Raw genomic sequence first — 461373 nt, 5'->3', positions numbered from 1 at the left:
CATCACGAACGGCGGTGGCGGTGGCCAACGTGGACTTGCCTACCCCACCCTTGCCGACGAACAGGCTGATCCGGGCGGGCACGGGTGCTTGCTCACCACTCAGCTCACACCCACCTCGACTCGCTTCTTGAGGTCCTTGAGCGCGGTGTCGGTGAGTCGGCGCTCGGCCTTGCGCTTGAGCAGGCCGATCATCGGGATCAACAGGTCGACGGACAGCTCATAGGTGACATCTGTCCCAGAGCCCTTGGGCGACAACTTGTATGCCCCCTCCAGACCACGCAGCAGCGAACTGGACACCAGGGTCCAGGTCACCGATTTGCGGTCGGCGGGCCACTGGTAGGCGAACACCATGGTGTCCTTGAGCACCGCCGCGTCGAGCACCAGGCGGGCCGTCTTGGGATTACCCGCGCCGTCGGCGTCGAGCACTTCCGCTTCCTTGTACTCGGCCACCCATTCCGGGTACGAGCCGATATCGGCGATCACGTCCATCACCGTCGAGGGATCGGCATCGATGTAGATCGTCTGAGCCGTCTTCTCTGCCACGCACAGAAATGTACCCGCACCGCCGAACGGGCTGCTCGCTATCGGGCCAGCCGTGACACCCCGACCGGCCGGTGCTGCTCCAGCCGGGTCTTGACCTCGAAGGCCATGTTCTTGCCGGCGACCCGGCGCACGTGGTTGAGCTTGGCCAGATCCATCCGGGCCACCTCGTGGGCGGAGGCGCCGGCCGGCTCGGCATGCAGGAAATAGTGCAGGATGACGCCGTCCATCAAGGTTTCCAGCCAGACCTCCATGGTGCCGGTCAGTGCACCCGTGACGGTCCAGCGCACCCCGACCGGGCCGCGGTCCTCGACGACGGTCAGGTGCAGATCCGGCCACCAGCGGCGCCAGCTCGCCGGGTCGTTCACCGCCCGCCCGACATCGTCGGGATCGGCGCATACGAAGGTCTCGTCAGAGATCTGCACGCTGCTCATGGCTGTCCAGCATCACACATGCGATACCGGCGGTCCGAGGCGGGCGACTAGGCTGTCGCGCGGAAGTTCCGCCACGGACCTAGAGGGGCCAAGATCGTGCGTGAGTACAGCGTTCCGGCAACGTTTCAGATCGGCGCCAGCGACACCGTCGTCGACGCCGTCTACGCGCACGAACGGGATGACCCGAACCATGTCATCCTGCAGCGCCAGACCGGCGGTGGCTGGACCGATGTCACCTGCGCCCAGGCTGCCGCCCAGATCCGTTCTGCCGCTTTGGGTTTGATCGCCGAAGGCGTACAGGCCGGGGACCGGGTGGCGATCCTGTCCGCCACCCGCTACGAGTGGCCGATCCTCGACTTCGCCATCTTGAGCATCGGAGCGGTCACCGTACCCATCTACGAGACGTCGGCGGCCGAGCAGGTCCGCCACGTGCTGGACAACTCCTCGGCGGTGCTGGTGTTCGCCGAGTCCGACGCGCACGCCGCCACCGTCGAACAGATCAGGGACACCCTGCCCCAGCTGCGCAAGGTGCTGCGCGTCGCGGCGCTGGACGCCCTGGCCGAGACGGGTGCCGGCGTCGACGCCGCCGAACTGGACGCCCGCCGCGCGGCCATCAAATCCTCGGACCCGGCCACCCTGATCTACACCTCGGGCACCACCGGCCTGCCCAAGGGGTGCCAGCTGACCCACGCCAACCTGCTCTCGGAGATCCACGGCGCCAAGGCCTGCTTCCCCGATCTGCTGGCCAAGGGCGAGCGGATGCTGGTATTCCTGCCGCTGGCGCACGTGCTGGCGCGGGCCATCACCGTCGCGGCCTTCACCAACAAGGTCACCCTCGGCTTCACCAGCGATATCAAGAACCTGGTGCCGACGTTCGGGGTGTTCAAGCCGACCCTGGTGGTCTCGGTGCCGCGGGTGTTCGAGAAGGTCTACAACACCGCCGAGCAGAACGCCCGCGACGGCGGGAAGGGCTGGATCTTCGGCCCTGCCGCCGACACCGCGATCGAGTACAGCAAAGCCCTGGATACGGGTGGGCCCGGACTTCTGCTCAAGGCCAAGCACGCGGTGTTCGACGCGCTGGTCTACGGCAAGCTGCGCGACGCGCTGGGCGGCGACTGCCGGGCCGCCATCTCCGGCGGCGCACCGCTGGGCGCGCGGCTCGGGCACTTCTACCGCGGTGTCGGGCTGACCATCTACGAGGGCTACGGCCTGACCGAGACGAGCGCGGCGATCACCGTCAACCAGGTCGGCGCACTCAAGGTCGGTTCCGTCGGAAAGTTGTTGCCGGGCAACAGCATGCGACTCGGCAGCGATGACGAACTGCTGGTCTCCGGCGGTGTGGTGTTCGGTGGCTACTGGCAGAACGAGGAGGCCACCAAAGACGCCTTCACCGATGGCTGGTTCCACACCGGCGACCTCGGCGCGATCGACGACGACGGGTTCCTGACCATCGTCGGCCGCAAGAAGGAGATCATCGTCACCGCCGGCGGTAAGAACGTCGCGCCCGCGGCGCTGGAGGACCGGTTGCGGGCCCACCCGCTGATCAGTCAGGCCATGTGCGTCGGCGACCAGCAGCCGTTCATCGCCGCACTGATCACCATCGACCCGGAGGCGTTCCCCGGTTGGAAGCAGCGCAACGGCAAGGATGCCGCCGCGACGGTCGGTGACCTGGCCGACGATCCGGACCTGCTGGCCGAGATCCAGTCGGCGGTCGACGAGGCCGATCAGACGGTGTCCAAGGCCGAGGCGATCCGCAAGTTCCGGATCCTGCCGGTCGATTTCACGGAGGACACCGGCGAGCTCACCCCGACGCTCAAGGTGAAGCGCAAGGTGGTCGCGGAGAAGTTCGCCGCCGATATCGAGGCGCTGTACTCCTAAGCCGGTTCGGCGCCACTGAGCAGCCGTTGCAGGCGCGCCCCCTGGGCGCTCCACTGCCAGTGCTGCACGGCCCACTGCCGACCCGCGGCGCCCATCGCCGCGGCGGCATCCGGGTCGGCCAGCACACCGCTGACCGCGGCCGCGATGGCGGCCACGTCGGTGCCGTCGACGACCACACCGGTCTCCCCGTCGCGCACCGTCTCCGGCGCACCCCCGGAGCGGCCGGCCACCACGGGCACCCCGCATGCGGAGGCTTCCAGGTAGACGATGCCCAGTCCCTCGACGTCCAGACCGGCGCCGCGGGTGCGGCACGGCATCGCGAACACGTCGGCCATGGCGTGATAGGCGGGCAGTTCCTCGCCGGGGACGCCGCCGGTGAACACCACATCGTCGGCGACCCCGACCGTGCGGGCCAGCGTGTGCAGGGTGTCCCGATAGGGCCCGCCACCGACCACGACCAGAGCGGTGCCCGGTACGGCGTCGCGGATGGCGGGCAGCGCGCGGATCAACATGTCCTGGCCCTTGCGCGGCACCAGCCGCGACAGGCAGACCACCACCGGCCGCTCCCCCAGCCCGTGCCGGGCCCGCAGTTCGGCGCGGGCGACCGAGTCGGGCACGAAGCGGTCCACGTCCACTCCGGGTGACAACCGCTCCAGGCGGGCCTGGGGCCCGAACGCCGAGGCGAACCTGCCCCGGGTGTAGTTGCTGACATAGGTGACGACGTCGGTGTCGTTACCGATGCGCCGCAAGGCATTCCGCGCCACCGGCAGCATCGACCAGCCCACCTCGTGGCCGTGTGTGCTGGCGATCACCCGATCGGCTCCCGCCGTGCGCGCCAGCGGGGCCAGCAGCGCCAGCGGGGCGGCCGCGCCGAACCAGACGGTCTGGATACCGCGTTCGGCGATCAGTGCGCGCATCCGGCCGGCCACCCTCGGCTCGGGCAGCATCAGCGTGGTGGGATGGCGCACCACGTCGTAGCCGAGCTGCCCGGCGGCACTGTCGTACTCGGGAGCGCCCTTCCACTGCGGCGCATAGACGGTGAGCTCGTGCCCGCCGGACTGCAGCAACTGGCCGACGAACGCCTCCAGATAGGACTGGATGCCACCACGGCGCGGCGGAAAATCGTTGGTCACCAGCAGAACCCGAGTCATCGTGACCACGCTATCCGCTCATCCAGTCCCGCCAGCCGGCCAGTACCCCGTCCAGCCCGGTGCCCAGGGTGTCGGCCACTGCTACCGCCACGTCCGGGTGCCCGGGCTCGCTGGCCCGCAGGTACAGCGCTTTGAGCGTGGCCGGACCGTAGCGGGCGGCGATATAGCGGCTGAACCACCAGGCCTGGTCGTAGGCGGCCGAGCGCTGCGGCCCCACGGCGTCCAGGTCGGCGTCGGTGGGCAGCCGCGCCGGCGTGGCCGCGGCGCTCGGCCCGGGTACCGGAGTCGCCGGCCGCCCCACATAATCGGCGACCCCCTCGGCGAGCCAGCGCGGGGCGTCGGCGGCGGTGTGTGCCCGTGCCGCATAGTGAAAAAGCTCGTGCCGCAGCACGATCCGCAGGGAGTCCGGACTCATCGCGGCGGCCCCGGGCGCGAACACGATTCCGTCTGCGGTGGTCGCGGCCGCGATATCGGGACCGTCGAAGCCCAGCACCCGGAACTGCTCATCGGTCTCGGTCGCGATCACGACGATATCCCGCGGCCAGTCCGGTCCCCAGAATGCGGTGACGGCCGCCGCGGCGGCGTCGAGCTCGCCGGCGACCCGATCCAGCAGCGGCTGGGTGCGGGCGCCGCCGAGGCCGCGCAGGTGTGCGGTGCGGCCATCAGAGAGGGGCAGCGGTTGCGTATCGGCCGCGGCCGGCACTGCCGATGAGGTGGGCGCTGCCGATGACGTGGCCGGTGGGCCACCGGGCTGCTGGCACCCGGCCGACAGGACCCCGACAACCAGGAACAGGAGGGCCGACGCCCGCCGGGTCAGGTCAGTAACGGCGGACGTTGTAGATCGGCGCGTTGTTGACCGGCGCGACGCGGACGGGCACACCGAAGGTCGATGCGTGCACCATCATGCCGTCGCCGATGTAGATGCCGACGTGGGAGGCATCCGAGTAGTAGGAGATGACGTCACCGGGCTGCATCTGGTCGGTCGAGACCGGCTGGCCACCGGCGGCCTGCGCGTAGCTGGAGTGCGGCAGCGAGACACCGGCCTGCTGGAAGGCCCACTTGACCAGTCCGGAGCAGTCGAAGGCGCCGGGCCCCTCGGCACCCCAGGAGTAGGGCGACCCGATCCGGGTCAGCGCGGCCTGCACGGCGGCCATGCCCTCGTTGGTACCGCTGACACCGGGCACCACCGCACCGTCCGGCGGCGGCGCCATATCGCCGGGCGGGATGCCCTCCGGGGGCGCGGCGAGGATGGCGGGATCCTGTCCCGGCAACGCTGCGGGCGGCGGTACGTCGGCCGGCGCCGGCGCGGCGGGTGCGGGCGGAATGGCGGCCAGCGCCTCGCGCTGCGCCGGGGTGAGCACCTGGTACTGGGACTTGACGACGGCGATCTGGACCTGCAATTTGCTTTGCTTGGATTGCAGATCGGCGCGTACCGCGGCGGCCTGCTCGGCGGCCGTCTTGGCATCGGCGGCCGACTGGGCCGAGGCCGTTTCGGCCTGCGCGGCCCGCAGGCTGGTGGTCCGGAAGTTCTGCATCTGCGCCGACATCTCGGTGGCCATCACCCGCTGCACCGCGAGCTGGTCGATCAGCCCCTGCGGCGAGGCGGCGGTGAGCATGGCGTCCAGGCCGTCCGTCCGGCCGCCCATGTACTGGGCGGCAGCGATCCTGTTGACCGAGGTCTGGAACGTTGCCAGCGCAGTCTTGGCGGTATCGGCGGCGGCGAGGTCGGATGCGTGCTTGGCCTCGGCCGCATGCTGCGCTGCCAGCTTGTTGTCCAGATCCAGCTGTGCCGCGTGCATGGCCTCGGTGGTTGATTCGGCCTGCCGAGAAAGTTCGTTGAGCTTTGCCAGCGCATCGTCGGCCGGATCGGCGTGCACACCTCCGGCAAGGAGGCTACCGAGGACGGTCAGACTCGCTAACGCACCGACTAGGGCTCTCTTGACGCCACGCTTAGGTCGGTGTGTGCGATCAGGCCTCAAGGTTTTGCGTCCTTAAACTGCTTACGATCCGCTCGAACTCAATTAGGTCTCAGACAGGTTACGAAACGGCATCGAGCTTGTCCAACAGGAGACGCAAATTTAACAGCCCACCGGGATGAATTTTTGCCTCCGCAGAGTGTGCGTGTCATCACGCCACACCTGTTCTACCACCTCTGTCCTGCGACCGTCGGATCGGCACCAGCCTCAGCCGCGGCGCCAGACCGGCCTCGGCCAGCACTTCCAGCGCCCGACGCTCGTCGTCCAGCAAAGTTTCAGGAACACCCAGCAGCACGCTGACCACACAGTCCTGACATCCGGGACCACGCACCGCGCAGTCATCGCAGTCGATCACCACCGTGCCGGTGTCCAGGTCCGGACCGGGACTCGGATCCGGCCGGCGGTTCCCGGTCTCCCCGGTTGGCTGCTCTACAGGCTTCACGGCACGCCCTCTCATATCTTTTCGGTCAGCGATGACTTTTTCGCTCTGTGCCGCACCGTAACGAGGGGCACCGACAGGTCCCCGTCGGCGAGCCGACAATCGGGTACCGCTGTCGGATCCACCGATTACCGTCTCCCCTGTGTCGCAGCTGAGCTTCGCCGATGTCGAGCCGCTCGCCGATATCGCACTGGCCGACACCACCTTCGTCGTGGTCGATCTGGAGACCACCGGCGGACGGGCCGCCGGTGACGGCCATGACGCCATCACCGAGATCGGCGCGGTCAAGGTGCGCGGCGGTGTGGTGCTCGGTGAACTGGCCACGCTCGTCGACCCGGGCCGGGCCATCCCACCGCAGATCGTTGCGCTGACCGGCATCACCTCGGCGATGGTGCACGACGCCCCGCGGATCGACAGCGTGCTGCCCGCCTTCCTGGAGTTCGCCCGCGGCGCGGTGCTGGTGGCCCACAATGCCGGGTTCGACATCGGGTTCCTGCGGGCCGCGGCCGAGCGCCTGGGGCTCACCTGGCCGCGCCCGCCGGTGCTGTGCACCGTGCGGCTGGCACGCCGGGTGCTCACCCGCGACGAGGCGCCCAGCGTCAAGCTCTCGGCGCTGGCCCGGCTGTTCGGCGCCGCCACCACTCCCACCCACCGCGCGCTCGACGACGCCCGCGCCACCGTCGACGTGTTGCACGGTCTCATCGAGCGGGTCGGCAACCAAGGTGTGCGCACCTACCCGGAACTGCGCGCGTACCTGCCCGACAAGGCCGCACCCCAGCGCCGCAAGCGCCATCTGGCCACCGGCATCCCCGGCAAGCCCGGGGTCTATCTGTTCCGCGGCCCGGGCGACGAAGTGCTCTACATCGGCACCGCGGTGGACCTGCACCGCCGGGTCAGCCAGTACTTCACCGGGGCCGACCCCCGCACCCGCATGAAAGAGATGGTGGCCCTGGCCACCCGCGTCGACCACGTCGAGTGCGCGCATGAACTGGAGGCCGGGGTGCGTGAGCTGCGGCTGCTGGCCGCGCACGCACCGCCGTACAACCGGCGCTCCAAGTTCCCCCGCCGGTGGTGGTGGATCGTGCTCACCGACGAGGCGTTTCCGCGTTTCTCGGTCGTCCGGGCACCGCGCAGCGCCCGCGCGCTAGGCCCGTTCACCGCGCGTGGCGACGCCGCCGCGACCGCGGAGATCCTGGCCCGCGGGACGGGTGTGCGCACCTGTACGGCGCGGCTGTCCCGAACCGCCGAACACACCTGCGCCGACCACGAACTGGCCCCGTGCCCCGCCCCGCGCGGCGCCGATGCCGCCGGCTACGCCCCGGCGCCCCGGGCGGCCGCCGCGCTCATCGAGGGCACCGACAGTTCGGCGTTCGGCACCCTGCTGGCCCAGATCGAAGCGCTGGCCGGCCTGCACCGGTACGAGAGTGCCGCCCGGCTGCGCGACCACACGGCCGACGCGGTGGACGTGGTGTGCCGCGGCCAGCGGCTGCAGGCGTTGTCCGCCGTCGACGAACTGGTCGCCGCCCGGCCCGACGGCCGCGGCGGCTGGGAGCTGGCGGTCATCCGGCACGGACAGCTGGCGTCGGCCGGATGTGCGCGCCGCGGCGTGCCCCCGATGCCCGTGGTGGACGCCATTTGCGCTGCGGCACAGACGATTCTGCCGGAATCGGCACCACTGGGCGGGGCCCTGGTCGAGGAGACCGGACTGATCGCACGGTGGCTGGCCGGTCCCGGCGTGCGCATCGTGCGGGCCGGCGGGCAGGAGCGCAGCGACCCGGGGGATGAAACACGGCCGGGCTATGCCAGCCCCGTCGGGTCCGCCGCCCGCTGGGCCGACTGGGCGGCGGCGGCGCGGTCGGCCCGGCTGGCCGCCGGGGCGAGCGCAGCGAGGGGGGATCGAACACAGCAGGACGGCACCGACCTCGCCGACGACCGGTTCGGAATCGACCCGCCGGCCCGAAAGACCGCTGCCGTCAAGCTTTCTGGGTGAACCGCGCCCACTTGGCCAGCAGCTGCTCGGCCGCACCGGAATCGATCGCCTCGGCGGCACGACGCAGACCGGCCTCCCAGGCCGGGACCCACTTGGCGTCGCCGGACAGTCCGGCGTGCGCCACCATCGCGCCGGCCGCATTCAGCACGACCGCGTCCCGCACCGGCCCCGTCGCCCCGCCCAGTACCGAGCGCACCGACGCGGCATTGGCCTCCGCGTCCCCGCCGATGAGCTCGCTGAGATCGGCCCGCTGGAAGCCGAACGCGGCCGGGTCCAGCGTCAGCCGCTCCACGGTGCCCGCCTGCACCCGCCAGATGGTGCTGGTCGTGGTGGTGGTCAACTCGTCGAGACCGTCGTCGCCGTGCACCACCAGCACGCTGGATCCCCGCGCGGCGAACACCCCGGCCATCACCTCGGCGAGGTCCCCCCAGGCACAGCCGATCAATCCGGCCCTCGGCGAGGCCGGATTGGTCAGCGGGCCGAGCAGATTGAACACCGTCGGCACCCCGATCTCGCGGCGCACCACCGAGGCGTGCCGGTAGGACGGGTGGAACTGCGGAGCGAAGGCGAAGCCGATACCGACCTCGCTCAGACTGCGCGCCACCTCCTCGGGCCCCAGGTCGATGCGGACGCCGAGGGCTTCGAGGGTGTCGGCACCGCCGGACAACGACGAGGCGGCCCGGTTGCCGTGCTTGATCACCGGCACACCGGCCGCGGCGACGACGATCGCGGCCATCGTGGACAGGTTCACCGTGTTGGAACCGTCGCCCCCGGTGCCGACGATGTCGACGGCGTCGTTACCGACCGCACCCGACGGCAGCCGCCGGGCGTGTTTGAGCATCGTGTCGGCCAGTTCGCGGACCTCGGCGGAGTTCGGCCGCTTCATCTTCATCGAGACGGCGAACCCGGAGATCTGGGCAGGTGTCGCGGCGCCGGTCATGATCTGGTCCATCGCCCAGCCCGCTTGCCCCCGGAGCAGATCCTGGTGTGTCGTCAGCCGGCCCAGAATTTGAGGCCACGTGGTGGTGTCGAGTTGAGGTTCTGCGGAAGGCACCAGGTGATGCTATCGCCCGGTCGGGCACGCTCCCGCGGCCCGATCACGAGGCCGGTATGACGCGCACCCGACCCGAGCCCGACACGATCGAGACCAATTCGGAACCCGGGTGGAGTTAATCAACTACAAAGCGTCATACTTGCACCTGTGACGAGCGCTGTAGGGACCTCCGGAACCGCGATCACATCTCGCGTACATTCGCTGAACAGGCCAAACATGGTCAGTGTCGGCACCATCGTCTGGCTTTCCAGTGAACTGATGTTCTTCGCTGGTCTGTTCGCGATGTATTTCACTGCGCGGGCCCAAGCACACGGCGTGTGGCCGCCGCCCCCCACAGAACTGAACCTGTGGCTGGCCGTGCCCGTCACCGCCGTGCTGATCGCCTCATCGTTCACCTGCCAGATGGGCGTGTTCGCGGCCGAGCGCGGTGACGTGTTCGGGCTGCGTCGCTGGTACGTGCTCACGTTCCTGATGGGCGCATTCTTCGTCGGCGGCCAGGGCTACGAGTACTTCCACCTCGTCGAGCACGGCACGACCATCCCGGGCAGCGCCTACGGCTCGGTCTTCTACCTGGCGACGGGCTTCCACGGGTTGCACGTCATCGGCGGTCTCGTCGCGTTCATCTTCCTGCTCGCGCGCACCCGGATGAGCAAGTTCACGCCGGCTCAGGCCACCGCCGCGATCGTCGTCTCGTATTACTGGCATTTCGTCGACATCGTGTGGATCGCGTTGTTCGCCGTCATCTACTTCGTCCGATGACCGGCTCGCCGATGAGAAGGGGTTCGATGACCACCAAGTCACGCCGTCGGTTGCACCGGCGCCTGTCAGCGGCAGTGTTGCTGCTGGTCGGCCTCGGTGCCGCGGGCGCCGTCGCGGCCACGCTGACCCCCACCCCGCAGGTGGCGGTCGCCGACGAGTCACAGTCGGCACTGCTGCGCACCGGCAAGCAGCTGTTCGACACGTCCTGTGTCAGCTGCCACGGTGCCAATCTGCAGGGTGTGCCCGACCGCGGCCCGAGCCTGATCGGCGCCGGCGAGGCGGCCGTCTACTTCCAGGTCTCCACCGGCCGCATGCCGGCGATGCGCGGCGAGGCCCAGGCCCCGCGCAAGGACCCGGTGTTCGACGAGCACCAGATCGACGCGCTGGGCGCCTACGTTCAAGCCAACGGCGGCGGCCCCGTCGTACCGCGGGATGCCAACGGGCACATCGCCGACGAGTCTCTGCTGGGCGGTGACGTCGCGCGCGGTGGCGACCTGTTCCGGCTGAACTGCGCGTCCTGCCACAACTTCACCGGCAAGGGCGGTGCGCTGTCCTCCGGTAAGTACGCCCCCGATCTCGGTGAGGCGTCCAAGGTCCCGGCGCAGGTGTTCACCGCGATGCTCACGGGTCCGCAGAACATGCCGAAGTTCTCCGATCGTCAGCTCTCCCCCGAGGAGAAGGTCGACATCGTCAGCTACGTGCGGGAGGCTGCGGCCACCCCCAGCCCCGGCGGCTACGGACTGGGTGGATTCGGTCCGGCGCCTGAAGGCATGGCGATCTGGATCATCGGAATGGTGGCCGCGATCGGTGTCGCGATGTGGATCGGAGCCCGCGCATGAGCGCCAACACCCCTGACATACCGACCGACGCCCAGCTGGCCGAGATGTCGCGTGAGGAGCTCCTCGAGCTCGGCGGCAAGCTCGACGGCGTCGAGATCGTCTACAAGGAGCCGCGCTGGCCCATCGAGGGCACCAAGGCCGAGAAGCGGGCCGCGCGCACCGTCTCGTACTGGCTGCTGTTCGGTGGTTTCGCCGGTCTGGCCCTGCTGCTCGTCTTCTTGTTCTGGCCCTGGGAGTACCAGCCCTACGGGTCCAAGGGCGAGTGGGCCTATTCGCTGGCCACTCCCCTGTACGGCCTGACGTTCGGGTTGTCGATCCTGGCGATCGGTGTCGGCGCGGTGCTCTACCAGAAGAAGTTCATCCCGGAAGAGATCACCATCCAGGACCGCCATGACGGCGCCTCCCCGGAACTGCACCGCAAGACCGTCGCCGCCAACCTGAGCGACGCCCTGGAGACGTCGACCATCAAGCGGCGCAAGCTGGTCGGGCTGTCGTTGGGCATCGGCCTCGGCGCGTTCGGGCTCGGCACCCTGGTCGCCTTCGCCGGCGGTCTGATCAAGAACCCGTGGAAGCCGGTGGTGCAGACTGCCGAAGGCAAGAAGGCCGTGCTGTGGACCTCGGGCTGGACGCCGCGGTTCACCGGCGAGACGATCTTCCTGGCCCGCGCCACGGGCCTGCCCGGCGAGTCGCCGTTCGTGAAGATGCGCCCGGAGGACATCGACGCCGGCGGTATGGAGACGGTGTTCCCGTGGCGCGAATCCGATGGTGACGGCACCACGGTGGAGTCCTCGCACCGTCTCGCCGAGATCGCGATGGGCGTGCGTAACCCGGTGATGCTCATCCGCATCAAACCGAACGACATGCAGCGCGTGGTCAAGCGCCAGGGTCAGGAGAGCTTCAACTTCGGCGAGCTGTTCGCCTACACCAAGGTGTGCTCGCACCTGGGCTGCCCGTCCTCGCTGTACGAGCAGCAGACCTACCGCATCCTGTGCCCGTGCCACCAGTCGCAGTTCGATGCACTGCACTTCGCGCGGCCGATCTTCGGCCCGGCTGCCCGGGCGCTGGCACAGCTGCCGATTACCATCGACAAAGACGGCTATCTGGTCGCCAACGGCGACTTCATCGAACCTGTCGGCCCGGCATTCTGGGAGCGCAAATCATGAGCCCTGACCTTGCCAAGCTCGCCGCCCACCAGGGTGACGCGATTGACTCGCGGTTTCACCCGTCAGCGGCGGTACGCCGGCAGCTGAACAAGGTGTTTCCCACCCACTGGTCCTTCCTGCTGGGTGAGATCGCGCTGTACAGCTTCATCGTCCTGCTGATCACCGGTGTCTACCTGACGTTGTTCTTCGATCCGTCGATGGCCGAGGTCACCTACAACGGCGTCTACCAGCCCCTGCGCGGTGTGCAGATGTCGCGGGCCTACGAGACGGCCCTGGACATCAGCTTCGAGGTGCGCGGCGGCCTGTTCGTGCGCCAGATCCACCACTGGGCGGCACTGCTGTTCGCGGCGTCGATCATGGTCCACCTGGCCCGCATCTTCTTCACCGGTGCGTTCCGCCGCCCGCGCGAGGCCAACTGGGTCATCGGCTCGTTGCTGCTGATCCTGGCCATGTTCGAAGGCTTCTTCGGCTACTCGCTGCCCGACGACCTGCTCTCGGGCACCGGCGTCCGGGCCGCGCTGTCGGGCATCACGATGGGTATCCCGATCATCGGCACCTGGATGCACTGGGCCCTGTTCGGCGGCGATTTCCCCGGCGATATCTTCATCCCACGCATCTACGCGCTGCACATCCTGCTCCTGCCGGGCATCATCCTGGCGCTGATCGCCGCGCACATGATGATCCTGTGGTTCCAGAAGCACACCCAGTTCCCCGGCCCCGGCCGGACCGAGAACAACGTCGTCGGCGTGCGCGTGATGCCGGTCTTCGCGGTGAAGTCCGGTGCGTTCTTCGCCATCATCACTGGCATCCTGGGGCTGATGGGCGGCCTGCTGACGATCAACCCGATCTGGGTTCTCGGCCCGTACAAGCCGTCTCAGGTGTCCGCGGGTAGCCAGCCCGACTTCTACATGATGTGGACAGACGGCCTGATCCGCCTGTTCCCGCCGTGGGAGATCTACATCGGCAACCACACCATCCCCCAGCCGTTCTGGATTGCCATGGGTATGGGTCTGGTGTTCGGGCTGCTGATCGCCTGGCCGTTCCTGGAGAAGAAGTTCACCGGGGATGACGCCCACCACAACCTGCTGCAGCGTCCGCGTGACGCACCGGTCCGCACGGCCATCGGCGCGATGGCGGTGTCGTTCTACATCCTGCTGACATTCGCCTGCATGAACGACATCATCGCGCTGAAGTTCCACATCTCGCTGAACGCGACGACGTGGATCGGCCGCATCGGCATGGTCGTGCTGCCCGCGATCGTCTACTACATCACCTACCGCTGGGCGATCGCCCTGCAGCGCAGCGACCGCGCGGTGCTCGAGCACGGTATCGAGACCGGCATCCTCAAGCGGCTGCCGCACGGTGCCTACATCGAGCTGCACCAGCCGCTCGGCCCGGTCGACGACCACGGACACCCGATTCCGCTGGAGTACCAGGGCGCAGCACTGCCCAAGAAGATGAACAAGCTGGGCTCTGCCGGAGCACCGGGTACCGGCAGCTTCCTGATCCCCGATCCCATCGAGGAGAACGATGCGCTCACCGAGGCGGCCCACGCCGCCGAGCACAGGGCGCTGACCGCCCTGCGGGAGCATCAGGGCACCGGCAGCAACGGATCCAACGGGCACCACTAGAAGTTCGACTAGAAGTTCGACGAAGAAGGGCCCGCACAGCGAAAGCTGTGCGGGCCCTTCTTCTTTGGCGGACCACTCCCCTCCCCCGGGGTGGGATCTCTACCGGGCGGTGACGTGGGTGCGCGCGTGGGCGACGGCATCGTCGAGGTCGTCGACCAAGTGATTCTCGTGCCGCAGGGCCTCGATGACCCCGACATTGGTGAGCAGCTCTCGATGCTCGGGCCGGATGCCCTTGATGATGACGGTGATTCCGCGGGATTCGAGTTCACGCGCGATCTCGGCCAACGTGTTCGCACCGGTGGCATCGAGCATCCCCAGTTGGGACAGCCGGATGATCACCACCGAGGTGTCGGGGTGACGGTCATCGATGATCATGGCCGAGATCCGTTCCGCGGCACCGAAGAACATCGCACCGTCGAGCCGGAGCAGCGCGATCCGCTCGTCACCGGGTTGAGCCGGGCCGGGGAGGTCTTCGCGGGTGACGCTGCTGCGTCGGGCCAGGCTGCGCAGCGCGAACACGGCGGTGACGGCGATACCGATCTCGACGGCTTCGATCAGATCGAAGCAGACGGTCACCAGTGCCGTCAGCGCGAAGGTGACCGCATCGGAACGGGTGGACCGCACAATCCGCGCAATGGTGGGCCACGAGACCATCCGGAACGCGGTCACCATCAGCACCGCCGCCAGCGCGGCCAGCGGGATCGCCCCGACCGGGCCGCTGACCAGGTAGACGACCGCCAGCAGCAGTACCGCGTGCACGATCGCCGCCACCCGGGTGCGCGCCCCGGAGCGCACGTTGACCGCGGTGCGGGCGATCGCGCCGGTGGCGGGCATACCGCCGAACACGCCGGAGGCGACGGAGGCCAGCCCCTGGCCGAACAGTTCCCGATTGGGGTCATAGGGCCCGGTCGGTGACATTGTCGCCGCGACCCGCGCCGAGAGCAGAGATTCGATCGCGGCGAGTGCGGCGATCGCCAGGGCGGCCCCGGCAAGGTCGCGCAGCGCCCCCAGGTCGGTGTGCGGCCACACCGGGGTGGGCAGTTGTGCCGGCAGCGCGCCGATCCGGGCGGCCGACAGCCCGCAGACGGCGACCAGGACGGTGGCCGCGATCACGGCCAGCAGCGATGCCGGCACCGCGGGATGCAGCCGCGGCAGGACCAGCATCAGGCCCACGACCAGCGCCACCACCGCCGCCGCGGGGGCGGCCGCCACCGGATCTATCTTGGCCAGCACGGTGACCGCCGCAGCCAGGGGTGACTCGCCCGGAGGTACCGGTTGTCCGATAGCGGAAGGGACCTGCTGGAGGAAGATGATGACGGCGATGCCGAGGGTGAAGCCCTCGACCACCGGCCAGGGCAGAAATGTGACCGCCCGGCCCAGCCCGGCGATCCCCGCGACCATCACGACGACGCCGGCCAGCACGGTGACCAGGGCGACGCTGCTGAGCCCGTACTGGGTGACGATCGGCGCGAGGACCACCGCCATGGCCCCGGTCGGCCCGGATACCTGCACATGCGAACCGCCGAACACCGCCGCCACCACCCCGGCCACGACCGCGGTGACCAGGCCTGCGGCGGCACCCACGCCCGAACTGATGCCGAAGGCCAGCGCCAGCGGTAGCGCAACCACGCCGACGGTGAGGCCGGCGAGCACATCGCGGCGCCAGGAACGGGACAGGCCGGCATAGTCACCGCGCCGCGGCAGCAAGCCCAGCACGGCCGGCGCCCACCGGCTCATCAGCGCGTGCCGATGGGGGGCAGTGACTGCACGGCATCGAGTTGGTCGCGCCGGGCCGCCAGGGTATCGGTGAGGAAGACCCGGGCGATGCGCAGCAATTCGGCGACCTTCGGGTGCGCCAGCTGGTAGTACACCGCGTTACCCACCCGCTTGCCCTGGACCACGTGGTGGCGTTTGAGTACGGCCAGGTGTTGAGACAACACGGTCGGTTCGATATCGGTGTCGCCCAGGATGGCACTCACCGGCACTGGGTCGTCGCTCATCGACACGATTTCCAGCACCCGGATCCGGGCCGGATGAGCCAGGGCCTTGAACAGGTTGGCCTTGATCTCGTAGAGCGGTCGCTCCGGACCGTCCAGGACATTGTCGGGCACGACGTGCACGCTCCCTGCAGACTATGGATTGAGTAAATTCGCAATTCATCATATCGCGCATTACCCTGACCGAATGTCCAGTGGTCAGACCCCCTCCAGCACGCCGGGCCCCCTGCAGTACATCGCCTACTGCTACGGCAAACGGCTACCCGACTCGATGCGCGCGTGGGTCGCCCGAGATCTGGCCGGCCCCGGGGCCACGGTGCGGATGATGATCCGGGTCGCCATCCCGGCGATCTTCATCCTGGCGCCCATCTGGTTCATCCCGATGTCGCTGTACCTGCACGCCAGCATGACGCTGCCGATCTTCCTGCCGTTCGTGTATTTCTCGCACGCCCTCAACAAGATCTGGCGCCGGCACATGCTCGCCAAGCACGGACTCGATCCGCACCTGGTCGACGCCCTGTCGCGCAAGAAGAACGCGCACGTCCACGAGGCCTACGAGCGGCGGTACGGCCCCCGCACGGGCCCCGCCAGCAGCCACGACGTGTAGCGAGGTTAGGCGGCCTGCGCTCCGGTGACGGCGCGCAGCTCACGCAGCGAGAACCAGGGCACCGCGACCATCCCGACCGTGATGAGCCCGCCCACGATATAGGCGGCCCACGCCCCGGTGTCCTTGCCCGTCGCCATCAGATAGGTGCCGATGGCCACGGCGAGAACTCCGCCGCCCACCGCGCAGCCGATGGCGGTGGCGCAGCGCACATACACCTGGTCGACGATCGCGGGCAGCGCCGGCGGCCTGCCGTCGGAACCCGAGGTGACCGCACGGCGCCGGCCCGCCGGCCGGCCGGTGACGGCCGCGATATCGTCGACCGCCGATCCGGTGCCGCCACCGGTCACCGCACGTGCCGGACGCACGGTGTTGTCCCGACGGGCCCGGATCAGCAGCGGGATGGCCGCGGCGATGACCGCCGCCGACACCCCGATCACGGTGTAGAGCACCCAGGGCGTATCGGAGCCGGACAGTTCGGCGCGGACCGAACCGCGCCCGTTGCTCAGGTCGACCAGCGCGACGGTGGCCGCGACTCCGGCGCCGAGTGCGAGCAGCCAGATCCCGGCGCAGACCCCGAGCAGGATCCGGTCCAGATTCTCGGGCCCGGAGAGTTTCCTGTCGCCGGTCATCAGCAGCTCGTCTGGGCGGCGTTACCGGTGTTGGAGGACAACACGGTGCCGTCGCTGGTCGTGATCGAGCAGTTCAGCCGGCTCACCAGGAACAGACTGGAGGCCTGCACGGATCCGACTTCGGACTGCGAGATGGGCGTGACCGTCAGCGACCACGGGATGTACACGTTGCGCTGGGTGCGACTGCGCCCGGACGCGTCGATGTAGGTGACGGTGATGATGTCTCCCGGTGCCTTGGTGCCGGTGACCGAGTAGGTCACCTGGCGTGGTCCGGCGGGCGCGGTGCTCGTCGGGGGTGGCGGAGGTGCCGTGGTGGTGACGGGGGGCGGCGCCTCGGTGGTGGCCGGGGGTGGCGGCGGGGGCGGCGGCTCCTGAGTCACCGTGACCGTCTCCGGCGGTGGTGGAGGTGGCGCCTCGGTCGTCGGCGGCGGCTCCGGGCTGGGCGGCGGGGGCGGCGGCGTCGTGGTGGTGATCTCGTCCTGGACCGGTGGCGCCGACTTCGTGGTGGTCGTCGCCGGGGTGGCCAGATTGGTGTTGTCGGTGCGGGTCACCAGCACCGCGACGGAAACGACCAGCGCGACCGCGGCGACGATCGCCACCACGCCGACCACCCACGGCCAGCGCGGCGGACTGTCCGGCGCGTCATCGGGTACGGAATCGTAGCTGTCGTAGTCGTACAGCGCCGGATCCGGCGGGACGTACGGGGAGCTGACGAACTGCTCGGATTCCGGTGCGGAGTATGCCCGCGAATGGATCTCGGTCTCACCGGTGCTCGGCGCCGGCTCGTCGCCCGCACCGGGTTTGTCCGGTCCTGAAGGCCCGCTCATCTCACACTAACCCTCGGCCTATCCGTCTCGATTACTGCCTCGGCAACACTACCCAACCGAGCGGTCGAGCGGATCAGGCGACGCGGCACGCCAGAGAACTGACGCATGGTTGTGACCTGCGAGACGGGTCAGTGCTTCTCGGGACCGATGTAGTACTCGAAGACCAGGCCACCGGCGGTGAACAGGACGAAGCAGATACCGGCCACGATCAGCCACGGCAGCCACAGTGCGGCGCCGACGGCTGCCGTCGAGAAGGACAGGGCGATCAGGACCGGCCACCAGCTGTGCGGGCTGAAGAAGCCCAGCTCGCCGGCGCCATCACTGATCTCGGCGTCTTCGTAGTCCTCGGGCCGGGTGTCCAGGCGCCGGGCGACGAACCGGAAGAAGGTGCCGGTGATCAGGGTCAGCCCGGTGGTCAGCACCAGCGCGACCGTGCCGGCCCACTCGATGCCGCCGTTGGCGAACATCGCGGTCAGCACGCCGTACACCACGGCGGCCAGGGCGAAGAACGCCGTCAGGAACTCGAACAACCGCGCTTCGATATGCATGAGTTGTCCTTACTACTTGCTCGCCTGGGCTGCAGGCACGCCGACCTGCTCGCCGCGCCGCGTGTCGAACGGATGGGTGGTGACCGCCAGCGGATCCTGGTTGATCGCCTGCAGCGCTTCGGCATTGGTCTTGCCGGCCTGCCGCTGCTGCAGATAGGCCTTGAAGTCGTTGGGCTCCACGACGCGCACCTCGAAGTTCATCATCGAGTGGTACGTGCCGCACATCTCGGTGCACCGCCCGACGAACGCGCCGGTCTCCTGGATCTCGCTGACCTGGAAGACGTTGTCGGAGTTGTTCGCCTTCGGGTCGGGCATCACATCGCGCTTGAAGAGGAACTCCGGCACCCAGAAGCCGTGGATCACGTCGGCCGAGGCGATCTGGAACTCGATGCGCTTGCCCTTGGGCAGCACCAGGATCGGGATCTCGGTGGACGTGCCGAGGGTCTCGATCTTGTCGAAGTTCAGGTAGGTGCGGTCCTCGGGGTTCAGACCGCGGATGGCACCGACGCGCTCCTCGCCGTGCTCGTCCACGCCCTCGGGCTTGGACACCATGGCCGCCTTCTTCTCCGGGTCGGCGCCGTCGTAGCTGAGCGTGCCGTCGCCGAAGGCGATCTTCTGGTAACCGAACTTCCAGTTCCACTGGAAGGCGGTGACGTCGATGACGACCTCGGGGTTGGGGTCCTTGTGCAGCATGCGCTCCTGCACCACAACGGTGAAGTAGAAGAGCACCGAGATGATGAGGAACGGCACCACGGTGAGCACCAGTTCCAGCGGCATGTTGTAGCCGAACTGACGCGGCAGCTCGGTGTCGGTGGCCTTCTTCCGGTGGAAGGCGCTCGCCCAGAAGATGAGCGCCCAGACGATGGCACCCACGACGAACGACGCGATCACCGACCAGACCCACAGGTCGCGGTTCAGCTTGCCTTCGGGCGTGATACCGGTGGGCCAGCCGAGGCCGAACACCTCCTGCCAGCTACAGCCGCTGAGCAGGATGGTCATCCCGCCCAAGACCAGTGACAACGCCACCAACTTGTACCCGCGAGCGGTCACGTTGGCGCCTCCTATAGAAGTCGGTGGACCGTCGAACGGTCGGTCGGCTCGGTATGTACTACGCAGCGTAGACCACCGGTGGGCGAACCCGCGAAGCGACCTGCCAACTCGGGCACAGTGCGGGTTACGCCCTGGTGATTCGGCATACTGGCGCAGTGTGCGGACTGCTGGCCTACCTGACTGACCCGTCCGTTGAGACCTCCCCGGCCCTGGTGGACGCGGTGTCCGGAGCGTCGCATCTGATGCGTCACCGCGGCCCCGACGAACCAGGGACATGGGCCGATGACGATGTGGTGCTGGGCTTCAACCGGCTGTCCATCATCGACATCGCCCACAGCCACCAGCCGCTGCGCTGGGGACCTCCGGAGTCCCCGCAGCGCTACGCGCTGGTGTTCAACGGGGAGATCTACAACTACCTCGAGTTGAGGGAGGCACTGCGTTCCGAGCACGGTGCGGTGTTCCACACCGACGGTGACGGTGAGGCGATCGTCGCCGGCTACCACCACTGGGGCACCGACGTGCTGGCCCGGCTGCGCGGCATGTTCGCCTTCGCGCTCTGGGACACCCAGACCCGGGAGCTGATCTGCGCGCGCGATCCGTTCGGGATCAAACCGCTGTACATGGCCACCGGGCCGGGTGGCACCGTGCTGGGCAGCGAGAAGAAGTGCCTCGTCGATCTGGCCCCGACGGCCGGATTGGACCTGGATATCGACGAGCGTGCCGTCCAGCACTACACGGTGCTGCAGTACGTCCCCGAGCCCGAGACGTTGCAGCGCGGGGTGCGGCGACTGGAATCGGGCAGCTATGCCCGGATCCGCCCGGGTTCGGCGCCGGAGATCACCCGCTACTTCATCCCCCGATTCGCCGCGGTCCCGTTCACCCCCGGTGGCGAACAGGCGCGCTATGACGAGATCACCGCGGCGCTGGAGGACTCCGTCGCCAAGCACATGCGCGCCGATGTCACGGTGGGCGCGTTCCTGTCCGGCGGTATCGACTCGACGGCCATCGCCGCGCTGGCGATGCGGCACAACCCGCGGTTGATCACCTTCACCACCGGTTTCGAGCGGGAGGGCTTCTCCGAGGTCGACGTCGCTGTCGCGTCGGCCGAGGCGATCGGTGCGCGGCATGTGGCCAAGGTGGTCAGCCAGGAGGAGTTCGTCGCGGCGCTGCCCGAGATCGTCTGGTATCTCGACGAACCCGTCGCCGACCCCGCGCTGGTGCCGTTGTTCTTCATCGCCCGCGAGGCCCGTAAACACGTCAAGGTGGTGTTGAGCGGCGAGGGCGCCGACGAGCTGTTCGGTGGCTACACGATCTACCGGGAACCATTGTCGCTCAAGGCATTCGACTACCTCCCCCGACCGGTGCGGCGCTCATTGGGCAAGGCGTCCAGGCCGCTGCCCGCCGGGATGCGCGGTAAGAGCCTGCTGCATCGCGGGTCGCTGACACTCGAAGAGCGCTACTACGGCAACGCCCGCAGCTTCTCCGACGATCAATTGCGCACCGTGCTGCGCAAGTTCAATCCGGACTGGACCCACACCGATGTGACGGCGGGGCTGTACGCCTCGTCGGCGGGCTGGGATCCGGTGGCGCGCATGCAGCACATCGACCTGTTCACCTGGTTGCGCGGCGACATCCTGGTCAAGGCCGACAAGATGACGATGGCGAACTCACTGGAACTTCGGGTGCCGTTCCTGGACCCGGAGGTGTTCGCGGTGGCGTCCCGGCTGCCGTACGACCAGAAGATCACCCGCACCACCACCAAGTACGCGCTGCGCCGCGCTCTGGAACCGATCGTGCCGGCGCATGTGCTGAATCGGGCGAAGCTGGGCTTCCCGGTGCCGATCCGGCACTGGTTGCGTGCCGGCGCCCTGCTGGACTGGGCATACGAGACGGTGGCCACCTCGCAGGCCGGGGATCTGATCGACCTCGCCGCGGTGCGGACCATGCTCGACGAGCACCGCGGCGGGGAGGCCGATCACAGCCGCCGGTTGTGGACGGTGCTGATCTTCATGCTGTGGCACGCCATCTTCGTCGAAGGCAGCGTGACACCGCAGATCGCCGAACCGACCTACCCGGTGCAGCTCTAGAGCGCCTGCGAGATGTCCGCGGCGGCGTCGGGTCCGTAGGCCTCGGCGATGCGGGCGATGCCGGCGTCCTTGTCCCAGGTCCACTCCTGCGGGCCGGTGGCTTCGAGCACCAGCACGGCCACCAGTGAAGCCAGCTGGGCCGAGCGCTCCAGGCTCAGGCCGGCCGAACGGCCGGTGAGGAATCCGGCCCGGAAGGCGTCGCCGATACCCGTCGGGTCGGCCTGATGGGTCTCGGGCACCACGTCGACGTGCACGAAGGTCCCATCGGAGGACACCAGGTCCACGCCCTTGGCGCCCAGGGTGGTGACGCGCAGGCCGATCTGGCCCATCACCTGCGCTTCGCTGAGGCCGGACTTCTGCAGCAGCAGGTCCCATTCGTAGTCGTTGGTGAACAGGTAGGCGGCGCCGTCGATGAGGCGGCGGATCTCCTCGCCGGACAGGCGGGCCAGCTGCTGGGACGGGTCGGCGGCGAAGGCCAGGCCCAGGCTGCGGCATTCCTCGGTGTGGGCGAACATGGCGTCCGGGTCATTCGCGCCGATGATCACCAATTCCGGTGTGCCGGTGCGTGATACGACATCCGCCAGCTTGATGTTGCGCGCTTCGGACATCGCCCCGGGGTAGAACGAGGCGAACTGGGCCATATCGACGTCGGTGGTGCAGACGAAGCGGGCGGTGTAGGACTGCTCGGAGATCAGCACATTGTCGGTGTTGACGCCGTGGTCGTTGAGCCACTGCCGGTAGTCGCCGAAATCCGATCCGGCCGCACCGACCAGGGCCGCCTTACCGCCGAGGACACCGATGGCGAAGGCCATGTTGCCCGCGACACCGCCGCGGTGCACGACCAGGTCGTCGACCAGGAAGCTCAGCGACACCTTCTGTAGATGTTCGGGCAGCAGCTGCTCGGAGAACTTGCCTGGGAACTTCATCAGATGGTCGGTCGCGATCGAACCGGTCACCGCAATGGTCACAACGTCGTCCTTCATGTTCATTAACGAATCTCACCAGCGTACGGGTGTGCCACGGGCATCGGCGCCCCGGTGCGCTAGCCTGCCTGAAAGTCCGATTGACGGTCACGTCCGACCGGCGAGTCCAAGCCTAGACACCGAAACGTAGCCGATGTCCTTTCCTCCTCCGGGTCCTCCTCCGCACCAGATCTCCGGTGCCTACCCTGGCACGCTTCCGCCACCGGTGCAGTACCCCAGACGCAGGCGCTGGCCGCTCGTCGCGGCGATCGTGGGTGTCATCGCGGTGATCGCCGCCGCGGTCGGCATCGTCGTGGTGGTCGCGGGACGCCAGGAGCCCGGCACGCCGATCACCGCGGGGACCGCAAAACCGGCGATCCAGGAGTTCCTCGACGCACTCGCAGACGGGGACGAACAAACCATCGCCCGGCACACGCTGTGCGGGCTCTACGACGCGGTGCGCAACCACGATTCAGATCTGGCCCTGGCGGATATGAGCGGCGACGCATTCCGCAGGCAGTACAAGCGGGTCCAGGTGACCTCGATCGACAAGATCGTCTACCTGTCACCGACCCAGGCGCAGGTGCTGTTCAGCATGAAGGGCACGCCCGCTCCGTCGGGGCGGATGCCCGCCGGAGCCGCAGACGAGCGTCAAGCCGTCGCCCAGGTACTGGCGCAGGACGGCAAGATCCTCGTCTGCAGCTACGTGCAGCGCACGGAGTAGATCAGTTGAACGAGTCGCCGCAGGCGCACGAGCCGGTGGCGTTGGGGTTGTCGATGGTGAAACCCTGCTTCTCGATGGTGTCGACGAAGTCGATGGTGGCGCCCTGGATGTACGGCGCGCTCATCCGGTCGACGGTCAGCGCGACGCCGCCGAAATCGGTGGTCAGATCGCCGTCGAGGGTGCGGTCGTCGAAGAACAGGTTGTAGCGCAGGCCGGCGCAGCCGCCCGGCTGCACGGCGATACGCAGCGCCAGGTCATCGCGGCCCTCCTGCTCCAGCAGCGCCTTGGCCTTGCTGGCAGCGGCGTCGGTCAGCACCGCACCGTGGGTTTCGGTGGTGGTGTCGTCCTGAACAGTCATTGCTTCTCCTGATTGCATGCGTACGTGCATTCGCGATGTGTTCAACGGTACCTTGTCCGGGCGCTATTCCCGACTCTCCGGCCAACCCGATCCGGTGCGTTGAGCCAGTCCGGTCAGTTGGTTGGCGGCATCGGCGATGGCCAGCTCGACTGATCCGGCGAACTCGGTGATCGAATACGCCGCGGCGATACCCGCCGCGGCCAGCACCGCCGGTTCGAGTGTGACCTGACCGGCCAGTACCAGCACCGGGGTGCCGCGGCGGCGGGCGCCGGCGGCCAGCGCACTGACCACCTTGCCGTGCAGCGACTGATCGTCGAACCTGCCCTCGCCGGTGATGATCAGGTCCGCAGCCGCCACGTCGCCGGCCAGGCCGGTGTGCTCGGCGATCACCGCGGCCCCGGATTCCCGGCGGCCGCCCAGTGCCAGCAGAGCCGCACCGATCCCGCCTGCAGCGCCCGCACCCTCCCTGTCGGCGACGCCGGGACCGAGTTCGCCGGCCCACTCCGTCAGGCGGGCTTCCAGTACCGCCACGGTGTCCGGGTCGGCCCCCTTCTGCGGGCCGAACACCGCCGCGGCGCCCATCGGCCCCAGCAGCGGGTGCTCGACATCACTCGCGGCGATCAGCTCGACTCCGGCGAGCCGGGCCCGGGCCTTGTCCAGGCCGCCCAGCGCCTCCACCAGTCCCCGCCCGCCGTCGGTACAACTACTCCCGCCCAGCCCCACCGCGATCCGGCGGGCGCCCGCATCCAGCGCGGCCGCGATCAGCTCGCCCACTCCCCTGCTGTGTGCCGCGAGCGCGGTCTGCACCGTCGGCGGCCCACCCAGCAGGGTGAGCCCGCACGCCTGCGCACATTCGATATACGCGGTGTCGCCGTGCAGCACCCATTCGGCGCTCACCCGGTCCCCCAACGGCCCGCTGACCTGGGCATACCGCAATCCGCCCAGCCGGCTGGCCAGGACGTCCACGAACCCGGGCCCGCCGTCGGACTGGGGTGCCAGGGTGAAGGTGTCGCCGTCCCGCGCACGGGCCCAGCCCGACGCGATGGCCTCGGCGGCCTGCACCGCGGTCAGGCTGTCACCGAAACAGTCCGGGGCCACCAGCACATGCATCCGCCCAGCGTAGGACGTCCGATCCGGAGCCGCTCACCAAGGAAATCCCGTTCGGAAGTACCCTGTGAGCGTGAATCTGCTGGGCCGCAAGAAGGACAATCCGCAACCCGACGATGTGGCCGCCGCCACAGAATCGACTGCCGCCGGGGAGGGCCTGACTGCCCCCAAGGGCCGGCCCACGCCCAAGCGCAGCGAGGCCGCCCGCCGGCGCGGGCCCGTCGCGCCGGCGCCGCTGACCACCGCGGAAGCGCGTAAGCGCCGCAAGGAACTGGCCGCGTCCAAGCCCAAGCTGACCAAGGAAGAGCGCAAGGCCGAGAAGGTGTCCCGGCGTGCCGAGATGGCCGACCGCCGGGAGCGGATGATGGCCGGCGACGACGCCTATCTGCTGCCCCGCGACAAGGGCCCGGTCCGCCGGTACGCCCGCGATATCGTGGACTCCCGCGCCAACCTGCTCGGCCTGTTCATGCCGGTGGCGCTGGGCCTGGTGCTCATCACCCTGGCCGTGCCCGCGGTGGCGGTCCAGAAGTACGTGTCCTTCGGCATGCCGGTCCTGCTGCTGGTGATGGCCGTCGACGGCGTGCTGTTGGGCCGACGGGTGAACCGCAAGGTCGACGAGAAGTTCCCCGACAACACCGAGAGCGGTTTCAAACTCGGCTTCTACGCCGCCAGCCGCGCCTCTCAGTTGCGCCGGATGCGCGCGCCGAGACCGCTGGTCAATCGCGGCGACGACGTCTGAGCGCGTGCGGGTACTGGTCCTGGGCGGGATCCGTTCGGGTAAATCGCACTGGGCCGAAGCCGCCATCTCGGACACCGCGGGCGAACCTGTGCGTTATGTGGCCACCGGCCGCACCGACCCCGCAGACCCGGAGTGGTCCCGGCGGGTGGACACCCACCGCAACCGCCGGCCCGCGCACTGGTCGACCGTCGAAACCACCGATGTGGCAACCGAATTGCGCGCCGACCCGCGCACCCCGACGCTGGTGGACGATATCGGTGGCTGGCTGACCGCGGCAATGGACCGCCTCGGCGCGTGGACGGGCGGATCGGTGCGGGCCGGCATCGATGAACTCTGCGACGAACTCTGCGCGGCGATCACAGGATTCGATGGGAAGCTGACCCTGGTGAGCCCCGAGGTGGGGCTGACAGTGGTGCCCGCGACCGCGGGCGGCCGGCTGTTCGCCGATGAACTGGGCACGCTCAACCAGCGATTGGCAGCACTGTGCGACCGCGTGGTGCTGGTCGTCGCCGGACAACCTTTAGTCGTGAAGGAGGCCAGGTGAGCGCATTCCCCGCGATCACCCCGCCCGATGCCGAGGCCCTGCAGGCGGCACTGGCCCGGCAGAACACGCTGACCAAGCCACCCGGCGCGCTGGGCCGGCTGGAGGCGCTGTCGGTGTGGGTGGCGTCCTGTCAGGGCGTGTGCCCGCCACGGCAGTTCACCCGCGCGCGGGTGGTGGTGTTCGCCGGTGACCACGGCGTGACCGCCTCCGGTGTGTCGGCCTTCCCCTCTGAGGTGACCCCGCAGATGGTCGCCAACTTCGATGCCGGTGGCGCGGCCATCAACGTGCTGGCGACACTGGCCGACGCCACCGTGCGGGTGGCCGATATCGCCGTCGACGCCGAACCCCTGAGCCCGGCGATCGGCGCACACAAGGTGCGCCGCGGCAGCGGCAACATCGCGATCGAGGACGCCCTGAGCGAAGCGGAGACCACCGCGGCGATCCAGGCGGGGCGGGCCATCGCCGACGAGGAGGTCGACAGCGGCGCAGACCTGCTCATCGCCGGCGATATGGGTATCGGGAACACCACGCCCGCAACCACGTTGATCGCGGCGGCGACTCGGTCCGAACCGGTGGCGGTGGTCGGCCGCGGCACCGGAATCGACGACACCGGCTGGGCCCGCAAGGTGTCGGCCATCCGCGACGCGCTCTACCGGGGGCGCACCGTCACCGGCGATCCCGAGGCACTGCTGCGGGTGTGCGGTGGCGCCGACCTCGCGGCCATGGCCGGCTTCCTGGCCCAGGCCGCGGTCCGGCGGACCCCGGTCCTGCTGGACGGCGTGGTCGTCACCGCCGCGGCACTGATCGCCGACCTGTTGGCCCCGGGCGCCCGGGCCTGGTGGCAGGCCGGGCACCGGTCCACCGAACCGGCGCACACGCTGGCGCTGGATCATCTGGGGCTGGTACCGATCGTCGACCTCGGGATGCGCCTGGGCGAGGGCACCGGCGCCGCCGTGGCACTTCCGCTGGTGCGGGCCGCGGTGGCCACCCTGGCCTCGATGGCCACCTTCGACGAAGCCGGAGTCTCCGACGCGTGATACCTCCGGCCCTGTGATCAGTTCGCTGGCTTCGGCTTTCGCCTTCGGCACGGTGTTGCCGGTGCGCGTGGATCATCCCTTCGGCCGGGGCGCGCTGACCGCGTTGCCGGTGGTGGGCACCGCGCTCGGCGGGCTGGCCGCGCTGACGGTCTGCGGTGCCGCCCAGCTGTACCCCGGCGGGGCGTTGGCCGGGCTGCTCGCGGTGGCCCTGCTGCTGTTGTGCACCCGCGGCCTGCACATCGACGGGTTGTCCGACACCGTCGACGGGCTCGGTTGTTACGGGCCGCCCGAACGCGCGCTGGCGGTGATGCGCGGCGGTACCGCGGGCCCGTTCGGCGTGGCGGCTGTGGTGCTGGTGATCGTGTTGCAGGGCTTGACTTTCGGCGCGCTGACCGCCGTCGGCGTGGTGGTCGCCGTCACCGCGGGACGGGTGGCGATCGTCGCGACCTGCCGGCGCGGGGTACCGGCGGCCCCGGGCAGCACACTGGGCGTCCTGGTGGCCGGTTCCCAGCCGTGGTGGGTGGCAGTGGGCTGGACGCTCGCCCTGGTGGCCGCCGCGGTCCCGGCGGCGCCGCGGTGGTGGCAGGGACCGGTGGTGGTGTTGGCGGCACTGGCCCTGTCCGTGGTGCTCGTCGGTCACTGCGTGCGCCGGTTCGGCGGGATCACCGGTGACGTGCTGGGTGCGGCCTGCGAGCTGACGACGACGGTGGTGGCCCTGGGTCTGGCTGTGCACTGAGCCGCCCTGAGTACTGTCGAAACCATGATTGCGCTGGGTGACCATTTCGCCCGCACGCTGCCGGAACTGTCCGTCGCCTGGCAGGCTCAGGCCGCCGCCGATCCGGCACTGCTGGTGCTCAACGAACCGCTGGCCGCCGAGCTGGGCCTGGCGCCCGACTGGCTGCGCAGCGACGCCGGCCTCGGGTTTCTGACCGGGACCGCACTGCCCGACGGTGCCGCACCGGTGGCGCAGGCCTACGCGGGCCACCAGTTCGGCGGCCTGGTGCCACGCCTGGGCGACGGCCGCGCGCTGCTGCTCGGCGAACTGCCCGACGGCCGGGATCTGCACCTCAAGGGGTCCGGACGCACCCCGTTCGCCCGCGGTGGCGACGGCCTCGCGGCGGTGGGGCCCATGCTGCGCGAGTACGTGATCAGCGAGGCCATGCACGCGCTGGGCATCCCGACCACCCGCGCGCTGGCCGTGGTGGCCACGGGTGTCACCGTGCACCGCGAGACGCCCCTGCCGGGTGCGGTGCTGGCCCGCGTGGCCAGCAGCCATCTGCGGGTCGGCAGCTTCCAGTACGCGGCGCTGACCGGCGACGGAAATCTGTTGCGGCGCTTGGCCGATTACGCGATCGAGCGACACCATCCGGAGGCCGCCGCGGCCGACAACCGATACCTGGCGTTGCTGCACGCGGTGATGCGCGCCCAGGCCACCCTCGTCGCCGGGTGGATGTCGGTGGGGTTCATCCACGGCGTGATGAACACCGACAACATGACCATCTCCGGCGAGAGTATCGACTACGGGCCGTGCGCGTTCATGGAGACATACGACCCGGCGACGGTGTTCAGTTCGATCGACAGTTGGGGCCGCTACGCCTACGGCAACCAGCCGACGGTGGCGGCCTGGAACCTGGCCCGGTTCGCCGAGACGCTTCTGCCCCTCATCGATCCCGATATCGACGCGGCCATCGAGATCGCCACCGCCGCCCTCGACGTCTTCAAGGGCAGCTACCAGCACGCGTTCCAGGCCCGGATGAGCGCCAAACTCGGTATTGCGCAAGAGGTTCCGGAACTCGTCGATGATCTGCTGGCGCTACTGGAGCAGCAGCGGGCCGATTTCACGTCGTTCTTCCGGTCGTTGAGCGCGGGTACCGTCCCGGACGGGTTCGGCGACTGGGCGCGACGGTGGCAGGCACTGGGCCCGGATATCGCGGCCATGGACCGGGTCAATCCGCTCTACATCCCGCGCAACCATCTGGTCGAGGCCGCCCTGACCGCCGCCACCGCCGGCGATCTGGACCCGGTGCGCGCACTCGTCGCCGCCGTCCGCGAGCCCTACACCCCGCGTCCCGGGCTGCAGCACTATGCCGAACCCGCGCCCGAGGCGTTCGCGTCGTGCTACCGGACATTCTGCGGGACCTGAGGGGCCCAGCAGCCGAAACCGGCGGTACCGCATAATGCAGGGATGACCGCCCCCACCATGCGCGCCGTGACCTGTCACGGCGGCGTACTCGACGTCGTCGACCTGCCCGCGCCGCGCCCGGCCAAGGGCCAGCTGGTGATCGACGTCGCCCGCACCGGCATCTGCGGCTCCGACCTGCACGCCCGCACGCAGGCCGACGAGCTCAAGGGCGTGATGGACGAGATCGGCTACCACGACTTCATCTCCAGCAGCTCCACGGTGGTGATGGGCCACGAGTTCTGCGGTGCGGTCGCCGAACGCGGCAAGGGCGCCGCCAGGGAGTTCAAGGTCGGCACCCCGGTGGCCGTGTTCCCGATGGTGCGGACCCACGGCGGCGTGCACATGACGGGGCTGTCGCCGCTGGCGCCCGGCGGCTACGCCGAGCAGGTGCTGGCCGAGTCGTCGATGAGCTTCGCCATCCCCAACGGTCTCTCGATGGACGTCGCCGCACTCACCGAGCCCATGGCCGTCGCGCTGCACGCGGTGCGGCGCAGCGCCATCTCCCGGCGCGACACCGCGGTCGTCATCGGCTGCGGCCCGTTGGGCCTCGCCGTCATCTGCCACCTCAAGGCCCGCGGCGTGCAGACCATCGTGGCAAGCGACTTCTCCCCCGGCCGCCGGGCGCTGGCGACACGGTGCGGCGCCGACGTCGTCGTCGACCCGGCGGTGGACTCGCCGTATGACGCGGCGAGAACCAAGGGCACCATCACCGAGGCACCCGCGCTGTTCGAGCTCGCCGTGGGGTCCATGGAGAAGCTGCGCAAGGTCCCGGGCTGGGTGCACCTGTACCGGCTGGTCGACTCACTCGGCGGCGCAGATCCCAAGCGCCCCATCGTGTTCGAGTGCGTCGGCGTTCCGGGCATGATCGACGGTGTCATCGCCGCGGCACCGATGGGCACCCGTGTGGTGGTGGTCGGGCTGTGCATGGGCGAGGACAAACTGCGCCCGTCGATGGCCATCGGCAAGGAGATCGACCTGCGGTTCGTGTTCGGCTACACCCCGCTGGAGTTCCGCGACACCCTGCACCTGCTGGCCGACGGCAAGCTCGACGCCGGCCCGCTGATCACCGGCACCGTCGGACTCGACGGGGTGGCAGCGGCGTTCGACGCACTGGCCGACCCCGAGAAGCACGCGAAGATCCTCATCGATCCGCGCAGTCAGGCCAAAGAGCCGGTCCCGCCGGTCTAACCGAGGTTGGTCATCCAGCCGTGCGTATCGGCGAAGGTGCCGCGCTGGATCCCGGTCAGGGTGTCACGCAGCGCCATGGTGACCTCACCGGGCTGGCCGTCGGCGATGGTGAATTCGCCGTCGCGGTGCTTGACGTGCGACACCGGGGTGATGACGGCGGCGGTGCCGCAGGCGAACACCTCGGTGATCTCGCCGGCCGTCGCCTTCTTCTGCCACTCGTCGACATCGATCTTGCGTTCCTCGACGGCGTAGCCCGCGTCGGTGGCCAACTGCAACAACGAATCCCGGGTGATACCGGGCAACAGCGAACCGGACAGCTCCGGGGTGACCAGCCGCGCCGTGCCGCCGCTGCCGAACACGAAGAACAGGTTCATCCCGCCCATCTCTTCGACGTAGCGGCGTTCGATGGCGTCCAGCCACACCACCTGATCACAGCTCCGCTCGGCGGCCTGTGCCTGCGCCAGCAGGGACGCGGCATAGTTGCCACCGAACTTCGCGGCGCCGGTGCCGCCGGGCGAAGCCCGCACGTACTCATGCGACAGCCACACGCTGACGGGCTTGATCCCGCCCTTGAAGTACGCCCCGGCCGGTGACCCGATGACCAGGTAGCGGTACTCGTCGGCCGGCCGCACCCCCAGCCCGGGCTCGGTGGCGATCACGAACGGGCGCAGGTACAGCGATTCCTCACCGCCGGCCGCGGGCACCCACTGGTTGTCGACGGCGATCAGCTGACGCAGCGACGCCAGGAACGTCTCGGTGGGCAGCTCCGGGATGGCCAGCCGGCGCGCGGAGGCCTGCAGCCGCGCCGCGTTGGCTTCCGGCCGGAACGACACCACCGAGCCGTCGGCCCAGCGGTACGCCTTCAGACCCTCGAAGATCTCCTGCCCGTAGTGCAGCACGATCGCCGACGGGTCCAGCTGCAGCGGGCCGTACGGCAGCACCGCCGCGTTGTGCCAGCCGTCGGCCACGGTGTAGTCGATCGAGACCATGTGGTCGGTGTGGTACCGGCCGAATCCGGGATCGGCCAGAATGGCCGCCCTTACCTCGTCGCTTGCCGGTGACGTGTTGCGGGCAAGCGTGAATTCGAGGGGACCGTCTGTCATGGTCAGATTGTATCGCCCGAGGCTAGCGGGTTTTGACTGCCACAAACGGGGGTGCCACCACTTCGCATTCCAGCGCGCGGCCGCGGACGTCGACGGTCACCGTCTGCCCGTCGGCGATCCCGGCGGCGGTGTCGATCAGCGCGAGCGCGATGCCCACCTTCAACGTCGGCGAGAAGGTTCCCGACGTCGTGACACCGATCGGGTTGCCGTCGTTCAACACCGTGAGATCCGCCCGCAGCACCCCGCGCCCGAGCGCCTTGAGCCCGCGCAGGGTGCGCCGCGGTCCGGCCTGCTTCTCTGCCAGCAGCGCATCCCGGCCCCAGAAGGCGTCCTTCTTCCAGCCCACGGCCCAGCCGGCACGCGCCTGCACCGGCGAGATGTCCAGCGACAGTTCGTGCCCGTGCAGCGGGTAACCCATCTCGGTGCGCAAGGTGTCGCGTGCGCCCAGCCCGGCCGGTTCCCCGCCGGCGGCGCGCACCGCGTCCAGCAGGGCGTCCCACACCACGCCGGCGCGGTCCCACGCGGGCAGCAACTCGTAGCCGTGCTCGCCGGTGTAACCGGTACGGCACACCCTGGTGGGGACCCCGCTGTATTCGGCGTCCGCATAGCCCATGTAGTCGAACTCCGTGGGCAGGCCCAGCGCACCGAGCACCTCGGCCGATTTCGGCCCCTGCACCGCGAGCACCGCGTACGAGCGATGCTCATCGGTGATGGTCAGCCCGGCCGGGGCGTGGCGCTTCAGTTCGGCCACCACCGCGGCGGTATTGGCCGCGTTGGGCACCAGGAAGATCTCGTCCGGCGAGACGTAGTAGGCGATCAGATCGTCGATCACGCCGCCGGATTCGTTGCAGCACAACGTGTATTGCGCCTTACCGGGCCCTATCCGGGTCAGGTCGTTGGTCAACGCCGAATTGACGTACGCCGCCGCGCCCGGGCCGCGCACCAGCGCCTTGCCCAGATGACTGACATCGAACAGGCCCACCGCGGTCCTGGTCGCGTTGTGTTCGGCGACGGTGCCCGCATACGCCACCGGCATCAGCCACCCGCCGAACTCGGCGAAGCCGGCCCCGAGCGCTCGGTGGCGGTCCTCCAGGGGGCCATGCAGGACCGAGCCCGCCACGGTGCTCGATTCGGGGGCGGTCGACTCCTCGGCACTCACAATCCACCACCCTAAAGGGGATCGCGCTGGCAGACTTGCACCGTGGTCGATTTCGACGCGCTGGAAGCCGCGGGAATCGCCGATGCCCGCCAGCGCGCCCCGCTCATCGAGTATCTCGACCAGCTCGGCTTCACCGCCGCGGAGATGGTCGAGGCCGAGTCCCGCGGCCGGCTGTTCGGCTTGGCCGGCGATGTCCTGCAGTGGTCCGGGCCGATGCTGTACTGCCTGGCCGACGCGGCCGCCGAGATCGGGGTGCCGCTGGCAGATGTGGAGCGGGCCTGGGCGGCGCTGGGTCTGACCGTCACCGACTGTGCGACCAAATCCTTGAGCCGCGCGGATGTGGAGGCGCTGCGTACCTGGGCCGAGATGCGGCTGGTTGTCGGTGATGTCGCGGCGACGGGATTGCTGCGGGTGATCGGCGCCGGGATGGCGCGACTGGCCGAGGCCGAATCGTCGATGATGCGGGCCAGCTCCCCGGAGGTCCAGATCGAGGTCTCCCACGACGAGCTGGCCACCGCCCGCGCGTACCGGGCAGCGGTCGGGTATCTCCCCCGCATCGGCGCCACGATCGAGGCGGTGCACCGTCAGCATCTGATGAGCGCCCGCACCTACTTCGAACACGTCGTACGCGACGAATCACCGACTGTGGTGTGCGGCATCGGTTTTGCCGACCTGTCCGGATTCACCGCACTGACCCAGCTGCTCAGCGCCGCCGAACTCTCGGACCTGCTCAACGAGTTCGGCGCCACCGCGGCCGACGTGGTGCACGCGGCCGGCGGGCGAGTGGTGAAGTTCATCGGCGATGCCGTCATGTGGGTGAGCTCCACACCGCAGCAACTGGTGGCAGCGGCCGTCGCCCTGGTCGAGAATGTGAAGGCACGCGATGCGGGGCTACAGGTGCGGGCCGGGCTGGGCTACGGCGAGGTGCTAGCCATCAGCGGTGACTATTTCGGCAACCCCGTGAATCTGGCGGCCCGCTTGACCACCAACGCCGAACCGGGGCAGATCCTGTCGTCATCGGCGCTGCGTGATGCGCTGCCCGAACACGATTTCGCACCCGCGCGCTCCTTCACCCTGAAGGGGTTCGATGTCCCGGTCACGGCGTATCCACTGCAATCACTTATAGGGTGATCCCCGTGAGCAGCGCATCCGGATACCAGGCCCCGTCCGTCACCGTCAGTTCGTCCCTGCCCCGCCGCGGCGGCGGCGACGCGGTTCTCATCGTCGGCGTGGTGGCCGGCGACAACGGCGAGGGCAGGCCCCGCGTGCTCGGCGATCACCTCGACGCCGGCGCGGTGGCGGCCATCGAGTCCGGCCTCGCGGCACTGGGCGGCACCGGCGGTGAGGGCCAGCAGCACCGGCTGGTGATCGCGGATCTTCCGGTGGCCAGTGTGCTGACGGTCGGCCTCGGCGAGGAACGCGACGAATGGCCCGCCGACACCCTGCGCCGGCTGGCCGGCAGCGCCGCCCGCAGCCTGGACAAGGTCGGTTCCGTCGTCACCACCCTCACCGCACTCGATCTCGAGGCGGTCATCGAGGGACTCATCCTGGGTGCCTACCGGTTCACCGAGTTCCGCAGCGAGAAGACCGCCCCCAAGGACAAGGGCCTGACCAAGATCGTCGCGCTGGCCGGGGACAGCAAGGCGGCCACCAAGGCGCTGGCACAGCGGGCGGTGGATATCGCCACGGCCGTGGCCACCGCGCGGGATTTCGTCAACACCCCGCCGAGCCACCTCTACCCCGCCGAATTCGCCAAGCGGGCAAAGGCTCTGGGTGAGGCCGCCGGACTCACCGTCGAGATTCTGGACGACAAGGCACTCGTCAAGGGGGGCTACGGCGGCATCGTCGGTGTCGGCCAGGGTTCGTCACGCCTGCCGCGGCTGGTCCGCCTGACGCACAAGGGCGCCGGTCGCAAACCGAAGCGCGTCGCGCTGGTCGGTAAGGGCATCACCTTCGACACCGGCGGTATCTCGATCAAGCCGGCCGCCGGGATGCACCACATGACCTCCGATATGGGTGGCGCGGCCGCCGTCATCGCGACCGTCGTGCTGGCCGCCAAGCAGAATCTGCCGATCGACGTCATCGCCACCGTGCCGATCGCCGAGAACATGCCGTCCTCGACCGCGCAGCGCCCGGGCGACGTGCTGACCCAGTACGGCGGGATCACCGTCGAGGTGCTCAACACCGACGCCGAGGGCCGGCTGATCCTGGCCGACGCCATCGTGCGCGCCGGCGAGGACGATCCCGACTACCTGATCGAGACCTCGACCCTGACGGGCGCGCAGACCGTGGCGCTGGGCGCCCGGACCCCGGGCGTGATGGGCAGCGACGAGTTCCGCGACCGGGTGGCCCGGCTGTCCCAAGCAGTCGGCGAGAACGGGTGGGCCATGCCGCTGCCCGAGGAGCTCAAGGACGATCTCAAGTCGACGGTCGCCGACCTGGCCAATGTCAGCTCCTCGCGGTACGCCGGGATGCTGGTGGCCGGGACGTATCTGCGTGAGTTCGTGCCCGAGGGCGTCGAGTGGGCGCATATCGACATCGCGGCCCCGGCGTACAACACCGGCGGCCCATGGGGTTACACACCCAAGGGCGGTACCGGCGTGCCGACGCTGACCCTGTTCGCGGTGCTCGAAGACATCGCGCGCAACGGCTAGCGCAGCGCGTCACTCCTCCAGTTCGCTGCGCAGCGCGCGCTGACGTTCGATGCGCCGCCGGGCGTCGTAGTCGCGCATGCGCTGCGGGTAGCCCACCTTCTGCACGTCGTAGACCGGGATGTCGAGTTCGCGGCTCAGCCGCCGCGCGCCGGCATCACCGCCGGTGCGGCGCCTGGTCCACTCACCGTCGGCGGCCACCAGCACGACGGTGACCTCGGTGACCGTGGTCTTGGGCTCGACGAATGCCTCGACACCGTGATGGGTGGCGACCCACTGCCGCAGGTAATCCAGATCGGCGGCGCCACGAGCACCACCACCCGAGCCACGCCATCTATCGAACAGTCCCACCCGGCGTAACTCCTCTCTTTGTCACCTTCGATGGTGCCAGAACGGCAAGTACCGACGTCTGCGACGACCGAGCCGGGCGGACGTGACAGGATGGGTTCTGCACCGCATTCCAACCGCGACGACGACTGTTCGAGGAGTCAAAACCCATGGCCATCTCCGTCCAGATGCCCGCACTCGGTGAGAGCGTTACCGAAGGGACCGTCACGCGGTGGCTCAAGCAAGAAGGCGATACCGTCGAGGTCGACGAGCCGCTGCTTGAGGTGTCCACGGACAAGGTCGACACCGAGATCCCGGCACCGGTATCCGGAGTGCTGACCAAGATCATCGCCGCCGAGGACGATGTCGTGGAGGTCGGCGGCGATCTCGCACTGATCGGCGAGGCCGGCGAATCCGCTGAAGCCGCAGCAGAACCCGAGCCCAAGGCCCCCGAGTCGGCCGCAGCGGCGGCCCCCGAGCCGGAACCGCAGCCGGAGCCCGAGCCGGCCCCCGAACCGGAGCCTGCGGCCGAATCGGCCCCGGCACCCGCCGCGACCGGTGGCGGCGAATCCACGTCGGTGAAGATGCCCGAACTCGGCGAGAGCGTGACCGAAGGCACCGTCACCCGGTGGCTGAAGAAGGTCGGCGACGCCGTCGCCGTCGATGAGCCGCTGGTCGAGGTGTCCACCGACAAGGTCGACACCGAGATCCCGTCCCCGGTGGCCGGCGTGCTGGTGGCCATCACCGCCGAAGAGGACGATGTGGTCGCCGTCGGAGGCGAGCTCGCCAAGATCGGCGCCGAGGGTTCGGCGCCGGCCGCACCGGCCCCCGCGCCAACGCCGGAACCAAAGCCCGAACCCACACCCGAGCCGAAGCCCGAACCGAAGCCGGCCGCCGCCACCCCGCCGCCGGCACCCAAGCCGGAGCCGAAGCCCGAACCCACGCCTGCCCCCGCCGCGGCCGCGCCGTCCGGTGACGCCAGCCCCTACGTCACCCCGCTGGTGCGAAAGCTGGCCGCGGAGAACGGTGTCGACCTCGCCGCACTCACCGGGACCGGTGTCGGCGGCCGGATCCGTAAGCAGGATGTGCTCGCCGCCGCCGAGGCCAAGAAAGCACCGGCTCCCGCGGCACCGGCTCCGGCCGTCGCCAAGGCCCCCGAGCCCAAGGCGGCGGCTCCCGCTCCGGCGCTCGCCCATCTGCGCGGCACCACGCAGAAGGCCAACCGGATCCGGCAGATCACGGCGAAGAAGACCCGCGAGAGCCTGCAGACCACGGCCCAGCTGACGCAGACCCACGAGGTCGACCTGACCAAGATCGTGGCACTGCGGGCCAAGGCCAAGAAGAGCTTCGCCGAGCGCGAGGGTGTGAACCTCACCTTCCTGCCCTTCTTCGCCGTCGCCGTCGTCGATGCGCTCAAGGCGCATCCGAACGTCAACGCGAGCTACAACGAGGACAGCAAGGAGATCACCTACTTCGACGCCGAGCACCTCGGCTTCGCGGTCGACACCGATCAGGGTCTGCTCTCCCCCGTCGTGCACAACGCGGGCGACCTGTCGCTGGCCGGCCTGGCCCGGGCGATCGCCGATATCGCCGCGCGTGCCCGGTCGGGCAACCTCAAGCCCGACGAGCTGTCGGGTGGCACGTTCACCATCACCAACATCGGCAGCCAGGGCGCCCTGTTCGACACCCCGATCCTGGTGCCGCCGCAGGCGGCGATGCTGGGCACCGGGGCCATCGTGAAGCGCCCCCGCGTGGTGGTCGACGAGAACGGCAACGAGTCGATCGGTGTGCGGTCGGTCGCGTACCTGCCGCTGACCTACGACCACCGGCTGATCGACGGTGCCGACGCCGGCCGCTTCCTGACCACCATCAAGCGACGCCTTGAAGAAGGGGCGTTCGAGGCCGATCTGGGGCTCTAGTGCCACTGCAGGCACCCGGCGTGATCGCCATGGCCGGGTCATCGGGGCTGATCGGATCGGCGCTGACCACCGCGTTGCGCGCCGCCGATCACCGGGTCATCCGGATTGTGCGGCGCGCGCCGGGTAATGCGGACGAGCTGTTCTGGAATCCGGCCACCGGCGATTTCGACATCGACGCGCTGGCCGGTGTGGATGCCGTGGTCAATCTGTGCGGGGTCAGCGTCGGCGCGCAGCGCTGGTCGGGCTCGTTCAAGCAGAGCCTGCGCGACAGCCGCATCGGGCCCACCGAGGTGCTGGCCGGGGCGGTCGCCGATGCGCAGGTACCCGTGCTGCTCAACGCGAGTGCGGTCGGCTACTACGGCGACACCCGCAATCAGGTGGCCGACGAGAGCGCACCGCAGGGACGCGGTTTCCTGGCTCAGTTGTGCGCGGACTGGGAAGCGGCCGCCGAAACCGCTGTCGAGGGTGGAGCCCGGGTGGTCCTGGCTCGCACCGGTGTGGTGCTGTCCCCCTCCGGTGGCGCGCTGGCCCGGCTGCGTCCGTTGTTCGCCCTCGGCCTGGGCGCCCGGCTCGGTAACGGCCGCCAGTACTTTCCGTGGATCAGCCTGGAGGACCAGGTGCGGGCTCTGCTGTTCGCCATCGCCGACGACAACCTGGCCGGGCCGGTCAACTTCACCGGGCCGGCGCCGGTCACCAACGCCGAGTTCACCGGTGCACTCGGCCGGGCGCTCAACCGGCCGACCCCGATGATCGTGCCGGGATTCGCGTTGCGCGCGGTGCTCGGCGAGTTCGCCGACGAGGGCCTGCTGTACGGGCAGCGCGCGATCCCCGCCGCGCTGGAACGTGCGGGTTTCGCGTTCCACCACAACACCGTCGGTGAGGCCCTGACCTACGCCACCAGCGCCGCGCCCGCCGGGTAGCTTGGCTTCATGAGCTCCATCCGGGCGTCGACCGCACCCCTTGAGGTCCGGCTGCTGGGCACGGTCGACTACGCCGACGCCTGGGCGCTGCAGCGCGAGATCGCCGAGGCCCGGGTCGCCGGCGGACCCGACACCCTGCTGCTGCTGGAGCACCCGCCGGTCTACACCGCCGGCAAGCGGACCTTGCCGGAAGAACGACCGCTGGACGGCACCCCGGTGGTGGACACCGACCGTGGCGGCAAGATCACCTGGCACGGCCCCGGTCAGCTGGTCGGCTATCCCATCATCGGGCTGACGGAGCCGCTGGATGTGGTGAATTTCGTTCGGCGCCTTGAGGAAGCACTCATCACGGTGTGCGCAGGCCTCGGTGTCGACGCGGGCCGGGTCGAGGGCCGGTCGGGGGTGTGGGTGCCCGGTCAGCCTGCCCGCAAGGTCGGCGCGATCGGTATCCGGGTGGCCCGCGGGGTGACGCTGCACGGGTTCGCCCTGAACTGCGACTGCGACCTCGGCGCGTTCGGCGGCATCATCCCGTGCGGTATCGCCGATGCCGGCGTCACGTCGCTGACCGCCGAGCTGGGCCAGCCGGTCGCTGTGAAGGATGTCACCGAGGCCGTCGGCGACGCCGTCTCCGGCGCTTTGGATGGACAAATCCGCGTAGCATTGCCGTCGTGAGTATTGCCCCGGAAGGCCGCAAGCTGCTCCGCCTGGAGGTGCGCAACGCCGAGACGCCGATCGAGCGCAAGCCGCCGTGGATCAAGACCCGGCTGCGCACCGGTCCCGAGTACACCGAACTGAAGAGCCTCGTTCGCCGCGAGGGTTTGCACACGGTGTGCGAGGAGGCGGGCTGCCCCAATATCTACGAATGCTGGGAGGACCGCGAGGCCACCTTCCTGATCGGCGGCGAGCAGTGCACGCGGCGCTGCGACTTCTGCCAGATCGACACCGGCAAGCCCGCCGAACTCGACCGCGACGAACCGCGCCGGGTCGCCGAGAGCGTCCAGGCGATGGGTCTGCGGTACTCGACGGTGACGGGTGTGGCGCGTGACGACCTGCCCGACGGCGGCGCCTGGCTCTACGCCGAGACGGTCCGCCAGATCCACGCGCTCAACCCGAACACGGGCGTCGAACTGCTGGCACCGGATTTCAACGCGGTCCCCGAACAACTCGAAGAGGTCTTCGAGTCGCGCCCGGAGGTGTTCGCGCACAACGTCGAGACCGTGCCTCGCATCTTCAAGCGGATTCGCCCCGCGTTCCGCTACCAGCGCAGCCTCGATGTCATCACCGCCGCGCGTAACTTCGGGTTGGTCACCAAGAGCAATCTGATCCTCGGCATGGGTGAGACCACCGACGAGGTGCGCGCCGCGTTGGGCGATCTGCACGAGGCCGGGTGCGACATCGTGACCATCACCCAGTACCTGCGCCCCTCGCCGCGGCACCACCCGGTGGACCGCTGGGTGCACCCCGACGAATTCGTCGAGTTGTCGGCCTTCGCCGAGGGCCTGGGCTTCGCCGGTGTGCTCGCCGGACCACTGGTGCGATCGTCGTACCGGGCGGGCCGGTTGTACGAGCAGGCGGCGCGCGTGCGCCCGCCCGTTTCCTGAGCCGTATCCTCAGGGCTATGGCGAAATCACGTAACCCCGCCGCCGACAAGGCCGCAAAGGCCGAGGCCAAGGCTGCCCGTAAGGCTGCATCCAAGCAGCGCCGCAGTCAGCTCTGGCAGGCGTTCCAAATGCAGCGCAAAGAGGACAAGCGCCTGCTGCCGTACATGATCGGTGCCTTCGTGCTGATCGTCGCGGCTTCGGTGGCGCTGGGCCTGTTCGCCGGCGGGTTCACCGCCTACATGCTGATCCCGCTGGGCGTGGTGTTGGGAGCGCTCGTCGCCTTCATCATCTTCGGCCGGCGTGCCCAGAAGTCGGTCTACCGCAAGGCCGAGGGGCAGACCGGTGCCGCGGCCTGGGCGCTGGACAATATGCGCGGCAAGTGGCGCGTCACCCCCGGCGTGGCCGCGACCGGGCATTTCGACGCCGTGCACCGGGTGATCGGTCGCCCCGGCGTGATCTTCGTCGGTGAGGGTGCGCCCACCCGGGTGAAGCCACTGCTCGCGCAGGAGAAGAAGCGCACCGCCCGCCTCGTCGGTGAGGTCCCGATCTACGACATCGTGGTCGGCAATGGCGAGGGTGAGGTTCCGCTGTCGAAGCTGGAGCGGCATCTGATGAAGCTTCCGGCCAACATCACGGTCAAGCAGATGGACTCCCTGGAGTCCAAGCTGGTCGCGCTCGGCACCAAGGCCGGGCCGGCGGCGATGCCGAAGGGACCGCTGCCCAACGCGGGCAAGATGAAGGGCATCCAGCGCACCGTAAGGCGCCGCTGAACCGTTCCGCGTGGCGCGGCGCCTGAGTAATTGACCTGGTCAACAATATCCGGGTGTGTACTGCATGCGAGTGGGCTCCGCATTTCGCGTCCGTCGGCGCCCCCCGGACCGCCGCACCCGCCGCCCGCGATGCGGTGACCGGCGCCTCCGGGACTGACGCCGATTTCGTGTTCCACCACGGCCGGGTCTACACGGTCGCCGCCGAGCGTCCGTGGGCCGAGGCCGTCGCCGTGCGCGGTGAGGTCATCGTTCATGTCGGGGACGACGCGGCAGCCCTCGCGCTGGCGGGCCCCGACACGCGGGTGATCGACCTGGACGGCAAGCTGCTCATGCCGGGCTTCGTCGAGGGCCACATCCATCCGTTTCTCGGCGCCTTCCTGAGCAACGGCGTCGATCTGCAGGTGCCCACCGAGGACGACGCCCTGGCGGCCATCGCCGCCTACGCCGCCGCGCACCCGGACGGCCCGGTGCGCGGATTCGGTTGGCGGGTGGACATGTTCGGGCCCGACGGCCCGACCCGCCAGTCGCTGGACAGCGTGCTACCCGACCGGCCCGGCTTCTTCTTCGCCATCGACGCGCACAGCATGTGGGCCAACAGCAAGGCGCTGGAGGTCGCGGGCGTCGATCGCGACACCCCCGATCCGGTGCCGGGATTCAGCTACTACGCACGCGATGCCGACGGCGACCCGACCGGCTACGTGCTGGAGATCGACGCCGTGCTGGGCCTGGTCAACGCCAACGACCCGATCAGCGCCGAAGGCATGCGGCGCATGCTGGAGCAGTGGCTGCCCAAGGCCGCCCAGGCCGGGATCACCGCGGTGTTCGACGCCGGGGTGCCGCCCGTGGGCGGTGAGCAGGCCGATGTCATCGCGCTGTACGCCGATATCGAACGAGAGGGCAAGCTGCCGTTTCGCGTCGTGGCCTCCTACACCGTCAAATCCCCGCCGTTCGACGATGCCGTGACGAGGTTCACCGAGGCACGTGAGCGGGTGTGTACGGAGCTGGTCCAGGTCGGCATGGTGAAGATCGTCGGCGACGGCACCCAGGGCGGGTACACCGCATGGCTGCTGGAGCCCTACGCCGACAAGCCGGACTCGATCGGCGGGTCGCCGTTCACCGAGACGCAGTGGCACCGACTGGTCACCGAGATCGACGCGGCGGGTATCGATATGCACATTCACGCCTGCGGCGAGCGCACCGCACGGGTGGCACTGGATGCGCTCGAGGCGGCCATCGCCGCGAACCCGGCCCGCGACCGCCGACACACCATCGCGCACCTGGTCTACCTCGGCGGCGAGGACAGCGCGCGGTTCGGCGCCAGCGGTATCGGGGCGCAGTTTTCGGCCAACTGGTTCTCCGCGGATCCCGACACCGTGGTCAACATGGCCGCCCGCTACGGCGCACCGCGCAAGGACAACTTCTATCGGGTGCAGGACGTGCTGCGCACGGGTGGGCGGGTATCGCTGGGCACCGACTGGCCGGCAGCCGGATACTTCTCGACCTACAAGCCGCTCGACTCGATCCAGATCGGCGTCACGCGCCAGCTGATCGGCGAACCCGATGCCGAGATCCTGTCCCCCGCCGAGCAGCGACTGACGGTCGCGCAGGCCGTGCATGCCAACACGCTCGGCGCCGCCCACCAGATCCGGATGGCGGACCAGATCGGTTCGGTCGAGGTCGGTAAGCGGGCCGACCTGATCATCCTGGACCGCAACATCCTCGACGGCGACCCGCACGATATCCATCGAGCCAAGGTCACGGTCACGATGATGAACGGCCGGATCGTGCACGAGTCCGGAACGGACTAGCGCCGCACCACCGCGGTCGCCGTCCCGCGATCCTGCAGTCCCCGCAGATCGGTGTCGGTGAACAGCGGTGGCACCACCGTCGCGATGAGCAGTCCCCGCCCGATCGCCCGGCCCAGCCCCACCCGCGCGCGCAAATCTTCCCCGGGTCGCTGCGCTCCTGCCCACCGGCCGTCCACCGGCACCACCATCAGCCCCATCACGAATTGCCCTGGGCTGAAACCGAATAGCCGAACCGACACCACACCGAGCACGAACCACACGACCAGGACGGTCGTGGACAGCGCCGGAAGGGAAACCAGGCCCAACGCCATCGCAAGCGCCGCGAGGCCGTAGCCGATCAGCCAGTCGATCAGCAGTGCGGCGGTGCGCCGGCCGAACCGGGCGATCGATCCCGGACCGTGTTCGGGCATACCGAGCCGTCGCCCCGGATAGTCGCCGGATTCATAATCTGGCTGCGGGCCGGACAACCAGGACGCGATTTCGCGGGCCATGGGCCCAAGCATAGAGCGCGCCCGATGGCGTAACTTCGGCGCAACATATGGTTGACCGGGGTGCAACATCAACTCCCTAGCGTCACCGGCGGGTAACGAGTCAAAGGAGATTTATCAGTGCCAGAAAAGACATCGGACGACCTCTTCAAGCTGATCAAGGATGAGAACGTCGAGTACGTCGACATCCGGTTCTGCGATCTGCCTGGTGTCGTCCAGCACTTCTCGATCCCGGCTTCGGCCTTCGACGAGAGCGTTTTCGAGGACGGCTTGGCGTTCGACGGTTCGTCGGTGCGCGGTTTCCAGTCGATCCACGAATCCGACATGATGCTGCTGCCGGATCCCGACACCGCGCGTATCGACCCGTTCCGCGCCGCCAAGACGCTGAACCTCAACTTCTTCGTGCACGATCCCTTCACCCGCGAGGCCTACTCGCGCGACCCGCGTAACGTCGCCCGCAAGGCCGAGAACTACCTGGCCAGCACCGGTATCGCCGACACCGCTTACTTCGGCGCCGAGGCCGAGTTCTACATCTTCGACTCGATCTCCTTCGACTCCAAGATCAACGGCACCTTCTACGAGGTCGACTCCGAGTCGGGCTGGTGGAACACCGGTGAGCCCTTCGAGTCCGACGGCAGCCCGAACCTGGGCTACAAGGTCCGCCCCAAGGGTGGCTACTTCCCCGTCGCGCCGTACGACCACTACGTGGATCTGCGCGATGAGATGGCCACCAACCTGCAGAACGCCGGGTTCACCCTCGAGCGCGGTCACCACGAGGTGGGTACCGCCGGTCAGGCCGAGATCAACTACAAGTTCAACACGCTGCTGGCCGCGGCCGACGATGTGCTGCTGTTCAAGTACATCATCAAGAACACGGCATGGAAGAACGGCAAGACCGTCACCTTCATGCCCAAGCCGCTGTTCGGTGACAACGGCTCCGGAATGCACGCCCACCAGTCGCTGTGGAAAGACGGCAAGCCGCTGTTCCACGACGAGTCCGGTTACGCGGGCCTGTCCGATATCGCGCGCCACTACATCGGCGGCATCCTGCACCACGCCCCGTCGCTGCTGGCCTTCACCAACCCGACGACGAACTCGTACAAGCGTCTGGTGCCGGGCTACGAGGCCCCGATCAACCTGGTCTACAGCCAGCGCAACCGCTCGGCCTGCGTCCGTATCCCGATCACCGGCAACAACCCGAAGGCCAAGCGCCTCGAGTTCCGTTGCCCGGACAGCTCGGGCAACCCGTACCTGGCGTTCGCGGCGATGCTGATGGCCGGTATCGACGGCATCAAGAAGAAGATCGAGCCGCAGGCCCCGGTCGACAAGGACCTCTACGAGCTGCCGCCGGACGAGGCCGCCAACATCCCGCAGGCGCCCACCTCGCTGGCTGCGGTGATCGACAAGCTCGAGCAGGATCACGACTACCTCACCGAGGGTGGCGTGTTCACCGAGGACCTCATCGAGACCTACATCTCCTACAAGCGGGAGAACGAGATCCTGCCGGTGCAGATCCGTCCGCACCCGTACGAGTTCTCGCTGTACTACGACGTGTAAGTCAGCAGACACCAAGTCGGCCCGTCAGGCATCTGCCTGGCGGGCCGACTTGTCTTGTGCACCCCGGCACGCCATGCCGCGATCCCGTAGGCTCTGGCATCCGTGAGCCTCGACGAATTCTGTTCGTCCGATCAATGGAGCATGCTGACCTCGGCTTCCGAGCATTCCAAGCTCGCCGCGGCCCTGGGTGGCTTCCTCATCACCGCCATCGCCCTCTACCTCAAGGGCGAGGTACGCGAGAGCGTACACACACTCGCGTTGTTCTCCTCGGCGGTACTGATACTCGTTCTCAGTGCCTTCCTGTCCAGCCTGATCACCGGGACGGTGGTCCCCGCCGACGCCCAGCGGGACGGTATCTGCGCGATCGTCTGGGCACAGGGCGCGTTGGCCACCGCCATGCTGGCCGCGGGCACCGCCGCACTGTTCGGCGGCCTCGGCTGGATGCTGGCCGGGCACGCCATCTCCAAGATGCCCGCCGACGCGGACGAGGACGCCGCGGGCTACACCTTTCTGACCAAACTCGGTACCTGGCTGACGTTCGCCGCGACCATGACCACCACCCTGCTCCTCAGCGAAACCTCGATCGACTACGTGCATTTCGCGTTCGGCGGCACCCCGCCGGGGTGGCTGGTCGACGCCATCGGCGCCGCCGCTGCGGCCGTGGTGGTGACATCGTTGGTTTTCGTGGTGCGCCGCAGCCGGGCGCTGCGACTGGCCGAGGGCGCCGAACCGACCCGGCTGACGTTGGGCGCCCTCAAGGTCGCCACGGTGTGCCTGGTGGTGCTGGCGATCACGGCGTCCTGGCTCGCCCTCACCCTGGCGCGGTTTCCCAAGGACTGGCTGACCACGCCGGGTTCCCCGGTCATGTACGCCGTCCTGCTGCTCACGTTCGGGTTGCCCGCGGCGGTCGGGACGGCGATCTGCTACTCCGCGCCCAGCACCGACCAGCGTTAGGCGACATGTCACCTCGCTTCAGTACGGTCGAGGCCATGAACAACCTGAATGGTCGCTTGGAAGCACTGACGCCGACGGTGCTGAGCCTGGTCCGTGCCGTGTTCGGTTTCCTGTTCACACTGTTCGGCACGTCCATTCTCTTCGATTGGCCCATCGCAATGGCGGTCCCGGCCGGGACCTGGCCAGGCTGGTACGCCGGTCTCATCGAGTTCGTCGGCGGGCTGCTCATCATGACCGGGCTGTTCACCCGCATCGCGGCCTTCATCTGCTCCGGCGCAATGGCCGTCGCCTATTTCTGGTAGCACCAGCCGCTGGCACTCTGGCCGATCGTCGACCCCCAGTACGGCGGCAACGGCGGCCTGCCCTCGATCGCCTTCTGTTTCGTGTTCTTCCTGCTGGTGTTCACCGGCGGCGGGCGGTACTCGCTGGACACGTGGCGGAGTCGCACACCCCAGCCATAGAGATAAACGGACCGTGGTCCTATTATGGGTGCCATGTCATCGACCCAGATCGAAACCAAGCTCAACGGATTCGCACCCATCGTGCTGTCGGCGTTCCGGATCGTGTTCGGCCTGCTGCTCACCATCCACGGCACCTCGAAACTGTTCGCTTGGCCCATCGCGGCCGGTGCCGGTGGTGCCGTCCCCGTCGGGACCTGGCCGTTCTGGTACGCCGGTGTCCTCGAACTGGTGCTCGGCCTGCTGCTGATCGCCGGGCTGTTCACCCGCGCAGCCGCTTTCCTCGCCTCCGGCGAGATGGCATTCGCCTACTTCAGCCAGCACCAGCCGACAGGGCTGTGGCCCATCGAGAACGGTGGCGAGCTCGCCGTCCTCAACTGCTTCGGCTTCTTCCTGCTGGTGTTCCTCGGCGGCGGGTCGATCGCCGTGGACGCCATCCGCAAGCGCCGGAGCTGACCCTCAGCCGGCCTCGCGCGCCCAGGCCGGCATCACGAAGATGCCCTCGGCTTCGACGGTGACCCCTTCGGCATCCAAGATCCGGCCTCGCGCAAAGGCTTTGACGCCCTCGGTGCGATCGATCCACGCTTCGGCACGCAACGGGCCCAGCGGGGTGCCCCGCAGATATTTCAGCGTCAGGGTGCCGGTGAACCGCGGTTTGACCAGTCCCTCGCTGGCGACCTCGCCGAGGACGTGGTCGAGCACCAGCGCGCAGATGCCGCCGTGCACGCGATCGGGCGGGCCCTCGTAGGGGGCACCGAGGGTGAACTCGGTCCAGCAGCGCCCGTCCTCGGTGTGCTGGACGTCCAGGGGGGAGCGATCGCGTTGCGCAGTCCGATGGCCGGGTCCGCCCAGGCCACCGGGCGGCCGGTGACCGCGTGCCGCAGGGTGCGCGGCCCCTCGTACTGCCGGCTCTCCAGCGTGGCGGTGACCGCCTCAATCGCGGCCTGGGCGTCGCGGATCACCTGGTCATCGACGCCGGTCCGAATGCTGGCGTCGACGAGTTTGCGCACGGCGGTCGTCAGCGGGCCGTACAGCGCGTGTAACCGGTCGTGTTCGTCGGCGCTGATCTCGGCAAAAGGCTCCCTCATCAACTGGTTCTATCAGCCGGCCCGACCACAACGCCGATCGGCCCGACGCAGGGAGGCAAATCGCGGCCAAGCCGTGTCAGTCACTGCCACCTTGTGGTTTACTGCCAAAGTAATCTGACGGAGCTGTGAATATTTGCCATCAGCGGCAGCCGCGTCGAACGGAGGCGTTGGACGTGCGAAGCGAATCCCGTGCGGGTTACGCACATTATGTCGGGCGAGTCGGCGCACTCGCGGTCGCCCTGGGTATCGGAAGTGCGGTAGCCACAGCACCCGCGATCGCCTGGGCGGAACCCGAGGGTGCCGACAGCCAGACCTCGACTTCCACGGCTGAGGCGACCAGCACGGCGACGCAGGCCGACGCCACCGCCACCGCCACCGCCACTGCCGCTGCCACCGAACTCACCACCGCATCGACCACCACGACGAGCCCGACCACCAAGGTCGCCCCGAAGAAGTCCCGTAAGAACGACCGGAAGCACAGCGCCTCCCCGACAGCCAAGACATCATCGCCCAAGACCACCGCCGCGGCCGCCACCGCGCCGCAGGCGTCCAGCACCCCCGACACCCCCAGCACAGCGACGGCCACGACCGAGGTGCACGCGCTGCCCACCGCATCCGCGGTCACCACGACCACGCTGAGCACCGCCACCGCCACCATCGGTTCAGCCCGCGCCACGGCGGCCACCCCCGCAGTGGTGGTGGCCCGCGCCGGCGCCGCGATCAGCACCGCGCTCAACCAGTTCTTCGCCCGCATCCTCGGCGCCGTCCATTCGATCGTCTCTCCCCTGTCCTGGACCATGGCAGCCGCCGCGCGGCGCGAGATCGGTCAAACCGAAGACACCAGCATGAGCCTGGCGACGGCCACCGCCGTGGCCAACCAGCAGCCGGTCGTCGACGCACCGGTGCTCGGCAATCCCGATCCCACCACCGGCGCGGTGTCCGGGCAGATGGTCGCCACCGACCCTGAGGGCAAGACGCTGAGCTACGCCCTCGTCACCGGCCCCACCCTGGGCACCGTGACAGTCAGCAAGACCGGCAGCTTCACCTACACACCAACTGCGGCACAACGAGTTTCGGCGGCCGTCACATCGGAGCCAGATGCCGAGTTCACCGTCTCGGTGTCCGACGGCACCACCGCCAAGGTGCTGAGCACCGTAGCGGTTCCCATCGACCCGACACCGGTCCATCTGCTCAGCCCGGTGAGCACCGGCCAGGTCAGCGCCGTGGCCGCCACCAACACCCGCGCCTACCTGACCAACAGCGCCACCGGCACGGTCACCGTGGTCAACACCCTCGACGGCACCGTGGTCACCACCATCGCGGTGGGCGGCAACCCCGTCGGCATCGCGGTCAAACCCGACGGCAAGTTCGTCTACGTCGCCAACAGCAACTCCATCGCGGTCATCGACGCGGCGACCAACACCGTCAGCCGCACCATCACCCTCACCATCACCCCGACGAGCATGGTCATCGCGCCCAACGGCGGCACCCTGTACGTCGGCAACGCCACCGGCAAGATGGCGAAGGTCAGCACCTCGACCAACAAGATCACCGGGTGGGTGTCCGCGGTCGGCGTCACGTCGGTGATCGTCAGCCCGGACGGTAAACGGGTCTACGCCACCACCCCGTCCGGGATCGCCGCCTACACCGTCTCCACGGGCACCACGAAACTCGTTGCCGTAGCGGGCACTTCGCCCACCGCCCTCGCGGCAAGCAAGGACGGCAAGAAGCTCTACGTCCTCACCGACGGCAGCACCGTGAACGTGCTCGACACCGGCAAATTCGCCTCCCTCGGCACATTCGACACCACCTCGGCGGTACGGGCGGCGACGGCCAACAAGGACGGCTCGCTGCTGCTGGTCACCACCCAGAGCGGTGATCTGCAGGTGTACGACACCGCGACCAGCACACTGCTCACGACGCTGCACACCGGTGACACCGTGAACGGTATCGCCGCCAGCCCCGACGGTATGCAGCTCTACGCCGCGGGTGACACCGCCATGGGTGTGGTGTCGCTGGTCCCGGCCAATGTGACACCGGTGGTGAGCCTTCCCAGCAGCACGTCCAGCGTGCTCACCGGGGTGATCAGCGGAGCGACCGGGGTGACCGACGCCGACGGCGACCCGCTGGCGGTCACGGTGCTCACCGGGCCGACCAAGGGCACGGTGACCTTCGGCACCGACGGCACCTTCACCTACACCCCCACCGCCGCGGCCAGGCACAAGGCCGCCGCGGACACCGCGCTGACCGCCGACCTCACCGACACGTTCACCTTCACCGTCAGCGACGGTCGCCGCGGCGTCGTGCAGCAGACCATCACCGTCACGGTGGTCCCGGCGAACAAGACGCCGACGTTCAAAACGACCACCGGTAGCCCCAATTCGTCGACCGGTGTGGTCACCGGGTCGGTCAAGGGCACCGACGGTGATGCCGACAAGCTCTACTACGACGGCACCCTCTCGACGTTGACGGGCACCGTGGTCGTCGGCGCGGACGGCAAGTTCACCTACACCCCGACGGTCACCGCACGGCATGCCGCAGCCTCCGGCGGACCCACCACCGACACCTTCACCGTCACCGTCGACGACGGTCACGGTGGTGTCCTTTCCATACCGGTCACGGTCACCATCCGACCGAGCAACGCCGCGCCCACCGTGGCCACCGTCAGCGCCCTGACGACCAGTTCCACCACCGCACGGGTGACCGGGCAGATCAGCACCACCGATGCCGACAACGACACGCTGGCCTACACGGCCACCGGTGCCACCAAGGGCACGGTGGTGGTCAATGCCGACGGCTCGTTCAGCTACACCCCGAACGCGGCGGCCCGTGCCCTGGGCACGAGCACCGACACGTTCACCGTCACCATCAGTGACGGCCACGGCGGTACCCGCGCGGTCACCGTCAAGGTCAATGTCGTTGCCTCGGCTACGGGTAACGCCCTGCCGGTGAACGCGACCTACTCGACCGACGTGAACACCACGACCGGCGTCGTCACCGGCCAGATCGGCGCCACCGACGCAAGCACCCTCACCTATGCGCGAGAAACGGACGTGGCCGGTTCGCTCGGCAGCGTCACCGTCAACTCCGATGGCACCTACACCTACACCCCCAGCCAGGTGGCCCGCTACAACGCCTGGTTCACGCCGGGCGCCGACATCGCCACCTTCACCGTGTCCGCCTACGACGGCCAGGACGGCATCCCGATCGACGTCACCGTGCCCATCACGGCGTGGCACCCCGACAGCGACGGCACCCTCACCATGGCGGAGCTGAAGGCACTGTCCGGGGCCGAGGATGTCGATGTCACCCTGACCTCCAGCGGCAAGGTCCGCGCGATCTCCGGCACCTTCACCGTCAGCACGGTGTCCGGCGCCGCCGACGCGGCCGCCGTCCTGAACAAGGTCGCCGGACTGCTCGGGGCGCCAACCGGATTCGCCGATCAATCCCGGATCACGGTGTCCTCGGTCGACTACTCAGGCAGCGTCTTCTACCGGCTGAGCCAGACCGTGAACGGTGTGCCGGTGGTGGGCAGCGAGGTGGTGCTCTCCACCGACAGCGCCGGTCGGGTGACCGGGCTGGTGAGCAACTACGACCCCGCGATCAGCACCGTCAACACCACGCCCACAGCCGGTCTCGCCACCGCCGCCGCGGCCGAGGCGATCGCCAAGGCCGACGCTGTGAGCGACTTCGGCGGAAGTCCCAGCCAGGCCACCAAGGATGCGTTCGCGGCGACCTTGATCTTCGACACCGACCTGGTCATCTACGACCAGGATGTCAGCACGAACCTGAGCACCGGGGCCCGGTGGAATCCGGCTACCCTGGCGTGGCGGGTGACGGTCTCCTCGGACCCCGCCAGCCCCTACCCGTCGGTCGGCGCCACCTACTACATCTACGCCAACGGAGCCAAGGCCGGCACCATCTTCTCCGACTTCTCCAGTGCGCAACAGGCTTTGGCGCCCATCCGGTCGTCGGGAACCGACCTACAGGGCAAGACCCGCACCGTCAGCGCGGGCAACACCGGGACCGCGCTCGTCCTGAGTGACCCGACCCGCAACATCACCACCTACGTGACCACCTACGTCAGCACCGGCTGGGCCGGCCAGCCCAGCATCCCGGGCAGCACCGTCACCTACTCGTCGAGCTGGGGCACCTCGGCCGTCTCGGCGCAGTCCAACATGACGCGGGTGTACGACTACTACACCTCGGTCCTCGGCCGGGATTCCTACGACGACAACGGCGCCGCGGTCGTGCTCAGCATCGACTACAACCCCAGCGGCTCGTCGGCGGCCGGGTGGCGCAACGCCGCCTGGACCGGTCGCGAGCTGGTCTTCGGTGACGCCGGGAACACCCAGGCCGCTCTGGATCTGGTCGGCCACGAATACACCCATGCCGTCATCCAGTACGTCAACGGCCTGGCCTATCTCGGCGATTCCGGGGCACTCAACGAGGCGTACGCCGACATCATGGGCGCTCTGATCGAGAACAAGACCGGAAGCGGCAGATGGCTTTTCGCCGAGGACGCAGCGGGTAATCCGTACCGCAGCATGGAGGATCCCTCGGACTACAGCCAGCGGGAGAGCTACCCCCAGCGCTATATCGACCCGTGCGGCTGCACGGACAACAACACCGACGACTTCGACTATGTGCACAGCAACAGCGGGATCCTGTCCTTCGCCGCCTACAAGATGATGGACGCCACCAAGAACGAGGTGTCCGGCGAACAGTGGGCCCGGGTGTACTACGAATCGCTCTACAGCCTGCCGTCGACGGCGTCCTATATCGACGCCCGCTACGCCATCCTCAGCAGCGCCCGCGCCAACGGGTTCACGGCCAAGCAGATCGCCGCGATCAAGGCGGCCTTCGATGCCGTGGGAGTCACGACGTCGGCACTCTAGGCTCCGAACACCTTGCGCACCACGGCTTTCGCCCGCCTGGTCACGCGCAGGTAGTTGTCCAGGAACTCGCCGCCATCGCCGTTCGTCCACCCCGAGGCCAGGGCCACGGCGTTGAGCTGGCGGCCCGGTCCGGGCAGCTGATCGGTCGGCTTGCCCCGCACCAGCACCAGCGCGTTGCGGGCCCGGGTGGCCGTCAGCCACGCCTGGCGCAGTTGATCGATATCGCCCTCGGCGATCAGTTCGGCGGCCCCGATCGCGTCCAGCGTCTCCAGCGTCGAGGTGTTGTGCAGGGCCGGGATCTTGTCGGCGAACCGCATCTGCAGCAGCTGCACTGTCCACTCCACATCGGCGAGCCCGCCCCGGCCCAGTTTGGTGTGGGTGTTCGGATCGGCCCCGCGCGGTAACCGCTCGGCATCGATGCGGGCCTTGATACGCCGGATCTCCTGCACGGTCTCCGGTGAGATACCGCCCTCGGGGTAGCGGGTCTTGTCGATCATCCGGAGGAAGCGCTCCCCCAGATCCGGGTCACCGGCCACCTTGTTCGCGCGCAACAGGGCCTGCGTCTCCCACGGTTGCGCCCACTGCGTGTAGTACGCCTCGTACGACGCAAGGGTGCGCACCAGTGAGCCGTTGCGGCCCTCGGGGCGCAGTCCGGCGTCCACCTCCAGCGGCGGATCCGAGCTCGGTGTGCCCAGCAGCGTGCGCACCTGCTCGGCCACCCCGACCGACCAGCGCACGGCCGCCGACTCATCGGCGCCCGCAGCGCCTTCGACGGGCTCACACACGAACATCACGTCCGCGTCGGACCCGTAGCCCAGTTCGCTGCCGCCGAGCCGGCCCATCCCGATCACCGCGATCCGCGCCGGGGCGCCGCCCGCCGGCGTCCGGTCCCTGATCACCACGTCCAGCGCCGCCTGCAGCACCGCCACCCAGATCGAGGTGAGGGCACGGCACACCTCGGTGACCTCCAGCATGCCGAGCAGGTCCGCCGAGGCGATCCGGGCGAGCTCTCGGCGCCGCAGGGTGCGGGCCGCGGCGATGGCGCGGGCCGGATCGGCGTGCCGCGCAGCCGAAGCCACCAGGGCACGCCCCACCGCATCCGGATCGACCTCGAGCAGTTTGGGCCCCTGAGGTCCGTCGGCGTAGAGCTGGATGACCTCAGGTGCCCGCATCAACAGATCCGGCACATAGGCCGACGTCCCCAGCACGCGCATCAGCCGTTTGGCCACCGCGCCCTCGTCGCGCAGGGTGGACAGATACCACCGCAGGTCGCCGAGTTCCTCGCTGATGCGCCGATAGGACAGCAACCCCGCGTCCGGGTCCGGGGTGTCCGACAGCCAGTCCAGCAGGGTCGGCAGCAGGACCTTCTGCACCTGCCCACGCCGGCCGCTCTCGCTGGTCAGCGCCGCCAGGTGGGTCAGCGCGCTCTGCGGCCCCTCGTAGCCGAGCGCGGCCAACTGCCGTTCGGCCGCCTCGGTGCTCATCGCATGGAAGCCTTGTCTGCCCACCGATTCCAGCAGCGGTTGGTAGAACAGCTTGGCGTGCAGGCGCGATACCCGCATGCTCTGGCGCTTGAGTTCCTCCCGCAGCACACCGACGGCGTCGTGCCGGCCGTCCGGGCGCACATGGGCGGCGCGCGCGAGCCAGCGCATCGCCTCCTCGTCACCGTCCTCGGGCAGCATGTGGGTGCGCTTGAGCCGCTGCAGTTGCAGCCGGTGTTCGAGCAACCGCAGGAACTCGTACGAGGCGGTCATGTTGGCGGCATCGTCGCGGCCGACGTAGCCCCCGGCCCCCAGTGCGGCCAACGCGTCGACGGTCGACGCCACGTGCAGCGAGTCGTCGTTGCGGCCGTGCACCAGTTGCAGCAGCTGCACCGCGAATTCGACATCCCGCAGCCCGCCGGTGCCGAGTTTGAGTTCACGAGAACGCACCCCGGCGGGCACCAGCTCCTCCACCCGGCGCCGCATCGCCTGCACGTCGGCGACGAAATCTTCACGCTCGCAAGCGGTCCAGACCATCGGCATCAGGGCGGCGATGTACTGTGCCCCCAGTTCGGCATCGCCGACGGCGGCCCGGGCCTTCAGCAGCGCCTGGAATTCCCACGTTTTCGCCCAGCGCTCGTAATAGGCGATATGCGACTCCAGGGTGCGCACCAGCTGGCCGCGCTTACCCTCGGGACGCAGGGCGGCGTCCACCTCGAAGAAGGTGTCGCTGGCGAAGCGCATCATCTCCCCGGCCACCCGGGTGGTGAGGGTGTCGGCGTTCTCGGCGACGAAGATGACGTCCACATCGCTGACGTAATTCAATTCGCGTGCACCGCATTTGCCCATCGCGATGACCGCGATCCGCGGGGCCGGGGTATCCGCGGCGCACACCGATGCGGTGGCCACCGCCAGCGCGGCGGCCAGAGCGGCGTCGGCCAGATCGGACAGGTGCGCACCGACGGTACCGAATTCCACGACCGGTTCGTTCTCCACCGTCGGGGCCAGATCCAGGGCGGCAAGCACCAGCAGCCGGTCCCGGTACAGACTGCGCAACGAAGCTTGTACCGATCGGGTGTCCGTGGTGCTCTGCGCGACCGCGACGAACTCCTTGCGCAGCTGCGCGGCGTCGGGCAGGGTCACCCGGCCGGCCAGCAGGTGCCAGGACTGGGGCCGCGCCACCAGATGGTCGCCGAGTGCCGCCGATCCGCCGAGCACCGCGAACAACCGACCGCGCAGCGCCTTGTCCTTGAGCAGCGCCCGGTTGAGTTCATCCCAGCCGTCGCCCAGTTCATCGGCCAACCGCACCATGGTCCGCAGCGCGGTATCGGCGTCGGGGGCGCGCGACAGTGACCACAGCAATTCGACGTACTCGTCGGTGTTCCAGCCGAGCCGGTCCAGCCCGGCGCGTGCGGGTGCTTCTACCAGCCCGAGCCGGCCCACGCTGGGCAGCTTGGGGCGCGATGTGGCGGGTTTGGGCACGCCCAAACGTTACCTGGGGCGAGCGCAGCGACGGGGAGGGGTTACAGCGACAGGTAGTTCTTCAGCTCAAACGGGGTGACGGTGCTGCGGTAGTTCTCCCACTCGGTGCGCTTGTTGCGCAGGAAGTAATCGAAGACGTGCTCCCCCAACGCTTCCGCGACGAGTTCGGAACCCTCCATCTCGGTGAGGGCGACACCCAGCGAGGACGGCAGTTCGCGGTAGCCCATCGCGCGGCGTTCCTCGGGCGTCAGGCTCCACACGTTGTCCTCGGCCTGCGGCCCGAGCGCGTAGTTCTTCTCGATACCGCGCAGGCCGGCGGCCAGCAGCACCGCGAAGGCCAGGTACGGGTTGCAGGCCGAGTCGGGACTGCGCACCTCGATACGCCGGCTGGACGCCTTGCGCGGGGTGTACATCGGCACACGCACCAACGCCGACCGGTTGGACGCACCCCACGACGCGGCCGTGGGCGCCTCGCCGCCGTGCACCAACCGCTTGTAGGAGTTCACCCACTGGTTGGTGACGGCGCTGATCTCGCTGGCGTGCTCCAGGATCCCGGCGATGAACGACTTGGCGACATCCGAGAGTTGCAGCGGGTCGTCGGCGCTGTGGAAGGCGTTGTTCTCCCCCTCGAACAGGCTCATGTGGGTGTGCATGGCCGAGCCCGGGTACTCACCGAACGGCTTCGGCATGAACGACGCGCGCACCCCGTCGGCCAGCGCGACCTCCTTCACCACATACCGGAAGGTCATCACGTTGTCGGCCATGGAGAGCGCGTCGGCGTAGCGCAGATCGATCTCCTGCTGGCCGGGCGCACCCTCGTGGTGGCTGAACTCCACCGAGATACCCATCTGTTCCAGCGCGTCGATGGCGTGCCGGCGGAAGTTGGGGGCCGCGTCGTGCACGGCCTGATCGAAGTAGCCGCCGTTGTCGGCCGGAACGGGCACCGAACCGTCATCTTCGCCCGGCTTGAGCAGGAAGAACTCGATCTCCGGATGCACGTAACAGGAGAAGCCCAGATCACTGGCCTTGGCCAACTGGCGGCGCAGCACATGCCGGGAGTCGGCCCAGGACGGCGAACCGTCCGGCATGGTGATATCGCAGAACATCCGCGCCGAGTAGTGCTTGCCGGCGCTCGTCGTCCACGGCAGCACCTGGAAGGTGGACGGGTCGGGTCGCGCCACGGTGTCCGATTCGTACACCCGGGCGAAGCCCTCGATCGACGAGCCGTCGAAGCCGATGCCCTCTTCGAACGCACCCTCCAGCTCGGCGGGGGCGATCGCCACCGACTTGAGGTATCCGAGGACGTCGGTGAACCACAGCCGCACAAACCGGATATCGCGTTCCTCCAGCGTGCGCAGCACGAATTCCTTCTGGCGGTCCATGACCGAAGCCTAGGCAGCGGCTGTTAAATCCGTGTTACACGCGAGGATCGGCTTTGCGCGGGCAGCGCGCGATCTGGCGTGATGGCGTGATTCAGTACACCGATGAGCAGTCGATCCCGCCAAGACCTGGCGGCCGCCGCGGAGTTGCGCACGCTGGCCGATTCGCTGGGTGCCGCGACTGCCGCGGCGGCCGCCGCCGAATGGGGCGACGACACCGCCTTGCGCGCCGAGGCCGCCAAGGCGCGGTCCACCCTGGCCACGCTGACGCAGCTGCACGACGACGCCATCGCCGAAGCCCCGGCCGAGGTGGTGCACGCGGTGCGCCGCGCCCGGGTGGCGGTGGCCGAAGCCGTCGTGAAAGTCGCCCAGGCCCGTGCGGTGAACCCCAGCCTGGTCCCACCGGTGCGGCCGTCGCTATCGGGCGGCGCCCGGCGGGTGGCCGACGAGGTCCGCCATATCGTGGCCGACCGGCCGCGCGCGGTGCTGCTGCGGATCGTGATCACCCTGGGTGTCAGCCTGAGCTTGGTGGCGTTCTATCACCTGACCGGTCTGACCCGCTACGACGCGGGCCGGCTGACCCTGTACCTGTTCGCCGCGGTGGTCGGCAGCGTCGTGTGCACCAACGCGTTGTGCTTCGAGGCCGACCGGGTGCGGCGCGCGCTGGTCGCCGGCGACCCGGTGTGGCGGGTGCTGGTGACCAAGAACCTGGCGATCGCCGCGGCGGTGCTCGGAGCGGGCCTGCCCGTGATCACGGTGCTGGCCGTGGCGGGCGACGGCAACTTCGTCGCGATGGTCGACCAGCTGCTCACCATGGTCTTCATCTGGCTGGGTGCCGCCAACGTGTTGTCGGTGGTGTATCCGCTGCGCCACGAACCGATTTCGGCGCGCCTGCACGACGGAACCTGGCTGCCGTTCGCGTTCTCCTTCGCCCTGTCCTACGGGGTCGGGCTCACCGTGAACCTGATGATCTACTGGCGGTTGTGGTCGCGCCAGACGGCGTCACGCGAGCTGGTCTGCGGGGACTGGGCGGCCTTCGCCCTGGTGCTGGGCAGCGCGCTGAGCAGTTGGGTGCTGCTGACCGTATTCGCCGTCACGTGCAGTCGTCATCCCCGGCTGCGTGCCCGACTCTCCCGCGAAATGGTTGCCTACCAGAAGAATTGAGTTCAGTACTCAACACTGCAGGCTGGCAGGTGGTGGCGTCAGCGCGGTCAGGAAGTTCACCACGGCGGTGTCCACGCAGGCGTCGCCGTTGAACACCACGGTGTGCTGGGTGCCGTCGAAGGTGATCAGCGAGGCATCGAGTTCACGGGCCAGGTCCACACCGGCCTGATACGGCGTCGCCGGGTCGCGCGTGGTGGACACCACCACCGCCTTACCCGCCGGCAGGGGGGACGCCTCATGGGGCACGGTGGTCGGCGGCACCGGCCACAGCGAGCAGATATCGCGCGGCGCATATCCGGTGAACGTCCCGTACTCCATGAACGGCGCGGCCGCGCGGGCCCGCTGATCGGCCTCGGCCCACACCGCCGGATCCTTCGGGTAGGGCCCGTCCACGCAGCGGATCGCGGCGAACGCGTCCTGCTGGTTTCCGTAATGGCCGGCCGGGTCCCGGTTCCAGTACTCGTCGGCCAGCGTCAGCAGGTCACCGGCGTCGGTGCCGCGGGCCAGCCCGAGCAACCCACTGGTCAGGTACTTCCAGTAGCGCTTGGTGTAGAGCGCGTTCGCGGTGCCGGTGATGGCATCGGCGTAACCCAGCCCGCGCGGGTCGGAGGTGCCCCCGGGACGCAGCACCAATGGGTCGATCAGCTGGTGGTAGCGGTTGGAGAACTGGGCGGGGTCGGTGCCCAGCGGGCAGTCCGGTGAGCGTGCGCAGTCGGCGGCGTAGTCGTTGAACGCCGCTTGGAATCCGGCCAACTGGTTGATGTTCTCGTTGATGGGATCGGTGCCGGGATCGACGGCCCCGTCGAGAACCATCGCGCGGACGCGGTCCGGATAGCGATCGGCGTAGGCGGCGCCGAGTTCGGTGCCGTAGGAGAACCCGAGGTAGCTGATCTGTTCCTCGCCGAGTGCGGCGCGCACCACGTCCATATCCCTGGCCGCCGACGCGGTGCCGATACTGGCCAGGAATTGCGGACCCATCCGGTCCAGGCAGGACTGGGCAAACTGCCGGTAGACATCCTCGATATGCGCCACCCCGGCCGGGCTGTAGTCGGCCAACGGCTCGCGGCGGTAGGCGTCGAACTCCGCGTCGGTGCGGCACCGCACCTGCGGGGTCGAATACCCGACACCGCGCGGATCGAAGCCGACCAGGTCGAAACCCTGCGCGATGGGGGATCCGGCCAGGGCGACCGCCATCCCGGCGACGGTGTCGACCGCCGACGCGCCCGGGCCGCCGGGGTTGACCATCAGCGTGCCGATCTTCTGCCCGCTGGCCGGGACCCGGATCACGGCCAATTGTGCTTGTGCGCCTTGCGGATTGGCGGCGTTCGGGTCCACCGCATTCCAGTCCACGGGCACCGCCACGTCGGCACACTGCGCCGTCGGCAGCAGTCGCTCGATCTCGGGGCCGGCGCCGAGGAAGCGCTGACAGCTCCCCCACACCGCCGGCCGGCCGTAAACCGATTCGGGTGCCGCCACCGCGGGTGCGCACAGCACGCCAGCCACAATCGGGAGGGCCAGCAGCATTGCGAAAATCCTGCCCGCCAGCCACATGGCGCTCATGTTTGCACAGCCCGTGGGCGGGGTCGCCCGCAGTATCCCGCCAGTGATGATCAGCAACCAGACAGTGACGGGGCCGTTATCAAAGACGCGCGACCGGCGCGGCTACTCAGCAGCGGCTGCCTTCCGGTGGCACCGCCACGTCCACGAGGTATTTGGCGGCGATCCCGTCCACGCAACTGTTGCCCTGGAACACCACGGTGTGCTGGGTGCCCTCATACGTCAGCAACGTGCCGCCCAACTGCTTGGCCAGATCGACACCGGCCTCGTACGGCGTCGCCGGGTCGTTGGTGGTCGACACCACCAGGGTCGGCGGCAGGCCGGACACCTTCAACTCGTGCGGCGTGGAGGTCGGCGGCACCGGCCAGAAGGCGCACGTGCCGAGCGGGGCGTGCCCGGTGAACTCGCCATAGCTCATGAACGGAGCGACCTCGCGGGCCCGGCGGTCCTCGTCGATGACGGTGGCGCGGTCGGTGATGGGCGGCTCGTCGACACAGTTCACCGAGATCCGGACATCGGTCGAGTTGTTGTAATGACCGTCGGCATCGCGGCCCATGTACAGGTCGGCCAGCGCCAGCATGGTGTCGCCGTGCCCCTTGGTGAGCTCGGTGAGCGCCTGGGTGAGGTGGCGCCACAGGTTCGGCGAGTACAGCGGCAGGATGGTGCCGACGACGGAGTCGCTGTAGCTCAGGCCCCGCGGATCCTTGGTCGGGGCCGGCTTGTTCACCAGCGGGTCGACCAGCGAGTGGTACACGGCGACAGCCTTGGCGGGGTCGGTGCCCAGCGGGCAGTCCGACTTTGTCGCGCAATCGGCGGCGTAGTTGTCGAACGCGGTCTGGAACGCCTTCGCCTGGCGGATATCGGCTTCCACCGGATCGGCGTTGGGGTCCACCGCGCCGTCGAGAATCATCGCGCGCACCTTGTCCGGGTACCGCTCGGCGTACTCCGCTCCGATCCGGGTGCCGTACGAGTAGCCCAGGTAGGTCAGCTTGTCATCGCCGACGGCCTGCCGCATCGCTTCGAGATCTTTTGCCACGCTTACGGTTCCGATGTTCTCCAGGAACTCGTCGCCCATCTTCTCCTGGCATCGGGCGACGAAGGCCTTGGTCTCGGACTCGATATGGGCCACCCCCTCCGGGGTGTAGTCGACCTGCGGGTCGGCCCGGAGCCGGTCGTTGTCGTCATCGGAGTTGCACCACAGGGCCGGCCTGGAAGACCCGACACCGCGCGGGTCGAAGCCGACCAGGTCGAAGCGCTGACGCACCGAGTCGGGCAAGGTGCCCACCATCGACACCGCGGCGTCCACCCCGGACTCCCCCGGCCCGCCGGGGTTGACGAACAGGGTGCCGACCTTCTGACCGGTGGCCCTGAAGCGGATCATCGCCAGTTGAGCGACCTCACCGTCGGGCTTGTCGTAGTTCACCGGCACGGACAGGAGGCCACAGTCGGCACCCGACGGTATGCGCGCTTCACCCGAGCCCGCCTTGCACGGTGACCATTGCACCGGGCTTCCGGGCCGGGGCGCGGAGATCACCGCTCGCCCGTCGACAACATTGCTGCATCCTGTGACAAGGAGCAGCACCATGGCGGCCGCGACGACGCCGCGCGTGAGCTTCATGGCTGACCATGCTGCCATGCGCCGATATCGGTGCTGGTGAGCGCTACCTAGACGCGGTTGGTCGCGTCGAGCAACTCATCGAGGGCGAGGGCGAAGTCGTCGGCCATGTCCCACAGATCGGGCAGCAGCTCGGGACAGGAGATGATGCCGATATCGAGCTTGCCGTTGAGCGACATGACCGTGATGTTCAGCCCCGACCCATGAAAGATCGGACCGAGTGGATACATCGCCTTGACCTCACACCCGAGCAGATAGAGCGGAACCTGCGGGCCGGGCACGTTGGAGACCACCAGGTTGTGCACGGGTACCGCCGCCGACAGGTTGCTGCGGGCGTAGACACGCATCGCGATACCGAATACGGCGGGCGCGGCGAACTGCGACCAGTCCTGCAGCAGTGTCGCGCCGATCGCGGAACTATGTTGCTTGGCAGTTGAATTGGCCGCCGAGATGGCTTTCAGCCGATCAACGGGGTCGTCCACGTTGGTGTGCAGCGAGGAGAACATCCCCGACACCTGATTGCGCCCGGGCCGGTCGGATTTGTCGTGCACCGACACCGGGATCATGGCCACCAGCGAGGATTCCGGCAGTTCGTCGCGGTCGAGCAGGTAGCGGCGCAGCACCCCGGACACCAGTGCCATCACCACATCGTTGACCTTGACCCCGAAATGGGCTCGCACCTTCTTGATATCGCCCAGGTCGAGCTCGGCGAACGAGATGTTGCGGTGCCCGGTGACATTCGCGTTGAAGGTGGTCTTCGGCGCGGCGAACGGCGCGGCCATGGCGAGCCCCTTGGTGGCCCGGCGCGCGGTGTCGATGACGGTGGACAGGGTGGAGGGCAGCATGTTCACCAGCTTCAGCGGCCGGGTGGCGAACGTGAGGGCGCCGTTGACGGCGATCTCCAGTTCGGATGCGCTTCCGGCCCCTTGCACGGGGTCCGGCGGCGGGGCGTCGGGTTCGGTGCTGCACAGCGTCGACATCAGGTTGGCGCCGGTGACGCCGTCGACGGCGGCGTGGTGCACCTTGGTCAGCAGGGCCAGCTTTCCGCCGGCGTGGGCGTCGGTGCCCGCGATGTTCTCGATGACCCACATCTCCCACAGCGGCCTGCTGCGGTCCAGCGGCAGCGACGCGATATGCCCGCAGATCTCGGCGAGTTCGGCGCGCCCACCGGGTGCGGGCAGCCCGATCCGGTGCAGATGGCGCTGCACGTCGAAATCGTTGTCCTCCACCCACACCGGATGATCGGGGTTGAACCTGCTGTCGGCGAGCTTCTCCCGGAACTCCGGCATCGCCTTGATCCGCATCGCCAGGTCGTCGCGCAGCCGGTCGAAGGTGTAGCCGCCGGGCATCGTGGCGGTGTCCAGTTCCAGGATCGAGCAGACGTGCAAAGGCTGCGCCGCGGTTTCGAGGTAGAGGAAACTGGCGTCGAGACCGCTCAGTCGTTGAAGTGCGCGCCTTTGCATGAGGCCGATGGTAGGTCCGCGCCGCGACGGTGTGAGGAAATCCACTTAACCCGGCGTTCAACTTCACGGGTCCGGGTGGCAGACTTGGGACTGTCAGAAGACCCGGGGACCGCTGACGGCCTCGAGGATCTACCCGACAACACACATCGAAGGACAATGATGTCTGAGCAGTCCGTTTATGGTGGCACCAGCACGCCCGTGAAGGTCCGCACCCACCATCTGCAGAAGTGGAAGTCCGAAGGCCACAAGTGGGCCATGCTCACCGCCTACGACTTCTCCACCGCCCGAATCTTCGACGATGCCGGGATCCCGGTCCTGTTGGTCGGCGACTCCGCCGCCAATGTCGTCTACGGCTACGACACGACGGTGCGGGTCACCGTCGACGAACTCATCCCGCTGGTCAGCGCCGTCGTCCGCGGTGCGGCACACGCGCTGGTGGTCGCCGATCTGCCGTTCGGCAGCTATGAGTCCAGCCCGGCCCAGGCACTCGCCACCGCGACCCGTTTCATGAAGGAGACCGGCGCCCACGCCGTCAAGCTGGAGGGTGGCGAGCGGGTGGCCGAGCAGATCGCCACGCTGACCGCGGCCGGTATCCCGGTGGTCGCGCATATCGGCTTCACCCCGCAGAGCGTGAACAGCCTGGGCGGCTACCGCGTTCAGGGCCGCGGCGACGCGGGCGATCAGACCATCCACGATGCGATCGCGGTGGCCGAGGCCGGCGCGGTCGCCGTGGTGCTGGAGATGGTGCCCGCCGAGCTGGCCACCCAGATCACCGGCAAGCTCACCATCCCGACGATCGGTATCGGCGCCGGCCCGAACTGCGACGCGCAGGTGCTGGTCTGGCAGGACATGGCCGGGATGACGTCGGGCAAGACCGCCAAGTTCGTCAAGAAGTTCGCTCAGGTCGGCGACGTATTGCGCAGCGCGGCAACGCAATACGCCGACGAGGTGGCCAGCGGAGTATTCCCGGCCGAAGAACACTCCTACTGAGTCGGTACTGAGTCAGGAAAACTCGGGCGCCCGCTTGCCCAGGAACGCCGCGATGCCTTCTCTCCCGTCGGGAGAGGAGGCATTGCCGGCGATATGGCGGGCCTCATGCTCCAGCTGGGCTTCATAGCCGGCCGAGTACGTGCTCAACAGCAGCTTCTTGACCGCCGAGTTGGATCCGCGCGCACCAGCGGCCACCTTGGCGGCCAGCGCCTCCAGCCACTGGGGCAGCTCGGCGTCGGGCACCACCTCGGTGACCAGTCCCCACGCCAGCGCCTCGGACGCCTTGAGCACCCGGTTGGTGATCATCAGGTCCTGGGCGCGGCGCAGTCCGACCAGACGCGGCAGCACATAGGACGCGCCGCCGTCGGGGCTCAGGCCCGCCTTGGTGTAGGCCATCGTGAACGATGCCGATTCGGCGGCCAGCACCAGATCGCCCGAGACGCCGAGGGAGAATCCGGCACCGGCGGCCACCCCGTTCACGGCGGTGATGAGCACGGCATCCATCCGCGCGAAGGTGGACATCGCCCGGTGCAGATCGTTGGCGATGCCCTTGACGAACACTCCGGGGTCGGGCGCGGCAGCCATCGACTTGAGGTCCCCGCCCGCGCAGAAGAAGCGTCCCGCGCCGGTGAGCGTGACCACCTTCGTCGCCTCGGTGTCGCACAGCGAGGCCGCGACGGCCAGCTCGCGGGTCATCGCGTCGTTCATGCCGTTGGCCGCGTCCGGCCGGTTCAGCACGATGCTGGTGACGGGCCCCGACTGAGCGAACTTCAGCGTTTCGAAATCGGTCATGTCGCACACCGTATTACGTCGCCGCGGCGGCGTGTAACGCGAGGCGGGTTTCGGCGGCGGCCCGTAGCGCACCGAAGTCACCGTCGTAGCCCAGCGTGCGCAGCGCACCGTCGGCACTGATCCACGGTTGTTCGGGCGGGCAGGCCCCGTCATCGGACCGGCGGTTGATGGCCGACTCGACGAGCCGGAACGGAAGGTCGTCGGCATCGGCCGGACCGCCGTACTCGGCGATCACGGCCGCGGCCAGCGCCCGGTAGCGCTCGCGCAGCTCTGCGCGCCGGCGGCGGAACTGCGCGAACCGGTCCACGCGCAGCTCGGGCAGCAGATACAGGGCGCCCAGGTTCCAGGTACCGCGGCACAGCTGCGCGACGTCCGACACCATCAGCGTGTAGAGCTGGTTCACCGCGGGGCCGCCTTCGGCGACCAGTTCGGTGGCCAGTTGCAGGGGCGCCTCCACCGTGCCGGCCAGCAGCGCATCGAGGATGTCGTCCTTGGTGGCGAAGTGGTGATACAGCGAGGCCTGGCGCATCCCGACGGCATCAGCGATCCGCCGCGTCGAGGTGTTGGCGTAGCCGTGTTCGGTGAACAGTTCCGCGGCGGCATCGAGAATCTCGTCGCGCGGGGTGCGTCCCGGGCGACGCGGTTTCTCGAGCCTCGGACGTCCACGACCCTCGCTGCTCATGGGGCCATTGTGGCATCCACCGTTCGAGGTGCCATATTTCCTGTCATTTGATAGAAATGACTCTGAAGCTTGTACATGCGGACGTAACAGACCCGTCACCAGCACGGAATGCCCGCCATCAAAACTTTCAAGTGACAGTTAAGGAGGCCGAACATGGCAGACACGAACTCGACCGAAGGGGCACGGTCACACGCCCGCGCCCAGGCCGCGGCGGCGCAGTTACGGGTGCCGCCGACGCCCGCGGGTGTGACCGAACTGCGCTGGGCTGAGGCCGTCCCGGCCGAGTCCTATGCCACCAAGGTGCTGGGCCGGGGCACCCGGCTGCGGCTGGCCGATCCGGTCGGCGGCGCGTGCGCGCACCTGTTGTTGTTCCGCGCCGACGCCCCGTGGGAGCGGCTCAACGTCGCCGACACGGTGAAGGTGCCGTGGCAGGCCTACCTCGGGGCCGGCCATCCCCTGCTCTCCGATCAGGGCCGGGTGCTGGCCACCGTCGTCGCCGATACCTCGGGCCACCACGACACGCTGTGTGGGCTGACCCCGGCCGGACAGGCCCAGATGCTGCTCGGCGTGCACAAGCACGGCCTGGACATCCGCGATGTGGCGCCCTCGGTGTCGTTCTTCAAAGGCGCCCGGGTACAAGCCGACGGCGGACTCGTCTTCACCGGCAGCTCCGGCCCCGGCGGATCCGTCGACCTGCTGATCCATCTGCCCGTCGTCGTGGTGCTGGTCAACACCGCGCACCCGCTGGACCCCGAACCCGCGACCACCGACCTCGATGTGCTGGCCTGGCGGGCCGACGACGAACTGACCCGTCCTGTCAACGACGACCCCGAATATCTGCGCGCCCTGTTCAACACCGAAAGTGCTTGGGCCGCTGCACAGAACAGTGCCTTCTAACCGAGACGAGGACCGCATCACCATGACCACTTTCGACGTTGCCGCCTGCGCACCGTGGTCGGCCATCGTGCCCGCCGGCAAGACGTTGCAGATCATCGACCTGTTCGGCAACCAGGCCGTGGACACGCTGTTCTACGGGGTGACCGCCGGCCGGCCCGACCCGGCACTGCGCTACAACGCGCAGACAACCGTTGCCGCGCAACGCAATATCTTCCTGTCCACCGGTTCGGTGTTGCGTGCCTCCGACGGCACCGCGCTGATGACCATCATCGACGACGAGGTCGGCAACCACGACACCATCGCCGGTGCGTGCTCGAAGGAATCCAACACCTTGCGCTACGGCCATCACACCGTGCATCAGCACGCGTGCGCGGAGAACTTCCTGGCCGAGGCCACCAAATGGGGAATGGGCAAGCGCGACATCGTCTCCAACGTGAACTTCTACATGAATGTCCCGGTGGACGACGACGGCACCCTCGGTATCGTCGACGGGTTGTCGGCACCCGGCAAGACGCTGACCCTGCGGGCCGAGATCGACACCTTGGTGCTGGTGTCCAACTGTCCGCAGATCAACAACCCGTGCAACGGCTTCAACCCGACGCCGGTGCAGATGGTGATCTCGTCATGATCGAAGTGCTGCGGCCGGGCATGCTCACCACGGTGCAGGATTGGCCGGGGCGAGTCGGCTACTGGCACATCGGCGTTCCGCCGTCGGGTCCGATGGACGATCTGTCCTTCCGGATCGGCAACCGGGTGCTCGGCAACGACGAGGGGCTGCCGGGCCTGGAGTGCACGCGCGGCGGACCGGCCCTGCGTTTCCCCGAGGGCGGCCGCGTCTGTGTGACGGGCGCACCGGCGCCGGTCACGCTGGACGGCACGCCCGTGCCGCAATGGCAGTCGGTCACGGTGCCCGCCGGCGGCGTGCTCGATGTCGGCATGCTCTCCGGCCCCGGGATGCGTTGTTATGTGCTGATCGCCGGGGGCCTGGTCGAGCCCGAATATCTGGGCAGCACAGCCACATTCACCTTGGGTACGTTCGGCGGGCATGACGGCCGGCCACTGCGCGAGGGCGACACCCTGGCCACCGGAGTCGATCCCGGCCCGCACCAGGACTGGCCCGACCGCGATGCCAGGGCCGCCATCGAGGAGCAGCCCAGCATCGGGCATCGCTGGGAGATCGCGGTCACCGAGGGCCCGCACGGCGCACCGGAGTTCTTCACCCGCGAGGACATCGACACCGTGGTGGGCACCGAGTACACGGTGCATTTCAACTCCGACCGCACCGGCGTCCGGCTTGAGGGCCCCAAACCGCACTGGGCGCGCACGGACGGCGGCGAGGCCGGTCTGCACCCGTCCAACATCCACGACAACGCCTACTGCGTCGGCGCACTCGACTTCACCGGTGACACACCGATCCTGCTCGGGCCCGACGGTCCGAGCCTGGGCGGATTCGTCTGCCCGGTCACCGTGGTCGGCGGCGACCGGTGGAAGCTGGGTCAGCTGGCGCCCGGCGACACCGTGCGTTTCGTGCCGGTGCGCGCCGACCGGGCGCCGTCGCTGCGCACCATCGACTCGGACCGGCGGGCATCGCTGCCGGCGGTGCTGTCCACCGGCGGTGACGGCGATGACGGCCTGCTGAGCCGGTTCACCGCCGCCGACGGCACCAAGGTCACCATGCGCCGCGCCGGCGACGGCGGGGTCCTGGTCGAATACGGCGAGATGGTGCTCGATCTCGCCCTGCGGGCCCGGGTGCACGTGCTCTACGAACACCTGCTCTCCCGGCAGATCGCCGGGATCACCGAGCTCACGCCGGGTGTGCGCTCACTGCAGGTGCAGTTCGACCCGGCCGTGCTGCCGATGGCCGAGGTGGTGGATCTGATCGCCCGGGCCGACGAAAGTCTGCCCGCGACAACCGAACTCGTCGTACCCAGCCGGACCGTGCGGCTGCCGTTGTCGTGGGACGACCCGGCCACCCGCGAGGCCATCGAGCGCTACATGCACGGTGTGCGCGCCGACGCGCCGTGGTGCCCGTGGAATATCGAGTTCATCCGGCGGGTGAACGGCCTGGCCGACGTGCAGCAGGTCTATGACACCGTGTTCGACGCCGACTACCTGGTGCTCGGCCTGGGCGATGTGTACCTGGGCGCGCCGGTGGCCACTCCCCTGGATCCCCGCCACCGGTTGGTGACCACGAAGTACAACCCGGCGCGCACCTGGACCCCGGAGAACGCCGTCGGGATCGGCGGGGCGTACATGTGCATCTACGGGATGGAGGGTCCGGGTGGCTACCAGTTCGTCGGGCGCACCACCCAGGTGTGGAACCACCGGCATCCGGCCGACTCGGCATCCTTCGAGCCGGGCACCCCGTGGCTGCTCCGCTACTTCGACCGGATCAGCTTCTACCCGGTGAGTGCGGACGAGTTGCTGGACCTGCGTGCCGATATGGCGGCCGGTCGCGGGCAGGTGCAGATCGCCGACGGGCAGTTCGAACTGGCCGGCTACCGCGACTTCCTGGCCGCGCACGCCGACTCGATCGCGGAGTTCCGTGCTCAGCAGGCAACGGCGTTCGGCGCCGAACGCCGGGCCTGGGACGCCGCCGGAGAGTTCCGCCGGGCGGGCTGAGCCGTTTGTTCACCTCGATGTGGCACCCTGTTCACGACTTCCAGCCAGACCGAAGGTGAAAATGCCTGCTGCCAAGCCCAAGACCTCCCGCTACACCGAGGTGGAGCGCAAGTTCGACGTGCTCGAGACCACCGTGTCACCCTCATTCGAAGGGCTGGCCGCCGTGACACGGGTGCAGCATTCACCGACCCAGACACTGGAAGCCGTCTACTACGACACCGCGGACTACGACCTCGCCGCGCACAAGATCACGCTGCGCCGCCGCACCGGCGGCACCGATGCCGGCTGGCATGTCAAGCTGCCCGCCGGCCAGGACACCCGCACCGAGGTGCGGGCCCCGCTGGAGGACTCCGTACCCGAGGAGATCCGCGATGTGGTGGCGGCGATCGTGCGGGACCGGCCGCTGGCGGCGGTGGCCCGCATCTCCACGCAGCGCTCGGTGTCGCTGCTGTTCGGCGTCGACGGGACGCCGGTCGCGGAGTTCTGCGACGACAGCGTGACGGCCACGGCGCTGCGCCCGGACAGCGAGCCGCAGGCGTGGCGGGAGTGGGAGCTGGAACTGGTCGGCGACGCTCCGGCCGAGGTGCTGGAGCGATTGGCCAACCGGCTGCTCGATGCCGGCGCCGTCCCGGCCGGACACGGCTCGAAACTGGCCCGGGTGCTCGACGTGGGAGCGCCGGAGAAGGCGCCGGCCCCGCTGGACCCGGTGCACCGCGCCGTCGCCGAGAACGTCGAGGCCCTGCTGGAGTGGGACCGCGCGGTGCGCGCCGACGTGTGGGACTCGGTGCACCAGATGAGGGTGACCACCCGCAAGATCCGCAGCCTGCTGGCCGAGGAGGCGGGCACCGACAACGCGTGGATCCTCGACGAACTCAAGGAGTTGGCGGCGGTGCTGGGCGTGGCCCGCGATGCCGAGGTGCTGGCCGAGAAGTACGAGCGTGCCCTCGATGCGCTGCCGGAGAACCTGGTGCGCGGACCGGTGCGGGAACGTCTGGTCGACGGGGCCAGGCAGAAGTACAAGGCCGGCTGGCGGCGCTCGCTCGCCGCGATGCGCTCGGAGCGCTACTTCCGTCTGCTCGACGCACTCGAAGCCGTGGTGGCCTCCCCCACCACCACCGCCGAAGGCGAGCCCGCGCAGGTGACCGTCGAGGGCGCCTACCGCAAGGTCGCCAAGGCTGCCAAGGCCGCGAAGGCCGAGGGCACCGACGAGGCGCTGCACCGGATCCGCAAGCGCGCCAAGCAACTTCGCTACACCGCGGCCGCACACGGGGAGACCGCCGTCGCCAACGGCGCCAAGACCATTCAGACGCTGCTCGGCGATCACCAGGACAGCGTGGTCAGCCGCCATCACCTGCTCACGCAGACCGATGCCGCGCACGCCGCGGGCGAGGACACCTTCACCTACGGGCTGCTGTATCAGATCGAGGCCGAGATCGCGCTGCACGCCGAGGACGAGATCGGCGCCGCCCTGAAGTCGCTGCGCAAGGCAGTGGGACGGTGACGGGGCACCGATAGGGGCGGACGAGCTGGCCTGTAAGCCGGATTCTGTGCTCGGCTCCTCGTTGCCGAGGTGCCAAGCGGCGACCATCCATCTGGACACACCGTCGCCGGGTGCCTCAAGCGGCCTACCCGCAAGCTCGGGCGAGCAGCCCTCGAACGCTCGCGCAGCCACAACCAGGTTGCGGCCTTCTTGGCCTTGCTTCGGGTGGGGTTTGCCTAGCCGCCCCGGTCACCCGGGGCGCTGGTGCGCTCTTACCGCACCGTTTCACCCTTACCGTCTCCGGCGGTCTGTTTTCTGTGGCACTTTCCCGCGAGTTTCCTCGGATTGCCGTTAGCAATCACCCTGCTCTGCGAAGTCCGGACTTTCCTCGAATTTCTCCGCGGTCGCCCGGCCAACTCGTCCGCGCGGGTTACCTTAGCAACATGGCGCAGGTACCTCCAGCCCGCTATTTACTGCGGGCCAAGGATCTGGCCGACGCGCGGTACGCCGATCCGCTGACCGTCGACCACTTGGCGGCGGCCGCAGGACTGTCCCGGGCCCATTTCAGCCGGATGTTCACCCGGACGTTCGGCGAATCGCCGCGGGCCTATCTGCAGACCCGGCGCCTGGAGCGGGCGGCAGCCCTGCTGCGCTATACCGAGCGATCGGTGGCCGATATCTGCGCGATGGTCGGGCTCACCAGCGTCGGCTCCTTCACCACCAGCTTCGCCCGCATCTATGGCTTGCCGCCGGCGGCGTACCGGGCCTCGTTACCGCCGGCGAGCAGCTACGCACGGGTGCCGAGTTGCATCCTCAAACGGGATACCCGAAAGACAGCACATCTGGAGAAGACGGGCACCGGGCAGTCCTCGTAGCGTCGAGTCCATGATCAAGATCGCAAACGCCCACCTGTGGGTACACGACCAGGAAGTCGCTCTCAAGTACTGGACCGAGAAGGTCGGATTCGAAGTGCGCCAAGATGTTTCACTTCCGGATATGGACAACGTCTTTCGGTGGCTCACCGTGGGTCCGCCCGGCCAGGACGACGTGTCCATCGTGTTGATGGCGGTGCCCGGCCCGCCCTTCATGGACGCGGCCACCCAGCAGCAGGTCCGCGAGCTGACCGCCAAGGGATTCGCCGGCACGATCTTTCTCACCACCGAGGACTGCCGGTCGAGCTACGAGGAACTCAAGGCCCGCGGTGTCGAGTTCACCGAGGAACCACACCAGCAGCCCTACGGGATCGACTGCGGGTTCCGCGACCCGTCGGGCAACAGTGTGCGACTGACCCAGCCGGCCGATATGAGCGCGTTCGCGAACCCCTAGAAGGGCGGCGGATTCGCCTCGGCGCGGGCGCGATTGAGCGCCCGTTCGCGGGCGATACGGTAGGCCCGCTCGTGCGCCCGGGGTCGTGCGCGGGTGGGCATCGCCAACCCGCGGGCCGGGGTGGGTGGGGGCGCTTGGGCGCGGGCGAGTACGCCGGTGCGGGCGGCCAGCTGCGGAAAGAACAGCGCCCCATCGGGTGTGCTCTGGTAGACCCGACCGGCCGGTGAGACGAGTGTGAGGGAACCGTCGGGCCCCTGTACGTCGGACCACCCGGTGTAGAACGTCTTGACCAGATGATGGGTCCGGCAATACAGCTTGGTGTTCGACGGATGGGTGACTCCGGCCGGCCACGGGACGGTGTGATCGATATCGGACACCTCCGCCGGTGCATTGCAGCCGTACCACCGGCACGTCAGATCCCGGGCCCGCACAAAATCCGCCAACCGCGCCGAGGGCCGGTAACCAGGTTCGGTGGACAACGCCGGTGGCCGCGGCACCGGCCGGCACCGGGCCCGCGCCGCCATCTGGCGCACCTGTTCGGCCGGGATCGCCCCGTAGCCCGGCAGCAGCCCCGGCGTCTCACTATCGCCCTCGACGGTGGCCTGCTCGGCCAACACATGGATGACGATGCTGCCCGCGGGGGCCTCAGCGGTACCGGCCGGGCATTCGGCCGAGCCGCACATGCATGCCAGCCGGGTCGCGCCTTCGGCGAGAGCACGCAGCGCGTCGGCGCGACGCTCGGCATGCGTACGGGGGTCGTTCGGGCACACGGTGCGCGCCAGCTCATCGAGCCTCTTGTCGAACACGGCGGCATCGGCCGCGTCGGCAGTGCCGATAACGTCGGCAAGCCCGTTACCGGCGGGCGTGACGTCGATCCTGCGCTCGGCGCGGCGCTGTTTGGCCACCCGGATCGCCTCAGGGTCGACCTCCAGCACCAGCCAGTCGACCAGCTCGGCGACCCTGTCCCGTGAACGCGCCGCCCACCCCGGCGCCTGGGCGGCCACCCGCTCATCGACGATCCCGAGCAGATCGGGATCGACGATCAAGGCGGTGCGCGCCGCGATCGCGGTGAAATGCCCGTACTCGAGATCACCGGCCAGGAAAACCTGAGCCAGCCGCGGCAGCCGTTCGATCAATGTCCGGCCGTGCGCCATCTCCGTGGAGGCCCGTTGCCGTCCGATCCCCAGCTCGGTGGCCACCTCGACGGCCACCAATTCCCAGTCGTCGACCACCCAGTCCTGATGGGTGTTGCCCAGCTCAGCCATCCGAACGCCGGTGTAGTGGCCCAGCGCGACCAACCGCCGCGCCGTCGCAGCCCGCTCAGCCCGCAACTCCCCGTGCGCGGTGGCGAGATGCGAGTCGAACATGTGTTCGATACTACTGCGACCCTATGACAAGTCCCCACGCTCACGTGCGATCCGCACCGACACCCTGGGCAACCGCTGCCCGGGGCGCCTCGCCACCGCGTAGTCCCAGGCCAGACCCTGGCCGAGCTGCCAGCCACGCCACCGCGCCAGGAGGCACATCAAGGCACCCACCGCGGTGCCCACCAGCGCTCCAGCGGTCGATAACCCGGCGTACCAGAAGCCGATGACCACCGCGCTCGCCACCACGGCGCAGCTCGCGTACAAGGTGTTGCCGCCGAAGATCTGCGGGATCCGCTGGACGAACAGATCCCGCAGCGCACCTCCGCCGACCGCGGTGATGGTGCCGAGCAGCAGGGCCGGCAGCCAGCCCAAGCCCAGCGACAACGTCTTCTGCGCGCCGACCGTCGCCCAGCAGCCCAGCGCCAGCGCATCGATCAGCGGGAACGAGACGTTCCACAGCCGCCCGCGCACCGGCAGGACGAAGGCGACCACCGCCCCCGCGATGGCCGTCAGCGCGTAGAGCGAATCGGTCAGCGCCACCGGCGGCCCGTGCTGCAGCAGCGTGTCGCGGATGATGCCGCCGCCGAGTCCGGAAAGCAAGGCAAGCGCCGCGAAACCCACCGGGTCCAAACGCTTGTCGCGGGCCACCATGCCGCCGAGGATCGCGTTGGTGAAGACGCCCGCCAGGTCGAGGGCACGAAACAGTTCGACGAACACGCCTGAGGGTATCTACGTCCGGCGCTGCAACACCATCACGTTGTCGATCAGGTGACCGTGCTCTCCCTCCGGACCCGTCGCCTCCCGCTCGACCGGTTCGGCCCGCAGCCGATCCCAGCCGTCGCCGAGGTCCAGCGCGGCCAGCACCTCGTCGACGCTGGGGAACGGATAGTCCTTGTGCTTGGACCATGGCGGCGCGGCCCCGTGATCGACGATCACCAACCGCCCACCCGGAGCGACGGCAGCGGCCGCCCGGCGCAGTACCGCGGTGCGGTCCAGCGGCACCGTCGAATGCAGGAACTGCGCCGACACCAGGTCGAACTCACCCGCCGGAAAGGTCTCGGTCAGATCATGACGCTGAAAGTCGATGCGCTCCAACAGTTCACCGGCATCCTGGGCAGCCCGGTCCAGCGCCACACCGGAGATATCGGTGGCCACCACCTGCCAGCCGTTGCGGGCCAACCAGATCGCGTCACCGCCCTCTCCGCAGCCCAGATCCAGGGCGCGCCCGGGTGGCACCGCGCCGGCGATATCGGCCAGGTGCTTGTTCACCCGTCCGCTCCAGACCCGTTCGCGCTCACCGTAATGCCGGTCCCAGTGCTGCTGCGCGGTCGACTCGAATACCGGCCACGGCGTGCCGGGCAGACCGACGTCGTCGGTCATCAGGCTCTGCATCACCGCGGCCCCCGCCATCGATCCGGACGCCACCGCCGCGGACACCTGCGGCATACCGGGACAGAGGTCGCCCGCCGCGAACACGCCGGGCACCGAGGTCCGTTGCATCGGATCGACGGCGACCGCGTCGACGGCAACCGGCGACGGAGGCGCCAGGGCAAGCCCGAGCTGCGCCACCAGATCGCCGCGTTGGCGCAGACCGACCGAAACAAGCAGCCCCCGGCGCGGCAACCGGCCACCGTCGGCGAACACCACCGCAGCCAATTCGCCTTCCTCGGAATGCAATTGCGCGATCGGCCGCTCATCCACCTTGATCCCGGCACCGGCCAAGAGGTCGAGCTGACCGGTATCGAGTCCGGCGGGCCCATTGGACAGCACGACGATGTCCTCGGTCCACCCGCGCAGCAGCAGCGCGACATGCACGGCGCGGTCGCCCTGCGCGAGCACGGCCAGCGGCTGATCGCGCGCCTCCCAGCCGTGGCAGAACGGACAGTGGAACACCGACCGCCCCCACAGTTCCGCCATGCCGGGGATCTCCGGCATCTCGTAATGCATGCCGGCGGCCAGCAGTACCCGACGCGCCCGAATGCGGCTGCCGTCAGCGGTGGTCAGCACGAAGTCCGCGCCGTCGCGGACCGCGGTCACCACCGTCGCCGACCGCACCTCGACGCTGGGGTACGCGCCGAGTTCGGTGCGTCCGATCTCATAGAGCTGCGCGGGCGGGCGGCCGTCGTGTCCGAGCAGCCCACCGATCCCGTGTGCTGCGAGGTTGCTCTGTGTGCCGGCGTCCAGAAGCAGGGTGCGACGACGCGCCCGGCCCAGGACCAGCCCGGCGCTCAGTCCCGCGGCGCCGCCGCCGACGATGATGCAATCCCATGTGGTGTCCATGGTTAGAGCTTGCCGACACCACGCAACGATGCCAAGCTGATTTGCCATGCAGGCAAAGTCCGTGGACGACACTGTCCGCAAACGGCTGCGGGACCTACGCACCCAGCAGGGGCTGACCCTGCAGGATGTCGCCACTCGCGCCGCCATCGACGTGTCGACGCTCAGCCGGCTGGAGTCCGGCAAGCGCCGGCTGGCTCTCGATCACCTGCCCCGGCTGGCCTCGGCGCTGGCGGTCAGCACCGACGAGCTGCTGCGCGAACCCGAGTCCGAGGACCCCCGCGTCCGCGGCAGCTCACATACCCGCCACGGCGTCACGTACTGGCCGTTGACCCGCAACGGCCCCACCGGGGGTCGGCACACGTACAAGGTGCGGGTCAGCGCCAGACGCAACAAGCCGCCCGCCGAGTTCCCCGTGCACGAGGGCCAGGACTGGATGTACGTGTTGTCCGGCAAGCTCCGGCTGATCCTCGGCGAACGGGACTTCACCATCGAACCCGGTGAGGCCGTGGAGTTCTCGACGTGGACGCCGCACTGGTTCGGCACCGTCGACGGCCCCGTCGAGGCGATCATGATCTTCGATGTGCACGGCGAGCGGATGCACCTGCACAGCTAGTTCAGATACGCCGTCTGGTTGACCAGCCGCACCGAGGCCAGCCCGTCGGGGTAGAACTCCGCGATGCTCAGCGAGGCGAGGTCCAGATGCAGCCGGTACAGAATGCCGGCGCTGCCGTCCAGGGCAAGGCGCAGAAGTGTTTTGATCGGTGTCACATGCGATACCACGAGCACCGTGGACCCGCCGTGCTCGGCGACGATCCGGTCACGTGCCCGGCGCACCCGGCGCGCGACGGCGTCGAAGCTCTCCCCGTCCGGGGGTGTGATGCTGGTGTCGCGCAGCCACCGGCCGTGCAGTTCCGGATCCCGTTGCACCGCTTCGCCGAACGTCAAACCCTCCCAGGCCCCGAAATCGGTTTCGATGAGGTCGTCGTCGACGGTGACGTCCAGACCCAACACCTTCGCCGCGGCGGCCGCGGTCTCATGGGCCCGCTGCAGGGGTGAGGAGATGACGGCGGACACGCCGCCCTGCTCCCCCAGGTAACGCGCCGCCGCATCGGCCTGAGCGCGACCCAGTTCGGTCAACGGCGGATTGCCGCGACCCGAGTACCGCCGATTCACCGACAGTTCGGTCTGGCCGTGCCGTAACAGCATCAGCCGGGTGGGCTCGCCGCGCGCACCGGTCCAGCCGGGTCCCGAGCTCGACCCGGCGGGCTTGTCCACCGGGTCGTCCTGTGCGGCGTCCATCGCCTCGTTGGCCAGCCGGTCGGCGTGGGAATTGCGGTCCCGCGGAATCCATTCGTAGCTCACCGCGTCGAACTGGCGGGCCGCCTGGGTGGCTTCGCGGTGCAGCTCCAGCAGGTCGGGATGCTTGACGCGCCAGCGGCCCGACATCTGTTCCACCACCAGTTTGGAGTCCATCGAGACGGCCACCTCGGTGGCGCCGACCTCGGCTGCCGCCGTCAAACCTGCGATCAGACCCCGATATTCGGCGACATTGTTGGTCGCCATGCCAATCGACTCGCGGCGTTCGGCCAGCACCGCGGAATGGTCCGCGCTGAAGACGACCACACCGTAGCCCGCGGGTCCCGGGTTGCCCCGCGAACCACCGTCGGCCTCGACGAGAACCTTCACGGTTTGATCCGCAGCAGGATCGCCCCGCATTCGGGGCAGCGCAGCACCTCGTCCTCGCCGGCCGCCGAGATCCGGGCCATCTCACCGCGGTCGATCTCGATCCGGCAGGCGCCACATCGCTTGCCCTGCAACAGACCGGCGCCCGGGCCACCCTTGGCCCGCTGCTTCTCGTACATCGCGACCAGCTCGGCATCCAGACCGGAGGTCAGCTCGGTGCGGCGCAGCCCACCGACATGGCGGGCCTGGTCGATGGCGACCAGCGCCTCATCGCGCGCCAATTGCGCCGCAGACATATCGTTGTGCAGGGTGTCGATGCGGGCGAGCGCCTCGGACCGCTGGGCCTGCAACGCTTCACGGCGCTCCATCACCTCCAGCATCGAATCCTCCAGCGCGGACTGGCGGCGCTCCAACGTCTCCAACTCGTGCTGCAGTTCCGAGAGCTGTTTGGGGTTCACCTCGCCGCCCTCGAGCAGCGACCGGTCCCGGTCCTCACGCTGCCGGACTCCGTCGATCTCGCTCTCCAATTTGGCGACTTGGCCGTCCAGGTCCTCCAAAGTGATGCTCAGCACGGCGAGTTGGTCGGTAGCGGCCCGGTGTTCGGCCTGCGCCTCCTCGAACCGCTGCTGCTCGGCGAGGTTGCGGGCCCGGTGCTCCACCCGGCTCAGCTCGGCGTCCAACTCGACCAGCGTCAACAGCGAACGCTGTTGGGTGAGTGCAGCTTTCATCAATGATGTCCTTCTTCGATATTCCATGGGTCGGTGCGCACCGTGCTCACGCGCACCGGAAGTTCAGCGCCGAAACGTGTGGTGAGCAGGGCGGCCGCCTGTCCGCACCACGGGTATTCACTGGCCCAGTGCGCCACATCCACCAGAGCGGTGCCGAAGTTGCGACGGTGCTCATCGGCCGGATGGTGGCGCAGATCCGCGGTCACGTACACCTGGGCATCGGTGCGGGCGACCGTGTCCAGCAGCGAGTCGCCCGCGCCGCCGCACACCGCCACCCGCGAGATCAGCGCTTCCGGGTCGCCGGCCGCCCGTACCCCCCACGAGGTGGCCGCCAGCCGGCCACGCACTCGGGACACGAACGCCGACAGAGATTCCGGTTCGGGCAGGGCGCAGATCCGCCCGATGCCGACCCCGGAGGGCAGCGGCGCCAGGGCGAACACATCGAAGGCCGGTTCCTCATACGGATGCGCGGCGCGCAATGCCGCCAGCACCCGCGGACGCACCGCCGACGGCGCGATCACCTCGACCCGGTCCTCGGTCACGTGTTCCAGGGTGCCGACGGTGCCGATGGCGGGGTCGGCGCCTTCCCGCGGCAGAAACTGCCCAGTGCCACTGGAACTCCAACTGCAGCAGGAGTAGTCGCCGATCTGGCCCGCCCCGGCCGCGAACAGCGACACACGCACCCGCTCAGCGTCTTCGGCGGGAACGAAGACCACCCACTTGTCCAGGCCGGAGCGGGACTCCGCCGGCGCCAGGACGTCCTGCACCACCAGACCCAGGGCGTCGGCCAGCGCATCGGAAACCCCGGGCAGCGCCGCGTCGGCGTTGGTATGCGCGGTGAACAGCGATCGTCGCGAGCGGATCAGCCGGTGGATCAACGACCCTTTGGCGGTGCTCGCCGCCACCGTGTCCACCCCGCGCAGCAGCAGCGGGTGGTGCGCCAGCAGCAGGCCGCCGTCGGGTACCTCGTCGACCACCGCCGCGGTGGCGTCCACCGCGATGGTCACCGACGACACCGGCTCCGACGGGTCACCGCACACCAGGCCCACCGAGTCCCAGTCATGCGCCAGCGCAGGCGGATACGCGGCGTCGAGGACCTCGATCACGTCGGACAACAGGACACTCACCGCAGGATCTCCCTAAAACCCGACACCAAAGCCGGCCACTCCGGCCGGACCGCTGCGCGCAGATAGTCACCCTCGAGCCCCACGAAGGTGTCGCAGCGGCGCACCGCAATCCCATTGCTGTCCAACTGTTTCCGTGCCAGTTCGGCGTCGGCGACGCGCATCAGGACGAATGGGGCGCAGCCGTCGACCACCTCGATGCCCGCCGCCCCCAGTCCGGACACCATCTCGGTGCGCAGCGCCGCCAACCGGCGGGCGCCGGCCTCGGCCTCGGCGACGGCCTCCGGTGCACAGCACGCGGTCACGGCTTCGAGCTGTAGCGTGCCCAGCGGCCAGTGCGCCCGCCGGGCGGTCAACCGCTCCAGCACCTCGGGCGCACCCAGCGCATAGCCGACCCGGAGTCCGGCCAGCGACCACGTCTTGGTCAGGCTGCGCAGCACGACGACGTCGGGCAGCGCCAGGCCGGCCACCGATTCGGGCTCCCCCGGCACCGCGTCGGCGAACGCCTCGTCGACCACCACGATCCGGCCCGGGCGGCGCAGCGCGAGGATCTGCTCGCGGGTGTGCAGCACCGAGGTGGGGTTGGTCGGGTTGCCGATGACCACCAGATCGGCTTCGTCGGGCACGCGGGCATCGGCCAGCGTGAACGGCGGCGCCAGCACGACGTGGTCGGTCGGAATGTTCGCGGCGCTCAGCACCGCCTCGGGTTCGGTGAACGACGGGGCGATCAGCGCGGCCAGGGTCGGCGACAGCTGCGGCAGCAGCGCGAACCCCTCCGCGCCCCCGGCCAGCAGCGCCACCTCGTCCACCCCACGGCCGTGCCGCTCGGCGACTGCTCGCACCGCCCGGTCGGTGTCGGCCGCGGCGGGATAGTGGCCCAGATCACCCAGCCGCGCACTCAACCGGTCCACCAGCCACGACGGCGGACCCTCGGCGCGCACGTTGACCGCGAAGTCCAGCATGCCGGGCGCGACGGCCTGATCGCCGTGATAGCGCGCCGCCTGCCGGACCCGGTGAACCACAGCACGACAGTAGTGCGCCGCAGGACACCACAGGTACATCGGCGACAATGAACGGGTGACTGACACGGTGATCGAGACCCCGCAGCTGGTGTTGTTCGACCTCGACGGGACCCTCACCGATTCCGCGGACGGCATCGTGGCCAGCTTCCGGCATGCGCTGGACACCGTCGGCGCGCCGGTGCCCGACGGCGACCTGGCCGGCCGGATCGTCGGGCCGCCGATGCACCACACGCTGAGCGAGATGGGGCTCGGCGACCGTGTCGAGGCGGCGATCACCGCCTACCGCGCCGACTACACCACCCGCGGCTGGGCGATGAACAGCCTGTTCGACGGGATCCCGACGCTGCTGGAGGATCTGCGCGCCGCGGGCGTGCGCCTGGCCGTCGCCACCTCGAAGGCCGAGACGACCGCGCACCGCATCCTCACCCACTTCGGCCTGGACGGCTATTTCGAGGTCATCGCGGGCGCCAGCTCGGACGGCAGCCGGTCCGCCAAAGCCGATGTGGTCGCGCATGCCCTCGCGCAGCTGAGCCCGCTGCCCGAGCGGGTGCTGATGATCGGCGACCGCTCCCACGACGTGGAGGGCGCCGGTGAGCACGGTATCGACACCGTCGTGGTCGGCTGGGGTTACGGCGGCACCGATTTCGACGGCCCCGACGCTCCCGCGCCGCTGCACCGGGTGTCGACCATCGCCGACCTGCGGGAGGTGCTGGGTGTCTGATCGGCGGGCGGGAGCGCAGCGACCCGGGGAACAGCTTGTGCGTGTCACCTTCATCTGCTCGGGCAACATCTGCCGGTCCCCGATGGCCGAGAAGATGTTCGCCCACCAGATCTCCGAACGCGGCCTGGCCGATGTGGTGCGGGTGACCAGCGCGGGTACCGGTGGCTGGCACGCGGGCGAGCCCGCCGACCGGCGCACCAATCAGATACTGCGCCAGCACGGTTACCCGACCTCCCACAGTGCGGCCCAGATCGACGACGACCACCTGGCCGCCGACATGGTGATCGCGATGGGCCGCAACCACGCGCGCTTCCTCAAGGAGATGGGGGTGCCGCCTGAGCGGCTGCGGATGATGCGGTCGTTCGATCCCCGTTCGGGCGCCTTCGCCCTCGATGTGGAGGATCCGTACTACGGGTCGCTCACCGACTTCCAGGACGTGTTCGACGTCATCGACGCGTCGTTGGGTGGGCTGCACGATTGGGTCGACGAGCGGTTGGGTTCTGGGCGATGAAGCGCTGGGCGTTCCTGTTCCGGCCCCAGTGGCTGGCACTGTTCGTCGTGGTGATCGCGTTCGCGTGGCTGTGCTTCACGGTGCTGGCGCCGTGGCAGTTGGGCAAGAACACCAAGACCTCTCGGGAGAACTCACAGATCTCCAGCTCGCTGTCGGCCGACCCGGTCCCGCTGACCAGTGTTCTGCCCCATCAGGATTCGTCGGCTCCCGATCAGCAATGGCACCGGGTCAGTGCCACCGGGCACTATCTGCCCGACGCACAGGTGGTGGCGCGGCTCCGGTCGGTCGACGGGGATCCGGCCTACGAGGTGCTGACCCCATTCGCAGTGGACAACGGGCCGACGGTGCTGGTGGACCGCGGCTATGTCAAACCCGACCAAGGCACTGCGTTGCCGCCGTTCGCCGCCCCGCCGGCCGGCCCGGTGACCATCATCGCGCGGCTGCGCGATGCGGAGCCCGTGCTCACCGGCAAGGAGCCGTTCCGGGCCGACGGTGCGCAGCAGGTGTATTCGATCAATCCGTCCCAGGTCTCGCAGGTGACCGGGGTGCCCCTGGCCGGTTCGTATCTGCAGTTGGTGGACAACCAGCCCGGCGGCCTCGGAGTGATTCCGCTGCCGCACCTGGATGCCGGGCCGTTTCTGTCCTACGGCATCCAGTGGATCGCCTTCGGCATCGTCGCGCCGATCGGGCTGGGCTATTTCATCGTCGCCGAGGTGAAGGCCCGCCGTCGGGAGAAGGCCGGCGACAAGCCTGACGCCCAGCCCGAGGTGCCCGACGTCACGCCCCAGACGACCGAGGAGAAGCTCGCCGACCGATACGGGAAGCGACGCTGACCGCAGCCACGGTGGCCAGCGTCTGCACGGCGCGCGACAGCCGCACCGCTCGGCGCAGATCGCGCGCCTGGGGTGCGGGACCGTCACCGAGGGTGGGGCGCATCTCGAGGCGGTGCGCGTATTGGGTGGGTCCGCCCAACTGCACGCCCAGCGCTCCGGCGAACGACGCTTCGGCGACTCCGGCGTTCGGGCTGGGATGCTTTCCGGCGTCGCGGCGCCATGCCCGCCACGCCGCGGCCGGCGCGCCGGACACCGCGACCACGCACAGCCCCGTCGCACGCGCCCCGAGATAGTTGACCGCGTCATCGAATCGCGCTGCGGCCCAGCCGAACCGCTCGTACCGCGGCGAGTGGTGACCGATCATCGCGTCGAGGGTGTTGGCGCCGCGGTACACCAGCAGTCCGGGCACCCCGGCCACCGCGCCCCACAGGATCGGCGCCACCTGCGCATCGGAGGTGTTCTCGGCCACCGATTCCAGGGCCGCCCGCGCCAGGCCGTCGGCGTCCAACGCGGCCGGGTCCCGGCCGCACAGGGACGGCAGTAAGGCCCGGGCGCCGGCGAGGTCGTCCCCGCCGAGCCGGTCGGCCATCTGCGCACCCGTGCGAGCCAGCGTGGTTCCGCCCAGCACCGCCCAGGTGCTGACCGCCGTGATCGCGAAGGTCCACGCCGGGCCGCGCCGCGCCGCTGCCCGCTCGGCCGCCACCCCGAGCGCGCCCAGCGCGCCGAGCAGCACGGCAGTGTGGACGACGCCGGCGGACCGGCGGTCGGCGTAGGTGTGTTTCTCCAGGGCCGCGGCGGCCGTTCCGAAGGCCGCCACCGGGTGGCCGCGCTGCGGATCGGCCCAGCACAGGTCGGCGAGATAGCCGGCCGCCAGTCCGGCCGCACGGGCAGTGTGTTCAAACACGATGGGGAGCGTCTCACAAGGTGCTCTACTCGAGTACATGAGGCTGGGACCACCGCGCCGTCCGCGACGCGTCATCGACCTGCTCAATCCGGCCGCGGCGCTGGCGCCCGCCGCGAACGTCATCATGCAGTTGTCGCTGCCCGGCGTCGGCTATGGGGTGTTGGAGAGCCCGGTGGACAGCGGCAATGTCTACATGCATCCGTTCAAACGGGCCCGCACCACCGGCACCTACCTGGCGGCGGCCACCTACGGCACCGACGCCGACCGCGCACTGATCCGGGCCGAGGTGGACCGCGTCCACGCGCAGGTCCGGTCGCGCCCGTCAAGCCCGGTGCGCTACAACGCTTTCGACCCGAACCTGCAGTTGTGGGTGGCGGCGTGCCTGTACCGCTACTACATCGACCAGCACGAGTTCCTGTACGGGCCGCTGGATGACCAGTCGGCCGACGCGATCTACGCCGACGCCCGCACCCTGGGCACCACGCTGCAGGTGCGTGAGGAGATGTGGCCGGCGGACCGGGCGGCGTTCGACGACTACTGGAAACGCACACTCGACGATCTCCGGATCGACGAACCGGTGCGTGAGCACCTGCACGGTGTGGCGTCGGCGGCGTTCCTACCGACGCCACTTCGGCAGTTGGCAGGACCGCCAATCCTGTTCGCCACCAAGGGATTTCTGTCGTCGCGATTCCGCGCCATGATGAATCTGGATTGGACACCGGACGACCAGCGCCGGTTCGCCTTGCTGTTGATGGGACTGCGTATCGCCGATCGCGTCGTGCCGCGGGAGGTCTGGCAGTTCGGTTATCGGTTGTACCTGTGGGATATGCGGACCCGGGCGCGTCTGGGTAAACGAGTGGTCTGAAAGGGGTAGTCATGTCATTCGCGGCACTGAACCATGTGGCGGTCACGGTCAGCGATATCGGGTTCAGCGGCCCGTGGTACCGGGCACTGATCGGGTTCGATCCGGTGCTCGACGAGCACACCGACGCCGGCTTCCGGCATCTGGTGTGGGCGCTCGACGGTGGCACGCTGTTCGGTATCCACCAGCACGACCAGGCGATCGAGCCGGGCGGGTTCACCGAGTTCCGGGCCGGGCTGGACCATGTGGGGTTCGGCTGCGCGTCGCGCGCGGAACTGGAGTCATGGGCCTCGCGGCTCGACGAGCTGGGCATCGCGCACGGTGGCGTGGTGGACGCGCATTACGGGTCCGGGCTCAGCTTCCGGGATCCCGACGGGATCGCGCTGGAGTTCTTCGCGCCGCCGGAGTGAGGGTCAATCGATGCCGGGTTCGGTGTCTGTGTGGTGGCGTTGACCCGGCGCATCAGTGCATGGGCGGGGAACCGCCGATCGCGTGGCAATAACTTGCGATTGCGTCAATCGGGTGCCGGAGAATGGAGGGGTGCCTGATGCCGTTGGATCTCATCCACAGTACGACGTCTTCGCAGACGAATTTCTCGAGCACGCCCGCAGCGGCCTGTTCAACGCGCACTACGACCGACCCGCATGTCTGTCGCTCTTGGGTGACGTTTCGGGGGCGACCGTCCTGGACGCGGCGTGTGGACCAGGGCTCTACGCCGAGGAACTGACGGCACGCGGTGCCAGGGTCATCGGTTTCGACCAGAGCCCGCGCATGGTCGAACTGGCGGCACAGCGCGTTCCCGCGGGCGACTTTCGCACCCACGACTTGGCTGCGCCACTGGATTGGCTCGGCGATCAATCGGTCGACTTGGTGCTCTTCGCCTTGGCCCTGGAATACGTCGATGACAGGGTGGCGGCGTTACGCGAACTTCGGCGCGTCCTTCGCCCCGACGGTGCTCTGGTCCTGTCGCGCCAACATCCCACCGGCGATTGGATGAGGCACGGCGGCAACTACTTCCAGGCCCGCGTCATCGAGGAGACGTGGAGCCGCGGATGGCATGTCAGGTACTGGCTGACACCGCTCGAGCACACCTGCGAGGAGCTGCACCAAGCCGGCTTTCTCATCGAGCGACTGCTGGAACCGCGACCCACCGAGCAGGCGGCGGCCATCGACGAACAGAGATACGAACAACTGAGCCGAGAACCCACCGGCTTCATTGCGATTCGGGCGATCCCGAATCCCCGGGGAGACCGGTCATTAGCCGGCGCGCATTGACCAGCAGAATCCGCGCGAACAGCGATGGTTCCTGCAGCCGGGCGGGTGGATCGATAAGGCTGCGCACACGCAGAAACCGTTCGGCCACGGCGATGTCGGTGCCCGCCGCGGTCAACGCGGCGCGCTGCATCCAGGCCCGCAGCCGATGCTTCAGGGTGCGTTCACTGTCCGACACCGGTTCGCGATCGTTGGCCCGATTCGCCGCCCACACCGGCTCGATATGTTCCGCCGCCGCGCGGTAGAACCGCCGGCCAATATCGCTGCGCCCCGCGCGCAGACAGTCACGCAGGGCAAGCGCCTGCAACGCCGCCACCGTCATCCCCTGCCCGTGAAGCGGGTTGAGATGGCACAGCGCGTCGCCGAACACCACCAAGCCGTCCGGCACTCTGGCCACTCGGTCATAGCGTCGCCACACCGCGGCCGTGTTGCGTGAAATCGAGATCACACCCACCGGCGTCGCGTCCCGAAGTCCCGCCACGATGCTCTCTGGGAGCATCTCCTCGGCGGCGGCCAGCATGCCCGCGAAATCTGTTGGTGGGCGGCCGAGTTGAGCGGGACGTGCGATCGCCAACATCCAGGTGTCGTTCTCGTACGCCACGAGCAGCGCGGCCGGAGCCCGGACGCCACCGTTGATGAACGCCATCCGATGCGCGATCCTGCCCGCCTCGATGTGCATCAGATGACTGGAGTAGCCCCACACCGACGGCAGCTGTTCTTCGTGCGCAGCGCCGAAACCGTGGCGCTCCAGGTAATGCGTTGCGCGCGCTGACCGTCCCGTCGCGTCCACCACCAACCCGGCCGGCAGATCCGTCGTACTATCGTCCGCACGGTCGACGACGCGCACCCGCGTGACCGCGCCGCCCTCGATGACCGGCGCGATCGCATCGCGGTTGTCGAGGATCGTGACATTGGCCAACGCGGCGACGTGGCGTCGCACGTGAAACTCCATGAACGGTCTGCTGCCCTGATAAGCCGCCAGGGATTGCGGATCCGCCAGCCGGCCGGTGGGATTCAACTCGTATCCGGCCACGCGGACGTAGACCCGCGACAGGTCACCTCCGACGTCGACTACGGCGCCGGCCGCAGCCAAGTCCTCCAGCAGCCCGGGAAACAGCGCACCGAACACCTGGGTGCCGCGGCTGAGAAAGTTGTGCAGGTGACGCCCTTGGGGCACCCCGGTACGTTGCGCAGATTGGTCAGGCAGTGGATCGCGCTCGACCACCGTCACCGACTCGTAGAACTCCGAGAGCACCCGCGCGGCCAGCAGGCCCGCCATGCTCGCACCCAAAACCACTGACTGCGAACCCACCTCAACCATCACAGTCCCCCTCGGGTAGCGGCGCCGACGCGCCGTCGGCTCCCCCAGCCGAGTCCCGACCGTACCTCGAGATTAAGAAAAATAAGAGACACTTGTGGTTACGTTAAGATCGGCCGCCCTGTTAGGGGCCGACGTGCAAGCGAACCCGCACCTGGTCGCCATCGTCGATACCTTCGGGACGGCGTAGCGCGATCTTCAGCGGTACCAGATAGACGCCGTCCTTCGGGATCAGTGATGTCGTCACCTCGGTGCCGCCGATGCGCACCCGCGCAGGGATGACACCCCAGCCGTAGGTCAACTCGCCGAGGTGAGCCCGCAGGAAGTCATCGACGTGTGCAGGTGTGGCGACGAAGAAATACGGTGCGGGGCCACGCCACTGGAACACCTCGGCTTCGAACTCCCAGTCCACGGCTCCACGCTAAGGCTGCGGAAGCTTCGGCGCGCGCGGAACCGCGGCCAGCAGATATCCACGAAGAGTCGCAACCTCATGTGGATAGGGCTGGCGTTCTATGTAAGCGCTCAGCACGAATCCAGCCGATTGAAGGCTGCCCTCAACGAAGCCACGTCGGTAGAACTGGAAGTCCAGATCAACTGGGCTGCCCAGCATTTCCTCGACGTGGCGAAGCTCGTCACCAACGTGGAACGAGATTAAGACCGTTCCACCGGGCCGGAGGACGCGGGAGAACTCGTTGAAAACGGCGGCCAACTCGGTTGGCGCGATGTGGATGATCGAATACAGCGCGACGATTCCGCCCCAGACATCATCGGGGAAAGGAAGTCTGCGCATATCTGCCACCTGAAAGTCGATGGCAGGATGTGCGACTCGGGCGGCACCTATCATCTCGGGTGACAGGTCCAGCCCGATTGTTCGGGCGCCGCGGTCATGCAGATAGCGGCCGACGTGGCCGGGACCGCAACCGATGTCGGCAATCGCACCGAGTCCGTCCACCTCGGAAACAACGAGGTCAAGCAGCGCACGGTCGAGCGGTTTGTCCGCGAGTTCGCCGAGGAACTGGTCGGCATAGCGTTGGGCGATGGCGTCGTAGCCAGCCTGCGTGTTATCCATAACCCTCACCCCTCGGTCTCTACGCGATCGAGCTAATGGACAGGATGCAAGGATGACGCCGGAAGGGCGGAAACCACATCTTTCACGAGGTCGGTGATCAACACCTCCGTCGAGGTATCCAGCACGACCACGGGGGTGATGCTCAGCGGTCCGGCGTCCGCAGCCCAACCTTCCCAATCGGTGTTCAGCCGCTCGTGGTCGCGATGGATCTCGTGGCGTGAGCGCTGCCGGTAGCGCTGTCTGATGATGCGCTCGGGAGCGGTGCACCATACTTCAACGCCGCGGCGAGCCCCAGAGCGGCGCAACCCGTTCACCGCATGTTGTGTGTCGCGGATTCGGAACCACCACGATTCAACAACCACCAAGCCGTTCAATTCGGCAGCCTGCGACCACATCAATTCTGAGGCAATCACGCCGAGGTGTGGGCCGGGCAGATCCGTCTCTGTCTCCGCCAGCTGCTCCTTGATGGAGTCTTTGGACAGAAATGGCGCCGACATTGCCCCAGCGAGAGAAATGCCCGCGGTGGTCTTACCCACGCCCGGAAGGCCATTGATCATGACTACTTCCCGGGCCACGTCATCACGATGCCATATGCCACGATGCCGCGACGAGGACGCAGCACCACGTGATTGCTTCCTGATGGGGCACCGTAGGGTCGTCGAGATAATCGTCTGTTGTGCGTCGGGGTCACCGTCGCTCCGATGGGCCGGGGGGCCACGATCACGATGACTGTGCTGCTGCTGACGTTGGCCGGGTTCGCCTTGCTCGACTCCCTCAGCGTCCTGAACATCGGGGTCGTTTCCGCGGTGGTGTACGGGAGCCGGTTGAACCGTCAATCGGCCTTGCCTGGTGGCGTGAGCTTCATTGCCGGGGTCTTCACCGTGACCACTGCCTTTGGCCTGGGCGCCGTGCTCGGCCTGGGCCTGCTCACGGATCTGACCAACTTCAACCTGACGCCCACCCTGAGGTATTGGGGGGAGTTCCTGGTGGGAGTGATCCTGATCGGTTTGGCGTTCTTCCCCCTGGTCGCCCAATCGACGGCACCGGGATGGGCGATGGCGGCGATGCGTCAGCGGCCTTGGTTGCTCGGGTTTGTGGGCGCTGCAGTGGGCCTAGGACAGGCTCCCACGGCCGTGCCCTATCTGGCCGGCTTGGCCATGATCGCCGCACGCCAACCCAGACCACCGGAATGGCCGGTCATCGTGATCGCGTACTGCGTCATTGCGCTACTGCCGTGCATGCTTGTTCTTGCGCTCTCGACCAGCCGAAGTAAACGGGCCGACCGCGCCCAGCGCCTTTTGGTGCGAACCTTGACCCGATACGGGCCCATCGGAGTCCGCATTCTCTTCCTCGTTGCCGGGGTCGCGTTGATTTCCGACGCAATCGTGCACCGCAACCAGTGGTGGTAACACTCCACGCATCCGGCCTTGGGGCAGTCACCGCGGTTCTTGATGACTATCGACTCCGCGGAATAGCAGTGCTTCACTGGAAGCGTGAGTAACGACGCTTTGACCTCGCCGTCAACGTCAGCGACGCTGCCGCCCGACGGCTACGGACGCCGTGGTCTGCAAGTGACTCTTGCTGTGCTGTCGGTGATCCCTGCCTTATCAGGCTTGGCCGGGATTCTGGCGGGTCCGAAAACTCTGCCGGGTGACAAGAGTCAGCTGGACGCAACGGCCGATAGCGAGTACCGGTTCGTCAATGCGTTCTGGTTAGCCACCGCGCCGGTAATTTGGTCAGCCATCCCGCACATCGAAAAACGAACAGGGCTCGTAAGGCGCCTTACGGCCGTCGTCTTCATCGGCGGCCTGGCGCGCCTTGTCTCGTGGCGAACGACGGGCCGACCGCACCACGTCTTCGTCGCGGCAACTGCACTCGAGCTCGTCGGCGTTCCGGCCATTATGGTTTGGCAATTGCGTATCGCGCGCCTCGCAACAGAAACCTCACCGCGCTGAGCCGCACGACAGAGTGGATTGGTCGCGCGACGGAAAGTAGCTCGGCACGCGATGATCACGTCGTCGCTAAATCATCAATACTATTGCGACAGTGCGGTAGCCAAACCTTCGTCGGAGCCGGTCTCACTAAACCTCTGCAGGGCGGGCAACCCCCGGTGTGGTTCGAGCCTGCATCTGAATTCGTATCTGCGGCGCCGTGCCCGTGCGGGCGACTTCGACGAACCCCAGACGGTGGTAGAGCCGGCGAGCGCCGGCATTGATGGCCTGGGGCGATCTCGATCAAACCGATGTAGACGTGATCGTCGTGGTGTTCGACGTTGAGGCGCCCGATATCGACCCCGTCGACGACAATCACCTGCGTGTCACGAACGTCGAGTGTGCGCTCCAGATACGAGCGTTGGTCGGCGTCGTCCCACCCCCACACCCGGTCGACATAGGGCCCCAGAGTGTTCTTGTGCAGGTGGAAGAAGAACTCGAAGTCGCCATTGTCGGCGGGCCGAAAGTCTATCGAGTCCACGGGCTACAACCGCCGGACATCGAGCGCGGTCTCCACTGCCGCGCCGTCGCGCGCATCTACGAAATATGCCCCCGCACTGCCCTTTTCGGCAACAGCTTCCACGAACTCGGTGCCGCGATAGAGCAGCCCGGCACCGTCATCGGTGGCGTAGGCAGCGGGCAACACCCCGCCGCCCACCAGTTCATGCAGCAGTGGGCGGCGCTGATCTTCGGAGTCGTAGTGCACACCGTTGGCGTACGGCACGAAACCCAAGCCGTTGGTAACCGGTTGGAGCTGCGGCCCGAACGAATCGGTGGTGCCGCCCGCATGCCAACAGATCGACCCCGCCGAAACTCCGGTCAGCACCACCCCGGCCTGCCACGCCGTGCGCAGCGCGGCATCGAGTCCGTGCAGGCGCCACATCGCCAGCAGGCCGGCGACACTGCCGCCGAACACCCACACCACATCGTGCTCCAGGAGATGCGCGGTGATGTCGGCGACGGTGGGCATCGGGAACAACGCCACGTGTGAGTGGATGAAGCCTCGGCTTTGCGCAGCCTCGGTGAGGTGGTGCAGCACGGCTTTGTCGTCCCCCATCGCGGTGGCCAGCAGACAGATCCGGGGTGCGCGACCGTTGACGCCGGACAACTCCACTGCGAAGTCAGTCAGCGCGGTGAAGGTGAAGCGGGTCCGCCGTCCCGGGCCGATTCCACCACTGGTCGCCAGAATGGTTGGGGCGTCCGCAGGCATAGAGCGACCGTAGGCGGGAGCTTCACGCTGTTCAACTGAATACAGCTGGGTTGCTACGCCTTCTGCGGTTGCGGTGGCTTCCACTGCCCGTTGAGGGCTTCGCCCTTCGGCCAGTACAGACGCAGGAACATCTGAAACGGTCCGGGAGGTGCGGGGAGCCAGTTGGATTCCTTGTCCGCTCCGGGTGTTTGGTTCTGGACGTAGAGCGTGATGCCGCCGTCGGGATCTTTCGTCAGGGTGGGCAGCATCGGTGAGTTCACCAGGTAGCGGTTGATCGGGTTGGCATAGAGCAGGCTGGCGGGCATCTGATACATGGTCAGGGACCAGAACGCGTTGACGGGTGGGAGCTGACCGGGCGGGAACCGCACGGTGTAGTTGTTGGCCCCGGTCAGGGGTGCGCCGGTGGAATCGTTGGCGAGACGCGGATACATGGCCTCGGCGGCGGTGTTGCCGAAGATGCCGATGACCGCTCCGGCCATGCGGTAGAGGTAGTTGCCCTTCATGGCATCACGGGTGCCGAACAGGTCGCCCGCCGTTACCTGGCCGGTGTCGATCTTGTCTGTCTTGAGGGTGTTGAACTCCGCCCATGCGTCGGCCATGCCGCCCTCGATGGCGGTGCGCATCTCCGGCGTCATCGTGTCGGCGTTGAAGTTGCCGTCCGGTCCGATGCCGATGGTGGCGAACCGGTCGCGGAGATCCTTTTCCTCCGGCAGAACCGGGGCATAGCGCAAGATCGCACTCAGTAGGTTGAAGAAGTGCGGATCGGTCTTCTCCGCTTCGGCGGCCAGCGGCGGTAGGAAGCCGAAGGCGGGTGGTGCCGCCGGTGCGGGTTGATACAGAAACGCCGACAGGGGTTGCACCTCATAGCCCGCCTGGATCTTCTTCACGTTGTCCAGGTCATCGGGTCCGAACAGTTGGGTGCGGTAGATGACCTGCGCCCACTCGGTGTCGGACTGGATCACAGCGTCGACGCCGGCGGGCTTGGCTCCGTGCCAGTCCGGGCCGGCCAGCAAGTACCTGCTGCCTCCGTTACCCGTGGTGCGGCTGCCCACGTAGTCGAAGTTGTAGGTGTAGCCGTCCACAAACTGGATGGAGAAATAACGGCCCGCCTCGATGGGCGGAACGGTCAACACCAGCGGTTCGGCCCTCAGATCAGCACCGATGAATGAGTACGGGGTGTCCGAGTTGGGTGTCTGAACCGCAACGTCCGCCGGCGTGAATACCCTTGCGGTGTTGATGATCTGGTTCCACGGACCCTTGTACTCAGGATTCTTCGGGTCGGTGTAGTACTGGTACTGGATCCGGTTGCCGTCGACGAGCGGGAACCCATAGATGTAGGCGTCCTTGGCGATTGCCCGAGCTTGTACCGGACTGATACCGCCCGCAGCGGTGGGCGAACTCGAACTGCTACTTGACACGCTCGTCTCCTGATTGTTGGTGCCGCATCCTGCGACCGCGGCCAGCAGCAGCGCGACGAAGCCGAGGCGCAAAGTAGCGCGTAAGACGCTCGTCATGGTGCATTCCGATCTGCGGCCCGGCGGGAGCAGCCGGGACGTCGGCTACCGAGCGCAACCGTACCCAAGGTCCGACGGCAACAGGCGTACTTCCTCCGGTAAGTAGCGGGGTGTCGGGGACCTGCCACGAAACGGGTCCACCAGGAGAAACGGAAGTGGCCGCAGACGGTATCGAACCGCGGACCGCTGGTGTGTAAATGGTTTTCTGCGAGAAGGACCGCGATATCGCGTTCTTAAAAAAAGGATCGGCGTACTTTGCGGCACAGCAACATCGGTGAGTCGGTTCGAGCTCATCGCCGCGGAGTGCGCCGACCACGACATCGCCGCTCTGGTCGAACTGCTCGGGGTCTCACGGTCAGGCTATTACGCCTGGGCGGCCCGGCAGCGACGCACTGAACCCACGGCTCGACAGCAGTGGCGCCGCAGACCTGCATGCCGCCGGGGTCTCGGTGTCGGTCAACACCGTGGCAGCGATCATGGCCGAGATGGGCATCGAAGGCATCAGCCCACGCACCTTCAAGGTCCAAACCACCGTGGTTGACCCTGCGGCGTCGTTTCCACCGGACCGGGTAGGCCGTGTCTTCGACCGGGGCCGTCTCGATGCGGCTGGGCACCGCGGTCCGCGATGTGTCATCCGGCTACTCGACGGGGTAGACCCGGCAGTCGTAGGCGCCGCTGAGCGAGTCCTGGCCGCCCAGCCGGGAGTGCGGGCAGTCCATAGTGTGCGGACGCGCTGGCTGGGACATCGGCTGCACGCCGACGCTGAGCTCGATGTGGATCCGGGCTTGAGTTTGGCCCAGGCGCACCGGATCGCCCATGACGCCGAACACGAACTGATTCATGCGGTGCCGAAGCTGACCACCGCGCTGATCCACGCCTATCTGGCTGATGACCCGGAGAATAATCCGGCCGCCGCGCACCGCGCCCACCACGAGCAGACTGACCTGATGGCCGAATACAACCAGCGGATCGACACGCGGTGTGCAGCACCCATGTCATTGGCCCCTATTGACCGCGGCGTGGACCGACGGTGCAGCCGACCCCTTCTGGGGATCAGATGGTGTAGTTGAGGCTGGTCATCATCCCAGCTTCTTGGTGGTAGGTGTTGTGGCAGTGCATCATCCAGACGCCGGGATTGTCAGCGACCAGCGCGACCCGGACGGTGTTCATCGGCAGCACGATGGTGCTGTCCTTGCGCGCGCCGAGACCGCCGCTCGCGTCGAGCATCTGGAAGGTGTGCCCATGCAGATGCATGGGATGCCACATCATCGTCCTGTTGGTAAAGGTGAGCGTGGCCCGTTGGCCTTGAGCGATGGTGAGGGGTTCGTTGTCAGGGAAAGCCCGCCCGTTGATTGCCCAGTCGTAACTCATCATGCTGCCGGACAACTCAGCAGTCAGGTTGACGTCTGCTCCGGTGATACCTAGTCCCGCTGCCGGGGTCGAGGTGAACGCGTCCACGGTGCCCACCCGCCGATACAGTTCGGCGGGCTGGAAACCGGGATCAGGTGCCGTGCCCGTCCCGGTGGAGAGCAACGCACGTGCCGACCCGTTCTTGCCTTCGGCCAAGGCGACCAACGGGAAAACACCGTCACCGGCGGTCACGATGACGTCGTAGTGTTCACTCATTCCCAGCAGTAGCGCATCGACGGCCTTGGGCACGACAGGATACCCGTCAGTGTGGGTCACAGTCATCGAATGTCCCGCCAGCGCAACGCGGAAGGCGGTGTCCGAGCCGGCGTTGATCAACCGGATCCGAATTCGTTGACCCGGTTTGGCGGTGAAGGTGGTCGGCGCGGTCGGGATGCGTCCATTGACCAAGTAGTAGGGGTAGCTGACGTCGCCGGAGTCGCCGCCCAAAAGTCTGCTGGCGCCAACACTGCCCATCCCCATGCCGCGATGTAGGCCCTGATAGATGTCCTGAGGCGACGCTCCGACACCGTCAGTCCAGTCGTCGAGCACCACGATCCACTCGGCGTCATAGTGGCCCGCATCTCTCGGGTCGTCCACGATCAACGGTGCATAGAGGCCGAAGTCGGCGTCAAGACCGGTGTGCGGGTGTGCCCAATAGGTGCCCGAATGAGGTACCGAGAACCGGTAGGTGAAGTCATGCCCCGCCTCGATGTTCGGGGTGGCAGGTTCGGCACCGTCCATGTCGTTGCGCAGCGCGATACCGTGCCAGTGAACCGATGTCGGATGATCCAGTCTGTTCGCGACCGTGATAGCCAGCTCGTCACCGACGTTCGCCCGGATCGCCGGCGCCGGAATGCTTTCGCCATAGGCCAACGTACGTACGATAGGGCCGCCCAGATCCGCGGTGATCGGCTGGGGTGTCAGCGATGCGGTGACCGTGCGCCCCGTGTGGGGTCGCGCCGCCTCGGCCGTCTCGATTGCTTTGGCATATGACCCGGTGTCGGCACGACTTGCCGATGTTGTCGCCAATGGACGAGCGCACGCGGCCACACCGAGCGCCCCGACGATGGCCCCACCAACGAATGCTCGACGACTCACCATGCTTTGGTCAGACCCTGGCTGCGCCGTCACCGTCCACAAACCAGGAGATGACACGGCGAACTTCCCCGCACTGCCAGGCCCTACGAGGGGCGCTGGGTGAACGGCGGCATCGGCGGCACCGTGGTCGCAGAAGACTGGCCCGGACCCATCATCCCGCCAGGGCCCATTCCACCGGGTCCCATCATTCCGCCGGGCCCTCTTCCGTCTGGTCCCATCATTCCGCCGGGCCACCTCATCGGGCAGTTGTCCATCGATCCGTCAGGCCCCAACTGGCCGCTCTGGTAGCCGCGATGCCAACCGTGGTAACCGCCGGCAACCCTGCCGAAAAACACACCGGAGAAGAAGATCACCACAACGATGAACAACACCGCGGCGACGATGCCGACCCACGCCAAAACCTGATATACCCGAGCGGATCGGTGCTCCCCACTGTCGCGCCAAGGCGGCGGCACTACTTCCGGCGCGGTAGCGGTTTCGATTGAGGTTTCAGGCTTTTCAGTCATGGCCGGTGTTCCCTTGGTAGATAGTCCGGATCTGGGATTGAGTCGTGGCAGCTGATGCGATACTCACTGCTTTGGCCGCATTTCCCTTTGCTCTGTGGGGTGCGGGCCCCCAGTGGTTCAAGTTTGTGCGGGCAATCGAGGCTGCATTCCGAAGTCAGCCGTGACGACGAAGCAGCGACAAGCGGCTGCGGTATTCATCCTCGTCGATCTCTCCGCGTGCGAACCGATCAGCGAGCACATTCTCCGGCCCCGGCGGCACATAGCTGGGACGCGACGACCTCACCGCGGGACCAGAGCCGCTCAGGTATCGGATCGCCACCACGATGGCGACGACCAGGGCTGCCAAGAACAGCACCATCACGACCGTCATCAGGATTCCACCACCCCAGCCCCAGCCATGCTCCCACATCCAGCCGTCATCCATCATCTGCGAGCCACCTCATCCCTACCGCGTCGTGGTCACCTTGAGCGTGCGCTGAACTGGCAACCCTCGCTAGGGCCGTTAGTCCTATGCGCCGGGGACCCGGTTATCCGCGCGGCCGGGTGGCTGCGGCCAGATCGTGCAGGGCGAGCCCGGAACGTTTCTGGTCTGCCGAACTGCGGCACGGGGAGTCTTTGGCGGTGATCACCGGTGGGTCTCGTACATCCGTACCGCGACGATCAGACCGGATACCGCGGTGAGGGCGGCGATGGTCCAGATCGCGGCCCGTATTCCCAGGGCGTCGGCGACGACACCGGCGAGCAGGGCGCCGGCCGCGAACCCGCCGTCTCGCCACAGCCGATAGGTGCCTACCGCCCGGGCACGCCAGGCTGGGTGGGCGACGTCTCCGATCGCAGCGAGCAGCGTCGGGTACACCAGTGCGGTCCCGGCACCGAGCATCACCGCGGCGAGCACCCAGATCGCGAACGCGTCGCCGAGTGCGATCAGGGCCAAAGCGATTGCCTGCAACCACATTCCGGATGCGATCATCCACTTTCGGCCCCATCGGTCGGAGAGCGCGCCGGTGATCAGCTGCCCGAATCCCCAGACCGCCGGGTACGTCGCTGCCAGCACACCGATCTTTCCGACCGAGAGTCCGGCGGTGGCGAACAGAATCGGGAAAAGGCCCCAGGCCAGCCCGTCGTTGAGGTTATTGACCAGGCCGGCTTGGCTGGCCGAGGACAACGCCGGCTCACGAAAGCTGGTCTGTAGGAACACCTCACGGTTGGATAGCGCGCTGTGCAGGTGGTCGTGGCGGCCGTCAGTGCGGGCCACGTGGGTGGCTGCCTCAAGACGGGCGTGTTCGCGGGTTTCCTTCACGGCTAGGGTCGACAACCCCAGCCCGAGAGCGGCGAAGGCGACGCCGAGCAGGAATGGTGCGGGGCGCAGACCATGAGCCTGCGCCAGATAGCCGGTGGCCAGTGCCGTGACCGCGACGGCGATGTACCCGGCGGCTTCATTGAGGCCCATCGCCAGGCCGCGCCGGGAAGGGCCGACTAGGTCGATCTTCATCACGACGGTGGTGGACCAGGTGAGGCCCTGGCTGACGCCCAGCAGCACGTTGGCGACGATGACCCACGACCACGACGGCGCCCAGATCAGCAGCAGCGGCACAGGAACCGCAATCAGCCAGCCGGCCACCAATACCGGCTTGCGCCCGAAGCGGTCGGACAAGGTGCCGGCGAAGTAGTTGGTGGCGGCTTTGGCCAGCCCGAAGACCAGGATGAATGACAGCCCGGCGGTGTAGGCGCGGATGCCGAACGCCCGCTCGCCCAGCAGTGGCAGCACCGTCCGTTCCTGGCCGAGCATTCCCCCGACCAAGGCGTTGACCGCGACCAGCAGGCAGAACTGAGCGAGATTGGCGCGCAATCCGAGTTGGGGTTGGTGGTGGTTGATTGTCATGCGCCGGTGGCCTGTACGCATTCGGTGGAACCACCGTCGAGCACGCTGAGGTTGTGGTGACCGGCCCGCTCAAGCAGGCTGGCAGCGCCCATCGCGCGTTCACCGTCGAGCAGCAGGAACGACACGTGTTCGTGGGTGTGCCCCGGTGTCATCAGGGCATGTAGCCGCAAGCCGCCCAGGTCAATCTTGTCGCCGTCACGCAGCCCGGTGTGGGCGAACTCCCGGTGACCGGCTGCTGAGGCCAACACCTGTGCGCCTTCCGACACTGCGAGTTGGTGGGCGCCGGAGAGGAAATCGGCGTGCAGGTGGGTGTCGGCGGCGAACGCCACCGTGAGCCCCCGTCGCGCAGCAGCAGTGTGCACCGCGCGCAGATCGCGGCTCACATCCACAACCAGCGCCCGGCCGTCGCCCAGATCGACCAAATAGGCCGAATTGCCCAAACCCTCATCGAACAGCGGAACCAGCTCAACTCCGGCCATACGATCGTTCCCTTCGAGGCGCCTACGACACCCTTTCCGCCCCCTGTTCTACACTATTCCAGAGATGATTGGAGAAGGTTATGGGTGACCGCGTAGCCAAGAACGCCTTGTTTGACCAGTTCGCGCGCGTCGGCAAGGCGCTGGCTAGCGGCAAACGCCTCGAACTGCTCGACCTTTTGGCCCAGACCGAGCGCACGGTCGAGGCATTGGCCCGCGCCAGCGAGCTCGGCATGACCACAGCGTCGGCGCATCTACAAACCTTGAAGGCGGCCAACCTGGTGACCACCCGCCGCGAGGGCACCAAGGTCTACTACCGCCTGGCCGGCACCGACGTCGCCCAACTACTCACCTTGGTGCGCACGGTCGCCAGTACCCACCTCCCCGACGTCGAGGCCGCCGCGTCTGCCTACCTAGGCCCAGGCACCGAACAGGTGACTCGCGACGAGCTACTCGATCGAATCAACACCGGACAGGTGACGGTGATCGACGTGCGGCCCCGAGAGGAGTACGACGCCGGCCACATCCCGGCTGCGGTATCGGTTCCACTCGATGAGCTCGCCGAGCGCCTCACCGAACTGTCTGACGACCACGACATCGTCGCCTACTGCCGCGGCGCCTACTGCGTTCTAGCTCACGAGGCGGTACGGATGCTCGCCCAGCTCGGCCGCACCGCCACGCGACTGAGCGACGGCATGCTCGAATGGCGCCTCGCCGAACTGCCCATCGCAACCTCGGCCCAATAGAGCCCGCGATTCGCCATGAACGCCATTGTTCTGGTGACCTCTCGCGACGCCGCATCTGGGACACGAGGGCACCACGAGCACATGTGCCTTGCGAAACTCGCTGACTAAGAACGGAATTAGCTCACGAACGGGACAACCTCGTTGACGATTATGGATGTCTGCCGCGATCGATGACAAGGGAGCAACGCCCGGGCCCGGAGGCAGCACTTCGCCAGCTGGAACAAGATCGGGCACGAAAATGAGCCAGATAATGAGAAAAATACGGATGACACGACACGAGCAAAACAGCACGTTCTCACAGCTCGGAGCGCTGGACTATGCCACGGGAGTTCAGAAACCCACACAGCAGTTGGACCAGGCGCTCGACGCCTGTGATCGCGGGAAGATCGCGCCGGTGCACCGATGACGTCAACGGTGACTTCGGCGAAATGGGCACCATCGCCGTCGATCTGGGCAACACCGCCAACGACGTCGCCCTACCCCGCGACCCGGAACTAGCCGCCCAGCTCAGCCGCGAGGACGATTCCGTGGACCAGCTGCACCGGACAAAGCATGGAAACACGGTGTCGCAGCAGCCGTGGATGTCACCCTGACCCTGTTAGGCAAGTACTGCGAACGCTTCGCCGACCACGCCGTGGAGATTGGCCAGCGCGTGGTCTTCGAGGTCACCGGCCAAGTCGCGGGACACACCCGCAACGAATGGGCCGCCAAGAAACGTTGGCACACTCTTGGCACAACGGGGGGTTGGGAAAGTGCGACAAACTCAGCTCGTGAAGCCCTGAACTGGAGTTTTGATGGTGGGCGCGGACGGTATCGAACCGCCGACCGCTGGTGTGTAAAACCAGAGCTCTACCACTGAGCTACGCGCCCCGTCGCAGGCACGGTACACGCCCACGAAGGCCAGTACTAAATCCGCAAAGCGGCCAGCGCGTCCCGCCACACGGCCGCATCGCGCACCTCGCCGGGCTGCTTACACTCGGCGAACCGGATGATCCCGGACCGGTCGATCGCGAAGGTGCCACGGTCAGCGAAGCCAGACCCCGCATTGAACACCCCGTACTGCTCAGCGACGGCGCCGTGCGGCCAGAAGTCCGACAGCAGATCGAAGGTGAACCCGCTCTGCTTGGCCCACACCTTGTGGGTAGGCGGCGGGCCCACCGAGATGGCGAGCGTGAGGGTGTCGGCGGTGTTGTACACCTCGGGATGGCTCTGAATCTCGCCCAGCTCGCCGGCACAGATCGGGGTGAAGGCGAGCGGGAAGAACACCAGCAGCACGTCGCGGCCGCGGAAACCCGACAAGGTGACGGGCTGGCCGTGCTGGTTCTTGAGGGTAAATTCGGGCGCGTCGAGGCCCGCAGTCAGCATCGGCGCACCTCGAGATTGCGGTTACCGCGACAAAGTGCGAGTGCGGGCCGCAAAAACTGCAATCTCGGCGCCAAGCGGGCTATCGGCTCTTCGCCTTGGACTTCGGCTGCACCAACCGGCTGGCAATCCAATCGCCCAGGTTGGCCGACGACGTCTGCATCAACCCGGCCGTGGGCGCCGACTCGGCGATCTCCGCGGGCTGCACGTGACCGGGCTTGCCCGTCTTCGGGGTGATCACCCAGATGACACCGTCGTCGGCGAGCGGCGTGATGGCGTCCATCAGCCGATCTACCAGGTCACCGTCGTCATCTCGCCACCACAACAACACCACGTCGACGACCTCATCGGCATCCTCGTCGAGGAGTTCGCCACCGGCGGCATCCTCGATATCGGCCCTAATATCGTCGTCGGTGTCTTCGTCCCACCCCAACTCCTGAACGACCTGATCCTTCTCGATGCCCAGTTTTCGGGCGTAATTCGGGTCAGAGTCCGTCCCCGCGACCACCGTCTGTCCTCCTTCAAGCTTTTAGCGTTTCCGAGTGCGCTCGGCCTAATATTCGCACGCCGGGGCCTATCAACCGAGACTTGGCGGCAAGGTTTATCGATATGCCTTATCGCACATGTTCAGCGCGGCGTCCTTCGCATCGTTGAGTCGGCCGACTCCGTCGTTGAACGCATCCGGCCCGACATCGCCCGCAATCGACGACGCCAAGGCCCGAGCCGCACCCACCCACTCTGTCAGAGCGCTCTTCAGGTCCGGACCCAGCGGGTCGGAAATGCTGTGTTCGACCGCGTCGGCGCTGTGGTTGAGCGCGTCGATCGCCGGGCGCGCGGCGCCGGCGACGTCACCGTTCTCGTTGTACGCGCCGACGTAGTCGTTCACCGCGGAGATGGCGTCCACGCTGCTGGAGCTGAGCGCCTCGCACGAGCTGTGGATGGCACTGGTCGTGACCGACTTCTGTCGCTCGGATTCCTTCGAGCTGGAACTCTCCGCCGACTCGGCGGCCGAGGCCGACACCGAGGCGCGGTAGACCGGCGCGTCAGCCTTGTCCACCGTGGCGGTACCGCTGGTCACGCTGGTGCATCCGACCACGATCATCGCCAGGGCGGCCAGACAACCCAGCACCAGGGCGCCGATTCGTATCCGGACCAGCACCGAAGACCCCCGCCAACTGTTGCGCATTGTTGCCAGACGTTACCGGTTCGGGCTGTCAAACGCCGGATCATTCGGTTACCGAGCAGTAGGCCACCCTGCCCGGTGATGTGGGGCACGATAGAGGCACGATGGTGACGCCACAAGCAACCAGCGCTACGAAGCACCGCCAACCAAGGAGCCCAAGTTGACCACCGAGTTCGCGCGCCAAGACCTGGCCCAAAACTCTGGTACCACAGGCGAACCCGATCGCGTCCGCGTGATCCGCGAAGGTGTCGCCTCCTACCTCCCCGATATCGACCCCGACGAGACCTCCGAATGGCTGGAATCGTTCGACGCGCTCCTGGAACGGTCCGGCCCGGCTCGCGCGCGCTACCTGATGCTGCGCCTGCTGGAACGATCGGGTGAGCAGCGTGTCGCCATCCCCGCGCTGACGTCCACCGACTACGTCAACACCATCCCCACCGAACTGGAGCCGTGGTTCCCCGGTGACGAGGATGTCGAGCGGCGCTACCGGGCCTGGATCCGCTGGAATGCGGCCATCATGGTGCACCGCGCCCAGCGGCCGGGAGTCGGTGTCGGCGGCCATATTTCGACCTACGCCTCATCGGCCTCGCTGTACGAGGTCGGCTTCAACCACTTCTTCCGGGGCAAGTCCCATCCCGGTGGCGGCGACCAGGTCTTCATCCAGGGCCACGCCTCCCCCGGCATGTACGCCCGCGCCTTCCTCGAAGGCCGGCTGACTGCCAACCAGTTGGACGGCTTCCGCCAGGAGCACAGCCACGCCGGCGGCGGCCTGCCGTCCTACCCGCACCCGCGCCTGATGCCCGACTTCTGGGAGTTCCCCACGGTGTCGATGGGCCTGGGCCCGATGAACGCCATCTACCAGGCGCGGTTCAACCACTACCTGCACGACCGGGGCCTCAAGGACACCTCGGATCAGCACGTGTGGGCGTTCCTGGGCGACGGCGAGATGGACGAGCCGGAGAGCCGCGGCCTGATCCAGGTGGCGGCCAACGAGGCGCTGGACAACCTGACCTTCGTCGTCAACTGCAACCTGCAGCGCCTGGACGGGCCGGTGCGCGGTAACGGCAAGATCATCCAGGAGCTGGAATCGTTCTTCCGCGGCGCGGGCTGGAACGTCATCAAGGTGGTGTGGGGCCGGGAGTGGGACGCGCTGCTGCACGCCGACCGGGACGGTGCCCTGGTGAACCTGATGAACACTACGCCCGACGGTGACTACCAGACCTACAAGGCCAACGACGGCGCCTACGTGCGGGACCACTTCTTCGGTCGCGACCCGCGCACCAAGGCGCTGGTCGATTCGATGACCGACAGCGAGATCTGGAATCTCAAGCGCGGCGGCCACGACTACCGCAAGCTCTACGCCGCCTACCGGGCCGCGATGGAGCACAAGGGCCAGCCCACGATCATCCTGGCCAAGACCATCAAGGGCTACACGCTGGGGCACCACTTCGAGGGCCGCAACGCCACCCACCAGATGAAAAAGCTTGCCCTGGAAGACCTCAAGGCCTTCCGCGATGTCACCCGGGTGCCGGTCAGCGACGCCGCGCTGGAAGAGAACCCCTACCTGCCGCCGTACTACCACCCGGGACCGAACTCGCCCGAGATCCGGTACCTGCTGGACCGGCGGCGCACCCTGGGCGGTTTCCTGCCCGAGCGCCGCACCAAGACCAAGGCCCTGAAGCTGCCCGGCCGCGACGCTTACAAGCCGCTGAAGAAGGGGTCCGGCACCCAGGCCGTGGCCACCACCATGGCGACGGTGCGCACGCTCAAGGAACTGTTGCGGGACAAGGAAATCGGGCCGCGGATCGTCCCGATCATCCCGGACGAGGCCCGTACCTTCGGTATGGACTCGTGGTTCCCGAGCCTCAAGATCTACAACCGCAACGGGCAGCTCTACACGGCCGTGGATTCCGAATTGATGTTGGCCTACAAGGAATCCGAGATCGGCCAGATCCTGCACGAGGGCATCAATGAGGCCGGCTCGACCGCCTCGTTCACCGCGGTCGGCACGTCGTACGCCACCCACAACACCACGATGATCCCGATCTACATCTTCTATTCGATGTTCGGGTTCCAGCGCACCGGTGACGGTCTGTGGGCGGCCGCCGATCAGATGGCCAAGGGATTCGTGCTGGGCGCCACCGCGGGCCGCACCACGCTGACCGGCGAGGGTCTGCAGCACGCCGACGGGCATTCACTGCTGCTCGCGTCGACCAACCCGGCGGCGGTGACCTATGACCCGGCCTTCGCCTACGAGATCGCCTACATCATCGAGAACGGTCTGCAGCGGATGTACGGGGAGAACCCGGAGAACATCTTCTACTACATCACCATCTACAACGAGCCGTACGTGCAGCCCGCCGAGCCGGAGAACTTCGATCCCGAAGGTCTGCTGCGCGGTATCTACCGCTACCGGGCGGCCGCCGAGAAACGCACCAGCACCGCCCAGATCCTGACCTCCGGCGTGACCATGCCGGAGGCGTTGCGCGCGGCCGACCTGCTGGCGGCCGAATGGGATGTGGCGGCCGACGTCTGGTCGGTGACCAGCTGGGGCGAGCTCAACCGGGACGGCGTGGCGGTGGAGAAGCAGCGACTGCGGCACCCGGATCAGCCGGCCCCGACCGCCTATGTCACCCAGGTGCTCGGCGACACGGCCGGCCCGGTGGTGGCGGTGTCGGACTGGATGCGGGCGGTCCCCGAGCAGATCCGGCCGTGGGTGCCCAACACCTACGTCACGCTCGGCACCGACGGGTTCGGTTTCTCCGACACCCGTCCGGCCGCGCGCCGGTACTTCAACACCGATGCCGAATCGGTGGTGGTGGCCGTGCTGGAGGCACTGGCCCGCGACGGGGAGATCGATCCGTCGGTGGCTGTCGCCGCGGCCAAGCAGTACCGCATCGATGACGTCTCCGCCGCCGAGGTGTCCTTCGCCGACACCGGGAGCGCCTAGCCCTCTCCGTTTGTGCGGTTTCATACGCCTCGCCCGGCGTGTCTCGTATGAAACCGCACAAACGCGGTGCATCTCTCACAAAAGAGAAGCGTAGATTTTATCCATGCCCGACAAACGGACCGTTCCGCCTGCATCGACGCTGGACGTGCTGCAGAGCGTGCCGGAGTCCGCACTGCGTCGGCTCAAGCAGTATTCGGGCCGGCTGGCCACCGAGGCCGTGCACGCCCTGGAAGAGCGGCTGCCGGGCTTCTCCGATCTGGAAGCCTCCCAGCGCGCCAGCGTGCAACTGGTGGTCCAGACCGCGGTCATCAACTTCGTCGAGTGGATGCGCGACCCCAGCAGCGATATCAGCTACACCGCCCAGGCTTTCGAGGTCGTCCCCCAGGACCTGCGCAGACGGGTGGCGCTGCGCCAATCCGTCGAGATGGTGCGGGTCACCATGGAGTTCTTCGAAGAAGTGGTGCCGCTACTGGCCCGCACCGACGAACAGCTGACCGCCCTGACCGCCGGCATCCTCCGCTACAGCCGCGATCTGGCCTTCGCCGCCGCGACGGCCTATGCCGATCAGGCCGAGGCGCGTGGTGCCTGGGACAGCCGGATGGAGGCCAATATCGTCGACGCCGTGGTCCGCGGGGACGCCGGCCCGGCCCTACAGTCCCAGGCCGCCGCCCTGAACTGGGATGCCACCGCACCCGCCACCGTGATCGTGGGCTATCCCCAGCCGGACCGCCTGGACCTGGTCAGCGGCGATGTGCACGACGTCGCATTGCGCAACGGCCGTACCGCTCTGTCGGATGTGCACGGCACCTGGCTGGTCACCATCGTCTCCGGGCCACTGTCCCAGACCGACCGCTTCCTCGCGGAGCTGATGAAGGTGTTCGGCAACGGCCCGGTGGTGATCGGCCCCACCGCGCCGAGCTTGACGACGCTGCACCGAAGCGCCGCCGAGGCCATCTCGGGGATGCGTGCCGTCACCGGCTGGGGCGGTGCGCCGCGACCGGTGGCCGCCCGCGAACTGCTTCCGGAACGGGCGCTGCTCGGCGACGCGATCGCGCTGTCCGCACTGGAGACGGAGGTGATGCGCCCCCTCGGCGATGCCGACCCCGCATTGACGCAGACCCTCGACGCGTATCTGGACTCCGGCGGCGCCATAGAAGCTTGCGCACGCAAATTGACGGTTCATCCAAACACCGTCCGCTACCGCCTGAAACGGATCACCGACTTCACCGGCCGTGATCCGACGGTCCCGCGCGACGCGTACGTGTTGCGGGTGGCCATCACGGTGGGTCGGCTTCGGCGTGATTCAGGCCACTTCAACGGGTCAAACGGCAGTACGAACGGCACTTTCTTAGGCCAATCGGCGAATACGGACAGCCAGATTCCGATGTGACAGATCGCAACCTGGTCTCGGCGCGGTCGCATCACGTGCACTTTTGTGGAAACTCCACAAAAGAATAAGACAAGGTTCATAATCTCTTACACGGCACAGACACGACTTCACAGTGTTTTCTTAGAGCCGTGCTTGCATTGCTTGCTCCCGGACAGGGATCCCAGACCCCCGGCATGCTCAGCCCATGGCTGGAGTTGCCCGGGGCTTCCGAGCGCTTGGCCGCGTGGTCGGCGATCAGCGGACTGGACCTGGCCCGGCTGGGCACCACCGCCACCGCCGAGGAGATCACCGATACCGCGGTGACCCAACCGCTGGTCGTGGCCGCCACCCTGCTGGCGCACGAGCACGTCACCAAGACCGGACTGCTCTCCGGTGATGCGGCCATCGCCGGTCACTCGGTCGGCGAGATCGCCGCGTACGCCATCGCCGGAGTCATCTCCCCCGACGACGCCATCAAGCTGGCCGCCACCCGCGGTGCCGAGATGGCCAAGGCCTGCGCGCTGGAGCCCACCGGTATGGCCGCCGTGCTCGGCGGCGACGAAGCCGAAGTGCTGGCCCGCCTGGAGTCCCTGGACCTCATCCCCGCCAACCGCAACGCCGCCGGACAGATCGTGGCCGCCGGCGCGATCGCCGCGCTGGAGAAGCTGGCCGAGGATCCGCCGGCCAAGGCCCGGGTCCGGGTGCTGGCCACCGCCGGCGCCTTCCACACCCACTACATGGCGCCCGCCGCCGAGGGCTACGCCGCCGCGGCCGCGGAGGTGCCGACCGCCGAACCGACCAGGACGCTGCTGTCCAACGCCGACGGCAAGCCCGTCGCCGACGCTGCCGACGCGATGTCCAAGCTGGTCGCCCAGATGACCCGGCCGGTGCGCTGGGATCTGTGCAACGAGACCCTGCGGGGTCTCGCGGTGACGGCGATCGTCGAGTTCCCGCCCGCCGGGACGCTCGTCGGCATCGCCAAACGAGAACTGAAAGGCACACCGACCTACGCGGTGAAAGCCCCCTCAGACCTGGATGGGCTCGCCGAGCTCTGATCCCGGGTGTCATAACCGAAGACGTTCCACCAAACACTCCGACAGCCGGAGTGGAGCAACCGAAGAAACAGAAGGAGCCATCGTGGCCGCCAGTCAAGAAGAAATCATCGCCGGTCTTGCCGAGATCATCGAAGAGGTCACCGGTATCGAGCCGTCTGAGGTGACGATGGAGAAGAGCTTCGTCGACGACCTGGACATCGACTCGCTGTCGATGGTCGAGATCGCGGTGCAGACCGAGGACAAGTACGGCGTGAAGATCCCGGACGAGGACCTGGCCGGCCTGCGCACCGTCGGTGACGTCGTCGGCTACATCCAGAAGCTCGAGGAAGAGAACCCCGAGGCCGCCGCCGCGCTGCGCGATAAGTTCTCGAAGTGACCCGACCTTCCACTGCTAACGGCGGTTTCCCCAGCGTTGTGGTGACCGCCGTCACGGCGACTACTTCCCTCGCTGCGGACATCGAGGGCACGTGGAAGGGCCTACTGGCCGGCGAGAGCGGAATCCGCGTCCTCGAGGACGATTTCGTCACCAAGTGGGACCTTCCGGTACGCATCGGCGGCCATCTCGTCGAGAACCTCGACGAAAAGATGACCCGGCTGGAGATGCGGCGTATGTCGTATGTCCAGCGGATGGCCAAGTACATCGGCAATCAGTTGTGGGACACCGCCGGTCGGCCGGAGGTCGATCCCGATCGTTTCTCGGTCGTGATCGGCACCGGCCTCGGTGGCGGCGAGAAGATCGTCGAGACCTACGACGCGATGAACGAGGGCGGCCCCCGCAAGGTGTCGCCGCTGGCCGTCCAGATGATCATGCCCAACGGCGCTGCCGCCGTCATCGGTCTCGAACTCGGGGCCCGTGCCGGCGTCATCACCCCGGTCTCGGCGTGTTCATCCGGCTCCGAGGCCATCGCCCACGCCTGGCGTCAGATCGTCATGGGTGACGCCGACATCGCCGTGTGCGGTGGCGTCGAGGGCGGTATCGAGGCGCTGCCGATCGCGGCGTTCTCGATGATGCGTGCCATGTCCACCCGCAACGACGACCCGGCCGGGGCGTCGCGTCCGTTCGACAAGGACCGCGACGGGTTCGTGTTCGGCGAAGCCGGTGCGGTGCTGATCCTGGAGACCGAGGAACACGCCAAGGCCCGTGGCGCCAAGCCGCTGGCCCGGGTGCTCGGTGCGGGCATCACCTCGGACGCGTTCCACATGGTCGCTCCGGCGCCGGACGGCGAGCGCGCCGGCGCGGCGATCAAGCGCGCGCTGGAGACCGCCGGCCTGTCGGCCAAGGACATCGACCACGTCAACGCGCACGCCACGGCCACCCCGATCGGTGACACCGCGGAGGCCAACGCACTGCGCGTCGCCGGGGTGGAACATGCCGCGGTATACGCACCCAAGGGCGCACTGGGTCACTCCATCGGCGCCGTCGGCGCCCTGGAATCCATCCTGACGGTGCTGGCTCTGCGCGACGGCGTCATCCCGCCGACGCTCAACTATGAGACGCCCGACCCCGAGATCGATCTCGATGTCGTTGCGGGCGAGCCTCGATACGGCGAATACCAGTACGCCATCAACAACTCATTCGGGTTCGGTGGCCACAATGTGGCACTGGCCTTCGGGCGGTACTGAGTAGGTAGGAAAGGAAAACTCAGTTCATGGCGGGAGTCTCGACGGGGAACGGTCTGCCCAACGTGGTGGTCACTGGCATTGCCATGTCGACCGCGTTGGCGACCGATGCCGAGAACACCTGGAAGAAGCTGCTCAACGGGGAGAGCGGCATCCGGAAGCTCGAAGATCCATTCGTCGAGCAGTACGACCTTCCGGTCCGCATCGGCGGACATCTCCTGGAGGATTTCGAGGACGACCTGACGCGCGTCGAGAAGCGCCGGCTGTCCTACCTCCAGAAGATGTCGACGGTGCTGGGGCGTCGGGTCTGGGAGAACGCCGGGTCTCCCGACGTCGACTCGCGCCGGCTCATGGTGTCGGTCGGCACCGGACTGGGCTCCGCCGAGGAACTGGTGTTCGCCTACGACGGGATGCGGGAACGCGGTCTTCGGGCCGTCTCCCCGCTCGTCGTGCAGATGTACATGCCGAATGGTGCTGCGGCCGCCATCGGTCTCGAGCGCAAGGCCAAGGCCGGGGTGAGCACCCTGATCTCGGCCTGCGCCTCGGGTTCGGAAGCCATCGCCAACGCCTGGCGCAACATCGTGCTCGGTGAGGCCGATATGGCCATCTGCGGCGGGGTGGAAACCCAGATCGAGGCGGTGCCGATCGCCGGCTTCGCTCAGATGCGCATCGTGCTGTCCAACAGCAACGACGATCCTGAAGGGGCCTGTCGCCCGTTCGACAGGGACCGCAACGGATTCGTCTTCGGTGAGGCCGGCGCCATGCTCGTCATCGAGACCGAGGAGCATGCCAAGGCCCGCGGCGCCAACATCCTGGCCCGCATCATGGGCGCCAGCGTCACCTCCGACGGCTACCACATCGTCGCGCCGGACCCCAACGGCGAGCAGGCCGGCTACGCCATGAGCCGGGCGGTGCAGCTGGCCGGGCTGCAGCCCAGCGATATCGACCATGTCAACGCGCACGCCACCGGCACCCACGTCGGTGACGTGGCCGAGGGCGTCGCCATCAACAAGGCGATGGCAGGACACCGCCCCGCGGTGTATGCCCCCAAGGGCGCGCTGGGGCATTCGGTCGGAGCGGTCGGGGCGGTCGAGTCGATCCTGACCGTGCTCGCCTTGCGTGACGGCGTCATCCCGCCCACGCTGAACCTGAAGAACCTGGATCCGGAGATCGACCTCGACGTGGTGGCCGGGGAACCGCGGCAGGGCAACTACCAGTACGCCATCAACAATTCGTTCGGTTTCGGCGGGCACAACGTCGCCCTCGCCTTCGGCCGATACTGACGACGCGTTCACCGCGAGACCAAGGAGAACCCCAGATGACAACCATGGCCCCAGAGACGGCTGCCGAATCCCTTGATCCTCGCGATCCGCTGCTGCGGTTGTCGACGTTCTTCGACGACGGCACCGTGGAGCTGCTGCACGAGCGCGACAAGTCCGGTGTGCTGGCCGCCTCCGGTGCCGTGAACGGGGTGAAAACCATCGCGTTCTGCACCGACGGCACCGTCATGGGCGGCGCGATGGGCATCGAGGGTTGCGCCCATATCGTCAACGCCTACGACATCGCCATCGAGGAGCAGAGCCCGATCGTCGGTATCTGGCACTCCGGCGGCGCCCGGCTGGCCGAGGGCGTCAAAGCGCTGCACGCTGTCGGCCTGGTGTTCGAGGCGATGATCCGCGCGTCGGGTTACATCCCGCAGATCTCCGTGGTCGTCGGCTTCGCCGCCGGTGGCGCCGCCTACGGCCCCGCGCTGACCGATGTCATCGTGATGGCGCCGGACAGCAAGGTGTTCGTCACCGGCCCGGACGTGGTGCGCAGCGTGACCGGCGAGGACGTCGACATGGTGTCCCTCGGCGGCCCGGAAGCCCACCACAAGAAGTCCGGCGTATGCCATATCGTCGCCGACGACGAGCTCGACGCCTACGAGCGGGGCCGTCGCCTGGTCGGGCTGTTCTCCCAGCAGGGCCATTTCGACCGCAGCAAGGCCGAGGCCGGCGATACCGACCTCAAGGCGCTGATGCCCGAGTCGGCGCGGCGCGCCTACGACGTGCATCCGATCATCGAAGCCCTGCTCGACGACGACGCCCCGTTCGAGGAGTTCCAGTCCCGGTGGGCTCCGTCCATCGTGGTCGGCCTGGGCCGGCTGGCCGGGCGCTCCGTCGGCGTCATCGCCAACAACCCGCTGCGCCTGGGCGGCTGCCTGAACTCCGAGAGCGCCGAGAAGTCAGCCCGTTTCGTGCGGCTGTGCGACGCGTTCGGCATCCCGCTGGTGGTCGTGGTGGACGTACCCGGCTACCTGCCCGGTGTGGACCAGGAGTGGGGTGGCGTGGTGCGCCGCGGCGCCAAGCTGCTGCACGCGTTCGGTGAGGCCACCGTGCCCCGTGTCACGCTGGTGACCCGCAAGATCTACGGCGGCGCGTACATCGCGATGAACTCCCGTTCGCTGAACGCCACCAAGGTGTTCGCCTGGCCGGACGCCGAGGTGGCCGTGATGGGCGCCAAGGCCGCCGTCGGCATCCTGCACAAGCGCAAGCTGGCAGCCGCCGCTCCCGAAGACCGGGAGGCCCTGCACGAGGAGCTCGCGCTGGAGCACGAGCGGATCGCCGGTGGCGTCGACTCCGCGATCGAGATCGGCGTGGTGGACGCCAAGATCGATCCGGCGCACACCCGCAGCGTGATCACCCAGGCGCTGGCCGAGGCCCCGCACCGGCGCGGCCGGCACAAGAACATCCCGCTGTAAGCAGCGTCCACGAATGGCCTGGGAGGATCTCCCGGGCCATTCGTCGTTTCGATGAGTTTTGACGGCGGACCGGGTCTACTGGTCATGGTGCAGCTGCTGAAAGTCCAGAACTTCAACGTCTCCCAGGACGGCTTCGGTGCCGGCGAGGGGCAGAGCTTCGAGCGGCCGTTCGGCCACGCCGACCCGGGCACCATGTTCGCGTGGGCCGGTGCGACGGCCAGCTGGCCCAACCGCACCGACCCCGGCGGTACCCGGGGCCTCGACGACTACCTCACCCGAGATTTCGCGAACAACATCGGCGCGGAGATCATGGGACGCAACAAGTTCAGCCCCCATCGCGGCCCGTGGACGGATCACGACTGGGTGGGCTGGTGGGGTGACGAACCGCCGTTCCACACCCCGGTGTTCGTGCTGACCCATCACGAACGCCCGTCATTCACCCTGTCGGACACCACCTTCCACTTCGTCGACGGTGACCCGGCATCCGTGCTGGCGATGGCCCGCGAGGCCGCCGGAGGCAAGGATGTGCGACTGGGCGGCGGGGCGACCACCATCAGAGAGTTCCTCGACGACGATCTGGTCGACACCCTGCACGTCGCGGTGTCACCGTTCACCCTCGGTCGCGGATCCCGGCTGTGGGACTCCCCCGACGAGCTGCTGGACAGATTCCATTGCGATGTGGTGCCCAGCCCCAGCGGTGTCACCCATCACCTGTTCTGGCGGCGCTGAGCGTCCGGTACCCCCGCTTCAGCTCGCGAGGAACTCCGCCGCGACGGCGGCCGCACGTTCGCGATCGGCCGCCACCAATCCGATCCGGGTCCGCCGATCCAGGATGTCCTCGGCCGTCAGTGCGCCCTCGTGGGTCACCGCGAACTCGAACTCCGCGCGCAGCACGTCGATGCCGTCGGCGACCGGTTCGGCGGGTTGGGCGCAGGTCGCACCGGCGAGCACCTCCACGGCTTCGGCGCCGAACCGGGCGACCAGTGAATGTGGCAGTCCGGCAATGGCTTCCCGGGTGGCGCCGACCAGCGGCAGGTTCCTGGTCCGGCACGGTGCCGCCGTGAGGCCGCGCAGCGCGACGGCCCGGTCCAGCACGTCTTCGGCCATATAGCGGTATTCGGTGAGCTTGCCGCCGATCACGCTGATCACCCCCGACGACGATTCGGTGACGGCGTGTTCGCGGGAGACGTCGGCGGTCCGGCCTTCTCCGGTATCGATCAGCGGGCGCAGTCCGGCGTAGGCACCGAGCACATCCCCGGGCCCCAAGGCGGTCTGCAGCGCGGTGTTCACCGTGTCGAGCAGGAAGGTCATCTCCTGCGGGGTCGCCTGCGGGACATCGGGAATCGGCCCGGGCGCCTCCTCGTCGGTGAGTCCGAGGTACACCCGACCGAGTTGTTCGGGCATCGCGAAGACGAATCGGTTCAGCTCACCGGGAATCGGAATGGTCAGGGCGGCAGTGGGATTACCGAACGCTGCGGCGTCGAACACCAGGTGGGTTCCCCGGCTGGGCCGCAGCCGCAGGGACGGATCCACCTCGCCCGCCCAGACCCCGGCCGCATTGATGACGGCGCGGGCGGTGAGCCCGAAGGCTTCGCCGGTGAGTTCGTCGGTCAGCGTGACCGAGGTCCCGGTCGCCGCCGACGCCGACACCCGGGTCAGGATGACGGCACCATATCCGGCGGCGGTGCGAGCGACCGCGGTGACCAGCCGGGCGTCGTCGATCAGCTGTCCGTCGAAGGCCAGGAAACCGCCGTCGAGACCGTCGCGGCGCACCGTCGGGGCGAGCTGTACCGTGCGGGCGGCGTCCACCCGGCGCGACCGCGGCAGGATCGAGGCCGACGTACCGGCCAGCTTGCGCAGTCCGTCCCCGGCCACGAATCCGGCGCGCACCAGCGCGCGGGAGGCCCGGCTCATCGACGGCAACAGCGGCACCAGCTGCGGCATCGCCTTCACCAGATGAGGGGCGTTGTGCGACATCAGGATTCCGCGTTCGACGGCGCTACGCCGGGCGATCCCCACATTGCCGGTCGCCAGGTAACGCAGGCCGCCGTGCACCAACTTCGAACTCCACCGGCTGGTACCGAAGGCCAGATCGTGTTTCTCCACCAGCACCACGGACAGGCCACGGCTGGCGGCATCGAGTGCGATACCGGCACCGGTGATACCGCCGCCGATCACGACGACGTCGATCTGTGCGGTGTCGGCGAGGGCGGCGAGTTCGGCACGGCGGCGCGCGGCGTTGAGTGCGGTACTCATGGCTTGAGGTATCCGTTCAGGGCGTGTTGGAGTTCGACGGCCAGCGCCTCGGCGTCCAGGATCGGGGCGACCATCTGCGCGGACTGCACCGCCGACTGGGTGATCAGCAGGCACATGGCGGCCAGCTGCCGGGGATCGCCGGCGCGCACGCTGCCGTGCTCCTGGGCCAGCTTGAGCTGACCGGCGAGCGCGTCGATCAGGATCTGCTGGCTGGTGCCCAGGCGCTCGGCGATGTACACCATGGCCAGCTCGGGCGCGGTGTGCAGCACCGACATCACGATCTCGTCCTGGCGCAGCCGCTGCGCCACCGCCACCATCCGAGCCACCAGGTCGGCGCGCCCCACCCCGCGCTCGCCCACGTCCACCAGCACCCGGGTGACCCGGGCGGTCAGCAACGCGGCCAGGATCGACTGGGTGTCGGGCCAGCGCCGGTAGACGGTCGGTCGGCTCACGCCGGCGCGGCGGGCGATCTCGGCAAGAGTCACCCGTTCGATGCCGAACGCCAGCACACAACTGGCGGCGGCATCCAGGATCCGGTCGGCCAGCGATTCACCGCCGTCGTCGTTACTGATTGACATCATGTGTAATACTGTAACGCATGATGAAGTGGAATGCCTGGGGCGATCCCGCAGCGGCCAAACCGTTGTCCGACGGGATCCGGGCCCTGCTCAAGCAGGCGCTGGGCATCGAGGAATCGGACACTGCCGACATCACCGCCGAGCAGGTGAAGCTCCGCCCGTCCCGGCTGACGCCCGCCGATCGCGCATCGCTGGAAGCCAGCGTCGGCGCCGGCCACTGCCGCGTGGACGACCACGACCGGCTCCTGCGGGCCGGCGGCAAATCCACTCTGGACTTGTTGCGGCGCAAGGAGACCGGCGTTCAAGATGCCCCCGACGCGGTGCTGCTGCCAGGTTCCGAAGAGGAGATCGCGGCGATTCTGGAGTACTGCGCGAGGCAGCGCATCGCCGTCGTCCCGTTCGGCGGCGGCACCAGCGTGGTGGGCGGCCTCGACCCGGAGCGCGGCGACTTGGCCGCGGTGGTGTCGCTGGATCTGCGCCGGTTGGACCGGCTGCTCAGCGTCGACGAGATCTCCGGCGAGGCGGTGCTGCAGGCCGGCGTCACCGGACCCGACGCCGAACGGCTGCTCGCCGAGCACGGCTTCTCCCTCGGCCACTTCCCGCAGAGTTTCCAATTCGCCACCATCGGCGGGTTCGCCGCCACCCGGTCCTCGGGCCAGGACTCGGCCGGCTACGGCCGCTTCGACGATATGGTCCGCGGTCTGCGCGCCGTCACGCCGGCCGGTGTGCTCGACCTCGGCCGGGCCCCGGCCTCGGCGGCCGGACCCGATCTGCGCCAGCTCATCGTCGGTTCCGAAGGCGTCTTCGGGATCATCACCGCCGTCCGGGTCCGGGTGCACCCGGTGCCCGAGACCACCCGCTACGAAGCGTGGTCGTTCCCGGATTTCGCCACCGGTGCTGCCGCGTTGCGTGCGGTGACCCAGACCGGAACCGGCCCGACGGTGATCCGGCTGTCCGACGAGGTGGAGACCGGGGTGAACCTGGCCACCACCGAGAGCATCGGGGAGCAGCGCGTGACCGGCGGATGCCTGGCGATCACGGTGTTCGAAGGCTCGGCGGCGCACACCGAGAGCCGGCACGACGAGACCCGTGCGGTGCTGGCCGCCCTCGGTGGCACCTCGCTGGGCGAGGCCCCGGCCCGGGCGTGGGAGCACGGCCGCTTCGGAGCCCCCTACCTGCGGGATTCCCTGCTGGCGGCCGGTGCGCTGTGCGAGACGCTGGAGACCGCCACCTCGTGGTCGAACATCCCCGCGCTGAAGGAGGCGGTCACCGACGCCCTGACCGGTGCACTGGCCGAATCCGGCACGCCGGCGCTGGTGATGTGCCACATTTCGCACGTGTACCCCACCGGAGCCTCGCTGTACTTCACCGTCGTGGCCGCCCAGCGCGGCAACCCGATCGCACAGTGGAGCAAGGCCAAGACCGCAGCGTCGGAGGCGATGGTCCGCACCGGTGCGACCATCACCCACCATCACGCGGTCGGCGCCGACCACCGCCCGTGGATGCGCGACGAGATCGGCGATCTGGGCGTGGAGGTGCTGCGTGCGGTGAAGGCGGTGCTCGACCCCGCGGGAATCCTCAACCCCGGCAAGCTGATTCCGTGAACAGGATCACCGTCCTGACCAACCCCGCGTCGGGACACGGCAACGCACCACATGCCGCCGAGCGCGCGATCGCACGATTCCAGCAGCGCGGGATCAACGTGTGCGAGATCGTCGGCACCGACGCCACGCACGCCCGCCGGCTCGTCGACGACGAACTCGCCCGCGGCACCGACGCGCTCGTCGTGGTCGGCGGCGACGGCATCATCTCGGTGGCGCTGCAGGCGCTGGCCCTCGGTGACGTCCCGCTGGGGATCATCCCGGCGGGTACCGGCAACGACCATGCCCGCGAATTCCGCATCCCCACAGGCGATCCCGAGGCGGCCGCCGACGTGGTGGCCGAAGGAAAGACGCAGACCATCGATCTGGGCCGCATCGTCGATGCCACGGGTGCGGTCACGTGGTTCGGAACGGTGATGGCGGCGGGCTTCGATTCGCTGGTCAGCGACCGCACGAACCGGATGAGCTGGCCGCACGGCCGGATGCGCTACAACGTCGCCATGGTCGCGGAGCTGTCCCGGCTGCGGCTGCTGCCGTTCCGGCTCACCTTCGACGACGGGCCGGAGGTCGTCACCGAACTCACCCTGGCCGCGTTCGGCAACACCCGCAGCTACGGCGGCGGCATGCTCATCTGCCCGGGGGCCGACCCGACCGACGGCTTGCTCGACGTCACGATGGTGCACTCCGCGTCGCGCACCAAACTGATCCGGCTGTTCCCCACCGTCTTCAAGGGCACCCACGTCAATCTCCCCGAGGTCACCACCAAGCGGGCGGCCGCCGTGGTGGTCGACTCCCCCGGCATCAACGCATATGCCGATGGCGACTTCGCCTGTCCACTGCCGGTGACGGTGTCGGCGGTGCCGCACGCACTGAAGCTGCTCCGCAGCTAACTTCCGGGTGGTTGCCAGCCACGCGTGCAACGATCTCCTGCCAGGACAGGAGGATGTCGTGAACTCAGCCACGCGACGGTGGCGCGCCGACGACGACGAGGCCCCATACGGTTCCTCGGTCCGCCCGGCGACGTCACCCGACCATCTCGCCGCCGTGGCGCATCTCTTCGGGGTCGATCCGCCACCGGTGGCCGGCGCGCGCGTTCTGGAGATCGCCGCCGCCGCGGATCTGCTGCCTTCGGCGGCGGATCTGGCTGCGCTGGGACAGTTCGATTTCGTCATCTGCCACGGTGTCTACAGCGGGGTGCCCGCACGCATGCGCGACGCCCTCCTCGCGACCATTCGCACGGCGCTGGCCCCACAGGGCGTGGCCTTTGTCAGCTATCACCTCCAACCCGGCTGCTATTTCGTCGATTTCGTGGAGCATCTGGACACCTACGACCTGGTGTACCTGGCCGACGCCCGAGCCGAGACGATGTACGCCGCCGACCATCACGAGGACACCGCCCAGGAACTGATCGACGAATGCCAGAGCCAGCTCGAACTGGAGCAGTGCCTGGATTTCGTGCGCCACCGCACGTTTCGGCAGTCGCTGTTGGTGCATGCGCATCGCGCCGCGCAGATCCGCTACGACATCGGCCCGGATCGATTCCCGGCGCTGCACTTCGCCACCAGCCTCCCGGTGACCGACGGGTTCACCCGGTTCGACCATTCGACCCAGCATTACGGGGCGCCCGGCACCCAGCAGATCTACACCAATGATCACGGCGTGAAAGCCGCCATCGACGTGCTGTCGGTGCGGTGGCCGTACACGGTGGCCTGGCCCGAACTCACCGCGTCGACCCGGGACCGCCTCGCCGCGGCCGGGCTGGACGTGCCGGCGGACCTGCAGACCCGCATCGACACGTTGTTGCAGATGCTGCTCGTACGCGGACTCGTCCGCTATCGACTGAATTCCGTTGCGCCCACCGGCGATCCGACTACCCCGGGCGTGTTCATCAGGTAGCGCATCGTATCGGCCCACCTTTCGGATACCGTCGGCATCGGAAAGGTAGGCCCGATGACCCGCAGAGTCCGTATCGTCATCATCGGTGCCGGGATGGCCGGGATCGCTGCCGCGCATACGTTCCACCAGGCCGGTTTCACCGATTTCACCCTGGTGGAGAAGGGCTCCGACGTCGGGGGCGTCTGGCACTGGAATCGCTATCCGGGCCTCACCTGCGATGTGCCCTCGCAGATCTATCAATTCGGTTTCGCGCCGAATCCGGCGTGGAGCCATCTGTGGGCCACCGGTCCCGATATCCAGCGCTATCACCGCGAGATCGTCGACCGCTTCGGGCTGGCCGCACACCTGCGGCTGAACACCGAGATCACCGCGGCGCATTACCAGGACGGCAGCTGGCAGCTCACCACCTCCGGCGGCGACACCATGACCGCCGATTTCGTGGTGTGCGCCACCGGGGTGCTGCACCACCCGTTCATCCCCGATATCCCCGGCATGGACCGGTTCGGCGGCCCGGTGGTGCACACCGCGCGATGGGATCCCGACGTCCAGACCAGCGGCAAGCGTGTCGCCGTGATCGGCACGGGTTCGACCGGGGTGCAGGTGGTCTCGACGTTGCAACCCGAGGCCGCCGCGGTACTGCACTTCGCCCGTTCACCGCAGTGGATCCTGTGGGCGCCGATGTGGCTACGCCAACCTCGGGCACTGACGGCGGCACTGCGGCGCTGGCCGGCGTTGCACGCCTTCACCTTCGACCGCCTGCAGTGGATGTCCAACATCCTCGCCGATGTCGTGACCACGCCGTCGTGGCGTCGTCGCGCCGTGCAGGCCTACGCGCGGCTGAGCCTGCGGGCCCAGATCCGCGATCCACACCTGCGGGCCACGTTGACCCCCGACTACCAGCCGCTGTGCAAACGCCAGGTGGTGTCGGGTAGCTATTACCGCGCGATCACCCGGCCCAACGCCCTGCTGGTGAGTGATCCGATCACCGAGATGACCCCGACCGGTATCCGCACCGCCGAGGGCGCGCACCACGAGGTCGATGTGGTGGTGCTGGCCACCGGGTTTCACGCGCACCACTACATGCGGCCGATGTCGATCGTGGGGCGCGACGGGATCACCCTCGACGAGGCCTGGGTGAAGGGTCCGCGTGCCTACCGGATGACGGCGATCCCCGGGTTCCCGAACCTGTTCACGGTGCTGGGCCCGAACTCACCGACCGGATCGATTCCCCTGCAGTACTCGGCGGAGACGACGGCCCGCTATATCGTGGCCTGGCTCACGCGGTTCCGCGACGGCGAGATCACCGAGGTGGAAGTCACCGAGGAGGCCACCGACGAGTTCAATGCTGCGGTCGCCGACGCGATCGGCCCCACCGTGTGGAACACCGGATGCAATTCCTGGTATCTCACCGAGGCGGGCACCATCGACCTGTGGCCGTTCGACCGCGCCACGCTCACCCGGATGTTGGCCGAACCCGACCCGGCGCACTACCGGGTCAGTTAGCCGACTCCCCTGTTGAGCCAGGTCATCTCGCCGGTGTCGCCGCCACCGCGGTAGGGCTCCAGCGATTCGTCCCATGCGGTGCCCAGCACGGTGTCCAGTTCGGCGGCCAGCGTGTCGGCGCCGGAGGCCATCAGCGTGCGCAGACGCTGCTCCCCGACGATGACGTCGCCGTTGGCGCTCATCGCACCGCTCCACAGACCGAGTTGCGGGGTGTGGCACCAGCGGTGTCCGTCGACGCCCTCACTGGGATCCTCGGTGACCTCGAACCGCAGCACCGACCACGACCGCAGGGCGTTGGCCAGCTGCGCGCCGGTACCGACCGGTCCGATCCAATTCGTGACAGCACGAAGCTGCCCCGGCATGGCCGGTTGGGGCGTCCATTTCAGGTTCGCCCGCGCCGACAGGGTCGACGAAAGGGCCCACTCCACGTGTGGGCATACCGCCGCGGGCGAGGCGTGAACGTAAACCACGCCAGTCGTCGCATCGGCGAACTGGTTCGACGCACGCATCATCTGCTCCTTCGGCTTCCACTAGGGACGTCTTCCCCAACGACCTGGTGTTACCAAAGCGATGCAGTTGTTTCGTGCGTGTCTATTGTGCCTTGTGGGGCCACAGTTGCGCTAGTGTGCTGCGAATTCTCTCAGGACCTCATCAGAGATTGCCGGCCACAGCGGGTAGGTCCAGTCGCCGAAATCGCGGTCGGTCAGCACCACGAGCGCGAGGTCAACGTCGGGATCGACCCAGAGGAACGTGCCTGACTGCCCGAAATGCCCGAAGGTGCGCACCGAATTGCGGGCTCCGGTCCAGTGTGGAGACTTGCCGTCCCGGATCTCGAACCCCAGCCCCCAGTCGTTGGGCCGCTGTGACCCGAACCCGGGGAGCACCCCGGCCAGGCCGGGGAACTGCACCGTCACCGCGGCTTCGTGCATGGACGCGGACACCAGCGCGGGCCGCAGCAGCTCCCGGGCGAACACCGCCAGGTCTGCCACCGTGGACCGCCCGCCGTACCCGGCGGCCTCGGCCCCGCCGTCCAGCTCCGAGTCGACCATGGCGAGCGGTTCGAACACCGCTTCGCGCAGGTAGGCGTCGAACTCGATCCCGGTGGCCTCCTGCAACGCCGCCGCCAGCAGCGTGAACCCGTAGTTGGAGTAGATCCGGCGGGTTCCGGGCGTCGCGAGCACGTCTGCACTGTGCATCGCCACCCCGGAGGCGTGCGCCAGCAGATGCCGCACCGTCGCCCCGGGTGGGCCGGCCGGGGTGTCGAGTTCGAAGGCACCCTCCTCCACGGCGATCTGCGCCGCGCGGGCGACGAGCAGCTTGGTCACCGATGCCAGCCGGAAGGGATGGCGGTCGTCCCCGTGGACGGCGAGGATGCCGGACGGTCCCACCACCGCGGCGGCAGCGGCGGGCACCGGCCAGTCGGACAGGGCGTCGAGGGCGCTCACCCGCGCCAATCTAGCCGGGCGTCAGCGGGTCGCGACCAGCAGATCCTCCAGCAGACCGGCCACCGCGGCATCGACCTCCGCGATCACCCGGCGCAGGTCCATGACCCGGCTCGCGGGCAGCTCGGCGTTCAGGCCGGCGCGCAGCACGTTGCAGATGGCGCGGTAGGCGGCGGCATCGGTGGCCTCACTCCAGCGCTGCATCGACTCCGACCAGGCCCGCAGCCGGGCGGCGTCGGCGTGCCCCCGAGCAAGGAGCAGCGCACGCCGGTACACGTCGCCCGCCCATTCCATCGGCAGCCGCTCGTCCAGCACCGGCAGCAGTGCCTCGTCGAGGAGGGCGTATCCCTCGGCGTGACGCCCCTGGTCCAAGGCCGCGATACCCTCGGCGGCACCCGCCAGCGCGGACAACGCCGGGTCGGCGGCGCGACCCGCGATCGCGTGCAAGGCCGCGACGGCGTCGTCGTCGGACGCCAGCACGACGGTGAGATAGGCGACATAACCGTGGGCGGCGCTCTCCGGAGTTCCGGCGAGGAGAAGGGCGGCGCGGTCTGCCCAGTCTTCGGCGACGGCGACGTGCCCGCGGGCCAGCCAGGCCAACCCCAGCTCGGCGGCCTTGACCGCGGCCTGCACCGGATCGGTGCGCACCAGCATGGCGTGCACCCGCTCGTTGATTCGGACGGCTTCCCGGCCGTGACCCTGCCGCCATGCGGCGCAGGCGTAGGCCGCCAGGTCGTCGACCGCCAGGGTCTGCACGCCCTCGACACGCGCGAAGGTCTCGTAACTCGTGTGCCAATCGCTGCGCCGGAACGCCGCGCGGGCAATGACGAGGAGGTCGGCTCCGTGACCTGCCGACAACGAGTGTGACGCCATGTCCCACGGTAACTCGCCGAGCTGCGCCGCGGTGTCGCCTTCACGCTTCCCGCCGGCAACCGGACATTTGTTTGGACACCATTCCATTTTTTGGCGGAGGCATTAGGTTATACGCATGCCTCAGACAGTGCGCGGTGTGATTTCCCGGTCCAAGAAGCAGCCCGTCGAGTTGGTCGACATCATCATCCCCGACCCGGGACCCGGCGAAGTGGTGGTCGACATCATCGCCTGCGGCGTCTGCCACACCGACCTGACCTACCGCGAAGGCGGCATCAACGACTCCTATCCCTTCCTCCTCGGACACGAAGCCGCCGGCACCGTCGAATCCATCGGCCCGGGTGTCACCCACGTCGCCGTCGGCGACTTCGTCATCCTCAACTGGCGCGCAGTCTGCGGAGAATGCCGGGCCTGCAAACGCGGCCGCCCCCACCTGTGCTTCGACACCTTCAACGCCACCCAGAAAATGACCCTGACCGACGGCACCGAACTGACCCCCGCCCTCGGTATCGGCGCCTTCGCCGACAAAACCCTCGTCCACCAAGGCCAGTGCACCAAAGTCGACCCCGAAGCCGACCCCGCCGTGGCCGGGCTGCTCGGCTGCGGCGTGATGGCCGGCCTGGGCGCGGCCATCAACACCGGCAATATCGGCCGCGATGACACCGTGGCCGTCATCGGCTGCGGCGGCGTCGGGGACGCCGCCATCGCCGGGGCCGCCCTGGTCGGGGCCCGCACCATCATCGCCGTGGACACCGACAACCGGAAACTGGACTGGGCCAGAAGCTTCGGCGCCACCCACACCATCAACGCCAAAGAACTCGACCCCATCGCCACCATCCAGGACCTCACCGACGGGTTCGGCGCCGACGTCGTCATCGACGCCGTCGGACGCCCCGAAACCTGGAAACAAGCCTTCTACGCCCGCGACCTGGCCGGCACCGTCGTCCTGGTCGGCGTCCCCACCCCCGACATGACCCTGCAGATCCCGCTGGTGGACTTCTTCTCCCGCGGCGGGTCGCTGAAATCCTCCTGGTACGGCGACTGCCTACCCGAACGCGACTTCCCCACCCTCATCTCGCTGTACCGCCAAGGCCGCCTGCCCCTGGAGAAGTTCGTCTCCGAACGCATCGGGCTCGACGCCATCGAAGACGCCTTCCACAAGATGCACGCCGGCGAGGTACTCCGATCGGTCGTCATCCTGTGAGCGTGCAACGGGTCGTGACCAGCGGCACCTTCAGCCTCGACGGCGGCACCTGGGACGTCGACAACAACATCTGGCTCGTCGGTGACGACTCAGACGTCATCGTCTTCGACGCCGCCCACACCGCCGCGCCGATCGTGCAGGCCGTGGGTGGGCGCAACGTCGTCGCCGTCATCTGCACCCACGGCCACAACGACCACATCACCGTGGCCCCCGAACTGGGCAAGACCCTCGACGCCCCGGTGTTCCTGCACCCGGCCGACGAGATGCTGTGGCGGGAGATTCACCCGGACAAGGAATTCCACAGCGTGGACGACGGCCTGGTGCTGACCGCCGGCGGTATCGAGCTGCACGCCCTGCACACTCCCGGGCACTCCCCCGGATCGGTGTGCTGGTCAGCGCCGGCCCTCAATGCCGTCATCTCCGGAGACACCCTGTTCCAGGGCGGCCCCGGCGCCACCGGACGCTCGTATTCCAGCTTTCCCACCATCCTGGAATCCATCAGCAAGAAGCTGGGCACCCTGCCGGATGAGACCGTCGTCTACACCGGGCACGGCGACACCACCACCATCGGTGGCGAACTGGTGCACTACGACGAATGGGTGGCGCGCGGCCACTGACGTAGCGCTGCGAGGAACGAGCAGTGCGGAGGGCTGTGGCCCAACAGCCCGGCCACTGACCTTTGCGATCACGCTGAGCGAGTCCCTACCGACACGCCGACGGTCCACCGATAGTCATGGCATGACGACATCGAGTGGACGTTCTGCAGCGATCATCGGCGCCGGTCAGACCGGCGTGACCGCGGCACTGGGGTTGCTGGACAACGGATTTGACGTCACCCTCTACAGCGAGCGGGAACAGGCCCAGTTGCGCGACGGCATCCCGGCCAGCGGCACCGCGCTGATCTTCGGGGAAGCACAGCGCGCCGAGGAGAGTCTTGGGCTCAACACGTACCTGGCCACCGCTCCACTGTCCACCGGACAGAGCGTGCGGGTCCTCAACGAGGGCGCGGAGGAAGTCGCGTTCGACGGCTGGTTCGACGGTGCCCGCGGGGTGGCAGTCGACACCCGGCTCAAGGCCGACGACCGGCTCACCCTGTTCCAGCAGCGCGGCGGCCGGTTCGTGGTGCAGCCGGTCGATCCGGAAGGCCTCGATGCCATTGCCGCCAAAGCCGACCTGACCCTGGTGGCCACTGGGCGCGGCGGGCTGTCGTCACTGTTTCCCATCGATCCCGCGCGCACGGTGTACGACGCACCCCAACGCAGCCTGTTGGCATTCACCGTCACCGGGTTGCCGCATGGCCCGGAGGCCTTCGCCCACCGCAGCACCGCCGGCGGGGCGCACAACGCGTTCACCGTCGTCACCGATCAGGGCGAATCCTGGTGGGGGCCTTACCTGCACAAGGACGCGGGGCCGACCTGGGCCTTCCTGGGCTGGGCCCGGCCCGGCAGCGACTGGGAACGCCGGTTCGCCACGGTGACCAGCGCCGAGTCCGCACTGCAGGTCACCACCGAGCTGCACCGCGACTACATCGACTGGGATCTGCCCGAGGTGTCCGCCCTGCGGGTCATCGACGAGGATCCGCATTCCTGGCTGACCGGAGCCGTCACCCAGCTGGTGCGGACCGCGGTCGGGCACACCGCGAGTGGTCACCCGGTGGCCGCGCTCGGTGACACCGCGGTGGCGTTCGACCCGATCGCCGGCCAGGGCGCCCAGGGCGGTCTCGTGCAGTCGGCGGCGCTGGTGCGCAAGGCCGCCGCACACGACGGGCCGTTCGACACGGCCTGGCTGAACGCGGCGTTCGAAGAGTTCTACGACCATCGGGCACGCGCCGCCCAACTGGTGACCCGGTTGTTCCTGGCCGATCCGGAACTGTCCGCATACGGCAGCCTGTTCTTCGCCGCGGCCAGCGGGAGTGCCCGATTCGCGTCGAAACTGTTTGGCCTGCTGGATGATCCACGCCCGTTCGAAAGCGTGACCTCCGAGGCTACGGCCAAACAGCTGATCACCGACTTCGCGGGTGAACCCGCCGATGAGCTGTTGGCCCGCTTCGCGCCGGCAGGGAGGTTCCAGCGCTCCGGGCTGGCGTTGAGCGCGGTCTAAGAGCCCAGTAGCCGGCGTTTCTCGGATTCGAATTCGTCCTTCGTCAGCGCGCCGGAATCACGGAGGGCGGCAAGCGTTTTGAGCTGCTGAATACGGACGCCGTCGTCGGTGGGTGTGAAGCTGGGACTCGCGTCGATGGTGAAGGAGGGCACCGGGCCGACCGGTACAGGGCGGCGGCCAACCTTGGCGGCCCACACCCGCGCGATGATCAGGTCCACCACGGCCACGCCGAACACCGCGGCGGCCCACCAGGGCAGGTGGGGCACCGGGCTGCCGTGCCCGAAGGCCAGCCGCGGGCTGATGAACGCACTGACATTGCCCTCGGTGGTGATGCGGTAGTCGCCTTCCTCGGCGATCTTGGCCACCCACACCCGTACCCGCGCATCGTTGTTGACCGTGGTGGTCGCGCCGATGTTCTCGGTCACGACGGGCTCTGGCACGCCGGCCGGCGGGTCGGCACGCAAGCGCAGGTTCGGGATCGGCAGTCCACCGCCGCTGGTACTGCCGATGATCTGGGTGTGAAAGCTGATGTTGACGTCACCTGCCGGAAGGTGCAGCGTGCTGCGCCCTGGGATCGGCACCTCGCCATAGGCGTCGTACTTGTCCAGTACGAACGCGTTGAGCACCAGCGCCACGACGAACGCGATACCCGACACGATCATGGTCACCACCGAGATCGCGGTGAGGAGTTTCGGCACAGTCGCGGCACTCATGGGCGAAGTGTGTCATGTCCGCTGTCCGGAGGTGCGTACCGCGACGGCGTACTACCGTCATGAAGGTGTCCAGTTCGAGCCGCGAGTCCAGTGTGGTGGTGCGACCGATTCCACCGGGAAGTGCGTTCTATACCGCCGGCTCCCGGCTGCAGGCGGCCGGCCTGAAACAGGCCATCACCCTGTTCGAGCAAGCCGCCCAGGTGGTACCCGTCCCCGCTGCCCCTCGGCCCATCGTGCTGGCCGACTACGGCGCGGCCAACGGGCACAACTCGCTGCTGCCGATCTCCGCCGCCATCGCGGTCCTGCGTCAGCGGACCCGAACCGAGCACTCGATCATGGTGACGCACACCGACGTCCCCGACAACGACTTCAGTGCGCTGTTCCACATCCTCGCCGAGGATCCGGACAGCTACCTGAAGAAGGACCCCGCCGCGTACGCCTCGGCGGTCGGGCGGTCGTACTACGCCCAGATCATCCCGTCCAACAGCGTGAACCTGGGCTGGTCGGCCTGGTCGGTGCTGTGGCTGGGCCGGGTGCCCGCCCCGGTACCCGATCACATCCACGCGTCCTTCAGCGCCGACGCGGAGGTGCGCGCGGCACACCAGAAGCAGGCGGCGTTCGACTGGCATGAATTCGTGGCGTTCCGCGGCCGTGAGCTGTGTCCGGGCGGGCGCGCGGTGGTGCTCACCATGGCCGTCTCCGAGGACGGCGAGTTCGGTTACCGGCCGGTGCTGCAGGCGTTGATGGCCGAACTGACCGAACTGGCGGCCCGCGGCGTGATCACCGATGCCGAGCTGAGCCGGATGAACATCCCCATCGCCGGCCGGCGCGCCGCCGACTTCCACTCGCCGTTCGCTCCGTCCGGCCGCCTGGAACAACTCGCGATCGAGCATCTCGAAGTGTTCGACGCCGAGGACCGGTTCTGGCGTCAGTACCAGATCGACGGCGATGCACGGCATTTCGGTGCGGAGTGGGCGGCGTTCATGCGAGCGGCGGTGTTCCCGGCGTTGACCGGGGTGCTACCGGCGGACCGCCGGCCGGTCTTCGCCGACGCGCTGGAGGCCGGCGTCGCGGCCCGGCTGGCGGCGGCACCCGAGCAGATCCAGATCCCGCTGGCCGTGGTGGTGCTGCACAAGCGGCCGAAGTCGTACTAGCCCCAGGCGGGAATCGCCGCATCGATGAGATGCGGTCCGGGTTCGGCCACCGCGGCCCGGAACTGGTCGGCCAGTTCCTCGGCGGTGCTCGCGCGGCTGGCGGGCACGCCGAATCCTGTTGCGAGGGCGACGAAGTCGATATCCGGATTGCCCAGATCCAGCAGCGACCGTGACTGCGGCCCGGTGGCCGCCGACCCCACCCGCGCCAGCTCCAGCTGCAGGATCGCGTAGGCATGGTTGTTCAGGATCACCACGGTGATGTCGAGCCGTTCACGCGCCATCGTCCACAGCGCCGAAATCGTATACAGCGCACTGCCGTCGGCTTGTAGGGCGACGACCGGCCGGTCCAGGGCGGCGACCGCGGCCCCGACCGCCACCGGCAGTCCCTGCCCGATCGCGCCGCCGGTCAACGTGAGCACGTCGTGACGCGGGGACGCCGCGGTCGCCGCGGGCAGCAGCACCCCACTGGTGTTCGCCTCGTCGACGATGACGGCATTCTCGGGGAGCAGCGCCCCGATAACCTGCACCCAGTTGGCGACGTTGAGCGGGCCGCTGGGCAACGCCGGTGGCTGCTGCACGGCGGGCGGGAGCGCGGGTGCGGCGAGCGCGTCGGCGAGCCGGTCCAGGTCGGCCGGTTCCACGGTGTGGATCTGAGTGCCGAGGGGAACCAGTCCGCTCGCCTTACCCGGATAGGCGAAGAACGCGACCGGAGAACGGGCGCCCACCAAGATCAGGTGGGTGAGACCGGACAGCTGTTGCTCGGCTTGCTCGGCCAGGTAGCCCAGCCGTTCGATCGGTGGGACACCGGCCCCGCGAGTCAACCTCGCCGGGAATGTCTCGACCAGCGCCCTGGCCCCGATCGCGGCCGAAATACGTGCCGCTGCAACGAGTCCGGCCTCCGTGGTCGCCGCACCCCCGAGCAGCAACGCGGTGCCGGGACCGTTGTTCCGCAGTAGTTCGACCACCGGCTCGATATCGGCCACGACGTCGTCCCCGACCGGCGCCTCGGGTGCCGTGTCGATCGGAACCTCGGCGGTACTCCAGGAATAGTCGGCGGGCAGGATCACGGTGGCCACCCGCCCGGGCGGCCCCACCGCGGCCGCGATCGCCTCATCCACCGACACCGCCAGGGCATCCGCGGCGGCGGGCCGGAACACCAGACCTTCCGGCCACCGGGCCAGCGCCTCGATATCGGATTCCAACGGCGCGTCGAACTCCTTGTGATACGTGGCGTGATCCCCGACGATGTTGACCACCGGGCTGTGCGCGCGCCGCGCGTTGTGCAGATTCGCCAGGCCGTTGGCCAACCCCGGACCCAGATGAAGCAACGTGGCCGCCGGTGTGCCGGTGATCCGGGCGTAACCGTCGGCGGCGCCGGTGGCCACCCCCTCGAACAGGCACAGCACCGCGCGCATCGCGGGGGTGTGATCGAGCGCCGCCACGAAATGCATCTCCGAGGTTCCGGGATTGGCGAAACAGACCTCGACTCCGCCGGCCAGCAATCGGCCGATCACCACATCGGCACCGGTGTTCACCGGCTCCACCCTAGTGTGGAAGCGCTTGCCCCGGTTGCGGAATGAACGCCGGCAGGCCGGGGATCGTGGGGATCGGCGGAATGGTCGGGATCGTCGGGATGAACGGCGGCTGCGTCACCGGCGTCTCGGTGGTCGGCTCGGGTGACAGTGCCGGCGGCGGCGGGGCCGCACTGGTGGTCTCCGGCGCCGGCGTCTCGGTGCCGGATTGCAGCGGCTCCTGCGTGACCGGCGCCTGCCGGGTGACGGTCCGGGTCTGCTCCGGCACCTCGGTCGCCGGCGCGGGCACCTCCGCGGGCGTCGGCTCCGCCGGGGCCGCCGACTGCGTGGCCGGGTTCGCCGTCGCCGTAGCCGTCGTGGTCTGGGGAGCGGGCGTCTGCGCCTGATCGGTGCGCATCACGAAGACGACCGCGGCCACACACACCGCCAGCACGACGGCGGCCCCGGTGCCCAGCAGCAGCGCGGGCCGCCGGTACCAGGGATCCGGTTCGGCAGCCGGTTCCTCACGGTCGGTGAAATGCACCTCGGGCCTGGGCGGGATCGGGTTATCGACCACGAACGGCTCCGGGTCGGGAATTTCGTCGGTGTCCTGGGACCAGGCCAAGGCGCGGAACGTGCTCGACATCGCCGGGTCGCCCACCGGCGCCGCCATCGCCGCCAGGGGTGCCACCGCGGTCGCGCCGTCATCGGCGGGTCCGCGGGCGGCGCGGATCCCGGCCCCGATCGCGGCCGCCAGCTCGGGCTGCGGCATCGTCACCACCGGCGCCCGGAACCGTTCGGACAGGGCCGCCGTGACCGCGGGAATGCGCGCACCACCGCCTACCGAGGCCACGGCCACCACATCGGCCGACCGGATCCCGCTGCGTTGCAACGTGTCCTGCAGGACCGCGAGAAAGTCGGCCAACGGTGCGCGCAGCCCCGCGTCCAGCTCGTCCCTGGTGATCCGCACCTGGGTGCGATGGCCGGGCAGATCCACCGCGACCGAGGCCGCTGCGGCACCGGAGAGCTGTTCCTTGGCCGTCCGGCATGCCATCCGCAGCCGGGTCAACGAGCCGATCGCCGATGTTCCGGCCGCATCGACCGCGCCGGGCACGCCGGCGAGCACCTGGGTGAGCAACATCTGGTCGATCAGCGTGCCGGAGAACTCGGGGTGGCGGACCGTCGGGGCGATCGGCTGATAACCATTGGCGGCATCGGCCACCGTGATGCTGGTGCCCGTGCCGCCGAAGTCGCAGAGCACCACCACCCCGCGCGCCGGCAACCCCGGATTGTCGGCCAACGCGGTCAGTGCCGTGCCGGCATCGGAGAACAGCGGTGCGGTACGCAGTTCAGGGGCAGCGGCCAGCGCGGCCCGCAGCGCGTCGACCTGTCGGTCCTGCCAGTGCGCCGGGTGACTGATACCGGTGTGCCCGCCGGCGGGGACCGCCGCACGCAGGGCGCGCAGGGCCTCGGTGAGCACCGCCTCCGCGCGGTGGGTGGATCCGTCGGCGGCCACCAATCCCACCGGGTCGCCGACACGGTCCACGAAATCGGTGAACACCGGGCCCCGCTCGCGCGTCAGCACGGCCGGCCGCGTCACCGCGGCCCGACCCACCGCCACCGCCGCCAGATTGGTGGCACCCACCGACAGCCCAACCGACTCCGTCATCACACCTGCCTTCGGCAAACCCTATCGGGTTGTCCATCCGGATTTGCCGGGACAGCGTTACTCGGTGCTGGTCAGCGGATGGTGCCAGCCCCTGGAATCAGCGGAAGGTCCAGCGCCGTGACCCAACCCGGCGGCAGCGCATTCACCGCAGGAACGGCGTTGAGCGCGCGCAGACCGGTTGCCAGACAACCCGCGGCCGCCGCATCACGACCGGAGCCGTCGGTGAACCGGAACGCGGTCTCCTGCGAGATGCTGGGCGTGCCCTCGATGTCCACCCGGTAGACGTCGTTGTCGTTACCCGTCGGCCAGTCCGGTGCCGCGTCGAGGCCGATCCGGTTGACGTGCTCGAGCTGGATACGAGTCTCACCGCGGTATCGGCCGTTGATGGTGAATCGGACCGCCGCGACGTTACCGGCCTGGATGATCCCCTTGGCGGACTTGCGGTCCTCGGGGGTCACCCACTTCTCCCAGGTGGTGGTGATCTCGTCCAGGGTGATGCCCGCCGCATGGGCGATCATCGGCACCGTGGCACCCCAGGACATGACGAGGATGTCGCGGTGTTCCAGCAGCGGTGTGTAGTCCGGTGACTTGCCGATGCCCATCTCGAATTCGTAGTCACCGGTGTAGTTGGTGTAATCGAGCAGTTCGGACGCCCGCACCGTGCGTACTTCGGAACACAGACCCATCAGGGTCATCGGGAACAGGTCGTTGGCGAATCCGGGATCGATCCCGGTGGTGAAACACGATGCCGCGCCGGCCGCGCACGCCTCGTCGATCGGCGTGATCCACGACGGCGGGTTGAGCCGCATGTGCGGCCACACCCACGGTGTCATCGCCGTCGAGCACACGTCGATACCGGCCCGCAGGAAACGGGTGATGAGGTCGATATTGGCGTCGGCCTGCGCGGCGGTCGGTCCGTAGTGCACCAGCGCGTCGGGTGCCAGTGCGATCAGCGCATCGACATCGTCGGTGGCGGTCAGCCCGATCGGGGTGTCCAGGCCGCAGATCTCGCCGACATCGCGACCCACTTTTTCCGGGTTGCTCACCCCGACCCCGACGAGTTCGAACAACGGGTGCTTGACGATCTCCGCGATCACCATGCTGCCGACGAAACCGGTACCCCACACCACGATTCGCTTCATCGCGCGTCCTCTCCAATCACCGTCCATCGGCGTCGCTGCGCATCGCGTCGCGCAGCTTGCGGATCTCCTCGCGGAGTTCCTCGATATGCGCGGCGGTCGCCGCCTGGCTGGCGGTGTCCTCCTCAGCCACCTTCTCCACGATCCACGACGCGAGCGTCGCGGTGACGACACCGAGCAGGCTGATCCCGGCGATCATCAGCGCGACGGCGATCAACCGCCCACTCGAGGTCACCGGCGTCAGGTCGCCGTAGCCGACGGTGGTCACCGTACTGACCGCCCACCACACCGCGTCGCCGAATGAGGTGATCTGGGCGTGGGGCGCATGACGTTCCACGTCGAGGACGGCCAAGGACGCGGCGTAGACGATCATCACCACCCCGCCCGCGGTGTACGTCGCGACCCGGCCCCGGATGCTGTGGCCGACGGCGCGCTGCAATACCTCCAGCACCACCGCCAGGCTCAGCAGGCGCAGTGGGCGGAACATCGGCAGCACGACGATCGCGAGGTCGACGAGGTTGCGCAGGAACCACCGACCGCGCGGTTCGGCAAGGTAGAAGCGCGCCAGATAGTCGGCGACGAAGACCAGATACAGACCGGCCATCACGGCCCGCATCGCCATGTCGGAGAAGCCGTGCGGCTCCGCGAGCACCTGCACCGAATAGCAGCCGAGGAACATCAGCGCCACGGCGGCCATCAGCCATTCGGTCCGCTGTTCGAAGCGCTCCAGCCGGGTTTGATCAGACATCGTGCCGGTGAGCGTAGTCCCGCAGGTCAGAAGCAGCGCCGCAAGCCACCCGGCTCACAGATCAGCGGGTACTGCTCGACCGGCAACGGGAGCGGGCGCGCGAAGGTTAAGGTGAACGGCTTCTTGTCCAGGGTCGCGGGCAACCCGCAGACCTGGCTGTGCGACATGGTCCGGGTACCCGTCAGGGTCTGGCTGTCAAACTGGAAATACTCCTTCAGCGCGGCAGTACTGCCGTCGGGGCACTTCAGGCCGTCCATGGTGGTGATGCTGTAAGCCCACAGACCATCCGTCAGTTTCGCGTCGCCACTGGGCGCGACCGTGGCAGGGAAAGCACTGACGTGCAGGATGCAGGCGACCGGATCACGGATCTCGGCGCGGAGATCACCCACCACCGGGACGCAGTTCGGGTAGATCGACCACTCCGCGTCCGGCAGGCCTTCCTGATGGAAGGTGTAGACACCCTGCATCACCTGCTGGTCCGCCCACGCCGGGCCGGCAAATCCCACCAGCGCCGCGCAGAGCAGAACTGCACCGACCAATCCGGAAAAGTACTTCCTCACCGACGCAGTATTACAGGGCGCTTATGACACGTCTCGGGTTTGTCCCGTGAGAGAGTGCCGGGCATGAGTCAGCTGAGCGGCAAAGTGGCGTTGGTGACCGGAGCGTCGTCCGGTCTGGGTGCGGCGACGGCGAAGGTGTTCGCCGAGCGCGGCGCGACGGTGTTCGGTATCGCGCGCGACACCGACCGGCTCGCCGAGGTGTTCACCGAGGTGCCCGGTGGCCGGTACGCGTCGGTGGACATCGCCTCCGCGCAGGAGTGCCGGCAGGCGGTCGCGGATTGCGTGGCCGCGTTCGGCCGGCTGGATGTGCTGGCCAACGTGGCCGGGTTCCACCAGATGCGCCGCACCGTCACGCTGACCGACGCGGAATGGGACCACGATCTCGCGGTCAACCTGAACGGCCCGTTCTTTCTGTGCCGCGCCGCGCTGCCGCATCTACTGGAAACCGGCGGCAATATCGTCAACGTCGCCTCCGTCGCGGGCGTCGAGGGTGAGGTCTACTCGGCGGGCTACTGCGCGGCCAAGCATGGGCTGGTCGGCCTCACCCGCGCGCTGGCAGTCGAATTCACCAAGGAGAAGCTGCGCGTCAACGCGGTCTGTCCGGGCGGAATGCTCACCCCGCAGGTGACCGAGTTCGCCGCCCCCGAGGATGCGGACTGGGATCTGATCATGCGGATCGCCGCCCCGCGCGGTTTCATGGACCCGGTGGACGTCGCCAAGACCATCGCCTTCCTGGCCAGTGATGACGCGGCGGCCATCCACGGCGCGGTGTACCGCGTGGACAACGGAAAGGGTGCGGACTAGTGAAGACCCCGGCGAACGTATCTCCTGACGGCAACGCCGTCGTCGAGGATTCCCTCGGCACCGTCGGGAGTGTCGCGGTGGACGCCTCCATCGGCACCGTCGGCAGCGCCGCCGTGGCCGGATCGATCGCCACGCTCGGCAGTGCGGCCGTGGCGGGCTCGATCGCCACGGTCAACAGCGCGGGCGTCGCCGGATCGATCGCCACCGGCGCAAGTGCCGGTGTGGCAGGCAGTTTCGCCGTATTCGGCAGTGCCTTCACCATCCTGTGCGTGGCGCTCATCGGCTGCGCGGCGTGCCTGGTCTGCGTCGCGTGCCGGAGATGCCGGGCCTGCGTGGGGTGCGTGGCATGTGCCGACTGCGTCGGCTGCATCGGATGCGTGAACTGCTCGGGCCTGCGCGGCGCCGTCGGTCTGCGCGACGTGCACGCCTGAGCGAGCGCTACATTCCGCGCCGGCGGCCCATCAGCACCACCAGACCGACCGCACCCAGGCTCAGCACCGAGCACGCCACCGCGGCCGCGATCAGGTAGACCTGGTTGCGATCCAGCCCGCTGTCGGCCGCACTGGCGGTGTCGGCGGTACTCCCCGAGACGAGCTGCATCCGGTAGTCACCCGGCAGCGGCGCCTCCCTCGGGTCATCGAGCCCGGGGAACTGCTGAGTGCGGTGCACCTCGAATTGGCGCTCCCCACTACCGGACTGGGTCCACACACCCCAGGCAGGTGTCACGCCGTCGAGCAGGACCTTGCGCTCGCCGTAGCGGGTGTCGTCGCCGACGTCGACGACACGCTGCACCCGGAACGGCTCGTACACCGCCGATGAGTACCGCACCTGGACGGGCACGTTGTCATACCGCAGCACCGGTGGCGGAGGCGGCGGGGGCGCCATCCCGACCGCGGGAATGTAACCGCCGCCGAAGAAGCTGCCGACCGCGACATTGACCGCCGTGTTCAGCGCGTTCACCACCACCGCGGTGAAGCTGTATGCGGCCAGATCTGCGGCGTACATGATGACCCGCTGCAGAGGGTTGATCTGCACGATCCGTGGCGAGTTCTGGTACATGTACACGACGCGTACCGGATCCCGGTAGGGGTTGAAGATCATCGGGCGGTAGTACTCGTCGTACTGCACCCAGTCCGGCCGCCATTGCCGCACCTTGCGGTCCCAGTTCAGACCGTCGTCGTGGCGACTGTCGCCCCCTGGCTGGAAATCCGGGCGATTCCAGTCCCGGTTGTCTACCCTGCTGTCGTCCCGATCGGTCACCTTCAGCGCCACCGCGAGTGCGGCGACATCATGCTGCGGGGCGGGGGCCGGCTTCTCCTCGACGGGCGTGGCGTGACGCGCCAACTCGACATCGGGCTCGGGGGCATCCAGCGTCTGCGGTCGCAGGGTCTCGATTGGCCGGGCGGCCTTGGCGACGGTCGAGGACGTCTCGGTTTCGGTGGGCTTGCCGGTCGCAGTCGGGGTGGCCTCCACCACGGCGGGCAGCGTGGTCTCGGGCGCCGGGACCTGCGCGGTCGGCGTGACGGCGTCGGGCGTGGGTGGCTCGGTCACCCGGCCGACCGGCGCCGGGCGGTCATCCGTGGGCGACACCGGGGGTACGGAGGTGGGCTCGACCGCCGTCTCGCTCGGCTTCGGGGTGGGCGTCGGGCTCGGCTTCGCGGTCGCGGTCGGGGTGGGGACGGGTGCCGTTGCGGACGCCCGGGTGGTGGGTTCGGCGACCGTGGTGGTGCTGGGCTTGGGCGCGACGGTGATCTGCGGAGCCGGAGCCACGGTGACGGGGGCCGGCGCGACGGTCGGCGACGGCTCCTGGACCGGCGTCTGCACGACGGGGGCGGGCGGGGCGGCCGTCACCTCGGGAATCCGCGCCGGCTTGGTTACCGGTTGTGTTGCGGCCGTGGGCACTTCGGCCTCGACCGTGGGTTGCTGTGAGGGCGTGTCCCGAGGCACGGGTACCTCGGCGACCGTGGTCGTCGGCGCCGAGGGGTCTGCCACCGCGGGCGCCAGCCCCGAGGTCAATGCGGTCAACGATATGACCACGGTCGAAGCCACTCCGGCGACCACGTGCCGTCGGGGCAGAAATTCGCGCGTTGCACCCACCGTGCATCCACTCCTCTGAAGGTCCAGGGAGCGTGGCATTCCAGCCACAGCTGCCATGTTGCAGCCATCTCCCCCGACACTGGCCCGGGGCCAGCAGCTGTCTCGCATGGTTCATCGCCGCGCACGAGGATGCGTTACACCGGCTACGTCACAGTGCCGACTCGGCCCGGCGGGAACAAACGCACAATGCAGACTGTTGGCGCGCGGGCGCATAAACTCAGGCCGTGCGGACAGGCAGACTACCTGCGCCAGTGACGATTTCCGCTGCGATTCTGCTGGCGAGCTGTGGCGCGCACCCCACCGCGGCACCACCGGCCCCGACCACCGCCGATACGCCGACATCGCACTCCGCGCCGGTGCCGGCGCCCGCACCACGCACGCTGCCGTGGTTCAACCTCCAGGTCGGCGACTGTGTGGACCAGATCCCCGCCGTGGACGAAGGCGCGGTCGATGTGACGCTGGTGGACTGCGCGGCACCGCATCGAGCCGAGGTGTACCAGCGCGCGCCCATCCCGGTCGACGCTGCTGTCACCGAGGTGGCGAATCAACGCTGTAACGACGCCCTCACCGCGTACACCGGGGCGTCAGGCAGCTATACCGTCAGTTACCTCATCGACTCGAATCAGGACCGTACCGCCGACAATCCTCTGCCGAGCATCGTCATCTGCCTGCTGCAGGATGCCGGCGGCGGCGCGCTGACCCGCTCGGCGCGCGGCCGCTGAACGTCACTCCTTACCGATCTTCTTCTTGACCACCAGCAGCGGCAACAGCAGGGTGGCGACGGCCGTCACCAACCACACGACCACCGTCGCGGCGACCCAGGAGCCGGCGCCACGAATGCTCAGACCATGGGTCAGCACCGAGGCCAGCAACAGCGCGACAAATGTTGACACCAGGCCGATTCCGCCGAGAAACGCCGAGGCGTACCGGGATGCCATCTTGGCGATGAACGGCGACAGGATCGCCTGCGCCAAGGCGAAGACCACCACCGCGACGACGAATCCACGCCACGACACCGATACCCCCGACACCAGCCGGTCGGCAGCCAGCAAACCGATCGCCGCCGAACCCAGGAAGACCAGCGTGTTCACCAGTAGTCGCACCATGTCGACGATGGTAAGGGGCCCCGCGGCTTTCGGAGTGAAGATAGGTCCCGGTTCCGGTAATTGACGCCTATGCTGCCCGACATGGCCGACTTCGCCCCCTCCCTCGCCCCGGAACTGGACCAGATCCCCTCCGCCGAGGGACCGCTGCCCGGTGCGGACGATCTGGCGGGACGGCCCTACGCGCTACCCGTCGACATCCTCGGTGAACTGCACGGGCCGCTGTTCTACGCCGACTACAGCGGCTTCCGAAAGCTGTACGCGTGCTCGATGGCGTTGGTCGAGGAACTCTGCGACGAGGAGCGGTTCGCCAAGAATCTGACCCCGTCGCTGGCCCGGGTCCGCCCACTGGCCGGCGACGGTCTGTTCACCGCGTTCCACGGTGAGCCGAATTGGCAGAAGGCACATGACGTTCTGCTGCCCGGGTTCAGCTACGCCGGACTACGCAACTACCACGAGGCAATGCTCGCCATCAACCGCCGGATGATCACCGGTTGGGATGCGCAGGCCGGGCGGCAATCGGTGAACGTCTCCGATGACCTGCAGAAGCTCGCGATGGACACGGTGGCGCTCGCCGGCTTCGGAGCCCGTTTCGACTCTTTCGACCACGACGGCCTGGCACCCATCCCGCAGAGTTTCACCGCTGCGCTCGGCGAACTCGGAAAGGGCGGAGACACACCACTATTCGAGTCCGAACTGACCACCCTGCACACCTACTTCGACGAGTTGATCGAGGCGCACCGCAACGGCGGTGAAGACGCCGCCGACGATCTGCTCTACCTGATGCTCGGCCGCGGACCCGGCCGCGAACCCGTTCTGGACCAACAGAACATCCGAAACCAGATCATGACGTTTCTCATCGCCGGCCAGTTGACGACATCGGAACTGATGCCCAACACGCTCTACAACCTGGTGCACCACCCGACGGTGCTCGGCCGGGTCCAGGCCGAGGTCGATGCGGTGTTCGGTCCTGACAACGACTACCTGCCGACCTACGACGACATCGGCAAGTTCGGCTATCTCCGGCAGGTCATCAACGAGACACTGCGGTTGTCTCCGCCGGTGCTCAGCTTCGATCGGATGGCGCTGGCCGACACCGTCATCGGCGGCAGGTATCCGATCAAGAAGGGCGAAGCCGTCAGCGTGCTCACCGGGGCATTGCACCGGCAACCGCAATGGGGCGACAACGTCGAACTGTTCGACCCGGACCGGTTCGAATCCGACCGTGCCGCCGCGCGTCCGGCCGCGCTGTTCAAACCGTTCGGCACCGGAGCCCGGTCGTGCATCGGGCGCCAGTTCGCGCTGCACGAGGCGACCATGACCATCGCGCGGATCGTACACCGCTACCGGCTCATCGATTCCGGGCACTATGTGCTGCACTGGGACGGCCCGCTGAGCCGCCGGCCGGCCGGTTTCCGGCTCGACCTGGTGCGACGCACCCCCGCCGACCGCAAGCCCGCCACCACGGCTGCCGTCCAGGACACCGCCCAGCGCACGACGACCGGTTCGGTATCGGCCCTCAAAGCCGGTACCACCGTGGCCGTACTGCACGGCTCCAATCTCGGCACCTGCCGCGCGCTCGCCAAACAGCTCGCCGAGGAGGGCACCGATATCGGTTGTGCCACAACGGTCGGCCCACTCGATGATGCCGCCGGCGGGCTGCCCGAAGCCGACGCGGTGGTGATCATCGCCTCGTCGTACAACGGTCAGCCGACCGACGACGCGCGCGAATTCCTTGCCTGGCTCACCGGGCCGGACGCCGCGATCGACGGCGCCCCCTACTTCGCGGTGCTCGGCGTCGGCGATCACAACTGGGCCGACACCTATCAGGCCGTGCCGAAACGGATCAACGAACGCCTGAGCGAGCTGGGCGGCACGTCCCTGGTGCCGTTCGCAGCGGCGGACACCTCCGGTGACCTCAACGGCACGCTGGAAGAGTTCTCGACTGCGCTGTGGTCGTCCATGTCTGCGCTGTTCGGGGACCCGGATGCGGTGGCGGTGACCGATAGCGAGGAACCGCTCTACGATCTGCACCTCATCGTCGGCCCCGTCACCGCCGCCATCGACACCCGCTTCGGCGTGTGCCCCATGACTGTCTTGGAGAACACCGAACTGGTCAGCGACGAGACCGCGCAGGGGCACGCCAAACACTTTGTCCGCGTTGCCCTGCCCGAGGACGTCGAGTACCACACCGGGGACCACCTGACGGTGCTGGCGGACAACCCACCCGAACTGGTCGACACCGTGCTGGACCAACTGGATATCGACCCGGCGTTGCGCCTCTCGATCAACCCGCGCCGGACCTCGCGGCGGCTCATCGCCCTCGACCGTGAGGTGAGCGTGCGTGAACTGCTCACCCACTTCGTCGAACTGCGCAAGCCGGCGACGCGCAGCCAGTTGCGCCGGCTCGCGGCCACCAACCCGTGCGTCCCCGAACGCCGGCGTCTCGAAGAACTCGCCGAGGCAGCCGAACCGTGCGCCCTGAGCCCGATCGAATGCCTACTGGAATTCCCGGCCTGCGCGCTGACCGGTGCCGACCTGCTGGAACTGCTGGAGCCGATGACACCGCGGCACTACTCCATCGCCTCGTCGTCGCGGCTCTCACCGAAAGTCGTGGCGCTGGTGGTCAGCGTCCTCGACGCCCCGGCTCGATCCGGGCGTGGGCTGTTCAAAGGCGTCGCGTCGAACCATCTGGCCACGCTGGGTTCGGGGGCGCAGATCCGCGCCCGCGTCGATCAGGCCCGTCAGGCCTTCCGGGCCGGTGCAGACCCGGCCAAGAACGTGATCCTGGTGAGTGCGGGGACCGGTGTCGCACCGTTTCGCGGGTTCCTGGGCGATCGGCTGGCAGCGCGGCAGGACGGTGACCCGTATGCACCGGCTTTGTGCTTCTTCGGAGTTCGCGATCCCGACGTGGACTACATCTTCCGCGAGCAGTTCGATATCGCCGAAGACCTGGGAATCGTGCGGATGCGACCGGCCTTCTCCCGGGCACCGGAGAACGGCGTCCGCTATGTCCAGGACCGGATCGCCGCCGACGCCGACGAGGTGTGGGACCTGCTCGGCGATCCCGCCAAAGACACCCACGTCTACATCTGCGGCGACGGTGCCCGGATGGCCCCGGCCGTCAGGCAGGCGTTTCTCGACATCTATTGCGCGCGTACCGGTGCCGACGAGAGCGCGGCCCGCGACTGGCTCATCGGCCTCGTCGAGTCCGACCGCTACGTCGAGGATGTCTGGGCGGGCTGACCGTCACAGCTCCGACGGGCGCGCGCCGGGCGACCTCGCTGCGGCGTGGGCCGCCAGTTGGTCGTAGCCCACCATTGCCTGACCGTATCTGGTACGAAAGAAACGACCTCTACGCCATCAGGAGAGTGCCAGCACGTGCCCGCCCCTACTTCGGTGACGGACACGTCCCCGCCCCAACACCAGCACAGCGGTATCCCGAAATGGATCCGCACCTTCGCCATTCCGATCATCATCGGCTGGATCGCCCTGGTCGCCTTGCTCAGCGTGGTGGTACCGCCGCTGGAAGTGGTCGGACAGATGCGCTCGGTATCGATGAGCGCGCAGACCGCGCCCTCGGTGATCGCGATGAAGCAGGTCGGCACGGTGTTCGACGAGTTCAAGTCGGACAGCGCGGTGATGATCGTGCTGGAGGGCGAGCAGAGGCTGGGCGCCGATGCCCACCTCTTCTACAACGACATGGTGGCCCGGCTGGAGGCCGACACCAAGCACGTCGAGCACGTGCAGGACTTCTGGGGTGACACGCTCACCGAGGCGGGGGCGCAGAGCCCCGACGGTAAGGCCGCCTACGTGCAGGTCTACCTCGCAGGCAACATGGGCGAGGCCCTGGCCAACGAATCGGTGGAGGCGGCCCAGAAGCTGGTCACGGCGGTACCACCGCCGCCCGGGGTCAAGGTCTTCGTGACCGGGCCCTCCGCGCTGGCCGCCGATCAGCAGATTGCCGGTGACCGCAGTGTCCGCATGATCGAGATGGTCACGTTCGTCGTCATCATCACCATGCTGCTGCTGGTCTACCGTTCCATCACGACGGTGCTCATCGTCCTGCTGATGGTGGTGCTCGAACTCTCGGCCGCCCGGGGTGTGGTGGCCTTTCTGGGCTACCACGACCTGATCGGGCTCTCCACCTTCGCCACGCAGCTCTTGGTGACGCTCGCGATCGCCGCATCCACCGACTACGCCATCTTCTTGATCGGCCGATACCAGGAAGCCCGCACTCTGGGTGAGGACAAGGAGTCGGCCTACTACACGATGTTCCACGGCACCGCGCACGTGGTGCTGGCGTCGGGCCTGACCATCGCCGGGGCCATGTTGTGTCTGCATTTCACGAAGCTGCCCTACTTCCAGACCCTGGGTATCCCCATGGCGGTCGGCATGACGGTGGCCGTCGTCGCGGCGTTGACCCTCGGCCCCGCGGTGGTCACCGTCGCGAGCCGGTTCCGCAAGCTGCTGGAACCCAAGCGCGCCATGCGCATCCGCGGCTGGCGCAAGATCGGGGCCCTGGTGGTGCGCTGGCCCGGCCCGGTGCTGATGGCCACCATCGCGCTGTCGCTCGTCGGCCTGCTCACGCTGCCCGGCTACCGCACCAACTACAACGACCGCAACTACCTGCCCGCCGATCTGCCGGCCAACGAGGGCTATGCGGCCGCCGAACGGCATTTCTCCGTCGCGCGGATGAATCCCGAATTGCTGCTGATCGAGTCCGACCACGATCTGCGCAATTCGGCCGACTTCCTGGTGATCGACAAGATCGCCAAGGCGATCTTCCGGGTGCCCGGGATCGGCAGCGTGCAGGCCATCACCCGTCCCGACGGTAAGCCGCTGAAGTTCAGCACCATTCCGGCCCAGATGAGTATGGGCGGTACGGCGCAGCAGATGAACGAGAAGTACATGGAGGACATGTTCGCCACCATGCTGAAGCAGGCCGGCGATATGGACACCACCATCGGCACCATGAACCGGATGATCACGCTGATGACGGAGATGAGCGCCACCACCCACAGCATGGTGGGCAAAAGCACCGACATGGCCGTCGACATCGCCGAGTTGCGGGACCACATCGCCGATTTCGACGACTTCCTGCGCCCCATCCGCAACTATCTGTACTGGGAACCGCATTGCTATGACATCCCGGTGTGCTTCGCCATGCGCTCGGTGTTCGACGCGCTGGACGGTATCGACGCCACGACGGATCAGTTCCAGAACCTGCTGCCCGATCTGCAGCGGCTTGATCAGTTGATGCCGCAGATGCTGGCGACCCTGCCTGCGCAGATCTCCACCATGCAATCCTCCCGGGACATGATGCTGCGGATGTACCAGACGCAGAAGGGCATCCAAGATCAGGCCAACGAGATGCAGGCGAACCAGTCCGCCATGGGCGACGCCTTCAACAACTCGAAGAACGACGACACGTTCTACCTGCCGCCGGACACCTTCAACAACGCCGATTTCAAGCGCGGCATGAAGAGCTTCATCTCCCCCGACGGAAAGTCGGTGCGGTTCATCATCTCCCACGCCGGGGATCCGTTGACCGCGGACGGCATCAAACTCGTCGACGATATCAAGGCGGCCGCCAAGGAAGCCGTGAAGGGCACCCCGCTGGAGGGCTCCAGGATCTACCTCGGTGGTATCGCGGCGGCCTTCAAGGATATGCAGGAAGGTAACAACTACGACCTGATGATCGCCGGAATCGCGGCGCTGACACTGATTTTCGCGATCATGCTGATCATCACGCGCAGCCTCGTCGCTGCGGCCGTCATCGTCGGCACCGTGGTGGTCTCCCTGGGGACCTCGTTCGGCCTGTCGATTCTGTTGTGGCAGCACATCCTGGGCATCGAGCTGCACTTCATGGTCATGGCGATGACCGTCATCGTGCTGCTGGCCGTCGGCGCCGACTACAACCTGCTGTTGGTGGCTCGTATGAAGGAGGAGCTGCACGGCGGTATCAAGACCGGGATCATCCGCGCCATGGGCGGCAGCGGGTCGGTGGTGACGGCGGCGGGCCTGGTGTTCGCGTTCACCATGATGTCGATGGCGGCCAGCGAGATGACGGTGGTGGCGCAGGTCGGTTCGACGATCGGCTTGGGCCTGCTGTTCGACACGCTGGTCATCCGGTCGTTCATGACCCCCTCGATCGCCGCCCTGATGGGTAAGTGGTTCTGGTGGCCGCAGGTGGTGCGGCAGCGTCCGGCCCGCAGCATCCCGGCCTGGAAGAACCGCGAGAAACCTGTCGACGTCTCGTAGCACCTGGTCACACCGAGAGCCCCGGGCAGGCACGGCGTGCCTGCACGGGGCTCTCGATCAGCGTCTTGTCGTCAGCGCGGCGGGCACGGCGCCAACGGCGGGCAGGGAACCGGACCAGGTCCGCCGGGACCCGGACCGGGGCCACCGGGACCAGGGCCGGGGCCACCCGGGCCGGGGCCGGGGCCACCCGGGCCCAGACACGGCGCATTGGGCGGGCAGGGCGGCGGCGGGCCTGCGCTGGCCGCACCCAGGCCGAACACGCCGGACAATGCCAGGCCGCTGGAAAGCACCGCGACGCCAAGCATCTTCCGTGATCGATTCACGTTGATATCTCCTTCGGATCGGTAATCATCGTGCGACTACCGATCCTGACGCCCCGACATGGGCACAGGCTTAGGTTTCCTTGGTGGCAGGTATGGATCCGCGGCACGAACAGCTGCGCGGGTACTAAGGTTAGGCTAAGCTGCTCGATCGGGTGTGCTCAATGGCGAGGGCTCCGTGAGTCGTCAGAAATGAGCGCGCCGTCAGCGGCTCGGGTTGAGGAGAACACATCTGAACGGCCTGTACGACCCCGAGTCCGAGAAGAGCAGCTGCGGCGTCGGATTCCTGACACGCAAGGACGGGGTCCAGACCCACGACGTCATTCAGAAGCTACACGAGGCGCTGTGTGCCGTCCCGCACCGCGGCGGTATGTCCTCCGAAGGCGTCGGAGACGGTGCCGGCGTCAATCTTGATCTCTCCCTTCGGTTTTTCGTCGGGGTGACCGGCCGCGACGATCTGCAGCTCGGCGAGTTCGGCGTCGGTAACTTCTTCCTGCCGTCGGACCCGGCCCAGCATGGCGCGGCCGAGTCGGTGATCGAGACCGCGCTCCTGGAGCAGGGTTTCGAGATCCTGCTCGCCCGTGACGTCCCCGTGGACAACACGGCGATCCGCCCGGCGGCCGTCGGCTATCAGCGGCCCATCCGGCAGTGGGTGTTCGGGGCGGCGTCCGCCGCAGTGTCCGACCGGCGGATCCACGACGCGTTGATGGCGATCGAAGCCGTCGCCTACACCCGGGCCGAATTGCAAGGGCTGTACCCACTCTCGCTGAGCGCACGCACCCAGGTACTCAAAGGGCGGCTCAACTCCCACGAGGTGGTGCCGTATTTCGAAGACCTGTCCGACCCGCGCATGCACGTGCACACCGTGTTCTTCCACACCCGGTTCTCGACCAACACCGCGCCCAATGCGACCATGGCCCAACCCTTCCGGTTGATGGCCCACAACGGCGAACTCAACACCGACAAGAAGAACCGGCTCTCCGACAACGCCATCGCCCGGGCCCGCAATCGCGCGATCATCCGGCCCGCCGGACAGTCCGACAGCTGCCGCCTGGATCAGACCCTGCAAGGCCGCGTCTTCGAGGACGGCCGGGATCTGGTCACCGCCGTCGTCGCGATGATGCCGCCGGCCTGGGAGAACGACCCTGCGTTGTCCCCGCAGGTCCGCGCGATGCTGGAGTACTTCAGCCTCTACGAGGAGAAGAACGACGGGCCGGCCGCACTCATCTTCGGCGACGGCACCATCGTCGGAGCCCGGCTGGACCGTCTCGGTCTGCGCCCACTACGCACCGTCGAGACCACCGAGTACCTCGGGGTGATGTCCGAAGCCGGACAGGTGTCCTTCCCGCCGGAGGACGTCCTCCGGCGGGGTCGCATCGAAGCCGGCGGGATGCTCTATTACGACCACGCCGAACGCCGCTCATACGACACCACCGAAGCGCTGGAACTGCTCGCCGCGCGCGCCGACTACCCGGCCATGCTGGCCCGCGCACGGGTCAACCTCGCCGACCTGCCGAACGTGGCCCCGGAAAATCAGCTGTCCCCCGCCCGCTACAACGGCAACCTGACCCGTCATCAGCGGTATGTCGCGTATTCGCTGAATCAGGAGAGCTTCAAGTTCCTGATGGACCCGATGTTGGCCACCGGTCAGGAGAAGATCTCCGCCATGGGCTACGGCGCGGCCATCAATGCGCTGTCCAACCACGAGGGCGGTATCGCCCGCTACTTCTCCCAGCGGTTCGCCCAGGTGACCAACCCGCCACTGGACAGCGTACGTGAGGCGGACGGGATGACGCTCCGGGTGGCACTGGGCGCCAAGCCCGACAGCGGCGCGCAACCCGCACCACAGATCGTGGTGCCCTCACCGATTCTCACGCATCTCGGCATGCTCAAGATCCGCGACCAGACGCACACGCCCTTGCAGCGGTTCGGCATGCGCTACCGGATCGACCTGACCGACCGCGCCGCCAACTCGTCGGCCCTGGTGCGGGCCATCGACGGACTGTGTGACGATGTCGAGGCGTTCGCCAGGGCCTCCGGCGGTATCGCCGTGATCTCGGATCGCCACGTCGGAAGTGACCTGGCGGCAATGCCTTTGATCATCGCGATCTCAGCGGTCAACCAGCGCCTGATCGAAGAAGGCCTGCGGCCGAGGGTATCCCTGATCGCCGAGAGCGGTCAGCTGTGCTCCTCGCACCACATCGCCACCGTCCTGGGTTTCGGCGCGTCGGCGGTCTACCCGCTGGCGGTGCAGATGCGTGCCGAGGAGAAGTTCGGCGACGAGGCCGACACCGCATTCAAGCACTTCGCCAAGGCCGCCGAGAAGGCACTGATGAAGACGATGGGCCGGGTGGGCCTGTGTACCGTCGAAAGCTATATCGGCGGCGAGTTCTTCGAGCCGAACTATCTGGACACCGGTGATCCGGTGCTGCGGCGGTACTTCCCGAACGTGACCTCCCCCGTCGCCGGCGTCGGCTTCACCACCCTGGCCGACACCGTCGCTGAATGGCATGCCCGTGCACTCGCCGTGACCGGCGAGCAGGACGTCCCACTTCTGGGCCTGTTCAAGGAGCGCGCCGAGGGCGCCGGCCACTCGTATGGGACCACCGCAGTCCGCGGATTCGTGGATATGACCGAGGAATCCATCTCCTTCGGTGACGAGGCACGCCCGGAGAACCTCGAGATGGCCGACCCCGCTTTCCTGCGCGGACTGCCCCTGCATCAACTCGAAGGGGCATTCGGTCTCGATGACGACGCCTACCGCAACACCAGTTTCGACCAGCTCACCCCGCGCGCCATCGACAGTTTCGACATCACGCCCGGCTACCGGAATTTCGTGTTCGCCATGAACACCGAGCGCGCCCGGCGCCCGGCCGCCCTGCGCGACGTGCTGGCCTTCCCCGCCGATGTCACGTTCCTGCGCACCGCCGAGGAATTCCGCACCGAGATGGGCCAGTTCGCCCGGTTCGGCAACAACGACTTCCAGGTGCGGGGATTGAGTGTGGTGCAGGTCAGCGACGAGTTCACCCTGCACCTTCATCATGACCCCGAACGCAGCACCGCGCTGCGTGATTCGCTGCTCCAGCGCTTCGGCGGCGCTATCGCCGATCACGACATCGTCGGGGACCGGCTGTGGTTGCGCGCCCGCGGCGAGGCGTTGAGCTACCTCGAAAGCCTGCGGACAGCCCCGGATTCCATCGCACTGAGCACGGTTCAACCAGCCAGTGAGATCACCGCCACGCTGGCGTCAGGGGCGATGAGTCACGGTGCGCTGGTGGCCCAGGCCCACGAGGCCGTCGCACATGGCACCAATTTGGTCGGCGGCCTGTCCAACTGCGGAGAGGGCGGCGAACACCTCACCCGGTACGGCACCATCCGCGGGTCGCGGATCAAGCAGTTCGCGTCGGGCCGGTTCGGCGTGTGGGCGGGCTACCTCGCCGATCCGATGCTGCGTGAGCTGGAGATCAAGATCGGCCAGGGCGCCAAACCCGGTGAGGGTGGCCAACTCCCGGCACCGAAGGTGACGGTGCAGATCGCGGCCGCGCGCGGTGGAACCCCCGGTGTCGAACTCATCTCACCGCCACCGCACCACGACACCTACTCGATCGAGGACCTCGCCCAACTCATCCACGACTGTAAGGCCGCCCGGGTCCGGGTGATCGTGAAGCTGGTGTCCTCGGAAGGTATCGGCACCATCGCCGTCGGTGTCGCCAAAGCCGGGGCCGACGTGATCAACGTGGCGGGAAACACCGGCGGTACCGGAGCCGCGGCGGTCACCAGCCTCAAGTACGCCGGACGCTCAGCTGAGATCGGCGTGGCCGAAGTACATCAGGCCTTGTGCGCCAACGGGATCCGACAGAAGGTGCTCTTGCGCTGTTCGGGCGCCCACCAGACCGCCGGCGACGTGGTGAAATCGGCGTTGCTGGGCGCCGACAGCTTCGAGTTCGGCACCACGGCATTGATGATGCTCAAGTGCGTGATGGCGAAGAACTGCAACATCAAATGCCCGGCCGGCCTGACCACCAATGCCGAAGCCTTCGAGGGTGACCCGCGCGCCCTGGCACAGTACCTGCTGAACATCGCGCACGAGGTACGCGAGATCCTGGCCACGCTCGGCCTGCCGTCGCTGCGCGCCGCCCGCGGCCGCAGCGATCTGCTGCACCTGCTGGAGCATCCGTCCAGCATCGGTCGCCTCGATCTGCGCGCCATGCTGGCCGTCGCCGAGCAGTTCGTGGTCGACGAGCCGATCTATATGGAGAAGGACTACGCGGTCGACGATTCATTTCTTGCCCAGCTCGACCTGGCCGGGGCGCACCTGGCGCCGGTACCGCTGACCAACCAGAACAAGAGCGTGGGCGGGCAGCTCGCCATCGATATCGAACGGATGCTCAACCACCAGGACGCCACCGGTGCGGCAGTCGCCACCGACAATCGGGGCCGCCGGTACTTGAAGCCGGATAGCGTCGTCATCACCACCAGCGGTTCCGCGGGTCAGAGCTACGGCGTGTTCTGCAACGACGGGATGACGTTGACGCACAGCGGTACCTGCAATGACGGTGTGGGCAAGAGCGCCTGCGGTGGCACCATCGTCGTGCGCTCCCCCGGTGGCGGGTCCACCGCTCCGGGCGGGAACGTCCTGATCGGCAACTTCGCCCTGTTCGGGGCCTCGGGTGGGCGGTTGTTCGTCGAGGGCGAAGCCGGCGACCGGTTCGCCGTCCGCAACTCCGGAGCCACCGCCGTCGTCGAAGGCGTCGGCGAATTCCTGTGTGAGTACATGACCAACGGCGCGGTGTTCAACATCGGCGACTACGGCAAGGGTGTCGCCAACGGGATGAGCGGCGGCTTCCTCTACCAGTACGACCCAGCCGGCGCACTCGGCGCGAAGGTCAGCGCGGACTCCGTGATCATCGCACCGCTCACCGAGGCGCCGTTTCACGATGTCGCCGCACACACCATGCTCGAATGGCACGTCGCGGCGACCGGGTCACCGAAAGGGCGACTCCTTCTTGACAACTGGCCGCAGACCCGGTTGGACGTGGTGTACGTGATGCCCCGCGCGCTGCTCCAGTATCAGGACTCGGACGCCATCCTGGCCGCCAAGTCACGCAAGGAGCTGCTCGACGAGCTCGCCACCTCGCTGGCAGGTTTCCAGGTACACAAGTTCAAACGCGCATACCGGGAGCGCCGCACGGTCCTCGGCGGGATGGTGCCGGGTTACGGCGATACCGACACCGAGGAGATGTTCGCCTTGTTGAACACCTACACGGTGCTCAACATGGCCCAGCAGCTGGCGCTGTCTCGGACACCGGGTGTCTCCGAGGTATCCGATCCACGGATCGCCACGGCGGTCCGCAACCTCATCCTGACCGAGGACTTCTTCCTGATCCAGAAACTGCAGAAGTATGCCCGCCAGGCCATCGAGGTCTTCGACGACGAGGAGCTGGCGGTGCTCATCGCCAAGAAGCGGATCACCGACTACAAGGATGCCCTGACCCAACGCAATGTGCTGTCGACGGACAGTCTGGGCACCTTCGGCTGGATTCTCCACCAGGACACCAAGAACGTGGAACGGATGGGCCGGCTGCCCTCCTTCGAGGAACTCTTTGCCGCACATACGGTTCCGGAGGTCGCCGCGTCGCTCCCCATCCTGGAGGTCACACCATGAAAATCGCCTACATCCCACCGGATGCTCCGTTCAACGAGGATCAACGGGCCTGGCTCTCCGGATTCCTGGCCGGACTGCATTCGCGGCTCGCCCTGAACCTGGCCACGCCGCCGCCGGTCGCCACGGACACCACCGGGCCGCGGCCTGCGCTACGGGTGCTCTACGGCACCCAGACCGGCAATGCCGAGGGGGTCGCCGGGGACGCCGCCGCAGCCGCCAAGGCGCAGGGTTTCGACGTGACGGTGAGCGGGCTCGACGAGATCGCGCTCGATGAGTTCGCGGGTCTGCGGTATGTGCTGATCATCGCCTCGACCTACGGTGAAGGCGAGATGCCCGACAACGCGGAATTGTTCTGGGCGGCTTTGTCCTCCGACCAGGCACCGCGGTTGGAGGGCGTGTCCTACGGCGTCCTCGCCCTCGGCGATACCAGCTATGACGGCTTCTGTCAGGCGGGCAAACTGCTCGACACCCGGTTGGAGCAGCTCGGTGCCAGCCGGGTCGTCGGCCGCGCAGACTGCGATGTCGACTATGAGGCGGCCGCCGCCGAGTGGGTGCACGGAGCGGTCGGATCGCTGGTCACCCTGGCCGGCGCCAGCGGCACTCCTGGCACACCTCCGCCCAGCACCCTGGCCCGTTCGGGGTGGACACGTAAGAACCCGTTCGTCGCCGAGCTTCCGGTCAATCGACTGTTGTCCGGAAGCGGCTCCGGCAAGGAGATAAGACACTACGAGTTCGCGCTCGCCGACAGCGGCATCCGCTATGAGGCCGGCGACGCCCTAGCCGTCGTCCCGGAGAACGACCCGGCGCTGGTCGCGGCGATCGCCGCGCACTTCCGGGTGTCGACCGACACCCACGTCAACGGCGAGCCGCTGGGTGAGCTGCTCGGGCATCGCTATGAGATCAGCACTCCCGGTAAGGATCTGCTCAGCGAGGTCGAGAGCCGCGCCGAGAACGAAGAATTCTCCCACGCGTTGCGCGGCGGCGTCCGCGAGGTCCTGGACCGCTGGCTCCACGGCAAGGACATTCTCGACATCCTGCGCATCGGTGGCGATGTGCTCAGCCTGGAGGAGTTGATCGGGTTGCTCAAACCGCTTCAGCACCGGGCGTACTCGATCTCGTCCAGTGCCCTGGCTCACCCGGACCGCATCCACCTCACGGTGGCCAGCGTGCGGTATCGCAGTGGTGGGCGAGACCGCGGTGGCGTGTGCTCCACCTTTCTGGCCGACCGCGGCGGCACCGCGCGGATCTTCCTGCAGCCCAACAAGTCTTTCCGAGTCCCTGCCGACGATGCACCGATGATCATGGTGGGGCCGGGAACCGGCATCGCGCCCTTCCGCGCCTTCCTGCAGGAGCGGGAAGCGCGTGGTGCGAGCGGCCGTAACTGGCTGTTCTTCGGCGACCAGCATCGCGCGCAGGATTACATCTACGCCGACGAACTCGAGGCGTGGCAGAGTTCGGGGTTGCTGACCAGACTCGACCTGGCGTTCTCACGGGACCAGGCCGCCAAGGTCTACGTCCAGACCCGGATGCGGGAGCAGGGACGTGACCTGTTCGCGTGGTTGCAGGACGGTGGTCACTTCTACGTCTGCGGCGATGCTTCCCGGATGGCCAAGGACGTCGACCGCGCCCTGCACGAGATCGTGGGCGAGCACGGTGGTTACACCGCCGACGAGGCCGCCGACTATGTCAACGCCCTCAAGAGGGAGAAACGGTACGTGCGCGATGTGTACTGACGGCCACCGGTGCGCGAACTGCCCGGCCAAACGCCTCACCGCCGGACCGCGGACCATCGCACAGGCGCTGCCCGCGCTGGGAACGGTGGTCGCTGTCACCGCCAACGACGCAGCACTGCTCAGCCACACCGGCGAGTATCTCGAACCGTCCCTGCCCGGCGAGGCCCTGCGCTGCGACGACCTGTCCATCGGCCTGCGGCTGGGCGACTTCCGGCATGCGTACCTGGCACCGCGGGCGCTGTCACTGAGCAGCGAGGCCGGCACCCATCGGGCGTACTTCACGCCGATGTCGGACACCTTGACCATCGGGGCCCTGGAGCTCTCACCCGAGGAACCGGTGCGACACGCGGAGCCGGTCGACTGGGCTTCGGTCGACTGGCATGACGCCGATCAGGTCACCCACCTCGATGCGCTCACCTTGCAGCGCTATCAGGTGCTCCCCTTCAGCGGCGCCCGCCGGGTCGATCCACGGGTGCTGCCCCACCTACTGGCGCACCTGACCGAGATGAGCGTGCCGTTCACCGTGGCGGTTCCCGGTGGCGGCTGCCTACAGCTGCACCGAGGCAGGGCCGCGATGATGGAGGACACCGGTTCGCATCTGTCCGTCGTGTTCGGCGCCGCCAGGTACGTGGTCGATCCCGCGCACGTCGCCGAATGCTGGGTGACCCGCATGCCGACCGCGACGGGGGTGACGTCGACTGTCGAGATCTACGACCACAGCCACCGGTGCATCACGGTGTTCACTCAGACGGGCCCGCTCTGTGAGCATCTGACCTCGGCGTGGGGGTCGATCACGGCGGCGCTCCCCGAGGACGCCCGCTGAGCGGATGGTGGCCAGGGTCGCCGGGATGCCGGTGGCGATTTGGATCGAATCGGTGAGATGTGCCAGGTGCGTGGCCGGTGTTCACACAAGGTAGATCACGAACGCCGCCCCGAACAGCACGACGAGCCAGGCATCGGTGGCCGATCTCAACCACCGGGGGGCGGTTCGCACCTCCATGAAGTACCGGATGATCAAGCGGGACTTGACCAGCGCCAGCGTGAGGACCACCGCGGTGATCGGCACGCTGGGTGCGGCGGTCCCCGAATGGGCCGGGGCGAGCCACCAGGACCCGAGGGTGATGGCCACCAGGGCCACCCAGGCCCAGGTGATCATCCGTGCGGCTCCGGTCATCATCACCTCATCACGTAGAACAGGGCGAAGATGATCACCCAGAGCAGATCGACCATATGCCAATAGATTGCGCCCGCTTCCACCATCGACGCTCGTCGCCGGCCGGGGTTGCGCAACTCGCGCACCAGCACGCCCAGCACGATGAGCCCCATCAGCACGTGTACCAGGTGCACACCGGTGATCACGTAGTAGAACGAGAAGAACATCTCCGAATTGGTCTGCCCCGCAGAGAGCTTGAGGAACCATTCATAGCCCTTCAGCGCCATGAAGAGCACGCCGCCGACACCACCGGCATAGATCAGCCTGACCGCGTGCTCAGGGCGGCCCGCGCGGGTCTCGAGTACCGCCCGGGCCACCAACCACGAACTCGTCAGCAGGATCACGGTGTTGGCCACGCCGAGGGTGATGTCGAGATGCTGGGCGGCAGCCAGGAATTCGCCCTCGTTCATGGTCCGATAGATCAGGAAGACGACGAAGTAGCCGGCGAAGATGACCATATCGCCCAGGACCATCACCCACATGTCCCCGTCACCGGGCAGCCTGCGCTGCACGGTGGACGGTTCGGTCCGGGTCATGAATTCGCCTCTCGCGCCGCGGCCCGACGCAGTAGCGCGATCAGCGCGACCAGCCACACCGAGAAGACCACGACCGCCCACCAGAAGGCGATCGACCCATTCCAGGCGAACGGACCGGATCTGAACACGAACATCTGGGTGGCGATGATCTCGGTGATGATCTGCCAGATACTCACGTAGGCAAACCATTTCGGGAAGATGTTGTTGCGGTCGTACAGGATGGCCACGGCCAGCACCAGGTAAGCCACCGAGAAGCAGCCCAAAGAACCGTTGTACGAGAGCATTCCGAGGTCATAGAGCAGGCTGATGAGCTCCGGGTCGCGGTCGGGGCGGAACGCAGCGGTCAGGAAGCACACCGTCACGAGCAGGAAGCCGGGCACCGCACCTACGCCCATCCCGCCGATGTAGCCATAGGCGAAGACCGATCCCACCGACATCCGTTTCATCTGGTAGGCCACCAGCCCGTTGGTCATCGCCGCACCGCCGAGCAGGACCAGCAGCACGGTGAACCCGATCTGGATGGTCAGGTGGTGCGCGGTGAAGAAGGCGACCTTCTCGGCCGCGGTGACGTCGGGCCGCGGTGGCGGGGTCACGCGGGTCAGGACACAGATGATGACCCCGAACAGCCCATACCAGGCCGGGAAGAACCAGGTCATCAGCCAGACATCGCGGGTCCCGCCGCCGGCGCGAACCGGTGCGGTCAGCACACTCATGGCGCGATCACGCCGTCGGCGATTGCCTGTCGGTGCAGCGCGGCCCGCAGGACGAAGAACATCACCAGGACGAATGCCGCAAAGGCACCGTTGCGAAGCCAGAAGGACAGCAGCCCATCCCAGGCCAGCGGCCCGGTGCGGAAGACGGCGGCGCCCGCGGCGGGCACCATCGCGACGGCGGTGGCCAGCGCGTAGTGACCTACCCAGCGCGGGAACACCGGATCCGCACGGTCATCGAAGTACACCGCCAGTGCCAGGAGGACGAACTGGCTGACCACCATGCCGACGGGGGCGATGAACACGATCCAGGCCAGGTCGTTGAGCAGCATGATGAGGTCCGGGTTGCGTTCCGGCCGAAAAGCCGCCACCAGGAAGAAGATGTTGGACAGGGCGAAGATGGTGGCGCCGCTGACCACCGCCGTCAGGTAGCAGTAGGCGAAGACGTGGCTCTGCCCTTTCATCCGTTTCATCTGCGCGAAGATCACCATGAAGAACGGCAGCACCATGATCCCGCACAGGTTGAAGGCGGCCTGGCTGAACCGGATCAGGGCGGTGTGGTCGGCGTAGAACGCGGCAACCTCACCGGCCGTCATGGTCGGCGACATCGGCGGCCAGAAACCGGGAAAAGCCAGCGCCGCGACCACGAGCACGGCCCCAACCGCCGGCCCGGTCCACAGGCTCACCCACTGCGCCTTGATATTCCCGGCTTTCGGCAGGTCTTGGGCCTGCTCGAGGATCTGCATCACGCCTCCACTGACTTGACTCAGGATTTTTCGTTTCGGATCGGCACACCGGTTATCACCGAGTCATGTTCATATGCACGGTATCCGGCAAACTCCACGATGGGAAGAACTTTCTGAGTAGAGTCAGTTTTATGCTGAAGCAGAAGGGTCTGCAGACCCGCGAGCGACTGCTGGGCGCCGCGCTCGCCGAGTTCAAGCGCGCGGGGATGGCCGGGGCGGATACCACGGCGATCGTCGCCGCTGCCGGCGTCGCGCACGGCACCTTCTTCTTCCACTTCCCCACCAAGGAACACGTGCTGCTCGAACTGGAGAAGCGCGAGCAGGACCGGATGGCCGCCGAGCTGACCCGGTTCTTCGGCACGGCGCACAGCGTGCGCGACACGCTGGCCGAAGCCGTCCGGGCATTGGAGACGATAGAACGACGACTGGGCCGCCGGTTGTTCAAAGACTTTCTGGCCCTGCATTTCTCCACCACCCGGCCGCCATCGGAGGAGTGGACCAACTATCCGATGGCGGTGGCCGTCGTCGAAGAACTCGACCGTGCCCGCCGCCGCGGGGAGATACCCACCGACGTCGATGTGCTGCACAACGGGGTGTCGTTTCTCCTCGGCCTCTATGCGCTGCTGCTCACCCTCCCCGAAGCCGCCGAGGTCCGCCAACCTGCGATCGACGAATACCTCACCACCTACGTGTACGGCTTGCGCGTGATCTCCGGGACCCGGTGATCAGACCCGGTGAATGGACGTTGTCGTCAAAACCGAGCGGCAACGGGCGCCGCACCTGACAATGAGCACTGCCAACACCACGAGCAGGCGGGGCTGCCCCAGATCGAAGGAGAACGTCATGAGTCGACGTACCACCTCAGCGTTGTTCGCGGTGGGGTTCGTCACCGCCGCGGCACTGATGCCACTGGTCAGCGCACCCGTCGCCGGTGCCGATGTGTGCGCAGGCGCCGACGGCAGGCACTTCGCCGCCGGGGGTTGCACCAACATCGCAGGTGACGCCGTCGCGGGCGCGGCGATCGCCGCGGCGCACGTCCCCTACGTGCCCGGCGAGGTGCCCTGCTACACCGTCGAAGGTGTGCCGTACTTCACCCCGCCCGGGGACCCCTGCTGAGCCGAACCACGCTGCGCGAACAGTAGTTTGGTGAGGCTAGGTTTGCTGGCGACCGGCGGCCGGACTGCTTAGTCTGACGCTGTGTCACATCCCGCCGAACCGCACATCGGGTCCGTTTCGTCGAAGCTGAACTGGCTGCGCGCCGGCGTGCTCGGTGCCAATGACGGCATCGTGTCGACGGCGGGCATCGTGGTGGGCGTGGCCGCGGCGACGGTGGAACGCGGCCCCATCCTCACCGCCGGTATCGCCGGCCTCGCCGCGGGCGCGGTGTCCATGGCGCTCGGTGAGTACGTGTCCGTGAGCAGTCAGCGCGATACCGAGCGCGCCCTCCTGAAGAAGGAGCGCGTCGAACTGCGCGACGATCCCGAAGCAGAACTCGAAGAGCTCAAGGCCATCTATGCCGCAAAAGGCCTGTCCGAGGCCACCGCGCAAGCGGTGGCCACCGAGCTCACCGAACATGATGCGTTCGCCGCACATGCCGAGGCCGAACTCGGCATCGATCCGGACGAACTCACCAGCCCCTGGCAGGCGGCCTTCTCCTCGGCCGCGTCCTTCATCACCGGTGCCCTCCTGCCCCTTCTGGCGATTCTGCTGCCACCGCCGAGCCTGCGGATCCCGATCACCGTCATCGCCGTGCTGATCGCGTTGGCCCTCACCGGATCCGTCGCGGCGCGACTCGGCGGCGCCGGCCGGCAACGCGCCATCCTGCGCAATGTCGTCGGCGGCGGCCTGGCACTTGCCATCACCTATGGCATCGGCCTGCTGGTGGGCACCGCCGTCGCGTGAGCTGGCGACTCCTTCGCCACCGAGCCTGACTACTACAAGATATGTAGTATGTCGTCCGGATGATCCGGTCCTACGGAAGGCCTACTTTTGTCGACAATTCAAGGGTTGCCCGCCCATGTTCTGCTGGTGCATTTCGTCGTGGTGTTGGCGCCGCTGACTGCCGCGCTCGCGATCACCTGCGCCCTGTGGCCCGCGGCCCGGCGGCGGCTCACCTGGCTGGTGGTCGTTCTGGCCGTGGTGACCACGGTCCTCACGCCACTGACCACCGAGGCCGGCGAGTGGCTGGAGCATCAGACCGAACGCACCCCGCTCTTGCACGAGCACGCCGAACTCGGCGACACCATGGTCTATTTCGCGATTGCACTGCTCATCGGCGCGGCCCTGCTCGCCGTCGTGCACGTGCGGGAATCCCGCGAGCGCCCGTTCACCCCGGCCCTCACCTGGGCCATCGCGGCGCTGGTCGTCATTGCCAGTGTCGCCACCACCGTTCAGGTGGTGCGGATCGGTGACTCGGGCGCCAGGTCAGCCTGGGGCGACAAGGCCACGGCCGACGCAGGCGAGTGAAAGCTCCTGCGGTTCAGCCGATCACGTTGGACAGCGGCTCGCCGCGCTCGGGTGCCACGTGGTCCTGGGCGATATCGACAGCCAGACACGTTTGCACGCTGATCAATACGGCGACGACGCCGGCGAGCGCCAGCAGGTACCAGCGCTGACGAGGCGGCGCCTCATGTGTGAGCGCGAGGACTCTCGCCCGGACATCGCTCGGACGGCCGGTGATACGGCACCCGGGCGCCGGCCGAGCGTGCGCACACAGCAGCGCCGCGCGGGCGATCGCCCGTGCGGCGTTGCCTCGGCCACCCCGTGCGGCGTGCTCGTCGGCGCTGCGCTCGACAGCCAATCGCACCACCCGGGTCCACGGCCGCAGTAGCGGATTGATGCAGGCCGCGAGTTCGACTGCCTGGACGTGGAAATGGTGCCGCTGTCGCAGGTGCGCTCGCTCGTGGTCGATCACCGCACGCCGCTCCTGCGCTGTCATCACCGCGGTCAGGCCCGTGGTGAGCACGATCAATCCCCCGGCCCGCCCGGGCACAGCGAACGCGTCCGGGCGGTCGTCGTCGACGATCACCACCGCGCCGTCCTTATCGGCCGCGCCACTTCGGATGGCCCGTCCTGCCCGCACCGACATCCGTACCCGCAGCAGGTGGCGGAGGGCCAAAAGCAGGAGACCCGAGCAGATCCCGACCAGCGCCGGACCCCCGATCCGGCCCATGACGTCGGGTTGGCGGAGCAGAATCGAGGCACCGGCGATCATCGAGGTCCAGGTACTGATCGCCAACATCAGCGCCAGAGTCGCCGCTACGGGTGCTCGCCAATACGGATGAAATCTGTCAGCGAGGGCGGGCAACACTGCGGTGAGTGCGATCGCCAGCGCCCACGGCGCGCAGAGCAGGATCCAGATGGTCACCGGCCGTCACCGTCGATCTCGTGACGTGACAGCACTTCTCGAAGCAGCGCCTCGTCCTCGGATGACAAGCTTGCGACGAAGCTGCTCAGCACGTCGGCCCGGGCATGCCCGCCGTCGAGCTCACGACGCATCCGCAAGGCAGCCTGCAACGCCGGGAGGTCGCCGGGCGCGGCCGCCAGCGTGTACCGGTGCGAGCGACCGTCACGGTCCCGGGTGACCGTGCCCTTGCCGGCCAGTCTCGTCAGCACCGTCATGACCGTGGTGTACGCCAGACGCGACCCCAGCTCGGCGCGCACCTCGGCCACCGTCATGGCCTCGCCGCCGGCGAGTACGGCGATGACGGCGTCTTCTAAGTCACCCGGGTCTCTGCGCACCTGTCGCTCCCTTCCGGACCAGCATAGGGAGGCTGCGGCAAGGACACGAAGTAGGCGTCCAGCACGCGCCGGCGACCTACGGCCGCGGCGGTCTTACGCGAAGCGAGGTTGATGCGGTCGATGGTGCCGATCAACAGCACGTCCGGGTCTCGACCGGGTTCGGCCGCCCACGCCGCCTGTCCCGCAGCGGCGTAGCCGTGGCCACCGTGCTCGACGGTGACCACTTCTTCGTTGATCACGTCACCGTCAATCCAGTCGATCACTCCCGGCACCACCGCCAGCAGACCGACGATGCCCGCGGTGGTACGGATGGCGCGCAGTTGATCCTGGATGTGCCAGTCATCGAGCTCTGCGGCGGTGGCGGCCGAGATATTGTGAGCCAGAGCGGAATCCAGCTGTCGGTACCGGTCCGCGACGATCGCCATGGCGGTCTCGGCACTGTCGAAGGGCGCCAGCCATACGTTCGGGGACGGCGAGGTCATCTCGCGGTAGGTCGCCACGTAGACGCTTTCGTCGAGCACGACCCCCGCTCCGCCCAGCCGCCCCGGGGCGGTCCGCACCCGCAGACACAGGGGTGCGAACATCGCCCATTCCTGACTGACGCACACCCGCATCCGGTTCAGGTCGTCGAAGCTGTGCGCGATGATCTCGACGAAGGGCCGGTTGATATCGCGGCCATAGAACCGGATTCCACCCAGCAGCGTTCCGGCTGAGGTGACGATGTGGCGGTGCAGATAGTCGGTGGGCCGCACCCCGGGCAGGTCGACGTGATCGGAGAACTCGCGGGCGAAGGCGAGGTCGTGGGTGCGGGCCACCTGGCGGGCGAGCCATGTCTCCAGCAGCGTCCGGCCGCGCCGCCCGTAGAGAGCATCGGCGATATCGACTTCGTCGCGAAGAGAGGGCCAGGCCGCAGACATCACACTCAGTGAAGCCCAGCGGGCCCGGCCCCCTCAACCGAATTTCGGCGCAGCGGGGTGTCAGAACCGCGTGACGAAACTCAGTGCCGCGTCGGCCACCTCACGCCAGCCGTTGTCGACCACCAAGGAATGCCCGCGACCGGCGAATTCGACGAACTCGGTCACGTTGGGGTTCTTCTTGTACTGCTTGTAGGAGGCCTTCGCGACCGCCGACGGAACAGTGTGATCCAACTCGCCGGAGATGACCAACAGCGGCCCCCGCTCAGGGTTCTTGGTGTTCACCTTGGTGGCAGAGGCCGGGTTGAAATTGGCGACGGCCGCCTGGAACAGGGGTCGACCCGGGCCGGCGACCGAATACCGGTCGTACAGCCGCTGCGACTCCTCCTCGGATACTGCGTTGCCGAAGCCGTACCGGAACTGCTTGGGCGTCAGCGCCACCGCCCGGCCATAGTTCAGCGGGTTACCCAGCACGGGGAACGCCGAGCGCAACGCCGACAACGGCAGGGGGAGCACCCCGCGGAACGGCGCAGGGTCGATGGCCACGGCAGCCTTGGCCAGGCCGAGGCCGGCGAGCTTCTGAGCGATCAGGCCGCCGAAGGAGTGCCCGATGATGATGGGCTTGCGATCCAGGGCGCGGATCACGTCGGCGTAGTGATCGGTGATCTCGGCGACCCCCTTCCCGACAAACACCGACGGATCGCGGCGCGCGTCGGCGGTGGTGGCCGGATCGTCAGGCCAGCCCGGGGCGAGTGTCACGAAACCCTGCTCTTCGAACAGGGTGCGCCAGTCGTCCCAGCTGTCGGGCAGCAGCCACAGGCCGTGGACGAACACGACGGGCTGCGCACCCGAGCGGTTCGCGCGGTCGATCTCGCTCTGTTCGCGTGCGGTGATGGTGGTCATCGACTTCTCCTCTAGTAGAAAGAACGGTCGTTCTTCCTACCTCAACCGTCCCGGCCCGCCAGGTATTCCCCGAAAGAGAAAGAACGTTCTGCCTCGGGCGTACCGTGGTGGTCATGGAATCCAGTGCGCCGGTGTCGGAGGCCCGTGAGCGGCTTCTGCGCACCGCAACCGACCTCTTCTACCGCGAGGGAATCCATTCCGTCGGCGTCGACCGCATCCTGGCCGAAGCCGGTGTGACCCGCGCCACCATGTACCGGCATTTCAAGGGCAAAGAAGACCTCGTCGAGGCGTACCTGGCGGCCGAGGATCAGACCATTCGCGGTTATTTCGCCGCCGCCGAGTCGGCCGGTGGCGACGCCGACATGCTCGAACTGGTCATCGACGGTATCGCCGAGGACATCGCTCGGTATCACACCCGCGGATGCCCGTTCATCAACGCGGCCGCAGAGTACCCCGATCCGGACAGCCGTATCCGGCGGCTCATCGCCGAGCACCGCGGCTGGTTTCGCGGTGCCCTCGAGGACGCCGCCGCCGGGCACGACAATCCTGCGGAGATCGCCTCCTCGCTGGCCTTGCTGCGAGACGCCGCACTGGTCGGGGGCTATCTGGACGGAGTCGCGCACACAAAACCCGCGTTCACGCGCGCTGCCCGGCAGGCGGCCGGGCTACCACCGGAACCCCGGACATCTCGGGTGTAGATCCTCACGAAGCGGGTATACGATCCGTTGTCCACTGCCACAACATGATTGAGTGTCGTGATGGGTTATCCGTTCTCCCCCGATGAGCCGCGCCCCAGCGGAAGCCGGGACATGCCGCCGGTACCCAGGTTGTGGATCACTTTGGCGGTCACCGCAGCGACCGTGCTCGCGCTGGTACTTGTCGTGCTGACATGACGTCGCCGTCGCCCATACTGGTCGGGTGACGTCAACCACCGTAGCCTGGGTCGTCGTCGGGCTGGCCCTCGCGGGCCTGATCACCCTCACCGTGCTGCTGATCGTGACGCACAGCAAGCTGAAGAGCACGCGAAGCGAACTCGAGCGCCTTCGGCGCGAGAGCCCCCGCCGGCGCCGGCCCCGCGGACTGGCACCCGTCGCGATCAAGACCGTCTGGCAGGCAGCAGACTCACTGATCAACAAGGGCGTCCGCGCCACCGTCCGAAATTCGATCGAGGATCTGGCGGGCTGGGCCCGGGTGGAACGTCCCGACCTGGCCCGCCTGACCGCCGACGGCCAGGCCGTCATCGTGTTCTCCGATATCGAGGGTTCGACCGAACTGAACGACGCACTGGGCGACCGCGAATGGGTGAAACTGCTTGAGCGCCACAACAAACTCTTCTACAAGCAGGTCGAGAAGTTCGGCGGACACGTGGTCAAGACCCAGGGCGACGGGTTCATGATCGTCTTCGCAGATCCGCGTCAGGCCGTCCGCTGCGGCCTCGGCGTCCAGCAGGAGCTGAATGCCGATCCGCAACGCTGGGATGACATTCGCGTGCGGATCGGCATCCACATGGGCACCTCGGTGCGCCGCGGTGACGATCTGTTCGGACGCAACGTCGCCATGGCGGCGCGGGTGGCCGCGCTGGCCGAGGGCGGTGAGGTGCTCATCAGTGAGCCGGTACGCGAAGCGGTCGGCAAGCTGCCGGGTGCCGAGTTCGGGCTGCCACGCGAGGTCGAGCTGAAGGGCCTGCAGGGCAGCCACACCGTGTACCCGGTGTCGGCGAGCGACTCCCTTGCGCTGGAGAGCGCCGAGGACCGATCGGGATGGCCGTAGCGTCGCGCTACATCCGAAGTGTCACACCGAGCAGGGCGATGAGGCCGAGGCCGGCGATGAGGGCGGCGACGACCGAGGCGATCGAGTAGCGCATCGGACCGAAATCCGAAGAGAGTGCCCGCATTTCCTGTCGATGCTGAACCCAGCCCAGGATCAGCGCGGTCAGCCCCACCAAGATCATGGCCACCCCGACGACCTGGGGACTGACGAACGGTTCGCGCAACCGGCCGCTGTCGGCGAGGTACTGGAAGATCTGATAGATGGTGAAGCCGAATGCGATCAGCGAAGTACTGGTGCGCGTCCACGCCATCAAGGTCCGTTCCAGCGCCAGCCGGGTTCGTTCAGCGGCGAGCCGGGTATTGGCATCCAGCGGGTGATCGGCCATGGCTGGCACTCCGTCCTTGCGCGGCGTCGTTCACCGGAGCATACGGTCGGGGGCCAGCAGACCTCGACACATTGGCACTGCGATCGGAGTCAGCGGCCGAATAGGCGGCGATCGGTGCAGTGCAGGTTGTGAGTGTTGAAGTACTTGTCGGTCCAGCCGTCGGTCGTGGACAGGTACCAGCCGGCCGCAACCGCGGCGGCCTGCTTGTTGGCCGGGGCGATCGCGGGTGTGACCTTCGCCTTCTTGGCCAGCCTGTCGAGGAAGTCGTAGTGGTCGACCAGGAGCAAGGTTTCGATGACAAACGCGGTGGCCACGTCGGCATCGCGGATGGCGAGCAGATTGTCGCCGTTGTCACGTTCGCCGCCTTCGGCCAGGTTCGACGACCCGCAGTAGACCGTGGCGTCGTCGCCGTTGAAGCCGCACACCACGTACTTGTGATGGATCTCGTGGAACCTGATACCGGGCACGTGATGAAACGGCGCCGGCAGTGCAACATCGCCCGGTTTCCCCGTGACTAGCACTCCACCTTGTTCACCCACGCCGTAGAGCGTGACGCCCTTAGGTGCGTCCGAGATCCCGAAGCTGAAGATGTCGCGGTTGACGTGCAGATCGTTGAGCGCGTCATACACGCGGTGGCTCCCGCGACCACTGATCTGCATCACCGCGAAGAACACCGACCCGATCGTCGGCGCGTCGACTGCCGCCTCGGCGTCGATGCGGTCGACGACGCCCTGCAGGATCTCATCGGCGAAAGGTCCGGCGTGCGGGGAGAACGTCGCCGTCGTCGCCGGGACCGGGCCTGCCGCGTCGCCCCAGACGAATGACTGCGTGCCCCATGTCGATTCGGCGAATGCCTTCGGATCCGTGTCGGTATCCCAGGATCGGTTGAACACACCGGAGTAGATGTCGGCGACGGTGCGGTCGTCGAACACCAGCACGTGGTTGGCGTTGACGTAGACACCGGTGATGGAGAAGTTCGTCGACCCGGTCAGCACTGTGCGCGCACCCTGCTCGTCGGAAACGATGAACACCTTGTCGTGGGCGTAGCGCCTGAACTTCTTTCGCTTGATGGTGTCGGGGTCTTCGGCCCGGGCGCGGAACGCCGTGGTGAAGGCGTCCTCTGGCGACGGTTTGTCGGCGGTGCCGGTGTGCAGGGCCGCGTTGTCCAGGATGATGCGCACGCGGTTCTGCTCGCCCAGCGTCAGCAACGCCGCCACGACGGAAGGTTCGTCGAGGTCGTAGGCGAACACGTCCAGCGTCAGGGTCGGATCGGCAACTACCTGGTCGAGCAGGTCCAGCAGGGCACGTCGGGCGGTGAAGCCGAGCCAGTCGTATTCCTGCGCGTAGGTGTAGGTGTGGCCGTCGTTGTTGGTTCCGGCGGTCTGTGAGATGTCGAAGGTCAGCGGCGCGCCGGGAGGCTGAATGTGGACGTCGTCGCCGAAGTGCCGGACGAACGCCTGCGACTGGACGTAACCGCGGGTGAATGCCACCGTGAGGCCGCCCTTGACGAAGGGCCCGACAGGTACCTGCAGCGACAGACTGGCGTCGGGGTCCAGCGCGGTCAGCACACCGGCGTCGGTGAAATAGCGGGGGGTCACCACGTAGGTGTACGTGCCGAAGGCCGGCTGACCGCCCTGATGTACCAAGCCGGGGACATGGACCCAGCGGAACTTGTGGATCGGGGCGTTGGCACTGGAGAACGGATCCTCACCGGGAACTTTGGCATGAGCGGGCGATTCGCGCAGCCGCAGATTGTTGGTCACGTAATACGCATGCTCAGCGCCCGGCGGATATACCTGGATGCTGAAGCCGCCCAGGTTCTTTCGGGCGTCCTCGGTTTTCACGTTGAACGCCAGCAGAGACTTCGCATCGCCCGTGTACGCGGTGAAAGTCATCTGATCGTTTTCAGCATGGACAGTGGCCATGGCTCCCCCACATCTCGGCAAGACGGGCGCGGCACCGCCCTTATGAGCAACACCTGCGGCCCGATCGACCGCAGACATCATCGCGCCGAGCGGTCGGCGGCAACAGAGTAGTGGCCTACCTCAATCTGGGGTCAGTCAGCCGAAGCGACGTCAACCATCGCGATGAAACGGCAGAAATCGTTCAGCGGCCGACTACTCAGGAGCGCGGTCCGGGCGACCCAGCAAGAACCCCTGACCGAAGTTGATGCCCAGACCCCTGAGGGCCAGCATTTGTGGTTGACATTCGATCGCCTCGGCGATGGTCAGCGAGCCCAACTCGGTCGCCAGTTGGACGATCGACCCAGCCAGCGCGCGTTTGACAGGGTCATTCTCAATGCCGCAGGTGAGCTCACCGTCGATCTTGATGATGTCTGGTCGTAGCCGGAGTAGCTGGGTGAAGCTGGCGAATCCCGCCCCGGCATCGTCGACGGCCAGTTCGATACCCTCGGCGCGCAGCGGCTTCAATTGCTCGGCGAAGTCGTCGGGAAACGGCTCGTGCTCGGTGATTTCGACCACCAGTCGCCGTTTGGCCGAGCACAGGATGTCCTGCACAGCAGGGTCGAGAGCAGTCAGCGGGCTCAGATTGACCGCAATGAAACAGTCAGTCGGCATGCGAGTCGCGGCCGCGAGTATCTGCTGCAGTGCAAGGAGTTCAAGCGAATAGCCCCGGCCTAGTCGCCGCGCTGTGTCGAACCACTGCGCGGGCGTCATCTCCGGCGCCGCGGGAAATCTGGACAACCCCTCGAACCCCAGGGGCTGCCCCGTCGACAGATCGACAATGGGTTGGAACACCGGCAGCAACGCCGGTTCCGATAACAGGGCATCGATCCGGCCGTGTAGTTGGTCGTCACCGATGACTTCCGGAAGCAGCACTGAAGCCAGAAACCGGGCGGTTGAGTCGGCGTTCTGCGTCCGGGGGTCGGCAAGCAGATCATCAAGCAGGCGAGACAGCTCCGAGTGTGAATCGATCAACGCTGAGACGAACCGGCTGATCGATGTTATGGCAGCCACGTCTGCATCTGTGAACCTGTTCGCCTCGGTCGCCGTCACAGACAAGGCGCCGACTGCAATATCGTTGTGCATCAACGGAATAACGACCAGCGAGTGTATGCCGAGCCGATTGCCGATCTCCCAGACCTGTGCCGTCAGCAGCCGGTCGGTGGAGGTTTCGGGGCTTATTTGCGGTTGTCCGGTCTCAATTGCCCGGCCCTGGAAGGTGCCTTCCGACGGGAGCGTGAGGCCGAGCAGAGATGCCACGAGCCCATGGGCTGACACGACTACAAACTCGTCGTCACGCGTGTAGATGCTTACGGCTGCACCATCGGCCTTCGGCGTGAAAAGGCAAGTCTGCTCGGCAATCCTGCTCATGAGCGACACCGAGTCGATGGAGGCGGCCAGCACCGCCGTCAGCTTCTGCATCGAGTAGACACTCTAGTGGCGCAGGACCGCGCACTGTCGCAAAACCTGCATCCTAGCTGTCAGCTCCAGTTGCCCTGCGCGACAGACTCGTGCACCGTGGGCGTGGCCATCGTGGACGCCAGCCGCCAGCCGCCAGCCCAGAACCCGCCGTGCTTACGCATCGGGTGACAAACGCGGCTATTCCGAGGAGAATGCGCTGGCTCGGTATGGCGTACGCGTGCTGACGCGGCCACGTGCGTAGATCCGTCTCACTGTCCACCAGACATGCAATTAGCGGTCGGCGTAGACGACGAACCGCCCTAGGTTGAAAGCCCCTCAGATTGCGCCCACTTGGCCAGAAATTGCTTGATCGCCGCAATAGCCTTCGAGATTTCGATATTTGGGTCGAACCCCTCACGCACATAGCCTTGCTCGGCGTCGGCCAGCATCAGCGCGTTGACAATCTCAAGCTCAGACCAGACCTCGTAGAACTCGCCGGCGTTTGGATCGTCGGCGGACTCTGCACTCAACGCGGCGTCTTCGAGCCGCCACACGAACTCTTGGAACTCGACGCTTCCGGATTCAAAACCGTTGATCAACCCAAGCGAGTACCGCAGATAGTCTTTATGCTCCTCAAACCGGAACGTCACATCAGCCATCCTTCAGCCCCTTCCGATGTGCAGCACTGTAACCACTTCGCCTACCGCATTGACAACAACCTTGATGCCATTTTCTGGAACTGCGTAGGTCATCGTTCCTGGCAGATTACCCGCGGCGGGAGAGCCATTCGTGATGGCATCCTCCACAACAGTCGGCGTGACCCCACGACCCATCAGACGGTCAAGACTGTGACCAGTGTAGAGCCGTCCCATGATGATGGGTCTGCTGCACGAATAGGTGACATCTGAGTTGGCTTGCCCGGGACGGGTGAGCTGGAAGGATGTCCTTGTGCCCAGGCCCTACCCCCGAGAGTTCCGTGACGATGTTGTGCGGGTCGCTCGTAACCGCGATGACGGTGTGACGATCGAGCAGATCGCTACTGATTTCGGTGTGCACCCGATGACGCTGCACAAGTGGATTCGCCAAGCCGATATCGATGAGGGCACCAAGCCCGGGAAGAGCACCGGCGAGTCTGCGGAGCTGCGGGATGCGCGGCGGCGGATCAAGTTGTTGGAGCAGGAAAACGAGGTCCTGCGCCGGGCGACCGCGTATTTGTCGCAGGCCAATCTGCCGGGAAAAGGGTCTACCCGCTCGTGAAGGAGCTCGCCGCCGACGGGATTCCCGTCGCGGTGACGTGCCGGGTACTTAAGCTCGCCCGCCAGCCCTATTACCGCTGGCTGGACCAGCCGATCACTGACGCCGAACTCGTCGAGGCCTACCGCGCCAACGCCCTGTTCGACGCCCACCGCGACGATCCGGAGTTCGGGTATCGCTACCTGGTCGAAGAGGCCCGCGATGCTGGTGAGCCGATGGCCGAGCGGACCGCTTGGCGCATCTGCTCGCAGAATCGGTTGTGGAGCGTGTTCGGCAAGAAGCGCGGCAAGAACGGCAAAGTCGGGCCGCCGGTGCACGACGATCTCGTCGAGCGCGACTTCACAGCAGATGCACCAAATCAGTTGTGGCTCAGCGATATCACCGAACACCGGACCGGCGAAGGCAAGCTCTACCTGTGCGCAATCAAGGACGTGTTCTCCAACCGCATTGTCGGATACTCGATCGACTCCCGGATGAAATCCCGGTTGGCCACGACCGCGCTCAGTAGTGCGGTTGCACGACGAGGTGGAGTGGCCGGTTGCATTCTGCACAGCGACCGCGGCAGTCAATTTCGAAGCCGAAAGTTCGTTCACGCCTTGGGTCGTTACGACATGGTCGGCTCGATGGGCCGCGTCGGTGCCGCCGGCGACAATGCGGCCATGGAGAGCTTCTTCAGCCTCCTACAGAAGAACGTGCTCGATCGCCGCCGCTGGGCCACCCGCGAGGAGTTGAGGATCGCCATCGTCACCTGGATCGAACGGACCTACCACCGACGCCGACGCCAGGCCGGCCTCGGGCGCTTGACCCCGATCGAATACGAAGCGAGTATGACCACACCGGCCAGTCAGGCTGCGTGACCGCAACTGTCACCTGATCGTGCAGCAGACCCAGAGTCCCGGACGGCAACATGTACTCCCAGCATGACGGGCTCGACGTTCAGGCGGCAACCGCCAGCGCCCGGAAGCCACTGCCTCAAGCGAGCTCTACCCCGACTCCGTCGTCGCCAGCGACGAACGCTCTATCAGGCGCAGAAGGCTGTCGTTGGACAGCAGAGCTGGAAGTCTGGACCACTCAGAGTTCAAGCGCGTTGCTGGTCAAAATCTGGCTTCGATCAGCGCTGTGGTCGAAGCCGTCGCGCGCGCCAGTGAGATTCGTTCGTAGTCGCATCGCGAGCATGCACCGCGGCGTGGTGCCGCTGCCTCCCGGCGGTACGTTGGTGTCGTCGCACCGTAGAACGTATCCCTGCGGCGGCAGCGCGCACTCTTTTTGGAGCGCGCTCAATCCACTGGCCGAGCAGAATCGCAGCCACGAGCGCGCGAGCACTCGCACGGTCAAGAATCAAAGTTCCAAGTCGTAGCTCGAATTGCGATTGCGCGCCCTGCACCGAAGTTGCAGCCGGGCCTGCTCACTGGCAGGTGCAAACGCCTCCCGTTCCGCCTGCCACCTGTGATAGTCCGCAGATCGCCGCTGGACTCCGGCAGCTCGCAGTGTCAGAAGACTCTCAACGCTGCTGAGCTCCAGCGCCCCCTCGGGCACCCGCGCGCTGTACCCATGGGCTGTGACCGTCGGACTGTCATCCGCGAGGATGCCGCGCACCAACTCGGCCGCGTCGTGCCCGGTGCCGCGATCAGGAACAGCTGTGGATGCGGGCTGGCGGCTGTATTCGTTGGCCTCGCTGCTGCGTTGGTAGATGTGGGCGGTGTTGGTGTTCCGGCCGCGGGTCATGGCGACATACAGGAGTCTGCGGCTGGCGGTTTCTCCCAGGACGGCGTGGGTGGTGTCGGCGGTGACGCCCTGGGCGGAGTGCACGGTGAGCGCGTAGCCGTAGGTGATGTAGTTGCGGGTGTAGGCGGTGGGAAAGATCGTGTAGGCGTTGTCGTCGAGGCGGCGAGCGAGAACCTGTTGGTGACCGGTGTGGATCTTCTCTATCTGCCAGCGTTGCCCGTTGCGGACCGGTGCCGGGTCCACCGATTGACTTTCCCGGTAGCGCAGCGGGATCGACGCATCATTCTGCCGCGTGAGGATGAGATCACCGACCGCGAGCCGATGCCCCCGCGCCCCGGCCACGGTCGCCGCATCGGCGGCCACCGTCTCGTGGTGCAGACGCCGGCTGAGGGCATCGGCCATCTCCTTCGTGTCACACAGCAGGAGTGCGTCCTTCCCTTTCGCGATGTCGTTCTTGTACGCGGCTACGGCGTCGGCAGCCATGGTGACCTCGTCGCCGCAGTGCAGGCGGTCGTGGCGGCGGTACCACTCCACCGCACGGCTCACCGCCTTCTGGTCTCCGTCGCGCAGCGTCAGCGAGACGTCGCGTTCTTCGGGGTCGTGCATCCGCCACACTTCGGACAGTTTCTGGGTCCAGGGCAGGTCCTCGCAGAGTTGGGCGAACATCCCGCCGCGGGCTTTCACCGGCGCCAACTGATGCGGGTCGCCGACCAGGATCGTTTTCGCGCCGGCCTGGGTGGTGGCGGTCAGCAGCCGGCGCAGATCTGAGGTGCCGACCATGGCGGCCTCATCGACGATCACGAGGCTGAACCGGTCCAATACCAACTCCTTGTCATCGAGGAGTTGGAGTCCTTTGGCGACGGTGTAGCCCTGATCCCCCGCCCCTTCCCGCAACGCCACATCGACCGCCTTCCCGGTGGGTGCGAGCAGAATCGCGGTTCCCCGCGCAACACCGTGTACGGCGGCGGCGAGGGTGCGCAGGCAGGTGGTCTTGCCCGCACCCGCGGGCGCAGTCAACGGCTGCACCAACCACGGCGAACGCGCAATCTCAGTCACCGCGGCGCGCTGGTCCGCAGACAAGCCCGCGGTGTCCCGCGCAGGCAGCCACAACTGCGCACGCTCATTGCGCGCATCCACCAACTCCATCACCGCGGCCTCCTCTTGGAGGATGGCGTCGAGGGTGAAACGCTCATGGCCTTCGCGCTGGTGCGCCGCGCGCGGCGCCGACAACCGCACACTGACCGCGTCCGCCGCGGCCTCCACCATTTCCCGAGGTGAGAGCTCCGAATCCACCGGCACCTGCGCCCCCAACACCTCAATCAGGTCGGCCCGGGTGAACGCTGCTTTGTCGATCTTCTCCGCGGCCGCCAGGACCCGCGCGCGGTCGAACGCGGTGCGCGCATGTGCGCGCCGCGCCGCGCGCGCGGCGAGAAACTGCGCGCGGTCAATCTCCATCCCGCGCGGATCCGCGCGCCACTGCGCCACCAACGTCGACCACGCCAGCTCCTCCGGCTTGGACGGGCGGGTGGCTTTCTGCGCCGTACCGAGCTGCGCCGCCGACCACGTCCCGTCCTCGCCGACCTCCAGGTGCCCGGCCGCCCAATCCCGCAACTGACTGGATCGCCGCGACCACGCCGTGATCGTGTCCCGCGACATCCCGGCGAGCTCCGCCATCCCCGTGCCGGGGTCGACCTGCTCCCACTCGAACCCCAACGACCGCTGCAACTCGCGCCGCAGCGTGGCCTGATAGATCACCCCGGCCGCTTTCGCCTCATGAAATAGCGACGTCCCGTCCAACGACACCAGCCGCCCATCGGCGCGGGCTTGGCGGTTCGGGACGATCACGTGGGTGTGCAGGTGCGGATCCCCACACCGACTGGTCTCATGCTGATAAGCGATGCCCACCAAACCGGGCAGCCGCACGAGGTCCTTCTCTCCCGACACCGGATTGTGGATCCGCGTGTACCCGGCATGCCGGGCGAGGTACTCCATCGCCTCGCTGATCGCGGTGGTGTGCGCGTCAGCGATGCCCTTCTGCACCACGTCATCACCGCGCAGCACCCGCAGCAGCGACACACTCTTGGGTGCGGAGAACGTCAGATCGAAACCATGCACGCCCCGGGTCCCGAACGTGCGGCCCATCGCGCCGTTCGGGGCCAAACCGTCATCAAGCCACTGCGCCACCAGCGCGGAATCGGCTTGTCCACCGCCGCGCTGGATGTCGCTGAGTCCGATCAGCTGCGCCGCGGTATGCGTGTCGCCCGCGCATATCCAGACCGGGGTGCGAGTGTCATGTCCGGAGTAGTACTCCCCCAACCCGCCACCAGCTGAACGCGCGTCGCGACCAGCGCGCACAGCAGAGTCTGCGGTGTCGATGTAGTAGCTGATCGACCACGCCTTGAGCTTCGAGATCGTCAACATGCGCCGATCCATCCACAGACTGGGGCGTTGACGCTGACTGCGCCACAACCATTCTCGCACCTTGTGCAAATGTGCCAAGCGGTATTTGGAAGTTGGAGACAGATGAAGCGGATGGATGTAATCGTAAGTCTTGTAGTGGATTTGGAGAAGTGATGAGCATGAGAGAGGTCGTGTGAGACGTGAGGAGGGGTAAAGGGAAGCGTTGAGAGGCAACGTAGTAGGAGTGGTTGCGAGCGGACACAACGCCGAAAGATTGCGCAGGAACCATTCGTACCCCGGACTTACAGTTGTGTAATGCCGCTGGTTCGGCGGCCATCAAGAGAAGAGGTCGCCATGCCCGACAACAATGACAAGTGGCTCACCCGCCAAGAGTTGGCGGATCGTCTCGGTCTACCGGTGAAGACTCCGGCCGAGTGGGCATCCAAGGGAACCGGGCCGAGGTACGCCAAGTTCGGCCGGCACGTCCGGTATCGACTGAGCGATGTAATGGACTGGGAAGAGCATCAATTCGCCCCGGGGAACCGTCACACCGCCTGAGTATCGTGGGTCCATCAGTCCCCATCCGCTTCGCCCAAAGCGGTGGGCAATGGAGGTGATCCCATGGCTGGACGACCGCAACTGCGGATCGGCTCACACGGCAAGATCCAGCGCGTGTACCAAGGCAGCGGCGTATGGATGGCGCGCTGTCGCTATCGCGATACCGACGGGGTGACCCGCCTGGTCCAGAAGCTCGGCCCCGCCGATGACTACGATCAGCACGGCAAGCTCGCCGAGGATGCGTTGATTGCCGTTCTCTCCGAACGCCGACGGTCCGGAAACACGGGTGAGGTCGGGCCGGACACCAAGGTGAGTGACCTTGTCGAGCAGCACCTTTCCCGGTTGGCCGAAGATGGTCGATCTCCGGTGACGATGTCGACCTACCGCTTCACCAACACCAAACTGAAGAAGTTCATCGGTGGCCTGCGCGTCGGCGAAGCCTCTCCCGCCCGTATGGACGCGGCGCTGCGCTCTATGCGGACTGCACATGGGGCCACGATGGCCCGCCAATCGAAGACCCTCCTTCGCGGGGCGCTGCAGCTCGCGGTCATGGCCAGCGTTTTGAACTCCAACCCGGTTCGCGACGTCCAACCGCTGCGATCGAAGGCTCAGCCCAAGGGCGCCGTGGCACTGACGGCCGACCAGCTCCGCGACCTGCTCACGAAGATTCAGTCGTCGCCCTACTGCGAAGAACGCGATTTGATCGATCCGATCACCTTGTTGATCGCCACGGGACTGCGGCGCTCCGAGCTGTTGGGACTGCAATGGACCGATATCGACGAACGAACCGGGATGCTGACGGTCACCGGAAAAGTCATCCGGGTGACCGGTGAAGGTCTACGTCGGGTCGAAGAGACGAAGTCGGTGGCCGGGCGTCGGACGATTCCGCTGCCGAAGTTCGCGATCGAGATGCTGCTACGACGCAAGGACCTTCCTTACTTCGGTGAGCAGAAGGTGATTTTTCCATCCACAGCCGGCACCCTCCGCGATCCGAACAATTTCGCGAAGCAGTGGCGGACCGCGCGTGACGAACTCGGCCTCGGTGAGGCAACGACCCACAGCTTCCGCAAGACGGTGGCAACGCTGATCGATGACGAAGGCTTGTCGGCGCGCATCGGCGCCGACCATCTCGGACACAGCCATGTGTCGATGACCCAGGACCGGTACATGAGTCGGGGACGCATCCACACCGAGGTCGCCGATCTCCTTGACCGGGCGGTGCGTGAACGCGATGACAACGCAGAGGCCGGCTGATGGCGCTCTGCCAAGTGCCGGGGAAGCACCCAGCAACCGAACCACGCCGGGCGACGGCAACTCATCACCGCAGCTCAGCAGCCGATCGCCTCGCCGCATATTCGTTGAATAAACGTTGAGCTTGATGATGGAGACTTCAAAAATGGCCTCTGAAGTGGGGCGGGCGGGGCTCGAACCCGCGACCAAGGGATTATGAGTCCCCGGCTCTAACCAACTGAGCTACCGCCCCAACCGCGCATCGCGCGACAGGCATCTTCCCACGAACCGCTTCGCCACCTGAAGTGCGGGGTGCGGTGGCTACGAGAAGGTCATCAGCCGAACACCGGCATCCCGTCGGCCCCGAGCCGGTAATGCTCGACACCGTCGGCCACCCGCGGCGCGTCGCCGCCCAGTGCCACCGCGATCTTGTTGGTGGCGTTGCGCATGACATCGAGGGTGATCTCGACAGCCTGGTCCACCGACCAGTGCGCCAACACCCCGGCGGCCGCGTCATCAGGTGATGACGGTGTCCAGATGAGTGCATCGACGTAGCGCAGCGCGGCCTTGTGTGCCGCCGACAGTTCCGAGGACTCCTCATACTGCGCGATCTCGGCATACAGCGGCTCCGACCCGCCGGCTTCCAGTGCGCCGGTCTCGCGCAGTGACGTGCACAGCCGACAGTTGTGCTGGGTCGCACCCCGCAGCCGGATGATCTCGGTGGTCAACGGATCCAGCCCGCGCAACGCGCCGACGGCCGAGGTGAAGCGGTTCAGCAACGCGTCCGCGGGATGCGTCTGGTTGTCCCAGGCCTCCGGCTCGCGCACCGGGACCCCCAGGGCCGTCAACCCCGCCGCCACCCGCGGCCCGAAGTCCGCGACGAACATCAGCGCGGCGATCCCGAGAACCTCGGCACCGAACGCCGTCATCAGCGTCGCCCGATGCTCGGATGTCACGGCTGAGACGTCGGCACTGAACTGCTCAGCGAACTCGACGAGCAGCCCTTCGGTCTCCGATTCCGGCTCCGTCGGCGCCTCGTACGGCAACGGCGTGAGGCCCATGGTCTTCGCGCAGGTCTCGCGGGTGACCGAGTTCACACGAAACAACGACGGCGGGGACAGCGCGATCAGTGGCGTCAAAAGATCCTGCATATCCGCGATTATCACGCCAAGCCTTCAGGGCAGCGGTGAAAGTCCGGAATCCACCTCAGCACACTCTTGGCCGGCTCCCAGAAACCGGCGGTATACAGTTTCTATAGTTCGTATCCAAGGAGTACCGATGGGAACCGAGAATGCGGCCACGCGAGTGGCATCGGCGCTGCGCACGGACATCCTGCAAGGCGATATCTCCCCGGGCGCCAGGCTCTCCCAGCAGGACACCGCGGCGCGATTCGGCGTCAGCCGCATCCCGGTGCGCGATGCCCTTCAGATCCTCGCCGGCGAGGGACTTGTCCGGCCGAGCACGAATGCCACCGCCGTGGTGGCCGGACTGTCGGTCGCGGAGCTACAGGAACTCTACGAACTGCGCGAAGCCATCGAGCCCTTGGCCACCCGACTGGCTGTACCGAATGTCGGTCGCGCCGAACTTCTTTCGATGCGAAAGCAGCTCGACATCATGGACTCCGAGGTCGACGCCCGGGTCTGGCTGAGTGCGAATGCGGCCTTTCACGCGGCCGTCTACCGGCAGGCGAATCGTCCCCGCATGATCGAACTCGTCGAACAGCTCCGCTGCCAGACCGATCGCTACATGTACATCCATCTGGAGACCATCGGCCAGACGGAGCATCTCAGCGTCGAACATCGCGACATCCTCGCCGCGGTAGAACGCGGTGACGCCGCATTGGCCGCCGACCTCACGCGTGAGCATCTGGCGACCTCACACGATTTCATCCTGACCTACCTGTTGAAAGAGCAATCGGAGGTCAACGGATCTGGCGGGCGATCATCATTTCCCTCTTCGACCTAGCAGCCAACGCAGGTGACGCCATGTCGGCAGACCGGGCGGCGGTCCTCAACGCCCTGAAGTCATTGCAGCCCTTGCATCGCGACCTGATCCGTCGAGCCCACCATCTGAGCTCGACGACCGAACACATCGCCGCCGAACTGGGTATCGACGAGGCCACCGTCAAGCGCGAATTGCACCGCGCACTACGGACGATGCACGACTTACTGCCGAATCGTCACTGCGCCTGACTGACCGATGACATGTGGAAGTCCGGGATCCGCAGCGACGGCATGGTCGCCCGGGTGGCCCAGTCACCCCACTCACGCGGCAGGGTCGGCTCGGCGATCCCCGCCTCGGTGGCGCGGCGCAGCAGATCCAGCGGACTCTCGTTGAACCGGAAATTGTTGACCGCCGCACGCACTTCGCCGTCCTCGATCAGATACACGCCGTCCCGGGTCAGTCCGGTCAGCAGCAGCACCGCCGGATCGACGGTCCGGATGTACCACAACGTGGTCAGCAGCAGACCCCGCTCGGTCCGCGCGATCATCTCCGCCAGCGAGGCGCTGCCGCCCGTCATCAACAGATTGTCCGCCGGGACCGACACGGGCACACCGAATTCCGCGGCGGCAGACCGTGGATAGGCCAGTGCGTTGATCACCCCGTCACGCAACCAGTCGACCCGGCCGATGTCGAGGCCGTTGTCGAAGACCGACACCCGTTCAGAGGAACTCGGCACCGCCACGAACGGCTGGCACTCCTGGCCTGGCGCCCGCGGATCGGAGTACAGCGTCAGCCCCAGGTCGGTGAGCTTCTCCCCCACCCGGGTACCGCCGGGCGCCGACAGGGCGGTGCGCCCCTCCTGCGCCCCACGGCCGTCCATGCTCCAACCGAGATAGATCAGCATGTCGGCCACCGTGGACGGCGGCATCAGCGTCTCGTACCGGCCTGCGGGCAGCTCCACCGTGCGCGCCGCCCAGTCCAGACGCGTCGAAAGTTCTTCCAGCAGTGCATCTGTGGGCACATCGCGATAGTCGGGGGTGCCGACCCCGGCCCAGGCGCTGGCGCCGTGTCGCTTGGCGTTGATCTCCACCGAGCCCGTCGGCTGGGTGTAGCGCCGGCGCCGCCCGGTCGAGGTCGCGACCAAGGTCGTCTCCAGTACGTGCCGTGCGTACCCGTACAGCGTGTCGGCCCCATGGAAGCCGCGCGCCAAACTTGTTGCCACATCGGCGAACACGTCGGCACCGGTGACGGGCACCGGGGCATCCCAGTCGACGGGGGCATCGTCGCCGGGCAGCGTCGGCGCGGCGTCGCTGGCTGCGGGCGCCGAAGCCGCCGCGTCCTGCGAGGCTGCGACCAGCCCGGCGATCGCGGACTGATCGACCTCGGATGAGGTCACCGAACCGACATGCGCCACGTCACCGCGGCGCACCACCGAGATCACCGTGGTAGTGCGCCCACGGGATTCCCCGTTGGTCGTCATGGAATTGCCGGCCCACCGCAGGGCGGCGTCGGAACGGTCGGTCACGATGACGGTGGTCTCGTCGGCCTTGCCGCGCTGCGCCGCCTCGGCCAGCACCGCGTCGACGACGTGCTGCGAGCTGATCATGAGCGCCCCGATTCCGCTTGTGTGTTCAAGACATTCACGCCGCGGAACAAGGCCGACGGGCATCCGTGACTCACCGCCGCCACCTGACCGGGTTGCGCCTTACCGCAGTTGAACGCCCCACCCAGGCGCCAGGTCGACGGACCACCCACAGCCTCCATCGAGCCCCAGAAGTCCGTGGTGGTGGCCTGGTAGGCGACATCGCGCACTTGGCCGTCCAGCCGGCCGTCGGTGATCTTGAAGAAACGCTGACCGGTGAACTGGAAGTTGTAGCGCTGCATATCGATCGACCACGATTTGTCGCCGACGATGTAGATGCCGTTGTGCACCCGCGCGATCAGATCCGCGGTGCTGAGGTCCTCGGTACCAGGCTGCAGTGACACGTTGGCCATCCGCTGGATCGGCACATGGTGTGGTGAATCCGCGTAGGAGCAGCCGTTGGACCGCGCCACCCCGAGCCGGGGAGCGAACACCCGGTCCAGTTGGTAGCCCACGAAGATGCCGTCACGCACCAGATCCCAGCTCTGTGCCCGCACGCCCTCGTCGTCGAAACCGATGGTGGCCAAACCGTGTTCGACGGTCCGGTCGGCGGTCACATTCATCACCGGCGAGCCGTAGGTCATGGTGCCCAGCTTGTCCGGGGTCGCGAACGAGGTGCCCGCATACGCCGCCTCATACCCGATGGCCCGGTCGTACTCGGTCGCGTGCCCGATCGACTCATGGATGGTCAACCACAGGTTGGAGGGATCGATCACCAGATCCGTCGGGCCGGCGACGACGCTGGGCGCCTTCACCTTTTCAGCCAGCAGCGCCGGCAGCTCAGTCAGCTCGGTGGTCCAGTCCCACACGCTGTCGTCGGTCACGGCTTCCCACCCGCGCGCCGTCGGAGGCGCCAGCGTCCGCATGGTCTCGAAGGTGCCCGCCGCGGAGTCGACGGTGACGGCCTCCAGCTGAGGCTGCACCCGCACCCGCTGCTGGGTGGTCGAGGTACCGAACGTATCGGCGTAGAAACTCTGCTCCTTGACCGCCTGCAGGTGCGCCGAGGCGTGGTCCACGCCGTCGGCAGCCAGCAGTCGCTGCGAATACTCGGCCAGCCGCGCGATCTTGTCCGCGGCCGACACCGTGAACGGGTCGATCGCGTAGGCCGACACCCACTGCAGATCCGTGTACACCGGCTCGGCCGCGAGCTCGATGCGCTCGGCGTTCAGCGGTGCCAGGGTGGTGGCGACACGGACCGCGCGGCGCGCGGCGTCCGCCGCGGTGGCAGGGTCCAGTTCGGCGTGGGAGGCGAAACCCCACGTGCCGTCCACGATGACCCGCACCGCCAGCCCGACCTCCCGGGTCACCACCGAGGATTCCAGCTCGCCGTCGCGCAGCGCGATCTCTTCGGTGGTGATCCGGTGTATCCGCAGGTCGGCGTAGCTGGCACCGGCCGCGCGGGCGGCAGTCAGGGCGGCGTCAGCCAGCACCTGGCGGGGCAACGCGAGGAAGTCGGAGTCGACGCTTCGAGCAGTCACGGCTTCCTACCGTAGTGCCAGGTTCGTCAGCGCATGTGTAACCCGTAGGGCACCGCCGAGACGAGTGTCACGACTTGGGTGCGACCGGTGGGCAGCTGATACTCGCGCCGGTCACCCGGGCGCGCACCGCTGATGGCTTCTCCCAAAGGGGATTTCGCGGAATAGACCTCGATGTCGCCGTAGTAGGCGCCCCGGACCCCGAGCAGGAAGGTGTCGGTCTCGCCGGTGTCCTCGAACCTGACGGTGAGCACCATGCCCAGCTCGGCGACCCCGTCATTGGGTGGATCCACCCCGACGACGGCGCTGGCCAGCATGTCGTGGATCTGCTGGATGCGGCCCTGCTGCGCACGACGGATGGCGACGGCATTGCTGTCGGGCTCGGCACTGTCGTCGTCCTCGGCCCCCACCGCACCCCATCCCCGCAGCACCGCCAGTTCGCGGATCAGGCGGTCGTGGGCCTCCGGGGTCAGCCATACCGGCGTGATGGTCGTCATGCGGACCACTCCTTCTGGGTTCGGTGGTTTGTCGTCAGGGGCGGGCCCTTGCACTCCGCCCCTGACGACGGGAAATAGCCGTTGTCAGCACTGCTGATACGGCCATCATGGAGCGCGCGGGGGGCCCAAGCGCTGCAAGATTCGACAAATGACAGAGCTCAGATTGTCGAGATTCGACAATCAGCCGCGTTCAAGGGTCGCCAGTTCGATCATCATGGCCAGCCGCTTGCCCGGATCGTCGACCTCGACGGGGGCCACCTCGGCCATCTTGCGCAGCCGGTAGCGCACGGTGTTCTCGTGCACGCCGAGTTCGGCTCCGGCCCGCGCGGGATCACCCTGCGCCGCCAGCCACACCCGCAACGTCGTCACATACGGAGTGCCGTGCACCGTGTCGTGGCGGAGCAGTTCGGCGACCGGACCACGACTGGGGCCACGTCCCGCGTCGGCCGCAGCACGTAACCGGCGCAGCACCAGCGCATCCCATGCCTCGTCATAGGCGGGTGGCTCGGCGTCCGCGGCGTCCGTCTCGTGCAGCGCCAGGCATTCGTCGGCCTCCCGGCGTGCCGCCGCCAACTCGGCCGCCTCCGCGGGTCCGCTGATCCCGGCCAGCACGGTCGTGCGCTCGGGAAGCGCGGCACGCAGTGCGGCCAGCCACTGCCGGGCCGCCTCCACCTGTTCGCCCGGCAGCACGGTGTACAGCGTGTTGTCCGCCAGCGCGCTGCGGCCCGGTCGCGACCAGCCGAAGCCGGCCGTCGCCTGCTCGAAGGCCACCAGCAGGGCGGTGTGGCGGTCCGGCTCCAGCCGCGCGCATCGCGATGACGCGCAGCGCTCCCGGTGGCAGTCCGACCCGGCTGGCGACCGTCGCGGCTTCGGCGCTGCCGTCCAGCAATCGCAACACCGAGTCCGATTCCACCTGCCGCTCCAGGTCGGCACTCGCCCGCGACCGCAGCAGGTGCAGCGCGACCACCCGTGCACCGTCGGTCAGCGCGGCCCGCGCCGCACCCGGTAATTCCGCCGGGCAGCTCACCCATACGGATCCGAGCAGCTCGCGGCCCACCCGTGCCGCGACCACCATGCGACCGGTCATGCCGAGATCCGGATCCGGTGCGAGGAACAGCGGCTCGCCGGACTCGGCGAGATTGGCGAACACACCGCGCCCAGCCAGCGCAGCCTGCAACTCGGAGGGCTGCTGCCTGCGCAGGATGGTCTGCACCCGCGCGTCGTCGGCGTCCTGTTGCATGCGTGAGTAGGCCAAGGTCTGCGAGTGCCGGTCCTCGATCACCACCGCCCCGCCGATCGCCGCCGCCAGGCTGTCGGCGAGGGCGAAAAGATCCGTTGGGCCACGGCCCGATTCGGTTTCGCGCCCCTCCAGGACCAGCCCATACACCACCGCGGCCAGCTCACTCCACGGCAACGCGGGATCCACCAGCAGGACCGCGATCCCGTCGGGCAGCGCGGCATCGGCATCGGCATCGGGTGGATCGCACCGTGCCAGCACCACCGTCGCGTGGGCGTCCGCGGCCCAGCGCAGCGCCTCCGCCAACGAGGTAGCGCCGAGGGCCAGCAGCACATCGCCGGTCACCGCTTCGGGCACCACCACACTGCGCAACTCGGTCGAGCGCGACACCTCGCCCAGCCGGGCCGCCACGCCGTACCCGCCGACCACGTTCACCAGGCGATCCAAGGTGATCACGACCGAAGCTTAGCGAGCGCGACGTCCCGAGCTGAGCAGCCCGCGTGCCACGGCATCCAACGCGTAGCCGAGCAGCCCGATGATGACGATCACCGCCACCACCTGGTCATAGGCCAACTGGTCGCGGGCGTTGAGGATCTGGTAGCCCAGACCCGAGCGCACACCGAGCATCTCCGCGGGCACCAGCACGATCCAGGCGACGCCGAGCGCCAGCCGGATCCCGGTCTGCACTTGGGTGCGGATCGCGGGCAGGATCACCGCGGTCAGTAGTTCGGTCCGGTTGGCATGAAACGAGCGGGCGACGTCGAGCAGACCGGGATCTACGGCGCGCACACCTGCGGCAGTGTTCAACAGCACCGGCCAGACCGCGGCGACCGCGATGAGGAAGATCACCGGCTGGTTTCCGATACCGAACAGCGCCAACGCAATAGGCGTCCAGGATAGCGGTGAGATCATCCGCAGGAAGGCGATGATCGGACCGCCGGCCCGTTCTGCCACACCGGACAGCCCGACCAACAGCCCCAGCGGTATCCCGATCACGGCGGCCACTGCCAGCCCGATCAGCAACCGCCACAGGCTGACACCGAGGTCGCTCAGCAGGACACCGCGCTCGATCAGTCCGGCCAATGCCGGGAGCACCCGCTGCGGTGCGGTCTCGCGCAGCAGCGACTCCGGGCCGCTGAGCACAGTGGTCGCAAGCCACCACAGCGCGACTGTGACGAGAACAGCCATCGCGGGCGGAACCCATCTACCGATGATCGGCGAAACACGGCGTGGGGGTGCCGAATTCGTGAGTGTCATAGCGGTTGCACCTGTTCGGTTCGGGTGAGGTCGGCAGACAGCCCGAAGGCGCCCGGTCCGCCATAGGTGGTCAGGGAGTTCCGGATGAAGCGATCTTCGACGAGGTCGGTGTGCACCGCGGCGGGGTCGAGCCGGTCCAGGAATCGGCGGTCGCCGTCGACGACGGTGTCGTGCATGGCCTCCGCGAGCCGCCGGGTGAAGCTCGGGTACGGGTACGGCTGGAAGCCCAGACGCTGGGGTTTCCAGTCTGGATGTGCCGGTGGATAGGGCAGTTTCGGATAGGTGAGCGCAAGCGCGATGGCGGGCGTTGGTTGGGGCAGGTACTTGCCACCCGTCAGCGCGGCCGCGGCGGCGGCACGGTCGGTGTCGATGCGCAGCTGCGCGCCCACCACGGCGTCGGCAACCGCCTGTACGGCACGCGGCCGGCTTGCGATGACATCCTCGCGTGTCACCAGCGCACAGCAGGCATGGTCGCGCCAGACGTCGCCGAGGAAAGTGTGAATATGGCCGATCTTCTTGATCTGCGCCATGGCATTGAACGGGTCGGCCACCACGTAGCCACCGAGTGTGCCGTTGGCAAGGGCAGGCACCATGTCCGACGGGCTCATCACGATCAGCTCGACGGTCCGGTCGGCGCGGGACGCGCTGCGCCGCAACACCGGACGCAGTCCGTGTGCCCGGAGAAGCTGCTGCAGCACGATGTTGTGGATCGACCACCAGAACGGGATGGCGACCTGGGTGCCGGCCAGATCGCTCAGTTCGCGGATTTGCGGTGCCACGGTGAGCGCGGAACCGTTGGTGTGGTTCCAGCCCAGAACACGTACCCCGGCGCCCAGGGTGTAGCGCAACTGGACGGCCATCGGCATCAGCAGGTGCACGATATCGACCTGGCGGGTGATGAACGCCTCGGCCAGTGCCGCCCAACTACGGAACAACACGGGCCGGCCGGTGTCCAGCAACCCGGCACTGTGCGCGATCAACAGCGGTGCGGCGTCGGTGATGGGCAGGTAGCCCACTCGCAGCACACCCCCGGCGCCCGGCGGGTCGGTGACCGCACTGCGCGCCAGGCCGCCGATCCCGAAAATGCCACCCGTGACGGTCAATCCAGCCGCTCCCGTGAGCAGCGAGCGCCGCGTCAGGTCCGTCACGATACGTCCGCCGCTTGCTCGGCCTGATACTGATCGAGAATCTCGCCGCGCGTGGGAGTTCCGTCGCTGCCGACGGCCCAGTCCGCCCGGATACGCCCCTCATCGAGCAGGACGATGCGCTGCGCCAGTGCGAGCGCCTCGTCGACATCGTGGGTGACGAGCACGACCGTGATACCGAGTTCACCTGCCAGGGCGCGCAGCCAGCCGACCAGATCGGTCCGGGTTGCCGGATCCAGTGCACTGAACGGCTCGTCGAGCAACAGCAGTTGCGGTCGGGTGGCGACCGCCCGCAGGATGGCTACCCGCTGCGCCTGGCCGCCCGACAACTCGTCGGGGTAGCGACTCGAAAGGTGATCGAGCCCGAACCTGGTGAGCAGCTCGGCCGCGTGGTCTGCATCGAATCCACCTCGTTGCGCGGCGAACCGGCGGGCGTAGGCGACGTTGCCCGCGACGGTCAGCCAGGGCATCAGCAGCGGCTGCTGGAAGACCACGCCGGTGCGCGGGCGGGTGCCGTCACCCACCCAGGTCAGGGTGCCTGATGTCAGGGCATCCAGCCCCGCGCAGATCCGCAACAGCGTGGACTTGCCGCTCCCGCTACGACCCAGCACGGCCAGGAACTCTCCGGTGCGAATGTGCAGATCGATGCCGGTCAGCGCGTCGGTGCCGCCGAAGGTTCTGGTGCCGTTGTTTATTCGTAGCGCGTCAGTTCCCACCGCAGCTGTCCTTCCGAAGGCGATTGGACGGGCAGGAAGGCGGCCTCCCGGAACCGCCGGTTGGCGGCGCTGCCCAAGGTGTAGGCGGCTCCACCGGTAAGCGAGAGCTCCAGGCGGGTCACATCGACGGCCAGGGTCGCGGCGTCCAACCGCAACCGGATCAGCTCGGCCACCATCGCGGTGTCCGGGGCGGCGGACCATCGGTGCAACCGCGCCCAGACCTCGGCGGCGCGGACCTGCGCGTCGGCGAGTTCGGCACCGAACCCGGCCAACGGACCGGTGTGCCGCTGCGCGGCCGCCGACAGTGCCGCCCGGGCGACTCCGGCACAGAAAGCTGTCTGCAGCAACAGAAATCCGGGGCGTATGGCGCCGACGAACGCCTCCAGATCGGTGGTGAGCACCCGGTCCGCACTGACGCGGACCCGGTCCAGGTTTATCGACGTGGATGCTGTCGCGCCCAGCGCCGTCAATGCTGGCGCCGGGTCCGCGACCACCCCGTCGGCATCGGCGTCCACCGCCGCGACCAGGGTGCGCTCGCCCACTCGGACCGGCAGGACGATGAGCGCGCCGGGAAACACGTTGGACGCCCAGCGGATCGGGCCGCTGACGATCAGATCGGCGCCTTCAGTCTCGGCGGTGACCGGCACCGGCCCGAGTCCGGCGACCTGTTTGAGCCCGGCTGCCATGGCGGTCACACCGACGCGCCGCGCCGCGGCGAGGTCGGTGATCTGTTCACCGAAATCACCGTTCGCTGCCCGCAGATATCGGATGGTCATGTGGTGCGCCCATGTCGAGAATCCGACGGCCAGACTGTGCGCCGAAACCTCCTCGATCACGTGCACCGTGTCGGCCAGATCAAGACCCAGCAGACCGGCGCGCCCGAGTTCGGCCAGATCGCCCCGGACGTCGGTGCGTTGCTCGTCGAGATCGGCGGCCCGGGAGGCGACGGTCTGTGTCACCCGGTCCAGGGCAGACTCCGCGAGCACGGTGGTCATCGGAGCTGACCGTCCAGCCCGTGCAAGCGGTCGATCGGGGTGCTGACCGCATCGCGGGCCCGGCGCACCGCGGCCTCGTCGGGAGCGTCATAGAAGCACAGGCATTTGTCCATGTCCTCTCGCACGTAGGTGCGCAGGAACTGGACCTCGGGTACGTCGGCGTAGCGGGGCGCATTGGCCTTTTTTCGGGCCAGGTAGGAATCCATGTCCAGCTCGGCGGGCAGGTCCCACTCGACCAGGTAGCCCGCCTGCGGTCGTGCCGCCTTCAGGGCGGTCAGCTCCGCTCCCACCAGGCGGACCTGGTTCGGGCCCACCACTTCGGCCGCAGCCAGCTGCGCGGCATCCAGCGTGACCGGACCGTCGGTGAACTCGGCGATGGCGAACACCCGCCGTCGCTGCGCGGTGACCTGGGCTTCGATCAACTCGCCGCCACCACGCGCGATCTCCGCGTCGAGTCCCTTGAGCAGTTGCCCGACCGCTGCGGCATCGGAGGTTTCGGTGATCTCGGTGGTGATTTCGTACAAGTACAGAGTCATAGGGCGGTCCTCGGCATCGCTGGGATGGAACACCGCCGAGGCTGTCATAGACAGACCAGTCTGTCTATGGCACATTCCGGGTTAGGCTGACGTCATGAGCACGCCCCAGGCCGCCAGTCCGCGGACCGCTGCACCGTCGACCGGTGCCGTCCGGCCCGCGCAGCGACTGCTCGACACTGCGGCCAAACTCTTCGCCGACCAGGGAATTCGCGCAGTCGGCATCGACCAGATCCTGCGCGAGGCCGGCGTCGCGAAGGCCAGCCTGTACAGCACCTACGGCTCCAAGGACGCCTTGGTGATCGCCTACCTCAGCGATTTGGATCATGCTGATCGCAACCGCTGGGACCGCGCCGTCGCCGCCATCGACGATCCGGTGCGCCGTCTCCTGAGTTTCTTCGACCTGGCCGCCGGCGCGGCGAAGCGGCGCGACTTCCGAGGGTGCCTGTACGCCAACGCCGCCACCGAGTACCCCGGCGTCGAGCTCGAACCCGTGCGGGCACACCGCGAGTGGCTGCGAACCACCCTTGCCGCACTTCTGGAAGAGGCCGGGGTCACACACCCCGATCCCCTGGCCCGACGTATCCAACTCCTCTACGACGGAGCGCTGCTGGGCTCGAAGCTGGAACGGTCAACCGGACCGATCACCAGTGCGCGCACACTCGCCGAGGAACTGGTCGCCGCGTCGGTGCGTTGAGGCTGTTCCTCCTGAGACTCCCGCTTTAATGAGGACATGACCGGGCGCCGTTCCACCGTGCTGGGGTACGCGCTGCTGGCACCCAGCCTCTTCGGCGTGGTGACCTTTCTGCTGCTGCCCATGCTGGTAATGGCGTGGCTGAGCGTATATCGCTGGGATCTGCTGGGTCCGATTCGGTATGTCGGACTGGATAATTGGCAGTCGGTGTTGACCGATCCGACCTTCGCGATGTCGTTGTTGGTGACGGTGGCGTTCATCGCGATGGTGGTGCCGGTGCAGACGCTGCTGGGCCTGGCCGCGGGCGCGATGCTCGCCAGGGGGTTACCCGGCACCGGCTTTCTGCGGACACTGTATGTGCTGCCGTGGATCTGCTCACCGCTGGCGATCGGCGTGCTGTGGCGCTGGATCCTGTCCCCCACCGACGGCGCGCTGAGCGCCGTAACCGGGCGGCATATCGAATGGCTGACCGATCCCGGCCTGGCCCTGCCGGTGGTCTCGGCGGTGACGGTGTGGACCAACGTCGGCTACGTGTCGCTGTTCTTCTTGGCCGGCATTCTGGCCATCCCACGGGCAGTGCATGACGCGGCCCGCACCGACGGCGCCGGCAGTTGGCAGCGCTTCCGGTACATCACCCTGCCGATGCTGCGACCCACGCTGTACTTCGTCTCGGTGACCGGTGTGGTGAGCGCCGCCCAGGTGTTCGACACCGTGTACGCCCTCACCGGCGGCGGACCGCAGGGTCGCACCGACCTTGTGGCGCATCGCATCTACGCCGAGGCATTCGGCGCGGCGAGTGTGGGGCGGGCCGCGGTGATGGCGGCCGTGTTGTTCGTGCTGCTGGTCGGTGTCACCCTGGTGCAGCACGTGTACTTCCGGCGGCGGGTCAGCTATGACGTCACGTAACGCGCTGATCTACGCGGGGCTGGGGGTGGGCGCGTTGGTGACGCTGATCCCGTTCCTGCTCGGGTTGAAGACCTCGTTCACCTCACCGCAGCAGTTCAATACCGGCTCCGCACTGGCCTTTCCGGCTCCGCCCACCCTGGCCAACTACGCATCGCTCGGCGATGCGGGTTTCGGCCGCGCCCTGGTGGTCACCGCACTGGTGACCGCCACCGTGCTGCTGGGACAGCTGGTCTTCTCGGTGCTGGCCGCCTACGCGTTCGCCCGGCTGAGTTTCCCAGGACGGGACGCGGTGTTCTGGGTGTACCTGGCCACGCTCATGGTGCCCGCCACGGTGACGGTGGTGCCGCTGTACTTGATGATGGCCGAGGCCGGGCTGCGCAACACGTTCTGGGCGCTGGTGCTGCCGTTCCTGTTCGGCTCTCCGTACGCGATCTTCCTTCTGCGCGAGCACTTCCGGGGCATCCCCGCCGACCTGATCCACGCCGCACGCCTCGACGGCGCCAACACCCTGGATGTGCTGGTGCATGTGGTACTCCCGGCGAGCCGGCCGATTCTGGCGACGCTGGCCATGATCACCGTGGTGTCGCAGTGGAACAACTTCATGTGGCCGCTGGTGATCACCAGCGGCCCGCGCTGGCAGGTGCTCACCGTCGCCACCGCCGGTCTGCAGTCCCGCTTCGACGCGCAGTGGACGGTGGTGATGGCCGCGACAACAGTGGCGATCGTGCCGCTGTTGGTGCTTTTCGTGGTGTTGGGCCGGCACCTGATCCGCTCCATCGTGGTGACGGGGCTCAAATGAGGCCGCGCTTCTCCAGCCTGTTGGCCACGGGTATCGCCGTCACCGGCGTGCTGCTGCTGATCGCCGCCCTGCTGTTGGGCCGCACCTCCGAGTCCGGGAGAACGGTCGTCACCGTGCGGTTGTGGGACGAACAGGTCGCCGCGGCGTACCGGCAGTCGTTCGCCGAGTTCAACCGCACCCACCCCGATATCGAGGTGCACGTCAACGTCGTCGCCTACGCGAACTACTTCACCACCCTGCGTACCGATATCGCCGGCGGCGGCGCCGACGACATCTTCTGGATGTCCAATGCCTACGTCGCCGAGTACGCCGACAACGACAGACTGCTCCCGGTGGCGCCCTCCGCCGACTGGGATCCGTCGACCGTCGCACAGTTCACCCGCAACGGAACACTCTGGGCGGTACCGCAACTCACCGATGCCGGCATCGCGCTGTATTTCAATGCCGACCTGCTGGCGGCCGCCGGGGTGGACCCGGCGGAGCTGGCCGACCTGCGCTGGGACCCCGGTCAGCTGGACACCTTGCGGCCGCTCCTGACCCGTCTCACCGTCGACGAAAGCGGGAACCGGGCCGACACACCGGCTTTCGATCCGCAGCGGATCAGGCAGTGGGGTTATAACGCCGCCAACGATATGCAGGGCATCTACCTCAACTACATCGGATCGGCCGGGGGCATCTTCGCCGACGGTGACCGGTTCGCCTTTTCCAATGTGCAGGCCGCCCAGGCCTTTGAGTACCTGGTGCACCTGATCAACACCGACCATGTTGCGCCGTCGGCCGCGGACACCAACAACAACGGCGACTTCTCCCGCAACCAGTTCCTGGCCGGGCGGATGGCCCTGTTTCAGTCCGGCACCTACAACCTGGCGGCCATCGCCAGACAGGCGACCTTCCGGTGGGGTGTGGCGATGCTGCCGCTCGGCCCGGCCGGACGGGTCAGTGTCACCAACGGGATTGCCGCGGCGGCGAACTCCGCCACCCGCCATCCCGAGGCGGTACGTGCGGTGCTGGCGTGGATGGGCAGCCGCGACGGCAATGCCTTTTTGGGCGCCGACGGCTCGGCGATCCCCGCAGTGCTGGATGCCCAGCCGGGCTACTTCGCGCACTGGCGGCGCCAGGGTGTCGACGTGGCCCCGTTCTTCTCGGTGCTGCGCGGCCCGCGTATACCGGCCCCCGGTGGCCTCGGATTCGCCGCGGGCTATCAGGCGCTGCAGCCCTATTTCGACGAGATGTTCCTGGGGCGGCTGGCCGTGCCGGATGCGCTCGCCCGCGCCGAGCGGGCCGCGAACACCGCAGCCGCACGGTGATTCGCTAGAGGCTGGTGGCCAGGAAGGTGCAGGCCTCCAGATACCCGGCGACGCCGCACACCACCGCGATCGTCACCAGCGCCACATAGTCGGCCGCGTGCGGCCGGGAGGGATACGCCGAGATCTGGCCCACCCCACCGCGCGCGACGATTGCATCACCCATCTCATCGGCGCGGCGCAGGGAGACCGTCACCGCGGCGGACATCAGGTCGACCAGTTCGGCGGACCACTGTTTGCGGCGGGCCCGGCGTGACTCCGGCCGTGCCCGGGGCCGCAACCTGCGGGCCGCGTAGAGGACGCTGAACTCGTCGATCAGCATGGGGAACGCCCGCAACGCCAGCGCGAGGGCGACCGCCCAGTCGTCGACCGGCATCCGGAGAAACCGCAGCGGCCGGCCCAGCGTCGAGACCGCCGGGGCGACCTCGGCGACGTTGGTGGTCCACGACACCAGCGCACCCAGCCCCAACAGCACCAGCGATACCGCGGTGATCCGCAGGAAGTTCAGCACCCCGCCCAGGCCGAATTCGACTCCGACAAGGTGGATATACGGCGAGCCCCCGGCGAAGGACGCGGTCACCCCGCCCAACAGCAGGATCAGCCACAGCCAGCTGGGGATCGATGGCAGCGCACCGCGCGGAATACGGGCCAGCACCGCCGTCACCAGGACCACGACCGCGACGCACGCGATCGGCAACCAGCCGGGATAGAACGTCAGCAGCACACCGAGTGCGGCGACGGCAATCAGTTTCGTTCCCGCCCATAGGCGATGGATTGCCGTGTCGCCGGGCACCGGGCGCAACAGCACCACCGGTCTGCGTGGCCCGCTCATGCGACACCACCGGAAGCACTCGAGACGGCCGGCACCAGTTGGCCGTCGCGCAGATGCAGGGTGCGCGGGCAGAGCTCTTCGAGACCGTCGAAATCGTGGGAGATGACCACCACGGTGAGACCGTCGCGGCGCAGCTGCTCCAACAGCCGCAGCAGGCCGCGGGCACTGGCGGCGTCCAGCCCGGCCAGCGGCTCATCGAGGATGACGGCCCGCGGCGACCGGGCCAGCAAGCCGGCCAGCACCACGCGACGCATCTGCCCGCCGGAGAGCTGATCGATGGGACGCGAGGCCAGGTCCGGTTCCAGCCCGACAGTGGCCAGTGCGGCCAGCACCCGGGTGTGGTCGCGCGCGGAGAACCCAGCCGCCGCGGCGATCTCACGGTCCACCCGGCCGCGGATAAGTTGCAACCGGGCCGCTTGGAAGGACAGCGCCACCGCGCCGACCTGTTCGGACACCGGACGGCCGTCGAGCAGGCAGCTGCCGACGGTGGGAAGAGTCAAACCGGCCATGATCCAGGCCAAGGTCGACTTGCCGGACCCGTTGAGACCGTGGATCAGGACACCGTCGCCCTCGTTGACCACCAGGTCGATATCCCGCAGAGCGCTTTTCTCCCAAGGGGTTCCGGCAGCGTAGCGATGGCCCACCCCGCGCAGCTCCAGCACCGGTTTGTCGCTGCGTGCGACCGCGCCGCCGGCGGGGACCGACGCCGTCTGCACCATCTCCGACCCGCCGGCCAGGTTGACAGCACGGTCGGCCGCCTCGGCTTCCTCGTTGTAGTGGGTGATGTGCACCAGTGACATCTGGTGGTGGCGGGTCAAACCGGCGAGCACCGCCATCAGCCCGTCACGGCCGACCTGGTCCACCATGCTGGTGATCTCGTCGGCGATCATCAGCGCGGGTTCACGGGCCAGCGCGGCGGCCACCGCCAGTCGCTGCAGTTCGCCACCGGACAGTCCGCCGGTCTCCCGTTCGGCCAGACCGTCCAGACCGACCTCGGCGAGCAACCGCGGCACATCGATCTCGGTGCCGACCGGCAGTCCCCACACCACATCGTCGGCCACCCGGGTACCCAGCACCTGACTCTCGGGGTGCTGCATGATCACCGCGGTGCCGCCCGGCGCGCCGAGCCCGACCGCACCCGGCCGTTCGACCGTGCCGCCGGTGGGCTCACGGCCCGCCAGCACGAGCATGAGCGTGGTCTTGCCCGATCCGTTGGCGCCGGTGATCGCGACGTGCTCGCCCAACTCCACCGTCAATGACACCGGGCCCAGGGCATCACGATCGGTGCCCGGGTACCGGAACACCACATCGCGCAGCCGTAGCGGCACCGGGGCCACGGACCCGGTCTCGGCAGGCACGTCGAGTTTGTGCACATCGGGCACGCCTCCCAGCCTGGTCAGCACCCCGGACAAGGCCCACCATCCGATGAGGCTGACGATGACGATCGCGAGCACGCCGTAGGCGCCGATCAACAACGGCCAGTACCTCAGCGCGGTGGCGAAGAAGTCGGCCATCTGCGGGGCGAGGTCCTGCAGCCCGGGGATGCGGCCCAGGATCTTGGCGGTGCCTTCGACGTTGGCGGTCATCGCGTCGAACACCAGCTGGCGCAGCCGCGACGCGACGGCCAGCGCGCCGACGACGAACGCGCCGAACACCACGCCGGCGACGACCGACACCAGCATGGCCGTGGTCAGGCCACGTCCGTGCCGCTTCACCGCGCCGGTCAGCCCGCCGATGTAGGCGCAGTTGAGCACCGTCATCAAGCCGCCCATCCCGGCGATGAGGAAGGCGATGGTCGCCCCGGCGATGGCCGCGGCGACGAGCACCTTGATCCGGTATCGGTACGCGAGCAGTCCCATCGGCACCGTGCCCAGGACGGACAGGCCGGCGGCGAACGGAACGACCACCGCGATGATCGCGATGGCCGCGCACAGTGCCGCCATGACGGCGGCTTGGGCAAGCTCGTTGGGGTGCAACGATCCCGCCCGCCGACGGGTGTGGGTAGCGGGCATTTCTCGATTCTGCCAGGCGCAACGAGCACGTCGCCGCGGTGCACTGTGACGGTCCGCACGAACACCGACGCTATCTACATAGTGATTCTATGCAACTATGGAGCCATGCCGACTACCACCGCGTTGGGTGCCGACCTGCTGTCCGTGGTCGCGCGCGTGAACCGGCTGGCCAATCAGCGGGCCCGTTTCCCGCTGCCCTTCGCCCAAGCGCGACTGCTGTCGACGATCGAGGACCAGGGCGCCGCCCGGATCTCGGACCTGGCCGCTCTGGACCACTGCTCGCAGCCGACGATGACCACCCAGGTGCGCCGACTGGAAGACGCCGGGTTGGTGTCCCGCATCGCCGACCCCGGTGATGCGCGCGCGGTGCTGATCAGCATCACCGAGGACGGCAGGGCCACGCTGGCGCGGGTACGAGCCGACCGTGCCGCGGCCATCGACCCCTTCCTGGAACGTCTGGACAGCAAACAGCGCACCACCCTCACCGACGCCGTCACCGTGCTGCGCGACCTGCTCGAGGTCGCGCAGCACGGTGCAGGCGAATGAACAGGAGTTCGCACACCATGTGGCGTCAACCGAAAGCTGTGTGGGCAGTCGCCTTCGCGTCCGTCGTGGCGTTCATGGGCATCGGTCTGGTCGATCCCATCCTCAAGCCGATCGCCGACAATCTCGACGCCTCGCCGTCCCAGGTGTCCCTCCTGTTCACCAGCTATATGGCGGTGATGGGCGTGGCGATGCTGATCACCGGCGTGGTGTCGAGCCGGATCGGACCGAAACGCACCCTGCTGGTGGGGCTGCTCATCATCATCGCCGGCGCAGGACTGGCCGGGATGAGCGACACCGTCATGCAGATCGTCGGCTGGCGCGCCCTCTGGGGCCTGGGCAATGCGCTGTTCATCGCGACGGCCCTGGCCACCATCGTCAGCTCCGCGAAAGGTTCGGTGGCCCAGGCGATCATCCTCTACGAGGCCGCATTGGGCCTGGGCATCGCGGTCGGCCCACTGGTCGGCGGGGTGCTCGGCTCGATCTCCTGGCGTGGCCCGTTCTTCGGGGTGTCGGCGCTGATGGCGGTCGCCCTGGTGGTCACCATCTTCCTGTTGCCTGCCACCCCTCGACCCGAACACGCCACCTCACTGGCCGACCCGTTCCGTGCGCTTCGGCACCGCGGCCTGCTCGGCGTGGCCGTCACCGCGCTGCTCTACAACTTCGGCTTCTTCACCCTGCTGGCCTTCACACCGTTCCCGTTGGACATGAGTGCCCACGAGATCGGCCTGATCTTCTTCGGCTGGGGCGTAGCACTGGCATTCACCTCGGTGGTGGTCGCCCCGCGCCTGCAGCACCGGTTCGGCACGGTGCGTGTGCTGATCCTCAACCTGCTGGCGTTCAGCCTGGTGTTGGTGGCGATGGCGGTGTGGACCGATCACAAGGCCGTGCTGGCCGCGGGTGTGGTGGTGGCCGGGCTGTTCATCGGTATCAACAACACGTTGATCACCGAGACGGTGATGAAAGCCGCACCCATCGAGCGCGGGGTGGCGTCGGCGGCGTACAGCTTCCTGCGGTTCGGCGGTGCGGCGGTGGCGCCGTGGCTGGCGGGTGTCCTCGGTGAAGAGGTCAGCGTGCACCTGCCGTTCTGGGTGGGCGCGGCGGCCGTGGTGGCCGGAGCGGGTGTGCTGACCGCGACGCGCGGGCACCTCACCGGAATCGACGCCGAGGAAAGCGAACTCGACCAGCTGACCGATGTGGCCACCGCGATCACCGTTGGCGACTGATCAGCGCACCAGCCGAGCCGCCTCCCGTTCCGCGCCGGGATTCAGCACCCGGCTGCGTGAACCGGCGAGCTTCGCCCGCAGGTGCTCACCGACAGTCACCGGCTCGTAGCGTGCCGGCCGCCCAGGGCCGACGCAGGTCGACAGCGGGGCGATCACGGCATCGATATTGCCGTCGTGGAAGTACGCGGCAGACCGCCGCGGCACCAGGACTCCCCCGATCCGCGGAGCGGCGACCCGGTGCATCGTCGATATCCACTCGTCATTGGTCCATCTGGCCAGTGCGTCGCCGAGATTCACCAACAACGCGCCGGGCGCCGGTTGGACCGGATGCCAACGGCCGCCCTCGCCGAGCACTTCCAGGCCGGGCACCGCGTCGGCCCACAGCACAGTGACGATGCCGTAGTCGGTATGCGCCCCCATCCCGACCTGATCGGGCTCGAGCACCGTCTCCGGTGAGGGCAGCCGATAGTTGATCATCCGCAGCACATCCAAGGAGTGGTCGGTGACCGAGACGAGACCGTCGTCCCCGAGCCCGAGCGCACGTCCGAAGATCCGGACCATGGTGCGAGCGACAGCGCCCGCCGCGGCGAACCAATCACCCACGGCAACCGCGAATCCCGGCACTTCGGCGGGCCAGATGTTGGGGGCGTAATCGGTGGCGGGCAGCGTGAGTGCGGGATACTCAGCGGCCTCGGTGCCGATGTTGAAGGCCTCGAACAAGTCCGCCGCGCTCACCAGCCCCAGACTTGCGGCCAGCGCTTCGGACTTCGGCGGTGTGTAGCCGCGGTTGACCGACGGCGGACACCGGTAGGCGGCTTTGACGACGGAATCGAGGGCGAAGAAGGCATCGGTGGCGGCCGTGAAGGCGTGCAGGGTGGAGGCCGCGATGCCGTGACCCACGATCTGCATGAAGCCGACGGTGCGGGCTGCGCGGTCGACCTGGGCGGCCACCGCATCACGGTGACGTTCGGCAGCCTCGGGATCGTTGAAGGCACCGATATCGATGGAGGGGATGTCGAATTCGGGCATGTTCATGGGTGATTCACTTCCTGGAGATGGTCGACGGGTATCAGCTGACGGTGGCTGCCGCGGCCCGTTCGTCGAGGTATGCGCCCGCGACGACGTCGGGATGGGTGACCGAGCCGACCGGGGCGGGCAACGTCCTGATGACAGCGTCGGCGTCCGCTTCGAGGAACATGATCAGTGAGATCAACTCCTCCCCCGGCGCATCGGCGCGCGGTGGCAGCACCCGGTGCCGGGTGGAGCGCCACCGGTCCCCCGTCCACCGCGCCATCAGATCACCGATGTTCACGGTGAAGGCACCGGGCACGTAAGGGGCAGGCAACCAGCTGCCGTCGGGGTGCTGCACCTCCAGGCCGCCGTACCCCGCCTGCCGGTCCAGGATGGTCAGCACACCCCAATCGGTATGCGGGGCAATGCGATATTGCCCCGGCGCGGGCACCCCGGTCTCAACCAACGGCGGATACCGGTTGATGTTGAACGTGTGTGGCGAGTTGCGGGTCTGGGCGGCGAACCAGTCCGGCTCCAGGCCCACCGCCGAGGCGAGTAATCGCAAGGTGTCGCCATAGACCTCGCGGACCGCGGCCGCGTAACGGTCACACAGGTTGCGCAGCTCCGGAACTTCGGCCGGCCAGACATTGTCGGCGAACCACATCTGGTCGATGCGGTGGTCGCCGGTGCGGAAATCGCGGCCCATGGTGTAGCTCTCCTTGAGGTCCGGCCGGGTGCCGTCCACATCCTCGCCGTAGAACCCGTTGGCCTCCCGGCCCGGCCCCACCCAGCCACGGCCCCCCACTGCGGTGGCGTACCGGGCCTTGACGTCCGGGGGAAGGGCGAAGAAGCGGCGCGCTGCCGACCGGATGTTCTCGCGCAGAACGGCACTCACACCGTGGCCGGCGAGCATCAGGAAGCCCGAGTCCTGCAGCGCCTCGTCCACTTGCCGGGCGAGTGCCGTGCGTTCCGATGCGGATCCGGCGCACCAGATCTGCAGATCGATGAGGGGAATGGTCATGGGATGCGTTCCTTTCAACGGGTGGCGTCGCGCCGGGCGAGCAGCAGGTAGGTCAGGGCGGCCACGCCGAAGCCGGCCGGCGCACTCAGGTCCGCACCACCGGCGGCGCTGGCGAGCGGCCCGACGAAGACGGTGGTGTTGATCCACAGCAGGGCGGCGATCATGCCCGCGGCCTGCGCCGCGATTCCCGCCGGGGCGAATGCCCGTCCGCCGCCCTCGAGGACGACGGGGTCATAGCGTCCCTTGCGCAGCAGGTGGTCGACGACGAACACGCCGGCCCAAGGCGCCAACCACACGATCATGAAGAGCAGGAAGTTGCTCACGAAGGCCATGAACGATCCGGACAACACGACCAACAGACCCACGACAGCACAGATGACTCCGTCGAGTGCCACCGCCTGCCACCGGCTGACGCGAATCCCGATGGCCTGCAGCGTAACTCCGGAAGAGTAGAGATCCACCGCGTTGAGCGCGATCATCTGGACGACGAGCAGGACCAGGTACGGGATCACGAACCAGACGGGGTACGCAGTGGGCAGGCCGCCGACCGGATCGGTGGCCGAGGGAACGACACTGGCGACCGCGACCCCGAGCAGCATCAACAGGGATTGCGGTACCCCACCGCCGACCAGCACCCATCCGACCACCCCACGCCGGGACACCGCAGCGGGCAGGTACCGCGAGTAGTCCGCGGCGTTGGGCGCCCAGCCGAGACCGGAGCCGCTGGCCGCGAGCGCGATCCCGCCGAGGAAGACCGCCCAGTCCGCGGGCGGTGTGACCTGCAGGTGAAGCCTGCCGGCGGTGAGCCAGGCCAGCATGAGGAAGAGCGCACCGAACGGGACGATCAGCGTGCGTAGCACCCGGGTGATCGCGGCGTGCCCGACGATCGGCAGCACGCTCTGAATCACCGCCAGTACCAACACGATGGTGACGGTTGCCGAATTCGACAGGGTGACGCCGCCCAGGCCGAACAACGCGGTCACCGCGAGCGTCATCAGCACGAGGTCGAGGACTTCGTAGCCGAGTTGCATGACCCAGTTGAAGAAAGCCAACGGACGGTTGCCGAGCCTGCCGAACGGAACCCGATTGACGGTGAAGGTGGTGGTTCCGGCCGCCGGCCCGGCCAGGCTGCACAGTCCGGCGACGATCCACGTGAGGTTGCCGATCACGATCGCGGCGGCGCATTGCCAGATATTGAGACCGAAGGTGACCAGCAGCGCGCCGTAGACCACCACCTGGACGTTGAGTACGACACCGCTCCACATCAGGCCGACCTGGCGCGGTGAGCCACGGCGTTCGGTATCCGGGATCCGGTCGATGCCGTGCCGCTCGATCACACGACTGCCTTTACCAATCACACCCACCCCGGCCTGGGATACAGTCGGTTCGAGATCGATAGCCATCGACACACTCCTGAGGTCTGGGAGTGCGCTCGAGCTTCGGCTCTGCGCACGCCATATTGATTGTTCCCAGCGATCAATATGGTCACTTTGAATGTCATGGACGTTCGTTTGAGGTTACGAACATGTGAGGAATCCGCGGATGACACAGCCGGACGAAAGCGCGCTGAATGCCATGATCGGCGCCACCGTGAAAGGCCTGCGCGAGAAGTCAGGCTTATCAATGCGCGAACTGGCACGCCGCTCAGGAGTCAGCCAACCCTTCCTGAGCCAGATCGAGCGCGGCGTCAGCGCACCGTCGATGATCACCACCTATCGGCTCGCGGATGCCCTCGATGTCCTGCCGGGAGCGCTACTGCCCGCGCCGCCGGCGTCCCGTGTCTCGGTGATCCGGGCCGGTGAGGGCAGATCCATCCCGGTGGCCAACCGGGCCGACGCGGCCGCGGGCAGGGCGCTGGTCATGCAGCCGGGGAACCCGTTGGAAGTCATCGACTACCGCATCGAACCCGGCCAGTACATCTCCGAATGGTTCGAGCTTCCCGGCGAACTGGCCGTGTATCTCATCAGCGGTGTGCTGGACGTCGAGATCTCCGGGCATCCGACCGTTCGACTCGAACCCGGAGATCTGGTGAGCCACCCTGCCGACCTGCCCCACCGCTGGCTGCTGGTCGACGACGAACCCGCCCACGCCCTACTCGCCATCGCCCACCCCGGTGAAGGTGCGGCACTTCGCGCGCCGTCGCACAGCTGACGCTCAGAGCGCGAACGCCAGCAGCTGCGTCACCTGATCGGGCGAGAAGTTGTCATCGGTGACCATGATCACCGACTGACGACCGTCGGACAGCTTGGGCCCCAAGGTGATTCCCTCGACGTTGTCGACGGAGTCGACGATTCCGCCGTTGTCGACGGAATGCACGGTCGCCGACAGGTCGGCCACCAGGGTCTTGCGCATGGGCGCGGCACCCGCCGACGACGGGCGGCCCAGAATGTCGTCCGCCCCTGCGATGCTCGCCCGGTAGATGTGCACCGAGGTCCTGGTACCGTGCCCACGCTCGATGACCAGGAAGTCCTCGGCGTTGAGCGCCACCAGATCAGACAATCCGTTACCGCCGCCGGCACCGGAGCTGACCGGATCCAGCGGATAGGCGTACTGCGCCGTCGCCTCCCGCGTCTCGGGATCCAGCCGGGTGATCCGGGTCAACGCACCGTGCTCGGCGGTGGGCAGCGGTCCGTCGTTGAAACCGGGCTCCTCCATACCCGCCCACAGCGCGGTCCCGTCGGGCGCCAGCGTGAGTCCCTCCAGCGCCTGATTCTTCCGCGGGCCCGCATCGGCGGCGGACATGTGCAATTCCGGCGGCAGGACGAACTGGCCGCGGAATGCGCCGTCGAGCCCTGCCGTCCGCACCCAGGGATCGAGCAGCACCGGCGGACTGTCCGGTTTCACGATCCGCTCCCCCTCGCTGGACCAGTACAACTGCTGGCGGTGGGAATCGAAGGCGATGCCCTCGGGATCCGGGGGCACGGTGGTGGCCGACTTCGGCGCGAACCGCTGACCGTCGGTGTTGAGCAGGGGCGTGGCACCTCTCAGGTCGACGCGGGCCAGATTGCTGCCCGAGAGGGCGATGCTCATGGTGTAGAACCGGGCCGGGCTCTTCGCGGACCGATCGTCGCTGATCACGTAATACTGGTCGCGGCCGGCGTCGTAGGTGATGCCGGAAAGACCGCCCACCGTCGTATCGGCGAACAGCAGACCATGCGCCAATTCGACCTTGCCGAGAAACTCCAGCTGGGTGGTGGGTGCCGGCGCGGCGGCACAACCCGCCAACACCAGAACCGCCGACAGCACCACCGCCGATAGCTTCACGCCAACAGATAACCACAGCTAACTGATAGCGATGCCGATCGCCGAACCCACGAGGTATGTCGCGCTCACTTACGTTGCCAGAGTCACGTTTGCGGACCGCTTGCACGGGCTAAGTTCGGGTATGACCTCCACCGCGGAACATCTGCGCAACACCCTCGACGGACGCTGGCGCGACGTGAAGAACGCCGTGCGGACCGAGCTGTCCGGTGAGATCTTCAAGCCGCACTACACCCCGAACACCGTCATCGCCCGCACCAAGGTCGGCGAACAGCTCAAGATCATGGCCGCCGCGGGCGCCGCGGAGGACGGCTTCCGCAAGGAGCACGGCGGCACGGGAGATGTCGGCGCGGCGGTCACCAGGATCGAGATGCTCGCCATGAGCGACCTGTCGCTGATGGTCAAAGCGGGTGTGCAGTGGGGGCTGTTCGGCGGCGCGATCGAGAACCTGGGCACCGAACGCCATCACAAGGCGTATGTCCGCGACATCATCAGCCTGGATCTGCTCGGCTGTTTCGCCATGACCGAGACCGGCCACGGCAGCGATGTGCAGTCGCTGGAGACGACCGCCACCTATGACCCGGCGACCAAAGAGTTCGTCATCGACTCCCCCACCCCGAGCGCCCGCAAGGACTACATCGGCGGTGCGGCCCAAACCGCGCGGGTGGCCGCGGTTTTCGCGCAGTTGATCACCCAGGGCGAAGGCCACGGTGTGCACTGCTTCGTGGTGCCGCTGCGCGATGAGGAGGGCAACGATCTGCCCGGTGTCACCACCTCGGACTGTCACTACAAGGGCGGCCTGCCCGGAGTGGACAACGGTCGCATCCAGTTCGACCACGTCCGCATCCCGCGGGAGAACCTGCTCAACAAGTACGCCGACGTCGCCGAGAACGGTACCTACTCCTCACCCATCGAGAACCCCGGGCGGCGGTTCTTCACCATGCTGGGCACCCTGATCCGCGGCCGGGTCACCGTCGGCGGCAGCGCCGCCGCGGCAGGCCGGGTGGCGCTGGACATCGCGACCCGGTATGCGTTGCAGCGCAAGCAGTTCAGCGTACCTCCCCCGGGGGCAGGAGCGAAGCGACCGGGGGGACAAGCACAGCCCGATGACGAAGTGCTCATCATGGATTACCTGGTGCACCAGCGCCGGCTGTTCCCCCTGATCGCGCGGTCCTACGCCCTGCAGTTCGCGCAGAACGAGTTGGTGGCCAAGCTGCACGAGATCCAGTCCTCGGACTTCCCCGACGCCGAGGAACAGCGCGAGGTCGAAGCGCGGGCGGCGGGGCTGAAGGCCGCGAACACCTGGCATGCCAGCCGGGCGATCCAGGAGGCACGCGAAGCCTGCGGCGGCGCGGGCTACCTGGCCGAGAACCGGTTGATCGCGCTGCGCGGTGACATCGACGTGTTCACCACGTTCGAGGGTGACAACCACGTGCTCACCCAGTTGGTGGCCAAGGAGCTGCTGACCGCCTACGCCGACGACATCAAGGGCATGAGCCCGGTGGAATGGGTGCGCTTCGCCGCCAACTTCGCCGGCGAGCGGGTGCTCAAGCGCACCGCGGCCGAGACCATCATGCAGACCATCCTCGACACCCGGCAGGACAACGAGGAGGAAGGCAGCCTCTTCAACCGGGGCACCCAGGTCAAGATGTTCGAGGACCGCGAGGAGTACATCCTGTCCACCGTCGCGCGCCGGCTGCAGGGCAAGGCCAAGGAGATGAGCGCGTTCGAGGCGTTCAACTCGGTGCAGGATCACGTGCTGCATGCCGCCACCGCGCATATCGATCGGGTCGTGCTGGAGGCCTTCGTCGCCGGCGTCGACGCCTGCGAGGATGACGACGCACGCGAAATCCTCAACCTGGTCTGCGACCTGTATGCCCTGAGCATCATCGAGGACGACAAGGCCTGGTTCGTCGAGCACCGCTTCCTGTCCACCGAACGCGCCAAGGCCGTCACCCGCGCCATCAACGACCGCTGCCGCAAGCTGCGTCCGCATGCCGAATTGCTGGTGGACGGTTTCGGGATTCCCGAGCAGCTGAGGTACGCCGAGATGCTGCATCCGGAGAACATCCCGGACGCCGACGAGCATCAGGAGAAGGACGCCATCAGCTCCGGCACCATCGAGCCCGCGTAGTGCTGACCGGCCCGGGCGTCACCCCCGGCGGGGTTTGCTCGGCCACCAGATACGGTCGCCGATCAGGGACATCGCGGCCGGCACCAGGATGGTGCGCACCAGGGTGATATCGATGAGCAGACCGACGCCCACGGTGAACCCGATCTGCAGCAGGTTGATCACCCGGCCGCTCATCAACGCGAACATGGTGAGCGCGAAGACGATTCCGGCTGTGGTGATGACGCTGCCGGTGCTGCCGAAGCCGCGAATGATGCCGCGGATCATGCCGTCCCCGGATTCCTCCCGGATACGCGCCGCGAACAGCATGCTGTAGTCGGCGCCGACGGCGATCAGCGCCATGAACGACACCGGGAATACCGACCAGTCCAGGTCGACGCCGATGACGTGCTGCCACACCAGCACGCTGATCCCCGCGGCGGCACCGAACGACAGCCCGACGGCGGCGACCATGAACACCGGTGCGGCGATACTGCGCAACAACACCATCAGCACCAGCAGCACGCCGACGATGGCGACGGTGCCGTAGACCGCGAAGTCCCGCCACACCTGATCACGCATGTCCGCCGACAGCGACGCCAGGCCGGTGGTGGCGAACTGCGCGGCCTGCAGCGAAGTTCCGTTCGCGGCCTCAGCAGCGGCCGGGCCGAGTTGGCGGCTGGCGTTCAGCGCCGCGTCGCTGTAGGGGTTGATGCGCCACACCACGAGCATCCGGGCGGTCCTGCCGTCCGGCGCGAACAGCAGGCGCTGGCCCTCCTGGAACGCCTTGTCGGCGAAGCCTTGTGCAGGTAGGTAGAACCCCGCCCCGGCCCCGGCCGAGGTGTGCGCGGACAGCTCGGAAAGGTAGTCGGTCGCCTGGGTGAGCCCGTCGGTGAGCTGACCGGTCAGCCCCACCACCTGGTCGACGCCCCCCTTCACCTGATTCAGACCGGCGGCCAACCGGCTCATGCCCTCGTCGAGGCGATCCGCACCGCGGACCAGTTCGGCGAGCTGGGCATTGGCCCGCTCGGGTGAACCGCCGGGCACCATGGCCACCATGGCCTGCAGCCGGGCCAGGGCGTTCTTGATGCCCGGTTGGGCGGCGCGCACCTTGTCGACGGTCACCTGCGGTACCGCGGCCAACAGCTCCGCCTGACGCAGCGTGCGGGTGACGGCACCGTCGGACACGGCATCCAGATCGGCGAGACTGGACCGGGCCCGCATACACACCAGGTTGAGCAGACAGTCCGGCCCGGGCTGCGGTGTCAGCGCCGCGCCCAGCGCCGAACTGACCACCCGGCCGCCGTCGGCGATCTGGGCATTGTCCGACATCGCCTGCAGGGCCACGTCGAGCAAGCCCACCGAGGAGCTGAGATCAGCCAGGGCCGCCGGCACGTCGACCCGGCCGTCGGTGACCGTGCGCAGCGCGGAGTCGGCCTCCTGATATCCGCCGAGCACCTGGTGCGCCAGTGCGGTGACGGACTTGATCCCCGAAACCAGTTGCGGGAGCTGCGCATCGGCACTGGCGGCGCCGTCGCGAAGAGTCGCGGTGCCCGAGGCCAGCCGCTGCAGATCGGGGGCGGCTGTGCCGATCCGGTCCCTCGCGTCACCCAGCCGACCGGCGACGACGCCGGCCTGGTAGCCGACGGTCGTCTGTTCCAGCTGACTGCCCGATGGGCGCGTCATCGAGCGAACGTAAGCCACCTGCGGCATGTCGGCCAGCCGGGCGGCCACCCGGTCCAGGGCCGCCAGATCGGTGGTGTTGCGCATGTCGTGGTCAGCCGAGACGATCAGGTACTCCGGCGCTACTTCGTTGAATCCCCAATGGGTGTAAGCCTTCTCGTACCCCGCAGCACTCTCGGTGCGGTCGAGTTGCATGGCGTTCTCGTCGAAATTGACCCGGAACGTCAGCAGCACCGAAGCCGCGGCCAGCAGCACCACCAGCGACGCGGCGGCCAGCGCACCCGAACGCCGGATCATCGTCGTCCCGATCCTGCGCCACCGGCGGGTGTTCAGCGGGCGCGGCTCGGCGTAACCGCGGCGGCCCAGGATGGACAGCAGTGCGTACGGCAGCGTCATCGAGATGGCCAGGGCGATCACGATCGCGATGGCGATGGGCGGTCCCGCGGCCCGGAACATGCCGAGGTGGGCGAAGGCCATCGCGGTGGCGGCCGCGGCGATGGTGAGCATGGAGGCGATCAGGATGCCGGAAACCTTCTGTCCCGCGCCTGCCAATGCGTCGGGTACGGGCAACCCGTTGCGCCTGCCCTCGTGGTAGCCCGCCAGGATGAAGATCGCGTAATCGGTTGCGGCGCCCAGCAACATCGCGGTCATCAGCGCGATGGTGAAGTTGGAGACCGTGAGCACGCCGTGGGCGCCCAACAGCGATATCACCGGCCGGGCCACGCCGAGGCCTAAGCCGATGGTGAGCAGCGGGATGAGCGCGGTGACCATCGAGCGGTACACCGCCAGCAGTACCAGGGTGATCAGCAGCACCGAGACACCGGTGATGATCAGCAGCGAGAAGTCCATGGCACTGAACAGGTCGGCCAGCGTGGGCGACGGGCCGGTGTAGTACATCTCCAGGCCGGCGGGCTTGGCCAGCGCGTCGATGATGTGCCGGATGTTGATGGTGTTCGCGTGCGCCTTGGTCGACCCCACGTCACCGGTGGCGGCCACGACGAGGTTGATCGCCTTGCCGTCCGGGCTCAGCGCGATACTGCGCAGGCTTTCGTTGTGGTACGTGTCCAACACGTAGGCGACGTCGTCGGTATCGGCTTGTAGTGCGGACACCAGTTCGCGGTAGGCCCGCTCGTCGGGTTCCCCGATGCCGTTCTCGTTCACCAGCAGCACACTGCCGATGGCCGACGAGGCCGGCACGCCGAACTCCTTGGACATATGCCGAAGTGTTTGCGCCGCTTCGATATTGCCGGGGATGAACGGTGCCGAATGCTCGGCGACGGTGCGTTCCAGCTGCGGGATGGCGAGATTCAGCGCACCGACCAGCACCACCCAGAAACCGATGACCCACCACGCGTAGCGCGCACAGAACCGGCTGAACCGGCCGAACACCCTGCTTTCCCCATGAGCCACTTCGTCCCCCTCGCGCACCCCACGTAGACCAAACGGTCTACGCGTGGCGACAGACGTTAGTAGACTAATCGGTACACCGCAATCACCCCCAGGTAGGAAAAGCGCTCATGCAGGCACGAGACCGGCTGATCTCCAGCGCCGTCGACCTCATCCGGCGCAACGGCGTCGCAGGTACCGGGCTTGCGCTGCTGCTGGAACTGAGCGGGACGGCCCGGCGCTCGCTGTACCTGAACTTCCCCGGCGGCAAGGCCGAACTCATCGCCGACGCCACCGCGGTGGCGGGCAAGGTGACCGGTGCCGCGATCGACCGGTTGGCCCGCGACGGTGATCCGGTGGCGGTGATCCAGCGCTTCATCGCCGGCTGGACCGACGCGCTACGCGCGACCGATTTCACCGCGGGCTGCCCGATCGTGGCCGCCGCCCTCGGTCGCTCGGAGGCTTCCGTGGCCGCCGATACCGCCGGCGAGGTGTTCACCGACTGGGAGCGACGCCTCACCGGCCATCTGCAAGAGGCCGACCTGTCACCCGGAGATGCCGCCCAGCTGGCCACGATGACCGTCGCCGCCGTCGAGGGCGCGATCATCATGTGCCAGGCCACCAAGTCCGATGAGCCGCTGCGCCGCGTCGAGGCGGGGCTGATCGAGCTGTACCAGCAGAAGGCGCGCCGCGGCTGACGCGAGATTGCGGTTACTGCGCAGAAGTTCGAGTGCGGCGCCCGATAACCGCAATCTCGGCGCGCTAGGCGTTCGGGATCGGGTCCAGCGCCTTGAGCTTGCCGTCGTCACCGATCTGGAAGCGCACCTGGGCGATCCCGGTCGGGCAGCACGGTTTGTCGGCGCCCTCCAGCCACTGATACTGCACCGTCGCGATCTTGTCCCCCAGCGGCACGACGGTGGTGTACGGGCGCGGGCGCGGGGTGGGCGGGCCCAGCGGCGAGTTGCGGTCGAAGAACAGCACCTGCACGGCCGCGTCCAGGGCCTTGTCACCCGTCCCGACGACCACCCAGTGCAGCCGGCAGTCGCCGGTGTGCCCGTGCGAGGTCTCATGCCAGCGGTCGCCGAGTTTCTGCACCGCGGCGGCCACCGTCTCCGCGGTCGGGGTGTCCTCGGGCTTGCAGTCGGTCGACGTGGTGGAGCCGGAGTTCGGCGGGCTCCAGCCGCAGGACGCGGCGAGAAGCGTGACCGTGGTGACGAGCGGGATCATCCGCGAGAGCCGCATGTGTACGAGCTTACGGAGCGCTGACATGCTCCCCCGGTCGCGGCGGGGCACCTGTCGCGCCGGTCTGCGCAGCGAACGCTGCGAGTAGCATCGGCCACATGGGTTTTCGTCATTTGTGCCGGTTGGTCGGCCCGTTGGTCGTTGTCGGCACGTTGGGCGCCGCGACGCTGGCAACCGGTGCCGCCCCGATCGCCTCCGCCGACCCGTGCCCCGATGCCGAGGTGGTGTTCGCCCGCGGCAGCGACGAGCCGCCTGGTGTCGGCACCGTGGGCCAGGCGTTCATCGATACGTTGCGCGGTCAACTCCCGGGCAAATCCATCGGCGTCTACCCGGTGAACTATGCGGCCACCGGCGATTTCGGCAACAAAGCGGTCTTCCCGTCCACGATGTTCGACGGTGTTCACGACACCACCTCGCATCTTCAGGCGATGGCCGCGAACTGCCCGAACACCAAGCTCCTGCTCGGCGGATACTCGCAGGGCGCGGCGGTGGCCGCCTATGCCACCACCGCGGACATCCCCGCCGAGGTGCACAACCACGTCGCCGGGATCGTGCTGTTCGGTAAGCCGACGGCCGAGCTGCTGGGCGGGTTCGGGGCCCCGCCCGCGAACATCTCACCGCTCTACAACGGCAAGTCACTGGATCTGTGCGCACCCGGGGACAGCATCTGCGACGGCTCCCCGGGATCGTTCCTCTCGTCGCTGGCCCATGCCCTCTACCCGCTCAACGGCTTGGTCGCCACGGCAGCGTCCAAGGCTGCGGGCCGACTGGCGTAACCGGGTCGACCACCCCTTACAAAGCACGAAGGCCAGCGCATTCGCGCTGGCCTTGCTGGCTCCCCCGGATGGACTCGAACCATCAACCGTCCGATTAACAGTCGGAAGCTCTGCCAATTGAGCTACAGGGGAATGAACCGAAGACAGACTCTAGCGCATATGGGCCGCGCGACCCGAATCGCCATGTCAGAGCCGTTTCCGCACGCCCGTCGACCAACTCTCAGCTGCGTGAGGCAGGATGGTGAGCGTTCTACTGTGGCCCGGGGAGGGAGTGCGCGTGTTCCGGATCGTGTTCGTGTTGGGGGTCGGCTACGTACTGGGTGCCAAGGCTGGTCGACGCCGCTACGAACAGATCGCCGGCACCTACCGGGCCGTCACCGAGAATCCGGCCACCAAGGCCGTGCTGGACGCCGGGCGCCGCAAATTGGCCGACCGGGTATCCCCCGATCCGGCGTTGGTGAAACTGACGGCGATCGACGCGGAGACCACCGTGCTGGAACCTCTCGAAGACGAGACCGCCGAGAGGCGTTAACCCATCGGGACGTTCCAGGTCTGACCCGGGAGCAGCGGCCCGGAATTGATGCCGTTGCTGCCCACGGAGATGCCCGGGCTGCCGAAACCGAGGCCCCCGCCGCTGCCACCGGAGTTCGAGTAGGACAGGCACTTGCCGTCCTCTTTGTTGCCGAACCACGCCAGGCACGCGGGTTGGGCCTGCACCGAACTCTGTGATCCGGCGGCCGAGAATGCCACCAGCGGTGCCGCGGCGGCGGCCACCGCAAACGCGCCCACCAGGACCACACGCCTAGCTGAAGTGTTCACCGGGGTGCCTTTCTCGTGGCAACATCGCACGACTCACCATAGCGTGCGACGTCTGTTCACGCAGTCATGTCGTCACCGCTGGCCTGCTCCAACAGGCTGCGGCGATAGGTCTCCATGGCCACCAGGTCACCGAACAAGGCGTGGTATTCGTCGCTGTGGTCCACCGGCGACATCCGCTGCAGCTTGGACTTGACCTCGGCGATCTGTCGCCCCACCGACACCTCCTGCAGGCGGGCGAGCACCCCGGAGACGTAGCGGACCAACTTCTCGTCGTCCTCGAACCGGATGGCCTCGACACCGAGTTCGTTCACCAGGTTCGCCCCCTCGGGGGAATCCTGCAGATCGCGCACCGTCTCGATCCACTGGGCGCCGGACAGGCCGGCCGACATGCCGCCCGCATCCGCGATGGCCTTGCGCACGGCGGCATAGCCGGGATGGGTGAAGCTCTCCGCGGTGAGGGTGTCGAAGACGGGACCGGCCAGCCCCGGATACTGCAACGCCGCCTTGAGCGCCTCCCGCTGCGGACGCAGGGTCGGATCCCGCGGATCGGGGCGGGTGACCGTGACCATGGGCCGCTGTCGGACCGGTTCGGCCGACCCCCGCGACCGCCCGGCGTCGCGCCCCTTGGCGGGTCCCTTGCGCCCGGCCTCCTCGCGCACCCGGGAGAGCACCTGGGCGACGTTGTCCCAGCCCACCCAGCCGGCCAGCTGGCGGGCGTACTCGTCACGCAGGGTGGGGTCCTTGATCCCGGCCACCATCGGCACGCAGCGCCGCAGCGCCGCCACGCGGCCCTCGGCGCTGTCGAGATTGTGGTCGCCGAGCGCCGTGCGGATGGCGAATTCGAACAGCGGGGCCCGGCGGGCCACCAGGTCGCGCAACGCCCCGTCACCGGAGCGCAACCGCAGATCGCACGGATCCATCCCGTCGGCAGCCACCGCCACGAACGACTGGCCGGCCAGGTTCTGTTCCCCCTCGAACGCCTTCACCGCGGCGGCCCGGCCGGCCGCGTCGCCGTCGAAGACGTAGATGAGCTCACCGCGAAAGAAGTTGTCGTCCATCATGAGTCGGCGCAACATGGACAGGTGGTCGTCGCCGAAGGCGGTGCCGCACGCGGCCACCGCGGTGGTCACCCCGGCCAAGTGCATCGCCATCACGTCGGTGTAGCCCTCGACCACGACGGCCTGGTGCCCCTTGGCGATATCCCGCTTGGCCAGATCCAGCCCGAACAGGACATTCGACTTCTTGTACAGCACCGTCTCGGAGGTGTTGACGTACTTGGCTTCGATATGGTCGTCGTCGAACAGCCGGCGAGCACCGAAGCCGATGGTCTCCCCCGACGACACCCGGATGGGCCACAGCAACCGCCGGTGAAAACGGTCCATCGGACCGCGCCGGCCCTCCCGAGACAGTCCGGCGGCCTCCAGCTCCTTGAATTCGAATCCCTTGCGCAGCAAGTGCTTTGTCAAGGTGTCCCAGCCCGACGGCGCGAAACCGCAGCCGAACCGCTTGGCCGCGTCGGCATCGAAGTTGCGCTCGATCAGATACCGGCGCGCCGGTTCCGCTTCCGCGGACTGCAGCGCCTCGGCGTAGAACTCCTGCGCGGCGGCGTTGGCGGCGATCAGCCGGCTGCGGCTGCCGCGGTCGCGTTGCACATTGGTGGTCGACGAACCGGTGTAGGTGACGGTGTAGCCGACCTTGTCGGCGAGGAGTTCGACAGCCTCGACGAAGCTGACGTGCTCGATCTTCTGCAGGAAGGCGTAGACGTCGCCGCCCTCACCGCAGCCGAAGCAGTGGAAGTGGCCGTGGTTGGGACGCACGTGAAACGACGGTGACTTCTCGTCGTGGAAGGGGCACAACCCCTTGAGCGAATCCACCCCGGCGCGGCGCAACTGGACATAGTCGCCGACGATTTCCTCGATGCGCACGCGTTCGCGGATGGCGGCGATATCGCGATCGGGGATGCGCGCACCTTTACCCCGGGTCGCTTCGCTCCTGCCCACCGGACCAGCCATCGCGTCAGTCTAGAGGGCGGGGCGAACGTGCCTCGTGCACTCGCTCCAGCCGACTCTCGGTGTAGGACGCGATCTGGTCGATCACCACCCGCAGCCGTGCCCCGTCGTCGGTGGCGGCGGCGAACTCGGGCGCGAACTGCGGGTCCAGGCTGCTGGGTGCCTGTGCCCACAGCACCAGTGCGACCTCTTCGACCAGGGTGCGCTGATCGGCCTGCACCTGCAGGTGCCGGTGATCGGACATGATGAACTGCAGGGCCAGCATCTTGAGCACCGCGACCTCGGCGCGCACCAGCGCCGGCACCGCGAGATCGGTGTCATAGCGGCGCAGCGGGCCGTCACCGGCTATTGTCCGGGTTTCGGTGATCGCCGCGTTGGCGAACCGTCCCACCAGCTCACTGGTCATGTTCTTGAGCCCGACCGACGCTGCCAAGGTGCCGTCGAACTTGCCCACCGCGGCCACCACCGGCATCTCCGAGAGCCGCTGCGCGGCGGCCAGCAGGTCGTCGTGGGTCACCGTCGGGAAGGCGTCCGCGCCCAGGCGGGCCAGCGCGTCGGCCGCGTCGTCGTCGGCGAGCACCCGAAGGTCGATGCGGCCCGAGATGACCCCGTCTTCGACGTCGTGAACGGAGTAGGCGACATCGTCGGCCCAGTCCATCACCTGGGCCTCCAGGCAGGTGCGCTCGGCGGGGGCGCCGGCGCGCATCCAGGTAGCGGCCTCGGCGTCGTCGTCGTAGAAACCGAACTTCTTCCGCCCGCCGTCGCGGTACCACGGGTACTTCATCACCGCGTCCAGTGCGGCGCGGGTCAGGTTCAAACCAGCCGAATGGCCGCCCGCGTCAAGAATTTTGGGCTCCAGCCGAGTGAGGATGCGGAAGTTCTGGGCATTGCCCTCGAACCCACCGAACGCCTTGGCGATCTCGTTGAGTGCCCGCTCGCCGTTGTGCCCGTAGGGCGGGTGGCCGATGTCATGAGCCAGCCCGGCCAGGTCCACCAGGTCGGGGTCGCAGCCCAGACCGACGGCCATCCCGCGGCCGATCTGCGCGACCTCCAGCGAATGGGTCAGCCGGGTGCGCGGGGTGTCGCCCTGCCGCGGTCCGACCACCTGGGTCTTGTCGGCCAGGCGGCGCAGCGCGGCGCAGTGCAACACCCGGGCCCGGTCCCTGGCGAAGTCGGTGCGGTGTTCGGAGCCGGTTCCGGGCAGCGCGGCAGCCTTGGGTGCCTCGATCACCAGGCGCTGCCTGTCGAGGTCGGTATAGGTATCGGTCGCGGTGCCCACTAACGGACAGTCTGCCAGCTAGATTTGCGGACATGCGCCTCCCCCGCCTGTTCAGCATGATCTTCGCGGTGTTGTCCGTCGGCCTGCTGGTGGCTCCACATGCGGGAGCCGAGCCGCCGTTCCGGCTGTCCACCCAAATCGTGGACAACGCACACGCGCTCACCGGCCAGGATCTCGATCGGGTGACCCAGGCCGTCGACAAGCTCTACGCCGACCGGCATGTCCGGCTGTGGGTGGTGTACGTGGACACCTTCTCCGGCCAGGATGCCGAGCCGTGGGCCCGGGCCACTCTGGCGGCCAGCGACCTGGGCACCTACGACGCCCTGCTGGCGGTCGCCACCACCGACCGGGCGTACGCGTTCCTGGCCGGCGGTGTGGCCGCCAGCAACGCCGAGGCGAACAGTTTGCGGCGCAACAAGATTGAGCCTGCGCTGCGCGACGGCGACTGGGCCCAGGCGGCCGTCAGCGCGGCCGAGGGGCTCGACACGAATGCCTCCGCAGCTCCGTCTTCATCCTCGAATGCGGAGATGAACTGGGTGGGTCTGCTGGCCATCCTCGCGGTGATCGGGTTGGCGGTGGTGATCCTGGTGCTGTGGCAACGCCACCGTCGGCGCAAGCGCCGTGCGGCGGATCTGGCGGCCGCCCAGCGCGCCGACCCGACCGATCCGAATGCCCTGGCCGCCATGCCGCTGGAGACTCTGGACGACCTGTCCCGCTCGATCGTCGTGGAAGTGGACAACGCGATACGCACCAGCGACAACGAATTGACGCTGGCAATCGAGGAGTTCGGCGACAAGGACACCGCCCCGTTCGTCACCGCGGTCGAAGCGGCGAAAACGACGCTGGCGCAGGCGTTCAACGTGCGACAGATCCTCGATGACACGGTGCCCGAGACGCCCGCGCAGCGCCGCGATCTGCTGACCCGGGTGGTGGTGGCCGCCGCTAAGGCCGACCGCGAACTGGAAACCCAGCGCGAAGCCTTCTCTGCGCTGCGTGATCTGGTGATCAACGCGCCCGAACGATTGGACGCCCTGACCCAGCAGGTGGTCGACCTCACCGCGCGCCTCACGCCGTCGGAGCAGACCCTGGCCGGCCTGCACCAGCAGTTCGCCGATGCGGCCCTGGCCTCGGTCGCCGGCAACGTCGAAACCGCCAAGCAGCGGGTGGCTTTCGCCGACCAGAACATCACCAACGCACGCAGTCTGGTGGCGCGGCCGGTGGGTAGCCAGGCCGGGCTGGTGGATTCGGTGCGGGCCGCCGAGTCCGCACTGGGCCAGGCACGCACTCTGCTCGACGCCGTCGACAGCGCCGCCACCGATATCAACCGCGCCACCGCGGCACTGCCCGCCGCGATCGCCGATATCCAGAACGGCATCAACGCCGCCGGCACCCAGCTGGCCCAAGGCAATCTGAGCCAGGCCGCCGCCCTGAGCGCTGCGCGCGACGCCGCCGTCAAGGCGGTGGCGGCCGCACAGGGCACGGGCAGCACCGACCCGCTGGGTGCCTTCACCGATCTCAGCGCCGCCGACGCCGACCTGGACCGGCTGCTGGACGCGGTGACCGAGGAACGCGAGACGGCCGAACGGTTGCGCCGCGCCTACGACCAAGCCCTGTTCAGTGCGCAGTCGCGGGTCCGCGGTGTCTCGGATTTCATCGACACCCGCCGCGGCAGCATCGGCCCCGAGGCGCGCACCAAACTCGCCGAGGCGGTGCGCCAGCTGCAGGCCGCCCAGGACAAGCAGGCCGAGAACATCGCCGGGAGTCTTTCGGTGGCCATCCAATACGCCAACGGCGCGGCGACGCTGGCCGGGCAGGCCCAGTCGCTGGCCAACCAGGATGTCGCCGCCGCGCAGCGGCACTACAGCGGATATGGCGGCGGCAGCTCGAATTCCGGTGCCGTGCTGGGCGGCATCATCATCGGCAACATCCTGTCCGGGGCCCTGCGCGGCGGGATCGGCGGCAGCGTCGGCGGGGGCTGGAGCTCGACGTCGTTCGGCGGGTCCGGCAGCTCGGGCGGTTCGTTCGGCGGGGGCGGCGGCCGCTTCTAAGCGCCGGGCGCCACCAGCGACACCGCGTCCGTGGGCACCTTGCTCCCGTCGCGGCGGCGGAATCCGATGGCCACGGATTCGCCGGTATCGGCTTCGACGAAGCGGTACGCGCTGCTGTGCTCGCGGGCCAGATGACGGTGCCCCCACTGGCCGATGGCGGCCAGGACGGGGATCAGATCATGCCCGGCCTCGGTGAGCAGATATCGGCTGCGGGTGCGGTCGCCCGGTTCCTGATAGTCGACCACCTGGAGGATTCCGGCGTCTACCAGCTCGGACAACCGGGTGCTGAGGACATCCGAGGCGATCCCGAGCCGCTCCTTGAACTCGGAGAATCGTGACCGGCCCAGCAGCGCCTCACGGATGATCAGCACCGCCCACCGCTGCCCCAGGACGGACATGGTGCGGGCGATCGGGCAGGGATTGTCGATCCACGAATCGGTGCGCATCGTCACATTCTACCTACATTGGAAATTCCAACTCAGCACTGCTACGTTGACGAGGGCACAAGCGAAGGAGAAGACCATGACAGGAACTCAGGTAGCCGGTGCGACCGCTCTGGTGACCGGCGGGCAACAAGGCTTGGGCAAGGCGATCGTCGCCGCCCTATTGGAGGCCGGGGCGGCCAAGGTGTACTCGACCAGCCGGCGCCCGGGCACGTCCGACGATCCGCGCGTGGTGGTGATTCAGGCCGACGTCACCGACGCCGAGTCGGTCGCCCAACTGGCGCACACCGCCGCCGACGCCACCATCGTGGTCAACAACGCCGGCGTACTCGGGGGCACATCGCTGCTGCAGGACGATCTCGACGACGTCCGTTCCGTGCTGGACACCAATCTCTATGGCGCACTGCGGGTCACGCGAGCTTTCGCCCCCTTGCTCGCCGGCCGCCATGGCACCATCGTCAACATCGCCTCCGTGCTGTCCTGGCTGCCCGGTTACGGCTCCTACGGCGTCTCCAAGGCGGCGCTGTGGTCGGCGACGAACTCGCTGCGACTGGAGTTGCAGGAGCAGGGCACCACCGTCATCGGCGCCTACCTGGCTTATACCGACACCGATATGACGGCAGATCTCGATGTGCCGAAGAACGACCCGGCCGACGTGGCCCGGCAGATCGTCGAAGGTATCGTCGCCGGCGCGCCGGAAGTGCTCGCCGACGACCTGACCCGCCAGGTGCACGCGCCCCTCTTCCCGGCCGCGTAGGAGAACCCGAAACATGGCTACCTACAAAGCTTTCCAGGTCACCGGGCAACGCGAGTTCGCACTCGTCGAGCGCGAGGTGGTCGAACCCGCCGCCGGCGAGGTCCGGGTTCGGGTGCTCAGCTGCGGGGTCTGCCACAGCGACGTGCTGGCCGTCGAGGGCCAACGACCCGACCCGCAGCAGCCGGTGGTGCCCGGCCACGAGATCGTCGGTGTGGTGGACGCCGTCGGCGACGGGGTACATGCCTGGGCCCCCGGCGACCGGGTCGGCATCGGCTTCCTCGGCGGGCAATGCAACGAATGCGAGTTCTGCCGCCGCGGCGATTTCGTCAACTGTCTCGATCAGCCGACGCCCGGGACCAGCGCCGACGGCGGCTATGCCGAGGTGGTCCATGCCCGCGCCACCGGACTGGTGCGCATCCCCGACGGGGTCGACGCCCACCTCGCCGCTCCCCTGCTGTGCGCCGGCCTGACGACCTTCAATGCCTTGCGGTCCACGTCCGCCGCGCCCGGCGCCCTGGACGGAGTTCAAGGCATCGGCGGCCTGGGTCATCTGGGTGTGCAGTATGCCCACAAACTCGGCTACCGAGTGGCGGCGATCGCCCGGGGCGCCGAAAAAGCCGACCTGGCAAAGACACTGGGCGCCGATTTCTATATCGACAGCGCCGCCGAGGATCCCGGTGCGGCACTGACCGCCCTCGGCGGAGCCGCCGCCATCATCGCCACCGCGGCCAGCGGCGCGTCGATGGGGCCGCTGGTCAGCGGTTTGCGGCCGCGTGGGCAACTCGTCGTGGTGGGCGCGGCCCCCGATCCGATCGCGGTGAACACCGCCGACCTGATCTTCGGTGGACGCCATGTGGTCGGCAGCCTCACCGGCTCCGCCATCGAGAACGAGGACAACCTGGCGTTCAGCGTCGCCAACGATATCGCCCCGATGATCGAGGTCATGCCGTTCGAACAAGCCCCACAGGCCTACGAGCGAATGATGTCCGGCCAGGCCCGCTTCCGGGTGGTCCTGGACATCGTGGGGGCCGACCGGTGAGCACCTCCGTCGAGTACCTGAACCGGCGCCTGCTGATCAGCCTGCCGGGCAGCTATGCGGACGCCCGCACGCACTACGAGGCCCTGGTCCCGGTGATCGACCACGAGCGCTTCGCGCGGGCGGGCACCTGGGACGAGGTGGTCGCCGAAGCGAAATCCCAGGCGCCGCATGGCTTCCTGCGATACGCACAGATCGACGTGACGCCCACCATGACCGCGTCCGGATCGACGGGGCGCGCCACCGAATACCTGATGGGCAATCACACCATCGCCGAACGCATGTACCGCCACGATCCCGGCGTCATGCTGCACGCACCCCTGCGCACGCTGCTCTATGCCGGGCCCGCGGGCACCGTGCTGGCCGTCGACCAGCCCAGCCTGCTGTTCGGCAGTTACGGGAACGCGGCGATCACCGCGGTGGGTGTCGAACTCGACGGACTGCTGGCGACACTCGTCGATCTGCTCGGCGGGGATGTGCCTGCGGCGCTGCGCGATCAGGTGGTGTAGAGCGAGAGGTGCACGTACACCTCGTCGGGCGCCCGCTGGTCGACGATGATCTCCCGGGTGACCGTGCCGTGATCGGTGGTGATGATCTGATCCTGGGCGTAGAGCGGATCAGGTGCCGAACTCAGCGCCGGCCCGGCGATCACCGGCGTGGATTTCGGGATCTCGGACTTCTCGGGTGTCTCGGGGAACTGCGCGAGCAATTCACGCAGCTGCGCGTCGGTCATCCGTAACGCCAACCGGTAGCGGGTGTCTCGGCCCGAATCGGTGTCGGTGCCCAGCACCTGTACGCCTTGCGGCAACGTCACCTCACCGAATTTCGCGGCCGTCTCTGCCGGGACAGGCATCTTCTGATCTCCTCCGTCGCGAATCGCGTCATGCGTCGCGCATGCCGACAACGCACCCAGCATCATCAACAAGGCGGCCAGAATCATTGGCAATCGTGGCCGGTCCGCCACCTTCACCCGCGCCCCTCGCGACCGGTGAGCGCCTGATAGCCGTCGCCGATATCGCGGATCCGCGCGGCGATACCGCTCATATCGCTGTTCGACCGCTGCACGATATCGGCGACGTCGGCGACACCTTTGGACACCACCGGCATCAGGGCACGCTCACCCGCGGCGTTCGGCGGCACGCTGGCAGCGGCACTGAGCACCCACTGCTTGACCGCATCCAGGTCCCGGCGACCGGCGGCCACCACCTGCGCGGACCGATCGACTTCGGCGCCGAGGCGCCGATCGAGTTCGGCGAGCCGGGCCAAGGTGGCGGCCAGCTGGTGGTTGCGGTCGGTGTACGCCTCTGCCGACGAACCCGTCCACACGGACCCGGGCGTCGCCGCCGCGACCGTGCGGTGCAACTCGTCGAGCCGACCGCCCATGTCGAACCGGGTCCCGTCCACCGGTGTTCCGGCGCCGAGTGTCGCGCGAGCGTCATCCCACGTCGAAAGAAATGCCCCCAGAACGCTGATCATCGCCCCCTTCACTCCCGTGCCTCACCATGCTAGGCGAGCCGGGAGTGCCTCTGGAGCAGCAATTCCGAACCGAGGCGCTAGGCGCCCTTGAGCCGGACCGCCAGGTAGTTCGACACCTCCGAGATGGCCACCCGCTCCTGCGTCATGGTGTCACGCTCGCGGATGGTGACGGCCTGATCCTCCAGCGAGTCGAAGTCCAGCGTGATGCAGAACGGCGTGCCGATCTCGTCCTGACGGCGGTAGCGCCGGCCGATCGCACCCGCGTCGTCGAACTCGATGTTCCATGACTGCCGCAGCTCGGCCGCCAGGTCGCGGGCCTTCGGCGACAGATCGGCGTTGCGCGACAACGGAAGTACGGCCGCCTTGACCGGGGCCAGCCGCGGGTCGAGCTTGAGCACGGTGCGCTTGTCCACCCCGCCCTTGGCATTGGGGGCCTCGTCCTCGTGGTACGCGTCGACCAGGAAAGCCATCAGCGAGCGGGTCAGGCCGGCTGCCGGTTCGATGACGTAGGGCACGTAGCGGGTGTCGGTGCCCTGGTCGTAATACGACAGGTCGACACCGGATGCCTTTGCGTGGCTGGACAAGTCGTGATTGGTGCGGTTGGCGATACCTTCCAGTTCACCCCACGGGCTGCCGGCGAAGCCGAACTTGTACTCGATATCGGTGGTGCCGGCGCTGTAGTGCGACAGCTTCTCCAGCGGGTGCTCGTAGAGCCGCAGATTCTCCGGAGCGATACCGAGGTCGGTGTACCACTTGAGCCGGGTCCCGATCCAGTACTTGTGCCACTCCGGCGCGGTGGACGGCTCGACGAAGAACTCCATCTCCATCTGCTCGAACTCACGGGTCCGGAAGATGAAGTTGCCGGGGGTGATCTCGTTGCGGAAGCTCTTGCCGATCTGGCCGATGCCGAACGGCGGCTTCTTGCGTGCGGTGGTCACCACATTGGCGAAGTTGACGAAGATGCCCTGCGCGGTTTCGGGCCGCAGGTAGTGCAACCCCTCCTCGGACTCGATGGGGCCGAGGTAGGTCTTGAGCATCATGTTGAAGTCACGCGGCTCGGTCCACTGCCCCTTGGTGCCGCAGTCCGGGCAGACGATCTCGGTCATCGGGACCGCATCGGGGTCATCGAGATTCTTCTTGGCCGCGTACGCCTCCTGCAGGTGGTCCTGCCGGTGCCGCTTATGGCAGCTCAGGCATTCCACCAGCGGGTCGTTGAACACCGCGACGTGGCCGGAGGCCACCCACACCTGGCGCGGCAGGATGATCGCGCTGTCCAGGCCGACGACATCGTCGCGACCGGTGACCACGGACCGCCACCACTGCTTCTTGATGTTCTCCTTGAGCTCCACCCCGAGTGGCCCGTAGTCCCACGCCGACTTCGTACCGCCGTAGATCTCGCCGGATTGGAAGACCAGGCCACGGCGTTTCGCCAGGTTCGCGACGGTGTCGATGATGGATGCCACGGGTTGACAGGGTACCGATGAGCGTTGGCGCGCCACGCCGCGGGAGTCCCCGGAAAGCGTTGACATGCGCAGACATGCATGTAATCTGACTCCATAATGAAAACCGTTTCCACTACCGGTCACGAGCACGAACACCCCGCGACGCCGTCTCCCGAGCTGCCGCCCCGGGAGATCCTGGACACCGCGGGCGACCTGCTGCGGGCGCTGGCCGCGCCGGTGCGCATCGCCCTGGTGCTCCAGCTCCGTGAATCCGCGCGTTGCGTACACGAACTGGTCGACGCCCTGGAGGTGCCGCAGCCCCTGGTCAGCCAGCACCTGCGCATCCTCAAAGCCGCCGGAGTGGTCGCCGGCGAGCGCAGCGGCCGGGAGGTGATGTACCGCCTGGTCGACCAGCACCTCACGGAGATCGTGCTGGCCGCCGTCACCCACGCCGGAGAGGACGTCGCTTGAGTACACCCGTGCGGGCCACCCGGCAGCGGGCCGCCATCTCCGCGCTGCTGGAGAACATCGACGACTTCCGCTCGGCCCAGGAACTGCACGACGAACTCCGGCAACGCGGCGAGAACATCGGGCTGACCACCGTGTACCGGACCCTGCAGTCGATGGCCACGTCAGGGTTGGTCGACACGCTGCGCACCGACACCGGTGAATCGGTGTACCGACGCTGCTCCGATCACCATCACCACCACCTGGTGTGCCGGGTCTGCGGGTCCACCGTCGAGGTCGAGGGTGGAGCGGCCGAAGTGTGGGCCGAACAGGTCGCGGCCCAACACGGCTTCACCGACGTCAGCCACACCATCGAGATCTTCGGGGTGTGCGGTTCCTGCGCCGTCAGCTGACCCGGGCGTACTCCAGGACCGCACCCAACGTCAGCGGGGCCAGCTCGAGGTCCCCTGGCGCGTGCGGGTCCACCCACGCCATCTCGACGATCTCGGCGCCCGGCTGCGGTGGCCCGTCGAGGCCGACGACGAACAGGTCGGCGGCCACCCGGTGACCCGGTTCGTTGGCCGCGGCCGCATCGTGATGTCCCAGCGAGGTGAGGGATGCCTCGACGATGCCGGCATTGAGTTCCTCCCGGACCTCGCGGCGCAGCGCCTCGACCGGGGTCTCCCCCGGTTCGATCTTGCCGCCGGGCTGCATGAACGCCGTCGTGCCGCGTTTGCGGACCACCAGCACATGATTGCGGTCATCGAGCACGACGGCCGCCACGATCCGGATGACGGCGCTCACCCTAGGAGCGCCCGCCGGACGTCGGCCCCGGTGGACAGCACCATGAGGATCAGGGTGCCGAGCGCCTCATCGGTCAAGCCCGCCGCCGGAAAGTTGTAGCGCAGCAACACATCTGCTTGTTTGGAAGCTTGTTTGGAAGCTTGTTTGGAAGCCTGCTCGCGGGAGTTACCGCCCGTCGCGGCGCCCTTCTCGGTCAGCGATATCGTGCCCAGCAGCGTCTGGTGCGCGTGCTCGCCGACCGTCGCCCGAAGTTTCGCGTCCAGGGGCAGATCCCAGGCCAGCATCTGGGTGAGCGCCACCATGTCCAGGCCCTCGGCGATGGTCACCACCCGCAGCGACGAGAACGTGCCGTCGTGCTGCACGGTGAGCGAACCGTCATCCTCATGGGTGGTGGGCAGGATCGCCTCGGCGACGGCGGCCAACCGCTGCTGCAACGACATCCCCGAGTCGCTGCGCTCCTGCCCGCCGGAAAGCGACACCATCAGGCCCGACCGAAACGCCGGTTGCGGTTGACGTACTCCTCGCACGCCGCCCACAGGTCGCGCCGGTCGTAGTCGGGCCACAACTTGTCCTGGAAGACGTACTCGGCGTAGGCCGCCTGCCAGATCATGAAGTTGCTGGCCCGCTGTTCTCCCGAGGTCCGGATGAACAGGTCGACATCCGGGATGTCGGGACGGTGCAGATGCTTGGCCAGGGTGGCCTCGGAGATACGCGAGGGATTCAGCTTGCCCGCGACGGCCTCCTCGGCGATGGCCTTCGCGGCCTCGACGATCTCGGTGCGCCCGCCGTAGTTCACGCAGTAGTTGACGGTGATGACGTCGTTACCGACCGTCATCTGCTCGGCGATGTCGAACTCCTTGATCACGCTGCTCCACATCCGCGGGCGCGAACCCACCCAGCGCATGTTCACCCCCATGGCGTCCAGATTCTCCCGGCGCCGCCGCACCACCTCCCGGTTGAAGCCCATCAGGAAGCGCACCTCTTCGGTGCTGCGTTTCCAGTTCTCCGTGGAGAAGGCATAGACGGACAGATGTTTGATACCGAGTTCGATCGCACCGCAGGTGATGTCGATGAGCACCGCCTCACCCATCTTGTGCCCCTCGGTGCGGCCCAGCCCACGCTGGGTGGCCCACCGGCCGTTACCGTCCATCACCACCGCGACGTGGTTGGGCACCTGGTCGGCCGGGATCTTCGGGGCGGCGGCCTTCGACGGGTGCTGCGGCGGACGGGAGAACTTGCCGTTGGTGTGGGGCGGCAACTCCGGGAACACCACGGGCCAGGTCGACGTGTCCGGAAAGACCGGATAGTCGTCAGGCGCCGGGGCGAGCTGTGGGTACGGAGATTTGCCCCGCTTGCCTTCCCTGTTCAATGCCATGCGCCATATCCTGCCCGAACACCTCTGCCCGGCGTTCGAGGCCCGCGCTATCGATTCGATAATGTGCTTTCTGCTCTTCGCGCCAGCGCTCATCACCCCGTTCGACCAGCGGCAATGTCCGCAGCTGACGCTCCAAGTGCCACTGCAGATGCGCGGCGACCAGCCCGCTGGCCTGGCTGCGGTGCGACGAGGTGGAGGCCTCCGCGAACTCCCAGTCACCGTCGTGCAGCGCAACCATCAGATCCAGCACCGCCTGCGCCGGTGTCGCCGAACCCGACGGCCGGCAGTGCACGCACACACTGCCGCCCGCGCCGATGTGGAACGCCCGGTGCGGGCCGGGCGTCGCGCACCGCGCACATTCGGCCAGCGCCGGGGCCCAGCCCGCGATACCCATGGCCCGCAGCAGATAGGAGTCCAGCACCAGCTCCCGCGGCCGCCTGCCCGCCGCGACCGCCCGCAGCGCCGCCACCGTCAGGCTGTGCAACTCCGGCACCGGAGCGTGCTCCTCGCCGGCCAGCCGTTCGGCGGTCTCCAGCACCGCGCAGGCACACGTGTAGCGGCCGTAATCGTTGACGATGTCGACGGCGAACGCGTCGATGGACTGCACCTGGGTGACGATGTCGAGGTTGCGGCCGGGATGCAGTTGAACGTCGATGTGCGCGAACGGTTCCAGCCGGGCCCCGAACTTGCTGCGGGTCCGGCGCACCCCTTTGGCGACGGCACGGACCACACCGTTCTCGCGGGTGAGCAGGGTGACGATGCGGTCGGCCTCGCCGAGCTTGTGCTGACGCAGCACGACAGCTCGATCCCGGTACAACCGCATCGGGCCAGTCTCCCATCGCGTGCCGACACCGGCCGGGACGCAACGCCGGATATTCTCGAAATTGCCATGGCAGCCACCCCAAAACTACCCAGCAGTGCTTCTCCCACCCCGAAACTGCCCAGCAGTGCTTCTCCCACCCCGAAACTGCCCACCCTCACACAACAGCTCTACCGCCTCGCCAGCGGCGCCACCACCTCGGAACAACTGGTACGCCAGTCCCTGGACGCGATCGAGGCCAGCCAGCCCGCGCTCAATGCGTTCCGCGTGGTACTGACCGACACCGCGATATCCGAGGCCATCGCCGCAGATCGTAAACGCGCTGCGGGACAACACCTTCCACTCCTCGGAGTGCCCATCGCCGTGAAGGACGATGTGGACGTCGCCGGCGTCCCGACCCGCTTCGGCACCCGCGGCGAGGTAGCTGAGATTCCAGCGGCCGCTGCCGACTCGGAGGTGGTGCGCCGCCTGCGGGCAGCGGGCGCGATCATCGTCGGCAAGACCAACACCTGTGAGCTCGGCCAGTGGCCGTTCACCAGTGGCCCCGGCTTCGGGCACACCAGAAACCCATGGTCACGCGAACACAGCCCCGGCGGCTCCTCGGGCGGCAGTGCGGCGGCCGTGGCCGCTGGGCTGGTGACCGCGGCCATCGGCTCCGACGGTGCGGGCAGTGTGCGGATCCCGGCCGCGTGGACCCATCTGGTGGGCATCAAACCGCAGCGTGGCCGCATCTCCACCTGGCCGCTGCCCGAGGCGTTCAACGGCATCACCGTCAACGGCGTCCTGGCCCGCACCGTCACCGACGCCGCGATCGTGCTCGACGCCGCATCCGGCAATGCCGACGGCGACCTGCACAAACCCGAACCGATCCGGGCCTCCGAGCACATCGGCCAGGCCCCCGGCTCCCTGCGGATCGCGCTGTCCACCAAGTTCCCGTTCACCTTCTTCCGCGCCCAGCTCCATCCGGAGATCGATGCCGCCCTGCGTGAGGTGGCGACCCAGCTGGAGCAGCTCGGACACCGTGTCGATGAAGCCGACCCGAACTACGGACTGAAGATGTCCTGGAACTTCCTGTCCCGGTCCACCTCCGGCCTACTGGACTGGGGCCACCGCCTCGGGCCCGGTGTCCAGTGGGATAAACGCACCGTGAGCAATATGCGCACGGGCCGGCTGCTGTCCGAACATGTGTTGCGTAAGGCCCGGGCCGCGGAGGCCGAGGCCCAGCAGCGGGTGGGCTGGATCTTCAACATCGCCGACGTGGTGCTCGCCCCCACCACCGCGCTGCCGCCACCGCGCATCCACGACTACGACGAACGCGGCAGCCTGGCCACCGACCGGGCGATGATCGCCGCCTGCCCGGTGACCTGGCCGTGGAACCTGCTGGGCTGGCCGTCGATCAACGTGCCGGCGGGGTTCACCACCGACGGACTGCCGATCGGGGTGCAACTGATGGGCCCCGAGGGCAGCGAACCGTTGCTCATTTCGCTGGCCGCGGAGCTGGAGGCCATCAGTGGCTGGATGACCAAGCAGCCCGAACCGTGGTGGGCGACTCCCACGCTGCAGTAATCTCTGTGACCATGTCCGCAATCAGTGTCGGTGCCCGCACCCTGCCCGTTCTGGCCCTAGTTGCCGGCGCGGTACTCACGGCGCCGACCGCCAGTGCCGACAACATCCGGCTCAACAACAGCGTGATCGCCAACGTCTACACCATTCAGCACCAGGCCGGGTGCACCAACAACGTCACCAAGAACCCGCAATTGCAGCTGGCGGCGGAATGGCACGCCAACGATGTGCTCAACAACCGGGCACTGGACGGCGACCTGGGCTCGGACGGCTCCACCCCGCAGTCCCGTGCCGCCGCGGCCGGCTACAAGGGCACCGTCGCACAGACCGTCGCGATCAACCCGGCGCTGGCCATCAACGGCATCGAGATCATGAACCAGTGGTACTACCGTCCCGATTACATGGCGATCATGAGCAACTGCGCCAACACCCAGATGGGTGTCTGGTCGCTCAACAGCCTGGACCGTAGCGTCGTCGTCGCGGTCTACGGCATCCCGGGATAGCTAAAAGCCCAAGCGCCCCAGCTGTTTCGGGTCGCGCTGCCAGTTCTTGGCGATCTTGACCCGCAGATCCAGATACACCTTGGTGCCGAGCAGCTTCTCGATCTGCGTGCGCGCCGCGGTGCCGACCTCGCGCAGCCGGGCACCGCCCTTGCCGATCACGATGCCCTTCTGGCTGTCGCGCTCCACGTAGAGGATGGCGCGTACGTCGATGAGGGCATTGTCGTCTGCCCGCCCTGGCCTTTCCTCGATGTCCTCGATGACGACGGCCAGCGAGTGCGGCAGCTCGTCGCGCACCCCTTCCAGCGCGGCCTCCCGGATGAGCTCGGCCATCAGGACTTCCTCGGGCTCATCGGTGAGTTCGCCGTCGGGGTAATAGGCGGGGCCGGGCGGCAGGTGCGCGACGAAGACGTTGGTCAGCACGTCGAGCTGCTCGCCGGTGGTGGCCGACACCGGCACGATCTCGGCGTCCGGACCGACCAGCTCGCTGACGGCCATCAGCTGTGCGGCCACCCGCTCCTTGGCGACCTTGTCGATCTTGGTGACGATGGCGACGAGTTTGGTCCTGGGTGCGACGGCGCGGATCTGTTCGTAGATCCACCGGTCGCCCGGGCCGATGTTCTCATCGGCGGGGATGCACAGCCCGATCACGTCGACCTCGGAGTAGGTGTCCTTCACCAGGTCGTTGAGCCGCTGGCCGAGCAGGGTCCGGGGCCGGTGCAGACCCGGGGTGTCGACCAGGATGATCTGGAAGTTCTCCCGGTGCACGATGCCGCGGATGGTGTGCCGGGTGGTCTGCGGGCGGTTCGAGGTGATGGCCACCTTCTGGCCGACCAGGGCGTTGGTCAGCGTCGACTTGCCGGTGTTGGGACGGCCGACGAAACAGACGAAGCCGGACCGGAATTCGTCACTCATAGCGGATTACCGGCACGGTCGGTGACGATGACGGACGCGTCCGGCGACAGCTCGCGTACCGCGGCGACACCGGCGTCCTGCGCCGAACCACCCACCAGCACCGCAGCCTCCAGGCCGGCCGCACCACTGGACACCGCCGCGGCCACGGCGGCCTGCAGGGCGGTCAGCGGCAGCGAGGCCAGACCGACAGGGGCACCGGCGTAGGTCCGACCGTCCAGGTCGCGCACCGCCGCACCTTCGGCGGCTTCGGAGCGGCCCATCGCCCCGCGGGCCAGCACCACCAACTTGTTGTCCTCAGCGTCAAGACTCATGCGCGGAATGCTCCTCTGTCTTCACGGGGCTGATCAGCACGGTGCCGATCCGAACCCGGCCACGATGATCGGCCCCGCCCTCGGCCCGCAGGCGCAGGCCGTCCCAGGTGACCTCGGCGCCGGGCAACGGTACGCGGCCCAGTTCGTGCGCCAACAGACCACCGACGGTGTCGACCTCAAGGTCCTCGTCGATTTCCAGGTCCTCGTACAATTCGGTGAGATCCTCGATGGGCAGCCGGGTCGACACCCGGAACTGCTTGTCGCCCACCTCTTCCCAGGGTGCGACCTCATCCGCGTCGTACTCGTCGTTGATCTCGCCGACGATCTCCTCGAGCACATCCTCGATGGTGACCAGACCGGCGATCGCGCCGTACTCGTCGACCAGGAGCGCCATGTGATTGCGGTCGCGTTGCATCTCGCGCAGCAGGGTGTCCAGCGGTTTGGAATCGGGCACGAACACCGCGGGGCGCATCAGATCACCGACCCGGGTGTCCAGCTCGTCGCCCGCCGAATACGAGTGCTGCACCAGGTCTTTGAGATACACGACACCCACCACGTCATCGACGTTCTCGCCGATCACGGGCAGCCGGGAGTGCCCGCTGCGCACTGCCAGCGAGGTGGCCTGCGAGGTGGTCTTGTCTCCCTCGATCCACACCATCTCGGTGCGCGGAACCATCACCTCGCGGGCCGGGGTGTCGCCCAGCTCGAAAACGGACTGGATCATCTTGCGCTCGTCGTCGGCCACCACACCGCGCTGCTGGGCCAGGTCGACCACCTCGCGCAGCTCGATCTCGGAGGCGAACGGCCCGTTACGGAAGCCACGGCCCGGCGTCAGAGCGTTGCCGATCAACACCAGCACCCGGCTGATCGGGGTGAGTAACACCGAAATCGCTTGCAGGGGAAGCGCCGCGGCCAGCGCGATGCTGTAGGCGTTCTGCCGCCCGACGGTGCGGGGTCCGACACCGATGACGACGAAGCTGACCACCACCATGATGCCGGCGGCGGCCACCAGCCCCCAGCCGACACCGAGGTAGCCATCCAGATAGGAGACCAGCAGGACGGTCGCGCTCACCTCGCAGGCGATCCGCAACAACACCACGAGATTGATGTACCGGGGCCTGTCGTCGATCACCCGAGCCAGACGGGTGGCCCCCGGGCGCTCCTCGCGCACCATCTCGTCGACACGCGCGATGGACACCGTGCTGACCGCGGCATCGACCGCGGCGAAAAGCCCGCCCACGCCGACCAGGACGATCGCCCCGAACAGCGCCGCAAGACCGGTCACGGTGTGTCGAAGTATCGCGACTTGTCGAGCAGCCGGCGATCCTTCTCGGTCTGTACGTCCTGACGGTAGGTCTGCACCTGGTCGGCCACCCACTCTTCGAGCAGGCGCCGCTGCAGGGCGAACATCTCTTTCTCCTCATCGGGCTCGGCGTGGTCGTAGCCGAGCAGATGAAGCACACCGTGCACCGTCAGCAGCGCGAGCTCCTGCCCCAGCGAATGCCCCGCCTGTTCGGCCTGTTTGGCGGCGAACTCGGGGCACAGCACGATATCGCCCAACATGGACGGACCGGGTTCGGCGGCATCGGGCCGCCCACCCGGTTCGAGCTCATCCATCGGGAAGCTCATCACATCGGTGGGACCGGGCAGATCCATCCAGCGCATGTGGAGATCGGCCATGGCCGCGGTGTCGAGCAGCACCATCGACAGTTCGGCCGCCGGGTTGACGTCCATCTGACCGATGACGAAGCGGGCGACGCTGATGAGTTCTTCCTCGGACACGTCGTACCCGGATTCGTTGGAAACCTCGATGCTCATGCTGTTCCCTCGCAGGCTCGGGTCCCGCATGCCGCCCGTTGATTCGCTCCGCAAGCGTCGCTCATCGCCGCGACCGCCCGTTCGACGAGCGGCGTTGGGCACGGTTCAGCATGCCCGGATCGTCATGGCGCGCATAGGCATCCACGATCTCCGAGACCAGCCGGTGCCGAACGACGTCGGCACTGGTGAGCTCGGCGAAGTGGATATCGTCGATGTCATCGAGGATGTGCATCGCCGCGCGCAGGCCCGAGGCCTGGCCACCGCCCAGGTCGACCTGCGTGATATCGCCGGTGACAACCATTTTCGAGTTGAAGCCGAGCCGGGTGAGGAACATCTTCATCTGCTCGGCCGTGGTGTTCTGTGCCTCGTCGAGGATGATGTAGGCGTCGTTGAGGCTGCGGCCGCGCATGAACGCCAGCGGCGCGACCTCGATGACACCCGAGGCCAGCAGGTTGGTGATGACCTCCGGGTCCATCATGTCGTGCAGCGCGTCCAGCAGCGGGCGCAGGTAGGGGTCGATCTTCTCGCTCAGCGTGCCCGGCAGAAAGCCCAGGCGCTCACCGGCCTCGACCGCGGGACGGGTCAGGATGATCCGGTTGACCTGTTTGGCATGCAGCGCCGCGACCGCTTTGGCCATCGCAAGATATGTCTTGCCGGTGCCCGCGGGACCGATACCGAACACGATGGTGTGGGCGTCGATCGCGTCCACATAGTGCTTCTGGTTGAGGGTCTTGGGCCTGATGGTCTTGCCGCGCCGGGACAAGATGTCCAGCGTCAGCACCTCGGCGGGCGAGGCGTCCGATTCACCGGTCATCATCAAGACGCTGCGGCGCACCGCATCGGGATTGAGCGGCTGACCGGCGGCCAGCACGGCGACGAGTTCGCCGACCACTCGTTCGGCCAGCGCGATATCGGCGGGGTCCCCCGAGAGCGTGATGGCATTGCCACGCACGTGGATATCAGCGGTGAGCAGCGATTCGAGGGCGCGCAGGTTCTCGTCGGCGGAACCGAGCAGGCCCACGACAGCGTCGGGCGGAACTGTGATGCTGCTGCGCACCTGCCGGGAGGGCGTGTCAGCGGTCGTCTCGCGGGGCGTCACGTGGTGTTTCGTGCCTGCTTCCTGTGCTCTGGAGTCGGTGCTCCCAGTTTAGCGCCGGCCATGACCTCACCCAACGGTTGAGGGCCACCCCGGTACCGGGGTGGCCCTCAACGACAGTTGTGGTGTCAGTGGCTCTGATGCACCGTGGTGTCCACCTGCGGAGCGGTGGCGTTCTGGCCGTTCTGATGTACCCAGTCGTTGTGCGCGACATCGGCCTGCGCCGGGCCCGCAAGACCCAGGACGGCGGTGGCCATACCGGCGGCGATCACACTGGCAAAACCGAACTTCTTCATCTCTGTACTTCTTTCCTCTTCGTCCACCGGCATCCCCGTGCCGGTACGTAGGGAAGAACGGGAAAGGTGGGATGTTTCATTCCGGTTAATTCAAAAGATTGACCAGGAGTGACTCGTTTCACGCAGTGCCCGAACAGGGCTGTGTCTCACACCCGATGTCTCACACCCGATGTCTCACACCCGATCGGCAGGGCCCACCGGCACGGCTTCCGGCTCGAGGGCGTCCTCCAATGGTTCGACGTCCTCACCCGCCAACACCCTGCGCATGCGGTCCTTGTCGAGCTGGCCCTCCCAGTTGGCGACGACGAACGTCGCCACACAGTTGCCCAGCAGGTTCACCGAGACGCGCATCGAGTCCATGATGCGGTCGGCCCCCAGCAACAGCGCGACCGCGGCCACCGGGATCGCCCCGTGCCCGATGGCCGCAACCGTCGCCGACAAGGCCAGGAAGGACGAGCCGGGCACCCCCGCCATTCCTTTCGAGGTGAGCATGAGCACCAGCACCGCGGTGATCTGCTCGCCCAGGCTCAGATCGACGCCGAGCGCTTGCGCCAGGAACAGCACACAGATCGACAGGTACAGGGTGGCGCCGTCGAGGTTGAACGAATACCCGGTCGGCACCACCAGACCCGTCGTGGTGCGGGAGCAGCCGGCGTGGGCCAGTTTGGTCATGATGCGCGGCAGCACCACCTCGGTGGACGCGGTGCCCAGCGCCAGGAACAACTCGTCCTTGATGTAGACGACGAACTTCCACAGGTTCACCCCGGCGAAGATCTTCGCGATCGCCGCGAGGATGAGGATGAACAGCAGCGCGGCCAGATAGCAGGCGGCGATCAGCTTCCCGTAACTGGCCAGTGAGCCGATGCCGTACTGGCCGATGATGTAGGCCATCGCGCCGAACGCACCCAGTGGGGCCAACCGCATCACCCAGCCGATGATGGTGAAGAAGATGTGGCTCATGTGGTCGACGAACTCCAGGATCACCGGCGGCCCGGTCTCGCCGAACTTCGCCAACGCCAGGCCGAACAGCACCGCGAAGAACAACACCTGCAGCAGGGCGTTCTCCGCGAAGGCCGATACGACCGACGTCGGGATGATGTTGAGCAGGAACTGGACGGTGTGCGGCAGTTCGCCGTTGCTGGTCTTCTTGGCCACCGCCTCGGCGCCGGTGGCCAACGTCTGCGCATCGATGGCGAACCCGGCACCGGGCTTCATCAGATTGCCGACCACCAAACCGAAGATGAGCGCGAAGGTCGTCACCGCCTCGAAATAGATGAGCGCCTTGACCCCGATCCGGCCCACCGACTTCAGGTCGCCGACGTGAGCGATACCGAGCACCACCGTGCAGAAGATGATCGGGGCGATGAGCATCTTGATGAGCTTGATGAACCCGTCGGCCAGCGGTTTGAGTGCGCCACCGACCTCGGGCCACAGCCAGCCGATCAGGATGCCCGCGACGATCGCCACCAGCAGTTGGACGAACAGGGAGGTGTACCACGGCGGCTTGTTGGCCAGCCGGACCATTTCGCTCTGTGGGGGGTCGATGGTGGTTGCCATGCCGCGACGCTACGAACGCGACATCACAGCCACGTGTGCCTGATGTTTCCCCGGGGAAACGTCCGGAATATATCCCCTACACGTCCCACCGGCGGGTCAGTACTCCGATCGCGCCGAGGGCCACCGCGGCCGCGCTCGACGTCCGTAGCACCGTCGGTCCCAGCCGGACCGCGACGGCACCCGCCTCGGTCAGCGTCGCGACCTCCTCATCGGTGATCCCGCCTTCCGGACCCACGATGAGCGTCACCGAGTCCGCTTGTGCGACACCCAGATCAGCGAGCGGCACGGTCGCCGACTCGTGCAAGACCAAGGTCAGGCCGCCGATCCGGCCGGCCAGCTGCGCCGTACTCAGCACACCGTCGACGGTCGGGATGAAGGCCCGCCGGGACTGCCGCGCTGCCGAGCGGGCGACCGCGGCCCACCGGCGCAGCCCCTTGTCGACCTTGGCGGCGCCGTCCCATCGAGCCACGCACCGCTGCGACTGCCACGCCACGAACGCGTCCGCGCCCGCCTCGGTGGCCAGTTCGATCGCCAGTTCGGAGCGTTCGGATTTCGGCAGTGCCTGCACGACGGTGACCGGCGGCACCGGTGCCGGTACCCGCGTGGTGGTCAGCACCCGGGCCGACAACATGCCCTTGGTGGCCTCCTCGACGACACAATGGGCCGTCGTTCCGGCGCCGTCGCCGAGATCGAGTTCCTCGCCCGGACGGAACCGGCGCACCGTCGCGGCGTGGTGGCCCTCGTCACCGTCGACCACGGCGATCGCCCCCGGCTCAGGCAGCACGTCGACGTAGAAGAGCGCTCTACTCACGCGCGGCTCCACTCATGCGCGATCTGCTCAGCGCCCGGAGAAGGTTTCCCGCAGCCGGCTGAACAGACCGCCGTTCGAGTTGGCATTGCCGTGAGCGGACCGCACCTCGGCCACATCGCGGGCCCGATGCGCCTTGAGTTTGCCGAGCAGATCGGTGTCGGTGCTGTCCAGACGCGTCGGGATGAGCACCTCGATGTGCGCGTGCAGATTTCCGCGCACCCCGGAGCGCAGGTGCGGCATGCCGTGGCCGCGCAGCGTGGTCACCGAACCGGGCTGAGTGCCGGGGGCGATGGTGATCTCCGTCGCCCCACCCAGGATGTCCTCGACGGTGACCGTGGTGCCCAGCGCCGCGTCGAACATCGGGACCGACACCGTGCAGTGCAGATCGTCACCGTCGCGGACGAAGATGTCGTGCTGCTGCTCGTGCACCTCGACATAGAGGTCACCAGCCGGGCCGCCACCGGGGCCGACCTCGCCCTGAGCCGCCAGCCGCACACGCATACCGTCGCCCACCCCCGCCGGGATCTTCACACTGACCTCGCGTCGGGCCTGAATACGGCCGTCACCGGCGCAGCGGTGGCACGGGTCGGGGATCACCTCGCCGACGCCGCCGCACACCGGGCACGGCCGCGACGTCATCACCTGACCGAGCAGTGAGCGCTGCACCGTCTGCACCTCGCCGTGGCCGTGGCAGGTGTCGCAGGTGACCGGGGTGGAGTTGCCGTTGGTGCCTTTGCCCTGGCACAGGTCACACAGCACGGCGGTATCGACGGTGACCTGTTTGGTCACCCCCGTGGCGCATTCGGCGAGGTCCAGGCGCATCCGCAGCAACGAATCCGAGCCGGGGCGCACCCGGCCGATCGGGCCGCGGGAACCGCCGCCGCCGCCGAAGAACGCCTCGAACACGTCGCCGAGGCCCCCGAAACCGCCGAAGCCACCCGCACCCGCACCGGCGGCGCCGTTCTCCATCGGGTCGCCGCCCAGGTCGACGATGCGGCGCTTCTCCGGATCCGACAACACCTCGTAGGCGATGCTGATCTCTTTGAACCGCGCCTGCGCCGCCTCATCGGGGTTGACGTCAGGGTGTAGCTCGCGCGCCAGCTTGCGGTAGGCGCGCTTCAGCTCCGAATCGCTGGCGCCTTTGCTCACGCCGAGCAGACCGTAATAATCGCGTGCCACGTACAACCTCTTTCATGCCGCCCGTTTGCGGCCGTCCTCTACCGGGTGCCCAAAACCTCGCCGATGTAGAGAGCAACTGCGGCGACATTCGCGATAGTTCCCGGATAGTCCATCCGAGTGGGACCGACCACACCCATGCCGCCGAACACCTTGCCCGAACTGCCGTACGCCGTGCTCACCACCGACGTCCCGGCCATCTGTTCGGCCTCGGTCTCGTGCCCGATACGCACCGTGACCTTACCGGCTTCCTGTTGCGCGGCGAGCAGCCGCAGCACCACCACCTGCTCTTCCAGCGCCTCCAGCACCGAACGCAGTGATCCACCGAAGTCCGCGGTATTGCGGGTGAGGTTGGCGGTGCCGCCGAGCAGCAGCCGTTCCTCGGTGTGCTCGACCAGCGTCTCGACCAGCACCGTGGCAGCTCGCCCGATGGCGTCGCCCAGCCCGCCGTGACCGTCCAGGGTGCCGGCCAGGTCGGCCACCGCGATCGACGCCGTGGCCAGCGGTTTGCCCTCCAGAGCACCACCGAGGCGCTCGCGCAGCTGCGACAGTTCGTGTTCGTCGATGGCGTCACCCAGTTCGACCACCCGCTGGTCGACGCGCCCGCTGTCGGTGATCACCACCAGCAGCAACTTCGCCGGGGTCAGGGCGACGACCTCGAGGTGGCGCACCGTGGACGCGGACAGCATCGGGTACTGCACGATGGCGACCTGCCGGGTCAGCTGCGCCAGCAACCGCACCGCGCGGCGCAGCACGTCATCGAGGTCCACCCCGGATTCCAGGAACTGCAGGATGGCGCGCCGCTCGCTGCCCGACAGTGGTTTCACATCGTCGAGACGGTCCACGAACTCGCGGTAGCCCTTCTCGGTGGGGACCCGGCCGGAACTCGTGTGCGGTTGGGCGATGTACCCCTCGGACTCCAGCACCGCCATGTCGTTGCGGACGGTCGCGCTGGACACCCCGAGATTGTGGCGCTCGACGAGCGACTTGGAACCGATGGGTTCCTTGGTGGTCACGAAGTCGGCGACGATGGCACGGAGTACCTCGAAGCGGCGGTCGTCGGCACTACCCACTGTTCACCTGCCCTTCGGTAACGGTCTTCATCCCATTTTACGGCGACCAACAGCGGGTATTCACGTTGGCAAGGACATCGCGCGCCGGGTCGCACTAACCTCAGTCGCATGGGAGCCCGCCGGTGATCTTCAAAGGTGTTCGCGACGGCAAGCCGTATCCCGAACACGGCCTGTCATATCGGCAGTGGTCCCAGATCCCGCCCCGCCAGATCCGGTTGGACGAATTGGTCACCACCACCACCGTGCTGGCGCTGGACCGCCTGCTCTCCGAGGACTCCACGTTCTACGGCGACCTGTTCCCGCATGCGGTCCGCTGGCAGGGCGTGATCTACCTGGAGGACGGGCTGCACCGCGCGGTGCGGGCCGCGCTGCGCAACCGGACGGTGCTGCACGCCCGGGTGTACGACATGGACGCCGAGTCCGTGCCCCAGTCCTGACCCTTCGCGGTCAGTCCGGTGTGCCGGTCCCCATTCTCTCCAGATCAGGCGCGAAGGTGCGGACCTGGTCGGTGACGGCACGGATCGTCGACCACAGCCCCGGTGCGGCCTGTGTCAGCGGCCACAGCATCGCGGCGATGGTCGTCGCACACAGCGTCTGCGCCAGGGAGGCGGGCACGTGGTCGGGATCCATGAGGTCGTTCTCGGCGAACGGTCCGGCATCCGCGGCCACCATGAATTCGGTGAACCTGCGCAGTGAGCGGCCGGTTCCGCGTAGCGCCTCGACGGCTCCCACGATCGACTGCCGCTGTGCCGCCTCGGAACGTACGGCGTCCACCGACACCCCGAGGTGCTCGGCCAGCAGGTCGTCGCGCATGTGCTCGATGTGGCGGCGAATATCGTCGCGGTCGGCGGCCCAGGCTTCCAGCGCGAGGTCGCATTCGCTGTCGAATCCCAGCGACCTGTTGTTCAGGTTGGACGAGCCGATGCGCAAGAAGCGATCGTCGACGATCATCACCTTGGAGTGCACGTACACCGGGACACCGCCCTTGGTCACCGGCCAGTAAACGCCCAGCCGCCCATGCTCATCGGCATCCCACAGCAAGCGCACCAGTCGTTCTCGGGCGGCGTCCATCGACCCCTGTTCCAGCCGGCTCTCGGAGCTGCGCGGCAGCACGATGATCACCTCGGGTCCGTCCGGCTCGCGTAGCCGCGTCGCCAGGGCCTGCGCCAGGCCCCGGGCGGCGAGGTATTGGTTCTCCAGGTAGATGACGTGCCGGGCGGTTGCGATTGCGGCGAGGTTCAACGCCTCGACCTCACGGACCTCGTCGCTGCCGGGCAGGGCCGGCAGTGTGCGTGCCACCCCGACCTCGACGGCGCGCAATGCGGGTGCGCATCCCCGCGGCCACGCCGACGTTCGGGCCGACAGCGCGGGCAGTTCTCGACCTGTGGCCGCCTGCCAGCGGTCACGGGCTTGCCGGGCCAGGACCCGCGCTGCGGGGCCGTCGACCACCGCGGCGACCTCGTGGCGGGGTCCGTAGGGTTCGCCGGACGCCCGCCGGCCCGGGGCGTCCGGTTCGTGAGCGCGGGTGTCCCATCGCCCGAGCGTGAGATCGATACCGCCGCAGAAGGCGACCGTGTCGTCGACGACCACGATCTTCTGGTGGTGGACCGCTCCGAGGGGATGGGCGCCGTCGACGGCGAAATGCAGCCTCGACGAGGTGAGGCGATTGAGCCACGAGGTGGGGATGGGCCCGAACCAGTAGGGGTCGAAGGCGCGCAGCAGACGCAGATTCGATTTCAACAAGTACACCTGCAGTTCCGGCCGCTGCCACAGCAGGGCATGCAGAAACGTCATCAGGTGGTTCGGGCCGGGCAGCGTCGGATCCTGGGCCTCGAAGGACGTTCGGGAATCCACGTCCCACCCGACCAGGATGATCCGGTGGCGGGCCCGCAGCATCGCCGCCTTCACGTGCCGGAGATAGTCGGCGCCGTCGACTATCGGCGCGTACCGATCAGCGCGTGCGATGTGCCAGCAGGTATCTCCAGGACGGAGTATCCGATCCGGAGATACCTGCGTCTCGCGGCTCTCGGGCAGAGCGGACCCCCGCATCTCTGAACTCCTCTTCATGCTCGCTCTCGCCGCACGGAGGTGCCTGCAGCCTTTGCGGACACGACCGGATATCTGCCGGGAACTACCCGGCCGACGGGTGTTCCAAACGGCAAGTCCCGCGGTGTGATGCGGAACTCACCCGAACCCATCCGGAGTGAGCCGTGGTGCGCCGCGGTGGTGTCCCGGGCTTTCATCCCAGAACACCACCGCGACAATGGTTTTCCCTGAAAGTCAGGCGGGCGGCATCAGCACGGTGTCGATCAGGTACACCGTGGCGTTGGCGGTGTGCACGCCTCCACACACCACGGACGCGCCGTCGACCTTCAAGTCGTTCGGCGTGCCGGTCACGGTCAGCGGCGCCCCCTGAACCGTGTGATGGGTGCCGACGAGGTCGCGCGGACTGATCTGGCCAGGCACCACGTGATAGGTCAGCACGCTCGTCAGAAGGGGTGCGTCGACCTTGAGCCGGTCGATGGTTGCCGGATCGACCTTGGCGAACGCCGTGTCGACGGGCGCGAACACGGTGAACTGGCCACCGTTGAGGGTGTCCACAAGATTGACATCCGGGTTCAACTTCCCGGACACCGCCGCGGTCAACGTGGTCAGCAGGGGGTTGTTCGATGCGGCGACAGCGACAGGATCCTGCGCCATTCCCGCCACCGAACCCGGCCCCGACGGAACCTGCTTGGCGTAGTCCGCGCACCCGGGGCCGACCAGATTGGCACCGGGCTCGGCTGCCGCGACCCCACCGGTGACACCAGAGACTGCCAATACGACGGCGGCGCTCGCCGCCGCACGCGCCAGTATGTTCATACCCGTACGTCCTCCTGAATCGACGACGGCAACCCTGCCGTCAGATCAACATCGACAACCTTCATTCGGAGCTGACTTCGCCCCGGATGGCGATCACCGTGAAAGACGTTGCCCGATCAGGGTTTCGTGGCGGCCTGGTCGCGGCGCTGGACGAACCACCACAGCACCACGCCGCCGGCCAGGATCGAGACGGCGATACCCAGTTCGAGGATGCCGCCGTAACCGGTGATGGAGAAGCCGGTCGCGCCCACCACCAGCATGATGGCCAACAGCACCGCCAGACCGATCGACAGCGGCACGAACGCGCGCGGCAACAGGATGGGCCGCAAGGCATTCGGGCGGTCCTTGCGGAGTACGGCGAATCCGGCGACCGCCAGCACGTGGGCCAGGATGTAGCCCAGGTTTCCGGTGACGATGATGGCCAGCGGCTGTTGGAGAACCACCAGCAGAACGATGTTCAGCACCAGCATGACGTTGAGGGCGCGAATCGGCACACCGCGTCGGTTCAGCTTGCCGACGGCCCGCACGGTGACCCCCTCCTTGCCCATGTTGAACAGCACACGTGAGGCGTCGGCGACCGAGGTCAGCATGACCAGCACCAGAGAGGCGATGAGGCAGAGCACCATGACGCTCGCCCCGGCGCCGGTCAGCTTGGAGAAGCTGCCGACGAAGAAGGTGGCCGGATCGGCCTCGACGGCCGACTCCCCGGCGAATCCGCCCAGGGTCAGCGGCACCAGGAAGAACACGCCCAGGCAGAACAACGCCGAGGCGCGGATCGCCCGTGAGGTGTCCTTGACCGGGTCCCGGTATTCGGAGGCGAAGGTCGCGCAGACCTCCACACCCAGCGTCGTCCACGCCATCACGTACAACCACACGATGGCCGTGTGCAGGCCTTCCAACCCGTGCAGTTTCCAGGTGAGATCCATGGGGGCCCAGTCGGAGTTGAACAGCGGGAAGATGATGAAGACCGCCAGCGGGATCATCAGGATCGCGGCGGTGACATAGACGAACGCCATGGTGACACGCACCCCGATGACGTTGATGCCGTACAGGATGAAGATGACGGCCAGCCCGACCAGGATCGGGAAGTTCAGGTGCAGCGGGCCGGCGTCGAAACTCCACTGCTGGTCGGGGAACCACTGTGACTGCACCAGCAGGCCGGTGAAGGCGCCGTAGGTGGCCAGGTTCGATCCCCACGGCAGCCAGTAGCCGACGCCGGCCAGCGGTGCGAGCCAGGGCGCGCGGCTCTTCCAGGCCTCGGCCGCGTAGCCGGCGATACCACCCGACGCCTCGGGGAACATGGCGGCCAGCTCCGTGTAGATCCAGTTGACGCCGAGCGAAATGATCATCGAGATGGCCCACAGCACCGCCGCGCCCCACCCGCCGAGGCCGGCGATCGACGCGCCGAGGGTGGCCACCAGCGCGGCGGGCATGGTCATGGCCATGGCGAATCCGTCGAACCAGCGCATCTTGCGCGGTAGCACCTCGGCGGGCGCCGGCGCGGCAACCGCGTTGTCGTTTGTCGTCATATGACTGGACCTCCGGTGGGTGACGTGAATGTTGTTGACTGTCTATCGATTACGTCCAGATCAGGCTGGGCGGAACGAGTCGTTCGCCGAGCGTGGTGCGTGCTTGACCATGACATGGCGAGCCACCGTGTACTCGGCCACCGCCGCGTGGCTCATGTCCTTGCCGAAGCCACTGGCCTTGACCCCGCCGTGTGGGGCCTCGGAGGCGATGGGCAGGTGATCGTTGACCCACGTCACCCCCGCCTCCATCGCGTGCGCCACCCGGAGTCCGCGGGCCCCATCGACTGTCCAGACCGAGGAAGCCAGTCCGTAGGCCGAGTCGTTGGCCAAGGCGATCGCCTCCTGTTCGGTACGGAACGGCAGCGCCACCAACACCGGCCCGAAGACCTCGTCCTGGACGATCTCCGACGATTGCGCCGCGCCGGTGACGAGCGTCGGCGGATAGTAGGCCCCAGCGCCGTCGGGAATCTCGCCGCCGGCGCGCACCGTCGCACCGGCGGCCACTGCGCGATCGACGAATCCGTGCACCCGGTCCCGGTGCTCGACGCTGATCAGCGGACCGATATGGGTGTCCGCGGCGCGCGGATCGCCCACTCGAATACTGTTGAACTGTAGGGCTATCCGGTCGACCAATTCATCGAAGACGGATTCGTGCGCATACACCCGGGTGGCCGCCGTGCAGTCCTGACCCGAGTTGTAGGTCGCCCCCATGGCGATACCGTGCGCCGCCGCCGCAAGGTCGGCATCCTCGAACACCAGACAGGGCGCCTTCCCGCCGAGTTCCAGGTGCACGCGCGCGCCACGGGCGGCCGCGGTCGCCATCACGTGCCGCCCCGCCCGGGTCGAGCCGGTGATCGAGATCAGCTGTACGCGCTCATCGGCGACCAGAGCCGCACCCACCTGGTCATCGCCGGTCACCACCTCCAGGACACCGGCCGGGATGCCGGCCTGTACGGCCAGTTCCGCGATCCGCAGCGTGCTGCTCGGCGTCGTCGGCGCGGGCTTGACCACGATCGTGTTACCCGCGGCGATCGCCGGTCCGATCTTCCACAGCGCCATGATCATCGGGAAGTTCCACGGCGCGATACCCACCACCGGCCCGACGGGACGGCGGACGATCATCGACGTATAACCCTCGCTCAGTAGACCGGCTCCGGTCTCCTCCAGCGATCGGGCCGATCCGGCGAAGAACCGCAGATTGTCGGTGCCGAAGGGAAGTTCGCCGTCCCGGAAGACCGCGGCGGGTTTACCCGTTTCGGTGACCTCGAGGTCGGTGAGTTCCTCGACGTGGGCGTCGATCAGGTCCGCCCACCGCAGGATCAGCCGCGCCCGCTCCCCTGCGGTACGTCGGGACCACTCCGGGAATGCCTCGGCCGCAGCCGAAACCGCCAGCGCCGCCTCGTCGACAGTCGCCTCGGAGACGATCGCCGTCGACTCCCCCGTCGCCGGGTTGCACAAGGTCCGGCCTCCGCCGGACCCCTCGACCCGCAGTCCTCGGTGGAATCGTCCCGCGCTCATTCGCACACCCCTCTGCTTGCGGAAGGCAGATACCGAGTCGCGATGTATGCGTGCTCAATGGTGATCATCGGCGCCCTCATGGTGCTGTTCCAGATCTGGAGAATCGGCCTCTACCGGGACCGCAGAAAGATAGTTGCATCGCAATTCAGGTTTCGCAACAGGTAAAAATCCAGTTCATAGCCTGCACGTCATGAAAACTTGATGCACAATTCAGAAAACACGACCAGATCCGGCGCGGTCTGGCAGAGTGACCCGAAACGTATGCCGAGGAGGTGTGCAGCCATGGTGAGCCGCACGGAGCGACGCCTGAAGCTGCTCCACGCCGCCCAACGTGCGGTGATGAAGCACGGGGCAGACGTCCAGTTGAAGCAGGTCGCGGCGGAAGCCGGATTGACCTCGGGTGCCGTGCTGTACCACTTCCCGGATGTCCAGACGTTGTTGGTGGAGGCCAATCGTGCCGGCATGGAACGCTTTTACGACGAGCGCCTGCGCGCGATCGAGGGTATCGCCGAGCCGGACCGGCGCCTGGTCCTGACGATCGAATCAGGTCTGCCGGTCGATTCCGACGATCCCGCCGTCAAACTCCTCTGCGAACTGGGTGGTGCCGCGGCCCGCTACCCGTCTTACGCGGTGCTGCTCACCGCGCTGTACGACCGGCAGGTGGCGATGTATCAGGTGATCCTGGAATCCGGTGCCGCACAGGGCACGTTCACGCTGGCGTCACCGTCGCTGACGGTTGCCCGCAACATCGTCGCGCTCGAGGACGCCTACGGCTACCGCATGGTGGCCCGTCATCCCAGCATCGATGCCGAGGCTGCGACCGAACTGATCCTCGACTACGCACGGGTGGCCACCGGCCATCCTCTTCCGCGCGCGCAGGCTTGAGCACTCCCGAAAGGAATGACCGATGACCGCTCCGTTGACCGTCATGTTCTGGCCCGAATCGGCGTACGGGCCCACCAACCAGTGCATCGGCGTCGCGGCCAAACTCCGCGATCGCGGACATACCATCGTGTTCGCGGCGGAATCCTCGTGGGCCGGAAAGATCGAACGCTTCGGGTTCATCGAGGAACTCGTGGACCTGGCCGAGCCCGCCGAGGACGGCGGTGGTGACGACGCCGGTCAGTTCTGGACCGACTTCATCGCCGAGACCTCCCCCGAGTTCGCGAAGCCGACCATCGAGCAGCTCGAGACCTTCATCCTGCCCACCTACCAGGCCCTCATCGACGGGGCGAAATACTGCGAACCGCGGTTGCGCGAGATCATCGCCAAGCATCGGCCGGATGTGATCGTGGAAGACAACGTGGTGATCTTCCCGGCCCTGGTGACCGCCGGTAAACCGTTCGTGCGGATCGTGTCGTGCAGCCCTCTCGAAGTGCCGGGAGCCGAGGTGCCGCCGCCCTTCTCGGGCCTGCCCAGCGACGACCGCTCGCAGTGGGGTGCCTACCGCGCGGAGTTCGACCGGGTGCTGCGCCCGCTCTGGGCGGATTTCGACGCCTGGGTGCAGGCCCAGGGAGCCGGCGCGCTACCCGACTTGGAGTTCATGCCGCGCGACAACGCCGGAAATCTGTACGTCTACCCCGCCGAGGCCGACTACACCGACCGCCGGCCCCTCGACGGGTCCTGGACCCGGTTGGATTCCAGCGTCCGCGAAACCGACGAGGACTACGAGTTGCCCGCCGCCGTCGCGGACCGGCCGGACGGCAGTTCCCTGATCTTCCTGTCCCTGGGTTCCCTTGGCTCAGCTGATGTCTCGTTGATGCAGCGGCTCATCGACGTACTGGCCCGGACTCCGCACCGGTTCATCGTCAGCAAGGGTCCGCAGGCGGACAAGATCGTGCTCGCCGACAATATGGTCGGGGCGCAGATGCTGCCGCAGACCAGGATCATCCCCCTGGTGGACGCGGTGATCTCGCACGGCGGCAACAACACCACCACCGAGGCACTCCATTTCGGCAAGCCACTCGTCGTGCTGCCGCTGTTCTGGGATCAGTACGAGAACGCCCAGCGCATCGACGAACTCGCGCTGGGCATCCGCCTGGACACCTACCACTTCCGCGACGACGAACTGATCACCGCGCTCGATCGGGTCCTGGCCGATACCGAGATGCGCGAGCGGGTGGCCGCCATCGGCTACGCCGTGCGCGGCCGGGACGGTCTCAGTGCGGCAGCCGATGTCATCGAGCGCATCGGACGGGCGCAGACCGCGACAGCGCCCTGACAGTGGATCTCACCCCGACGGATCTGCTCGACCTCGGCGCGGGTCGCGCCCTGGCCGTGATCTCCCACGACGCCGGGGCGTCCGCCGTGCCCGTGGTCACCGATCACGACGGATGGCGGCGCGCGACCGCCGGTGACGGCGTGGCCGAAGCGCTGATCACGCTGCTCACCGCAACCGAAGGCCGGTCCGAGCGAGGACGCTTCACCGTCATCTCCTGGACTGCAGGACCGCAACCGCACGGCGAACGCCCCATCACCGTCGACCAGACCAACGAATCGGTCATCGTGGGTGATGCGGCCGTCGTGAAATGGTCGACGCACCTGGAACCCGGCCCCCACCCCGCCGTACCGCGGTTGTCCGCGCTGACCGCCGTCGGCTTCCCCGCGATGCCGCCACCGTGGGGCCTGGTCACCTGGCGGCCCGACGGCGGCGCCGAGACCCTGGTCGCCACCGTGACCGGCTATCTGCCCGGTGCGGTCGACGGCTGGACGTGGGCCGTGGACCTGTTCGTCGCCGGAGCACGCGCCGACGATGCCACCGACGTCGCGACCGCGTGCGCCACAGTCGGTGCGGCGGTGGGCGACCTGCACCTGGCGCTGGCAGCGACGGCGACCACGTCCACCGCCGACGATGCTCGCCGATGGCGCGAAGGCGCCTTCGACACTCTGCGCACGGCAACGCTATTGGCCGACGACACCTGTGCTGCGGTGTTGGCCGAGCACGGCACCGAGGTCGCCGGCCTGCTGGAGCGTATCGGCGAACTCGTCGGGGTCCCGATTTTCGACGCGCACGGCGACCTTCATGTCGGCCAGATCCTGCGCAGCGACGACCACCGCTTCGTCATCACCGATTTCGACGGGAACCCGGTACTGCCGCCGTGGCAACGGGAACTTCCGGTGCCTGCGGCCGTGGACGTCGCCGGTATGCTGCAGTCCTTCGCCCACGTGGCGATCGTGGCCGCCCGACACCATGACCTCGATCCGGCACGTCTGCACCATATCGACGCGGCAGCGCAGGCCGCCTTCCTCGACGCGTACACCGCCCGGCTCACCGCGGCCGGCCAGCAACAGCTGTTCTCCGCCGAGGCCGTCCCGGCCTTTCGCCTGCAACAGGTCCTACGTGAAATCATCTATGCCGCAAAGCATCTTCCGCGCTGGATGTACGTCCCCGATGCCGCACTGCCGGCACTGTTGAAAGGTGACCCGCTGTGAAACCCCACGAGTTCGCCGCCGACCTGGCCCGCAAGCCGGAGGTGCTCGAGGCGCTCGCGGACGCGCTGGCCGCGGGCAACCCGTGGTCTGAGGTGGTGCCGGCCGGCGCGGAGCGTGTCGTGTTCCTCGGCATGGGCTCCTCGGCCTACGCCGGTGGTGTCGCCGCCGCCCGGCTGCGTGCCCGCGGGGTGGTCGCCGTCTCCGATATCGCCTCGAATGCACTGCTGCCCGCCTGGGGATCCGGCGCCGTGGTGGTGGCGACCTCCGCCTCGGGCGCGTCGGTGGAAACCCTTGATGCGCTGACCCGTATCGATCCCACGGCCACGGTGGTGGCGGTGACCAACACCGCCGGATCCCCCATCACCGAGGCCTGCGGCGCGACGGTGGACCTGCTGGCGGAACGGGAGGCCGGTGGGGTCGCCTGCCGCAGTTTCCAGCACACGCTGGCGATGTTCCTGGCCTTGGAGTGTCACCTGACCGGGACCTCGACCACAGCCCTGGTGGACGCCGTGCGCGCGGCGGCGCGTGCCAGCGAGTGGTTGTTGTCCACCGAGGCAGACTGGCGCCCCGAGGTCTCCGACCTGCTGCTGGGTCCGGACGAGACCCATCTGTGTGCGCCCGCGCACCGGCTCTCGTCAGCCCAGCAGGGCGCCTTGATGTTCCGCGAGGGTCCCCGTCGCGCCGCTACCGGCTGTGAGACGGGCGACTGGAGCCACGTCGACGTGTACCGGACGAAGAACACCGATCTGCGGATGCTCGTCTTTGCGGGCTCGCCGTGGGAGAACCAGATGGCGGAGTGGGCCGGGCCGCGGGACACCAAGCTGGTCGGCGTCGGCGGCGTGGTCCCAGCCGCCACCACGACGGTGCGCTATCCCGGCGACGACGACGATGACGTCCGTCTCCTCACCGAGACGCTCATCCCCGAACTAGTCGCGGCCCGCGCGTGGCAAGAAGCCGAGGGCACCCGATGAACCAACGATCCGAGCGAGTGAGTGGAGTGATGTCGTGACCGTCAATGGTGGAGTTTCCTTCTGGTGGCAGCAGATCGGGCTACCCGCGCCGCGCCGAACGCTGCCCGGGTCGATCGATGTCGACGTCGCCATCGTCGGGGCCGGATACACCGGGTTGTGGACCGCGTACTACCTCAAGAAAGCCGAACCGAGTCTGCGCATCGCGGTCCTGGAGGCACGGTTCGCCGGGTTCGGGGCGTCCGGCCGCAACGGCGGCTGGCTCACCAACGAGATCACCGGCGGCCGCGAGCGGATGGCGAAAACCTATGGCCGGCAGCCGACGATCGACCACCAGCACGCGCTGAACGCGACGATCGACGAAGTGCTCGCCATCGCAGCAGAAGAGGGTATCGACGCCGATATCCGCAAGGGCGGCGAACTGACCGTCGCCTACACTCCGGCCCAGTTCGGGCGCCTGCAATCGACGGCGGAGGCCTTGGCGGCGTGGCCCGGTACCGACAGCACGCTGCTGTCCGCGTCCGACACAGCGAGCAGGGTGAATGTGGCCGGAACCCTGGGCGGAATCTGGCACCCGCACTGCGCCAAGGTCCATCCCGCCAAACTGGCCCGCGGGCTGACCGAAGCCGTCGAACGCCTCGGTGTCGACATCTACGAGAACACGCCCGTCCACGAGATCGAACCGGGCCGTGCCAGAACAGATTTCGGCACCGTGCGGGCAACACACATCCTGCGCGCCACCGAGGGGTTCACCGCGAACCTGGCGGGCGAGCACCGCACCTGGCTACCGATGAACTCCTCGATGATCGTCACCGAGCCGCTGCCGGAGACCACCTGGGAGTCGATCAACTGGCAGGGCTACGACACGCTCGGCGATATGGCGCATGTGTACATGTACGCCCAGCGGACCGCCGACGGGCGCATCGCTCTCGGTGGTCGCGGCGTGCCGTACCGCTACGGCTCGGCCGTGGACACCGACGGCAGTACCCAGCCGGCGACCATCGACAGTCTCACCGCGTTGCTGCGGCGGTTCTTCCCGGCCCTGCACTCGGCCGCGATCGACCATGCCTGGTCGGGTGTGCTTGGGGTGCCGCGGGATTGGTCGGCGTCGGTGACCCACGATCCCCGGACCGGCCTCGGCTTCGCCGGCGGGTACGTCGGAACCGGAGTGACGGCCACCAACCTCGCCGGCCGCACACTGCGCGATCTGGTCCTGGGAAACACCACCGATCTCACCCGGGCGCCGTGGGTGGGCCACCGCGCGCGCCGCTGGGAGTTCGAGCCGCTGCGTTATCTCGCCGTGCACGGTATCTATGCCGCCTATCGCGCCGCGGACACGTCCGAAGCGCGTGGCCGGACAACGAGTTCACCGATCGCGCGCCTCGCCGATCTGGTGGCCGGGCGCTGACGGCTCAGGACATCGCGTCGCGCAGGCTCTTCGGTCGCAGGTCGGTCCAGGTCTGCTCGACGTAGGCCACACAGTCGGCCCGGGTGCTCTCCCCGAACACCACGCGCCAGCCGGCCGGCACGTCCACGAACGCCGGCCAGAGGCTGTACTGCTCCTCGTCGTTGCGCAGGACGTAGAACGTGCCGTCCTCGTCATCGAACGGATTGCTGCTCATGACTTCTCCTTGCGAGCGCGGCGAAAGCGGGGGAACCCAGAACGCGGTCGGACAACCGGCCCAGGCAACTGAGGTTCGGGAAACCCGGCCCCTGGGTGAGGCCGGCGAGTCCCGGCAGGAACAGCTTGGGCTCGACATCGCCGACGGCCAGGTCGTGGCCGATGGCCTCCTGGAGGCGGTCACCGGTCAACGGTGCGCCCAGACCGAGTTCGAGCATGTCGAGCGCCTCCTGGCGCAACAGTGGCTGGAACCACATCGCGTTGGCACCGGACCCGTCGATCACCAGGTCGAAACCGTGCACCGTCTCCAGCCGCTCGCCGCCGCGCTCGGTCTGAAGGGTCAGCCGGATACGCTCATCGCGGGCCACCGCGTGGGCCACCCGGCCGCGCAGATGCCGGATCCGGTCGTCGGCCAGCAGCGCCTCCTGCACCCGCACCGAGAACACCCCGCGGTCGGTGCGGTTCATCGCATCCCGCTTCTCCGCCGGCGTCAGACCGTCCCAGTGGGTGGGGTCGGAGTACAGCGTGTTCTCGAAGAAGCCCTCGCCGCGGGTGAACAGCGTCACCTGCGGCGAGATCACGGTGATGGTCGACACGCGGTGGCGGAAGAGTTCGTCGAGCATGGTGCCGGCGGTCTCGCCACCGCCGATGACGGCCACCCGGTCGGCGGCGATCAGCTCCTGGGCCGCGGCGCGGTGCCAGAACTGCGCAATGGACAGCACTCTCGGGTTGCCCGGCAGGATCGAGCGCTCCGCCTGGCCGGGGCCGGTGATCATCAGCGCGTCGGCCGCCACGGTGCTCTCGTGGGTCTTCAGTTCCCAGCCGGCCCCGGCATCGCCTTGCTGCAAGCCGATCTCGGTGACCTCGCCCAGGGTCACCGACATGCCGACCCGTTCCGCCACCCACTGCAGGTATTGGCTCCACCGCCGGTGTGGCGGGGCGGGCCTGCCGCGGTCCACCCACTCGGCGAACTGGCCGGTCCCCACCAGATAGGACTGCCAGCTGTGCCGCATCATCCGCTCGTCGAGTTCGGCGTTGCGGCGCGGCACCAGCGCGGACTGGTACGGAAAGCCGATGTCCTTCTCCGGGCCGGTGCCCAGCCGATGCGCACCGTCGGTCCAGCCGCCCGCGGCCTGCCAGTTGGCGCCGATCGCGGTGCGCTCCACCGCGATCACCTCGGGTGCGTCGACGCCCATGGCGCGCAGTTCGGCGGCCTTGGCCGCGACAGCCACCGCTTTGGCTCCCGCGCCGATGATGGCCAGTTTCTGTGTCATGAGACGACCTCTCGTAATGCGTCCTGCCACATCGCCTGCAGGGTGGCGACGTCGGCGGCGGACAGAATGTCGGGCAGGGTGCGCCACTGGCTGCCCAGCACCGGCACCCCGTTCCGCTCGATGAGTGCCACATTGAGCGTGAGCTCGTGGCGGACAGCCAGATTCGGTTCGGGCGTCGGCGACAGTGCGGCCAGTAAGGCGCGGTCGGGTAAGAGGGCCTGTGCGCCACCGGCGTGGTGGATCCGGCCCAGGTAGTTCAGCAGTATCTGCGGGTCACGATGGGCACCGAGTCGCGCGGCGGTATCTGCGCGCAGGTGGCGCAGCAGCGCGTAGTCGATACCGTCGCCGGGGATCACCGGCAGGACACCGTCGACGAGCCGGACCGGGTAGATCGCGCTGAGCAGTCCGACGGTGTCCCCGGTGTCGATCAGGTGTGCATCGTCGGCCAGCCCCGCCGAGACGACGGCATCGGCACGGCCGTGGGTTTCCAGCGCCAGCAACGGCGCCGGGGTCCGCTGCCCGCGGGCCCGCCGCCAGGCGGTGACGGTCCGCGCGGTGGCCGCCGCGAGTAACTCCGGCGCCGGTCCCGCCATCACGCGGGCCGAGACGTCGGGGTCGGTGAACGACATGGCGACCACCACGTCCGCGACCCGGTCGGTCTCGGGGCAGACCCGGCGGGTGCCCAGCTCCGGGTCGTCGCCGGCGAGCTGCGCCTCCCAGAACTCGCAGGTATCGAGCTTGAGGGCACGCTCGGCCAGGATTCTGGACCACTGCCGCAGCGAGGTGTGCTCCCGCACCGGCGCCGGCGCGCGACCGGAATTCACCGCATGCCAACCGGTTTCCAGCTCACCGAGGACGATCCGCCACGAGGCCGGATCCATCGCGAGCACATGCGCGGTCAGCACCAGCACATCTGTGCCACTGTCGTGGTGGAGCAGCGCCGCCCGGAACATCACCCCCTGTTCGGGGTCCAGCCGCCGAAGGGATTCGTCGGTGCGGGCGCCGACCGCGGCCGCGAGGTCACCGGTGACATCCGCCTCGTCAACGGTAACGGTGACCTGATGTGCGACCAGCGTCATGGTGTCGCGGTCCAGCCTGCTGCGCAAGGCGACGTGACCGTCGATCACCGTGCGCAGCAGCGTCTCCAGCTGTGCGCGGGTAATGCCGCGGGGCAGGCGGATCGCCTCGGTCTGCGCCAGCCGGCGCGAATCACCATGTGCCAGCAGCCAATGGCCGGCGGGCAGCAGCGGGATCGGGCCGGCGTCCTCGTGGTCGACCGCCTCTGCGTGCGTGTCCGCGTCCAGCGCCGCGGCCAGTTCGCGAATGCTGGCGCATTCCAGCATCAGCCGGGCCCGCAACGGGATTCCACGCCGCCGTACCGCCTGCACCACCGAAAGGGCCACGATGCTGTCCAGCCCCAGGTCCAGGAAGTCGACGGTGACGTCGACGCGTTCGATGTCCAGTAGCTCGCGGAAGACTGCGGCCAGCGCCGTCTCGGTGTCGGTGGCGGGGCCGGTCACCGCCGCGGTGTCGTGCCGGCCGTCGAGGGCCGCGAGTGCGGCGTCATCGACCTTGCCGTGCCCGGTCAGGGGTATCTCGTCGACGACAATGATCTGGTGTGGGACCAGGTATCTCGGTAATGTCGCGGCGAGGTCCCGGCGGAGCGTGGTAGGAAGTACGCGCGTCACCACATAGGCCGTCAACCGCGGGCCGGTGCGATGCCTGCGCACCGCGACATGCGCGTGTGACACCTCGGGGTGACGGTGCAGGACGGCGGCCACCTCGCCGGGCTCGACCCGGAAGCCGCGGATCTTCACCTGGTCGTCGCTGCGGCCGATGAACTGCAGTTCCCCGGACACCCCTCGGCGCACCACATCACCGGTGCGATACATCCGGCCCGACGGGTTGAACGGGTCGGCGACGAATCGGCCCGCGGTCTCCCCCATGCGGCCCAGGTAGCCGCGGGCGAGCTGCCCGCCGGTCAGGTACAGCTCCCCCGCCACACCGTCGGGCACCGGGCGCAGCCAACGGTCCAGGACGCGCGCAGTGGTCGGGTCGGTGGGATAGCCGATACACGGTTGCGGGTGGTCGGCGATCCGCGCAACGACGGCTTCCACCGTCGTCTCGGTGGGCCCGTAACAGTTGTGGGCGCGGACACCGGTGCGCGCACAATCGGCTTGGATGCCCTGCCATGCCGCCGGGTCGATCGCCTCGCCGCCGAGGGCCAGCACGGTCAACGGGACCGTCGAGAGCAGGCCCGCCGCCCGCAGCTGGCCGAACATCGACGGGGTGGTGTCGATCATGTCCAGACCGAACCGGCCGATCTCGGCGACCAGCGCCTCTGCATCGCGCTGGACGGCATCTCCGACGATGTGGTTGCTGTGGCCGTACAACAGGGCCACCAGCGGCTGCCAGGCCGCGTCGAATGTGAACGACCAGGCATGCGCGATACGCAGCCGGCGCCCGGCCGGCTGCAGCACGTTTCGGGCATGGTCGGCCGCGTAGGCGAGCAGGGCGTCATGAGTCCCGATGACACCCTTGGGTTTTCCGGTGGTCCCCGACGTGAAGACGATGTAGGCGCCCTGCCCCGGCCGGACCGGTGCGGGCGCGAACTCGGGTATCGGCAGGTCGGCCACCGCATCGATGACCGTCTCATCGACGATCACCGTGGCGCCGGTCTGGCCGATGATCTCGCGGATGCGCTCGGCGGGCATGCCGGGATCCAGCGGCACGATCAGACCGCCGGCCTTGAGCACGGCCAGCATGGCCACGACGTAATCGGGTCCGCGGCGCAGCAGGATCGGTACCGGTGTCTCGGCGGACACCCCGCGCGCCGCCAGTTCCGCGGCGAGCCGGTCGGCGGATTCGTCGAGTTCGCGGAAGGTGAGTTCGCCGCCCGCCCAGCTCAGGGCGACCGATCCCAGCCGGTCGGCGGCGGCTTCGGTGAACGCGGTGTGAAAACCTCCGCGGTGGACCCCGGTGTCGTTGGCCGGCGACGCGTCGACCTCGTCGTCGAACGTGACGGCCACCTCGCGCAGCGGGCGGTCCCAATGCTGCAGCAGACCACGCACCACGGCCAGCACCCGGCGCCCCAGTGTCTCGGGATCGATCAGTCCCAGTGCCCCGTCCAGGGTTTCGACCAGTACGGTGAGCCGGCCGTGGGTGGGATGGGCGGCGATGGTGATCGGGAAGTGCGACAGGCTTTCCAACGCCGACGGGCGGATCACCGCGCCGCCGAGATCGAAATCCCCGCTGCCGACGAGCCCGCCGGGTGGGAAGTTCTCGTAGACCAGCAGGGTGTCGTACAGTTCGCCGATTCCGCCGGCCGCCCTCAGCTCGGCGTGGCTGAGGTAACCGTGGTCACGCAGGTCCGCGGCCTCGCGTTGCAGGGCAAGGCATTGCCGGCTGACGCGCTGCGCCGGGTCGAGCCGGATCCGCAGTGGCACGGTGTTGATGAACAGCCCGACCATGGATTCGACGCCGGCGAGGTCGTCGGGCCGGCCGGACACCGTCACCCCGAACACCACGTCGGTACGGTCGGTGAAGACGGACAGGATTGCTGCCCAAGCCATGTGGAACAAGGTGCTGACGGTGACGCCGTGGGCGCGCGCCGAGTCCAGCAGCTCGGCGGTGCTCGCCTCGTCGAGGGTCACCTCGGTGCGCCGGGGCAGCCCGGCCTCAGCTTCCCGGCCGGACAGTGCGGGCGCCAGCATGGTCGGTCCGTCCAGTCCGGCCAGGTGCGTGGCCCAGCGTTCGCGGCTGACCTCGGGGTCCCGGCCGGCCAGCCAGCCGATGTAGTCGCGGTAGGGCCGTGGCTGCGGTGGCAGCGCGGCGAGGTTCCCGCCGGCCCGGTACAGGCCGATCAACTCGCTGACGAACACCGGCAACGACCACCCGTCGATGACGATGTGATGGGCGACCACCACCAGCCGCCACCGGGAATGCGGAAGCTCGGCGAGCAGGAACCGGATCGCCGGGCCACGAGTCAGGTCGAACGGCCGGCGCCGGACCTCGTCCTCCAGCGCGGCCACCTCGTCGTCGGTATCGACGATCACGTGTTGCCAGGGCAATTCGAAGGTGGCGGGTACCACCGCGACCGGCTTGCTCAGCGTGCCCTGGAAGAAGCTCACCCGGACATTGGGGTGGCGGTCCAGCATCGCTTCGGCGCAGGCCCGCAGCCGCGCCGCGTCGAGGCTGCCCTCGACATCCGCGGCCATCGCGATGAAGTACGGATCGGCTCCGCCGTCGGTCAGACCGGCCAGCGAGTACAGCCCCTGCTGCAGCGGGCTGAGGGCCATCACATCCAGGATGGCCGGTGCGTCGGTCACGGTCCTTGCCACCCCGCCGTGAGCTCGGCCAGTTCGTCGGCGGACAGGCCGGACGCGGCCATCGGCGCGTGATGGGTGTCCTGCGCGCGAACCTGCCCGGCCTTGGCATCGAGGGCCGCGGCCAGTTCGGCGAGCACCGGATGCTCGAACACCATCCGCGCCGTCAGCGCCATCCCGTTGTCGCGGGCGCGGGCGGCCAGCTGCACGGCGAGGATGCTGTCACCGCCGAGGGTGAAGAAGTCGTCGTGCCTGCCGAACTCCTCGACCCCCAGCAGCGTGGTCAGCATCGCGGCCAGTGTGCGTTCGGTATCGGTGGCGGCCGGCTCGAACGGACCCGATGAGGTCAGCACGGGACGTGGCAGGGTCGCGCCGTCGAGGATGTCGAGCACCGTGATCCGCAGTCCCGCCAGCTCTTCGGGCAGTGCGGTGCGGACGGTGTCGGCGAACGCCACGGTGTCGGCCTGCGGGTCGGCCGGCACCACATAGCCGGCCAGCACCGATCCCGCGCGGGTGCTCCAGTTTCGGGTCAACGCCGCGGCCACCCCGTCGATCGCTTCCAGCGCCGCCTGTACCCGGTGGTCACCTCGCTCGACGTACTCCAGCGTGCCGTCCTCGGTCCAACGCGCCCGGTCTCCGGTGCGGTAGAGCCGGGTGCCCGGTGCGAACGGGTTCGCCGGGTACCGGAATTGCGCTGCAGGCGCGGCATTTCGCTGTGCCTCGTCGATGGCGCCGCCGGCGTGATAGACGTCGGCGATCACCCCGACGCCGACCGGGGCGAGCCAGTCGTCGAGCACGAACACCTGGTTCGCGCCCGCGGTCTGGGGCAGCCCGACCTCCGGCGTTGCGGCGGCACTCCACTGGGCGACGGCCTCGGCGCCCCCGATCGCGATATCGCGCAGGGTGTGGTCGGGATGGTGGGCGAACGCGTCGATGACCCGCAGCAGCCAGTCGACCAGCCGCTGCGCGGTGGCGGCCTGGTACAGCTCGGTCCGGTAGATGACGGTGCCCTGGTAGCCGTTGCTCGCGGTGGCGAAGAAGTTCAGCGACAGGTCGGCGTGGGCGACATCGAAGGTGGGTTCCAGTGCGGTGAAACGGGTCTCCCAGTGCTGATCCCCCGAATCGCTTGAGTCGATGACCCGGTCGGCCGGCAGCTCCTCGCGCACGTGCACGACGACACCGAACAACGGGTTGCGCGACAGCGACCGCACCGGGCTCACCGCGTCGACCACCCGGTCGAACGGTAGGTCCTGGTGGGCGTAGGCGCCCAGGGCCATCTCGCGGGCGCGCCGCAGCACCTCGCGCACCGTCGGGTTGCCCGACAGGTCGTTGCGCAGCACGACGATGTTGATGAAGAACCCGATGAGCTGATCCAGCTCGGGTTCGGTGCGGCCGGCCACCGGGGTACCCAGCGGGATGTCGGTGCCCTCCCCGGCCTTGTGCAGGGCGACGGCGACGGCGGCCTGCAGCAGCATGAACTCGGTGATGCCGAGTTCACGGGTCAGCTCAGCCAGCCGAACGCGGATGTCCTCGTCGATGGTGAAGTTCAACGCCTCACCCTCGCCGGTCGGCACCGGCGGGCGCGGGAAATCGGGGCGCAGCCCGTTCTCCTCGGGCAGCCCGGAGAGCTGGTCCACCCAGTAATCACGTTGTGCGGCAAGCTCGTCGCCGGCCAGCAGCTCGGCCTGCCATGCCGCGTAGTCGGCGTACTGCACCGGCAGGGGCTCGAATTCCGGTGCGGCCCCGCCACGGCGGGCGCGGTAGGCGGTCAGCACATCGGTGAACAGCACCCCGGCCGACCAGTGGTCGGCGGCGATGTGGTGCACCACCAGCGACAGCACGTGATATTCGGGCGTGCTCAGCACGGCAGCCCGGATGGGCCGGTCGTGTTCCAGGTCGAAGCAGTAGCGGCGCTCGGAATCGAGTTCGCGCTGCAGCCACTGCTCGTCCTCGCCGCGGGCGCGCCGCACCGGCACCGGCGCACTCGGGTTCACGACCTGGTATGGCGCGCCGTCGATCTCGCGGTAGGTGGTGCGCAGGATCTCGTGCCGGTCGACGACGTCACCGATCGCGGCGACGAACGCCTCGACATCGCTGGGCCCGGTCAGGCGCGCGGCGAACGGGATGTTGTTGACCGGATTAGGGCCGTCGATGCGGAACTGGAACCACTGGCGCAGCTGCGCGGCGGACATCTGCAGCGGTCCATCGCGGTCGATCGGCACCATGGCCGGGCGGTCACTGCCCTCTCCGTTGGCGCGCACGGTGTCGATGTGGGCGGCCAGGCCGGCGACGGTGGCCAGTTCGAAGACCTGCTGCACGCCGATGTCGACACGGCACCGCGACCGCACGGCGGCCACCAGTTTGGTGGCCAACAGCGAATGCCCACCCAGGTCGAAGAACGAGTCATCGGCGCCGACCGTGTCGCGGCCCAGCAGTTCGGCGAACAGGCCGGCGATGACGCGTTCGGTATCCGTGCCCGGCTCGCGGTACTGCACGCCCGCCGAGATCTCGGGTTCGGGCAACGCCTTCCGGTCGATCTTGCCGTGCGCGGTGATCGGGATCTCGCCGATCTCGACGTAGGCGGCCGGGATCATGTACTCCGGCAGCGCCGCGGCCACCCGCGCGCGGATCCGGTCGATCTGCACCGCCTCGGTCTCTTGCGCCGGTGTCACATACGCGACCAGGCTGCGGCCCAGGGTCGGCAGATCGCTCATCACCACGACGGCCTGACCGACCGACGGGTCCACCGAGACGGCCGCGGCCACCTCGCCGAGTTCGATGCGGAAGCCGCGGATCTTGACCTGTTCGTCGGCGCGGCCGACGAATTCGATATCGCCGTCGGCGTTGCGGCGGGCCAGGTCGCCGGACCGGTACATCCGACCGCCGGGGTTGAACGGGTCGGCGACGAAGCGTTCGGCGGTCAGGCCGTGCCTGCGGTGGTAACCGTGTGCGACATGCGTGCCGCCGATGTAGATCTCGCCGATCACGCCGACCGGGACCGGCTGCAGCGCATCGTCGAGCAGATGGATGGTGGTGTTGATCTTGGGTGTGCCGATCGGCACGATCCGGGCGCCCTGTTTGCCCTCCACCTTGAACCGGGTGCAGTTGAGCACCGTCTCGGTGGGGCCGTAAAAGTTGTGCAGCAGGGCATCGAAGGTGGCGTGGAACTTGTCGGCGACCTCCCCGGGCAGCGCCTCGCCGCCGATGGGCACCCGCTGCAGGCTGCGCCATTCGCTGACACCGGGCAGCGACAGGAACAGCCCCAGCAAGGACGGGACGAAGTGCATCGAGGTGATGCCCTCGTCGCGCAGCAGCGCGGTGAGATACCCGATATCGCTGAGGCCACCGGGTTTCGGGATGACCAGGCGCGCCCCGGCGGCGAGCATGCCGAACAGTTCACCGATCGATACGTCGAAACCCTGGGAGGCCACCTGCAGCAGCCGGTCCGCCTCGGAGACCCGGTATTCGGCACCGAACCAGACGAAGTACTCGGCGATGGGCCGGTGCGGCACCGGCACGCCCTTGGGCAGACCGGTCGAGCCCGACGTGTAGATCAGGTAGGCGGTGTTGTCGGGCAGCAGCGGGCGGACCCGGTCGTCGTCGGTCGGGTCGTCGGTGCGATAGGCCTGCAGGTCGGTGACCGGTTCGCGGATCACGACTTTCGGATCCGAATCGGACAGGATGTAGGTCAGCCGGTCGTCGGGGTAGCCGGGGTCGATCGGCAGGTACACCGCACCCGCCTTGACGATGCCCAGCGCGGTCATCACCAGCTCGGGTGATTTCTCCAGCAGCACGGCCACCCGGTCCTCGGTACCGACACCTTGGGCGATCAGCCAGTGCGCGATCCGGTTGGCCTCCGCGTTCAGCTCGCGGTAGCTGTAGTGGCGGCCCTCGTAGACGACGGCGGTGGCATCGGGAGTGCGGGCAACCTGATCTCCGACGAGTGCGGTCAATGTGGTTGCAGGAGTGTCGAACTGCTCGCCGTGGGAGACGGCGTGCAGCCAGGCTTCGTCGTCGGCGGAGAACAACATGAGGCGCTGCAGTGCCACGTCGGGCTGGTCCAGCGCGTTGTCCAGCAGGACGGCGAAGTGGGCGAGCATATTCGCGGCGAGGTCGGCATCGATGATCTCGGTGAGGTACTCGGCCTCGATGGTGACGCCGTCGGCGTTCCACTCGACCATGAAGCCCAGGGGCAGCTGGCTGACGTGGCTGCGCAGCTCGGCACGGGCGCAGGTGATGCCCTCGGCCCGGAAGGCGCCGCCGTCGGGTTCACGGAAGCCGAAGCTGACCCGTGTCATCCGCTCGGAGCCGTGACGCCGGTCCGGGTTGAGTTCGGCGACCACCCGGTCGAGGTTGATCCGCTGGTGGGCGAACGCCGCGACCGCGGTGTCCCTGGTGGCGGTGACGAGGTCGCGGAAGCCCTGGGTGCCCTTCGGGCGCAGCCGCATCGCGACGGTGTTGCCGTAGTAGCCGATCGTATCGTCGGTGCCGCGGTTGACGACCGGGCTGGCGACCAGGAAGTCATCGGTGTGCGTGTAGCGGTGGATGAGTGCGCCGAAGGCGGCCAGCAGCACCATGTAGGGGGTGGCGCCGGTCTCACGGGCCAGTGCCGTCACCTTCGCCACGGTGCCGGCGGGCAGGGTCGACGTGATGAGCTGCGAGCGGAATCCGGTCGGCACCGCCGATCCGGACGGGCCCGGCAGTTCCAGTGGCTCGGGTGGGTCCGCCAATACCGCACGCCAATGCGCCAGGTCTTCGGCGGTGGTGTCGGCGGCCGGCACGGGTGTACGCGGCGTCGGGCCGAGGTCGGCACCGGAGTAGGCGCGGGTCAGGTCGTCGAAGAACACCCGCCACGAACCGTCGTCCCAGGCGATGTGATGGGCCACCAGCAGCATGACGAACTCGTCGGCGCCGAGGCGCACCAACGTGATCCGCAGCGGCGAGTCGGCAGCGAGATCGAACGGGGCGCCGAATTCCCGCTGTGCCAGCACCTCCAGCCGCAGCGCGCGGGCCCGTTCGGATTTGTCGGACACGTCGTGGAAGGCCCAGCCGGGCCGCAGGTCGTCGTGCAGCACCGGCTGCGGCGTCCCGGTCTGGTCGGTGGTGTAGGTGGTGCGCAGGATCGGGTGCCGGCGGCCCACGGCATCGACGGCGCCGCGCAGGCGCTCGGGATCCAACGCACCCGTGAGCCGGTAGGAGACGCAGACGTTGAGCAGCACGCCGGTGGGGTCCACGCTCTGCACGAACCACATGCGCAGCTGTCCGTCGGACAACCCGGCCGGCGGTGCGGCCTCGACGGCTTCTGCCGACGCCAGCCCGCGTTCGGCGAGCTTGCGCCGCATCAGCTCCAGACGGGCGTCCCGGCCGGCGGCGGTGGTGGTGGCGGCATCTGCGATATCAGTCACGCGTGGGTGCTTTCTTTGTCAGTCTTCTCGAGGTGCTCGATCAGCTCGGCTCCGGTGATACCGCCGAGGATCTTGGCCAGCGGCACCTTGTGCCCGGTGGCCGCGGTGAGCTTCTTGCGGAGGTCCAGGGCCAGCAGGGAGTCCACGCCCAGGTCCAGCAGGGACTCGGCCAGATCCAGGGATGCGGTGTCGGCCACCTTCAGCACCGCGCCGAGCGCGCTGCGAACGGCACCGGCCGGGCCTCCTGGCGCGGCGGCCGCGGGGACCTCCGGGGTGGCGGCGGTGGCGGCAGGTTCGTCCGCATCGCCGAGGAAGGTGCGCAACCGGTCTCGGTCGGCGGTGAACACCAGCGGGTCACCTGCCCAGTCCCGGAGGCAGACCTCGGCGGCCCGGTCCGGGTGCATCGGTTGCAGGCCCGACCGCTGCACCCGGGCGCTCTCGGACTCGTCGATGATCCCGTTGCCGGGCCACAGTCCCCAGCGCACGGCCGTGCACCGGCGGCCCTGCGCCCGGTGCTGGGCGGCCGCCACGTCGAGCAGCCGGTTGGCGGCGGCGTACGCGATGTGCCCGACGCCACCCCACATCCCGGATACCGAAGAGAACAACAGGATTCGAGCATCCGACCGCAGTGGCCAGGTCGCGGCGAGACGGTCGAATCCGCTGACCTTCGCCGACATGGTATCCGCGAACGCCGCCCCGGTGAGCCGGCCGTGCTCGGCGATGGTGGCCGAGCCCGCGGCGTGGATCACCAAGGATGCTGCGGTCGAGCCCGTTTCGACGATCGCGGCGGCCAGGGCGGCCGGGTCGGTGATGTCACAGCGGGGCGCGATGACCTTTGCGTCCAGCTCGGCCAGATGCGCGGGATCGACACCGCTGCGGCTCAGCAGCACGATCCGGCGCGCGCCCTGCGCGGCGAGACAGCGGGCCAGGTGCAGCCCGACGACCCCGCTGCCACCGGTGATGACCACTTCGTCCAGCACCCCGGAATCCGCGGTCCACGCCGGTGTGTCGAGCTGCTCGTCGCGGGTGGTGCGCCGGTAGACCGCGCCGTCCCGGGTGGCGAATTCGCCTGTCGATCCGGCGAGTACGGCCACCGCGGCCGCATCCAGCGTGCGTGCTTGCAGATCGAGATGCCCGAATCGGTGCTCGGGGAATTCCAGTGCCAGGCTGCGGTGCATGGCGGCGAGCGCGGCCTGTGCGGGCCGAGGGGCCGGGTCGGTGGGCCGCACCTGCTCCCCGCCCACGGTGACCAGCCAGACATCACGATCGGTATCGCCGGGCGTATCGGCGTAGCCCAGCAGACCGGACTCGATCTGTTCGGCCAGCGCCTCGGCGGCGGTGACCACGTCCGGGCTGTCCAGGGCAGGGGCGACCACGATGAGCAGGTCGGCGTCGGCCGGGGCCACCACGTCGAACCGGTCCGCCACGGCCGCACCGAGACCGCTGCCGAGGTCGATCACCGCGGCCCGCCGCGTGCCGGCGGAGACGGCAGGGAGGTGCGGCTGCCAGTGTTCGACGGCCACGCTGATCCCCGCCACGGGCGGCAGGGGTTCCGGCGCGGCCCAGAGGTGTTGGGACCGCATCGGGGCGAACGGGAAGTTCCGCAGCGGTGCGGGTGCCGCGTCGATGAGGTCGGCCCAGCGGTAGCCCGGGTCGGTGACGGCCACCGCGGCGATATTGGCGGCCAGCCGATCGGCGATCGGTTCGTCGCGGCGCCCGGAGCCGACGGCGAGCACCTCGGCCGGCTCGACAGCGCCATCCTCGTCATCGAGGGTATCCCCGAGCGCGTACAGCAGCGCCGGATGGGCGGAGAGTTCGACGAAGACGCGGGCGCCGTGCTCGACCGCGGCCGCGACGGCGCGGTCGAAGCGGACGGTGCTGCGCAGGTTGGTGTACCAGTAGTCGGCGAAGTCGGTGCCGGCCGCGACCGCCGAGGCGGTGGCCGATCCGATGAACCGCACGGGTGACTCGGTGAACTCGCCTGCCGGTAACAGTGATTCGAGCTCGGCGCGCAGCGGGTCGAGTTTGGTGGTGTGCGCGGGGAACCACATCTCGATCTCGCGGGCGAAGACGCCGCGGTCTGCGGTGGCACGCACCAGCGCGGCGATCGTCTCGGTGTCCCCGGACACCGCCACCGAGGATTTCGAGTTGACGACCGACACCTCGGCCCAACCGTCAACCCCGGCGACGGCCTCGTGCGCCGCGTCCGGGCCGAGCCCGAGGACCGCGACCCGGTACGGCCCGGTCAGTCCGTCCAGCAGGGTGGCGCGGGCCGCGACGATACCGACGGCTTCGGTGAGGGTGATGGTGCCCGCGATATAGGCCGCGCCGATCTCGCCGAGGCTGTGCCCCACGGTGATATCGGGCAGAACCCCGCACGACCGCCACACCCGGGCCAATGCCACCCCGTGCACGAACTGCGCGCCCTGGATCTGCACCTGGGTGAAATCGTTGGTCGGCACCCCGGGTTCGGCCATCAGGTAGTCCAGTGGTGAGGCGTGCCCGGCGGCGGTGAACACCGCGGCGCAGCGGTCGACCTCGGCGCGGTACTCGGGCAGACGATCGTAGGCCTCGATCCCCATCGACGGCCACTGGCTGCCCTGACCGGGGAAGACGAAGGCGATACGGCTCGCCGATCGTGACGAGCCCACCGCCAGCGGGTGCTCCTCCCCCGCGGCGACGGCACGCAGCGCGTCCTTCAGCTCGCCGAGTGCGGCGGCCCGGATCACCACGCGGTGCTTGCGTATCCGGCGGGTGCGCAGCGTCGCGGCGGCCACCGCGGCGACGTCGGTGTGGGTGGGCCGGCGCTCCAGGTAGTGCAGGATCGCGGCGGCGTCCTGCGCGATCAGGTCCTCGGCGTGCGCGGTCAGCAGCACGGGCACGCGTCCGTCAGGCAGGTACATCACGGGCCTCCCCGGCGTCCGGGACGGCCACGATGACGTGGGTGTTGGTCCCGCTCATACCGAACGCCGACACCGCACCGACCCGTTCGCCGCCCTTGGCGGGCCAGTGCGTCAGCTTGGTGGCCAACCGCAGACCTTGGGACTCCCAGTCGATTTCCCGGCTGGCCTCGTCGGTGTGCAGGCTGGCCGGCACCGAGCCGCGCTCGGCCGAGATGATCACCTTGGCCAGTCCGAGCGCCCCGGCGGCCGCCTGGGTGTGACCGATGTTGGATTTGACCGACCCGAGCAGTGCACCGGCGCCAGGTGCGGCCGCGCCATAGGTCTGCGCCAACGCCTGTAATTCGGTGCGGTCACCGAGCCGGGTGGCGGTGCCGTGGCCTTCGATCATGCCGACGTCTTCGGGGGTCACCCCGGCCGCGGCGATGGCGCGACGGAACAACCTCTGCTGGGCGGTGCCGCTGGGCGCGGTGAGTCCGACGGTGCGGCCGTCGGAGTTGACGGCGCTGGCGCGCACCTCCGCCAGTACCTGCCTGCCGTCGCGGATCGCGGCGGATTTGTTCTGCAACAGGAATATCGCCGCGCCTTCGGCCCATACCGTGCCGCTCGCGTGGGCGCTGTAGGGCCGGCAGTGCCCGTCATCGGAGAGTGCGTGTTGTTTGGAGAATTCGACGAAGTAGCCCGGGGTGCCCATCACGCAGACCCCGCCGGCCAGGGCCATATCGCAATCGCCGGCGCGCAGGGCCGCCACGGCGGTGTGGAAGGCAGCCAGCGCCGACGAGCAGGAGGTGTCGACGGTGAGTGCCGGACCGGCCAGGTCGAGGGTGTAGGCGATCCGCCCGGAGATCACCCCCAGTGACGTGCCGGTGATGAGATGACCACTGTGCGAGGAGAATTCGGACAGTTCAGGTCCGTACTCGAGCGCCGAAGCGCCGACGTAACAACCCACGTCGTGGCCGGCGAGATCGTCGGGGTTGATACCGGCGTCTTCGATCGCACGCCAGGCCAGTCGCAGCGCGACGCGTTGCTGCGGGTCCATCGCCACGGCTTCGCGCGGTGAGATGCCGAAGAAGGCCGGGTCGAAACTTCCTGCGCCGGAGAGAAACCCGCCGAGATCGTGGATAGTCTTGAACCCGTCACGCCGGGACCCGTCCAGAAGTTCGGAGATCGCCCAGCCGCGGTCGGTGGGAAAGCGCCCCAGCGCTTCCCGCTGCTCGGCCAGCAGATCCCAGAAGCCCTCGGCGGTGTCCACACCACCGGGCGCCTCGACCGCCATCCCGACGATCACCACCGGGTCGGCGGGATCGGGAGGTGAATCAGAGCTCATTGATCAACTCCGCCACATCCGCGGTGTGCTCGTTGAGATAGAAATGCCCGCCGTCGAAGATCGAGCAGGTGAAGGCGCCGGTGGTGTGAGACTTCCAGCGGCGCAACATGTTCTCGCTGATCCGGTGGTCCCGGTTGCCACCGAGGGTGTGGATGTCGGCGCCGATACGCACCTCGTCGGCGCAGCTGTACCGGTTGAACGCCGCATAGTCGGCACGTACCGCCATGAGCAACAGCTCCACGAAGTCCTCGTCCTCGAGCAGCTGCGGGTCGGTGCCGCCGAGGTCGACCATCTCGGCGATGATCTCCGCTTGCGCCATCGGTAATGCCGGGGAGGCCGCGACTGCCGACGGTGCCTCGCTGGCCGAGACCCACAAGGCGCTCACCTCCGCCCCGCGCTGCTGGGCCACCCTGGCGAATTCGAACGCCACCACCGCACCCATGCAATGCCCGAACAGCCGCAGCGGCCCGATCCGGTCCCAGCTGCCGCCGTCGAAAAGGTCCGCGGCGAGCTCGGCCACGGTGTCCGGTGCCGGATGGGTCAGCCGGTCGCCGCGCTGCGGGTACTGCATGACGTAGGCGTCGGCACCGGCCTCGGCCAGCGCGGTGCCCATCGCCCGGTAGGCCAGCGCGGCACCCCCGGCGTGCGGGAACACCAGAACGGGTGCCCCTGGTGCCGAGTATCGCTTGACCCACGGGGCGAACGTGAGATCCGCGGCGGTCACGAGATTGCGGCAGCGTCGAGGGCGTTCACCACATCCGCGTCGTCCATGTCCGCCACCTCCAAGTAGAGCTCGGCGACCTGGTCGAGCCGGTCACTGCCGGCCTCCCGGCCGGCCAGCCGTGCTGCCAGCGCTTCGACAGTGCGGGTGGCGAAGATGTCGGGCACCATCACCGTCGGGGTGTCCAGCCAGTCCCTGATCCGTGCGACGGCGGTGGTGGCCAGCACCGAATCCCCACCGAGGGCGAAGAAGTCGTCGTCGACACCGAGGTCGGGGACGCCGAGCAGGTCCCCGATGATGGCCGCCAGTGCCCGCTGCACGGGCGTGGACGGCATTCGGCGGTCCGCGTCGGGCCCATCGCCGAACACCTCGGTGAGCGTGCGGGCCGCGGCCCGCCGGTCGGTCTTACCGGCGAGGGTGAACGGAATACGGTCGACCAGCTCGATGTGACGCGGGACCATGTGCGGCGGAACGAGTTCGGCGACAGCCTCGGTGATCTGCCGCACGTCGACTCCGGAATCCTCGGTGCTGACCAGCGCGGCCAGCACGTCGTGGTGGCGGGCACCGGCCGCGGGCACGATACCGGCGACCGCGGCGCGCACCCCGGGGATCCGCTGCAGCGCCGCCTCCACATCACCGAGTTCGATGCGGTAGCCGCTGATCTTCACCCGGTGATCGGCACGGCCGACGAACTCCAGGGTGCCGTCGGGCCAGTAGCGCGCCAGGTCCCCGGTGCGGTACCAGCGCCGGCCATCATGTTCGACGAAGCGTTCCGCGGTCAGCTCCGGCATGCCGCGGTACCCGGTCGCGATACCGCGCCCGCCGATCCACAGCTCGCCAGGCACCCAGTCCGGGCAGTCGGCACCGAACGAATTCACCACGCGGGCAGCATTGTTGGTGAACGGCACGCCATAGGGCAACGCCGCCCAGTGCGCGGGCAGGTCCGCCGCAGCCTCGTGGATGGTGGCGTGGATCGCGGTCTCGGTGGCTCCGCCCAGTCCCGCCACCCGGACACCGGGGGCCTGGGCCTGCAGCCGGCGCACCATGGCGGTGCGTACCCAGTCCCCGCCGGTCAGGACGACCCTGACCGAGGAAAGCCGGTGCTCGCCCACCTCGACGAGCATCTCCAGACTGCCGGGCAGGAAGTTCAGCACGGTCACCCGATGCTCGTGGATCAACCGGGCCCAGGTGTCGGGGTTTCGCCGATCGTCCTCGTCGATCGCGACAATCGCACCGCCGGTGGCGAGAGTGGCGAACACGTCGAGCACCGACAGGTCGCACTCCAGCGTCATCAGCGCCAGACAGCGGTCGTCCGGGCCGATCTCGAAGTGCCCGTAGAGGAATTCGGCGGTGTTCATCGCCGCGTCGTGGGTGACCTCGACGCCCTTGGGTTCGCCGGTCGAGCCGGAGGTGAACAGCACGTAGGCCAGCTCATGCGGGTCGGCGAGCACCGGGGTGAAGTCCGGGACACGCCGGCCGACCCGCAGCGCCTCGGCGAGGGTCAGGGCGGGCAGCCAGCTGGGCTGCTGATCACCACACACCAAGGCCATCCGCACACCGCCGGCGCGAAGGATGCGTTCGGCCCGTTCGGCCGGCTGGTCCGCGCCGATGGGCAGATAGATCGCGCCGGCGGCCAGGATGCCGAGCAGCGCGGTGATCTGGTCGGCACCCTTGGGACCGAGCACGGCGACGGTGTCGCCCGGTGTGATCCCCGCGGTGTGCAGGGCGGCGGCGACGGCGAGCACCTGCTCGCGCAGTTCGGCGTAGGTCAGCTCGCCGGCCGAGCCGATGACGGCGGTCGCGTCCGGGCGGGCGGCCGCGGAGGCGAAGAAACCGGCGTGCAGCGGCTGCCCACCGGGATCGGCGGTGGTGGCGTTGATGCGGTCACGCACCGCGCGCTGCCTGTCGGTGATCAGCGGGGTGCGGACGGTCTCCCAGGCGGTGTCCTCGGCGGCCAGCCGCATCAGTTCGGCGATGTGCCGGTCGAACATCGCGTCGATCACCCCGGCAGGGAAGGCGTCCTCCCGGACGTCCCAGTTCACCAGGACACCACCGTCGAATTCGGTGACCTGAGCGTCGAGCAGCACCTGCGGTCCCTGCGAGTTGATCCACACCGGTGTGCCGAACGTGTCGGTGACTTCGGCGGCGAACAGTTCCCCCAGCCCGAGCGCGCTGGTGTACACCACCGGGGCCAGCACCTGGGTGCCGCGGTGCCGGCTGAGGTCGCGCAGTACGGACAGGCCCGGGTAGGCGGCGTGGGCGGCCGCGTGGCGGAACACGTCCTGGACCGCGCGGGCGCGGGCGGTGGCGGTGTCGGCACCGGTCAGGTCGATGTCCAGCAGCAGCGACGAGGTGAAATCGCCGACGAGTGAATCCACCTCGGGGTGGTACGGTTCGCGGCCGAACATCGGGACGTTGAGCAGGAAGTGCGGTTCGGCCGACCAGCCGGCCAGCGCGTCGGAGAACGAGGCGGCCAGGGCCATCGCCGGCGTGACGCCGCGCCGGCGGGCGGCCCCGAAGAGGGCGTCGCGGGTCTGCGGGTCCAGCCAACGGTGGCGGCGCGTGGTGTGGCGCGGGTCGGCCTGCTCGGCCGCCGGCACCAGCGGCAGGCGCGGCGGATCGGGCAGCTCCGGGATCCGCTCGGCCCACCACTGCCGGTCGGCTTCGGCGACTGGCTGCTGCGCCGCGGCGAGCCGGTACTGCCGGTAGGTGTAGCCGAGCGGGGCGAGGTCGCCGCCGTGGTACAGCCGGGTCAGATCGGCCATCAGGGTGCGGTAGCTCATCGCGTCGGCGGCCTGCATGTCCAGATCCACGTGCAGGCGGCAACGGCCGCCGGGCAGCAGGGTCAGCGCGAGTTCGAAGACCCCGTGCTCGAGCTGCTGGTGCGATTTGGCGCGCCGGATGTCCGCCAGCCGAGCGTGCACCTCGGCCTCGTCTGCGGTGCGCAGGTCGACCAGGTCCACCGGAAAGGGCTGCGGCACTTCACCGATGCGCTGGGTGCCGTCGGGAAGGAAGTGGACACGCAGCATCGGATGACGCTCCGCGAGCTTGGTGGCCGCACCGCGCAGCTGATCGTGATCGACTGCTGCACCGTCGAATTCGACATAGAGGTGACCGGCGACGCCGCCGAGTTGCTGATCGTCCTCCCGGCCGATCCACATGGCGTGCTGCATGGAGGCCAGCGGAAACGGTTCGCCGGCGTGCGAATCATCCTGGACCTCAGGCTGTTCGGCTTCCGCTGCGATATCGCCGCCGCCCAGCAATTCCACCCAGGCCCGCACCGACGGCCGTGCTGCCAGGGACGCGAAATCGATGTCCAGGCCCTTTTTCCGCCATCTTCCGGCGAGTGACATCATCCGGATCGAGTCCAGGCCCTGGCTGACGAGATCGAGATCGGGGTCGATATCGCCTGCGGTGATACCGAGCAGATCGGCGACCTCTTGCCGGATGGTTTCTGACCTAGCCGAGGCATTCACAGCAACACTCACCACGCCTCCCAACGCCGTCCAATTACTAAGCACAGGCTGCCCTAATTTTGAGAAGGCTACCCTATATTCGGACTACCGAACACGCCTACCCCGAAGGGCAGACCCGTGACCCTGACCACGCCGCAACCGGCGGAATCCGCAGCACAGACCACCCTGGCGGCCGGCTTCGTCCCGTTCCCGGCCGACCGCGCGGCGCACTACCGAGAGACCGGCCTGTGGACCGGCCGGCCCCTCGGCGAGATCCTGCGCACCGCGGCACAGACCTGGCCCGGCAATATCGCTGTCGCCGACGCGCACTCCTCGCACACCTTCGCCGATCTGGACGCGCGGGCCGACCGGGCGGCCGCCGGCTTCGCCGCGCTGGGTATCGCGCCCGGTGACCGGGTACTTCTGCAACTGCCGAACTCGTCGCATTTCGCCGTCGCCCTCTTCGGATTGTTACGAGCAGGCGCCGTCCCGGTGATGTGCCTGCCCGGACACCGACTGGCCGAACTGACCCACTTCGCGTCCGTCAGCGGCGCCGTCGCGCTCGTCATCGCCGACAGCGCAGCCGGATTCGACTACCGCGCGATGGCCGAAGAACTCGTCGCCGCGCACCCGGCAGTGCGGCACGTCGTCGTGCACGGCGACCCGGGTCCGTTCCTGCCGTGGTCGGTCCTCGATTCGGATGCACCCCCGCCTGCCGTGCGGCCGGCGACCGACTCCCCCGCGCTGCTGCTGGTATCGGGCGGCACCACCGGCGCGCCCAAGCTGATCCCGCGCACCCACGAGGACTACGTCTACAACGTCACCGCGAGCGCGCAGCTGTGCGCGTTGACCCCGTCGGACGTCTATCTGGTGGTATTGCCTGCCGCGCACAACTTTCCGCTGGCCTGTCCCGGCCTGCTGGGTGCCCTGAGCTCGGGTGCGGCCACCGTGTTCACCGCCGACCCGTCCCCGGAGGCCGCGTTCGCCGTGATCGACCGACACCGGGTCACCGTCACCGCGCTGGTACCCGCCCTGGCCAAGCTGTGGGCGCAGGCCTGTGATTGGGAGCCGCTGGCCCCCAAGGGGCTGCGGCTGCTTCAGGTCGGTGGCGCGAAACTGGCCTCCGACGATGCCGCCGCCGTGCGCTCGGCGTTGACGCCGGGTCTGCAGCAGGTCTTCGGCATGGCAGAGGGACTACTCAATTACACCCGACTCGATGACGCGGCGGATCTGCTCGACCACACCCAGGGCCGTCCGCTGTCCGAATACGACGAACTGCGGATCGTCGACGAAGCCGGACATGAGGTGGAGCACGGTGCAGAAGGTGAGCTGCTGGTCCGCGGGCCCTACACCATCAACGGGTATTTCAATGCCCCGCAGGACAATGCGAGGTCGTTCAGCCCGGACGGCTTCTACCGCAGCGGAGATCGGGTCAGGCGGAACGCGAACGGCTATCTGGAGGTCACCGGTCGCGTCAAAGACGTCATCACCAGGGGCGGCGAGACGGTGGCGGCCCTGGATCTGGAGGAGCATCTGATCACCCACCCCGCGATCTGGGCGGCCGCCGCGGTGCCCCTGCCCGACGAGTTCCTCGGGGAGAAGATCTGCGCCGTGGTGGTGTTCAGCGGCCCCCCGGTGAGCCTGGCCGAGCTCAACGCCCACCTGGACGGCCGCGGAGTGGCCGCGCACTCGCGGCCGGACACCCTGGTCGCGTGGGACTCGCTGCCGACCACGGCGGTCGGCAAGACCGACAAGAAGGCGATCGTCGCGCGGTTGACCCGCTAGTCGCGGGGCACCAGATACGGGGCCAGCGTGGTGAGCTTCTCGCAGGTCTCCTCGAACTCCCGGTCCGGGTTGGATGCCGCGATGATGCCGGCGCCGGCGCGCAACCAGGTCGCGCCGTCCTGTTCGTAGACCGCGCGCAGGGTCAGCGCCGCATCCATCTCGCCACCGGCGGTGAACATCACCACCGCTCCCGAGTACAGTCCGCGCGGGGTCTGGTCCAGCCGCAGGATGGCATCGACGCTCTCCGCCTTGGGGATACCCGATGCCGTCACCGCTGGGAACAGCGCCGCCAGCGCGTCCATCCGGTCCAGCGACGAGCTCAGCCGGCCACCGACCGTCGAGCCCAGATGCTGCACACTGCCGCGCTCCCGGATCGTCATGAAGTCGTAGACCATCGCGGTGCCCGGTTCGGCCACCTCGGCGATCTCCTGCATCGAGGTGCGCACCGAGATGGCGTGCTCGACGATCTCCTTGGAATCGGATTCCAGCTCGTCGCGGGCGGCGCGGTCCTCGTCGGCGCCCCGGCCCAGCGCGCGGGTACCGGCCAGCGGCTCGGTCAGCACGGTGCCGTCCTCGTGCACCGCCGCCACCAGTTCGGGACTGTAGCCCAGCGCGCGAATTCCGCCGAACCGCAACAGGAATGACCTGACCGGGGTGTTGTGACGCCGACCCACCCGGTAGGTGGCCGGGAAGTCCAGGGCGAACGGCACATCGAATCGCCGGGACAGGATCACCTTCTGGTAGCGGCCGGAGACGATCTCCTCGATCGCCGCGGCGACGCGCCGGCGGTAATGCGCGGTGTCGGCATCGACGTCGAGCGGTCGGGCGGCCGGCGTCGGCGCCAGGCCACGTGCGAGCAGACGGTCGATCGCGGCCGCATAGCCGGTGTCGCCGTCGACCACGGTGACCTCGGTATCGGTGACGACGACTTGACTGCCGGGCAGGAACAGCCGGGCCAGCGGCGTCCCCGCGGGGAGCCGGTCGGCCAGATCGAAGCGGTACGCCCCGAATTCGAAGGCGACCCAACCGAACAGCCGCTGCCCCTCCAGCAGCAGCCGGTCCACCGCCTCGCCGAGGACCACTTCGGGGCGCCCCGTCCAGGACTGCCGCGTCACCACACCGTCGGTGATGAGCCGGAGTTCATCGGAGTCCAGTTCGATGGCCGTCCGTACGTCACTCGCCAGAATCCACTGGCCACGCTGTTCGTAGACGAGGTACTCGTGGCCGGAGGCTTCGGACATCCGGGCCAACTCGGCCACCACGTCGGCAGGAGTGATGCCCGACGGCAACGTCAGCGGAAGCACCACAACGTTTTCCGCTCTGGTCTCCACGGTCACCTTTGCTTCACCTCGGTCCTCAACGTAAGCACCAGGTAAATTTAGCCTAACCTAGCTTATTGGTGGCGGGGTACGTGAATGTGAGTTAGCCGACCCCCATCGCCCACCCGGACGCGGCGACCCGCTGCGCCCAGAAGTCCGCGTATTGGCCGCCGCGCGCCATCAACTCGGCGTGCGACCCGGTGTCTGCCACCTCGCCCGTGCCCGAGAGCACGACGATGTTGTCCGCGGCGGTGACGGTGGACAGTGTGTGCGCGATGACGATCACCGTGCTGCGCTGCGCCAGGGTCCGGATCGATTCGGCCACATACCGCTCGTTCTCCGGGTCCAGCGCGCTGGTCGCCTCGTCGAACAACACGATCGGGGCGTCTTTGAGCAGCGCACGGGCTATCGAAACCCGTTGCCGCTCACCACCGGACAGCGCCGACCCGCCTTCGCCGACCCGGGTCTGCCAGCCGTCGGGCAGCCGTTGCAGCACCGAGGCCAGCCCGGCCGTCTCCGCTGCGGCGGCGATCTCGGCATCGGTGGCCCCCGGCCTGCCGATCCGGACGTTCTCCCAGAGCGTGTCGTCGAACAGGTAGACGTCCTGGAACACCAGGGACAACTGCGCCATCAGATCGGTGGTCCGCTGATCGCGGACATCGACGCCGCCCACCCGCACGGTGCCGGTGTCGGTGTCGTAGAACCGGGCGATCAACCGGGTCAGCGTGGTCTTACCGGAACCGGACGGGCCGACCAGCGCCGTCATGGTGCCTGGTTCGGCGACGAAGCTGATATCGGTGGCCACCACCCGGCCAACTCCCCCGGGCGCTTCGCTCCGGCCCGGATAGCCGAACGCGACGCGGTCGAGCTCGACCCGACCCGGGACCGAAACCGACTGAGGGGACTGAGGTTCCGGTAAGGCGGGAGTGTCGAGGATATCGGTGATCCGGTCCAGTTCGGTGCGTGCCATGCGCATCGCCGAGCCGTATTCGGCCAGTGCGGCCAGCGGGGAGGCGAACCGGGCGGCCAGGCCCAGGATCGCCACCGCGGTGAGCGGGTTCAGCTCGGCACCATTCCCCGTCGCTTCGCTCGCCCCACCACCCACCGCCAGCCACGCGCCCGCCACGATGAGCGCCGAGAACACCGCCTGCACGGCCACCCCATTGAGCATCAGGCCCGCCACCGACCGCCACAGCGCCCGTCGTCCGACCCGGTGCTGGGCGTCCAGCGCCGCACTGAGCGGCGTGAAATCCGCCCCGGTACGACCGAATGCCCGCAGCACCGGCTGGCACCGGGCGAACTCCACCACCCGGGTGTTCACCTCGACCTCGGCATCGTGGTTGAGCATCTCGGCCCCGGCGATCAGCCGGGCCGCCAGCGCACCGCAGGCCATCAGGATCAGCCCGCCCACCAGGGCCACCGCGGCGATCCGCCAGTCGAACAACGCCAGACCGATCACCACGGTCGCCGCGCTCACCGTGTTGAGCACGATCGGCGTGATCAGATGTGCGCCGCTGGTTCCCACGAATGTCGTTCCCTTGACCGCGATCTGGGAGACCGAACCGACGGTGTCACGGCTGAACCAGCCCAGCGGCAGGGTCACCATGTGGTCGCCGAGCCTGCGGTGCAGCAGCCTCATGGTGGCCAGCGCCATCCGCATCGCCCGGGACGACTGCACGTACTGGGCCACTGCCGCGGCCACCACCACGGCGGCCAGCACCGCGAGCCACCGTGCGGCGTCGGCGTAGCGCCCGTCGAACAAGGCCTGCGAGATGGGTACCAACAGCACCATCGCGACACCGTGCAGCACGCCGTAGGCGCCCACCCACGCAAGATAGCCGAACATCAGGCCGCGCCGCGGCCCGAGAATGTGCAGGAAGCCGCGAATCATCGTGCGCCCTCGTACTTCTCAGCATTGCCATCGCTGTACACCTGCCACATCGCGGCGTACCGACCGCCGCGGGCGAGCAGCTCGTCATGTCGGCCCTGTTCGACGACGCGGCCGGCATCGAGGACGACGATGTTGTCCGCGCCGACGATCGAGCCCAGCCGGTGGGCGATCACCAGGACCGTGCGGCCGGCGATCAGCCGCGACAGCGCCGCCTGGATCTGCGCCTCGGAGTCCGGATCCGCCGAGGCCGTCGCCTCGTCGAGCACCAGCACCGGGGTGTCGGCCAGCAGGGCACGGGCGATGCTGACCCGCTGCGCCTCCCCGCCGGAGAAGTGTGCGTCCTCGCCCACCACCGAGTCGTAGCCCCGGGGCAGCGCCAGGATCCGGTCGTGCACATGGGCGGCCTCGGCCGCCCGATAGACCTCCTCGTTGGTGGCGTCGGGACGCCCCAACCGGATGTTGTCGGTCACGCTGACCCCGAGCAGTTGCACGTCCTGCAGCACGAAGCCGACATGCCGGTACAGCACGGCGGGATCGATCTCACGCACATCGACACCGCCGACGCGGACGGTGCCCGCGGTCGCGTCGTGGAACCGCGGCACCAGGGTGGCCAGGGTGGACTTGCCGCTGCCCGAGGCGCCGACCAGCGCGGTCATGGTGGCGGGCTCCAGTGTCAGATCCACCTCGTGCAGCACCGTGCTCGTTCCGTCATAGCTGAAGCTGACGTCGTCGAACTCAACCGAGTTGCCTTGCGGCAGTTGCGGATTGGCGGAAATGTTCAACTTCGGCTGATCGAGCAGCCGGACCAGCCGGCCGGCGGCGGCCTGGGCCTGTTTGCGGATACCGGCGGAGTAGCCGACGGCCAGCACCGCGGCGGGAATGGTCATCGCCACCAGTGTCGAGCCGAGCACGTCGATCGGCGCGACCCAGCCATTGCGCACCAACCAGTACCCGCCGGCCAGGTTGACCAGCAGCACCGTGGGCGCCTCGATGAAGATCGACGACGCCGCCTTGACCCGGACCATGGGGCCCATCCACTCGGCGAATCCGTCGTTGAATTCCTCGGCCGCATCGGCGAACCGCTGGTGCGCCCGACCCGTCTCCCCGAACGTCTTGACCACGGCGACACCGGCGATGAACTCGACGATTGTGGCGCTGATCCGCGCGACGCCCGCGTTCATCCGCTCCATCTGCACCCGGACATCGCGACCCAGCCACAGGTAGACCAACAGATAGACCGGTGCGGTGCCGATGGCCAGCAGCCCCAGCCGCCAGTCCAGCGAGAAGCAGTAGACCAGCCCGAATGCCGGGGTGGCCAGCGCCCCGGTGTTCTCCACCGCCGCATGCGCGACCAGGAAGTGCAGTTCCCCGACGTCCTGCTGGACGGCCTTGCGGACCTCGCCCGAGGAGGTCCCGTTGAACCAGCCCAGCGGCAACCGGCCCAAGGTGTCCACGATGCGCCGGCGAAGAGAGCGCTGCAGGTCACCGTCGGCGAGATGGGTGAGTGTCAGGGCGGTGCCGCTGGCCCAGGTCCGGACGAGCAGGGCGCCGATCACGACGGCGACGATGGTCCAGATCCGCGAGGTGTCCGCCGCGTTGCCGGCCACCAGGGTGCGGCCGATCTCGACGATGCCGATGAACGGCACCACGGTGGCGGCCGAGGCGATCAGGGTCAGCACCTGGGCGACGCGGGTGCGCCCGGTCACCGGCGCCAGCAGCGCCTTGAGCGCCAGCGCGTCGGCGCGAGCCGCCTGCCGCGCGGCGAGTCGGGTGTACGTCGCGGTCACCCGGGGCGGCTGCGGTGGCGTCGTTCCGGCGCCGTCGAGCACCGGCTGCAGTGTGGTCATCCACGCTCCATAGGTAAGGGTTGCCTAACACCCTAACCTGACCGTGATCGGTGCCCGACCGCTCAGTCCAGCAGCGTGCGCACCACGGCGTCGGCCAGCAGCCGACCCGGGTCGGTGAGTACCAGCCGATCGGCGGCCCGGACCACCAGCCCGTCGCCGATGGCCACCTCGGCGCGGTGGCGCTCGTCCGGGGACAGCACCGCGACCGGCAGACCGCTGCGCAGGCGCAGTCGCAGCATTACGTCCTCGGTGTGCCGCGCCGCCTCGTCGAGATCCTCCGAATCGGCGACGGGCAGCCGGCGTTCAGTCAGCGCCTGCGCATAAGCGTTGGGGTGCTTGATATTCCACCACCGCGTCGAGCCGACGAAACCGTGCGCGCCCGGGCCTGCACCCCACCACTCGCCACCATCCCAGTAGCCCAGATTGTGCCGGCACTCCCCGCCCGGCGCGCTCCAGTTGGACACCTCGTACCACTGCAGCCCGGCGGCCGACAGCTGCGTGTCGAGCAGTTCGTAGCGCTCGGCCAGGACGTCGTTGTCCGGGGCGGGCAACTCGCCGCGGCGCACCCGCCGGGCCAGCGCGGTGCCCTCCTCCACGACCAGCGCATAGGCCGAGACATGGTCGACCCCGGCGGACAGCGCCACCTCCACCGAGCGGCGCAGGTCGTCGTCGGTCTCCCCCGGCGTGCCGTAGATCAGATCGAGATTCACGTGCTCGAACCCCTCGGCCCGCGCCTCCACGGCCGCGGCGGGCGCCCGGCCGGCCGAGTGCACCCGGTCCAGCACCGCCAGCACGTGCGGGGCCGCCGACTGCATGCCCAGCGAGATCCGGGTGTAGCCGGCGGCCCGCAGCCGGGCGAACAGCGCCGGAGAACTGGATTCCGGGTTGGCCTCGGTGGTCACCTCGGCGCCGGGTGCCAGGGTGAAATGCTCCCGGACGGCGTCGAGCACCGCGGCCAGGCCGTCGGCGCCGAGCATGGTGGGTGTGCCGCCGCCCACGAAGACGGTGTCCACCGGGCGCGGTCCGGCCTGCTGCGCCGCCAGTTCGAGCTCGATGCGTACCGCCGCCAGCCAGCCCTGCGGGTTCGACCCGCCCAGCTCGGCGGGGGTGTAGGTGTTGAAATCGCAGTATCCGCAGCGGCTCGCGCAGAACGGCACGTGGATGTAGATGCCGAACGGCCCGGGCTGTGTCACCTCACCAGTGTCCCAGAACGGGTTTTGCGCACCGTGATCGCAAATCTGGCCCGGTTAGGGCTGATGGCGCGGGTCGTGGCAGAATGTCGGGCGTGACCGCCGCCCGCAACAGCACCACCGGAATCGCTCTGGTGGCACGGCGGCATGTCGACTTCAAGCGCACCTGTAGCTGTTGCTGTCTGCCTTGAGGCTGTAGACCTGTCCACCTGTACCCCCAGCTGGCCGACGGATCTGCGCCGCCGGACAGCCACCGGTGGTCACGCGCTATCCCTCCGCCGGCTCCTCCACTAAGGAGCCCGTTCATGACGACTGCGAAGCCGGTGAAGCGACCGCGCGGCGAAGGCCAGTGGGCGCTCGGTTACCGCGAACCGCTGAACGCCAACGAACAAGCCAAGAAGGACGACAACCCGCTCAACGTGCGAGCGCGGATCGAGAACATCTACGCCCCCGGCGGCTTCGAGAGCATCGACAAGGGTGACCTGCGCGGCCGTTTCCGCTGGTGGGGCCTCTACACCCAGCGCAAGCCGGGGTTCGACGGGACCTGGACCGGCGATGAGAACACCGACATGCTCGAGGACTCCTACTTCATGCTGCGGGTCCGCAGCGACGGCGGCGCGCTCACCGCGGCCGCACTGCGCGCCCTCGGTGGTATCTCCACCGAATTCGCCAGGGACACCGCCGACATCTCCGACCGCGAGAACATCCAGTACCACTGGATCGAGGTCGAGAACATGCCGGAGATCTGGCGGCGTCTGGATGCGGTCGGCCTGCAGACCACCGAGGCGTGCGGCGACTGCCCGCGCGTGGTGCTCGGTTCGCCGTTGGCCGGCGAGTCCCTCGACGAGGTCATCGACGGCACCCCGGCCATCCACGAGATCGTCAAGCGCTATATCGGCAAGCCGGAGTACTCGAACCTGCCGCGCAAGTTCAAGACCGCGATCTCCGGCCTGCAGGACGTGGTGCACGAGGTCAACGACGTCGCGTTCATCGGCGTCGACCACCCAGAACACGGCCCCGGCTTCGACCTGTGGGTCGGCGGTGGACTGTCGACCAATCCGATGTTGGCCCAGCGCCTCGGGGTGTGGGTGCCGCTGGACGAGGTGCCCGATGTCTGGGAGGGCGTGGTCAGCGTCTTCCGGGACTACGGCTACCGCCGCCTGCGGGCCAAGGCCCGGCTGAAGTTCCTGGTCAAGGACTGGGGTGTGGAAAAGTTCAGGGAAGTTCTCGAGCAGGAATACCTCAAGCGCCCGCTGCTCGACGGACCTGCCCCCGAGCCGGTGACCCGCCCCATCGACCATGTCGGAGTCCAGCGCCTCAAGAACGGCCTGAACGCCGTGGGTGTCGCCCCCGTCGCGGGCCGGGTCTCGGGCACCATCTTGACCAAGGTCGCCGACCTGGCCGAGTCGGTCGGTTCGGACCGGATCCGGTTCACGCCGTACCAGAAGCTGATCATCCTCGACGTGCCCGACGAAAAGCTCGACGAGCTGCGGGACGGGCTCGACGCCCTCGGATTGCCGTCGGCACCGTCGCATTGGCGACGCAACCTGATGGCCTGCACCGGCATCGAGTTCTGCAAGCTGTCCTTCGCCGAGACCCGGGTCCGGGCCCAGAGCCTGGTGCCGGATCTGGAGCAGCGCCTCGAGGACATCAACGCCGAGCTGGACGTCCCGATCACGGTCAACATCAACGGCTGCCCCAACTCGTGTGCCCGCATCCAGATCGCCGATATCGGGTTCAAGGGACAGATGGTCGACGATGGGAACGGGCCGGAGGAAGGCTTCCAGGTGCATCTGGGCGGCAGCCTGGGGCTGGACAGCGGTTTCGGGCGCAAACTGCGCCAGCACAAGGTGCTGTCCTCCGAACTCGGTGAGTACATCGAACGTGTCGCGCGCAACTTCGTGAAACAACGCGAGCCCGGTGAGCGTTTCGCCCAGTGGGCCCTACGGGCCGACGAAGCGGATCTTCGATGAGCGCTTGCGCGAAGAGCGAGGACAGGGGTAGGCAATGAGCAACGACGCGCAGATGACGGCGGAGAACCTGCGAGGGATCGCCGAACGCGGCGCCAGAGAACTCGAGGGCGCGGGCGCGATGGACCTGCTGCGCTGGACCGATCGGAATTTCCGCGGTGACTACATCGTGGCGTCCAATATGCAGGACGCGGTGCTCATCGCGCTGGCCGCCAAGGTGCGCCCCGGTGTCGACGTGATGTTTCTCGACACGGGTTACCACTTCGTGGAGACCATCGGGACACGCGACGCCGTCGAGGCGGTCTACGACGTCAAGGTGCACAATGTCGCCCCCGAACGCACCGTTGCCGAGCAGGACGCCCTGCTGGGCAAGGACCTGTTCTCCCGCGACCCCGGTGAATGCTGCCGGCTCCGCAAGGTCGAGCCGCTCAGCAAGGCGCTGAAAGGATTCTCGGCGTGGGTGACGGGTATCCGTCGCGTCGAGGCGCCGACCCGCGCGAACGCACCACTGATCAGTTTTGACGAGGCCTTTGGCCTCGTGAAGATCAACCCGCTCGCGGCGTGGACCGACGACGAGATGCAGAACTACATCGACGACCAAGGCATCCTGGTCAATCCCCTTGTCTACGAAGGGTATCCGTCGATCGGGTGCGCGCCGTGCACCAGCAAGCCCGTCGAGGGCGCCGACCCGCGCAGCGGTCGCTGGGCCGGGCAGGCCAAGACCGAATGCGGTCTGCACGCTTCCTGAAGAGGACCCGGTGAGCATCCTCGTCCTGACCGCCCACGGTAGCGCCGACCCGCGCTCTGCCGCAACGACGTACGCGGTGGCCGACACCATTCGTCGGATCCGGCCCGGTATCGATGTCAGACCTGCGTTCTGCGAACAGAATTCACCCAGTCTGACCGACGTGCTACGCACGGCCGGCGACGGCGCGGTGGTCACCCCGCTGCTCCTCGCGGACGCCTACCACGCGCGCCAGGACATCCCCGCGATGATCGCCGAGTCCGGGGTCGCCGCCCGCCAGGCCGATGTCCTCGGCGAGGACGACCAGCTGGTGGCGGTGCTCCGGCGACGGATCGCCGAAGCTGGCGTGTCCCGGCTCGACGGCGTCGGGGTCATTGTGACGGCGGTGGGTTCCTCACGCGCCGAAGCGAATTCGCGCACCGAGACGGTTGCCGAACAGTTGGTGGCCCACACCCGATGGACGGCGGCCACCGCATTCGCAGCCGGACCGCACCCGAACCTGGCCGAGATCGCCGACCAGCTGCGGGCTCGCGGTGCCACCCGGCTCGTCATCGCACCGTGGTTCTTGGCCCACGGCCGGATCACCGACCGGGTGGCGGCATTCGCCGCCGCACGGGGCATCCCGATGGCGTTGCCGCTCGGGCCGCACCGGCTGGTCGCCGACACGGTGCTGGACCGCTTCGACGCCGTCTGCAGCACCCGCGCCGCGGCCTGACTACACGCTGGACAGCGCTTGCGCCGCTGGGGCGTCGCCCGCCAGATTCGGCACGCGGGTGGCCCGCACGTACACGGTGTCACCGTGCTTGAGGCCGAGCGCCTCCGCGTCACCACGGGTGATCTGCGCGGTGAACGGCGTGTTGTCGGTCGCGCTGGTCAGCTCGACACGTACCTCGAAGCCCAGCACCACGATCCGGTCGATGACCGCCCGGATCACCCCAGTGGCGGCGACATTCGGGTCATCACTGGCGATCGCCAGATCCGGATTGCGTCCCACCCGGATGTCATGCGGACGCACCAGTGAACCGTTGACCGAGGACACCGCGCCGAGGAAGGACATCACGAATCCGTTGGCCGGTTCGTCATAGACCTCGGTGGGCGAGCCGACCTGCTCAATGCGGCCCTTGTTGAGCACGGCGATCCGGTCGGCCACATCCAGTGCCTCGGCCTGGTCGTGGGTCACCAGCACCGTGGTGACGTGGACCTCGTCGTGCAGCCGGCGCAACCAGGCCCGCAGATCCTCGCGCACCTTCGCGTCCAGCGCACCGAAGGGCTCGTCGAGCAACAGCACCTGCGGATCCACCGCGAGCGCGCGGGCCAGGGCCATCCGCTGGCGCTGACCGCCGGAGAGCTGATTCGGATAGCGGGTCTGGAAGCCGGCCAGACCGACCACCTCCAGCAGGTTGTCGACCTTGTCCTTGATCTCGGCCTTCGGCCGCTTGCGGATCTTGAGGCCGAACGCCACGTTGTCCCGCACCGTGAGGTGTTTGAACGCGGCGTAGTGCTGGAAGACGAAACCGATGCCGCGCCGCTGCGGCGGCACACCGGTGACATCTTTGCCCTTGATGGTGATGGCCCCGCTGTCCGGAACGTCGAGGCCGGCGATCGCCCGCAGCAGGGTGGACTTACCCGAACCGCTGGGTCCCAACAGGGCGGTCAGCGACCCGTCCGGGACGACGAAATCGATGTTGTCGAGGGCCACGAAGTCGCCATAGCGCTTGTTGGCGCCCTTGACGGTGATGGCGTTGGTTGTCTCTTTGGAAGTCACTGTGTCTCCTAGGGGCCCTATTTTGCCGCCCGGGCACGCCGGGCGTCGAGAATCACCTGAATGACGAGCACGATGACTGCGACGGTCATCAAGAGAGTCGAGACCGCATAGGCGCCGTACTCCTGGCCGCGGCTGTATCGATCGGCCACCAGCAGGGTCAGGGTCTGCGAGGTCCCCGGCAGATTGGACGACACCATGATCACGGCGCCGAACTCGCCGAGGGTGCGCGCAATGGTGAGCACGATGCCGTAGGTCAGACCCCACCGGATGGACGGCAGGGTGATCCGCCAGAACGTCTGCCACCACTGCGAGCCCAGGGTCGAGGCCGCCTCTTCCTGGTCGGTGCCCAGTTCGTGCAGCACCGGTTCGACCTCTCGGATGACGAACGGAACGGTGACGAAGATGCTGGCGAGCACGATGCCGGGCAGACCGAAGATGATCTTGAAGCCGAGGTTGTTCTCGACGAAACCGAGCAGGCCGGCACTGCCCCACAGCAGGATCAGTGCCACACCGACCACGACCGGTGACACCGCGAAAGGCAGATCGATCACCGCCTGCAGCGCGCTCTTGCCCCGGAATCGGTTGCGGGCCAACACCAGTGCGGTGGGCACCCCGAACAGCACGTTGAGCGGTACCACGATCGCCACCACCAACAGCGACAGCTGCAGGGCGGAGATGGCGGCCGGAGTGGTGATCGAGGCGATGAACGTGCCGATCCCCGGCTCGAACGTACGCCACAGGATCAGCCCCACCGGGACGATCACCAGGACGGTGACGTAGGCCAGCGCCAAGAATCGGACGAGGTAGCGCACCGGGGACGACAGCGTCATTTCGCCAGTTCCTCACGCTTGGCCGCCCGAGACCCCACCGCCCGCAGGATGAACAGCACGACGAACGAAACCAGCAGCAGCACAATCGAGATCGCTGCCGCACCGGTGCGGTCATCATTCTCGATCAGGGTGCGAATCCACTGTGAGGACACCTCGGTCTCCCCGGGCACCGCACCACCGATGAGCACCACCGAGCCGAATTCGCCGATGGCACGGGAGAAGGCCAGGCCCGCTCCGGACAACAACGACGGTAGCAGCGCGGGCAGGATGATCCTGGTCAGGATGGTGAAGCTGTTGGCACCGAGCGAGGCCGCCGCCTCCTCGACCTCGCGGTCCAGTTCGAGCAGCACGGGTTGCACCGAGCGCACCACGAACGGCAGCGTGACGAACAGCAGCGCCACCCCGACACCCCATTTGGTGTGCTGCAGGTGCAGATCCACCGGGCTGTTGGGCCCGTAGAGCGCCAGCATCACCAGGCTGGCGACGATGGTCGGCAAAGCGAACGGCAGGTCGATGACGGCATCGACCAGGCGCTTGCCGGGGAAGGTGTCGCGGGTCAGCGTCCAGGCCACCAGGAGGCCGAACACCAGGTTCACCAGCGTGACGCCGATCGAGATCGTCACGGTCACCTTGAACGATTCCAGCGCCGCATTGGACGTCACGGCCTGCCAGAACGCGGTCCATCCGCCTCCGGCGGATTGCCAGAGGATGGCCGCCAACGGGAGCAGCACGATCACCGACAACCAGATCGAGGCGGCCCCCACCCGTAACGAGGTGGTGCCGAACTGCCGGGCCCTGGGGTCCCGGGACGCCCCGGGAGCCGAAGCTCCCGGGGCGCCGTCAGTGACAGCAGAGGTCATCCGGTGGCCTGCTTGTAGATCTTGGTGATGCTGCCGTTGTCCTTGTCGAACAGCGCCGGGTCGACGTCCTTCCAACCGCCCAGGTCCGCGATGGTCCACAGCTTCTCCGGGGTCGGGAAGTCCTTGGCGAAGTCGGCGGCCACGGCGGGGTCGACCGGGCGGAAGCCCGCCTCGGCCCACAGCTTCTGGCCGTCGGCGGTGTAGAGGAAGTTCTTCAGTGCGGTGGCCTGCTGCAGGTGGGCGCTGGTGCTCACCACGGCGACCGGGTTCTCGATCTTGAAGGTCTGCGGCGGGTTGATGTGCTCGACATCCTTGCCCTGCCGCTCGACGTTGATCGCTTCGTTCTCGTAGCTGATCAGCACGTCACCGGTGCCCTGCAGGAACACATCGGTGGCTTCGCGACCGGAGCCCGGGCGGGTCTTGACGTGCTCGGTGACCAGTTTGTTGATGAAGTCCAGGCCCGCGGCCGAGTCCTTGCCGCCGTTGCTCTTGGCGGCGTACGGCGCCAGCAGGTTCCATTTGGCCGAACCGGAGCTCAGCGGGCTGGGGGTGACGACCTCGATACCGGGCTTGAGCAGATCGTCCCAATCCTTGATTCCCTTGGGGTTGCCCTTGCGGACGACCAGGGAAACCACCGATCCGAACGGGATGCCCTTGGTGGCGTCGGCGTTCCAGTCCTTGGCCACCTTGTCGGCCTTCACCAGCCGCGTGACGTCGGGCTCCACGGAGAAGTTCACGATATCGGCCGGCTTGCCGTCGACCACACCGCGCGACTGGTCTCCGGAGGCGCCGTAGGACGTCGTCACGGCGACACCCTTGCCCTCGGGGGTGGCGGCGAACGCCGGGATGATCTTGCTCCAGCCGGGCTCCGGCACCGCGTAAGCCACCAGGGTCAGCGTGGTGTCGGCCTTCGCGCCTCCGGTGTCACCGGCCACGTCGCTGGATCCCCCACCGCCGCACGCGGCGAGCAGGGTCGCCGACACGGCCAGCGCTGCAGCCGCACTCCAGCGCGACTTGATTCTCTCGGACATTAACGGCCTTTCCTTCGATTCTGACGGGATGGGGCGGAGATGAGCCCGTCACGACGGAGGAGATGGCCGGGGAACGATGGCTGGATGACAGCCACCACCGACGCCAAACCGCGAGACGGGTTGGGGTCAGCGACAACAGTGCACAGTGATGCCAGCGCAAAGATCAACGGCAGACAGAGCCAGGACATGGCTCGTCATGCTGCCGGACACTGCGTGCATGGCGCGAAGCCTAACAGAATCGACTCAGTCCGCTATACGGGTGTGTCCCACACCGCATCAACGGGTGAAGTACCAGGTCACGAGGACGAGCGCGATCAGAATGAGCAGGATCAGGGTGACGCGGGACCGGGGCATCTGGTTCATCGCGGATCCTCGTCCTCATGGGGGGCCCGGCTCAGCAGTTTGATGCCGTTACCCAGGGCACCGTCGAGCACCACCGCGATGCCATAGGCCAGCGCCAGCACCACGGGCATCACCACCGCGGTCTGCGCGACGAAGCCCAGGCCGGACAGCCACAGTTCGACGCCGTCCCACCAGCTGAGGATCCCACCCATGTGGTTCACAGTAGTGCCACGATGAGGCCATGCCGACAACCCCCGATGCCACCGGATGCCTGATCGCCGGCGGCGGCCCGGCCGGAATGATGCTGGGCCTGCTGCTGGCCCGGGCCGGCGTGGACGTCACCGTCATGGAGAAGCACGCCGACTTCCTCCGCGACTTCCGCGGTGACACGGTACACGCGAGCACCTTGCGCGACCTGGACGAACTGGGTCTGGGGCCCGCGTTCGCGGACGTACCGCACCGGCTGATCGACACGATCAGCATGTCCGTGCAGGACACCCCGGTGGACATCGACCTGCGGCATCTTCCGGGCCGGCACCAGCACATCGCACTGGTGCCGCAGTGGGATTTCCTGGAATTGCTGGCCGCGGCGGCCGAGCGGGAGCCGTCGTTCAGGCTGTTGCGCAGCACCGAAGTGTTGGGTCCGTTGCGGTCCGGTGGTGCGGTGGTCGGGGTGCGCTACCGCGACGCCGACGGCGAGCACGAGATGCGCGCCGATCTGACGGTCGCCTGCGACGGTCGCGGATCGACACTGCGGGACGGAATGGGCCTGGTGCCCAAGAGCTTTGGGGCGCCGATGGATGTCTGGTGGTTCCGGCTGCCCCGCACCGAGGGAGATCCGCACGGTCTGGCCGGGGTGCTCGGTGCCGGCCACGCGATGATCGTCATCGATCGCGGTGACTACTACCAGTGCGCCTACATCATCCCGAAGGGCAGCGATGCCCGGCTGCGCGCCGAGGGCATCGAGGCCCTGCACCGCGGCGTGGTGGACCTGGTGCCCTGGCTCGGCGACCGGATCGGCACCCTCACCGATTTCGATGACGTCAAATTGCTCGACGTCCAGCTCAACCGGCTGCGGCGCTGGTACACCGACGGGCTGCTGCTGATCGGCGATGCGGCCCACGCGATGTCCCCGGTCGGCGGTGTGGGCATCAACTTGGCGGTGGCCGATGCCGTGGCGGCGGGGCGCATCCTGGCCGATCCGTTACGGGCCGGTCGGGTGAGCACACGGGATCTCGCCAGGGTGCAGGCCAGACGCTGGGTGCCGACCGCGTTGATCCAGGGGGTGCAGCGTGCCATCCATGCCAAGGTGATCGCAGTCGCCGTCGGCGGCGCCGACAATCCGGCTCCCGTGCAGGGTGCCGCCACGACGGCACCGGCTCCGGTCCGGATGTTCAACCGGATCCCGTTGCTGCGCAAGATCGCCGGGTACGGCGTGGCCATCGGACCACTTCCGGAACACATCCCGGCGTTCGCCAGGCGATGACCCGGCAAAAGGCGGCGTAGCTGCTACCGGTGGACGGCGGACCGCTCGGCAGTCGATGATGTCGGGCATGGTCCTGGAACACACCGATCACGAGGCGCCGCTCTCGGTCACCGCGCCCGTCCCCTACGCGAGTGCGAGCGGGACGTTACGGAACCCGTTCCCGCCGATCGCGGACTACGCGTTCCTGTCCGATTGCGAGAACACCTGCCTGATCTCCGCCGCCGGCTCGGTGGAATGGCTGTGCGTCCCGCGCCCGGACTCCCCCAGCGTGTTCGGCGCCATCCTGGATCGCAGCGCCGGGCATTTCCGGCTGGCCCCCTACGGCGTCACCGTCCCCTCGGCGCGGCGCTACCTGCCCGGCTCCCTGATCATGGAAACCACCTGGCAGACCCATACCGGCTGGATGATCGTGCGTGATGCCCTGGTGATGGGCCCCTGGCACGACATCGACACCCGCTCCCGGACCCACCGGCGCACCCCGATGGACTGGGATGCCGAACACATCCTGCTGCGCACCGTGCGCTGCGTGTCCGGCGTCGTCGAATTGGTGATGAACTGCGAACCGTCCTTCGACTACGGCCGTCAGTCCGCCACCTGGGAGTACTCCGCGGCCGCCTACGGCGAAGCGATCGCCCGCTCACACAAGGACCCCGAGGCCCACCCCTCCCTGCGGCTGACCACCAACCTGCGGATCGGTCTGGAGGGCCACGAGGCGCGCGCCCGCACCCGGCTGACCGAAGGGGACAACGTCTTCGTCGCGTTGTCGTGGTCCAAGCATCCGGCACCGCAGACCTTCGAAGAGGCCTCGGAGAAGATGTGGAAGACCAGCGAGTCCTGGCGGCAATGGATCAACATCGGCGATTTCCCCGATCACCCCTGGCGTTCGTACCTGCAGCGCTCGGCGTTGACGCTGAAGGGGTTGACCTATTCGCCCACCGGCGCCCTGCTGGCCGCCCCCACCACATCGTTGCCCGAAACACCACAGGGCGAACGCAACTGGGATTACCGCTACTCCTGGATCCGCGACTCCACCTTCGCCCTGTGGGGGCTGTACACCTTGGGTCTGGATCGGGAGGCCGATGACTTCTTCTCCTTCATCGCCGATGTCTCCGGCGCCAACAATGGCGAACACCACCCGCTTCAGGTGATGTACGGCGTCGGCGGCGAACGCAGCCTCGTCGAGGACGAGCTGCACCATCTGTCCGGGTACGACAACGCCCGCCCGGTGCGCATCGGCAACGGCGCCTACAACCAGATGCAGCACGACATCTGGGGCACCATGCTCGATTCGGTATATCTGCACGCAAAGTCCCGCGAGCAGATCCCCGAGGCGCTGTGGCCCGTCCTGAAGAGCCAGGTCGAGGAAGCCATCAAGCACTGGAAGGAACCGGACCGCGGGATCTGGGAGGTCCGCGGCGAACCGCAGCACTTCACCTCCAGCAAGATCATGTGCTGGGTGGCCTTGGACCGCGGCTCCAAACTCGCCGAGTTGCAGGGCGAGAAGTCCTATGCGCAGCAGTGGCGCGTCGTCGCCGAGGAGATCAAGGCCGACATCCTGGCCCACGGCGTGGACTCGCGCGGGGTGCTCACGCAGCGCTACGGCGACGATGCGCTGGACGCCTCGCTGCTGCTGGCCGTGCTGACCCGCTTCCTGCCGTCCGACGATCCGCGGATCCGGGCCACCGTGCTGGCCATCGCCGATGAACTCACCGACGAGGGCTTGGTGCTGCGCTACCGCGTCGAGGAGACCGACGACGGCCTGTCCGGTGAGGAGGGCACCTTCACCATCTGTTCGTTCTGGCTGGTGTCGGCCCTGGTGGAGATCGGTGAGGTGAGCCGCGCCAAGCATCTGTGCGAGCGGCTGCTGTCCTTCGCCAGCCCCCTGCACCTGTACGCCGAAGAGATCGAGCCCCGCACCGGGCGCCACCTGGGCAACTTCCCGCAGGCATTCACCCACCTCGCCCTGATCAACGCGGTCGTCCACGTGATCCGTGCCGAGGAGGAAGCCGACAGCACCGGGGTGTTCCAGCCGGCCAACGCACCGGGGTGAGCAACTAGAAGGTGATCTCGAAGTCGATCACCGTCGGCGTCGGCACGGCCAGCGCGACGGGCGTCAGCCGGTGGTCGTCATAGGCGACCCCGGTGATGACCCGGCCGCCGAATCCATTGGATGCTGCGGGCACGCTGGCGGTCACCACGATCTGGCGGCTCTGACCGGCGGGACGTAGGTAGATCTCGCGGCCGGGCGTAACCGGACCTTCGATCGGGGCTCCATCCCGCTCGACCAACGTGCCGCCGATAGCTGACAGGGCGGCGGTGTCGGTGGCGTCGAATCGGAACGGACCGAGAATCCCGTCGGCGTCGATGACGGCGCGGTCCGCGGTGAGTCGCGGCACCACCGTCAGCCGCCGGGCGGTGTCGGCGCCGGCCAACAGGTAGTCGTACAGCGCGACGACGCGGTCGGCGTTGCGGTAGTTGCCGGATCCGTGCAGCGAGAAGGTCACGTCGTCGATGTCGACGGAGACGGTCCGGTCGGCGATCACCTGCAACCGGTAGAAGCGATAACCGCGGTGCCGGCGGCCCGGGCGGGTTTCCGAGGTCGTCGCACCCACACCGAGCGTGGTCCGATACCGGCCGGCGCCCGCGGCCACGTTCAATTCCGAGCCGGCGACGTCACGCCAGCGATGGCCGTCCACCGATTTCTGCAGCACCAGCGAGGCTGCCTCATCTGCACTGAGTTCGACTGTGTAGCTGCCCAATTGGGGTTCACCTTCGAACTCGAAGGTCATCGACTCCGGCTCGCTGAGGACATTGACGGGGACGTTGAGTGGCCGATTGTCCAGCTTCAGACCATTGGTGAAATGCCAGATCGCCGCCTGCGTGGCCGCGATCGCCTCGTGCTCGGCCAGGTGCGAACCGCCCCGCAAGTGACCGGCCGCACGCAACCGACGGCTGAGCTCCGCGGTGCCCAGCGTCGGGAACGAGTTCCGGATGATCCAATCCACCTCGGCCTCGACGGCCCGCGCCGACACATTGGGCACGGCGGACCAGTTGGCCGGCCGATAACGCGAAGGGACAGTCGGGGCCACCCCCATGAAGTCCAGCGAGTACGCGTCGATATTGGGGTTGAGCCTGATCAGGTCGGTGCGCGCGGTGGTCCCGTCGGAGAACACGATGGTGTCGACCGTTGGCGAGAAGGTGCCGCCGCGGTAGCGGGTCATTCGGGCGATCTCGGGGTCGCGGCGAACGACGCGGCGCACCGCGACGGCGGTACGGGTTACGGCAAGCAGAGGTAGAGCAGACATCGAACGTTGCTTTCTGGTGGCTGTGAGAACGCGTATCCACACACCGCCAGGGATGGGCGGGCAGAAACGCAGGGGCCGGCGTCAGAAAATCAACAACAACAACAACGCACGACGACGGGGCGCGCGAAAGCGCGGCGCATCCGGGCGTCGTGAGACATGGGCCCCACGATACGGCATACGCGCGAGAAAGCCACCCTGCCGAGTGCCTCCGAACTGACGACAGCGTCACACCACAGGGTCCTCCCACCAGCTCTGGGGAGTTTTCCCTCTCGTTGCGTGCTAATCATGTGGAGACACAAGCGACCCCGTATCGTGGCCGCCGCATCACACAACAGAACCCCGTCGGAGGTAGCACCATGACGTCTGCCCAGAACGAGTCGCAGGCTCTCGGCGATCTCGCCGCCCGGCAGCTTGCGAACGCCACCAAGACAGTTCCCCAGCTGTCGACGATCACCCCCCGTTTCCTGCTGCACTTGTTGTCTTGGGTGCCTGTGGAGGCCGGTATCTACCGGGTCAATCGGGTGGTCAATCCCGATCGTGTCGCGATTCACGCCGACGAGGGCACCGGCAGCGACGATCCGCTGCCGGAGACCTATGTCGATTACGAGACGAGCCCGCGCGAGTACACGCTGCGCTCCATCTCGACGCTGCTCGATGTGCACACCCGGGTGTCGGACCTGTATTCCAGCCCGCACGATCAGGTCGCCCAGCAGCTGCGGCTGACGATCGAGACCATCAAGGAACGCCAAGAGTACGAACTGGTCAACAACCCGGAGTACGGCCTGCTGTCGCAGGTCACCCCGGAACAGACCATCTCCACCCGGCGCGGCACGCCCACTCCTGATGATCTGGATTCGCTGATCACCAAGGTCTGGAAGACGCCCGCGTTCTTCCTCACCAATCCGCTCGGGGTGGCCGCGTTCGGCCGCGAGGCGACCCGCCGCGGAGTGCCGCCACCAGTGGTGAGCCTGTTCGGCGCGCAGTTCATCACATGGCGCGGTATCCCGATCGTGCCCAGCGACAAGGTGCCGGTCGAGGATTCCAAGACCAAGTTCATCCTGGTGCGCACCGGCGAGGAGCGCCAGGGTGTGGTCGGGCTGTTCCAGCCGGGCCTGGTCGGCGAGCAGGCGCCGGGTCTGTCGGTGCGGTTCACCGGTATCAACCGGTCGGCGATCGCGTCGTATCTGGTCACCCTGTACTCGTCGTTGGCGGTGCTCACCGACGATGCGCTCGCGGTACTGGACGACGTCGCAGTGGACCAGTTCCATGAGTACAAGTGAATATCGGGGCGAGCGAAGCGACGGGAAAGAGTACAGATCCCTTGATGCCGAAGGCGAGCTGCCGATAAGCGAAGCCGAGCTGTCGGCGCTGGCCACCCAGTTGTTCGCGACGAGCATCCGGCCCGGTCCGGACAGCCCGCCTGCGACCACTCAGGTGGCTCCGCGCGGGGTGGCACCGGATGTCACGACGGCGACCTCTGCGGGCTCCACCGCCGCCGGCGCCGCCCATCCGGCCACTCCGGCCGAGTTCGTCTCGGTGCCAGCGGTGAACGTTCCGGCCCCGACTTCGCCTGGGCCCGAAGGCATTCCACCGGGTGTGGCGCCGGTGGCGCCCCGGTTCTCCCCGTCGCTTCGCTCGCCCCTGGACGGCAACGCTGCGAGCCCGATTGCGCCGATCGGTGGGTTGGGGGCGTTCGCGGTACCGGATCTCTCCCCGTCGCTTCGCTCGCCCCTGACGGGCCTGGTGCCGACGGCACCCGGTGTGCTGGCGGCCCCGCCGTCGGCTCCCCCGGCGCCCAGCTCTTCCCCGTCGCTTCGCTCGCCCCAGCGCGGTAACGCGCCGGTCTGGCCGGGTGCGGTGCCGGAGGTGCCCGATCTCGGGTGGACGGGCGCCCCGCCGGCGTCGCAGGACGCCGACGGGTACTACTTCCTGTCCACCCCCACCACCAGTGTTGATGCGGCCCCGCCGGTTTCGACTCCGGTGCCGCTGATCCGCGACGACCACGAGATCTTCGATGTCAACGCGATCCGCGCCGACTTCCCGATTCTGCGCGAAACCGTCAACGGCAAACCGCTGATCTGGTTCGACAACGCGGCGACCACTCAGAAGCCGCAGTCGGTGATCGACCGGCTGGCCTACTTCTACGCGCACGAGAACTCCAACATCCATCGTGCGGCGCACGAGTTGGCGGCCCGGGCGACCGATGCGTACGAGGATGCCCGCGAAGCGGTGCGCCGGTTCATCGGGGCACCGCGGTCCGAGCAGATCATCTTCGTGCGGGGTACCACCGAGGCGATCAACCTGGTGGCCTATTCGTGGGGCGGCAAACATCTGGGCCCCGGCGACGAGATCGTCATCACCCACCTCGAACACCACGCCAATATCGTTCCCTGGCAGCTCATTTCGCAGCGGACCGGTGCGGTGCTGAAGGTGGCCCCGGTGGACGACGCGGGCAACCTGCTGCTTGGCGAGTTCGAGAAGCTGCTCGGACCGAAGACCAAGCTGGTCGCGGCCACGCATGTCTCGAACGCCTTGGGCACGGTGACCCCGGTGGACAAGATCGTCGAACTCGGGCATCGCTACGGCGCGCGGGTGCTCATCGACGGTGCACAGTCCATCCCGCATGTCCCGATCGACGTGCAGTCCCTGGGCGCGGACTTCTTCGTGTTCTCCGGGCACAAGATCTTCGGACCCACCGGGATCGGCGTGCTCTACGGCACCGAGGACGCGCTCGCGGAAACCCCACCCTGGCAGGGTGGGGGCAACATGATCGCCGACGTCACGCTGGATCGCGCCATCTACCAAGGCATCCCGAACAAGTTCGAGGCCGGCACCGGCAATATCGCCGATGCGGTGGGTCTCGGCGAGGCGATCCGGTACGTGGAGCGAATCGGCATCGAGCGCATCGCCGCCTATGAGCACGCGCTGCTGGACTATGCCACTCCGCGGCTGGCCGACATCCCCGGGGTGCGTCTGGTCGGCACGGCCGAAGAGAAGGCCAGCGTGCTGTCCTTCGTGCTGGCCGGGCACGAGCCATTGGAGGTCGGGAAAGCACTGAACTCCGAAGGCATCGCGGTGCGGGCAGGTCATCACTGCGCACAACCGATCCTGCGCAGGCTCGGCCTGGAAGCCACCGTGCGTCCATCCTTCGCGTTCTACAACACCTTCGACGAGATCGACGTCTTCCTGCGCGCGGTACGCCGGATCGCCGAAGGCTCGCTTTAACCTTGTGCTCAGAGGTGGAGCTGCCCCGAATCAGCTGATTCGGGGCAGCTCCACCCTGATCGCGCGTAGTCGGTACGGCGTGCTCACTCCGTCGCCCTGAACAGAAGCTTTGCAGGGCAACCGGTCCCGTTTGCAGTCAGCCTGAATGTAAGCATTGTCGCGCCCGCAGGGCGCCCGGTACAACGATAGGGTTGTCCGATCTCCTGCTCCGCGCCCCGAGCGCCACATCTGTCGCGACACGGGTATCCGCCCGTGTCGCCGCCGCACGCCGGTCGGACCTGACCGTCGACCCCGCGGTCGACGCCATCACCACGGCGGCGATCAACGCACTATGGGCCACGCTGGCTCGCCCGGATTCTGAGACCCTTGGCACCACCGTGGTGCGTCCTGGGGACTTCGCGGCATCGCCGGTGGTCGCCGCCTACGAGGCACGCGTCTGGGCGGACCTGTTACTGAGCTCGTTTGCGCGCGAGACCAATCTGCTGCTACCGAGTACCCGCTTCCTGGTGCTCGGCTCCGGCCGGGTGGCCGATGCACTCACCGCCGCGCTGACCCGGTTCGGGAGCCGGGTCGCACTCGCCGCGGCCGACGCGATCGGGGTGTGGGAGATCGCGTCCCGATACGCGGTGCCGTCCCGGTACATCAGCGAATCACGCTACATAGCAGGCGATATCGACGTGGTGCTGACGACCGGAGTCGGCCATAGCCCGTTGACCCTGGACGCCGTGACGCCGGGGCCGCGCCCCCTGGTGGTCGTCGGCAACCCGGAATTCGGCACCGCCGCTGGGTCCGCGCGGGCACTGCGACGGTTCGACGGGCCGCGACCGCTGTTCGTCGTGCCGCCCGTGGAGCCGGATATCCTGCTCCACACCGTCGCCGGGATTCGCGCCGGCTACGCCGTCCTGTTGGCCACCGTCGGAGCGCAGCACGCCGACTCCGCGCTCGCCGAGGCGTTGCAGCCATGACAGCAGCGCTGTCCACTGCGGGCCGGGACAAGATCGACTGGGCACGCCGATTCATGCCGGTCACTACTGCGCTGGCAGCCGAATTGTGCACGAGCGCACTGGTATCGGGACGCCGGATCGGGTTGTCGCTGGTCCTGGAACCCAAGACCGCGAACCTGGCGCTGAGCCTGGCCGCGGCGGGCGCGGACGTGTCCGTGGTGTGCGACGGCACCAGCACCCGTGACGACGTCGCGGCGGTGCTGCGCCAAGCCGGCATCCCGGTCTTCGGGCACGCCGGTGCCGATCGGCAGACCGATCACCTACTCGCACTGGAGTTTCTGGACCGCGGCCTCGACATCCTCGTCGACGACGGATCGCATCTGATCCGGCTGGCCCATACCGAACGCCCCAAGCTGCTCGACACCCTCATCGGCGCGTCGGAGGAGACCACCAGCGGGCTGTGGCCGCTCCACGCCATGGCACGTGCGGGCCTGCTCCGGATCCCGGTGATCGCGGCGAATGACGCCCGCTGCAAAACCCTGTTCGACAACGGTTATGGCACCGGCCAATCCACCGTTCTGACCATTACCGACCTGCTCGGCACCACACTGGCCGACAAGACGGTGGCGGTGGCCGGCTACGGCTACGTGGGACGCGGCGTGGCGCGTGCGGTGAGCGCACTGGGCGCGACCGTCACGGTGGCCGAGCTCGACCCCGTCAAGGCGCTGGAGGCCCTGCACGCCGGCTTCGCCGTCGCACCGCTGACCGAAGCCGCGGCCGCAGCTGATCTGCTGATCTCGGCGACCGGGGTGGCGCACACCGTCGACGTCGAACATCTGCTTGCACTTCCCGACGGTGCGGCGGTTGCCGTCGCCGGTGGCGTCGATCAGGAGATCGCCATCGACGCTACTGTCGCCGCCGGTGCCCGCCGGCGTACCGTGGCTGCCCGCGTCGAGGCGTTCGAACTACCCAACGGCCACTCGATCCTGATCCTCGACGACGGCGGTTGCATCAACTGCACTGCCGGAGAGGGCAATCCGGTCGAGATCATGGACCTGTCCTTCGGTGTGCAGCTGCTGGCCGTCGAATTGCTGGCCACCTCGGGGGCGGGTCTGCCGGCCGGGGTGCACCCACTGCCCGACGCGGCAGACGCCCGGGTGGCACGGGCCAAGCTCGACAGCCTCGGTATGCGTATCGACACTCCGGGAGCACATCCGTGAGCGCCCTGGCCACACTGCGGGACGTTACCGTCACGTACCGCACAGCGAACCAGCCGGCGATCGCCGGGGTGAATCTGGCGGTGCACCCCGGTGAGCTGATCCTGCTTGCCGGACCCTCGGGCTGCGGCAAGAGCACGGTGATGCGAGCGCTCAACGGTCTTGTCCCTCATGCCTATCGCGCCGAGGTCACTGGTGCTATCCGGGTTGACGGCACAGACACCACCAGCTCGACCATCCGCGATATCGCCGATACCGTCGGCACTCTGCTGCAGAATCCAGCCAAGCAGGTGGTTGGGCATTCGGTACTCGCCGATATCGCGTTCGGGCTGGAGAACCGTGGGCTGCCCGCCGCGCAGATCCTCGATCGCGTCCACGAAGTCGCAGACGCATTGCAGATCGATTCGGAGCTGCTCGATGCGGCCACCCACGAATTGTCCGGCGGCCAGCTGCAACTGGTGGCGTTCGCCGGGATACTGGCGCTGCAGCCCAAACTGATCATCGCAGACGAGCCGTTGGCCAACCTGGACCCCGACGCCGCGGACCAGGTCCTGCGCGCGCTGCGCCGTCATGTCGACAACGGCGGTGCAGCGGTGGTGATCGAGCATCGGGTCGACGATGTGGTGCCTATAACGCCCGATCGAGTGCTGTACCTGGACAACGGAATCACCACGTATACGGGTGATCTGGCCGGATTCCTGCGAACCGCCGACCCTGGCACGGTGAAGTTGCCCTTCGACGCATTGATCGCACGCGCTGCCGACCTGCCCACACAACGCCCCGCGACACCTGTCGAGGCCGGCCCCTCACTGCTGCGCTACGACGGCGCCGCCATCGGCTACGGCAGTGCGCCGATCCTGTCCGGCATCGACGCCGATCTGCTCGCCGGGCAGCACATCGCGGTGCTCGGCCGCAACGGAGCGGGCAAGTCCACCCTGCTGCGCGCCGCCGTCGGCCTGGTACAGGTGCTCGAGGGCCGAGTCACACTGGCCGGCCGTGAGATCGCCGACTACCGCGCCATCGAACTGACCGCCCTGTGCGGGTACCTGTTCCAGAACCCGGCCCAGGCCCTGTTCGCCGGGACCGTCGACGATGAGCTGGCGTTCGGCCCCCGCAACCTCGGATTCGAGGACGCCGAGATCCGCACGGTGGCGGCGGAAGCCCTGGCTGCCGCAGGCCTTTCACACGTGCGCGACATCGGTGGCCGCGCACCGCGCACACTGTCCTTCGGCGAGCAACGCCGCCTGGCGCTTGCTTTGGCACTGACGCTGCGGCCACGCACGCTGATCCTCGACGAACCGACTGCCGGCCAGGATGAACGGTCGGCAACCCATTTCCTCGACGCCATCTGGGCACTACCGGACATCGAGAGCATCTACTTCATCACTCACGACATCGACCTGGCGCTGTGGCGCTCGGACCGGGTCATCGTCGTCGACGACGGCAGGCTGGTCGCCGACGGTACGCCCAGGCAGATAGTCGACGACACCACGCTATGGCATGCAGAGCCGGACCCGGGCACCGGCCGCGCGGTGCTGCGTGAGACCGCCTATGTGCGCGCCGTCCGCTCGATATCACCGCTCGAAGAGCGGATTCCACCGCCGCACGAGCTCGCCCGCCAACTCAGCCGCAGCACCGCGGCACCCAGATAACGGAGGAATCGACATGACCGCAAACAGCGCCGCACCGGCGGCCAAACCCTGGACCGTCACCTCGCGCACCGTGGTGTTCGGCGCCGTCGGCGCCGCGCTGTACGGCGTCCTCGGGGTGTTCAGCTTCATCATTCCCGGCACCGCCAACGTGGCGATCCGCCCGGCACTGGCCATCATCCCGTTCGTCGGGCTCCGGTTCGGGCCGGTCGCCGGGTTCTTCACCGGACTCGTCGGCAACGCGATCGTCGACCAAATCCAGGGCTTCGGCTTCCTGACCTACTGGAACTGGAGCCTGGCCAACGGCCTAGTCGGCTTGATCGCGGGCCTGATCGCCCACTACTACCCCGAACCGCAGTCGCAGTCGCGACAGCTGCTGCGGGTCGCGGTGATCGCGGTGATCGCCGTGGTTGTCGGACTCGCCTTCACCATCACCGACATCTTCCTGGGCAACACGCTGTGGTACTGGTTCACCGCGGCATATCTGCCCGCAATTCTGAACACCGCGCTGGTCTCGGTGATCCTGGTGCCTGTGTTGGACCGGGCCTGGCAGCCGTTGGCCAACCGCGCCGGACGCTAGTGGAGACCCTCCGGTACCTGGCAGGAGACTCCTTCCTCGGCCGCCGCGATCCCCGGGTGCTGATTCTGGTGGCTGCACTGACCATCGTGGTGGTCGCACAAGTGCAGGATGTCCGGCTGATGGCCGTCGCCGCGGTGGTGGCCCTGGTCTACTATTTGTCGGCCGGTATCCCGTTCGCGGCCGTGCGCGCCAACTGGTTGTTCGTCGGGGTTTTTGTGCTGCTGCTGGCCGGGTTGAACGGGGTGATCGCCGGCGCTCAGCAGTACGCCGGCGTGGCCACCGAACTGTTCGCCATCCCTGGGATCGGGGTGGCGGTGTCCACGGCGACCGTGTCCTACACGGTGACGATGCTGTTGCGGTTTCTGGCGATCGCGGCCACCGGCTTCCCGCTGTCCTTCGCGATCCGTCCCGGCGACCTCTCGGTGGCCTTCGCCCGCCTGGGCGTACCGTCGAGGTTCGCCTACGGGATCGACCTGACCTTCCGCTTCATCCCTACTCTCGCAGCGAACCTCCGTGAAACCACTGCGGCGCAACGGCTTCGTGGATATGAGACCGGGAACACCCGTAACCCGCTGCGCCGCATCAGCCGGTTGCGCCCGCTCATCGTGCCCGTCACGGTCAGCGCCTTCGTCGACGCCGAGGATGTGGCCGACGCCCTCGATCTACGTGGCTTCGGGTCCCAGCGGCGTACCTGGTTGCGCACGTTGCGGTACGGGACGCCGGATCTGATCCTCCTCGGGTTCTGGGCGGCGGCGACGGTCCTCGCGACGGCGGCGTCGGTGACCGGACACATGCCCGGGCTGTGGTTCGGGTGACCGGCACCCGCGTCCACACCGCGCCATGGGTGCTCACCGGTGACCGTGCCGTCCGGCACGGTGCCGTCGCGGTCACCGGTGCACAGATCTCCTCGGTCGGCACCCTCGATGAATTACGCTCTGCCGGTGAGGTTGTGGAGTGGACCGGCACCCTGGTACCCGGGTTGGTGAACGCCCACACCCACCTGCAGTACACCCACATGGCAGCACTGGGCCAAGGAACCTACGCCAGCTTCGAAGAGTGGTCTGAAGCGTTCGAAGCCGAGTACTCCCGCCGCGATGGCTGGCGCGCCTCGGCCGAGGACGGGCTGGCGGCGGCGATCAGCAACGGCACCACCGCACTCGGCGATGTGGTGACGCACGCCGAGGCCCTCAACGTGCTGGCCGACGGCCGGGCGCACGGGATCGCCTACTGGGAGGTGATGGCCTGGCATGACGCCGACTGGGCCGAGCGCGGCAGACAGCAGGCCCTCGACGTGCTGGCGCAAGCCACCGGCGCGATCGGCCTCTCGCCACACGCGCCGTACTCGCTGGACACCGGGGTCCTCGACGATCTGGGCCGGCTGGCCCGCGAACTCGGGCTTCGCAGCCATGTACACCTGGCCGAGTCGGCGGCCGAGCACGAGTACGTCTTCCAGGGTGCCGGAGCGCTCGCCGAACAATGGCGGGACTGGGGGTACGGCGAGTTCGCGCTCTTGCGCCGCGGCGGCGCCGCGGTACGCGCCGTGACCTACGCCGACACCCGCGGGGTGTTGGGCGGGCACACCCATATTGCGCACGGCATCTATGTCGACGCCGAGGACCGTGCGCTGCTGCGCAGTACCGGCACGGTGGTGGCGCTCTGCCCCCGTTCCAACGCCGTGCTCGGGCTGGACGCCGCACCGGTCGCCGCCTACCTGCGGGAGGGCAATCTGATTGCCGTCGGCACCGATTCGCTGTCATCGAGCCCATCGCTCGATGTGCTCGCCGATGTTTCGGCGCTGTACCGGATCGCCCGCGCCCAGGGGTACGCCGCACCGGACCTGCATTCCAGATTGTTCGCCGCAGTGACCGCCGGTGGTGCCGCGGCGATGGGGCTGGATGACCGGCTGGGTAGCCTGACCGCCGGGAAGCTCGCCGACATCACAGTCGTGGGCATCGAGGAATCGACCGCGGCCGATACCTTGGCCGCCATCGTGGAAGCCGGCCAAGGGTCGGCCGAGGCGACGATCATCGACGGCGAGATCCGCTTCGCCCGGGAATCGGCTTTGATGTCCCGGTGAGTATTTGGCTTGGCTGCGGCGCGGATCCGTGGCAGAGTCGGCGATTCCCATGAGCATTCACGACATCCGGGTCCTGGACTCCGACGACGAACTGATCCAGGCCGGCAATGTCTTTCGCACCGCCATGATCGGATTCGCTCCCCTGGATACGGCGCAGCGCGACCTCATCGGCAAGCTGGCCGAACCGGGCCGCACGCTCGGTGCCTTCGTCGACGGCTCGCTGGTGGCGACGGCGGATTCGGCCGCCGGCACGCTCACGCTGCCCGGCGGTGCCCGAGTCGGTCACGCCGCGGTGACCCATGTCGGCGTCCTGCCGTCGCATACTCGCCGCGGTGTGGCCACCGCGCTGCTGGAACATCAACTGCGCGATATCGCCGCCCGCGGCGAGGTGGTGGCCTCGTTGCGCGCCTCGGAGGCCACCATCTACGAGCGGTTCGGCTATGCGGTCGCCAGCTCGTCGGGCACCGTCGAACTGCTCACGCAGCGTGCGGCATTGCGGCCCGGCATCGGGGCCGGCGGGCCGGTCCGGCTGCTCGACGCCGCCGAAGTCTGGGATGTCCTGCCGCGCATCTACACGGCCAACCGCCCGCCGCGGCCGGGCACGATCGACCGTTCGGCGGTGTGGTGGCAGGGCCAGCGGCTACGGGCCGAGGCCGCCCCCGGCGCCCGCTATGTCGCCGTACACGGCGCCCCCGGCGCGGAGACCGGCTTCGTGCGTTATCACCCCGTCGGTACCGATGCCTGGTTCGTCAGCGGTGAGCGCACCGTCGTGGTGGACGATCTGTTCGCCCCCACCGAGGAGGCCTATCTCGGGCTGCTGAGGTTCCTGCTGGACCTCGATCTGGTCGACAAACTGGCGTTCGGCATGCTGGCGCTGGATGATCCGCTGCCGTGGTTGTTGCGCGACCGGCGGGCGGCGCGGCTGACAGGGACCCGGGATGAGACCTGGCTTCGCGTGGTCGACGCCGCGACCGCGTTGGGCTCCCGCACCTACACCGGCACGGGAACGGTGACCATCGGCGTGACCGATCCCCTGTTGGACGCGAATTCGCGAACATTCGCAGTGTCGGCCGCCGCAGGTGTCGAACCCAGCACCACCACAGCACAACTGGAGGTTGGTATCACGTCGGTCGGTGCCGTGCTCCTGGGCGGGACTTCCTGGCACGATCTCGCTCTTGCCGGCCTGGTCCGGGTCAACGACGCGGCCGCCCTCGCGGTTGCCGACGAGCTCTTCCGCGTCGCCGAAGCACCGTTCTCCGGGATCTACTTCTAGTCGGCTCATAACTTCCGGTTGAGCGAAACCATCGGTGGCCGTTGACCGTTGGGCGATGATGTTCGCATGATCTGGGCGAGCGATGGCGCTGTTTGAGGTCAACGAGCTCGCCGTCACCCTGCATTCCGGAAGCCGCGTCAGCGGATGGCGAGCGGTGCAAGCCGTCACCTCGTTCAGTTTCTCGGTCGAGGACGGGCAGACGCTTGCCATCGTCGGCGAATCGGGTTCGGGCAAGAGCATCTCGTTGCTGGCGGCGACCCGACTGCTCGGCACCAACGCCGAGGTGACAGGGTCCGTCCGCTTCCAGGACCATGACCTGCTCGCATTGCGGCCCAGGGAGTTACGGCGGATCCTCGGCAGGGACATCGGCTTTGTGTTCCAGGACCCGCAGAGCAATCTGCACCCCTTCAAGACCATCGGGGCCCAGATCGACGAGGTGCTGCGGGTACATCGGTACGGCTCACGAAAAGCGCGGCGCAACCGCGTCATCCAGCTGCTCGACGAGGTCGGCATCGCCGATCCGGAGCACGCCTGCCGCAGCTACCCCGCCGAGTTCTCCGGCGGCATGCGCCAGCGGGTCATGATCGCCATCGCCATCGCCCTCAATCCCGCGCTGATCGTCGCTGACGAACCGACCACCGCGCTCGATGTCAGCGTGCAGGCCGGCATCCTCCGACTGTTGAAACGCCTGCAGCGCGAGCACGGCACCGCCATCGTCTTCGTCAGCCACGATCTCGGCGTCGTCCACGAGATCGCCGACACCGTCACCGTGGTACGCAACGGGAAAGTGGTCGAGGCGGGGCCGCGCGACCGCATCTACAACTCCCCGGAACAGCAATACACCCGCGAGCTGCTGGCGGCCTCACGACTGCACGACATCGCCGCCCCCGCCGTTCTCGCCCCGCCCGAGGACACCGAACCTCTGCTCCGCGTCGCCGGGCTGCGCAAGACCTACCGCGACCGCAAACGGCGCACGCGCCGCACCGTCATCGACAGTCTGGACTTCACCGTCCACCCCGGTGAGGTCGTGGGCCTGGTCGGTGAATCGGGATCAGGGAAGTCGACGGTCGGGCGCATCGTGGCCGGACTGCAGCACGCCGACTCAGGCGACATCCGCTTGGCCGGCACCCCCTATCCGACGGCCATCGACGACGGCGTGCCTACCCTGCCTGCGGCCACCCGGCGGTTGGTGCAGCTGGTGTTCCAGGACCCCTACTCGAGCCTGAACCCCCGCCGCACGGTGGGGCAGTCCATGGCCGAACCGCTGCGCGCACAGCGCATCGACCGCGCGCTGATTGGGCAGAAGGTCCACGAGGCGACCGATGCGGCGCGGCTGCCTGTCGCGCTGCTGGACCGCCACCCGGCAGAACTGTCCGGTGGGCAGCGCCAGCGCGCAGCGATCGCCCGGGCACTCGTCTTGTCTCCGCAACTCATCGTCGCCGACGAGGCGCTGTCCTCACTCGACGTCACCACCCAAGCGGAGATCGTCACGCTCATCCAGACCTTGGTGGCCGAGCGGCGGACCGCTTTCCTGTTCATCACCCACGACCTCGGGGTGGTGTCCACACTGGCACACCGGGTGATCGTGCTGGGCCCCGACGGGGTCGAGGAGAGCGGCACCACGGCGGAGGTGTTCGGAGCACCACAGTCTGCCTACACCCGGGCGCTGCTCGACGCGGTGCCACGAGCACAGGTGCGGGCCTCATGAGCCAGCTGCTGCTGCGGCCGGCCACCGGTACCGCCGTCGCACGCCGCGGCCGGCTGACCAGCATCCTCGCTGATCCCGCACTGGTGGCGGGCACACTACTCGTCAGCATCGTGGTCGGTGCGGCCCTGCTCGCCCCGGTGGCCGCCGGCCTCACCGGGCACGGACCCAACGATCAGTTCCCCGACGACACACTGGATGCCGCCGGGTTGCCGATCACCGGCGGACACGGCTTCCTGCTGGGTGCCGACGGCAGCGGCCGTGATGTGTTCATCAGGACCCTCTACGGCGCGCGAGTATCGCTGGGCATCGGCATTCCGGCCACCACCATCGCCATGCTCATCGGCGTGGCGGTGGGCCTGGCCGGCGGCTACCTCGGAGGACGGGTCGACGCGGTGCTGTCCGAACTCACGAACATCGCGCTCGCCTTCCCGTTCTTGGTGACCGCGCTGAGCGTCGTGACGCTCAACCGCGGCACCGCGGGCACGAATCTGATCGACCCGATCTTCGTGGTGATCGGCATCGTGGCGCTGTTCTCCTGGACGTATTTCGCACGCCTGGTCCGCAATTCGGTGATCGAGATCAGGTCGAAACCGTTCGTCCTGGCCGCGATCGGCGCAGGCAGCTCGCCCACCAGGGTGATCGTGCGGGAGATCCTGCCGAACATCCTGCCGACGGTGATCATCTACTGGGCGGTGCAACTGCCGATCAACATCATCGCCGAGGCCTCGCTGTCCTACCTCGGCGTCGGCATCAAGGCACCCACCCCGAGCTGGGGCACGATGATCGCCAACGCACAGGACTCGGCGCTGTACCAACCGCAGCCACTCATGCTCATCGCCCCGGCCGCGGCCCTGTTCGTCACGGTGTTCGGGTTCAACGTGCTGAGCACCCGGCTGCGCAACCGCTTCGACCCCGCATCGGCGGGCTGAGCGCATGACCCGTTTCGTCGGAATCCGGCTGTCCCGCATGGTACTTACTGTATTCGTCGTCGTACTCATCACATTCGGACTCACCCGGGTGGCCTACCGGAATCCAGCCCGGATGCTGGCCCCGGAGAACGCATCCGAGCAGACCGTGAACGCGATCACCAAGAGCCTGCACCTCGACGACGCTTGGTACGTCCAGCTGTGGCACTATGTCGTGCGCGGGCCGGAGATCAAGGGCACCCCCACCGGCCTGCTGAATTGGCCACCCAGCCTTGGGTATTCGTACCGCGAACAGCGTCCGGTCACCGGGCTGATCCTGGAGAAGATCCCCGTCACGGTGAGCCTCGCGGTGGGCGCACTGGTGGCGTGGTTTGTGCTGTCGCTACTGTTCGGGGTGTACGCCGCACGCAGGCCGGGTGGCTTGTTCGACACCGTCACCTCCGGTATCTCGTATCTGTTCCTCTCCGTGCCGACGTTCGTGACGGGCGTCATCCTGTTATTCGTGCTGTACTACCAACTCTCGCTGGCCGGAATCAAGTTCTTTCCCAGCGGCGGGTACGTGGCCCTGAGCACCTCCCCGACCGAATGGGCGCGTCATCTGCTGCTGCCCTGGCTGACGCTCGTGGTCGCCGAGGTCGGCCTGTTCCAGCGGGTGGTGCGCGCCTCGGTGCTGGAGGTCGCCAACAAGGACTACATCCGGACCGCACGCGCGAAAGGAGTCGGCCCCCATGGCGTGTACTTCGATCACGCGCTTTCGGCCGCGCTCAATCCGATCCTGACACTGGGCGCCATCGAGTTCGCCACCATCCTGGGCGGCGCGATCATCACCGAGCAGATCTTCGGTCTGGACGGTGTCGGCAGGCTCGCGGTGAGCGCGGCCAACAACGGCGACGCACCGGTGGTTATCGGCTGCACGTTGCTCGGCGCCGTCATCTTCGTCGTCTCGACGTCGGTCATCGACGTCATCACCCATGCCCGAAGCGGCAAATGAGTAAGGAGCACCACGTGAGATCCCCCCTACGCGCCGTCACCGCCTTTGCAGTGGCGGGCCTGCTGCTGGTCACGGCATGCGGGAAGAGCAACGAGCCGGCGGCAGTCACCGATCCGGCCCAGTTGACCGGCGGCACCTTGAAAGTCGCCTCCGTGGGCGATGTCGACGCCTTCGACCCGCTGATCGCCTATTCGGCGGAGTCCTGGCAGGTCATCCGAGCCCTGACCCGGCAGCTTGTCACCTATCCCGGCGACAAGAGGAGCATCGGCGCGGATACCAAGGTCGTGCCCGATCTGGCCGAGAGCTGGGACATCAGTCCGGACCGCAAGACGTACACATTCCATCTGCGGGACAACATCGCCTTCTCCGGGGCCAGTACTCGGCCCATCACCGCAAAGGATTTCGTCTACGCCGTCAAGCGATTCCCTGATCCCAACGCGCAGGTGAGTGCCATCACCTACTACAACGCGCTGTTTGCGGGCTTCAAGGAATACGCCGACGAGTTTGCGAAGGTGCCGACCGGGGACCTCAACGCGGTCAAGAACTTCATCGACACCCATGACATCAGCGGGCTGAAGGCGCTGGACGACAGGACGTTACAGCTCACACTCACCCAACCGGCCAGCGATATCCTCGATATCTTGACGCTGAACTTCGTCACCCCACTGCCAGAGGAAGTGGTATCGAAGTACTTCGCCGACAGCTTGGAGTTCCGGAAGAACTACGCCTCCAGCGGGCCGTACTACATCGAGTCCTACGACCCGGGCAAGCAGCTGACCCTGGCCAAGGTGCCCGGGTACAACGCACAGGGCGATCCCCGTAAGGCGTATGCCGACAAGATCGCGTTCGATACCACCGTGGCCTCCGCCGACGCGGCCTCTCAGCAGTTGCAGACCGGCACCGCCGATATCGGGCTGTATGTCCGCGCCTACCCGGCCAATGTCGTGTCACAGTACAAGCAGAGCAATCCCGATCGCCTGCACAAGTCGGCAAGCGGGTCAGCGATCTTCATCAGCTGGAACAACCCGGCCCAGCCGAACACCCCCGCGCAGAAGGCGTTCAAGGATCTGCGCGTGCGCCAGGCGTTCAACTATTCGCTGAACCGCGCCGACGTGGTGCGCGGCCTCGGCGGACCGGATTCGGCAATCCCCAGTAATGAGATCCTGACCTCTACCATCGTCGGCTACAACAACGAGAATCCCTATCCGACAGCGGAGGACAAGGGTGACCCGGACAAGGCGAAGGCGCTGCTGGCCGAGGCCGGACAGGCCGGCCTGACGGTGAACGTGGCCTACCGCAACACCCCCGAGTTCGAGAAGATCGCCACCTCGGTGCAGACCGCCGCAGCCCGGTCCGGGATCAATGTCCGCCTGACCCCGATCCCCGGCGACGGCTGGGGCGCATTCAGCTCCTTCCTGGGGGACAAGTCGAAGCTGGATCAGTGGGACCTGGCGATCACCAACTGGACCCCGGACTGGCAGGGCAACAGCGCCCGGATGACGCTAGGCGGTTGGCTGGATTCGGAGTTCGCACCCGGTGGCACGTGGAACGGGGTGACCTACGACAACCCGGAACTGAACGCCGCGGTGTCGCGGGCGTTCGCGGCACAGGATCCAACGGCGGACTGGAAGCAAGCCAACAAGATCGCCACGGCCGACCTCGCCTGGTTCCCGTTGATCGAGCGGGTCAAGTCGGTGCCGACATCCGATCGGGTCACCAACTGGACCTGGCAATCACTGGGCAACAGCGGCGATATCACCAATATCGCGGTCACCGGTTAGCGGCAGCGGCTCGCGGATCAGAGGCGACGGGCGAGCAACCAAGCCTGCCCGTCGCCCTCCCCCGCCGCGACGGTCTCCAACTCGGCGAAGGCGCCGCTCAGCTCACCGGCGACGGCCCGGAACGGCCCCGGTGACCCACCGACCTCGCTGAGCACACAGATGGCCAGCAGCCCACCGGGTCTGAGCCGCTGGCTCATCGCCGGGTACCTCCGCGGATCCCGAAAGCGGTGACACAGCAGGACATCCACGGGTGGCCCGGGAGGCAGGCCGTCATCGAGGTCGGCGACCTCGAAACGGCAGTTGTCCGCCACGCCTGCGGTATTCGCGAGGGCACGGGCCCGTTCGACCGCGACACCCGAGACGTCGACACCGAGCACGTCGAGTCCGCGGCGTGCGAGCCAGACCGCGGCCGAACCCTGGCCGCACGCGAGGTCCAAGGCAATCCCCGCGGCGGGGAAGGCCGACTCGTGCGCGGCGAACACCACGGGCAGCCCGGGTTCAGATGCAGGGTCCCGGTCGGCGTATGCCGCGTCCCAGCGGCTGCGGTCGTGCGTGCTCACAGCCGCCACCCTAGGAGACGGTCGGGAATAGCGGTGTCGATGTGGTTGTTGCGCGACAGCATGCGCGCCATCGTCTACGACCCGCAAGCCCCCGCCAAAGTCCGTTTCGACGAGACCGCCGAACCCGCGCCGGGTGACAGTCAGGCCGTGATCCAGGTGCACGCCATTGCGCTGAACTTCGGGGAACTGCACTTCATCGACCACATGCGTAAGCCCGGCGAGGTACCGGGGTGGGACAGTGCCGGCGAGGTGGTGCGAGCCGCCGCCGACGGCACCGGGCCCCAGCTCGGCGCCCGCGTGGTCGGTTTCGGCGGCGAAGCCGGCTGGGCCGAGCGCCGCGCGGTGGACACTGCGAATCTGGCCGAGCTGCCCGAGTTCGTGGAGTTCGAGGAGGCCGCGGCCCTTCCGGTCGCCGGAGTGACGGCTTTGCAGGCCGTGCGGGCGCTCGGTCCGGTGGTCGGACGTCGGGTCCTCATCACCGGGGCATCCGGCGGCGTGGGGCGGTTCGCCGTCCAGTTGGCGGCCAGAGCCGGCGCCCACGTGGTCGCCGCCGTCGGCAGTCCGGCCCGGGGCGAGGGCCTGACCGAACTGGGTGCCGCGGAGGTGGTCGTCGGACTGGACGGGGTGACCGAACCGGTGTTCGGCGTGCTCGACAACGTGGGCGGCGAGCTGCTGGCGCAGGCCTTCACGCTGGTCTCCGACGGCGGTTCGGTGCAGTCGATCGGGATGGCGTCCAATGAACCCACCACCATCGACTTCGAAGCGCACCGCCGGCTCGGGAACCGGAAACGGCTGGAGCCCTTCACCGTTCGCGCGCCGTTCGACGCGGACCTGCGGTACCTGTTGGAGCTGCTCGCCGACGGCGAACTCGATCCGCAGATCGGGCTACGCGACTCCTGGGACAATATCGCCGACGCGGCGCAGGCCCTGTTGAACCGGCAGGTCCCCGGCAAGGCCGTGCTGCGGGTCGGCTGGTCGGGATCCTCGGCGAACCCGAGCTAGTTGCCCTGTCCCCCGCGCCCGAGCGCGGCGAGATTGGACACCGGGTCCTTCCCGTTGATCAGGTAGTCGCCCAGGATGCGCGCCTTGTAGACCCTCGGGTTGTGCGAGGCCAGGGTGCGGGCATTGCGCCAATGGCGGTCCAGCCCACGCTGCTCGGACACCCCGGACGCACCGAGAGCGTCGAACACCGTCGTGGTGGCGCGCAGCGCGGCGGCGATGATCACCAGCTGCGCCTGGGTCACCGCGACCTCGGCAGCGATCAGGCGCCGTTTGGCGTCCTCGGCGGTGGCGTCGATACGGTCAAGCGCCGCCCCTGCCCGGGCCAGGGCGGACTCGGCCGCGAACGCGTCGGCCGACACCTCACCGATGACCGCCAGCAGTTGCGCGTCGTCCGAAGGCACCTCGGCGAGCCCCTGCGGATAGTTGCGCTTGCGGCCGGTGAGCGCCGCCGACCCGTCCCGCAGTGCCGCCCTGGTGATTCCGGTCAGCACCGACAACATCGCCGTCTGATAGAAGTGACCCTGGTAGGCAAACCGGTGGGCGGCAGGGAACACATCGCCGCGTTCGGCCCGCACCTTCTCGTAACGAGCCGTGCCGCTGGCCGTGGTGCGCTGACCGAACCCGTCCCAGTCGTCGATCAGCGTGACACCGGGATCCTCGGCCCGCACCAGCGCGGTCAGCAGCTCACCGTCGTCGCCTCGGCCGAGGACATCAAGCCATTCGGCGTAGAGGCTGCCGGTGGCATAGAACTTCGCGCCCGTCACCAGGTAGTGGTCGTCCTCGACGGACACCGTGGTGACCAGGTTGGCAAGCGTGACGTTGTTGGCCTCGGTCCAGCCGCCGCCGACGAACTGGCCGTCCCGCAACCGTTGGATCCAGACGTCATTGGTATCCGACACCGGGGCGTTCAGCCGGTCTTCGACGAATGCCAGGTGGTTACGCCAGATGTGCGCGACGTTGGCATCGGCCTCGCCGAGGTCGGCCAACAGCAGGAACACCTGCTGCAGCGACGCCCCGAAACCGCCACGGGCCGACGGAATCCGCAACGTGCCGAAGCCTGCCTCGTTGAGTAGCCGTACCTGTTCGTGTGGGAAAGTGCGCGTGCGTTCACGTTCCAGGTTCGCCTCGGCGATCTTCTGGAAGGCCGGGGCGAACTGAGCTTGCAGTTCGTCGAGATCTGCCGTGGGTGTCTGCAGATATGTTGCGGCGGAGCTCATCTGGTGGACCCTTCGGAATCGATACGGTAAGCGGATTGGCGCTCGACGGCGACATAACCCAACCGCTGGTAGAGCAGATGCGCCCTGCTCGCGTTGTTGATGTCGGTGCCCAGTGACGCGATGGTGAAACCGCGTCGCAGCGCCGCCAGCCAGACTTTGCGCAGTAGGAACTCGCCGATCCCCGCCTTGCGGTGGTCCCGGCGCACACCGATGTAGTCGGTGTGCGCGCTCCGCTCCTCCACCCCGCTCGAGGTGAGGTAGCTGTACGTGGAGCCGAGCACATAGCCCACCACTGAGCCCTCGGCGTCGATCACCGCATTGCTGAAATCCGGTGTGAAAGAACGGCTCTGAATGTGCTGCGCGAAGATCTCCGGCGTTTTGGACATGTTGCCGAAATGCTCCAGGAAGGTGTCGTACTGGAGCCGGCGCACCTGTTCCTCCAGGCCACGATCGATAACCTCCGACCAGCTCAAGTAGGTGAATCCGGGCAGCGTCAGCGCCTGCAGCGTGTCGATATTCTCCTGGTCGAGCGGCTTGCGCGTTCGGATGAACCGGCCTTCCTCCGTGGCACCGTGGCGGATCAGGGCATCGACTGCGACCTGCTGCTCCGGGCCGATGAAGCTGCGCAGAAAGGCGCCCGGGATGGTCGCCGACTCTAGAGTGAACCGCGCGATGGTGGCGTCCACGGCGTCGTCGATCACCGATGCGGGTGTGGCGGGGTCGAAGACGAACTCGGCCAGGATCTCTGGTTGCAGCCCGTGCGGTTGGTGCAGCACGGCGTAGCCGCGGACCCGTTGCGATTCGTCGCGCACCGCGATCGCCGCGCCGGGGAAGGCGCCCCCGAGTTGTTCGGCGATATCACGCGAGTCCGCGGCGAACTTCCGCCCCGCGATACCCGCGGTGGTGGCCAGGAAGTCGGCGATCGGTGGGTGGTCGAAGGCCGTCACGGGTGCGGCGGTCCATCTGCCGACGGCGCGTTCGTGCACGAGCGTCACGGCGTCACCGTTTCCTTGTTCCCGGACGAAGGGGGATCCAGGACATCGAGAATGCCCTCGTCGACCAACCGCTGCTGCTCTTCCTCGGACAGAGTCTGGATGGTGCCGACGCGACGCGCCACGTCGGGGTTGGTGCGCTTGAGGTACCAGTACCAGATCAGGCCGGCCAGCAGGATGCCCGCGAAGATCAGCGGCAGGATGTTGAACGGGAACTCCGGCACCGGGTAGAAGTTGCTGAAGAAGACGTAGCCGAGCGCCAGCGTCGCAGCAGCGGACACGACGAATCGCAGCGGGGTCAGTGCCTTGATCTTGTACAGCCAGATCGGCGTGGCGATCACGACCAGCAGATAGCTGGTCAGGAAGCCCCAGTTGGCGACGTACCCGCCGTACACCTCGAACACCACGCGACCGGCCGAGCTGACGGTGGCCACCGTCGAGAAGATGAGGCCCAACAACCCGATGAACGCGATACCCACCCACGGCGTCTTGTACTTGGCGTGCACCTTCGTCAGCGCTGACGGCAGCGCACCTTCGTGAGCGAAGGTGAACAACGATCGCGCGGCGGCGGTGGTGACCGCGGTGACGAACACGATGAAGGCGACTGCCACCGCGCCGCTGACCACGTAATTGGCCCAGGACACCCCGGTCGAATCAGCGAGCTGCGGCAGGATCGCCTTGTCCCCGTCGATGGAGCCGAAGAACAGGATCTGCGGGTACGTGGCGACGATGTAGAGCACGCCGAGCAGCAGCACCACCCGCAGCAGCGAGCGCGCGATGCTGCGGTGCGCATCTTTTGCTTCCGCACCGAGCGAGGCGACACTCTCGAACCCGGCGTAGGAGCCGACCGCGGACACCGCGGCGATGAACGTGGCGCTGTTGCCCAGGTGCGACGGGTTCCACTGCTCCCAGTCGATGCGGAAACCGTAGGCGACATAGGCCGCGACGATGATCACCAGGATCGACGCGATGGCGATGAGTTCGAAGACCAATTCGTACTTGGCGGCGATGGAGACCCCGCGGAACGGCAGGTAGGTGGCCAAGCCGACGATGACGACGACCAGCAGCAGTCGGAACCACGTTGCCTGCGAACCCAATCCGATGGACTCCAGGAACGAGTCCAGGTAGACCACACCACCCAGGGTGCCGGTGGTGGCGAAACCGATGTAGCCGACCAGCAAGCTGAAACCGGCCGCGTAGGCGAAGCCGGGACCCAGCCCGTTGCCGGTGTAGGTGCCCAGCGAGCCGGACGACACGGTGCGCTTGGCCTGGAAGCTGATGGTGGCGGCGATGAGGGCGGTGATCACCAACCCCACGATCACCGCCCAGGCCGCTCCGGTGCCGGCGGCAAGGAAGAGCGAAAACGGCACCGAGGCAACCGCGACACTGGGGGCGGCGGCGGCCAACCCTTGCGCGAAGACGCCCCAGAATCCCAGCGCGTCCCGTTCCAGACCATGCCCTTCCGCGGAGGACAGGGCGCGACCGCCCAGCTCCACACGAGTCGGTATCGACATGATGCCCGCCTTCCCACCCTGAACGTCACGTAATCCGTTGACGCACAGTCATTTAACGAAGTGTTGATGTGGATGTCACGATGCCGCAGGATTCGCTGCGGCATCAGTGATCAAATCGACGGGATTTTTTGCCGCCGGAACGCGGTACCCGGATGATCGGTCGGCAACAGTGCGGATTCCGTGCCGAAAATGCGCTGCCGCAACGTGACTGCCTCGCCCGCACCACCCGCCTCACGCGCACGTCCACGCCGGCGCAGCTCGGGGATCAGGTACTCCGCGACGTCGGCGAAGCTACCCGGGGTGACGTGGTAGACGATGTTGAACCCGTCGACCCCGGTGCGTGCGGCGTATTGTTCGAGCGCGTCGGCCACGGTCGGCCCCGATCCGACGAACAGCTCGCCACCGAAACCTCCCAGCCCGCCGACGTAATCCCGCAGCGTGATGCGCTGGCGGGCATCGGGATCGGCCACCGCAGCGAGAATGGAGCGGCTGGCATCGGTATCGAACTGTTCGATCGGCCGGTCCACGCCATACTCGGACCAGTCGACACCGGACAGCGCCGAAAGCAGTACCAGGCCCGCTTCCAGGTCGTGAAAGCGGGACAGGTCGGTGACCTTCGCCTGGGCCGCCGCGTCCGTGCTATCCACCACGATCTCGACCGAGGTGAGGAACTTGATGGCATCGGGCCGCCTGCCGTAGCCCGCCGCACGACGACGGATATCGTCGATGTTGGCCCGCAACACGTCGGGCCGGGGATCGCTGGCAAACACCAGTTCGGCGTTACGGGCGGCGAATTCCCTTCCGGCGGGCGATGTCCCGGCCTGGAACAGCACCGGGGTACGCTGCGGGGACGGCTCGACCAGATGGGCACCCGGCACACTGAAGTAGGGGCCCTCGTGCCGGATCGGGTGCACCTTGGCGGCATCGGTGTAGACACCGCGTGCGCGGTCCCGCAGCACCGCTCCGGGTTCCCATGAGCCCTCCCACAGTTTGTAGGTGACCTCCAGGAATTCGCCGGCGATGGCGTAGCGCTCGTCGTGCGGGATCTGTCGGTCCCGGCCGATGATGTTGCGTGCGGCGCTGTCCAGCAGCGAGGTGACGATGTTCCAGCCGATCCGGCCACCGGTGAGGTGGTCGAGCGTGCTGAACTTGCGGGCCAGCAGGTACGGGCTCTCGTAGGTGGTCGACACCGTGATACCAAAGCCGAGATGTTCGGTGGCCGCGGCCATGGCCGACACCGCCAGTAGTGGATCGGTGACGGGGGTCTGCACCGCGCGGCTCAGCGCGGCATTCGCGTTGCCGCCGAATACATCCAACTGGCCGACGGCATCGGCGATGAACAGGGCGTCGAATCCGCCGTTGTCGAGCAGTTGCGCCAGCTCCACCCAGTACCGCAGGTCGGTATAGCGGGAGGTCTGGTCCTCGGGGTGACGCCACAGGCCGAAATTGCCGTGCGACACCGTCGACATGGTGAAGCCGGCCAGGACGAAGGGTTCTGTCATGACCGAACCGGTGCTTCCAGCCCGAGATGCGAACGCAGGGTGGTACCCGCGTACTCGTGCCGGAACAACCCGCGCTTGCGCAGCACGGGCACCACCTGTTCGACGAAAAGCTCGGCCTGCCCGGGCAGTCCGGAGTCACGCAGCACGAAACCGTCGGCCGCGCCTTCGGTGAACCATTCCTCGATCTCGTCGGCGATCCGTTCCGGTGTGCCGACCACCCCCGCGCCCCAACCGTTGACCGTGCGGTACAGGAACTCCCGCACCGTCGGACTCTCGGCCGCCAGCGCACGGTAGCCCGCCAGCGCGGTCTGATGTGTCTCGGTGGAGTCCGGGAAGGCCGACGCGGGAACGGGTCCGTCCAGGTCCGCCCCGGTGACGTCGACTTCGACCTCCAACAACCAGCCGGCCTGGTACTCGGGGCTGAAGTACTCGTACTCGTCCTGCTGCGCCCGGCGCGCCTCGTCCTCGGTGGATCCGATGACATAGCGGAAGGACGGGGTGATCAGCGGCGGCCGGGTACGCCCGAAAGTGGCTGACTCCTGGTGGATCTGCCGGTAGAACTCCTGCGCGCGGGCCCTGTTGCCGTGACTGGTGAAGATGACCTCGGCATGCTTCGACGCGAAAGACCTTCCGGTGGGCGAGGAGCCGGCCTGGAACAGGACCGGTTGTCCCTGCGCCGAACGCGAGGCACCCAGCGGACCTTTGACGTCGAAATACCTGCCGTGATGCTCGGTAGGGCGGATCTTGCTGACATCGTGGAAGACTCCCGCCGCGCGGTCTTCGATGACGGTATCCTCACCCCAACCGTCCCAGAGCTTGCGCACCACTTCGAGGGCTTCCTCGGCGATCGCGTAACGCTCGTCGTGGCCGACCACCCCGTGCGCGCTGAAATTGTCCGCGGCGGCCTGGGCGAAGCTGGTGACCAGGTTCCAGCCGGCCCGACCCCCGCTGAGATGATCGAGTGAGAGTAATTGGCGGGCAAGGTGATAAGGCTGCTGCAGGGTGGCTGATCCGGTGACGACCAGGCCGATGTGCTCGGTGACCAAGGACAGTGCGGCAGTCGCCGTCAGTGGCTCGAAGTCCTCCGGAGTCTTGTACGCCCAGGTGGCCGGTGGCCCGTAGTTCAGTCCGTCGGCGAAGAACAATGCGTCGAAGGTGCCCGCTTCGGCGGTCTGTGCGTGCTGGATGAGTCGCCGCCGCACCCCGGCGGTGCTGTTGTCGGCAGCCGGATGACGCCACGGTCCCGCGGATCGCGTGTTACCGAAGGCAAGGAGGTGCAGTTCTTTCGCCACGGCCGACACGCTACGACCGGCCCGGCGAAGTCCTCAGGGTTGCACTCAGCAGGATGGAATCGGAATAACAGGTAGATGCGCCAAACCGTTGCGGCGCCGGCTCCGAACCCCCACAATCCGCCCATGACAGCAGCCGAACCGAATCGCACCGGCACCACTCGCGGGCTCGCAGCCCTCTCGGAAAACCTTGCCGCCCTTGCCGACCGACTCAAGGTCAAATCGGTGCTGGTCATGCGGTCGGAACCTGACACCATGGTGGTGGCGGCGACCGCGGGTGAGGCGACCCGGCACTACACGGTGGGTGCCGCGGGACAGAAGGCCGGCACCGACGAGGATCGAGTGCCGCTGTACTGCGAGCGGGTGGTCAACACCGACGAGACGGTGTTCGTGCGAGATTCCCGCACCGACGAGGTATTCGCCGGCAACGAGGACGAAACCGAGTTCGGCCTCGTCAACTACCTCGGGCTCGCGGTGCACGACCCGGACGGCAACGTGGTGGGCACGGTGTGCGTTCTGGACGACAAAGCCAGGGACTACACCGAAGAGGAGCGTGCTGAGCTCGATCGGCTGCGCACCGATGTCGAAGCCATCGTCAGAGAAGCCGATACGGCTCTGGGTTGAGCTATTTCTTCTTGCTGGCGTTGTCCACCATCTTGGCCACGATGGTCGCCGCCTCGTCGTTGATCCCGTACGAGCACGCCCACGCCTCGAGGGTGACATTGGAGACGTAGGACATGGCGTGCTCGCACTCCCAGCCGCCGGCATCTTCTTGGGTGGTGCGCTGGGTGATCACCTGGTCCTTGGCGTCCAGATCCTCCAGTTGCCAGGTGTAGGACGACTGGCCGTCGTCGACCGACACCGCCGACCCTCCGCATTTCTTCCACGCCGACTTGGATTTCTCCCAGAAGCGCTGGGCTTTGTCCGCGTTGGGATACAGCACCACCGTCTGCTCGACCCAGTGCTGGTTGTCCTCTTCGGGTTCCCGCGCCACCTGGTCGCGCACCGACGTCCAGCCACTGCCGTCATAGACCGGTTGCTCGGCGCCGTAGATGGCACCCAGGCAGTCCGGGTCGGAGATGGAGCGGGAATGGTCGGTCATCTGGTCCAGCTCGCTGGTGATCTCCATATCGGTCGACCCCATGACCGCATTGATATCGCGGACCGTCAACAGCACCTTGGCGAGTTGGGCGTCCTTGAGCGGCGGCACATCGGCGGGAGCCGCGCTACGGTCGCGTACCGCCACGCCCGATACTGTGCTGACGCAGCCGGTCATCAGCATGCACCCCGCTAGGACCACCAGCAGAGCACGAGCAGATTTTGCGGCACTGTTCACCGCGCCATTGTGACCGATGGCGCGGCTCCGAGTCACTTCTTCGGCTTGTCCGCCGCGGCGTCGGAGGACAGCGCCGCCACGAAGGCTTCCTGCGGGACCTCGACCCGGCCGATGGTCTTCATCCGCTTCTTGCCCTCCTTCTGCTTTTCCAGCAGTTTGCGCTTACGCGTGATGTCACCGCCGTAGCACTTGCTCAGCACGTCCTTGCGGATGGCGCGGATGTTCTCGCGCGCGATGATTCGCGACCCGATCGCCGCCTGCACCGGCACCTCGAACTGCTGGCGCGGGATCAGCTCCTTGAGCTTGGTGGTCATCTTGTTGCCGTACGCCGCCGCACCGTCCTTGTGCACGATGGCGCTGAACGCGTCGACAGCCTCGCCCTGCAGCAGGATGTCGACCTTCACCAGGTCGGCCTCCTGCTCGCCGGCCTCCTCGTAGTCGAGGCTGGCGTACCCGCGGGTGCGCGATTTCAGCGAGTCGAAGAAATCGAAGATGATCTCGCCGAGCGGCATCGTGTAGCGCAGTTCGACCCGTTCCGGGGACAGGTAGTCCATCCCACCCAGCTCACCACGCCGCTGTTGGCACAACTCCATGATGGTGCCGATGAACTCGCTGGGTGCGATCACCGTGGTCTTGACCACCGGTTCGTACACGGCACGCACCTTGCCCTCGGGCCAGATGGACGGGTTGGTCACGATGAGCTCGCTGTTGTCCTCTTTCACCACGCGGTACACCACGTTGGGCGCGGTCGAGATGAGGTCGAGATTGAACTCCCGCTCCAGGCGCTCACGGGTGATCTCCATGTGCAGCAGACCCAGGAATCCGCATCGGAAGCCGAAGCCCAGCGCCACCGACGTCTCCGGCTCATAGGTCAGCGCGGCATCGTTGAGCTGCAGCTTGTCCAGGGCCTCGCGCAGCACCGGATAGTCCGAGCCGTCCACCGGGTACAGGCCGGAGTACACCATCGGCCGGGGTTCGCGGTATCCGGTCAGCGCCTCGGTGGCGCCGTGCCGGGCCGAGGTGACGGTGTCACCCACCTTCGACTGGCGGACGTCCTTCACCCCGGTGATCAGATAGCCGACCTCACCGACGCCCAGCCCGTCGGAGGCCTTCGGCTCCGGCGAGACGATGCCGACCTCGAGCAACTCGTGCGTCGCCCCGGTCGACATCATCTTGATCTTCTCGCGCGGGTAGAGCTTGCCGTCGACCACACGCACGTAGGTGACCACGCCGCGGTAGATGTCATAGACCGAGTCGAAGATCATGGCCCGCGCGGGTGCGTCGGCGTCGCCGACGGGCGCCGGGACCAATCGCACCACCTCGTCGAGAAGTTCGCGGACCCCCTCGCCCGTCTTGCCGGAGACGCGCAGCACATCGCTCGGTTCACAGCCGATGATGTGGGCGATCTCACCGGCGTAGCGGTCCGGGTCGGCGGCGGGCAGGTCGATCTTGTTGAGTACCGGGATGATCGTCAGATCGCGGTCCAGCGCCAGGTACAGGTTCGCCAGCGTCTGCGCCTCGATGCCCTGAGCGGCATCGACCAGCAGCACCGCGCCCTCGCAGGCCTCCAGAGCCCGGGACACCTCATAGGTGAAGTCGACGTGCCCGGGGGTGTCGATGAGGTGCAGCACGAAGTCTTCGCCGTTCACCGACCAGGGCAGCCGGACGTTCTGCGCCTTGATGGTGATACCGCGTTCCCGCTCGATATCCATCCGGTCCAGATACTGGGCGCGCATATCGCGGTCGGCGACGACGCCGGTGATCCCCAGCATCCGGTCGGCCAGCGTCGACTTGCCGTGGTCGATGTGGGCGATGATGCAGAAGTTCCGGATCTGCGCCGGCGCAGTGAACGTCTTGTCGGCGAAACTGCTGATGGGAATCTCCTGGTCCAAGCTCGATAGGTTGCTCCAGCGTATCGAGCATGGACCGTCGCGACACAATCGGAGGACCTATCCTCGTCGGTATGGCGTCGCAGTGGAAACCGTTCCAACGTTTTCTGACGGACGCCGGGCATCTTGTCTTCAACGAAGCGCCCAAGCTGATCCGGCAGTTGCCGACTCCCGAGCGGGTCCTGCAGCAGGGCATCAAGATCGGTTTGGACGTACTCGCCGGCTCCCCCACACAGCAGCAGCCTCCGGCCATCACCGCCGGACGGCCGGTGACCAGCGAGAGCGTGCCCACCGCCCACCGGGCCCGCCGGGTCAGCTACGCCCCAGACCTGGACGGGCAGGCGGATCCCGGAGAGATCGTGTGGACCTGGGTGGTCTACGAGGACGACCCGACCCGGGGCAAGGACCGGCCCGTGCTGGTGGTGGGACGTGACCGCAGCGTGCTGCTCGGGTTGATGCTGTCCAGCCAGGAGCACCACGCCGGCGACCGCGAGTGGGTCTCGATCGGGGCCGGCAGCTGGGACTACGAGGGACGCCCCAGCTGGGTGCGGCTGGACCGGGTGCTCGACGTCCCCGAGGACGGCATCCGCCGGGAAGGCGCCGTGCTCGATCGCGAGAAGTTCGAGATGGTCGCCACCCGGCTGCGCGCCGAGTACTCGTGGTCCTGAATACCGCGGCGTCCTGAATACCGCGGCGTCCTGAATCCGCCGAACTGATCAAACGGGCGGGATTGTGCGAGTGGATTCCGCAATTTCGTCGATCTCGGCGCGCGTCCAGTGCGCTCAGACCGGAACCCGCACGCCCAACCGAGGCAGCACGTTCTGCCCGACATGGTCGATCTCCACGATCTGCGGATAGCCGGACAGCACGAACTCGGTCACCCCCAGCGCGGTGTACTCGCGGAAGACGTCGGCGACCTGTTCGTAACTGCCGATCGCCGCGGTGCCCGCACCGTCGCGCAACAGGCTCGGACCGGCCCACAGACCGGGATGCACCTCCAGACTGCGCGCGGCGACCAGTTCACCGGTGGTCAGCGCCGCCATCCGGCGTTGCCCTTCCGAAGCACTGGCCAGGTACCGCTCATGTGCGCTGCGGACCTGTTCGGCGGTGACGCCCGCCATCAGTTCGTCGGCACGCTGCCAGGCCAGCTCCTCGGTCGAACGGGCCACCGTGTGCAGTCGCACCCCGAAGCGCAGGGTCCGTCCGCGGCGAGCAGCCGCGGCACGCACCCGCTCGATCTTCTCGGCCACCTGCTCCGGCGGCTCACCCCAGGTGAGGTACACATCGGCATGCTCGGCGGCCACCTCGATGGCCTCTGGCGATGAGCCACCGAAGTAGATGGTGGGCACCACATCCAGCGGGTAGGCCGAGCGGGCCGACTCGATGCGGTAGAACTCGCCGACGAAGGAGAACTCTGGATCCGCCCACATACCGCGCACCACCGACAGGAACTCGCCGGTGCGCCGGTACCGTGCCAGCTTGTCCACTGTGTCGCCGTAGCGGCGCATCTCCAGATCGTCACCACCGGTGACGATGTTGAGTGCCAACCGATTTCCGGTGAAACGCTGATACGTGCCGACCTGCTGGGCGGCCAGCGTCGGCGAGAGCACCCCCGGCCGGAATGCCACCAGGTACTTCAGCCGTCGGGTGTACTGGGCCAGGGCGGCTGTCGCCAACCACGAGTCCTCACAGTGCGATCCGGTGGGCGTCAGCACCGCCTCGAACCCGAAGTCTTCGGCGGCCCGCCCAAGCGCCGTCAGGTTCTCCAGCGTGGGTTGCAGATGGGACCGCACGCGTGACGCCGCGTCACCGCGGTTGTCGGCGATGGTGGTGGTGTCGCCGTGGGTCGGCAGGTACCAATGGAACTTCAGCTGTTCGGTCATGACGCCACCTCCGATACGTCCAGCAGCGCGTGTACCCGGGGAATCACCTCGCCGGCGAAGCGCCGCATCTCTGCTTCAAAAGGCTGGAAGGCAAGCATGAAGGTCTCGATACCCTCGCGGTACCAATCGACGATCCGGTGGGCGACGGTGTCATAGTCACCCACCAGTCCTGCGGCGGTTCCCCCGTTGGGGCCGACGTGCGGAAGGGCGCTGAGGCGCTGCCACATCGGCGACGCCGGGTCGGTATCCCGGCTGAACCGGTCGATGGTGTCTCCGGCGTCGGCCTTGTCGGCCCGTTGCAGTTCCCAGTGATACTCCATAAGTTCGGCGGCCTCCCGCTGCGTGGGTGCAGCCACCACAAACGCCGCCATACCGAAGCGCAGCGGATCGAGCCCGGGACGCGGCCGCCGACGAACGTCATCGAGAAGCGCACGCGCCTCCGACGTGGACTGCCCGTTCAGGAACAGCACGTCGGCCTCGGCCACCGCAAGATCACGCGCCGGGGCGGACTCCCCACCCAGATAGATGCGGGGCCTCGGCCGGAAGGTCCCGGTCGGCGCCAGCACGAAGTCCTCGATGTGGAAATACTTGCCGTGGAATGTCGTCCGCTCCCCCGACAGCAGTCGACGCACCACGTGCAACCATTCGGAGCCATAAACATAGCGTTCCCCGTGTTCGAGCATCCCGATCCCGGAGCGCGTGAGATCGGGTATCCACCAGGCGTTGACCACGTTGACGGCGAACCGCCCGCCACTGATCTCCTCGATACCCTGCGCCTGTTTGGCCAGGACGGTCGGATGGATGATCGACGGCTTCACCGCCGCGATGATCTCGATCGAGTCGGTCAGTGCGGCCACCGCCGCCGCGGCACTCCATGCATCGAGTTGATCCAGCGATTCCCCTAGCGGGTTCATCGTGTGCTGCGCGATCAGGGTGCTGTCGAAGCCGAGTTCCTCGGCCAGCAGGATCTGATCCCGCACCCGCCGCCACGAGGCGTCGACGGGATCGTCGGGATGACGGAGGGCGGCCATGGTGCCGTGGACGTTCGCCCACACGCCAAATCTTGGGTGGTTGGTCATGTAATCGGTGCCACTCCATACGGTTTCACTTGCAGAATCCCCACAGTGCCACACGTGGGACGCTCTGGCGTCGGGTCGCCACCCCGCGGCGGATCCGCCAATGGTCCACCGAAGAATCACCAATTACCTTGTCGCCAAGAGATTTCGGCGGAAATTCACGACCCTCGTACTTCCGACACCGACCCCGCGAGGGCCATAACTCGGGTTATTTCAGATCAGCCAGATCGCTACTCTCCTCATTATCAAGGGAAATTCCTATGCTTGGCATCCGTCTGACCGCCGGATGCCGACGCCCAGTGGCGCGGCGTCACACACGTGTGTTCACCAGCGGTTGCGCTCGCTGCTGCGCGTGACGGCGTGTCCGTTCTACCCAGAGAGCACTTGTGATCGAGATCGAGAACCTCACCAAACGGTTCGGTGACCGCACCGTCTTGGACGACATCTCATTGTCCGTCGGCAGCGGCGAGATCCTGGCCGTCGTCGGTCCCAGCGGGGCCGGCAAGAGCACATTGTCCCGCTGCGTCAGCTTCCTCGAACGGCCCACCAGCGGGTCGGTCCGCGTCGACGGCAAGGACTTCACCAAGCTGAACAGTGCCGAGCTGCTCGCCGCACGACGCAATGTGGGGGTGATCTTCCAAACCGCTCCCCTGCTGCGCCGCCGCACGGTGGCCCAGAACGTGGCGCTGCCATTGCAGTACCTGCACGCCACCGACGACTCGGCCGACAAACGCGTGACCGAGCTGCTGGAGCGGGTGGGACTGTCCGACCGCAGGGACTTCTTCCCCGCCCAGCTGTCCGGAGGCCAGAAACAACGCGTCGGGATCGCCCGGGCACTCGCGCTCGGCCCGACGAATCTCCTGTCCGACGAGTCCACCTCTGGCCTCGACCCGAGCACCACCAAGTCGATCCTGGGTCTGCTCAGCCACCTGCGGGACGAATATGGGCTGTCCATCATCCTGATCACTCACGAGATGGAGGTGGTCCGCGAGATCGCCGACTCGGTCGCGCGCATCGACGACGGCCGCATCATCGAGAACGGCAACGTCGAGGACATCATCCTGGACCCCACCTCCGCGCTCGCCCACGAACTGCTGCCGGACCGTCCGAGCGTGCAGTTGGCCGACGCCGGGGAGGTGTGGGAGGTGTCCTACGCCTCCAGAACCGTTCCCCTGGACTGGCTCACCTCGATCCACGACGCGCCCGGCATCGACGGAACTCAGGTCAACGTGCTCAGCGCCAGCGTCGAGGCGATCCGGGGTGTCGCGGTCGGCCGCGCGGTGCTGTCGGTCTCGCCGTCGGCACCGGCCGGTTTCGCGACGTACCTCAAAGGCCTTGGCCTGCATGTGAAGACGGTCGCCGCGGCGTCCGGAGAGGCAGCCGCGTGACGTACTACGCCCAAGAGGATTTCAGCACACCCTGGACGCACGTGCCCGACCTACTGCTGCCCGCCTATGGCCAGACCTGGCTGATGGTGGGCGTCACCATGGTGCTGGTGCTGCTGATCGGCATCCCCGTCGGCATCATCCTGCACAACACCTCCGATCTGGGACTGTTTCCGGACCCCAAGGTGTTCCGGATCCTGAACACCATCGTCAACATCGGCCGATCTCTGCCATTCCTCATCCTGATGACGGCCATCATCCCGGTGACCCGCTTCCTGGTCGGCACCACCATCGGCATCGCCGCGGCGATCGTGCCGATGACGGTGGCCGGGGTCCCGTTCTTCGCCCGCCTGGTGCAGAACGCCCTGCGCGAGGTGCGCTCCGACGTCACCGATATGGGGCAGGTGTCCGGCGGCACCGCCCTGCAGGTGATCCGATCAGTGCAATTGTCCGAGGCGCTGCCCGCCCTGGCCGGCGCGCTCACCGTCAACACCATCGCGATGATCGAGTACTCGGCCATCGCGGGCTCCATCGGCGCCGGTGGTGTGGGCAATCTGGCAATCACCTACGGCTACAACAGGTTCGACGACAACATCATGATTGCCACAGCCGTGTCCCTGATCATCACCATCCAGCTCGTCCAGTTCACCGGCGACCGCGTCGTCCGAGCCCTCACCCGTTAGCCCTCACCCGTTAGAAGGAACCCATGTCAAACGAAACCACCTCCCTCGGCGAGGGCATCGAGATCGAGATCAAGAAGCGCAAGAGATGGCCGTGGATCGCGGCCGCGGTGGCCGTCGTGGTTGCCATCGCCGGCGGGGTGACCTACGCCCAACTGTCCAACCAGGACAAACCGTTCGGCACCAACCTCAAGGTCGCCACCTGGAGCACCGACATCGCGGCGCAGAATCTGCTCAAGTACATCGCCGACGAGGTCGCCCCGGCACACGGCATCACCATCGAACCAGTGCAGATCGACAACATCATCGAGATCAACCGCGCCGTCGACGCCGGCAACATCGCCGGCAACTTCTTCGAACACCAACCGTTCCTCAATGACGCGATCGCCGCCAACGGGTTCAAGCTGACCCTGGCCGCCCCGACGTTCACCTGGGATCAGGCCACCTACTCCGACAAGTACCGCAGCTGGGATCAGGTGCCGGTCGGCGCCAAGATCGCACTACGTGACGACCCGGCCGGTCAGGCGATCGCCCTGCTGGATCTGGCTCATGACAAGCAGATCACCCTGAAACCGGGCAAGGACACCCTGGCCGGGTTGCCGCAGCTGGGCGACATCGCCACCAATCCCAAGAATTACCAGTTCATTCAGGTGCCGATCGGTCAGCTCGCCCGCAGCCTGGCCGACGTGGACGCCGTCGTCGTGCACATCTCCGACGTATACGCCGCCGGCCTGACCGAGCAGCAGATCCTGGCCCGCGAACCCGCGCCCAAGGGCAGCGAAGGTGGCCTGGTGGTCAGCGACAAGCACCTCGACGATCCGAACGTACAGAAGCTGATCGAGACCTTCAAAGATCCCAAGGTCACCCAGTTCCTGGTCACCACAGACAACAAGTTGATCCGGGACACCCTCGGCCCGCTCAACCCGTGACCGACCCGACGTCAGGAGCCCGCACATGAGCACGAGCACGCGTCCGCTGTACTTCTCGGCGTTCGTGATGAATACCGCTTCTCACGTCCTGCACGGCCTGTGGCGTGCACCGGAAGCGCAGAACCACCGGTTCAATTCGTTGCGGCATTGGACGTCACTGGCCGCAGAGGTCGACAAGGCCGGCTACGACCTGCTGTTCTTCGCCGACGTGTTCGGCCTGCGAGCACCGTGGAACGGCAACTGGCGCAAATCCGTCGAGGCCGGGATCCAGATCCCGGTCAACGATCCGTCGGTGCTGGCGTCGGCCCTGGCAGCCGCGACGGAGAACCTGGGCATCGTGTTCACCAGCTCGATCATCCAGGATCACCCGTTCAACTTCGCCCGCAAGATGTCCTCACTGGATCACTACACCGAGGGCCGTCTGGGCTGGAATATCGTGACGAGCTTCAACGCCAACATGTTCCGCAGCTTCGGCCATCAGGGCACCCTGGCTCACGACCAGCGCTACGAATGGGCCTACGAGTACGTCGACGTCGCCTACAAGCTGTGGGAAGGCTCATGGGACGAGGACGCGCTGGTACAGGACAAGGGACGCAGCGTGCACTCCGATCCGGCCAAGATCCACCGGATCAACCACGTCGGGCAGCGCTACAGCGTGGAGGGCCCGCACTTCACCTCGCCGTCCCCGCAACGCACCCCGGTGCTCTTCCAGGCCGGCTCCTCACCGGCCGGCCAGCTGTTCGCCGCCCGCAACGCCGAGGGTGTCTACATCGGCAGCCCGACTCCAGCCGACGCGCACAAGCTGACCACCGAAACCCGGGCACTGGCAGCCGAATACGGTCGCGATCCAGAGGACATCACCTTCGCCCAGGGACTATCCTTCGTCATCGGCGACAGTCACGCCGACGCCATCCGCCGCAACGACGAACTCAAGCGCTACCTTGATCTGGAAGGCATCGCCCTGCACGCACTCGGCGATGCCGGGATCGATGCCGGGAGCCTGCCCCTGGACACCCCGATCAGCGAGCTTGGCGAATTCACCGGTATCCAGAGCTTCAAACGCTGGGCAGCGGAGGTCTCGGGCAACGACGAGCCGACCATCCGCGATATGGCGTGGGTGATGGAAGGCGCCAACCGCGTCGTCGGCACCCCCGACGAGATCGCGGATCGCCTTGAGGAGTGGCGCGAAGCCGGGGTGAACGGCATCAACGTCTACCACGCCACCGTGCCGCAGTCGTTCCGCGAGGTCGCCGATCGGTTGTTCCCGACGTTGCGCGAGCGCGGCCTGATCGGCACCGACAAGTCGGGGACGTTGCGGCACAAGCTGCTCGGCAAGGGCGACCGGCTGCCGGCCAGTCACCCGGCCGCCACGTACCGCGGTGCGTTCGCGGACAACTCGCTGGCCGATCAGGTGGAGCAGGTCGCCACCGCCTGACCGGGTTTGCAGGGTGCGGTGTAGCGGACGCTGGGCCTGCCGTCCTCGACGGTGATGTGGCAGTCCACACCGTAAACATCAGCCACCAGGCGTTCGGTCAGTACCTCCGCCGGCGTGCCCGCGGCCACCACCCGCCCCGACGACAGCACCACCAGGTGATCGCAGAACATCGCCGCCAGGTTGAGGTCGTGCAGCGCGACCACCGCGGTGATGTCCAGATCGCGGATCAAGGTCAGTATTTCGAGTTGATGGGCGATGTCGAGATGGTTGGTCGGCTCGTCGAGGAGCAGTTCACCGGGCTGCTGCGCCAGGGCGCGGGCGATCTGCACCCGTTGCCGCTCACCTCCGGACAGCGTGTGCCAATGACGGGCTGCCATATCCGTCAGTCCGGTCGCCACCAGCGCATCGGCCACCGCGCGATCGGTGTCGCGGTCCCCACCGATCAGTCCGGCGTGGGGAATGCGGCCCAGCCGCACCACCTCTCGCACCGTGATGTGCAGATCGGTATCGGCGTGCTGGCTGACCATCGCCACCCGGCGCGCCACGGCCCGGCGCGACAACCGGGCAAGCGCCGTGCCGTCGAGTTCGACCACCCCGGAATCCGGGCGGTCCACCCCGGCCAACAGGCGCAACAGCGACGACTTTCCCGATCCGTTCGGCCCCAGCAGACCGACGGTGCTGCCGGGTTCCGGATCCACGGTGACACCATCGAGTATCAGCCGGCCCGACCTGGACCAGGCCACGTCCAACGCGCGCAGACTCATCGGGTGACACCCCTGCGGCGCAGCAGGATCACCGCGAATGCCGGCACCCCCAGCAACGCCGTGACCACCCCGGTGGGCAGTTCCTGCGGCGCGAACGCGGTGCGGGCCAGGGTGTCCACCCACACCATGAAGATCGCGCCGAGCAGTGTCACCGTCGGTAGCAGTCGGAGGTGACTCGGTCCGACGAAGAAGCGCGCGGCATGCGGTAACACCAGGCCGACGAACCCGATGGCGCCGGTGGCACTGACCAGCGCGGCGGTGATCAACGCCGTCACCACCAACAGGACCATCCGTGCACGGCGCACCGGGACGCCGAGTGTGGCGGCGGCGTCGTCACCGAAGGCGAAGGCGTCGAGCGTACGGCCGAATCCCATGCAGCACGCCAGCCCGACGGCCACCACCAGGCCACAGGTCAACACGTCAGACCAGTTCACGCCGGCCAGCGAACCGAGCAGCCAGAACAACACGCCGCGCGTCTGCTCGGCGTCGGCGGACGACAGCACGATGAAAGAGGTGAGCGCCGAGAACAATTGGGTCGCCGCGACCCCGGCCAGCACCACCCGGTCCGTTCCCCCACCGGCCGCATACGCCAGCATCAGGACCACCGCGAAGGCCAGCAGGGCACCGGCGAATGCGCCCCCGGACAAGGACACCACGCCGGCCCCGGCGCCCAGCACAACGATCAGCACCGCCCCCGTCGAGGCGCCCGAGGAGACGCCGAGCACGAACGGATCAGCCAGCGGATTGCGCAGCAGCGACTGCATGATCGCACCGCACAGGGCCAGACCGGCACCGCAGATCGCCGCCAACGCCACCCGAGGCAGTCGCAACTGCCAGACGATGCCGTCCTGCAGGCGCGTCGCCCCCGACGGGCCTGCGCCCAGATGTTCGGCGACGATCCGGTACACGTCGGTGACCGACAGCGCCGCGGGACCGATCGTGATGGCCACCGCGGCCGAGGCCAGCAACAGTACGAGGCCGCACATCCACAGCGTGACCAATGCCGGCGTGCGCACGGTCAATTGCCTGCCACGAGACCCAGTTCACGCAGCCGGTGCGCCACCTTCTCGGTGCCGTCGACGGTGCGGATGGACGGGTTGAGATCGGCACCGTTGACCACGATGTAGCGCTTCTCCCGGACCGCGGTCAACTGTGCGGTCACCGGATTTGATTCCAGGAACCGGATTTTGGTATCGAGCGCATCACCGTCGATGGTGCGCCGGCTCAGATCGGCCAGCACCAGCGCGTCGGGGTCGAGGTCGGCGATCGCCTCCCAGCTGACCTGCGGCCACTCATCGGCGGTGTCGGCCAGAACATTGCGGGCACCGACCGTGCTCGCGATGATTCCGGGTGCGCCGCAGCAGCCGGCCAGGTACGGCGCCCGGATATCGGAGAACCAGAAGGCCAGATCGACATCGGCGGTGACGGCGGCATCCGTCATGCGTCGCTGCAGCTCACCGATCAGCTTCTCGCCGCGGTCGGCGACATCGAAGATCTTGGCCAGGTCCCGGATTTCGTCATAGATCAGGGTCATCGTCAGCGGTGCGGTGCGGGCGCCGTCCTCGCTGCCCGCCACCTTGCCCACACAGTCGCTGGGTGCGAGATAGGTCGGCACACCCAGCCTGTCGAACTCAGCGCGATCGGCAACGCCACCGGGGCCCAGGGTTCCCGCGAAAGATGCGGACACGAAATCGGGTTCGGCATCCAGCACCGCTTCCATCGAGGGTTTGTTCGCCGACAGTTGCGGGACACGCGCGTTGGCGGACGCGAGGTCGGGGCGGATCGGGTCGGTCCACGTGGCGGTGCCCACCATCCGGTCGGCAAGGCCGAGCGACAGCAGAATCTCCGTCGAGCCCTGATTCAGCGAGACCGCCCGCGCCGGCGGCGCATCGATCACCACATCGTGACCGCAGTTTCGCACCGTCAGCGGATATCCACTGACTGCACCGGTTTTGCTCGTCTGCGCCACCTCGCCACACCCGGCGAGGACGAACGCCGCCCAGACGACGACGAACAGCCTGCCGATCATTTCGCCGGCCCGATCGAGGCGAACCCGGCGGCGAGCCGTTCGACCGCCTGGACCTGCCGGATGCCGGGATCCAGCTCGGATCCGGTCAGCACCACATAGCGCTTGTGACGCACCGCCGTCAGGTTCCTGCTGGCCGGATTGGATTCCAGGAACGCGATTTTGGTGTCCAGCGCGTCACCGTCCACCCGCCGGCGACTGAGATCGGCCAGGACCAGGACATCCGGATCACGGTCGGCCAGCACCTCCCAGCTGACCTCGGGCCAGTCCTCCCGCGCGTCGGCGAACACGTTGGCAACACCCAGTTCGCGCGCATAGAGCCCGGGCGCCGAGCAGCATCCCGCGAAATACGGGGCCCGCAGACCGGAGAACCAGAACGCGACCGTCGGGTGGGGCATGGCCGGCGCGGGAGCGACGGACAGTCGCCGCTTGAGCTGGTCGACCAGGTCCCGGCCACGGTCCTGCACATCGAAAATTGCCGCCAATTCTTCTATCTCGCGAAACAGAGTGTCCATCTGCAAAGGAGCTGAGCGGGTGACGTCGGCACCGTGAACGTCGGCACCTATGCACACCGACGGCGATTGATAAGTGGGAATACCCAATTGAGCGAACCGGGCCCGGTCGGCCACCACCGCCGGGGTGAAGGTATGTGCGCTGGCCGAGGTCACCAGATCCGGCTCGACACTCAGCACCGTCTCCAGGGAAGGGTCATTGTCGGCGAGCCGGGGCACCTTGGCGCTGTCAGAGGCCAGCTCAGGAAGCACCGGATCGAACCATGTCGACGTTCCCACCATCCGGTCGGCCAATCCGAGCGACAGCAGGATCTCCGTCGAGGCCTGGTACAGCGAGACCGCGCGTTGCGGCGGCCTGTCGAACGTCACTCGGACACCACAGTTGTCCAACGTCAACGGATAGCTCGTATGGCCGGCGGTGAGAGCCGCCGTCGGGGCGCGTTCGGCGGATGTCGCCGGACTGCATGCGGTGACGACAGTGAGGACGGATACGAGCACGGCGAAAGCGCGCACGGCAGGGGCTTCCTTCGATACGGGGCCCGGTCGCGGGGCCGTCGACGTTCGGTACCGGCGGCAGGCAGTCGGACTCGAGGCGTTCGCCTCACACCGTTGCGCGTCAGCTCCGGATTCTCACCGGATTCCCCTGCTGGTCGGCATCCGCACTCTACCGGAGCAGCTGTCTCACCGTGGCTGCCGCCACATCGGCCACAGCGACGGGCCGTCCGGAAGCACGATCTCCCCGGTCACCTCGAAGCCGAACCGTTGGTAATAGCCGATATTGGCGGGATTGCTGGACTCCAGGTATGCCGGGGCGTGCTCAGCGTCGCAGCGGTCCAGCCGGGACCGCATCAACGCCTGGCCCTGACCGCTGCCCCGCACGGACGGATCGCTGCCGATCACCGCGAGGTACCAGTGCGGCTCCTCCGGATGATGGCGCTGCATCAGTTCCTCGGCCTGCTGCCCGCGGCGCACGGCTGCGCCGAATGCCAGCAGCAACCCTGGCGCGGCGCGCACCTGTTCGCCGACGGTGTGCCGCCACCGACCTGGCGGATCCCACAGCGCGGCTGCACCGAGCACCGAACCCGCGGCCGCCACCTCAACTCCACCGCGTGACAGGTGGTGATGACGGGTCAGGGCCGCGAACACCCGATGCAGCTTGCGTCGCCGGGCCACCGGATCGGGCAACATCCAGGCCATCACCGGGTCGTCGTAGAAGGCGCGGCCGAGCACCTGCGACAGTTCGGCGATATCGGCGCGGACAGCGGGACGGACGTCGACGGTGGTCACGAACCCAGCGTATTCAGCCCTGGGTGATGTAGGCCTGCAGTTGTTCCTGCTGGGACTCCAGTTCCTGCATCCGGGTCTTCACGACATCACCGATGCTGACGATCCCGGCCAGCCGTCCGTCGTCGAGCACCGGAATATGCCGCACTCGGTTGTGGGTCATCGCCGCGCTCAGGCTGTCCACCGAATCACTGGATGAGCAGTAGACGAGATGCTTGGTCATGATGTCCGCGACGGGGCGCTCCAGCAGATCCGCCCCCAGCTCGTGGAGCTTGCGGACCACGTCCCGCTCGGACACGATGCCCACCGGGCCATCCGGTCCGACCACCACCATCGCGCCGATGTTGCGCCTGACGAGGCCCGCCAGCAGTACGGCGACCGTGGTCTCCGGGGCGATCGTGGCGACCGCCGATCCCTTGTTCTTCAGCACGTCGGAGATGCGCACCGGACCTCCCTGGTGATGTGGGTCACACCAGAGTAGGTCGGTTCGGCGCCGGACGAAAGCCCCGGCGGGGACTAGCCTCGCTCAGTCGAAAGCGTGCAGGCTGACCCGAAGTGCAATGGCGGCGTCGTCGAACTGCGCGGCCTGCGCGGTGATGCGGCCGATCTCGCTGGGGCGTTTGAGCAGTCCGCGCACGGCGATGGTGGCGACCTGCTCGCCGACCCGGATCGCCTCCTCGGCACGGTCACCATGGTCGGGATGCAGCCGGGTTCGCTTCTGAGCGCCCTCGTCGAAGTTCAGCAGCAGGCCCGCGGTCTCGTCGCGGTCGCAATCGATGAACTTGCCCTCCCCCACCGCGGCGCCGATCAGATCGACCACCCACTGGCGCAGCCGCTCGTAATCGGCCCAGAACTGGTGGAACTCGGCGCGCTGTTCGTGGGCGATCCGCTGGATCTCGTTGAAGTCGATCGGCGACATCGCCAGTTGCATGGTGTCGAAGCGCAGCAGCCGGTACAGCTTGACCGCGGGCGAGCCCGATCCCGCGCCGACCTCGGCGATGAATTTCAGCGGTGCGCGGTTGACGAGCAGCGTCTCCTGCAGGAGTTGCTCCTTGTTGCGGAACCAGTAGTACAGCGAGGACTGCTGCAGACCGGCGGCGCGCGCGATATCGCTCATCGTGGTCTGGGCGTAGCCGCGTTCCGAGAACAGCTTGGTGGCGGCATTGACGATCCCGGTGCGTGGCGACTCGGGCGGCCCGCCGCCGGTTTCCGGTCCCGCCTCAAGGCGCGGGCGTCCGATGGCACGGACCTGCGCCTTGCGCTCGGGTGGTGGCACGAGGCGCATTCTAGAACGGATCGCTACGCCAGCGGCGGTTGCTCGTCCCGGGCCGCCGCGACGACACCTCGCGCCGCGGTGACGATATCGCGCCACAGCGCGAGCCCGAGTTCCTTGGAGGCGCGTGACGGATATCCGGTCACCCCGTTGGCCGACACCTGCGCCACCGAGTACCGGAAGACCAGCCCGGCCGTCCGGTCGGGGTCGTCGGCCTCCGCGAAGCGGTCGGTGTGCACCAGTTCGGGCCGCAAGGCCAACATGATCGACGTCTCCGCGGCATTGGCGTGCCAGTCGACCGCGTCGGCGGTGGCCCGGGCGGCGATCTCGGGGGTCAGATCCCACCACTGCAGGACACCGATCCGGCCCGCGGGATGCTCGCGGCGGAACCGGTCGCAGGCCAGCCACAGCGGAGCCGCGTTGCCGACATGCCCGTTGACGAACAAGATGCGCCGCACCCCGGAGTCCAGGCAGGCCCGTGCCACCTGGTAGGCCCGGGCAGCAACGTCCTCGCCGGAGAACGCCACCGTGCCCGCCAGCTCCGTGCCGTGAAACTGACTGGCACCGTACGCGATCGCCGGCAAGACCACCGCCGGCGCGCCGTCACCACCGGCGGCCGCTTCGGCGACCGCGGTGGCGATGACGGTGTCGGTACCGACCGGCAGGTGCGGCCCGTGCTGTTCGGTGGCGCCGACCGGGACGAGAGCCACCAGGGCCGGGTCGGCCGCCACGGCCGCCGCCAGTTGCGTCGAGGACAGTTCCTCCCAGCGCACGGTCACCAGAACCGCAGGTAGCGCTCGGTCTCCCAGGACGAGACGTGCGCGGTGAAGGAGTCCCACTCCGCACGCTTCTCGGCCACGAACGACTCGAACATCGCCTCGCCGAAGACCTTGCGCACCAGTGGATCCGCTTCGAGCGCATCGATGGCTTCACCGAGTGACCTCGGCAGCCAGCCGATACCGCGGGCGGCCAGGTCCAGTTCGGAGACGTTGTAGAGGTTGTCGCGGTTGGGCTCGCCGGGATCCAGGCCCTCGCGGATACCCTCCAGTCCCGCCGCCAGCATCAGAGCCGCGCCCAGGTACGGGTTGTTGGCGCTGTCGGCCGCCCGGCACTCCACCCGTCCCCCACCCTTCGGGATACGCATCATGTTGGTCCGGTTGTTATCGCCGTAGCAGGCGAAGATCGGCGCCCACGTGAGCCCGGACATGCTGCCCTGCTTGACCAGTCGCTTGTAGCTGTTGACGGTCGGGGCGATCACCGCGCAGATCGCCGACGCGTGACGCAGCACCCCGGCGGTGAACTGGTAACCCAGCGTCGACAGTCCACAACCACGCGGGTCGTCGGCCTCTTCGAACAGGTTCACCCCGTCGATATCGGCCAGCGACATGTTGTAGTGCGCACCACTGCCGGTGCGATCGGCGAACGGTTTGGGCATCCAGGACGCGAACAGGCCGTGCTTGCGGGCGATCTCACCGACCATCATCCGGAAGAACACCAGCCGGTCGGACATGGTCACCGCGTCGGTGTAGGTGAAGTCGGTCTCGAATTGGCCGTTACCGTCCTCGTGGTCGAACGAGTAGACGTCCCAGCCGAGATCGTTCATCGCCGTGACGATCTCGTCGACGACGGGATAGTTGTGCAACAGGCCCCGCAGGTCGTAGCAGGGCTTGTCCAGCGTGTCGTCGAGGCTGGCCGGCGCCGGCGTGCCGACCCGGTCGTCGGTGAGGAGGAAGAACTCGGTCTCGATGCCGAGGTTGAACGTGTAGCCCAGTGTCGCCGCGTCCGCGGTGACGCGCTTGAGGATCTGTCTGCTGCAGGCCTCGAAGGGGACGTCACCGATCCAGAGGTCGCCGGGGAACCACGCCACCTCCGGGTTGAAGGGCGCGATGATCGCCCCGCCCAGGTCCGGATGTGGCGCGACCTCGTCATCGTTGACGTCCTGTGGGACGCCGTCCAGCGCCGCCCCGGTGAACATCTCCGACCCGCGCGCAGCCTGTCCGAGGTGGTTGAGCGGCACCATCTTGGCTTTCGGTTTGCCGTGCATGTCGACGAAGCTGATCGCGGCGTACTTGACCCCGGCGGCACCGAGTCTCTCGGCGACCTCCGTTGCGGCAGTGCGTTGCACGTGTCCGTTCAGGGTGCTGGTCATATCTTGTCCTTTCAGCCGGCGGAGGCGAGGTCGGCGGTGTGGGAGACGATTCCGAGTTCACGTCCGAGGTAGCGGTAAAACTCCCACAGTGGTTGTTCCAGGTGTGACAGCCGCCCGGTGGAGGTCACTCCGGCCCGGACCGACTTCTGCACGGCGGCGCAGACGTCGAGGTCTTCGCGGTGGATATCGCAGATGGACTTCACGAGCTGGCTGCGCCGGGCGTCGAGGTCGGGCGCCGCGAGCGCGGCGGGCGACATCGCGATGTCCAGGTGGATCTCGACCTTCCCTGCGCCGACGGGCAAGGTCTTGAGCCAGTACATGAAACCCGGGCCCAGCGATATCTGCAGCAGCGGATAGGCGATGAAGATCAGCAGCTTGTGGCTGTGCTCGGGGGTCAGTGTGTCGGCGCCGGGCGCCAGGAACGGCTCTTCGGCCGGATAGCCGTCCGCTTGGCGGGACCACATGGTGGTGAAGTACGGGCCGCCCTCACCTGCTCCGCTGAGTTTGGCGGGGAACTCGTCTTCCAGGGTGCCGCGATGCGGGCCCATATGGTGGTAGCACTCCATGAAGTTGTCCACCATGATCTTCCAGTCCCAGTCGCAGACACCCCAGTCGGTGTGTTCGACGATCTGGTAGTTCTCGAAGTCGTACGGATCGACCATCGGGGCGAGACCGGCGAGTTGTTCGGCGACGGGTGCCGCCTGTCCGTCGAAGTTGACGAAGACGAAACCTTTCCACACCTCGTGCCGGAACTGTTTGAGGCCCCAGTCTTTTCGGTCGAATCCTGCGGACTGCTTCATCTCGGGGGCGCCCGCCAGGTGACCGTCCAGGCCGAAGGACCACAGGTGGTACGGGCATTGCAGCACGCCGGCCTCACCGGCACCGCTGCACACCTCCATCCAACGATGGGTGCAGTTGCGCGACATCACCCGGATGTCGTCCTTGCGGTCGCGCGTCACCACCAGCGGGGTGCCCAGGATGTCGATGCTGTAGTAGCTGCCCGGTGACGGGAGTTGTTCGATGCGGCACAACGGTATCCAGCCACGTTTGAAGATCCGATCCACCTCGGCGGCATACAGTTCGTCGCTGCCGTAGGCCTCCGGGGGCAGGGTGATGGCGTTCTCCGGTGAGTCCACCGCACAGGTGGCGGTGAGCCGGGAGTAGTCGAATGCCATGGGTGACTCCTTTGCGAGATCAGGCGGTCACCGCGGCGGCCGCGGTGATCGGGGCGACGGGGAGGTCGGCGTCTTGCGCCGCCGCGGACCTGTTCAGGACGTAGTGCAGACCACCGGCGACGACAAGCCCGACGATCCAGGCGATGTCGACGCCGCCGAGTGCGCTGGCGGCTGGTCCGACGAACAGGGCACAACTCATGAAGGGGATCTGGGCGATGACGGCCACGGCGTAGGTGGCAATGGCTTTCCAGTTCACCAGGCCGTAGCGACCACGCATGGAGACGATCTCCGCCACGTCGTACCGGCCCCGGTGGATGAGGTAGAAGTCGACCAGGTTGATGGCCGTCCACGGCACCAGCATGTAGAGCAGCAACATGATGAGGTTCTGCAGATTGGTCAGGAAGTCGCCGGACAGGAAGATGCCGATGGCGGTGCCCAGCAAAGCGAATCCACCTGTGACGGCGGCACGCACCAGTCGGGACACGTGCGGCGGGCCACCGGCTTGCGTGACCGTGGACAGTCCGGCCATATACGGGCCGTACAGGTTGTCACAGTTCGCCCCGATCATGCCCAACACCAGGATGATCGCGATGACAGGTGCCGCCACCGGTGACAGGCTCGACAGGTAGACGATGGCGTCACCGCTGAGGCTGTCCAGCGCGTACACACCGACGATGGCGCCCAGCGCCATGAAGGTGATGGCCCCGGCGCAGCTGCCGATCAGGGTGTACCAGAACGTTTTTGCCCCGCCCTGACTGGTGGGCAGGTACCGCGAATAGTCCGAGACATAGGGTGCGAAGGTGATCTGCCAGCTCGCGGCGATCGACAGGATGAGGAAGAAGTTGGCGAAGTTCGGGTGACTCTCGGCCGGCGGCGCCGAGCCGAAGTGCGCGATGGCAGCGATGAAGAGCAACACCAGAACGATGACCGACACGGCGGCCATGGCGCGGTCGAAGGCGTGGATGACGCGGTACCCCGCAAAGGCGATGAACCAGGTGATCGCGTTGCAGATGATGATGCCGGTGGCGGTCGGAATACCGAAGATGCTGGCGATCGCCTGGCCGCCGATCACGCCGGCTCCGGAGAAGTAGCCGACATACATGATGATGGCCAGGAGATTGGGCAGTATCGCCCCGAAGAATCCGAATTGCGCTCGGCTCTGGATCATTTGGGGCAGACCGAGCTGCGGACCTTGCGCCGAGTGGTAGGCCATGAAGACCGACCCGATGAGATTGCCGACGACAATCGCGATCAGGGTCGGCACCAGACCGGCGCCGACGGAGATGCCGATGGCGCCGGTGGTCGCAGCCATGACCGTCGCGTTCAGGGAGAACCACAGCGGGAGCAGATGCCAGGCACGCCCGTGCCGCTCGTCCTCCGGTATTGCGCCGATCGTCCGTTGTTCGATGAAAGTTGCCATGTGAATTCCTGTGACTCGGAAGGCAGTTGGGCCGCCACAGACGTCGTGACCACTTCAAGGTAGGCAGGCTCTGTTGCCGCACTGTTTCCGAGCAGTAAATGACTCATGGAAATATTCCCCACCCGGCCAGTCATGAACAGCCACTTCAGCGCCATCTGTGTCGTGGATTATTCGATAGGTTATCGAAACTGTGGGGTCAGCGCCGTATCTCACGATTCCGGTTCCCCTGTCGGCCGATATGGGGTTAGGTGTTCTCCATGATCGAGGTCACCCTGCTCGGAACCGGCAGCCCGATTCCCGACGCCGACCGTGCCGGACCGTCGACCCTGGTACGGGCCGGCTCCCAGACGTTCCTGGTGGACTGCGGGCGCGGCGTCCTGCAGCGCTTGGCCGCCGCGGGGTCGGGTGCCGGCGCACTCAGCGCCCTGCTGCTCACCCACCTACACAGCGATCACATCGCCGACCTGGGCGACGTCATCATCACGCGGTGGATCAACACCTTCACTCCGGATCCCGCACCGCTGCAGATCATCGGACCACCCGGTACCGCCGCGGTGGTGGAGGCCACGCTGGCCGCGTTCGGGGATGACATCGGGTACCGGATCGCCCACCATGCCGATATCACCGGCCCACCCGGCGTGCAGGTGCACGAGCACACCGAAGGCGTGGTCTGGGAGCAGGACGGGGTGCGAATCCTGGTGGGGCCGACCGACCACCGACCGGTGACCCCGACCATCGGGTTCAGGATCGAGCACGACGGCGCCTCGGTGGTACTGGCCGGGGACACCGTGCCGTGCGCCGGGCTGGATGCGCTGGCGCACGGGGCCGGGGCGCTGGTGCACACCGTGATCCGCAGGGACCTGGTGGAGCAGATGCCGATGCAGCGCATCCGCGATATCTGCGACTACCACTCCTCGGTCGAGCAGGCCGCCGAGACCGCCACCCGCGCGGGGGTCGGCATCCTGATCCTCACCCACTACGTGCCTGCCCTCGTGCGCGGGCAGGAAGACGATTGGAGGGCAAGGGCTGCAGCCCACTTCAGCCGCCAGATCGAGCTGGGCGACGACCTGCACCGGGTCGAGGTGCATCCGGGCGTGTGCGCAGGGAGCTAGCCCCGGACCCGCGACTCGGCTACGCCAGCCGGGTGATCTCCACGACGACGTCGAGGTCGGTTGAGCCTTCGCCGGAATAGATGCCCTTCAGTGGCGTCACGTCCGCATAGTCCCGGCCCACACCGACCGTGACGTACTGCTCGTTGATCTCGTTGTCATTGGTCGGGTCGTAGTTCCACCAGCCGCCGGTCCACGCCTGGATCCACGCATGGCTCTGCCCGTCGATGGTGTCCCCGATGGCGGCCTTGCGCTTGGGATGCAGGTAGCCCGAGACGTAGCGCGAGGGAATTCCCATGCTGCGCAACAGGATCAAGGTCAAGTGAGCGAAGTCCTGGCACACCCCTTTGCCTTCGCGCAGGGCATCCAGCCCGGAGGAGTGCACCCCGGTGGTGCCCGGAACGTATTCCAGTTCGCTGTGCGCCCAGTTCGCCGCGGCGATCACCGCGTCCTGCGGTTCGTACTCCTTGGCGATGCGCTGTCCCACTCGTTGGACCCGCTTGCTGGCCGGCGTGTACCTGGTGGGGCTGAGCACCTCGTCGAACCGGTCGATCACCGCCTCGGAACGCAGTTCCTCCCAGGTGACCTTCTCCTCGGGCAGCTGGTCGGGCTCGGTCTCGACCACCGAGGAGGAGACGACCTCGAGCTCGGTGTGCGGGGCGTGCAGGTCGAATGACGTGACCGCGGTACCCCAGTAGTCGACATACCGGTAGGACCGGGTGGCCGGGGTGGTCTCGACGCGGTTGAGGATGACGTTCTGACGGGAATCCGATCGTGGCGTCAACCGGGCCTCGTTGAACGAGGCGGTGACCGGCGACTTGTAGGCGTAGCCCGTCGCATGGACCACCCGCATACGCCACATCAGATTTCTCCCTCTTCGATCGCCATCGCACCGTTACGCCCCGCATCGGTCCACGCCACCCACGGTGCCGAGTGGAAGAACTGCAGGGACAAGGCCTCACCCACCTCGACACAGGTCTTCTGCAGACCGGCGAGATGTTCCTCCAGTGATTCCAGGACCACCCCGGGTCGCAGGAATTCCAGCTCGCTGCGGGCCCGGCCGAGCAGGCGCTGCGCCTCGACGGTGGAACCCACCCGATTGTGCGGACGGTTGAGGAGCTCGTCGAGGCTGTGCTCGGCCAGCCGCAGCGAATAGAACACCGACCGCGGGAAAAGCCGGTCCAGCAACATGAACTCGACCACCCGCCCGGCGTCGAGCACGCCGCGGTACGTGCGCAGATACGTGTCGTGGGCACCCGCCGAACGCAGCACGGTGACCCAGGCCGGTGACGAGGCGCTGTCGCCGACTCGGGACAGCAGCAGCCGCACCGTCATATCGACGCGTTCGATGGCCCGGCCCAGCAGCAGGAATCGGTAGCCGTCATCGCGGGACAGCGTGGAGTCGGCCAGCCCGGCGAACATTGCGGCGCGCGCCTCGACATAGGCGAGAAACTCGTGCGGGCCAAGGCGTTTGGCAGCGCGTTCACGTTCGGCCAGTGCGTTGTAGGTGGTGTTCAGGCATTCCCACATCTCGGTCGAGGTGACCTCGCGGGCGCCGCGGGCGTTCTCCCGAGCCCCCGAGATGGAGTCGACGATCGAGCAGCCGCCCTGGGTGTCGCGACTGAACGCCACCAGATCGGTCAACGACCAGACATCCAGGGCGTGCTTGGGGGACTCGATTCCCAACACCCGCAACAGGGTTCGCGATTCCTGGTCGGGGTCCACGCTGGAATCCTCCAGCAGCTGGTGCACCGTGACGTCGAGAATCCGTGCGGTGTCGTCGGCACGCTCGACGTAGCGGCCGATCCAGTACAGGGACTCGGCGTTGCGGGCCAACATTATTCGCTCACCCCCTGTTGCTGCTGCTGAGCCTGTTGCTGCTGCTGCGTGGTCGGCGACTCCTCGGTCCGCTCGGGTTTGGCGGTTTTGCCGGCTCGCGCCGTCTTCGCCGGCGGCGCCTTCACCAGCACCTCGGCGGCCAACTCGCGGTCGGCGGCCGAGGTGCGCGAGGCCAGCACCCAGGTGTCCTTGGAGCCACCGCCCTGGCTGGAGTTCACCACCAGCGAACCCTCCGGCAGCGCCACCCGCGTCAGTCCGCCGGGCAGCACCCACACATCGTCCCCGTCGTTGACCGCAAACGGTCGCAGGTCGACGTGCCGGGGCACCAGTTTGTCGCCGATGCGAGTCGGGACGGTCGACAGCTGTACGACCGGCTGAGCGATCCAGCCACGCGGATCGGCGCGGATCTTCTTGGAGATCGTGGCGAGCTCCTTGGCCGAGGCGTCCGGGCCGAACACGATGCCGTACCCACCGGAGCCCTCTACGGGTTTGATCACCAACTCGTCCACCCGGTCGAGCACCTCTTCGCGCTCGTCGTCGAGCCAGCACCGGAAGGTGTCCACGTTGGCGACCAGTGGCTTCTCGCCGAGGTAGTACTCGATGATGGTCGGCACATAGGTGTAGACGAGCTTGTCATCACCGACGCCGTTGCCGACCGCGCTGGAGATCACGACGTTCCCGGCCCGCGCGGCATTCAGGACGCCCGCGACACCGAGCATGGAGTCCGGCTTGAACACCATGGGGTCCAGAAAGTCGTCATCGATGCGGCGGTAGATGACATCGACCTGCCGCTCGCCCTCGGTGGTGCGCATGTAGACGGTGTTGTCCCGGCAGAACAGGTCGCGGCCCTCGACCAGCTCGACACCCATCTGGCGGGCCAGCAACGAATGCTCGAAGTAGGCGGAGTTGTACACACCGGGGGTGAGCACCACCACGGTCGGGTCGGCCTCGTTGGAGGCCGCCGCCTTGCGCAGCGCCCGCAGCAGGTGCGAGGCGTAGTCGCCGACCGCCCGCACCCGGTGGGTGGCGAACAGGTTCGGGAACACCCGTGCCATGGTGCGACGGTTCTCCATGACGTAGGACACTCCGGACGGGGACCGGAGGTTGTCCTCCAGCACCCGGAAGGTGCCCTGTGCGTCGCGGACCAGGTCGATGCCGGCGACGTGGATACGCACGCCGTTGGGCGGGTTGATACCCACCGCCTCGCGGTGGAAGTGCTCGCAGGAGGTGATGAGCCGGCGCGGGATCACCCCGTCGCGCAGGATCTCCTGGTCGCCGTAGATGTCGTCGAGGTACATCTCCAGGGCCTTCACCCGCTGGGTGATGCCCTTCTCCAACCGCGACCACTCGGCAGCCGAGATCACCCGCGGCACCAGATCCAGCGGGAACGGCCGCTCCTGCCCCGACAGCGAGAAGGTGATGCCCTGATCGATGAACGCCCGGCCGAGGGCCTCGGTGCGTGCCTCCAGCTCGGAGGCGTCCGAAGGTGACAACTCGGCAAAGATGCCCTTGTAAGGCCCGCGCACGTTGCCCTGCGCGTCGAACATCTCGTCGAACGCCTCGGAGTAACTACCCCGGCCGTTATAGCCACCGAAGATCCCCACCTGGCGTTTCGCGGCGCCGGAGGAGGTGCGCGACGTCCGCGCCGATTCGTTGGGCAGTGTTCGTAGGGTCACGGTTGTCAATGCTGCACCAGATGTGCAGTTTCGGCAGGCCAGTCGGTCTCGCTTTGGGAGATCGGGGCATGCGCTGGTAACCTGAACAACCGCTGCCCAGCTTGGTTCGCTCGGCCCGGGCAATCAGACTTCGTATTCCAACCGACGTTCAAGAAGGAACTACACGCGTGGCCAACATCAAGTCGCAGGAAAAGCGCATCAAGACCAACGAGCGCCGCCGTCTGCGCAACCAGTCCGTCAAGTCGTCGCTGCGTACGGCTGTCCGCGGACTGCGTGAGGCCATCGACACCGGTGACAAGGACAAGGCCGGTGCCCTGCTCGTCGAGACCAGCCGCAAGCTCGACCAGGCCGCCAGCAAGGGCGTGATCCACAAGAACCAGGCCGCGAACAAGAAGTCCGCCCTGGCGCTCGCCGTCAACAAGATCTGACGGCTCTTCTCCAACTCGACTGACGCGCGCGTGCGGCCCACCGGCCGGCGCGCGTTTCGTCGTCTCCGGAGTCAGCGGTCGGTGGCGAGTTCGGCGACCCTGCGCACCGCTCGCTCCAGCGCGTAGTCCGCGTCCGCGGCGACGCCCTTCACATCGGCGTTGAGCGCCGCCACCACCTGCATGGCCTGCGCAACCCGATCCCTCGACCAGCGCCGCGACTGCTTCTGCGCCTTCTGCACCCGCCACGGCGGCATCCCCAGCTCGCCCGCGAGCCGGTACGGATCACCCGACAACGGGCCGACCCGGGCGATGGTGTGCACCGCCTCGGCGAGCGCGTCGGCCAGGACCACATGTGGTTCCCCGCTGAGCATGGCCCAGCGCAGCGCCTCGGCAGCACCTGCTACATCGCCGACCACCGCCTTGTCGGCGATGTCGAAGCCCTTCACCTCGGCCTTGCCGCTGTGGTAGCGGCGCACCGCCGCGACGTTGATCTGGCCGTCGGTGTCGGCGACCAGCTGCGAGCAGGCGGCAGCCAGCTCGCGCAGATCGGATCCGACGGCATCGATCATCGCCGTGACCGTGTCGTCGTCGACCTTCACCTTCAGCGTGCGGAACTCGTGCCGCACGAAATCGGCACGCTCACCCGCCTTGGTGATCTTGGCGCACAGATGTACTTCGGCGCCGATCTTCCTCAGCTGATCGGCCATCGCCTTGGCCCGCCCACCGCCCGAATGCACGACGACGAGCATGGTGCCCGGCGGCAGATCCCCGGCCGCCGACACGATCAGCGCGACCGCGTCCTTACCGGCCTCGGCGGCCGCCTCCAGCACCACCACCCGCTCGTCGGCGAACAGCGACGGGCTGAGCAGCTCGGCCAGCTCACTGGTGCTGACCTCGCCGGCACGCAACCGGTCCACCGGGACGTCGGCGGTGCCCGCGCGGGCCCGGGCACCGCGTAACACATCCGCGATGGCGCGCTCCACGAGCAGCTCCTCCTCGCCGAGCACCAGGTGCAGTCCCGCGGTCTCATTGCTCACGCGACGATGGTGTCACGACGACCCGACAACGCCCGACACGGTCCACGCCAACAGAGCGACACCGCACGCCGCCACCGCCAGCCGGACCCACCGCCAGCGCCAACCGAGCACCAGGGCCAGGCTCGCCACCGCGACCACCGCCACGCCGGCGACCCCGGAAGGCACCGGGACCGAGGCGCCCGGCACCGCCGCGACCCGGTGCGCCACCTGCAGCAGCCACCACAGTTCGGGCCCGGTGAACCGGATGAGCAGCCCGGCACCGGCCGGCCACCAGGACGCCAGCACGGCCGCCGCGGTACCGATCACCGTGATCGGCGGGATCACCGCGGCCACCATCAGGTTCGCCGCGACCGACAGCACGCTGAAGCGCCCGGAGATCCCGGCGACCAGCGGTGCGGTCACCAACTGGGCGGCCACTGCCACACTGACGGCGGCCGCCAGCGGCCGGGGCCAACCGCGCTCGGTCAGCCTGGCTGACCACACCGGGGCGATGAGCACCAGCGCGGCAGTCGCCACCACCGACAACGCAAATCCGATATCGACCGCAAGTTGTGGCGCGCCGACCATCAGCGCGATGACGGTGCAGGACAACACCGGGATGGCCTGCCTGCGCCGGTGTGACAGCATCGCGAGAAGTCCGATCCCGCCCATCACCGCGGCGCGCAGCACACTGGCCGACGGTTCGACCACGAGGACGAAGGCGATCAGGACGAGGAAGGCGAACACCGCGGCGATCCTGGGGCCGACCAGCATCGCCGACAACAGCGCCACTCCGCACACGATCGTCACGTTGGCGCCGGAGACCGCGGTGAGATGGGTCAGGCCGGCCGTCCGGAAATCCGAGGCGGCCGGGGCCGCCACCGCTGAGGTGTCACCCAGCACCAACGCAGGCAGCATCGCCGCTTGATCCGGGGGCAGGGTCAGACGGGCCGCGGCGGCGAAAGCCGATCGGATGTGGCCGGCCAACCGCTGCGCGGCGGGCGCCGTGCCGACCGTCGGGTCGCCGACCGCGGTGAGCACCGCGACGGTCAGATCTGACCGGGTGGGCCGCCCGACCCGGGCCCGGAACGTCGTGGGGCGGCCCGCGGTCACCTCGCCGGAGCTCCAGCCGGGCGCGAACACCGTCACCGCACCATCGGCCGGGGCTCCGGCCACCTGCCGGAGCGCGGCACGGAACAGCAACCGGCCGCCGCCCAGCACACGCGGGCTCTCCGTGGGTGTCACCGTGGCTGTGACGGTCGTGCCCACCCGTGCGGTGATCGGGTGGTGGCGCACATCGTGTGCCCGCAGTCCGATCGACAGGGCGAAGCACCCACCGACCAACGCCACCGCGAGCACAGCGGCCCCGCCGAACACCGGGCCGCCCCCGTCTCCGGCCGGTGCCCGCACGCTGTACCACCGCAGCAGTGCCGACGCCGCGATCGCCGCCACGACCACGGCGACGAGCGCACCCGCGGGCCACAGGATCCCGGCCGCGGTGACCGCCCAACTGGTCACGGCGGCAGGCACCAATCGGACGTCGAGCGCAGGGCGGTCGGTGTTCACACATGGACCAGGTCGCGCAGCTTCTCAAGGCGAGCCGGCCCGATCCCGTCGACCTCGCCCAACTGGTCGACACTGCTGAAGCGGCCATGCGCCGCACGCCACGCGAGGATGGCGGCGGCCGTCACCGGTCCCACACCGGGCAGCGCGTCGAGGTCCTCGGCGGTAGCGGCGTTGAGATCCACGGCGGCACCGCCCGGTCCGGCACCCGACGGGCCCGGGGCGGCACTGGAACTGGAGCTGGAACTCACCGAGCTGCCCATCGGCGACGGCGCGCCCGGCGGTGCGGTGATACCGACGATGATCTGCTCACCGTCGGTGACGCGCCGCGCCATGTTCAGCCCGACCAGATCGGCTCCGTCCAGTGGGCCGCCGGCGGCCGCCAAGGCGTCGGCGGTTCTGGCGCCCGTAGTCAGCGTGACCAATCCGGGCTTGTGCACCAGACCCACGACGCTGACCACCACCGGGCCTTCCACCGGCCCCGGTGGCGGCGCCGCCGACGAAATCATCTGCACCTCGGGCAGATTCGCCGAGGCCACCGGTGGGGTGCGATCACGCACCAGCGTGAAGACCGTGACCAGCACCGCCAGCAGGCCCACCACGATCAGTGCGATCACGCCGGCACGGCCCGGGTCCGCCCGTAGCGCGCCGATCCAGTCACCCGAGCGTCGCGTGGAATCGGGTAACCACCGTGACAGCGAGGTATCGGTCTCCTCGTCGGGATCGGCGTCCGGGGGGGTACCGATACGGCGGGTCAGCCGTTGCGCCGGTGATTCGGTGTCCATGCTCCGACGGTAGGCAACCGCACCAACAGCATTGGGCCGCCAGGAACCGCAGGAGGGTGAGCTGTGGATGAATCCGGCACTGTGGATAACCGGTTCAGCCGCCGTGGGATGCGAGTACCGCGATCTGCAGTCCGTCGGTGCCGTCTGCTATCAGGTAGGTGACCGCCAGGCGGTTGATTTCGCCGCCGTGGCGGTCATGCCGCACGAACGCGCCCCGGTACAGCGCCGAACTGGCGTTGAGCACCGTCACGTCGGCACTGAGCAGCGAGGTGTGGCCATAGGACTGGGCGCGCAATCCGTCGACCTGCCCTTGGATCACCGACGCCACCTGATCCGTAGTGGTGAGCGGCACCACCCCGTCGTCGGTGGTGATGAGAAGCGGCACCGCGTACCGGCTCAGCAGCGCCGAGAGCTCATGTTCACCGCGGACCGTCGAGGCGAAAACCTCAAGGTACTCCTCGAACCAGCGGCGCACCGCAGCGGAATCGATTGCCATACCGCGATATTAGGGCGAGCCCCATCCTCCGCTGCGCCATGCCACCCAGTCGATCTCGACGCGTGCGCCCACCGCCAGTCCAGTCACGCCCACGCAGGTACGCGACGGCAGACGGTCGGGAAACCATGCGGCGTATGCGGCGTTGAATACCGGGTACTCGGACCAGTCCGTGAGGTACGCCCGCACGGACACCACGTCAGCCAGTCCCCCGCCGCATAACTCGGTGACCTTCAGCAGATTGGCCAGGACCTGGTCGGTCTGGGCTGCGATGTCCTGACTGACCACCGCGCCGCTGGTATCGGTGGGCATCTGACCGGTGACATGCAAGGTCTGGCCAGCCGCGGTCGCGTGCGCGAACGGGGCCACCGACGGCGGAACCCCGTCGGCCGGGGTGAAGGTGAACGCGCGGATCGCGCCCCCGATATCCCCCGTCGCTTCGCTCGCCCCGGTCATGCCAGGGCTCCCCACTCGCCGGCGAAGCATCTCTTGTCGATCCTGGCGTGCACGCCCTGGCGCTGATCGACGACCTGGGTCACGGTGAAGTCGACCGCCACCGACATGAACGAATAAGCGTCCGCAGCGGACAGCCCGAACAGGCGCTGCAACAGGTCCAGGGCCCGCACCGCCGCGGCGCGCATCGCGGCGTCCAGATCATCGCCGAATCCGTGGACGAGCAGTTCGGTCGCCGTCTCCAGCACGGGAACGGTGAACGGCAGATCCCGGCGCACCGTCAGGCGCAACAGGCCGTTCAACGACGCCTCCAGCGCGGTACCACTGATCTCACCATCGCCTTGCGACACGTGCGGGTCACCGATCGACAGTAGAGCACCCGCGGTGTGCACCGGGTAGTACATCCGTCCGCCCGCACCGATGCGCCAGTTGTCGATATTGCCGCCGTGATCCCCCGGTGGCACCGACGACAGCCGCCCGTCGGCGGCGGGCGCGACGCCCATGGTGCCGAAGTGCGGTCGCAGCGGGACGGTGACGCCGGGTAACGCGGGCTCTCGCCGGGCGCTTCCGGGTTCGACGAGGGTGCCGGGCTGATCGGCCAGTGGCGTGGTGTTCCAGTCGTAGCCGAACACGGCACGACCGCGCAGTGCGGAGGAGTCCAGTTCGTAGATCGTGACACGTTCGACGGCGGTGAGGTCGTACAGGTATCCCCAATGCGCGGCCAGGTTCGATCCATAAGGCAGTCGCGGTGTCGCCTCCAGGATGTCGACCTGCAGTACGTCCCCGGGCTGGGCGCCCTGCACCGCGATCGGCCCGGTCAACAGGTGCGGGCCCGGGCCACGATCGGTCACCTGCTCGAATACGGCACGGATCCCGCTGTCCATCAACAGATCCGGCGCATCGCCGGCGTGGTGTGTGAGGGCCTCGATTGCCACCAGATCGCCCGACGCCACGACGAGCACCGGGGCCAGCGCACGATCGAAGTAGCCCCAGTGAACAGTCGACGGGGTGGCCGGCAGGGCGTGGTACATCCGGCGATCATGCCAGCGCGGCCGGATGATCGCAGGGCGAAGATCAGCCGTTGCACGTATAGGCTGTCACCCCTTCATCGCCGCCGCGTCGGGACGGCACCGTACGCGAATGGGCACCGGTTGTGCGCCATGGAAACCATCAGCCGTAGTCTCCTCGGGTTTCGCCACCCAGGCACTGAACACGGGCACCCCACGCCAGGCATCAGGTCCGTCCACTCGCGACGCGCATGCCAACACGGCGTAGGGGCGGTTGAACCGCAACATGATTCGCTTCACCAAGACTTCATGGAACGACGGCATGCTTGCCGCGCGCAGACCGATCGCCGTTACCGCGGCTGCCTTGAACCCGGTTTTCGAAAAGGAAGCGATGGCCGCCTGCGCCGCGCTGAACTGTGCCGGCAGATCTTCGCGCCGCATGAACCCGGTCAGCGCCTCGACCACCGCCACCACCCCGGGTGCCTCCATCAGGTCGTGGTCGCTCGTCGCTGACCATGCCGGTAGACGGCTCCGCCACTCGGTCTGTACGCGCGGTCCCCCCGCTCGCCGTTCGCGCCGTTCGGTCACGGTCCACGCGTGCCCGTCGACGAGTTCTTCGTCGGGCACCCGGCGCGCGGTCCGTCGGTCACCGCGCAACATCGCCGCGATCTGGTGCGCGGCGTTGTCGACATCCCGCGGTTCGACCCCGGGCGCCGCGATCACGCTGAGAATCTCCAGAGCTGACGTGGTGCGGGGCGCGGCCACCGCCACCAGCCCCGCCGCCTCGGTTTCGGCGATCAGCTGGATTCCGTTGTCGACCGTCAGCGCGCGGCTGATCACAGCACCGAACTCACCGCCCAGATCGCCGGTTATACCCAGTGGGCTGCTCCACGCGATATCGGTAGCGACCGCAGAGGCAAGCAGCAATCGGGTCAAATCATCGATCTGAAGCGGGAACTCATCGATCATCCCATGCGTGTTGGTGCGCGCCCAGTCGTCGGCACGCGCCTGACTGGGCACCGGGCCACGCTCGACGACATCGGGCAGAGTCCGCGCCCACTCGGCGAACGCCGGACCAAGGTTGCGATCCCACACCGCAGCCAACGCCGACACCGCGGGATGCGGTTCACTCAGCAGCGCACGAGCCCGGGCCGCGGCATCGTCGACTGTGGTTCCGAGGACGACCTCCAGATCTCGGCGGGAGACTCCTTGAGCGGCCGGTCCGATCAGCGCCAGGAGCAGCCACAACCCGAGCGGTGAGGCCACCGCGTGACCGGCGAGTACCACCCGGTTGAACCGTCCCGCGTAGGCCGACACCAACTCTGCGTTGTCGACGACGGGCATGCCTGAACTGTAGGCCGCAGATCTCGGCTAGCGTCGAACCGATGAGAAGGTGCGTCGCCCGGCTCTGCGCCACCCTGTTGCTCGTCGTCGCAGCGGCGCCTGCGTGCGCCCGGGTGACACCACCACCGCACAGCACCGATATGGCACCGAGCGTGATTCCCGACGGTCCGTTCGCACCCGTCATCCGCGTGGTGAACGACGCCATCGCGGTGCACCGAATGCCGGGCGCGGTGGTCCAGATCGGGCACGCGGGCACCGTCGTCTTCCAGCAGGCCTTCGGCTGGCGGAAGCTCCCCGGCGAGCCGGGACTGGATGGATCACCCTCACCCGGCGAGCCGATGACCACGGACACGATCTTCGACCTGGCATCACTGACCAAGCCGCTGTCGACGACCGTGGCGTTTCTCCAGCTCTACGACCGGGGTCTGGTGAAGGTCGACGAACCGGTCGAGGAATACCTACCGGAGTTCAACCCGACCCACGATCCGAGACGTGCTCAGGTGACACTGCGCATGCTGCTCACCCACACCTCGGGTACGGGTGGCGACCTGAGTCGGCAGGGCCTCTGGGGCCTGACCGCCGCGGACAAAGCCGACGGCCTTCATCGCGCGTTGACCTCGCCGTTGGAGTTCGGCCCCGGTGAGGGTTTTCACTACTCCGATATCAACTTTCTGATCCTCGGCGCGCTCATCGAGAGGATCACCCGCGCACCGTTGGACACCTATGTGCAAGACCATGTCTTTGCGCCCCTTGGGATGACGGACACCCGCTACCTGCCCGCCACCAAGGCCTGCGGCCCGCACGAAATCCGCGGTAATGCAGTCGTTTTCGACCCGAAGTCGGCCAAACCCGGCGCGTGCCCGCCGGGCACGTGGAGCACCGACGTTCTGGCCCGAATCGCGCCGACGGCCCACGACGACGACACGCCGGGTGTCAACCCCGACTTCGGCCACCTGCTCCGCGGCACGGTGCATGACCCGACGGTGCGGCGGATGGGCGGGGTGGCCGGCAGCGCAGGCGTGTTCACGACAGCGCACGACGTCGGCCGGTACGCCCAAGCCCTGCTCGATCGCCTCGCAGGACGACCCAGCGATTTCCCGCTGAGCCGGCCGGCGGCGGAACTGATGACCAGTCCCCAGCAGCCCGGTCACACCGACACCCAAGTCGACGCGGCGCGCGAGGCCAGCCGGACGGCCATCGAGGAGACGCCCAACACCACCGATCCCCTACTCGCACCGCGCTACCCGGCGATCGCCGGACAGGATCTGCGCGGATTCGGCTGGGATATCGACACCGAGTTGTCCAAGCCGCGCGGCATGGTGTTCCCCATCGGCAGCTTCGGCCACAGTGGCTTCACCGGCGTGACACTCTGGATCGATCCGGGCTCAGACACCTACGTGGCGATCCTGGCGAATGTCATCCACCAGCCGGGCGGGCCGCCGATCGTGCGCCTCAGCGGTGACGTGGCCACACTGGCAGCGCGCGTTCTGCAACTCTACGGCGGTTAAGTCTCGACCACGCGCGTGACGTACGGCGTCATCCCAGGCATGCGCACGGGTGACACCTTCACCGGGACTCCGGTCTGTTGCGCCTCGATCATCTGCCCATTGCCCAGATAGAGCGCGGTGTGTTGACTGCCACCCGGTCCCCAGAACAGCAGGTCGCCGCGGCGCGCCTCGGACTTGGCCACATGCCGCCCGGCGTTGTACTGATCACCCGACCATCTCGGCAGCAGCACACCGACACCCGCGTAGGCAAACCGCGTAAGGCCCGAACAGTCGAAACCCACAGTGTCGGAACCGGAGTCGATTCCCTTGCTCGGACCCGTGAGGCTTCCCCCACCCCACGAATACGGCACACCGATCTGCGAACCCGCGCGCCTGATCGTGTACTCGATCGCCTGCGGCCCCCGCACACGGCCACCGACCGGCCCATCGCTGGCCAGGCCGAGTGCGGCGAGGAACTTGTGCCCCAGATCGGCCGTGGTCTGCGCAGCGATGCGGGTGGCCCCCAGCGAGGCATTGGCCAACGCCAACGGATCGCCCGGGGCACCGGCACTGACGCGTTGCGGCAGTGACGGATCGAAGAGACCGTCATCAGCGCGGGCGACCGGCGGCGTCACCGCAGCCAGAAACGCGGAAGCCAGAAGCAAACCGGTGACCTCAATTGCTTCTCGGCGGCGCACAAACCACCTCCACCACTCACATATTCACGTAGTACCTACGTATGTACTGACAAAGACCAACGTAAGGGCACGACCTTGGGGATGCCAGTGTCTGGGGGTCTCGCTTCGATAACCGATGGCTATCGATATCGACACTTCGCGTGATTTTCCGAAAAGGACTCGCACTTGCAACATCTCGTGAACATCGACGTTCGTCGCAGTGATAGCGTGCAGGCGCGGGACGTCGCAGGTCCGGATGCCGGATACCCGACAACAGACCATCCCCCGCCCCAACACCGCTGAAAGGGCACTCAGCGCAGAGGCCCGGAGGTCTTTTGCTTGACAGATAGAGGGCGGACCGGTCGAGCTTGCGCACCGCCGCAAAGACCCGTCCATCGTCGTCGGCAGATTGCTCCTTGACGACTGCCCAAGCCCGCCGTGTGACCAGCCTGAGCGCCGGTTTGATGCCGCTTCGTTCTGTGAGCAGGATGGAGTGTATGGCCAAGCCTCAGCCGGTCGAGCAGCGTGAACGTGCGGCGGGGATGGTGCTCGCTCATCTCGGTGAGCATCAGTCGGTGTATTCCGCCTGCCAGGCCATCGGCCCGAAGGGCGGTGTTGGGGTCGAGTCTTGTGCCCGTGGGTGTTGTAGGCCCATGTCGGTGCCGCCGAGCGGCCAGGTGTCGCAACGGCTGAGGCGCAGCGTATCCGCGAGCTCGAGCGGGAGGTTCGGGATCTCAGGGAGGCCAACGAGATTCTGAAGGCGGCGGGCGGCCGGGCACCGGGTCGAGTCGATCTGTGTAGTCCTGCGGGAGCAGGGCGTGCAGGTTGCCCCACGGACCCAGCGTAACTGGAAGACTGCGCAGCCCTCGGCCCGCACACGCACCTGCACCCGCACCCGCACGAACACGAAGCTCACCGACGGGCTGCTGGCCACCGGCGGGTGGACCGGCTGATGGGACACCGCCGGCGGTTGTGGACGATCTCCAGGTAGTCGAAGATCGCATTGGCGAGTACGATTCTCGTTTTCCGGCGTTTGCGGCTGCGTAGTTCGGGTTCCATTCTGCTCCAGAATGATTCGTAGCTGCAATCTACCGTGAAATTGTTCGCGACCGGTGCACACGAGTCCCTACCCAGCAACCCCGAGACACGGGCGAGTGAGGCCTCGGCAAGACTCAAGGCCGACGGTCACTGATACCAGCTAGGTCGGTGATATCGCGGGAGATGCACAAGATCGTTCGTACCCGGCCGTCGATACTCTCGACGGGAGTCAGGATATTGTCCCAACGTCGCGGACCGTCTCCTCCCTTGCTACCACCAGCAAATCGTGCTGCGTTGCCGTTGCGCGCCGCCTGTAACGCACGGAATCCTTGGCGACGGAATTCACCGGGAAGCAGCTCTAGCCACTGCATACCGAAGTCGTTCTCGTCGGGAGATAGTCCGAGCGCCGCACAACCGGCCGCGTTCATGGTGAGCAGCGTCCCGTCGACACGAATCACCTTCACGCAGTCGTCTGGTCCGTCGACATCAGTACCTCGCGACAGTGTTTCGTCGTACATGACAACGGCAGTGTTTCGGAGCACGTCGAGCTGGAATTCAACTTCAGCGCGGGCGGGTCCCATCGCGTGACGGACACGTGGAGTCACCCGTCGAATTTCGCCGCGCTTTTCCAGAACCGCAAGGTGTTGGTAGAGCGCCTCTTTGAAGATATAGAGGCGGCACTCTTTAGCGAGATAGCGTTGCAGAGCGCTGAGCGACATCGGACGAGCTACGATCGCCATCGCTTGTGTCAGTTGGCGCCGTATCTCGTCCTCGACGGCTGCGTCTACCATTCCCCCTCCCGCACTCACCCGGCGTACGCGACTCGCCGCGATGCTTGCTGGTCGGAAATCCCAGCAAGCACCTGGTCGCGAAGCCCGGGTGGCAGTTCCAAGAGCGAACTCACCACCCGACGGACCATGTCATCGTGAGCCAAACTGAGCCAGTGAAGTTCTTGTGCCACAGCAGTTCCACTCGCCGAGTCCCGGCCAAGCAAATAGTCCGGGTGGACACCGAAGAATTCGGAGAGCACGTCGATCATGCGCGGCGACGGGCGAAATCGCGTACCCGAGCGTAACTGCGACATGTAGGGCATCGATATCCGGTGACCACGGCGGCGTAGCTCATGAACCACCTCGGCCGCGCAATACGGGCCCCGGCCCGGTGGATAGACCACCTCAAAAAGTTGATTCAGCCGCTTGCTGAACGTCGCGGTCGCCACTGCCTCCCCCTCACACTTCGATACGCGATTCATGGCCGAGAATGCCGCAACTCACCTGCAACTGGCCATCGAAATGGTCGACCTCCCCCTCTCCGCCGCCCCCTGCGCGCAAGACACATGCCAACGTGCGCAGCACGCCCTCTATATCTTCGCGGACGTCACCGTCGGCCTATCGTAAGACGAGACGCACACTTCTGCAAACCGGTTCAATTATGAATTTGCATCTATTTGTTGACGGAGAGCTGCGTTGCGTACCCGACATCAAGAGCGCTGTGAAACAGGAAGCCGGCACGAAGCTAGGTATCGATGTGACGGTCTCGACAACGCTTGACTTTCAGATAGCCTGCGCCAGGTACCCCGGAGTCGGCGTTACGGAGTCTTCAATATTTGTGTTGAATGGCAGAGAGATACAGGCTCTCGGGGTACTCCGAGCGCATCTGAGCCGCATCCATACTTTCGATGCTCCACAGGACATCTGGAATTCCGGTAAAGCGCCAGAACCGTGGATCGCGCTCACCCAGCACCGTCCCCGACTACGCAGAGACTCTCTACTTGCAATCCGGCAGTGGGACTGAAGCCGACTTGCTCTCCGGCTACGGCGGCACCGAATTCGCTAAGTACAACACCCGCTACACAGCCAACGTTCCGCTCACATACTTCTCGACTGAATTGCATTCAGCACCCGGCGCAGCGACCGACGACAGCTTCGGCCGGAGGGCCATGCGTTGCCAAGCCTCGATAGCGTCGTGCTTCGTCGCTGAACCTCGCGTCAAGACAGTGCGACGAGGTCCCGTACAGAGTCGACGGGAAGCGCACCGTCGACAACTGCAGTAACCGTGGCGCCATTCAAAGTAATGGCTCCCTTGTGATTGCTCAGAAACGCGGTATCGGCAGCATCTCGTCCGGTGGCTATGCGTACCAAGGCACTCCTGGGCGCCAAGCACGTAGCATCCACGACCTGCCATTGATCATCAACAAGGGCTTCAGCCACGGCATGAAAGTCCATCGGTTCGCATCCCGGCGCATACACGGCTACTAACCTCGCCGGCACGTTCATTGCGCGCAACAAGGCCACGACAAGGTGGGCGTAATCGCGGCAGACGCCGCGGCCGGCGAGGAGAGTGTCGACGGCACCGTCGATTGGGTCACTGGAGCCAGGGACATAGTCCAAATGGGTGCCGACCCAAGACGACACTTTCTCCAGCAGCGTCACCGAACCGCCGTATTGGCCAAACTGCTTGGCCGCGAAGCCGTAGAACTTGTCTGCTTCGGCGTAGCGACTGGGCCGCAGATAGAAAATCCTGTCATACGGGGTGACCGGGGCGAGATCGCTACGCCCGGTTACCGCAGCCTCGTATCTCACCTCCAAGTGTCCGACCGGCGCGTCGACGGTGTGAATCCTATTGCCATGCTCACCAACAACTTGTTCCGGCTCGATCGTTTGGCCATCCAGCACGAACGTCAGCGACTCGTTAACGTCAGCTCCTGACTGAGTCGCCACTGCGATTTGAAACTCGAGTGTGGTTTCTGCGGTGATGTCGATGTCGAGCCGAGCGGACACGTCACGTTTCATAACGCCCACCTTGCCACGTCGGCAGCCACCTCGCATGCTGATCGGAGCCGCACTTCTGCGCGTCCAAGACGACCTCACATCGATCACAGCCCGGACCGTGACGGGGCCCTAACTGGAACCGACTCGGCGAAATGTGGCTTTTTCACAGTAATTCTGGTGCGTGACCGACAGACAGGGAGCGCGATCCGTCTCTCCGTTCGCGCACCTGGGGACGCCAGACGCTCAGTGGCCGCCACCGCATGCTTCCCCAGTGGCAATTGCCACGCGCACGGGCACTCTGTGAAGCAATATGCAGGTTTGTTCATATTTGATGAGATATCCATTTTTGTCACGGTGGCACATGCCAGTCTACGGATCGAACATGAGACGGTGTCGCGGCGTAGAAGCCTGTGCGACGGCTCGCTGCAACCCGAACTGTTCGGTTTGTAACCCATTTCGGGGTGTGTTTCGTTGCGTACGAGCCTCGCGCTCTGCGACCGCCGCTTCTTCCGGGACCGTTGCTGCACAGTCGGTAGCAGTAGGGCCGCTACGCTATTGGCATGACGCTTCGCCTTGCGGCACTGACTGCCGATCCGCTCGCCGACGAGTCGGTGAGCCCCGTGATCCGCAAGGCGGCTGCCTGGTCCTGGCGGTTGCTGGTCATCGGTGCGGCGGTGATGGCGGCGCTGTGGGTGATCACCCACCTCGAGCTCATCTTCGTGCCCGTGGCGTTGGCGGCCATGATGGCCGCGCTGCTGATGCCTGCGGTCGACCTCCTGCACACGCGCCGGGTGCCGCGCGGGGCGGCGGTGGCGGGGGTGATCCTCGGCGCGATCGCCGTCGTCGGCGGCATCCTGACCTTCGTGGTGAGTCAGTTCATCAGTGGCGCACCGGATCTCGTCGAGCAGGTGACGCGCAGTATCGACGGGTTGCGGGTCTGGCTGGTGGAGGGGCCCGCGCATCTGAGCAAGGATCAGATCGACCACGCCGGCGACTCGGTCATCACCGCGCTGCGGGAGAACCAGGCCAAGCTGACCAGCGGGGCGCTGTCCACCGCGGGCACCATCACCGAGATCGTGACCGGTGCCCTGCTGGTGCTGTTCACCTTGATCTTCCTGCTCAACGGCGGTCGCGAGATCTTCGCCTTCATCACCAGGATCTTCCCGACGACGGTGCGCGACCGGGTCCGCGACGCCGGGCGGGCCGGGTTCCGTTCGCTGATCGGCTACGTGCGGGCGACCTGCCTGGTGGCCCTTGTCGATGCGATCGGTATCGGTACCGGCCTGGCGATCATGGGGGTGCCGCTGGCGCTACCGCTGGCCTCGCTGGTATTCCTCGGTGCGTTCATCCCGCTCGTGGGTGCGGTGCTCACCGGCGGGATCGCCGTCGTCGTCGCACTCATCGCCAAGGGCTGGGTGTACGCCTTGATCACGCTGGGCCTCATCATCGCCGTACAGCAGCTGGAAGCCCATGTGCTGCAACCGATCGTGATGGGTCGCGCGGTGTCGTTGCATCCCCTGGCCGTGGTGCTGGCCATCGCCGGCGGCGGTGTGCTGGCCGGCATCGTCGGCGCCCTGCTCGCGGTGCCGGCACTGGCGGTCACCAACAGCGCGGTGCGGGTGCTGCTGGCACCGGATCCCGACGCCGAGGAAGCCCTGCTGGCCGCCGAATCGGGTGCCGGGCCAGACCCCGACCCTGGGGCCGGGGACGAGTCCGGTTAGAGCCTGCCCTCGCGCCGCAGCAGGTCGGCGGCGCTGAGCCCGCCACTGCGACGGGTCGGTGCCTCGTCGCCAGGACCGCCCAATTTGAAATAACGCCATGATCGCTTCACCGACGCTGCAGCCATTGCCGCCATCACGCCCAGACCCACGACACCGGCTGCAGCGGAGGCGCCCCAGCGACAGTGCACCACCTGCTGACATTGACCGACATAATCTGTGACAATCAAACGCGACGTAGCCAGGTTGTGCTGATCCACATTGATCCGATCCAGCCGAGCCGCCACCGAGATGTCAGGCACGTACCCGGTACCGCAAGTAATCTGCACACCCCCGTAATCCACAGCCGACAGTGTCAAGGGCTGTGCCATCGCAACCAACGCCCCCAACACACCAGCACCCGCAACCAACCGCGCCCCACTCTTGACTACTCCCCCGGCAGCGATCATCGCCACAATGCCCATCCGACTACCTCCACGCGCCGCCCTGCGGCGTAATCAGTTTCAACCCGACGTACCCGCCCTACGGGACGCACGCACGCCCTCGCCAAGAGTCCGCAAACTCCAGCCACAAGGGCAGGATGCTCTGCCGAAAGGTGTCTCGCATCTACGCACGAGCAGGTGTTCCCCGCCAGCGCGTTGCGGGCACTGACGACGGGACCCGGCTCGCTCCGTATGCTCAGGCCACCCACACATGCTCGTTGACTTCGAGCGAGATGACACAACGCGAATCGGCCGCCAGCCGAAGGCGGAGGGCGGGTCCGCCGACTCCCCGAGCACCCAGAACTGCGACCGGCTCCGTTCGCGGTGTCATACGCTGACGCGGCAAAAGCAGCTCCTACCTCAGCTGTGCGAGAAGCCAATACCGTTACTGGAGGGCAACGCAAGCAGGGAGTTCACCGCCACGCGCGTCCCTTTCCCGCGGACGATCTGCGGCGCTGGCACCACCTCGGCATACGCGCGTTGAAGAGCTGGCACCGTTGAGCAACACCCTCGAACGCCAAGCAGATTCACTCACACCACTCCCCAATTGCTTTTCCGCACATACCCGCCGGGGCGGAAGCGTGCGCCCGTAGTAGTGACACACCCCCGCCCCGGACCCCCGGTCAGGCCGGTCAACTGCACACCAAATCACCGGCCCGGCGCCCCCAGATGACCACCCTTCAGATGCCCAACGCTAGCAGGCACGTCGGCTTAGTACATCACAGTTCAGTAATGAATATACCTCTAATTTTATGCCGAATTGTGCAGAGGAACCCGTCCCCCCGGGATGCTAAAGCCGCCCGCGACGTCAACCAACACCACGACGCTGCAGCCCACTTCGGCGATTCGGCATTGTCTGTCGAGAGAGCCAAGCTGAGAGTCAGGTTCATTCTTGAGGAACATGAGGCTTTCGGCCGTCCACGATGCGCAGCTGAAACGTGCCAGGTAGCGTCATCCCGCCCTGGGTGGGGCACCCTATTCGCCGCGTCACGACAACCGCGAGTACGGGGTGGTCGTAGCATGGGAGGGTGACATCCTTGGATCCGCAACGTCCTTCCCGTATGCAACGACGACGTGTACGTAACCGTGAGGCCATGCTTGACATCGCCGAGGAACTGTTCGCGCGCGCCCCGTACGAATCGGTCCATATCGACGAGGTTGCTGAGGCCGCTGATGTCTCAGTCGGCACCGTCTACAGTCATTTCGGTAGCAAGGAAGGCCTTTACCTAGCTATCGTTGACCGAATCGTGGACGAGGCGGACGCCATGATCGACACCAGCAGCCTCCGCGATGAATCCATTTTTGGCCAGATGTCGGCGGTCGGCGAGGCCTATCTCGATCTGCTTCTAGAGAGGCCGTTCATAGCTACCGTCTTGGTATCGGAGGCCGCGCTACCCGCCGATGATGCAACGCGCAATCGTATTGCGGCCCAAATCGACGACCTCTACACAAGTTTGGCGCGCCTGGTCGAACCCGCTTTGATCTCTGACGGGATGTATCTGGCGGACGCGGCATTACTGGCTAGATTCCTCATAGGGGCCTGGACGGGGGTGATCGCACTATCCACGCGATCAGGGGGAAGTCCCGTTGATGTCGACGAGCTCGCCGCATGCCTCAACCAGGGCCGTGACCTACTCACGGAGGCCGTCAATCACCGCCTCTTCACGACCACGCGCCAGCACGCCAAACGCCCCGCCGCAGCCAGCCGCGGAGGCAGCTCTCGCGGAAAGTGACAATAAACGGCCAGGCAACACGAAACTCACATTAGGAGCAGTTCGCACAGTCGAGGGCTGAGCTCGGAAAGCCAGGGGAAGAATGGTCGACACCGCTGAGGGAGAGGAGATCCGGCGGCAGTTGGTGTCGTCGATGGCAATCACCGCGCGCCCGATGTCGACAAGCGAGCTACAGCGTCACCTCGCCGCCGAACGCAACCTGTATGTCATCAATGAGACCCTCTACCAGAATTTGGTAGTTCTCGCGCAACGCGGAGATATCGTGCGACTCGCCGCGCAAGGACACAATGCTAGGTGGATCATCAACACTCACCCATCCCGCGGAGAGCCGAGCGGTATGAGTGTCCAGCCGCACGACTGCATCAAGCTTGTACGCACCGACGGGATACTGCTCGGAATGAACCAGGTGGGATGCGCAGCTCTTGGGCTACCCTTGGATGAAACGGAGTTCGGCATGGTCTGGCTCGAACTGCTGCCTGAAGAATTTCGCCGCCAAGGGCTGCGAGCACTTAATGCCGCACGCAACGGCAAAGCCGCCCGGTTCTCAGGTGTCAGCCTCGGCGGCCAGAACGCCCAACGGTGGGATAACATACTGACCCCGATTGCAGACGAGGACAACCAGATTCGCACAATTCTGTGCGTCTCCCGCGATGTAACTTCAATTCAGCAATCCTGAATGCGATCGGCCAAGAGACCATACACATATCCGCTTGGATTCCAGCAGTCGTTGCAGCGGTTGGGATCAAGAGGCGTCCAGTAGAGCAGATAGGCGTTCGGCTGGTGTGTCCCAGTTGATTGTCTTGCAGGGTCGGCCGGGATCGCCCTGTTCTCACCAGAACAAGTCCGCAACGGCAGCTGGAAACACCGCGCGGCCACCGACCAGGCCTACTAGCAAGAACACTCCGACCGATTCCGCCGCTGCCCGCACGTCCCAACGCCGGCCAATACCGTCGGGCATCAACCTGCCCAAACCTGACAACCGACTCCAGGTAGCTTGACGACGACCGGTGACATCTCATTGAGAATGGACACTGCGCATGATCAGCACATATGTGACCCGGGTTACACAGGTGTACACCTCGGCAATAGTGTGCACTCATGAGCCCGTTACGAGTCATCCAGTGGACCACCGGCAACATCGGTAAACGCTCCCTGCACGCGATCATCGGCCGCTCCGATATGGAACTGGTCGGGGTCTACGCCCACGGTGCCGACAAGGTCGGCGTCGACGCCGCCGAACTGGCCGGCTGGCCCGAGCCGACCGGCGTCACGGCCACCAACGACATCGACGCGCTGATCGCGCTGCAGCCCGACGCGTGTTGTTACAACCCGCTGTGGCCCGATATCGACGAACTCGTCCGGCTGCTGGAAGCCGGGATCAACGTGTGCTCCAGCGCCGCCTGGATCACCGGCGGCAAGCAATCCCCGCACGACCTCGATCGCATCCGGAAGGCCTGCGCAACAGGACAATCCACCATCTTCGGCAGCGGCGCGCACCCGGGCATGACCAATATGGTCGGCATGGTGCTCTCGGGTTCCTGCGAGCGGGTCGACGAGATCCGGATCACCGAATCGGTGGACTGCTCCACCTACGAATCGGCGGGCACCCAATCGGCGATGGGCTTCGGCCAGGATCCGCAGACCCCGGGCCTGGCCGAGAGCGTGCGCGTGGAGAGCGAAGTGTTCGCCGAATCGGCCGCGATGATGGCCGACGCGATCGGCGCGCAACTGGACCGGATGACCTTCGACGTCACCTTCACCGCGGCCACCGACGACACCGACCTCGGCTTCATGCAGATCCCGAAAGACACCGTCGGCAGCGTGTACGGCTACCACCGCGGCTGGGTCGGTGACCGCAATGTCGTCAGCGTCGGCTTCAACTGGACCATGGGCAACCACGTGACCCCGCCGAAGCCCCTCGAGCACGGCCACGTCATCCAGGTATTCGGGCTGCCCAACATGCGCACGGTGTTGCACTGCCTGCCACCACGCGACTGGACCGAGCCCGGGTTCATGGGGCTGGGGATGATCTACACCGCGATGCCGGTGACCAATGCGGTGCCCGCGGTGGTCGCCGCCCCGCCGGGCATCGTCACGCTCAAAGACCTGCCGCCGATCACCGGCCGGTTCGCACAGTAGGGCGCCCGGCATGACGTCAGCGCACTGGGACGACATCGTCGACGTGGTCGTCGTCGGCTCCGGCGGCGGGATCACGGGCGCCTACACGGCAGCGCGTGAGGGCCTCTCCGTCGCACTCGTGGAGGCGACCGAGAAGTTCGGCGGCACAACGGCATACTCGGGTGGCGGCGGCATGTGGTTCCCGGCCAACCCCGTCCTGCGCCGGGCAGGCGCCGACGACACGATCGAGGACGCCCTCACCTATTTTCACGCCGTCGTCGGCGACCGCACCCCACGGGCACTGCAGGACACCTTCGTGCGCGGCGGTGCACCACTGATCGCCTACCTCGAAGAGGACGAGGCCTTCGCGTTCAAGGTGCTGCCCTGGCCCGACTACTTCGCCCATGCCCCGGGTGCCCGGCTGGACGGTATGCGGCACATCGTCGCCAGAGCACTGCCCGACGACGCGCTGGGACCGCTCGCCGGGACGGTGCGCGGTCCGCTCGACCACGAACGCCTCGGCACACCCGCACCCGAATTACTCACCGGCGGAAGAGCATTGATCGGCAGATTCCTCGCCGCACTACGCCGGTTCCCGCAGGCGTCGGCCCACCTCGACTCCCCACTGACCGAGATCGTCACCGAGAACGGCGCCGTGACCGGAGTGGTCGTGCAGCGTCACGGGGCACCGGTGCGCATCGGTGCCCGTCGCGGTGTGCTGCTGGCCGCAGGCGGATTCGAGCAGAACGCCGCGATGCGCGCCGCCTACGGTGTGCCCGGACGACCCGCCGACACGATGGGCGCACCGGGCAACACCGGGTCTGCCCATGAGGCGGCCATCCGCATCGGTGCGGCCACCGACCTGATGGACCAGGCCTGGTGGTCGCCCGGACTGACCCATCCCGACGGCCGGTCGACGTTCTCCCTCGGTATCACCCGCGGCATCCTCGTCGACTCCGCCGGCCGCCGGTTCGTCAACGAGAGCGCCCCTTACGACCGGCAGGGCCGGGTCATCATCGACCGGATGCTCTGCGGGGCAATGACCTTGCCGTTCTGGTTGGTGTACGACGATCGTGACCGGGACGCCCCGCCGGTGCTGTCGACCAGCGTGTCGCTGGTCGACACCGCGCGCTACCGCGACGCCGGGCTGTGGCACACCGCCGACACCCTGGACCAGCTCGCCGACGCCATCGGTGTGCCGGCCGCCGAGCTGCGCGCCACGGTGGCGCGCTTCAACGAGCTCGTCGCCGCCGGCACGGATCCCGACTTCGGCCGTGGCGACGAGACCTATGACCGCACCTTCACCGGCGGTGCACTGCCCATGGCCCCGCTCGACCGGCCGCCCTACCACGCCGCCGCCTTCGGCCTCTCCGACCTGGGCACCAAGGGCGGGCTCGTCACCGACACCCAGGCCAGGGTGCTGGATACCGGCGGGCGCCCGATCCCCGGTCTGTACGCGGCGGGCAACACCATGGCAGCCGTCAGCGGCACCACTTACCCCGGAGGGGGCAACCCGATCGGCGCGTCGATGTTGTTCAGCCATCTCGCCGCACTGCACATGGCCGCCCGATGATCCGGCGAACGCCGGACACCGGCACCCGGTAGCGGGCATCATCCGTCCCATGGGTACCCCTCGCTATACCGACCGTCGCGTCCTGATCACCGGAGGTGGCTCCGGAATCGGTCAGGCCACCGTGCTGCGCATCCTCGACGAGGGTGGTCGCGTGGTCGCCGCCGACATCAGTGACTCGGGCCTGGCGGACACCGCGGCCAAGGCAGCCGAGCATCTCGACCGGCTGGACACCGTGCGGATCGATGTCGCCGATGAGGAGTCTGTCCGCCGCGGGGTGGCCGACGCCGTCGAGCGACTCGGTGGACTGGACACCCTGATCAACGCGGCGGGCATCCTGCGGTCAGCGCACTTCGCCGATACGTCGCTGGCCGATTTCGAACAGGTGCTGCGGGTCAACCTGATCGGCACGTTCCTGGTCACGCGTGAGGCGATTCCGGCTCTGCGGGAAGGGAATGCGGCGGCCGTGGTCAATTTCAGCTCCACATCGGCGAGCTTCGCCCACCCGTACATGGCCGCCTACGCCGCCTCCAAGGGCGGCGTCCAGGCGATGACTCACGCGCTGGCGCTGGAGTTCAGCAAGGCCCGTATCCGGTTCAACTGCGTGCAACCGGGGTCGGTCTCGTCCGGGATGACCGATGGTGTCGGCGAGTCCCGACAGAGCGTCGGACCGGGCCTGCCGGCCGATATGGACTTCGGGCTCCTCGGCAAGATCCGCTCCGTGCTGCCCACCGACGACGGCGCAATGTTCGCCAGGCCGGACGCGGTCGCCGCCGTGGTCGCGATGCTCGGTTCGCCCGAAGCCTGCTGGGTCACCGGCACCGAGGTGCGCGTCGACGGCGGCACCCATATGTAGCCGGGACAGCCCTCACTCGGTGAGGCTGACGCACGCCCCCACCGCACCGCCGCCGACATGCACACCCAGCACGGGACCCATATCGGTCACGGTCAGCGACTCGATCTGCGGCAACCGCGCGGTCAACGCCGCACCGAGCTCGGCCGCGTCGTCGTGATTGTCCACGTGGTGTACGGCGATCGACGCGCCGCGCTCCCCCACGATCTCGGCGATCGAATCCACCATCGCCGCATGCGCTTTCGACACGGTGCGGATCCGCTGGGCCAGCACCAACCGGCCGTCGACGTCGAGGCGCAGCAGCGGCTTCAGCGACAGCGCGGTGCCCAGCCACGACACCGCGGTACCGATGCGGCCCGAACGACGCAGGTTGTCCAGCCGGTGCACGACGATGAACACGTGGCCGCGCGGAACCGCGGCCCGAGCCGCCGCTTCCACCTCGTCCAACTCCGCTCCGGCCGCCGCCGCCCGCGCGGCGGCCAGCGCGACGAACCCGATGCCCATCGCCGCCGATCGCGAATTCACCACGCGCACCGCGGAACCGAACTCACGTGCCACCCCTGCCGCGGTGCTGAAGGTGCCCGACAGCGCAGCCGAGATGTGCACGGCGACGACACCATCGCCGTCGCTGTCCACCAGCGCCTTGCGGTAGGCATCGGAGAGATCCGCCGGCGACGCACCGGAGGTGCTCACCTGGCTGCGGTCGTGGATGTCGTTGGGCATCGGGTCGACACCGTCGAGCAGATCGGTTCCGCCGACCAGCACATGCAACGGCACCTGACGGATCGACCAGCGCTCCCGGTCCTCAACGCTCAGCCGTGCCGACGAATCGGTCACCACCTGGACGGTCATGAGTCGGTGCGTGGAACCGACGATTTCCCCGTCGCTTCGCTCGCCCCAGGTCGGTAGGCACCGGCGTCGGCGAGACCCTTGAGCATCAGGTCGGCGACGGCAGCATGGGCCTCGAAGTTCCAATGGATCCCGTCGGGGTTGCCCTGGCCACTGAGCACGTACTCGCCCACGGCGGCCTTGAGGTCGACGATCGGGACCCCCTTTGTCTCGCCCCATCCGGTGATCGCGGCCGCGGTGGCCTGGCGCCAGCGGTGCGACCGGCCGTAGGTGTCGGCGATGTGCACCGACGGCACGGTCGCGACGACCGGAATGCCGGGCCGATTGAAATCGATGGCGGCCCTGGTCTGTTCGAGGTACTCCACGCTCAAGTGCGGCGGCAGCGCCGGACGGGCCACCGGCGACAGTCGTGGCTGCAACCAGCCGTAGCCGTCGCGGGCCCAGCGCCGTAGCCAGGCCGGGCGCACATACCGGATGAGCTCACGCAGCGCGGTCGGCAGCGGTGACGGCAGGGAGTCCATCCCGGAGGTCGCGAAGATCACGGCACCCGCGTGCGGCAACGCCGCCCATGAGCGCGGATCCTGGGTCGCCGCCCACCACACGTCTCGGCAGGTCCAGCCGATCCGGCCGATCAGCTCGACATCCCAATCAAGTTGTTCGGCAACGATATTGGGCCATATGCGTGGATCGTCGGCGGGCAGACCACCGGTCGGCCCGTAGTAGGACAGGGAGTCACAAAAGACCAGCAGCGTCTTTCGGCGGGCTGGGGGCACCTCCCGCTCGCGGGGGACAGCGGAGCGACCCGGGGAATTGTCCCGGGGCCCCTCAGAGGACATCGTTGGCCACCTGCGCCGAGGCGTTCCACACGTCCAGACGCCACTTGATCGCGTCGTCGACGATATGCCCGGACAACTGCACCCAACTGGCGTTGCCCATTCCGCCCAGCACCGGCCAATTGTCGACGGGCAGCCGGAGCAGGGCTGCGGCCAGCGCGGCGATCAACCCGCCGTGGGCGACCAGCACGACCGGGCGGTCGGAACCATCGGCACCCCACTCCGGTTGGGAGTCAAGCAGTTCGGTGACCACCGGCACGCTGCGCTCGGCGACGTCCACCCGGCTCTCCCCGCCGTGCGGGGCCCAGCGGGCGTCGTCACGCCACGCCACGCGGGCACCGGGCGCGACGGCGTCGACCTCAAGGTGCGTGAGCCCCTGCCAGTCACCGAGGTGCGTTTCGCGTAGCCGCTCGTCGATGTGCACCGGCAGCCCGGAACGGTCGCCCAGTGCGGTCGCGGTGTCCAGCGCGCGGCGCAGATCCGAGGACACGATCAGGAACGGTTGGCGCTTGGCCAGCACCTCGGCCGCGGCGACCGCCTGCTGCCGGCCCAGCTCGGTCAGATCGGTGTCGAGCTGCCCCTGCATGCGGCTGCCGGCATTCCACTCCGTCTGCCCGTGCCGCAGCAGGACCAGCCGGCGAATGGTCATTCGCTGCGCTCCACACCCTCGAGGTCGACCGGCACCAAGGGGCAGTCCCGCCACAACCGGTCCAGCGCATAGAACTCGCGCTCCTCGACGTGCTGGATGTGCACCACGATGTCGATGTAGTCCAGCAGGGTCCAGCGTCCCTCGCGGGTGCCCTCCCGACGGGCCGGCTTGTACCCGGCCTGGCGCATCTTCTCCTCGACCTCGTCCACGATCGCGTTGACCTGGCGCTCGTTGGAGGCGGAGGCGATCACGAAGAGATCGGTGATGACCAGCTGACCGGATACGTCGATGACGACGACGTTCTCGGCGAGCTTGGATGAGGCGGCCTGGGCCGCGACGGTGGCCGCGGTCACGGCTTCTTGGGTGGCGCTCACGGGCGGCCCTCCTGTTTCGGGGCACTGTAGAGCCCTCGTTTGGACACGTACTGCACTACACCGTCGGGCACCAGGTACCAGATCGGGCGGGACTGTTGGGCGCGCAACCGGCAATCACTCGACGAGATCGCCAGCGCAGGCACCTCCACCAGGGTCAGGGCATCTTCGGGCAGTTCCTTCATGGCCTCGGCGATGTGCTCGCCGTCGAGTTCGTAGCCGGGCCGACTGACCCCGACGAACCGGGCCAGGGAGAACAGCTCCTCCCAGTTCTGCCAGGACAGGATGGAGGCCAGCGCATCGGCACCGGTGATGAAGTACAGATCGCTGTCGGGGTTCAACCCGGCCAGATCACGCAGGGTATCGGTGGTGTACGTGGCCCCGCCGCGGTCGATGTCCACCCGGCTCACCGTGAACCGCGGGTTCGCGGCGGTGGCGATGACCGTCATGAGGTAGCGGTCCTCCGCCGCGGTGACGCGCCGATCGCGTTTCTGCCAGGGCTGCCCGGTGGGGACGAACACCACCTCGTCGAGCTCGAACTGGTCGGCGACCTCGCTCGCCGCGACGAGGTGCCCGTGGTGGATGGGATCGAACGTCCCGCCCATCACCCCGAGCCTGCGTCTGGTCACGAAGAGCCAGCTTACTGGGCGTGCCGCAGGGCGCTCTCCCGCCGCCGAGATCGACGTTTGGGCCGGGCTCTGCTGACACAAATCCGCCCGATTGATCACATGGGCGGAAATCAGACGGGGAGGAGCCCGTCGATCACGGTCGCGAGCTGCTTGGCCGAGCGGCACTCGTGCATCGCGATGACGTCCTTGTAGCGCGGCACCGCGGAGTCGCCGCTGCCCCACAGGTGCTTGGGCTCCGGGTTGAGCCAGTACGCATGCCGGCTCGCGTTGACCATGCGGCTCAGCAGGTCGGCCTGCGGGTTGCGGTAGTTGTTGCGCCCGTCGCCGAGGATCAGCAGCGAAGAGCGCGGGGACAGCACGTTGGGGAAGTTGTCCATGAACGACACGAACGCGTGCCCATAGTCGGAGTGCCCGTCGCGGGTGTAGACCCCGGCCTCGCGGGTGATGCGCTGCACCGCCACCGCCAGGTCGGCTTCCGGCCCGAACATCTCGGTGACCTCGTCGGTGGTGTCGATGAATGCGAAGACCCGGACCCGGGAGAACTGCTGGCGCAGCGCGGCCACCAGCATCAGCGTGAAATGACTGAACCCGGCCACCGAACCCGACACATCGCAGAGCACCACCAGTTCGGGGCGCGCCGGGTGCGGCTTCTTGAGCACCACGTCGATGGGTACCCCGCCGGTGGACATGGATTTGCGCAGGGTCTTGCGCATATCGATCTCACCGGCGCGGGCGCGCCGGCGCCGCGCGGCCAGCCTGGTGGCCAGCGTGCGGGCCAGCGGTTGAACCGTCTTACGCATCTGGCGAAGCTGTTCGCCCGAGGCGCGCAGGAATTCGACGTTCTCGGCCAGCTGCGGCACACCGTACATCTGGACGTGTTCGCGACCCAGCTGTTCGGCGGTGCGCCGCTTGGTCTCGGATTCGACCATCTTGCGCAACTGAGAGATGCGCTGCGCGGCAACGGCTTTGGCGATCTCTTCCTGTGTCGGTGTGGGTTCTTCGCCGTACGGGGCCAACAGGCCCGCCAGGAGGCGGCCCTCCAGCTCGTCCAGGGCCATCGCCTTGAGCGCTTGATAGGACGAATAGGACGGGCCGCGGCTGGAGTTGTACCGACCGTAGGCCTCGACGATGCGGGCGATCATCGCCGCCAGCCGGTCATCGAGGCTCTCCATATCCGCGTCCGGACCCAGCATGTCCAGCAACGCCGTCCGCATCGCCTCGATGTCCTCGGGCGGCAACCCGTCAGGCTGACCGTTGCTCTCCTCGTCCGCCTCATCCTCGATGACGGTGCGGTCGCCCAGCGCCGCGGGCCACCAGAGGTCGAACATCGCGTCATAGGTCTCGCGGTGATCGGCGCGCCGCAGCACCGCGCACGCCAGACCTTCGCGCAGCGCGCCCCGGTCCCCCAGACCCAACTCGGCCAGCACCCGGCCGGCATCCACCGTCTCCGACGGACCCACCGAGATCCCGGCGCTGCGCAGCGCTTCCACGAACTCCACCAGGTGCCCGGGAATACCGTAGGGCGCCAACGGTTGTGGCGGGCGGGTGCGTCGGGATGTCATGGATGCGAACCTCTCAGTTCAGTTTCAGCTCTCCGGACGCCTTGATCTGGTCGGACTGATGCTTGAGCACCACACCGAGCGTGGCGGCGATGAGCTCGTCGTCGATCGTGTCCATGCCCAGGGCGAGCACGGTGCGGCCCCAGTCGATGGTCTCGGCGACCGAGGGCACCTTCTTGAGCTGCATGGCGCGCAGCACCCCGATGATGCGCACCAGCTCTGCGGCGATCTTCTCGGGCAGTTCCGGAACCCGCGACAGCAGGATGCGCCGTTCCAGATCGGGGTCCGGGAAGTCGATGTGCAGGAACAGGCAGCGCCGTTTGAGCGCCTCGGACAGTTCGCGGGTGGCATTGGAGGTCAGCAGCACGAACGGTGCGCGCTCGGCCTTGATGGTGCCGAGCTCGGGCACCGTCACCGCGAAATCGGACAGCACCTCCAGCAGCAGACCCTCGATCTCGATATCGGCCTTGTCGGTCTCATCGATGAGCAGGACCGTCGGGTCGGTACGCCGGATCGCGGTCAGCAGCGGGCGGCTGAGCAGGAACTCCTCGCTGAACACATCGGTCTTGGTCTGGTCCCAGTCACCGGTGCCCGCGGTCCCGGCCTGGATCCGCAGGATCTGCTTGGCGTGGTTCCACTCGTAGAGGGCACGGGCCTCGTCGACACCCTCGTAGCACTGCAGGCGCACCAGTTCGCTGCCGGTGGTCTGTGCCACGGCGCGGGCCAGCTCAGTCTTACCGACACCGGCGGGGCCTTCCACCAGCAGCGGCTTGCCGAGCCGGTCGGCGAGGAAAACCGCAGTGGCCGTGGCCTTGTCGGGCAGGTAGCCGGTTTCGGCGAGCCGCTTGGCGACATCGTCGATGTCGGTGAACAGCGGGGCCGGGCGGGCGGGGACGCTCACGTGTTCTCTTTTCGCAGCGGTGTTCAGGCGGGGCGGACGTGGCCTTCAAGAGGCGAGCCCCACACGATCCATTTGGTGGAAGTCAGTTCGGGTAGCCCCATCGGGCCACGGGCATGCAGTTTCTGGGTGGAGATCCCGATTTCGGCACCGAACCCGAACTGCTCACCGTCGGTGAAGGCCGTCGATGCGTTCACCATCACCGCGGCAGCATCGACCCCCTCGGTGAACCGTTGGGCCGCAGCCAGATCGGTGGTGACGATGGCCTCGGTATGCCCGGTGCCGTACTCGTTGATATGCGCGATGGCGCCGTCCACACCGTCGACGACCGCGACCGCCATGTCCAGCGACAGGAACTCGGCGCGCAGCTGCTCTTCGGTGGGATCCAGATGCACGGTCACCCCGGCGTCCTGCAGGGCGGTCACCAGGCGGGGCAGCACGGTGTCAGCCACGGTGCGATCCACCAGCAGCGATTCGGCCGAGTTGCACACGCTGGGCCGGCGGGTCTTGGAGTTCAGCAGGATCCGCTCGGCCACGTCGAGATCGGCGGCCCCGTCCACATAGACATGACAGTTGCCGACGCCGGTTTCGATGGTCGGCACGGTGGCGTCGCGGACCACGGCGTCGATCAGTCCGGCACCGCCGCGCGGGATGACGACGTCGACCAGACCGCGGGCCTGGATGAGGTGGGTGACGCTGGCGCGGTCCGCACTCGGCAGCAGCTGCACCGCATCCATGGGCAGCCCGGCCTCGTACAGCGCTTCGCGTAGCGCGGTGACCAGGGCGGCGTTCGACCTGGCCGCCGAGGAGCTACCCCGCAGCAGTACGGCGTTGCCCGACTTGAGAGTCAGCCCGAATGCGTCCACGGTGACATTGGGCCGGCCCTCGTAGACGATGCCGACCACACCGAGCGGCACCCGCTGCTGGCGCAGCTGCAGACCGTTGGGCAGTGTCGAGCCGCGCAGCACCTCGCCGATCGGGTCGGGCAGGCCGGCGACCTGGCGCAATCCGGCGGCGATACCGTCGATGCGCTGGGGGTTGAGGGCGAGCCGGTCGAGCATGGCTTCGGGCGTGCCGGCAGTGCGAGCGGCCTGCAGGTCCTCGGCGTTGGCGGCGAGGATGTCGTGGGTGTGCTCCAACACCGTGTCGGCGGCCAGGTGCAGGGCGCGGTTCTTGATCTCGGTGCTCAGTGCCGCCAGGGTGCGCGACGCGGTACGCGCGGCGGCGGCCGCGTCGTGAACCTGTTGACGCAGATCCGTGGTGGCTGGTGCTTGCACGCTCATCAAGCCAGGGTATCGGGCATCCCCAGGTCAGGCCCGGTGGGGCCACCGAAAGACGGCGCACGCTCCCGAGCGTCACCTCACCGGTCGAACCACGACCGCTGAGGTCGACCTCGCTGGAGCACTCACGCGATGACTCGCCGGTGATGACTACGGTGAAGCCGTGGCGCGGGTATGTGTGGTGGGCAGCGTGAACATGGACCTCGTCTTCGCCGTGGACACGCTGCCGGTCCCCGGCGCGACGGTGCTGGCATCCTCGGTCATCCAATCTCCCGGCGGTAAGGGCGGCAACCAGGCGATCGCCGCAGCCCGGGCCGGCGCCGACGTCACGCTGGTGGCGGCGGTCGGTGACGACGCGGCAGGACTCGCGCTCAAAACCCATCTGAGCGACAACGGCGTGGACGTGGCGGGCGTGGTGACGTTGCCGGTACCGAGCGGGATGGCCAGCATCGTGGTCGACACGCATGCCGAGAACGTCATCGTGGTCGCCCCCGGCGCCAATGCCCATCTCACCCTGACGCCCGCCAAGCTGCGCGATATCGTCGCCGACTGCGAGGTGCTGTTGATGCAGCTGGAGATCCCGGTGGATACGGCGGTGACGGCAGCCAGAATCGCGCGCGCGGCCGGCGCGACGGTGATCCTCAACGCGTCGCCCACCGGTGCCGATCCGGCCGGGCTCGCCCAGCTGGCCGACGTCACCGATGTGGTGATCGTCAACGAATCCGAGGCAGCACAGTGGGATCGGCCGGTACCGCATCTGGTCACCACGCTGGGCGCGCGCGGTGCCGACCATCGCACCGCTCACGGGCACACCCGGGTTCCGGCGTACCCGGTCGAGGCATTGGATACCACCGGCGCCGGCGACGTGTTCGCCGGCGTGCTCGCCGCGGGCTGGGCCACCGACCCCGGCTACGCACTGCGCCGGGCGTGCGCGGCCGGTGCGCTGGCCACCCTGGTGCCGGGCGCGGGCGATTGCGCCCCCTACGACGAGGCCATCGAGGACGCACTCGGCTGAAACGGTCCTCAACTGAACAGCCAACAGTTGTGGTTATAGTCGGCAGCCATGACAGCGCGACCGCCCGACGGTGACTGGCTCGGTACCCCGTTCCTGAAATTCGAGCGGCACGGCCCCTTCGGCGTGGTGCGTCTGGACCGGCCCGCGGCCCGTAACGCCATGACCCCGGCGATGTACTTCGGCATCCGCTACGCCGTCAGCCGCGTGGAGGCCGATCCGGAGCTGGCCGGCCTGCTCATCACCGGTACCGGAGACGTCTTCGCTCCGGGCGGGGACCTCGGCGGTGGCGACGGCAGTGACGACTGGATGACGTGGGGCTCGGCGCTGTCGATGGATGTCACCCCGTTCGAGACACTGCGCCAGTCGGTGAAGCCGGTGGTGTCCGCGGTAAACGGACTGGCCCAGGGCGGCGGCCTCCAGATCGCCCTGTGCAGCGATATGGCGGTGGTCAGCGAACGCGCCACCTTCCGGGTCCCGGAATTGTTCCGCGGTATCGCCGACACCTACTACAGCCAGATGCTGGCCCGCCTCATCGGCGCGGTCCGCACCCGCGACCTGATGTTCACCGGCCGCGTGCTCACCGCGCAGGAGGCGCTGGACTGGGGCATGGTGTCTCGGGTGGTGCCGCACGACACCCTGCTCGACGAGGCGCGTGAGGTGTTGGCGCAGGTCTGCCGGACCGCACCCCACGCCCGCTCGGTGGTGAAATCGAGCCTGGACAACTATCTCGGACTGTTCGACCGGATCGGGATGAAGGCCAGCTACAGCGGAGACGAGGCCAGAGCGGGTTTCGTCGCGTTCAAGGAACGCCGGTCCCCGGACTGGGTGCATCCGGATCTGCGCACCGAAGGCCGCCTCTGATTGACGGTCGAGCAAAATCCCGTGCGTCGGGCATATCGCCACTTAGAATCTGACATTCAAATGGACAACGACAAACGGGTGACGCTCTCACGCGGCCTTTTCCTCTTCACTGCGGTGGTGGGCGCCCTCTATCTGCCGCTCGCGCTGAACTACACCTGGCCGCTGTTCGGCACCGGAGTCCCGCGCTGGCAGGACGACGTGAACACCGCGATCAACGGCCGCGGCTACGCACTGGGCGACGGATCGGTCGACGCGGTCCGGCACCAGGCCTACGCCGAGCACCGGATGGTGCTGTTGGTACACACCACGTTGGGCGCACTGGCGTTGACACTGGCCATGTTCCAGTTCTCGGCGCGAATCCGGGAGCGGTGGCCCGCGGTGCACCGGTGGAACGGTCGCAGCTACCTCGCGCTGATGACGGTCAGCATGCTGACCGCCCTGATCTTCCTCTACGTCACCCCGCCGGCCCGACACTTCATCGGACCCGCGTTCGAGACCCAACTACGCGGACTGGCGGTGGGCACGCTCGCCAGCGCCTGGTACGCGCTCTACGCGATCCGCAAGCGCGACATGGTCAGCCACCGCGCCTGGATGACCTACAGCATCGCCTTCATGTTGACCGCACCGCTGCTGCGGTTCATCTGGATCGGAATCCAGCCGGTGATCCCGCAACACGACCTGCTCACCAATATCGGTGTGGGCTCCTTGATTCTGGGTGTCGTCGCACCCGGCGGGGCCGCGGTGGCCTTCATTGCCAGCCGGCAAGCCCCGTCCGATGAGGTCGACACCGCGGCGCCGCTCTGGAGATACGGCGCGGCGGTGGCCCTGGCGGTGCTCGGCTCGCTCACCTACACGGGTCTGACGTCGCGGTTGCCCGAGCCGATCCCGCACTCACTGGTCGCGTTCCACCTGGTGCCGGTCTGGATCAGCATCGCGATGGCGCTCATCGGTGTCGCCCGCGCCCGCGCGCGGGACAACTTCGCACGGGAACGGCAATGGCGTTGGCTGCTCTGGGGTTTCGCGGCGGCCCCGCTGTCGGCCAGCTTGTACTCGCTGATCGTGCCACCCGACTTCACCGCCGCCGATGCGATCATCGCCGGCGGAATGGACGGCGCGGCCATCCCGATCACCATCTGCTTCGCCGTCATCGTCCGCGCCGCGGCCCGGGCGCGCGCCGAGGGCCGAAGCCCGCTCGCCGCAGCCGAAACCGCCTCGGCCGCCTGATCTTTGGGGACCTGAGAAGGCTACTCCGCGGGTATCCCGCATTCGATCTCGTCGAGCCAGATCCGCGCGGACATGTCCGACGGGGCGCGCCAGTCGCCGCGCGGTGACAGCGAACCGCCCGCGGACACCTTCGGGCCGTTGGGGAGCGCGGACCGCTTGAACTGGCTGAAAGAGTAGAACCGCTGCGCGAACACCGTCAGCCAGTGCCGGATCTCCGTCAGGGAATACTCCGGCCGCTTGTCCAGTGGGATCCCCGTCGGCCAGTCGCCTCGGTCCGCATCACTCCACGCATGCCAGGCCAGGAAGGCGATCTTGGCCGGCCCGAATCCGTGACGAAGCGCCTGGAACAGTGAGAAGTCCTGCAGCGCATAGGGACCCACTTTGGCTTCGCTGCTCTGCACCTTGCCGTCCTCACCCACGGGCACCAATTCCGGGGTGATCTCGGTGTCCAGCACCGACGCCAGCACCTCGTTGACGTCATCGCCGAACTGACCCGACGAGATCACCCAACGGATCAGGTGCTGGATGAGAGTCTTCGGGACACCGCCGTTGACGTTGTAGTGCGACATCTGGTCACCGACGCCGTAGGTGGACCAGCCCAACCCGAGTTCGGACAGATCCCCGGTACCCAAGACGATGCCGCCGCGCTGATTGGCCAGCCGGAACAGGTAGTCGGTACGCAACCCGGCCTGGACGTTCTCGAACGTGATGTCGTAGACCTTCTCGCCCTGGACCACCGGATGCCCCATCTCGGTGAGCATCAGGGTGGCCGTATCGCGGATGTCGATCTCCTCGAAGGTCACCCCCAACGCCTTGGACAATGCGATGGCATTGCCTTTGGTGCGATCGCCGGTGGCAAAGCCGGGCAGGGTGAACGCCAAGATATCGCTGCGCGGGCGGCTTTCGCGGTCCATGGCCTTGGCCGCGACGATGAGGGCGTGGGTCGAGTCCAGACCGCCGGAAACCCCAATGACCACCTTCGGATAGTTCAGCGCGCGCAGCCGCTGCTCCAGCCCCGACACCTGAATGTTGTAGGCCTCGTAGCAATCCTGCTGCAGCCGTTGCGGATCCGACGGCACGAAGGGGAACCGCTCCACCGCGCGGCGCAGGCCGATGTCACCGTCCGGTGGGTCGAGGGTGAACTCGATCCGGCGCACGTTCTCGGCGGCGCCGTGATGGCGCGCATTGTCGTCGAAGGTGCCCTGGCGCAGTCGCTCCGCGCGCAGCAGTGCGGTGTCGACATCGGCGACGCTGCGCCGCTCCCCTTTCGGGAAGCGATCGGATTCGGCCAGCAGCACCCCGTTCTCGTAGATCATGGTCTGCCCGTCCCAGGCCAGGTCGGTGGTCGACTCCCCTTCACCGGCGGCGGCGTAGACGTAGGCGGCCAGGCAGCGTGACGACGCCGAGCGAGCCAGCAGCTTGCGGTCCTCGGCACGGCCGATGGTGATGGGGCTGCCCGACAGGTTCGCCAGCACCGTGGCCCCGGCCAGGGCGGCCTGGGCACTCGGTGGGATGGGTACCCACATGTCCTCGCAAATCTCCACGTGCAGGACGAAATCGGGCAGGTCGGCGGCCGTGAACAGCAGATCCGGCCCGAACGGCACGTCCGCGCCGTTGATCCGGATGGTGCCGCGGGCGTCGTCACCCGCAGCAATCTGACGGCGCTCGTAGAACTCCCGGTAGGTGGGCAGATACGACTTGGGCACCACCCCGAGGAGGGTGCCGCGGTGAATCACCAGCGCGGTGTTGTACACCCGGTTGCCGTGCCGCAGCGGGGCGCCGACCACCAGCACCGGCAGCAGGTCGGCCGACCCGGCCACCAGGGTGGCCACCGCTTCTTGCACGGCATTGAGCAGCGTGTCCTGCAACACGATGTCCTCGAGCGAGTACCCCGACAAGGTGAGCTCCGGGAACACCGCCAGCCCGACGGCGTCGTCATGACATTCGCGGGCCGAGCGCAGCACCGAATCCGCGTTGGCCGCGGGGTCGGCCAGCGTGGTGTGGTGCGTGCACGCGGCGACCCGCACGTATCCGTGCCGGTAGGCGGAATAGAAGTCCACGTCGCCATTATCCCTATCCTGGATGGGGTGGAAGCCCCCGAACTCGTATCTGCCCTGTCCGGACTGCGGCTGGCGGTCCTGACGGGGGCGGGGATGTCGACCGATTCGGGGATTCCGGACTACCGCGGTCCGGACTCTCCGCCGAGCAATCCGATGACGATCGCCCAGTTCACCTCCGATCCGGTGTTCCGTCAGCGCTACTGGGCCCGCAATCATGTCGGCTGGCGGCATATGGACGACACCCGACCCAATGCCGGGCATCGCGCGCTGGCCGCGCTGGAGGAGGCCGGGGTGGTGACGGGCCTGATCACCCAGAACGTCGATCTGCTGCACACCAAGGCCGGTAGCCGCCAGGTGGTGAATCTGCACGGCACGTACGCCCAGGTGGTCTGCCTGGGATGTGGGTACACCATGAGCCGGGCCGCACTGGCCGGCGAATTGGAGGCACTCAACCCCGGTTTCGTCGAGCGTGCCGAGCAGGTCGGCGGTATTGCCGTGGCCCCCGATGCCGACGCGGTCGTCACCGACACCTCGACGTTCCGTTATCTGGACTGTCCGCGCTGCGGCGGGATGCTGAAACCGGATATCGTCTACTTCGGCGAAAGCGTGCCCAAAGAGCGCGTAGCACAGGCATTTTCATTGGTCGAAGCGGCCGAGGCCCTGCTGGTCGCCGGGTCGTCACTGACCGTGTTCTCCGGTTACCGGTTCGTCCGGTACGCCGCCGGTGCGGGCATGCCGATCGCGATCATCAATCGCGGTCCGACCCGCGGTGATGCGCAGGCCACGGTCAAGGTCGAGGGCGGCTGTTCGGAGCTGCTGACCCTGCTGGCCGGCGAGCTACCGGTGGCCGCCCCCTTGCCCTAGAACGTGCAGGGCCCTAGAACGTGCAGGGCATGGCCCGGACGGCGTGCACGAAGTTGCCTTCCAGATAGGCCGGTTCGCCCGCCGCGATATCGGGCAACTGGGTGAGCAGTTCGAAGAACAGCGCCCGCAACTGCGTACGGGCCACGTGCGCACCGAGGCAGAAGTGCCGGCCGCCACCGCCGAAGCCCAGATGTGGGTTGGGTTTGCGGCTCAGATCGAGACGCTCCGGCCGGTCGAACACCTCGGTGTCCCAGTTGCCGGACGCGTAGAACATCACCACCTTCTCCCCCGCCGCGATCTGCTGACCGCCGAGTTCGACATCGACGGCGGCGGTGCGCCGGAATGTCATCACCGGGCTTGCCCAGCGCACGAATTCCTCGACGGCGGAACCGATCCGGTCGTCGAAATCGTCGAGCAGCCACGCCCGCTGGTCCGGGAAATCGGTGAGCGCCTTGACCGCATGGCTGGCCGTCTGGCGGGTGGTGTCATTACCGGCCACCGCGAGCAGGACGAAGAACGCGGACACTTCGAAGTCGGTGAGCCGATCCCCGTCGATCTCGGCGTGCACCAGGGCACTGATCAGGTCGTTGCCGGGGTCCTCCCGGCGCTCGGCGGCCAACGCACCGGCCACCTGATGCAGGTACATCTGGTTCTCCAGCAGCACCTCGAGAGGATTACGGCCGGCCAGGAAGACCGGGTCCGCCCACGACACCAACGCATCCGCGGCGTGCGCCACCCGGCTGCGCTCGGACTCCGGGATGCCGACCATATCCGAGAGCGTGCGCACGGGCAGTTCCTTGGCGCAGTGCTCGACAAAGTCCGCACCGCTGCCCGCCGCAGCCAGTTCTTCGACGATGCCTTTGGCGTTGTTCTTGATCGAGGATTCGATGCGCGCGACCTGACGCGGCGTGAAGGCCGAATGAACGAGCTTGCGGATCAACGTGTGTCGCGGCGCGTCCATGGCCAGGAAGGACTGCGATGCCTCCAGCAGCTCCTCGGGCACGGTCTCGAACAGCACCCCCTTGCCGGACAGGAAGGTCTCGCTGTCACGGCTGACGGTGACGATATCGGCGTGCCGGGTGACCGCCCAGAAGCCTTTGTCGTTCGGATCCTCCATCAAGGCGTCCTCGACGGGCTTGTGCCAGCTGACCGGGCGCTGGGCGCGCAACTGCGCGAACGCGACCTCACGATCGGCCGCGGTGGTGGCCCAGAACGCGCGCGAGGAGAGGTCGATCGAGTCGTACGGACGGTCCGGCGCTGTCGATGTGATGGCTGACACAGTCATGTCCGTGACGATAGGTCTAGACACTGCGTCTAGTCAAGGCGTGCACCGGGCCGATATCCTGACGGGCATGCCATCGGTGACCCGTAGGCCGCAGGCCAAACGCCAGGAACGCCGCCAGCAGATCGAACGCGACCTGCTGGACGCCACCGACCGGCTGATGGCCGACGGCGCCAGCTTCACCGAGCTCAGCGTCGACCGGCTGGCCACCGAGGCAGGTATCTCGCGAGCCAGCTTCTACATCTATTTCGAGGACAAGGGCCATCTGCTGCGCCGGCTGGCCACCCAGGTGTTCAGCGACCTGGCGGTGGCCGCCGATCAGTGGTGGAGTGTGTCCGGGCGCCGGGATCCGGCCGACGTACACACCGCGATGTCGGGCATCATCGCCGGTTACCGCCGTCACCAACCCGTACTCGTCGCACTCAACGAGATGGCCGGCTACGACGCGGGCGTCCGCGACACCTACCGCGACCTGCTGACCGGAATCACCGACCAGGTCGCCGGCGTCATCGAGCGCGGCCAGGCCGCCGGTTCGATCCGGCGCTCACTGCCCGTCGCGGCCACCGCGAGCTCGCTCACCTGGATGGTGGAACGGACCTGCCACCAGAACCTGCCGTTCCAGCCGATGTCCTTCGATACCGAGCTGGCCGCTTCCCTCACCCAAATCGTCTGGGGCGCACTATATCTAGAGTCCGTCGACTAGTTCAGGAAAACCACTCCGGGTGCCAATAGACATCCTCGGCCGCACCCGTCAACGCGTGGTCGACGGCTTGCCTGCCCTGCATGTAGCCATAGTCCTGATTCGACGACTCATACCGCCAGCCCCCGAACCTCCCCCTGCTGTAGATGCCATACCCCGTCAGCGTCTTGTCGGTGCCGCGCAGCACGTCATCACGCCCCAGCGTGGGCACCGGATACCCGAACGGAATGGTCTGGGCGAACCGGCTCTGCACCAGGGCCGGGTCGGCACCCAGAACCGCCAGCGAAGCCTGCACCGCGCCGATCGAATCCGCGGCCGAGGATGTCTGGCCGGGGAAGGACGGCACCTCGCAAAGGATGTTCCAGCGGCCCGGCCCCGCATTGCCGGGGTCGTAGTTGCTCAGCATCGTGGCGCGGTACCACGGCACACTCTCGTCGGGGCAGTACAGCCAGGTCTTGTCGGCCAGCGCCGGCGGCGGCTCACCGCGGTACCCGAGTCCGACGGCGTGCACCCGGCTCGCCCGCAGACCGGTCGCCTGGTGCCCCTGCCCGATCCAGCCAAGTGCCGTGGTGATCGGCGCCGTGCTGACGCAGTAGTCGTACGACACCGACGACCCGTCATCGAGGGTGGCCACCCGCTTGTCCGGGTCCAGGCCGAGCACCCGGGTACCCAGCCGGGTCGAACCGGGTGTCATCAGCGTGTCCTGCACGGCCTGCCACAGGGCGCCCGTGCCACCGATCGGGTACGGAAACGCCTCGGCCGGGGCAGGTGCGGTGCTGCCCGCCAACCCCAACTGGGGAACATTGCGGGTGTGGCTGCCGCTGCGCAGCGACGTCCAGCCGTGGTCGACCTCATGCAGCGGCGCCGTCCACATCTTGCGGTTGTAGGGCTCGAAGAACTGGTCGTAGAGCCGGCGGCCGAAGTGGTTGAGGTAGTAATCGGCGAGGTGGTGCGCGGGTGCATCGGGGCGCAGATCGGTGGGCAGCTCGGTGAGCTGCTGCTGGATCGGAGTCGGGACCAGGCTCTGCGGGCCGTCACCGGTGAGCCACACCCAGCCGTTTCGGGTGACCTGGTTGATGCCGACCCCGCTGGCGCGCACCGCGTGGTCGAACTCGCCGAAGTGACTGTGCAGCACGTGCCCGCCGAGGTCCCAGGTGAATCCCTGCTCATCGGTGACCGAGGCGGACATCCCGCCGATCTGGTCGCCCGCATCGACCACCAGGTGATCGATTCCGAGCTCAGTGAGTCGCGTCGCCGCGCCGATACCGGTAGTGCCTGCGCCTACCACCAGGAAGGTCGGTTGCATATCCCGTCGCTGTGCTCGCCCCACCACTGGGCTAGAAGTCGAGGACCTGGCGAACGGGCTCGAACCCTTCGGCGAACGGACGGCGGCACAGGAATCCGTAGTGCTCGGCGGTACTGCGCACCCAGGAGGCGCTCACCTTTTCACTGGCTTCGGCCTGCGAAACGTGGCACATCAACGCCTGAACCTTCTTGTCCAGCGCGTCCGAGATGTCGATGAACACCGTGGGGTTGAACCCCACGGCCGAGGGGCCGCCGTAGGCCATGATGGTCGACACCCAGCGCGCCGCGCCCATGGTGCAGCGCGACACGACGCGGTGGTCCTGATGACTGTCGTTGGCCGCGTGGGTGTAAACCACTGTCGCCGAGACCTTTTCGATGGCGTCCTCGATGAGGTGGACGAGCTCGAATTCCTGTAGCGAGACCCGGCAGTCGGCGAATCCCTCACCCCAGATCAGCGTGTCCACACCCAGGACCTGGACGGCACGATGCTGTTCGTGCACGCGCTGAGCCGTGTCACCGGGGCCGACCTCACCCCGGGTGACGACCAGCATGGCAACCTGGTCGCCGGCTGCCACATGCTTTGCCAGCGCACCGCCACACCCGAGCTCGATGTCATCGGGATGAGCCCCCACCGCAAGTACAGATCGCCCCGTCATGCCCCCTGGCCTTCGCTTTGCTGTCCCCTAGTTTTGAGCAGCATAACCTTATTTTTGGCATAGCGAGTGCTTACGTCGATCGATATGGCGCAACGCGTCGTCCCGCCCTGCGCTGCCGGCTCGATCGCACCGACACCAGCAGAAACGTCAATTTTGCGACAATCGCCCACCGCCGACGCGGTCAGGTGGCCACCAGATCGTCGGCGTGCACCGCAGGCCTGCGCAGATCAGCAGGCAGGTCAGGGGTCGATCGGCCGATCATCGTGGCCAGTTCACCCGCGTCATAGGCCACCACCCCGCGCGCGACCACCTGCCCGTCGGGTCTGTGCAACTCGACGACGTCACCGCCGTGAAATTTGCCCGTCACCGCCGTGATCCCGGCGGGCAGCAGAGACCGGCGCTGGGTGACCACCGCACGCACCGCGCCGTCGTCCAGAGTCAGCGCACCCGCGGCCTCGGCGGCATAGCGGACCCAGAACCTGCGCGCCGACATCCGTTCGGGACGAGGGGCGAACACCGTACCCACCGAGGCGTCGCCGAGTGCGGCCGCCGCGTCGGCTGCCGCAGCCAGCAGCACCGGCACGCCGGCATCGGCGGCCAGCAGCGCCGAGGACAACTTGGAGGCCATCCCTCCGGTCCCCAGATTGCTCCCGCCGCCGGCGACCACCCCGTCGAGGTCTCCCGCGGCGGCGACCTCGGGGATGAACCGCGCGGGATTGTCATCGGACGCCTTGCGCGGATCACCGTCGTACAGGCCGTCGATATCGGAGAGCAGGATCAGCGCGTCCGCTCCGACCAGATGCGCCACCAGAGCCGAGAGCCGGTCGTTGTCCCCGAACCGGATCTCATTGGTGGCGACCGTGTCGTTCTCGTTGACGATGGCCACCGCGTGCAACGCCCGCAGCCGGTCCAGCGTGCGCTGGGCGTTGGTGTGCTGGACGCGCATCGAGATGTCATGCGCGGTCAGCAGGACCTGGCCCACCGTGCGCTGATAGCGGCCGAACGCCGAACTCCAGGAATTGACCAGGGCGACCTGACCGACGCTCGCCGCGGCCTGTTTGGTGGCCAGGTCCTTCGGGCGTTTGGTCAGACCGAGCGGTTCGATGCCGGCGGCGATGGCCCCGGACGACACGATCACCACATCGGAGCCGGCCTTCATCCGGCCTTCGATGGCATCGGCGAGGGTGGCCAGCCGGCCGGCGTCGAAGACACCGGCAGGGGTGGTGAGCGCTGTGGTGCCGATCTTGACGACGACGCTGCGTGCGGTACGGACGGCCTCGCGATGCACGCTCCGATCATGATTCGCTCCGCAAGCGTCGCTCATGCGTCGTTCTCCCGGCGTGCCTTCCGTGCTGCCTTGCGCTCATCGGCGCCCACCCGCTCGGTCTGCTCGAGGCGGATGTCGGTGCCTCGCCCCGACAGGTGGGTGTCGACACCGGCCGGGGTCTGCGGCTCCCAGTCGAAGGTCATAGCGCCGATCGTCACCGCGCAGCCCGGCGTGGCGCCCTGCTTGAGCAGTTCGTCCTCGACGCCGAGACGGGCCAGGCGGTCGCCCAGATAGCCCACGGCTTCGTCATTTTCGAAGTTGGTCTGCGCAATCCAGCGTTCCGGCCGGGTACCCCGCACGAGGAAACCGCCCTGCCCGTCCGGCGATACCGTGAAACCGGTCTCGTCGACGGCGATCGGGCGAATGACCGCGCGGCGCGGCGCCACCTCGGGCTGCGCCGCCCGGTACGCCGACACCAATTCCCACAGCGCGAAAATCAAGGGCCGCAGCCCTTCTCGGCTCACGGTGGAGATCTCGTAGACGGGCCAACCGTATTTCTCGGCGATCTCGTCACGCACAAAGTCAGCCAGCTCGCGCGCCTCGGGCACGTCGATCTTGTTGAGCACCACGGCACGGGGACGGTCGGCGAGATCGCCGAGAGTCGTGTCCCCTTGCAGGGTCGGCTGATACGCGGCCAGTTCGGCTTCAAGGGCGTCGATATCGGAGATCGGGTCGCGGCCCGGCTCCAGGGTGGCGCAGTCCACGACATGCACCAGCACCGCACAACGCTCGATATGACGCAGGAAGTCCAGTCCCAGGCCCCGGCCTTCCGAGGCGCCGGGGATCAGGCCGGGCACGTCGGCGACCGTGTAGGAGTGGTCCCCTGCGGACACCACGCCGAGATTCGGCACCAGCGTCGTGAACGGATAGTCGGCGATCTTGGGTTTGGCCGCCGAAATCGTGGAGACCAGCGAGGATTTGCCGGCCGAGGGAAATCCGACGAGACCGACATCGGCCACCGTCTTGAGCTCCAGGGTCAGATCTCGGGTCTGCCCCTTCTCCCCCAGCAGCGCGAAGCCGGGCGCCTTTCGGGCCCGGGATGCCAGTGCCGCGTTGCCGAGTCCACCCCGGCCGCCGGCGGCAGCTTCGAAACGCGTGCCGGCGCCGACCAGATCGGCGAGCAGACGGCCCTGATCATCGAGCACCACGGTGCCGTCGGGCACCCGCACCTCGAGATCGGCTCCCACCGCACCGTCGCGGTTACTGCCCGCGCCCTGCTTGCCCGAGGGCGCGTTGACGTGTGGATGGAAGTGGAAATCCAGCAAGGTGTGCACCTGCGGATCGACGACCAGGACGATGCTGCCGCCCTTACCGCCGTTCCCGCCGTCGGGACCACCCAACGGTTTGAACTTCTCCCGGTGCACCGAGGCACAACCATGGCCGCCGTTACCGGCCTGCGCGTGAATGACCACGCGGTCGACGAACCGGGGCATATCAGGTCCTTCCACGGATCAATGAAAAAGGTGAAGCCGCTACAAGTTCTGACTGGAGAACTCGCAGCAGCTTCACCTTCGCGGAAAGTCCTCGGAAAACTAGGCCTCCTGGACCGACGGTCGCACGATGTTGACCGTCCGGCGGCCACGCTTGGCACCGAACTCGACAACGCCCGGGGCGGTGGCGAACAGCGTGTCGTCGCCGCCACGGCCGACGTTAATGCCGGGATGGAAATGAGTACCCCGCTGCCGCACCAAAATCTCGCCGGCCTTGACCAACTGGCCGCCGAATCGCTTGACACCGAGCCGCTGGGCGGCGGAGTCGCGACCGTTGCGTGAGCTGGATGCGCCCTTCTTATGTGCCATGTCTGGTATGCCCCTTACTTGATTCCGGTGACCTTGAGCACGGTCAGCTGCTGACGGTGACCCTGCCGCTTGTGGTAGCCGGTCTTGTTCTTGAACTTGTGAATGCGGATCTTGGGGCCCTTGGTGTGCTCGAGCACCTCACCGGTGACCGCGACCTTGGCCAGCTCGTCGGCCGCGGTGGTGACCTTCGCGCCATCGACGACGAGGGCGACGGGCAGCGAGACGGAGGAACCCGGTTCGGATTCGATCTTCTCGACCTTGACCACGTCACCGACGGCGACCTTGTACTGCTTGCCGCCGGTCTTGACGATTGCGTACGTGGCGTTATCGGCTGCCATCGTTAGTCTTCCTCTACTTCGTTCTTCTGGGCGCGCGCAAACGGTGAGGATGCACGTGCAGGTCTTGTTTGCGAACTGAGCCAGCTTTCGCGGCTGCTAGCCTCGCGACAACTGGTCAAGGGTACGTGAGCAGCGGGGACAGGGTCAAACCGCGTCCCTCGGGGGGCCGGCCGGCCGCGCCGCGGCACGGCGCCGCGGACGTCGTCCACCTGCACCGTTCGCCTCGACCACCGGTTCGGGTGTCACTATCGCCTGGTCAGAGCCGGTGTCGTCGTCCTCGTCAGCGTCGTCGAACTCGTCGTCGGAGTCCTCGTCATCGTCGGAGTCGTCGTCGGAATCCTCGAACTCGTCGTCCTCGTCATCGTCGGAATCCTCGAACTCGTCGTCGTCATCATCTTCGGATTCGTCATCCTCGGAGTCGTCGTCAGAGTCGTCGTCATCGTCATCGATGACATCGACGTCGTCCTCGATCTCGTCCTCGACGTCGGCATCGACGCCGTTGGTCTCCTCGGCGGCGTCGTCGTCGATATCGCCGACGGCGATCAGCTCCTCGTCGCCTTCGGCGAGCGTCTCGTCTTCGTCGTCGAGGGGCCGGCCGTCCTCATCCTCATGCTTGCCGTTGGCCGCAGCCATCGCCTTGAACATCGGATGCTCGCCCGCCGCGTGTGCGGGCACCTTCGCGACCTGTACCTCTTCGGGCTCGGTCTTGGCGCCCTTCTTACCGCGTTTGCCTCGGCGTCCGCCGCCACCACCGGCTGTGCCAACGGCAGCGCCGGCCGACTCGGCCTTACGCGCGACCGCCTGCGCGGTGTCCACCGGATCGACGTGCAGGACGATTCCCCTGCCGGCGCAGTGCGTGCAGGTGGTGGAGAACGCCTCGACCAGCCCGGTGCCCAGGCGCTTGCGGGTCAGCTGCACCAGCCCGAGCGAGGTCACCTCCGACACCTGGTGCCGGGTGCGGTCGCGGGCCAGTGCCTCGGTGAGGCGCCGCAGCACCAGATCGCGGTTGGACTCCAGCACCATGTCGATGAAGTCGATCACCACGATGCCGCCGATATCGCGCAACCTCAGCTGCCGCACCGTCTCCTCGGCGGCTTCCAGGTTGTTGCGGGTCACGGTCTGTTCGAGGTTGCCTCCCGAACCGGTGAACTTCCCGGTGTTGACGTCGATGACCGTCATCGCCTCGGTGCGGTCGATGACCAGGGTGCCGCCCGAGGGCAGCCACACCTTGCGGTCCAGAGCCTTGGCGAGCTGCTCGTCGATCCGGTGCACGGCGAACACGTCGGGGGCATCGGGATTGGCCGGCTCGTACTTGGTCATGCGCGGAACAAGTTCGGGCGCAACCGAGTTCACGTAGTCGTTGATGGTCTTCCAGGCCTCGTCGCCCGAGACGATCAGACCGGAGAAGTCCTCGTTGAACAGGTCGCGAATCACCTTGACCAGCACATCGGGCTCTTCGTAGAGCGCGATCGCGGCACCGGCCTTCTTTCCGGTGGTCTCCGCGGCGGCGGCCTCGATCTGGGCCCAGCGTTCCTGCAACCGGTTCACGTCGGTGCGGATGTCGTCTTCCTTGACGCCCTCGGACGCGGTGCGAATGATCACACCGGCACCTGCGGGCACCACCTCTTTCAGGATCTCCTTGAGCCGCTGCCGCTCGGTGTCGGGCAGCTTCCGGCTGATCCCGGTCGACGAGGCCCCGGGCACGTACACCAGGTAGCGGCCGGCCAGCGAGATCTGCGTGGTGAGCCGGGCGCCCTTGTGCCCGACGGGATCCTTGCTGACCTGCACGACGACGTAGTCGCCGGGCTTGAGTGCCTGCTCGATCTTGCGGTTGTTACCGCCGAGGCCGGCGGCCTCCCAGTTGACCTCACCGGCGTAGAGCACGCCGTTGCGGCCACGCCCGATATCGACGAACGCGGCCTCCATCGAGGGCAGCACGTTCTGCACGATGCCCAGGTAGATGTTGCCGACCAGGCTCGCCGACGCTGCTGAGGTCACGAAGTGTTCGACCACGACGCCGTCCTCGAGCACCGCGATCTGGGTGTACCGGGCGCCCTCATGCGGCGGCTCGGTGCGGACCTTGTCCCGCACGATCATCGTGCGTTCGACAGCCTCACGCCGGGCCAGGAACTCGGCCTCGCTCAGGATGGGCGGCCGGCGCCGGCCGGCGTCGCGACCGTCCCGGCGGCGCTGGCGCTTGGCCTCCAGCCGCGTCGACCCGCTGATGCCCTGGATCTCGTTATCGGGTTTGGCGCTCTTCTCCCGCGGCGCGCGCTCGTGCACGACGGTGTTCGGCGGATCGTCCGGCGATACCGACTCGTCGTCCCCGCCGTTGCCCGACTTACGCCGGCGCCGGCGGCGGCGGCGACGCGTGCCGCCCTCGGCGCCACCTGCCTCGTCACCGGAATCCTCGTCGGTGTCGTCGGCATCCTCGGCGTCCTCGTCGGACTGCTCGCCCTCGGCCGTGCCGTCTTCGGCACCCTCACCGACGTCCTCACCGGCTTCGTCGGCACTCTGCTCGCCGCGACCGCGGCCGCGGCCCCGACGGCCCCGGCGACGGCGACGCGCAGCGGGACGATCCGACTGACCGTCCTCGGCGTCGGAATCGGTGTCGTCGGCGTCCTCGGCGGAGTCGTCGATGGCGTCGTCGTCCTCGGCCTCGTCACCCTGATCGGCCGCAGCCACCCGCGGTGCGAATTCGACCGGTTGCGGTGCGACGAACAGCGGGAGATACGGAGCAGGTTCGACCTCGCCGCGCGGGCTGAGCTCGCTCGCCACCTCCAGTTCGAAGGCGTGCGGGGTTTCCAGCAGCAACCGCGATTCGGGTTCGGCGTTGACCACCTCGACAGCTGCGGCCACCTCCGCCGGTTCGACGGACCCGGTCGCGTGGGGCGGCTCGACTTCGGCCGCGTTGAGCAGGTCGCGGACGCGCTCTGCCTCGGCCTTGTCGACCGTGGAGTGCGGGCTGCGGGCCCTGCCGTCGAGCTCGGCGAGCACATCGACGATGCGCTTGCTGGTGGTGCCCAGCAGACGCGCCAGCGAGTGAACTCTCAGCTTCGCCGGCAGTTCCTCACTCTGCGCCGTTTGGGAAAGGTCTTGGGTATGGGCATCTTCGGCCACGTATTCTCCTCAAGCCCCCGGGCGCGTCAGATCGACGCGGCCACGCGAGGGCTTCCGCTATGGGTCCGGGACACTTACCCCGGACTTGTTATGGTCTCGCCCCGAGCAGTTCGGATGAACCCACTCGGTGCCTGGCTGAATGATGGCTGGACGGTCGGCGCCTCACCGCAAGATCGCGGTGGTCGCGCTCGTCGAAGTCTTCATCCGGGAGTTCGGACCCATTGTGGCGCCGATCTCCCAGGGCCAGTATCCCACACCGCGAGCCGGAATCTGACGAAGCGGGCCCAACCGCGAGCTAAGCGCCCGTCAGGCCGGGGAACCAGAGAGCGATTTCACGGGCCGCCGACTCGGGTGAATCGGAGCCGTGCACCAGGTTGTCCTGGGTGACCAGAGCCAGATCGCCACGGATGGTGCCTGGTGTGGCCTTCTCCACCGGGTCGGTGCCGCCCGCGATCTGACGGAACGCGGCGATCGCGCGCGGTCCCTCGACCACGGCCGCCACCACGGGACCGGAGGTGATGAACTCCAGCAACGACCCGAAGAACGGCTTGCCGTCGTGCTCGGCGTAATGCTGGCGGGCCAGGTCGTCGCTGACGACCTTGAGCTCAAGTGCCGCGAAGGTCAGGCCCTTGCGCTCGATCCGGCTGACGATCTCGCCGATCAGGTGGCGTGCGACGCCGTCGGGCTTGATCAAAACAAGGGTGCGCTCAGTCACGGCGGACAGCGTACCGGTCGGTAACCGGAGCCTGCGACACCAGGTTCAGATCGGTCCCGGCGCACCCCGTCTGGCCAGCGATTCGGCCCGCTGTTTGATACCGCGCAGCATCCGCCGCTGCATGGCGAAGTCACCGAACTCCATCAGCAGCACACCGAAGACGGTGAGCCAGGGGCGCCGCCAGTCGTAGCGGACGTGCACACGGGTGACCAGCCGGGTACCCGCCGGGGTCGCGGTCAACTGCCAGACCCACGCGCTGTCCGGCTTCGTCCACACCATCAGTTCCGGTGGGCGCATCGACTCGACCCGGAAGGCCGTCTTCTCCGACGGAGTGCCGAACGGCGACATCGGCACCCAGTCCCCGGGTGCGAGGTGCTGCAACGGCGCAATGATCTCGGTGGCGCTGGGCTTGCCGAGGTTGTCCAGCAGATCGTGGCTGTACCACCCGGCCCGGCCGGCACCCACTTGCACCAGCCACGGCCAGACGTCGGCGGGCGGGACGGCGATGTCGATGGCGCGGGTGGCCACGAACTGGGCGCCCGGCGCCTGGTCATCCCCAGGCAGGCGCGCGGCCACTTCTGCGTGGGTGGCTCCCCACCGCAGATGGCGACCACGGATCGCGGGCGCGAACAGGAACAGCGGCAGATCCTGCAACAGCCCCGCAAGTTGATGCGGCAGCTGCCGAAGACCCCGACGCAGACTCAATCCGTCACATCCTGCTGGCCGGGCAGCAGTCCTCGCTCCTGCCGGCGCTTGACCTCACCCCGCAGGACGATCAACAACGCCCAGACCAATGCGAAGACCACCCCGATGAAGCCGATGCCCCAGTGGATGAAGGCGCCTGCGACGAGCACCAACTGCACCCCGAAGTTGATCCAGATGGCGCCCGGGCGGCCCTGCACTCCGGACAGCAGCACCAGCAGCACGGTCATCCCGATCAGGAAGCCGCCGGACACCCAGGTCAGACCCCCCTTGCCGAAGGACACCACCGGCAGGGCCAGCAGCACGACGATGGCCTCCAGAATCAGGGTTCCGGCCATCACCCCGCGGAAGCTCTTCCACGGATCGGGCGGTGTCGCCGGCGTCGTCATGCCGGGTCCCGTCCGAACAAGGTGCGGGCGGCGCCCGCCGTCACCACCGAGCCGGTGATGACGATGCCACTGCCCGACACCCCCTCCGCACCGGCGGACTCCTCCACCTGCGCGATGGCGGTCTCTATCGCGTCGGGCAGCGTGGCCGCGGTGAGCACCCGCTCCGCACCGAAGCGCTGCTCGGCCAGCGTCGCCAATTCTTCGACGTCCAGGGCGCGCGGCGACCCGTTGTGGGTGACGACGATCTGATCGAATGCAGGCTCAAGCGCCGCGAGGATGCCGTCGACGTCCTTGTCGGCCATCACCGACACGACCCCGACCAGGAAGCGGAAATCGAACTCCTCGGCCAGCGCTTCGGCCAGCGCGGTGGCACCGGCCGGGTTGTGCGCGGCATCCACGAACACCGTCGGCGCGCTGCGCACCCGCTCCAGCCGCCCGGGACTGGCCGCGGCGGCGAAACCGGCCCGCACCGCGTCGATATCGAGCTGGCGGTCTGCGCCGGCGCCGAAGAAGGCCTCGACCGCGGCCAGGGCGAGCACCGCGTTGTGCGCCTGGTGGGCACCGTGCAGCGGCAGGAAGATGTCCTCGTACACCCCGCCGAGCCCCTGCAGCGACAACACCTGACCGCCGACGGCCACCTGACGGCTGCGCACCGCGAACTCCGAATCCTCGCGCGCCACCGCGGCATCGGCTGTCACCGCCTGCGCCAGCAGCACCTCCATGGCCTCCGGCGACTGGCGACCGATCACCGCGACGGTATCGGTGGGCACCAGGTCATCGTCCTGTTTGGTGATGATCCCGGCCTTCTCCCCCGCGATCTGCGCGATGGTGTCACCGAGATAGTCGGTGTGATCCAGCCCGATCGGCGTGATGACCACGACGGGCGCGTTGACCACGTTGGTGGCATCCCAGCGGCCCCCGAGGCCCGTCTCCACCACTGCGATATCGACGGGGGCATCGGCGAAGGCGGCGAAGGCCATCGCGGTGAGCACCTCGAACTTGCTCATCTTCGGTCCGCCCGCCACCTCGGATTGCGCGTCGACGAGTTCGATGAACGGCTCGATCTCACGGTAGACGGCGACGTATTGCGCTGGGGTGAGCGGCTTTCCGTCGATCGAGATGCGCTCGACAGCCGACTGGAGGTGCGGGCTGGTGGTCCGCCCGGTGCGGCGGTGCAGCGCGATCAGCAGGGCGTCGATGATGCGCGCCACCGACGTCTTGCCGTTGGTTCCGGCGATATGGATCGACGGATAGCTGCGCTGCGGTGCGCCCAGCAGTTCCAGCAGCGCCTCGATACGCGCCGTGCTCGGTTCGATCTTCGTCTCCGGCCACCGCTGGTCGAGCAGATGCTCGACCTGCAGCAGCGCCGCGACCTCGTCCGGGGTGGGCTCCGGGTCGGTCATGCGAGTGCGGCCAGGCGAGCCGTGATCCGCTCGACCTCTTCCTGGGCCAGCTGCTGGCGGCCCTTGATCTTGTCGACGACGGCTTCGGGGGCCTTGGCCAGGAATTCGGCGTTGCCGAGTTTGCCTGTGGTCTGGACCAATTCCTTCTGCGCGGCGGCCAGATCCTTCTCCAGGCGGCGCCGTTCGGCGGCGACGTCGACGGTGCCGGAGGTGTCCAGCTCCACCACGACGGTGCCCTCGGACAGCCGCACCTCGACCGACGCCGACGCGGTGAAACCATCGGCCGGTTCGGTGAGCCAGGCCAGGGCGGTCACCGCCGGCAGCTGGGACTGCACGTCCGCGACGTCGAGCCCGCTCAGCCGGGCCGGGACCCGCTGCCGGTCGGCCAGGCCCTGATCGCTGCGGAACCTGCGCACCTCGGTCACCAGCTTCTGCATATCCGCGACGCGCCGGGCGGCAACGGAATCCAGCGCGAAGCCCGACGGTGCCGGCCAGTCCGCGATCACCAGCGACTCACCGCCGGTGAGCGTCGTCCACAGCGTCTCGGTGACGAACGGCATCACCGGGTGCAGCAGCCTCAGCAGCGTGTCGAGCACCAAGGCCATTACCGCAGTCGTGTGAGCGGTGTGCTCCTCTTGCGAGAGCTGCACTTTGGCCAGCTCGACATACCAGTCGCAGAACTCGTCCCAGGCGAAGTGGTACAGCGCCTCACAGGCTCGGCTGAACTCGTAGGCCTCCAGCGCGGCATCGGCCTCGGCACGCACCTCCTCGAGCCGGCCCAGGATCCACCGGTCGGCGTCCGTGAGTTCGGCCGCGTCGGGCAGCGGCGCGGGGGCCGCACCGTTCATCAGCGCGAACTTGGTGGCGTTGAACAACTTGGTGGCGAAGTTGCGCGAGGCGCGCGCCGCATCCTCACCGATCGACAGGTCGCCACCGGGGCTCGCACCGCGGGCCAGGGTGAACCGCAGGGCGTCGGCGCCGAACTTCTCCACCCAATCGAGCGGGTCGATACCGTTGCCCTTGGACTTGCTCATCTTTCGGCCGAACTCATCGCGGATCAGGCCGTGCAGGAAGACGTTCCGGAACGGGACGGTGCCAGCAGCCACCACATCGTCACCGGCGACGAAGGTGCCGAACATCATCATCCGGGCCACCCAGAAGAACAGGATGTCGTAGCCGGTGACCAGCACGCTGGTCGGATAGAACTTCTCCAGCTCGGGGGTCTTCTCCGGCCAGCCCATCGTGGAGAACGGCCACAGCGCCGACGAGAACCAGGTGTCGAGCACATCCGGGTCCTGCACCCAGCCCTCGGGCGCGGTCTCGTCGGGCCCCAGACACACCTGCTGACCGTCGGGACCGTGCCAGATCGGGATGCGGTGGCCCCACCAGAGCTGGCGCGAGATGCACCAGTCGTGCATGTTGTCCACCCACGCGAACCAGCGCGGTTCCAGGCTGGCCGGGTGAATCACGGTGTCGCCGTTGCGCACCGCGTCCCCTGCCGCCTTGGCCAGTGACTCGACCTTGACCCACCACTGCAGACTCAGCCGCGGCTCGATGGGCTCGCCGCTGCGCTCGGAGTGGCCGACACTGTGCAGATACGGACGCTTCTCGGCGACGATGCGGCCGTCGGCGGCCAGCGCCTCACGCACCGCGACCCGCGCCTCGAACCGGTCCATGCCGTCGAATTGTGTTCCGGTGCCGGTGATCGCGCCGGCCTTGTCCAGGATGGACGGCATGGCGAGGTTGTGCCGGACACCGATCTCGAAGTCGTTCGGGTCGTGTGCGGGGGTGACTTTGACTGCGCCGGTGCCGAATTCGGGATCGACGTGGGCGTCGGCGACGATGATGACGTCGCGGTCCAGGAACGGGTGCGGCAGCGTCGTGCCGACCAGCGCGCGGTAGCGCTCGTCATCGGGGTGCACCGCGATGGCGGTGTCGCCGAGCATGGTCTCCAGCCGGGTGGTGGCCACCACGATATGCGGTTGTGCGTCGTCGAGAGATCCGTACCGGAACGACACCAGCTCGCCCTCGACGTCCTCGTACTTCACCTCGAGGTCGCTGATCGCCGTTTGCAGCACCGGCGACCAGTTCACCAGGCGCTCGGCCTGGTAGATCAGCCCGGCGTCATAGAGCCGCTTGAAGATGGTGCGCACCGCACGGGACAGACCCTCGTCCATGGTGAACCGGTCGCGACTCCAGTCCACACCGTCGCCGAGCCGGCGCATCTGCCCGCCGATGGTGCCGCCGGATTCGCGCTTCCAGTCCCACACCTTGTCGACGAACAGTTCGCGGCCGAGGTCCTCTTTGGTCTTGCCGTCGACCGCAAGCTGCTTCTCCACCACCGACTGGGTGGCGATGCCGGCGTGATCCATGCCGGGAAGCCACAGCACCTCGAAACCCTGCATGCGCTTGCGCCGGGTCAGGGCGTCCATCAGCGTGTGGTCCAGCGCGTGGCCCATGTGCAGGCTGCCGGTCACGTTCGGCGGCGGCAGGACGATCGAGTACGGCGGCTTGGTGCTCGACGGGTCGGCCGTGAAGTAGCCCGCGTCGACCCAACCCTGATAGAGCTCGCTTTCTACCGCACCCGGCTCCCATGACTTGGGAAGGGCATCGGCGCGCGAGGAAGGGCTGGCAGTCACCTCGTCATTCTAGAAAGGCCGCGCGGACCGACCGGGCGTCGCCCCGCCCTGATCGCCGAACGTCGACTTGATGGCGGCCGATCGCACCTTCGCCGACGAGAAGTCGGCGCTCGGCGGCGAAGGCTACTTCTTGCCGCCGAGGAGTCCACCGAGCACGCCGCCCAGGATGTTGCCCAGCGGGTTGTTACCCGCGCCGCCGCCACCGCCGGCGCCGGCGAGGACGCTGCCCAGGATGTCGCCCAAACCGCCACCTCCGCCCGAAGCGGCCGGCGTCGCGTTGTTCTGCGCGAACTGCTTGCCGATATAGGCCAGCACGATGGGGGCCAGGATCGGCAGCAGCTGCTTGATCAGGCTGCTTCCCCCGGCTCCGCTGTCCGCAAGCGCCGAGGCCACCTGGTTGGTGTCGCTACCGCCGAAGATGTGGGCGACGATGTTCTCGCCCTCGGCCTGATCCACCTGGTCGACGCTCACGCCGCCGTCGAGCAGACCGCTGGTCCCCTGTGCGGTGACCGCCGACTCCAGCGTGCTGGAGTCGATATCGCCGGACGTGACGTTGTGCTGCAGTCCGCCCACCAGCGCCGGGACCAGGGTCCGGATGGCGTTGTTCACCTCGCCTTCGTCTGCCCCCAGCTTCGTCGCAATATCGTGTACCGGAATCTGCGCGAAGAGATCATCCAGACCGGCCATTTCATCCCCACCTTCATCGCTGGTTGACGTCCTACCCGCACTCGACCCTAGCCGGATCGGGCCCCCGCCCACAGGGGTTCGGCGCTGCCGGGTTTCAATCCAGCCGAGTGGTCTCCAATGTCACCCCGGCGGCCGGAAGCCGGGTGAGCAGTGCATCGCCCATCGCCGCGGCGGGCGTCAGTACGCCGCGCAGATCGGAGAGCCGGTCCCGGTCCAGCGCCAGCGCCAGCCCGCTCTCGCCGAGCAGTACCGCAGTCGCCTTGTAGCCGGGGTCGCCCTGCTGGGCGATGACGGCCCGGTAGCGCGCACCCGTGCTGGTCGTGGTGTACGTCTCGATGCGGTAGTGCCCGTTTTCCCTGGTTCGTTCGCTCGGCCCGGTGCCGGGTTTCGGCACGATCCGCTCCAGCAGGGCCGACGGCACCTTGTTGAGGTATTTCATGCCGAGGCCGAGGGCCGCGGCGTTCACGGCGGTGTCCACCGCGGCGACGACCGGTGCCAGCACCGAGGAACCCGTGCTCATGTGCTCGGCATAGCGGAAGGTTCGGCCGTATGCCCAGTCCAGAAGGGCGTTACTGCGCCGCACGATTCGGGAGTTCGGCGCCGCCATCGCAAACGCACCGGTCCACACGCCGGCCAGTTCGGGCGCGATCTGGACGCCGCGAATCCAGGGCGTATCCGACTGGTGTCCCAGATCGGGCTCGGCGGCACGGTCTGTGCTCAGCGTGTACGGGTCGAGCATTTCGCGCCGGATATCCGGATCACCGGCGGCCGTGCGGAAGAACTCCATCATCGATGCGACGGTGCCACCGGATACCCCGCCGGCGAAGGTGCGCAACACCAGGTCGGTGTCGGTGAGTTCGCCGGTCCCGTCGGTGCGGACCTTGTCGTAGAGGGCATAGACGGTGAGATCGGAAGGGACCGAGTCGAATCCGCAGGAATGCACGATGCGGACGCCGGTATCGGCGGCCCGCTTGTGGAACTGGTCGACACTGTCGCGGATGAACGGTGTCTCACCGGTCAGATCGGCGTAGTCGGTGCCGGCTTCCACGCAGGCGGCCACCAACGGCAGGCCGTAGCGGGTGTAGGGCCCGACGGTGGTGACGACCACCTGGGTGCGCGCGGCCATCGCCGCCAGCGTGGCCGGTGACCCCGCATCGGCTTCGATGATGGTCCATGAGGCGGCCGACTCCCCCAAGGCGTCGCGCACCGCACGCACTTTGTCGGCGGACCGCCCGGCCAGCGCGATCCGGGCCGGGCCACCCGCCTTGGCCAGGTACTCGGCGGTGAGTCTGCCGGCGAAGCCGGTGGCGCCGTACAGGACGAGGTCGAATTCCCGCTGCGAGGTCATGGACTGTGAAGCTACCCGAGCGTCTCGGGCACGGTGCCGTCCTCACCCAGAACGTGGCGGGCCAGGAACGCGAGGATGACCTGATACCAGATCTTGGTGTGCTGCGGCTGCGCGATCCAGTGCCCCTCGGAGGGGAAGTACAGGAATTGATGGGCGCTGGTGCCGTCATCAGGGTCGGCCGGCAGTGCCGATTCGGTGAGTAGCTCGTACCAGAGCCGCAGCGCCTCACCGACAGGGACGCGATAGTCCTTGTCGCCGTGGATCACCAGCATCGGGGTATTGATGGAGCCGACCTGCCGGTGTGGTGAATTGTGTTGTGTCATCTGCTCGGTCATCTCGCGCGCCCACCAGTACGCGCCGTCGGTGGTGTGGCCGAACTGGTCCAGCGCCCACAGGCTGGCGTGGGTGACGATGGCATCGAAGCGGTCGGTGTGCCCGGCGATCCAGTTGGCCATATAGCCGCCGAACGATCCGCCCATGGCGGCGGTCCGGTCGGCGTCGATCCTCGGATGGGCACAGGCAGCATCGGTGGCCGCCATCAGATCCGTATAGGGCGCCGCACCCCAAGCACCCCAACCGCGCTGGATGAAGTGCTGTCCGTAACCGGTGGACAACGCGGGGTCTGGCATCAGCACGGCGTAGCCGGCGGCGGCCATCAGCCAGGGGTTCCAGCGCCAATGCCAGGCGTTCCAACTGCCCAGCGGTCCGCCGTGCACCCACAACAGCAGCGGTGCGGGTTCGTTCCCCTCTGGTAGCACCAGCCAGGACCGTACGGCCGAGCCATCCTCGGCCGTGGCCGTCAGCTCTTCCAATGTTCCTGGCAGCGAAGGAATCTCGACGCACGGCAACGTGACGACCCGCCCGTCCGCGTCGATCCGCACCGGATGAGGCGGCGCGGCATAAGAATGGCGCAGCGCGTAGAGGACACCGCCGGGCGCGGTGCGCACCTCCGCGTAACTGTGGTCATCGTGGGTCAGCCGCGCCACGGCACCGGTTTCCGGGTGCACCGAGAAGATCGGGCACCGGCCCGCGTCGTCGGCGGTGATCACCAGGGCGGTGCCGTCGGTCGTCCAGCTCACCGACGACGGCCACCGATCCCACTGCGCGCTCACCTCCACCCACGGTTCACCGAACCTCATGACGCACAACGTGATCCGCGGTGCCAGCTCGGGGGTGGACACCGTCTCGCGCAGGAATGCGAGCCGTCCACCATCCGGCGAGATCGCCGGATGTCCGAGATCGGCATCGGGGTCGTCGACGATCACCTGACGAACCCCGGTGGCGGTGTCGATGCGCATCAGCACGACGCGGATCGAGGCACCAGGTCCGGCGGCCTGCCACGATGTCACCGCGAACGTGCCGTCGGCGCTGACCGCGACACCGGCTTCGCGCAGCGCGGCTCCGGGCGCCGGAGTGAGGTCACGGGAGTCGGCCGCGTCGAGCAGGTGGGGCTGATCGGGCCCGAGGTCGTGATCCCAGTGCCGCACCGGGTAACGGGTGTGCAGGATTGCCGAGACCTTGTTGTCCTTGCGCAGCGCACGCAACCGGGCATCGTCTTCGACGGTGGCCGCCGACGGCAGCAGCGGCGCCGTGACGAGGACGCGGTCGGCTGCGGTCGCGGTGTGCACGGCACTGACCCCGCCGGGGAGTGCGCGCAGTTCGACGGCCTCGCCTCCGGCTGCGGGCAGCTGCCACAGCGCGGCGGGTGATGTGTCGTCACCGGGCGCGGGGCGGGTCGCGATGAACAGCAGATCTCCGGCGGCGGTGAACGACGGCGCCGATTCACCTTTGACCCCACGGGTCAGACGCCGCGCGGGGAGCTGCCCGGCCGGATCCAATTCCCATATCGCCGTGATGAATTCGGTGCGATCATGGTTGATCTCGCTGATGGTGGTGACCAGCCGGGCGCCGTCCGGTGAGACCGCCAGTCCGGCGACCCTGGGCAGTTCGAGATAGCGGTCGAGGTCACCGAATGCGTGGCGAGACGTCATACCCGCCACGCTAGCCGGGTCAGACGACGTCGGTGATGCGTCCCCCGGCGTCGGCGCGGACCTGCTTGTTGCTCCGGTCACCCTGGACGTTGATGAGAATGCGCAGGTTGTCGTCGAAGGGCAGGTTGCGGTCGATGACGACCGACTGCACCTTGCCGTCGGCGATACCGCTGGCGGCAACGGCTCCGTCGACCGCGGCGATGATGGCGCTCGTGGGCACATCGGTGAGAACGAACAGGTTCTGTCGCAGGGCTTCCGCGTCGTCGTCGTAGTCGACCGGCCTGGAGGCGCCGACGTGTCCGGCGGTGTAGGTCCACTGGTTCAGTTCGGTCGGTGCGTTGGGGTCGATGGCCTGCACCGTCGCGGTGGTCGGGATCAGAGTCACTTCGACCACCTGCATCGGGGTGGTGCCGACCTTCTCCGCGATCGCGGAGAACGCCTTGTCCAGGCCGCCGGCGGTCAGCACGTCCCCGGTAGCACCGGGGACGTCCTGGATGTGCTGGACCGCGGAGGTCGCGGTCTCGGTGATCTTCTGGACGTCGGCGATGGTCGAGCATCCGCTGAGTGCGGAGATGGTCAGGGCCGCGGCGGCGAGGCCGAGGCCCAGTCGGGTGACAGTCATCGTTTGTTTCCCTGTTCTCGGTCGGTGGTGACATCAGCGTCGACGGGCGGGTCGGCTACCGATCCCAACCTCCGCTCGACCGAACATGCAGAGACGCCCGCTTCCTGGGGCGGAAAGCGGGCGTCTCTGGCGACCGGGAGTGCTGACTAGCGCGGCTGACCGAAGGAGGTCAGCACCGTGCACATCTTGCGGACGTCGAAGATCCCGAGGATGGCGCCGGGACGGATGGCCTGGCAACCGCCGGCGGCCGGGGCCGAGGTGGCCGGCGCGGGGGTGTTCCACACCGCCGGCGTGGCGCCCTTGGCGCCGCAGGTCGGCCAGGCGTCCAGGCCCTGGGTGCGCAGTACGTTCTCGGCGACGCGGATCTGCTCGGCGCGGCTGGCCTGGTGCGGGGCGCCCACGCCGCCGTTGGCGGTCCAGGTGGCCTGCTTGAACTGAAGTCCGCCGGAGGCACCGTTACCGGTGTTGGTCGACCAGTTGCCTCCGGACTCGCACTGGGCGACCGCGTCCCAGTTCACCCCGCTGTCGGCGCTGGCGGTGGCCGACATAGCCAGCGGCGCGGCGGCGAGGGCGCCCATTGCGGCGACTACCCAGAGGATCCGGGTGACTGTCTTCTTGATCGCGACGCTGAGGTTCTTCATTGTGCGGTCCTTCCCCGACCGGTGACACGAGTTCCGCATGCGTTGGATGGTGCGTTCTTGCGCTGCGGTTACCCGTGTTTCGGGTGGGGGAAATCTTCCGTTACGGAGGAGGCACAAGTTTTAGGGGTTTCTTATGGGACGAATGGATATTCCCGGTATTTGTGAGAAAACAATGGCGCCGAGCGGAAAGCCCGGCGCCATTGTCACGCCTTTTGGTATGGACGGCGCAAATGCAGGGCGTCAGCCGCGACGCCCGCACACCGGCCAGGCACCGATGCCCTGCGAGCGCAGCACGTTGTTCGCGACCCGGATCTGCTCATCCTTGCTGGCGGTGTGCGGCGAACCGCTGCCGCCGTTGGCATGCCAGGTGCCCATGGTGAACTGCAGGCCACCGTAGTAGCCGTTTCCGGTGTTGATGGCCCAGTTGCCACCCGACTCGCAGGCAGCGACGGCATCCCAGTTCACACCAGTGTCCGCATTGGCGGTACCCGCCCCCAGGGCCACGGGCGCCACTGCGAGCGCTCCGGCGATGGCGGCCATACCGAACGTCGTGCGGATGTTCTTCAACTTCTATCCTCTCGCCAAGCGCGCACCAAACAACACCCGCGCATAGGCGGGCATGACGTGCCTGAACGGAACAGGCGAAATGTTTGGGCGGTGCCTTCTCTGTCGGGCACAGCAGCGAGAGGCACGAGATCGCCTGACCGGGAAATCAGCCCCGACCGCTTCCGCGGACCTTGCCGCAGAAGCCCCGCATACACGCAGGTTGTGAATGTGAAATTATTTGCTCCGTTGGGGAGTTGAGGAAAACGTACAAAACTGTTCACACGAAGTCACATCGCATCTAGAACGTGTCGCGAGAAGATCACGAGATGATCACGACGGTTCCTATGCATCAACTGTGCAGGTCAGCGACGCGTTTTGCCCGACTATCCAAATTGCACGTCAGGAATCATTTCGTGACTCATATCACGGTGTTTTTGTGGGCTGGGTCACGCGGTCGCGCACGTGTCACGCTCACCTCGTTACCGAATTCACGGTCCGCGACCTAAAACCCGTTGACCTGCAGGTTTATTCGTAGCAATGTTCGCTGGGCACAAGCGATTTATGCGTCTAGTCAACAGATCTCCAAAACCTCTGCGCGACAACCTATTCGACCAATCGCGGCGCGTCATCGATCCGGTACGGACAATCCCGGAAGATCCGGGGTGGGCATGGCAATGTGTTGTCCTGCAACACATCAACCAAATTCTCGGCCGATCGGTGCCGCAGTCACCCGGGCCGCCCATGCCGATACCCAGTCGACATCCCCTCCGTGGGCAACACCCACACCCGGCGGCTAATTAGAGCGGCTTACAGGCCTGCGTCCCTGCATATTTCGTCGAGCCACTCCTGCCACACGACTTCCCGCCGCTTTGAAAGACACTGCCGCAGAGCGGGTTTCAGGAACACGTCAAGGAACTCGAGCGGAGGGCGTAAACACGGCGCACCGAGACAGAACAATTTCCCGTCCGTTACCCGCCGGAGATAAAGACCAATAACGTCACTCCTGAGTAAATTCGACCCCGGGGGCGTTCTAATTCGCAATTTGCTACCCGAATGGGCGCAAATTCGCCGCCGGTCAGGTCAGGTCGGCGGCGGTGTTGACGTTGGTCAGCGCGCGTTGCTCGTCCAGCACGACACGGTGGGTGTCGACGCCGGCGGTGCCATCGACCAGGGCCCGCATGCTCCGCTCTCCCGCCGCCACCAGTTGGGCTGCCGTATCCGCCAGCCCGGTGCGGTACACCCCGGCCAGGTAGTGGTCCCGACCGTCCCACGGCAGCACCACATCGGCGCCCGTGGGCTGCGCGACCAGCGCATCGATCAGGTCGGTGGACAGGTAGGGCATATCCACCGCGCAGACGAAGGCCCGCTGCGCACCGGTGTCTGCGGCCGCCCGCAGCCCGCGCGCCGTCGCGAGCAGCGGGCCGACCCCGCGCACCTCGTCCCGAAGAATGTCGGCGGACAGCGCCGGCAGCGCCTGACCTGGCGCGGCGATCACGAACACCGGAGAGCACCGCTGCGACACCACGGCGACGACGCGTTCGACCAGCGTCTGGCCGCCGAACTCGAGCGTTGCCTTATCCCGGCCCATGCGGCGGGACGCCCCGCCTGCCAACACGACTGCTGCCAGTGGCGAAGGTGACGTCACCCAGACGACGTTAGAGGAGAGCGTGCCCGCGAAGGAGCAGAACAGCCTCTAGTCGACGGTCCAGGTGTCCTTGCCACGAAGCAGCGCCTGCAACGCGGCAGTGTCACCCGGCTTGGCCGCCCTGGCGTCGGCTACCTGCTGGCGGGCCGCGTCATCGTAGGTCGGCCTGCTGACCTGGCGGAAGATGCCGGTCACCATGTGCTCAAGGTTCTGTTCGGACAACCGCGACAGCGCGAAGGCGTAGGCCGGATCGTCGATCGTGGCGTCGTGCACCACGATCTGATCGGCAGCCACGTCGGCGGTCTTGGCGACCTCCAGGCCGTAGCCGGATTTGACCACGCAGTACTGCGCGTCGGCGCCGAAAGTGATCTGCTCGCCGTGGCTGAGGTTGATCAGCCGGTCCTCGGAGCCCTCCTTGCGCAGGGCATCGAAGGAGCCGTCATTGAAGATCGGGCAGTCCTGCATGATCTCGACCAGCGCGGCGCCGCGGTGGCTGGCCGCCGCCCGCAGTACCTCGGTCAAACCGGCGCGATCGGAGTCCAGCGCCCGGCCGACGAACGTGGCCTCGGCGCCCAGGGCCAGCGACACCGGGTTGAACGGGTAGTCGACCGAGCCCATCGGGGTGGACTTGGTGACCTTGCCGACCTCCGATGTCGGCGAGTACTGCCCCTTGGTCAGGCCGTAGATCCGGTTGTTGAACAGCAGGATGGTGATGTTGATGTTGCGGCGCAGCGCATGGATGAGGTGGTTGCCACCGATGGACAGCGAGTCGCCGTCACCGGTCACCACCCACACCGACAGATCCGGACGGGCCAGCGCCAGGCCGGTGGCAATCGTCGGCGCGCGGCCGTGGATGGAGTGGAACCCGTAGGTCTCCAGGTAGTACGGGAACCGGCTGGAGCAGCCGATACCGCTGATGAAGGCGATGTTCTCGCGACGCAGTCCCAGCTCCGGCAGGAAGTTACGGATGGTGTTGAGGATGACGTAGTCACCGCACCCGGGGCACCAGCGGACCTCCTGGTCGCTGGTGAAGTCCTTGCCCTTCTGCGGCTGGTCCGTCGTCGGCACCAGCGCCGTCTTGCTGAGGGCTTCGGTCAGGCCCAGGTCCGCGCCTATGAGGTCAGTCATGCGTTTGCTCCCACACCCGAATCCACGGTGGCAGCTGCCAGCCGCGCAAACTTTGCCTTGTCAGTTTCCTTCTCGCGCAACGACCCGTCCAGCGCCGCGCCGATGATGCCCTCGACCTCGTCGGCCAGGAACGCCATGCCCTCGACCTTGGTCACCGACTGCACGTCCACCAGGTACTTGCCACGCAGCAGCAGAGCGAGCTGTCCCAGGTTCATCTCCGGCACGACCACGTTCGGATAGCGCCGAAGCACCTCTTCGAGATTGGCAGGGAACGGGTTCAGGTACCGCAGCTGAGCGTGCGCCACCTTGATGCCGTTGCGCCGGGCACGCCGGCAGGCCTCGCCAATGGGGCCGTAACTGCTGCCCCAGCCGAGCAGCAGCAGCTCGGCGTCGCCGGTCGGGTCGTCGACCTCGAGGTCGGGCACCGTGATGCCGTCGATCTTGGCCTGCCGCAACCGGACCATGAGGTCGTGGTTCTTCGGCTCGTAGGAGATGTTGCCGGAACCGTTGGCCGATTCGAGGCCGCCGATCCGGTGCTCCAGACCGGGCGTCCCGGGAATCGCGAACTGGCGGGCCAGCGTCTCGGGGTCACGCGCATACGGCTGGAACGGCTTGCCCGCCTCGGCGAAGGTGTGCTCGATGGCCGGGTAGGTGCTGATGTCGGGGATCCGCCACGGCTCCGAGCCGTTGGCGATCGCGCCGTCGGACAAGATGATCACGGGCGTGTGATAGCCGATCGCGATGCGCACGGCCTCGACGGCGACGTCGAAGCAGTCCGACGGTGAGCACGGAGCCAGCACCGCGACCGGCGATTCGCCGTTGCGGCCGTAGAGCGCCTGCAGCAGGTCGGCCTGTTCGGTCTTGGTCGGCAGGCCGGTGGACGGGCCGCCGCGCTGCACGTCGATGACGAGCAGCGGCAGCTCGGTCATCACGGCCAGGCCGATGGCTTCCGACTTGAGCGAGACGCCGGGTCCGGACGTGCTGGTGACACCGAGGGCGCCACCGTAGGACGCCCCGATGGCCGCACCGATGCCGGCGATCTCGTCCTCGGCTTGGAAGGTGAGCACGTTGAAGTGCTTGTACTTCGACAGCTCATGCAGGATGTCGCTGGCCGGGGTGATCGGGTAGGTGCCCAGCACCACCTGGATATCGCCCAGCTGACCGGCCGCCACGACACCGTAGGCCAGGGCGGTGTTACCGGAGATCTGCCGGTACTCACCGGTCTTGAGCTTGGCCGGGGCCACCTCGTAGGTGACGGCGAACGCCTCGGTGGTCTCGCCGTAGTTCCAGCCCGCCTTCAGCGCCAGCACATTAGCTTCGGCGATCTCGGGCTTGCGGGCGAACTTCTCGCGGATGAAGGCCTCGCTGGCTTCCAACTCGCGGCCGTACATCCACGACAGCAGCCCGAGGGCGAACATGTTCTTGGCGCGCTGGCCGTCCTTCTTGGTGGCACCGATCGCCTCGACCGCGCCCAATGTCAGGGTCGTCATGGCGACGGACTGCACCACATAGTCGGACAGCTCGTCAGACTCCAGCGGGTTGCTGTCGTAGCCGACCTTCGCCAGGTTGCGCTTGGTGAACTCGTCGGAGTTGGCGATGATCAGGCCGCCGCGCGGCAGGTCGGCAACGTTGGCCTTCAGCGCCGCGGGGTTCATCGCGACGAGCACGTCGGGACGATCCCCTGCGGTCAGGATGTCGTAATCGGCGATCTGGATCTGGAACGACGACACACCGGGCAGGGTGCCCTGTGGTGCCCGGATCTCGGCGGGGTAGTTCGGCTGTGTCGCAAGGTCATTGCCGAACAGCGCCGCTTCCGACGTGAAACGGTCACCGGTCAGCTGCATGCCGTCGCCGGAGTCGCCCGCAAAGCGGATGACGACTTTCTCCAGCTTCTGCCGCGGGGCGGCTCCATTGCCGTTCTGGCCCACGACTCCCTGCCTTTCACGCCCCCTCAACTCTGGCTGTTTCGAGGAGAGGCGTTGCATCGAAGATTTTTGGTGTCACTACCGGTAACCATTATTGCACTTCTCTTAGGGTGGCTTTTGCCACACAATCCGGCGACACGCGGGTTACTTGCGGAAAAACTCGCTGTTCAGCGACGTGAACAGCAGCACCAATCTGCACATTTGTGGCGTTGATCACGTTCTGGAGAATGACATTCTCTAAGGAAGCCCTACTCATCGGTAGCTGACCGATAACACTGTTCTCGACGAACTTGACACCCGTCAACTTTAGCAGGCGCGGTGCGGGGTCACACCCGGTCCGGCGAACCCACCTCGACGCGCTTCTGCAACTCCCTGGCCACCAGCTCGCTGGCCAGCTCAGCGGCCCGGCGCGGGTCGGCACCGTCGGCCCGGTTGGCGACGTAGCAGGACGTGAACATGTCCCCGGCACCGGTGGTCTGGACGCCGAGCACCCGCCACGCGGCGGGCACCCGGACCACGGTGCCGTCCTTATAGATATCGCAGCCCTCCGAGCCGTAGGTCACCACGATCTCGGGAACCCCCAGCCGCTCGGCGGCCGCGGCGTCGAAATCACCGTCGGCGACGATGACCGCCTCATCTTCGGCCAGCTTGAGTACATCGAGGTGGCCCAGCAGATCGGACGAGAAATTGCGGTCCAGCGTCAGCGGGCCGAGCCGGTCGGCGCGTACCAGCCCCTGTCCGTCGTAGGCGATCCGATGCCCGCGCGCGGCCAGATGGGCCAGCGTGCTCGCCGGGAAGTCCGTCCGCATCAGCGGTGCCAGGTGGATCCACGTCGTGCGCGGGTCGTCGGTGTCGATATCGGCGGCCGTCCATACCGGCCCGATGGCATCGACCGACATCCGGCGGTGGTCGGTGTCGTCGTAATCGAGGCGGAAAGCGCTGGTCCGGTCCGACGGCAGGAACCGCACCATCGACCCGAAACGCTCGAGCACCGCGTCGAACAGCTCATGGTCGGCTGGGGCACCCATTCCCACGATGTGCGCCAGCACACTGACATCCTCGAGTGCGACCCCGGCGAACGAGGCGCAGCCACCGGGGCTCGGCGGGGCACCGTCGATGATGTCGATCGCCAGGTTTCCCAGCACGGTCACGCCCGGGACCAACGTCGGCGTCATCGAACGGCTCTCCTTATGTCTTAACTTTCTCGCGAAATCGTAGTCGGGTCGGCCCAGGAAACAGATTCCAGCCGCGCGGTGCTGGATGGTTCGCTCGCAAGCTTCGCTCACGAAGGCAGGTTGTAGGGCGTGATGACCTGTATCGGCGTCGGGCGCACGGGTTCGGCCGGCAACGCGCCGTGCTGCGCCAGGATCACCCGCATCGCCAGCCGCGCATCGGCCCGCAGGTCATTGTGCAGCACCACCGACATGCGGCCGTCCCGCAGCAGCCGCCGGTTGTCCGCATCCAGATCATGGCCGACAAAGACACGGCAGACCCTTCCCAACCGGTCGAAGGCCGCCACCGTCGCGGTGTTACCGCCACCGGGCGAATACACCGCCTCCACGTGCGGGTGATTCGCCAGCGCGTCGAGTACCAGCCGTTCGTTGGTGGCGTCGATACCGTCGCTGTCACTGACCTCGACGATCTCCCGGCCGGTGCCTCGTAAACCGGACCGGAAGCCCACTTCGCGCTCTCCCTCACCGCGAAACACCGTGCGACTCAAGGTGATCAACACACCCGACGGCACCGGTCCGAGCCACTGGTCCATCAGGTAGGCCGCGGTCATACCGGCGCCGTGATTGTCGATCCCGACATAGGCGCAGCGCGCACTGTTGGGCACATCGGTCGTGTACGTCACCACCGGCACCCCGGCGCCGACCAGACGGTCGATCGCCTCGGCCACCGCGGGCTCGTCCTGCGCCTTGAGCACCACCCCGTGACTGCCCTTGATGCGACCGAGCTCCTCGGCCATCTGGTCGGTCGAACCCGATTCCCAGAGGTGGAACCGGGCGCGCAGCATGGCCGGGGCAAAGGCCGGCAACTCGGCCTCGATCGCGGCACGGAACGCGTCGGAGAACCGCTGCGGTGTCTGCATCACCACATCGATGAGGTAACGACGACCGTTGAGCCGCAACTGGGCTCGCTGCTTGTCCAGATCGGCGATGGCCTGCATGACCTCGGCGCGGGTGTTCTCGCGCACGCCGGGTCGGTCATTGAGCACACGGTCGACCGTGGCCTCGCTGAGGCCGCACTGCTGGGCAATCTCGCGAACCTTGTAGCGATGCACTCGACATCCTCATGCTGAGGGTTTTTTGATGGCTTTTTGCCGTTGATTATGGCACAGAACACAACAAGACTGGCGGTCATGGCTGCACCGCTGACCCGCTCCGAGTCGGAGTGGATCGCCGAATCCGACTGCTCGCTGCGGGATTTTCAGGCCCAGGTGGCACGCGCAACCGATCTGGCCGACTACCCGCACGCCGTCGACGTCCGAAGCAACGTGCTCATCTACGCGGCGGACGCCGGCGCCGCCGCCGACCGCCGCGCACTGCAGTCCGAGCTGATCCGCGCCCTGACCCACGGCCCCGGCGTCGTCGTCTTCGAGGGCGCCTTCGACCATGGCGTGCTGGATCGGGCGAGCGCCGCATTCGACGACATCATCGCCGCGCAACACGCCGCAGGTGCCGCGGTCGGTGACCACTTCGGCAAGGCCGGCGCCAACGACCGAATCTGGAACGCCGCTCAGAAGCTGGCACTGCACGCTCCCGACGTGTTCGCGCAGTACTACAGCGCCGACACCCTCGCCCTGGTGTCACAAGCCTGGCTGGGACCGCGCTATCAAGTGACGTCCCAGGTCAACGTGGTCAATCCCGGTGGCGCAGCACAGGTTCCGCATCGCGACTATCACCTCGGCTTCGTCGACGCCGATCAGCTGGCCGACTATCCGGCCCATCTGCACCGACTGTCGCCCGCCCTGACCCTGCAAGGCGCCGTCGCACACTGCGATATGCCGCTGGAAAGCGGGCCGACCATGCTGCTGCCCTACTCTCAGGGGTTCGAGGCCGGTTATATCGCCTTCTACCGCCCGGACTTCATCGACTTCTTCGCCGCCCATCAGGTGCAGCTGCCGCTGCGCAAGGGGGACGCGGTGTTCTTCAACCCAGCGCTCTATCACGGTGCGGGCCGCAATGTCTCGGCCGATATCCGCCGGATGGCCAACCTGCTGCAGATCTCGTCCCCGTTCGGGCGGGCGATGGAAGCACTGGATCGGACCGCGATGGTGAAGGCCGTCTACCCGGCATTGCTGGCGATGAAGCAAGCCGGCCATACCGACCGCGAGTTGGCCAATGCCGTGAACGCCACCGCGGAGGGCTACGCCTTCCCCACCAATCTCGACAGTGATCAGCCGATCGGCAGCCTCGCCCCGCCCAGCCAGGTCGACATCGTGCTGGCCGCGTTGGCCGACGAACTGAACCCCGAAGACCTCGACACCATCCTCGATCAGCAGCAAGAACGGAGAATTCCATGACCACCCTCGGAGTGATCGGATTGGGCCGCATCGGTGCGTTCCACACCGAAACCCTGTCCGCCCTAGAAGGTTTGGACGGTCTGGTGATCACCGATGAGCGGCCCGACGTGGCCGCCGCGGTTGCCGCCAAGCACGGCGCCAAGGCCGTCGACACCGTGGCAGAACTGCTGTCCTCCGGTGTGGACGGCGTGGTGGTGGCCGCCGCCACCCCGGCACATGCCGAGCTGACCCTGGCCGCCGTCGAACGTGGCATTCCCACCTTCTGCGAGAAGCCGATCGCCTCCACCGCAGCGGAGAGCGCGCGGGTCGCCGAGGTCATCGCCGCGTCCGGTGTGCCGGTCCAGGTGGGTTACCAGCGCCGCTTCGATGCCGCCTTCGCCGCCGCCAAGCGGGCCGTCGACGACGGATCGCTCGGCCACATCCACACGGTGCGCAGCACCACGATGGATCCGGCTCCCCCGCCGCTGGACTACATCAAGGGTTCGGGCGGTATCTTCCGCGACTGCGCCGTGCACGATTTCGACGTCATCCGGTGGATCACCGGCCAGAACCCGGTCGAGGTCTACGCCACCGGATCGGTCCAGGGTGACCCGTTGTTCGCCGAGTACGGCGATGTGGACACCGCCGCGGTGATCGTACGGTTCGACGGCGGCGCGCTCGGCGTGGTCTCCAACGCCCGCTACAACGCTCGCGGGTACGACTGCCGCCTGGAGGTGCACGGGTTCGACGACAGCGTGGCCGCCGGCTGGGATCAAGGTGCGCCGCTGCGAAATGTGGATCCGGCCAACACCTTCCCGACAGGTCCCGCCCACAACTTCTTCATGGACCGGTTCACCGAGGCTTTCCGGACCGAGCTGGCGGGCTTCGTGGAGGTCGCCAAGGGCGGACCGGTCGCCGGCGCCACCGTGGCCGACGCCGTGGAGGTGGCCTGGCTGGCGGAGGCCGCCACCGAGTCCCTGCGCCGGGGTGTCCCGGTGCGCATCGAGGAGGTCCGGAACGCATGAGGATCGCAGGTGCACCCATTTCCTGGGGCGTGTGCGAGGTCCCCGGGTGGGGCTTCCAGCTCGAAGCCGACCGTGTCCTGACCGAGATGCGCGGTGTCGGGCTGACCGCCACCGAACTCGGACCGGAGGGATTTCTGCCCGCCGATACCGACGAGCTGAAAACAGTTCTGGCGCAGCATGCGCTGGCCTGCGTCGGCGGGTTCGTCCCCGCCGTACTGCATAACGCCGACCACGATCCGGCCGATGACCTTGCCGGCCCCCTGGAGTCACTGGTGGCCGCCGGCGCCGGGGTCGTGGTGCTGGCCGCCGCCACCGGATCCGACGGCTACGACTCTCGCCCGGTGCTCGACGAGAACCAGTGGGCGACACTGCTGTCCAACCTGGATCGGCTGGCCGGCATCGTCGCCGCACGGGGCCTGCTCGCGGTGCTGCATCCGCATGTGGGAACGATGGTCGAGACCCGCGACGATGTGGACCGCGTGCTGGCCGGTTCGGCGATCCCGCTGTGCCTGGATACCGGGCATCTGCTCATCGGTGGCACCGATCCGCTGGAACTGGCCAAGGCGGTGCCGAATCGCATCGCGCACACCCACCTCAAGGATGTCGATGCGGCACTGGCCGCCAAGGTGCAGTCCGGCGAGCTGAGCTACACCGATGCCGTCAAGGCCGGGATGTACACGCCGTTGGGGACGGGTGACGTCGATATTGCAGGCATCGTCTCAGTGTTGCAGGACAACGGTTTCGACGGCTGGTTCGTGATGGAGCAGGACACCATCCTCGACGGCGCTCCGGCCGGTGACGGCCCGGTCGCCGACGTGCGAGCCAGTGTCGCGTACCTGAACAGCCTGTGAGCCGGTAGCGCGGATGGCCCTGCGCATCGGAGTGCTCGGCGCGTCCCGGATCGCCGAGGTGGCGATCGTCGGCCCCGCGGCCGAACTCGGTCACCGTCTGGTGGCCGTGGCGGCCCGGGACCGCGGCCGCGCCGAGAACTTCGCGGACAAGTACGGGGTGGAGCGGGTGGTCGAGTCCTATCAGGACGTCATCGACGACCCCGAGGTCGACGTGATCTACAACCCGTTGGCCAACGCCCTGCATGCCCCATGGAACCTGGCGGCGATCGCCGCGGGCAAGCCGGTGCTCAGCGAGAAGCCCTTCGCCCGCGATCGAACTGAGGCGCAGCGCGTCGCCGAGGCCGCACAGGCCGCCGGCGTCACCGTGCTGGAGGGCTTCCATTACGCCTTCCACCCGGTGACCCGACGTGCCTTCGGGTTGGCCGCCGACGGCACCCTGGGCGCGATCACCACCGTCGAGGTGCGGATGGCGATGCCCGCACCCGGTGCGGACGACCCGCGCTGGTCGCTGGACCTGGCCGGCGGCGCCGTGATGGACCTGGGGTGCTACGGCCTGCACATCATGCGCACGCTGGGCAGGCTCGCCGTCCTCGGTCTGCAGGGCCACCCCGTGGTGGTGCGGGCCCACGCGGAGGAACGCTCCCCCGGCGTGGACGCCCGATGTGACATCGACCTCGCGTTCCCGGGCGGGGCCGGCGGGCTGTCCGCCAATTCCATGGTGGCCGAGAACTATTCGTTCACCCTCCGGATCGCCGGCACCGACGGTGAGGTGCTGGTGCACGATTTCATCCATCCCGCCGAAGACGACCGGCTGACACTCACCACCGCGGCCGGCACCACCGTCGAACATCTGGGCACCCGGCCCAGCTACAGCTACCAACTGGAGGCGTTCGCCGCGCATGTCGAGCACGGCGCACCACTGCCGTTCGGCACGGACGATGCGGTGGCCAATATGGCACTGATCGATGCCGCGTACCACGCCGCGGGCCTGCCCACCCGCTAGTACCGGACGGCGCTGGCCAGCAGTGGCGGATAGACCGCCGAGGCCTGCCCATCGACCGTGGTACCGGCGAACTGCAGAGTGGCCCGCATCTGCCCGTTGAGGTCGGCCGGGTAGTTCAGCGCGGGGGCCGACACCTGGTCCAGTCGGTGCAGGTGATCGGCGGTCAACGCGATATCGAGCCCGGCGAGGTTGGATTCCAGGTGCGCCAGGCGGCGCGCCCCGATGATCGGCACCACGGTCCCGGCGCGTGCCCGCAGCCACGCCAATGACACTGCCGCGGAACTTGTTTCGAGCTCACCCGCGATATCGTCGACCGTCTCGATGACGGTGAATTCGTCCTCGCTCGGTCCGCCCACGTAGGCGGCGCGCGCGGAGTCCGAGACGTCGCTGCCCCGGCGGTACTTACCCGACAGGAAGCCGTTCTTGAGCGGGCTCCACGGCACCAGCGCCATCCCCTGATCGGCGGCCAACGGGGCCAACTCCCCTTCCACCGTGCGCGCCAGCAGTGAGTACTCGACCTGCAGGGCGATCAGCGGCGTCCAGCCCCGCAGCAAGGCCATGGTCTGCGCCTGAGCGGTGACCCACGCGGGTGTGTTCGAGAACCCGATGTAACGCACGGTGCCGGCGCGGACCAGATCATCGAGGGTGCGCATGGTCTCCTCGATCGGGGTGTGGCGGTCCCAGTTGTGCAGCCAGTACACATCGAGATAGTCGGTCTGCATGCGGCGCAGCGTCTCGTGCAGCTGCGCGAGGATCGCCGAGCGGCCCGCGCCACCGCCGTTGGGGTCACCCGGATGCAGGTTGGCGAAGAATTTCGAGGCGAGCACCACTCGCTGCCTGCGACCGGGACTGCGTGCGAAGAAGTCTCCGAGGATCTTCTCCGAGTGGCCGTTGGTGTAGAAGTTCGCGGTATCGACAAAGTTGCCGCCCCGGTCCAGATACGCCGCCAGAATCTGTTCGGACTCGGCAACGCTGGTTCCCGCGGCACCGGGATCCTCGCCGAACGTCATCGCGCCGAGGGCGAACGGGCTGACCCGCAGGCCGGCGCGGCCGAGGGTGACATAGCTGTCGAGTGACATGGAATTGCTCCTCAAGGAAGGGAATTGGTCCTCTCCATTCCACCCGCCACCGCGTCGTACGGGTAGACAGATGCACGCGAGTTCTTGCACAATCCTGCTCAGTTGGCTCCGATCATGTGATTGACATGGTTGGCTTGAGGCATGCGCACCGCATCCGAGTCCCTCGCCGAGATACGGCGGCTGATCGACACGCACGCCCGCGCCGACCTGCGTACCCCGATCGACGGCTTGTTGTTGTCGAAAGTGGCCGGTGGCGGCAGTCCGGACTATTCGCTCACCGATCCTCTGCTGGTCGTGATGGCGCAGGGCGGCAAGCGATTGCTGATCGGTGACGAGGTGTTCGAATACCGGGCCGGACAGTGCCTGGTCGTCGCGGCGAGCCTGCCGGTGACCGGTCACTACCTCGACACCACCCCCGAACATCCCTCGCTGGCAATGGGGCTGGTGCTGCGCCCGGAGGCGTTGTCGGCGTTGCTGTTGCGGGCCCCCGCGCAGCCCCGGACGCGCGCGGCGGCCGGTACGGCCGCGATCACCACCGGTGACGCGAGTCCCGAACTACTCGACGCCGTCGCCAGATTGCTGCACCTACTGGCCAGTCCCGCCGATGCCGCCGTCCTCGGTCCGCTCGTCGAACAGGAGATCCTGTGGCGGCTGCTCACCGGTCCGCAGGCCGATATCGCCCGCCAGATCGGCCTCGCCGACAGCACACTGGCACACGTCAACAGAGCGATCACCTGGATGCGGGACAACTACTCCGTCCCGGTCCGGATGGAGGATCTGGCACAGATGTCGGGGATGAGCGTCTCGGCGTTCCACCGCCAGTTCCGGACCGTCACGGCGATGAGCCCGCTGCAGTTCCAGAAGCGGATCCGGCTGCAGCAGGCCAGATCCCTGCTCGTCGCGCGGTCCGGTGACATCGCGGGCGTGGGACACCGGGTGGGCTACGACAGCCCGTCACAGTTCAACCGCGAATACCGCCGGCTGTTCGGAGCCCCGCCCGGTCAGGATGCGGCACGGCTGCGCGAGAGGGGTGAGCCGAGCTTCCCGTGAACGCGCGAAGCAGGCAGGACCCCGCCGACCTCACCGGCCGACGGGGTCCTGGGTTCGTGGGTGAGGCTAGCGGCGGCCCAGCTCGTGGCTGAGCGCCTCGAGCTCGTTGCCGCCGGCCATCTCCTGCGTGAGGTGTTCCAGCGTGATCTCGTCATAGGTGCAGTCGAGCTTCTGCCGACCGCGGTTGAGGAGTACGAAGTGATCACCGACCATGTGCGCGTGGTGCGGGTTGTGGGTGATGAAGATGACCCCGAAACCCTGTTCCTTGGCCGCGGTGATGTAGCGCAGCACCATGCCGGACTGTTTGACACCCAGTGCGGCAGTGGGCTCGTCGAGGATCAGCACCCGGGCGCCGAAGAAGATGGCGCGGGCGATGGCCACGCACTGGCGCTGGCCACCCGAGAGCGAACCGATCGGCGCGTCCACGTCCGGCAGGTCGATGCCCATCTTGTGCAGTTCGGAGATCGTGGTGGCCCGCATCGCGGGAATGTCCAGCGACTTGAGCAGGCCCTTCCTGCGCAGCTCGTTGCCGAGGAAGAAGTTGCGCCACACCGGCATCAGCGCCACGACCGCGAGGTCCTGGTACACCGTCGCAATGCCCGCGTTCAGCGAGTCCTTCGGTGAGTTGAACACCGTCGAGGTGCCGTCGATGAGCAACTCGCCTTCGGTGGGCTTGTGCAGCCCGGCGATGATCTTGATCAAGGTGGACTTGCCGGCACCGTTGTCGCCCAGCACACCGGTCACCTCGCCGGCACCCACCCGCAGGTTGATGTCCTTGAGCGCGATGATGTTTCCGTAGCTCTTGCCGACGTTCTTCAGTTCCACCAGTGGCGCGCCGCCGGCCGCGGGAGTCTCGGCGAAGGGGGCTTGCGCGGTTGTGCTCATCGATCTACCTCTTCGCTGCGTAGTTGCGGACGACGTTGTTGGCGATCACCGCGAACAGCAACATGGCGCCCAGGAAGAACTTGAACCAGTCCGGATTCCAGCCCGCGTAGACAATGCCCTGGTTGGTCATGCCGAAGATGAACGCACCGATCAGCGTGCCGACCGCGGTGCCGTAACCACCGGTGAGCAGGCAGCCACCGACCACCGCGGCGATGATGTAGAAGAACTCGTTGCCGATGCCCTGCCCGGACTGCACGGTGTTGAACGCGAACAGCAGGTGCATGCCGACGAACCAGGCGCACAAGCTGACGACCATGAACAGACCGATCTTGACCTTGGTCACCGGCACACCGACCGCGCGGGCGCTGTCCTGGTTGCCGCCGACGGCGAAGATCCAGTTGCCGATCCGGGTGCGGAACAGCACGTAGGTGGCGATGACCACGAACAGGATCCACCAGAACACGGTGATGCGCACCGACACCCCGAAGATGTCGAACGACGACGCGAAGACGGCCTTGCCGGAATCGAAGCCCTGCATATCCGACACGCTGTGAGTCGCGACCTGGCCGGAGAGCAGTTTCGTCACGGCCAGATTGACGCCGGTGAGCATGAAGAACGAACTCAGGGTGATCAGGAAGGACGGGATCTTGGTTTTCATCACCATGTAGCCGTTGAAGAAGCCGACCGCCAGCGCGATCGCCAGCGACAGCGCCGCACCCACCCACAGGTTCAGGTGCAGGTTGTAGGACAGCATCGACGCCGCCAGGGACGAGGTGGTGACGGCCACGCCCGAGGAGAGGTCGAACTCACCGCCGATCATCAGCACGCCGACGCCGACGGCCATGATCCCGATGGTCGAGCTGGCGTACAGGACCGTGGCCAGGGCTTCCGGGGTGCGGAAAGGCGGGGCCACGATGAGGAACAGGATGAAGATGCCGACCGCACCGACGAACGCCCCCATCTCGGGACGGATCAGCAAGCGCTGCAACCGGTTCTGCTCTTTGACACGCTCGTCGCGAACGACGGTGTGGGTGTCGAGATTGAGATCGGCCTGGGTGGTCATCATCAGCGTTGTCCCTTCTTCGCGCGAGCGCTCATCAGCGCGTACCGGCTTTCGCATACTCGGCAACAGCGTCGATATTCGACTTGTCGATGAACGACGGGCCCGTCAGCGTCGGCTGGCCACCACCGAGCACGTTGCCGTTGTTGATGTAGAGCCACAGCGAGTCGACGGCGAGATAACCCTGCAAGAAGGGCTGCTGGTCGACCGCCCACTGGACGTCGCCGGCCTTGATCGCGTCCACGAGTGCGGCATTGGTGTCGAAGGTGCCGACCTTCGCCTTGCTCGCGGCATTCTTCACCGACTGCACGGCGGTCATCGCGAACGGCGCACCGAGCGTGACGACGTAGTCGACGCCGGGGTCCTGCTGAAGCTTGGCGGTGATGGTCGATTCGACGGAGGGCATGTCCTTGCCGTTGACGTTCAGCACCTCGGTGGCGGGGAAGGCGTTCTTCACACCGGCACAACGCGATTCGAGCCCCACATGGCCCTGCTCCTGGATGACGCAGATGGCCTTCTTGGCACCGTCGGCCGCCAGGCGCTTGCCCGCGCCCTGCCCGGCGATGTACTCGTCCTGGCCGAAGAACTCCTTGACCCCCATCGACTGCCAGGCATCGGCACCGGCGTTGAACGCCACCACCGGGATGCCCTTGGCGGTCGCGGCCTCGATGGCAGCCTTCATGGCGTCGGGTTTGGCCAGCGTCACCGCGATGCCCTTGACCCCGCTGTCGACGGCGGTCTGCACCAGGTTTGCCTGGTTCGGGGCCTCCGGGTCATTGGAGTACCGCAGCTCGATGTTGTCCTTCTTGGCGGCGGTCTCGGCGCCCTTGCGCACCAGATCCCAGAACGAGTCGCCGGGAACTTCGTGAGTGATCATGGCAATGGTCGCGCGTGCGGTATCGGCCGTTCCTGCCCCCATGCCACCGCCGCTGCTGTCAGGTTTCCCACCGGTGCTCGAACACGCGCTGGCACCCAGGACGAGTACCCCCGCCCCGGCCACTGCCATCAGCCGACTGAACCTCATTGTTTCTCCTTGCTATCGACATCACCGCGGCGCTCGCACGCCCTGGACCACAGTGGCGACCGACACGGCCTCGTAGTTGATGTAATACCGCTCACACCCGAAAGTCAATACTTTGTTCTGACATTAGGACTGCATATCAAAGGTCGGACAATCAGCAGCAAACCCGCGGCGGCGACGGACTGCCTGCGCGCGGGTTTGCGAAATCTGTTGGGAAATAACGTGCTAACGATCGACCAGGGTGGTGTCGAAGTAATACCGGGACGCCCGGTAGGCATGGCTGCCGTATTCGACAATACGACCGGAATCGTCGAAGGCGGTGCGCTCCATGACCAACAGCGGAGCTTTGGGCCTCTCGTCGAGCAGGCGCGCCTCATCCCGGTCGGCGGCCTTCGCGCCGATGCGCTGTCTGGCCAGCCGGATGTGCACACCGCGTGAGCGCAGGGCCTGGTAGAGCCCGAACCGTTCCAGCTCCTCCCGATCCGGGGCAATCGGCGAGGGCAGGTGATTGGTCATCAGCGCCAGCGGTTGCCCACCCGAGGTCCGCAGCCGGCGCATCATCACCACCTCCGCACCCGGCTCAAGGTTGAGGTGAGCGGCGATGTCCGAGGACGCCGGACCGGTCACGTAGTCAAGCACTTTGGTGGCCGGCTCCTGGCCTGCCCGGGCGAGATCGTCGAACAGACTGGTGAGTTCCACCGGACGATGCACGGGAGTCTGCACCACCTGGGTTCCGACGCCGCGCTTGCGCACCAACAGACCCTTGTCGACGAGTTCCTGGATGGCGCGCCGCGTCGTGGGCCGGGACAGGCTGAGGCGACTGGCCAGCGCCAGCTCGTTCTCGAAGCGGTCCCCCGGCTTGAGCTCGCCGTCGATGATGGCCTTCTCGAAAACCTGCGCCACCTGGAAATACAGGGGTATCGGACTCGAACGATCGAGTTCGACCGTCAACGTCGGGGTTGTCACTCGCGCTCCGATCTCGTCGGTTCCACACCGGTGCGGCAGGAAGCTGGTTTGCTGAATCTTACCTGCAAATGACCTCAAGTAAGAATGTCCGGACAAAGTCTTGACATGACGTAGTCCCGCAGCGCACAGTCGATACCAGCACCGGGGCGCACTCGCGCCACCGGAAGTACGTACGCACATCGCATTCGGGAGTCAGCCGTGACCGCTACCGTCAACCAGGCCTTCGACGCCATCGCCATCGGGCGCAGCGGCGTCGACATCTACCCACTGCAGGTCGGACTGGGACTCGAGGATGTCACCTCGTTCGGCAAGTTCCTGGGCGGCAGCGCCGCCAATGTCGCCGTCGCCGCGGCCCGGCTGGGTAACCGCACCGCGCTGATCTCGGGCGTCGGCGACGATCCGTTCGGCCGCTACGTCCGCAGCGAACTCGACCGTCTCGGCGTCGACAACCGCTTCGTGGCCACCCACGGCGAATACCCCACCCCCGTCACGTTCTGTGAGATCTTCCCGCCCGACGACTTCCCGCTGTACTTCTACCGCAAGCCCTCGGCACCGGATCTGCAGGTCAACCCCACCGAACTCGACCTGGACGCCATCCGCTCGGCCCGGCTGTACTGGTCGACCGTCACCGGACTGTCCGAAGAGCCCAGCCGCAGTGCCCATTTCGCGGCCTGGGAAGCGCGTGCACGTAAGCCGCTGACGGTGCTGGACCTGGACTACCGGCCGATGTTCTGGGCCGGCCCCGCCGCCGCCACCGAGCAGGTTCAGCGCGCTCTGCAGCACGTCACCGTCGCGGTCGGCAACCGGGAGGAGTGCGAGATCGCCGTCGGCGAGACCAACCCGCACAAGGCCGCCGACGCGTTGCTGGACCTCGGGGTGGAACTGGCCATCGTGAAGCAGGGGCCGCGTGGGGTACTGGGCAAGACCCGGCACAGTTCGGTCACCGTCCCGCCCAACGACGTTGACGTGGTGAACGGTCTCGGTGCCGGAGATGCCTTCGGCGGCAGCCTGATTCATGGCCTGCTGCACGGCTGGCAGCTGGAGAAGACACTGCGCTACGCCAACGCCGCCGGTGCCATCGTCGCCTCGCGACTGGAATGCTCGACCGCGATGCCCACCGCCGCCGAGGTGTCCGACCTCGCCGAGAAGACCGCCGTGGAGGCCGTCAATGTCTAACCTTGGCACCGGACTATGCCGCGACTACGCGGCGGTCACCGACCTGCGCGCGGCCGACCCGGGCGCCGTCGCCACAGCGTGGCAGCAGCGCACCACCCGCCCCACCGTCCGCGGCGACGGCCGGCTGATGATCGTCGCCGCCGACCACCCGGCCCGTGGCGCACTGTCCGTCGGAACGCGCCCGACCGCGATGAACAACCGCATCGACCTGCTGGACCGGTTGCGCACCGCGCTCGCCGACCCCGGGGTGGACGGCGTGCTGGCCACCTCCGACATCCTCGACGATCTGTTGTTGCTGGGCGCCCTGGAGGACAAGGTGGTGTTCTCCTCGTTCAACCGCGGCGGGCTGGCCGGATCGTCGTTCGAGCTCGATGACCGGATGACCGGCGCCACTGCCGCCTCCACCGCGGCGGCAAAGATGAACGGCGGAAAGATGCTGTGCCGCATCGATCTCGACGATCCCGGCACCGTCGCCACGCTGGCGTCGTGTGCCCAGGCCGTCGATGAGCTGGCCGCCCACGGCTTGATCGCCATGCTGGAGCCGTTCATGTCGTCGCGGGTCGACGGCAAGGTCCGCAACGATCTGTCCCCGGACGCCGTGATCAAGTCCGTCCACATCAGCCAGGGCCTGGGCTCCACCTCGGCCTACACCTGGATGAAGTTGCCCGTCGTCGACGAGATGGACCGGGTCATGGAATCGACGACCATGCCGACGCTGCTGCTCGGCGGCGACCCCACCGACCCCGACGAAGCGTTCGCCTCCTGGGAGAAGGCACTCACGCTTCCTGCGGTGCGCGGCCTGATCGTCGGACGCACCCTGCTCTATCCCGCCGATGAGGATGTCGCGGCGGCGGTCGGCACGGCCGTGAAGTTGGTGCGCTGATGAATTCCGAGTTGTACATTCCGGCCAACAGCGCGCCCGCACCCTTCACCGTCGCGATCACCCCGGAGGATGCCGGCTGGGCCGAGTCGTCCTTGCACGTCGTCGACCTCGGTGACGGTGGCTCGGTGGCGCTGAATACCGGCGACACCGAGGTGATGATCCTGCCGCTGTCCGGCGGCGGGTCCGTCGAATCGAGAGGCGAGACATTCGAGTTGGCACCGCGCGGATCGGTGTTCGACGGGCCGGCCGATATGGTGTACGTCGGTATCGACCAGGGCTACACGATCACCGGTACCGGCCGGATCGCCATCTGCGGAGCGCGCGCCACGCGGTCGTTCCCGAACCGGCGCGTCGCCGCAGCCGACGTGTCGGTCGAACTGCGCGGGGCGGGCAACTGCAGCCGCCAGGTGCACAATTTCGGCACCGCCACCGCTTTCGAGGCCGACTCCCTGATCGCGTGCGAGGTCATCACGCCCGGCGGCAACTGGTCGAGCTACCCCGCCCACAAGCATGACGAGAACTCCGCGGTGGAGACCCAACTGGAAGAGATCTACTACTTCGAGATCGACGACAGCCCGGCAGGCACACCGGGATTCGGCTACCACCGGGTGTACGGCACCCCGCAGCGTCCCATCGAGGTCCTCGAAGAAGTACGCAGTGGTGACGTCGTCCTGGTACCGCACGGCTACCACGGACCGTCCATTGCGGCGCCCGGCCACCACATGTACTACCTGAACGTGATGGCCGGCTCCGGTCCCGACCGGGCCTGGCTCATCTGTGACGACCCGAACCACACCTGGCTGCGCGGCACTTGGGACGATCAGGCCATAGATCCGCGCCTCCCGTTCCACACCTCTACCGCCTCTCGAGGAGCCTGACCGATGGTTTCCACCGCACCCAAGTCCGCCGCCAAGTACGCCGATACCGAAGGCACGGTACGACTCACGGTGGCGCAGGCCACGGTTCGCTTTCTGGCCAACCAGTACGTCGAACGCGACGGCGAGCGGACGAAGTTCTTCGCGGGCTGTTTCGGTATCTTCGGCCACGGCAATGTCGCCGGCCTGGGCCAGGCCCTCTTGCAGGACGAGCTCGAATCGCGGGAGGCCGGCCTGCAGCCGGGCCTGAAGTACGTCCTGGGGCGCAACGAGCAGGCCATGGTGCACAGCGCCGTCGCGTATGCGCGGCAGAAGGACCGGCTGCAGGCGTGGGCGGTGACCGCCAGCGTCGGGCCCGGTTCGACGAACATGCTGACCGGAGCCGCCCTGGCCACCATCAACCGGCTTCCGGTGCTGCTGCTGCCCGCCGACACCTTCGCCACCAGGGTCAGCTCCCCCGTGCTCCAGGAGTTGGAACTGCCGGGCTCCGGCGATGTCACCGTCAACGACGCCTTCAAACCGCTGTCCCGGTACTTCGACCGGGTGTGGCGGCCCGAGCAACTGCCGGCGGCGCTGCTCGGCGCCATGCGGGTACTGACCGACCCGGTCGAGACGGGCGCCGCGACCGTGGCCATCCCGCAGGACGTGCAGGCCGAGGCGCACGACTGGCCGGAATCGTTGTTCGCCGAACGCACCTGGCATGTGGCCCGGCCGCTACCGGAGCGTTCGGTGCTGGCCCGGGCGGCCGAGATCATCCGCTCCGCCACCAAGCCGCTGATCATCGCCGGGGGCGGTGTGCACTACTCCGGCGCCGAAGACACCTTGGCCGCGCTGGCCGCCGGCACCGGTATCCCGGTCGGCGAGAGCCAGGCCGGTAAGGGATCGCTGCTGCACGACCATCCGCAGTCGGTGGGCGCCATCGGCTCGACCGGCACCACCGCCGCCAACGCGCTGGCTGCGGAGGCCGATGTGGTGATCGGCATCGGTACCCGCTACAGCGATTTCACCTCGGCCTCGCGCACCGCGTTCAACAACCCGGATGTGCGGTTCGTCAATATCAACGTGGCTTCCCTGGACTCGGTCAAGCAGGGTGGCCTGAGCGTGGTCGCCGATGCGCGGGAGGCCATCGAAGCGTTGGTCCAGGCACTGGAGGGCCACTCCGTCAGCAACGAGTACCGAACCCGCACTGCCGAACTGGTGGCCGAGTGGAATGACACCGTATCCGCGGCATACGCATGCGAAGACGGCGTCGCGTTGAACCAGAACCAGGTGATCGGCCTGGTGAACACGCTGTCCGATCCACACGACGTGGTGGTGTGCGCCGCCGGCTCGATGCCGGGTGACCTGCACAAGCTGTGGCGGATGCGGGACCGCAAGGGCTACCACGTCGAATACGGGTTCTCCTGTATGGGTTATGAGATCGCCGGCGGTATCGGTGTGCGGATGGCCGACGCGGACCGCGACGTGTTCGTCATGGTCGGCGACGGGTCCTACCTGATGATGGCGACCGAGATCGTCACCGCCGTGCAGGAGGGTGTCAAGGTGATCCCGGTTCTGGTCCAGAACCACGGATTCGCCTCCATCGGTGGGCTTTCCGAGTCGGTGGGGTCGCAGCGCTTCGGCACCGCCTACCGGTACCGCAGCGAGGATGGCCGCCTCGACGGCACTGTCCTGCCCGTGGACCTGGCCGCCAATGCGGCCAGCCTGGGCGCCGACGTCATCAAGGCCGGTACTGCGACGGAGTTCGCCGATGCGGTCAAGGTGGCCAAAGCGGCCGACCGGATCACGGTGATCTATGTGGAGACCGATCCGCGGATCTACGCGCCGGACAGCTACTCGTGGTGGGACGTCCCGGTCAGCCAGGAATCAAGTTTGGCATCGACCCAAGAGGCCTACCAGCGCTACGCCGAGTGGAAGCGGGTTCAGCGCCCGCTGATCAAGCCCTCCGACCGCTGACGTCAACGCATCCGGGTGCTGTGAACGGTCACCAGCCAACGATGATCGTGTCGATGAGAACGTAGGCAGCGACCGCGAATACCAGATAGGCGAACCAGTGCTGGAGGCGCCGGGTGTCCAGCCTGGTGCCGAGATGACCAGCGATCAAGCTACCCACGATCGCAGTACTGACGAACGCCGCGGTGATGGTCCAGTCGATGCTGGTGCCCGTGATGTGCGAGAGGATCCCTGCCAGCGAGTTCGCCACGATGATCACCAGCGATGTGCCGATGGCGATGGGCATCTCGACACCCAGCATCAACACCAGTGCCGGGATGATCAGAAAGCCACCACCAACACCGAACAGGCCGGTGAGAAGGCCGACGAGAAGCCCCGCCGGGATGGATCTCGGTGCACACCGGCGCCAGTTGATCCCCGAATCGCCGACTGAGCAGGCGGTGCCGGTTTTGCTGTTCTCCTGCAGCATTCGGATGCCCGCCAGCACCATCACAACGGCAAAGCCGATGAGAAGCACCGACTGCGGCAGATGTCTGCCGATGGCACTGCCGACGAAAGTCGCCGGGATGCCTGCCATCGCGAAGATCGCGGCCAACCGCCATTGGATGTGTCCGGCACGGATCTTGGGGAGCGCGCCCACTGCCGATGCCGTGCCGACCACCAACAGCGACATCGGAATGGCCTGTTCGATCCCCAGGCCCAGAACGTAGACCAAGGCCGGGACGGCCAGGATGGATCCGCCTCCCCCGAGCAAGCCCAACAGCACACCGATTACGGCGCCGAGGGCGAGGGCGAGGGCGAGGGCAATGTTCATCGGGTCTCACTCCGCTGCGACTGGGCCCGCAGACATCTCGGTCACGGTCTGGCCGCCGCGGCCTTGGCGCGGACATCGGCCATGTCCAGCGCCTTGACTCTGGTGATGAGATCCTCCAGGGCGGCAGCCGGCATCGCGCCGGGCTGACGGTAGACCAGTATCCCGTCGCGAAACGCCATGATCGTCGGGATCGCCTGGATTTCCAGCGCCGCCGCAAGCTGCTGCTGCGCTTCCGTGTCCACCTTGGCGTGCAGCACATCGGGATGCGACTGCGCCGAGCGATCGAAGACCGGGGCGAATGCGCGACACGGACCGCACCATGACGCCCAGAAGTCGACGAGCACGATCGAGTTCGACGCGATCGTCGCCTGGAAGTCGGCGGCGGTCAGGTTCTTGATGGTCATATCCATGTCCTTTCGTTGTGTCGCAATCGAATTGTTAAGCCAGGCCCTTGAGCATGAGATTCCAGTACATGAACGGAAGTCCGTACTTCTTCAGGTACCAATACGCCCGGTGCGGTGTCGTCGGGTTGAGCAGCGGGAACGTCGGTTCCAGCTTCAGGTCATAGTCGAACTCGGCGAGCAGCATCGCGTGCGAGGACGTGATGATCGGGCACGACGAGTAGCCGTCATACGACGCACGCAATGGCTGGTCCTTCAAGAACGCGTCGATGTTCTCGACCACCACGGGAGCCTGCTTGCGAATGGCGGCGCCGGTCTTGGAGTTCGGCGACGAACCGGCGTCACCCAGGCTGAACACGTTGGGGTACCGCACGTGCTGCATGGTGTGCTTGTCGATGTCGACGTAACCCATGGCGTCGCCGGTGGACAGCGGACTCGTTTTGATCCAGTCCGGTGCGGACTGCCTCGGCACGGCATGCAACACGTCGTAGGGCAGCATGGTGTCGGTGCCGCCGGGGGCGACGCTGGTGATGGCGACCTTGTGTGACGCCGCGTCGACGGATGTCACTTCGGAGTTGGTGTGCAAGGTGATCCCGTAGTCCGCGATCACCTTGTCGAGGCTGTCTGCGATGGCCGGGATCCCGAACGGTCGCGCGCCCGGCATGACCAGGTGGACATCGATGTCCTTGAGTACACCTTGGGACCGCCAGTAGTCCGACGCCAGGTAGGCGATCTTCTGCGGAGCTCCGGCGCACTTGATGGCGCCGGACGGAACGGTGAACACCGCAGTGCCCGACCGCAGGTTGCGGATGAAATCCCAGGTCCTCGGCGCCAGGTCGAACCGGTAGTTCGACGAGACCCCGTCCCGACCCAAAGTGCCCTCTAGACCTTCCGTGCGGTTCCAGTCGAGCTGGATGCCAGGACAGACCACGAGCACGTCGTATTCATAGCTCGTGCCGTCGGTACAGGTGACGGTGTTGTTGTCGGGATCAAATGCGCTGGCGGCGTTCTTGATCCACGTCGCCCCCTTGGGCATCACCGAGGATTCCTCGCGTTCGGTCGTCGCGGCCTTCGCCTGCCCACCACCGACCAGTGTCCACAACGGCTGGTAGTAGTGCTTGCTCGACGGCTCGATGACCGCGACGTCGGTGTAGCCCTTGCGGAGCATCCGAGCCGCCACGGTGATGCCGGCGGTTCCGCCGCCGACGATCAGGATCTGGTGCTTGGCGTTGTTGTTCATGATGATTCTTCTCCTGGTGCGTCGTCAGACGTTCTGGTGGGCTTCGTCCCAGGCGCCGTAACCGCCCAGGATGTCGCTGACGTCGGCGAAGCCGTTCTGCCGCAACAGGCTCGCGGCGACCGAGGACCGGTAGCCACCGGCGCAGTACACGACCGTCGGTTTGGCGCCATCGAGCTCACCGAGCCGGGCGGGCAGCTGACCGACCGGGATCGGGATCGCGTGCGGGATGGCACCTGCTTCGACCTCGCCCGGGTTGCGGACGTCGACGATCTGCAGGTCCGCCATCCGTGCGGCGCGCTCGTCGAACGCCTGCGCCGTCAACCGCGACGCCATCTGGACGTCGTCCCGGTGGTCGAGCATCGCCTGATAGGGGTCCGCCAGGTAGCCGATCACCCGGTCGAACCCGATACGGGCCAGCCGGTTCTTACCTTCGAGTTCCTGTCCGGGCTCGGTGAACAGCACGATATCGACGTCGGACTTCAGCACGGAGCCGGCGAACTCGGCGTAGCGGCCTTCCAGGCCGATGTTGATCGCGTCACGCAGGTGGCCCAGGGCGAACTCTTCGGGATTGCGCCCGTCGACCAGGACGGCACCACCGTCGATCGCGGCGCGGACCTGGTCATAGGTCATCGCCGCCGGCATCTTGGTCTCGTCCAGCAATCCGCGGTCCTTGCGGTTGAGGATCGCGTCGTAGACGAAGTAGCCGGGAGCGGGCGGCTGCCCCTCGGTGACAAGTTTCATGAAGGTGGCCTTGTCGGCGGCCCGCAGCGCGTAGTTGGTCGCCTTCTGGTCGCCGATCGTCGACCACAGATCGGTCGAGAGGTTCTTTCCGCACGCCGAGCCCGCGCCGTGAGCGGGATAGACCCGCGTCGCGTCGGGCAGCGTCATCAGCTTGTCGTGCAGCGAGTCATAGAGCTTGTCGGCCAACTCCTCGCGCGTGAAGCCGATGGAGGCCAACAGGTCTGGGCGGCCGACGTCGCCGATGAACAGGGTGTCGCCGGTCATCACCCCGTACGGAATCTCGTCGGCGGCGTGCTCATAGACCACCACGCTCATCGATTCCGGGGTGTGGCCGGGGGTGTGGCGGAACTCGAGCGTCACCTCGCCGAGGGAGTACCGCTGGCCGTCGTCGACACCCATGGACTCGAATTCGGTCTGCGCGACCGAGGAGTAGACGATCTTCGCGCCGGTGGCCTTCGCCAGTTCCAGGTGGCCGGACAGGAAGTCGGCGTGGAAGTGTGTCTCGATGACCAGTTCGATGGTCAGGCCCTGTTCCTCCGCGTCGGCCACATACTCGGCCACATCGCGCTGGGGGTCCACAACGACTGCGCGGCTGGTGGTTTCGTCGCCGATCAGGTATGACGCGTGGGAGAGGCAGTCCAGGTAGTACTGCTGCAGGATCATCGCCGTCTTCTTTCTCTTTGTTCGGGGGAAGCCATTCGGGCTAGGCCTCCATGAGCTGGAACATACCCCTGGGGGTATTTATTCCGTTCCCGAGAAATACCAGAGGGGGTATTGCTCATGTACGAACAATACCCCCTCCGGTATATGGCAACTAGAGGCTTTGGTCACCTCAACCGCGGAAGCGCCTCACTTGGCCTGCCGAGCCTTGCGCCCGCCGAACCAGCTTCGGCGGGTCGGCGCGGCAGCCTCGCCGGACGCATGACCAGCGCACCATTGCGCCGCGGGCACGCCGCTGCGCACCGAATCGACATGCATCCCACACCCGGCCCAGGTGGTTTTCCCGCATACGCGGCATTTGACTGCGCGACACATCGCAAACGCCTTTCTTCGACGGCCCAAACTCAGGCCAGGCTCAAGAAGAGCTTCTCCAGCTCCTCGATGGTGAGTGCATCCGCTTCCGCGCCAGGCTCATTGGCGGAATCGATGCAATTGCGCAGACCGGACGCGATGATCGTGAAGCCGGCCCGGTCCAACGCGCGTGACGCGGCCGCAAGTTGAGTGACGACATCCTTGCAGCTTCGCCCCTGCTCAATCATGGAGATAACCCCGCCGAGCTGCCCCTGTACACGGCGCAGGCGGTTGAGTACGGCGGTCATATCCGCCTCGTTCTTTGTGCTCATATCGCCACCATACCATACCCCCTATGGTATTTCTCCAGGTTCTGCGGTAGGCTCCCGGGCATCACCTATACCCCATAGGGTATTGCCCGGATGGGGTCTCCTCCTCGCGGGCACCACACCTCAACACATCTGAGATAGGGATACGAGGAATGAAGCTGCCGTCGTTATTCGGCTTTTTACAACGGTTTTGGGTGGTCGCGCTGGTCGCGGTGACCCTCGTGGCAGCGGGAGCGGTCGTCGGTCGGTTGCGGACGTTCTTCGACTCGGACCTACCCTTCGTGGCCGGATCGGAGCGGGTGGACGCCATCGTGCCCTTCAACACCAAACGCGTCACCTATGAGGTCGTCGGGCCCGCCACTGCGACCGGCCAGGTGAGCTATCTCGACGCCACGGGCACGACCCGGGAGGCGACCTTCAGCACATTGCCGTGGTCGGTGAGCGTCAGCACCACCGATCCCGGGGTCCTGGCCAACGTGGTGGCCCAGGGCGACAGCGGGTCCCTCGGCTGCCGCATCCTGGTCAATGACAAGGTGGTCGCCGAGCAGCACGCGCGGGGCCGTGACGCCCAGGCATTCTGTCTGGACAAAGCCGCATGAGCGACAGTTCCACGCGTACGTTCCTTCCTCGGATGATCCGAGTGGGCGCCGTGCCCATCATCCTGGTCTGGGTCGCCATCACCGCGGCCTTGAATCTGCTTCTTCCCCAGGTCGAATCGGTGAGCAAACACAACGCGGTGTCCATGTCACCGCAGGACGCGCCCTCGGTCATCGCGGCCAAGAAGATGGGGGCGAAATTCCAGGAGTCCAGCTCTGACAGCATCGCGATGGTCGTGCTCTCCGGCGACCAACCGCTGGGCGATAATGCACACCAGTACTACGACTCGTTGATCGGCAAATTCGAACAGGACACCCGCCACGTCGAGCACGTCCAGAATTTCTGGGGTGATCTGATCACCGCGGCCGGGGTGCAGAGCAGCGACGGCAAGGCGGCCTACGTCCAGCTCAACCTCGCCGGCGATCAGGGCAGCACACTGGGCAACCAATCGGTGGAAGCGGTGCGCGACATCGTCGACCACACCCCTGCGCCACCCGGCCTGCACGTCTATGTCACCGGCCCGGCACCACTGACCACGGACTCGTTGGAGACCGGCGACAAGAGCATGGTCAAGATGACCGTGGTCACCATGGCAGTCATCACGGTGATGTTGCTGATGGTCTACCGATCGATCAGCACGGTCCTGCTCATCCTGGCCATCGTCGGCATCGAGATGGGTTCCGCGCGTGGCGCGGTCGCCCTGCTCGGCCACTTCCGCATCATCGACTTCTCCACGTTCTCGGTTCCGTTGTTGACGGCGTTGGCGATCGCCGCGGGAACCGATTACGCGATCTTCCTCATCGGTCGGTACCAGGAGGCGCGCCAGAACGACCAAGAGCCGGAATCCGCCTATTACAGCGCCTTTCACGGTGTCGCCCATGTCATCCTGGGCTCCGGGCTGACCATCGCGGGCGCCATGCTCTGCCTGCGGTTGACCCGCCTGGCCTATTTCAAGTCACTGGCGTATCCCTCGGCGATCGCCCTGGTCGTCGTGGTCGCGGCGTCACTCACCGTCGCCCCGGCGATTCTGGTGGTGGCCGGCCGGTTCGGCCTGTTCGACCCGAAACGCAAGATGAAGACCAAGGGCTGGCGGCGAATCGGGACGGCGACCGTCCGCTGGCCGAAACCGATCCTTGCCGTGGCGACCTCGATCGCCATTCTGGGCCTGCTCGCGACAATCGGCTACAAGACCAGCTACAACGATCGCTACTACATCCCCGCCGACGTCCCGGCCAATGTCGGGTACGCCGCGGCCGAAAAGCACTTCAGTGCAGCGCGACTCAACCCCGACATCATGATGATCGACTCCGATCACGATATGCGCAATCCCACCGACATGATCGTGCTCGACAGAATTGCCAAGGCGTTGTTCCGAGTCCGTGGCATCGCCATGGTGCAGAGCATCACCCGGCCGCTGGGCTCGCCGATCGCGCACAGCTCCATCCCCTACCAGGTCAGCATGCAGTCGGTACCGATCACCCAGAACCTGCAGTTCCTCAAGCAACGCGTGGATGACATCGACAAGATGTCCGGCGACCTGGGCGCGATGGTCACGTCCATGACACGGATGTACGACGTGGTGCGCCAGTTCTCCGACGCCACCCACCGCACGGTGGACAGCACACACCGCACCGTCGACGAGGCGGCCACGCTCAAGACGTCGGTGGACACGATGCGTGATCATCTGGCCGATTTCGATGATGCGGTGCGGCCGGTTCGCAATTACTTCTACTGGGAACCGAACTGTGCCAACATCCCGGCGTGCTTCGGGGTTCGGTCGGCCTTCGACGCCATCGACGGCGTCTCCACGCTGAGCGACAACATGGGCAAGCTGCTGACCGACATGCACGACGTGACCGGCGGCATGGACGAGATCGATGCTCTGACACCACAGATGGTCGCCCAGTTCCCCCCGATCATCGCGACGGCGAGCACCATGCAGCAGACCCTGCAGACCATCCACAGCAGCTTCGCCGGACTCATCGACCAGATGCAGCAGATGACCGACACTGCCACTGCCATGGGCCAAGCCTTCGACGCCTCCAAGAGCGACGACTACTTCTACCTGCCCCCGGAAGTCTTCGCCAACCCCGACTTCCAGAAGGGACTGAAGCTCTTCCTGTCCCCCGACGGCAAGGCGGCCCGGCTCATCATCACCCATGACGTCGATCCGGCCACCGAACAAGGCATCTCGACCGTCGACGACGAACTCGTCGCGGCACACGAAGCCGTCAAGGGCACCGCCCTGGCCACCGCGGACATCACGCTGACCGGCACCGCGGCGACCTACCGAGACATCCAGTCCGGCGCGAAGTACGACACCATGATCGCCGCGTTCGCGGCGCTGACGCTCATCTTCCTGGTCATGATCATCATCACCAGGGCCATCGTGGCGTCGCTGGTGATCGTCGGCACCATCGTGTTGTCGCTCGGCGCCGCATTCGGCTTGTCCGTGCTGATCTGGGAACGCGTGGTGGACATCGAACTGAACTGGATCGTGCTCGCCTTCGCCGTGATCATCCTGATGGCCGTTGGCAGCGACTACAACCTGCTGCTCGTCTCACGGTTCAAGGAGGAGATCGGCGCCGGCATCCAGACCGGCATCATCCGGTCCATGGGCAGCACCGGCAGCGTCGTGACTGCGGCCGGTCTGGTGTTCGCGTTCACGATGGGCTCGATGGTGTCCGGCGACCTGCTCAACGTGGGCCAGGGCGGCACCACCATAGGCATCGGCCTGTTGCTCGACACCCTGATCGTGCGGTCGCTCATGACACCGTCCATCGCGGCCCTGCTCGGCCCCTGGTTCTGGTGGCCGCTGCGGGTGCGCTCACGTCCCGCCCGCCCGCCGGCAAGCCACGTCGTGCCGACGACGGATGCTCCATCCAGCCAGGACACCTTGGCCACATGAGGAATTCAGAGACGTTCGACATGACAGCGCGGACAACCGCGACCAAGGAAAGGAAAGCACGATGGACGTACACGAGGTAGATCCGGTCGGAGCAAGGGCGCTCGTCGACGAAGCCGGTGCGGTACTGCTCGACGTTCGCGAGGATGACGAGTGGACGGCGGGACACGCTCCCGGTGCCGTGCACCTGCGGCTGGGCGACCTGGACGCGAGCTCCTTCGACGCGACCGCACCGGTCGTCGCGGTGTGCCGGTCCGGCGGCAGATCGGGCGTTGCGGCAACCAAACTCGCGGCCGCCGGGGTGCTCGTCTACAACCTGGTCGGCGGCATGCAGACCTGGCAAGCGACCGGGCAGCCCGTGATCCGCGAGGACGGCTCTGACGGCACCGTCATCTGAGAGGACCGCGTCCGAGCGGGTAAATCGTTCGGGCTCAGCCGAAGACGCTTTCGACGAATGCCTCCGAGTCCGTCTTCCAGGCGACGACGAAGTTGCCGACGTCATCGCGGCTGATGGCCAGGCTGGGGCAGAACCAGCTCCCGCCGTCCTCGGTGAGGAAATGGGGCGAGCCGATCACGCCGCGGGCGCGCCCCTCGGCCCAGTCGGCCTCCACGGCCGCGGCCGTGGCTTCCCCGTCGAGCGCCTTCAGGCCGAAACGGTCGGCAATCTGCGCGACGATCTCGGAGCGTCCGATGTCGAGGCCCTCCTCGAACAGCGCGTGGCGCACTGCCAGTCCGACCTCCTCCCCCAGTACGGGATCACCGGTGCGGTCGGCGGCGGCGGTCAGCGCATACGCGGTCATCGACGTCGTCGGGAAGTCCTCGACGGAGAAGCCCGTGAACAGGTCGGGGCGCACCGCCGCGCGCAGTGCCACGATCTCGGCGTCGACGTGGTGCGGGTCGAGCGGCTTGCCGTTGATCAGTTCCAGCGGCCAGGCCCGGATGCGCAGCCGTGGTTCGGTGCGGCCGCTGCGATTGCGTCGGTCGACCAACGTGCGCAGCCCGACATGGGTGAACGGACAAAGGACGTCGGCGAAGACCTCGATGGTGCGCATGTCGGTGAAGGTACCCGGCCGACCGCCGAGCCGCCGACGTCTTGGCCTCAGATGCACCCACCGCTACGCCACCCGCGGCTAGACTGACCGCCGACCCTGACCGTTCGACGTCACAGCAGGCCGGTGCGTCACCAAAGCGAAGGCGGAATGGCCGATGTGGAGGCGCAAGCCACCGTTGCGGACGGTCGGTTCGGACCCGGACTACCGGTTCACGCTGGCGAACGAGCGGACGTTCCTGGCGTGGGTGCGCACGGGGTTGGCGCTGCTTGCCGGCGCGGTGGCATTGGCCAGCCTGGTCCATGATTTCGGTCCGCGGGCCATGCGGATCTCGATCACGGCATTTCTGTTGATTCTCTCGCTGACCGTCACCGTCGGCGCCTACCTCAGATGGGATCGCACGGAGCGCACCTTGCGTGAAAAACGTTCACTGCCAACCGATCCGCTCCCCAGGATCATGGTCGCAGGGGTGGCCATCGTCATCGCCGGGGCAGCGGCACTGATCTTCGTCGCCGAAACCGGGCGATGACGGACCCCGACCTGCTCGACATCGGGGCGCAGGCCGAGCGCACCGCACTCGCCTGGCAGCGCACCGGCATCGGGGCGATCGCCGTGGGCGCCCTGATGATGCGTGAGCATCTGGTTCGGCACGTCCTCCCGCCATGGCCAGGATTGCTGCTCGTCGCGGTCGCCGCATTCGGCGTCGTGGTTCTCGTCCCGCAACGGTATCGACGGGTCCTGGGCAATGTCCGGGCCGGACACACACCGTTGTCTCACATGATGGTGCCGGGTGCGACGCTGGTGCTCGTACTGGTGACGATCGCGACCGGCGTCGAGTTGCTGCGTGGCGGATCCGGCGGATAGACGGCGTCGCGATGGGATGGAGTGATACTGGAGCGTGTGATTGAGGAGCATCCCGACGCTGCCCGGGTCATCGCGTTGTATGACCGTCACGCCGCAACGTGGTCGCGCGACCGCGGGGACCGACTCCTGGAACGCCCATGGCTGGATCGATTTGTGGCATCTCTGCCTGACCGACGTCGCGCAGTTCTTGACGTAGGCTGTGGAACTGCGGTGCCCATCGGCCGATACTTGATCGAGCAGGGATGCCAACTCCACGGAGTGGACTCATCGAGCGCGATGATCGCGATGTGTACGAGGCGTTTCCCGGACCACCGGTGGGAAATCGCCGACATGCGCACATTGGCTTTCAACCGTCAGTTCAGCGGAATAATAGCCTGGGACAGGCTATTTCACCTTTCGGCCCACAGCCAGCGACGTATGTTCCCGATCTTCGCGCAACATGCGGCAGCTGGTGCGGTGCTGTTGTTCAACAGTGGGCCATCTGCCGGCGAGCAGATCGGCAGCTACCAGGGCGAGCCCCTCTACCACGCCAGTCTTGACCCTTCGGAGTACCGCGCCCTCCTGGGCGACAACGGCTTCGAGGTCACCGCTCACGTCGCCGAAGACTCCACTTGCGGACAACGCACCATCTGGCTTGCACAAGCTACTTAGCCAGCGAACAGCAAGCTGTCTGATCCCGATTGCTCACCGAGGCACTTACTGCGGACCACGGCGCCGTAAGTGCCTCGGTGAGCTGGGCTATCAGAGGATGTAGAGCATCTCCTGGTAGGTCGGCAGCGGCCAGAGGTCGTCGGCCACCACACCTTCCAGCGTGTCCGCGGCGGCACGAACCGCGTCCATCAACGGCAGCAGGCTCTGCGCGTGGGCGGCGTGTTCGGCCGCCGACTCGCCGCCGTGCTCGCCCATCGCCGACTTGAGCGCCGCGAGCGCAGCGGTCAACTCCGCGATCGGGGCCGAAACCGACTGCAGCAACGTGAGATCGGGCTCGAGGCCGGCGGCCTTGAGCGTCGCGACATTCGAGGCCAACTCCGTCTGGTAACGGATGGCAGCGGGCAGGACCACCGTCGAGCCGACCTCAAGCGTGAGCTTGGCCTCGACGTTGACGGTCAGCACATACGTCTCGTAGCGGACCTCGACGCGGCTGTGCAGCTCGCGGTCGTTGAAGACGCCGTACTTCTCGAAGACCTCGATGGCTTCCGGCTTGATCAATTCGGGGATGGCGTCGATCGTGGTCTTGAGGTTCGGCAGGCCACGCTCGGCCGCCTCGATCTGCCAGTTGTCTGAGTACCCGTCACCGTTGAACACCACTGCGCCGTGCTCGGTGATGATCTCGGTGAGCAGCGTCTGCACCGCGGTGTCGAACTCCTCGCCGGCGGCGACCGCGGTTTCCAGCTTCGTGGCCATGTAGTCCAGCGAGTCGGCCATGATCGTGTTGAGGATGATCATCGGCACGTTGATGGTCTGGCCCGAGCCCGGTGCGCGGAACTCGAACCGGTTGCCGGTGAAGGCGAACGGGCTGGTGCGGTTGCGGTCGCCCGGATCGGTCGGCAGCACCGGCAGCGTGTCGACGCCGATGATCATGCTGCCCTTGCCCTTAGACGACGTGGCCGCGCCCTTGGCGATCTGCTCGAACACGTCGGCGAGCTGGTCGCCGAGGAAGATCGAGATGATCGCCGGCGGGGCCTCGTTGGCACCGAGCCGGTGGTCGTTGGTGGCCGAGGCCACCGAGACCCGCAGCAGGCCGGCGAACTTGTGCACGGCGCGGATGACCGCGGCACAGAAGACCAGGAACTGGGCGTTCTCGTGCGGGGTGTCACCCGGCACCAGCAGGCTGCCGAACTGGGCGTTGCCCAGGGAGAAGTTCACGTGCTTGCCCGAGCCGTTCACGCCGGCGAACGGCTTCTCGTGGAACAGGCACTCCATACCGTGCTTCTTGGCGATGGTCTTGAAGGTCGTCATCAACAGCTGCTGATGGTCGGCGGCGATGTTGGCCCGCTCGAACATCGGAGCGATCTCGAACTGTCCTGGTGCCACCTCGTTGTGCCGGGTCTTGGCCGGGATACCGAGCTTGAACAGCTCACGCTCGGTATCCATCATGAAGCCGAGCACCCGGTCCGGGATGGCGCCGAAATAGTGGTCGTCGAACTCCTGGCCCTTGGGCGGCTTGGCGCCGAACAGCGTGCGGCCCGCGTTGATCAGGTCCGGACGGGCCAGGAAGAAGTGCCGGTCGACCAGGAAGTACTCCTGCTCGGGGCCGCAGAATGACACGATGTGGTCGAAATCCTTGTGCCCGAACAACTTCAGGATGCGCTCGGCTTGGGCGCCCATCGCCTGCTGGCTGCGCAGCAGCGGCGTCTTGTAGTCCAGGGCCTCGCCGGTCATCGAGACGAAGACCGTCGGGATGCACAGCGTGTTGCCGTTCGGGTTCTCCAGGATGTACGCCGGGCTGGTGACGTCCCAGCCGGTGTAGCCGCGCGCCTCGAAGGTGCTGCGCAGGCCGCCCGAGGGGAAGCTGGACGCGTCGGGCTCACCCTGGATCAGCGTCTTACCGGCGAACTCGGCCAGGGTCTGGCCGTCGGAAACCGGCTCCAGGAAGCTGTCGTGCTTCTCGGCGGTGAGCCCCGTCATCGGGTAGAAGACGTGCGCGTAGTGGGTGGCGCCCTTGGAAAGCGCCCAGTCCTTCATCACCGAAGCGACGGAGTCGGCCACCGCGGGATCCAGCTTGGCGCCCTTCTCGATGGTCGCCACGACGGACTTGTACACCGACTTCGGCAGCCGCAACCGCATCTCGGCCAGCGTGAAGACGTTCGAACCGAAGATCTCGCCGGGTTCTTCGGTGGGGTCGAAGCTGAAGGCCGGGGGCTCGTAGGCCTCGACGCTGGTGATCGCCTTCAGGCGTGCCGCATTACCGCTCAATGGAGTTCCTATCGCCGCTCGTGCATGACCGACCCACGGTAGGAAGATTCGATGGCGGAATTGTTACGTGCGCGTCAAGGACGCGATTTAGATGTAACAGGTGGGCGGGCATTCTGCGCTCAACGTGCTCGCGCGTCACTCTGATCTACTTCATCACTTGGGTTTCTTTGGTCACAGAGCGACCTGGTTTTGTCGGCCCTCGAACGTATGTTCTATACATGCACAGGGGTGCGGTTGAGGCGGTGATGGCATTGCGTGCCGCGTACCAGGCTCTCGCCGCCTGCGACTTGGAGTCGCTCACCCGTGCCGACTTGATGGCGGTGATGGATGAGTTCGAGACACTCACCTGCCGGCTGCCCTCCCAAATGCATCGCATGCTCGCGCAATTGCAGGCCGACACCACGCCGGGAGAACTGGGCGCGGCGACGTGGAATGCGGTGTTGCGGATCCGCTGGCGCCTTTCCACCGCCGAGGCCGGCAGCCGGTTGGCAGCGGCCGCCGACCTGGGACCGCGCCGTTCGCTGACCGGTGAACCGCTGCAGCCGGCGTTGGCCGCCGTCGCCGCCGCTCAGGCCGCCGGGCTCATCAACGGCGGCCACGTCGATGTCCTACGCGACGTCATCGATCGCCTGCCGGGGTTCGTCGACGCGACCACCCGGGAACAGTTCGAGCTCGACTTGGTGCGGGTGGCGGCGGGAGTGGGCCCCAGAGAACTCAGGGAAACGGCCGAACTGCGGTTGTTCCTGCTCGATCAGGACGGACCGCTACCCGACGATGCCGAACGCGAACGCAAGCGTGGCGTCGTATTCGGCAAGCAGGGCCGCGACGCGATGAGGTCGGTGACGGGCGATTTGAATCCCGAGGCGTCGGCCGTATGGGAGGTGCTGTTCGCCAAGTTCGCCGCACCCGGCATGTGCAACCCCACCGACGACGAACCGTGTACCTCAGGCACGCCGACGCAGGCGCAGATCGACAATGATCACCGCACCCTGGCCCAGCGTCAGCACGACGCGATGATCGTCATCGGTCGGATCGCGCTGATGAGCGGTGACCTCGGTCAGCTCAACGGGTTACCGGTGTCGGTGATCATCCGCACCACCCTGCAGGATCTGGAATCGCGCGCGGGGGTCGGCATCTCCGGTGGCGGCACCAAGATTCCGGTCAAGGACGTCATCCGGATGGCGGCCCATGCCCATCATCATCTGGCCGTGTTCGACAAGGCCACCGGCTCGGCCCTCGCCCTGTTCCGGGCCCGCCGGACCGCGTCACGGGCACAACGGATCATGCTCATCGCGCGCGACGGCGGCTGCACCAAACCGGGTTGCACCGTCGGCGCCTACGGCAGCGAGGCGCACCATGCGGTGGCCGACTGGGCGCACGGCGGCAACACCAACGTGGATGAGATGGCTCTGGCCTGCGGGGCTGACAATCGCATGGTCCACCGGAACGGCGGTTACACCACGACCCTCAACGGACGCGGCGAGGTCGAATGGCGCGCACCTGCCGGGCTGGATACCGGGCAACAGCGGATCAACTACCTCCATCGACCCGAACTACTCCTGCGACCGTTCGAGGACGAGCCGACACCGTCCCGGGACAAGGCCGCGGCGACCACTCCGACCGACACCGAACCGCTCGATCCACCACGACCAACCAACACCGATCATGCCGACGGCGGTTCGGGAGTGCGCGGGCCTTAGACGGCGGGCGGGTGCGACACCGCGCGTGGCGGGACTCAGAGCTGCCGGGTCGCGTCATCTATCCGGGCGCCCAGGTCAATGGCGGCGGCGACCTCGACGAGTGCGTTCGCGACGATCGACGGTGGGTCCCGATCCAGCACGACCAGTCCGATCGCGGGGCTGGGGCCGTGTTTGACCATCGGCCGCGCGGCGAAGTCCGTCGGCACGCCCAGCTGCGGCAGCCACGCGGTGGAGGCAATCGTGGCCCGCCGCGAGTGCGTCAGGTGCGCGTAGAGCGCATCCACGGAGTCCGCTTCGACCGCGGGCCGGTAATGGATGCCCTCAGCGGCCATGTTGGCATCCAGGATGCGGCGATTGCGCATCGTGGTCGTCAGCACGCACAGCTCAAGGCCGGCGGCATCGGCCCAGGTCACCTCCGGCTCGGCCATCAACCGATGATCGGCGGGGGCCACCAGCACGTACTGCTCCCGGTACATCGGCACCGAACGCGTGCCCGGCGGGGCCTCGTCATCGAGATAGGTGAGCCCGGCGTCGATCTCGAAATCGGCCAACCGCCGCGCGATCTCCCGCGACGACAGCGCCTCGATACGGACCGAAGCGGCCGGGTTGCGGCCCAGGAACTCCGCGGTGATGAACGGGCTGACCGGCACCGCCGTCGGAATCGCGCCCAACCGCGCGGTGGCGGTCAGCCGCCCATGCATCCGTTCCAGGTCGGCCAACATCTCATCGCGTTCGGCGATGATGCGCTGGGCCCAGGCCACGACACGCTTGCCCTCCTCGGTGAAGCCCTCGAAGCGACGGCCGCGTTGCACGATGACGATGCCCAGATCGCGTTCCAAGCGGCGGATGGCCACCGACAGCGTCGGCTGGCTGACGTGGCAGCGGGCAGCGGCCCTGCCGAAGTGGCGCTCGGCGGCGAGGGCCAACAGGTAGTCCAGGTGTTGCAGCAACACATCGCTCGCCATCGAAAAGACGATAGACGTTCTCTATCACCGCATGTCAAATACCGAATACCAACCCACCTTCATTCGGCGCAGCGGCCGTTTTCGGGGATTAGATTGGAGATATGACCCTCGCCAAGGACGGCCGTGACGTCGATGCCACCTATGACGAACGGAATGTCAGGGTGACCGGCGCCGAACACGAAGCCGCCGGGGTCAAGGCCGTGCTGGTCAGCATGCAGCGCGGGCTGGAACAGATGGGTCCACTGCGTACCGCCGCGGCGCTGACCCGGCTGAATCAGCGGCACGGTTTCGACTGCCCGGGCTGTGCCTGGCCCGAGGAGCACGGCGGCCGCAAGCTGGCCGAGTTCTGCGAGAACGGCGCCAAGGCCGTCGCCGAGGAGGCCACCAAGCGTCGCGTCACCGCGGAGTTCTTCGCCCGGCATTCGGTGGCCGACCTGTCCGAGAGGCCCGAGTACTGGCTGTCCCAGCAGGGCAGGCTCACCGAGCCGATGGTGCTGCGCCCCGGGGCCACCCATTACGAGCCGATCGACTGGGACAGCGCCTACCGGCTGATCGCCGCAGAGCTCAACGCGCTGGACTCCCCCGACGAGGCGCTGTTCTATACCTCGGGCCGCACCAGTAACGAGGCCGCGTTTCTCTACCAGCTGCTGGTCCGCAGCTTCGGCACCAACAACCTGCCGGACTGTTCGAACATGTGTCACGAATCCTCGGGCACCGCGCTGGTCGACTCGATCGGTATCGGCAAGGGCTCGGTGACCGTCGATGACCTCGAACACGCCGACCTGATCGTCATCGCCGGGCAGAACCCCGGCACCAATCATCCACGCATGCTGTCGGTGCTGGAGAAGGCAAAGGCCAACGGCGCCAATATCATCGCCATCAATCCGTTGCCCGAGGCCGGGTTGATGCGCTTCAAGGACCCGCAGAAGATACGCGGGGTCGTCGGGCACGGTATCCCCATCGCCGACGAGTTCGTCCAGATCCGCATCGGCGGGGATATGGCGCTGTTCGCCGGTCTGGGCCGGTTACTGCTCGAAGCCGAGGATCGGGCGCCGGGCACCGTCGTCGACCGCGCGTTCGTCTCCGGTCACTGCGCCGGGTTCGAGGAGTACGAACGCCAGACCCGCGAGGTCGACCTGCAGACGGTGCTGTCCGCCACCGGAATCGATGCCGACCAGTTGCACCGCATCGCCGACAGTTTCCGCCGCTCCCAGCGCACGGTCATCTGCTGGGCGATGGGTCTGACCCAGCAGCACCACGCGGTGGCCACCATCGGGGAAGCCACCAATCTGTTGCTGATGCGCGGCATGATCGGCAAACCAGGTGCCGGAGTGTGCCCGGTGCGCGGGCATTCCAACGTCCAGGGCGACCGCACCATGGGCATCTGGGAGCAGATGCCCGAGACGTTCCTGGCCGCACTCGATGCCCGGTTCGGTATCAGCAGTCCGCGTAAACACGGTCTCGACACCGTCGACGGTATCCGGGCCATGCGCGACGGGCACGCCAAGACCTTCATCGGGATGGGCGGCAACTTCGTCTCGGCCACCCCCGATACCGCGGTGACCGAGGCCGCGTTACGCAATTGTGCGCTGACGGTGCAGATTTCGACCAAACTGAACCGCAGCCACCTGGTGCACGGCCGCACCGCGCTGATCCTGCCGACGCTGGGCCGCACCGACAAGGACTTCCAGCGGGGCGGCAAGCAGCTGGTCTCGGTGGAAGACTCGATGTCGATGGTGCACCTGTCGCGCGGCAACCTGCACCCGCCCAGCGATCAGCTGCGCAGCGAGGTCGCCATCGTCTGCCAACTGGCGCGCGCCCTGCTGGGCCCCGGGCACCCCGTCGAGTGGGAGGCCTTCAACGCCGACTACGACCTGATCCGGGACGCCATCGCCGCGGTGGTGCCCGGCTGCACCGACTACAACACCCGGGTGCGGCAACCGGACGGGTTCCAGTTGCCTCACCCACCCCGCGATTCACGCGAATTCCCCACCCACACAGGCAAGGCCAACTTCTCGGTATATCCGCTGGAATGGGTGCCGGTGCCGCCGGGCCGGCTGGTGCTGCAGACCCTGCGCAGCCACGACCAGTACAACACCACCATCTACGGTCTCGATGACCGCTACCGCGGAGTCAAGGGCGGCCGCCGAGTGGTGTTCGTCAACCCCGCCGACATCGCCGCACTGGGCCTGCACGAGGGCGCCCGGGTGAACCTCATCTCCGAGTTCACCGACGGCGAAGGACGCCTTCAGGAGAGAAGGGCCGAGGACTTCCGCGTGGTCGGCTACTCCACCCCGGTGGGCAACGCCGCCGCCTACTATCCCGAGACCAATCCGCTGGTGCCCCTGGACCACACCGCCGCCAGATCCAATACCCCGGTGTCCAAGGCCGTGGTGATCAGGCTGGAACTCAGGTCAGAACCCGAGTCGAGTCCATGGGCCGGGTAACCACGCGGCGCCGGATCAGCCACCGCAACGCCGACGGGGTGGTGGCCAGGCCGGAGACCCTCGTCGTCGAGGAGCCGTTGGAGATCCGCGTCAACGGTGCGCCCCTGACCGTCACCATGCGCACTCCTGGCTCCGATATCGAACTCGCACAAGGGTTTCTGCTCACCGAGGGCATCATCTCCGGCCGCGACGATATCGCCACCGTGCGGTACTGCCAAGGCGCCACGGAAGATGGCGTGAACACCTACAACGTCCTCGATGTGACCCTGGCCGCCGGCGTACCCGCGCCGGACGTGGACCTGACGCGGAACTTCTACGCCACCTCCTCGTGCGGGGTGTGCGGGAAGTCCTCACTGGAGGCGGTACGTCTGGTCAGCCGGCACTCCCCCGGTGACGATCCGAGCACGGTCACAACGGAGTTGCTCAGCGCGCTACCGGCCCGGCTGCGCAAGGCGCAGAAGGTGTTCGCCAGCACCGGCGGCCTGCACGGTGCCGCACTGTTCGGTACCGACGGCACCGAACTGGCGGTCCGCGAGGACATCGGCCGGCACAACGCTGTCGACAAGGTCATCGGCTGGGCGCTGGAGAACCGGCGGATCCCGTTGTCGGGCAATGTCCTTCTGGTCAGCGGACGGGCCTCTTTCGAACTCACCCAGAAGGCGGTGATGGCCGGTATCCCCATCCTGGCCGCCGTCTCGGCTCCGTCGTCGTTGGCGGTGGATCTGGCTGCGCAGGCGGGGTTGACCCTGGTGGCGTTCCTGCGCGGCGAATCGATGAACGTGTATACCCGGCCGGACCGCATCCACTAACCCCATCTGACTCGGTGATCTTCGCGCAAGCGGCTCATCTAACTAATGGTCTTCGCGCAAGCGGCTCATCTAACTCATGGTCTTCGCGCAAGCGGCTCATCTACCGGCAATCTCCAGCCGTTCTCCACACAACCTCCAAGCACGCCGCCCTGCCCAACGGCGAACATCGACGGCATGCCAGAGATCCTCATTGCGTCCTGCCCACCTGTCGGACATATCGGTCCGCTGCTCAACGTCGCCCGCGGACTCGTGGGCCGCGGAGACCGGGTGACCGTGCTGACCTCCGCGCGGCATGCCGACGCGATCCGCGCCGCGGGCGCCCATCCGCTGCCGCTGCCCGTCGGCGCCGACTTCGACGACACCGCCTTGGACGCCGAACTACCGGGGCGCGCCGAGACGTCCGGGATCGCACGGGTGAACTTCGATGTCAAACATGTCTTCGTGCGCCCGCTGCCCTACCAGGCTGCAGCCCTGTCGGATGCCCTGGCCGGCAATACTTTCGACGTCATCCTGGCCGACGCGTTCTTCCTCGGCATCCTGCCGATCCTGCTGAAGCACCGCCCCGACCGGCCCCCGGTACTGGCCTACGTGACGTCCCCCTTGCTGCTGACCAGTCGCGATACCGCGCCGGGCGGTACCGGAATCTTGCCCGGAACCGGACGGCTGGGCCGTCTGCGCAACCATGCCCTCAACGTGCTGGCCCAACGCATCCTGCTGCGTCCCGCCCACCAGTCGCTCATCGCGATGCTGGATGCTCTCGGCCTGCCCGAACCCCCCGCATTCGTGCTCGATTCCGGCATACTGGCCGACCGTGTGATCGTGCCCACGATCCCCGAGTTCGAGTACCCCCGTAGCGACCTACCCGGACATGTGTGTTTCGTCGGCGCCGTCACGCCCGCTCCCGCCTCCGACTTCACCCCGCCCGCCTGGTGGCACCGCCTCGATCAGGGCCGCCCCGTCGTCCACGTCACCCAGGGCACCGTCGACAACGCCGATCTGTCCCGGCTCATCGAGCCCACCATCGCCGCACTCGCCGACGAGAACGTCACCCTGGTGGTGAGCACCGGTGGACGACCGGTGGACCAGATCCGTACCCCACTTCCCGCCAATACCGTTGCCACCGAATTCGTTCCGCACGACATGCTGCTCCCCAAGGTCGACGTAATGGTCACCAACGGCGGCTACGGCGCCGTGCAGCGAGCCCTGATGGCGGGGGTTCCGCTGGTCGTGGCCGGCAACACCGAGGACAAGCCGGAAGTCGCGGCGCGGGTCGAATGGTTCGGCGCGGGCGTGAATCTGCGCTCCGGGACGCCCTCCCCGACGTCGATCCATCGCGCGGTCCGCGAGGTGCTCTCCCAGCACGCTTACCGTCGGACAGCCGCGGAACTGCAGCAGGCGTATGCCCGCCGCGACGGCGTCGCGGCGATCGCGGATGTCATCGACTCCGTGATCGCCGAGTGGCAGGTGGTCAGCCGACATGGCTGACATCCTCATCGCCGCCCTGTCCCCCGACAGGCATATCGCCCCGATGCTCACGGTGGCCGCCGATCAGGTGAAACGCGGGAACACGGTCACAATGCTGACCGGCGCCGCCCATACGGCCGCGGTGAACGAGGTTCTGCGCGACGACCGCTATCGGCGGCGCGCCCGCGAATTGGAGGTGGCTTTCGCCCAGCGTGACGGAGTGGCCGAAATCGCCGCGCTCATCGACGAAGTCACGGCCCCAAGACGGCGAAATGGCTGCGTTCCGGTGTGGAACGCAGCCATTTCGTCGGATTCGAAGGGTGAAACCTAAGCGGCTCAGGCGCTCTTGTCGCGACGCTCAGCCCGCGGCGGCTTCCGCGGCACGATGGTCGGAAGGACGTTGTCCTGCACGGTCTCCCGGGTGACGACCACCTTGGCGACATCGTCGCGGCTGGGGATGTCGTACATGGCCGGCTGCAGCACCTCTTCCATGATGGCGCGCAACCCACGGGCGCCGGTGCCGCGGTGGATGGCCTGATCGGCGATGGCGTCCAGTGCTTCCGGCGTCATCTCCAGCTCGACACCGTCCATCTCGAACAGCCGGGTGTACTGCTTCACCAGGGCGTTCTTCGGCGCGGACAGGATCTGCACCAGCGATTCCTTGTCCAGGTTGGTCACCGAGGCGACCACCGGCAGACGGCCGATGAACTCCGGGATCAGACCGAACTTGATCAGATCCTCCGGCATGACCTCGGCGAAATGGTCCTGGGTGTCGATCTCGGCCTTGGAGTGCACCTCGGCGCCGAAGCCCAGGCCGCGCTTGCCGACCCGGTCGGAGACGATCTTCTCCAAACCGGCGAACGCTCCTGCGACGATGAACAGCACGTTGGTGGTGTCGATCTGGATGAACTCCTGGTGCGGGTGCTTACGGCCACCCTGCGGGGGCACCGAGGCCTGCGTACCTTCCAGGATCTTCAGCAGCGCCTGCTGCACGCCCTCGCCGGACACGTCGCGGGTGATCGACGGGTTCTCGCTCTTGCGGGCGATCTTGTCGACCTCGTCGATGTAGATGATGCCCGTCTCGGCGCGCTTCACGTCGTAGTCGGCCGCCTGGATCAGCTTGAGCAGGATGTTCTCGACATCCTCACCGACGTAGCCGGCCTCGGTCAGCGCGGTGGCGTCGGCGATGGCGAACGGGACGTTGAGCATCTTGGCCAGCGTCTGGGCCAGGTAGGTCTTGCCGCAGCCGGTGGGCCCGAGCATCAAGATGTTGGACTTGGCGAGCTCAACCGGTTCGGCCCGGGAGTCCCGGGACTTCTCCTGCGCCTGGATGCGCTTGTAGTGGTTGTAGACCGCGACGGCGAGCGTCTTCTTGGCGGTGTCCTGGCCGATGACGTAGCCCTCGAGGAACTCGCGGATCTCCGCGGGCTTGGGCAGCTCGTCGAGTTTGACGTCGTCGGCGTCGGCCAGCTCCTCCTCGATGATCTCGTTGCACAGGTCGATGCACTCATCGCAGATGTACACGCCGGGACCCGCGATGAGCTTTTTCACCTGCTTTTGGCTCTTTCCACAGAACGAGCACTTCAGCAGGTCACCGCCGTCTCCAATGCGCGCCATCTGGGTGCGTCCTACTTCCTGTTGCCGTCGGTTGTCACACCGCTTGTCACACCGTTCGTTGGGTTACTCCGGGTGTTCACCCGACGCTACCCGTTCGCTGCGTCCCGTTGCGACCGATAGGACCGAATCGCGTGGGTGGTATTTGTTCGCGTGGAGGAGAACATATCCCTCCAGGCGGCTCCGCACCTGTCGGCGCGCGGACCGTGTCCCTGGCGTGTCGCCGGTGTAATGGAAACGCAGTCATCGCAGGTGTCATTGCCGCTCTCCACGATACCGTGCGCGTCCACCGGCACATGCGGATATTCACCCCGCCGACGACGGCCCGAGCCTCATGTGCAGCACCTTTCCCATGTTTCACCGTGGCCCCACGGTCACCGATCCGACCGCTTTCGAAGCGAGGAGCACCTAGGGCAAAACCCCGTGTACCCACCCCGATGGGGAGACGATCAGACCATGAACAACACCACGAACAAAGCCGCCATCAGCCTGACCACCGGTCTGGAGGATGCCGAACGCGTGACGGTGGCCTTCCTGGTCGCCGTCGGCGCCGCCGAATCGGGCCGGCCGACCATGATGTTCCTGACCAAGGAAGCGGTGCGGTTGGTGGTGCCCGGGGTGGCGGTGGGCACCGCCTGTGACGGGTGCCCGGCGTTGTCGGAGCTCATGGCGCGCTACGAGAAAGCGGGCGGACGCTACCTGGTGTGCCCGATCTGCATTCAGGCCAAGCATCTGGACCCACACACATTCGTCGAGGGCGCCGATGCCGGCGGCACCGTGCAGTTGTGGGAGTGGATCGGCGAGGGTGCCACCACGTTCAGCTACTGACGCAACGCGCTGAAACGCGAGATTGCCGCTATGGCGCGTTCTACTCGAACTTCCGCGCCATAACGGCAATCTCGTGATGTCGTGCGTCAGGCGTTCTGCGCGGAGAGCTTCCGGTAGGCCAGAACGGTGTCGATGATGCCGTAATCCTTGGCCTCGGCGGCCGTCAGGATCTTGTCGCGGTCGGTGTCCTTGCGGATAACGGCCGGATCCTTTCCGGTGTGCCGCGCCAACGTGGCGTCCATCAGGGTGCGCATCCGCTCGATCTCGGCGGCCTGGATCTCCAGATCCGAGACCTGACCCTGGATGGCACCGCCGACGGCGGGCTGATGGATCAGCACGCGTGCGTTGGGCAGGGCCAGCCGCTTACCGGGGGTACCGGCGGCCAACAGCACCGCGGCGGCCGAGGCGGCCTGGCCCAGGCAGACGGTCTGGATATCGGCCCGGACGTACTGCATGGTGTCGTAGATCGCCATCAGCGAGGTGAACGAACCACCCGGCGAGTTGATGTACATGGTGATGTCGCGGTCGGGATCCAGCGACTCGAGCACCAGCAGCTGGGCCATGATGTCGTTAGCCGAGGCGTCGTCCACCTGCACCCCGAGGAAGATGATGCGTTCCTCGAACAGCTTGTTGTACGGGTTGGACTCTTTGACGCCGAAGCTCGAGTGCTCGATGAACGACGGCAGGATGTAGCGCGATTGCATCGGGTTCATTTGATACCTGCTCCTGGTCCGTCGCCGTTAACGCTGACGCTGGTGATGATGTGGTCGACGAAGCCGTATTCCAGGGCTTCGGACGCCGTGAACCAGCGATCGCGATCGGCGTCCGTCTCGACCCGCTCCAGGGTCTGGCCGGTGAACTCGGCGTTGAGCCGGTTCATCTCCTTCTTCGTCAACGCGAACTGCTCGGCCTGGATCGCGATATCGGCCGCGCTACCACCGATACCGGCGGACGGCTGGTGCATCATGATCCGCGCGTGCGGCAGGGCGTACCGCTTGCCCTTGGTGCCCGCGGCGAGCAGGAACTCACCCATCGAGGCGGCCAGACCCATCGCGTAGGTCGCCACATCACACGGCGCCAGCACCATGGTGTCGTAGATGGCCATACCCGCCGTGACCGAACCACCGGGCGAGTTGATGTACAGGTGGATGTCCTTGACGGGGTCTTCCGCGGCCAGCAGCAGAATCTGCGCGCACAGCCGGTTCGCGATGTCGTCATCGACCTGGGTGCCCAGGAAGATGATGCGCTCGGCGAGCAACCGCTCATACACCGAGTCGATGAGGTTGAGCCCCGACGCGCCAGAACGCATGTCAGTCACGGCTGGATACCTGCTTTCTCGAGTTTGTCGTACTCGTTCACCGACACTAACCAACGCGCAGCGAACCGCACGCCCAAGAAGGCGCGCGTTCGCTCACAGCGTCACTCAGCGGTGTCTTGATCCTTCTTGTCCTGCTTCTTATCGGCCTTCTTGGCAGCCTTCTTGGCGGCCTTCTTCTCGGCCTTCTCCGCCTTTTCGGCGTCGTCGCCCTCATCGGCCGTATCGGCTTCCGGGGCGTCCGCGGTCTCGTCCTCGGCCTCGCCCGCCTCGGCGCCACCGGCCGGACCGAAGAACTCGGCGGTGTCGACCACCGCGCCGTCGGTGTCGGTGACGGTCGCCCCATGCACCACCGCGGCGATGGTCAGGCCGCGCCGCACATCGGCGAACATCGCCGGCAGCTGGTTGTTCTGCTGCAGGAAGCCCAGCAGCTGCTGCGGCTCGAGCCCGTACTGGCGCGACATCAGGACTAGCCGCTCGGTGAGGTCGGCCTGGCCGACCTGGATGTCCAGCTTGTCGGCGATGGCATCCATCAGCAGCTGAGTCTTGACGGCCTTCTCGGCGTTGCTGCGGTTTTCCGCGTCGAACTCTTCGCGGCTGCTGCCCTGTTCGGTCAGCGACTCCTCGAACTTCGCCTCATCGTGCTCAAGGCCGTGAATGGCGTTGTGCAGCGCGTCGTCGACCTGGGCCTGCACGATCGCCTCGGGCAGCGGCACCTCGATATCGGCGAGCAGGGTCTCCAGCGCCTTGTCACGGATCTGCTCGGCCTGCTGGATGCGCTTGGTCCGGCGCACCTGCTCGATCAGGCTCTCCTTGAGCTCGTCGATGGTGTCGAACTCGCTTGCCAGCTGGGCGAACTCATCATCGGCCTCGGGCAGCTCGCGCTCCTTGACCGAGTTCACCTTGACCGTCACCTCGGCTTCGCGACCGGCATGCGGACCGGCGACCAGCGTGGTGGTGAACGTCGTGCTCTCGCCGGCCTTGAGCCCGGTGATCGCCTCGTCCAAGCCCTCGATGAGCTGGCCGGAGCCGACCTCGTGGGACAGCCCCTCGGTCTTGGCCTCGGGCACGTCCTCGCCGTCGACGGTGGCCGACAGGTCGATGGAGACGAAGTCACCTTCGGCCGCGGCACGCTCCACGCCCGTCAGGGTGCCGAACCGGGCGCGCAGGTTCTGCAGCTCGGTGTCGACCTCTTCGTCGCTGACCTCGATCGGGTCGACGCTGAACGTCAGCGCGGACAGGTCGGGCAGATCGATCTCGGGGCGGATGTCCACCTCGGCGGTGAACACCAGCTCCTCGTTGTCCTCGAGCTTGGTGACCTCGATATCGGGCTGTCCGAGGGGCTGCACGTCGGCGGTGGTGACCGCCTCGCTGTAGCGGCTGGGGAGCGCGTCGTTGACGACCTGCTCCAGCACCGCGCCGCGACCGATACGGGCCTCCAGAAGCTTGCGCGGCGCCTTGCCGGGTCGGAACCCGGGCAGCCGGACCTGCTGGGCCAGCTGCTTGAAGGCCCGGTCGAAATCGGGCTCCAGCTCGGCGAAGGGAACCTCCACGTTGATCCGAACCCGAGTGGGGCTCAGCTTCTCGACCGTGCTTTTCACTGCGTTACTCCTGTATGCGTCTTCTGGTGGCATCGCGGCGTGCGAGGGGCTAAAGGTTCGTCATGTGTCGCCTTCAGCAGCGCCGCGCGCTTCGCGAACAGGGTAGTTGACGAGCTTGGCCACCTGACACTTGGCGTCCCCGAGCAGCGCTCCCGAGGGTCGGCGATCCCGATTCCGACCAATCTGAACCGCTGGGCGCACCGAATACGTGAACGGGATGGCCAAACGCCCTTATGGGTATGCAGCCATATGCCAAAGTCACCCGAAAGGAGGTCCGTCGTGACTCAGCCGCGGCTTGGGTACCCGAGCCCTGTGGACGAATTCGCACCCGAGGAAGTGGCCCTGCGCCCACGCGATGCGAAGTTCGGGTGGGACGAGACCCCGCTGCACTGGATGCCCGGCGACCCCTATGGCTCACACGCCACCACCGCGTTGAACCTGTTCTTGCCGGTCGCGGAGCGTTGGTTCGCCAAACTGCTCACCGAAGCGCTCGACTACGTCCGCGACGAGCGGCTACGCGAGCAGATCATCGGATTCATCGGCCAGGAAGCCATCCACGCCAGGACCCACGATGACGTGCTCGTCGAGTTCGTGCGTCGGCACGGCATCGACCCCACCCCGTTTCTGGACCAGCTGGAATGGGTCGCCGGTCAGTACGACCTTCGGATGGCACGGATTACCAGTCCCACCCGGCGCCGCAAGGCGCTGACCTCCGGGACTCATGCGCTCAGTGCGGCCGAGCATTTCACCGGAGTGCTGGGGCACTGGGCCTTGAACAACGAATGGGACAGCCTGGGCGTGGATCCGATGATGGCGGATCTGATGCGCTGGCACGGTGCCGAGGAAGTGGAGCACCGGCACGTGTCCTACAACGTGGCCAAGTACTTCGGCATGGACTACTTCGCACAAGCGGCAGCCGGCCTCATGGTCAGCGTCGTGTTCTTCGCCCTCGTGCTGCGCGGCCTGAAATTCCTGGTGCACGCCGATCCCCAACTACCCAACCTGGGATACGTCCGGCTGCTGTGGAAAATGCGCGCGTCAGGTAAGCGGGGCTCCCTGCCCACCATCGCGTACCTGTTCCGGACCGGCTCGCGGCTGCTGCGCCGCGACTACAACCCGGTCGACGAAGGCAGCACCGCCCAGGCCGTCGCGTACCTGGCCGCCTCCCCCGCCGCACGCGTCATGCACGGATGACGCCCCGCTCGCTACGCGCGCTCGTCAAGCCATACGTCGGTGAACCGCCGCGCGGCCTGTACCGCGCCAAGACGCCCGATCTGCTGATTCGGATCGCGGGTGCCGCGGTGCCGCACTTCCTCTCGGTGGTGACGCGCCTGGGCGGTGACAGCGAACCGCCGGAGCTACCGGCCGCGGTGAACCGCACGACGATGCGCATCGCGGACCGGCGCAGGGTCACCGCCGACGGCCAGGTGCTGGCACTCACCCTGACCCCGCTCGACGACACGCCCCTGCCGCGATGGAACCCGGGCGCGCACCTCGATGTGCACCTGCCGTCCGGCCTGATCCGGCAGTACTCGCTGTGCGGCGATCCGGGGCGACGAGATGAGTACCGAATTGCGGTGCGGCACAGCCCAGAAGGCGCGGGCGGTTCGGTCGAGGTGCATGGCCTGAGCACCGGCCGCCTGGTCGAGGTGAGCGATCCGCGCAACGCGTTCATGATGCCGCTGCCGGGATCGGCGTCGCGTGCGTCGAAATTGCATTTCATCGCCGGTGGCATCGGCATCACGCCGATCCTGTCGATGGTCCGGCTCGCCGAACAACAGGGCACGCCGTGGACGCTGCACTACACCGGCCGCCACCGGGACGCCCTGGCGTTCGTGGACGAGCTGGCGCCCTACGGCGAGAAGGTGCACGTGCGGACCGACGACGAAGACGGGATGCCGAGCGCCGCGGCCCTGCTCGACGGGGTGGATCCGACAACAGCGGTGTATGTGTGCGGGCCGCCGCCGATGGTCGACGCGGTGCTGCGGGCGATTCCGCGGGATTCCGGTATCGAAGTGCACAGCGAGCGTTTCAGCGCCGCGCCGGTGGTCGATGGCCGGCCGTTCGAACTGGAGCTGGCCCGCTGCGGCACCGTGGTGGGGGTCGGCGCGGATCGCAGTGCGCTCGCCGCGCTGCGCAATGCCGTTCCCTCCGTGGCATATTCGTGCCAGCAGGGCTATTGCGGTACGTGTGTGCAGCGGGTGGTCTCCGGCGAGGTGGACCATCGTGACGACCTGCTCACCGAGGAGCAGCGCCGATGCGGACAGATGCTGGTGTGCGTCTCCCGGGCCAAATCGGCGGGCGAGCGGCTGGTGCTGGACCTGTAGTACCGGTGGGTCGGGGTGACAGGATTTGAACCTGCGGCCTTCCGCTCCCAAAGCGGATGCGCTACCAAGCTGCGCTACACCCCGTGTTTCACTGCGGTCGGAATACTACGGGTTCGACACGTAGGACCGTCAATTGGCTTTGTCCACGTCCTCGCCGGTACAGTCTTCCGTTGCACGAACAAGCGGGCGTAGCTCAATGGTAGAGCCCTAGTCTTCCAAACTAGCTACGCGGGTTCGATTCCCGTCGCCCGCTCCACAGAACCGCCTGACGAGGGCGGTTTTTGTGTTTGCTGACTGGTCACGATATGAGGCCCTCCACCTGTTGCCGACCAGCGTCACGCCCGTCCGGGACAGTCATTGACAACGGGCCGGTTGGCGAACCTGTCAAGCAGCCAACCGAGCGCAGGTGTCGCGTCCAGGTTGTCGTGGCCTCGCCCGTCCTGTGCTTCGAAGGCGATCGTGCCGCCGAGCGCGCAGGCCCGGGCGATGGCACCTGAGATCCACCCCGAATCGATGAGGAGATCCCCCGTTCCGTACACGATGAAGATCGGGGCCGACATCCGGCGTTGCGGCAGCTTCCGACGTGCCAGCAAGTCGCGCAGTTTGTCCGCGGCCTCGGGAGTTGCCGGCGCCAGGTCTGCTGGCGTGAGCTCCTTCAGCGCAGCCGACCGGGCCTCTGCCTCGGGGACGTCGCACGAGCTGAGGACCTCCCAGTTCTGCGCGGCGGATCCCCGGCGGAATTCGTCGACATCCAGGCCCACGTCTTCACGAGCAAGTGAGGCGAGAATCAGCTGTAGTACGCCGAGTTGATTCGGGGTGATGTCACCGCTGATGACCTTGTCCACGATGCCGGTCAAGTCCGCGGGCGGCGCCAAGGCCACGGCACCGATGAGTTGGAGTTCCGGTGCGTAGCTGTCGGATTGCTCGTCAGCAGACCAGGTGGCACCGGCGCCCTGGGAGGTGCCGATGGCGGCCCAGCGCGTAGAGACGCCTGGAAAGGCCGCCCGGAGTGCGCGCACGGAGTCGATCATGTTCAGACCGGCTGTGCGGTAGTCGATGTAGCGGTGGGCACCCGGAGCGCCCAGTCCTTCGTAGTCCGGGAAGCTGACGGCGAATCCCAGTTCGAGCAGTTTGGCGATAGGCGGCCCCACCGCGGCTGCCAGCCAGCTACCCGACCCTTGAAGTAGGACAGACGGACCGCACTCTTGCTGGATGCCGGTCGTGCCATGCCCGAATGCGAACGCCGCCCAGCCGCCGGGCGGCGGATCGCCGGCGGGCGCGAAAACGGTGCCGGAAACGACTGTCGACGATCCGGTATCGCCCTGCGTTGATTGGTACGTCACGCGCGCTGCCCTCGCCCCGGCCGGCAATCCCAGCGCGGCCGCAACGCCGGGAATGTCCTCAGTGGACAGCAACGTGCCGGCGCCGGGGCTGCTCACCGAAACCGAACCGCACCCGTTGGCGAGCGGCATTCCAGCGAATCTATTGGCAAGCCAGCCGATTTGGCTTGTTGTCGAGGCAGCGAGCGCATTGCCGGTCGTCTTCTGCGCCGCCGGGGCGGAGTCGGTGCGCCAGGAGATGCTGTCGCCTCGCCTGCACGCCTTGGTGATTTCTTCGTTGTTCCACTGAGGATCGACAACGGTGTCATCGGAGTCGTTGACGACGGACAGGGGCGCGCTCAACGGTAGGTCGGGCAGGGCGCGAGCGTGCACCAGGTTGTCCAGTACCGCGGCAGCGGTAGGCGTCGAAGGCGCCAGGTCTTCGGTGTCCATCGCCGCGATCGCGAGTTCACCACGACCAACATCAGCCCCGAAGCACTTTGTCATCGCGTCCCAGTCCTGGGCGACGGCCCCGCGTCGGTAGTCATCCAGGTTCAGACCGGGATGTTGGCGGGACAACGAGGTCATCGACCAGAGCAGGACTTTGCGCTGGTCGATGGTGAGCGATCCGGTCCGCGCTCGTTCGAGAAGCGGCGCGAGATCACCCAATGGCGAACGGGCGGCCGCACCGACCAGGTTCATCTCGGCGGCGTAGCCGGCTGCCTGTTGATCGGCCGCCCAGACGGCCGCACCACCGAGTCGCGTGCCGAACGCAGCCCATCGATTCGAGATATCCGGAAACGCTGCGCGTAGGGCGCGGACAGAGTCGATCACGTTGCGGCCGGCAGTGGTCACGTCGAGGTAGTCATTGGCCCGTCCGGGTTCTCCCAGGCCGGCGTAGTCGCTGACAGTGACGGCGTAACCGCTTTTCAACAGCGTGGCGACAAGGGGTGCATTCCCCAACAGGCTGCTGCTGCGCGACGGTGCGCACGGTTCGTCGGTTCCCTCGCCCTGATGAGCGACGGCCACGACCGGCCAGCCGCCGGCGGGCGCAGTCCCGGCGGGAACGAAGAACGCCCCCGACACCTCGACGAGTTCGCCCGAAGTGGCATGCGTCGAGCGGTACACGATCCGGACGGACGCGGCACTGAGGGCTCTGATCTCTGGGGTGACGGCAGTCAGCGAAGTGGTGCTGACGATACTGCCGGGATCCGCCGAGCCGAGCTGGAGGCGTTGCGGCCACAAATTTGCTGAAACCGCGGGTACCGTGCACCAGTAGGCGAATGTGAGAATCGCGACGCTAGCCAGCGCCACCACCGTCGCGAAGATCTGTCGATCTTTCACGTGGAGCCCGACCCTGCGGAAGGCCGCAGAAATCCGACGAATTAGCAGTTCGTGGATCACGATTGCCTCCGTGCGTGCGTCTGGGGTTACGAGCCGACGGGCCCGCCTCCATCGATCACGACGCACGACCTCGAGCAATTTCTATTCAGTATGAGATTCCGCGATGGACGCGTCAAATTTTGCTGAAATTTGCGTTCTGCGTCACTTTTGCGAGAAGGGACGACACCCGTCGCTGCGTGCGGCCGACGTCGGCCCCGACGCGGTTTCATCGCCCGTCGCACCAGAAGGGCGCAGACTTCCGTGCCCACAGCGCCTACCCGCGCCTCGCGCCGAACGAATTGAGCGCATCCGCGATCAGCAACTCCGATCAGCTCCGCATCCCCGAAGATTCGTCGCCTCGCTCCCGTTTCGCTGGCGTGGCGGCCAGTCCGCGGACCCATCCTGGACCAGAAATGCGATTCGCCGGCAGTCTGTGCATCCGAGGTGAGTTTGCTACTGATTCCCTCTGGCTACCTCTTCGTAAAGTGCACGACGCATAGATTCCCCGGGATCAAAACTAGATGACCACCTAAGGCTAGCAAGTGCTCACCACACCACCCCCTCACTTGTCGGGCGCTGACAACATCTAGCTCCAGAACCTCAAAACGGGGAACTAAGCCGACAGATTCGCCCTTTAACTGCTCTTTTGAGCACCGACGGCACTGGCTCCGACACGGGTAGCCAATCAGGACGAGCGCATTCACGCCGACGGACGACTCCCGTCCAACGCCTCACTGGCAAACAATTAACCATGGAGTCAATACAATTGGCGATCGCGAGACGGTCACGGCTATGGCTGCCCCGGCAACCGTTGTGGTAACTTCCATATGCCAACAATGGCGTTTGCTATAGGGAGGAAAAGTCATGGCTCGAATTCAGGGGACGCGGCGCAAGGCACTGACGGCCGTGGCAGTGGCAGGCAGCGGCTTCGCGGTAGCTTTGGGCATCGCCACCGCGGAAGCGGGCGTGGCCGCGGCCGATTCACAGCAAAACATCATCACCCAGCTGGGCAACGGAGCCACCAACCTGCAGAACCAGCTCGGCACCGCAGGCACCAACCTGCAGAACCAGGTAGGCACCGCGGGCACCAACCTGCAGAACCAGGTGGGCACCGGCGGTACCAATTTGCAGAATCAGCTCGGTACCGCGGGCACCAACCTGCAGAACCAGGTAGGCACCGCGGGCACCAACGTGCAGAAGCGCACCGGTGCGGCCGTCAGCGGCGTGGCGAAGGCCATCGGCAAGGCTTTCGGGGGCTGAGTCCACCCCCCCTGCCGACCGTCGCGGCACGGCGGACCCCGCCGAACTCTCGATCAACGACCTGGCAGCCAGGCCCGACACCTGACCGGGGGCTGAGTAGCCAACACACTCAGTCCCCGGTTCGGTGCGGATTCCCGCCGCCCGCTCCACAGAACCGGCCCACCGAGGCCGGTTTTCTGGTTTCACGGCTCCGACAACCGGCATTCCAGCGACTTTGAAAAATTTGCCACTACACCAAAAATAGTCACTTGAATCGATTAACCAGGAGCTATTCGACATTCTGGGAATATGCTGCAAATTGACTGTCGCGATAATCTTGAGCACGGACGCGGACGGCATTTCACCGAACCTCAACGTTCATCATATTGCCAGTTAGAGCGCAAGAAAGAGACTTATATCCCCTCGGCGGCGATGGCGATTGCATACGCAATTAGGTCACGGTATAAGTATCGGATGACCGTGTATCCGCCCCCTTCGACGGAGCGCGAGCAACCGAAGACGGACAGCCATCACATGATAGCTACGGCGAACTGGCGAGATCCGAAGCGGTATCTCTGGCTCATGGTCCCGACAATCCCCGGGATGGTCGGACTGTCCTGGTTGCTGGTGTGGACCACCGGCTGGCCGGCGTTCTGGTGGACCGGCGCGGCCCTCACCTTCGTGGTGATCCCGGCCATCGATCACCTGATCGGCCAGGAGACGCGGAACCGCGCGCCGGACCATGCACTGTCCGCGCTGGAAGGTGACCGGTACTACCGCGCAGCCACTCACCTGTATCTGCCCGCGCAGTACCTCTCGTTGATCTTCGCGTGCTGGCTGTGGAGCGGTGGCGGTTGGCTCAGCATCTCCCCGATCGGGAAGCTCGGGTTGATGGTGACCACCGGCGTGGTGGGCGGCATCGCCAACAATGCCGCCCACGAATTGGGGCACAAACGCGCCCGCGCCGAACGATGGCTGAGCAAGCTGGCACTGGCGCAGACTTTCTACGGGCAGTTCTACGTCGAGCACAATCGCGGACACCACGTGCGGGTGGCCACCGCCGAGGATCCGGCGAGCGCCCGGTTCGGGGAGAACGTCTACGGTTTCGCCATCCGCTCGGTAACCGGAGGTACCAGCTCGGCCCTGGGTCTGGAAGCCAAACGGCTCGCCCGCAAAGGACATTCACGCTGGTCGCTGCGAAACGATGTGCTCAACGCCTGGCTGATCAGCGCGGCCCTGTTCACCGGGCTGGCGTTGTGGTTCGGCGCCGTCGACCTGCCTTGGCTGGCGGGCCAGGCAGTGATCGGGATGTTCCTCCTCGAAGCGATGAACTACGTGTCGCACTACGGACTGCGCAGACGCCGACTGCCCTCCGGTCGGTACGAACGCCTTCGCCCCGCGCACTGCTGGAACGGGAATGCCGTCCTGACCAACGTCTTCCTGCTGCATCTGCAGCGACATTCCGACCATCACCTGAACCCGGTGCGTCGCTACCAAGCGGTCCGCCTGGACGAACAGGCACCACAACTGCCGGGCGGATACGTGTCGATGCTGACCCTTGCACTGTGTCCGCCGTTGTGGCGCCGGGTGATGGATCCGCGCGTGCTGGAGATCTACGGCGGCGACGTCAGTCTGACCGCATTGCCCCCGGACGACGCCAAACGCATTGCACGGCAATAGATGTAGCGGGCGAACGACCGACCGCGGCCGTACCGTCGCGCCGCACCTGAGTTCCGCTCTCAGCGGACAACCGCGCGAGGCAGGGACCAGCCGCTTCCTGTCGGTACGCTGAAAATCATGAACGGCCTGCTGCTCGTGCTCATCGTCCTGGTCATCGCGGCCATCGGCTTCGCGATCTACACCTCGCAGAAGGCAACCGGGCAGCGCACCGCTGCCTCGCTGGCCGACGCAAAGGCCGACGCCCGGCGGGTCATCGAACGGCTGGGTGGCCAGGTGTTCAACCTGACCGGCACCGATGAGGCCGCCAAACAGGCGCTCGCGGACGCGTCCGAGCGTTACACCGCCGCGTCGTCGCAGATCGACCAGGCCACCACCGCCAGGCAGGCGCTGCTGGCCAAGGAGAGCGCCATCGAAGGCCTGTACTACGTGCGGGCCGCGCGTACCGCGATGGGCATGGACCCCGGCCCGGAACTCGAGACCTTGGACGGTCAGCGCTCGGCCGGTGCGGTGACCGAGGATCGCCGAATCCAGTTCGAGGGCAAGGAGATCGAGGCCTCCCCCACACCGTCGCAGCGCACGCCCAACTACTACCCCGGCGGCCGGGTGGCCGGTCGTCCGGTTCCGGCCGGCTGGTACTCCGAACCGTGGTGGAAGCCCGCCTTGGTGGCCGGCGCCTGGGGTATCGGCTCGGTGCTGCTGTTCGACGCACTGTTCTCCGGAATGCACGGAGTGGACTACGGCGCACAGGGTTTCGAGAACGGCTACGGTGACGGCTTCCAGCAGGGCTTCGAACAAGGTGAGCTGTCCGCCGACGGCGGCCAAGACGTGGGCTCCGACGGTGGCTGGGGCGGCGACAGCTGGGGCGGCTCCGACGGGGGCGGTGACTTCGGCGGGTTCGACGGCGGCGGGGACTTCGGCGGATTCGACTTCTGACCTGACGACGTAAAGGTGGGATCGGTAGCAGGTGCACAGCCTGCGCCATGGCTACGCTGAGCGCCATGAACGGCATTCTGCTGATCCTCATCCTGTTCGTGGTGGCAGGCATCGGGCTGCTGGTGTACGCCTCGTCGAAGGCAGCCGGAACGCGCAACGCCGCGGCGCTCGGCGACGCCAAAGCGGACGCTCGCCGGGTCATCGAGCGGCTCGGCGGCCAGGTGGTCAACCTGACCGGCACCGACGACGCCTCCAAACAGGCGCTGGCCGACGCCTCTGAGCGGTACAACGCCGCCGCATCCCAGATCGACCAGGCGACGACGGCACGGCAAGCCGCGTTCGCCAAGGAGAGTGCGATCGAAGGGCTGTATTACGTCCGCGCCGCCCGGGCGGCGATGGGTCTGGATCCCGGGCCGGAACTGGAAACGCTGAGCGGCCAGCGTTCGGCCGGAGCGGTCACCGAGGATCGCAAGGTGACGGTGCAGGGCAGGCAGGTCGAGGCCTCCCCCACACCGTCGCAGCGCACGCCCAACTACTACCCCGGCGGCCGGGTCGCCGGCCGTCCGGTCCCGGCCGGCTGGTACTCCGAACCGTGGTGGAAACCGGCACTGATGGCCGGCGCCTGGGGGGTGGGCTCGGTGTTGCTGTTCGACACGTTGTTCTCCGGTATGCACGGAGTCGATTACGGCGCACAGGGTTTCGAGAACGGGTACGGCGCCGGCTTCGATCAGGGCTTCCAGCAGGGGTTCGACCAGAGTTCCGGCTCCGACGGCGTGTGGGACACCGGCAGCGGAAGCGGGGACAGCGGCTCCGGATCGAGTTGCAGCGGTTCGAGCTGCGGCGGCGGAGGCTGTGGGGGCGGCGGAGGCTGCGGCGGTAGCTGACTTACAGGCGGCTCTCCAGCCGGGACGACACACCGGCCTCCTGCAGGTCCAGCCGCTCCAGCATGGCCCGCACCGCTTCGTCTTCGATGCGCCCCTCGTCGCGTTCGGCGATCAGGGCGGCACGCTGGGCGGCCAGTACATCGCGGTAGAGCGCGGAGAACACTTTCGCCCGTTTGGTGGGCGCCTCCGGGTCGGGCATCTCGTCGACATCTTCTGAATGCCGGGCGACGGCGGTGCGAATCTCGGCGAGCATCCGGGGGTCCATATCCGCGGGCGGGTTGGCCCGGAACTCGGTCAGCACCTCGTCGGCGGCCGCGTGCACCACTCGTTCGGCTTTCAGCTCCTCTTCGCGGTCGGCGGCGTGGTCGTCGTTGAACCGGGACAGCCGCAGACGGCGGATCAGCCACGGCAGCGACCAGCCCTGGATGAGCAAGGTGCCGACACTGACCACGAAGGCGATGGCCTGGATGGTCGCGCGCTCCGGGAACGGTTCGCCGTCCATCGTCGTGACGGGAATCGCGGCCGCGGCGGCGAGGGTGACCACCCCGCGCATCCCGGTCCACGACACCACCACGTTCTCCTGCCAACTCAAGGTGCGGCGGTCGATCCGCGAACGCCACTTGCCCGGAGGTTTCCGTCGCGTGCCGAGCGCACCGCGGCCGTGCTCGGGCGCGGGCACGCTCAGCCGGGTCTCGACATGACGGAACAGCTTGTTGCGACCAAACATCGCGAACACCGACAGCGGCCGGATGGCCAGCACGATCACCAGGACGATGGCAGACGCGACCGCCACTTCCACCAGGGACTCGTGGGCCTCACGCAGGTCCTCCAGCACGAACCGCAGGTGCAGGCCGATATAGGCGAAGACGAACGCCTCCAACAGCACGTCGACCGAGTTCCATACGTAGCGCTCCTGCAACCTGGTCTGGTAGCCCGCGCCCAAAGTGCCGTTGCCGACGACGAATCCGGCGACCACGACCGCCAGCACACCCGAGGCGTGCATCTCCTCGGCGACGATGAACGCCGCGAACGGCACCAGCAGGCCCTGCACCGTCTCCAGCCCCGGATTGGCCAGCCGGCGGCGGATCCACAATGTCGCGTACCCCAGCGCCACGCCCACCAGCGGCCCGACCACGGCGCTGTAACCGAAGAGCAGGAACGGGTTCTCGATGAAGGTATGACTGCCGGCCACCTGCGCGACCGCCACCGAGAACAGCGCCAGGGCGGCGGCGTCGTTGATCAGGCTCTCGCCGGTGAGGATGGCCATCACCCGTTTGGGCAGGCCCAGTTTGCGTCCCACCGCCACGGCCGTCACGGCATCCGGTGGCGCCACGATGGCACCGAGCACCAATGCGGTGCCGAAGGTCAGTGGTACCAGCGCCAGCCAGGACGACACCGCGGCGACCGCGAACGCGCTGACCACGACCAGGCCGACACCCAGACCCAGAATCGGCCGGATATTGCGCAGAAACGTGGGGAACGAGAAGTCCAGCGCCGCCGAGTACAGCAGCGGCGGCAGCACCACCGTGAGCAGGATGTGCGAATCGAGCTCCGGCGCCTCGAATCCGGGCAGGAACGAGACCACGATGCCGACGACCACGATCATCAGCGCGGGTTCGAACCCGCGGCGGTGGGCGATGGCGGTGACCAGGATGGCGCCGACGACGACGAGGATCAATTCCACGGAGTCGATTGTCCCGTCAAAGTCGCCGGCGCGCCCGGCCTACCCCCTCAGGACTGGCAGCTCGGACACCAGTAGACGTTGCGTGCCTCCAGTTCGGCGGTGCGTATGGTCGTGCCACACACACGGCAGGGGTCGCCCGCGCGGCGGTACACGTACGTGCGCGGCCGGCCCTCCCGATAGGACGGTGCGCCGTGGTCGTGCTCCGGACGGACGACGACGATCTTGCCCCGGCGGACCCCGACCTTCATCAGGGCCACCAGATCGGTCCACATCTCCCCGAATTCGTCGGCGTCGATATGCGTGCCGGGACGGTACGGATCGATCCGGTGCCGGAAGAGCAACTCACTGCGGTACACGTTGCCCACCCCGGCCATCACCGTCTGATCCATCAGCAGCCCACCGATGGTCCTGCGGGACTTGGTGATTCGTTTCCATGCCAACTCAGGGTCGGCATCGGCGCGCAGCGGGTCGGGGCCCAGCCGGGCCACCACGTCCTCGACGGCGGGTTCGTCGATCAGTTCGCACACCGTGGGCCCGCGCAGATCGGTGCCGTATTCGGCGCCGACCATCCGCATCCGCACCTGACCGACCGGCAGCGGCTGTGTCTTTTCCGGGGGCACCGGCCACTCGGTGAAGGTGCCGTACAGCCCCAGGTGCACGTGCACCACCGCGCCGTCGTCGTAGTGGTGGAACAGGTGCTTGCCCCAGGCATCGGCCTTGCGCAGGACCAGACCGTTCACCGCGGCCGCGTCCCCGAACCGGCCCTGGGGGCTGGATACCGCCACCGGCGCGCGGCCGAACCGCTTCTGATGCAACCGGGCCAGCCGGTGCAGCGTGTGCCCTTCTGGCATGGATCAGGCCAAGGGTCAGGCGGGGGCGCCGGGCACCGGGGGCACGATGTGGTCCTTCTCGTACTGCGCCAGGATGTCGATGCGGCGCTGGTGCCGCTCGGCCTCCGACCACGGGGTGGACAGGAACGCGTCGACGATGGCCAACGCCTCCTCGGTGGTGTGCATGCGACCGCCGATACCGATCAACTGGGCGTTGTTGTGCTGGCGGGCCAGTTGCGCGGTCTCCACGCTCCAGGCCAGGGCGCAGCGCGCGCCGGGCACCTTGTTGGCGGCGATCTGCTCGCCGTTGCCCGAACCGCCCAGCACGATGCCCAGGCTCTCAGGATCGGCGACGGTCTTGAGCGCCGCGGAGATGCAGAACGCCGGGTAGTCGTCGTCGGCGTCGTAGGTGTAGGCACCGCAGTCGATCGGCTCGTGGCCGCTCTTCAGCAAATGCTCGATGATGGTCTGTTTGAATTCGAGTCCGGCGTGATCGGCACCGAGGTAGACGCGCATGGGGGTAACCCTAACGTGTCAGCGTTGTGCGACCAGACCGTCGACCAGCAGGTCGAGCAGCCGGCCGGCCTGCTCGGTGGATCTGCTGGCCAGGAAGATGCCCAGCAGGCTGCTGACGACGTCGTCGGCGTCGATATCGGACCGCAGGCTGCCGTCCTGCGCACCCGCGGTGAGCAGCGTCGTCACCGCACCCAGCACGGCCTCCCTGGTCTGGCTGGGCTGGACGGCACCGGAGCTGAACATGGCGTGCAGCGATTCGGCCATCCCCCGCTTGGCGGCCACGAAGGACGCGTAGCGGTCCATCCAGCGGCGTAGCGCAGACACCGGTGGGTGCTCGCGCAACAGCTCCCCCGCCGACGCCGCCACCTCCGCGAGTTCGGTGCAGAACACCGCCTCGACGAGGGCCTCCCGCGTGGGGAAGTGCCGATACAGCGTGCCGATGCCCACGCCGGCGTCACGCGCGATTGCTTCCAACGACACCGGTCCGGTGGCGGCGGTGAACGCCGCCGTCGCCGCGGCGAGCAACCGTTCCCGGTTGCGGCGTGCGTCGGCCCGTTCAGCCATAGCGGAGGCACCTCCGTTTTGCTATCGTAGAAAGCGGAGGTTCCTCCGCATCGCTTTCGAGTATGACATTCCAGGAGCACACCATGCCCACATCGCATCCCGGCGGCACCGGCACCCTCGGCACCCATCCCGTGGCCCGGATCGGATACGGCGCCATGGGACTCGCCCGCGCAGTACCCGATGACGACGCCACCGCCGTGCTGCGCCGCGCCGTCGAACTCGGCGTCAACCACATCGACACCGCCTCCTTCTACGACGACGGCGTGGTGAACCGCCGCATCCGCGACGCGCTGTCCCCGTACCCCGACGAACTGGTACTCGTCAGCAAGGTGGGAGCCCGGCCCGCCAATGGACCCATCCCGCTGGCGCTGGCACAGAAACCCGCCGACCTGCGCACCGCCGTCGAACTGGACCTGGCCGGACTCGGCGTGGAGCAGATCCCGGTGGTCAACCTGCGGCGCGCGGATATCGGGGTCGGCCTGATCGCCGAGGGCGACCAGATCGTCGACCTGGACGACCAGTTGGCCGAGATGATCGCGCTGCGCGACGAAGGCAAGATCGGCGCACTCGGGATCAGCAATGTCGATGTGGACACCCTGCGCCGGGCGCTGCCCGCCGGCATCGTCTGCGTACAGAACGCCTACAACCTGCTCAACCGGGTACACGAGGACGAACTCGCGCTGTGCGCCGAGCACGGAATCGCCTGGGTACCGTTCTTCCCGCTCGGCTCATCGTTTCCCGGCTTCCCGAAAGTCGCCGACAACGTTGTGGTGCAACGGATCGCCACCGAGATCGGGGCCACCGGCGCTCAGGTGGGGCTGGCCTGGCTGCTGGCACATGCACACAACGTCCTGCTGATCGCCGGGACGACATCGGTACGCCACCTGCAGCAGAACCTGGCCGCCGGCGAGATCCATTTCAGCGCAGCACAACTGGCCGCATTGGAGGCGGCAACGGCCGAGCTACCCGATGGTGATGGCGTCGAGGCGTTCCTTGATGAAGTCCGATGACGTCACCGGCTCCAGGCCGGACACCTTGCCGACCGGCGGCTGCAGCGGTGTGACGAGCGCGTCGTGGTTGGCCTCGTAGAAGTAGATCAACGACACCAGGTCCTCTTCGGGCGCATGCGGCTGCGGTGGCAGCACCCGGTGCCGGCCGGACGGCCAGCGCCGCCCGCTCCAATACTCCAGTAGGTCACCGATGTTCACCGTGAGCGCGCCAGGTTCCCACGGCGCGTCCTCCCAGCCCTCCGCTTCGGAGTACACCTGCAGCCCGCCGGCCCCGGGTTCGCGATCGAGCACCGTGACGGTGCCGAAATCCGTGTGCGGGCCGATGCGGAACTGGCCCGGCTCGGGTTCGCCCACCACACTGACCGGCGGGTAGTGATTGATGTTCATCGTCCAGGTGGGCTTGTCAGCCAGGGCGACAAAGGGATTCACCGAAAGCCCGAGCGCGTGGGCGAACAGGGCCAGTAGGTCGTCGGACACCTTGCGCATCTGCTCGGTGTACTCGGTCACCAGGGTCTGCAGGGCGGGCACCTCGGCCGGCCACACATTGGGCGCGAACCAGATCCGGTCCACCTCGGGGTCCCCGGTCGCGGTCTCGGCGCCCAGGCTGTAGCTCTCCTTGAGGTCCGGCGGCGTTTCGGTGCCCTCGGAGTACCCGTTGGCCTCCGCCCCCGGACCGATCCAGCCGTGCCCGCCGACCGGCACCGAATAGCGCGCCTTGACCTCGGTGGGCAGTGCGAAGAACTCCCGGCTGGCCGCGCGTACCCGCGCCGCCAGGTCGGTGTCCACGCCGTGGCCGGTGACCACGATGAACCCCGCGCGCTGCAGGCCCTCGTCCACCTCGGCCGCCAGCGCATCAGCCTGCGCACCTCCGGCGTACCAACGGGAAATATCCACCGTCGCAATGGCACTCATTCGCCGATATCCTCCGCCCACAATTCCGGCTTCGCGGCGATGAACTCTTCCATCATCGTCACGCAGCGCTCGTCGTCCAGCAGCGTCACCGCCACCCCGTGCTCGGCCAGCCAGTCATGGCCGCCGTGGAAGGTGCGGGATTCACCGATCACCACCGCACCGATGTTGAACTGCCGCACCAGCCCGCTGCAATACCAGCACGGGGACAGCGTGGTGACCATCACCGTGGATCGGTAGCCGCGCTGGCGGCCCGCCGCGCGGAAGGCGTCGGTCTCGGCATGCACCGACGGATCGTCGTTCTGCACGCGCCGGTTGTGCCCGGCCCCGAGCAGCTGCCCGTCGGCACCGAACAGGGCGGCGCCGATCGGGATTCCACCCTCGGCCAGTCCTCTTCGGGCCTCCTCGACGGCGATGTCGAGCATCTGCTCCGGTGTCATACCAGGGCACGCTCCGCGGCGATCTTGGATCGGCAGAACGCGAGATAGCACGCGCCGGAAATGACGAAGCCCACGAAGAAGGTGATGTCGCCGAGTTGCGGCACCGCTTCGGCGATGACGCCGACGAACTTCACCTGATTGGAGAACAACACCACCGACACCACCAGACCGACCAGGAAGGACAACAGCCCCGGCCAGTTCGCGTACGACCGGTCGTACAGGAATCCGGCGACCGACTGTCCGCGGCGCAGGTACTGATCGGCGAACACCACCCCCAGCCACGGCCCGATCCAGTACGCGATGATCAGCAGGAACGCCTCGTAGCTGGCCGCGGCGTCGCCCAGCGCCCACAAGGCGATGAGGAAGCCGGCCACCCCGAAGAACACCGTGACCAGGGCACGCGCCACATGGTGCGGCAGCTTGATCCCGATGGTGACGAAAGCCATGGCGCCCGAGTACACATTGATCGCGTTGGCGGCCACGGCGCCGATGGCGATCGCCAGCAGCGTCAACTTGGCCAACCAGGAGCTCAGCTCCGAGGTGAACGCCTCGGTCGGGTTCTCCGACAGGGCAGGCCCGATGGTGACCGAGGCCGCGCCGACGACCTCCAACACCACGCATGACACGAAAAGACCCGCGGCGGCGAACCATCCCGTGCGTGCGGTGTTTACGCTCGACGGCAGGTAGCGGGTGTAGTCGGCGGCGTACGGCGTCCAGCCGGCGGCGTAGCCGAAGGCCGTGCCGACGGTGAGCAGGAAACCGCCCATCCCGCCCACGCCACCCTCCACTGCTGCTGCCCCCGGGTGCGACTTGGCCAGAATCGCCACCGAGGTGACCACGAAGATCACCGCGAGCACCGGGAACGCCCACCGCTCGAAGGCCTGCACCAGGTTGTGCCCGAAGAACGCCAGCGCCGTCTGCAGCACCACGATGATCACCAGGGCGAGCACCGGCCCGATGTGGAACAGCGTCGACAGGGCGAACGCCCCGCTGACGCTGTTGGTGGCGAACCAGCCGACCCCGGCGGTGACCGACATCAACACCGCGGGCACCACATTGCCCTTGAACCCGAACGGCAACCGGCCCAGCACCATCTGCGGCACACCGTGCAGCGGGCCCCGCGCGGAGAGGAAGTAGTGCGCGACGGCGCCGAGCCCGGTGCCGAGCACGATCCCGGCGACGGCCTGCCAGAACGTCATACCGTAGTAGGCGACCGCGAGGACGCCGACGAAGATGGTGGCGAACTCCAGGTTGGGCGACGTCCACGTCCAGAACAGTTGGCTGGGTTTACCGTGCCGGTCCGCTTCGGCGATGAACTCGTTCCCGCCGGGTTCGACGGCTGCGATCTTGTCTCGGTAGGACCCGTCGGTGGTGGGTTCGGCCGCTGTCATGACAGGTACTTTCTCATCTCGCACCGCGGCGCGCAGTGCGGATCGGCTGGTTACCTGCCAGGGGTGCCGGTGGAATCCTCGATGAACATCGAGGATCGCGACCGAATCCGCACGTCAGCTCCTAGTCGAACTCGGGTGACTCCGTCCGGGTCCGCTTGAGCTCCCAGAAGTGCGGGTAGCCGGCGAAGATCACCGAGGCGTCCCACAGCTTGCCGGCCTCCTCGCCGCGCGGGATACGGGAGAGCACCGGGCCGAAGAACGCGGTCTTGTTGACGTGGATGGTCGGCGTGCCGACATCGGGACCGACCGGGTCCATACCCTCGTGGTGGCTCTTGCGCAGCGCCTCGTCGAACTTGTCGCTGGTGGCGGCCTCGGCCAGCTCGGCCGGCAGGCCCAGCTCTTCCAGCGAGTCGCGGATCACGACCGCGAAGTCCTTGTTGCCCTCGTTGTGGATCCGGGTGCCCATGGCGGTGTAGAGCGGGGCGAGGATCTCCGGGCCCTTGGCCTGCTCGGCGGCCACCGCGACGCGTACCGGCGCCCATGCCTTCTTCATCATCTCGACGTACTCCTCGGGCAGGTCGCGACCCTCGTTGAGCACCGCCAGGCTCATGACGTGGAAGTTGACCTCGATATCCCGGACCTTCTCGACTTCGAGGATCCAGCGGGACGTGATCCACGCCCACGGGCACAGCGGATCGAACCAGAAGTCTGCAACGTCTTTTTTCGCCATTGGGGTCAGTCCTCTCGACGTGGGCACAGCTGTCCACCCAACACAACTTCGGGCATGTGGTCGATGTTCCCGTCCCCGCCGATTCCAATCCCCGGCTCCCGGCGGATCCGACTAGGTTGGACGCGTGGCACTCCCCAATCTGACACGCGACCAGGCCGCCGAGCGCGCCGCACTGGTGACCGTTGACAACTACCGCATCGATCTCGACCTCACGGCCTCCGGAGGGCAGGAGCGAAGCGACGCGGGAAATGTGTCGGCGAAGACCTTCCACTCCGTCACCACCGTGACGTTCGACGCGCTGCCCGGAGCCGAGACCTACATCGACATCGCCGCCGCAACGGTGCGCAGCGCGACCCTCAACGGTGCCTCGCTCGACGTGTCCGGCTACGACGAGTCCACCGGCATCGCGCTGACCGGTCTGCAGGCCCACAACGTCCTGGTCGTCGACGCGGACTGCCGGTACTCCAACACCGGCGAGGGATTGCACCGCTTCGTCGACCCGGTCGACAACGAGGTGTACCTGTACTCTCAGTTCGAAACCGCCGATGCCAAGCGCATGTTCGCCTGCTTCGATCAGCCCGATCTCAAGGCCACCTTCGACGTCACCGTCAAGGCGCCGGTGCACTGGCAGGTGATCTCCAATGGCGCGACGGTGTCGGTACACGACGGTGTGCACACCTTCGCGACCACGCCGAAGATGAGCAGCTACCTGGCCGCGCTGATCGCCGGCCCGTACGCGCGCTGGGACGACGTCTACACCGACGAGCACGGCGAGATCCCGCTGGGCATCTTCTGCCGCGCCTCGCTCGGCGAGTTCATGGACGCCGAACGGTTGTTCACCGAGACCAAGCAGGGCTTCGGCTTCTACCACCGCAACTTCGGCATCCCCTACGCGTTCGGCAAGTACGACCAGTTGTTCGTGCCGGAGTTCAATGCGGGCGCCATGGAGAACGCGGGTGCGGTGACCTTCCTGGAGGACTACGTCTTCCGGTCCAAGGTGACCCGCTACAGCTACGAGCGCCGCGCCGAGACCGTGCTGCACGAGATGGCGCACATGTGGTTCGGCGACCTGGTCACCATGCAGTGGTGGGATGACCTGTGGCTCAACGAGTCCTTCGCGACGTTCGCGTCGGTGCTGTGCCAGGCCGAGGCCACCGAATACGACCAAGCCTGGACGACGTTCGCCAACGTGGAGAAGTCGTGGGCCTACCGCCAGGACCAGCTGCCGTCGACCCATCCCGTCGCCGCCGACATCCCGGACCTGCACGCGGTCGAGGTGAACTTCGACGGCATCACCTACGCCAAGGGCGCCAGTGTGCTCAAGCAGCTGGTCGCCTACGTCGGCCTGGAAGCGTTCCTCGCCGGGTTGCGCGACTACTTCCGCGACCACGCCTTCGGCAATGCCACCTTCGGGGATCTGCTTGGCGCGCTGGAGAAGTCCTCGGGCCGCGATCTGTCACAGTGGGGCCGGCAGTGGCTCAAGACCACCGGCCTGAACACGCTGCGCCCCGATTTCGACGTCGACGGTGACGGCCACTTCACCCGATTCGCGATCAGCCAGTCCGGCGCCGCGCCGGGTGCCGGCGAGACCCGGGTGCACCGGCTGGCCGTCGGCATCTACGACGACGATGCCAGCGGCAAGCTGGTGCGGGTCAACCGGATCGAACTGGACGTCGAAGGCCCCACCACCGAGGTACCCGAACTGGTCGGCGCCGCGCGCGGCAAGTTCATCCTCGTCAACGACGAGGACCTGACCTACTGCGCGGTGCGGTTGGACCCGGAGTCGCTGCAGACGGCGCTGTCCCGGATCGCCGATTTCGCCGATCCGCTCCCCCGCACGCTGGCCTGGTCGGCGGCGTGGGAGATGACCCGTGAGGCCGAGCTGAAGGCCCGCGACTTCGTCGCCCTGGTGATCAGCGGCATCCACGCGGAGACCGAAGTGGGTGTGGCACAGCGGCTTCTGCTGCAGGCGCAGACGGCGCTGAACGCCTACGCCGACCCGGTGTGGGCCAAGGAGAACGGCTGGCCGGCCTTCGGCGACGCGCTGCTGGACCGGGCCCGCGAGTCCGCGCCGGGTTCGGATCACCAACTGGCCTTCGTCAACGCCCTGTGCACCTCGGTGCTGTCGCCCAATCACATCGCCGTGCTGTCCACGCTGCTGGACAACGAACCGGCGGCGGTGAACCTGGCCGGGCTGGTGATCGACACCGACCTGCGCTGGCGCATCGTCACCGCGCTGGCCGGTGCCGGGGCCATCGACGCCGACGCCCCGGAGACCCCGTTCATCGACGCCGAAGCGGCCAGCGACCCGACCGCGGCAGGTAAGCGCAACGCGGCCGCGGCGGCCGCCGCCCGGCCCCAGAAGGCGGTCAAAGAGGCCGCCTGGCAACAGGTCATCGAAGACGACACGCTGGCCAACATCACCACCCGGGCCATCGTCGGCGGGATCGTCGCGCCCGGCCAGACCGCACTGCTGACCCCGTTCCGCGATCTCTACTTCACCGCCATCGCCGGTGTGTGGGAGCGGCGCTCCAGCGAGGTGGCCCAAACCGTGGTGATCGGCCTGTACCCGTCCTGGGATGTCAGCCAGGGCGGCCTGGAAGCCGCCGACGCGTTCCTGGCCGACCCCGACCTGCCGCCCGCCCTGCGCCGCCTGGTGCTGGAGGGCCGGGCCGGCGTCGAACGTGCGCTCAAGGCCCGGACGTTTGATGTGAGCTGATCGGCGAGCGTGCGTGTCTGCCCACCGACACGCCGTGGCGGCTGTGCGGCTGCGCACGCTCGCGCTGGGAAGATCTGGCCATGGCGGCCCCCAACAGTCGGAGAGCCCGCGCGGCGCGCAGGCGCACCCGCCGGGTGAAAGCGGTCGTCAACGACCTCACCGAGGAGCAGTGGACTGCGCTGAAGGCGGCCTGGAACGGCTGTGCCTACTGCGGCGTGACGGGCAAACCCCTGCAGCGGGACTGCGTCATGGCGATCTCGCGCGGCGGCAGATACACCGTCGAGAACGTGGTGCCCGCCTGCGCGGCCTGCAACGCCAGCAAGTGCAATGACGAGGTCACCAGCTGGATGCGGCGCAAGCGGCTCGACGAGCGCACCTTCCTGGAGCGCTACGTGGCGATCAGAAACGGCACCGCCCCGAACGCATACCGTCCCGGTACCGAACCTGCATAGGCCGGTACCGGGACGGTATGGACGTTGTCAGGCCGGCGACACCGCGGCCGACATCACGCGCACGGCGCTCACCAGTGCGTCGATCAGATTGCCCTGCTTGAGTGAGCCGATGGCGGCCGACACCCCGAGCGGTGCGGCGGTCTCGGCCCCACGGCCCTTCAGGTCGGCGCCGTAGACCACCTCGATGGCGTGCTGATCCGGCGACACCGCGATCAGCATGGCGTTGTCCGGTGTGGGCACCTTGCCGAGGATCTCCCGCGCGGTGGCGGCGGTGTCCTCACCCAGCGGGCCGATGTACACCGCGAAGCGGGCCTTGGCCGCGCGCGAGCCGTACTTCAGCGCGTCATCGAGGACGACGAGGTCCTTGGTCGGGAACGGGTAGTGCACCGACAGCTCGCCCGGCTCGGTGACACCCGAGATCCGGCCGCTGTAGGTCAGCGCGTAGCCGTAGGGAAGGTCGACGTCGGTCTTGGCCGTCACGTCCGTCGTCGCCAGCTCACCACTTGCCACTTGCGGAACCTCCCACGTTCACATGCGAACCGTGGCCACCGTGGCCGTGGTCGGCGGGCTCGTCCGACGCCCACAGGATGGGGTCGTGCGTCCACTTGTCGGACAGTTTGTAGGTCGCCGGGTGCGGGCCCTTACGGGACAGAGTCACAACGGCCAGCAGCAGGAACACCACCAGCGGGACCCCACCGAGCAGGGAATGGGTCAGTGCAATGCTCACGACGCAAACCGTAGCGCAGCGTGTTTCACGCCGCGCCCTCACCCAGATATCTGACCCATGCCGGGTCCAGTTCCTTCACCGTGGACAGCAGCCGCCAGTGCTGCCCCTTGGGCGGCATCGGGGCCGACCGCAGCGTCCAGCCCAGCTCGCTGAGCAAGTGGTCGGCCTTGCGGTGGTTGCACGACGAGCAGGCCGCCACGCAGTTCTCCCAGGAGTGCTCACCGCCGCGGCTGCGTGGGATGACGTGGTCGACGGTGTCGGCCTTCTGCCCGCAGTAGGCACACCGGAACCGGTCGCGGTGCATCAGCGCCGCCCGGGTCATCGGGATACGCGCCCGGTAGGGCACCCGCACGAAGGAACGCAGCCGGATCACCGAGGGCACCACGATGGTGCGGGTCGCGGAGTGGATGACCGGTCCGGACGGGTCGTCGTGGACGACGTCGGCCTTACCGCACATCAGCATGATGACGGCGCGCCGCATCGGCAGCGCTGTCAGTGGCTCGTAGGTGGAATTCAGCAGCAACACCCTGCGCCGACCCCAGACGGAGGCCGAATGGGCGGCCGGTAAGGCCTCGGCGAACTGCGGTGGGGCGAACTGCGGTGAATGGGCAGCGACAGGAGCAACCGCGGCCGTGGGGTACCGGTAGCCCGCTCGTCGAGCAGGGCTTTTCTTGCGCTGCGACATTCGTCCTCCGCTGCACAGTCCACCATGGATCAGCGGGGATCGCACGGCAATTCAGCGGGTGTTCGCTGGTCAGTCCGATGAACACTCGGTGACGGCTTGCTTAGCCCGGCTAGGCACGACCGGCGGTGGCCGATCCAGGGCAGTGCTGGAGAATGGAGGACGTGACCCAACCGGAGCGCTCGTTCTACGACGAAGTCGGCGGCCACGCCACGTTCGCCGCGATCGTGTCGAAGTTCTACGAGCTGGTACGCGAGGACGAGATCCTGCTGCCGCTGTACCCCGAGGACGATATCGACGGGGCCGAGGAACGGCTGCGGATGTTCCTGGAGCAGTACTGGGGCGGCCCGCGCACCTACTCCGATCAGCGGGGCCATCCGCGGCTGCGCATGCGCCATGCTCCGTTCCGGATCGGGTTCCTGGAGCGCGACGCCTGGCTGCGCTGCATGCATACCGCGGTCGCCACGATCGACTCGACGACGCTGGACGATGCGCACCGCCAGCTGCTGCTGAACTACCTGAACATGGCCGCCGAGTCGATGGTGAACTCGGCGTTCTGATGCTGGGCCCTATTTCCCGTCGCTTCGCTCGCCCGGATTGGTGGGCCGCCGCGGTGTTCTATCAGCTCTACCCGCGCTCGTTCCGGGACAGCAACGGCGACGGTGTCGGCGATCTGGACGGCATCACCGAACGACTCGACTACCTGTCCGCCCTCGGGGTCAACGCCCTGTGGCTCAATCCGGTCATGGTGTCCCCGATGGCCGACCACGGCTACGACGTCGCCGACCCGCGCGATATCGACCCGCTGTTCGGTGACCTGACGGCGCTGGACCGGCTGCTGGCCGCGGCCCACGCCCGCGACATCCGGGTGACCATGGACCTGGTGCCCAATCACGTCAGTTCGGCGCACCCGTGGTTCCTCGAAGCGCTGGCCGATCCGTCCCGGCGGGATCGGTTCATCTTCCGGGACGGCGTCGGGGACGCGCCGCCGAACAACTGGGTGTCGGTGTTCGGCGGGCCGGCCTGGACCCGGGTGCCCGACGGGCAGTGGTACCTGCACCTGTTCGACAGTGCCCAGCCCGACCTGAACTGGGAACACCCCGAGGTGTTCTCCGATGTCGAGAAGACGTTGCGGTTCTGGCTGGACCGCGGGGTCGACGGGTTCCGCATCGATGTCGCGCACGGGATGGCGAAACCGCCCGGGCTGCCGGACATGTCGCTGGCCGACAACGAGCTGCTGCGCAATGCCGAAGACGATCCGCGCTTCGACAACGAGAGCGTGCACGAGATCCACCGCTTCATCCGGCAGGTGCTCGACGACTATCCCGAATCGGTGGCGGTCGGCGAGGTGTGGGTGCACGGCAACGAGCGGTTCGCCAAGTACCTGCGACCCGACGAACTGCACCTGGGCTTCAATTTCCGGTTGGTACAGGCCGATTTCGACACCGCCGACGTGCGGGCGGCAATCGACAACTCGCTGGCCGCGGCCGAGCTGGCCGGTGCGGTACCGACGTGGACACTGTCCAATCACGACGTGGAACGCGAGGTCACCCGCTATGGCGGCGGTGCGCGGGGGTTGGCCCGGGCCCGGGCCATGGCGCTGGTGATGCTGGCGCTGCCCGGCGTCGCGTTCGTCTACAACGGTGAGGAACTGGGTCTGCCGCAGGTCGAGCTGCCCGACGAGGTGCTCCAAGATCCGGTGTGGGAGCGCTCCGGGCGCACCGAACGCGGACGCGACGGCTGCCGGGTACCGCTGCCCTGGGCCGGGCACACGCCGCCGTTCGGCTTCTCCACCAATCCGGACACCTGGCTGCCGATGCCCGCCGACTGGGCAGCCTCGACGGTGCAGCACCAGCTCGCCGACCCTGGATCGACTCTGACCCTGTTCCAGCAGGCCATCCAGTTACGTTCCGCGCGTTCCGAATTCGACGGCAGTTTGGCGTGGCGCGGTGACGGGGTGTTCCGGCGCGAGGGTGGGCTGGTCTGTGTGCTCAACACCGGCGATGCGGCGATGGCGCTGCCGCCCGGTGAGGTGTTGCTGACCAGCGGTCCGTTGACCGACGGCCTGTTACCGCCCGATTCCGCGGCCTGGCTGGTCTAACGCAAGACCATGGCGGGGTCGCCGATCCGCCGGTACACGGTGCCGAATCGGGCGTCGACCCGCAGCCACGCCGGGTGCACCCGCACCCGCACGATCTCCTCGGCGCCGACCTCGCTACCGCTCGGCGGCAGGAAACCCATGGCGGTGAGGGCGAACACGCAGCGCATCGGGATGCCCACCTCGGTGCTGCCGGAGCTCACCGCCAGCACCTCCTGATCGAGCAGGGAAGCCGGCGGCCCGTGTGCGCTGCTGTGTTCTTTGGCCAGGGCGGCGCCTCGTTCGGCCAGATCGAGCACGGCCCGTGCGGGCACATCGTCGAGGTGAACGAACCCACTTTCCGGGGGCAGCACACCGCGCCAGGCCGAATCCATCGCGAAGCCGGGCGCGACGAACCCCGACACCGCCATCGCGGACAGCGCGCCGACCAGACTGTCGGCGCCCACGCAGAGATCTGTAGGACGCACCGTTCCGCCGACCACCCGGCTGGCCAGCACATCGAAACCTGTACCGACCCAGGCGACGATGTTGCCGTCCGGCCGTTGTCGCAGTCGGACCACGGCAGCGTCGTCGAGGCGCAGCGTGCGTTCGGCGAACGTGCTCAGGTCGTCGCGACTGGCCGCATCGTCGAGCCAGATGCCCCGCTCTGCGGCGGTCACGCCGATGGCCGCAAGTAGCGCTCGAGGTACTCGCGGTGGTGCGGCGCGAGGCGCACCAACTTCTGCTCTTCGATGTTGAAGGCCGCCAACTGCGTTTCCCCGATGACGGCCGGCTTGGAATCGGGAGCGGCGTGCACCGAGCGCACCTCGTAACCGAGAGTGAAGTCCACCGCGCGCAGGCGGTTGACCCAGATGGTCACCTGCAATGGCGAATCCGTCAGGCGCACTTGGCCTTTGTAGGACACCTTGACCTCGGCTATCAGCAGGCCGGTGGTATCGATGTCGCCGGCGAACGGCTCGTGCAGGAACGGAACCCGGGCCTCCTCCAGGATCGTCACCATGGTCGCGTGGTTGACGTGCTGGTACATGTCGATATCCGACCAGCGCACCGGCACCGGCGTGACGAACCCGTTAGGCACTTGTTCCCGTTCCACTCGTTCGTGTCATGCTGCGGATCTGACGGGCCGCCACCGACAGCGTGGCCAGGTCCCGCTCGCCTTCTGCATAGATCTCGTCGAGGGTGCGGCGGGCCCGGGCCATCCGGGAGGTGTTGGTGATCTCCCATTCCTCGATCTTCTGCTCACCGTTCTCGTCCGGTTCGCCGACGGCCATCACGTCGAAACAGAGGGAGCGCAACGATCCGTAGATATCGTCGCGAATGGCCAAGCGCGCCAACGAATGCCAGCGATCGTCGCGGGCCAGCCGGGAGATCGCGGTCAGCAGGCCGTCCGCGCCCAGGTGATCCATCAGCGCGAAGTAGGTGTCGGCCACCTCGGCGGCATCGCGTTCCAGGATGTCGCTGATGTCGATGATGTCGAGCAGGCTGTACTGGTACAGACCGGTGGCCACCATATAGGCCAGCTCCTCCGACACACCCTGCGCCATGAATTCGCCGGCGTCCTTCTCCACGATCGCCTTGTCGTCACCGCGCAGCCATTCCGACATCCGCGGGGTGAGGGCGGCCACCTTCTCGGCGAACCGGTTGATCTCGGCGCCCACGGCCAGCGGCTGCGGCCGGTTGTTGAGCAGCCAGCGGCCGGCCCGATCGATGAGCCGGCGCAGGTCCAGCGTCATCCGGTCGGTCGTCGCGACCGGCACCCCGGCCTGTCCGGCCGCGCGGATCGCGTGCCACACCTCGCCGACCTTGAAGATCGCGTCGGTGGCGACGTAGCTGCGCACCGCGTCGACTGCGCCGACCCCGACATCCTCGCTGATCCGGTAGGGGTAGGTGATACCGCTGGTGTCGACGAGGTCGTTGACCAGCATGGTGGTGACGATCTCGCGGCGCAGCTGATGATTACGGATGTCACTGCCGAACCGGTCTCGCAGCTCGGACGGGAAGTACGACGGCAGCCGG

419 protein-coding genes, 5 tRNA genes, 1 other RNA gene and 7 pseudogenes (2 of these 432 running past the window's edge) are annotated in these 461373 nt (G+C 67.5%); 185 read left to right on the top strand and 247 right to left on the bottom strand.

Annotation, left to right across the window (positions count from 1 at the left end):
• The 3 genes in view from QN239_RS14155 to QN239_RS14145 are tightly spaced (at most 38 nt apart) and all read right to left on the bottom strand, a layout consistent with a single transcriptional unit that may run on beyond the window.
• Positions 1 to 82: the beginning of an ArsA family ATPase gene (locus QN239_RS14155; RefSeq protein ID WP_499011203.1), read on the bottom strand. The gene continues 1172 nt to the left of window position 1, outside the view; the window shows 82 of its 1254 coding nt (coding positions 1–82); the start codon lies at positions 80 to 82; the stop codon falls past the left edge of the window.
• Positions 83 to 99: 17 nt separating this feature from the next.
• Entirely contained in the window at positions 100 to 543 is a 444-nt protein-coding gene (locus tag QN239_RS14150) for an SRPBCC family protein (protein WP_499011202.1), read from the bottom strand.
• 38 nt (positions 544 to 581) lie between these two features.
• Entirely contained in the window at positions 582 to 974 is a 393-nt protein-coding gene (locus QN239_RS14145; RefSeq protein WP_499011200.1) for a polyketide cyclase / dehydrase and lipid transport, read from the bottom strand.
• A 96-nt stretch (positions 975 to 1070) separates the two neighbouring features.
• Between QN239_RS14145 and QN239_RS14140 the strand changes: the two genes are divergently transcribed.
• Complete coding sequence (locus QN239_RS14140; RefSeq protein WP_499011199.1) at positions 1071 to 2852, top strand: AMP-dependent synthetase/ligase; 1782 nt, start codon at positions 1071 to 1073, stop codon at positions 2850 to 2852.
• Here the strand turns inward: QN239_RS14140 and QN239_RS14135 are convergent.
• The 4 genes from QN239_RS14135 to QN239_RS14120 form a co-directional block, all read right to left on the bottom strand.
• Positions 2849 to 4003 (bottom strand): glycosyltransferase family 4 protein, encoded by a 1155-nt coding sequence (locus tag QN239_RS14135; RefSeq protein WP_499011197.1) that lies wholly within the window; start codon positions 4001 to 4003, stop codon positions 2849 to 2851. The genes QN239_RS14140 and QN239_RS14135 overlap by 4 nt on opposite strands.
• A 10-nt stretch (positions 4004 to 4013) precedes the next feature.
• Positions 4014 to 4820 (bottom strand): peptidase, encoded by an 807-nt coding sequence (locus tag QN239_RS14130; RefSeq protein WP_499016774.1) that lies wholly within the window; start codon positions 4818 to 4820, stop codon positions 4014 to 4016.
• A 1-nt stretch (position 4821) separates the two neighbouring features.
• On the bottom strand, positions 4822 to 5982 hold the full coding sequence (gene ripC, locus QN239_RS14125; protein ID WP_499011195.1) for a peptidoglycan hydrolase RipC: 1161 nt from the start codon (positions 5980 to 5982) through the stop codon (positions 4822 to 4824).
• A 148-nt stretch (positions 5983 to 6130) separates the two neighbouring features.
• On the bottom strand, positions 6131 to 6352 hold the full coding sequence (locus QN239_RS14120) for a hypothetical protein (protein WP_499016771.1): 222 nt from the start codon (positions 6350 to 6352) through the stop codon (positions 6131 to 6133).
• Between the two features lie 208 nt (positions 6353 to 6560).
• On the opposite strand from QN239_RS14120, the gene QN239_RS14115 reads away from it, so the two are divergent.
• A complete protein-coding gene (locus QN239_RS14115) occupies positions 6561 to 8408 on the top strand; it encodes a DEDD exonuclease domain-containing protein (protein ID WP_499011194.1) in 1848 nt (615 codons plus the stop codon).
• Here the strand turns inward: QN239_RS14115 and trpD are convergent.
• A complete protein-coding gene (trpD, locus tag QN239_RS14110) occupies positions 8392 to 9462 on the bottom strand; it encodes an anthranilate phosphoribosyltransferase (RefSeq protein ID WP_499011193.1) in 1071 nt (356 codons plus the stop codon). The two genes, QN239_RS14115 and trpD, sit on opposite strands and share 17 nt — an antisense overlap.
• A gap of 147 nt (positions 9463 to 9609) precedes the next feature.
• Here trpD and ctaE point away from each other — a divergent pair, with 147 nt between their 5' ends.
• The 4 genes from ctaE to qcrB are packed head-to-tail and all read left to right on the top strand — an operon-like array spanning position 9610 to position 13854.
• The gene (gene ctaE, locus QN239_RS14105) at positions 9610 to 10221 is read left to right on the top strand and encodes an aa3-type cytochrome oxidase subunit III (protein WP_499011192.1); all 612 of its coding nucleotides are present in this window, start codon (positions 9610 to 9612) and stop codon (positions 10219 to 10221) included.
• 26 nt (positions 10222 to 10247) lie between these two features.
• On the top strand, positions 10248 to 11060 hold the full coding sequence (gene qcrC, locus QN239_RS14100) for a cytochrome bc1 complex diheme cytochrome c subunit (RefSeq protein WP_499011191.1): 813 nt from the start codon (positions 10248 to 10250) through the stop codon (positions 11058 to 11060).
• On the top strand, positions 11057 to 12223 hold the full coding sequence (gene qcrA, locus QN239_RS14095) for a cytochrome bc1 complex Rieske iron-sulfur subunit (protein ID WP_499011189.1): 1167 nt from the start codon (positions 11057 to 11059) through the stop codon (positions 12221 to 12223). Before qcrC ends, qcrA begins: the two co-directional genes overlap by 4 nt.
• Entirely contained in the window at positions 12220 to 13854 is a 1635-nt protein-coding gene (gene qcrB, locus QN239_RS14090; RefSeq protein ID WP_499011188.1) for a cytochrome bc1 complex cytochrome b subunit, read from the top strand. Before qcrA ends, qcrB begins: the two co-directional genes overlap by 4 nt.
• Before the next feature lie 99 nt (positions 13855 to 13953).
• Here qcrB and QN239_RS14085 read toward each other — a convergent pair whose 3' ends face one another.
• Both QN239_RS14085 and QN239_RS14080 read right to left on the bottom strand, forming a co-directional pair.
• The gene (locus QN239_RS14085) at positions 13954 to 15591 is read right to left on the bottom strand and encodes a SulP family inorganic anion transporter (protein WP_499011186.1); all 1638 of its coding nucleotides are present in this window, start codon (positions 15589 to 15591) and stop codon (positions 13954 to 13956) included.
• Positions 15591 to 15965, bottom strand: coding sequence for an ArsR/SmtB family transcription factor (locus QN239_RS14080; RefSeq protein WP_499011185.1), 375 nt, complete (start codon positions 15963 to 15965; stop codon positions 15591 to 15593). Before QN239_RS14080 ends, QN239_RS14085 begins: the two co-directional genes overlap by 1 nt.
• A gap of 73 nt (positions 15966 to 16038) precedes the next feature.
• Here QN239_RS14080 and QN239_RS14075 point away from each other — a divergent pair, with 73 nt between their 5' ends.
• Positions 16039 to 16458 carry a DUF5313 domain-containing protein gene (locus tag QN239_RS14075; protein ID WP_499011182.1) on the top strand — a complete coding sequence of 140 codons (420 nt, stop codon included), beginning with the start codon at positions 16039 to 16041 and terminating at the stop codon, positions 16456 to 16458.
• A 5-nt stretch (positions 16459 to 16463) separates the two neighbouring features.
• Here the strand turns inward: QN239_RS14075 and QN239_RS14070 are convergent, their stop codons facing one another.
• From QN239_RS14070 to ctaC, 4 genes are all read right to left on the bottom strand, one after another.
• Positions 16464 to 17087, bottom strand: a complete 624-nt coding sequence (locus QN239_RS14070) for a DUF2561 family protein (protein WP_499011179.1) — start codon at positions 17085 to 17087, stop codon at positions 16464 to 16466.
• A complete protein-coding gene (locus tag QN239_RS14065; RefSeq protein WP_499011177.1) occupies positions 17087 to 17914 on the bottom strand; it encodes an MmpS family transport accessory protein in 828 nt (275 codons plus the stop codon). The genes QN239_RS14070 and QN239_RS14065 overlap by 1 nt, the downstream gene beginning before the upstream one ends.
• A gap of 128 nt (positions 17915 to 18042) precedes the next feature.
• Positions 18043 to 18462, bottom strand: coding sequence for a cytochrome c oxidase subunit 4 (locus tag QN239_RS14060; protein ID WP_090353782.1), 420 nt, complete (start codon positions 18460 to 18462; stop codon positions 18043 to 18045).
• A gap of 12 nt (positions 18463 to 18474) precedes the next feature.
• The gene (gene ctaC, locus QN239_RS14055) at positions 18475 to 19512 is read right to left on the bottom strand and encodes an aa3-type cytochrome oxidase subunit II (RefSeq protein WP_499011175.1); all 1038 of its coding nucleotides are present in this window, start codon (positions 19510 to 19512) and stop codon (positions 18475 to 18477) included.
• A 155-nt stretch (positions 19513 to 19667) separates the two neighbouring features.
• Here ctaC and asnB point away from each other — a divergent pair, with 155 nt between their 5' ends.
• The gene (gene asnB / locus QN239_RS14050; RefSeq protein ID WP_499011173.1) at positions 19668 to 21599 is read left to right on the top strand and encodes an asparagine synthase (glutamine-hydrolyzing); all 1932 of its coding nucleotides are present in this window, start codon (positions 19668 to 19670) and stop codon (positions 21597 to 21599) included.
• Here asnB and QN239_RS14045 read toward each other — a convergent pair.
• A complete protein-coding gene (locus QN239_RS14045) occupies positions 21596 to 22567 on the bottom strand; it encodes a carbohydrate kinase family protein (RefSeq protein ID WP_499016766.1) in 972 nt (323 codons plus the stop codon). The genes asnB and QN239_RS14045 overlap by 4 nt on opposite strands.
• A gap of 220 nt (positions 22568 to 22787) precedes the next feature.
• Between QN239_RS14045 and QN239_RS14040 the strand changes: the two genes are divergently transcribed.
• Positions 22788 to 23285: an Rv0361 family membrane protein gene (locus tag QN239_RS14040; RefSeq protein WP_499011171.1), complete on the top strand. Its 498-nt coding sequence runs from the start codon at positions 22788 to 22790 to the stop codon at positions 23283 to 23285.
• 1 nt (position 23286) lies between these two features.
• Here the strand turns inward: QN239_RS14040 and QN239_RS14035 are convergent, their stop codons facing one another.
• Complete coding sequence (locus tag QN239_RS14035) at positions 23287 to 23643, bottom strand: HesB/IscA family protein (protein WP_090353777.1); 357 nt, start codon at positions 23641 to 23643, stop codon at positions 23287 to 23289.
• Positions 23644 to 23706: 63 nt separating this feature from the next.
• Positions 23707 to 24753 carry a glycerate kinase family protein gene (locus QN239_RS14030; protein WP_499011170.1) on the bottom strand — a complete coding sequence of 349 codons (1047 nt, stop codon included), beginning with the start codon at positions 24751 to 24753 and terminating at the stop codon, positions 23707 to 23709.
• A gap of 70 nt (positions 24754 to 24823) precedes the next feature.
• Between QN239_RS14030 and QN239_RS14025 the strand changes: the two genes are divergently transcribed.
• The 6 genes from QN239_RS14025 to QN239_RS14000 are packed head-to-tail and all read left to right on the top strand — an operon-like array spanning position 24824 to position 30440.
• The gene (locus QN239_RS14025) at positions 24824 to 25489 is read left to right on the top strand and encodes a DUF3043 domain-containing protein (protein WP_499011168.1); all 666 of its coding nucleotides are present in this window, start codon (positions 24824 to 24826) and stop codon (positions 25487 to 25489) included.
• Positions 25490 to 25493: 4 nt separating this feature from the next.
• Positions 25494 to 26033, top strand: coding sequence for a bifunctional adenosylcobinamide kinase/adenosylcobinamide-phosphate guanylyltransferase (locus QN239_RS14020; RefSeq protein WP_499011165.1), 540 nt, complete (start codon positions 25494 to 25496; stop codon positions 26031 to 26033).
• The gene (gene cobT, locus QN239_RS14015) at positions 26030 to 27070 is read left to right on the top strand and encodes a nicotinate-nucleotide--dimethylbenzimidazole phosphoribosyltransferase (protein WP_499011162.1); all 1041 of its coding nucleotides are present in this window, start codon (positions 26030 to 26032) and stop codon (positions 27068 to 27070) included. Before QN239_RS14020 ends, cobT begins: the two co-directional genes overlap by 4 nt.
• Positions 27071 to 27083: 13 nt before the next feature.
• On the top strand, positions 27084 to 27806 hold the full coding sequence (locus QN239_RS14010) for an adenosylcobinamide-GDP ribazoletransferase (RefSeq protein WP_499011159.1): 723 nt from the start codon (positions 27084 to 27086) through the stop codon (positions 27804 to 27806).
• A gap of 24 nt (positions 27807 to 27830) precedes the next feature.
• The gene (locus tag QN239_RS14005) at positions 27831 to 29213 is read left to right on the top strand and encodes a protein adenylyltransferase SelO (RefSeq protein WP_499011156.1); all 1383 of its coding nucleotides are present in this window, start codon (positions 27831 to 27833) and stop codon (positions 29211 to 29213) included.
• A 57-nt stretch (positions 29214 to 29270) separates the two neighbouring features.
• A complete protein-coding gene (locus tag QN239_RS14000; protein WP_499016764.1) occupies positions 29271 to 30440 on the top strand; it encodes a zinc-binding dehydrogenase in 1170 nt (389 codons plus the stop codon).
• Here QN239_RS14000 and QN239_RS13995 read toward each other — a convergent pair.
• Both QN239_RS13995 and gcvT read right to left on the bottom strand, forming a co-directional pair.
• Entirely contained in the window at positions 30437 to 31543 is a 1107-nt protein-coding gene (locus QN239_RS13995) for a branched-chain amino acid aminotransferase (RefSeq protein ID WP_090353767.1), read from the bottom strand. The two genes, QN239_RS14000 and QN239_RS13995, sit on opposite strands and share 4 nt — an antisense overlap.
• 22 nt (positions 31544 to 31565) lie before the next feature.
• Positions 31566 to 32702, bottom strand: a complete 1137-nt coding sequence (gcvT, locus tag QN239_RS13990; protein ID WP_499011154.1) for a glycine cleavage system aminomethyltransferase GcvT — start codon at positions 32700 to 32702, stop codon at positions 31566 to 31568.
• 42 nt (positions 32703 to 32744) lie between these two features.
• Here gcvT and QN239_RS13985 point away from each other — a divergent pair, with 42 nt between their 5' ends.
• Together QN239_RS13985 and QN239_RS13980 are read left to right on the top strand one after the other, a co-directional pair.
• On the top strand, positions 32745 to 33833 hold the full coding sequence (locus QN239_RS13985) for an adenylate/guanylate cyclase domain-containing protein (protein WP_090353764.1): 1089 nt from the start codon (positions 32745 to 32747) through the stop codon (positions 33831 to 33833).
• Between the two features lie 5 nt (positions 33834 to 33838).
• Entirely contained in the window at positions 33839 to 35356 is a 1518-nt protein-coding gene (locus QN239_RS13980; RefSeq protein ID WP_170847074.1) for a leucyl aminopeptidase, read from the top strand.
• Between the two features lie 9 nt (positions 35357 to 35365).
• On the opposite strand, the gene QN239_RS13975 is transcribed toward QN239_RS13980, so the two are convergent.
• Positions 35366 to 35704 (bottom strand): oxidoreductase, encoded by a 339-nt coding sequence (locus QN239_RS13975; protein ID WP_090353763.1) that lies wholly within the window; start codon positions 35702 to 35704, stop codon positions 35366 to 35368.
• A 146-nt stretch (positions 35705 to 35850) separates the two neighbouring features.
• Here QN239_RS13975 and sucB point away from each other — a divergent pair, with 146 nt between their 5' ends.
• Genes sucB through QN239_RS13945 form a run of 6 tightly spaced genes read left to right on the top strand, consistent with a single transcriptional unit; the run spans position 35851 to position 42698 of the window.
• A complete protein-coding gene (gene sucB / locus QN239_RS13970; protein WP_499011152.1) occupies positions 35851 to 37599 on the top strand; it encodes a 2-oxoglutarate dehydrogenase, E2 component, dihydrolipoamide succinyltransferase in 1749 nt (582 codons plus the stop codon).
• A gap of 29 nt (positions 37600 to 37628) precedes the next feature.
• Positions 37629 to 38519 carry a TIGR01777 family oxidoreductase gene (locus tag QN239_RS13965; RefSeq protein ID WP_499016761.1) on the top strand — a complete coding sequence of 297 codons (891 nt, stop codon included), beginning with the start codon at positions 37629 to 37631 and terminating at the stop codon, positions 38517 to 38519.
• Positions 38520 to 38528: 9 nt separating this feature from the next.
• A complete protein-coding gene (lipB, locus tag QN239_RS13960) occupies positions 38529 to 39191 on the top strand; it encodes a lipoyl(octanoyl) transferase LipB (RefSeq protein ID WP_499011151.1) in 663 nt (220 codons plus the stop codon).
• Positions 39188 to 40120 carry a lipoyl synthase gene (lipA, locus tag QN239_RS13955; protein WP_499011149.1) on the top strand — a complete coding sequence of 311 codons (933 nt, stop codon included), beginning with the start codon at positions 39188 to 39190 and terminating at the stop codon, positions 40118 to 40120. The genes lipB and lipA overlap by 4 nt, the downstream gene beginning before the upstream one ends.
• Positions 40121 to 40137: 17 nt before the next feature.
• Positions 40138 to 40890: a DUF4191 domain-containing protein gene (locus QN239_RS13950; protein ID WP_499011147.1), complete on the top strand. Its 753-nt coding sequence runs from the start codon at positions 40138 to 40140 to the stop codon at positions 40888 to 40890.
• A gap of 53 nt (positions 40891 to 40943) precedes the next feature.
• The gene (locus QN239_RS13945) at positions 40944 to 42698 is read left to right on the top strand and encodes an amidohydrolase (RefSeq protein WP_499011146.1); all 1755 of its coding nucleotides are present in this window, start codon (positions 40944 to 40946) and stop codon (positions 42696 to 42698) included.
• On the opposite strand, the gene QN239_RS13940 is transcribed toward QN239_RS13945, so the two are convergent.
• Positions 42695 to 43189, bottom strand: coding sequence for an RDD family protein (locus tag QN239_RS13940; protein ID WP_499011144.1), 495 nt, complete (start codon positions 43187 to 43189; stop codon positions 42695 to 42697). The genes QN239_RS13945 and QN239_RS13940 overlap by 4 nt on opposite strands.
• A 117-nt stretch (positions 43190 to 43306) precedes the next feature.
• On the opposite strand from QN239_RS13940, the gene glnA (QN239_RS13935) reads away from it, so the two are divergent.
• From glnA (QN239_RS13935) to QN239_RS13920, 4 genes and pseudogenes are all read left to right on the top strand, one after another.
• A complete protein-coding gene (gene glnA, locus QN239_RS13935) occupies positions 43307 to 44743 on the top strand; it encodes a type I glutamate--ammonia ligase (RefSeq protein WP_090353750.1) in 1437 nt (478 codons plus the stop codon).
• A 102-nt stretch (positions 44744 to 44845) separates the two neighbouring features.
• Positions 44846 to 45697, top strand: coding sequence for a hypothetical protein (locus tag QN239_RS13930; protein WP_499011137.1), 852 nt, complete (start codon positions 44846 to 44848; stop codon positions 45695 to 45697).
• Positions 45698 to 45732: 35 nt separating this feature from the next.
• Positions 45733 to 46158 (top strand): annotated as a pseudogene (locus tag QN239_RS13925) (DoxX family protein).
• Between the two features lie 24 nt (positions 46159 to 46182).
• Positions 46183 to 46611 carry a DoxX family protein gene (locus tag QN239_RS13920; protein WP_499011135.1) on the top strand — a complete coding sequence of 143 codons (429 nt, stop codon included), beginning with the start codon at positions 46183 to 46185 and terminating at the stop codon, positions 46609 to 46611.
• Positions 46612 to 46614: 3 nt separating this feature from the next.
• Here QN239_RS13920 and QN239_RS13915 read toward each other — a convergent pair.
• A pseudogene (locus tag QN239_RS13915) lies at positions 46615 to 47243 on the bottom strand (PaaI family thioesterase).
• Positions 47244 to 47416: 173 nt separating this feature from the next.
• On the opposite strand from QN239_RS13915, the gene QN239_RS13910 reads away from it, so the two are divergent.
• The gene (locus QN239_RS13910; protein ID WP_499011132.1) at positions 47417 to 52141 is read left to right on the top strand and encodes a cadherin-like domain-containing protein; all 4725 of its coding nucleotides are present in this window, start codon (positions 47417 to 47419) and stop codon (positions 52139 to 52141) included.
• Here the strand turns inward: QN239_RS13910 and QN239_RS13905 are convergent.
• On the bottom strand, positions 52138 to 55104 hold the full coding sequence (locus QN239_RS13905; RefSeq protein ID WP_499011130.1) for a bifunctional [glutamine synthetase] adenylyltransferase/[glutamine synthetase]-adenylyl-L-tyrosine phosphorylase: 2967 nt from the start codon (positions 55102 to 55104) through the stop codon (positions 52138 to 52140). The genes QN239_RS13910 and QN239_RS13905 overlap by 4 nt on opposite strands.
• 41 nt (positions 55105 to 55145) lie before the next feature.
• Positions 55146 to 56486 (bottom strand): type I glutamate--ammonia ligase, encoded by a 1341-nt coding sequence (gene glnA, locus QN239_RS13900; protein WP_499011127.1) that lies wholly within the window; start codon positions 56484 to 56486, stop codon positions 55146 to 55148.
• Positions 56487 to 56588: 102 nt separating this feature from the next.
• Here glnA (QN239_RS13900) and QN239_RS13895 point away from each other — a divergent pair, with 102 nt between their 5' ends.
• Positions 56589 to 57647, top strand: a complete 1059-nt coding sequence (locus QN239_RS13895; protein ID WP_499011124.1) for an ABC transporter permease — start codon at positions 56589 to 56591, stop codon at positions 57645 to 57647.
• Between the two features lie 9 nt (positions 57648 to 57656).
• Here the strand turns inward: QN239_RS13895 and QN239_RS13890 are convergent, their stop codons facing one another.
• From QN239_RS13890 to QN239_RS13880, 3 genes are all read right to left on the bottom strand, one after another.
• Positions 57657 to 59207 (bottom strand): alpha/beta hydrolase, encoded by a 1551-nt coding sequence (locus QN239_RS13890; protein WP_499011122.1) that lies wholly within the window; start codon positions 59205 to 59207, stop codon positions 57657 to 57659.
• Positions 59208 to 59313: 106 nt separating this feature from the next.
• Entirely contained in the window at positions 59314 to 60822 is a 1509-nt protein-coding gene (locus QN239_RS13885) for an alpha/beta hydrolase (RefSeq protein ID WP_499011119.1), read from the bottom strand.
• 47 nt (positions 60823 to 60869) lie between these two features.
• A complete protein-coding gene (locus QN239_RS13880) occupies positions 60870 to 62282 on the bottom strand; it encodes a WS/DGAT/MGAT family O-acyltransferase (RefSeq protein WP_499011116.1) in 1413 nt (470 codons plus the stop codon).
• 159 nt (positions 62283 to 62441) lie between these two features.
• Between QN239_RS13880 and panB the strand changes: the two genes are divergently transcribed.
• Positions 62442 to 63272 (top strand): 3-methyl-2-oxobutanoate hydroxymethyltransferase, encoded by an 831-nt coding sequence (gene panB / locus QN239_RS13875; protein ID WP_090354001.1) that lies wholly within the window; start codon positions 62442 to 62444, stop codon positions 63270 to 63272.
• 12 nt (positions 63273 to 63284) lie between these two features.
• On the opposite strand, the gene QN239_RS13870 is transcribed toward panB, so the two are convergent.
• Positions 63285 to 64064 carry an enoyl-CoA hydratase/isomerase family protein gene (locus QN239_RS13870; protein ID WP_499011113.1) on the bottom strand — a complete coding sequence of 260 codons (780 nt, stop codon included), beginning with the start codon at positions 64062 to 64064 and terminating at the stop codon, positions 63285 to 63287.
• 13 nt (positions 64065 to 64077) lie between these two features.
• A complete protein-coding gene (locus QN239_RS13865) occupies positions 64078 to 64746 on the bottom strand; it encodes a TetR/AcrR family transcriptional regulator (protein ID WP_499011111.1) in 669 nt (222 codons plus the stop codon).
• Between the two features lie 153 nt (positions 64747 to 64899).
• Between QN239_RS13865 and QN239_RS13860 the strand changes: the two genes are divergently transcribed.
• The 4 genes from QN239_RS13860 (at position 64900) to QN239_RS13845 (ending at position 69766) form a co-directional block, all read left to right on the top strand.
• The gene (locus QN239_RS13860; RefSeq protein ID WP_499011108.1) at positions 64900 to 65643 is read left to right on the top strand and encodes a DUF1989 domain-containing protein; all 744 of its coding nucleotides are present in this window, start codon (positions 64900 to 64902) and stop codon (positions 65641 to 65643) included.
• A 22-nt stretch (positions 65644 to 65665) separates the two neighbouring features.
• Positions 65666 to 66271, top strand: a complete 606-nt coding sequence (locus QN239_RS13855; RefSeq protein ID WP_499011106.1) for an urea amidolyase associated protein UAAP2 — start codon at positions 65666 to 65668, stop codon at positions 66269 to 66271.
• Positions 66268 to 68265 carry a 5-oxoprolinase/urea amidolyase family protein gene (locus QN239_RS13850; protein WP_499011104.1) on the top strand — a complete coding sequence of 666 codons (1998 nt, stop codon included), beginning with the start codon at positions 66268 to 66270 and terminating at the stop codon, positions 68263 to 68265. Before QN239_RS13855 ends, QN239_RS13850 begins: the two co-directional genes overlap by 4 nt.
• Before the next feature lie 61 nt (positions 68266 to 68326).
• A complete protein-coding gene (locus QN239_RS13845) occupies positions 68327 to 69766 on the top strand; it encodes a CYTH and CHAD domain-containing protein (RefSeq protein WP_499011102.1) in 1440 nt (479 codons plus the stop codon).
• A gap of 17 nt (positions 69767 to 69783) precedes the next feature.
• Here QN239_RS13845 and rnpB read toward each other — a convergent pair.
• Positions 69784 to 70165: RNase P RNA component class A (rnpB, locus tag QN239_RS13840), an RNA gene on the bottom strand.
• A 23-nt stretch (positions 70166 to 70188) separates the two neighbouring features.
• Between rnpB and QN239_RS13835 the strand changes: the two genes are divergently transcribed.
• Together QN239_RS13835 and QN239_RS13830 are read left to right on the top strand one after the other, a co-directional pair.
• Positions 70189 to 70620: a helix-turn-helix domain-containing protein gene (locus QN239_RS13835; protein WP_499011100.1), complete on the top strand. Its 432-nt coding sequence runs from the start codon at positions 70189 to 70191 to the stop codon at positions 70618 to 70620.
• A 10-nt stretch (positions 70621 to 70630) separates the two neighbouring features.
• A complete protein-coding gene (locus QN239_RS13830; RefSeq protein WP_499011095.1) occupies positions 70631 to 71071 on the top strand; it encodes a VOC family protein in 441 nt (146 codons plus the stop codon).
• Here the strand turns inward: QN239_RS13830 and QN239_RS13825 are convergent.
• The 4 genes and pseudogenes from QN239_RS13825 to QN239_RS13810 all read right to left on the bottom strand — a co-directional run.
• Positions 71068 to 72438: an HNH endonuclease signature motif containing protein gene (locus QN239_RS13825; RefSeq protein WP_499011092.1), complete on the bottom strand. Its 1371-nt coding sequence runs from the start codon at positions 72436 to 72438 to the stop codon at positions 71068 to 71070. The genes QN239_RS13830 and QN239_RS13825 overlap by 4 nt on opposite strands.
• A gap of 21 nt (positions 72439 to 72459) precedes the next feature.
• Positions 72460 to 73155: a trimeric intracellular cation channel family protein gene (locus tag QN239_RS13820; RefSeq protein WP_499011090.1), complete on the bottom strand. Its 696-nt coding sequence runs from the start codon at positions 73153 to 73155 to the stop codon at positions 72460 to 72462.
• 12 nt (positions 73156 to 73167) lie between these two features.
• On the bottom strand, positions 73168 to 73818 hold the full coding sequence (locus tag QN239_RS13815; RefSeq protein WP_499016759.1) for a methyltransferase domain-containing protein: 651 nt from the start codon (positions 73816 to 73818) through the stop codon (positions 73168 to 73170).
• Positions 73819 to 73911: 93 nt separating this feature from the next.
• A pseudogene (locus tag QN239_RS13810) lies at positions 73912 to 74718 on the bottom strand (NAD(P)/FAD-dependent oxidoreductase); the annotation flags it as partial.
• Between the two features lie 46 nt (positions 74719 to 74764).
• On the opposite strand from QN239_RS13810, the gene QN239_RS13805 reads away from it, so the two are divergent.
• Positions 74765 to 75331: a helix-turn-helix domain-containing protein gene (locus QN239_RS13805; protein ID WP_167162362.1), complete on the top strand. Its 567-nt coding sequence runs from the start codon at positions 74765 to 74767 to the stop codon at positions 75329 to 75331.
• Here the strand turns inward: QN239_RS13805 and QN239_RS13800 are convergent.
• From QN239_RS13800 to cobC, 4 genes are read right to left on the bottom strand one after another with little or no spacing between them, the layout of a single operon-like run.
• Positions 75328 to 76404 carry a bifunctional RNase H/acid phosphatase gene (locus QN239_RS13800; RefSeq protein ID WP_499011086.1) on the bottom strand — a complete coding sequence of 359 codons (1077 nt, stop codon included), beginning with the start codon at positions 76402 to 76404 and terminating at the stop codon, positions 75328 to 75330. The genes QN239_RS13805 and QN239_RS13800 overlap by 4 nt on opposite strands.
• Positions 76401 to 77129, bottom strand: a complete 729-nt coding sequence (locus QN239_RS13795) for a zinc ribbon domain-containing protein (RefSeq protein ID WP_499011083.1) — start codon at positions 77127 to 77129, stop codon at positions 76401 to 76403. The genes QN239_RS13800 and QN239_RS13795 overlap by 4 nt, the downstream gene beginning before the upstream one ends.
• The gene (locus QN239_RS13790; RefSeq protein ID WP_499011080.1) at positions 77129 to 78256 is read right to left on the bottom strand and encodes a Nif3-like dinuclear metal center hexameric protein; all 1128 of its coding nucleotides are present in this window, start codon (positions 78254 to 78256) and stop codon (positions 77129 to 77131) included. Before QN239_RS13790 ends, QN239_RS13795 begins: the two co-directional genes overlap by 1 nt.
• Positions 78253 to 79314: an Rv2231c family histidinol phosphate aminotransferase CobC gene (gene cobC / locus QN239_RS13785; protein ID WP_499016756.1), complete on the bottom strand. Its 1062-nt coding sequence runs from the start codon at positions 79312 to 79314 to the stop codon at positions 78253 to 78255. The genes QN239_RS13790 and cobC overlap by 4 nt, the downstream gene beginning before the upstream one ends.
• Positions 79315 to 79330: 16 nt before the next feature.
• Between cobC and QN239_RS13780 the strand changes: the two genes are divergently transcribed.
• Genes QN239_RS13780 through QN239_RS13770 form a run of 3 tightly spaced genes read left to right on the top strand, consistent with a single transcriptional unit; the run spans position 79331 to position 81340 of the window.
• On the top strand, positions 79331 to 79996 hold the full coding sequence (locus QN239_RS13780; protein WP_499011078.1) for an HAD hydrolase-like protein: 666 nt from the start codon (positions 79331 to 79333) through the stop codon (positions 79994 to 79996).
• Complete coding sequence (locus QN239_RS13775) at positions 79989 to 80507, top strand: low molecular weight protein-tyrosine-phosphatase (protein WP_499011076.1); 519 nt, start codon at positions 79989 to 79991, stop codon at positions 80505 to 80507. Before QN239_RS13780 ends, QN239_RS13775 begins: the two co-directional genes overlap by 8 nt.
• Positions 80504 to 81340 (top strand): SURF1 family cytochrome oxidase biogenesis protein, encoded by an 837-nt coding sequence (locus QN239_RS13770; RefSeq protein WP_499011074.1) that lies wholly within the window; start codon positions 80504 to 80506, stop codon positions 81338 to 81340. Before QN239_RS13775 ends, QN239_RS13770 begins: the two co-directional genes overlap by 4 nt.
• On the opposite strand, the gene QN239_RS13765 is transcribed toward QN239_RS13770, so the two are convergent.
• Positions 81285 to 82244, bottom strand: a complete 960-nt coding sequence (locus QN239_RS13765) for a cobalamin biosynthesis protein (protein WP_499011072.1) — start codon at positions 82242 to 82244, stop codon at positions 81285 to 81287. The two genes, QN239_RS13770 and QN239_RS13765, sit on opposite strands and share 56 nt — an antisense overlap.
• 37 nt (positions 82245 to 82281) lie before the next feature.
• Between QN239_RS13765 and QN239_RS13760 the strand changes: the two genes are divergently transcribed.
• From QN239_RS13760 to QN239_RS13750, 3 genes are all read left to right on the top strand, one after another.
• Positions 82282 to 83109 (top strand): oxygenase MpaB family protein, encoded by an 828-nt coding sequence (locus tag QN239_RS13760; RefSeq protein WP_499011070.1) that lies wholly within the window; start codon positions 82282 to 82284, stop codon positions 83107 to 83109.
• Between the two features lie 11 nt (positions 83110 to 83120).
• Positions 83121 to 83516, top strand: coding sequence for a VOC family protein (locus QN239_RS13755; RefSeq protein WP_499011068.1), 396 nt, complete (start codon positions 83121 to 83123; stop codon positions 83514 to 83516).
• Between the two features lie 130 nt (positions 83517 to 83646).
• Positions 83647 to 84381: a class I SAM-dependent methyltransferase gene (locus QN239_RS13750; protein WP_499011066.1), complete on the top strand. Its 735-nt coding sequence runs from the start codon at positions 83647 to 83649 to the stop codon at positions 84379 to 84381.
• On the opposite strand, the gene QN239_RS13745 is transcribed toward QN239_RS13750, so the two are convergent.
• From QN239_RS13745 to QN239_RS13730, 4 genes are all read right to left on the bottom strand, one after another.
• Positions 84320 to 85657: an NAD(P)/FAD-dependent oxidoreductase gene (locus QN239_RS13745; protein ID WP_499011062.1), complete on the bottom strand. Its 1338-nt coding sequence runs from the start codon at positions 85655 to 85657 to the stop codon at positions 84320 to 84322. The two genes, QN239_RS13750 and QN239_RS13745, sit on opposite strands and share 62 nt — an antisense overlap.
• 163 nt (positions 85658 to 85820) lie before the next feature.
• Positions 85821 to 86108, bottom strand: a complete 288-nt coding sequence (locus tag QN239_RS13740; RefSeq protein ID WP_499011060.1) for a DUF1905 domain-containing protein — start codon at positions 86106 to 86108, stop codon at positions 85821 to 85823.
• Between the two features lie 9 nt (positions 86109 to 86117).
• Positions 86118 to 86765 (bottom strand): class I SAM-dependent methyltransferase, encoded by a 648-nt coding sequence (locus tag QN239_RS13735; protein WP_499011059.1) that lies wholly within the window; start codon positions 86763 to 86765, stop codon positions 86118 to 86120.
• A gap of 32 nt (positions 86766 to 86797) precedes the next feature.
• Positions 86798 to 87322, bottom strand: coding sequence for an AAA family ATPase (locus tag QN239_RS13730; protein ID WP_499011057.1), 525 nt, complete (start codon positions 87320 to 87322; stop codon positions 86798 to 86800).
• 168 nt (positions 87323 to 87490) lie between these two features.
• On the opposite strand from QN239_RS13730, the gene QN239_RS13725 reads away from it, so the two are divergent.
• Both QN239_RS13725 and QN239_RS13720 read left to right on the top strand, forming a co-directional pair.
• Positions 87491 to 88174, top strand: coding sequence for a GAP family protein (locus QN239_RS13725; protein WP_499016753.1), 684 nt, complete (start codon positions 87491 to 87493; stop codon positions 88172 to 88174).
• Positions 88175 to 88258: 84 nt separating this feature from the next.
• Complete coding sequence (locus QN239_RS13720) at positions 88259 to 88720, top strand: DUF4345 domain-containing protein (protein WP_499011056.1); 462 nt, start codon at positions 88259 to 88261, stop codon at positions 88718 to 88720.
• 520 nt (positions 88721 to 89240) lie between these two features.
• Here the strand turns inward: QN239_RS13720 and QN239_RS13715 are convergent.
• Together QN239_RS13715 and QN239_RS13710 are read right to left on the bottom strand one after the other, a co-directional pair.
• Positions 89241 to 89966 carry a Type 1 glutamine amidotransferase-like domain-containing protein gene (locus QN239_RS13715; protein ID WP_499011054.1) on the bottom strand — a complete coding sequence of 242 codons (726 nt, stop codon included), beginning with the start codon at positions 89964 to 89966 and terminating at the stop codon, positions 89241 to 89243.
• A 53-nt stretch (positions 89967 to 90019) separates the two neighbouring features.
• A complete protein-coding gene (locus tag QN239_RS13710; protein WP_499011052.1) occupies positions 90020 to 91480 on the bottom strand; it encodes a DUF1254 domain-containing protein in 1461 nt (486 codons plus the stop codon).
• Between the two features lie 606 nt (positions 91481 to 92086).
• On the opposite strand from QN239_RS13710, the pseudogene QN239_RS13705 reads away from it, so the two are divergent.
• Positions 92087 to 92361, top strand: a pseudogene (locus QN239_RS13705) (cation transporter dimerization domain-containing protein); the annotation flags it as partial.
• A gap of 172 nt (positions 92362 to 92533) precedes the next feature.
• On the opposite strand, the gene QN239_RS13700 reads toward QN239_RS13705, so the two are convergent.
• The 5 genes and pseudogenes from QN239_RS13700 to QN239_RS13680 form a co-directional block, all read right to left on the bottom strand.
• Positions 92534 to 93991 (bottom strand): multicopper oxidase family protein, encoded by a 1458-nt coding sequence (locus QN239_RS13700; RefSeq protein WP_499011050.1) that lies wholly within the window; start codon positions 93989 to 93991, stop codon positions 92534 to 92536.
• An 80-nt stretch (positions 93992 to 94071) separates the two neighbouring features.
• The gene (locus QN239_RS13695; protein ID WP_499011048.1) at positions 94072 to 94494 is read right to left on the bottom strand and encodes a hypothetical protein; all 423 of its coding nucleotides are present in this window, start codon (positions 94492 to 94494) and stop codon (positions 94072 to 94074) included.
• 154 nt (positions 94495 to 94648) lie between these two features.
• On the bottom strand, positions 94649 to 94921 hold the full coding sequence (locus tag QN239_RS13690) for an SHOCT domain-containing protein (protein ID WP_499011046.1): 273 nt from the start codon (positions 94919 to 94921) through the stop codon (positions 94649 to 94651).
• 198 nt (positions 94922 to 95119) lie between these two features.
• The gene (locus tag QN239_RS13685) at positions 95120 to 96397 is read right to left on the bottom strand and encodes an MFS transporter (RefSeq protein WP_499011044.1); all 1278 of its coding nucleotides are present in this window, start codon (positions 96395 to 96397) and stop codon (positions 95120 to 95122) included.
• Between the two features lie 65 nt (positions 96398 to 96462).
• Positions 96463 to 96855, bottom strand: a pseudogene (locus QN239_RS13680) (MBL fold metallo-hydrolase); the annotation flags it as partial.
• Positions 96856 to 96935: 80 nt separating this feature from the next.
• Here QN239_RS13680 and QN239_RS13675 point away from each other — a divergent pair.
• Together QN239_RS13675 and QN239_RS13670 are read left to right on the top strand one after the other, a co-directional pair.
• The gene (locus tag QN239_RS13675) at positions 96936 to 97598 is read left to right on the top strand and encodes an ArsR/SmtB family transcription factor (protein WP_499011042.1); all 663 of its coding nucleotides are present in this window, start codon (positions 96936 to 96938) and stop codon (positions 97596 to 97598) included.
• 401 nt (positions 97599 to 97999) lie between these two features.
• Positions 98000 to 98277: pseudogene (locus QN239_RS13670) on the top strand (PhoU domain-containing protein); the annotation flags it as partial.
• Between the two features lie 116 nt (positions 98278 to 98393).
• Here the strand turns inward: QN239_RS13670 and QN239_RS13665 are convergent.
• From QN239_RS13665 to QN239_RS13650, 4 genes are all read right to left on the bottom strand, one after another.
• Positions 98394 to 98468 (bottom strand) — tRNA-Val (locus tag QN239_RS13665).
• Positions 98469 to 98504: 36 nt separating this feature from the next.
• Complete coding sequence (locus QN239_RS13660; RefSeq protein ID WP_499011040.1) at positions 98505 to 98963, bottom strand: peroxiredoxin; 459 nt, start codon at positions 98961 to 98963, stop codon at positions 98505 to 98507.
• A 79-nt stretch (positions 98964 to 99042) separates the two neighbouring features.
• Complete coding sequence (locus QN239_RS13655; RefSeq protein WP_499011038.1) at positions 99043 to 99468, bottom strand: DUF3052 domain-containing protein; 426 nt, start codon at positions 99466 to 99468, stop codon at positions 99043 to 99045.
• Between the two features lie 93 nt (positions 99469 to 99561).
• Positions 99562 to 100146 carry an Rv2240c family protein gene (locus QN239_RS13650; RefSeq protein ID WP_187096117.1) on the bottom strand — a complete coding sequence of 195 codons (585 nt, stop codon included), beginning with the start codon at positions 100144 to 100146 and terminating at the stop codon, positions 99562 to 99564.
• A 157-nt stretch (positions 100147 to 100303) separates the two neighbouring features.
• On the opposite strand from QN239_RS13650, the gene aceE reads away from it, so the two are divergent.
• The 8 genes from aceE to QN239_RS13610 all read left to right on the top strand — a co-directional run bounded on the left by aceE (position 100304) and on the right by QN239_RS13610 (position 110606).
• Positions 100304 to 103093 (top strand): pyruvate dehydrogenase (acetyl-transferring), homodimeric type, encoded by a 2790-nt coding sequence (aceE, locus tag QN239_RS13645; RefSeq protein ID WP_499011035.1) that lies wholly within the window; start codon positions 100304 to 100306, stop codon positions 103091 to 103093.
• Between the two features lie 103 nt (positions 103094 to 103196).
• Positions 103197 to 104483, top strand: coding sequence for a PucR family transcriptional regulator (locus QN239_RS13640; protein ID WP_499011034.1), 1287 nt, complete (start codon positions 103197 to 103199; stop codon positions 104481 to 104483).
• A gap of 128 nt (positions 104484 to 104611) precedes the next feature.
• Positions 104612 to 105517: an ACP S-malonyltransferase gene (locus tag QN239_RS13635; RefSeq protein ID WP_499011032.1), complete on the top strand. Its 906-nt coding sequence runs from the start codon at positions 104612 to 104614 to the stop codon at positions 105515 to 105517.
• 82 nt (positions 105518 to 105599) lie between these two features.
• Entirely contained in the window at positions 105600 to 105893 is a 294-nt protein-coding gene (gene acpM, locus QN239_RS13630) for a meromycolate extension acyl carrier protein AcpM (RefSeq protein WP_167162312.1), read from the top strand.
• Entirely contained in the window at positions 105890 to 107140 is a 1251-nt protein-coding gene (gene kasA / locus QN239_RS13625) for a 3-oxoacyl-ACP synthase KasA (protein WP_499011030.1), read from the top strand. The genes acpM and kasA overlap by 4 nt, the downstream gene beginning before the upstream one ends.
• A 26-nt stretch (positions 107141 to 107166) precedes the next feature.
• On the top strand, positions 107167 to 108420 hold the full coding sequence (kasB, locus tag QN239_RS13620) for a 3-oxoacyl-ACP synthase KasB (RefSeq protein ID WP_499011028.1): 1254 nt from the start codon (positions 107167 to 107169) through the stop codon (positions 108418 to 108420).
• Positions 108421 to 108455: 35 nt separating this feature from the next.
• The gene (locus tag QN239_RS13615) at positions 108456 to 109877 is read left to right on the top strand and encodes an acyl-CoA carboxylase subunit beta (protein ID WP_499011027.1); all 1422 of its coding nucleotides are present in this window, start codon (positions 108456 to 108458) and stop codon (positions 109875 to 109877) included.
• Between the two features lie 84 nt (positions 109878 to 109961).
• Positions 109962 to 110606: a dihydrofolate reductase family protein gene (locus tag QN239_RS13610; protein ID WP_499016749.1), complete on the top strand. Its 645-nt coding sequence runs from the start codon at positions 109962 to 109964 to the stop codon at positions 110604 to 110606.
• A gap of 18 nt (positions 110607 to 110624) precedes the next feature.
• On the opposite strand, the gene QN239_RS13605 is transcribed toward QN239_RS13610, so the two are convergent.
• Both QN239_RS13605 and QN239_RS13600 read right to left on the bottom strand, forming a co-directional pair.
• Positions 110625 to 112133 carry a glycerol-3-phosphate dehydrogenase/oxidase gene (locus tag QN239_RS13605; protein ID WP_499011026.1) on the bottom strand — a complete coding sequence of 503 codons (1509 nt, stop codon included), beginning with the start codon at positions 112131 to 112133 and terminating at the stop codon, positions 110625 to 110627.
• Positions 112130 to 112714: a TetR/AcrR family transcriptional regulator gene (locus tag QN239_RS13600; protein ID WP_499011024.1), complete on the bottom strand. Its 585-nt coding sequence runs from the start codon at positions 112712 to 112714 to the stop codon at positions 112130 to 112132. The genes QN239_RS13605 and QN239_RS13600 overlap by 4 nt, the downstream gene beginning before the upstream one ends.
• Before the next feature lie 20 nt (positions 112715 to 112734).
• Between QN239_RS13600 and QN239_RS13595 the strand changes: the two genes are divergently transcribed.
• The 4 genes from QN239_RS13595 to QN239_RS13580 are packed head-to-tail and all read left to right on the top strand — an operon-like array spanning position 112735 to position 117711.
• Positions 112735 to 114315, top strand: coding sequence for an FAD-binding oxidoreductase (locus QN239_RS13595; RefSeq protein ID WP_499016745.1), 1581 nt, complete (start codon positions 112735 to 112737; stop codon positions 114313 to 114315).
• Positions 114312 to 115202 (top strand): diacylglycerol kinase, encoded by an 891-nt coding sequence (locus tag QN239_RS13590; RefSeq protein WP_499011022.1) that lies wholly within the window; start codon positions 114312 to 114314, stop codon positions 115200 to 115202. The genes QN239_RS13595 and QN239_RS13590 overlap by 4 nt, the downstream gene beginning before the upstream one ends.
• A 58-nt stretch (positions 115203 to 115260) precedes the next feature.
• Positions 115261 to 116208 (top strand): methyltransferase regulatory domain-containing protein, encoded by a 948-nt coding sequence (locus tag QN239_RS13585; protein ID WP_499011021.1) that lies wholly within the window; start codon positions 115261 to 115263, stop codon positions 116206 to 116208.
• A gap of 54 nt (positions 116209 to 116262) precedes the next feature.
• Positions 116263 to 117711, top strand: a complete 1449-nt coding sequence (locus tag QN239_RS13580; protein WP_499011020.1) for a flavin-containing monooxygenase — start codon at positions 116263 to 116265, stop codon at positions 117709 to 117711.
• Here QN239_RS13580 and QN239_RS13575 read toward each other — a convergent pair.
• The 3 genes from QN239_RS13575 to QN239_RS13565 form a co-directional block, all read right to left on the bottom strand.
• Positions 117708 to 118220 (bottom strand): DUF3145 domain-containing protein, encoded by a 513-nt coding sequence (locus QN239_RS13575; protein WP_090353990.1) that lies wholly within the window; start codon positions 118218 to 118220, stop codon positions 117708 to 117710. The genes QN239_RS13580 and QN239_RS13575 overlap by 4 nt on opposite strands.
• 111 nt (positions 118221 to 118331) lie before the next feature.
• On the bottom strand, positions 118332 to 119156 hold the full coding sequence (locus QN239_RS13570; RefSeq protein WP_499011019.1) for a serine hydrolase domain-containing protein: 825 nt from the start codon (positions 119154 to 119156) through the stop codon (positions 118332 to 118334).
• A 21-nt stretch (positions 119157 to 119177) separates the two neighbouring features.
• Positions 119178 to 120026, bottom strand: a complete 849-nt coding sequence (locus tag QN239_RS13565) for a chemotaxis protein CheY (RefSeq protein ID WP_499011017.1) — start codon at positions 120024 to 120026, stop codon at positions 119178 to 119180.
• A gap of 115 nt (positions 120027 to 120141) precedes the next feature.
• On the opposite strand from QN239_RS13565, the gene QN239_RS13560 reads away from it, so the two are divergent.
• The 3 genes from QN239_RS13560 to QN239_RS13550 all read left to right on the top strand — a co-directional run bounded on the left by QN239_RS13560 (position 120142) and on the right by QN239_RS13550 (position 123327).
• Positions 120142 to 121227 (top strand): S-(hydroxymethyl)mycothiol dehydrogenase, encoded by a 1086-nt coding sequence (locus tag QN239_RS13560; RefSeq protein ID WP_499011016.1) that lies wholly within the window; start codon positions 120142 to 120144, stop codon positions 121225 to 121227.
• Positions 121224 to 121844, top strand: a complete 621-nt coding sequence (locus QN239_RS13555) for an MBL fold metallo-hydrolase (RefSeq protein WP_499011014.1) — start codon at positions 121224 to 121226, stop codon at positions 121842 to 121844. The genes QN239_RS13560 and QN239_RS13555 overlap by 4 nt, the downstream gene beginning before the upstream one ends.
• 121 nt (positions 121845 to 121965) lie before the next feature.
• Positions 121966 to 123327 carry a styrene monooxygenase/indole monooxygenase family protein gene (locus tag QN239_RS13550; protein WP_499011013.1) on the top strand — a complete coding sequence of 454 codons (1362 nt, stop codon included), beginning with the start codon at positions 121966 to 121968 and terminating at the stop codon, positions 123325 to 123327.
• Here the strand turns inward: QN239_RS13550 and QN239_RS13545 are convergent.
• Positions 123324 to 124040: an SHOCT domain-containing protein gene (locus QN239_RS13545; RefSeq protein ID WP_499011011.1), complete on the bottom strand. Its 717-nt coding sequence runs from the start codon at positions 124038 to 124040 to the stop codon at positions 123324 to 123326. The genes QN239_RS13550 and QN239_RS13545 overlap by 4 nt on opposite strands.
• A 59-nt stretch (positions 124041 to 124099) precedes the next feature.
• On the opposite strand from QN239_RS13545, the gene QN239_RS13540 reads away from it, so the two are divergent.
• Entirely contained in the window at positions 124100 to 125194 is a 1095-nt protein-coding gene (locus tag QN239_RS13540; RefSeq protein WP_499011010.1) for a class I SAM-dependent methyltransferase, read from the top strand.
• Here QN239_RS13540 and QN239_RS13535 read toward each other — a convergent pair.
• The 5 genes from QN239_RS13535 to QN239_RS13515 form a co-directional block, all read right to left on the bottom strand.
• Positions 125191 to 126729, bottom strand: a complete 1539-nt coding sequence (locus QN239_RS13535) for an acetolactate synthase large subunit (protein ID WP_499011008.1) — start codon at positions 126727 to 126729, stop codon at positions 125191 to 125193. The two genes, QN239_RS13540 and QN239_RS13535, sit on opposite strands and share 4 nt — an antisense overlap.
• A gap of 10 nt (positions 126730 to 126739) precedes the next feature.
• The gene (locus QN239_RS13530) at positions 126740 to 128374 is read right to left on the bottom strand and encodes an Hsp70 family protein (RefSeq protein WP_499011007.1); all 1635 of its coding nucleotides are present in this window, start codon (positions 128372 to 128374) and stop codon (positions 126740 to 126742) included.
• A 71-nt stretch (positions 128375 to 128445) separates the two neighbouring features.
• Positions 128446 to 129516, bottom strand: a complete 1071-nt coding sequence (locus QN239_RS13525; RefSeq protein WP_499011005.1) for an NAD(P)H-dependent amine dehydrogenase family protein — start codon at positions 129514 to 129516, stop codon at positions 128446 to 128448.
• 16 nt (positions 129517 to 129532) lie between these two features.
• Positions 129533 to 130261, bottom strand: a complete 729-nt coding sequence (locus QN239_RS13520) for a potassium channel family protein (protein WP_499011003.1) — start codon at positions 130259 to 130261, stop codon at positions 129533 to 129535.
• Positions 130262 to 130287: 26 nt separating this feature from the next.
• On the bottom strand, positions 130288 to 130800 hold the full coding sequence (locus tag QN239_RS13515; RefSeq protein ID WP_499011001.1) for a hypothetical protein: 513 nt from the start codon (positions 130798 to 130800) through the stop codon (positions 130288 to 130290).
• A gap of 84 nt (positions 130801 to 130884) precedes the next feature.
• Here QN239_RS13515 and QN239_RS13510 point away from each other — a divergent pair, with 84 nt between their 5' ends.
• Together QN239_RS13510 and QN239_RS13505 are read left to right on the top strand one after the other, a co-directional pair.
• Positions 130885 to 131625, top strand: coding sequence for an SDR family NAD(P)-dependent oxidoreductase (locus QN239_RS13510; RefSeq protein ID WP_499011000.1), 741 nt, complete (start codon positions 130885 to 130887; stop codon positions 131623 to 131625).
• The gene (locus QN239_RS13505) at positions 131625 to 132056 is read left to right on the top strand and encodes a hypothetical protein (RefSeq protein ID WP_499010998.1); all 432 of its coding nucleotides are present in this window, start codon (positions 131625 to 131627) and stop codon (positions 132054 to 132056) included. Before QN239_RS13510 ends, QN239_RS13505 begins: the two co-directional genes overlap by 1 nt.
• Before the next feature lie 7 nt (positions 132057 to 132063).
• On the opposite strand, the gene QN239_RS13500 is transcribed toward QN239_RS13505, so the two are convergent.
• Positions 132064 to 133722 (bottom strand): hypothetical protein, encoded by a 1659-nt coding sequence (locus QN239_RS13500; RefSeq protein ID WP_499010997.1) that lies wholly within the window; start codon positions 133720 to 133722, stop codon positions 132064 to 132066.
• A 251-nt stretch (positions 133723 to 133973) separates the two neighbouring features.
• On the opposite strand from QN239_RS13500, the gene QN239_RS13495 reads away from it, so the two are divergent.
• Complete coding sequence (locus QN239_RS13495; RefSeq protein WP_499010996.1) at positions 133974 to 134444, top strand: septum formation family protein; 471 nt, start codon at positions 133974 to 133976, stop codon at positions 134442 to 134444.
• A 3-nt stretch (positions 134445 to 134447) separates the two neighbouring features.
• On the opposite strand, the gene QN239_RS13490 is transcribed toward QN239_RS13495, so the two are convergent.
• On the bottom strand, positions 134448 to 134828 hold the full coding sequence (locus QN239_RS13490) for a phage holin family protein (RefSeq protein WP_499010994.1): 381 nt from the start codon (positions 134826 to 134828) through the stop codon (positions 134448 to 134450).
• A gap of 81 nt (positions 134829 to 134909) precedes the next feature.
• On the opposite strand from QN239_RS13490, the gene QN239_RS13485 reads away from it, so the two are divergent.
• Both QN239_RS13485 and QN239_RS13480 read left to right on the top strand, forming a co-directional pair.
• The gene (locus QN239_RS13485; RefSeq protein WP_499010992.1) at positions 134910 to 138071 is read left to right on the top strand and encodes a bifunctional cytochrome P450/NADPH--P450 reductase; all 3162 of its coding nucleotides are present in this window, start codon (positions 134910 to 134912) and stop codon (positions 138069 to 138071) included.
• 135 nt (positions 138072 to 138206) lie between these two features.
• On the top strand, positions 138207 to 141089 hold the full coding sequence (locus tag QN239_RS13480; protein WP_499010990.1) for an MMPL/RND family transporter: 2883 nt from the start codon (positions 138207 to 138209) through the stop codon (positions 141087 to 141089).
• A gap of 7 nt (positions 141090 to 141096) precedes the next feature.
• Here the strand turns inward: QN239_RS13480 and QN239_RS13475 are convergent, their stop codons facing one another.
• Positions 141097 to 141297, bottom strand: coding sequence for a hypothetical protein (locus QN239_RS13475; protein ID WP_499010989.1), 201 nt, complete (start codon positions 141295 to 141297; stop codon positions 141097 to 141099).
• A gap of 344 nt (positions 141298 to 141641) precedes the next feature.
• On the opposite strand from QN239_RS13475, the gene QN239_RS13470 reads away from it, so the two are divergent.
• From QN239_RS13470 to QN239_RS13460, 3 genes are read left to right on the top strand one after another with little or no spacing between them, the layout of a single operon-like run.
• On the top strand, positions 141642 to 147074 hold the full coding sequence (locus QN239_RS13470) for a glutamate synthase-related protein (protein WP_499016741.1): 5433 nt from the start codon (positions 141642 to 141644) through the stop codon (positions 147072 to 147074).
• On the top strand, positions 147071 to 148807 hold the full coding sequence (locus QN239_RS13465) for a diflavin oxidoreductase (RefSeq protein ID WP_499010986.1): 1737 nt from the start codon (positions 147071 to 147073) through the stop codon (positions 148805 to 148807). The genes QN239_RS13470 and QN239_RS13465 overlap by 4 nt, the downstream gene beginning before the upstream one ends.
• Positions 148797 to 149630, top strand: coding sequence for a ChuX/HutX family heme-like substrate-binding protein (locus QN239_RS13460; protein ID WP_499010984.1), 834 nt, complete (start codon positions 148797 to 148799; stop codon positions 149628 to 149630). The genes QN239_RS13465 and QN239_RS13460 overlap by 11 nt, the downstream gene beginning before the upstream one ends.
• 81 nt (positions 149631 to 149711) lie before the next feature.
• On the opposite strand, the gene QN239_RS13455 is transcribed toward QN239_RS13460, so the two are convergent.
• The 4 genes from QN239_RS13455 to QN239_RS13440 are packed head-to-tail and all read right to left on the bottom strand — an operon-like array spanning position 149712 to position 152012.
• Entirely contained in the window at positions 149712 to 149981 is a 270-nt protein-coding gene (locus QN239_RS13455) for a cytochrome C oxidase subunit IV family protein (RefSeq protein ID WP_090353625.1), read from the bottom strand.
• A gap of 2 nt (positions 149982 to 149983) precedes the next feature.
• Positions 149984 to 150556, bottom strand: a complete 573-nt coding sequence (locus tag QN239_RS13450) for a cytochrome c oxidase subunit 3 (protein WP_499010982.1) — start codon at positions 150554 to 150556, stop codon at positions 149984 to 149986.
• The gene (locus QN239_RS13445) at positions 150553 to 151269 is read right to left on the bottom strand and encodes a hypothetical protein (protein WP_499010980.1); all 717 of its coding nucleotides are present in this window, start codon (positions 151267 to 151269) and stop codon (positions 150553 to 150555) included. Before QN239_RS13445 ends, QN239_RS13450 begins: the two co-directional genes overlap by 4 nt.
• The gene (locus QN239_RS13440; RefSeq protein WP_499010979.1) at positions 151266 to 152012 is read right to left on the bottom strand and encodes a hypothetical protein; all 747 of its coding nucleotides are present in this window, start codon (positions 152010 to 152012) and stop codon (positions 151266 to 151268) included. The genes QN239_RS13445 and QN239_RS13440 overlap by 4 nt, the downstream gene beginning before the upstream one ends.
• Positions 152013 to 152143: 131 nt before the next feature.
• On the opposite strand from QN239_RS13440, the gene QN239_RS13435 reads away from it, so the two are divergent.
• The 4 genes from QN239_RS13435 to QN239_RS13420 all read left to right on the top strand — a co-directional run bounded on the left by QN239_RS13435 (position 152144) and on the right by QN239_RS13420 (position 154478).
• Positions 152144 to 152737, top strand: a complete 594-nt coding sequence (locus QN239_RS13435) for a TetR family transcriptional regulator (protein WP_499010978.1) — start codon at positions 152144 to 152146, stop codon at positions 152735 to 152737.
• Positions 152738 to 152855: 118 nt separating this feature from the next.
• Positions 152856 to 153128, top strand: a complete 273-nt coding sequence (locus QN239_RS13430) for a hypothetical protein (protein ID WP_499010976.1) — start codon at positions 152856 to 152858, stop codon at positions 153126 to 153128.
• An 81-nt stretch (positions 153129 to 153209) separates the two neighbouring features.
• Complete coding sequence (locus QN239_RS13425) at positions 153210 to 153914, top strand: VIT1/CCC1 transporter family protein (protein WP_499010974.1); 705 nt, start codon at positions 153210 to 153212, stop codon at positions 153912 to 153914.
• Between the two features lie 87 nt (positions 153915 to 154001).
• The gene (locus QN239_RS13420) at positions 154002 to 154478 is read left to right on the top strand and encodes a DUF2231 domain-containing protein (protein WP_499010973.1); all 477 of its coding nucleotides are present in this window, start codon (positions 154002 to 154004) and stop codon (positions 154476 to 154478) included.
• Between the two features lie 13 nt (positions 154479 to 154491).
• Here QN239_RS13420 and QN239_RS13415 read toward each other — a convergent pair whose 3' ends face one another.
• Genes QN239_RS13415 through QN239_RS13400 form a run of 4 tightly spaced genes read right to left on the bottom strand, consistent with a single transcriptional unit; the run spans position 154492 to position 157570 of the window.
• Entirely contained in the window at positions 154492 to 155379 is an 888-nt protein-coding gene (locus QN239_RS13415; protein ID WP_499010971.1) for a M56 family metallopeptidase, read from the bottom strand.
• Positions 155376 to 155753 (bottom strand): BlaI/MecI/CopY family transcriptional regulator, encoded by a 378-nt coding sequence (locus tag QN239_RS13410; protein WP_499010970.1) that lies wholly within the window; start codon positions 155751 to 155753, stop codon positions 155376 to 155378. Before QN239_RS13410 ends, QN239_RS13415 begins: the two co-directional genes overlap by 4 nt.
• A complete protein-coding gene (locus tag QN239_RS13405) occupies positions 155729 to 156670 on the bottom strand; it encodes a hypothetical protein (protein ID WP_499010968.1) in 942 nt (313 codons plus the stop codon). The genes QN239_RS13410 and QN239_RS13405 overlap by 25 nt, the downstream gene beginning before the upstream one ends.
• A 60-nt stretch (positions 156671 to 156730) precedes the next feature.
• Complete coding sequence (locus QN239_RS13400; RefSeq protein WP_499010966.1) at positions 156731 to 157570, bottom strand: alpha/beta hydrolase; 840 nt, start codon at positions 157568 to 157570, stop codon at positions 156731 to 156733.
• A gap of 113 nt (positions 157571 to 157683) precedes the next feature.
• Between QN239_RS13400 and QN239_RS13395 the strand changes: the two genes are divergently transcribed.
• Genes QN239_RS13395 through QN239_RS13385 form a run of 3 tightly spaced genes read left to right on the top strand, consistent with a single transcriptional unit; the run spans position 157684 to position 159340 of the window.
• Positions 157684 to 158268, top strand: coding sequence for a TetR/AcrR family transcriptional regulator (locus QN239_RS13395; RefSeq protein WP_499010963.1), 585 nt, complete (start codon positions 157684 to 157686; stop codon positions 158266 to 158268).
• 60 nt (positions 158269 to 158328) lie between these two features.
• Positions 158329 to 158463: a hypothetical protein gene (locus QN239_RS13390; protein ID WP_499010962.1), complete on the top strand. Its 135-nt coding sequence runs from the start codon at positions 158329 to 158331 to the stop codon at positions 158461 to 158463.
• A gap of 25 nt (positions 158464 to 158488) precedes the next feature.
• Entirely contained in the window at positions 158489 to 159340 is an 852-nt protein-coding gene (locus QN239_RS13385; protein ID WP_499010961.1) for an adenylate/guanylate cyclase domain-containing protein, read from the top strand.
• 7 nt (positions 159341 to 159347) lie between these two features.
• Here the strand turns inward: QN239_RS13385 and QN239_RS13380 are convergent, their stop codons facing one another.
• The 4 genes from QN239_RS13380 to QN239_RS13365 form a co-directional block, all read right to left on the bottom strand.
• Positions 159348 to 159725: a YidH family protein gene (locus QN239_RS13380; protein WP_499010960.1), complete on the bottom strand. Its 378-nt coding sequence runs from the start codon at positions 159723 to 159725 to the stop codon at positions 159348 to 159350.
• Between the two features lie 89 nt (positions 159726 to 159814).
• Positions 159815 to 161620 carry a phospholipase D-like domain-containing protein gene (locus QN239_RS13375; protein WP_499010958.1) on the bottom strand — a complete coding sequence of 602 codons (1806 nt, stop codon included), beginning with the start codon at positions 161618 to 161620 and terminating at the stop codon, positions 159815 to 159817.
• 222 nt (positions 161621 to 161842) lie between these two features.
• The gene (locus QN239_RS13370) at positions 161843 to 163108 is read right to left on the bottom strand and encodes a sensor domain-containing phosphodiesterase (RefSeq protein WP_499010956.1); all 1266 of its coding nucleotides are present in this window, start codon (positions 163106 to 163108) and stop codon (positions 161843 to 161845) included.
• Between the two features lie 299 nt (positions 163109 to 163407).
• A complete protein-coding gene (locus QN239_RS13365; RefSeq protein WP_499010954.1) occupies positions 163408 to 163746 on the bottom strand; it encodes a hypothetical protein in 339 nt (112 codons plus the stop codon).
• 289 nt (positions 163747 to 164035) lie between these two features.
• Between QN239_RS13365 and QN239_RS13360 the strand changes: the two genes are divergently transcribed.
• Positions 164036 to 165198, top strand: a protein-coding gene (locus tag QN239_RS13360; RefSeq protein ID WP_499008985.1) for an IS3 family transposase whose coding sequence is annotated in 2 segments (ribosomal slippage) — positions 164036 to 164320 and positions 164323 to 165198 — 1161 coding nt in all. Because the reading frame shifts where the segments join, the coding sequence is not laid out codon by codon here.
• A 481-nt stretch (positions 165199 to 165679) separates the two neighbouring features.
• On the opposite strand, the gene mobF is transcribed toward QN239_RS13360, so the two are convergent.
• A complete protein-coding gene (gene mobF / locus QN239_RS13355; protein ID WP_499010953.1) occupies positions 165680 to 168487 on the bottom strand; it encodes a MobF family relaxase in 2808 nt (935 codons plus the stop codon).
• 333 nt (positions 168488 to 168820) lie between these two features.
• On the opposite strand from mobF, the gene QN239_RS13350 reads away from it, so the two are divergent.
• The gene (locus QN239_RS13350; RefSeq protein WP_499010951.1) at positions 168821 to 169024 is read left to right on the top strand and encodes a helix-turn-helix transcriptional regulator; all 204 of its coding nucleotides are present in this window, start codon (positions 168821 to 168823) and stop codon (positions 169022 to 169024) included.
• 63 nt (positions 169025 to 169087) lie between these two features.
• Positions 169088 to 170278 (top strand): site-specific integrase, encoded by a 1191-nt coding sequence (locus QN239_RS13345; protein ID WP_499010949.1) that lies wholly within the window; start codon positions 169088 to 169090, stop codon positions 170276 to 170278.
• A gap of 155 nt (positions 170279 to 170433) precedes the next feature.
• Here QN239_RS13345 and QN239_RS13340 read toward each other — a convergent pair.
• Together QN239_RS13340 and QN239_RS13335 are read right to left on the bottom strand one after the other, a co-directional pair.
• Positions 170434 to 170507, bottom strand: a tRNA-Ile gene (locus tag QN239_RS13340).
• Positions 170508 to 170589: 82 nt separating this feature from the next.
• Positions 170590 to 171405, bottom strand: coding sequence for a carboxymuconolactone decarboxylase family protein (locus tag QN239_RS13335; RefSeq protein WP_499010947.1), 816 nt, complete (start codon positions 171403 to 171405; stop codon positions 170590 to 170592).
• A 127-nt stretch (positions 171406 to 171532) separates the two neighbouring features.
• Between QN239_RS13335 and QN239_RS13330 the strand changes: the two genes are divergently transcribed.
• Both QN239_RS13330 and QN239_RS13325 read left to right on the top strand, forming a co-directional pair.
• Positions 171533 to 172219, top strand: a complete 687-nt coding sequence (locus QN239_RS13330; protein WP_499010946.1) for a GntR family transcriptional regulator — start codon at positions 171533 to 171535, stop codon at positions 172217 to 172219.
• A 20-nt stretch (positions 172220 to 172239) separates the two neighbouring features.
• Positions 172240 to 172446 (top strand): sigma factor-like helix-turn-helix DNA-binding protein, encoded by a 207-nt coding sequence (locus QN239_RS13325; RefSeq protein ID WP_499010944.1) that lies wholly within the window; start codon positions 172240 to 172242, stop codon positions 172444 to 172446.
• Here QN239_RS13325 and QN239_RS13320 read toward each other — a convergent pair.
• The 9 genes and pseudogenes from QN239_RS13320 to QN239_RS13280 form a co-directional block, all read right to left on the bottom strand.
• Positions 172434 to 173804 carry a metallopeptidase TldD-related protein gene (locus QN239_RS13320; protein ID WP_499010942.1) on the bottom strand — a complete coding sequence of 457 codons (1371 nt, stop codon included), beginning with the start codon at positions 173802 to 173804 and terminating at the stop codon, positions 172434 to 172436. The genes QN239_RS13325 and QN239_RS13320 overlap by 13 nt on opposite strands.
• The gene (locus QN239_RS13315) at positions 173801 to 175318 is read right to left on the bottom strand and encodes a TldD/PmbA family protein (RefSeq protein ID WP_499010940.1); all 1518 of its coding nucleotides are present in this window, start codon (positions 175316 to 175318) and stop codon (positions 173801 to 173803) included. The genes QN239_RS13320 and QN239_RS13315 overlap by 4 nt, the downstream gene beginning before the upstream one ends.
• Positions 175319 to 175344: 26 nt before the next feature.
• Positions 175345 to 175812 (bottom strand): GreA/GreB family elongation factor, encoded by a 468-nt coding sequence (locus tag QN239_RS13310; protein WP_167162049.1) that lies wholly within the window; start codon positions 175810 to 175812, stop codon positions 175345 to 175347.
• A 180-nt stretch (positions 175813 to 175992) separates the two neighbouring features.
• Positions 175993 to 177505: pseudogene (locus QN239_RS13305) on the bottom strand (PucR family transcriptional regulator).
• A 9-nt stretch (positions 177506 to 177514) separates the two neighbouring features.
• Entirely contained in the window at positions 177515 to 178306 is a 792-nt protein-coding gene (locus QN239_RS13300; protein ID WP_499010937.1) for an ABC transporter permease, read from the bottom strand.
• On the bottom strand, positions 178303 to 179454 hold the full coding sequence (locus QN239_RS13295; protein WP_499010936.1) for an ABC transporter substrate-binding protein: 1152 nt from the start codon (positions 179452 to 179454) through the stop codon (positions 178303 to 178305). The genes QN239_RS13300 and QN239_RS13295 overlap by 4 nt, the downstream gene beginning before the upstream one ends.
• Positions 179451 to 180167 (bottom strand): ABC transporter ATP-binding protein, encoded by a 717-nt coding sequence (locus QN239_RS13290; protein ID WP_499010934.1) that lies wholly within the window; start codon positions 180165 to 180167, stop codon positions 179451 to 179453. The genes QN239_RS13295 and QN239_RS13290 overlap by 4 nt, the downstream gene beginning before the upstream one ends.
• Positions 180143 to 181162 (bottom strand): acyl-CoA dehydrogenase family protein, encoded by a 1020-nt coding sequence (locus tag QN239_RS13285; protein ID WP_499010932.1) that lies wholly within the window; start codon positions 181160 to 181162, stop codon positions 180143 to 180145. Before QN239_RS13285 ends, QN239_RS13290 begins: the two co-directional genes overlap by 25 nt.
• A complete protein-coding gene (locus QN239_RS13280; RefSeq protein WP_499010930.1) occupies positions 181159 to 181698 on the bottom strand; it encodes a DUF4242 domain-containing protein in 540 nt (179 codons plus the stop codon). Before QN239_RS13280 ends, QN239_RS13285 begins: the two co-directional genes overlap by 4 nt.
• Positions 181699 to 181792: 94 nt before the next feature.
• Between QN239_RS13280 and QN239_RS13275 the strand changes: the two genes are divergently transcribed.
• From QN239_RS13275 to QN239_RS13260, 4 genes are read left to right on the top strand one after another with little or no spacing between them, the layout of a single operon-like run.
• Entirely contained in the window at positions 181793 to 182392 is a 600-nt protein-coding gene (locus tag QN239_RS13275) for a TetR/AcrR family transcriptional regulator (RefSeq protein WP_499010929.1), read from the top strand.
• Between the two features lie 36 nt (positions 182393 to 182428).
• Entirely contained in the window at positions 182429 to 183295 is an 867-nt protein-coding gene (locus tag QN239_RS13270; RefSeq protein WP_499010927.1) for a carbohydrate ABC transporter permease, read from the top strand.
• Entirely contained in the window at positions 183282 to 184094 is an 813-nt protein-coding gene (locus QN239_RS13265) for a carbohydrate ABC transporter permease (RefSeq protein ID WP_499010925.1), read from the top strand. The genes QN239_RS13270 and QN239_RS13265 overlap by 14 nt, the downstream gene beginning before the upstream one ends.
• Positions 184091 to 185401: an ABC transporter substrate-binding protein gene (locus QN239_RS13260; RefSeq protein WP_499010923.1), complete on the top strand. Its 1311-nt coding sequence runs from the start codon at positions 184091 to 184093 to the stop codon at positions 185399 to 185401. The genes QN239_RS13265 and QN239_RS13260 overlap by 4 nt, the downstream gene beginning before the upstream one ends.
• A gap of 4 nt (positions 185402 to 185405) precedes the next feature.
• Here QN239_RS13260 and QN239_RS13255 read toward each other — a convergent pair whose 3' ends face one another.
• The gene (locus QN239_RS13255) at positions 185406 to 186230 is read right to left on the bottom strand and encodes a CbiQ family ECF transporter T component (RefSeq protein ID WP_499010921.1); all 825 of its coding nucleotides are present in this window, start codon (positions 186228 to 186230) and stop codon (positions 185406 to 185408) included.
• A complete protein-coding gene (locus QN239_RS13250) occupies positions 186227 to 188242 on the bottom strand; it encodes a DUF2232 domain-containing protein (protein ID WP_499010920.1) in 2016 nt (671 codons plus the stop codon). Before QN239_RS13250 ends, QN239_RS13255 begins: the two co-directional genes overlap by 4 nt.
• A gap of 105 nt (positions 188243 to 188347) precedes the next feature.
• Between QN239_RS13250 and QN239_RS13245 the strand changes: the two genes are divergently transcribed.
• Positions 188348 to 188788: a MarR family winged helix-turn-helix transcriptional regulator gene (locus QN239_RS13245; protein ID WP_499010918.1), complete on the top strand. Its 441-nt coding sequence runs from the start codon at positions 188348 to 188350 to the stop codon at positions 188786 to 188788.
• Between the two features lie 17 nt (positions 188789 to 188805).
• Positions 188806 to 190011, top strand: coding sequence for an MFS transporter (locus QN239_RS13240; protein ID WP_499016739.1), 1206 nt, complete (start codon positions 188806 to 188808; stop codon positions 190009 to 190011).
• Here QN239_RS13240 and QN239_RS13235 read toward each other — a convergent pair whose 3' ends face one another.
• From QN239_RS13235 to QN239_RS13225, 3 genes are read right to left on the bottom strand one after another with little or no spacing between them, the layout of a single operon-like run.
• Entirely contained in the window at positions 190012 to 191046 is a 1035-nt protein-coding gene (locus QN239_RS13235) for an isopenicillin N synthase family dioxygenase (RefSeq protein ID WP_499010916.1), read from the bottom strand. It lies immediately after the preceding gene.
• 34 nt (positions 191047 to 191080) lie between these two features.
• Positions 191081 to 192043 carry an isopenicillin N synthase family dioxygenase gene (locus QN239_RS13230; protein WP_499010914.1) on the bottom strand — a complete coding sequence of 321 codons (963 nt, stop codon included), beginning with the start codon at positions 192041 to 192043 and terminating at the stop codon, positions 191081 to 191083.
• Between the two features lie 14 nt (positions 192044 to 192057).
• On the bottom strand, positions 192058 to 193446 hold the full coding sequence (locus QN239_RS13225; RefSeq protein WP_499010911.1) for a purine-cytosine permease family protein: 1389 nt from the start codon (positions 193444 to 193446) through the stop codon (positions 192058 to 192060).
• Between the two features lie 139 nt (positions 193447 to 193585).
• Here QN239_RS13225 and QN239_RS13220 point away from each other — a divergent pair, with 139 nt between their 5' ends.
• Positions 193586 to 194194, top strand: coding sequence for a type II toxin-antitoxin system RelB family anti-toxin (locus QN239_RS13220; protein WP_499010909.1), 609 nt, complete (start codon positions 193586 to 193588; stop codon positions 194192 to 194194).
• 3 nt (positions 194195 to 194197) lie between these two features.
• Here the strand turns inward: QN239_RS13220 and QN239_RS13215 are convergent, their stop codons facing one another.
• The gene (locus tag QN239_RS13215; RefSeq protein WP_499010908.1) at positions 194198 to 195307 is read right to left on the bottom strand and encodes an esterase-like activity of phytase family protein; all 1110 of its coding nucleotides are present in this window, start codon (positions 195305 to 195307) and stop codon (positions 194198 to 194200) included.
• Positions 195308 to 195428: 121 nt separating this feature from the next.
• Between QN239_RS13215 and QN239_RS13210 the strand changes: the two genes are divergently transcribed.
• Positions 195429 to 197438 (top strand): acyl-CoA dehydrogenase family protein, encoded by a 2010-nt coding sequence (locus QN239_RS13210; RefSeq protein ID WP_499010906.1) that lies wholly within the window; start codon positions 195429 to 195431, stop codon positions 197436 to 197438.
• An 18-nt stretch (positions 197439 to 197456) separates the two neighbouring features.
• On the opposite strand, the gene QN239_RS13205 is transcribed toward QN239_RS13210, so the two are convergent.
• Positions 197457 to 200507: an MMPL family transporter gene (locus QN239_RS13205; RefSeq protein ID WP_499010903.1), complete on the bottom strand. Its 3051-nt coding sequence runs from the start codon at positions 200505 to 200507 to the stop codon at positions 197457 to 197459.
• A 107-nt stretch (positions 200508 to 200614) separates the two neighbouring features.
• Between QN239_RS13205 and QN239_RS13200 the strand changes: the two genes are divergently transcribed.
• Complete coding sequence (locus QN239_RS13200) at positions 200615 to 201181, top strand: TetR/AcrR family transcriptional regulator (protein ID WP_499010901.1); 567 nt, start codon at positions 200615 to 200617, stop codon at positions 201179 to 201181.
• 64 nt (positions 201182 to 201245) lie between these two features.
• Here QN239_RS13200 and QN239_RS13195 read toward each other — a convergent pair whose 3' ends face one another.
• Positions 201246 to 201725 (bottom strand): LppP/LprE family lipoprotein, encoded by a 480-nt coding sequence (locus QN239_RS13195; protein WP_499010899.1) that lies wholly within the window; start codon positions 201723 to 201725, stop codon positions 201246 to 201248.
• A 98-nt stretch (positions 201726 to 201823) separates the two neighbouring features.
• On the opposite strand from QN239_RS13195, the gene QN239_RS13190 reads away from it, so the two are divergent.
• Positions 201824 to 202501 (top strand): cutinase family protein, encoded by a 678-nt coding sequence (locus QN239_RS13190; RefSeq protein ID WP_499010898.1) that lies wholly within the window; start codon positions 201824 to 201826, stop codon positions 202499 to 202501.
• A gap of 56 nt (positions 202502 to 202557) precedes the next feature.
• Here the strand turns inward: QN239_RS13190 and QN239_RS13185 are convergent.
• Positions 202558 to 202633, bottom strand: a tRNA-Asn gene (locus tag QN239_RS13185).
• A gap of 145 nt (positions 202634 to 202778) precedes the next feature.
• Between QN239_RS13185 and QN239_RS13180 the strand changes: the two genes are divergently transcribed.
• The gene (locus QN239_RS13180; protein ID WP_090353981.1) at positions 202779 to 203033 is read left to right on the top strand and encodes a hypothetical protein; all 255 of its coding nucleotides are present in this window, start codon (positions 202779 to 202781) and stop codon (positions 203031 to 203033) included.
• On the opposite strand, the gene QN239_RS13175 is transcribed toward QN239_RS13180, so the two are convergent.
• The 3 genes from QN239_RS13175 to QN239_RS13165 are packed head-to-tail and all read right to left on the bottom strand — an operon-like array spanning position 203030 to position 206608.
• Positions 203030 to 203320 carry a DUF7155 family protein gene (locus QN239_RS13175; RefSeq protein WP_167162015.1) on the bottom strand — a complete coding sequence of 97 codons (291 nt, stop codon included), beginning with the start codon at positions 203318 to 203320 and terminating at the stop codon, positions 203030 to 203032. The two genes, QN239_RS13180 and QN239_RS13175, sit on opposite strands and share 4 nt — an antisense overlap.
• 56 nt (positions 203321 to 203376) lie before the next feature.
• Complete coding sequence (gene dnaG, locus QN239_RS13170) at positions 203377 to 205332, bottom strand: DNA primase (protein WP_499010896.1); 1956 nt, start codon at positions 205330 to 205332, stop codon at positions 203377 to 203379.
• 4 nt (positions 205333 to 205336) lie between these two features.
• The gene (locus QN239_RS13165; RefSeq protein ID WP_499010894.1) at positions 205337 to 206608 is read right to left on the bottom strand and encodes a deoxyguanosinetriphosphate triphosphohydrolase; all 1272 of its coding nucleotides are present in this window, start codon (positions 206606 to 206608) and stop codon (positions 205337 to 205339) included.
• Between the two features lie 32 nt (positions 206609 to 206640).
• Between QN239_RS13165 and QN239_RS13160 the strand changes: the two genes are divergently transcribed.
• On the top strand, positions 206641 to 208656 hold the full coding sequence (locus tag QN239_RS13160; RefSeq protein ID WP_499010892.1) for a TPM domain-containing protein: 2016 nt from the start codon (positions 206641 to 206643) through the stop codon (positions 208654 to 208656).
• Here QN239_RS13160 and QN239_RS13155 read toward each other — a convergent pair.
• Positions 208653 to 209102 carry a winged helix-turn-helix transcriptional regulator gene (locus QN239_RS13155; protein WP_090353566.1) on the bottom strand — a complete coding sequence of 150 codons (450 nt, stop codon included), beginning with the start codon at positions 209100 to 209102 and terminating at the stop codon, positions 208653 to 208655. The genes QN239_RS13160 and QN239_RS13155 overlap by 4 nt on opposite strands.
• 76 nt (positions 209103 to 209178) lie before the next feature.
• Here QN239_RS13155 and QN239_RS13150 point away from each other — a divergent pair, with 76 nt between their 5' ends.
• From QN239_RS13150 to QN239_RS13140, 3 genes are read left to right on the top strand one after another with little or no spacing between them, the layout of a single operon-like run.
• On the top strand, positions 209179 to 209856 hold the full coding sequence (locus QN239_RS13150) for an SDR family oxidoreductase (RefSeq protein ID WP_499010890.1): 678 nt from the start codon (positions 209179 to 209181) through the stop codon (positions 209854 to 209856).
• 13 nt (positions 209857 to 209869) lie between these two features.
• Complete coding sequence (locus tag QN239_RS13145) at positions 209870 to 210895, top strand: alcohol dehydrogenase catalytic domain-containing protein (RefSeq protein WP_499010889.1); 1026 nt, start codon at positions 209870 to 209872, stop codon at positions 210893 to 210895.
• Positions 210892 to 211401: a DUF302 domain-containing protein gene (locus tag QN239_RS13140; protein WP_499010886.1), complete on the top strand. Its 510-nt coding sequence runs from the start codon at positions 210892 to 210894 to the stop codon at positions 211399 to 211401. The genes QN239_RS13145 and QN239_RS13140 overlap by 4 nt, the downstream gene beginning before the upstream one ends.
• Here the strand turns inward: QN239_RS13140 and QN239_RS13135 are convergent.
• The 3 genes from QN239_RS13135 to QN239_RS13125 form a co-directional block, all read right to left on the bottom strand.
• Positions 211389 to 211745, bottom strand: coding sequence for a hypothetical protein (locus tag QN239_RS13135; protein WP_499010884.1), 357 nt, complete (start codon positions 211743 to 211745; stop codon positions 211389 to 211391). The genes QN239_RS13140 and QN239_RS13135 overlap by 13 nt on opposite strands.
• 113 nt (positions 211746 to 211858) lie before the next feature.
• Complete coding sequence (locus tag QN239_RS13130) at positions 211859 to 212368, bottom strand: EspA/EspE family type VII secretion system effector (protein WP_499010882.1); 510 nt, start codon at positions 212366 to 212368, stop codon at positions 211859 to 211861.
• 77 nt (positions 212369 to 212445) lie between these two features.
• Positions 212446 to 213831, bottom strand: coding sequence for a glycine--tRNA ligase (locus QN239_RS13125; protein WP_499010880.1), 1386 nt, complete (start codon positions 213829 to 213831; stop codon positions 212446 to 212448).
• Positions 213832 to 213927: 96 nt separating this feature from the next.
• On the opposite strand from QN239_RS13125, the gene QN239_RS13120 reads away from it, so the two are divergent.
• Complete coding sequence (locus tag QN239_RS13120) at positions 213928 to 214281, top strand: ArsR/SmtB family transcription factor (RefSeq protein WP_499010879.1); 354 nt, start codon at positions 213928 to 213930, stop codon at positions 214279 to 214281.
• Positions 214278 to 214670, top strand: a complete 393-nt coding sequence (locus QN239_RS13115; RefSeq protein ID WP_499010877.1) for a Fur family transcriptional regulator — start codon at positions 214278 to 214280, stop codon at positions 214668 to 214670. Before QN239_RS13120 ends, QN239_RS13115 begins: the two co-directional genes overlap by 4 nt.
• Here QN239_RS13115 and QN239_RS13110 read toward each other — a convergent pair.
• Genes QN239_RS13110 through recO form a run of 4 tightly spaced genes read right to left on the bottom strand, consistent with a single transcriptional unit; the run spans position 214663 to position 217259 of the window.
• The gene (locus tag QN239_RS13110) at positions 214663 to 215061 is read right to left on the bottom strand and encodes an NUDIX hydrolase (protein WP_167161997.1); all 399 of its coding nucleotides are present in this window, start codon (positions 215059 to 215061) and stop codon (positions 214663 to 214665) included. The genes QN239_RS13115 and QN239_RS13110 overlap by 8 nt on opposite strands.
• Entirely contained in the window at positions 215058 to 215501 is a 444-nt protein-coding gene (locus QN239_RS13105) for a hypothetical protein (protein ID WP_499016737.1), read from the bottom strand. Before QN239_RS13105 ends, QN239_RS13110 begins: the two co-directional genes overlap by 4 nt.
• Before the next feature lie 41 nt (positions 215502 to 215542).
• Positions 215543 to 216436 (bottom strand): decaprenyl diphosphate synthase, encoded by an 894-nt coding sequence (locus QN239_RS13100; RefSeq protein WP_090353554.1) that lies wholly within the window; start codon positions 216434 to 216436, stop codon positions 215543 to 215545.
• Positions 216372 to 217259, bottom strand: coding sequence for a DNA repair protein RecO (gene recO / locus QN239_RS13095; protein WP_090353553.1), 888 nt, complete (start codon positions 217257 to 217259; stop codon positions 216372 to 216374). The genes QN239_RS13100 and recO overlap by 65 nt, the downstream gene beginning before the upstream one ends.
• Before the next feature lie 66 nt (positions 217260 to 217325).
• Between recO and QN239_RS13090 the strand changes: the two genes are divergently transcribed.
• Together QN239_RS13090 and QN239_RS13085 are read left to right on the top strand one after the other, a co-directional pair.
• Entirely contained in the window at positions 217326 to 218822 is a 1497-nt protein-coding gene (locus QN239_RS13090; RefSeq protein WP_499010872.1) for an amidase, read from the top strand.
• 11 nt (positions 218823 to 218833) lie between these two features.
• Positions 218834 to 219322 carry a CAP domain-containing protein gene (locus QN239_RS13085; RefSeq protein ID WP_090353977.1) on the top strand — a complete coding sequence of 163 codons (489 nt, stop codon included), beginning with the start codon at positions 218834 to 218836 and terminating at the stop codon, positions 219320 to 219322.
• On the opposite strand, the gene era is transcribed toward QN239_RS13085, so the two are convergent.
• The 10 genes from era to hrcA form a co-directional block, all read right to left on the bottom strand.
• Positions 219323 to 220234, bottom strand: a complete 912-nt coding sequence (era, locus tag QN239_RS13080; protein WP_499010870.1) for a GTPase Era — start codon at positions 220232 to 220234, stop codon at positions 219323 to 219325.
• Positions 220231 to 220545: a cytidine deaminase-like protein gene (locus QN239_RS13075; protein ID WP_499010867.1), complete on the bottom strand. Its 315-nt coding sequence runs from the start codon at positions 220543 to 220545 to the stop codon at positions 220231 to 220233. The genes era and QN239_RS13075 overlap by 4 nt, the downstream gene beginning before the upstream one ends.
• Positions 220535 to 221830, bottom strand: a complete 1296-nt coding sequence (locus QN239_RS13070; RefSeq protein ID WP_499010866.1) for a hemolysin family protein — start codon at positions 221828 to 221830, stop codon at positions 220535 to 220537. Before QN239_RS13070 ends, QN239_RS13075 begins: the two co-directional genes overlap by 11 nt.
• Positions 221827 to 222363, bottom strand: coding sequence for an rRNA maturation RNase YbeY (gene ybeY / locus QN239_RS13065; protein ID WP_090353976.1), 537 nt, complete (start codon positions 222361 to 222363; stop codon positions 221827 to 221829). The genes QN239_RS13070 and ybeY overlap by 4 nt, the downstream gene beginning before the upstream one ends.
• 61 nt (positions 222364 to 222424) lie before the next feature.
• The gene (locus QN239_RS13060) at positions 222425 to 223462 is read right to left on the bottom strand and encodes a PhoH family protein (RefSeq protein ID WP_499010864.1); all 1038 of its coding nucleotides are present in this window, start codon (positions 223460 to 223462) and stop codon (positions 222425 to 222427) included.
• A 125-nt stretch (positions 223463 to 223587) separates the two neighbouring features.
• A complete protein-coding gene (locus QN239_RS13055) occupies positions 223588 to 223755 on the bottom strand; it encodes a hypothetical protein (RefSeq protein ID WP_090353543.1) in 168 nt (55 codons plus the stop codon).
• Positions 223756 to 223929: 174 nt separating this feature from the next.
• On the bottom strand, positions 223930 to 225312 hold the full coding sequence (gene dctA / locus QN239_RS13050) for a C4-dicarboxylate transporter DctA (protein WP_499010861.1): 1383 nt from the start codon (positions 225310 to 225312) through the stop codon (positions 223930 to 223932).
• A gap of 76 nt (positions 225313 to 225388) precedes the next feature.
• Entirely contained in the window at positions 225389 to 226123 is a 735-nt protein-coding gene (locus QN239_RS13045; protein WP_090353538.1) for a 16S rRNA (uracil(1498)-N(3))-methyltransferase, read from the bottom strand.
• A gap of 27 nt (positions 226124 to 226150) precedes the next feature.
• Positions 226151 to 227302 carry a molecular chaperone DnaJ gene (gene dnaJ / locus QN239_RS13040; protein WP_499010858.1) on the bottom strand — a complete coding sequence of 384 codons (1152 nt, stop codon included), beginning with the start codon at positions 227300 to 227302 and terminating at the stop codon, positions 226151 to 226153.
• A 38-nt stretch (positions 227303 to 227340) separates the two neighbouring features.
• Entirely contained in the window at positions 227341 to 228372 is a 1032-nt protein-coding gene (gene hrcA, locus QN239_RS13035; protein ID WP_090353535.1) for a heat-inducible transcriptional repressor HrcA, read from the bottom strand.
• A 122-nt stretch (positions 228373 to 228494) separates the two neighbouring features.
• Between hrcA and QN239_RS13030 the strand changes: the two genes are divergently transcribed.
• Complete coding sequence (locus QN239_RS13030) at positions 228495 to 228809, top strand: type II toxin-antitoxin system VapB family antitoxin (protein WP_090353534.1); 315 nt, start codon at positions 228495 to 228497, stop codon at positions 228807 to 228809.
• A gap of 10 nt (positions 228810 to 228819) precedes the next feature.
• Here QN239_RS13030 and QN239_RS13025 read toward each other — a convergent pair whose 3' ends face one another.
• From QN239_RS13025 to QN239_RS13010, 4 genes are all read right to left on the bottom strand, one after another.
• The gene (locus QN239_RS13025) at positions 228820 to 230421 is read right to left on the bottom strand and encodes a phospholipase D-like domain-containing protein (protein ID WP_499010855.1); all 1602 of its coding nucleotides are present in this window, start codon (positions 230419 to 230421) and stop codon (positions 228820 to 228822) included.
• A gap of 231 nt (positions 230422 to 230652) precedes the next feature.
• Positions 230653 to 231234, bottom strand: coding sequence for a fasciclin domain-containing protein (locus QN239_RS13020; RefSeq protein WP_499010853.1), 582 nt, complete (start codon positions 231232 to 231234; stop codon positions 230653 to 230655).
• A gap of 116 nt (positions 231235 to 231350) precedes the next feature.
• Entirely contained in the window at positions 231351 to 232763 is a 1413-nt protein-coding gene (locus tag QN239_RS13015) for an APC family permease (protein WP_499010851.1), read from the bottom strand.
• 60 nt (positions 232764 to 232823) lie between these two features.
• Complete coding sequence (locus QN239_RS13010; protein ID WP_499010849.1) at positions 232824 to 234281, bottom strand: aldehyde dehydrogenase family protein; 1458 nt, start codon at positions 234279 to 234281, stop codon at positions 232824 to 232826.
• 282 nt (positions 234282 to 234563) lie between these two features.
• Here QN239_RS13010 and QN239_RS13005 point away from each other — a divergent pair, with 282 nt between their 5' ends.
• The 5 genes from QN239_RS13005 to QN239_RS12985 are packed head-to-tail and all read left to right on the top strand — an operon-like array spanning position 234564 to position 240089.
• On the top strand, positions 234564 to 235166 hold the full coding sequence (locus QN239_RS13005; protein ID WP_499010848.1) for a TetR/AcrR family transcriptional regulator: 603 nt from the start codon (positions 234564 to 234566) through the stop codon (positions 235164 to 235166).
• Between the two features lie 22 nt (positions 235167 to 235188).
• A complete protein-coding gene (locus tag QN239_RS13000) occupies positions 235189 to 236502 on the top strand; it encodes a glycosyltransferase (protein ID WP_499010846.1) in 1314 nt (437 codons plus the stop codon).
• A gap of 2 nt (positions 236503 to 236504) precedes the next feature.
• Positions 236505 to 237713 (top strand): glucosamine kinase, encoded by a 1209-nt coding sequence (locus tag QN239_RS12995; protein ID WP_499010844.1) that lies wholly within the window; start codon positions 236505 to 236507, stop codon positions 237711 to 237713.
• Positions 237710 to 238684, top strand: a complete 975-nt coding sequence (locus QN239_RS12990) for an SIS domain-containing protein (RefSeq protein ID WP_499010842.1) — start codon at positions 237710 to 237712, stop codon at positions 238682 to 238684. The genes QN239_RS12995 and QN239_RS12990 overlap by 4 nt, the downstream gene beginning before the upstream one ends.
• A 34-nt stretch (positions 238685 to 238718) precedes the next feature.
• Entirely contained in the window at positions 238719 to 240089 is a 1371-nt protein-coding gene (locus tag QN239_RS12985) for an NAD(P)/FAD-dependent oxidoreductase (protein ID WP_499010841.1), read from the top strand.
• Between the two features lie 4 nt (positions 240090 to 240093).
• On the opposite strand, the gene QN239_RS12980 is transcribed toward QN239_RS12985, so the two are convergent.
• Genes QN239_RS12980 through QN239_RS12945 form a run of 8 tightly spaced genes read right to left on the bottom strand, consistent with a single transcriptional unit; the run spans position 240094 to position 259730 of the window.
• Positions 240094 to 240303, bottom strand: coding sequence for an MbtH family protein (locus tag QN239_RS12980; RefSeq protein ID WP_187096205.1), 210 nt, complete (start codon positions 240301 to 240303; stop codon positions 240094 to 240096).
• Positions 240281 to 241576, bottom strand: a complete 1296-nt coding sequence (mbtG, locus tag QN239_RS12975; RefSeq protein WP_499010839.1) for an NADPH-dependent L-lysine N(6)-monooxygenase MbtG — start codon at positions 241574 to 241576, stop codon at positions 240281 to 240283. Before mbtG ends, QN239_RS12980 begins: the two co-directional genes overlap by 23 nt.
• Positions 241573 to 245874 carry an amino acid adenylation domain-containing protein gene (locus tag QN239_RS12970; RefSeq protein ID WP_499016735.1) on the bottom strand — a complete coding sequence of 1434 codons (4302 nt, stop codon included), beginning with the start codon at positions 245872 to 245874 and terminating at the stop codon, positions 241573 to 241575. Before QN239_RS12970 ends, mbtG begins: the two co-directional genes overlap by 4 nt.
• Before the next feature lie 26 nt (positions 245875 to 245900).
• Positions 245901 to 251306, bottom strand: coding sequence for an amino acid adenylation domain-containing protein (locus QN239_RS12965; protein ID WP_499010837.1), 5406 nt, complete (start codon positions 251304 to 251306; stop codon positions 245901 to 245903).
• Positions 251303 to 254209: a mycobactin polyketide synthase MbtD gene (gene mbtD, locus QN239_RS12960; protein WP_499010836.1), complete on the bottom strand. Its 2907-nt coding sequence runs from the start codon at positions 254207 to 254209 to the stop codon at positions 251303 to 251305. The genes QN239_RS12965 and mbtD overlap by 4 nt, the downstream gene beginning before the upstream one ends.
• Positions 254196 to 255533, bottom strand: coding sequence for a beta-ketoacyl [acyl carrier protein] synthase domain-containing protein (locus QN239_RS12955; RefSeq protein WP_499010835.1), 1338 nt, complete (start codon positions 255531 to 255533; stop codon positions 254196 to 254198). Before QN239_RS12955 ends, mbtD begins: the two co-directional genes overlap by 14 nt.
• A complete protein-coding gene (locus tag QN239_RS12950; protein WP_499010833.1) occupies positions 255523 to 256257 on the bottom strand; it encodes a thioesterase II family protein in 735 nt (244 codons plus the stop codon). The genes QN239_RS12955 and QN239_RS12950 overlap by 11 nt, the downstream gene beginning before the upstream one ends.
• Entirely contained in the window at positions 256254 to 259730 is a 3477-nt protein-coding gene (locus QN239_RS12945; RefSeq protein ID WP_499016730.1) for a non-ribosomal peptide synthetase, read from the bottom strand. The genes QN239_RS12950 and QN239_RS12945 overlap by 4 nt, the downstream gene beginning before the upstream one ends.
• A 117-nt stretch (positions 259731 to 259847) precedes the next feature.
• On the opposite strand from QN239_RS12945, the gene QN239_RS12940 reads away from it, so the two are divergent.
• Positions 259848 to 261494, top strand: a complete 1647-nt coding sequence (locus QN239_RS12940) for a (2,3-dihydroxybenzoyl)adenylate synthase (RefSeq protein ID WP_499010832.1) — start codon at positions 259848 to 259850, stop codon at positions 261492 to 261494.
• On the opposite strand, the gene QN239_RS12935 is transcribed toward QN239_RS12940, so the two are convergent.
• The 4 genes from QN239_RS12935 to hemW all read right to left on the bottom strand — a co-directional run bounded on the left by QN239_RS12935 (position 261491) and on the right by hemW (position 267744).
• On the bottom strand, positions 261491 to 262831 hold the full coding sequence (locus tag QN239_RS12935; protein WP_499010829.1) for a salicylate synthase: 1341 nt from the start codon (positions 262829 to 262831) through the stop codon (positions 261491 to 261493). The genes QN239_RS12940 and QN239_RS12935 overlap by 4 nt on opposite strands.
• Before the next feature lie 85 nt (positions 262832 to 262916).
• Complete coding sequence (locus QN239_RS12930; RefSeq protein WP_499010828.1) at positions 262917 to 264704, bottom strand: ABC transporter ATP-binding protein; 1788 nt, start codon at positions 264702 to 264704, stop codon at positions 262917 to 262919.
• Positions 264701 to 266551, bottom strand: a complete 1851-nt coding sequence (locus QN239_RS12925) for an ABC transporter ATP-binding protein (protein WP_499010826.1) — start codon at positions 266549 to 266551, stop codon at positions 264701 to 264703. Before QN239_RS12925 ends, QN239_RS12930 begins: the two co-directional genes overlap by 4 nt.
• 62 nt (positions 266552 to 266613) lie before the next feature.
• Positions 266614 to 267744, bottom strand: a complete 1131-nt coding sequence (hemW, locus tag QN239_RS12920; RefSeq protein WP_499010824.1) for a radical SAM family heme chaperone HemW — start codon at positions 267742 to 267744, stop codon at positions 266614 to 266616.
• Positions 267745 to 267827: 83 nt separating this feature from the next.
• Between hemW and QN239_RS12915 the strand changes: the two genes are divergently transcribed.
• From QN239_RS12915 to QN239_RS12900, 4 genes are all read left to right on the top strand, one after another.
• The gene (locus tag QN239_RS12915) at positions 267828 to 267932 is read left to right on the top strand and encodes an Ms4527A family Cys-rich leader peptide (RefSeq protein ID WP_372517317.1); all 105 of its coding nucleotides are present in this window, start codon (positions 267828 to 267830) and stop codon (positions 267930 to 267932) included.
• Between the two features lie 114 nt (positions 267933 to 268046).
• The gene (locus QN239_RS12910; protein WP_499010823.1) at positions 268047 to 269714 is read left to right on the top strand and encodes a nitrite/sulfite reductase; all 1668 of its coding nucleotides are present in this window, start codon (positions 268047 to 268049) and stop codon (positions 269712 to 269714) included.
• A 52-nt stretch (positions 269715 to 269766) separates the two neighbouring features.
• Entirely contained in the window at positions 269767 to 270459 is a 693-nt protein-coding gene (locus tag QN239_RS12905; protein ID WP_499016728.1) for a phosphoadenylyl-sulfate reductase, read from the top strand.
• A gap of 10 nt (positions 270460 to 270469) precedes the next feature.
• Positions 270470 to 271171: a sirohydrochlorin chelatase gene (locus tag QN239_RS12900; RefSeq protein ID WP_499010822.1), complete on the top strand. Its 702-nt coding sequence runs from the start codon at positions 270470 to 270472 to the stop codon at positions 271169 to 271171.
• Here QN239_RS12900 and QN239_RS12895 read toward each other — a convergent pair whose 3' ends face one another.
• The 5 genes from QN239_RS12895 to QN239_RS12875 form a co-directional block, all read right to left on the bottom strand.
• Entirely contained in the window at positions 271172 to 272221 is a 1050-nt protein-coding gene (locus QN239_RS12895; protein WP_499010819.1) for a sulfate/molybdate ABC transporter ATP-binding protein, read from the bottom strand.
• Between the two features lie 17 nt (positions 272222 to 272238).
• Positions 272239 to 273051, bottom strand: a complete 813-nt coding sequence (gene cysW, locus QN239_RS12890; RefSeq protein ID WP_499010817.1) for a sulfate ABC transporter permease subunit CysW — start codon at positions 273049 to 273051, stop codon at positions 272239 to 272241.
• Positions 273048 to 273911: a sulfate ABC transporter permease subunit CysT gene (gene cysT, locus QN239_RS12885; RefSeq protein ID WP_499010815.1), complete on the bottom strand. Its 864-nt coding sequence runs from the start codon at positions 273909 to 273911 to the stop codon at positions 273048 to 273050. The genes cysW and cysT overlap by 4 nt, the downstream gene beginning before the upstream one ends.
• A complete protein-coding gene (locus QN239_RS12880) occupies positions 273908 to 274942 on the bottom strand; it encodes a sulfate ABC transporter substrate-binding protein (RefSeq protein WP_499010813.1) in 1035 nt (344 codons plus the stop codon). The genes cysT and QN239_RS12880 overlap by 4 nt, the downstream gene beginning before the upstream one ends.
• 359 nt (positions 274943 to 275301) lie before the next feature.
• Positions 275302 to 275496 (bottom strand): hypothetical protein, encoded by a 195-nt coding sequence (locus tag QN239_RS12875; protein ID WP_499010811.1) that lies wholly within the window; start codon positions 275494 to 275496, stop codon positions 275302 to 275304.
• A gap of 29 nt (positions 275497 to 275525) precedes the next feature.
• On the opposite strand from QN239_RS12875, the gene QN239_RS12870 reads away from it, so the two are divergent.
• A complete protein-coding gene (locus tag QN239_RS12870; RefSeq protein WP_499010810.1) occupies positions 275526 to 276770 on the top strand; it encodes an FAD-dependent oxidoreductase in 1245 nt (414 codons plus the stop codon).
• Between the two features lie 67 nt (positions 276771 to 276837).
• Positions 276838 to 278820: a glycoside hydrolase family 15 protein gene (locus tag QN239_RS12865; RefSeq protein WP_499010808.1), complete on the top strand. Its 1983-nt coding sequence runs from the start codon at positions 276838 to 276840 to the stop codon at positions 278818 to 278820.
• A gap of 4 nt (positions 278821 to 278824) precedes the next feature.
• On the opposite strand, the gene QN239_RS12860 is transcribed toward QN239_RS12865, so the two are convergent.
• Positions 278825 to 280075: a thioester domain-containing protein gene (locus tag QN239_RS12860; RefSeq protein WP_499010805.1), complete on the bottom strand. Its 1251-nt coding sequence runs from the start codon at positions 280073 to 280075 to the stop codon at positions 278825 to 278827.
• Positions 280076 to 280431: 356 nt separating this feature from the next.
• On the opposite strand from QN239_RS12860, the gene QN239_RS12855 reads away from it, so the two are divergent.
• The 13 genes from QN239_RS12855 (at position 280432) to QN239_RS12795 (ending at position 296446) form a co-directional block, all read left to right on the top strand.
• Positions 280432 to 281355, top strand: coding sequence for a family 2A encapsulin nanocompartment shell protein (locus QN239_RS12855; protein ID WP_090353484.1), 924 nt, complete (start codon positions 280432 to 280434; stop codon positions 281353 to 281355).
• Positions 281342 to 283300: a family 2A encapsulin nanocompartment cargo protein cysteine desulfurase gene (locus tag QN239_RS12850; RefSeq protein ID WP_499010803.1), complete on the top strand. Its 1959-nt coding sequence runs from the start codon at positions 281342 to 281344 to the stop codon at positions 283298 to 283300. Before QN239_RS12855 ends, QN239_RS12850 begins: the two co-directional genes overlap by 14 nt.
• 191 nt (positions 283301 to 283491) lie before the next feature.
• Positions 283492 to 284265: a hypothetical protein gene (locus QN239_RS12845; protein ID WP_499010801.1), complete on the top strand. Its 774-nt coding sequence runs from the start codon at positions 283492 to 283494 to the stop codon at positions 284263 to 284265.
• Positions 284262 to 285464 carry an adenosylhomocysteinase gene (locus QN239_RS12840; RefSeq protein ID WP_499010799.1) on the top strand — a complete coding sequence of 401 codons (1203 nt, stop codon included), beginning with the start codon at positions 284262 to 284264 and terminating at the stop codon, positions 285462 to 285464. The genes QN239_RS12845 and QN239_RS12840 overlap by 4 nt, the downstream gene beginning before the upstream one ends.
• Positions 285461 to 287113: an ABC transporter ATP-binding protein gene (locus QN239_RS12835; RefSeq protein WP_499010798.1), complete on the top strand. Its 1653-nt coding sequence runs from the start codon at positions 285461 to 285463 to the stop codon at positions 287111 to 287113. The genes QN239_RS12840 and QN239_RS12835 overlap by 4 nt, the downstream gene beginning before the upstream one ends.
• Positions 287114 to 287126: 13 nt before the next feature.
• The gene (locus QN239_RS12830; protein ID WP_499010797.1) at positions 287127 to 287690 is read left to right on the top strand and encodes an ECF transporter S component; all 564 of its coding nucleotides are present in this window, start codon (positions 287127 to 287129) and stop codon (positions 287688 to 287690) included.
• Positions 287690 to 288505 carry an energy-coupling factor transporter transmembrane component T family protein gene (locus QN239_RS12825; protein ID WP_499010795.1) on the top strand — a complete coding sequence of 272 codons (816 nt, stop codon included), beginning with the start codon at positions 287690 to 287692 and terminating at the stop codon, positions 288503 to 288505. The genes QN239_RS12830 and QN239_RS12825 overlap by 1 nt, the downstream gene beginning before the upstream one ends.
• The gene (locus QN239_RS12820; RefSeq protein WP_499010792.1) at positions 288502 to 289767 is read left to right on the top strand and encodes an amidohydrolase family protein; all 1266 of its coding nucleotides are present in this window, start codon (positions 288502 to 288504) and stop codon (positions 289765 to 289767) included. Before QN239_RS12825 ends, QN239_RS12820 begins: the two co-directional genes overlap by 4 nt.
• Before the next feature lie 49 nt (positions 289768 to 289816).
• The gene (locus QN239_RS12815) at positions 289817 to 291040 is read left to right on the top strand and encodes a GNAT family N-acetyltransferase (protein WP_499010791.1); all 1224 of its coding nucleotides are present in this window, start codon (positions 289817 to 289819) and stop codon (positions 291038 to 291040) included.
• An 82-nt stretch (positions 291041 to 291122) separates the two neighbouring features.
• Positions 291123 to 292748 carry a dipeptide ABC transporter ATP-binding protein gene (locus tag QN239_RS12810; protein WP_499010788.1) on the top strand — a complete coding sequence of 542 codons (1626 nt, stop codon included), beginning with the start codon at positions 291123 to 291125 and terminating at the stop codon, positions 292746 to 292748.
• Positions 292745 to 293677: an ABC transporter permease gene (locus QN239_RS12805; protein WP_499010786.1), complete on the top strand. Its 933-nt coding sequence runs from the start codon at positions 292745 to 292747 to the stop codon at positions 293675 to 293677. Before QN239_RS12810 ends, QN239_RS12805 begins: the two co-directional genes overlap by 4 nt.
• Before the next feature lie 4 nt (positions 293678 to 293681).
• Positions 293682 to 294665 carry an ABC transporter permease gene (locus tag QN239_RS12800; RefSeq protein WP_499010785.1) on the top strand — a complete coding sequence of 328 codons (984 nt, stop codon included), beginning with the start codon at positions 293682 to 293684 and terminating at the stop codon, positions 294663 to 294665.
• 14 nt (positions 294666 to 294679) lie between these two features.
• Positions 294680 to 296446, top strand: coding sequence for an ABC transporter substrate-binding protein (locus tag QN239_RS12795; RefSeq protein WP_499010782.1), 1767 nt, complete (start codon positions 294680 to 294682; stop codon positions 296444 to 296446).
• A 17-nt stretch (positions 296447 to 296463) separates the two neighbouring features.
• Here QN239_RS12795 and QN239_RS12790 read toward each other — a convergent pair whose 3' ends face one another.
• A complete protein-coding gene (locus QN239_RS12790) occupies positions 296464 to 297006 on the bottom strand; it encodes a class I SAM-dependent methyltransferase (RefSeq protein ID WP_499010780.1) in 543 nt (180 codons plus the stop codon).
• Between the two features lie 60 nt (positions 297007 to 297066).
• On the opposite strand from QN239_RS12790, the gene QN239_RS12785 reads away from it, so the two are divergent.
• A complete protein-coding gene (locus QN239_RS12785; protein WP_499016727.1) occupies positions 297067 to 298008 on the top strand; it encodes a zinc-binding dehydrogenase in 942 nt (313 codons plus the stop codon).
• On the opposite strand, the gene QN239_RS12780 is transcribed toward QN239_RS12785, so the two are convergent.
• The 5 genes from QN239_RS12780 to QN239_RS12760 all read right to left on the bottom strand — a co-directional run bounded on the left by QN239_RS12780 (position 298005) and on the right by QN239_RS12760 (position 304525).
• A complete protein-coding gene (locus QN239_RS12780; RefSeq protein ID WP_499010779.1) occupies positions 298005 to 299225 on the bottom strand; it encodes an acyl-CoA dehydrogenase family protein in 1221 nt (406 codons plus the stop codon). The genes QN239_RS12785 and QN239_RS12780 overlap by 4 nt on opposite strands.
• Entirely contained in the window at positions 299222 to 300220 is a 999-nt protein-coding gene (locus tag QN239_RS12775; RefSeq protein ID WP_499010777.1) for a GNAT family N-acetyltransferase, read from the bottom strand. The genes QN239_RS12780 and QN239_RS12775 overlap by 4 nt, the downstream gene beginning before the upstream one ends.
• A complete protein-coding gene (locus tag QN239_RS12770) occupies positions 300217 to 301734 on the bottom strand; it encodes an APC family permease (RefSeq protein WP_499016725.1) in 1518 nt (505 codons plus the stop codon). The genes QN239_RS12775 and QN239_RS12770 overlap by 4 nt, the downstream gene beginning before the upstream one ends.
• Before the next feature lie 107 nt (positions 301735 to 301841).
• Positions 301842 to 303233, bottom strand: a complete 1392-nt coding sequence (locus QN239_RS12765; protein ID WP_499010774.1) for an NtaA/DmoA family FMN-dependent monooxygenase — start codon at positions 303231 to 303233, stop codon at positions 301842 to 301844.
• Positions 303230 to 304525, bottom strand: coding sequence for an NtaA/DmoA family FMN-dependent monooxygenase (locus QN239_RS12760; protein WP_499010772.1), 1296 nt, complete (start codon positions 304523 to 304525; stop codon positions 303230 to 303232). Before QN239_RS12760 ends, QN239_RS12765 begins: the two co-directional genes overlap by 4 nt.
• A gap of 123 nt (positions 304526 to 304648) precedes the next feature.
• Here QN239_RS12760 and QN239_RS12755 point away from each other — a divergent pair, with 123 nt between their 5' ends.
• Entirely contained in the window at positions 304649 to 305146 is a 498-nt protein-coding gene (locus tag QN239_RS12755) for a GAF domain-containing protein (RefSeq protein WP_499010769.1), read from the top strand.
• Position 305147: 1 nt separating this feature from the next.
• On the opposite strand, the gene QN239_RS12750 is transcribed toward QN239_RS12755, so the two are convergent.
• On the bottom strand, positions 305148 to 305858 hold the full coding sequence (locus QN239_RS12750) for a sensor domain-containing protein (RefSeq protein WP_499010767.1): 711 nt from the start codon (positions 305856 to 305858) through the stop codon (positions 305148 to 305150).
• Between the two features lie 32 nt (positions 305859 to 305890).
• Positions 305891 to 307798 carry a translation elongation factor 4 gene (gene lepA / locus QN239_RS12745; RefSeq protein WP_090353453.1) on the bottom strand — a complete coding sequence of 636 codons (1908 nt, stop codon included), beginning with the start codon at positions 307796 to 307798 and terminating at the stop codon, positions 305891 to 305893.
• Positions 307799 to 307821: 23 nt separating this feature from the next.
• Here lepA and QN239_RS12740 point away from each other — a divergent pair, with 23 nt between their 5' ends.
• The gene (locus tag QN239_RS12740; RefSeq protein WP_499010764.1) at positions 307822 to 308415 is read left to right on the top strand and encodes a type II toxin-antitoxin system PemK/MazF family toxin; all 594 of its coding nucleotides are present in this window, start codon (positions 307822 to 307824) and stop codon (positions 308413 to 308415) included.
• 114 nt (positions 308416 to 308529) lie between these two features.
• On the opposite strand, the gene QN239_RS12735 is transcribed toward QN239_RS12740, so the two are convergent.
• Positions 308530 to 309630: an LLM class flavin-dependent oxidoreductase gene (locus tag QN239_RS12735; protein WP_499010762.1), complete on the bottom strand. Its 1101-nt coding sequence runs from the start codon at positions 309628 to 309630 to the stop codon at positions 308530 to 308532.
• Entirely contained in the window at positions 309627 to 310685 is a 1059-nt protein-coding gene (locus QN239_RS12730; RefSeq protein ID WP_499010759.1) for an LLM class flavin-dependent oxidoreductase, read from the bottom strand. Before QN239_RS12730 ends, QN239_RS12735 begins: the two co-directional genes overlap by 4 nt.
• Positions 310686 to 311092: 407 nt before the next feature.
• Here QN239_RS12730 and QN239_RS12725 point away from each other — a divergent pair, with 407 nt between their 5' ends.
• From QN239_RS12725 to QN239_RS12710, 4 genes are read left to right on the top strand one after another with little or no spacing between them, the layout of a single operon-like run.
• Positions 311093 to 312094 carry a methionine ABC transporter ATP-binding protein gene (locus QN239_RS12725; protein WP_499010757.1) on the top strand — a complete coding sequence of 334 codons (1002 nt, stop codon included), beginning with the start codon at positions 311093 to 311095 and terminating at the stop codon, positions 312092 to 312094.
• Positions 312091 to 312774, top strand: a complete 684-nt coding sequence (locus QN239_RS12720) for a methionine ABC transporter permease (RefSeq protein WP_499010754.1) — start codon at positions 312091 to 312093, stop codon at positions 312772 to 312774. The genes QN239_RS12725 and QN239_RS12720 overlap by 4 nt, the downstream gene beginning before the upstream one ends.
• Positions 312775 to 312797: 23 nt before the next feature.
• Positions 312798 to 313700, top strand: a complete 903-nt coding sequence (locus QN239_RS12715) for a MetQ/NlpA family ABC transporter substrate-binding protein (RefSeq protein ID WP_499010752.1) — start codon at positions 312798 to 312800, stop codon at positions 313698 to 313700.
• A gap of 25 nt (positions 313701 to 313725) precedes the next feature.
• Positions 313726 to 315135: an NtaA/DmoA family FMN-dependent monooxygenase gene (locus QN239_RS12710; protein WP_499010750.1), complete on the top strand. Its 1410-nt coding sequence runs from the start codon at positions 313726 to 313728 to the stop codon at positions 315133 to 315135.
• Here QN239_RS12710 and QN239_RS12705 read toward each other — a convergent pair.
• From QN239_RS12705 to QN239_RS12655, 11 genes are all read right to left on the bottom strand, one after another.
• Positions 315108 to 315899, bottom strand: coding sequence for an ABC transporter ATP-binding protein (locus QN239_RS12705; protein WP_499010747.1), 792 nt, complete (start codon positions 315897 to 315899; stop codon positions 315108 to 315110). The two genes, QN239_RS12710 and QN239_RS12705, sit on opposite strands and share 28 nt — an antisense overlap.
• Entirely contained in the window at positions 315896 to 316885 is a 990-nt protein-coding gene (locus QN239_RS12700; protein WP_499016720.1) for a FecCD family ABC transporter permease, read from the bottom strand. Before QN239_RS12700 ends, QN239_RS12705 begins: the two co-directional genes overlap by 4 nt.
• Positions 316886 to 316917: 32 nt before the next feature.
• On the bottom strand, positions 316918 to 317928 hold the full coding sequence (locus QN239_RS12695) for an ABC transporter substrate-binding protein (protein WP_499010745.1): 1011 nt from the start codon (positions 317926 to 317928) through the stop codon (positions 316918 to 316920).
• The gene (locus QN239_RS12690) at positions 317925 to 318950 is read right to left on the bottom strand and encodes an ABC transporter substrate-binding protein (RefSeq protein ID WP_499010743.1); all 1026 of its coding nucleotides are present in this window, start codon (positions 318948 to 318950) and stop codon (positions 317925 to 317927) included. Before QN239_RS12690 ends, QN239_RS12695 begins: the two co-directional genes overlap by 4 nt.
• 168 nt (positions 318951 to 319118) lie before the next feature.
• Positions 319119 to 319724: a GNAT family N-acetyltransferase gene (locus QN239_RS12685; RefSeq protein ID WP_499010739.1), complete on the bottom strand. Its 606-nt coding sequence runs from the start codon at positions 319722 to 319724 to the stop codon at positions 319119 to 319121.
• 13 nt (positions 319725 to 319737) lie between these two features.
• The gene (locus tag QN239_RS12680) at positions 319738 to 320166 is read right to left on the bottom strand and encodes a CBS domain-containing protein (protein ID WP_090353445.1); all 429 of its coding nucleotides are present in this window, start codon (positions 320164 to 320166) and stop codon (positions 319738 to 319740) included.
• 81 nt (positions 320167 to 320247) lie between these two features.
• A complete protein-coding gene (locus QN239_RS12675; protein WP_090353443.1) occupies positions 320248 to 321006 on the bottom strand; it encodes a TetR/AcrR family transcriptional regulator in 759 nt (252 codons plus the stop codon).
• Between the two features lie 14 nt (positions 321007 to 321020).
• Positions 321021 to 321773: a creatininase family protein gene (locus QN239_RS12670; RefSeq protein WP_499010735.1), complete on the bottom strand. Its 753-nt coding sequence runs from the start codon at positions 321771 to 321773 to the stop codon at positions 321021 to 321023.
• On the bottom strand, positions 321770 to 323143 hold the full coding sequence (gene glnT, locus QN239_RS12665) for a type III glutamate--ammonia ligase (RefSeq protein ID WP_499010732.1): 1374 nt from the start codon (positions 323141 to 323143) through the stop codon (positions 321770 to 321772). Before glnT ends, QN239_RS12670 begins: the two co-directional genes overlap by 4 nt.
• An 11-nt stretch (positions 323144 to 323154) precedes the next feature.
• On the bottom strand, positions 323155 to 324318 hold the full coding sequence (locus tag QN239_RS12660) for an aromatic ring-hydroxylating oxygenase subunit alpha (RefSeq protein ID WP_090353439.1): 1164 nt from the start codon (positions 324316 to 324318) through the stop codon (positions 323155 to 323157).
• Positions 324319 to 324337: 19 nt separating this feature from the next.
• Entirely contained in the window at positions 324338 to 325738 is a 1401-nt protein-coding gene (locus QN239_RS12655; protein WP_499010729.1) for a purine-cytosine permease family protein, read from the bottom strand.
• Positions 325739 to 325995: 257 nt separating this feature from the next.
• Here QN239_RS12655 and QN239_RS12650 point away from each other — a divergent pair, with 257 nt between their 5' ends.
• Positions 325996 to 326850 carry a ribonuclease Z gene (locus QN239_RS12650; protein WP_499010725.1) on the top strand — a complete coding sequence of 285 codons (855 nt, stop codon included), beginning with the start codon at positions 325996 to 325998 and terminating at the stop codon, positions 326848 to 326850.
• A gap of 19 nt (positions 326851 to 326869) precedes the next feature.
• Here QN239_RS12650 and QN239_RS12645 read toward each other — a convergent pair whose 3' ends face one another.
• Genes QN239_RS12645 through QN239_RS12635 form a run of 3 tightly spaced genes read right to left on the bottom strand, consistent with a single transcriptional unit; the run spans position 326870 to position 330362 of the window.
• Entirely contained in the window at positions 326870 to 327709 is an 840-nt protein-coding gene (locus tag QN239_RS12645) for a transglutaminase family protein (protein WP_090353435.1), read from the bottom strand.
• Positions 327709 to 328686 (bottom strand): alpha-E domain-containing protein, encoded by a 978-nt coding sequence (locus QN239_RS12640; protein WP_499010722.1) that lies wholly within the window; start codon positions 328684 to 328686, stop codon positions 327709 to 327711. The genes QN239_RS12645 and QN239_RS12640 overlap by 1 nt, the downstream gene beginning before the upstream one ends.
• The gene (locus tag QN239_RS12635; RefSeq protein ID WP_409371163.1) at positions 328686 to 330362 is read right to left on the bottom strand and encodes a circularly permuted type 2 ATP-grasp protein; all 1677 of its coding nucleotides are present in this window, start codon (positions 330360 to 330362) and stop codon (positions 328686 to 328688) included. Before QN239_RS12635 ends, QN239_RS12640 begins: the two co-directional genes overlap by 1 nt.
• Before the next feature lie 167 nt (positions 330363 to 330529).
• Here QN239_RS12635 and rpsT point away from each other — a divergent pair, with 167 nt between their 5' ends.
• On the top strand, positions 330530 to 330790 hold the full coding sequence (gene rpsT / locus QN239_RS12630) for a 30S ribosomal protein S20 (protein WP_090353432.1): 261 nt from the start codon (positions 330530 to 330532) through the stop codon (positions 330788 to 330790).
• A 71-nt stretch (positions 330791 to 330861) separates the two neighbouring features.
• On the opposite strand, the gene holA is transcribed toward rpsT, so the two are convergent.
• The 7 genes from holA to QN239_RS12595 form a co-directional block, all read right to left on the bottom strand.
• Positions 330862 to 331827, bottom strand: coding sequence for a DNA polymerase III subunit delta (gene holA, locus QN239_RS12625; protein WP_499010718.1), 966 nt, complete (start codon positions 331825 to 331827; stop codon positions 330862 to 330864).
• A gap of 12 nt (positions 331828 to 331839) precedes the next feature.
• Complete coding sequence (locus tag QN239_RS12620) at positions 331840 to 333372, bottom strand: ComEC/Rec2 family competence protein (RefSeq protein ID WP_499010715.1); 1533 nt, start codon at positions 333370 to 333372, stop codon at positions 331840 to 331842.
• Complete coding sequence (locus QN239_RS12615; protein ID WP_499010712.1) at positions 333369 to 334154, bottom strand: ComEA family DNA-binding protein; 786 nt, start codon at positions 334152 to 334154, stop codon at positions 333369 to 333371. The genes QN239_RS12620 and QN239_RS12615 overlap by 4 nt, the downstream gene beginning before the upstream one ends.
• A 94-nt stretch (positions 334155 to 334248) precedes the next feature.
• Entirely contained in the window at positions 334249 to 334650 is a 402-nt protein-coding gene (locus QN239_RS12610) for a DUF6841 family protein (protein WP_499010709.1), read from the bottom strand.
• A gap of 9 nt (positions 334651 to 334659) precedes the next feature.
• Positions 334660 to 335103, bottom strand: a complete 444-nt coding sequence (locus QN239_RS12605; RefSeq protein WP_499010706.1) for a RidA family protein — start codon at positions 335101 to 335103, stop codon at positions 334660 to 334662.
• Positions 335100 to 336131 (bottom strand): acetamidase/formamidase family protein, encoded by a 1032-nt coding sequence (locus tag QN239_RS12600; RefSeq protein WP_499010704.1) that lies wholly within the window; start codon positions 336129 to 336131, stop codon positions 335100 to 335102. Before QN239_RS12600 ends, QN239_RS12605 begins: the two co-directional genes overlap by 4 nt.
• A gap of 66 nt (positions 336132 to 336197) precedes the next feature.
• Positions 336198 to 337451 carry a hypothetical protein gene (locus tag QN239_RS12595; RefSeq protein ID WP_499017035.1) on the bottom strand — a complete coding sequence of 418 codons (1254 nt, stop codon included), beginning with the start codon at positions 337449 to 337451 and terminating at the stop codon, positions 336198 to 336200.
• A gap of 41 nt (positions 337452 to 337492) precedes the next feature.
• Between QN239_RS12595 and QN239_RS12590 the strand changes: the two genes are divergently transcribed.
• Entirely contained in the window at positions 337493 to 338959 is a 1467-nt protein-coding gene (locus QN239_RS12590) for a serine hydrolase domain-containing protein (protein ID WP_499010701.1), read from the top strand.
• Here the strand turns inward: QN239_RS12590 and ripB are convergent.
• Positions 338956 to 339603, bottom strand: a complete 648-nt coding sequence (gene ripB / locus QN239_RS12585; RefSeq protein ID WP_499010699.1) for an NlpC/P60 family peptidoglycan endopeptidase RipB — start codon at positions 339601 to 339603, stop codon at positions 338956 to 338958. The genes QN239_RS12590 and ripB overlap by 4 nt on opposite strands.
• Positions 339604 to 340433: 830 nt before the next feature.
• On the opposite strand from ripB, the gene QN239_RS12580 reads away from it, so the two are divergent.
• Positions 340434 to 340568, top strand: coding sequence for a hypothetical protein (locus tag QN239_RS12580; RefSeq protein WP_499010696.1), 135 nt, complete (start codon positions 340434 to 340436; stop codon positions 340566 to 340568).
• Positions 340569 to 340787: 219 nt separating this feature from the next.
• On the opposite strand, the gene QN239_RS12575 is transcribed toward QN239_RS12580, so the two are convergent.
• The 3 genes from QN239_RS12575 to QN239_RS12565 form a co-directional block, all read right to left on the bottom strand.
• Entirely contained in the window at positions 340788 to 341444 is a 657-nt protein-coding gene (locus tag QN239_RS12575) for a PAS domain-containing protein (protein WP_499010695.1), read from the bottom strand.
• 14 nt (positions 341445 to 341458) lie between these two features.
• A complete protein-coding gene (locus QN239_RS12570; protein WP_499010693.1) occupies positions 341459 to 341872 on the bottom strand; it encodes an XRE family transcriptional regulator in 414 nt (137 codons plus the stop codon).
• A gap of 769 nt (positions 341873 to 342641) precedes the next feature.
• Complete coding sequence (locus tag QN239_RS12565; protein WP_499010691.1) at positions 342642 to 343445, bottom strand: transglutaminase-like domain-containing protein; 804 nt, start codon at positions 343443 to 343445, stop codon at positions 342642 to 342644.
• 539 nt (positions 343446 to 343984) lie between these two features.
• Here QN239_RS12565 and QN239_RS12560 point away from each other — a divergent pair.
• A complete protein-coding gene (locus QN239_RS12560) occupies positions 343985 to 345145 on the top strand; it encodes an AI-2E family transporter (protein WP_499010688.1) in 1161 nt (386 codons plus the stop codon).
• On the opposite strand, the gene QN239_RS12555 is transcribed toward QN239_RS12560, so the two are convergent.
• Positions 345142 to 345606 carry a hypothetical protein gene (locus QN239_RS12555; protein WP_499010684.1) on the bottom strand — a complete coding sequence of 155 codons (465 nt, stop codon included), beginning with the start codon at positions 345604 to 345606 and terminating at the stop codon, positions 345142 to 345144. The two genes, QN239_RS12560 and QN239_RS12555, sit on opposite strands and share 4 nt — an antisense overlap.
• 1112 nt (positions 345607 to 346718) lie before the next feature.
• On the opposite strand from QN239_RS12555, the gene QN239_RS12550 reads away from it, so the two are divergent.
• The 5 genes from QN239_RS12550 (at position 346719) to QN239_RS12530 (ending at position 351901) form a co-directional block, all read left to right on the top strand.
• On the top strand, positions 346719 to 347357 hold the full coding sequence (locus QN239_RS12550; RefSeq protein WP_499010682.1) for a TetR/AcrR family transcriptional regulator: 639 nt from the start codon (positions 346719 to 346721) through the stop codon (positions 347355 to 347357).
• Between the two features lie 82 nt (positions 347358 to 347439).
• Entirely contained in the window at positions 347440 to 348033 is a 594-nt protein-coding gene (locus QN239_RS12545) for a PAS domain-containing protein (protein ID WP_499010681.1), read from the top strand.
• A gap of 422 nt (positions 348034 to 348455) precedes the next feature.
• Positions 348456 to 349496 (top strand): NAD(P)H-dependent amine dehydrogenase family protein, encoded by a 1041-nt coding sequence (locus tag QN239_RS12540; RefSeq protein ID WP_499010678.1) that lies wholly within the window; start codon positions 348456 to 348458, stop codon positions 349494 to 349496.
• A gap of 10 nt (positions 349497 to 349506) precedes the next feature.
• Positions 349507 to 351048 (top strand): FAD-binding protein, encoded by a 1542-nt coding sequence (locus QN239_RS12535; RefSeq protein ID WP_499010676.1) that lies wholly within the window; start codon positions 349507 to 349509, stop codon positions 351046 to 351048.
• 49 nt (positions 351049 to 351097) lie between these two features.
• Positions 351098 to 351901 carry an SDR family NAD(P)-dependent oxidoreductase gene (locus tag QN239_RS12530; RefSeq protein ID WP_499010675.1) on the top strand — a complete coding sequence of 268 codons (804 nt, stop codon included), beginning with the start codon at positions 351098 to 351100 and terminating at the stop codon, positions 351899 to 351901.
• A gap of 12 nt (positions 351902 to 351913) precedes the next feature.
• On the opposite strand, the gene QN239_RS12525 is transcribed toward QN239_RS12530, so the two are convergent.
• The 8 genes from QN239_RS12525 to QN239_RS12490 all read right to left on the bottom strand — a co-directional run bounded on the left by QN239_RS12525 (position 351914) and on the right by QN239_RS12490 (position 358969).
• The gene (locus tag QN239_RS12525) at positions 351914 to 352750 is read right to left on the bottom strand and encodes a DegV family protein (RefSeq protein WP_499010672.1); all 837 of its coding nucleotides are present in this window, start codon (positions 352748 to 352750) and stop codon (positions 351914 to 351916) included.
• Positions 352747 to 353583 (bottom strand): diglucosylglycerate octanoyltransferase, encoded by an 837-nt coding sequence (gene octT, locus QN239_RS12520; RefSeq protein WP_499010670.1) that lies wholly within the window; start codon positions 353581 to 353583, stop codon positions 352747 to 352749. Before octT ends, QN239_RS12525 begins: the two co-directional genes overlap by 4 nt.
• Positions 353573 to 354229, bottom strand: a complete 657-nt coding sequence (gene gpgP / locus QN239_RS12515) for a glucosyl-3-phosphoglycerate phosphatase (RefSeq protein WP_499010668.1) — start codon at positions 354227 to 354229, stop codon at positions 353573 to 353575. The genes octT and gpgP overlap by 11 nt, the downstream gene beginning before the upstream one ends.
• Complete coding sequence (gene rsfS, locus QN239_RS12510; protein WP_090353398.1) at positions 354226 to 354603, bottom strand: ribosome silencing factor; 378 nt, start codon at positions 354601 to 354603, stop codon at positions 354226 to 354228. The genes gpgP and rsfS overlap by 4 nt, the downstream gene beginning before the upstream one ends.
• Entirely contained in the window at positions 354600 to 355229 is a 630-nt protein-coding gene (gene nadD / locus QN239_RS12505) for a nicotinate-nucleotide adenylyltransferase (RefSeq protein ID WP_499010665.1), read from the bottom strand. The genes rsfS and nadD overlap by 4 nt, the downstream gene beginning before the upstream one ends.
• 110 nt (positions 355230 to 355339) lie before the next feature.
• Positions 355340 to 356791, bottom strand: a complete 1452-nt coding sequence (locus QN239_RS12500; RefSeq protein ID WP_499010663.1) for a vWA domain-containing protein — start codon at positions 356789 to 356791, stop codon at positions 355340 to 355342.
• A 13-nt stretch (positions 356792 to 356804) separates the two neighbouring features.
• Entirely contained in the window at positions 356805 to 357689 is an 885-nt protein-coding gene (locus QN239_RS12495) for an AAA family ATPase (protein WP_499010661.1), read from the bottom strand.
• 23 nt (positions 357690 to 357712) lie between these two features.
• Positions 357713 to 358969, bottom strand: coding sequence for a glutamate-5-semialdehyde dehydrogenase (locus QN239_RS12490; RefSeq protein ID WP_499010659.1), 1257 nt, complete (start codon positions 358967 to 358969; stop codon positions 357713 to 357715).
• A gap of 160 nt (positions 358970 to 359129) precedes the next feature.
• Here QN239_RS12490 and QN239_RS12485 point away from each other — a divergent pair, with 160 nt between their 5' ends.
• The 3 genes from QN239_RS12485 to QN239_RS12475 are packed head-to-tail and all read left to right on the top strand — an operon-like array spanning position 359130 to position 362066.
• The gene (locus tag QN239_RS12485) at positions 359130 to 359981 is read left to right on the top strand and encodes a ribokinase (RefSeq protein ID WP_499010656.1); all 852 of its coding nucleotides are present in this window, start codon (positions 359130 to 359132) and stop codon (positions 359979 to 359981) included.
• 48 nt (positions 359982 to 360029) lie between these two features.
• Positions 360030 to 360842, top strand: a complete 813-nt coding sequence (locus QN239_RS12480; RefSeq protein WP_090353391.1) for an enoyl-CoA hydratase/isomerase family protein — start codon at positions 360030 to 360032, stop codon at positions 360840 to 360842.
• Positions 360843 to 360902: 60 nt separating this feature from the next.
• The gene (locus QN239_RS12475; protein WP_499010655.1) at positions 360903 to 362066 is read left to right on the top strand and encodes a DUF2306 domain-containing protein; all 1164 of its coding nucleotides are present in this window, start codon (positions 360903 to 360905) and stop codon (positions 362064 to 362066) included.
• A gap of 20 nt (positions 362067 to 362086) precedes the next feature.
• Here QN239_RS12475 and QN239_RS12470 read toward each other — a convergent pair whose 3' ends face one another.
• On the bottom strand, positions 362087 to 364126 hold the full coding sequence (locus tag QN239_RS12470; RefSeq protein ID WP_499010653.1) for an NAD(+) synthase: 2040 nt from the start codon (positions 364124 to 364126) through the stop codon (positions 362087 to 362089).
• 27 nt (positions 364127 to 364153) lie between these two features.
• Here QN239_RS12470 and QN239_RS12465 point away from each other — a divergent pair, with 27 nt between their 5' ends.
• Positions 364154 to 364990, top strand: coding sequence for an SIR2 family NAD-dependent protein deacylase (locus tag QN239_RS12465; protein WP_499010651.1), 837 nt, complete (start codon positions 364154 to 364156; stop codon positions 364988 to 364990).
• A 13-nt stretch (positions 364991 to 365003) separates the two neighbouring features.
• On the opposite strand, the gene QN239_RS12460 is transcribed toward QN239_RS12465, so the two are convergent.
• The gene (locus QN239_RS12460; protein WP_499010650.1) at positions 365004 to 366275 is read right to left on the bottom strand and encodes a cytochrome P450; all 1272 of its coding nucleotides are present in this window, start codon (positions 366273 to 366275) and stop codon (positions 365004 to 365006) included.
• A gap of 67 nt (positions 366276 to 366342) precedes the next feature.
• On the opposite strand from QN239_RS12460, the gene QN239_RS12455 reads away from it, so the two are divergent.
• A complete protein-coding gene (locus QN239_RS12455) occupies positions 366343 to 366975 on the top strand; it encodes a TetR/AcrR family transcriptional regulator (protein WP_499010648.1) in 633 nt (210 codons plus the stop codon).
• Between the two features lies 1 nt (position 366976).
• Here QN239_RS12455 and QN239_RS12450 read toward each other — a convergent pair whose 3' ends face one another.
• The 7 genes from QN239_RS12450 to rne form a co-directional block, all read right to left on the bottom strand.
• Positions 366977 to 368278, bottom strand: a complete 1302-nt coding sequence (locus QN239_RS12450; protein ID WP_499010646.1) for a protoporphyrinogen/coproporphyrinogen oxidase — start codon at positions 368276 to 368278, stop codon at positions 366977 to 366979.
• A 31-nt stretch (positions 368279 to 368309) separates the two neighbouring features.
• Entirely contained in the window at positions 368310 to 368933 is a 624-nt protein-coding gene (locus QN239_RS12445; protein ID WP_090353383.1) for a PIG-L deacetylase family protein, read from the bottom strand.
• 181 nt (positions 368934 to 369114) lie between these two features.
• Positions 369115 to 370257: a glutamate 5-kinase gene (gene proB / locus QN239_RS12440; RefSeq protein WP_499010645.1), complete on the bottom strand. Its 1143-nt coding sequence runs from the start codon at positions 370255 to 370257 to the stop codon at positions 369115 to 369117.
• A complete protein-coding gene (gene obgE / locus QN239_RS12435) occupies positions 370254 to 371693 on the bottom strand; it encodes a GTPase ObgE (RefSeq protein WP_499010644.1) in 1440 nt (479 codons plus the stop codon). Before obgE ends, proB begins: the two co-directional genes overlap by 4 nt.
• 99 nt (positions 371694 to 371792) lie before the next feature.
• Positions 371793 to 372059, bottom strand: a complete 267-nt coding sequence (rpmA, locus tag QN239_RS12430) for a 50S ribosomal protein L27 (RefSeq protein ID WP_499010642.1) — start codon at positions 372057 to 372059, stop codon at positions 371793 to 371795.
• Positions 372060 to 372073: 14 nt separating this feature from the next.
• A complete protein-coding gene (gene rplU, locus QN239_RS12425; RefSeq protein ID WP_090353376.1) occupies positions 372074 to 372397 on the bottom strand; it encodes a 50S ribosomal protein L21 in 324 nt (107 codons plus the stop codon).
• A gap of 144 nt (positions 372398 to 372541) precedes the next feature.
• Positions 372542 to 375517: a ribonuclease E gene (rne, locus tag QN239_RS12420; protein ID WP_499010640.1), complete on the bottom strand. Its 2976-nt coding sequence runs from the start codon at positions 375515 to 375517 to the stop codon at positions 372542 to 372544.
• A gap of 139 nt (positions 375518 to 375656) precedes the next feature.
• On the opposite strand from rne, the gene QN239_RS12415 reads away from it, so the two are divergent.
• Complete coding sequence (locus tag QN239_RS12415; RefSeq protein WP_499010639.1) at positions 375657 to 375791, top strand: hypothetical protein; 135 nt, start codon at positions 375657 to 375659, stop codon at positions 375789 to 375791.
• A 21-nt stretch (positions 375792 to 375812) separates the two neighbouring features.
• Here the strand turns inward: QN239_RS12415 and ndk are convergent, their stop codons facing one another.
• From ndk to QN239_RS12335, 16 genes are all read right to left on the bottom strand, one after another.
• Positions 375813 to 376232, bottom strand: coding sequence for a nucleoside-diphosphate kinase (ndk, locus tag QN239_RS12410; RefSeq protein WP_090353372.1), 420 nt, complete (start codon positions 376230 to 376232; stop codon positions 375813 to 375815).
• 45 nt (positions 376233 to 376277) lie between these two features.
• Positions 376278 to 376937, bottom strand: a complete 660-nt coding sequence (locus tag QN239_RS12405; RefSeq protein WP_499010638.1) for an SRPBCC family protein — start codon at positions 376935 to 376937, stop codon at positions 376278 to 376280.
• Complete coding sequence (locus QN239_RS12400) at positions 376934 to 377323, bottom strand: DUF4233 domain-containing protein (RefSeq protein ID WP_499010636.1); 390 nt, start codon at positions 377321 to 377323, stop codon at positions 376934 to 376936. Before QN239_RS12400 ends, QN239_RS12405 begins: the two co-directional genes overlap by 4 nt.
• Positions 377320 to 378726 carry a bifunctional tetrahydrofolate synthase/dihydrofolate synthase gene (gene folC / locus QN239_RS12395; protein ID WP_499010635.1) on the bottom strand — a complete coding sequence of 469 codons (1407 nt, stop codon included), beginning with the start codon at positions 378724 to 378726 and terminating at the stop codon, positions 377320 to 377322. Before folC ends, QN239_RS12400 begins: the two co-directional genes overlap by 4 nt.
• Positions 378723 to 381365, bottom strand: a complete 2643-nt coding sequence (locus tag QN239_RS12390) for a valine--tRNA ligase (protein WP_499010633.1) — start codon at positions 381363 to 381365, stop codon at positions 378723 to 378725. Before QN239_RS12390 ends, folC begins: the two co-directional genes overlap by 4 nt.
• A 123-nt stretch (positions 381366 to 381488) precedes the next feature.
• Entirely contained in the window at positions 381489 to 382052 is a 564-nt protein-coding gene (locus QN239_RS12385) for a DUF937 domain-containing protein (RefSeq protein ID WP_499010630.1), read from the bottom strand.
• Positions 382053 to 382146: 94 nt separating this feature from the next.
• Positions 382147 to 383400: a saccharopine dehydrogenase family protein gene (locus QN239_RS12380; protein ID WP_499010628.1), complete on the bottom strand. Its 1254-nt coding sequence runs from the start codon at positions 383398 to 383400 to the stop codon at positions 382147 to 382149.
• A gap of 11 nt (positions 383401 to 383411) precedes the next feature.
• Positions 383412 to 385391 (bottom strand): S9 family peptidase, encoded by a 1980-nt coding sequence (locus QN239_RS12375; RefSeq protein ID WP_499010627.1) that lies wholly within the window; start codon positions 385389 to 385391, stop codon positions 383412 to 383414.
• Between the two features lie 19 nt (positions 385392 to 385410).
• Positions 385411 to 386013, bottom strand: a complete 603-nt coding sequence (locus QN239_RS12370) for a hypothetical protein (RefSeq protein WP_499010625.1) — start codon at positions 386011 to 386013, stop codon at positions 385411 to 385413.
• A gap of 146 nt (positions 386014 to 386159) precedes the next feature.
• Positions 386160 to 386654: a transglycosylase family protein gene (locus tag QN239_RS12365; protein WP_499010623.1), complete on the bottom strand. Its 495-nt coding sequence runs from the start codon at positions 386652 to 386654 to the stop codon at positions 386160 to 386162.
• A gap of 240 nt (positions 386655 to 386894) precedes the next feature.
• Positions 386895 to 387221 (bottom strand): transglycosylase family protein, encoded by a 327-nt coding sequence (locus tag QN239_RS12360; RefSeq protein WP_499010622.1) that lies wholly within the window; start codon positions 387219 to 387221, stop codon positions 386895 to 386897.
• 1054 nt (positions 387222 to 388275) lie between these two features.
• Positions 388276 to 388845, bottom strand: coding sequence for a molybdenum cofactor guanylyltransferase (mobA, locus tag QN239_RS12355; protein WP_499010620.1), 570 nt, complete (start codon positions 388843 to 388845; stop codon positions 388276 to 388278).
• A gap of 48 nt (positions 388846 to 388893) precedes the next feature.
• A complete protein-coding gene (locus QN239_RS12350; protein ID WP_090353352.1) occupies positions 388894 to 389973 on the bottom strand; it encodes a 2-oxoacid:ferredoxin oxidoreductase subunit beta in 1080 nt (359 codons plus the stop codon).
• Entirely contained in the window at positions 389970 to 391901 is a 1932-nt protein-coding gene (locus tag QN239_RS12345) for a 2-oxoacid:acceptor oxidoreductase subunit alpha (protein ID WP_090353350.1), read from the bottom strand. Before QN239_RS12345 ends, QN239_RS12350 begins: the two co-directional genes overlap by 4 nt.
• A 323-nt stretch (positions 391902 to 392224) precedes the next feature.
• A complete protein-coding gene (locus QN239_RS12340) occupies positions 392225 to 393073 on the bottom strand; it encodes a PfkB family carbohydrate kinase (RefSeq protein ID WP_235632644.1) in 849 nt (282 codons plus the stop codon).
• 107 nt (positions 393074 to 393180) lie between these two features.
• A complete protein-coding gene (locus tag QN239_RS12335) occupies positions 393181 to 394182 on the bottom strand; it encodes a LacI family DNA-binding transcriptional regulator (RefSeq protein WP_499010617.1) in 1002 nt (333 codons plus the stop codon).
• 78 nt (positions 394183 to 394260) lie between these two features.
• Here QN239_RS12335 and QN239_RS12330 point away from each other — a divergent pair, with 78 nt between their 5' ends.
• The 4 genes from QN239_RS12330 to QN239_RS12315 are packed head-to-tail and all read left to right on the top strand — an operon-like array spanning position 394261 to position 398282.
• The gene (locus QN239_RS12330; protein ID WP_499010615.1) at positions 394261 to 395424 is read left to right on the top strand and encodes a phytanoyl-CoA dioxygenase family protein; all 1164 of its coding nucleotides are present in this window, start codon (positions 394261 to 394263) and stop codon (positions 395422 to 395424) included.
• Positions 395421 to 396428: a Gfo/Idh/MocA family protein gene (locus QN239_RS12325; protein WP_499010613.1), complete on the top strand. Its 1008-nt coding sequence runs from the start codon at positions 395421 to 395423 to the stop codon at positions 396426 to 396428. The genes QN239_RS12330 and QN239_RS12325 overlap by 4 nt, the downstream gene beginning before the upstream one ends.
• On the top strand, positions 396425 to 397279 hold the full coding sequence (locus QN239_RS12320) for a sugar phosphate isomerase/epimerase family protein (RefSeq protein ID WP_499010612.1): 855 nt from the start codon (positions 396425 to 396427) through the stop codon (positions 397277 to 397279). The genes QN239_RS12325 and QN239_RS12320 overlap by 4 nt, the downstream gene beginning before the upstream one ends.
• A gap of 13 nt (positions 397280 to 397292) precedes the next feature.
• The gene (locus QN239_RS12315) at positions 397293 to 398282 is read left to right on the top strand and encodes a Gfo/Idh/MocA family protein (RefSeq protein ID WP_499010611.1); all 990 of its coding nucleotides are present in this window, start codon (positions 397293 to 397295) and stop codon (positions 398280 to 398282) included.
• Here the strand turns inward: QN239_RS12315 and QN239_RS12310 are convergent.
• Positions 398279 to 399361, bottom strand: a complete 1083-nt coding sequence (locus QN239_RS12310; RefSeq protein ID WP_499010609.1) for an aldo/keto reductase — start codon at positions 399359 to 399361, stop codon at positions 398279 to 398281. The two genes, QN239_RS12315 and QN239_RS12310, sit on opposite strands and share 4 nt — an antisense overlap.
• A 141-nt stretch (positions 399362 to 399502) precedes the next feature.
• Between QN239_RS12310 and QN239_RS12305 the strand changes: the two genes are divergently transcribed.
• Positions 399503 to 400411 carry an AraC family transcriptional regulator gene (locus QN239_RS12305; protein ID WP_499010607.1) on the top strand — a complete coding sequence of 303 codons (909 nt, stop codon included), beginning with the start codon at positions 399503 to 399505 and terminating at the stop codon, positions 400409 to 400411.
• A gap of 66 nt (positions 400412 to 400477) precedes the next feature.
• Here the strand turns inward: QN239_RS12305 and QN239_RS12300 are convergent, their stop codons facing one another.
• From QN239_RS12300 to QN239_RS12285, 4 genes are all read right to left on the bottom strand, one after another.
• Positions 400478 to 401296, bottom strand: coding sequence for an ATP-binding cassette domain-containing protein (locus QN239_RS12300; protein ID WP_499010605.1), 819 nt, complete (start codon positions 401294 to 401296; stop codon positions 400478 to 400480).
• A gap of 4 nt (positions 401297 to 401300) precedes the next feature.
• A complete protein-coding gene (locus tag QN239_RS12295; protein WP_499016718.1) occupies positions 401301 to 402359 on the bottom strand; it encodes an ABC transporter permease in 1059 nt (352 codons plus the stop codon).
• A 34-nt stretch (positions 402360 to 402393) separates the two neighbouring features.
• A complete protein-coding gene (locus QN239_RS12290) occupies positions 402394 to 403380 on the bottom strand; it encodes a sugar ABC transporter substrate-binding protein (protein WP_499010603.1) in 987 nt (328 codons plus the stop codon).
• A gap of 222 nt (positions 403381 to 403602) precedes the next feature.
• Positions 403603 to 404343 (bottom strand): GntR family transcriptional regulator, encoded by a 741-nt coding sequence (locus QN239_RS12285; RefSeq protein ID WP_090353334.1) that lies wholly within the window; start codon positions 404341 to 404343, stop codon positions 403603 to 403605.
• A 198-nt stretch (positions 404344 to 404541) separates the two neighbouring features.
• Between QN239_RS12285 and iolC the strand changes: the two genes are divergently transcribed.
• From iolC to iolD, 4 genes are read left to right on the top strand one after another with little or no spacing between them, the layout of a single operon-like run.
• Complete coding sequence (gene iolC, locus QN239_RS12280; protein WP_499010602.1) at positions 404542 to 405519, top strand: 5-dehydro-2-deoxygluconokinase; 978 nt, start codon at positions 404542 to 404544, stop codon at positions 405517 to 405519.
• Positions 405512 to 406402 (top strand): Cgl0159 family (beta/alpha)8-fold protein, encoded by an 891-nt coding sequence (locus QN239_RS12275; RefSeq protein WP_499010601.1) that lies wholly within the window; start codon positions 405512 to 405514, stop codon positions 406400 to 406402. Before iolC ends, QN239_RS12275 begins: the two co-directional genes overlap by 8 nt.
• The gene (gene iolB, locus QN239_RS12270) at positions 406402 to 407280 is read left to right on the top strand and encodes a 5-deoxy-glucuronate isomerase (RefSeq protein WP_499010600.1); all 879 of its coding nucleotides are present in this window, start codon (positions 406402 to 406404) and stop codon (positions 407278 to 407280) included. The genes QN239_RS12275 and iolB overlap by 1 nt, the downstream gene beginning before the upstream one ends.
• A 3-nt stretch (positions 407281 to 407283) precedes the next feature.
• Positions 407284 to 409233 carry a 3D-(3,5/4)-trihydroxycyclohexane-1,2-dione acylhydrolase (decyclizing) gene (gene iolD, locus QN239_RS12265; protein WP_499010599.1) on the top strand — a complete coding sequence of 650 codons (1950 nt, stop codon included), beginning with the start codon at positions 407284 to 407286 and terminating at the stop codon, positions 409231 to 409233.
• 28 nt (positions 409234 to 409261) lie between these two features.
• Here the strand turns inward: iolD and QN239_RS12260 are convergent, their stop codons facing one another.
• From QN239_RS12260 to QN239_RS12235, 6 genes are all read right to left on the bottom strand, one after another.
• A complete protein-coding gene (locus tag QN239_RS12260) occupies positions 409262 to 410044 on the bottom strand; it encodes a sulfite exporter TauE/SafE family protein (protein ID WP_499010598.1) in 783 nt (260 codons plus the stop codon).
• A 41-nt stretch (positions 410045 to 410085) separates the two neighbouring features.
• On the bottom strand, positions 410086 to 410448 hold the full coding sequence (gene trxA / locus QN239_RS12255; RefSeq protein ID WP_499010597.1) for a thioredoxin: 363 nt from the start codon (positions 410446 to 410448) through the stop codon (positions 410086 to 410088).
• Between the two features lie 34 nt (positions 410449 to 410482).
• On the bottom strand, positions 410483 to 411685 hold the full coding sequence (locus QN239_RS12250) for an NAD(P)/FAD-dependent oxidoreductase (protein ID WP_499010596.1): 1203 nt from the start codon (positions 411683 to 411685) through the stop codon (positions 410483 to 410485).
• A 24-nt stretch (positions 411686 to 411709) separates the two neighbouring features.
• Positions 411710 to 413089, bottom strand: coding sequence for an MBL fold metallo-hydrolase (locus tag QN239_RS12245; protein WP_499010595.1), 1380 nt, complete (start codon positions 413087 to 413089; stop codon positions 411710 to 411712).
• Between the two features lie 186 nt (positions 413090 to 413275).
• A complete protein-coding gene (locus tag QN239_RS12240; RefSeq protein ID WP_235683351.1) occupies positions 413276 to 413461 on the bottom strand; it encodes a DUF8730 family Cys-rich protein in 186 nt (61 codons plus the stop codon).
• A gap of 29 nt (positions 413462 to 413490) precedes the next feature.
• Positions 413491 to 413769, bottom strand: a complete 279-nt coding sequence (locus tag QN239_RS12235; RefSeq protein WP_235683352.1) for a metal-sensitive transcriptional regulator — start codon at positions 413767 to 413769, stop codon at positions 413491 to 413493.
• Positions 413770 to 413960: 191 nt separating this feature from the next.
• On the opposite strand from QN239_RS12235, the gene QN239_RS12230 reads away from it, so the two are divergent.
• The 3 genes from QN239_RS12230 to QN239_RS12220 all read left to right on the top strand — a co-directional run bounded on the left by QN239_RS12230 (position 413961) and on the right by QN239_RS12220 (position 417665).
• Entirely contained in the window at positions 413961 to 414365 is a 405-nt protein-coding gene (locus QN239_RS12230; RefSeq protein WP_499010593.1) for an MmpS family transport accessory protein, read from the top strand.
• Positions 414362 to 417271 carry an MMPL/RND family transporter gene (locus QN239_RS12225; RefSeq protein ID WP_499010592.1) on the top strand — a complete coding sequence of 970 codons (2910 nt, stop codon included), beginning with the start codon at positions 414362 to 414364 and terminating at the stop codon, positions 417269 to 417271. The genes QN239_RS12230 and QN239_RS12225 overlap by 4 nt, the downstream gene beginning before the upstream one ends.
• A 61-nt stretch (positions 417272 to 417332) precedes the next feature.
• The gene (locus QN239_RS12220; RefSeq protein WP_499010591.1) at positions 417333 to 417665 is read left to right on the top strand and encodes a rhodanese-like domain-containing protein; all 333 of its coding nucleotides are present in this window, start codon (positions 417333 to 417335) and stop codon (positions 417663 to 417665) included.
• A 34-nt stretch (positions 417666 to 417699) separates the two neighbouring features.
• Here QN239_RS12220 and QN239_RS12215 read toward each other — a convergent pair whose 3' ends face one another.
• A complete protein-coding gene (locus QN239_RS12215; protein ID WP_499010590.1) occupies positions 417700 to 418320 on the bottom strand; it encodes a DsbA family oxidoreductase in 621 nt (206 codons plus the stop codon).
• Between the two features lie 154 nt (positions 418321 to 418474).
• Here QN239_RS12215 and QN239_RS12210 point away from each other — a divergent pair, with 154 nt between their 5' ends.
• From QN239_RS12210 to QN239_RS12200, 3 genes are read left to right on the top strand one after another with little or no spacing between them, the layout of a single operon-like run.
• Positions 418475 to 418846, top strand: a complete 372-nt coding sequence (locus tag QN239_RS12210; RefSeq protein WP_499010589.1) for a YidH family protein — start codon at positions 418475 to 418477, stop codon at positions 418844 to 418846.
• Positions 418843 to 419181, top strand: coding sequence for a DUF202 domain-containing protein (locus QN239_RS12205; protein WP_499010588.1), 339 nt, complete (start codon positions 418843 to 418845; stop codon positions 419179 to 419181). The genes QN239_RS12210 and QN239_RS12205 overlap by 4 nt, the downstream gene beginning before the upstream one ends.
• Positions 419182 to 419202: 21 nt before the next feature.
• Positions 419203 to 419832, top strand: coding sequence for a class I SAM-dependent DNA methyltransferase (locus QN239_RS12200; RefSeq protein WP_499010587.1), 630 nt, complete (start codon positions 419203 to 419205; stop codon positions 419830 to 419832).
• 90 nt (positions 419833 to 419922) lie between these two features.
• Here the strand turns inward: QN239_RS12200 and QN239_RS12195 are convergent, their stop codons facing one another.
• Positions 419923 to 422097, bottom strand: coding sequence for a glutamine synthetase III family protein (locus QN239_RS12195; protein WP_499010586.1), 2175 nt, complete (start codon positions 422095 to 422097; stop codon positions 419923 to 419925).
• A gap of 218 nt (positions 422098 to 422315) precedes the next feature.
• Here QN239_RS12195 and QN239_RS12190 point away from each other — a divergent pair, with 218 nt between their 5' ends.
• Positions 422316 to 423797 carry an HNH endonuclease signature motif containing protein gene (locus tag QN239_RS12190; RefSeq protein ID WP_499010585.1) on the top strand — a complete coding sequence of 494 codons (1482 nt, stop codon included), beginning with the start codon at positions 422316 to 422318 and terminating at the stop codon, positions 423795 to 423797.
• Positions 423798 to 423832: 35 nt separating this feature from the next.
• On the opposite strand, the gene QN239_RS12185 is transcribed toward QN239_RS12190, so the two are convergent.
• Complete coding sequence (locus QN239_RS12185) at positions 423833 to 424762, bottom strand: LysR family transcriptional regulator (RefSeq protein WP_499010584.1); 930 nt, start codon at positions 424760 to 424762, stop codon at positions 423833 to 423835.
• 101 nt (positions 424763 to 424863) lie between these two features.
• On the opposite strand from QN239_RS12185, the gene QN239_RS12180 reads away from it, so the two are divergent.
• From QN239_RS12180 to QN239_RS12165, 4 genes are all read left to right on the top strand, one after another.
• Positions 424864 to 427209 (top strand): FdhF/YdeP family oxidoreductase, encoded by a 2346-nt coding sequence (locus QN239_RS12180; protein WP_499010583.1) that lies wholly within the window; start codon positions 424864 to 424866, stop codon positions 427207 to 427209.
• Complete coding sequence (gene fdhD / locus QN239_RS12175) at positions 427197 to 428018, top strand: formate dehydrogenase accessory sulfurtransferase FdhD (RefSeq protein WP_499010582.1); 822 nt, start codon at positions 427197 to 427199, stop codon at positions 428016 to 428018. Before QN239_RS12180 ends, fdhD begins: the two co-directional genes overlap by 13 nt.
• Before the next feature lie 174 nt (positions 428019 to 428192).
• Positions 428193 to 429503: a glycosyltransferase gene (locus tag QN239_RS12170; RefSeq protein ID WP_499010581.1), complete on the top strand. Its 1311-nt coding sequence runs from the start codon at positions 428193 to 428195 to the stop codon at positions 429501 to 429503.
• Positions 429496 to 429813: a hypothetical protein gene (locus QN239_RS12165; RefSeq protein ID WP_499010579.1), complete on the top strand. Its 318-nt coding sequence runs from the start codon at positions 429496 to 429498 to the stop codon at positions 429811 to 429813. The genes QN239_RS12170 and QN239_RS12165 overlap by 8 nt, the downstream gene beginning before the upstream one ends.
• Positions 429814 to 429818: 5 nt before the next feature.
• Here QN239_RS12165 and clpX read toward each other — a convergent pair whose 3' ends face one another.
• Positions 429819 to 431099: an ATP-dependent Clp protease ATP-binding subunit ClpX gene (gene clpX, locus QN239_RS12160; RefSeq protein ID WP_499010578.1), complete on the bottom strand. Its 1281-nt coding sequence runs from the start codon at positions 431097 to 431099 to the stop codon at positions 429819 to 429821.
• 453 nt (positions 431100 to 431552) lie between these two features.
• Between clpX and QN239_RS12155 the strand changes: the two genes are divergently transcribed.
• Positions 431553 to 431924 (top strand): DsrE family protein, encoded by a 372-nt coding sequence (locus QN239_RS12155; RefSeq protein ID WP_499010577.1) that lies wholly within the window; start codon positions 431553 to 431555, stop codon positions 431922 to 431924.
• An 86-nt stretch (positions 431925 to 432010) separates the two neighbouring features.
• Here the strand turns inward: QN239_RS12155 and QN239_RS12150 are convergent, their stop codons facing one another.
• From QN239_RS12150 to tig, 3 genes are all read right to left on the bottom strand, one after another.
• Entirely contained in the window at positions 432011 to 432637 is a 627-nt protein-coding gene (locus QN239_RS12150; protein WP_499010576.1) for an ATP-dependent Clp protease proteolytic subunit, read from the bottom strand.
• A complete protein-coding gene (locus QN239_RS12145; RefSeq protein ID WP_170847085.1) occupies positions 432634 to 433233 on the bottom strand; it encodes an ATP-dependent Clp protease proteolytic subunit in 600 nt (199 codons plus the stop codon). The genes QN239_RS12150 and QN239_RS12145 overlap by 4 nt, the downstream gene beginning before the upstream one ends.
• A 110-nt stretch (positions 433234 to 433343) precedes the next feature.
• Positions 433344 to 434840 (bottom strand): trigger factor, encoded by a 1497-nt coding sequence (gene tig, locus QN239_RS12140; RefSeq protein WP_499010575.1) that lies wholly within the window; start codon positions 434838 to 434840, stop codon positions 433344 to 433346.
• A 312-nt stretch (positions 434841 to 435152) separates the two neighbouring features.
• Between tig and QN239_RS12135 the strand changes: the two genes are divergently transcribed.
• Both QN239_RS12135 and QN239_RS12130 read left to right on the top strand, forming a co-directional pair.
• Positions 435153 to 436034, top strand: a complete 882-nt coding sequence (locus QN239_RS12135) for a metal-dependent hydrolase (RefSeq protein WP_499010574.1) — start codon at positions 435153 to 435155, stop codon at positions 436032 to 436034.
• A complete protein-coding gene (locus QN239_RS12130; protein ID WP_499010573.1) occupies positions 436031 to 437167 on the top strand; it encodes a PDR/VanB family oxidoreductase in 1137 nt (378 codons plus the stop codon). The genes QN239_RS12135 and QN239_RS12130 overlap by 4 nt, the downstream gene beginning before the upstream one ends.
• A 10-nt stretch (positions 437168 to 437177) precedes the next feature.
• Here QN239_RS12130 and QN239_RS12125 read toward each other — a convergent pair.
• A tRNA-Pro gene (locus tag QN239_RS12125) sits at positions 437178 to 437251 on the bottom strand.
• A 98-nt stretch (positions 437252 to 437349) separates the two neighbouring features.
• Between QN239_RS12125 and QN239_RS12120 the strand changes: the two genes are divergently transcribed.
• Positions 437350 to 437423, top strand: a tRNA-Gly gene (locus tag QN239_RS12120).
• A 79-nt stretch (positions 437424 to 437502) separates the two neighbouring features.
• Here the strand turns inward: QN239_RS12120 and QN239_RS12115 are convergent.
• The gene (locus QN239_RS12115) at positions 437503 to 439830 is read right to left on the bottom strand and encodes a lipase family protein (protein WP_499010572.1); all 2328 of its coding nucleotides are present in this window, start codon (positions 439828 to 439830) and stop codon (positions 437503 to 437505) included.
• A 903-nt stretch (positions 439831 to 440733) separates the two neighbouring features.
• On the opposite strand from QN239_RS12115, the gene QN239_RS12110 reads away from it, so the two are divergent.
• The 4 genes from QN239_RS12110 (at position 440734) to QN239_RS12095 (ending at position 444605) form a co-directional block, all read left to right on the top strand.
• Positions 440734 to 441129, top strand: coding sequence for a hypothetical protein (locus QN239_RS12110; protein WP_499010571.1), 396 nt, complete (start codon positions 440734 to 440736; stop codon positions 441127 to 441129).
• 561 nt (positions 441130 to 441690) lie between these two features.
• Complete coding sequence (locus QN239_RS12105) at positions 441691 to 442788, top strand: alkane 1-monooxygenase (RefSeq protein WP_499010569.1); 1098 nt, start codon at positions 441691 to 441693, stop codon at positions 442786 to 442788.
• A gap of 117 nt (positions 442789 to 442905) precedes the next feature.
• On the top strand, positions 442906 to 443721 hold the full coding sequence (locus tag QN239_RS12100) for a DUF1542 domain-containing protein (RefSeq protein WP_499010568.1): 816 nt from the start codon (positions 442906 to 442908) through the stop codon (positions 443719 to 443721).
• Positions 443722 to 443786: 65 nt separating this feature from the next.
• The gene (locus QN239_RS12095) at positions 443787 to 444605 is read left to right on the top strand and encodes a DUF1542 domain-containing protein (RefSeq protein ID WP_090353946.1); all 819 of its coding nucleotides are present in this window, start codon (positions 443787 to 443789) and stop codon (positions 444603 to 444605) included.
• A gap of 1 nt (position 444606) precedes the next feature.
• On the opposite strand, the gene QN239_RS12090 is transcribed toward QN239_RS12095, so the two are convergent.
• From QN239_RS12090 to QN239_RS12075, 4 genes are read right to left on the bottom strand one after another with little or no spacing between them, the layout of a single operon-like run.
• Complete coding sequence (locus tag QN239_RS12090) at positions 444607 to 446289, bottom strand: cation:proton antiporter (protein ID WP_499010566.1); 1683 nt, start codon at positions 446287 to 446289, stop codon at positions 444607 to 444609.
• Positions 446290 to 446336: 47 nt separating this feature from the next.
• Entirely contained in the window at positions 446337 to 447140 is an 804-nt protein-coding gene (locus QN239_RS12085) for an Fpg/Nei family DNA glycosylase (RefSeq protein ID WP_499010564.1), read from the bottom strand.
• 15 nt (positions 447141 to 447155) lie between these two features.
• Entirely contained in the window at positions 447156 to 447635 is a 480-nt protein-coding gene (locus tag QN239_RS12080; RefSeq protein WP_499010563.1) for a ribose-5-phosphate isomerase, read from the bottom strand.
• 18 nt (positions 447636 to 447653) lie between these two features.
• On the bottom strand, positions 447654 to 448199 hold the full coding sequence (locus QN239_RS12075; RefSeq protein ID WP_499010561.1) for a TetR/AcrR family transcriptional regulator: 546 nt from the start codon (positions 448197 to 448199) through the stop codon (positions 447654 to 447656).
• Between the two features lie 83 nt (positions 448200 to 448282).
• Between QN239_RS12075 and QN239_RS12070 the strand changes: the two genes are divergently transcribed.
• Complete coding sequence (locus QN239_RS12070) at positions 448283 to 449209, top strand: aldo/keto reductase (RefSeq protein ID WP_499010560.1); 927 nt, start codon at positions 448283 to 448285, stop codon at positions 449207 to 449209.
• Here QN239_RS12070 and QN239_RS12065 read toward each other — a convergent pair.
• The 4 genes from QN239_RS12065 to QN239_RS12050 all read right to left on the bottom strand — a co-directional run bounded on the left by QN239_RS12065 (position 449162) and on the right by QN239_RS12050 (position 452679).
• Positions 449162 to 450121, bottom strand: a complete 960-nt coding sequence (locus QN239_RS12065; protein ID WP_499010558.1) for an isopenicillin N synthase family dioxygenase — start codon at positions 450119 to 450121, stop codon at positions 449162 to 449164. The genes QN239_RS12070 and QN239_RS12065 overlap by 48 nt on opposite strands.
• The gene (locus QN239_RS12060) at positions 450118 to 450558 is read right to left on the bottom strand and encodes a nucleoside deaminase (RefSeq protein ID WP_499010557.1); all 441 of its coding nucleotides are present in this window, start codon (positions 450556 to 450558) and stop codon (positions 450118 to 450120) included. Before QN239_RS12060 ends, QN239_RS12065 begins: the two co-directional genes overlap by 4 nt.
• On the bottom strand, positions 450555 to 451949 hold the full coding sequence (locus tag QN239_RS12055; RefSeq protein ID WP_499010555.1) for a purine-cytosine permease family protein: 1395 nt from the start codon (positions 451947 to 451949) through the stop codon (positions 450555 to 450557). The genes QN239_RS12060 and QN239_RS12055 overlap by 4 nt, the downstream gene beginning before the upstream one ends.
• A gap of 121 nt (positions 451950 to 452070) precedes the next feature.
• Positions 452071 to 452679, bottom strand: a complete 609-nt coding sequence (locus tag QN239_RS12050) for a mycothiol-dependent nitroreductase Rv2466c family protein (protein WP_499010553.1) — start codon at positions 452677 to 452679, stop codon at positions 452071 to 452073.
• Positions 452680 to 452803: 124 nt separating this feature from the next.
• On the opposite strand from QN239_RS12050, the gene pepN reads away from it, so the two are divergent.
• Together pepN and QN239_RS12040 are read left to right on the top strand one after the other, a co-directional pair.
• Positions 452804 to 455398, top strand: coding sequence for an aminopeptidase N (gene pepN / locus QN239_RS12045; RefSeq protein WP_499010552.1), 2595 nt, complete (start codon positions 452804 to 452806; stop codon positions 455396 to 455398).
• 80 nt (positions 455399 to 455478) lie between these two features.
• Positions 455479 to 455850, top strand: coding sequence for an HNH endonuclease (locus tag QN239_RS12040; protein WP_499010551.1), 372 nt, complete (start codon positions 455479 to 455481; stop codon positions 455848 to 455850).
• Positions 455851 to 455877: 27 nt separating this feature from the next.
• Here QN239_RS12040 and QN239_RS12035 read toward each other — a convergent pair whose 3' ends face one another.
• The 3 genes from QN239_RS12035 to QN239_RS12025 are packed head-to-tail and all read right to left on the bottom strand — an operon-like array spanning position 455878 to position 457262.
• On the bottom strand, positions 455878 to 456360 hold the full coding sequence (locus QN239_RS12035) for a DUF5130 domain-containing protein (RefSeq protein ID WP_499010549.1): 483 nt from the start codon (positions 456358 to 456360) through the stop codon (positions 455878 to 455880).
• Positions 456347 to 456577 (bottom strand): aa3-type cytochrome oxidase subunit CtaJ, encoded by a 231-nt coding sequence (gene ctaJ, locus QN239_RS12030; RefSeq protein ID WP_090353254.1) that lies wholly within the window; start codon positions 456575 to 456577, stop codon positions 456347 to 456349. The genes QN239_RS12035 and ctaJ overlap by 14 nt, the downstream gene beginning before the upstream one ends.
• A 25-nt stretch (positions 456578 to 456602) precedes the next feature.
• Positions 456603 to 457262, bottom strand: coding sequence for an HNH endonuclease (locus QN239_RS12025; RefSeq protein ID WP_499010547.1), 660 nt, complete (start codon positions 457260 to 457262; stop codon positions 456603 to 456605).
• A 152-nt stretch (positions 457263 to 457414) separates the two neighbouring features.
• On the opposite strand from QN239_RS12025, the gene QN239_RS12020 reads away from it, so the two are divergent.
• The gene (locus QN239_RS12020; RefSeq protein ID WP_170847055.1) at positions 457415 to 457819 is read left to right on the top strand and encodes a globin; all 405 of its coding nucleotides are present in this window, start codon (positions 457415 to 457417) and stop codon (positions 457817 to 457819) included.
• Positions 457819 to 459360, top strand: a complete 1542-nt coding sequence (locus QN239_RS12015) for a glycoside hydrolase family 13 protein (protein ID WP_499010544.1) — start codon at positions 457819 to 457821, stop codon at positions 459358 to 459360. Before QN239_RS12020 ends, QN239_RS12015 begins: the two co-directional genes overlap by 1 nt.
• Here the strand turns inward: QN239_RS12015 and QN239_RS12010 are convergent.
• The 3 genes in view from QN239_RS12010 to QN239_RS12000 are tightly spaced (each overlapping or abutting the next) and all read right to left on the bottom strand, a layout consistent with a single transcriptional unit that may run on beyond the window.
• Positions 459357 to 460016: a DUF8185 domain-containing protein gene (locus tag QN239_RS12010; protein WP_499010543.1), complete on the bottom strand. Its 660-nt coding sequence runs from the start codon at positions 460014 to 460016 to the stop codon at positions 459357 to 459359. The two genes, QN239_RS12015 and QN239_RS12010, sit on opposite strands and share 4 nt — an antisense overlap.
• Positions 460013 to 460435, bottom strand: coding sequence for an acyl-CoA thioesterase (locus tag QN239_RS12005; protein ID WP_499010541.1), 423 nt, complete (start codon positions 460433 to 460435; stop codon positions 460013 to 460015). Before QN239_RS12005 ends, QN239_RS12010 begins: the two co-directional genes overlap by 4 nt.
• A protein-coding gene (locus QN239_RS12000) for an NAD-glutamate dehydrogenase (RefSeq protein ID WP_499010540.1) crosses the window boundary here: on the bottom strand, positions 460428 to 461373 show its final stretch. Its footprint extends 3932 nt past the window's final position; 946 of the gene's 4878 nt are visible here — the last part of the coding sequence; its start codon lies beyond the right edge, outside the window; it ends in the stop codon at positions 460428 to 460430. Before QN239_RS12000 ends, QN239_RS12005 begins: the two co-directional genes overlap by 8 nt.

Origin of the sequence: Mycolicibacterium sp. Y3 (assembly GCF_051188035.1) — a bacterium.
GTDB lineage: Bacteria > Actinomycetota > Actinomycetes > Mycobacteriales > Mycobacteriaceae > Mycobacterium > Mycobacterium fluoranthenivorans.
The sequence above is the reverse complement of the archived record's forward strand: the minus strand, read 5'-3'. Positions and strand labels throughout refer to the sequence as shown.

Coding starts and splice junctions, on each gene's coding strand:
- QN239_RS14145 (WP_499011200.1), bottom strand. CDS start 974: ATGAGCAGCGTGCAGATCTCTGACGAGACCTTCGTATGCGCCGATCCC.
- QN239_RS14135 (WP_499011197.1), bottom strand. CDS start 4,003: ATGACTCGGGTTCTGCTGGTGACCAACGATTTTCCGCCGCGCCGTGGT.
- qcrC (WP_499011191.1), top strand. CDS start 10,248: ATGACCACCAAGTCACGCCGTCGGTTGCACCGGCGCCTGTCAGCGGCA.
- qcrA (WP_499011189.1), top strand. CDS start 11,057: ATGAGCGCCAACACCCCTGACATACCGACCGACGCCCAGCTGGCCGAG.
- qcrB (WP_499011188.1), top strand. CDS start 12,220: ATGAGCCCTGACCTTGCCAAGCTCGCCGCCCACCAGGGTGACGCGATT.
- QN239_RS14085 (WP_499011186.1), bottom strand. CDS start 15,591: ATGAGCCGGTGGGCGCCGGCCGTGCTGGGCTTGCTGCCGCGGCGCGGT.
- QN239_RS14075 (WP_499011182.1), top strand. CDS start 16,039: ATGTCCAGTGGTCAGACCCCCTCCAGCACGCCGGGCCCCCTGCAGTAC.
- QN239_RS14070 (WP_499011179.1), bottom strand. CDS start 17,087: ATGACCGGCGACAGGAAACTCTCCGGGCCCGAGAATCTGGACCGGATC.
- QN239_RS14065 (WP_499011177.1), bottom strand. CDS start 17,914: ATGAGCGGGCCTTCAGGACCGGACAAACCCGGTGCGGGCGACGAGCCG.
- QN239_RS14060 (WP_090353782.1), bottom strand. CDS start 18,462: ATGCATATCGAAGCGCGGTTGTTCGAGTTCCTGACGGCGTTCTTCGCC.
- QN239_RS14035 (WP_090353777.1), bottom strand. CDS start 23,643: ATGACTGTTCAGGACGACACCACCACCGAAACCCACGGTGCGGTGCTG.
- QN239_RS14030 (WP_499011170.1), bottom strand. CDS start 24,753: ATGCATGTGCTGGTGGCCCCGGACTGTTTCGGTGACAGCCTGACCGCG.
- QN239_RS14005 (WP_499011156.1), top strand. CDS start 27,831: ATGATTGCGCTGGGTGACCATTTCGCCCGCACGCTGCCGGAACTGTCC.
- QN239_RS14000 (WP_499016764.1), top strand. CDS start 29,271: ATGCGCGCCGTGACCTGTCACGGCGGCGTACTCGACGTCGTCGACCTG.
- QN239_RS13995 (WP_090353767.1), bottom strand. CDS start 31,543: ATGACAGACGGTCCCCTCGAATTCACGCTTGCCCGCAACACGTCACCG.
- sucB (WP_499011152.1), top strand. CDS start 35,851: ATGGCCATCTCCGTCCAGATGCCCGCACTCGGTGAGAGCGTTACCGAA.
- QN239_RS13965 (WP_499016761.1), top strand. CDS start 37,629: ATGGCCGGGTCATCGGGGCTGATCGGATCGGCGCTGACCACCGCGTTG.
- lipB (WP_499011151.1), top strand. CDS start 38,529: ATGAGCTCCATCCGGGCGTCGACCGCACCCCTTGAGGTCCGGCTGCTG.
- QN239_RS13950 (WP_499011147.1), top strand. CDS start 40,138: ATGGCGAAATCACGTAACCCCGCCGCCGACAAGGCCGCAAAGGCCGAG.
- QN239_RS13940 (WP_499011144.1), bottom strand. CDS start 43,189: ATGGCCCGCGAAATCGCGTCCTGGTTGTCCGGCCCGCAGCCAGATTAT.
- QN239_RS13920 (WP_499011135.1), top strand. CDS start 46,183: ATGGGTGCCATGTCATCGACCCAGATCGAAACCAAGCTCAACGGATTC.
- glnA (WP_499011127.1), bottom strand. CDS start 56,486: ATGGACCGCCAGAAGGAATTCGTGCTGCGCACGCTGGAGGAACGCGAT.
- QN239_RS13895 (WP_499011124.1), top strand. CDS start 56,589: ATGAGCAGTCGATCCCGCCAAGACCTGGCGGCCGCCGCGGAGTTGCGC.
- QN239_RS13890 (WP_499011122.1), bottom strand. CDS start 59,207: ATGAGCGCCATGTGGCTGGCGGGCAGGATTTTCGCAATGCTGCTGGCC.
- QN239_RS13885 (WP_499011119.1), bottom strand. CDS start 60,822: ATGAAGCTCACGCGCGGCGTCGTCGCGGCCGCCATGGTGCTGCTCCTT.
- QN239_RS13880 (WP_499011116.1), bottom strand. CDS start 62,282: ATGCAAAGGCGCGCACTTCAACGACTGAGCGGTCTCGACGCCAGTTTC.
- panB (WP_090354001.1), top strand. CDS start 62,442: ATGTCTGAGCAGTCCGTTTATGGTGGCACCAGCACGCCCGTGAAGGTC.
- QN239_RS13870 (WP_499011113.1), bottom strand. CDS start 64,064: ATGACCGATTTCGAAACGCTGAAGTTCGCTCAGTCGGGGCCCGTCACC.
- QN239_RS13865 (WP_499011111.1), bottom strand. CDS start 64,746: ATGAGCAGCGAGGGTCGTGGACGTCCGAGGCTCGAGAAACCGCGTCGC.
- QN239_RS13860 (WP_499011108.1), top strand. CDS start 64,900: ATGGCAGACACGAACTCGACCGAAGGGGCACGGTCACACGCCCGCGCC.
- QN239_RS13855 (WP_499011106.1), top strand. CDS start 65,666: ATGACCACTTTCGACGTTGCCGCCTGCGCACCGTGGTCGGCCATCGTG.
- QN239_RS13850 (WP_499011104.1), top strand. CDS start 66,268: ATGATCGAAGTGCTGCGGCCGGGCATGCTCACCACGGTGCAGGATTGG.
- QN239_RS13845 (WP_499011102.1), top strand. CDS start 68,327: ATGCCTGCTGCCAAGCCCAAGACCTCCCGCTACACCGAGGTGGAGCGC.
- QN239_RS13835 (WP_499011100.1), top strand. CDS start 70,189: ATGGCGCAGGTACCTCCAGCCCGCTATTTACTGCGGGCCAAGGATCTG.
- QN239_RS13830 (WP_499011095.1), top strand. CDS start 70,631: ATGATCAAGATCGCAAACGCCCACCTGTGGGTACACGACCAGGAAGTC.
- QN239_RS13825 (WP_499011092.1), bottom strand. CDS start 72,438: ATGTTCGACTCGCATCTCGCCACCGCGCACGGGGAGTTGCGGGCTGAG.
- QN239_RS13815 (WP_499016759.1), bottom strand. CDS start 73,818: ATGACCGACGACGTCGGTCTGCCCGGCACGCCGTGGCCGGTATTCGAG.
- QN239_RS13805 (WP_167162362.1), top strand. CDS start 74,765: ATGCAGGCAAAGTCCGTGGACGACACTGTCCGCAAACGGCTGCGGGAC.
- QN239_RS13795 (WP_499011083.1), bottom strand. CDS start 77,129: ATGAAAGCTGCACTCACCCAACAGCGTTCGCTGTTGACGCTGGTCGAG.
- cobC (WP_499016756.1), bottom strand. CDS start 79,314: ATGTACCTGTGGTGTCCTGCGGCGCACTACTGTCGTGCTGTGGTTCAC.
- QN239_RS13770 (WP_499011074.1), top strand. CDS start 80,504: ATGAAGCGCTGGGCGTTCCTGTTCCGGCCCCAGTGGCTGGCACTGTTC.
- QN239_RS13760 (WP_499011070.1), top strand. CDS start 82,282: ATGAGGCTGGGACCACCGCGCCGTCCGCGACGCGTCATCGACCTGCTC.
- QN239_RS13755 (WP_499011068.1), top strand. CDS start 83,121: ATGTCATTCGCGGCACTGAACCATGTGGCGGTCACGGTCAGCGATATC.
- QN239_RS13745 (WP_499011062.1), bottom strand. CDS start 85,657: ATGGCGGGCCTGCTGGCCGCGCGGGTGCTCTCGGAGTTCTACGAGTCG.
- QN239_RS13735 (WP_499011059.1), bottom strand. CDS start 86,765: ATGGATAACACGCAGGCTGGCTACGACGCCATCGCCCAACGCTATGCC.
- QN239_RS13730 (WP_499011057.1), bottom strand. CDS start 87,322: ATGATCAATGGCCTTCCGGGCGTGGGTAAGACCACCGCGGGCATTTCT.
- QN239_RS13725 (WP_499016753.1), top strand. CDS start 87,491: ATGACTGTGCTGCTGCTGACGTTGGCCGGGTTCGCCTTGCTCGACTCC.
- QN239_RS13715 (WP_499011054.1), bottom strand. CDS start 89,966: ATGCCTGCGGACGCCCCAACCATTCTGGCGACCAGTGGTGGAATCGGC.
- QN239_RS13710 (WP_499011052.1), bottom strand. CDS start 91,480: ATGACGAGCGTCTTACGCGCTACTTTGCGCCTCGGCTTCGTCGCGCTG.
- QN239_RS13700 (WP_499011050.1), bottom strand. CDS start 93,991: ATGGTGAGTCGTCGAGCATTCGTTGGTGGGGCCATCGTCGGGGCGCTC.
- QN239_RS13695 (WP_499011048.1), bottom strand. CDS start 94,494: ATGACTGAAAAGCCTGAAACCTCAATCGAAACCGCTACCGCGCCGGAA.
- QN239_RS13690 (WP_499011046.1), bottom strand. CDS start 94,921: ATGATGGATGACGGCTGGATGTGGGAGCATGGCTGGGGCTGGGGTGGT.
- QN239_RS13685 (WP_499011044.1), bottom strand. CDS start 96,397: ATGCGTACAGGCCACCGGCGCATGACAATCAACCACCACCAACCCCAA.
- QN239_RS13675 (WP_499011042.1), top strand. CDS start 96,936: ATGGGTGACCGCGTAGCCAAGAACGCCTTGTTTGACCAGTTCGCGCGC.
- QN239_RS13660 (WP_499011040.1), bottom strand. CDS start 98,963: ATGCTGACTGCGGGCCTCGACGCGCCCGAATTTACCCTCAAGAACCAG.
- QN239_RS13650 (WP_187096117.1), bottom strand. CDS start 100,146: ATGCGCAACAGTTGGCGGGGGTCTTCGGTGCTGGTCCGGATACGAATC.
- QN239_RS13640 (WP_499011034.1), top strand. CDS start 103,197: ATGCCCGACAAACGGACCGTTCCGCCTGCATCGACGCTGGACGTGCTG.
- kasB (WP_499011028.1), top strand. CDS start 107,167: ATGGCGGGAGTCTCGACGGGGAACGGTCTGCCCAACGTGGTGGTCACT.
- QN239_RS13615 (WP_499011027.1), top strand. CDS start 108,456: ATGACAACCATGGCCCCAGAGACGGCTGCCGAATCCCTTGATCCTCGC.
- QN239_RS13610 (WP_499016749.1), top strand. CDS start 109,962: ATGGTGCAGCTGCTGAAAGTCCAGAACTTCAACGTCTCCCAGGACGGC.
- QN239_RS13605 (WP_499011026.1), bottom strand. CDS start 112,133: ATGAGTACCGCACTCAACGCCGCGCGCCGCCGTGCCGAACTCGCCGCC.
- QN239_RS13600 (WP_499011024.1), bottom strand. CDS start 112,714: ATGATGTCAATCAGTAACGACGACGGCGGTGAATCGCTGGCCGACCGG.
- QN239_RS13595 (WP_499016745.1), top strand. CDS start 112,735: ATGAAGTGGAATGCCTGGGGCGATCCCGCAGCGGCCAAACCGTTGTCC.
- QN239_RS13580 (WP_499011020.1), top strand. CDS start 116,263: ATGACCCGCAGAGTCCGTATCGTCATCATCGGTGCCGGGATGGCCGGG.
- QN239_RS13575 (WP_090353990.1), bottom strand. CDS start 118,220: ATGCGTGCGTCGAACCAGTTCGCCGATGCGACGACTGGCGTGGTTTAC.
- QN239_RS13565 (WP_499011017.1), bottom strand. CDS start 120,026: ATGGCGTCACACTCGTTGTCGGCAGGTCACGGAGCCGACCTCCTCGTC.
- QN239_RS13560 (WP_499011016.1), top strand. CDS start 120,142: ATGCCTCAGACAGTGCGCGGTGTGATTTCCCGGTCCAAGAAGCAGCCC.
- QN239_RS13550 (WP_499011013.1), top strand. CDS start 121,966: ATGACGACATCGAGTGGACGTTCTGCAGCGATCATCGGCGCCGGTCAG.
- QN239_RS13545 (WP_499011011.1), bottom strand. CDS start 124,040: ATGAGTGCCGCGACTGTGCCGAAACTCCTCACCGCGATCTCGGTGGTG.
- QN239_RS13540 (WP_499011010.1), top strand. CDS start 124,100: ATGAAGGTGTCCAGTTCGAGCCGCGAGTCCAGTGTGGTGGTGCGACCG.
- QN239_RS13530 (WP_499011007.1), bottom strand. CDS start 128,374: ATGACGGAGTCGGTTGGGCTGTCGGTGGGTGCCACCAATCTGGCGGCG.
- QN239_RS13525 (WP_499011005.1), bottom strand. CDS start 129,516: ATGAAGCGAATCGTGGTGTGGGGTACCGGTTTCGTCGGCAGCATGGTG.
- QN239_RS13520 (WP_499011003.1), bottom strand. CDS start 130,261: ATGTCTGATCAAACCCGGCTGGAGCGCTTCGAACAGCGGACCGAATGG.
- QN239_RS13510 (WP_499011000.1), top strand. CDS start 130,885: ATGAGTCAGCTGAGCGGCAAAGTGGCGTTGGTGACCGGAGCGTCGTCC.
- QN239_RS13490 (WP_499010994.1), bottom strand. CDS start 134,828: ATGGTGCGACTACTGGTGAACACGCTGGTCTTCCTGGGTTCGGCGGCG.
- QN239_RS13485 (WP_499010992.1), top strand. CDS start 134,910: ATGGCCGACTTCGCCCCCTCCCTCGCCCCGGAACTGGACCAGATCCCC.
- QN239_RS13475 (WP_499010989.1), bottom strand. CDS start 141,297: ATGCGCCGTGTCTGGGCCCGGGTGGCCCCGGCCCCGGCCCGGGTGGCC.
- QN239_RS13465 (WP_499010986.1), top strand. CDS start 147,071: ATGAAAATCGCCTACATCCCACCGGATGCTCCGTTCAACGAGGATCAA.
- QN239_RS13460 (WP_499010984.1), top strand. CDS start 148,797: ATGTGTACTGACGGCCACCGGTGCGCGAACTGCCCGGCCAAACGCCTC.
- QN239_RS13455 (WP_090353625.1), bottom strand. CDS start 149,981: ATGACCGGAGCCGCACGGATGATCACCTGGGCCTGGGTGGCCCTGGTG.
- QN239_RS13450 (WP_499010982.1), bottom strand. CDS start 150,556: ATGACCCGGACCGAACCGTCCACCGTGCAGCGCAGGCTGCCCGGTGAC.
- QN239_RS13445 (WP_499010980.1), bottom strand. CDS start 151,269: ATGAGTGTGCTGACCGCACCGGTTCGCGCCGGCGGCGGGACCCGCGAT.
- QN239_RS13440 (WP_499010979.1), bottom strand. CDS start 152,012: ATGCAGATCCTCGAGCAGGCCCAAGACCTGCCGAAAGCCGGGAATATC.
- QN239_RS13435 (WP_499010978.1), top strand. CDS start 152,144: ATGCTGAAGCAGAAGGGTCTGCAGACCCGCGAGCGACTGCTGGGCGCC.
- QN239_RS13430 (WP_499010976.1), top strand. CDS start 152,856: ATGAGTCGACGTACCACCTCAGCGTTGTTCGCGGTGGGGTTCGTCACC.
- QN239_RS13405 (WP_499010968.1), bottom strand. CDS start 156,670: ATGTCTGCGGCCTGGCCCTCTCTTCGCGACGAAGTCGATATCGCCGAT.
- QN239_RS13400 (WP_499010966.1), bottom strand. CDS start 157,570: ATGACCACCATCACCGCACGCGAACAGAGCGAGATCGACCGCGCGAAC.
- QN239_RS13395 (WP_499010963.1), top strand. CDS start 157,684: ATGGAATCCAGTGCGCCGGTGTCGGAGGCCCGTGAGCGGCTTCTGCGC.
- QN239_RS13390 (WP_499010962.1), top strand. CDS start 158,329: ATGGGTTATCCGTTCTCCCCCGATGAGCCGCGCCCCAGCGGAAGCCGG.
- QN239_RS13380 (WP_499010960.1), bottom strand. CDS start 159,725: ATGGCCGATCACCCGCTGGATGCCAATACCCGGCTCGCCGCTGAACGA.
- QN239_RS13375 (WP_499010958.1), bottom strand. CDS start 161,620: ATGACTTTCACCGCGTACACGGGCGATGCGAAGTCTCTGCTGGCGTTC.
- QN239_RS13370 (WP_499010956.1), bottom strand. CDS start 163,108: ATGCAGAAGCTGACGGCGGTGCTGGCCGCCTCCATCGACTCGGTGTCG.
- QN239_RS13365 (WP_499010954.1), bottom strand. CDS start 163,746: ATGGCTGATGTGACGTTCCGGTTTGAGGAGCATAAAGACTATCTGCGG.
- mobF (WP_499010953.1), bottom strand. CDS start 168,487: ATGTTGACGATCTCGAAGCTCAAGGCGTGGTCGATCAGCTACTACATC.
- QN239_RS13350 (WP_499010951.1), top strand. CDS start 168,821: ATGCCCGACAACAATGACAAGTGGCTCACCCGCCAAGAGTTGGCGGAT.
- QN239_RS13345 (WP_499010949.1), top strand. CDS start 169,088: ATGGCTGGACGACCGCAACTGCGGATCGGCTCACACGGCAAGATCCAG.
- QN239_RS13335 (WP_499010947.1), bottom strand. CDS start 171,405: ATGCAGGATCTTTTGACGCCACTGATCGCGCTGTCCCCGCCGTCGTTG.
- QN239_RS13330 (WP_499010946.1), top strand. CDS start 171,533: ATGGGAACCGAGAATGCGGCCACGCGAGTGGCATCGGCGCTGCGCACG.
- QN239_RS13325 (WP_499010944.1), top strand. CDS start 172,240: ATGTCGGCAGACCGGGCGGCGGTCCTCAACGCCCTGAAGTCATTGCAG.
- QN239_RS13320 (WP_499010942.1), bottom strand. CDS start 173,804: ATGATCAGCTCGCAGCACGTCGTCGACGCGGTGCTGGCCGAGGCGGCG.
- QN239_RS13310 (WP_167162049.1), bottom strand. CDS start 175,812: ATGACGACCATCACGCCGGTATGGCTGACCCCGGAGGCCCACGACCGC.
- QN239_RS13300 (WP_499010937.1), bottom strand. CDS start 178,306: ATGACACTCACGAATTCGGCACCCCCACGCCGTGTTTCGCCGATCATC.
- QN239_RS13285 (WP_499010932.1), bottom strand. CDS start 181,162: ATGACCACCGTGCTCGCGGAGTCTGCCCTGGACCGGGTGACACAGACC.
- QN239_RS13280 (WP_499010930.1), bottom strand. CDS start 181,698: ATGACTCTGTACTTGTACGAAATCACCACCGAGATCACCGAAACCTCC.
- QN239_RS13275 (WP_499010929.1), top strand. CDS start 181,793: ATGAGCACGCCCCAGGCCGCCAGTCCGCGGACCGCTGCACCGTCGACC.
- QN239_RS13270 (WP_499010927.1), top strand. CDS start 182,429: ATGACCGGGCGCCGTTCCACCGTGCTGGGGTACGCGCTGCTGGCACCC.
- QN239_RS13265 (WP_499010925.1), top strand. CDS start 183,282: ATGACGTCACGTAACGCGCTGATCTACGCGGGGCTGGGGGTGGGCGCG.
- QN239_RS13260 (WP_499010923.1), top strand. CDS start 184,091: ATGAGGCCGCGCTTCTCCAGCCTGTTGGCCACGGGTATCGCCGTCACC.
- QN239_RS13255 (WP_499010921.1), bottom strand. CDS start 186,230: ATGAGCGGGCCACGCAGACCGGTGGTGCTGTTGCGCCCGGTGCCCGGC.
- QN239_RS13250 (WP_499010920.1), bottom strand. CDS start 188,242: ATGCCCGCTACCCACACCCGTCGGCGGGCGGGATCGTTGCACCCCAAC.
- QN239_RS13245 (WP_499010918.1), top strand. CDS start 188,348: ATGCCGACTACCACCGCGTTGGGTGCCGACCTGCTGTCCGTGGTCGCG.
- QN239_RS13240 (WP_499016739.1), top strand. CDS start 188,806: ATGTGGCGTCAACCGAAAGCTGTGTGGGCAGTCGCCTTCGCGTCCGTC.
- QN239_RS13235 (WP_499010916.1), bottom strand. CDS start 191,046: ATGAACATGCCCGAATTCGACATCCCCTCCATCGATATCGGTGCCTTC.
- QN239_RS13230 (WP_499010914.1), bottom strand. CDS start 192,043: ATGACCATTCCCCTCATCGATCTGCAGATCTGGTGCGCCGGATCCGCA.
- QN239_RS13225 (WP_499010911.1), bottom strand. CDS start 193,446: ATGGCTATCGATCTCGAACCGACTGTATCCCAGGCCGGGGTGGGTGTG.
- QN239_RS13220 (WP_499010909.1), top strand. CDS start 193,586: ATGACACAGCCGGACGAAAGCGCGCTGAATGCCATGATCGGCGCCACC.
- QN239_RS13210 (WP_499010906.1), top strand. CDS start 195,429: ATGACCTCCACCGCGGAACATCTGCGCAACACCCTCGACGGACGCTGG.
- QN239_RS13200 (WP_499010901.1), top strand. CDS start 200,615: ATGCAGGCACGAGACCGGCTGATCTCCAGCGCCGTCGACCTCATCCGG.
- QN239_RS13195 (WP_499010899.1), bottom strand. CDS start 201,725: ATGCGGCTCTCGCGGATGATCCCGCTCGTCACCACGGTCACGCTTCTC.
- QN239_RS13190 (WP_499010898.1), top strand. CDS start 201,824: ATGGGTTTTCGTCATTTGTGCCGGTTGGTCGGCCCGTTGGTCGTTGTC.
- dnaG (WP_499010896.1), bottom strand. CDS start 205,332: ATGGCTGGTCCGGTGGGCAGGAGCGAAGCGACCCGGGGTAAAGGTGCG.
- QN239_RS13160 (WP_499010892.1), top strand. CDS start 206,641: ATGCGCCTCCCCCGCCTGTTCAGCATGATCTTCGCGGTGTTGTCCGTC.
- QN239_RS13155 (WP_090353566.1), bottom strand. CDS start 209,102: ATGCGCACCGATTCGTGGATCGACAATCCCTGCCCGATCGCCCGCACC.
- QN239_RS13150 (WP_499010890.1), top strand. CDS start 209,179: ATGACAGGAACTCAGGTAGCCGGTGCGACCGCTCTGGTGACCGGCGGG.
- QN239_RS13145 (WP_499010889.1), top strand. CDS start 209,870: ATGGCTACCTACAAAGCTTTCCAGGTCACCGGGCAACGCGAGTTCGCA.
- QN239_RS13135 (WP_499010884.1), bottom strand. CDS start 211,745: ATGCCTGTCCCGGCAGAGACGGCCGCGAAATTCGGTGAGGTGACGTTG.
- QN239_RS13130 (WP_499010882.1), bottom strand. CDS start 212,368: ATGATCAGCGTTCTGGGGGCATTTCTTTCGACGTGGGATGACGCTCGC.
- QN239_RS13120 (WP_499010879.1), top strand. CDS start 213,928: ATGAAAACCGTTTCCACTACCGGTCACGAGCACGAACACCCCGCGACG.
- QN239_RS13105 (WP_499016737.1), bottom strand. CDS start 215,501: ATGTCGTTGCAGCAGCGGTTGGCCGCCGTCGCCGAGGCGATCCTGCCC.
- QN239_RS13100 (WP_090353554.1), bottom strand. CDS start 216,436: ATGGCATTGAACAGGGAAGGCAAGCGGGGCAAATCTCCGTACCCACAG.
- recO (WP_090353553.1), bottom strand. CDS start 217,259: ATGCGGTTGTACCGGGATCGAGCTGTCGTGCTGCGTCAGCACAAGCTC.
- QN239_RS13090 (WP_499010872.1), top strand. CDS start 217,326: ATGGCAGCCACCCCAAAACTACCCAGCAGTGCTTCTCCCACCCCGAAA.
- QN239_RS13085 (WP_090353977.1), top strand. CDS start 218,834: ATGTCCGCAATCAGTGTCGGTGCCCGCACCCTGCCCGTTCTGGCCCTA.
- era (WP_499010870.1), bottom strand. CDS start 220,234: ATGAGTGACGAATTCCGGTCCGGCTTCGTCTGTTTCGTCGGCCGTCCC.
- QN239_RS13075 (WP_499010867.1), bottom strand. CDS start 220,545: ATGAGTCTTGACGCTGAGGACAACAAGTTGGTGGTGCTGGCCCGCGGG.
- ybeY (WP_090353976.1), bottom strand. CDS start 222,363: ATGAGCATCGAGGTTTCCAACGAATCCGGGTACGACGTGTCCGAGGAA.
- QN239_RS13055 (WP_090353543.1), bottom strand. CDS start 223,755: ATGAAGAAGTTCGGTTTTGCCAGTGTGATCGCCGCCGGTATGGCCACC.
- dctA (WP_499010861.1), bottom strand. CDS start 225,312: ATGGCAACCACCATCGACCCCCCACAGAGCGAAATGGTCCGGCTGGCC.
- QN239_RS13025 (WP_499010855.1), bottom strand. CDS start 230,421: ATGCGGGGGTCCGCTCTGCCCGAGAGCCGCGAGACGCAGGTATCTCCG.
- QN239_RS13020 (WP_499010853.1), bottom strand. CDS start 231,234: ATGAACATACTGGCGCGTGCGGCGGCGAGCGCCGCCGTCGTATTGGCA.
- QN239_RS13015 (WP_499010851.1), bottom strand. CDS start 232,763: ATGACGACAAACGACAACGCGGTTGCCGCGCCGGCGCCCGCCGAGGTG.
- QN239_RS13010 (WP_499010849.1), bottom strand. CDS start 234,281: ATGAGCGCGGGACGATTCCACCGAGGACTGCGGGTCGAGGGGTCCGGC.
- QN239_RS13005 (WP_499010848.1), top strand. CDS start 234,564: ATGGTGAGCCGCACGGAGCGACGCCTGAAGCTGCTCCACGCCGCCCAA.
- QN239_RS13000 (WP_499010846.1), top strand. CDS start 235,189: ATGACCGCTCCGTTGACCGTCATGTTCTGGCCCGAATCGGCGTACGGG.
- QN239_RS12980 (WP_187096205.1), bottom strand. CDS start 240,303: ATGAGCAGCAATCCGTTCGATGACGAGGACGGCACGTTCTACGTCCTG.
- mbtG (WP_499010839.1), bottom strand. CDS start 241,576: ATGACACAGAAACTGGCCATCATCGGCGCGGGAGCCAAAGCGGTGGCT.
- QN239_RS12970 (WP_499016735.1), bottom strand. CDS start 245,874: ATGGCCCTCAGCCCGCTGCAGCAGGGGCTGTACTCGCTGGCCGGTCTG.
- mbtD (WP_499010836.1), bottom strand. CDS start 254,209: ATGTACCTGCCTGACGGACGCGTGCCCGTGCTGCTGACCGCGCACGCC.
- QN239_RS12955 (WP_499010835.1), bottom strand. CDS start 255,533: ATGAGCTCTGATTCACCTCCCGATCCCGCCGACCCGGTGGTGATCGTC.
- QN239_RS12930 (WP_499010828.1), bottom strand. CDS start 264,704: ATGATTCGCGGCTTCCTGCACATTCTCGGGCCGCGGCGCGGCCTGATG.
- QN239_RS12925 (WP_499010826.1), bottom strand. CDS start 266,551: ATGACCACACTGCAGCCGGTGCTCGACGGCGCCGGAACGACGCCACCG.
- QN239_RS12915 (WP_372517317.1), top strand. CDS start 267,828: ATGTCGGGCGTGACCGCCGCCCGCAACAGCACCACCGGAATCGCTCTG.
- QN239_RS12910 (WP_499010823.1), top strand. CDS start 268,047: ATGACGACTGCGAAGCCGGTGAAGCGACCGCGCGGCGAAGGCCAGTGG.
- QN239_RS12905 (WP_499016728.1), top strand. CDS start 269,767: ATGACGGCGGAGAACCTGCGAGGGATCGCCGAACGCGGCGCCAGAGAA.
- cysW (WP_499010817.1), bottom strand. CDS start 273,051: ATGACGCTGTCGTCCCCGGTGCGCTACCTCGTCCGATTCTTGGCGCTG.
- cysT (WP_499010815.1), bottom strand. CDS start 273,911: ATGACCTCTGCTGTCACTGACGGCGCCCCGGGAGCTTCGGCTCCCGGG.
- QN239_RS12880 (WP_499010813.1), bottom strand. CDS start 274,942: ATGTCCGAGAGAATCAAGTCGCGCTGGAGTGCGGCTGCAGCGCTGGCC.
- QN239_RS12875 (WP_499010811.1), bottom strand. CDS start 275,496: ATGGGTGGGATCCTCAGCTGGTGGGACGGCGTCGAACTGTGGCTGTCC.
- QN239_RS12870 (WP_499010810.1), top strand. CDS start 275,526: ATGCCGACAACCCCCGATGCCACCGGATGCCTGATCGCCGGCGGCGGC.
- QN239_RS12865 (WP_499010808.1), top strand. CDS start 276,838: ATGGTCCTGGAACACACCGATCACGAGGCGCCGCTCTCGGTCACCGCG.
- QN239_RS12860 (WP_499010805.1), bottom strand. CDS start 280,075: ATGTCTGCTCTACCTCTGCTTGCCGTAACCCGTACCGCCGTCGCGGTG.
- QN239_RS12855 (WP_090353484.1), top strand. CDS start 280,432: ATGACGTCTGCCCAGAACGAGTCGCAGGCTCTCGGCGATCTCGCCGCC.
- QN239_RS12850 (WP_499010803.1), top strand. CDS start 281,342: ATGAGTACAAGTGAATATCGGGGCGAGCGAAGCGACGGGAAAGAGTAC.
- QN239_RS12840 (WP_499010799.1), top strand. CDS start 284,262: ATGACAGCAGCGCTGTCCACTGCGGGCCGGGACAAGATCGACTGGGCA.
- QN239_RS12830 (WP_499010797.1), top strand. CDS start 287,127: ATGACCGCAAACAGCGCCGCACCGGCGGCCAAACCCTGGACCGTCACC.
- QN239_RS12815 (WP_499010791.1), top strand. CDS start 289,817: ATGAGCATTCACGACATCCGGGTCCTGGACTCCGACGACGAACTGATC.
- QN239_RS12810 (WP_499010788.1), top strand. CDS start 291,123: ATGGCGCTGTTTGAGGTCAACGAGCTCGCCGTCACCCTGCATTCCGGA.
- QN239_RS12805 (WP_499010786.1), top strand. CDS start 292,745: ATGAGCCAGCTGCTGCTGCGGCCGGCCACCGGTACCGCCGTCGCACGC.
- QN239_RS12800 (WP_499010785.1), top strand. CDS start 293,682: ATGACCCGTTTCGTCGGAATCCGGCTGTCCCGCATGGTACTTACTGTA.
- QN239_RS12785 (WP_499016727.1), top strand. CDS start 297,067: ATGCGCGCCATCGTCTACGACCCGCAAGCCCCCGCCAAAGTCCGTTTC.
- QN239_RS12780 (WP_499010779.1), bottom strand. CDS start 299,225: ATGAGCTCCGCCGCAACATATCTGCAGACACCCACGGCAGATCTCGAC.
- QN239_RS12765 (WP_499010774.1), bottom strand. CDS start 303,233: ATGACAGAACCCTTCGTCCTGGCCGGCTTCACCATGTCGACGGTGTCG.
- QN239_RS12755 (WP_499010769.1), top strand. CDS start 304,649: ATGACAGCAGCCGAACCGAATCGCACCGGCACCACTCGCGGGCTCGCA.
- QN239_RS12740 (WP_499010764.1), top strand. CDS start 307,822: ATGGCGTCGCAGTGGAAACCGTTCCAACGTTTTCTGACGGACGCCGGG.
- QN239_RS12735 (WP_499010762.1), bottom strand. CDS start 309,630: ATGACCGAACAGCTGAAGTTCCATTGGTACCTGCCGACCCACGGCGAC.
- QN239_RS12715 (WP_499010752.1), top strand. CDS start 312,798: ATGTCAAACGAAACCACCTCCCTCGGCGAGGGCATCGAGATCGAGATC.
- QN239_RS12710 (WP_499010750.1), top strand. CDS start 313,726: ATGAGCACGAGCACGCGTCCGCTGTACTTCTCGGCGTTCGTGATGAAT.
- QN239_RS12705 (WP_499010747.1), bottom strand. CDS start 315,899: ATGAGTCTGCGCGCGTTGGACGTGGCCTGGTCCAGGTCGGGCCGGCTG.
- QN239_RS12700 (WP_499016720.1), bottom strand. CDS start 316,885: ATGTGCGGCCTCGTACTGTTGCTGGCCTCGGCCGCGGTGGCCATCACG.
- QN239_RS12695 (WP_499010745.1), bottom strand. CDS start 317,928: ATGATCGGCAGGCTGTTCGTCGTCGTCTGGGCGGCGTTCGTCCTCGCC.
- QN239_RS12675 (WP_090353443.1), bottom strand. CDS start 321,006: ATGCGCCTCGTGCCACCACCCGAGCGCAAGGCGCAGGTCCGTGCCATC.
- glnT (WP_499010732.1), bottom strand. CDS start 323,143: ATGACCAGCACCCTGAACGGACACGTGCAACGCACTGCCGCAACGGAG.
- QN239_RS12660 (WP_090353439.1), bottom strand. CDS start 324,318: ATGGCATTCGACTACTCCCGGCTCACCGCCACCTGTGCGGTGGACTCA.
- QN239_RS12655 (WP_499010729.1), bottom strand. CDS start 325,738: ATGGCAACTTTCATCGAACAACGGACGATCGGCGCAATACCGGAGGAC.
- QN239_RS12650 (WP_499010725.1), top strand. CDS start 325,996: ATGATCGAGGTCACCCTGCTCGGAACCGGCAGCCCGATTCCCGACGCC.
- QN239_RS12645 (WP_090353435.1), bottom strand. CDS start 327,709: ATGTGGCGTATGCGGGTGGTCCATGCGACGGGCTACGCCTACAAGTCG.
- QN239_RS12640 (WP_499010722.1), bottom strand. CDS start 328,686: ATGTTGGCCCGCAACGCCGAGTCCCTGTACTGGATCGGCCGCTACGTC.
- QN239_RS12615 (WP_499010712.1), bottom strand. CDS start 334,154: ATGGACACCGAATCACCGGCGCAACGGCTGACCCGCCGTATCGGTACC.
- QN239_RS12610 (WP_499010709.1), bottom strand. CDS start 334,650: ATGGCAATCGATTCCGCTGCGGTGCGCCGCTGGTTCGAGGAGTACCTT.
- QN239_RS12605 (WP_499010706.1), bottom strand. CDS start 335,103: ATGACCGGGGCGAGCGAAGCGACGGGGGATATCGGGGGCGCGATCCGC.
- QN239_RS12600 (WP_499010704.1), bottom strand. CDS start 336,131: ATGTACCACGCCCTGCCGGCCACCCCGTCGACTGTTCACTGGGGCTAC.
- QN239_RS12595 (WP_499017035.1), bottom strand. CDS start 337,451: ATGCCCGTCGTCGACAACGCAGAGTTGGTGTCGGCCTACGCGGGACGG.
- QN239_RS12590 (WP_499010701.1), top strand. CDS start 337,493: ATGAGAAGGTGCGTCGCCCGGCTCTGCGCCACCCTGTTGCTCGTCGTC.
- QN239_RS12575 (WP_499010695.1), bottom strand. CDS start 341,444: ATGGTAGACGCAGCCGTCGAGGACGAGATACGGCGCCAACTGACACAA.
- QN239_RS12565 (WP_499010691.1), bottom strand. CDS start 343,445: ATGAAACGTGACGTGTCCGCTCGGCTCGACATCGACATCACCGCAGAA.
- QN239_RS12560 (WP_499010688.1), top strand. CDS start 343,985: ATGACGCTTCGCCTTGCGGCACTGACTGCCGATCCGCTCGCCGACGAG.
- QN239_RS12555 (WP_499010684.1), bottom strand. CDS start 345,606: ATGGGCATTGTGGCGATGATCGCTGCCGGGGGAGTAGTCAAGAGTGGG.
- QN239_RS12550 (WP_499010682.1), top strand. CDS start 346,719: ATGCTTGACATCGCCGAGGAACTGTTCGCGCGCGCCCCGTACGAATCG.
- QN239_RS12545 (WP_499010681.1), top strand. CDS start 347,440: ATGGTCGACACCGCTGAGGGAGAGGAGATCCGGCGGCAGTTGGTGTCG.
- QN239_RS12540 (WP_499010678.1), top strand. CDS start 348,456: ATGAGCCCGTTACGAGTCATCCAGTGGACCACCGGCAACATCGGTAAA.
- QN239_RS12535 (WP_499010676.1), top strand. CDS start 349,507: ATGACGTCAGCGCACTGGGACGACATCGTCGACGTGGTCGTCGTCGGC.
- QN239_RS12530 (WP_499010675.1), top strand. CDS start 351,098: ATGGGTACCCCTCGCTATACCGACCGTCGCGTCCTGATCACCGGAGGT.
- QN239_RS12525 (WP_499010672.1), bottom strand. CDS start 352,750: ATGACCGTCCAGGTGGTGACCGATTCGTCGGCACGGCTGAGCGTTGAG.
- octT (WP_499010670.1), bottom strand. CDS start 353,583: ATGTCCTCTGAGGGGCCCCGGGACAATTCCCCGGGTCGCTCCGCTGTC.
- gpgP (WP_499010668.1), bottom strand. CDS start 354,229: ATGACCATTCGCCGGCTGGTCCTGCTGCGGCACGGGCAGACGGAGTGG.
- QN239_RS12500 (WP_499010663.1), bottom strand. CDS start 356,791: ATGACATCCCGACGCACCCGCCCGCCACAACCGTTGGCGCCCTACGGT.
- QN239_RS12490 (WP_499010659.1), bottom strand. CDS start 358,969: ATGAGCGTGCAAGCACCAGCCACCACGGATCTGCGTCAACAGGTTCAC.
- QN239_RS12480 (WP_090353391.1), top strand. CDS start 360,030: ATGACAGCGCGACCGCCCGACGGTGACTGGCTCGGTACCCCGTTCCTG.
- QN239_RS12475 (WP_499010655.1), top strand. CDS start 360,903: ATGGACAACGACAAACGGGTGACGCTCTCACGCGGCCTTTTCCTCTTC.
- QN239_RS12460 (WP_499010650.1), bottom strand. CDS start 366,275: ATGACTGTGTCAGCCATCACATCGACAGCGCCGGACCGTCCGTACGAC.
- QN239_RS12455 (WP_499010648.1), top strand. CDS start 366,343: ATGCCATCGGTGACCCGTAGGCCGCAGGCCAAACGCCAGGAACGCCGC.
- QN239_RS12450 (WP_499010646.1), bottom strand. CDS start 368,278: ATGCAACCGACCTTCCTGGTGGTAGGCGCAGGCACTACCGGTATCGGC.
- QN239_RS12445 (WP_090353383.1), bottom strand. CDS start 368,933: ATGACGGGGCGATCTGTACTTGCGGTGGGGGCTCATCCCGATGACATC.
- proB (WP_499010645.1), bottom strand. CDS start 370,257: ATGAGCGACGCTTGCGGAGCGAATCATGATCGGAGCGTGCATCGCGAG.
- obgE (WP_499010644.1), bottom strand. CDS start 371,693: ATGCCCCGGTTCGTCGACCGCGTGGTCATTCACGCGCAGGCCGGTAAC.
- rpmA (WP_499010642.1), bottom strand. CDS start 372,059: ATGGCACATAAGAAGGGCGCATCCAGCTCACGCAACGGTCGCGACTCC.
- rplU (WP_090353376.1), bottom strand. CDS start 372,397: ATGGCAGCCGATAACGCCACGTACGCAATCGTCAAGACCGGCGGCAAG.
- QN239_RS12415 (WP_499010639.1), top strand. CDS start 375,657: ATGATGGCTGGACGGTCGGCGCCTCACCGCAAGATCGCGGTGGTCGCG.
- QN239_RS12400 (WP_499010636.1), bottom strand. CDS start 377,323: ATGACGACGCCGGCGACACCGCCCGATCCGTGGAAGAGCTTCCGCGGG.
- folC (WP_499010635.1), bottom strand. CDS start 378,726: ATGACCGACCCGGAGCCCACCCCGGACGAGGTCGCGGCGCTGCTGCAG.
- QN239_RS12385 (WP_499010630.1), bottom strand. CDS start 382,052: ATGGCCGGTCTGGATGATCTCTTCGCGCAGATTCCGGTACACGATATT.
- QN239_RS12380 (WP_499010628.1), bottom strand. CDS start 383,400: ATGACCTCGCAGCGGGAATTCGACCTCGTCCTGTACGGCGCCACCGGC.
- QN239_RS12375 (WP_499010627.1), bottom strand. CDS start 385,391: ATGACGTCTCGCCACGCATTCGGTGACCTCGACCGCTATCTCGAACTG.
- QN239_RS12370 (WP_499010625.1), bottom strand. CDS start 386,013: ATGACTGTCACCCGACTGGGCCTCGGCCTCGCCGCCGCGGCCCTGACC.
- QN239_RS12365 (WP_499010623.1), bottom strand. CDS start 386,654: ATGAAGAACCTCAGCGTCGCGATCAAGAAGACAGTCACCCGGATCCTC.
- QN239_RS12350 (WP_090353352.1), bottom strand. CDS start 389,973: ATGACTGACCTCATAGGCGCGGACCTGGGCCTGACCGAAGCCCTCAGC.
- QN239_RS12340 (WP_235632644.1), bottom strand. CDS start 393,073: ATGACGCCGACGTTGGTCCCGGGCGTGACCGTGCTGGGAAACCTGGCG.
- QN239_RS12330 (WP_499010615.1), top strand. CDS start 394,261: ATGGCTGCACCGCTGACCCGCTCCGAGTCGGAGTGGATCGCCGAATCC.
- QN239_RS12325 (WP_499010613.1), top strand. CDS start 395,421: ATGACCACCCTCGGAGTGATCGGATTGGGCCGCATCGGTGCGTTCCAC.
- QN239_RS12320 (WP_499010612.1), top strand. CDS start 396,425: ATGAGGATCGCAGGTGCACCCATTTCCTGGGGCGTGTGCGAGGTCCCC.
- QN239_RS12315 (WP_499010611.1), top strand. CDS start 397,293: ATGGCCCTGCGCATCGGAGTGCTCGGCGCGTCCCGGATCGCCGAGGTG.
- QN239_RS12310 (WP_499010609.1), bottom strand. CDS start 399,361: ATGTCACTCGACAGCTATGTCACCCTCGGCCGCGCCGGCCTGCGGGTC.
- QN239_RS12305 (WP_499010607.1), top strand. CDS start 399,503: ATGCGCACCGCATCCGAGTCCCTCGCCGAGATACGGCGGCTGATCGAC.
- QN239_RS12300 (WP_499010605.1), bottom strand. CDS start 401,296: ATGAGCACAACCGCGCAAGCCCCCTTCGCCGAGACTCCCGCGGCCGGC.
- QN239_RS12295 (WP_499016718.1), bottom strand. CDS start 402,359: ATGACCACCCAGGCCGATCTCAATCTCGACACCCACACCGTCGTTCGC.
- QN239_RS12290 (WP_499010603.1), bottom strand. CDS start 403,380: ATGAGGTTCAGTCGGCTGATGGCAGTGGCCGGGGCGGGGGTACTCGTC.
- QN239_RS12275 (WP_499010601.1), top strand. CDS start 405,512: ATGTCTAACCTTGGCACCGGACTATGCCGCGACTACGCGGCGGTCACC.
- iolB (WP_499010600.1), top strand. CDS start 406,402: ATGAATTCCGAGTTGTACATTCCGGCCAACAGCGCGCCCGCACCCTTC.
- iolD (WP_499010599.1), top strand. CDS start 407,284: ATGGTTTCCACCGCACCCAAGTCCGCCGCCAAGTACGCCGATACCGAA.
- QN239_RS12260 (WP_499010598.1), bottom strand. CDS start 410,044: ATGAACATTGCCCTCGCCCTCGCCCTCGCCCTCGGCGCCGTAATCGGT.
- trxA (WP_499010597.1), bottom strand. CDS start 410,448: ATGACCATCAAGAACCTGACCGCCGCCGACTTCCAGGCGACGATCGCG.
- QN239_RS12250 (WP_499010596.1), bottom strand. CDS start 411,685: ATGAACAACAACGCCAAGCACCAGATCCTGATCGTCGGCGGCGGAACC.
- QN239_RS12245 (WP_499010595.1), bottom strand. CDS start 413,089: ATGATCCTGCAGCAGTACTACCTGGACTGCCTCTCCCACGCGTCATAC.
- QN239_RS12240 (WP_235683351.1), bottom strand. CDS start 413,461: ATGTGTCGCGCAGTCAAATGCCGCGTATGCGGGAAAACCACCTGGGCC.
- QN239_RS12235 (WP_235683352.1), bottom strand. CDS start 413,769: ATGAGCACAAAGAACGAGGCGGATATGACCGCCGTACTCAACCGCCTG.
- QN239_RS12225 (WP_499010592.1), top strand. CDS start 414,362: ATGAGCGACAGTTCCACGCGTACGTTCCTTCCTCGGATGATCCGAGTG.
- QN239_RS12220 (WP_499010591.1), top strand. CDS start 417,333: ATGGACGTACACGAGGTAGATCCGGTCGGAGCAAGGGCGCTCGTCGAC.
- QN239_RS12215 (WP_499010590.1), bottom strand. CDS start 418,320: ATGCGCACCATCGAGGTCTTCGCCGACGTCCTTTGTCCGTTCACCCAT.
- QN239_RS12210 (WP_499010589.1), top strand. CDS start 418,475: ATGTGGAGGCGCAAGCCACCGTTGCGGACGGTCGGTTCGGACCCGGAC.
- QN239_RS12205 (WP_499010588.1), top strand. CDS start 418,843: ATGACGGACCCCGACCTGCTCGACATCGGGGCGCAGGCCGAGCGCACC.
- QN239_RS12190 (WP_499010585.1), top strand. CDS start 422,316: ATGCACAGGGGTGCGGTTGAGGCGGTGATGGCATTGCGTGCCGCGTAC.
- QN239_RS12185 (WP_499010584.1), bottom strand. CDS start 424,762: ATGGCGAGCGATGTGTTGCTGCAACACCTGGACTACCTGTTGGCCCTC.
- QN239_RS12180 (WP_499010583.1), top strand. CDS start 424,864: ATGACCCTCGCCAAGGACGGCCGTGACGTCGATGCCACCTATGACGAA.
- fdhD (WP_499010582.1), top strand. CDS start 427,197: ATGGGCCGGGTAACCACGCGGCGCCGGATCAGCCACCGCAACGCCGAC.
- QN239_RS12170 (WP_499010581.1), top strand. CDS start 428,193: ATGCCAGAGATCCTCATTGCGTCCTGCCCACCTGTCGGACATATCGGT.
- QN239_RS12165 (WP_499010579.1), top strand. CDS start 429,496: ATGGCTGACATCCTCATCGCCGCCCTGTCCCCCGACAGGCATATCGCC.
- clpX (WP_499010578.1), bottom strand. CDS start 431,099: ATGGCGCGCATTGGAGACGGCGGTGACCTGCTGAAGTGCTCGTTCTGT.
- QN239_RS12155 (WP_499010577.1), top strand. CDS start 431,553: ATGAACAACACCACGAACAAAGCCGCCATCAGCCTGACCACCGGTCTG.
- QN239_RS12150 (WP_499010576.1), bottom strand. CDS start 432,637: ATGAACCCGATGCAATCGCGCTACATCCTGCCGTCGTTCATCGAGCAC.
- QN239_RS12145 (WP_170847085.1), bottom strand. CDS start 433,233: ATGCGTTCTGGCGCGTCGGGGCTCAACCTCATCGACTCGGTGTATGAG.
- QN239_RS12130 (WP_499010573.1), top strand. CDS start 436,031: ATGACGCCCCGCTCGCTACGCGCGCTCGTCAAGCCATACGTCGGTGAA.
- QN239_RS12110 (WP_499010571.1), top strand. CDS start 440,734: ATGGCTCGAATTCAGGGGACGCGGCGCAAGGCACTGACGGCCGTGGCA.
- QN239_RS12105 (WP_499010569.1), top strand. CDS start 441,691: ATGGTCCCGACAATCCCCGGGATGGTCGGACTGTCCTGGTTGCTGGTG.
- QN239_RS12100 (WP_499010568.1), top strand. CDS start 442,906: ATGAACGGCCTGCTGCTCGTGCTCATCGTCCTGGTCATCGCGGCCATC.
- QN239_RS12095 (WP_090353946.1), top strand. CDS start 443,787: ATGAACGGCATTCTGCTGATCCTCATCCTGTTCGTGGTGGCAGGCATC.
- QN239_RS12085 (WP_499010564.1), bottom strand. CDS start 447,140: ATGCCAGAAGGGCACACGCTGCACCGGCTGGCCCGGTTGCATCAGAAG.
- QN239_RS12080 (WP_499010563.1), bottom strand. CDS start 447,635: ATGCGCGTCTACCTCGGTGCCGATCACGCCGGACTCGAATTCAAACAG.
- QN239_RS12075 (WP_499010561.1), bottom strand. CDS start 448,199: ATGGCTGAACGGGCCGACGCACGCCGCAACCGGGAACGGTTGCTCGCC.
- QN239_RS12070 (WP_499010560.1), top strand. CDS start 448,283: ATGCCCACATCGCATCCCGGCGGCACCGGCACCCTCGGCACCCATCCC.
- QN239_RS12065 (WP_499010558.1), bottom strand. CDS start 450,121: ATGAGTGCCATTGCGACGGTGGATATTTCCCGTTGGTACGCCGGAGGT.
- QN239_RS12060 (WP_499010557.1), bottom strand. CDS start 450,558: ATGACACCGGAGCAGATGCTCGACATCGCCGTCGAGGAGGCCCGAAGA.
- QN239_RS12055 (WP_499010555.1), bottom strand. CDS start 451,949: ATGACAGCGGCCGAACCCACCACCGACGGGTCCTACCGAGACAAGATC.
- QN239_RS12050 (WP_499010553.1), bottom strand. CDS start 452,679: ATGGCGAAAAAAGACGTTGCAGACTTCTGGTTCGATCCGCTGTGCCCG.
- QN239_RS12040 (WP_499010551.1), top strand. CDS start 455,479: ATGGCGGCCCCCAACAGTCGGAGAGCCCGCGCGGCGCGCAGGCGCACC.
- QN239_RS12025 (WP_499010547.1), bottom strand. CDS start 457,262: ATGTCGCAGCGCAAGAAAAGCCCTGCTCGACGAGCGGGCTACCGGTAC.
- QN239_RS12020 (WP_170847055.1), top strand. CDS start 457,415: ATGGAGGACGTGACCCAACCGGAGCGCTCGTTCTACGACGAAGTCGGC.
- QN239_RS12015 (WP_499010544.1), top strand. CDS start 457,819: ATGCTGGGCCCTATTTCCCGTCGCTTCGCTCGCCCGGATTGGTGGGCC.